Annotated in this window: 352 protein-coding genes, 1 tRNA gene, 15 pseudogenes and 1 CRISPR repeat array (2 of these 369 cut by a window edge); of the genes and pseudogenes, 185 read left to right on the plus strand and 183 right to left on the minus strand. The window is 73.2% G+C overall.

All coding sequences use genetic code 11. From position 1 onward, the window contains the following. Together aroA and BS72_RS22470 are read right to left on the minus strand one after the other, a co-directional pair. Positions 1-9, minus strand: partial view of a 3-phosphoshikimate 1-carboxyvinyltransferase gene (gene aroA, locus BS72_RS22465; protein WP_037917193.1) — the 5' portion only. 1,323 nt of this gene lie to the left of the window's left edge; 9 of the gene's 1,332 nt are visible here — the first part of the coding sequence; it begins with the start codon at positions 7-9; its stop codon lies off the left edge, out of view. Between the two features lie 215 nt (positions 10-224). Continuing rightward, positions 225-938 carry a M50 family metallopeptidase gene (locus tag BS72_RS22470; RefSeq protein WP_037913018.1) on the minus strand — a complete coding sequence of 238 codons (714 nt, stop codon included), beginning with the start codon at positions 936-938 and terminating at the stop codon, positions 225-227. 252 nt (positions 939-1,190) lie between these two features. On the opposite strand from BS72_RS22470, the gene BS72_RS22475 reads away from it, so the two are divergent. The 7 genes from BS72_RS22475 (at position 1,191) to def (ending at position 7,993) form a co-directional block, all read left to right on the plus strand. Beyond that, complete coding sequence (locus tag BS72_RS22475) at positions 1,191-2,048, plus strand: SOS response-associated peptidase (protein ID WP_037913020.1); 858 nt, start codon at positions 1,191-1,193, stop codon at positions 2,046-2,048. Continuing rightward, positions 2,048-2,806: an alpha/beta hydrolase family protein gene (locus BS72_RS22480; RefSeq protein ID WP_232792501.1), complete on the plus strand. Its 759-nt coding sequence runs from the start codon at positions 2,048-2,050 to the stop codon at positions 2,804-2,806. Before BS72_RS22475 ends, BS72_RS22480 begins: the two co-directional genes overlap by 1 nt. 533 nt (positions 2,807-3,339) lie before the next feature. After that, positions 3,340-3,978, plus strand: coding sequence for a sigma-70 family RNA polymerase sigma factor (locus BS72_RS22485; RefSeq protein WP_051951995.1), 639 nt, complete (start codon positions 3,340-3,342; stop codon positions 3,976-3,978). Beyond that, a complete protein-coding gene (rsrA, locus tag BS72_RS22490; RefSeq protein ID WP_037913024.1) occupies positions 3,975-4,346 on the plus strand; it encodes a mycothiol system anti-sigma-R factor in 372 nt (123 codons plus the stop codon). The genes BS72_RS22485 and rsrA overlap by 4 nt, the downstream gene beginning before the upstream one ends. Positions 4,347-4,906: 560 nt before the next feature. After that, positions 4,907-6,124, plus strand: a complete 1,218-nt coding sequence (locus BS72_RS39975) for an HD domain-containing phosphohydrolase (protein ID WP_051951471.1) — start codon at positions 4,907-4,909, stop codon at positions 6,122-6,124. Between the two features lie 133 nt (positions 6,125-6,257). Then, complete coding sequence (locus tag BS72_RS22500) at positions 6,258-7,253, plus strand: tetratricopeptide repeat protein (protein ID WP_037913025.1); 996 nt, start codon at positions 6,258-6,260, stop codon at positions 7,251-7,253. Positions 7,254-7,369: 116 nt separating this feature from the next. After that, on the plus strand, positions 7,370-7,993 hold the full coding sequence (gene def / locus BS72_RS22505; protein WP_037913028.1) for a peptide deformylase: 624 nt from the start codon (positions 7,370-7,372) through the stop codon (positions 7,991-7,993). 20 nt (positions 7,994-8,013) lie between these two features. Here the strand turns inward: def and BS72_RS22510 are convergent, their stop codons facing one another. The 7 genes from BS72_RS22510 to BS72_RS22540 form a co-directional block, all read right to left on the minus strand. Next, positions 8,014-8,787, minus strand: coding sequence for a hypothetical protein (locus BS72_RS22510; protein ID WP_157856303.1), 774 nt, complete (start codon positions 8,785-8,787; stop codon positions 8,014-8,016). Between the two features lie 200 nt (positions 8,788-8,987). Next, positions 8,988-9,644 (minus strand): hypothetical protein, encoded by a 657-nt coding sequence (locus BS72_RS22515; protein WP_051951476.1) that lies wholly within the window; start codon positions 9,642-9,644, stop codon positions 8,988-8,990. A 246-nt stretch (positions 9,645-9,890) separates the two neighbouring features. Further along, entirely contained in the window at positions 9,891-10,958 is a 1,068-nt protein-coding gene (locus tag BS72_RS22520) for a ribonucleotide-diphosphate reductase subunit beta (protein ID WP_051951478.1), read from the minus strand. Then, positions 10,949-13,462, minus strand: coding sequence for a ribonucleoside-diphosphate reductase subunit alpha (locus BS72_RS22525; RefSeq protein WP_037913031.1), 2,514 nt, complete (start codon positions 13,460-13,462; stop codon positions 10,949-10,951). The genes BS72_RS22520 and BS72_RS22525 overlap by 10 nt, the downstream gene beginning before the upstream one ends. A 543-nt stretch (positions 13,463-14,005) precedes the next feature. Continuing rightward, complete coding sequence (mctP, locus tag BS72_RS22530; protein ID WP_037913034.1) at positions 14,006-15,673, minus strand: monocarboxylate uptake permease MctP; 1,668 nt, start codon at positions 15,671-15,673, stop codon at positions 14,006-14,008. Next, a complete protein-coding gene (locus BS72_RS22535) occupies positions 15,670-15,891 on the minus strand; it encodes a DUF3311 domain-containing protein (RefSeq protein WP_078901555.1) in 222 nt (73 codons plus the stop codon). Before BS72_RS22535 ends, mctP begins: the two co-directional genes overlap by 4 nt. Positions 15,892-16,288: 397 nt before the next feature. Beyond that, positions 16,289-17,059: a GntR family transcriptional regulator gene (locus BS72_RS22540; RefSeq protein WP_037913038.1), complete on the minus strand. Its 771-nt coding sequence runs from the start codon at positions 17,057-17,059 to the stop codon at positions 16,289-16,291. A 327-nt stretch (positions 17,060-17,386) separates the two neighbouring features. On the opposite strand from BS72_RS22540, the gene BS72_RS22545 reads away from it, so the two are divergent. The 4 genes from BS72_RS22545 to BS72_RS22560 all read left to right on the plus strand — a co-directional run bounded on the left by BS72_RS22545 (position 17,387) and on the right by BS72_RS22560 (position 22,152). Continuing rightward, positions 17,387-18,694 (plus strand): extracellular solute-binding protein, encoded by a 1,308-nt coding sequence (locus BS72_RS22545; protein WP_037913041.1) that lies wholly within the window; start codon positions 17,387-17,389, stop codon positions 18,692-18,694. 94 nt (positions 18,695-18,788) lie between these two features. After that, positions 18,789-19,808: a carbohydrate ABC transporter permease gene (locus tag BS72_RS22550; protein WP_037913046.1), complete on the plus strand. Its 1,020-nt coding sequence runs from the start codon at positions 18,789-18,791 to the stop codon at positions 19,806-19,808. Then, on the plus strand, positions 19,805-20,632 hold the full coding sequence (locus BS72_RS22555; RefSeq protein ID WP_037913048.1) for a carbohydrate ABC transporter permease: 828 nt from the start codon (positions 19,805-19,807) through the stop codon (positions 20,630-20,632). Before BS72_RS22550 ends, BS72_RS22555 begins: the two co-directional genes overlap by 4 nt. Beyond that, on the plus strand, positions 20,629-22,152 hold the full coding sequence (locus BS72_RS22560; RefSeq protein WP_051951480.1) for a glycoside hydrolase family 3 protein: 1,524 nt from the start codon (positions 20,629-20,631) through the stop codon (positions 22,150-22,152). Before BS72_RS22555 ends, BS72_RS22560 begins: the two co-directional genes overlap by 4 nt. A gap of 101 nt (positions 22,153-22,253) precedes the next feature. On the opposite strand, the gene nagB is transcribed toward BS72_RS22560, so the two are convergent. Further along, complete coding sequence (nagB, locus tag BS72_RS22565) at positions 22,254-23,039, minus strand: glucosamine-6-phosphate deaminase (RefSeq protein WP_037913050.1); 786 nt, start codon at positions 23,037-23,039, stop codon at positions 22,254-22,256. A gap of 157 nt (positions 23,040-23,196) precedes the next feature. On the opposite strand from nagB, the gene BS72_RS22570 reads away from it, so the two are divergent. Then, positions 23,197-24,243, plus strand: coding sequence for an SIS domain-containing protein (locus BS72_RS22570; RefSeq protein ID WP_407639050.1), 1,047 nt, complete (start codon positions 23,197-23,199; stop codon positions 24,241-24,243). Between the two features lie 194 nt (positions 24,244-24,437). On the opposite strand, the gene BS72_RS22575 is transcribed toward BS72_RS22570, so the two are convergent. Next, the gene (locus BS72_RS22575; RefSeq protein WP_037913053.1) at positions 24,438-25,352 is read right to left on the minus strand and encodes an alpha/beta hydrolase; all 915 of its coding nucleotides are present in this window, start codon (positions 25,350-25,352) and stop codon (positions 24,438-24,440) included. 107 nt (positions 25,353-25,459) lie between these two features. Between BS72_RS22575 and BS72_RS22580 the strand changes: the two genes are divergently transcribed. Further along, entirely contained in the window at positions 25,460-25,906 is a 447-nt protein-coding gene (locus BS72_RS22580) for a MarR family winged helix-turn-helix transcriptional regulator (RefSeq protein ID WP_037913055.1), read from the plus strand. 547 nt (positions 25,907-26,453) lie between these two features. Beyond that, entirely contained in the window at positions 26,454-27,905 is a 1,452-nt protein-coding gene (locus BS72_RS22585) for a sensor histidine kinase (RefSeq protein WP_037913057.1), read from the plus strand. Positions 27,906-28,106: 201 nt separating this feature from the next. Here the strand turns inward: BS72_RS22585 and BS72_RS22590 are convergent, their stop codons facing one another. After that, the gene (locus BS72_RS22590; protein ID WP_037913060.1) at positions 28,107-28,364 is read right to left on the minus strand and encodes a WhiB family transcriptional regulator; all 258 of its coding nucleotides are present in this window, start codon (positions 28,362-28,364) and stop codon (positions 28,107-28,109) included. Positions 28,365-28,685: 321 nt separating this feature from the next. Beyond that, positions 28,686-29,654, minus strand: a complete 969-nt coding sequence (locus BS72_RS22595; protein ID WP_037913062.1) for a diacylglycerol/lipid kinase family protein — start codon at positions 29,652-29,654, stop codon at positions 28,686-28,688. Between the two features lie 48 nt (positions 29,655-29,702). Here BS72_RS22595 and BS72_RS39620 point away from each other — a divergent pair, with 48 nt between their 5' ends. Continuing rightward, a complete protein-coding gene (locus BS72_RS39620; RefSeq protein WP_322942438.1) occupies positions 29,703-30,353 on the plus strand; it encodes a hypothetical protein in 651 nt (216 codons plus the stop codon). 201 nt (positions 30,354-30,554) lie between these two features. Here BS72_RS39620 and BS72_RS22605 read toward each other — a convergent pair. The 3 genes and pseudogenes from BS72_RS22605 to BS72_RS22620 form a co-directional block, all read right to left on the minus strand. Next, positions 30,555-31,307: pseudogene (locus BS72_RS22605) on the minus strand (RNA polymerase sigma factor SigF); the annotation flags it as partial. A gap of 660 nt (positions 31,308-31,967) precedes the next feature. Continuing rightward, positions 31,968-32,381: an ATP-binding protein gene (locus BS72_RS22615; protein ID WP_037917213.1), complete on the minus strand. Its 414-nt coding sequence runs from the start codon at positions 32,379-32,381 to the stop codon at positions 31,968-31,970. A gap of 185 nt (positions 32,382-32,566) precedes the next feature. Then, positions 32,567-33,199, minus strand: coding sequence for a GNAT family N-acetyltransferase (locus tag BS72_RS22620; protein ID WP_037913068.1), 633 nt, complete (start codon positions 33,197-33,199; stop codon positions 32,567-32,569). A 201-nt stretch (positions 33,200-33,400) separates the two neighbouring features. Here BS72_RS22620 and BS72_RS22625 point away from each other — a divergent pair, with 201 nt between their 5' ends. After that, entirely contained in the window at positions 33,401-34,315 is a 915-nt protein-coding gene (locus tag BS72_RS22625) for a MurR/RpiR family transcriptional regulator (protein ID WP_232792502.1), read from the plus strand. 98 nt (positions 34,316-34,413) lie between these two features. On the opposite strand, the gene BS72_RS22630 is transcribed toward BS72_RS22625, so the two are convergent. Together BS72_RS22630 and sodN are read right to left on the minus strand one after the other, a co-directional pair. Beyond that, positions 34,414-36,438, minus strand: coding sequence for an N-acetylmuramoyl-L-alanine amidase (locus BS72_RS22630; protein ID WP_037913069.1), 2,025 nt, complete (start codon positions 36,436-36,438; stop codon positions 34,414-34,416). A 463-nt stretch (positions 36,439-36,901) separates the two neighbouring features. Further along, positions 36,902-37,297: a superoxide dismutase, Ni gene (gene sodN / locus BS72_RS22635; RefSeq protein WP_037913070.1), complete on the minus strand. Its 396-nt coding sequence runs from the start codon at positions 37,295-37,297 to the stop codon at positions 36,902-36,904. A gap of 146 nt (positions 37,298-37,443) precedes the next feature. On the opposite strand from sodN, the gene sodX reads away from it, so the two are divergent. Next, positions 37,444-37,869 (plus strand): nickel-type superoxide dismutase maturation protease, encoded by a 426-nt coding sequence (sodX, locus tag BS72_RS22640; protein WP_037913071.1) that lies wholly within the window; start codon positions 37,444-37,446, stop codon positions 37,867-37,869. Here sodX and BS72_RS22645 read toward each other — a convergent pair. Continuing rightward, positions 37,773-38,405 carry a CGNR zinc finger domain-containing protein gene (locus BS72_RS22645; protein ID WP_037913073.1) on the minus strand — a complete coding sequence of 211 codons (633 nt, stop codon included), beginning with the start codon at positions 38,403-38,405 and terminating at the stop codon, positions 37,773-37,775. The genes sodX and BS72_RS22645 overlap by 97 nt on opposite strands. A gap of 58 nt (positions 38,406-38,463) precedes the next feature. Here BS72_RS22645 and BS72_RS22650 point away from each other — a divergent pair, with 58 nt between their 5' ends. Further along, on the plus strand, positions 38,464-39,270 hold the full coding sequence (locus BS72_RS22650) for a class I SAM-dependent methyltransferase (protein WP_407639051.1): 807 nt from the start codon (positions 38,464-38,466) through the stop codon (positions 39,268-39,270). Positions 39,271-39,408: 138 nt separating this feature from the next. On the opposite strand, the gene BS72_RS22655 is transcribed toward BS72_RS22650, so the two are convergent. Genes BS72_RS22655 through BS72_RS22665 form a run of 3 tightly spaced genes read right to left on the minus strand, consistent with a single transcriptional unit; the run spans position 39,409 to position 42,124 of the window. Continuing rightward, positions 39,409-40,161, minus strand: a complete 753-nt coding sequence (locus tag BS72_RS22655; protein WP_037917217.1) for an amino acid ABC transporter ATP-binding protein — start codon at positions 40,159-40,161, stop codon at positions 39,409-39,411. Between the two features lie 60 nt (positions 40,162-40,221). Next, positions 40,222-41,166 (minus strand): amino acid ABC transporter permease, encoded by a 945-nt coding sequence (locus tag BS72_RS22660; RefSeq protein WP_037913077.1) that lies wholly within the window; start codon positions 41,164-41,166, stop codon positions 40,222-40,224. 1 nt (position 41,167) lies between these two features. After that, entirely contained in the window at positions 41,168-42,124 is a 957-nt protein-coding gene (locus BS72_RS22665) for an ABC transporter substrate-binding protein (protein ID WP_037913079.1), read from the minus strand. Positions 42,125-42,652: 528 nt separating this feature from the next. On the opposite strand from BS72_RS22665, the gene BS72_RS22670 reads away from it, so the two are divergent. The 3 genes from BS72_RS22670 to BS72_RS22680 all read left to right on the plus strand — a co-directional run bounded on the left by BS72_RS22670 (position 42,653) and on the right by BS72_RS22680 (position 45,487). Further along, positions 42,653-43,816 carry an NAD(P)-dependent malic enzyme gene (locus BS72_RS22670; RefSeq protein WP_407639000.1) on the plus strand — a complete coding sequence of 388 codons (1,164 nt, stop codon included), beginning with the start codon at positions 42,653-42,655 and terminating at the stop codon, positions 43,814-43,816. Positions 43,817-43,928: 112 nt separating this feature from the next. Further along, positions 43,929-44,276, plus strand: coding sequence for a hypothetical protein (locus BS72_RS22675; RefSeq protein ID WP_051951482.1), 348 nt, complete (start codon positions 43,929-43,931; stop codon positions 44,274-44,276). 242 nt (positions 44,277-44,518) lie between these two features. Then, the gene (locus BS72_RS22680) at positions 44,519-45,487 is read left to right on the plus strand and encodes a zinc-binding dehydrogenase (RefSeq protein ID WP_037913085.1); all 969 of its coding nucleotides are present in this window, start codon (positions 44,519-44,521) and stop codon (positions 45,485-45,487) included. Positions 45,488-45,617: 130 nt separating this feature from the next. Here BS72_RS22680 and BS72_RS22685 read toward each other — a convergent pair whose 3' ends face one another. The 3 genes from BS72_RS22685 to BS72_RS22695 form a co-directional block, all read right to left on the minus strand. Beyond that, complete coding sequence (locus BS72_RS22685) at positions 45,618-46,730, minus strand: PadR family transcriptional regulator (RefSeq protein ID WP_037913086.1); 1,113 nt, start codon at positions 46,728-46,730, stop codon at positions 45,618-45,620. Between the two features lies 1 nt (position 46,731). After that, positions 46,732-47,622 (minus strand): DUF4097 family beta strand repeat-containing protein, encoded by an 891-nt coding sequence (locus BS72_RS22690; protein WP_051951484.1) that lies wholly within the window; start codon positions 47,620-47,622, stop codon positions 46,732-46,734. Between the two features lie 316 nt (positions 47,623-47,938). Next, the gene (locus tag BS72_RS22695) at positions 47,939-48,124 is read right to left on the minus strand and encodes a DUF6104 family protein (protein WP_037913089.1); all 186 of its coding nucleotides are present in this window, start codon (positions 48,122-48,124) and stop codon (positions 47,939-47,941) included. A 534-nt stretch (positions 48,125-48,658) separates the two neighbouring features. On the opposite strand from BS72_RS22695, the gene BS72_RS22700 reads away from it, so the two are divergent. The 10 genes and pseudogenes from BS72_RS22700 (at position 48,659) to fxsT (ending at position 63,290) form a co-directional block, all read left to right on the plus strand. Continuing rightward, positions 48,659-50,737 (plus strand): VMAP-C domain-containing protein, encoded by a 2,079-nt coding sequence (locus tag BS72_RS22700; RefSeq protein ID WP_157856304.1) that lies wholly within the window; start codon positions 48,659-48,661, stop codon positions 50,735-50,737. Further along, positions 50,734-50,889 carry a hypothetical protein gene (locus tag BS72_RS36680; protein WP_157856305.1) on the plus strand — a complete coding sequence of 52 codons (156 nt, stop codon included), beginning with the start codon at positions 50,734-50,736 and terminating at the stop codon, positions 50,887-50,889. Before BS72_RS22700 ends, BS72_RS36680 begins: the two co-directional genes overlap by 4 nt. 1 nt (position 50,890) lies before the next feature. After that, positions 50,891-51,904 (plus strand): AAA family ATPase, encoded by a 1,014-nt coding sequence (locus BS72_RS22705; RefSeq protein ID WP_037913094.1) that lies wholly within the window; start codon positions 50,891-50,893, stop codon positions 51,902-51,904. Between the two features lie 395 nt (positions 51,905-52,299). Continuing rightward, positions 52,300-53,118, plus strand: a pseudogene (locus BS72_RS39270) (SAV_2336 N-terminal domain-related protein); the annotation flags it as partial. Between the two features lie 89 nt (positions 53,119-53,207). Beyond that, positions 53,208-55,715: a hypothetical protein gene (locus BS72_RS22710; RefSeq protein ID WP_265736805.1), complete on the plus strand. Its 2,508-nt coding sequence runs from the start codon at positions 53,208-53,210 to the stop codon at positions 55,713-55,715. Positions 55,716-55,801: 86 nt separating this feature from the next. Next, entirely contained in the window at positions 55,802-56,383 is a 582-nt protein-coding gene (locus BS72_RS22715) for an NADPH-dependent FMN reductase (protein ID WP_037913096.1), read from the plus strand. A gap of 374 nt (positions 56,384-56,757) precedes the next feature. Next, positions 56,758-57,147, plus strand: a complete 390-nt coding sequence (fxsA, locus tag BS72_RS38600) for an FxSxx-COOH cyclophane-containing RiPP peptide (protein WP_037913098.1) — start codon at positions 56,758-56,760, stop codon at positions 57,145-57,147. A 160-nt stretch (positions 57,148-57,307) separates the two neighbouring features. Next, positions 57,308-58,540 carry an FxsB family cyclophane-forming radical SAM/SPASM peptide maturase gene (locus BS72_RS22725; protein ID WP_078901559.1) on the plus strand — a complete coding sequence of 411 codons (1,233 nt, stop codon included), beginning with the start codon at positions 57,308-57,310 and terminating at the stop codon, positions 58,538-58,540. A 723-nt stretch (positions 58,541-59,263) separates the two neighbouring features. Continuing rightward, positions 59,264-60,163, plus strand: a complete 900-nt coding sequence (locus BS72_RS38605; protein ID WP_051951487.1) for an HEXXH motif domain-containing protein — start codon at positions 59,264-59,266, stop codon at positions 60,161-60,163. Positions 60,164-60,290: 127 nt separating this feature from the next. Then, the gene (fxsT, locus tag BS72_RS22735; protein WP_037913100.1) at positions 60,291-63,290 is read left to right on the plus strand and encodes an FxSxx-COOH system tetratricopeptide repeat protein; all 3,000 of its coding nucleotides are present in this window, start codon (positions 60,291-60,293) and stop codon (positions 63,288-63,290) included. Between the two features lie 263 nt (positions 63,291-63,553). Here fxsT and BS72_RS22740 read toward each other — a convergent pair whose 3' ends face one another. The 4 genes from BS72_RS22740 to BS72_RS22755 all read right to left on the minus strand — a co-directional run bounded on the left by BS72_RS22740 (position 63,554) and on the right by BS72_RS22755 (position 70,366). Continuing rightward, positions 63,554-67,402 carry a multifunctional oxoglutarate decarboxylase/oxoglutarate dehydrogenase thiamine pyrophosphate-binding subunit/dihydrolipoyllysine-residue succinyltransferase subunit gene (locus BS72_RS22740; protein ID WP_037913102.1) on the minus strand — a complete coding sequence of 1,283 codons (3,849 nt, stop codon included), beginning with the start codon at positions 67,400-67,402 and terminating at the stop codon, positions 63,554-63,556. A 284-nt stretch (positions 67,403-67,686) separates the two neighbouring features. Further along, positions 67,687-68,766, minus strand: a complete 1,080-nt coding sequence (locus BS72_RS22745) for a HAMP domain-containing sensor histidine kinase (protein ID WP_037913103.1) — start codon at positions 68,764-68,766, stop codon at positions 67,687-67,689. Positions 68,767-68,901: 135 nt separating this feature from the next. Further along, complete coding sequence (locus tag BS72_RS22750) at positions 68,902-69,615, minus strand: response regulator transcription factor (RefSeq protein ID WP_037913104.1); 714 nt, start codon at positions 69,613-69,615, stop codon at positions 68,902-68,904. 100 nt (positions 69,616-69,715) lie between these two features. After that, the gene (locus BS72_RS22755) at positions 69,716-70,366 is read right to left on the minus strand and encodes a spermine/spermidine synthase domain-containing protein (protein ID WP_407639001.1); all 651 of its coding nucleotides are present in this window, start codon (positions 70,364-70,366) and stop codon (positions 69,716-69,718) included. A 271-nt stretch (positions 70,367-70,637) separates the two neighbouring features. Here BS72_RS22755 and BS72_RS22760 point away from each other — a divergent pair, with 271 nt between their 5' ends. Together BS72_RS22760 and lon are read left to right on the plus strand one after the other, a co-directional pair. Beyond that, the gene (locus BS72_RS22760) at positions 70,638-71,552 is read left to right on the plus strand and encodes a class I SAM-dependent methyltransferase (protein ID WP_037913107.1); all 915 of its coding nucleotides are present in this window, start codon (positions 70,638-70,640) and stop codon (positions 71,550-71,552) included. A 349-nt stretch (positions 71,553-71,901) separates the two neighbouring features. After that, entirely contained in the window at positions 71,902-74,349 is a 2,448-nt protein-coding gene (gene lon, locus BS72_RS22765; protein WP_037913110.1) for an endopeptidase La, read from the plus strand. Positions 74,350-74,445: 96 nt separating this feature from the next. Here the strand turns inward: lon and BS72_RS22770 are convergent, their stop codons facing one another. Beyond that, complete coding sequence (locus tag BS72_RS22770) at positions 74,446-75,339, minus strand: lysozyme (RefSeq protein WP_037913113.1); 894 nt, start codon at positions 75,337-75,339, stop codon at positions 74,446-74,448. Between the two features lie 185 nt (positions 75,340-75,524). Between BS72_RS22770 and BS72_RS22775 the strand changes: the two genes are divergently transcribed. Further along, the gene (locus tag BS72_RS22775; RefSeq protein WP_407639002.1) at positions 75,525-75,998 is read left to right on the plus strand and encodes a MarR family winged helix-turn-helix transcriptional regulator; all 474 of its coding nucleotides are present in this window, start codon (positions 75,525-75,527) and stop codon (positions 75,996-75,998) included. A gap of 99 nt (positions 75,999-76,097) precedes the next feature. On the opposite strand, the gene BS72_RS22780 is transcribed toward BS72_RS22775, so the two are convergent. Then, a complete protein-coding gene (locus BS72_RS22780) occupies positions 76,098-76,847 on the minus strand; it encodes a protein phosphatase 2C domain-containing protein (protein WP_037913115.1) in 750 nt (249 codons plus the stop codon). A 497-nt stretch (positions 76,848-77,344) separates the two neighbouring features. Here BS72_RS22780 and BS72_RS38610 point away from each other — a divergent pair, with 497 nt between their 5' ends. The 5 genes from BS72_RS38610 to BS72_RS22800 all read left to right on the plus strand — a co-directional run bounded on the left by BS72_RS38610 (position 77,345) and on the right by BS72_RS22800 (position 83,152). Beyond that, positions 77,345-78,256 (plus strand): nitrate- and nitrite sensing domain-containing protein, encoded by a 912-nt coding sequence (locus BS72_RS38610; RefSeq protein WP_157856306.1) that lies wholly within the window; start codon positions 77,345-77,347, stop codon positions 78,254-78,256. Between the two features lie 578 nt (positions 78,257-78,834). Continuing rightward, the gene (locus BS72_RS22785; RefSeq protein WP_232792659.1) at positions 78,835-80,718 is read left to right on the plus strand and encodes a roadblock/LC7 domain-containing protein; all 1,884 of its coding nucleotides are present in this window, start codon (positions 78,835-78,837) and stop codon (positions 80,716-80,718) included. Further along, positions 80,718-81,131 carry a DUF742 domain-containing protein gene (locus tag BS72_RS22790; RefSeq protein ID WP_037913121.1) on the plus strand — a complete coding sequence of 138 codons (414 nt, stop codon included), beginning with the start codon at positions 80,718-80,720 and terminating at the stop codon, positions 81,129-81,131. Before BS72_RS22785 ends, BS72_RS22790 begins: the two co-directional genes overlap by 1 nt. Continuing rightward, positions 81,112-81,720: a GTP-binding protein gene (locus BS72_RS22795; protein ID WP_037913124.1), complete on the plus strand. Its 609-nt coding sequence runs from the start codon at positions 81,112-81,114 to the stop codon at positions 81,718-81,720. Before BS72_RS22790 ends, BS72_RS22795 begins: the two co-directional genes overlap by 20 nt. Before the next feature lie 136 nt (positions 81,721-81,856). Further along, positions 81,857-83,152, plus strand: coding sequence for a styrene monooxygenase/indole monooxygenase family protein (locus BS72_RS22800; RefSeq protein ID WP_051951491.1), 1,296 nt, complete (start codon positions 81,857-81,859; stop codon positions 83,150-83,152). Between the two features lie 83 nt (positions 83,153-83,235). Here the strand turns inward: BS72_RS22800 and BS72_RS22805 are convergent, their stop codons facing one another. The 3 genes and pseudogenes from BS72_RS22805 to BS72_RS22815 all read right to left on the minus strand — a co-directional run bounded on the left by BS72_RS22805 (position 83,236) and on the right by BS72_RS22815 (position 86,859). Next, positions 83,236-84,423 (minus strand): C40 family peptidase, encoded by a 1,188-nt coding sequence (locus tag BS72_RS22805; protein ID WP_063836125.1) that lies wholly within the window; start codon positions 84,421-84,423, stop codon positions 83,236-83,238. Between the two features lie 301 nt (positions 84,424-84,724). Further along, positions 84,725-86,373 (minus strand): annotated as a pseudogene (locus tag BS72_RS22810) (chitinase). 234 nt (positions 86,374-86,607) lie between these two features. Further along, positions 86,608-86,859, minus strand: coding sequence for a hypothetical protein (locus BS72_RS22815; RefSeq protein ID WP_037913127.1), 252 nt, complete (start codon positions 86,857-86,859; stop codon positions 86,608-86,610). A gap of 130 nt (positions 86,860-86,989) precedes the next feature. Here BS72_RS22815 and BS72_RS22820 point away from each other — a divergent pair, with 130 nt between their 5' ends. Further along, positions 86,990-87,694 carry a TetR/AcrR family transcriptional regulator gene (locus BS72_RS22820; protein ID WP_037913129.1) on the plus strand — a complete coding sequence of 235 codons (705 nt, stop codon included), beginning with the start codon at positions 86,990-86,992 and terminating at the stop codon, positions 87,692-87,694. 69 nt (positions 87,695-87,763) lie between these two features. Here BS72_RS22820 and BS72_RS22825 read toward each other — a convergent pair whose 3' ends face one another. The 3 genes from BS72_RS22825 to BS72_RS22835 all read right to left on the minus strand — a co-directional run bounded on the left by BS72_RS22825 (position 87,764) and on the right by BS72_RS22835 (position 90,670). After that, positions 87,764-88,567, minus strand: a complete 804-nt coding sequence (locus BS72_RS22825; protein WP_232792503.1) for a bestrophin-like domain — start codon at positions 88,565-88,567, stop codon at positions 87,764-87,766. A 159-nt stretch (positions 88,568-88,726) separates the two neighbouring features. Continuing rightward, complete coding sequence (locus BS72_RS22830; RefSeq protein ID WP_157856307.1) at positions 88,727-89,455, minus strand: hypothetical protein; 729 nt, start codon at positions 89,453-89,455, stop codon at positions 88,727-88,729. A gap of 324 nt (positions 89,456-89,779) precedes the next feature. After that, positions 89,780-90,670: an AurF N-oxygenase family protein gene (locus tag BS72_RS22835; RefSeq protein WP_037913135.1), complete on the minus strand. Its 891-nt coding sequence runs from the start codon at positions 90,668-90,670 to the stop codon at positions 89,780-89,782. Positions 90,671-90,770: 100 nt separating this feature from the next. Between BS72_RS22835 and BS72_RS22840 the strand changes: the two genes are divergently transcribed. Next, positions 90,771-91,955, plus strand: coding sequence for a ferritin-like domain-containing protein (locus BS72_RS22840; RefSeq protein ID WP_037913137.1), 1,185 nt, complete (start codon positions 90,771-90,773; stop codon positions 91,953-91,955). Positions 91,956-92,052: 97 nt separating this feature from the next. On the opposite strand, the gene BS72_RS22845 is transcribed toward BS72_RS22840, so the two are convergent. The 3 genes from BS72_RS22845 to BS72_RS22855 all read right to left on the minus strand — a co-directional run bounded on the left by BS72_RS22845 (position 92,053) and on the right by BS72_RS22855 (position 94,357). Continuing rightward, positions 92,053-92,721 carry a hypothetical protein gene (locus BS72_RS22845; protein WP_037913138.1) on the minus strand — a complete coding sequence of 223 codons (669 nt, stop codon included), beginning with the start codon at positions 92,719-92,721 and terminating at the stop codon, positions 92,053-92,055. Next, on the minus strand, positions 92,718-93,296 hold the full coding sequence (locus BS72_RS22850; RefSeq protein WP_051951493.1) for an RNA polymerase sigma factor: 579 nt from the start codon (positions 93,294-93,296) through the stop codon (positions 92,718-92,720). Before BS72_RS22850 ends, BS72_RS22845 begins: the two co-directional genes overlap by 4 nt. A 137-nt stretch (positions 93,297-93,433) precedes the next feature. Further along, positions 93,434-94,357 carry a Clp protease N-terminal domain-containing protein gene (locus BS72_RS22855; RefSeq protein ID WP_037917235.1) on the minus strand — a complete coding sequence of 308 codons (924 nt, stop codon included), beginning with the start codon at positions 94,355-94,357 and terminating at the stop codon, positions 93,434-93,436. Positions 94,358-94,587: 230 nt separating this feature from the next. On the opposite strand from BS72_RS22855, the gene BS72_RS22860 reads away from it, so the two are divergent. The 4 genes from BS72_RS22860 to BS72_RS22875 all read left to right on the plus strand — a co-directional run bounded on the left by BS72_RS22860 (position 94,588) and on the right by BS72_RS22875 (position 98,302). Beyond that, positions 94,588-95,763, plus strand: a complete 1,176-nt coding sequence (locus BS72_RS22860; RefSeq protein WP_051951495.1) for a CapA family protein — start codon at positions 94,588-94,590, stop codon at positions 95,761-95,763. Between the two features lie 232 nt (positions 95,764-95,995). Then, positions 95,996-96,868 (plus strand): polysaccharide deacetylase family protein, encoded by an 873-nt coding sequence (locus BS72_RS22865; protein ID WP_078901563.1) that lies wholly within the window; start codon positions 95,996-95,998, stop codon positions 96,866-96,868. 421 nt (positions 96,869-97,289) lie between these two features. Further along, positions 97,290-97,805: a SigE family RNA polymerase sigma factor gene (locus BS72_RS22870; RefSeq protein ID WP_198546023.1), complete on the plus strand. Its 516-nt coding sequence runs from the start codon at positions 97,290-97,292 to the stop codon at positions 97,803-97,805. After that, positions 97,802-98,302, plus strand: a complete 501-nt coding sequence (locus BS72_RS22875; protein WP_037913141.1) for a hypothetical protein — start codon at positions 97,802-97,804, stop codon at positions 98,300-98,302. Before BS72_RS22870 ends, BS72_RS22875 begins: the two co-directional genes overlap by 4 nt. Positions 98,303-98,483: 181 nt before the next feature. On the opposite strand, the gene BS72_RS22880 is transcribed toward BS72_RS22875, so the two are convergent. After that, on the minus strand, positions 98,484-99,968 hold the full coding sequence (locus BS72_RS22880) for a penicillin-binding transpeptidase domain-containing protein (protein WP_037913143.1): 1,485 nt from the start codon (positions 99,966-99,968) through the stop codon (positions 98,484-98,486). Further along, positions 99,965-101,542: an FtsW/RodA/SpoVE family cell cycle protein gene (locus BS72_RS22885; RefSeq protein WP_078901564.1), complete on the minus strand. Its 1,578-nt coding sequence runs from the start codon at positions 101,540-101,542 to the stop codon at positions 99,965-99,967. The genes BS72_RS22880 and BS72_RS22885 overlap by 4 nt, the downstream gene beginning before the upstream one ends. A gap of 122 nt (positions 101,543-101,664) precedes the next feature. Here BS72_RS22885 and BS72_RS22890 point away from each other — a divergent pair, with 122 nt between their 5' ends. Continuing rightward, positions 101,665-102,321, plus strand: coding sequence for a pentapeptide repeat-containing protein (locus BS72_RS22890; RefSeq protein WP_037913146.1), 657 nt, complete (start codon positions 101,665-101,667; stop codon positions 102,319-102,321). A gap of 1,122 nt (positions 102,322-103,443) precedes the next feature. Here the strand turns inward: BS72_RS22890 and BS72_RS22895 are convergent. Next, on the minus strand, positions 103,444-103,662 hold the full coding sequence (locus BS72_RS22895) for a hypothetical protein (RefSeq protein WP_037913149.1): 219 nt from the start codon (positions 103,660-103,662) through the stop codon (positions 103,444-103,446). Positions 103,663-103,804: 142 nt separating this feature from the next. Continuing rightward, positions 103,805-104,809 (minus strand): helix-turn-helix transcriptional regulator, encoded by a 1,005-nt coding sequence (locus BS72_RS22900; protein WP_051951497.1) that lies wholly within the window; start codon positions 104,807-104,809, stop codon positions 103,805-103,807. A gap of 969 nt (positions 104,810-105,778) precedes the next feature. Between BS72_RS22900 and BS72_RS36685 the strand changes: the two genes are divergently transcribed. Then, complete coding sequence (locus BS72_RS36685) at positions 105,779-106,909, plus strand: Gfo/Idh/MocA family oxidoreductase (protein ID WP_051951499.1); 1,131 nt, start codon at positions 105,779-105,781, stop codon at positions 106,907-106,909. A gap of 194 nt (positions 106,910-107,103) precedes the next feature. Continuing rightward, positions 107,104-107,565 (plus strand): hypothetical protein, encoded by a 462-nt coding sequence (locus BS72_RS38615; protein WP_037913151.1) that lies wholly within the window; start codon positions 107,104-107,106, stop codon positions 107,563-107,565. A gap of 967 nt (positions 107,566-108,532) precedes the next feature. On the opposite strand, the gene BS72_RS22915 is transcribed toward BS72_RS38615, so the two are convergent. Continuing rightward, positions 108,533-109,258 (minus strand): type 1 glutamine amidotransferase, encoded by a 726-nt coding sequence (locus tag BS72_RS22915; RefSeq protein WP_037913153.1) that lies wholly within the window; start codon positions 109,256-109,258, stop codon positions 108,533-108,535. Positions 109,259-109,541: 283 nt separating this feature from the next. Between BS72_RS22915 and BS72_RS22920 the strand changes: the two genes are divergently transcribed. The 7 genes from BS72_RS22920 to BS72_RS36690 all read left to right on the plus strand — a co-directional run bounded on the left by BS72_RS22920 (position 109,542) and on the right by BS72_RS36690 (position 115,712). Then, entirely contained in the window at positions 109,542-110,759 is a 1,218-nt protein-coding gene (locus BS72_RS22920) for a cytochrome P450 (RefSeq protein ID WP_037913154.1), read from the plus strand. Positions 110,760-111,436: 677 nt separating this feature from the next. Continuing rightward, positions 111,437-112,606, plus strand: coding sequence for an ABC transporter ATP-binding protein (locus BS72_RS22925; protein ID WP_051951501.1), 1,170 nt, complete (start codon positions 111,437-111,439; stop codon positions 112,604-112,606). Beyond that, positions 112,603-113,400: an ABC transporter permease gene (locus BS72_RS22930; RefSeq protein ID WP_078901565.1), complete on the plus strand. Its 798-nt coding sequence runs from the start codon at positions 112,603-112,605 to the stop codon at positions 113,398-113,400. The genes BS72_RS22925 and BS72_RS22930 overlap by 4 nt, the downstream gene beginning before the upstream one ends. Next, on the plus strand, positions 113,397-114,062 hold the full coding sequence (locus tag BS72_RS22935; protein ID WP_037913157.1) for an ABC transporter permease: 666 nt from the start codon (positions 113,397-113,399) through the stop codon (positions 114,060-114,062). Before BS72_RS22930 ends, BS72_RS22935 begins: the two co-directional genes overlap by 4 nt. A 245-nt stretch (positions 114,063-114,307) precedes the next feature. After that, positions 114,308-115,300: an ABC transporter substrate-binding protein gene (locus BS72_RS22940; RefSeq protein WP_078901566.1), complete on the plus strand. Its 993-nt coding sequence runs from the start codon at positions 114,308-114,310 to the stop codon at positions 115,298-115,300. Positions 115,301-115,425: 125 nt separating this feature from the next. Continuing rightward, positions 115,426-115,548, plus strand: a complete 123-nt coding sequence (locus BS72_RS39275) for a hypothetical protein (RefSeq protein WP_265736806.1) — start codon at positions 115,426-115,428, stop codon at positions 115,546-115,548. Beyond that, complete coding sequence (locus BS72_RS36690; protein WP_157856308.1) at positions 115,545-115,712, plus strand: hypothetical protein; 168 nt, start codon at positions 115,545-115,547, stop codon at positions 115,710-115,712. The genes BS72_RS39275 and BS72_RS36690 overlap by 4 nt, the downstream gene beginning before the upstream one ends. A 17-nt stretch (positions 115,713-115,729) precedes the next feature. Here BS72_RS36690 and BS72_RS22945 read toward each other — a convergent pair whose 3' ends face one another. Beyond that, positions 115,730-116,410, minus strand: coding sequence for a TetR/AcrR family transcriptional regulator (locus BS72_RS22945; protein ID WP_037917254.1), 681 nt, complete (start codon positions 116,408-116,410; stop codon positions 115,730-115,732). A 109-nt stretch (positions 116,411-116,519) separates the two neighbouring features. Here BS72_RS22945 and BS72_RS22950 point away from each other — a divergent pair, with 109 nt between their 5' ends. Continuing rightward, positions 116,520-117,485, plus strand: coding sequence for an NAD(P)-dependent alcohol dehydrogenase (locus BS72_RS22950; RefSeq protein ID WP_037913160.1), 966 nt, complete (start codon positions 116,520-116,522; stop codon positions 117,483-117,485). Between the two features lie 62 nt (positions 117,486-117,547). On the opposite strand, the gene BS72_RS22955 is transcribed toward BS72_RS22950, so the two are convergent. Further along, positions 117,548-118,492: a LysR family transcriptional regulator gene (locus tag BS72_RS22955; protein WP_037913163.1), complete on the minus strand. Its 945-nt coding sequence runs from the start codon at positions 118,490-118,492 to the stop codon at positions 117,548-117,550. Positions 118,493-118,786: 294 nt separating this feature from the next. Between BS72_RS22955 and BS72_RS22960 the strand changes: the two genes are divergently transcribed. After that, positions 118,787-119,506: an SDR family oxidoreductase gene (locus BS72_RS22960; protein WP_037913166.1), complete on the plus strand. Its 720-nt coding sequence runs from the start codon at positions 118,787-118,789 to the stop codon at positions 119,504-119,506. A 501-nt stretch (positions 119,507-120,007) separates the two neighbouring features. Here BS72_RS22960 and BS72_RS38620 read toward each other — a convergent pair. Both BS72_RS38620 and BS72_RS22970 read right to left on the minus strand, forming a co-directional pair. Beyond that, a pseudogene (locus tag BS72_RS38620) lies at positions 120,008-120,697 on the minus strand (eCIS core domain-containing protein); the annotation flags it as partial. Between the two features lie 546 nt (positions 120,698-121,243). Further along, positions 121,244-122,005 (minus strand): GntR family transcriptional regulator, encoded by a 762-nt coding sequence (locus BS72_RS22970; protein ID WP_037913169.1) that lies wholly within the window; start codon positions 122,003-122,005, stop codon positions 121,244-121,246. 235 nt (positions 122,006-122,240) lie between these two features. Here BS72_RS22970 and BS72_RS39625 point away from each other — a divergent pair, with 235 nt between their 5' ends. Together BS72_RS39625 and BS72_RS22980 are read left to right on the plus strand one after the other, a co-directional pair. After that, on the plus strand, positions 122,241-123,035 hold the full coding sequence (locus tag BS72_RS39625; protein ID WP_198545937.1) for an N-acetyltransferase: 795 nt from the start codon (positions 122,241-122,243) through the stop codon (positions 123,033-123,035). Between the two features lie 14 nt (positions 123,036-123,049). Next, complete coding sequence (locus tag BS72_RS22980) at positions 123,050-124,267, plus strand: acyl-CoA dehydrogenase family protein (protein WP_051951503.1); 1,218 nt, start codon at positions 123,050-123,052, stop codon at positions 124,265-124,267. Between the two features lie 72 nt (positions 124,268-124,339). On the opposite strand, the gene BS72_RS22985 is transcribed toward BS72_RS22980, so the two are convergent. The 5 genes from BS72_RS22985 to BS72_RS23005 form a co-directional block, all read right to left on the minus strand. Continuing rightward, positions 124,340-124,852, minus strand: a complete 513-nt coding sequence (locus tag BS72_RS22985; RefSeq protein ID WP_051951505.1) for an NUDIX domain-containing protein — start codon at positions 124,850-124,852, stop codon at positions 124,340-124,342. A gap of 100 nt (positions 124,853-124,952) precedes the next feature. Then, on the minus strand, positions 124,953-125,231 hold the full coding sequence (locus tag BS72_RS22990) for a Tn3 family transposase (RefSeq protein ID WP_078901884.1): 279 nt from the start codon (positions 125,229-125,231) through the stop codon (positions 124,953-124,955). Between the two features lie 106 nt (positions 125,232-125,337). Then, the gene (locus BS72_RS22995; RefSeq protein WP_037913171.1) at positions 125,338-125,631 is read right to left on the minus strand and encodes a DUF397 domain-containing protein; all 294 of its coding nucleotides are present in this window, start codon (positions 125,629-125,631) and stop codon (positions 125,338-125,340) included. A gap of 168 nt (positions 125,632-125,799) precedes the next feature. Further along, positions 125,800-125,985 (minus strand): DUF397 domain-containing protein, encoded by a 186-nt coding sequence (locus BS72_RS23000; RefSeq protein WP_037913173.1) that lies wholly within the window; start codon positions 125,983-125,985, stop codon positions 125,800-125,802. Continuing rightward, positions 125,982-126,821: a helix-turn-helix domain-containing protein gene (locus BS72_RS23005; RefSeq protein ID WP_107498971.1), complete on the minus strand. Its 840-nt coding sequence runs from the start codon at positions 126,819-126,821 to the stop codon at positions 125,982-125,984. Before BS72_RS23005 ends, BS72_RS23000 begins: the two co-directional genes overlap by 4 nt. 212 nt (positions 126,822-127,033) lie before the next feature. Here BS72_RS23005 and BS72_RS23010 point away from each other — a divergent pair, with 212 nt between their 5' ends. Next, a complete protein-coding gene (locus BS72_RS23010) occupies positions 127,034-127,561 on the plus strand; it encodes an ATP-binding protein (protein WP_063836126.1) in 528 nt (175 codons plus the stop codon). On the opposite strand, the gene BS72_RS23015 is transcribed toward BS72_RS23010, so the two are convergent. Next, on the minus strand, positions 127,456-128,034 hold the full coding sequence (locus BS72_RS23015; RefSeq protein ID WP_037913175.1) for a TetR/AcrR family transcriptional regulator: 579 nt from the start codon (positions 128,032-128,034) through the stop codon (positions 127,456-127,458). The genes BS72_RS23010 and BS72_RS23015 overlap by 106 nt on opposite strands. An 87-nt stretch (positions 128,035-128,121) precedes the next feature. On the opposite strand from BS72_RS23015, the gene BS72_RS23020 reads away from it, so the two are divergent. After that, positions 128,122-129,003: an SDR family oxidoreductase gene (locus BS72_RS23020; RefSeq protein WP_037913178.1), complete on the plus strand. Its 882-nt coding sequence runs from the start codon at positions 128,122-128,124 to the stop codon at positions 129,001-129,003. A gap of 275 nt (positions 129,004-129,278) precedes the next feature. After that, positions 129,279-129,737: an NUDIX domain-containing protein gene (locus BS72_RS23025; protein WP_037913180.1), complete on the plus strand. Its 459-nt coding sequence runs from the start codon at positions 129,279-129,281 to the stop codon at positions 129,735-129,737. Positions 129,738-129,798: 61 nt separating this feature from the next. Here BS72_RS23025 and BS72_RS39280 read toward each other — a convergent pair whose 3' ends face one another. The 3 genes from BS72_RS39280 to BS72_RS23035 all read right to left on the minus strand — a co-directional run bounded on the left by BS72_RS39280 (position 129,799) and on the right by BS72_RS23035 (position 130,890). Continuing rightward, the gene (locus tag BS72_RS39280; RefSeq protein WP_265736807.1) at positions 129,799-129,924 is read right to left on the minus strand and encodes a hypothetical protein; all 126 of its coding nucleotides are present in this window, start codon (positions 129,922-129,924) and stop codon (positions 129,799-129,801) included. Positions 129,925-130,087: 163 nt separating this feature from the next. After that, entirely contained in the window at positions 130,088-130,663 is a 576-nt protein-coding gene (locus tag BS72_RS32660; protein WP_051951507.1) for a hypothetical protein, read from the minus strand. 11 nt (positions 130,664-130,674) lie between these two features. After that, positions 130,675-130,890 (minus strand): hypothetical protein, encoded by a 216-nt coding sequence (locus BS72_RS23035; RefSeq protein WP_037913183.1) that lies wholly within the window; start codon positions 130,888-130,890, stop codon positions 130,675-130,677. Between the two features lie 27 nt (positions 130,891-130,917). Here BS72_RS23035 and BS72_RS39285 point away from each other — a divergent pair, with 27 nt between their 5' ends. Next, a complete protein-coding gene (locus BS72_RS39285) occupies positions 130,918-131,046 on the plus strand; it encodes a hypothetical protein (RefSeq protein WP_265736808.1) in 129 nt (42 codons plus the stop codon). A 51-nt stretch (positions 131,047-131,097) separates the two neighbouring features. On the opposite strand, the gene BS72_RS23040 is transcribed toward BS72_RS39285, so the two are convergent. The 6 genes from BS72_RS23040 to BS72_RS23065 form a co-directional block, all read right to left on the minus strand. Continuing rightward, entirely contained in the window at positions 131,098-132,339 is a 1,242-nt protein-coding gene (locus BS72_RS23040) for a cytochrome P450 family protein (RefSeq protein WP_037913186.1), read from the minus strand. A 26-nt stretch (positions 132,340-132,365) separates the two neighbouring features. Next, positions 132,366-133,601 (minus strand): cytochrome P450 family protein, encoded by a 1,236-nt coding sequence (locus tag BS72_RS23045; protein WP_037913188.1) that lies wholly within the window; start codon positions 133,599-133,601, stop codon positions 132,366-132,368. Between the two features lie 368 nt (positions 133,602-133,969). Next, a complete protein-coding gene (locus BS72_RS23050) occupies positions 133,970-134,563 on the minus strand; it encodes a GTP-binding protein (RefSeq protein WP_037913191.1) in 594 nt (197 codons plus the stop codon). Then, positions 134,541-134,867, minus strand: coding sequence for a DUF742 domain-containing protein (locus tag BS72_RS23055; RefSeq protein ID WP_037917271.1), 327 nt, complete (start codon positions 134,865-134,867; stop codon positions 134,541-134,543). The genes BS72_RS23050 and BS72_RS23055 overlap by 23 nt, the downstream gene beginning before the upstream one ends. A gap of 23 nt (positions 134,868-134,890) precedes the next feature. After that, positions 134,891-135,322: a roadblock/LC7 domain-containing protein gene (locus BS72_RS23060; protein ID WP_037913193.1), complete on the minus strand. Its 432-nt coding sequence runs from the start codon at positions 135,320-135,322 to the stop codon at positions 134,891-134,893. Position 135,323: 1 nt separating this feature from the next. Beyond that, entirely contained in the window at positions 135,324-136,841 is a 1,518-nt protein-coding gene (locus tag BS72_RS23065; protein ID WP_232792505.1) for an ATP-binding protein, read from the minus strand. Between the two features lie 708 nt (positions 136,842-137,549). Between BS72_RS23065 and BS72_RS23070 the strand changes: the two genes are divergently transcribed. Next, positions 137,550-138,557: an AraC-like ligand-binding domain-containing protein gene (locus BS72_RS23070; protein WP_037913200.1), complete on the plus strand. Its 1,008-nt coding sequence runs from the start codon at positions 137,550-137,552 to the stop codon at positions 138,555-138,557. Positions 138,558-139,259: 702 nt separating this feature from the next. On the opposite strand, the gene BS72_RS23075 is transcribed toward BS72_RS23070, so the two are convergent. The 8 genes and pseudogenes from BS72_RS23075 to paaA form a co-directional block, all read right to left on the minus strand. Then, complete coding sequence (locus BS72_RS23075; RefSeq protein WP_051951510.1) at positions 139,260-140,834, minus strand: phosphatidylglycerol lysyltransferase domain-containing protein; 1,575 nt, start codon at positions 140,832-140,834, stop codon at positions 139,260-139,262. Then, a complete protein-coding gene (locus BS72_RS36695) occupies positions 140,717-141,892 on the minus strand; it encodes a hypothetical protein (protein ID WP_157856310.1) in 1,176 nt (391 codons plus the stop codon). Before BS72_RS36695 ends, BS72_RS23075 begins: the two co-directional genes overlap by 118 nt. A gap of 134 nt (positions 141,893-142,026) precedes the next feature. Then, positions 142,027-143,115, minus strand: a pseudogene (gene paaE, locus BS72_RS23085) (1,2-phenylacetyl-CoA epoxidase subunit PaaE); the annotation flags it as partial. Positions 143,116-143,172: 57 nt separating this feature from the next. Beyond that, positions 143,173-143,811, minus strand: coding sequence for a 1,2-phenylacetyl-CoA epoxidase subunit PaaD (gene paaD, locus BS72_RS39980; RefSeq protein WP_407639052.1), 639 nt, complete (start codon positions 143,809-143,811; stop codon positions 143,173-143,175). Beyond that, a pseudogene (locus tag BS72_RS38640) lies at positions 143,806-143,928 on the minus strand (1,2-phenylacetyl-CoA epoxidase subunit PaaD); the annotation flags it as partial. The gene paaD and the pseudogene BS72_RS38640, both read right to left, overlap by 6 nt. A 68-nt stretch (positions 143,929-143,996) precedes the next feature. Then, entirely contained in the window at positions 143,997-144,950 is a 954-nt protein-coding gene (gene paaC, locus BS72_RS23095) for a 1,2-phenylacetyl-CoA epoxidase subunit PaaC (protein WP_078901570.1), read from the minus strand. Between the two features lie 63 nt (positions 144,951-145,013). Further along, on the minus strand, positions 145,014-145,280 hold the full coding sequence (gene paaB / locus BS72_RS23100; protein WP_037917282.1) for a 1,2-phenylacetyl-CoA epoxidase subunit PaaB: 267 nt from the start codon (positions 145,278-145,280) through the stop codon (positions 145,014-145,016). A gap of 122 nt (positions 145,281-145,402) precedes the next feature. Next, entirely contained in the window at positions 145,403-146,587 is a 1,185-nt protein-coding gene (gene paaA, locus BS72_RS23105; RefSeq protein WP_078901571.1) for a 1,2-phenylacetyl-CoA epoxidase subunit PaaA, read from the minus strand. Positions 146,588-147,253: 666 nt separating this feature from the next. Here paaA and BS72_RS23110 point away from each other — a divergent pair. Further along, the gene (locus BS72_RS23110) at positions 147,254-148,354 is read left to right on the plus strand and encodes a glycoside hydrolase family 11 protein (protein WP_037913203.1); all 1,101 of its coding nucleotides are present in this window, start codon (positions 147,254-147,256) and stop codon (positions 148,352-148,354) included. 368 nt (positions 148,355-148,722) lie between these two features. Then, complete coding sequence (locus BS72_RS23115; RefSeq protein ID WP_078901572.1) at positions 148,723-150,666, plus strand: glycoside hydrolase family 76 protein; 1,944 nt, start codon at positions 148,723-148,725, stop codon at positions 150,664-150,666. A 252-nt stretch (positions 150,667-150,918) separates the two neighbouring features. Here the strand turns inward: BS72_RS23115 and BS72_RS23120 are convergent, their stop codons facing one another. Further along, on the minus strand, positions 150,919-153,168 hold the full coding sequence (locus BS72_RS23120) for an APC family permease (protein WP_078901573.1): 2,250 nt from the start codon (positions 153,166-153,168) through the stop codon (positions 150,919-150,921). Positions 153,169-153,463: 295 nt separating this feature from the next. On the opposite strand from BS72_RS23120, the gene BS72_RS23125 reads away from it, so the two are divergent. Next, positions 153,464-155,494 (plus strand): hypothetical protein, encoded by a 2,031-nt coding sequence (locus tag BS72_RS23125; RefSeq protein WP_037913206.1) that lies wholly within the window; start codon positions 153,464-153,466, stop codon positions 155,492-155,494. 9 nt (positions 155,495-155,503) lie between these two features. Here BS72_RS23125 and BS72_RS36700 read toward each other — a convergent pair whose 3' ends face one another. Next, entirely contained in the window at positions 155,504-156,019 is a 516-nt protein-coding gene (locus tag BS72_RS36700; RefSeq protein ID WP_157856311.1) for a hypothetical protein, read from the minus strand. 318 nt (positions 156,020-156,337) lie between these two features. On the opposite strand from BS72_RS36700, the gene BS72_RS23130 reads away from it, so the two are divergent. Beyond that, positions 156,338-157,864 (plus strand): flavin monoamine oxidase family protein, encoded by a 1,527-nt coding sequence (locus BS72_RS23130; protein ID WP_107498973.1) that lies wholly within the window; start codon positions 156,338-156,340, stop codon positions 157,862-157,864. A gap of 245 nt (positions 157,865-158,109) precedes the next feature. Next, complete coding sequence (locus BS72_RS23135) at positions 158,110-158,916, plus strand: SDR family oxidoreductase (protein WP_051952006.1); 807 nt, start codon at positions 158,110-158,112, stop codon at positions 158,914-158,916. A 137-nt stretch (positions 158,917-159,053) separates the two neighbouring features. Here BS72_RS23135 and BS72_RS23140 read toward each other — a convergent pair whose 3' ends face one another. Beyond that, positions 159,054-160,100, minus strand: coding sequence for a glucose 1-dehydrogenase (locus BS72_RS23140; RefSeq protein ID WP_037913210.1), 1,047 nt, complete (start codon positions 160,098-160,100; stop codon positions 159,054-159,056). 230 nt (positions 160,101-160,330) lie between these two features. Beyond that, complete coding sequence (locus BS72_RS23145; RefSeq protein ID WP_037913213.1) at positions 160,331-161,071, minus strand: SDR family oxidoreductase; 741 nt, start codon at positions 161,069-161,071, stop codon at positions 160,331-160,333. Positions 161,072-161,195: 124 nt separating this feature from the next. Here BS72_RS23145 and BS72_RS23150 point away from each other — a divergent pair, with 124 nt between their 5' ends. Both BS72_RS23150 and BS72_RS23155 read left to right on the plus strand, forming a co-directional pair. Further along, a complete protein-coding gene (locus tag BS72_RS23150; protein ID WP_037913215.1) occupies positions 161,196-161,690 on the plus strand; it encodes an RrF2 family transcriptional regulator in 495 nt (164 codons plus the stop codon). Between the two features lie 247 nt (positions 161,691-161,937). Next, a complete protein-coding gene (locus BS72_RS23155) occupies positions 161,938-162,675 on the plus strand; it encodes a glucose 1-dehydrogenase (RefSeq protein WP_037913219.1) in 738 nt (245 codons plus the stop codon). A 345-nt stretch (positions 162,676-163,020) separates the two neighbouring features. Here the strand turns inward: BS72_RS23155 and BS72_RS23160 are convergent, their stop codons facing one another. From BS72_RS23160 to BS72_RS23180, 5 genes are all read right to left on the minus strand, one after another. Next, positions 163,021-164,415, minus strand: a complete 1,395-nt coding sequence (locus tag BS72_RS23160) for an MFS transporter (RefSeq protein ID WP_078901574.1) — start codon at positions 164,413-164,415, stop codon at positions 163,021-163,023. 142 nt (positions 164,416-164,557) lie between these two features. After that, on the minus strand, positions 164,558-165,202 hold the full coding sequence (locus tag BS72_RS23165; RefSeq protein ID WP_037913221.1) for a GNAT family N-acetyltransferase: 645 nt from the start codon (positions 165,200-165,202) through the stop codon (positions 164,558-164,560). Then, positions 165,199-166,509, minus strand: coding sequence for a type III PLP-dependent enzyme (locus BS72_RS23170; RefSeq protein WP_078901575.1), 1,311 nt, complete (start codon positions 166,507-166,509; stop codon positions 165,199-165,201). Before BS72_RS23170 ends, BS72_RS23165 begins: the two co-directional genes overlap by 4 nt. Before the next feature lie 8 nt (positions 166,510-166,517). Further along, positions 166,518-167,885, minus strand: a complete 1,368-nt coding sequence (locus tag BS72_RS23175; protein ID WP_051952007.1) for a DUF6271 family protein — start codon at positions 167,883-167,885, stop codon at positions 166,518-166,520. A gap of 95 nt (positions 167,886-167,980) precedes the next feature. Then, positions 167,981-169,012 (minus strand): phytanoyl-CoA dioxygenase family protein, encoded by a 1,032-nt coding sequence (locus BS72_RS23180; protein ID WP_037913226.1) that lies wholly within the window; start codon positions 169,010-169,012, stop codon positions 167,981-167,983. A 653-nt stretch (positions 169,013-169,665) separates the two neighbouring features. Here BS72_RS23180 and BS72_RS23185 point away from each other — a divergent pair. The 13 genes and pseudogenes from BS72_RS23185 (at position 169,666) to BS72_RS32685 (ending at position 197,862) form a co-directional block, all read left to right on the plus strand. Continuing rightward, positions 169,666-171,174: a glycoside hydrolase family 3 protein gene (locus tag BS72_RS23185; RefSeq protein WP_037913228.1), complete on the plus strand. Its 1,509-nt coding sequence runs from the start codon at positions 169,666-169,668 to the stop codon at positions 171,172-171,174. A gap of 114 nt (positions 171,175-171,288) precedes the next feature. Next, positions 171,289-172,116: a hypothetical protein gene (locus tag BS72_RS23190; protein ID WP_037913230.1), complete on the plus strand. Its 828-nt coding sequence runs from the start codon at positions 171,289-171,291 to the stop codon at positions 172,114-172,116. Positions 172,117-172,946: 830 nt separating this feature from the next. Continuing rightward, the gene (locus BS72_RS23195; protein WP_037913232.1) at positions 172,947-173,192 is read left to right on the plus strand and encodes an MbtH family protein; all 246 of its coding nucleotides are present in this window, start codon (positions 172,947-172,949) and stop codon (positions 173,190-173,192) included. 734 nt (positions 173,193-173,926) lie between these two features. Next, complete coding sequence (locus BS72_RS36705) at positions 173,927-174,892, plus strand: condensation domain-containing protein (RefSeq protein WP_037913234.1); 966 nt, start codon at positions 173,927-173,929, stop codon at positions 174,890-174,892. Continuing rightward, positions 174,781-179,421, plus strand: a pseudogene (locus BS72_RS32665) (amino acid adenylation domain-containing protein); the annotation flags it as partial. The gene BS72_RS36705 and the pseudogene BS72_RS32665, both read left to right, overlap by 112 nt. 83 nt (positions 179,422-179,504) lie before the next feature. Next, the gene (locus BS72_RS39985; RefSeq protein ID WP_407639003.1) at positions 179,505-180,005 is read left to right on the plus strand and encodes an AMP-binding protein; all 501 of its coding nucleotides are present in this window, start codon (positions 179,505-179,507) and stop codon (positions 180,003-180,005) included. A gap of 61 nt (positions 180,006-180,066) precedes the next feature. Further along, positions 180,067-183,217: pseudogene (locus tag BS72_RS23215) on the plus strand (amino acid adenylation domain-containing protein). A gap of 34 nt (positions 183,218-183,251) precedes the next feature. Continuing rightward, positions 183,252-185,198 (plus strand): condensation domain-containing protein, encoded by a 1,947-nt coding sequence (locus BS72_RS23220; protein ID WP_051951521.1) that lies wholly within the window; start codon positions 183,252-183,254, stop codon positions 185,196-185,198. Next, the gene (locus BS72_RS39290; RefSeq protein ID WP_051951522.1) at positions 185,195-187,075 is read left to right on the plus strand and encodes a condensation domain-containing protein; all 1,881 of its coding nucleotides are present in this window, start codon (positions 185,195-185,197) and stop codon (positions 187,073-187,075) included. The genes BS72_RS23220 and BS72_RS39290 overlap by 4 nt, the downstream gene beginning before the upstream one ends. After that, positions 187,072-194,523: pseudogene (locus BS72_RS38650) on the plus strand (amino acid adenylation domain-containing protein); the annotation flags it as partial. The gene BS72_RS39290 and the pseudogene BS72_RS38650, both read left to right, overlap by 4 nt. A 146-nt stretch (positions 194,524-194,669) precedes the next feature. Next, the gene (locus BS72_RS36715) at positions 194,670-196,211 is read left to right on the plus strand and encodes a thioester reductase domain-containing protein (protein ID WP_078901578.1); all 1,542 of its coding nucleotides are present in this window, start codon (positions 194,670-194,672) and stop codon (positions 196,209-196,211) included. Between the two features lie 192 nt (positions 196,212-196,403). Next, positions 196,404-197,258: a hypothetical protein gene (locus tag BS72_RS32680; RefSeq protein WP_051951527.1), complete on the plus strand. Its 855-nt coding sequence runs from the start codon at positions 196,404-196,406 to the stop codon at positions 197,256-197,258. A 76-nt stretch (positions 197,259-197,334) separates the two neighbouring features. Then, the gene (locus tag BS72_RS32685) at positions 197,335-197,862 is read left to right on the plus strand and encodes a hypothetical protein (protein WP_051951529.1); all 528 of its coding nucleotides are present in this window, start codon (positions 197,335-197,337) and stop codon (positions 197,860-197,862) included. 196 nt (positions 197,863-198,058) lie between these two features. On the opposite strand, the gene BS72_RS23245 is transcribed toward BS72_RS32685, so the two are convergent. Both BS72_RS23245 and BS72_RS23250 read right to left on the minus strand, forming a co-directional pair. Beyond that, complete coding sequence (locus tag BS72_RS23245; RefSeq protein WP_232792507.1) at positions 198,059-198,433, minus strand: DoxX family protein; 375 nt, start codon at positions 198,431-198,433, stop codon at positions 198,059-198,061. 249 nt (positions 198,434-198,682) lie between these two features. Then, on the minus strand, positions 198,683-199,288 hold the full coding sequence (locus tag BS72_RS23250) for a TetR/AcrR family transcriptional regulator (RefSeq protein WP_037913240.1): 606 nt from the start codon (positions 199,286-199,288) through the stop codon (positions 198,683-198,685). A gap of 93 nt (positions 199,289-199,381) precedes the next feature. Here BS72_RS23250 and BS72_RS23255 point away from each other — a divergent pair, with 93 nt between their 5' ends. Next, on the plus strand, positions 199,382-200,872 hold the full coding sequence (locus BS72_RS23255) for an MDR family MFS transporter (protein ID WP_078901579.1): 1,491 nt from the start codon (positions 199,382-199,384) through the stop codon (positions 200,870-200,872). 9 nt (positions 200,873-200,881) lie between these two features. Then, positions 200,882-201,982, plus strand: a complete 1,101-nt coding sequence (locus BS72_RS23260; protein ID WP_051951533.1) for a M20 family metallopeptidase — start codon at positions 200,882-200,884, stop codon at positions 201,980-201,982. A 5-nt stretch (positions 201,983-201,987) separates the two neighbouring features. Here the strand turns inward: BS72_RS23260 and BS72_RS23265 are convergent, their stop codons facing one another. Continuing rightward, positions 201,988-202,296 carry a hypothetical protein gene (locus BS72_RS23265; protein WP_037913245.1) on the minus strand — a complete coding sequence of 103 codons (309 nt, stop codon included), beginning with the start codon at positions 202,294-202,296 and terminating at the stop codon, positions 201,988-201,990. Then, positions 202,293-202,877, minus strand: coding sequence for an ATP-binding protein (locus BS72_RS32690; protein ID WP_051951536.1), 585 nt, complete (start codon positions 202,875-202,877; stop codon positions 202,293-202,295). Before BS72_RS32690 ends, BS72_RS23265 begins: the two co-directional genes overlap by 4 nt. 566 nt (positions 202,878-203,443) lie before the next feature. Between BS72_RS32690 and BS72_RS23275 the strand changes: the two genes are divergently transcribed. Then, entirely contained in the window at positions 203,444-204,328 is an 885-nt protein-coding gene (locus BS72_RS23275) for a helix-turn-helix domain-containing protein (protein WP_107498860.1), read from the plus strand. 138 nt (positions 204,329-204,466) lie between these two features. Here the strand turns inward: BS72_RS23275 and BS72_RS23280 are convergent, their stop codons facing one another. Further along, positions 204,467-205,033 (minus strand): DUF4240 domain-containing protein, encoded by a 567-nt coding sequence (locus tag BS72_RS23280; protein WP_037917309.1) that lies wholly within the window; start codon positions 205,031-205,033, stop codon positions 204,467-204,469. 299 nt (positions 205,034-205,332) lie between these two features. Continuing rightward, positions 205,333-205,950 (minus strand): hypothetical protein, encoded by a 618-nt coding sequence (locus BS72_RS23290; RefSeq protein ID WP_037913250.1) that lies wholly within the window; start codon positions 205,948-205,950, stop codon positions 205,333-205,335. Between the two features lie 37 nt (positions 205,951-205,987). Between BS72_RS23290 and BS72_RS23295 the strand changes: the two genes are divergently transcribed. Further along, positions 205,988-206,824, plus strand: coding sequence for a hypothetical protein (locus tag BS72_RS23295; protein WP_037913252.1), 837 nt, complete (start codon positions 205,988-205,990; stop codon positions 206,822-206,824). 59 nt (positions 206,825-206,883) lie between these two features. Here BS72_RS23295 and BS72_RS23300 read toward each other — a convergent pair whose 3' ends face one another. From BS72_RS23300 to BS72_RS39995, 15 genes and pseudogenes are all read right to left on the minus strand, one after another. Next, positions 206,884-207,678: an SAM-dependent methyltransferase gene (locus BS72_RS23300; RefSeq protein ID WP_037913255.1), complete on the minus strand. Its 795-nt coding sequence runs from the start codon at positions 207,676-207,678 to the stop codon at positions 206,884-206,886. A gap of 250 nt (positions 207,679-207,928) precedes the next feature. Then, positions 207,929-208,261 carry an RNA polymerase sigma factor sigma-70 region 4 domain-containing protein gene (locus BS72_RS23305; RefSeq protein ID WP_037913257.1) on the minus strand — a complete coding sequence of 111 codons (333 nt, stop codon included), beginning with the start codon at positions 208,259-208,261 and terminating at the stop codon, positions 207,929-207,931. A 433-nt stretch (positions 208,262-208,694) separates the two neighbouring features. Further along, a complete protein-coding gene (locus BS72_RS32695) occupies positions 208,695-209,801 on the minus strand; it encodes a helix-turn-helix domain-containing protein (RefSeq protein ID WP_051951542.1) in 1,107 nt (368 codons plus the stop codon). Between the two features lie 1,731 nt (positions 209,802-211,532). Beyond that, complete coding sequence (locus BS72_RS23315) at positions 211,533-212,132, minus strand: GTP-binding protein (protein WP_198546025.1); 600 nt, start codon at positions 212,130-212,132, stop codon at positions 211,533-211,535. An 82-nt stretch (positions 212,133-212,214) separates the two neighbouring features. Further along, a complete protein-coding gene (locus tag BS72_RS23320) occupies positions 212,215-212,586 on the minus strand; it encodes a DUF742 domain-containing protein (RefSeq protein WP_037913261.1) in 372 nt (123 codons plus the stop codon). After that, the gene (locus BS72_RS23325; protein WP_051951550.1) at positions 212,583-213,017 is read right to left on the minus strand and encodes a roadblock/LC7 domain-containing protein; all 435 of its coding nucleotides are present in this window, start codon (positions 213,015-213,017) and stop codon (positions 212,583-212,585) included. Before BS72_RS23325 ends, BS72_RS23320 begins: the two co-directional genes overlap by 4 nt. Next, the gene (locus BS72_RS23330; protein ID WP_037913264.1) at positions 213,014-213,274 is read right to left on the minus strand and encodes a hypothetical protein; all 261 of its coding nucleotides are present in this window, start codon (positions 213,272-213,274) and stop codon (positions 213,014-213,016) included. Before BS72_RS23330 ends, BS72_RS23325 begins: the two co-directional genes overlap by 4 nt. Further along, positions 213,234-216,089: a nitrate- and nitrite sensing domain-containing protein gene (locus tag BS72_RS32700; RefSeq protein WP_078901584.1), complete on the minus strand. Its 2,856-nt coding sequence runs from the start codon at positions 216,087-216,089 to the stop codon at positions 213,234-213,236. Before BS72_RS32700 ends, BS72_RS23330 begins: the two co-directional genes overlap by 41 nt. A gap of 273 nt (positions 216,090-216,362) precedes the next feature. Next, entirely contained in the window at positions 216,363-217,079 is a 717-nt protein-coding gene (locus tag BS72_RS23340; RefSeq protein ID WP_037913267.1) for a hypothetical protein, read from the minus strand. Between the two features lie 148 nt (positions 217,080-217,227). After that, entirely contained in the window at positions 217,228-218,841 is a 1,614-nt protein-coding gene (locus BS72_RS23345; protein WP_037913270.1) for an aspartate aminotransferase family protein, read from the minus strand. Between the two features lie 146 nt (positions 218,842-218,987). Then, on the minus strand, positions 218,988-226,763 hold the full coding sequence (locus tag BS72_RS39630; RefSeq protein WP_051951553.1) for a type I polyketide synthase: 7,776 nt from the start codon (positions 226,761-226,763) through the stop codon (positions 218,988-218,990). A 34-nt stretch (positions 226,764-226,797) separates the two neighbouring features. Beyond that, positions 226,798-231,822, minus strand: a complete 5,025-nt coding sequence (locus BS72_RS32705; protein WP_232792508.1) for a thioester reductase domain-containing protein — start codon at positions 231,820-231,822, stop codon at positions 226,798-226,800. Between the two features lie 231 nt (positions 231,823-232,053). Beyond that, positions 232,054-233,687 (minus strand): annotated as a pseudogene (locus BS72_RS40165) (type I polyketide synthase); the annotation flags it as partial. Beyond that, positions 233,653-234,888 carry a phosphopantetheine-binding protein gene (locus BS72_RS39990; protein ID WP_407639053.1) on the minus strand — a complete coding sequence of 412 codons (1,236 nt, stop codon included), beginning with the start codon at positions 234,886-234,888 and terminating at the stop codon, positions 233,653-233,655. The gene BS72_RS39990 and the pseudogene BS72_RS40165, both read right to left, overlap by 35 nt. A 9-nt stretch (positions 234,889-234,897) precedes the next feature. Next, a pseudogene (locus BS72_RS39995) lies at positions 234,898-237,137 on the minus strand (type I polyketide synthase); the annotation flags it as partial. Positions 237,138-237,783: 646 nt separating this feature from the next. Here BS72_RS39995 and BS72_RS23375 point away from each other — a divergent pair. Both BS72_RS23375 and BS72_RS23380 read left to right on the plus strand, forming a co-directional pair. Next, entirely contained in the window at positions 237,784-238,917 is a 1,134-nt protein-coding gene (locus BS72_RS23375; protein ID WP_037913278.1) for an acyltransferase family protein, read from the plus strand. Between the two features lie 292 nt (positions 238,918-239,209). Beyond that, positions 239,210-240,112: an NAD(P)-dependent oxidoreductase gene (locus BS72_RS23380; RefSeq protein WP_037913281.1), complete on the plus strand. Its 903-nt coding sequence runs from the start codon at positions 239,210-239,212 to the stop codon at positions 240,110-240,112. Between the two features lie 321 nt (positions 240,113-240,433). Here BS72_RS23380 and BS72_RS23385 read toward each other — a convergent pair whose 3' ends face one another. Further along, positions 240,434-241,795, minus strand: a complete 1,362-nt coding sequence (locus BS72_RS23385) for a helix-turn-helix transcriptional regulator (RefSeq protein ID WP_232792509.1) — start codon at positions 241,793-241,795, stop codon at positions 240,434-240,436. Between the two features lie 108 nt (positions 241,796-241,903). Between BS72_RS23385 and BS72_RS23390 the strand changes: the two genes are divergently transcribed. From BS72_RS23390 to BS72_RS23400, 3 genes are read left to right on the plus strand one after another with little or no spacing between them, the layout of a single operon-like run. Continuing rightward, on the plus strand, positions 241,904-242,896 hold the full coding sequence (locus tag BS72_RS23390) for a Gfo/Idh/MocA family protein (RefSeq protein WP_037913286.1): 993 nt from the start codon (positions 241,904-241,906) through the stop codon (positions 242,894-242,896). Continuing rightward, positions 242,893-244,146, plus strand: coding sequence for a DegT/DnrJ/EryC1/StrS family aminotransferase (locus BS72_RS23395; protein WP_037913288.1), 1,254 nt, complete (start codon positions 242,893-242,895; stop codon positions 244,144-244,146). Before BS72_RS23390 ends, BS72_RS23395 begins: the two co-directional genes overlap by 4 nt. Further along, complete coding sequence (locus BS72_RS23400; RefSeq protein WP_037913290.1) at positions 244,143-244,577, plus strand: NUDIX domain-containing protein; 435 nt, start codon at positions 244,143-244,145, stop codon at positions 244,575-244,577. The genes BS72_RS23395 and BS72_RS23400 overlap by 4 nt, the downstream gene beginning before the upstream one ends. Before the next feature lie 237 nt (positions 244,578-244,814). On the opposite strand, the gene BS72_RS23405 is transcribed toward BS72_RS23400, so the two are convergent. The 3 genes from BS72_RS23405 to BS72_RS32715 all read right to left on the minus strand — a co-directional run bounded on the left by BS72_RS23405 (position 244,815) and on the right by BS72_RS32715 (position 251,130). After that, positions 244,815-246,485, minus strand: coding sequence for an HAL/PAL/TAL family ammonia-lyase (locus BS72_RS23405; RefSeq protein ID WP_232792510.1), 1,671 nt, complete (start codon positions 246,483-246,485; stop codon positions 244,815-244,817). 461 nt (positions 246,486-246,946) lie between these two features. Continuing rightward, entirely contained in the window at positions 246,947-247,738 is a 792-nt protein-coding gene (locus BS72_RS38680; RefSeq protein ID WP_037913292.1) for a class I SAM-dependent DNA methyltransferase, read from the minus strand. A 224-nt stretch (positions 247,739-247,962) separates the two neighbouring features. Next, positions 247,963-251,130, minus strand: coding sequence for a discoidin domain-containing protein (locus BS72_RS32715; RefSeq protein ID WP_157856315.1), 3,168 nt, complete (start codon positions 251,128-251,130; stop codon positions 247,963-247,965). Between the two features lie 468 nt (positions 251,131-251,598). On the opposite strand from BS72_RS32715, the gene BS72_RS23420 reads away from it, so the two are divergent. Both BS72_RS23420 and BS72_RS23425 read left to right on the plus strand, forming a co-directional pair. Next, entirely contained in the window at positions 251,599-252,183 is a 585-nt protein-coding gene (locus BS72_RS23420) for a sigma-70 family RNA polymerase sigma factor (protein WP_037913294.1), read from the plus strand. Continuing rightward, the gene (locus BS72_RS23425; protein WP_232792511.1) at positions 252,180-253,886 is read left to right on the plus strand and encodes a sugar transferase; all 1,707 of its coding nucleotides are present in this window, start codon (positions 252,180-252,182) and stop codon (positions 253,884-253,886) included. Before BS72_RS23420 ends, BS72_RS23425 begins: the two co-directional genes overlap by 4 nt. 124 nt (positions 253,887-254,010) lie before the next feature. Here BS72_RS23425 and BS72_RS23430 read toward each other — a convergent pair whose 3' ends face one another. Both BS72_RS23430 and BS72_RS23435 read right to left on the minus strand, forming a co-directional pair. After that, the gene (locus tag BS72_RS23430) at positions 254,011-257,508 is read right to left on the minus strand and encodes a P-loop NTPase fold protein (protein ID WP_037913297.1); all 3,498 of its coding nucleotides are present in this window, start codon (positions 257,506-257,508) and stop codon (positions 254,011-254,013) included. A gap of 226 nt (positions 257,509-257,734) precedes the next feature. Continuing rightward, positions 257,735-259,300 carry a hypothetical protein gene (locus tag BS72_RS23435; protein WP_037913300.1) on the minus strand — a complete coding sequence of 522 codons (1,566 nt, stop codon included), beginning with the start codon at positions 259,298-259,300 and terminating at the stop codon, positions 257,735-257,737. A gap of 311 nt (positions 259,301-259,611) precedes the next feature. On the opposite strand from BS72_RS23435, the gene BS72_RS38685 reads away from it, so the two are divergent. From BS72_RS38685 to BS72_RS23450, 4 genes are all read left to right on the plus strand, one after another. Further along, positions 259,612-259,935 carry a hypothetical protein gene (locus BS72_RS38685; RefSeq protein ID WP_078901587.1) on the plus strand — a complete coding sequence of 108 codons (324 nt, stop codon included), beginning with the start codon at positions 259,612-259,614 and terminating at the stop codon, positions 259,933-259,935. 184 nt (positions 259,936-260,119) lie between these two features. After that, the gene (locus tag BS72_RS23440; RefSeq protein ID WP_051951558.1) at positions 260,120-260,698 is read left to right on the plus strand and encodes an extracellular solute-binding protein; all 579 of its coding nucleotides are present in this window, start codon (positions 260,120-260,122) and stop codon (positions 260,696-260,698) included. Positions 260,699-260,844: 146 nt separating this feature from the next. Further along, positions 260,845-261,534, plus strand: a complete 690-nt coding sequence (locus BS72_RS23445; protein ID WP_051951560.1) for a glycerophosphodiester phosphodiesterase — start codon at positions 260,845-260,847, stop codon at positions 261,532-261,534. 448 nt (positions 261,535-261,982) lie between these two features. Further along, positions 261,983-265,186 carry a GH92 family glycosyl hydrolase gene (locus BS72_RS23450; RefSeq protein WP_051951562.1) on the plus strand — a complete coding sequence of 1,068 codons (3,204 nt, stop codon included), beginning with the start codon at positions 261,983-261,985 and terminating at the stop codon, positions 265,184-265,186. Between the two features lie 167 nt (positions 265,187-265,353). Here BS72_RS23450 and BS72_RS23455 read toward each other — a convergent pair whose 3' ends face one another. The 6 genes from BS72_RS23455 to BS72_RS23480 all read right to left on the minus strand — a co-directional run bounded on the left by BS72_RS23455 (position 265,354) and on the right by BS72_RS23480 (position 272,130). Further along, positions 265,354-266,235, minus strand: a complete 882-nt coding sequence (locus tag BS72_RS23455) for a M48 family metalloprotease (protein ID WP_232792512.1) — start codon at positions 266,233-266,235, stop codon at positions 265,354-265,356. 450 nt (positions 266,236-266,685) lie between these two features. Further along, positions 266,686-267,162, minus strand: a complete 477-nt coding sequence (locus BS72_RS23460) for a Pycsar system effector family protein (RefSeq protein WP_198545940.1) — start codon at positions 267,160-267,162, stop codon at positions 266,686-266,688. A 26-nt stretch (positions 267,163-267,188) separates the two neighbouring features. Then, positions 267,189-268,319 (minus strand): PE-PGRS family protein, encoded by a 1,131-nt coding sequence (locus BS72_RS23465; protein WP_037913307.1) that lies wholly within the window; start codon positions 268,317-268,319, stop codon positions 267,189-267,191. Then, a complete protein-coding gene (locus tag BS72_RS23470; RefSeq protein ID WP_063836128.1) occupies positions 268,294-270,489 on the minus strand; it encodes a hypothetical protein in 2,196 nt (731 codons plus the stop codon). The genes BS72_RS23465 and BS72_RS23470 overlap by 26 nt, the downstream gene beginning before the upstream one ends. Further along, positions 270,489-271,334, minus strand: a complete 846-nt coding sequence (locus BS72_RS23475) for a hypothetical protein (protein WP_063836129.1) — start codon at positions 271,332-271,334, stop codon at positions 270,489-270,491. Before BS72_RS23475 ends, BS72_RS23470 begins: the two co-directional genes overlap by 1 nt. A 136-nt stretch (positions 271,335-271,470) precedes the next feature. Next, positions 271,471-272,130, minus strand: coding sequence for a Crp/Fnr family transcriptional regulator (locus tag BS72_RS23480; RefSeq protein WP_232792513.1), 660 nt, complete (start codon positions 272,128-272,130; stop codon positions 271,471-271,473). A 381-nt stretch (positions 272,131-272,511) separates the two neighbouring features. On the opposite strand from BS72_RS23480, the gene BS72_RS23485 reads away from it, so the two are divergent. The 3 genes from BS72_RS23485 to BS72_RS23495 all read left to right on the plus strand — a co-directional run bounded on the left by BS72_RS23485 (position 272,512) and on the right by BS72_RS23495 (position 277,497). Then, the gene (locus BS72_RS23485; RefSeq protein WP_037913309.1) at positions 272,512-272,769 is read left to right on the plus strand and encodes a DUF6221 family protein; all 258 of its coding nucleotides are present in this window, start codon (positions 272,512-272,514) and stop codon (positions 272,767-272,769) included. A gap of 962 nt (positions 272,770-273,731) precedes the next feature. Continuing rightward, entirely contained in the window at positions 273,732-274,430 is a 699-nt protein-coding gene (locus BS72_RS23490) for an 8-oxoguanine DNA glycosylase OGG fold protein (protein WP_232792514.1), read from the plus strand. An 853-nt stretch (positions 274,431-275,283) separates the two neighbouring features. Next, positions 275,284-277,497 (plus strand): hypothetical protein, encoded by a 2,214-nt coding sequence (locus tag BS72_RS23495; RefSeq protein ID WP_037913315.1) that lies wholly within the window; start codon positions 275,284-275,286, stop codon positions 277,495-277,497. Positions 277,498-278,018: 521 nt separating this feature from the next. On the opposite strand, the gene BS72_RS23500 is transcribed toward BS72_RS23495, so the two are convergent. The 10 genes from BS72_RS23500 to BS72_RS23550 form a co-directional block, all read right to left on the minus strand. Beyond that, positions 278,019-278,981 carry a thiopeptide-type bacteriocin biosynthesis protein gene (locus tag BS72_RS23500; RefSeq protein WP_051951565.1) on the minus strand — a complete coding sequence of 321 codons (963 nt, stop codon included), beginning with the start codon at positions 278,979-278,981 and terminating at the stop codon, positions 278,019-278,021. Beyond that, positions 278,978-280,126 carry a lanthionine synthetase C family protein gene (locus tag BS72_RS23505; protein ID WP_051951567.1) on the minus strand — a complete coding sequence of 383 codons (1,149 nt, stop codon included), beginning with the start codon at positions 280,124-280,126 and terminating at the stop codon, positions 278,978-278,980. The genes BS72_RS23500 and BS72_RS23505 overlap by 4 nt, the downstream gene beginning before the upstream one ends. Beyond that, the gene (locus tag BS72_RS23510) at positions 280,123-283,137 is read right to left on the minus strand and encodes a lantibiotic dehydratase (protein WP_232792515.1); all 3,015 of its coding nucleotides are present in this window, start codon (positions 283,135-283,137) and stop codon (positions 280,123-280,125) included. The genes BS72_RS23505 and BS72_RS23510 overlap by 4 nt, the downstream gene beginning before the upstream one ends. 73 nt (positions 283,138-283,210) lie before the next feature. After that, on the minus strand, positions 283,211-283,393 hold the full coding sequence (locus BS72_RS23515; protein ID WP_037913318.1) for an FxLD family lanthipeptide: 183 nt from the start codon (positions 283,391-283,393) through the stop codon (positions 283,211-283,213). 64 nt (positions 283,394-283,457) lie between these two features. Continuing rightward, on the minus strand, positions 283,458-284,684 hold the full coding sequence (fxlM, locus tag BS72_RS23520; protein ID WP_037913320.1) for a methyltransferase, FxLD system: 1,227 nt from the start codon (positions 284,682-284,684) through the stop codon (positions 283,458-283,460). Between the two features lie 122 nt (positions 284,685-284,806). Further along, positions 284,807-285,112 (minus strand): hypothetical protein, encoded by a 306-nt coding sequence (locus BS72_RS23525; protein WP_037913322.1) that lies wholly within the window; start codon positions 285,110-285,112, stop codon positions 284,807-284,809. A gap of 53 nt (positions 285,113-285,165) precedes the next feature. Then, positions 285,166-285,630 carry a hypothetical protein gene (locus tag BS72_RS23530; protein WP_037913325.1) on the minus strand — a complete coding sequence of 155 codons (465 nt, stop codon included), beginning with the start codon at positions 285,628-285,630 and terminating at the stop codon, positions 285,166-285,168. Positions 285,631-285,655: 25 nt separating this feature from the next. Then, complete coding sequence (locus BS72_RS23535; protein ID WP_198545942.1) at positions 285,656-286,468, minus strand: hypothetical protein; 813 nt, start codon at positions 286,466-286,468, stop codon at positions 285,656-285,658. A 38-nt stretch (positions 286,469-286,506) separates the two neighbouring features. Beyond that, positions 286,507-286,938: an ATP-binding protein gene (locus BS72_RS23540; protein WP_037913330.1), complete on the minus strand. Its 432-nt coding sequence runs from the start codon at positions 286,936-286,938 to the stop codon at positions 286,507-286,509. A gap of 545 nt (positions 286,939-287,483) precedes the next feature. After that, a complete protein-coding gene (locus BS72_RS23550) occupies positions 287,484-288,710 on the minus strand; it encodes a helix-turn-helix domain-containing protein (RefSeq protein ID WP_037913335.1) in 1,227 nt (408 codons plus the stop codon). A 164-nt stretch (positions 288,711-288,874) separates the two neighbouring features. Between BS72_RS23550 and BS72_RS23555 the strand changes: the two genes are divergently transcribed. The 18 genes from BS72_RS23555 to BS72_RS23635 all read left to right on the plus strand — a co-directional run bounded on the left by BS72_RS23555 (position 288,875) and on the right by BS72_RS23635 (position 306,373). Then, entirely contained in the window at positions 288,875-289,501 is a 627-nt protein-coding gene (locus BS72_RS23555; protein ID WP_232792516.1) for an HAD-IA family hydrolase, read from the plus strand. A gap of 396 nt (positions 289,502-289,897) precedes the next feature. After that, on the plus strand, positions 289,898-290,203 hold the full coding sequence (locus tag BS72_RS36720; protein WP_157856316.1) for a hypothetical protein: 306 nt from the start codon (positions 289,898-289,900) through the stop codon (positions 290,201-290,203). Positions 290,204-290,433: 230 nt separating this feature from the next. Further along, entirely contained in the window at positions 290,434-290,916 is a 483-nt protein-coding gene (locus BS72_RS23560) for an ATP-binding protein (protein WP_078901589.1), read from the plus strand. 304 nt (positions 290,917-291,220) lie between these two features. Then, positions 291,221-291,724: a hypothetical protein gene (locus BS72_RS23565; protein ID WP_157856317.1), complete on the plus strand. Its 504-nt coding sequence runs from the start codon at positions 291,221-291,223 to the stop codon at positions 291,722-291,724. Positions 291,725-291,945: 221 nt separating this feature from the next. Then, entirely contained in the window at positions 291,946-292,545 is a 600-nt protein-coding gene (locus BS72_RS23570) for a hypothetical protein (protein WP_232792517.1), read from the plus strand. 296 nt (positions 292,546-292,841) lie between these two features. Continuing rightward, the gene (locus tag BS72_RS23575; RefSeq protein ID WP_322942468.1) at positions 292,842-293,339 is read left to right on the plus strand and encodes an SAF domain-containing protein; all 498 of its coding nucleotides are present in this window, start codon (positions 292,842-292,844) and stop codon (positions 293,337-293,339) included. Beyond that, positions 293,336-294,145, plus strand: a complete 810-nt coding sequence (locus BS72_RS23580; RefSeq protein WP_051951572.1) for a P-loop NTPase family protein — start codon at positions 293,336-293,338, stop codon at positions 294,143-294,145. Before BS72_RS23575 ends, BS72_RS23580 begins: the two co-directional genes overlap by 4 nt. Then, entirely contained in the window at positions 294,142-295,491 is a 1,350-nt protein-coding gene (locus BS72_RS23585) for a CpaF family protein (RefSeq protein ID WP_037913341.1), read from the plus strand. Before BS72_RS23580 ends, BS72_RS23585 begins: the two co-directional genes overlap by 4 nt. Before the next feature lie 227 nt (positions 295,492-295,718). Continuing rightward, positions 295,719-296,417, plus strand: coding sequence for a type II secretion system F family protein (locus tag BS72_RS23590; protein WP_232792518.1), 699 nt, complete (start codon positions 295,719-295,721; stop codon positions 296,415-296,417). Next, positions 296,414-297,313 carry a type II secretion system F family protein gene (locus tag BS72_RS23595; protein WP_037913348.1) on the plus strand — a complete coding sequence of 300 codons (900 nt, stop codon included), beginning with the start codon at positions 296,414-296,416 and terminating at the stop codon, positions 297,311-297,313. Before BS72_RS23590 ends, BS72_RS23595 begins: the two co-directional genes overlap by 4 nt. A 37-nt stretch (positions 297,314-297,350) precedes the next feature. Then, positions 297,351-297,545 (plus strand): hypothetical protein, encoded by a 195-nt coding sequence (locus tag BS72_RS23600; RefSeq protein ID WP_037913351.1) that lies wholly within the window; start codon positions 297,351-297,353, stop codon positions 297,543-297,545. Positions 297,546-297,548: 3 nt separating this feature from the next. Further along, on the plus strand, positions 297,549-297,959 hold the full coding sequence (locus BS72_RS23605) for a TadE/TadG family type IV pilus assembly protein (RefSeq protein ID WP_037913354.1): 411 nt from the start codon (positions 297,549-297,551) through the stop codon (positions 297,957-297,959). Further along, on the plus strand, positions 297,956-298,402 hold the full coding sequence (locus BS72_RS23610; protein ID WP_078901590.1) for a TadE/TadG family type IV pilus assembly protein: 447 nt from the start codon (positions 297,956-297,958) through the stop codon (positions 298,400-298,402). Before BS72_RS23605 ends, BS72_RS23610 begins: the two co-directional genes overlap by 4 nt. Further along, positions 298,399-298,884, plus strand: a complete 486-nt coding sequence (locus tag BS72_RS23615) for a pilus assembly protein TadG-related protein (RefSeq protein ID WP_051951579.1) — start codon at positions 298,399-298,401, stop codon at positions 298,882-298,884. Before BS72_RS23610 ends, BS72_RS23615 begins: the two co-directional genes overlap by 4 nt. Beyond that, positions 298,881-301,673 carry a BTAD domain-containing putative transcriptional regulator gene (locus BS72_RS23620; RefSeq protein WP_037913356.1) on the plus strand — a complete coding sequence of 931 codons (2,793 nt, stop codon included), beginning with the start codon at positions 298,881-298,883 and terminating at the stop codon, positions 301,671-301,673. The genes BS72_RS23615 and BS72_RS23620 overlap by 4 nt, the downstream gene beginning before the upstream one ends. Before the next feature lie 893 nt (positions 301,674-302,566). Beyond that, positions 302,567-303,682, plus strand: coding sequence for an AAA family ATPase (locus BS72_RS23625; RefSeq protein ID WP_078901893.1), 1,116 nt, complete (start codon positions 302,567-302,569; stop codon positions 303,680-303,682). 60 nt (positions 303,683-303,742) lie between these two features. Continuing rightward, positions 303,743-305,563, plus strand: a complete 1,821-nt coding sequence (locus BS72_RS23630) for a VWA domain-containing protein (protein WP_037913358.1) — start codon at positions 303,743-303,745, stop codon at positions 305,561-305,563. A 327-nt stretch (positions 305,564-305,890) separates the two neighbouring features. Further along, positions 305,891-306,373: a hypothetical protein gene (locus tag BS72_RS23635; protein WP_037913361.1), complete on the plus strand. Its 483-nt coding sequence runs from the start codon at positions 305,891-305,893 to the stop codon at positions 306,371-306,373. Here BS72_RS23635 and BS72_RS34615 read toward each other — a convergent pair. Then, positions 306,370-307,268 (minus strand): IS5 family transposase gene (locus BS72_RS34615; RefSeq protein ID WP_107498862.1). Its coding sequence is split into 2 segments (ribosomal slippage): positions 306,370-306,914 and positions 306,914-307,268, totalling 900 coding nucleotides; the frame shifts between segments, so codons are not numbered across the junction. The genes BS72_RS23635 and BS72_RS34615 overlap by 4 nt on opposite strands. Positions 307,269-307,322: 54 nt before the next feature. On the opposite strand from BS72_RS34615, the gene BS72_RS23645 reads away from it, so the two are divergent. Together BS72_RS23645 and BS72_RS36725 are read left to right on the plus strand one after the other, a co-directional pair. Further along, complete coding sequence (locus tag BS72_RS23645) at positions 307,323-307,706, plus strand: hypothetical protein (protein WP_107498863.1); 384 nt, start codon at positions 307,323-307,325, stop codon at positions 307,704-307,706. Between the two features lie 214 nt (positions 307,707-307,920). Beyond that, positions 307,921-308,097: a hypothetical protein gene (locus BS72_RS36725; protein ID WP_157856318.1), complete on the plus strand. Its 177-nt coding sequence runs from the start codon at positions 307,921-307,923 to the stop codon at positions 308,095-308,097. A gap of 111 nt (positions 308,098-308,208) precedes the next feature. On the opposite strand, the gene BS72_RS34620 is transcribed toward BS72_RS36725, so the two are convergent. The 20 genes and pseudogenes from BS72_RS34620 to BS72_RS37460 all read right to left on the minus strand — a co-directional run bounded on the left by BS72_RS34620 (position 308,209) and on the right by BS72_RS37460 (position 336,412). Further along, positions 308,209-308,772: an ASCH domain-containing protein gene (locus BS72_RS34620; RefSeq protein ID WP_078901591.1), complete on the minus strand. Its 564-nt coding sequence runs from the start codon at positions 308,770-308,772 to the stop codon at positions 308,209-308,211. Then, on the minus strand, positions 308,769-310,841 hold the full coding sequence (locus tag BS72_RS23650) for a GNAT family N-acetyltransferase (RefSeq protein ID WP_232792519.1): 2,073 nt from the start codon (positions 310,839-310,841) through the stop codon (positions 308,769-308,771). Before BS72_RS23650 ends, BS72_RS34620 begins: the two co-directional genes overlap by 4 nt. 161 nt (positions 310,842-311,002) lie before the next feature. Continuing rightward, positions 311,003-311,812, minus strand: a complete 810-nt coding sequence (locus BS72_RS34625; RefSeq protein ID WP_232792520.1) for a hypothetical protein — start codon at positions 311,810-311,812, stop codon at positions 311,003-311,005. A gap of 224 nt (positions 311,813-312,036) precedes the next feature. Then, the gene (locus BS72_RS23655) at positions 312,037-312,831 is read right to left on the minus strand and encodes a hypothetical protein (RefSeq protein ID WP_037913363.1); all 795 of its coding nucleotides are present in this window, start codon (positions 312,829-312,831) and stop codon (positions 312,037-312,039) included. A gap of 300 nt (positions 312,832-313,131) precedes the next feature. Continuing rightward, complete coding sequence (locus BS72_RS23660) at positions 313,132-313,878, minus strand: extensin (protein ID WP_107498864.1); 747 nt, start codon at positions 313,876-313,878, stop codon at positions 313,132-313,134. Positions 313,879-313,919: 41 nt separating this feature from the next. Further along, complete coding sequence (locus tag BS72_RS23665) at positions 313,920-314,855, minus strand: bifunctional lytic transglycosylase/C40 family peptidase (protein WP_037913367.1); 936 nt, start codon at positions 314,853-314,855, stop codon at positions 313,920-313,922. Next, positions 314,852-315,823 (minus strand): annotated as a pseudogene (locus tag BS72_RS23670) (replication-relaxation family protein); the annotation flags it as partial. The pseudogene BS72_RS23670 and the gene BS72_RS23665, both read right to left, overlap by 4 nt. 60 nt (positions 315,824-315,883) lie before the next feature. Beyond that, positions 315,884-318,292, minus strand: a complete 2,409-nt coding sequence (locus BS72_RS23675) for a type IV secretory system conjugative DNA transfer family protein (RefSeq protein ID WP_232792522.1) — start codon at positions 318,290-318,292, stop codon at positions 315,884-315,886. 2 nt (positions 318,293-318,294) lie between these two features. Then, on the minus strand, positions 318,295-320,052 hold the full coding sequence (locus BS72_RS23680; protein WP_078901895.1) for a VirB4 family type IV secretion system protein: 1,758 nt from the start codon (positions 320,050-320,052) through the stop codon (positions 318,295-318,297). A 107-nt stretch (positions 320,053-320,159) separates the two neighbouring features. After that, a complete protein-coding gene (locus tag BS72_RS23685) occupies positions 320,160-321,107 on the minus strand; it encodes a PrgI family protein (protein WP_037913371.1) in 948 nt (315 codons plus the stop codon). Further along, positions 321,104-322,657: a hypothetical protein gene (locus tag BS72_RS36730; protein ID WP_157856319.1), complete on the minus strand. Its 1,554-nt coding sequence runs from the start codon at positions 322,655-322,657 to the stop codon at positions 321,104-321,106. Before BS72_RS36730 ends, BS72_RS23685 begins: the two co-directional genes overlap by 4 nt. A 347-nt stretch (positions 322,658-323,004) precedes the next feature. Beyond that, positions 323,005-323,340, minus strand: coding sequence for a hypothetical protein (locus BS72_RS23695; RefSeq protein ID WP_107498866.1), 336 nt, complete (start codon positions 323,338-323,340; stop codon positions 323,005-323,007). Between the two features lie 406 nt (positions 323,341-323,746). Continuing rightward, positions 323,747-324,538 carry a sigma-70 RNA polymerase sigma factor region 4 domain-containing protein gene (locus tag BS72_RS23700; protein WP_037913374.1) on the minus strand — a complete coding sequence of 264 codons (792 nt, stop codon included), beginning with the start codon at positions 324,536-324,538 and terminating at the stop codon, positions 323,747-323,749. Between the two features lie 442 nt (positions 324,539-324,980). Further along, positions 324,981-328,626: direct repeats of the CRISPR family, unit length 30 nt; unit sequence GTTGTGACCCCCGCTGGGGGCGATGAGGAC. Positions 328,627-328,748: 122 nt separating this feature from the next. After that, a complete protein-coding gene (gene cas2 / locus BS72_RS23705) occupies positions 328,749-329,012 on the minus strand; it encodes a CRISPR-associated endonuclease Cas2 (RefSeq protein WP_037913376.1) in 264 nt (87 codons plus the stop codon). 7 nt (positions 329,013-329,019) lie between these two features. Next, the gene (gene cas1b, locus BS72_RS23710; protein ID WP_037913378.1) at positions 329,020-330,000 is read right to left on the minus strand and encodes a type I-B CRISPR-associated endonuclease Cas1b; all 981 of its coding nucleotides are present in this window, start codon (positions 329,998-330,000) and stop codon (positions 329,020-329,022) included. 3 nt (positions 330,001-330,003) lie between these two features. Next, a complete protein-coding gene (locus tag BS72_RS23715; RefSeq protein WP_037913380.1) occupies positions 330,004-330,501 on the minus strand; it encodes a CRISPR-associated protein Cas4 in 498 nt (165 codons plus the stop codon). Positions 330,502-330,532: 31 nt separating this feature from the next. Continuing rightward, on the minus strand, positions 330,533-333,646 hold the full coding sequence (cas3, locus tag BS72_RS23720; RefSeq protein WP_198545943.1) for a CRISPR-associated helicase Cas3': 3,114 nt from the start codon (positions 333,644-333,646) through the stop codon (positions 330,533-330,535). After that, the gene (gene cas7i / locus BS72_RS23725; protein ID WP_037913382.1) at positions 333,643-334,665 is read right to left on the minus strand and encodes a type I-B CRISPR-associated protein Cas7/Cst2/DevR; all 1,023 of its coding nucleotides are present in this window, start codon (positions 334,663-334,665) and stop codon (positions 333,643-333,645) included. The genes cas3 and cas7i overlap by 4 nt, the downstream gene beginning before the upstream one ends. After that, positions 334,662-335,990, minus strand: a complete 1,329-nt coding sequence (locus BS72_RS23730; protein ID WP_157856320.1) for a hypothetical protein — start codon at positions 335,988-335,990, stop codon at positions 334,662-334,664. The genes cas7i and BS72_RS23730 overlap by 4 nt, the downstream gene beginning before the upstream one ends. A 158-nt stretch (positions 335,991-336,148) precedes the next feature. Beyond that, on the minus strand, positions 336,149-336,412 hold the full coding sequence (locus BS72_RS37460) for a CRISPR-associated endoribonuclease Cas6 (protein ID WP_198545944.1): 264 nt from the start codon (positions 336,410-336,412) through the stop codon (positions 336,149-336,151). A gap of 1,716 nt (positions 336,413-338,128) precedes the next feature. On the opposite strand from BS72_RS37460, the gene BS72_RS23740 reads away from it, so the two are divergent. The 4 genes and pseudogenes from BS72_RS23740 to BS72_RS40000 all read left to right on the plus strand — a co-directional run. Then, positions 338,129-338,788: a hypothetical protein gene (locus BS72_RS23740; RefSeq protein WP_037913384.1), complete on the plus strand. Its 660-nt coding sequence runs from the start codon at positions 338,129-338,131 to the stop codon at positions 338,786-338,788. Between the two features lie 24 nt (positions 338,789-338,812). After that, complete coding sequence (locus tag BS72_RS23745; protein WP_037913386.1) at positions 338,813-339,787, plus strand: TRM11 family SAM-dependent methyltransferase; 975 nt, start codon at positions 338,813-338,815, stop codon at positions 339,785-339,787. 147 nt (positions 339,788-339,934) lie between these two features. Further along, positions 339,935-340,147, plus strand: coding sequence for a hypothetical protein (locus BS72_RS38690; protein WP_157856321.1), 213 nt, complete (start codon positions 339,935-339,937; stop codon positions 340,145-340,147). A gap of 600 nt (positions 340,148-340,747) precedes the next feature. Then, positions 340,748-341,164, plus strand: a pseudogene (locus tag BS72_RS40000) (recombinase family protein); the annotation flags it as partial. A 516-nt stretch (positions 341,165-341,680) separates the two neighbouring features. Here the strand turns inward: BS72_RS40000 and BS72_RS23750 are convergent. After that, positions 341,681-342,118 carry a hypothetical protein gene (locus BS72_RS23750; protein WP_037913387.1) on the minus strand — a complete coding sequence of 146 codons (438 nt, stop codon included), beginning with the start codon at positions 342,116-342,118 and terminating at the stop codon, positions 341,681-341,683. Positions 342,119-342,126: 8 nt separating this feature from the next. Beyond that, positions 342,127-342,198, minus strand: a tRNA-Arg gene (locus BS72_RS23755). 265 nt (positions 342,199-342,463) lie between these two features. Here BS72_RS23755 and BS72_RS35840 point away from each other — a divergent pair. The 24 genes and pseudogenes from BS72_RS35840 to BS72_RS23875 all read left to right on the plus strand — a co-directional run. Then, positions 342,464-342,889: pseudogene (locus BS72_RS35840) on the plus strand (response regulator); the annotation flags it as partial. A 306-nt stretch (positions 342,890-343,195) separates the two neighbouring features. Continuing rightward, positions 343,196-344,560: an ArgS-related anticodon-binding protein NrtL gene (gene nrtL / locus BS72_RS23765; protein ID WP_037913389.1), complete on the plus strand. Its 1,365-nt coding sequence runs from the start codon at positions 343,196-343,198 to the stop codon at positions 344,558-344,560. A 448-nt stretch (positions 344,561-345,008) separates the two neighbouring features. Further along, on the plus strand, positions 345,009-346,400 hold the full coding sequence (gene lysA / locus BS72_RS23770) for a diaminopimelate decarboxylase (RefSeq protein ID WP_037913391.1): 1,392 nt from the start codon (positions 345,009-345,011) through the stop codon (positions 346,398-346,400). 254 nt (positions 346,401-346,654) lie between these two features. Beyond that, positions 346,655-348,004: a homoserine dehydrogenase gene (locus BS72_RS23775; RefSeq protein ID WP_037913393.1), complete on the plus strand. Its 1,350-nt coding sequence runs from the start codon at positions 346,655-346,657 to the stop codon at positions 348,002-348,004. Positions 348,005-348,011: 7 nt separating this feature from the next. Next, entirely contained in the window at positions 348,012-349,103 is a 1,092-nt protein-coding gene (thrC, locus tag BS72_RS23780) for a threonine synthase (RefSeq protein ID WP_037913395.1), read from the plus strand. A 329-nt stretch (positions 349,104-349,432) separates the two neighbouring features. Beyond that, positions 349,433-350,356, plus strand: coding sequence for a homoserine kinase (gene thrB / locus BS72_RS23785; RefSeq protein WP_037913397.1), 924 nt, complete (start codon positions 349,433-349,435; stop codon positions 350,354-350,356). A 363-nt stretch (positions 350,357-350,719) separates the two neighbouring features. Continuing rightward, complete coding sequence (gene rho / locus BS72_RS23790) at positions 350,720-352,678, plus strand: transcription termination factor Rho (protein WP_037913399.1); 1,959 nt, start codon at positions 350,720-350,722, stop codon at positions 352,676-352,678. A 343-nt stretch (positions 352,679-353,021) separates the two neighbouring features. Beyond that, a complete protein-coding gene (locus BS72_RS23795; RefSeq protein WP_051951584.1) occupies positions 353,022-354,155 on the plus strand; it encodes an LCP family protein in 1,134 nt (377 codons plus the stop codon). A 553-nt stretch (positions 354,156-354,708) separates the two neighbouring features. Further along, positions 354,709-354,933, plus strand: coding sequence for a 50S ribosomal protein L31 (gene rpmE / locus BS72_RS23800; RefSeq protein WP_037913402.1), 225 nt, complete (start codon positions 354,709-354,711; stop codon positions 354,931-354,933). Between the two features lie 186 nt (positions 354,934-355,119). Continuing rightward, entirely contained in the window at positions 355,120-356,199 is a 1,080-nt protein-coding gene (prfA, locus tag BS72_RS23805) for a peptide chain release factor 1 (protein WP_037913404.1), read from the plus strand. A gap of 14 nt (positions 356,200-356,213) precedes the next feature. After that, positions 356,214-357,059, plus strand: coding sequence for a peptide chain release factor N(5)-glutamine methyltransferase (gene prmC, locus BS72_RS23810; RefSeq protein WP_037913408.1), 846 nt, complete (start codon positions 356,214-356,216; stop codon positions 357,057-357,059). A 43-nt stretch (positions 357,060-357,102) separates the two neighbouring features. After that, positions 357,103-357,750: an L-threonylcarbamoyladenylate synthase gene (locus tag BS72_RS23815; protein WP_037913411.1), complete on the plus strand. Its 648-nt coding sequence runs from the start codon at positions 357,103-357,105 to the stop codon at positions 357,748-357,750. Between the two features lie 44 nt (positions 357,751-357,794). Further along, complete coding sequence (locus tag BS72_RS23820) at positions 357,795-358,415, plus strand: arsenate reductase/protein-tyrosine-phosphatase family protein (protein WP_037917381.1); 621 nt, start codon at positions 357,795-357,797, stop codon at positions 358,413-358,415. Between the two features lie 402 nt (positions 358,416-358,817). After that, positions 358,818-360,143, plus strand: a complete 1,326-nt coding sequence (locus BS72_RS23825; RefSeq protein WP_037913413.1) for an MraY family glycosyltransferase — start codon at positions 358,818-358,820, stop codon at positions 360,141-360,143. 315 nt (positions 360,144-360,458) lie between these two features. After that, on the plus strand, positions 360,459-360,917 hold the full coding sequence (locus BS72_RS23830) for a hypothetical protein (protein WP_051951586.1): 459 nt from the start codon (positions 360,459-360,461) through the stop codon (positions 360,915-360,917). A gap of 339 nt (positions 360,918-361,256) precedes the next feature. Next, on the plus strand, positions 361,257-362,063 hold the full coding sequence (gene atpB / locus BS72_RS23835; RefSeq protein ID WP_037913416.1) for a F0F1 ATP synthase subunit A: 807 nt from the start codon (positions 361,257-361,259) through the stop codon (positions 362,061-362,063). A 99-nt stretch (positions 362,064-362,162) separates the two neighbouring features. Continuing rightward, positions 362,163-362,408, plus strand: coding sequence for an ATP synthase F0 subunit C (atpE, locus tag BS72_RS23840; protein ID WP_037913419.1), 246 nt, complete (start codon positions 362,163-362,165; stop codon positions 362,406-362,408). Between the two features lie 42 nt (positions 362,409-362,450). Next, a complete protein-coding gene (locus BS72_RS23845) occupies positions 362,451-362,999 on the plus strand; it encodes a F0F1 ATP synthase subunit B (protein WP_407639005.1) in 549 nt (182 codons plus the stop codon). After that, positions 362,996-363,811, plus strand: a complete 816-nt coding sequence (locus tag BS72_RS23850) for a F0F1 ATP synthase subunit delta (RefSeq protein ID WP_037913421.1) — start codon at positions 362,996-362,998, stop codon at positions 363,809-363,811. Before BS72_RS23845 ends, BS72_RS23850 begins: the two co-directional genes overlap by 4 nt. Before the next feature lie 84 nt (positions 363,812-363,895). Further along, positions 363,896-365,467 carry a F0F1 ATP synthase subunit alpha gene (atpA, locus tag BS72_RS23855; protein ID WP_037913422.1) on the plus strand — a complete coding sequence of 524 codons (1,572 nt, stop codon included), beginning with the start codon at positions 363,896-363,898 and terminating at the stop codon, positions 365,465-365,467. Positions 365,468-365,471: 4 nt separating this feature from the next. Then, on the plus strand, positions 365,472-366,398 hold the full coding sequence (locus BS72_RS23860; protein WP_037913423.1) for a F0F1 ATP synthase subunit gamma: 927 nt from the start codon (positions 365,472-365,474) through the stop codon (positions 366,396-366,398). Positions 366,399-366,403: 5 nt separating this feature from the next. Continuing rightward, positions 366,404-367,846, plus strand: coding sequence for a F0F1 ATP synthase subunit beta (atpD, locus tag BS72_RS23865; RefSeq protein ID WP_037913425.1), 1,443 nt, complete (start codon positions 366,404-366,406; stop codon positions 367,844-367,846). A 139-nt stretch (positions 367,847-367,985) separates the two neighbouring features. Further along, a complete protein-coding gene (locus BS72_RS23870) occupies positions 367,986-368,360 on the plus strand; it encodes a F0F1 ATP synthase subunit epsilon (RefSeq protein WP_232792523.1) in 375 nt (124 codons plus the stop codon). Positions 368,361-368,522: 162 nt separating this feature from the next. After that, positions 368,523-368,987, plus strand: coding sequence for a DUF2550 domain-containing protein (locus BS72_RS23875; RefSeq protein WP_037913428.1), 465 nt, complete (start codon positions 368,523-368,525; stop codon positions 368,985-368,987). A 108-nt stretch (positions 368,988-369,095) separates the two neighbouring features. On the opposite strand, the gene BS72_RS23880 is transcribed toward BS72_RS23875, so the two are convergent. Beyond that, positions 369,096-369,668, minus strand: coding sequence for a cob(I)yrinic acid a,c-diamide adenosyltransferase (locus BS72_RS23880; protein ID WP_037913430.1), 573 nt, complete (start codon positions 369,666-369,668; stop codon positions 369,096-369,098). A 336-nt stretch (positions 369,669-370,004) separates the two neighbouring features. Here BS72_RS23880 and BS72_RS23885 point away from each other — a divergent pair, with 336 nt between their 5' ends. From BS72_RS23885 to BS72_RS35845, 3 genes are all read left to right on the plus strand, one after another. Further along, on the plus strand, positions 370,005-370,856 hold the full coding sequence (locus BS72_RS23885; protein WP_037913433.1) for a 3-hydroxyacyl-CoA dehydrogenase family protein: 852 nt from the start codon (positions 370,005-370,007) through the stop codon (positions 370,854-370,856). A gap of 224 nt (positions 370,857-371,080) precedes the next feature. Next, a complete protein-coding gene (locus tag BS72_RS23890; RefSeq protein WP_037913436.1) occupies positions 371,081-371,374 on the plus strand; it encodes an STAS domain-containing protein in 294 nt (97 codons plus the stop codon). A gap of 289 nt (positions 371,375-371,663) precedes the next feature. Then, the gene (locus tag BS72_RS35845) at positions 371,664-375,794 is read left to right on the plus strand and encodes a hypothetical protein (protein WP_107498867.1); all 4,131 of its coding nucleotides are present in this window, start codon (positions 371,664-371,666) and stop codon (positions 375,792-375,794) included. A gap of 97 nt (positions 375,795-375,891) precedes the next feature. Here BS72_RS35845 and nucS read toward each other — a convergent pair whose 3' ends face one another. Further along, entirely contained in the window at positions 375,892-376,554 is a 663-nt protein-coding gene (gene nucS / locus BS72_RS23900; protein WP_037913437.1) for an endonuclease NucS, read from the minus strand. 231 nt (positions 376,555-376,785) lie between these two features. Between nucS and BS72_RS23905 the strand changes: the two genes are divergently transcribed. Then, positions 376,786-377,178 (plus strand): SCO5389 family protein, encoded by a 393-nt coding sequence (locus BS72_RS23905; protein ID WP_037913438.1) that lies wholly within the window; start codon positions 376,786-376,788, stop codon positions 377,176-377,178. A 188-nt stretch (positions 377,179-377,366) separates the two neighbouring features. Here BS72_RS23905 and BS72_RS23910 read toward each other — a convergent pair whose 3' ends face one another. Further along, positions 377,367-378,392 (minus strand): LLM class flavin-dependent oxidoreductase, encoded by a 1,026-nt coding sequence (locus BS72_RS23910; RefSeq protein WP_037913440.1) that lies wholly within the window; start codon positions 378,390-378,392, stop codon positions 377,367-377,369. Positions 378,393-378,802: 410 nt separating this feature from the next. On the opposite strand from BS72_RS23910, the gene BS72_RS23915 reads away from it, so the two are divergent. After that, entirely contained in the window at positions 378,803-379,111 is a 309-nt protein-coding gene (locus BS72_RS23915; RefSeq protein ID WP_037913442.1) for a hypothetical protein, read from the plus strand. Positions 379,112-379,211: 100 nt separating this feature from the next. Here the strand turns inward: BS72_RS23915 and BS72_RS40005 are convergent, their stop codons facing one another. Beyond that, positions 379,212-380,435: an ABC transporter permease gene (locus BS72_RS40005; RefSeq protein WP_407639006.1), complete on the minus strand. Its 1,224-nt coding sequence runs from the start codon at positions 380,433-380,435 to the stop codon at positions 379,212-379,214. Then, positions 380,384-381,265, minus strand: coding sequence for an ABC transporter ATP-binding protein (locus BS72_RS23925; RefSeq protein WP_407639007.1), 882 nt, complete (start codon positions 381,263-381,265; stop codon positions 380,384-380,386). The genes BS72_RS40005 and BS72_RS23925 overlap by 52 nt, the downstream gene beginning before the upstream one ends. A gap of 637 nt (positions 381,266-381,902) precedes the next feature. Here BS72_RS23925 and BS72_RS23930 point away from each other — a divergent pair. Next, a complete protein-coding gene (locus tag BS72_RS23930; protein ID WP_037917395.1) occupies positions 381,903-382,658 on the plus strand; it encodes a DUF4232 domain-containing protein in 756 nt (251 codons plus the stop codon). Between the two features lie 74 nt (positions 382,659-382,732). Here the strand turns inward: BS72_RS23930 and BS72_RS23935 are convergent, their stop codons facing one another. The 6 genes from BS72_RS23935 to mce form a co-directional block, all read right to left on the minus strand. Beyond that, positions 382,733-384,241: an amino acid permease gene (locus BS72_RS23935; RefSeq protein ID WP_078901595.1), complete on the minus strand. Its 1,509-nt coding sequence runs from the start codon at positions 384,239-384,241 to the stop codon at positions 382,733-382,735. A 342-nt stretch (positions 384,242-384,583) separates the two neighbouring features. After that, a complete protein-coding gene (locus BS72_RS23940) occupies positions 384,584-385,357 on the minus strand; it encodes an ABC transporter permease (RefSeq protein WP_037913445.1) in 774 nt (257 codons plus the stop codon). Position 385,358: 1 nt separating this feature from the next. Next, complete coding sequence (locus tag BS72_RS23945; RefSeq protein WP_037913447.1) at positions 385,359-386,450, minus strand: ABC transporter ATP-binding protein; 1,092 nt, start codon at positions 386,448-386,450, stop codon at positions 385,359-385,361. A 146-nt stretch (positions 386,451-386,596) separates the two neighbouring features. Further along, positions 386,597-387,535: a coiled-coil domain-containing protein gene (locus BS72_RS23950; RefSeq protein ID WP_037913448.1), complete on the minus strand. Its 939-nt coding sequence runs from the start codon at positions 387,533-387,535 to the stop codon at positions 386,597-386,599. A gap of 105 nt (positions 387,536-387,640) precedes the next feature. Beyond that, complete coding sequence (scy, locus tag BS72_RS23955; protein WP_037913450.1) at positions 387,641-391,198, minus strand: polarized growth protein Scy; 3,558 nt, start codon at positions 391,196-391,198, stop codon at positions 387,641-387,643. A 276-nt stretch (positions 391,199-391,474) separates the two neighbouring features. Further along, positions 391,475-391,921 (minus strand): methylmalonyl-CoA epimerase, encoded by a 447-nt coding sequence (gene mce, locus BS72_RS23960; protein ID WP_037913451.1) that lies wholly within the window; start codon positions 391,919-391,921, stop codon positions 391,475-391,477. A 270-nt stretch (positions 391,922-392,191) separates the two neighbouring features. Here mce and BS72_RS23970 point away from each other — a divergent pair, with 270 nt between their 5' ends. Together BS72_RS23970 and meaB are read left to right on the plus strand one after the other, a co-directional pair. Further along, positions 392,192-393,376, plus strand: a complete 1,185-nt coding sequence (locus BS72_RS23970) for an acetyl-CoA C-acetyltransferase (RefSeq protein WP_037913455.1) — start codon at positions 392,192-392,194, stop codon at positions 393,374-393,376. A 233-nt stretch (positions 393,377-393,609) separates the two neighbouring features. Beyond that, on the plus strand, positions 393,610-394,587 hold the full coding sequence (gene meaB / locus BS72_RS23975) for a methylmalonyl Co-A mutase-associated GTPase MeaB (protein ID WP_037913457.1): 978 nt from the start codon (positions 393,610-393,612) through the stop codon (positions 394,585-394,587). Here meaB and BS72_RS38700 read toward each other — a convergent pair. From BS72_RS38700 to BS72_RS23990, 3 genes are all read right to left on the minus strand, one after another. Further along, positions 394,577-394,861 (minus strand): hypothetical protein, encoded by a 285-nt coding sequence (locus tag BS72_RS38700; RefSeq protein ID WP_051951589.1) that lies wholly within the window; start codon positions 394,859-394,861, stop codon positions 394,577-394,579. The two genes, meaB and BS72_RS38700, sit on opposite strands and share 11 nt — an antisense overlap. Before the next feature lie 456 nt (positions 394,862-395,317). After that, positions 395,318-395,614, minus strand: coding sequence for an MTH1187 family thiamine-binding protein (locus tag BS72_RS23985; RefSeq protein ID WP_037913458.1), 297 nt, complete (start codon positions 395,612-395,614; stop codon positions 395,318-395,320). Beyond that, entirely contained in the window at positions 395,611-395,964 is a 354-nt protein-coding gene (locus tag BS72_RS23990; protein ID WP_037913461.1) for a DUF3817 domain-containing protein, read from the minus strand. Before BS72_RS23990 ends, BS72_RS23985 begins: the two co-directional genes overlap by 4 nt. Positions 395,965-396,290: 326 nt before the next feature. Here BS72_RS23990 and BS72_RS23995 point away from each other — a divergent pair, with 326 nt between their 5' ends. The 6 genes from BS72_RS23995 to BS72_RS24020 all read left to right on the plus strand — a co-directional run bounded on the left by BS72_RS23995 (position 396,291) and on the right by BS72_RS24020 (position 401,267). Then, complete coding sequence (locus BS72_RS23995; RefSeq protein WP_051951591.1) at positions 396,291-397,154, plus strand: DUF2127 domain-containing protein; 864 nt, start codon at positions 396,291-396,293, stop codon at positions 397,152-397,154. Positions 397,155-397,273: 119 nt separating this feature from the next. Next, a complete protein-coding gene (locus BS72_RS24000; protein WP_037913463.1) occupies positions 397,274-397,756 on the plus strand; it encodes a MarR family winged helix-turn-helix transcriptional regulator in 483 nt (160 codons plus the stop codon). Positions 397,757-397,839: 83 nt separating this feature from the next. Beyond that, positions 397,840-398,346 carry a MarR family winged helix-turn-helix transcriptional regulator gene (locus BS72_RS24005; RefSeq protein ID WP_037913466.1) on the plus strand — a complete coding sequence of 169 codons (507 nt, stop codon included), beginning with the start codon at positions 397,840-397,842 and terminating at the stop codon, positions 398,344-398,346. A 147-nt stretch (positions 398,347-398,493) separates the two neighbouring features. Next, a complete protein-coding gene (locus BS72_RS24010; RefSeq protein WP_037913467.1) occupies positions 398,494-398,859 on the plus strand; it encodes a DUF3817 domain-containing protein in 366 nt (121 codons plus the stop codon). A 192-nt stretch (positions 398,860-399,051) separates the two neighbouring features. After that, positions 399,052-400,752 carry an acyl-CoA mutase large subunit family protein gene (locus BS72_RS24015; protein ID WP_037913470.1) on the plus strand — a complete coding sequence of 567 codons (1,701 nt, stop codon included), beginning with the start codon at positions 399,052-399,054 and terminating at the stop codon, positions 400,750-400,752. Between the two features lie 326 nt (positions 400,753-401,078). After that, positions 401,079-401,267, plus strand: a complete 189-nt coding sequence (locus BS72_RS24020) for a DUF397 domain-containing protein (protein WP_407639008.1) — start codon at positions 401,079-401,081, stop codon at positions 401,265-401,267. A gap of 14 nt (positions 401,268-401,281) precedes the next feature. Here the strand turns inward: BS72_RS24020 and BS72_RS24025 are convergent, their stop codons facing one another. Further along, on the minus strand, positions 401,282-402,025 hold the full coding sequence (locus tag BS72_RS24025; RefSeq protein ID WP_078901596.1) for a TetR/AcrR family transcriptional regulator: 744 nt from the start codon (positions 402,023-402,025) through the stop codon (positions 401,282-401,284). Between the two features lie 550 nt (positions 402,026-402,575). On the opposite strand from BS72_RS24025, the gene BS72_RS24030 reads away from it, so the two are divergent. The 4 genes from BS72_RS24030 to BS72_RS24045 all read left to right on the plus strand — a co-directional run bounded on the left by BS72_RS24030 (position 402,576) and on the right by BS72_RS24045 (position 407,107). Further along, entirely contained in the window at positions 402,576-403,541 is a 966-nt protein-coding gene (locus tag BS72_RS24030) for a tetratricopeptide repeat protein (RefSeq protein WP_198545945.1), read from the plus strand. Positions 403,542-404,379: 838 nt separating this feature from the next. Continuing rightward, positions 404,380-405,021 (plus strand): DUF6230 family protein, encoded by a 642-nt coding sequence (locus BS72_RS24035; protein WP_037913475.1) that lies wholly within the window; start codon positions 404,380-404,382, stop codon positions 405,019-405,021. A 105-nt stretch (positions 405,022-405,126) separates the two neighbouring features. Beyond that, on the plus strand, positions 405,127-405,726 hold the full coding sequence (locus BS72_RS24040; protein ID WP_037913477.1) for a DUF6114 domain-containing protein: 600 nt from the start codon (positions 405,127-405,129) through the stop codon (positions 405,724-405,726). Beyond that, on the plus strand, positions 405,716-407,107 hold the full coding sequence (locus BS72_RS24045; RefSeq protein WP_037913479.1) for a hypothetical protein: 1,392 nt from the start codon (positions 405,716-405,718) through the stop codon (positions 407,105-407,107). The genes BS72_RS24040 and BS72_RS24045 overlap by 11 nt, the downstream gene beginning before the upstream one ends. A gap of 173 nt (positions 407,108-407,280) precedes the next feature. On the opposite strand, the gene pyk is transcribed toward BS72_RS24045, so the two are convergent. Genes pyk through pta form a run of 3 tightly spaced genes read right to left on the minus strand, consistent with a single transcriptional unit; the run spans position 407,281 to position 412,111 of the window. Continuing rightward, positions 407,281-408,711 (minus strand): pyruvate kinase, encoded by a 1,431-nt coding sequence (gene pyk / locus BS72_RS24050; RefSeq protein WP_037917406.1) that lies wholly within the window; start codon positions 408,709-408,711, stop codon positions 407,281-407,283. Between the two features lie 59 nt (positions 408,712-408,770). Further along, positions 408,771-410,033, minus strand: a complete 1,263-nt coding sequence (locus BS72_RS24055; RefSeq protein ID WP_051951594.1) for an acetate kinase — start codon at positions 410,031-410,033, stop codon at positions 408,771-408,773. Further along, a complete protein-coding gene (gene pta / locus BS72_RS24060) occupies positions 410,030-412,111 on the minus strand; it encodes a phosphate acetyltransferase (RefSeq protein WP_037913482.1) in 2,082 nt (693 codons plus the stop codon). Before pta ends, BS72_RS24055 begins: the two co-directional genes overlap by 4 nt. Before the next feature lie 452 nt (positions 412,112-412,563). Between pta and BS72_RS24065 the strand changes: the two genes are divergently transcribed. Next, positions 412,564-413,607, plus strand: a complete 1,044-nt coding sequence (locus BS72_RS24065; RefSeq protein WP_037913484.1) for an NAD(P)-dependent oxidoreductase — start codon at positions 412,564-412,566, stop codon at positions 413,605-413,607. A gap of 40 nt (positions 413,608-413,647) precedes the next feature. Further along, a complete protein-coding gene (locus BS72_RS24070) occupies positions 413,648-414,673 on the plus strand; it encodes an ATP-dependent 6-phosphofructokinase (RefSeq protein WP_037913486.1) in 1,026 nt (341 codons plus the stop codon). Positions 414,674-414,794: 121 nt separating this feature from the next. Here BS72_RS24070 and glgB read toward each other — a convergent pair whose 3' ends face one another. The 4 genes from glgB to BS72_RS24090 form a co-directional block, all read right to left on the minus strand. After that, a complete protein-coding gene (gene glgB, locus BS72_RS24075) occupies positions 414,795-417,530 on the minus strand; it encodes a 1,4-alpha-glucan branching enzyme (RefSeq protein ID WP_078901597.1) in 2,736 nt (911 codons plus the stop codon). A 94-nt stretch (positions 417,531-417,624) separates the two neighbouring features. Next, entirely contained in the window at positions 417,625-419,064 is a 1,440-nt protein-coding gene (locus BS72_RS24080) for a maltokinase N-terminal cap-like domain-containing protein (protein ID WP_037913488.1), read from the minus strand. 265 nt (positions 419,065-419,329) lie between these two features. Further along, positions 419,330-421,030 (minus strand): maltose alpha-D-glucosyltransferase, encoded by a 1,701-nt coding sequence (treS, locus tag BS72_RS24085; RefSeq protein ID WP_037913490.1) that lies wholly within the window; start codon positions 421,028-421,030, stop codon positions 419,330-419,332. Then, the gene (locus tag BS72_RS24090) at positions 421,027-423,012 is read right to left on the minus strand and encodes an alpha-1,4-glucan--maltose-1-phosphate maltosyltransferase (RefSeq protein ID WP_037913491.1); all 1,986 of its coding nucleotides are present in this window, start codon (positions 423,010-423,012) and stop codon (positions 421,027-421,029) included. Before BS72_RS24090 ends, treS begins: the two co-directional genes overlap by 4 nt. Before the next feature lie 777 nt (positions 423,013-423,789). Here BS72_RS24090 and glgP point away from each other — a divergent pair. Next, the gene (glgP, locus tag BS72_RS24095; RefSeq protein ID WP_037913494.1) at positions 423,790-426,420 is read left to right on the plus strand and encodes an alpha-glucan family phosphorylase; all 2,631 of its coding nucleotides are present in this window, start codon (positions 423,790-423,792) and stop codon (positions 426,418-426,420) included. Positions 426,421-426,577: 157 nt separating this feature from the next. Here the strand turns inward: glgP and BS72_RS24100 are convergent, their stop codons facing one another. After that, positions 426,578-426,793, minus strand: a complete 216-nt coding sequence (locus BS72_RS24100) for a cold-shock protein (RefSeq protein ID WP_037913497.1) — start codon at positions 426,791-426,793, stop codon at positions 426,578-426,580. 505 nt (positions 426,794-427,298) lie between these two features. Between BS72_RS24100 and BS72_RS24105 the strand changes: the two genes are divergently transcribed. Continuing rightward, the gene (locus BS72_RS24105; RefSeq protein WP_232792665.1) at positions 427,299-429,119 is read left to right on the plus strand and encodes an ABC transporter ATP-binding protein; all 1,821 of its coding nucleotides are present in this window, start codon (positions 427,299-427,301) and stop codon (positions 429,117-429,119) included. Then, complete coding sequence (locus tag BS72_RS24110) at positions 429,116-431,029, plus strand: ABC transporter ATP-binding protein (protein WP_037913500.1); 1,914 nt, start codon at positions 429,116-429,118, stop codon at positions 431,027-431,029. The genes BS72_RS24105 and BS72_RS24110 overlap by 4 nt, the downstream gene beginning before the upstream one ends. Before the next feature lie 231 nt (positions 431,030-431,260). Here the strand turns inward: BS72_RS24110 and BS72_RS24115 are convergent, their stop codons facing one another. Genes BS72_RS24115 through BS72_RS37470 form a run of 3 tightly spaced genes read right to left on the minus strand, consistent with a single transcriptional unit; the run spans position 431,261 to position 433,457 of the window. Further along, positions 431,261-432,025 carry an MFS transporter gene (locus BS72_RS24115; RefSeq protein ID WP_078901598.1) on the minus strand — a complete coding sequence of 255 codons (765 nt, stop codon included), beginning with the start codon at positions 432,023-432,025 and terminating at the stop codon, positions 431,261-431,263. After that, positions 432,022-433,089, minus strand: coding sequence for a caspase family protein (locus BS72_RS37465; protein WP_051951599.1), 1,068 nt, complete (start codon positions 433,087-433,089; stop codon positions 432,022-432,024). Before BS72_RS37465 ends, BS72_RS24115 begins: the two co-directional genes overlap by 4 nt. Continuing rightward, complete coding sequence (locus BS72_RS37470; RefSeq protein ID WP_051951601.1) at positions 433,086-433,457, minus strand: effector-associated constant component EACC1; 372 nt, start codon at positions 433,455-433,457, stop codon at positions 433,086-433,088. Before BS72_RS37470 ends, BS72_RS37465 begins: the two co-directional genes overlap by 4 nt. 326 nt (positions 433,458-433,783) lie before the next feature. Here BS72_RS37470 and BS72_RS24130 point away from each other — a divergent pair, with 326 nt between their 5' ends. Then, the gene (locus BS72_RS24130) at positions 433,784-434,968 is read left to right on the plus strand and encodes a permease (protein WP_037913502.1); all 1,185 of its coding nucleotides are present in this window, start codon (positions 433,784-433,786) and stop codon (positions 434,966-434,968) included. A 25-nt stretch (positions 434,969-434,993) separates the two neighbouring features. Here BS72_RS24130 and BS72_RS24135 read toward each other — a convergent pair whose 3' ends face one another. Further along, positions 434,994-436,238: an MFS transporter gene (locus BS72_RS24135; RefSeq protein ID WP_232792666.1), complete on the minus strand. Its 1,245-nt coding sequence runs from the start codon at positions 436,236-436,238 to the stop codon at positions 434,994-434,996. A gap of 606 nt (positions 436,239-436,844) precedes the next feature. After that, positions 436,845-438,947, minus strand: a pseudogene (glgX, locus tag BS72_RS24140) (glycogen debranching protein GlgX); the annotation flags it as partial. Positions 438,948-439,352: 405 nt separating this feature from the next. On the opposite strand from glgX, the gene BS72_RS24145 reads away from it, so the two are divergent. The 5 genes from BS72_RS24145 (at position 439,353) to BS72_RS24165 (ending at position 445,228) form a co-directional block, all read left to right on the plus strand. Next, positions 439,353-440,273: a L,D-transpeptidase gene (locus BS72_RS24145; RefSeq protein ID WP_051951603.1), complete on the plus strand. Its 921-nt coding sequence runs from the start codon at positions 439,353-439,355 to the stop codon at positions 440,271-440,273. 309 nt (positions 440,274-440,582) lie between these two features. Beyond that, the gene (locus BS72_RS24150) at positions 440,583-441,818 is read left to right on the plus strand and encodes a L,D-transpeptidase (RefSeq protein WP_107498868.1); all 1,236 of its coding nucleotides are present in this window, start codon (positions 440,583-440,585) and stop codon (positions 441,816-441,818) included. Between the two features lie 104 nt (positions 441,819-441,922). Then, positions 441,923-442,699 (plus strand): enoyl-CoA hydratase/isomerase family protein, encoded by a 777-nt coding sequence (locus BS72_RS24155; protein ID WP_037917438.1) that lies wholly within the window; start codon positions 441,923-441,925, stop codon positions 442,697-442,699. 186 nt (positions 442,700-442,885) lie between these two features. Next, complete coding sequence (locus BS72_RS24160) at positions 442,886-443,449, plus strand: ATP-binding protein (RefSeq protein WP_037913506.1); 564 nt, start codon at positions 442,886-442,888, stop codon at positions 443,447-443,449. A 651-nt stretch (positions 443,450-444,100) separates the two neighbouring features. Then, the gene (locus BS72_RS24165) at positions 444,101-445,228 is read left to right on the plus strand and encodes a hypothetical protein (protein WP_037913508.1); all 1,128 of its coding nucleotides are present in this window, start codon (positions 444,101-444,103) and stop codon (positions 445,226-445,228) included. A 117-nt stretch (positions 445,229-445,345) separates the two neighbouring features. Here the strand turns inward: BS72_RS24165 and BS72_RS24170 are convergent, their stop codons facing one another. Then, positions 445,346-447,778 (minus strand): endonuclease/exonuclease/phosphatase family protein, encoded by a 2,433-nt coding sequence (locus BS72_RS24170; protein WP_232792667.1) that lies wholly within the window; start codon positions 447,776-447,778, stop codon positions 445,346-445,348. Between the two features lie 711 nt (positions 447,779-448,489). On the opposite strand from BS72_RS24170, the gene BS72_RS24175 reads away from it, so the two are divergent. Next, positions 448,490-449,158, plus strand: a complete 669-nt coding sequence (locus tag BS72_RS24175) for an RICIN domain-containing protein (protein ID WP_037913509.1) — start codon at positions 448,490-448,492, stop codon at positions 449,156-449,158. A gap of 363 nt (positions 449,159-449,521) precedes the next feature. On the opposite strand, the gene BS72_RS24180 is transcribed toward BS72_RS24175, so the two are convergent. Continuing rightward, positions 449,522-449,905: a hypothetical protein gene (locus BS72_RS24180; RefSeq protein WP_037913511.1), complete on the minus strand. Its 384-nt coding sequence runs from the start codon at positions 449,903-449,905 to the stop codon at positions 449,522-449,524. 61 nt (positions 449,906-449,966) lie between these two features. Then, entirely contained in the window at positions 449,967-450,770 is an 804-nt protein-coding gene (locus BS72_RS32725) for a TetR family transcriptional regulator (RefSeq protein WP_051951608.1), read from the minus strand. A gap of 104 nt (positions 450,771-450,874) precedes the next feature. Between BS72_RS32725 and BS72_RS24190 the strand changes: the two genes are divergently transcribed. Beyond that, complete coding sequence (locus BS72_RS24190; RefSeq protein ID WP_037913513.1) at positions 450,875-453,025, plus strand: MMPL family transporter; 2,151 nt, start codon at positions 450,875-450,877, stop codon at positions 453,023-453,025. Between the two features lie 148 nt (positions 453,026-453,173). Here BS72_RS24190 and BS72_RS24195 read toward each other — a convergent pair whose 3' ends face one another. From BS72_RS24195 to BS72_RS24205, 3 genes are all read right to left on the minus strand, one after another. Further along, on the minus strand, positions 453,174-455,384 hold the full coding sequence (locus BS72_RS24195; RefSeq protein WP_037913517.1) for a HelD family protein: 2,211 nt from the start codon (positions 455,382-455,384) through the stop codon (positions 453,174-453,176). A gap of 256 nt (positions 455,385-455,640) precedes the next feature. After that, positions 455,641-456,192, minus strand: coding sequence for a GNAT family N-acetyltransferase (locus tag BS72_RS24200; RefSeq protein WP_037917446.1), 552 nt, complete (start codon positions 456,190-456,192; stop codon positions 455,641-455,643). A 283-nt stretch (positions 456,193-456,475) separates the two neighbouring features. Then, a complete protein-coding gene (locus BS72_RS24205) occupies positions 456,476-457,084 on the minus strand; it encodes a TetR/AcrR family transcriptional regulator (protein ID WP_037913518.1) in 609 nt (202 codons plus the stop codon). Between the two features lie 103 nt (positions 457,085-457,187). Between BS72_RS24205 and BS72_RS24210 the strand changes: the two genes are divergently transcribed. Genes BS72_RS24210 through BS72_RS24220 form a run of 3 tightly spaced genes read left to right on the plus strand, consistent with a single transcriptional unit; the run spans position 457,188 to position 458,805 of the window. Beyond that, on the plus strand, positions 457,188-457,613 hold the full coding sequence (locus BS72_RS24210) for a nuclear transport factor 2 family protein (RefSeq protein WP_037913521.1): 426 nt from the start codon (positions 457,188-457,190) through the stop codon (positions 457,611-457,613). Next, positions 457,610-458,479, plus strand: a complete 870-nt coding sequence (locus tag BS72_RS24215; RefSeq protein WP_407639010.1) for an NmrA family NAD(P)-binding protein — start codon at positions 457,610-457,612, stop codon at positions 458,477-458,479. The genes BS72_RS24210 and BS72_RS24215 overlap by 4 nt, the downstream gene beginning before the upstream one ends. Next, on the plus strand, positions 458,476-458,805 hold the full coding sequence (locus BS72_RS24220) for a hypothetical protein (RefSeq protein ID WP_037913523.1): 330 nt from the start codon (positions 458,476-458,478) through the stop codon (positions 458,803-458,805). The genes BS72_RS24215 and BS72_RS24220 overlap by 4 nt, the downstream gene beginning before the upstream one ends. A 144-nt stretch (positions 458,806-458,949) precedes the next feature. On the opposite strand, the gene BS72_RS24225 is transcribed toward BS72_RS24220, so the two are convergent. Both BS72_RS24225 and BS72_RS24230 read right to left on the minus strand, forming a co-directional pair. Then, a complete protein-coding gene (locus tag BS72_RS24225; RefSeq protein WP_037913528.1) occupies positions 458,950-459,510 on the minus strand; it encodes a cysteine hydrolase family protein in 561 nt (186 codons plus the stop codon). A gap of 154 nt (positions 459,511-459,664) precedes the next feature. Next, on the minus strand, positions 459,665-460,483 hold the full coding sequence (locus BS72_RS24230) for a hypothetical protein (RefSeq protein WP_198545946.1): 819 nt from the start codon (positions 460,481-460,483) through the stop codon (positions 459,665-459,667). A 255-nt stretch (positions 460,484-460,738) separates the two neighbouring features. Between BS72_RS24230 and BS72_RS24235 the strand changes: the two genes are divergently transcribed. Then, a protein-coding gene (locus tag BS72_RS24235) for a hypothetical protein (protein WP_037913530.1) crosses the window boundary here: on the plus strand, positions 460,739-461,373 show its 5' portion. Its footprint extends 178 nt past the window's final position; the window shows 635 of its 813 coding nt (coding positions 1-635); it begins with the start codon at positions 460,739-460,741; its stop codon lies off the right edge, out of view.

The following is a 461,373-nucleotide window of genomic DNA, read 5'->3' on the forward strand; positions in this document are numbered from 1 at the left end:
CTCGGTCATGGTCAGCAAGCGTAGTGGCTCGGGTACGGGGAGATAAGTCCGCGAATACGGCGAAACCTGTCAGAAACAGGACGACAGTAAGCTCCCCGGCCGGTCCGGACGTTTCCGCGGCGGGTCTCGCGGGCTCTCGCGGGGCTCTCGCGGGGTTAGGCGGCATCTGGCGGGGGCTCGCGTCGGGCGGTGCTTCCGCGCTTCCGCGCTCCCGCTCGTCCGGGTCAGCCGGGCAGCAGCAGGCGGCCGCCCCCCAGCAGCGAGCACAGCGCGACGGCGTAGAAGACCATGAGCCACAGCGCGGCCGGGGTCCCGGTGAGGCGGGCGAGCTGGTCGGCGTCGGAGGAGCCGCGCGGGTCGCGGCGCCGGGTCCGCTGCAGCTCGGCCACCGGCCGGACGCCGCCGAGCAGCAGGAACCACACCACCAGGTAGGCGAAAGCCGCCTGGACCTGCGCCTTCGTGAGCCACGACACCAGGAGGAACAGCGCGCCGGTGACCAGCACGGTCAGCATCCCGTACGCGTTGCGGATCATGACCAGCATCACCAGCAGCAGCGCGGTGGCACCCCACAGCAGCGCGGTGATGTGCCCGGCCGCCAGCAGTCCGGCCCCGGCCAGCCCCAGCAGCGAGGGCGCGGTGTACCCCGCGGCGGCCGTCAGGACCATGCCGGGGCCGTGCGGCCGCCCCCGGGAGACGGTCAGCCCCGAGGTGTCGGAGTGCAGCCGTATGCCCTGGAGCCGGCGGCCGGTGAGGAGGGCGGCGAGCCCGTGCCCGCCCTCGTGGGCGATCGTGACGGCGTTGCGCAGTACGTGCCACACCCGGCGCGCCAGGACCGCCGCCAGCGCCAGCAGCGCGGTCGCGCCGACCAGCCAGCCCGACGGGTCCGGCTGGGTCCCGGTGAGCCGGTCCCACATCTCCGTGATGCTCGCGACGTTCATGCGGCGCTCATTCCTCTGCTGGTTCCTCTGCTGCTGGTTCGCCGATCCTGCGGTTCTGCCGGTCCTGCGGTCCCTCGCCGGGGCGGTTCACGCGCCGGGCCGGAGCGCGGGGGGCACGGCTGCCAGGGTGCCGGACGGTGCTGTGTGCTCTGTGGCCTCGGTGCCCTCTGTACGTGCCCGGTGGTCCGCGTGGTCCGGTGCCGTCGCCACGTCGGTGTCCGCCGCGGGGCGCCGCCGTGGCAGTGTGGCAGCATGTGCGGTCGATTTGCGGCGAGCCGGGGGCCGGAGGAGCTCGCGGGCCTGTTCGGGGTCCGGCAGTGGAACCCCGAGGAGGCCCTCGCGCCCGACTGGAACGTGGCGCCCACGAAGGATGTGCACGTCATACTCGACCGTCCCGTACGGGGTTCCGGTTCCCCGCACCCGGTACGGCAGTTGCGGGCGCTGCGCTGGGGGCTGGTGCCGCAGTGGGCGAGGACCCCGGACACCGGGCCGCCGCTGTTCAACGCGCGCGCCGAGACCGCCCACGAGAAGCCGTCCTTCCGCTCCGCCCTGGCCACCCGGCGCTGCGTGATCCCCGCCGACGGGTACTTCGAGTGGACGACGGGAGCGCAGGAGCGCGCCCTGGAGGAGCAGGGGCTGCGCAAGCGCACCCGCAAGCAGCCGTACTTCGTGACCCCCGCGGACGGCTCGGTGCTCGCCCTGGCCGGGCTGTACGAGTTCTGGCGCGACCCGGCCCTGCCGGCCGGCCACCCCCGCGCCTGGTGGGCCACCTGCGCGGTCGTCACCACGGCCGCGGAAGAGGCCCCGCTGGCCGACGTGGCCGGCCTCCTGCCGTCGCAGCGCCGCACCGGGACGGGCCCGCCGGCACCCGCGCCCCGCTCGCTCGCCGACATCCACCCGCGCATGCCGCTCGTCCTCACGCCGGACCGCTGGGACGCCTGGCTCGACCCCGCGACCACCGCGCCCGACGCCGTGCGGCCCCTGATGGAACCACCGCCGCCGGGGGTGCTGCGGGCCCACCCCGTGGGCTCGGCCGTCAGCAGCGTCCGCAACAACGGACCGGAACTCGTGGCGGAACTGACCGCCCCGGAAGAGGAGACGCTGTTCTGATGAGCTCCAGGGGCAAGGCGAACGAGTCGGCGGACCAGACGGCGGGCGGGGGAGCGGCTGGGGCAGGCGGGAGAAGGCGCGCCGCTGTCGGCCGCGCGCCCGGGGCGGGCCCGGAGACGGTGCCGACACCGCCCGGCGACGCCCGGATCACCTGGCATCCCGCCGTTCCCGCGGTGCCCGCCCGCTGCGTGCTGGCACTGGGCCACGGGGCGGGCGGCGGCATCGAGGCCCGGGACCTGGCCGCGCTGGCGGCGGAGCTGCCCGGCCGCGGGGTGCACGTCGCCCTGGTGGAACAGCCGTGGAGGGTGGCCGGCAAGAAGCTCGCCCCGGCCCCCAGGACACTCGACGCCGGCTGGTCGGCGCTGTGGCCCCGGCTGGCCGCGCCCGGCCTGCCCGTGGTCGCCGGGGGCCGCAGCGCCGGGGCCCGGGTCGCCTGCCGGACGGCGGCCGAGCTGGGAGCCGCGGCCGTCCTCGCCCTGGCCTTCCCGCTGCACCCGCCCGGCCGCCCCGAGCGGTCACGGGCCGGGGAACTGCTCGACGCCGCGGCGGCCGCCCCCCTCCTGGTCGTACAGGGCGGCGCCGACCCCTTCGGCCGGCCGTCGGAGTTCCCCGCCGGCCGCCGTCCCGTCGAGGTGCCGCACGCGGACCACGGGTTCGCGGTGCCCAAGCGGGCGGCCACCACCCAGGAGGAGGCGCTGGCCGTCCTCGTGGACGCGGTGACCGGCTGGCTCGCCGGGCTGGGCCGCGCCGAGGACTGAGCCGGGGCGTGGCGGCCCGCACCCGGGTGCGCGCCGTGTCCTGCTCGGCGGCTCCGTACGCCGTGCGGCGGGCGGCCGCGGGCCCCCGCGCCGCACCGCGCCGGTGGCCCTCAGCCCTGACGGGCGTGGGAGGTTGGCGGGAATGCGCGGGGCGGCGCCGATGTTGAGCAATACGGAAGTGCACGGAAGCCGCGAGTCGCGGCAGAGGGTGAGAGAGGCAGCGCATGGTTTCAGCCGCATGCCGGTCACGTCAGGTGGCCGCGGCCCAGACGGACGCCCAGACCGACGCGCAGACCGCGCCGCCGGCTTCCGGGCAGACACCCGAGCAGGCAACGGTAGCGCCGTACCTGTATCTGAACTGGACCGAGTGGTCGACCAAGGGCGACGGCAAGGCCGAGTCCGGCGCGCAGGTCACCCGTGCAATATCCTCGCAGACGAGCGTGCCCGTACCCGGGCGCGCCAGCGTCATCGAGGAGGTGGGTCCGGTCAGCGGCACCGACGACAGCACGGCGGACACCGCGGGTGCGTCCGGGGTGGGGGTACCGCCCGTGCCGAAGGCCACGGGGGATGCCCAGGAGAGCGAGACCGAGCGGAGCAGGCGCTTCGAACGGGACGCCCTGGGCTACCTGGACCAGATGTACTCGGCCGCGCTGCGGATGACCCGCAACCCGGCCGACGCGGAGGACCTGGTGCAGGAGACGTATGCCAAGGCGTACGCGTCCTTCCACCAGTTCCGTGAGGGGACCAACCTCAAGGCGTGGCTGTACCGCATCCTGACCAACAGCTTCATCAACTCCTACCGCAAGAAGCAGCGGGAACCGCTGCGCAGCGGCTCGGAGGAGATCGAGGACTGGCAGCTGGCCCGCGCCGAGTCGCACATGTCCACCGGCCTGCGCTCCGCGGAGTCGCAGGCGCTCGACCACCTGCCGGACTCCGACGTGAAGTCGGCCTTGCAGGCGATCCCGGAGGAGTTCCGTATCGCGGTCTACCTCGCGGATGTCGAGGGCTTTGCCTACAAGGAGATCGCGGACATCATGGGTACTCCCATCGGCACGGTGATGTCCCGGCTGCACCGCGGGCGGCGCCAGCTGCGCGAGCTGCTGGAGGACTACGCCCGGGACCGCGGACTGGTTCCCGCGGGCGCGGCGAAGGAGAAGGGCGCGGATTCATGAGCTGTGGCAACGCGCATGAGACGGACTGCTCGGAGGTCCTGAACCACCTCTACGAGTACCTCGACCACGAGATGTCCGACGAGGTCTGCGACAAGTTCCGGGAGCACTTCGACGAGTGCCACCCGTGCCTGGAGAAGTACGGCCTCGAAGTGGCCGTCAAGAAGCTCGTCAAGCGGTGCTGCGGCAGCGACGACGTGCCGAGCGACCTGCGGGCCAAGGTCATGATGCGGATCGAGCTGGTCCGCAGTGGCGAGGTCGTCCCGGAGCAGGACGTCCACGAGGCCGTTCCCGGCGAGGTCCGCGCGGGCGCGGCGAAGCCGGAGTCCGCGCGCGCCGACGCCACCGCGTCCGAGGCGCCGTCCGCCTGACCGCGGGCCTCACCCGACCCGCCCGGACCTCCTCCGCCCGGCTCACGACCTGAACCCGGCCCGGAGTCCCGGACCGTCCCACCGTCCCATCGGCTGACCGTCGGCCCGAACCGGCAGCGGGTCAGCCCGAAGCGCCGTGAACGTGAACGGCGCGCCGTCCCGGCGGGCGTCCCTCCCAGGACGCCTCCCGGTCTTCCTCACCTTCCGCGTCCGGCCGCGGCCGCGCTCCTCGCGCGTGTTCCCCCTTTTTCGCCGTCGCGACCTCTGCCTCTGCCGCTCTGTGCATCTGTTCCGCTGTCTCCGGAACGCGTCCGTCCTTTGGCACGGCAGCTGGTCCTCGGCTGCGCGGGGGCGCTTCTCACCCTCGCAGCGCAATCGTCAAGGCAATCAGTTGATCGTCACTCGGACGGGTGAGTCGTGATGCCCTCCTCCGGCGTAATCGGTCGAAGTCCGTCTTTGCCGACGCCAGCGGGCCTATCCTCCTGAGTCTCGTATGTGCATATACGCACGCACCCGCGGCCACCGCGGGTCGCAGGCCCAGGAGGACGAGGAGGCACGCCGTGTCACCCGCGCACCGCCGCGCCGCGCAGCCCGCACTCTGCCTGGGCTCCGCCTGTGCCCGGCGGGTCCGGCAGGAGGCCCAGCTCTCCACCGTCCAGGCCCTGCTCCAGGCGCTGGAACTGAAGGACCCTTACACGCGGGGGCACAGCGAGCGGGTCGGTGAGCTGGCCGCCCTGATCGCCATCGAGCTGGGTGCCACCGCTCCCCGGGTGGCCGCCGTCCGGCTGGGCGGCACCCTGCACGACATCGGCAAACTCGGCGTGCCCACCGGGGTCCTGCGCAAAAACGGTCCGCTCACCGCCGACGAGCGGCGTCTCATGGAGCGCCATCCGGCCGACGGCGACGACGTGCTGCGTGGCATCTCCGTCCTCGACGAGGCCCGGGCGGCCGTCCTCCACCACCACGAACGGGTGGACGGCACCGGCTACCCCTACGGGCTGGGCGGCGGCCGCATCCCGGAGGCGGCCAGGATCGTCGCCGTCGCCGACGCGTTCGACGCCATGACCTCCACCCGCTCCTACCGTTCCGCCCGGCCGGCCCCTGCCGCGCTCGCCGAACTGCGGAGCTGCGCGGGCACCCAGTTCGATCCGGTGATGGTGGAGGCGCTGGGCCGGGCGCTCGCGGCCAGCGGGTGGCGGCCGGCCGAGCCGGTCATCCGGCCGGCGGTACCGGTGGAGGTGGAGGCACGGCCGGAAACACCGGCGGCGGTGCCGGTGGAGGCGGGCGCGGCTGCTCCTGGGGTGTCCGGGCCGTTCGCGCCGGCCAAGGCGTTCGGCGGGACCACCGCGACCGGCGAGCCCCCGCCCGCCGCTCCGCCGCTCCCCACGGGGTCGCCCACCGTGCGGCCCGGCGGAGCGCCGGGGCCCACCGTGTGGCCTGGCGGAGCGCCGGGGTCCACCGTGTGGCCTGGCGGAGTGCCGGGGCCCACCATGTGGCCTGGCGGAGCGCCGGCGCCCGGCGGCCCGCGAACCGTCCCGTCCGGACCCGTCGACGGTGCCCTCCGGGGCGCCACCGCCAGGGTGGAGGGCCCGCTGCTGGCCGCCGCGGTGGCGCCCGGGCACGCGCCCGCAGTCCCGCCCGGGACCGCTCCCGAAGCCGTCCCCGAGGCCGTCCCCGGTGTCGCACTCGGGCCTGCGGCAGGGGGCGCACCCCCTCCGGCATGGTCTCTGACCTGGGCATGGTTGGATTCCGGTGCGAAGGGCAAGGAGGTCGGGTGAGGCCCGCGTTCCGCAACCGGCGGGCTCGGGCTGAGACAACGGCCAGAATGTGCAAGGTTGGTGTCGTGCAGGCGGGCAGGTCTGTACGGGCCGCACCGGGCCGATCGGCTGAGCGGGCAGGCGGGACGAGACGTTGAAGATCTTCGGAAGAGTGCGGCACCGGCCGTCGCCCACGTGGCGCCAGGCCACCGACCGGGCGTTCTCGCTGATCGACGACGGCCGGTACGAGGACGCGGGCGCGCTGCTGACCCGCGCCGCCGACCTGGAGCCCTGGCTCTCGGAGTCCTGGTACAACCTGGCGCTGCTGCACAAGTTCCGCCACGACTGGACCCAGGCGCGGGCCGCCGGCCTGCGGGCCGTCGCCCTGCTCGACCGTCCCGTCGGCGCCCCCGACTGGTGGAACCTCGGCATCGCCGCCACCGCCCTCCAGGACTGGCCGCTGGCCCGGCGGGCCTGGCAGGCCTACGGGCTGCGCCCGCCGCGCGAGGACGCCGGCACCGGTGGCGAGGAGTCGGTGCGGATGCCGCTGGGCAGCGCCGCCGTCCGGCTCTCCCCCGAGGGCGAGGCCGAGGTGGTGTGGGGCCGCCGGCTCGACCCGGCCCGCATCGAGGTGCTCTCCATCCCGCTGCCGTCGTCCGGCCGCCGCTGGGGCGAGGTCGCGCTCCACGACGGCGTGCCGCACGGTGAGCGGGCCACCGACCGCGGCACCGTCTACCCGGTCTTCGACGAGATCGAGTTGTGGGCGCCGTCACCCGTCCCCACCTGGCTGGTGCTGCTGGAGGCCGCCACCCAGGCCGACCGGGACGCCCTGGAGCGGCTCGCCGCGGAGGCCGGGTACGCCGCGGAGGACTGGTCGTCGTCCGTCCGGCTGCTCTGCCGCACCTGCTCCGAGAGCCGGATGCCCACCGACGACGGCTCCGCGGCCACGCGCGACCCCCACGACCACGGCGAGCCCGGCCACCCGGGCCACCTGAGCCACCTCAGCCGGGCCGGCGACGAGCCGGGCTGGACCCCGGAGCGCGAGTGCGGCGTGGCCGCGCCGGCCGGGCTGGTCCGGGGCCTGCTGGACAGCTGGGTCGCCGACAGCCCGGACAGCCGCGACTGGCGCGACCTCGAAGAGGTCTGCTGAGCCCTTCCGGACCGCGCCCCTGAGGCGGAGTGCGATGGTCCGGTACACGCGATCGGGCCGGGGCCCGTACCCTGGGGAGGATCACCGCACAGGTTCCGGGAAGGCAAACGTCGCAGATGTCCCAGCAGCACACCGAGCAAGACCTCGACTTCGTCGACGACGCGACCGACGCGGAGGCGCGGGAGAGCGCGCACCGCGAGCGCGGCACCGCTCGGCCGATCACCGTGGTCGGCAACCCCGTGCTGCACCGCGAGTGCAAGGACGTCACCGAGTTCGACGACGCCCTGATCGCCCTCGTCGACGACATGTTCGCCTCGCAGCGCGCGGCGGAGGGCGTGGGCCTGGCCGCCAACCAGATCGGCGTCGACCTGAAGGTCTTCGTCTACGACTGCGGCGACGACGAGGACGTCCGCCACGTCGGAGCCGTCTGCAACCCCGTGCTGGTCGAACTGCCCGCGGACCGCCGCCACCTGGACGACTCCAACGAGGGCTGCCTGTCCGTGCCCGGTGCCTACATGGAACTGGCCCGCCCGGACTACGCGATCGTGCGCGGCCAGGACCTCCAGGGCAACCCGATCACCGTCCAGGGCACCGGCTACTTCGCGCGCTGCCTTCAGCACGAGACCGACCACCTCTACGGCCGCCTCTACATCGACCGCCTGTCCAAGCGCGAACGCAAGGACGTGATGCGGCAGATGGCCGAGGCCACGCCCAAGTTCGAGACGGTCCCCAACGACTGAGCCGGGGCCGGGGTCGCGGTTCAGCGGTTGACGGCTTCGTTCTCCTCGACGGTCGTGGCGTAGTGGGCGTCTGACTGGCCGTCGGGGAGGGCCGGTCGGCTCGGTGCGCCGTAGGGGTCGGTGGACGGGGTCCAGGTGACCTTCCACACGACGCTCGCCGTCAGCCGGTAGTCGCCCGCCCGCGTGTACGTCACGTTGCAGTCGGCGTCCTTGGTGTCGACGGTGTACGTGCCCCCTGCCTGCCGGAGCGCGTACGTACAGGTACGGGGGTCGGCGTCGGCGGTGCCGGCGTCGACGGTCAGCTTCTCCGGCACGGCGAGTGTCGTCGCGGCGACGTGCACTCCGAGGGCCGCGTTGTCCAGGCTCGCGGTGACCCACACCCGGGGCAGCGCCTTCTCGAACGTCACCTGGGTGTCGAGGTTCACGAGTTCGTTCGCCCCGGTCGGCTTCAACGTGATGTCCGGCTTGGGCAGGATCGTCTCGTTGAAGGCGAGCCCGGAGAGTGTCCTGGGATCGATGGTGGGTACGGCGGGCGTCGACGGCTGAGCCGGGGCGATCCACTTCCAGGGCGAAAGGGCGATGCAGGTGGCGTTCGCGGTTGCCGGGTCCGGCGTGACCAGCTGGTACCAGGCACCCTTGTCGCCTTTGTGGAAGTCGTCTGCGCCGTACTCCCGTCCCATGGAGGCCCATGCGGACTGGTCAGATGTGTAGTTCGAGTTGATGTAGTCGGCGAACTGTGGGGGCGTGAATTCCGGCTCGTACCAGCACTGCGGCGGTGACCAGTTCGAAGTCATTGGAGCGGTCATCCGCACGCCGGAACCGTGGTAGCTCTTTTTGTAGGAGACCTTGGACTGGATTGTCTCGGGCGCCGGAGATTTGGTCGGAGGCGGTGCGCTGGCTCCTGGGAAGTGACTTGTGTCCGCGTAGCTCTGCGCCGGCAGTAAAAGCACTTCCGATGTCGCCAGTGCCAGCATGGTCGCAGCCCAGATGAACCTCACTGCTGGCACTGGGCAGCACCTCGCTGGGAGTTGTAAGTCGAAGTCTGCCAGGTTCCATCGGAAGCTTTGAGCATACGCGAGGTGTGAAAAATGAAGCTATCTGCACTGGGAGCTGTTTTCGCGGTCTTTCCGGTCTTTGTGTTCTTGTCGTACGCGTAGCGCTGATCCTCGCAGAAGGTCACCGCAGCCGTTGTGCTGTCGGTGACAGTGACCTTGCGATCGTAGAAGTGAACGGTTCCTGTGATGGTGGCACTGTCCTTCTTGCCTCCGTCGATAGCCTCGCTCCACGTCTCGGCGGCGTCTTCGACCAGGTATTCGTTGAACAGCGGCTGGTTCTTGTCGAGTTTGCTGACGGCTACGTAAGTAGCGTCCAGCCCGTACCCCTGGTCCCGCAGGATCGCGTCCTTCGTGGCGTCGCCCGTGGTGTCGGGGTCGATGACGACCTTGACGTCGCTGGGGAAGTCGAAGGTCGGCGCGCCGGCTGCCGCGGGGGTGGTCGTGGGGGCGGCCGTGGTGGGTGGGGGCGCAGAGGTGGTGGTGGTGGGTGACGAGGCGATCTTGTTGTCACTGCCGCCGCCTCCGCAGGCGGTGAGGAGGAGGGTGGCCGCGGTGAGGGTCGTTGCTGCGGTGGTGAGCGTGGTGCGGCGTGGCATGGGAGGGCTGTCTCCTGTCCTCGTGGCGCGCACCACGGCATGGCTGGCTGAGGAGACCGGTGCGGCAGAGCCCCCCCGGGCAGGCCGTGCCACATGGGGCGGCCACATCTGCGACTTTGGGAGCCTTACGTTAACGCCGTATCACCCAGGGTGTCCATGATCGCTCGTCAACTGGCGTGGCGGCGCCGGCACCGGAGGGGACCGGTGCCGGCGCCGCCACGGCAGGAGCGGGAACAGCGGGAGGGATCAGAAGTCGTCGTCCAGGGAGACGGTGCCCTCGACGGCGGTCTGGTAGGCCGAGACGCGGCGTTCGAAGAAGTTGGTGAGCTCCTGGACGCCCTGCAACTCCATGAACGGGAACGGGTTCTCGCTGTGGAAGACCGGCTCCAGGCCGAGCCGGACGAGGCGTTGGTCGGCGACGCACTCCAGGTAGGCGCGCATGGAGTCGGTGTTCATCCCGGGCAGCCCGTCCCCGCAGAGGTCCCGGGCGAACTGGAGTTCAGCGGCCACGGCCTCGCGCAGCATCGCGGTCACCTGGGCACCGAGGTCGTCGTCGAAGAGGTCCGGCTCCTCCTTGCGGACGGTGTCGACGACCTCGAACGCGAACGACATGTGCATCGTCTCGTCGCGGAACACCCAGTTGGTGCCGGTGGCCAGGCCGTGCAGCAGGCCGCGGGAGCGGAACCAGTAGACGTACGCGAAGGCGCCGTAGAAGAACAGGCCCTCGATGCAGGCGGCGAAGCAGATCAGGTTGAGCAGGAAGCGGCGGCGGTCGGCGCGGTCGCGCAGCTGGTCCAGGTTCTCCACGGAGTCCATCCAGCGGAAGCAGAACTGGGCCTTCTCGCGGATGGACGGGATGTTCTCGACGGCCGCGAAGGCGGCGTTGCGGTCGGCCGGGTCGGGCAGGTAGGTGTCCAGCAGGGTCAGGTAGAACTGGACGTGCACGGCCTCCTCGAAGAGCTGGCGGGAGAGGTAGAGCCGCGCCTCGGGGGAGTTGATGTGCTTGTAGAGGGTGAGCACCAGGTTGTTGGCGACGATCGAGTCGCCGGTGGCGAAGAAGGCCACCAGCCGTCCGATCAGGTGCCGTTCGGCCGGGGTGAGGCGGGCGAGGTCGGCGACGTCGGAGTGGAGGTCGACCTCCTCCACGGTCCAGGTGTTCTTGATCGCGTCGCGGTAGCGCTCGTAGAAGTCCGGGTAGCGCATGGGGCGCAGGGTGAGCTCGAAGCCGGGGTCGAGCAGGTTCCGGACGGTGGGCGTGCCCTGGTCGGCGGGAGCGGCCGCGGTGGTGGTGTCGTCGGTGGTGGTCACTGGCATGCCTCGCAGGACTCGGGGTTCTCCAGGGAGCAGGCGATCACGTCGGTGTCGGCCGCTGCCGGTGTGCTGGTAACGGGGGTGGGCGCCGGGGCGGTGGCCCCGGCGGCGCGGGCGATCCGGGTGGCCGGACGCGAGCGCAGGTAGTAGGTGGTCTTCAGGCCGCGGCGCCAGGCGTACGCGTACATCGAGCTGAGCCGGCCGATGGTCGGCGTCTCCATGAAGAGGTTCAGCGACTGGCTCTGGTCCAGGTACGGCGTGCGGTCGGCGGCCAGGTCGATCAGCGACCGCATCGGCAGCTCCCACGCCGTGCGGTACAACTCCCGTACCGGTGCCGGAAGGTCGGGCAGGCCCTGGACGGAGCCGGACGACTCGCGCAGCGCCTCGCGGGTGGCGGCGTCCCACCGGCCCAGCCGCTTGAGGTCGGCCACCAGGTAGGAGTTGACCTGGAGGAACTCGCCCGAGAGGGTCTCGCGCTTGAAGAGGTTGGACACCTGCGGCTCGACGCACTCGTAGGCGCCGGCGATGGACGCGATCGTGGCCGTCGGGGCGATGGCCAGCAACAGCGCGTTGCGCAGGCCGTGTTCGGCGATCCGGGACCGCAGCCGCTGCCAGCGTTCGGGCCAGTGCGGGGTGACGCCGTAGTGGTCCGGGTGGAGCACCCCGTCGGCGGTGCGGGTGCGGTCCCAGGCCGGCAGCGGGCCGTGGCGCTCGGCGAGATCGGCGGAGGCCTCGTAGGCGGCGAGCATCACGCGTTCGGCGATGCGGGTGGACAGCGCGCGGGCGGCCTCGGAGTCGAACGGCAGCCGCAGCCGGAAGAAGACGTCCTGGAGGCCCATGACGCCCAACCCCACCGGCCGCCAGCGCGCGTTGGAGCGGCCGGCCTGCTCGGTCGGGTAGAAGTTGATGTCGACGACCCGGTCCAGGAAGGTGACCGCCGTACGGACCGCCGCGTCCAGCCGCTCCCAGTCCATGCCGCCGTCCTCCGGCAGGCCGTCCTCGGACAGGCCGTCTTCGGACAGCGACCCCCGCGCCGCCGCCTCGACCGCGTCCGGCCGGACGAACGTCCCCAGGCTGAGCGAGCCGAGGTTGCACACCGCCGTCTCGCCGTCGTCGGAGACCTCCAGGATCTCCGTGCACAGGTTGGAGGAGTGCACGGTGTGGCCGGGGCGGGCGGTCTGGTTGGCGGTGCGGTTGGCGGCGTCCTTGAACGTCATCCAGCCGTTGCCGGTCTGCGCCAGGGTGCGCATCATCCGCCCGTACAGCTCGCGGGCCGGCAGGGTGCGGCGGGCCAGTCCGGCCGCCTCGGCGGCGCGGTAGGCGGCGTCGAACTCCGCGCCCCACAGGTCGACCAGCTCCGGTACGTCGGAGGGGGAGAACAGGGACCAGTCGGCGTCGGCCTCGACCCGGCGCATGAACTCGTCCGGAATCCAGTGCGCCAGGTTGAGGTTGTGGGTGCGGCGGGCGTCCTCGCCGGTGTTGTCGCGCAGTTCGAGGAACTCCTCGACGTCCGCGTGCCACGTCTCCAGGTAGACGGCGGCCGCGCCCTTGCGCCGGCCGCCCTGGTTGACGGCGGCCACCGAGGCGTCCAGCGTCTTCAGGAACGGCACGATGCCGTTGGAGTGCCCGTTGGTGCCGCGGATCAGCGCGCCGCGGGCCCGCACCCGGCTGAACGGGATGCCGATACCGCCCGCGTGCTTGGACAGCCGCGCCACCTGGTGGTAGCGGTCGTAGATGGAGTCCAGCTCGTCCAGCGGCGAGTCCAGCAGGTAGCAGGAGGACATCTGCGGGTGCCGGGTACCGGAGTTGAAGAGGGTGGGCGAACTGGGCAGGTACGCGAGCTCGCTCATCAGCCGGTACAGCTCGGCGACCTCGGCCAGCGCCTCGGGCGAGTCGTCGGCGGCCAGGCCGGCCGCCACGCGCAGCAGGAAGTGCTGGGCGGTCTCGACGGGCCGCCGGGTCGTGGGGTGGCGCAGCAGGTAGCGGCTGTGCAGGGTGCGCAGGCCGAAGTAGCCGAACCGGTCGTCGCCGCCGTCGCGCACCGCCTGCTCGGCCAGCGCGTCCAGTTCGGCGCCGTGCCGGGTGGCGAAGGCGGCGGTGCGGTCGCCGATGAGGCCCTCGCGGTGTCCCACGGCGATGGACGAGGTGAACGACACGGCGCCCTGGCTCGCGGCCTCCTCGCGGACGGTGCGGGTGAGCAGGCGCGCCGCGAGCCGGGAGTACGCGGGGTCCTCGGGGATCAGCCCGGCCGCCGACTCGGTCGCCAGCTCCCGCAGTTCGCGGGCGTCGGAGGCGGTGCCGCGGCCGCGCAGGGCGGAGGCGGCGACCCGGCCGGGGTCGGCGTCGGGCAGGTCGGCGGTGAGCTCGACGAGGAGCCGGAGCAGGGCGGCGCCGGCGGGATCGGCGGTGCCGGCAGGGTCGGCGGGAGACTGCCCGGGGACGCCGGCCCGGGGTACCTGGGCGGTGCCGGGGGCGGCGGTGGCGGGGGCGTGGGGCGCGACGGTCACAGGGTTGCTCTCCCTCAGCTGCGGTGGCGGCCGCGCGGAGGGAGACGGAAGGCAGGGCGGAGCCGTAGGGGGAGCGGGCCGCCGTGCGTCCGTCGGCCCAGTCCACGAGGCCCGGACGGTTGCGCGCGCGTCGACGGGATGACGACGCGGGCACGCTGCCGGCAGGCGATCGGGCTGCGCGGGTCCACGCCAGGGGCGTGGCCGCTCACCGTTGCGGGGCAGCGCCGGACTCTCACCGGCTTCCCCTGCGACAACGGGGTTGAGCATACATGTGGTGGCGTCTCTGCTGCGCACCCCTAGATCTTGTGTCGGGTGTGTCGCTCGTGGGCCTCTTCGAGCCGCTTGGTGATACGGGCCTCGCGGCGCAGTTCCAGGCCGGGGCGGTGCTGGGGCGGACGCCAGGGCCGCGGGGTCGGGTGGCCGTCGAGGCCCGGGAGGCCCGGGAGGCCCGGCAGGAAGGTCGCGGAGTTCGGCCCGAACGAACGGCGGCGCCCGGTGCGCGGAGGTGCGGCCCTCCGCTGCGACCGGACGCCGCCGTGCCGGTCACGCCCCGGCAGGCTCCGGTACGCCGCCGCCCTCGACGCCGGGCTCGGCGCCGGGGCCGGTCAGCGGACCGTCCTCGCCGGGCGCCTCCACCGTGTAGTCGCCCGGCGCCGTGCGGTCCACGCCCTGCGGTACCCGTACCGCCCGCAGCGCCAGGGTGAGGACGACCACCACGGCCGCGTTGAGCACGAACGCGGTGAGCCCGATGTAGCCGAGTCTGCCGATGCCGGGGATGTTCGCCGCGTTGCCGCCGAAGTGCGCCTGGCTCGGGCTGGACTGCTCGTACGCCTTCCAGGTGCCGTAGGCCATGCCGACCGCCCAGCCGGCCAGCAGCGCCCACCGGTGGAACCACCGGGTGAACAGGCCGCCGACGATGGCCGGCACCGTCTGGAGGATCCAGATGCCGCCCAGCAGCTGGAAGTTGATGGCCACCGTCTTGTCCATGGACAGCACGAAGACCAGCGCGCCCACCTTGACCACGAGCGATACCAGCTTGGACACCCGGGTCTCCTCCGCCGGGGTGGCGTTGGGCCGGAAGAGGTCCTTGTAGATGTTGCGGGTGAAGAGGTTGGCCGCCGCGATGGACATGATGGCCGCGGGGACGAGCGCCCCGATCCCGATCGCGGCGAACGCCACCCCCGCGAACCAGCTCGGGAAGACGTTCTCGAACAGCTGCGGGATGGCGAGTTGGGCGTTGTAGCCCTTGACCCCCTTGCCGACGCCGTCGGCCACCGCCATGAAGCCGAGCATCGCCAGCAGCCCCAGCATCAGCGAGTACAGCGGCAGGATCGCGGTGTTGCGGCGGATGACGTTGCGGCTCCTCCCGGCGAACACGGCCGTCACCGAGTGCGGGTAGAGGAAGAGCGCCATCGCCGAGCCCAGCGCGAGGGTGGCGTACGACCACTGGCCGGCCGGGAGGACCGTGAGCGCGCCGCGCGGCTTGCCGGTGGCCGGGTTCTTCACCGCGTACGCGGCGCCCGCCTTGTGGAAGATGTCGTCGAACCCGCCCAGCTTGTACGGGATGTAGACGATCGCCACCGCGATCACCAGGTAGATCAGCGCGTCCTTGACGAAGGCGATCAGCGCCGGCGCGCGCAGCCCGGAGGAGTACGTGTACGCCGCGAGCACCGCGAACGCGATCAGCAGCGGCAGGTCCTTGACGAACCAGTTGGTGGAGTCGCTGCCGCCGATCCCCAGGACGTCCAGCACGGCCTGGATGCCGACGAGTTGCAGGGCGATGTACGGCATCGTGGCCAGGATGCCGGTCAGTGCCACCGCCACCGACAGCAGCTTGGAGTCGAACCGCCCGCGGATGAAGTCCGAGGAGGTGACGTAGCCGTGCTTGTGCGAGACCGACCACAGCCGCGGCAGGAAGAGGAACACCAGCGGGTAGGCGACGATGGTGTACGGGACCGCGAAGAACCCGGCCGCGCCGGCGCCGTAGATCGCCGCCGGCACCGCCACGAAGGTGTAGGCCGTGTACAGGTCGCCGCCGAGCAGGAACCAGGTCACCCAGGTGCCGAAGCTCCGGCCGCCCAGGCCCCATTCGTCCAGGTGCAGGGCGTTGTCGGCGCGGCGCCAGCGGGCGGCCATGAAGCCCACCGCGGTGACGGCCAGGAAGAAGAAGACGAAGACGCCCAGTGCGACGCCGTTGACTCCGTCCTTCATCGCGCGCCACCTCCCTTGCGGGCCCGCTCCTCGCGGCGTACCAGCACGTACGCGGTGTACGTCAGCAGCGACGCGACGGGTACCCAGGCGAGCTGGTACCAGTAGAAGAACGGGATGCCGATGAGGGCCGGGCTGGTCCGCGAGTAGGAGCCCACCCACATCAGGGCGACGAACGGAATGATCAGGCAGACACCGGCCACCACCCGCGAGGGCGTCACGACCGTGGTACGGATGTCGGGTTGGCGGTGTTCCTCCGGGACTCCCTCCGGGACTTCCCCGGGTACTTCCTCCGGCACTGCAGACACGGCGCTGCGCTCCCGTCACCTAGGTCTCTGTGGTGCGCAGGAATCTAGGGGAGCGGGTCGGCGCGCGTCACTACCCCCGGGGGGTTTCCTCCGGGGGAGCGGGGCGTGCGGGCGCGCCGCGGCCAGGTTTCCCCCGAAGGGGTGATGACGTGGCTGCGGGCGGAGGGGGTGCCGGAGCGTCAGCGGGTGAACTGGTCTCCTGGGAAGGTGAGTTCGGTCGGGCGGTGCGGGTGAAGGGGGAGGATTCGGCGAACAGCACCCGGGGGCAGCGGAGTTCTGCTGCCAGGCGGCGGTGTCGCGGGTAACGGGATCAGTCGATGGGGCGGTTGAGGCGGGCGACGAACTTGTAGCGGTCGCCCCGGTAGACCGATCGCACCCACTCCACCGGCTCCCCGGTGCTGTCGATCGAGTGGCGGGACAGCAGCAGCATCGGCAGACCGACGTCCGTGCCCAGCAGTCCGGCCTCGCGCGGGGTGGCCAGCGAGGTCTCGATGGTCTCCTCGGCCTGGGCGGGGCGTACGTCGTAGACCTCGGCCAGCGCGGTGTAGAGGGAGGTGTACTTGGCCAGGTTCCGGCGCAGCGCGGGGAAGCGCTTGGCCGACAGGTGGGTGGTCTCTATGGCCATCGGCTCGCCGTTGGCCAGCCGCAGCCGCTCGATCCGCAGCACCCGGCCGCCGGCCTTCATGTCCAGCAGCTCCGCCAGCCGGTCGTCGGCGGTGATGTAGCCGACGTCCAGCAGCTGGGAGGCGGGCTCCAGGCCCTGGGCGCGCATGTCCTCGGTGTAGGAGGTGAGTTGGAGTGCCTGGGAGACCTTCGGTTTGGCCACGAAGGTGCCCTTGCCCTGGATACGCTCCAGCCGGCCCTCGACGACCAGCTCCTGGAGGGCCTGCCGGACGGTGGTGCGGGAGGTGTCGAACTCGGTGGCCAGCGTGCGCTCGGGCGGGACCGGGGTGCCGGGCGGCATGGTGCGGGTGATGTCCAGCAGGTGTCGCTTGAGCCGGTAGTACTTCGGCACGCGGGCCACACGGCCCGCGGTGCCGTTCCCCGCGGTCTCCGTGCCGCCTCCTGTGACGCTGTCCATGCCGTGTACTCCCGACTGCCGTCGTGCTGCCGTCACCGGCTTCCTCCGTTGATCGCGGTCACATGGTGGCACGGGCCGCCCTGCCGGAGGGAGGCGGTGGGGCGCTGATGCCTCAGGTGTCGGTCCGATAACGGACTCGACGGGTGTTCTTATACACCCTTGACACCCCTAAAGGTCTAGGCCAAGCTCCGGGTGCTGGTCTAAACCATTAATGACCCCGTTAGCGACCAGTCCCAGACCCACGAGCAGGACGCGGTTGCGGTGGTCCGCCGCGCGGCCGGCATTTCGGGCGGTGGGGGGAGTTTCGGGCATCCTGAGGAGGGTGGCATGAAGCGCAAGCTCATCGCGGCGATCGGCGTCGCGACCGTGCTCACCGCGGTCGCGGCGTGCGGCGGCAGTGGAAGCGGCGACAGCAAGGCCAAGAGCACGGCCGGCGCCAAGAGCTCGGGTACGGCCGACTTCAAGGGCAAGACGCTCAACGTGTGGCTGATGAGCGGATCCAACCCGCCCGGCTGGACGAAGGACATCACCGCCGCGTTCCAGGCGAAGTACCCCGGCGCCACGCTGAAGATCACCGTCCAGCAGTGGGACGGCATCCAGCAGAAGCTCACCACCGCCCTCTCCGAGAGCACCCCGCCGGACGTCATCGAGGTCGGCAACACCCAGACCCCCTACTACGCGGCCACCGGCGGTCTGAAGGACCTCACCAGCATCAAGTCCGCGATCGGCGGCGACGACTGGGTGCCGGCGCTCAACGGCTCCGCGGTCTACGACGGCAAGCAGTTCGCCGCGCCGTGGTACTTCGCCAGCCGCGTCGTCGTCTACAACAAGAAGATCTGGTCCGCGGCCGGCATCACCGCCACGCCCAAGACCCAGGACGAGCTCTTCCAGGACCTGGCCAAGATCCAGGCCAAGGGCACCAAGGACGCCTTCTACCTGCCCGGTCAGGACTGGTACGGCTTCGACGGCTTCCTGCTGGACGCCGGCGCGGACCTGGTGAAGAAGGACGGCGACAAGTACACCGCCAACCTCGACACCCCGCAGGCCGCAGCGGCGATCAACCTCTACAAGAAGGTCAACTCCTTCGGCACCGCGCCCAAGGACAAGGACGAGGCCACCCCGCAGCAGTCCGACGTCTTCGCCAAGGGCGACGTCGGCGCCTTCCTCGGCCTGGGCTGGGAGGCCAACGGCGCCATCACCAAGAACCCGGCGCTCAAGGACCAGGTCGGCTTCTTCCCCTTCCCGGGCAAGACCGCCGACAAGACCGCCAGCGTGTTCGTCGGCGGCTCCAACCTGGCCATCACCCAGGGCAGCAAGAACCCCGAACTGGCCCAGGACTTCCTGACCATGGCCATGTCCGACCAGTTCGAGGGCGAGTTCGCCAAGGAGAGCGGCGCCGTCCCGAACAAGGCGTCCCTCAACACCAACCTGCAGGGCAACGCCTACGGTGAGGCCGCCTCGGCCGCAGCGGCCAACGGCGGCACCACCCCGCTGATCCCGGCCTGGGGCAGCGTCGAGAACCCGCCCAACCCGATCTCCACGCTCTTCATGACCGGTGTGCTCCAGGGTGAGAGCCCGAGCGCGGCGGCGAAGAAGGCCGACACCGAGATCGACAAGCGGCTCAGCCAGCAGTAAGCACCCCTGACGGGTCCGCCCGGCCGCCGCCCATCGGCGCGGCCGGGCGGACCCGCCAGCGCCCCCAGCGGACGGTACGAGGAAGAGGCAAAGCATGGCCGCGCAGTACAGAGGGACGTCGAGCCGCGCCCCGGACGAGGCGGCGGTGACGCCCGGACCAGCCGGAACGCCCCCCGGTTCCGGCGCCCCGACCCCCGGCGGAGCCAACCCCGCCCGCGGCGGAGTACTGGCCGGCCGCGCCGCGCCGTACGTGCTGATCCTGCCCGCGCTGGTGGCCACCGCCCTGCTGCTCGGCTACCCGCTGGTCCGGAACGTGATCATCTCGTTCCAGACCCTCAACGCCTTCCAGCTGATCCAGCACACCACCCAGTGGGCCGGCTTCTCCAACTACAAGGAGCAGCTCACCAGCGCCGACTTCTGGCACACCACCGAGCGGTCCATCTTCTTCACCCTCGCCAACGTCGCGCTGATCATGCTCGGCGGCACCCTCGTCGGGCTGCTGCTCAACCGCCTCGGCAAGCGGATGCGGCTGACCCTCTCGCTCGGCCTGATCCTCGCCTGGGCGATGCCGTACGTGGCCGGCACCACGGTCTACCAGTGGCTGTTCGACACCCGCTACGGCGTCGTCAACTGGACTTTGTACAAGCTCGGTTGGCACTCCATGCACGGCTACAACTGGTTCGGCAGCCAGTTGTCCACCTTCGCGGTGATCACGCTCATGGTGGTCTGGGGGTCCATACCCTTCGTGGCGCTGAACCTCTACGCCGGCCTCACCACGATCTCCACGGAGATCTTCGAGGCCGCCCGGATGGACGGCGCCAGCGCCTGGCGGACCTTCAGCTCCGTGCTCTTCCCCATGCTCCGGCCGTTCTTCCTCAGCACGACGTTCCTGGAGATCATCTGGGTCTTCAAGGCGTTCACCCAGGTCTACGCGCTCAACGCCGGCGGCCCGGAGGGTCTGACCGAGACCCTGCCCGTGTACGCGTTCGTCGAGGGTGTCGGCAACCAGCACTACGGCAGCGGTGCGGCCATCTCGGTGCTGACCATCCTCATCCTGATGGCGCTGATGTCCTACTACTTCCGCATCATCCTGAAGCAGGAGGACGACCTGTGAGGCGCTCCCCGTTCGCACGCTTCTGGCCCAACGCCGTCGCGCTGGTCCTCTTCGTCTTCTTCGTCTTCCCCGTCTACTGGATGGTGACCACGGCCTTCAAGCCGGACCTGGACATCATCTCCACCACCCCGGTCTTCCTGCCGATCCACGGCACGTTCAGCCACTTCGACAAGGCCGTGCACGCCGCCGGGTTCTGGACCCTGGTGCGCAACAGCTTCACCGTCACCGTCTGCTCGGTCCTGCTGTCGCTGCTGGTGGCCATGGCCGCGGCCTTCGCGGTGGCGCGGATGCGCTTCCGCGGGCGCAAGGCGTTCATCCTCATCGTGATGATGGCCCAGATGGCGCCCTGGGAGGTCATGACGATCTCCGTGTACATGATCGTCCGCGACCAGGACATGCTCAACAGCCTGCTGCCGCTGACCCTCTTCTACATGATGATGGTGCTGCCCTTCACGATCTGGACGCTGCGCGGCTTCATCGCCGCCGTGCCCAAGGAACTGGAGGAGGCGGCCCTCATGGACGGCTGCACCCGCCTCCAGGCGTTCGTGCGGGTGGTGCTGCCGCTGCTCGCGCCGGGCCTGATGTCCACCTCCCTCTTCGGCTTCATCACGGCGTGGAACGAGTTCCCGCTGGTGCTCATCCTCAACAAGGAGAGCGGCCAGACGCTGCCGCTGTGGCTGACCCAGTTCCAGACCAACTTCGGCGACGACTGGGGCGCGACCATGGCCGCCTCCAGCATCTTCACGGTGCCCGTGGTCGTCGTCTTCCTCGTCCTCCAGCGGCGCGCCGTGGGCGGTCTGACCGCCGGGGCGGTGAAGGGATGACCGCGCCAGTGCTGCCCGCTTCCGAAACCCGCGACGACGCTCTCGCCCGGGACGCGCTCGCCGTCCTCCAGCCCGGCTTCGCCGGCACCACCGCCCCCGACTGGGTGCTGCGGCTGCTGGCCGAAGGGCTCGGCTCGGTCGCCCTGTTCGCCCGGAATATCGACACGCCCGAGCAGGTCGCCGCGCTCACCGCCCAACTGCGCTCGGTGCGGCCCGACGTGCTCGTCACCGCGGACGAGGAGAGCGGCGACGTCACCCGCATCGAGGTGCGCGAGGGATCGTCCTTCCCCGGCAACCTCGCCCTGGGCGCCGTCGACGACCCGGCGTTGACCCGCGCGGTCGCCGCCCAACTGGGGCGCAAACTGGCCGGCTTGGGAGTCAACTTCGACTGGGCTCCGTCCGCCGACGTCAACTCCGACCCGGACAACCCGGTGATCGGAGCCCGCTCCTTCGGCGCCGAACCCGAGTTGGTGGCCCGGCACACCGCCGCCTGGATCGAGGGGCTCCAGTCGGCCGGCGTGGCGAGTTGCGTCAAGCACTTCCCCGGCCACGGCGACACCGCCGTCGACTCCCACCACGCGATGCCGCGCATCGACCTCGACGCGGCGACCCTGCACGCGCGCGAACTGGTGCCGTTCCGGGCCGCGTTGACGGCCGGTGTGAAGGCCGTGATGAGCGCGCACATCCTGGTGCCCGCGCTCGACCCGGAGCTGCCGGCGACCCTCAGCCCGGCGGCGCTCACCGCGCTGCTGCGCGGCCCCCGCGAGGAGGGCGGCCTCGGCTACGACGGGCTGATCGTCACCGACGGCATCGAGATGCGGGCGGTCGCCGGCACCTACGGCATCACCCGCGGCACCGTGATGGCGCTGGCCGCGGGCGCCGACGCGATCTGCGTCGGCGGCGGCCTCAACGACGAGCAGACCGTGCTCGACCTGCGCGACGCGATCGTGGCCGCCGTGCGGGACGGCTCGCTGCCCGCCGAACGGCTCGCCGACGCCGCCCGCCGGGTGCGCGAGGTCGCGGCCTGGGCGGTGGCGGCGGCCGGCGCGGCCGAGCGGCTGCCGGCCGACCCCGGCGTCGGCCTGGCCGCGGCCCGGCGGGCGCTGCGGATCGTCCGCGACGCCGGCTTCACCCCGCTGGACGGACCGCCCTACGTCGCCGTCCTCGAACCCGAGGCCAACATCGCCGTCGGCGAGGACACCCCCTGGGGGGTCACCGCCCCGCTGGCCCGACTGCTGCCGGGCACCGAGGGCGACACCTACCGCGGGGCGGCGGAGGCCGCCGGGCTGCTCGCGGCGGCGGGGGAGCGGCGGGTGGTCGCGGTGGTCCGCGACGCCCACCGGCACGCCTGGATGGAGCAGGCCCTGGACGCCCTGGTGGCCGCCCGGCCGGACACCGTCGTGGTGGAGATGGGCCTGCCGCAGGCCGCGCCGCGCGGCGCGCTGTACATCGCCACGCACGGCGCCGCCCGGGTCTGCGGCGAGGCGGCGGCCGAGGTCGTGGCGGGCGTCGAACCGTAAGGCCGGAAGGGGTCCCGCCCGGCGACGGGCGGGACCCGACGAGCGGGCGCACGACGAGGGGCCGCCGGTAGCACCGGCGGCCCCCTGTCGTACGCGGGTCCTTACAGGCCCTGCCACGCGGGCTTGGCCGCGTAGGTGGCCCGGAAGTACGGGGCGAGCTTCAGCTTGGAGGCAGCCGCCTCGTCGACGACGACGGTGGCGTGCGGGTGCAGCTGGAGCGCGGACGCCGGCACCAGCGCGGCCACCGGGCCCTCCACGGTGGCCGCGACGGCCTCGGCCTTGCCCTCGCCGGTGGCCAGCAGCACCAGGTGCCGGGCCTCCAGGATGGTGCCGATGCCCTGGGTGATCACGTGGTGCGGGACCTGGTCGATGTCGCCGTCGAAGAACCGGGCGTTGTCCACCCGGGTCTGCTCGGTCAGCGTCTTGATCCGGGTCCGCGAGGCGAGCGAGGAGCACGGCTCGTTGAAGCCGATGTGCCCGTCGGTGCCGATGCCCAGCAGCTGGAGGTCGACCCCGCCGGCCGCCGACAGCGCCGCGTCGTACGCCTCGCACGCCGCCTGCACGTCCTCAGCCGCGCCGTCCGGGCCCATGAAGGCGTCCTCGGACAGGCCCAGCGGCTCCACGACCTCGCGCAGCACCACCGAGCGGTACGACTCCGGGTGCCCGGTCGGCAGCCCCACGTACTCGTCGAGCTGGCACACCCGGGCCCGCGAGGCGTCCACCGAACCGGCGCGCACCTTCGCCGCCAGCGCCTGGTAGACGGGCAGCGGGGTGGAGCCGGTGGCCACGCCCAGCAGGGCGTCGGGCCTGCGCCGCAGCAGGGCCGCGATGGCCTCGGCTATGGTCTCGCCGCCCGCGGCGGCATCCGGGACGATCACAACTTCCACGCTGGGCCTGCCGTTCTCATGAGGGGGAGGGGATCTGGCGAACAGGGGAGTACACGTCAAGGTGGTATAGACCACTTCCACCAGGGTACCCCGTGGCGGCCCCCGGGTGGCGGTGCGCCGGACCCGTTCCTGTGGTCGACTGGTGGGGTGCGTCGGGATGGAGGCGGTGTGCGTGAAAGCTCCCTCGGACCGTCTCGACGCCGCCGGCCGGCGCGAGGAGCGGCACATCATGGCCGGCGAGATCGCCGAGCAGCCCGAGGTGCTGGCCCGGCTGCTGGAGCGGGGCGGGCCCGCGATCCGCGCCACCGGCCGCGCCGTGGCCGCCCGCCGGCCCCGTTTCGTCCTCTTCGCCGCGCGCGGCAGCTCCGCCCACGCCGCCCTCTACGCGAAGTATCTCTTCGAGATCGAACTCGGGCTGCCCTGCGGCCTGGCCTCCATGTCCACCGTCACCGCCTACGGGGCCTCGCCCCGGTACGCGGACGTGCTGATGGTCACCGTCAGCCAGTCCGGTGGCTCCCCGGACATGGTCGCCTTCACCCGCGCCGCCCGGGAGGCCGGCGCCACCACCGTCGCGGTCACCAACAACCCCGACTCGCCGCTGGCCGAGGCCGCCGAGCACCACGTCGACGTACTGGCCGGCCCGGGAAAGGCGCTGCCGGCCACCAAGACGTACACGGCCGACCTGCTGGCGCTCCACCTGCTGGCGCGCGGCATGCGGGACCAGGACGGCGCCGAGGCCCGGGCGCTGCCGGAGCTGGCCGCCCGGGTGCTGGCCCGCGGCGACGAGGTGGCGCGGCTCGCCGAGCGCTACCGGTTCGCCGGCCGGATGGTCGTCACCTCCCGCGGCTACGGCCTGCCCACGGCCAGGGAGGCGGCGCTGAAGCTGATGGAGACCAGCGGCATGCCGGTCCTCGCTCCCTCCGGCGCGGACCTGCTCTACGGGCCGCTGGCCGTGGTGGACGCCGTCTCCCCGGTGATCGCGATCGTCACCGAGGGCCCCGGCGGCGACGCGCTCCAGCCCGTCCTCGACCGGCTGCGCGGCCGTGGCGCGGACCTCATGGTGGTCGGCCCGGCCAGCCAGGCCGCCGCGGCTCCCGCCGGCTTCGCCCTGCCCTCCAGCGGTCTGCCCGAGTCCCTCCAGCCGGTCCTGGAGATCCTCCCGCTCCAGCAGCTCGCCCACGCCGTCGCGGCGCGACGGGACTGACACCCGGCCGTTTCCTCACGCGACGGGACTGACGCGTGCGCCGTCTCCCGCCCGGAGGCGGCGCGCGGCGGGTGAGGGTACGGGCGAGCGGGCGCGGTCGACCCTCGGCGGCTGGCCGACTGCCGGACCCGGGAGGTCGGCGATGGCGCTCCCGCGCGCGTCGCCGACGTCGCGTGGATGCCGCCGGGCCGGCCTCAGCGGGTCGGTTCGAGACGTTCGGCGCCCAGGTGGGCGGTGAGGAAGCGCGCGGCGCGGTCGAGTGCGGCGTCCGCCTCGTCGAGGCGGCCGTAGTGGAGCTGGAAGACGTGGGGCAGGCCGGGGCCGACTTCGAGCGTGACCTCGACGTCGTCCGCGGCCGCGCGGCCGGCCAGCCGGACCGCGTCGTCGAGCAGCACCTCGTTCGCCCCGACCTGCACCAGGAGCGGGGGCAGCCCGGTGAGGTCGGCGAACAGCGGGCTGGCCAGGGGGTGCGCCCGGTCGCCCGCGCCGACGTAGAGATCGGCGTAGGCGCGCAGGTCGGCTTCGACGAAGATGGGATCGGCGTCGTCCTTGGAACGGATGCTCGCCCCGCTGAGGGTGAGGTCGGTCCACGGGGAGAAGAGGGCCACGGCGGCCGGTTGCGGCAGCCCGGCCTCCCGGGCCGCGAGCAGCGTGGCGAGGCTCAGGCCGCCACCGGCGGAGTCGCCGGCCAGGACGAGATCCCGCGGGTCGGTATCCGCCGCCAGCAGCTCGCGATAGGCGGCGAGTCCGTCGTCGACGGCCGCGGGGAAGGAGTGCTCGGGTGCCTTCCGGTAGTCCACCGACGTGGCTCGCAGCCCGGCTCGGCGGGCCAGTTCGCCGACCAGGCCGACGTGGGTGTCCGGTGAGCCGATGACGTAGCCGCCGCCGTGCAGGTAGAGCAGTCGGCCGCGTCCGGAGGCGCCGGCCGGCTCCAGCTCCAGGGCCGGCCGCCCGCCCACGACGGTCCTGCGGATGGCCACGCCCTCCGGTGCGGGGCGGGTGATGGCCGAGGCGAAGCCCTCGCGCTGCTCCTCGGGCGTGGGCGTGGTCTCCGTGCGGGGCGCGGCTCGGAGCGCCGCGTCCAGGGCGACGCGCTGCTGTCGTGACATGTGGGGCCTCCAGGGTCGGGATGCGAGGATGGATTCTTGGGAATCCATCCACCTGGGCCCAACCGTGTTCCATGGAAGATGATTCCCGGGAAGCTAATGGAGCAGCTGTGAGCCACGTCACCCCGATCTTCACCGACTTCGTCCGCGTCGAGACCCGGCTCTACAACGCGGTGAGCGCACGACTGCGCGCCGAACAGGGTCTGGGGCTCGGGCAGTTCGATTTCCTGGAGATCATCGACCGGGTGCCGGAGTGCCGCGTGCTCGACATCGTCGGCGAACTCGCGATCACCGTGGGTGCCGTCAGCAAGGCGGTCGACCGGCTGGTGGCCGCGGGGTGGTGCGTGCGGGTCGCGCACCCCCGGGACCGCCGCTCCTCCGTCCTCCGCCTCACCTCCGAGGGTGAGGAGCGGCTGGCCGCGTCCCGCCCCGTTGTCGAAAGCGAACTCGTCTCACTGACCGCGACGATCCCCCCTGGGGACCTGACCCGCATCGCCTCGGCCCTGGCCACCCTCCGCGCGACCCTCGAAGCAGGCGCTCAAGGCCAACCGGGCTGAGCGGTGCGTCCCGCGCACGCAACCGGCCCACCCCGGCCGAGCGGCGCTCCCTGGTCCCTCGCCGGCCGGCACCGCGTCTTCGGGTCCGGAAGCGGGTCCGGGAGCGGGTCCGGACGCGCCCCGTGGCGAGGGCCGGCGAAAAAAGGGGCGCCGGCCAGGCGAAAGAAGGGAGACGCCCCGGAAAAACTTCGGGCCGCGGTGCCGGAAGAGGACCCTCAACCCCTTCAGCACCGCAGCCCGGAGCTGCCGCCGGCGGCCGTGGCGGACGGGGTGTGCGGTCCCCGTCGGCCCGGTGGGGCCGGCCGTGAGACGGGCGGAGTAGTCAGGGCAGAGAACGCCGCCGCCTCGGTCCGCTCGCCTGTGCGGGGAGAGCGGAGGTTCATCCGTATTGTGGACTAGACCACTGGGCGTTGTCCACGGTGTGCCACGGAATTCCCGACGGTGCATTCCCCGTCCGCGGCCGGGTGAAACGCGCTGGCCGCCGGCTCCGGGCGCCGGTGTGCGGGAGCGCCGGGACCTCCGGGGTACGCTCGCAGGCGTGCCCTCCATGAACGACCTCGTACGCGAGCACACCGACCTCGGGCCCTCCGACCTGGAGTGGCTCCATCTGCTCGTTTCGGAGTGGCAGTTGCTCTCCGACCTGTCCTTCGCCGACCTCGTGCTGTGGGTGCCCACCCGCGACGGCACCCGCTACGTGTCCGTGGCCCAGATGCGGCCGAACACCGGGCCCACCTCGTACCAGGACGACATGGTCGGCCACCTGGTGCCGCGCGGGCGGCGGCCGATGCTGGACATGGCGCTGGACGAGGGCCGGATCGTCCGCGAGGGCGACCCGGAGTGGCGCGAGGAGGTGCCGGTCCGGGTGGAGTCGATCCCGATCCGCCGGGACGGCCGGGTGCTGGGGGTGATCGCCCGCAACACCAACCTGCTCACCGTGCGCACCCCCAGCCGGCTGGAGCTCACCTACCTGCAGAGCGCGTCCGACCTGGCGCAGATGATCGCCGCCGGCTCCTTCCCTTTCCCGGCCGAGCAGGTCGACATGGACGCCTCGCCGCGGGCCGGCGACGGGCTGATCCGGCTGGACGCCGACGGGATGGTGCAGTACGCCAGCCCCAACGCGCTCTCCGCCTTCTACCGGCTGGGCCTGACCGCCGACCTGGTCGGCGGCCACCTGGGCCGGATCACCGCCGAACTCGCCCCGGTCCGGGGCCCGGTGGACGAGGCGCTGGAGAAGCTGGCCAGCGGGTGGGCGCCGCGCGAGTTCGAGGTGGAGGGCGGCGACGGGGTCATCCAGCTCCGGGCGATCCCGCTCAAGCCCAAGGGGGTGCGTACCGGGTCGCTGGTGCTGCTCCGCGACGTCACCGAACTGCGACGCCGCGAGCGGGAGTTGATCACCAAGGACGCCACCATCCGGGAGATCCACCACCGGGTGAAGAACAACCTCCAGACGGTGGCGGCGCTGCTGCGGCTCCAGGCCCGCCGGATGGACTCGCCGAAGGCGCGGGAGGCGCTGGAGGAGGCGGTGCGCCGGGTCGGCTCGATCGCCATCGTCCACGAGACGCTCTCCCAGACGCTCGACGAGAAGGTGGACTTCGACGAGATCGCCGACCGGGTGCTGGCCATGGTCGCGGAGATCTCGCCCGGCCGGGTCACCGCGCGCCGCGCCGGCCGGTTCGGCATCCTCAGCGCCGAGACGGCGACCCCGCTGTCCATGGTGCTCACCGAACTGCTCCAGAACGCCCTCGAACACGGCTTCGGGCCCGGCGAGTCCGGAACGGTCGAGGTGGGGGTCGGCCGGGCGGGGGAGCGGGTCACCGTGTTCGTCCAGGACGACGGGCGCGGGCTGCCCCCCGGCTTCGACGCCCAGCAGGCCGGCAACCTCGGCCTGCAGATCGTCCGCACCCTGGTGGTCGGCGAGCTCGGCGGAGCCTTCGACATGCAGCCCGCGCCGACCGGGCGCGGCACCCGCGTGGTTCTCGAACTCCCGCGCGAGGCTTGATATTTCGCCCCGCCGGGGATTCGCGGGACGAATGTGCGGGTCCTGTGGATTCCCGGTGTCGGAGTTCTGAACGCCGGGAATCCACCCCCGTCGGAAAGCGGAAGGAGCCCCCGCCGGTGTGGCGGAGGCTCCTGCATGCTGTGTGCTGCGCGTTAAGCGGTGCTGCGCGCTGCGGCTCGGGGGGTAAGGCTGTGACGTATGTCAGGCGCTGGCGTTGCGGGCCCGGTTGCGGGCGGCGCGGCGCTTCATCGCGCGGCGCTCGTCCTCGCTGAGGCCACCCCAGACACCGGCGTCCTGGCCGCTCTCCAGTGCCCACTGAAGGCACTGGTCCATTACGGGACAGCGGCGGCAGACGGCCTTGGCTTCCTCGATCTGCAGCAGCGCGGGACCGGTGTTGCCGATGGGGAAGAAGAGCTCAGGGTCTTCCTCGCGGCAAACGGCGCGGTGACGCCAGTCCATGGCTGCTCCAACTCCTCGTGTGACAAGCGGATTGCTTGTGAATGTGAACGCTTTCACGAATCCCCCCGCAGAGAACGGGACGCAACCCAGCCGTCACTGGCTGGTAGGGCCCCGCAGGATGAGGTAGGAGATTCGGGCTCTCAAGGGGGCCTTGTTCGGCCGTCCCGATCGCCAGTAAGAGACTCGCAAACCTCGGCTGGAGATACAACCCCTTCCGGAAACTTTTTTTGGAATCGACGGTGTCGCCTCGGTCACAGCCGTACTTCCAGGGGGTGCGGGGCAGCCTAAACGTTCGAGTAAAAGGACTTTGGGCTCTTCTGCTTACACAATCACACGCAGTGCACGGCGTACGCCTGTGAAGGTCGCGTTCGTCCGCAGTCCCAGGTGGTCACCGTCGACCTGGAAGGGCAGCGGGGCCTGCGATTGCAAGGTGAAGTCCGTCAGATCGTGCAGGGTCACCGCGTACTTGCCGTGCGGCCCCCGTTCCGGGGTGGAGCGGAGCAGCTGCGTCGCGTAACGGGTGCCGGCCACCGCGGACATCTTCGTGACGCCCAGCACATCCAGCGCGGTGTCGAACGAGGCCCTGGGGGAGGCGTACACAGGCCGGTTGCCCAGGTAGGTCCACGGCGAGGTGTTGCAGATTATCGCGGTGGCCAGGCCGTCCACCGGCGCGCCGTCCGGCCGCCGCAGCGTGATGACGCCGTGCCGGCGGTTCGGGTCCGCCATGAACTGCCGGGCCACCTGCCGCAGGTAGAGCGCGTGCGTGGAGCGCTTGCCCAGCTCCCGCTGCTGCTCGACCCGGCCGACCACGCCGGCGTCGAAGCCGAGGCCCGCGCAGAAGGTGAACCAGCGGGACGGCACGCCCTCGTCCTCGGTGCCCGGGGTGCCGCTGACCAGGCCGAGGCCGACCGTGCGCGAGGTGCCGGCGCGCAGCGCGTCCAGCAGCGCGCCGGTCGCCTCCACCGCGTCGTTCGGCAGCCCGAGGGCACGGGCGAAGACGTTGGTGGAGCCGCCGGGGACCACCGCGAGCTTCGGCAGCTTCTCGGGGTCGGGGCCGTGGTGGAGCAGGCCGTTGACGACCTCGTTCACGGTGCCGTCGCCGCCCAGGGCGACCACCAGCTCCACCTCGCCGCCCTCGGCCGCGCCGCGGGCCAGGTCCCGGGCGTGGCCGCGGTAGCCGGTGGTGGCCACCTCCAGGTCGAGGTCGCGGGACAGGGCGGTGCCGATCACGTCGCGGACGCGTGCGCTGGTGGTGGTCGCAGCCGGGTTGACGACGAGAAGAGCACGCATGCTCGACAGCCTACCTACGAGTTTTCGCACCGGGCTACGCTGGCTGCTGTGAGCCAGAAGACGACAAAGCGCACCCGGCAGGCCGCGGCCGGACCCGGCGGAGCCGCTCCCGGGCGGGCCGCGCAGGCCGCCAGGACGGCCAAGGCGGCCGGCCGGGCCGGAGCTGGGGACACCGCCGAGGACGAGGCCGGTACGGCCGGAGCCGCGGGCTCGGCGGGCGGTTCCCGCGGCGGCTCGGACGCCGGCTCGGACGTGGGCTCCGAGGGTGGTGTGAAGGAGCGCGCGGGGGGCGCGAAGGGAGCGCCGGGCGCCGGCGCCGACGCCCCTGCCGGACCGCCTCCGGCGCGGCTGACCGTCGCCGCCGCGGTGGCCGCCCTCGAAGGGCTGGCGGTCGTGGTCTGGGGGATCACCATGCTGGCCGCCGGCGGCCAGGACGTCCTCGCCGGGATACTCATCCTCGCGCTCGCCGCGCTGCCGCTGTCGGCCGCGTACGGCCTGCGGCGCGCCCGGCGGTGGAGCCGGGGGCCCGCGCTCATCATGCAGCTGCTCTCCCTGCCCATCGCCTGGACGATGCTGCACAGCGACGGGCTGGTGGTGCCCGGCGGCGCCGTGCTCGGCGTGCTGGCGCTGCTCGGCCTGGGCGTCCTGGTCCACCCGGCCACCACCGACGCCCTCGGGATCAACCGCACCGCGGGATGACGGGCGGGCCAGGGCCTGGCACCCGACCGGTTCCGGTCCTGAGGCGGTCCAGATCCGGTCCTGAGCCAGCCGTCCTGAACCGGTCGCGACTCGGCCCGGCGCGGCTCTGATCCGGCGGCGCGGCCGGGGGAGCGGGTGGCATGACGTGGCGGCGCCCCGGCCGAACCGGCCGGGGCGCCGCCACGTCACGTCGTCACGTCGTCACTCGTCGATGAGGAGCTTGTCCCGGAGCTGGGCCAGGGTGCGGGCCAGCAGCCGGGAGACGTGCATCTGGGAGATGCCGACCTCCTGGGCGATCTGCGACTGGGTCATGTTGCCGAAGAACCGCAGCAGCAGGATCGTCTTTTCACGGGGCGGAAGCTGTTCGAGCAACGGTTTCAGCGACTCGCGGTACTCCACGCCCTCCAGCGCCTCGTCCTCCGAGCCGAGGGTGTCGGCGACGGCCGGGGACTCGTCGTCGGTGTCGGGGACGTCCAGGGAGAGCGTGCTGTACGCGTTGGCGGACTCCAGCCCCTCCAGGACCTCCTCCTCGGAGATCTTGAGGTGCTCGGCCAGCTCGTGGACGGTGGGCGCCCGGCCGTGCCGCTGCGACAGCTCGCCGGTGGCGGTGGTGAGGGCCAGCCGCAGTTCCTGGAGCCGGCGCGGCACCCGCACCGCCCAGCCCTTGTCGCGGAAGTGCCGCTTGATCTCGCCGACCACCGTCGGGGTGGCGTACGTGGAGAACTCCACCCCGCGTTCGACGTCGAACCGGTCCACGGACTTGATCAGCCCGATGGTGGCGACCTGGGTCAGGTCGTCCAGCGGCTCGCCGCGGTTGCGGAACCGGCGCGCCAGGTGCTCCACCAGCGGCAGGTGCATGCGGACGAGCTGGTTGCGGAGCTCAGCCCGTTCCGGAGAGCCGTCGGGGAGGTCGCGCAGCCGCAGGAAGAGCGCCCGCGCGCCGGAGCGGTCAGGGGCCTCGGGGACGGCCGGCCAGGTGCCGCCGTCCTCCTCGTGCCCGGCCTCGTCGCGCGCCGCATCCCCGTGGGCCGCTTCCTCGTGCCCGGCCTCGTCGCGCGCGCCCTCCCCGTCCCCGTTCCGGGTCCCGGCCTCGGCCTCGCGTTGTCCGTCCTCGGGCCGCTCGGCGGCCTCCGGCCCGCCGGTGCCCTGCCCGGCGCGGGCCGCGCCGGGGCGCGGCGTCCGGCCGGCCGCTGTCCGGACCCGGGGCCGGGCCGCTGCCCGGGCTGCTCCGCCGGTGCCACGCGCTCGTGCTGATCCATCCGGTCCGCCTGCTCCGCCTGATCCGACGCGTCCAACACTTTCCTGCGGTCCGCACCGCCGCGGGCCCGGGCGGGCCCGGGCACCCCCGGCTCGGGGCGGGACCTGACCTGCGGCTGCGCCGCTCCGGCGCCGTCTGCCGCCGTGGTGGCGGCGCCGCCGTCCGGCGGTTCCGACGCCTGGACCGGGACCTGGCGGCGGTCGCCGCCCCGTCCGGCCCCTGCCGCCTGCTGCTCCGCCGGTGTCCCGGGCCGCTCGGCGGGCGTCACGACGGCAGCCCCGGACTCGTCCGGTACCGCCCGGTCCGTCCGCGCACCACGACCTGTCCGTACACCGCGGCCACGCCCTGCCCGCGGTTCACGACAGCCCGGGTACGGCGCCGCGCTTCTTGTGCAGGCTGATGCTGACCGTCTTGTCCTCCGCCACGGTGGAGTCGACCTCGCCGGCCAGTGCCGAGAGCACCGTCCAGGCGAAGGTGTCGCGCTCCGGGGCGCGGCCGTCGGTGGTCGGGGCGGAGACGGTCACCCACAGGGAGTCGCCGACCAGCCGGAAGACGCAGCTGAGCACCGAGCCCGGCACGGCCTGCTGCAAGAGGATGGCGCACGCCTCGTCCACGGCGATGCGCAGATCCTCGATCTCGTCGAGGGTGAAGTCGAGTCGCGCCGCGAGCCCGGCCGTGGCCGTGCGCAGCACCGACAAGTAGGCCCCCGCCGCGGGCAGCCGGACCTCCACGAAGTCCTTCGACACGGGGTCGCCTGCGATCTGGGACACCCACACCTCCAAGGTGGCACACGGTGATTGCTCTGGTCCGCAGCGACGCTACCGCGATAGCCGCTGGGCTGTCGCCCGGGAAGGGCGCATCCGACGACGGATCTCTCACCCAAGGTAAGCACATGAGTACGTATCGTGGGTATCCGGGTCTGCCGTCAAGGGGTCTGGCGTCCATGGGGCGGACCTCAACGGGCATGGGCGCGCGCCTGGTTGGGCGAGCGGTCGGCTCCTGCCGCCCGCTCGGCCAGGGCCCGCAGCGCCGGACCGCCGAGCCGCTGCACGGTCCACTCGTCCTGCGGCAGGGCGCCGATCGAGCGGTAGACGGCCAGCGCCTTCTCGTTCCAGTCCAGTACGGACCACTCGAAGCGCTCGTAGCCGCGTTCCACGCACACGGCGGCGAGTTCGGCCAGCAGCGCCCCGCCGTGCCCGGCGCCGCGCCACTCGGGGCGGACGTAGAGGTCCTCCAGGTACAGGCCCGGAGTGCCGGTCCAGGTGGAGAAGTTGCGGAACCACAGGGCGAAGCCGACGGGTTCGAACGCGCCGGTCTCAGTGCCGGCCTCCGCGCCGGTTTCCTCGGCGGCCTCCTCGCCGGTGGGCGCGTCCGCCGCGGAACCGCTGGCGCCGGCCGGACCGCTGAAGCCGTCCGCCGGGCCGTCCACGGCGACGAGCGCGGACGCGACCGGGTCGGGGCCGAACAGCGCGGCGTGCAGCTGCTCCACCGTCGCCCTGGCCTCGTGCGGTGCCTTCTCGAACGCGGCGAGTTCGCGGACCATCGCGTGGATGGCCGGTACGTCCTCGGGCGTCGCTGCGCGGATCATGCCACCAGGTTACGGCTCCGGCGCGCGCTGGGCACAAGGCTTCGCGGGAGCGCCCGAACCGGCGTGCGGGTCAGCCGGACCGCCGCCCGGCCTATCGCTCGTCTGGGTGACATGTCGAGCGGCACCGCCGGCCCTCCGCGGCGCCGCCGTCCGGGGCCCTCCGGCTCCCGGGAGGGGCCGCGGCAGTGCATTCTTGGTGCCGTGCACGAAAAGGACCCGGAGCCCGGGTGGGCCACGCGCGAGAACACCACCGCGGTCGGCGACGCGGGGGACGCGCTCACCGCGACCGTACGCGGCCTGCTGCCCTCGCTGACGCCGGCCGCCGCCCGGATCGCCACGCTGATCGTCGAGGACCCGGCGCGGGTGGCGCGCAGCACCATCTCGGAGTTGAGCGTGCTGGCCGGCACCAGCGAGTCGTCGATCGTCCGCACCGCCCGGGCGCTGGGGTTCAGCGGGTACCCCGAACTGCGGCTGGCGCTGGCCGCGTCGGCGGCCCGGCAGGGGTCGCGCCCCACCCTGTCCTCGGGGATCACCCCGGAGGACTCGGTCGAGGAGGTGATCGCCAAGCTCGTCCACACCGAGTCGCAGGCGGTGCTGGAGACGGCCACCCAGCTCGGCGCGGACCAGTTGGCGGGGGCGGTCGGCGCGCTGTGCGGCGGAGGGCAGCTGCACATCGCCGGGGTCGGCGCCTCCGGCCTGGTGGCGCAGGACCTCCAGCAGAAGCTGGCCAGGATCGGGCGGCCCTGCCACGCGCACGGCGACTCGCAGTCCGCGCTCACCAGCGCGGTGCTGCTCGGCGAGCGGGACGTGTTCCTCGTCGTGTCGCACTCCGGCGAGAGCCGTGACGTCATCGAACCGCTGCGCCGGGCATCGGAGTTGGGCGCCACCACCGTGGTGATCACCAACCACCCGATGTCCACGGCCGCCCGGCTGGCGGACCACGTCCTGGCCTCGGCCGGCCGCGAGACCACCTTCCGGCCCGGCGCGATGGCCAGCCGGATCAGCCAACTGGTCGTGGTGGACTGCTTGTTCGTCTGTGTGGCGCAGCGCACCTACGACACCTCCAGCGCCGCCCTGCGCACCACCCACCAGGCGCTGGAGGGCGGCCGGTCCTGAAGACCGGCCGCCCTCCGCCGTTCAACCGCGTCTGTGAGCAGGGTTCGTGGGCCGGGTCACCCGGTCACCCCGGTCACCCCGGGCCTCCGATCCTCCGGTCAGGAGGCGGGCACCAGGTCCACGTCGGCGGCGTTCACGAACGCCATCCGGTGGTTGTAGACGATCTCGTAGACCTTCGTCGTGCCGACGAAGTCGTGCCGGTCGTACGGAGCCGAGCCGTCGTAGTCGATCGCGAAGTACGTGTCGGTGTTCACCGCCGGGCCCGAGGCCACGTAGGACTGCCCGGCCAGGATGGCGTACTTCTTCGCCGCGGTCTGCGGGCGCGGCGTGCCGCCCTCGTAGGCCACGAAGTCCGCCGGGTAGACCGACGCCTCCGGGTAGGCCGTCGTGTAGACCGGGATGGACGCCTTGCCGGCCTTGGGGACGATCCGCTCGGCGCTGGTCGGCACCGTCGTCGGGTGGTTGCCCGACGAGTCCTGGAACCAGGCCTCCTGGCCGCCGAACCAGATCGCGGTCCAGCCCGGCCTGCGGTCGGCGACCACGTAGCTCTCACCGGTGGACGCCTTGTCGCCCCAGTCGTTCATCGCGTCGGTGCCGGACCCGGTCGGGTGCAGGTAGGGGTCGGCCAGCAGCGGGGCGGTGGTGCTCGGCGAGGTGTACAGCGGGACGAAGTCGGACGGCGCGTCCTTCGACGTCACCGGGCAGTCGTACGAGCGGTACGGGCCGGGGAACCGCTTGTAGCCGGCCGGGTCGTCGCAGTACGTCGTGGTCTGCCGGTTCGCCTGGAACGCCGGGTCGATCGTCACCACGTCGCTGGACGGGGCGGCGGTGGCGTGGATCGGCGCGCCGGCCAGGTCCATGAAGTGCGCCCAGTCCCAGCCCGGTCCCGGGTCCCAGTGCTGCGTGGCGATACCCGACTCGGAGCTGCCCGGCACGTTGTCGTGGCCCAGGATGTGGGCGCGGTCCAGCGGGATGTGGTACTCGTCGGCCAGGTAGCGCACCAGCGCGGCCGTCGAGCGGTACAGGTCCTCGCTGAACCAGGTGGCCCCGTGGGTCGACCACGCCTCCTGCTCGATGCCGATGGAGTGCTGGTAGAAGGACCGGTTGCCGCTGTCCCAGGCGATGTCCTTGTTCGGGATCATCTGCGTGACCAGCCCGTCGGAGGAGCGCACCACGTAGTTGGCGCTGGCCTGGTACGTCGGGTCGGTGAAGAGGTCCAGCGTGCCGTCGTAGGTCTCGTCGGTGGTGTGCAGCGTGATGTAGCGGATGTCCAGGCCGCCGTTGGGGCGGTCGGCCAGGTCGTGGCTGCCGTAGTCACCGAGGTCGCTCGGGTCCAGCAGGGTGTAGGCACCCGGGACGGTGTCGCAGGTGATGGTCCTGGGGCACTCCGGCTTCTGGCCGCCCTCCGGCGGGGTGACCTCCTTCAGCCCGAGTTCGCGGACGTCGTTCCGGTTCGGGTGCAGGCCGCGGACCGGGGCCAGGGTGAGCTGCTGGCCGTCGTCGGTGGTGCGGGCCGCGCCGGTGCGCATCGCGTCCCACACGCCGTCGGCGAAGGCCTGGGCGACCGAGTCCTCGGTGGACTGGCTGTAGCGGGCGGCCGCCGCGTACCAGCCGTCGACGGTGCGCGGCAGCCGGCCGTGCCCGTAGCCCCTCGCGTACGAGGCGAGGAGGGCGGCGCCGCCGCGGATGTTCTGCGCCTCGTCGGTCTCGACGGCGGCGGCGTCGGTGCCCAGCAGCTTCGCCGCGGCCGGGGCGGTGTGCTCGGCCGGCGCGGTGAGCAGCTTCGCGTAGCGCGGGGACTGGGTGGACAGCCCGTCCGTGTCGAGGGTCGACGCGGTGAGGTCGGTGAGGTTCATCGGGCCGTAGCCCGCCTCGGCGTTCACCTGGCCGCCGTGCGCCTCCCAGCGGGTCTCGTAGTACGACACCGCTTCGAGCACCGGCAGCGGGACGCCGAACTCCGTCGCGGCGGAGGCGAACTCGCCCTGCCGGGTGGCCTGCGGGCCGGCGGCCTGGGCCGTCGTGGTGGTACCGACCGCGGTCACCGAGAGGCCGGCCAGCAGCGACAGCGCCGCCACGACGGTCTGCGCTCTGCGGCGGCGGGGGGTTCTGAGGGGGCGGTGCATCCAGGCTCCTCGCATTGCTGTGTGCGTGTGCATGGCAACGTGCTGCTGGCCGCAGCCTTGCGAGGTCGACTGGCAGTTAGCAACCACCCGGACGTAAATCCTGGAACTTTTCTTCATGTGCGAGGGCATGAGTCGGTGCGGGCCGGGCCAATCGGGCACGCGAAACCCGGTGCGGGGCAGCCTCGTTCGAGAAGGGGGAGTTGAGCGGCGCCGAGCCCGGACACGAGCTGTCGAGGGCCGGCCCCGGCGCCTTCGCACAGGAGGGGGGTGACCCCCCCACAGGGACGGCGAGTCCGGAACCCGCGGCCGCGCCGTCCCGCCGCCGGGTCCGGCGCGGAAGCGGTGCGCACACGGCACCGCACCCGGTCCGTCAGGGGCGCCGTGGTGGGCGGCCTGCGGGCCGGGTGCGGCCAGGGAGACTCTGCTGAGAAGAAAACGGCAGGTCAGAAGGCATGATCCAGGATCAGGCCTGCTTGGTCTCCCAGAAGATCTTGTCGATCTGCGCGATCAGGTCCAGGGCCTTCTGGCCCGTCGCCGGGTCGTTGGACGCCTTGGCGGCGCTGAGCGCCTTCAGGGTGTCGTTGACCAGCTGGTGCAGCTGGGGGTACTTCTCGAAGTGCGGGGCCTTGAAGTAGTCGCTCCACAGGACCGACACGTGGTGCTTGGCCAGCTCCGCGCGCTGCTCCTTGATCAGGACCGCCCGGGTGCGGAAGTCCGCGTCCTCGTTGGCCTGGTACTTCTCCTGGACCGCCTTCACGGACTCGGCCTCGATGCGGGCCTGGGCGGGGTCGTACACACCACAGGGCAGGTCGCAGTGGGCGGAGACCTTTACCTTGGGCGCGAACAGGCGAGCGAACATGGCTGTCCTTCCTCGTGATCGTCTTTCGAGTGCGACATTACTCCCTGGAGTACGTGTTTTCTCGGGTGCCCCTGGTGGCTGAGGACAAAAGTCTGATGCCACTCTGGTGGTGTCTTGGGGTGGAGGATCGAGCCAGGAGGCGAAGGATGCGGGAGCAGGGGGCCAGGCTGTCGTGGCAGCTGGTCGAGGTGACGGGTCCGTCGATGGCGCCCACGCTGCTGCACGGGGACTGGCTGCTGATCCAGAAGATCCGCAGCGGGGCCGAGCTGGTGCGTGAGGGCGACGTGGTGGTGCTGCGGCACCCGCTGCAGCAGGACCTGCTGATCGTCAAACGGGCCGTCGAGCGGCGGGCCGGCGGCTGGTGGGTGATGGGGGACAACGCCTTCGTCGCCAACGACAGCCGGGAGTTCGGCGCCGTGCCGGACGAGATGGTGCTGGCCCGGGCGCGGGCCCGTTTCCGGCCGCCGGGCGAGCTTCAGCGGTCGGTGGCCGGCGCGGCCTCCTGGGCGGCCTCCTGCGTGCGCCCGCTGCGCGCGGACCGCTCGCTCTCCAGGCGCTTGCGCGCCCGGTAGGCGGCCACGTTGGCGCGGGTGGCGCAGCGGTCGGAGCAGTAGCGGCGGGACCGGTTGGTCGAGGTGTCGACGTAGGCGTTGCGGCACGGCGACGCCTGGCAGATGCCGAGGCGGTCCACCCCCAGCGAGGTGAGCTGGACCGCCAGGCCCATGCAGGCGCTGGCCGAGTAGGCGGCCGCGGCGTTGGCGGCCTGGTCGGCCAGGTGCATGTGCCAGTCGCGCCGTCCGGTCGCCTCGTCCAGGGAGTCGTGCCCGGACACCTGGGGGCTGACCGGGTACTCCAGCATGAGCGCGTTCAGCAGGTCGACGGCCCGCACCTCGTCCCCCTCGTCGGCGGCCTCGAAGATGCCGCGGAGCCGGGTGCGGACGGCCCGCAGTCGGGCGATGTCGGCCTCGGTCGCCCTGGCGGCGAGCAGGGTGCCGGCGCCCAGGAGCTGCCGCACCGCGTCCGCGGTGGCCAGGCCGTCCGTCCCGCGCCTGGGCTCCTCGGTGTTCACCAGGTGCACCGCGTAGTCGGCGTAAGAGGCAAGTTCCACTTGTAATCCTTACGTATGGCCGTCTCGTCTCAGTAATGAGCACGGTGGCTATCAGGGTATTACGGACCGGGAGGGACACGGCGTGGAGCAGACGGAGCAGGGCACCCGCACGGGCTCGTACGGTACGGACTGGGCTGCCTGGCAGCGCAGCTGGGACCGCCGGCAGGAGTGGCACCTGCCGGACCGCGAGGAACGCTTCCGGGTGATGCTCGACATGGTCGAGGCGACCGTCGGCCCGACGCCCCTCGTGCTCGACCTCGCGTGCGGCACCGGCAGCATCACCGACCGGCTGCTGCGACGCCTCCCCGGGGCCCGCGGCACCGGCGTCGACCTCGACCCGGCGCTGCTCGCCATCGCCCGCGGCACCTTCGGGGGCGACGAGCGCGCCGCGTTCGCCACCGCTGACCTCAAGGCGCCCGACCGGCCGGCCGCACTGCCGCACGGCCGTTACGACGCGGTGCTGACCGCCACCGCCCTGCACTGGCTGCACAGCGACGAACTGGAGCTGCTCTACGGCCAGTTGGCCGAGCTGGTGCGGCTCGGCGGGGTCTTCCTGAACGCCGACCGGATGCCCGACCCGGCGACGCCCGGGATCGACGCCGCCGAATCCGCCCTGCGGCACGCCCGGATGGACGAGGCCAGGGCCGCCGGAGCGCTGGACCGGCGCGAGTGGTGGCAGCTGGCCGCCGCCGACCCGGTGCCGGCCGAGCCCACGGCGGAGCGGTTCCGGATCTACGGGGAGCACGCCGACGGCGACACCCCCTCGGCCGCGTGGCACGCGCGGGCGCTGCGTGCGGCGGGCTTCGCGGAGGCCCGCGCGGTGTGGGCCTCGCCCTCGGACACGATGGTGCTCGGGCCGCGGTAGGCCCGCTCGCAGCCGTGTGGCGGCGCGCGTCCCGCCGGAGCGGCGAACGCACGACGGCGGGGCCCGGAGTGAACCGGGCCCCGCCCCCGCCGGGCCCAGAAGGGGCCTTCGAGCCAGAGGCCCCGGAGGACCCTCGGCTCAGAGGACCTTCGACAGGAACGCCTTCGTCCGTTCGTGGCGCGGGTTGCCCAGCACCTCGCGCGGGTGGCCGGACTCGACCACCCGCCCGTCGTCCATGAAGACCAGTGCGTCGCCGACCTCCCGGGCGAACCCCATCTCGTGCGTGACGACGATCATCGTCATGCCCTCCTCGGCCAGGCCCCGCATCACGTCCAGCACCTCGCCGACCAGCTCCGGGTCGAGCGCGGAGGTGGGCTCGTCGAAGAGCATCAGCTTCGGCTCCATCGCCAGCGCGCGGGCGATGGCCACCCGCTGCTGCTGCCCGCCGGACAGCTGGGACGGGTAGGAGCCGGCCTTGTCGGCCAGCCCCACCCGGTCCAGGAGCCGGCCGGCCCGCTCCCGGGCCACCGCCTTGCTCTCCCGCCGGACCCGGACCGGCGCCTCCATGACGTTCTCCAGCGCCGTCATGTGCGGGAAGAGGTTGAACCGCTGGAAGACCATGCCGATGTCGCGCCGCTTGGCGGCCACCTCGCGGTCGCGCAGCTCGTACAGCCGCCCGCCGTGCTCCCGGTAGCCGACCAGCTCGCCGTCGACCCGCAGCCGGCCGGCGCTGATCTGCTCCAGGTGGTTGACGCACCGCAGGAACGTGGACTTGCCCGAGCCGGACGGACCGATCAGGCAGAACACCTCCCGCGGCGCGACCTCCAGGTCGATGCCCTTGAGGATGTGCGCGGCGCCGAAGGACTTGTGCACCGCCTCGGCCCGCACCATCGGCTCCGCACCGCTCGGGGTGCCCTTGTCCAGGGACAGGTTGCTCGTCGTGCTCATCTCTCAGGCCGCCTTCGGTCGGCGCACGGTGGTCAGGACCGCCCGTACCTTCTGCCACGGGGTGGCCGGCAGGGCGCGCTGCGAGCCGCGGGCGTAGTGGCGCTCCAGGTAGAACTGGCCGACGCTGAAGACGCTGGTCAGCACCAGGTACCAGAACGAGGCGACGAAGAGCATCTCCATCACCGCCGTCGTGTCGCTGCCGATGTCCGAGGTGGCGCGCAGCAGTTCGGTGTACTGCACGACGGAGACGAGCGACGAGGTCTTGAGCATGTTGATGAACTCGTTGCCGGACGGCGGGATGATCACCCGCATCGCCTGCGGCAGCACGATCCGCCGCATCGTCTGACCACTCGTCAGGCCCAGCGCGTGCGCCGCCTCCGTCTGCCCCTCGTCCACCGACTGGATGCCGGCCCGGACGATCTCCGCCATGTACGCGCCCTCGTTCAGCCCCAGGCCCAGCAGCGCGGCCACGAACGGGGTGATGACGGCGACGGTGTCGTTCTTGTACAGCGGCATCAGGTTGATCACGGGGAAGATCAACGAGAGGTTGAACCACATCAGCAGCTGCACGTACACCGGCGTGCCGCGGAAGAACCAGATGTACAGCCACGACACCGCGCTGGTCACCGGGTTCCGCGACAGCCGCATCACCGCCAGCAGCACGCCCAGCACCAGGCCGAGCGCCATCGCGCAGACGGAGACCAGGAGCGTGTGCCAGACGCCCTGGAGCACCGTGTGGTCCAGGAGCCGGCCGCGGACGGTGCCCCACAGGACGCTGCCCTGCGAGAAGGCGTAGCCGAGCCACCCCAGCAGCGCGAGCACCACCACGCCGGACACCCAGCGCCCCCAGTGGCGCACCGGGACGGCCCGGATCGGCTCGTAGGGGAGGGCGCCGCGGGCGGTGTCGCGCGGCGGGCGGTCCTCCGTGCCGGTCGTCACCCCGCCCATGTCAGGAACCGCCGTTGACGGCCGCCTGCTGGATGGCGCCGCTCGTGGCGTTCCACTTCTGGAGCACCTTGGTGTAGGTGCCGTCCGCGATGATCGCGTTCATCGCCGCCAGCAGGGCGTCCCGCAGCTGGGCGTTGTCCTTGGCCGTCGCGATGCCGAACGGGCCCGCGTCCGCCGGGGAGCCGGCCACCTCGAAGGCGCCGCCGGACTTCTGCGCGATGTAGGCGGCGACGGGGGTGTCGTTGAGGTCGGCCACCGCGCCGCCCGCCTTCACCCGGGTCTGCGCCTCGGCGTCGGTGTCGTAGGACTCGACCTTCAGCCCCTTGGAGCCGCACGCCTTCTTCTGCTGGTTGAAGGCGTCCTCGTAGATCGTGCCGCGCTGCACCGCCACCGTCCTGCCGCACAGGTCGGTGAGCTGGGTGACGTGGTCCGGGTTGCCCTTCTTCACCAGAAGGGAGGAGCCCGACATGTAGTAGTCGACGAAGTCGACGCCGGTCCCGGTCTTCTTGCCGTTGTCGTCGATGCCCTGCTGACGCTTCTTCGTGTCGCTCATGGAGGACATGACGGCGTCCTCGCGGCCGGTGTAGAGCGAGGTGATCAGGCCGTCGAAGGTGCCGTTGGTGAACTCGAAGCGGACGCCGAGCTGCTTGGACATGGCCGCGGCGATGTCGGGGTCGATACCGACGATCGTGCCGTTCTCGGTCTGCTCCATGGGCGCGTAACTCGCGTCCGTGCCGACCTTGACGACCTTCGAGTCCTGGTACTTCTGCGGCAGTTTGGAGAAGAGCGGCGCGGTGGAGGTGCTGGCCGCGGCGCCGGTGCCGGAGGTCGCCGGGGAGGCGTCCTTCTTGGTCTGGTCGCCGCACCCGGCGAGCACCAGGGAGCCGGCGACCGCCAGTGCGGCGACCGCGGTGAGTCGGGGGAGAGCGCTGTGCGGCTGGGGAGAGCCTGCGGTCATCGCTTGTGTCCTCCTGGACAACGGGATTGCACGGAGGTGGCCGTTGGCACGCGTCTTCGAGGACCGCCACCCTGTGTGATCCGTGCATCTTGCCATCCGGACAGCTCCGAGCAGGGGTCCCGTTGTGTCAAAATCGGATAACGGGCGATCCCCGGGCTCCCATCGGGCCGGTTCACCAGGGCCGGACCGTTGTGGCGCCGCGCCGGGCGGGTGCCTTCCCGCAAACCGCCGGCGCAACACCGACGACCCGTCACCGGACGCGGATTTCCGGTAGAACGGGATCTTCAACCCCTCATCCGGGGGCCACGGCGCGCGTGCGGCGCGCCCGGCGTCGGCCCGCCGCCACTCTCACTCGTCCGTGGCGGTGCGCGTGCCGCGCCCTCCTCTTCCCGTCTTTCGGGGGAGGATTCCCTCACCTATCGACATTTGGGGTCACAAGTGGCAGCGGAGATCATCAACCCCCTGGCCGGTACGGACACCGGCTCGAACACAGCGTCAGGACCGGTTGCCGCAGCGGATGCTGACGCGGTGGCGGATCTGTCCGCCAAGCCGGTGTTCGCCCTGCACCGCGGCGGCAAGATGGAGATCGCGGCCACGGTCGCGCTGCGGGACGCCGCCGACCTGTCGCTGGCCTACACCCCCGGGGTGGCCGAGGTGTGCAAGGCCATCGCCGAACAGCCGGAAATGGCCGACGAGTTCACGTGGGCTTCGCGAGTGGTCGCGGTCGTCACCGACGGCACGGCGGTGCTCGGCCTCGGCGACATCGGACCGCGCGCGTCGCTGCCGGTGATGGAGGGCAAGGCCATCCTGTTCAAGCAGTTCGGCGGGGTGGACGCGGTGCCGATCGCGCTGGACTGCACGGACGTCGACGAGATCGTGGAGACCGTCGTCCGCCTCGCTCCCTCCTTCGGCGGTATCAACCTGGAGGACATCTCGGCGCCGCGCTGCTTCGAGATCGAGCAGCGGCTGAAGGACGCCCTGGACATCCCGGTCTTCCACGACGACCAGCACGGCACGGCCGTCGTCACCCTCGCCGCGCTGCGCAACGCCGCCCTGCTGACCGGGCGCAAGCTCGGCGACCTGCGGGCGGTCGTCTCCGGGGCGGGCGCGGCGGGCGTGGCCATCGCCAGGATCCTGGTGGAGGCCGGCATCGGCGACGTGGCGGTGGCCGACCGCAAGGGCGTCGTGCACGCGGGCCGCGACGACCTGAACCCGGTCAAGCGGGAGATCGCCGCCTACACCAACCGGGCCGGGCTCACCGGCTCGCTCGCCTCGGCGCTGGAGGGCGCGGACGTCTTCATCGGCGTCTCCGGCGGCACGGTGCCGGAGGAGGCGGTGGCGAAGATGGCCGAGGGCTGCTTCGTCTTCGCGATGGCCAACCCGGACCCGGAGATCCACCCGGACGTGGCCCACCGGTACGCCTCGGTCGTCGCGACCGGGCGCAGCGACTTCCCCAACCAGATCAACAACGTGCTGGCCTTCCCGGGCATCTTCGCCGGCGCCCTCCAGGTCCGGGCGACCGCGATCACGGAGTCCATGAAGCTCGCGGCGGCCGAGGCGCTGGCCTCCGTCGTCGCCGACGAGCTGTCCCCCGACCGGGTGATCCCGTCCCCGTTCGACCCCCGTGTGGCCCCCGCCGTCACGGCGGCGGTCGCGGAGGCGGCGCGCGAGGCGGGCGTGGCGCGGAGCTGAGGTTCCCGCGCGAGGTGGGTATCGCCCACGTGCCCCGGTGGGGTGGGTGGGTGGTATGCGCGTGCCTCACCGCCTGCCGGAGATCGGACGAGGCGACCTGCGGGTATGGCCCGTGCCCCTGTTGAGGAAGAGCGAGGAGTCCGACATCGTCACGGATGCAGCGGTGGACCCGCGTGGACTGCTGCCCCTCGGCGGGGCCGGAGCCACCCCGGACCGTCGGAAGCACGTCGAGTCCACCGCGGGTGGCGTCCTCAGCCCCGCACCTGCCGTGTCCGTCCCCGAGCCGGAGGCGGCGCCGCTCACCGATCCCGGTCTGCGGCGCCGCCTGCTGAGCGGGTTGGAGCAGGCGGCGGCCGGAACCACGCATGACCTCGGGGACTTCGCCCAGTTCCTCGCGAGGGATCACCCGAAGGGGTGGGGTGGCGAGCGTGTGTGCCTGCCGTCGAGGGGAGTTCGGTAGCCAGGAGGCGGCACCGGTGGGGCGGTGGTCAGGACCGTTCCGGAGTGTCGGCCGCTGTCGCCTGATCGCGCGTGGAGGACCGTTTGAGTGCCGAACCCCACCCGTATGACGTCGGCGACCCCGAGAGGCCGCTGGAGTACGCCATCCGGCACGTTCGGGGGACCGGGTGCGGATCATCGAGGGCGCGGCCAGTGCGGCTGGGGAGCGTTGCCGCTGACCGGTAAGGGGCCTAGGGTCGGGCCATGTTTGCTGTGTACGCCGCACGGACCGACGCGAAGCGCCCGCTGGACGGTCTTGAGCTGGGCGAGCGGCCGGAGCCGGCCGCCCGGGAGGGCTGGACGACCGTCGAGGTGCGCGCCGCCTCGCTGAACCACCACGACCTGTGGTCGCTGCGCGGGGTCGGGCTGGGTGAGAAGAGCCTGCCGATGATCCTCGGGTGCGACGCCGCCGGCGTGGACGAGAACGGCGACGAGGTGGTCGTCCACGCGGTCGTCGGGCAGACCGGCCACGGTGTCGGCCCGGACGAGCCGCGCTCGATCCTCACCGAGCGGTACCAGGGGACGTTCGCCGAACGGGTGTCGGTGCCGGTGTGGAACCTGCTGCCCAAGCCGCCGGAGCTGTCGTTCGAGGAGGCCGCGTGCCTGCCCACGGCGTGGCTGACGGCCTACCGGATGCTCTTCACCAACGCCGGGGTGCGGCCCGGGGACGCGGTGCTCGTGCAGGGCGCCGGCGGGGGTGTCGCGACGGCCGCGATCGTCCTGGCCAAGGCCGCCGGCCTGCGCGTCTACGCCACCAGCCGGGACGCGGGCAAGCGGGCGCGGGCCGCCGCCCTGGGCGCGCACGGGGTGTTCGAGCCCGGCGCCCGGCTGCCCGAGCGGGTGGACGCCGTACTGGAGACGGTCGGCGCGGCCACGTGGTCGCACTCGGTGAAGTCGCTGCGACCCGGCGGCACCGTCGTCATCTCGGGTGCCACCAGCGGGCCGAACCCGCCGGCCGCCGAGCTGAACCGGATCTTCTTCCTCGAACTGAAGGTCGTCGGCTCCACGATGGGCACGAAGGACGAGCTGGCCGACCTGCTCGGCTTCTGCGCCGCCACCGGCGTGCGGCCGGTCGTCGACTCGGTGCTGCCGATGTCCCGCGCCCGCGAGGCGTTCTCCCGGCTGGCCGAGGGGGACGTCTTCGGCAAGCTGGTGCTCACGCCGTCGTCGTGAGCCGTCGGCCGGCCTGCGGGTGCCCGCGGGCAACCGTGTCCCGTGGGCCGGAGGACGACGGGGACGGCGCGGCCTCCGCGCTCCTGGGGGAGGCGGAGGCCGGTGCGGGCGGCCTGGCCGGCCTGGTCGGTCAGTCGGCGCCGCGGCGGAGGACGGCCGCGATGCCGGCCGCGGCGGTGGTGACGTGCCGGCGTACCTCGCGGAGCTGGGCGTCTGTGATGCCGCCGTCGCGGGCCGCGTCGCGGACGTCGTCCCGGAAACGGTCCAGCAGGCGTTCGAGGTCACGGAACGGGTCGGCTGACGGCGGCTCGGTGTCCTCGGTGCGCTCGGCATTCTCGGTGCGCTCGGTGTTCCCGGCTCGCTCGGTGTTCTCGGGGGCGCCGGTGGAGGTGTCCGGTTCGGGACTCGCGGCCTCGGCCTCCCGCTGGTCCGCGTCCCCGTGCGGCTGGTCGTGCGGCTGGTCCGCGTCCTCGGGCGAGGGCGAGGTCGCCCATCCCCAGGGGGAGGCGGCGTCCTTGCCGGCGCCGGGCCGGGGCGTCTCCTGGCCGAACCTCCCGAGCTCGCGGGTGAGTTCGGCCAGGCCCTCGCGGAGCCCGGACTGCCAGTCCCCGGCCCGGGCGTGCGTCTGCACCTGGTCCTGCACCTGCCGGGCGATGCGCTGCACCTCCTCCCGCGCGCTCTCCATCGCCTCGCGCGCGGCCGTGGCCTGGCGGTGGGCGTCGTGGGCCTCCTGCTTGGCCCGGCGGCTCTCCTCCTTCGCCTGCCTGGCCTGCTCGCGCCACTGCTGCTTGGCCTCCTCCCAGGACGAGGTGCCCTCGGAGCCGCGGCCCTCCCGGCCGTACCCGCCGGAGTCGGTCCTGGCCTGCCGCGCCGCGGCCTGCATCTCCCGGCGCAGATCGCCGGCGTTGCCCCGGACGTCCGCCCGGATCTCGGCGGCCAGCGCGGAGACCGAGTCACGGATCTCCGCCTCCAGGCCGGCGATCTCCTCGGCCCGGGAGGCGAGTTCGGCGCGGCCGTCGTCGGTGAGCGCGTACACCTTGCGGCCGCCCTCGGTGGAGTGGGTGACCAGGCCCTCCTTCTCCAGCTTGGCCAGCCGCGGGTAGACGGTGCCGGCGGAGGGCGCGTACAGGCCCTGGAAGCGCTCCTCCAGCAGGCGGATCACCTCGTAGCCGTGGCGCGGCGCCTCGTCGAGCAGCTTGAGCAGGTACAGCCGCAGCCGGCCGTGGGCGAAGACGGGGGCCATGTCAGGACTCCTTCCGCAGGCCGGACGCGCCCGTTTCCGGTGCGCCGCCCGGGGTTCCGTGGCCGGAGTCGTCGAGGCTGGGGCGGCGGAGCACCGCGATGGCGCCGGAGACAGTGGTGGCGCGCAGCCGGGTGCCGCCGTCGATCCGCCCGCCGATCCGCCCGCTGACCCGCTTCGCGCCCCAGCCGCCGTCGACCCGCAGCTCGTCGAAGGCGCAGGAGACCCGGCCGCTGGTCGTGCTGGCGTCCACCTCGGCGTCGCCGTGCTCGGGCAGGCGCAGCGCGATCTCGCCCGAGACGGTGTTGAGCCGCACGTCGCCGCCGGGCACGGTGCCCAGGTCGAGCACCATGTTGCCGCTGACCGAGTCGCCCTTGACCGCCGAGCTGGTGCCGTCCACGACGGTCAGGTCGCCGGAGACGGTGGAGAAGTGCAGGTCGCCGGAGAGCGACTGCGCCTCGACGCTGCCGCTCACGGTCTGCGCCCGCACCTTGCCGCTCAGGCCGACCAGGGTGGTGTCGCCGCCCACACCCTGCACGGAGGTGCTGCCGGAGACACCGGACACCACCGCGCCGGCGCCGACCGTCGCCACCTCGACGGCGGTCCGCTGCGGGACGGTCAGGGAGACCACCGCCCGGCGCCGCCAGCTCTTCCGGGTGATCTTCAGGAACCCGTTCCAGCGCAGGTCCTCGTAGCCGACGGTCAGCCGGCCGCCCTTCAGCGAGACCTTCAGCGGCGGGCCGTCGACCTCGGTGATCTCCACCCGGGCGGACGGGCCCTCGGAGCCGACGACGTTCACCTCGCCGTTGACGATCTTGACGGTCACGGTGTCGACCTGTTCGTCGAAGACGAACGTCGCGGGCTCGGAGACGGTCCGCTCCGACGTGTCGCCCATGGTCCCCTCCTTGGATGCCGGGAACGCAACATATCGCGTCCACCCCATAGACACGATATATCGCGTAGCCGCCACGTCAAGCGGCTTTCCGCCGCCACTCCGCGGATTCGCGATACAGGCGCGAAGGAAGCGGGCTCGGCGCGTCGGCGAACGCGCTCGGCTCGTCGGCGAACGGGCTCGATCCGTCAACGAGTCGCGCTCGGTCCGTCAATGAGCGCGTGGCCACGAACGGGTGCCGTACGCGCGTACGGGCCGACCGGTGGCACGGCCGTCGGGAGCCGCCGCGCGTTCCGGCCGGCGCACCGGGCCCCGGGTGTCAGTCGTCCTCGTCGTCCTCGTCGTCCAGGCGGGCGAGCCAGGTGGCGAGGCGTTCGACGGGCACCTCGAACTCGGGGTTGAGGTCGACGAACTCCCGCAGCCGGTCGGCCAGCCAGTCCAGGGTGACCTCCTCCTCGCCGCGCCGGTCGGCGAGCTCCTCGATACCGCGGTCGGTGAAGTACACGATCTGCTCCGAAACAGGGATGGGGCACCCGGGGGACGGGCAGGTAGGGCGCGGGAGGCGCGCCGGGCGCCCGCCGCGCGGGGCCGCCGCGCGGAGGTGCGTGAAGGGCGCGGGCCCGCGTCCCCGCCGGTGCCCCGGGGGCGGACGGGACGTACTCCGCAAGGATAGGCAGTGTCCGGGAAGGGGGCCCATCCCGGTGGGGACAGGCGATAGCCTTCGTGAACAAGCCGCGCAAGCCGCGCAAGCCGGTCGGGCCGTTCATATGGGACGCGCCGGACACGCCGGACGTGACGGTCGGCCCGGCCGGGGCGGCCGGGCCGGTATGAACGGCCGGGCAGGTCGAGCCGCCCAGGTCGGCCGGGCGGCAGGTCGTCGGGGGAGTGGAAGCGTGCGGACGGCGGAGGCCGGCGGGCCCGGCGGGAGAGCGGCGGCGCGGACCGACGGCGCGCCGGCCTCCGCCCTCCCGCGCGGCGCCCCGCGCGCACCGTCCGGTCGGAGCCCCGCGGCCCGCGGCGCGGCAAGGGGCGCGCGGTGATGTCGGGGGGCGCACCGGAGCAGGCCGCCGAGGCCGCTGAGATCCTGGTCCCGCTGGCCGCCGAGGCGACTGTGCGCATTCACGGGGCCGAGCCCGGGAATCCTTTTGTGGGCAGCGGTTTCTTCGTCGCCCGCAACTGGGTGCTGACCTGCGCCCACGTGGTGTGGGCCGGGGCGCGGCCGGGGCGGGTGCGGCCGGAGGGGGTCCAGGCGCCGCGGGCTCCGGGCGCGGCACGGCCGCAAGGGGAGGCAGGAGTGGGCGCGCCGCGCAACGTGCTCGTCGGACACGGCGACAAGCTGCTGGCCGGCGTGGTCGAGTGGACCTCGGCGTCCGCCCCGGCCGCGCCCGGCCCGGACGGCTCCGGTGAGCGCTGGCCGGTCCCGGACCTGGCCCTGGTCCGGCTCACCGACCAGGTCGAGCACCCCTGCGTGTGGATGACCGAGCGCACCCCCAAGGGCTACACCACCAACCAGGTCGCGTACTTCGGCTGGCTGCTGCTGGACGGCGAGCCGGTCCCGTACAACGGGCGCTGCACGGTGAGCGGGCAGCTCGGCGTGGGCGGCGGCGGGGCGCTGCGGCTGAGCAACGACGACGAGATGCCGCAGGGCCTGTCCGGCGGGCCCGTGGTGGACCTGGTGCGCGGCGAGGTGATCGGCGTGCTCAAGGCCCGGCGCCGGGACCGGGACGGCGGCCTGGCCGTCAGCGTGCAGCAGCTGCGCCACCTGCCGCCGGACGAGCGCGCCGACGCCGACCTCTACCACCGGGTGGTGACCGGCCACGACCTCTACCACTCCGACCGCCACCGGTACGTCGTCGACGACACCTTCTACGGCTGGACGGACGCCCACACCGACATCGGTGCCGCCGCCGACCGCGCCCTCACCCCCGGCCAGCGCACCGCGCTGCTCGGTCTGCTCGCCCAGCTCCCGCCGCCCGCCGCCGCCCGCACCCTCCAGGACCTGGTGGCCGAGGTGCGCGGCGGCGCACCCCAGGGGTACACCCTCGCCCCGCGCGCCTGGCGGGACGGCCTGGGCATGCTCTACGACCTGCGCCGCGGCTCGGAGTTGGAGGCGGTACTGCGGTACGCGATGCTCGCGGCCACCGACGAGCGGACCGAGCCCGCCGAGCCGGTGGCCGAGCGGGCGCTGTGGGAGTGGGCCGAGGAGGCAGCCGCCGCGCAGGGGTTGAGCATGCGGTTCCGCAACTCGCTCGCCACCGAGCGGCGTTCCCGGCTGCGCGCACGGGCCGTCGACGACGTGCTGGCCGGAGTGGACCAGCGGCCGCGCGGGGAGGCCCAGCTGGAGATCATCCCGCGCGGCTGGGAGCCCGACCGCTTCGACTGGCGGGTGACCGTGGTGCCGGAGAACGGCGAAGTGGACTGCGTCCAGGAGGACTTCCACGGCACGCCGGCCGCCGAACTGCCCGTCCGGCTGGCCGGGCCGCTGGCCGAGGCGTTCCGCCGCTGCGACGAGCCCGGGCACACCGCGCCGCTGAACCTGGCCGTCCCCGGCTCGCTGATGGCCTTCGCCGCCGACGCCTGGCGGCTGGCCCCCGGCGAGCCCGCGCTGGGCACCCTCCGCCCGCTGGTGGTGCGCCGCACCGACTCGCCGGGCGACGAGGACCCGGAGGCGGCCGAGGAGCGGTTGGGCCGCTGGCGCTCCCTGCACCACGGCCGCCCCGCGCCCGAGGTGCTCGACTGCGACCAGGCGGTGGCCGCCGACCTCCCCGACGACGAGGCGCTGCGCGGTCGGCCGCGGGACCTGCTGCCGGTGCTGTGCCGCAGCGCCGAGACCGCGCCGGAGGCGCTGCACCGGCTGATCCGCTGCGGCTACTCGGTCGCGCTGTGGCGGCGCGAACCGGTCGGCGCCGACCGGGTGTGCGCCGACTTCCACCGCGGGGTGCCGCGCACCGTCCACGCCGCCGGCACCGCCGCCGGACTGCCCGCGGCCCTGGCCGTACTGCGCTCGGCGGTGGCGGCGGGGGTGCCGGAGGCGTACTGGTCCGACGGCCTCGCCCTGCTCTACGACGATCCGACCCGGCCCCTTCCAGGCACCGACGAGCTGCTGGAGACGCCATGACCGCGCATCACGAGGACCACCGGGACCACCAGGAGCACGACGACGGGGACAGGCGCGACGAGCGGTGCAGGTACGACGACCAGGACCACGACGACCACCAGGGCACCGCCGGGCCGGGGATCCGGGTACGGGAGGGGCAGCGCGATGAGTGACATGACCGAGCCCGGGGCCGCCGGCGAGTGGCTCATCTACCGGGGCACCGGCGAGCCCCACAACGGCATCGAGGCGCTGCCCGAGCCGCCGCCGTGGCGGGACTTCGACGGCGGGCCGCTGGTGGAGCCGGCGCCCGGCGCGGACAGCTCCTCGGCCCGCCGGCTGGGCGCCTACCGGCACATGGCCGAACTGCACCGGCCCAGCCCGGAGGAGCTGGAGATGGTCAACGCGGCGCTCTACCTGCGCCGCCCGCTGCTGGTCACCGGCAGCCCGGGCGCCGGCAAGTCCACCCTCGCGCACGCGGTCGCGTACGAACTGGGCCTGGGCCGGGTGCTGCACTGGCCGATCGTCAGCCGCAGCACCCTCCAGGACGGCCTGTACCGCTACGACGCCATCGCCCGGCTCCAGGACACCCAGATCGCCGCGAACACCGGCACCGCGCCGCCCGGCGGCATCGGCAGCTACATCCGGCTCGGCCCGCTGGGCACGGCACTGCTGCCCACCGCCAGACCGCGGGTGCTCCTCGTCGACGAGCTCGACAAGTCCGACATCGACCTGCCCAACGACCTCCTGAACGTCATGGAGGAGGGCGAGTTCGGGATACCGGAACTGGAGCGGCTCGCCGAACGCGAGCCGGTGGTCGACGTGATGACCGACGACGGCGCCCGGGTCGCCGTCACCGAGGGCCGGATCCGCTGCCGGGCCTTCCCGTTCGTGATCCTCACCAGCAACGGCGAACGCGACTTCCCGCCACCGCTGCTGCGCCGCTGCATCCACCTGGAGCTGGGCCGCCCCGACTACGACCGGCTGTCCACCGTCGTCCGCGCGCACCTCGGCGACGAGGCCGCGACGGTCGGCGACGACCTCGTACAGCGCTTCCTGGAGCGTTCCCGCAGCGAACTGCTCGCCACCGACCAGCTGTTGAACGCGATCTACCTGACCCACCACGCGGCGCCGCCGTCCCGGTCCCGGCTGGCCGACATGCTCATCCAGCGGCTCGACCGGCCGAGGTGAGGCGGCCGTGGCCGACCTGGGCGCAGGACCGCCGTACCCCGGGGACGACGACGCCCGCACCGCCGGCGTGACGCCCGGCCCCGCCGAAGGTGACGCGCGCCCTGACGCGGGCGAGGCGCTCCCCGAGGTGAACGGGGTACGCCCGGACGCGGGCGCGACGCTCCCTGCGGCGGGCGGCGCGCTCCCCGGCACGGGGACCGGCCCCGCCCGGAGGCAGACCCGGCCGACACCCCCGCCGACAAGCCTGGCGACGTCCCGGCCGACGTCCCTGCCGACGCGTCTGCCGACCCTCCGTCCCCCGCCGACCCGCTCGCGCGGCTGGTCGGCGCGCTGCACGGCGCCGGCCTGGGCCCGGACACCAGCGAGCTGGCCGACGCGCTGTGGCTGGCCCGCTGGTGCCGCCCGACCTGGATGCCCGGCGCCGAGGAGGCCGGCGAAGACGCCGACCGCCCCGCCGCCGGCGGCACCGACTACCCGCGCGCCCACCGCCCCGACGGCACGGACGGCGCCGGTACCCGCCTGGTGCCGCCGCCGCGCGAGCTGCCCGACGACCGCAAGCTCAGCCTCTACCCCGGCGAGGGCGGCCCCGGGCAGCCCGTCGCGGGGGCGGGACCAGCCGGACCGGCGCCATCGGCGTGGCCGTCCCCGAGGCCGCCGCACTGCCGCGGCTGCTGGAGATCCAGGCCGCGCTGCGCCCGCTCCAGCGCTTCCGAACCCCCGCCCCGCCGCTGCGCACCGAGCTGGACGAGCCCGCCACCGCCGAGCACAGCGCGCTGGCCGGCGGGCTGCTGCTGCCGGTCTTCCGGCCGGTGCGGCGCGGCGAGGCGGCCATGCAGCTGCTGATGGACGCCTCGTCGTCGATGTACGTGTGGGAGCGGATGCTGCGTGAACTGGCCGGTGTCTTCGGCCGCCTCGGCGCCTTCCGCGAGGTGCAGGTCCGCTACGTGCACTCCACCCCGGAAGGCGGCCTCGCCGCCAGCGGGCGCTTCGACCCCGGACCGTCCGGACTGCGCCCCGTGGAGCAGCTGGGCGACCCCACCGGGCGGCGCGTCACCCTCATGGTCAGCGACTGCGCCGGGCCGCTGTGGCGCTCCGGGCAGGCCCACCGGCTGCTGCACCGGCTGGCGCGGCACGGCCCGGTCGCGGTGCTCCAGCCGCTGCCCACCCGGCTGTGGAGCCGCACCCTGCTGCCCGTCTCCTACGGCGTGCTGCACCGCGCCGAGGGGATGCTCCAGGCCGCGCCGCCGCGCTTCACCCCGGCGCCACCGGCGCCCCGCCCGCGCCCGGCGCGCTGCCCGTCCCGGTGCTGCCGCCGACCGCCCCGGCGCTGGGCGCCTGGGCGCGGCTGCTGTCGGGGACCGGCACGGCCGGGGTGCCCGCCTCGGTCGGCTGGGTCCGCGCCGACCACCCCGCCACCCGGGTGCCGCGGCAGCGCGGCACCGTGCCGGCGCCGGCGCTGGTCGCCCGGTTCCGCGCCACCGCCTCACCGGACGCCGTGCAACTGGCCGTCTACCTGGCGGCCGCCCCGCTGTACCTGCCGGTGATGCAGCTGGTGCAGCGGACGATGCTGCCCGACTCCGGCCCGGCGGAGCTCGCGGAGGTGCTGCTGTCCGGCCTCGTCGTCCGCCGGCCCGGTGAGGACCACCGCTGGTACCACTTCGCGCCGGGCGTGCGCGACGTGCTGCTCGGCCCGCTCGGCCGGGACGAGGCGCTGCTGGTGCTCAAGCACTGCTCGGAGTACGTCGAGCAGCGCTTTGGCCGCAGCGGCCCCAACTTCCCCGCGCTGGCCATCACCCAGCTCACCGAGGGCCCCGGCGACCCGCTTGCCGACGCGGCCGTGCGCAGCGCCGTCAAGGAGGCCGCCCGGAGCGCGGTGCGCCGGGAGGGGCGAGCCGAGGAGGGGGTGGCAGCGGAGTTCCGGCAGCCGTTCGCCGAGGTCGCGGCGCGGGTACTGGAACGGTTCATGCCGCTGCCGGAGAACGGCGCCGCCCGGCGGCTGGCCCCGGTCGCCCACGTCTCCACGGTGGTGGGGCGGGCCCGTGAACTCGCCGACCGGTTCGCCCGCGAGGGCATGGTGCAGAACCTGCTGGACGCGGTGGCGATGCTGCGCCGGGCCGCCGGCCAGGAGCGGGTGCGCGGCCGCGACCCGGAGCTGTGGAGCGAACTCGCCCAGCAGCTCGTCACGTTGTGGCGGGTGCGCGGCGGCGCGACGCTGCTCCGGGAGGCCCAGGAGGCGGCCGACACGGCCGCGGCCCACCACACGCTGCCGGCCCGCGCGGTGCGCGCCCGGGTGCTCCAGGCGGCGGCCGAGGACCGCGCGCAGGTGGGCGACGACCGGGCCGCGCTGGAGCTTCTGCGGCGCGCCGACCGGGAGTTCACCGCCGTGTGCGCGGCCCCCGGCCAGGCGTCCGAGGAGGTGCTCGGCTTCACCCTGGAGCGCATCTCCGTACTGGAGCGGCAGTGGGAGATCAGCGGCGACACCGGCCTGCTCCAGGAGACCGTCGGCATGCTGGAGGCGTTCGCCGACTCCTGGCCGCCGCAGCGGTCCCGCCCCAGCCAGCTGCCGATGGCGCACGGCCGGGCGCTGCTGCGGCTGTCCGGCACCGCCCGCACCCGGGAGCGGGAGCGGGTCTACGCCGAGCAGGCGGTCAACTCGTTCGCCGCCGGGCTCGACGCGCTGGAGCGCGAGGAGGGTCCCCCGGAGGCGGTGGTGGAGGCGATGCTGTGCGTGGTCGACGCCCAACTCCGCGCCGGAGGGCGGCTGGAGGAGGCGCAGCGGCTGGTGGACCGGGCGCTCGGCGAGACCCGCGACCGGCTGCTGCGGGCGACCATCCTGGCCCGGGCCGGCCGTATCCGGGCCGCCCGGTACGAGGAGTCCGGCGCGGCCGGTGAACTGGAGGCCGCGGCCGGACGGTTCGCCGAGGCGTGCCGGCTCACCCCCGCGACCGGCCCGAGTACCGGGACCTGGTGGCCGAGTGGGGCCAGGTGCTGCTCAGCCGATCCGCCCTGCCGGACGGAGAGTTGTTCGTCAACCGGGCCGTACTGGTGCTGCGCGACTGCCGGATGGAGACCCCCGAGTCCGACCCCCGGCTGCCCGACCGGCTGCTCATGCTCGGCAGCGCGCTGGTGCTGCGCTACCGCGCCGAGGAGGACCGCGTCGACCTGCGGGAGGCCGAGTACATGCTGGGCCTGGCGGCGCAGGCGGCCCGTGCCCCGGAGCTGCTGGCCAGGACCTGGTTCGAGCTGGGCCAGGTGCACCGGCTGTGGCCGGCGCACGACCGCCGCCCGGAGCGGCTGGACCAGGCCGCGGACGCCTACCGCCGGGCCGCCGGCGCGGCGGTGGGCGCCGCGCAGGCCGCCGCCGAACCCGAGCCGATGCGGCGGCTGGCCGCGCGCTCCCACCACTGGCGCGGCGACGCCTACGAGACCGCCCGCCGGCCCCGGGCCGCCGTCGAGGCGTACCGCGCGGCGCTCGCCGAGTGGCAGCGGGTGCCGGGCGGCGGGGGCGAGGAGGCCGCGGAGACCGTCCAGCGCCTGGCGCACCTCAGCGGAGACTAGGGCCTCTCCCGGCGGGGTGTACCCCGCTCGCCGCCCTGGCGCGGGCCCGCACGGCGTTGGCCGAAAGAGCCGCGTAGGTCCACGACGAGGCTTTCCGGCCGCCTGGCGACGACCCGCGCCAGCGCACCTCGCCACCGGGCGGACCCTGCCGGTCACGGCACCAGAGCCGGCGGCCGCGAGGCTTCCCCGGCGGTCCCCGGCGGTCCCCGGCGGTCCCCGGCGGTCCCCGGCGGTCCCCGGCGGTGTCCGGTGACTGCTCCGGCCCCGCGCACGGGACGCCAATGTCCCTGGAGGAGAATGCCGTTGACCGTTCGCGTTGCCAGGAAGGCAGATTGAACCATGCCCACGCCGCCGGTGGTCCTTCTGCTGTCGGGGAGCCTGCGGGCCGCCTCGACCAACGAGGCCGTGCTGCGGACGGCGCAGGCCGTGGCGGCGTCCGCGGGGGTGCGGGCCGTCCGGTACGACGGGCTGGCGGACCTTCCGCACTTCAACCCCGACGACGACACCGACCCGCTGCCGCCCTCCGTGGCCGGGCTGCGGGCGGCGATCGAGCAGGCGGCGGGCGTCCTGATCTGCGCCCCGGAGTACGCGGGCACGCTGCCCGGTTCGTTCACGAACCTGCTGGACTGGACGGTCGGCGGCACCGAGATCTGCGACAAGCCGACCGCCTGGGTCAACGCGGCCGCCCCCGGCCGCGGCCAGGGCGCGGAGGCCACGCTGCGGACGGTCCTGGGCTACACCGGCGCGGACATCGTGGAGCGGGCCTGCGTGAGGATTCCGGTGGGCCGCGAGGCGCTCGGCGCGGACGGGATCATCACCGACCCGGAGATCCGCCGGCAACTTGGCAACCTGCTGGCCCTGTTGGCGGAGTCCGGCGGGTCCGGCGGGTCCGGCGAGTCCGCGCGGCCCGAAGAGGGCTGAACCCCCCCGCGCTGACCACGCGGATCGGGACCTGTCCCGTCGGGTGAGTGGCACCTGTCACCCCAACATCCGTTTGAGATGGCGAGATTGGGCTGAAAGGGTGGACTTCCGCTCCGTGTCCGCCGCGACGCGGACCGCTTCCGGCGCGGGCCGGGCGGCGGCCGTGAGGGCCCTGGCGCACGGTCCGGGCCGGGCGGCCGGGCACGCGCCCTGACGGGTCGTCCGGCCCGGTCAAGCCTCCGTGCGCCCCCTGGCGACGTTTCCAACCCCACCCCTGCGGCGCACACTTGACGTAGGAACGTCCCACGTACCACGTCCGCCGCGTCCGCCCCGGGAGCGGCCGGGGGCTGAGGGGACCACCTGGGAGGCAGGCGATGGCGCAGCGACCCGACGGCCGGACCGGAACCTCCGGCGGCCCTCACACCTCCGGCGCTTCCGATGACGGCCCGGCAGCCGGCGCCCGGCCGGGCGCACCCGTGCGCGGCGGCGCCCGCGCCCCGCCGACCCGCCGCCCGGGAGCCACGCCGCCGTGCCGGGCCCGGGAGCCCGACGCCGCCCGCCCGGAGCCGCAGGACGCCCGGGCCGCCGGGCCGCACCCCGCCGGGGTCGACCTGCTCGGCATGGACCTGGAGACGCTGCGCACCACGAGCCACCCCGTACTGGCCGCCCTCGTCGGCGAGCTGCGGGCCCGGGTCGCGGCGCCCGGCAGCGAGGCCCTGTGGGGGTTCGACAACGCTCCACCACCGACGCCGGACCGCCGGTGACCGTGCCGGGCACCCCGCCCGCGCCGGATGCCTTCCGGTCACGCGCCGGGAGGGACACGGCCCATCCGCCGCCGTGACGTTCACCGCCGGGCGCCGGCCGGGAGCAACCGCGGGGGCCGGCCGTCTGACCTGGACAGCCCTCGCGCGGGGAGGTGATGAGGTGCGTCACGCCGCCGGTCCGCGGCCGGGTGCGGAGCAGGGCGCGGGGCCCGCCGGCCGACCCGGACCGCCCGTCCCGTTCCGGCAGTTCGTGCTCAAGGCGCACAGCCGCTGCAACCTCGTCTGCCGCTACTGCTACCTGTACGCCGGCCCCGACGCCACCTGGCGCGACCGCCCCCGCACCCCGTCGGCCGCGGTGGCGGCCCGCACCGCCGAGCGGATCGCCGAACACGCCGCCGCCCACGGCCTGCGCGAGATCGCGGTGGTCTTCCACGGCGGCGAGCCCCTCCTCACCGGCACCGGCCGGCTCGTCGCCGACGCCGACCTGATCCGCGCCGCGGTCCCGCCGGACTGCGCCGTCCGGGTGACCGTCCAGACCAACGCCACCCTCCTCACCCGGGCCCGGGTGAGGGCGCTGGCCGACGCCGGGTTCGGCGTCGGCGTCAGCCTCGACGGCGGCCTGCCCGCGCACAACGCGGCCCGCGTCGACCACACCGGACGTCCCTCCTGGCCCGCCGCCGCGGCCGGCCTGCGGGTGCTGGCCGAGTACGCGCCCGAGGCGTTCGCCGGGCTGCTGTGCGTCGTGGACCTGCGGCACGACCCGGTGGAGGTCTACGAGTCGCTGCTGGCCTTCCGGCCGCCCGCCGTCGACCTGCTGCTGCCGCACGGCAACTGGACCAGCCCGCCGCCCGGCCTGCCCGCGCCGCCGGAGGACCCGGCGCCCTACGGCCGCTGGCTCACCGCCGTCTTCGACCGCTGGTGGGACGCGCCCCGCCGGGAGACCCGGATCGGCCTGTTCGAGGAGTGCGCCGCGCTGCTGCTCGGCGCACCGGCGGCCGGGGAGCGGCTGGGGCTGCAACCCTTCGCCGCCGTCGTGGTGGAGACCGACGGCACCATCGAGCAGGTCGACTCCCTCAAGTCCGCGTACGACGGCGCCGCCGCCACCGGCCTCGACGTCTTCCGCCACAGCTTCGACGACGCCCTCGCCCACCCGGGCGTCGCCGCCCGCCAGACCGGGGCCGCCGCCCTCGGCCCGACCTGCCGCGCCTGCCCGCTGGCGACCGTCTGCGGCGGCGGGCACTACGCCCACCGCTACCGCGCCCCGGACGGCTTCGCGAACCCGTCGGTCTACTGCGCGGACCTCGCCCGTCTGATCCGCCACACCGCCACCCGGCTCGCCGAGGCAGCCGGCGCCGGGCCCGGCCGCCACACCTCCCGGGAGTCCCGCCGGTGAAACCGCACGCCCCACACCCCGCCCCGCCGCCCCCGTCCCCGGAAGCCCCCACCCCCGTCGCGCGAGCCGGCCGGCCGCCGGCCTGGACGGCACCGAACTGCCCGGCGAGGCCGTCGCGGTGCTCGGGCGGACCGGCAGCACCCCAGCCCTGCTCGCGCTGCTCGCCGCTCGGCAGCGGGCCCGGCGGCTGCTCACCCTGCGGGCCCTGCTGGACGCCGTCGCCGGCGCGCCCGCCGGGACGCTGCCGCCGGGCACGGCCGAACGGCTGCTGCGGGACTGGCGGTTGCTGGAGGCGGCCGAACGGGCCGACCCGGCCGCGGCCCGCGCCGTCGTCGACTACCCGCACACCGGCGCCTGGGCCGAACGCTGCCTGCGGGCCCTCGGCCGCCCCGGTCAGGGCCGGCGGGCCGCCGCCGAACTGCCGCACCTGGGCGCCCTGGCAGCGGCCGCCGCGGCCCGGGCCGGCCTGCGCTTCACCCTCGAACTCCCGCTGCGCGAGGGTGAGCTGCGGCTGCCCACGCTCGGCGGTCTCCGCCCGGCAGGAGCCGGGTCCGGCACCGGTACCGGGACCGCCGCCGCCGACCAGGGCGCCGTCGTACCGGTCGTACGGATAGTCGGCGAGCCGCGCCGGCTGTGGCTGCACCCGCTGCCGGGGCGGCACCACCCGCACCAGCCGCACCCGCGGCCCGCTCAGCCCCGCGGCCGTCCCCGCCGCAGGACGACGTGCCGCCGTACCCGCGGCCGCCCCGCCAGGAGGGCCGCGGGTACGGCGCCGGGCTCCCCGTCGAGGTGCGGCGCGGCCAGGACGGCGTGTGGCGTTCGGCCGCCCCCGGCTGGCGCCCCCTCCAGGCGCTGCACCACCCCGACGGGCGGCCCGTCCTCATCGACGACGTCGACCCCTACCGGGACGAGGAGCACCGCACCAACCCCTACGGCCTGGACGTCGCCGACCGGCTCGACCTCGGCGGCCACGCCAGCTGGCGCACCGCCTGGCGGGACGCGCGGCCTTGGCTGGAGCTGGGCGACGGCACCCGGGCCCGGGAGGTGGCGGAGCTGCTGGAGTGCGTCGTCCCGCTGGCCGGCGCGCCCACCGCGCAGTGCAGCGCCACCCGCGGCGAGGCGTTCGGCGCGCTGCTCAGCAGCACCCCGCGCGGCGGCCTGGACCTTGCCGCCACGCTCGTCCACGAACTCCAGCACGCCAAGCTGCTCGCGGTCTCCCAGATCACCCCGCTGCACACCGCCGACGACGCGCCGCGCTACTTCGCGCCCTGGCGCCCCGACCCGCGCCCCTTCGACGGCCTCTTCCAGGGCGCCTACGCCCACCTCGCGCTCGCCGACTTCCACCTGCGTACGGCCGGCGTGCTCACCGACCCGGTGCTGCGCGACGCCGCGTGGGCCGACCACTGCCGCTGCCGCCAGCAGGTCGGCGCCGCCCTGCCCCAACTCCTCGGCGCCCGGGCGCTGACCGCGCACGGCCGGGCGCTGGTGGCGGCGATGGCCGAGCACCACGCCCGACTGTGCCGCGACGTCCCGCCCGACGGCCACCTGGCCCGCGCCACCGCCTACGTGGAGACCGCGCGCATGTCCTGGCGCCGCCACCGCGCCGGAACCACCCGGGAGTGAACCGGAAAGCCCATCCCAACTGCGTGCATGACGGAACGTCACATGGGGATCATTGACAGTAGCCACGCGGTCGGCAGGGTTCTGTACCGTCAGGACACGAGCGCGTCGCAACGAGGGAGACGGTCGCATGGCCGGAGGGCGGCAGACCGCGGCAGCGGCATCCGGGCGCGGGCCCGTGACCATCAGCTACGCCGGGTACAACCGGCCGTGGGCGGCCTGGATCGCCTACCGGCTGGAGCGGCAGGGCGTGCGGGTCTCCCTCCAGCGTTGGGACCTCGCCGGCCCCGACAGCGTCGAGCAGGCCCTGCGCGACCTGCTGCTCTCCGAGGGCACCGTGCTGGTGGTGCTCAGCGAGTGGTACTTCCGGCTGGGCCCGCGCGAGGCCGAGGAGTGGAACCGGGCGCTGCGCGCGGTCGTGCCACCGCACGCCGACCGGTTCGCGGCCGTCTGCGTCACCGCCGCCGCGCTGCCGTCCGCCGCGGCCGCGCTGGCCGCCGCCGACCTGTGGGGCCTGGGCGCGGTGGAGGCCGAACGCCGCCTGCTGGCCCGGCTCGGCGTCACCCCGGTCCGCCCGGCCGGCCCCGACGGCCTGGGCGACGGCCCCCGCTACCCGCTGGAGCAGCCCGCCGTGTGGGGCGGGGTGCCGCGCCGCAACACCCGCTTCACCGGCCGCGACCACCTCCTCACCACCCTCCACCAGCAGCTCTCCACCGCCGAGCCGGGGGCCGGCGTCGCCACCCTGCACGGCCTGTCGGGCGTCGGCAAGACGCACATCGCCACCGAGTACGTCTACCGCTTCCAGCCCGAGTACGACGTGGTGTGGTGGGTGCGCGCCAGCGAACGCGGCACGCTGCGCGAGAAACTGGCCGGCCTCGCGCCCGCCCTCGGCCTGGTCACCGGCCGGGAGTACGGCGAGCGGCTGCGCGCGGTCCGGGACGCGCTGCGCCGCGGCAGCCCGTATCCGCGCTGGCTGGTCGTCCTGGACGGCGCCGACCGGCCCGAGGAGATCCACGACCTGGTGCCCACCGGCCCCGGCCACGTGCTGATCACCTCGCAGAACCGCGAGTGGAGCGAGTACAACAGCTCGCTGATCGAGGTGCCCGTCTACGACCGCGACGAGTCGGTGGCGTTCGTCCGCCGCCGCGCGCCCCGGCTCGACGACAACGACGCCGACAAGCTCGCCGAGGCGCTCGGCGACCTCGCGCTGGCCCTGGACCAGAACGCCGGCGCCCTCAACGACTCCGCGATGCTGGTCGACGACTACATCGAGCTGGTGCGCCACGGCAGCGACGTCGAGCCGGGCCTCAAGGTCGCCGCCGACTTCCAGATGACGTACTTCACCGCCTTCTCGATACTCCTCAACCGGCTCCGCGAGGACCGCCCGGAGGCGCTGGACCTGCTGCGGCTGTGCGTCTTCTTCGCGCCCGGGCCGATCCCGCTGCGGCTGGTGCGGGACCTGCCCAACCGGGAGATGCCCGAGCAGCTGGTCGGGCTCATCGAGGACCCGCTGCTGTGGAGTTCGGCGATCAGCAAGCTCGCGCAGTGGTCGGTGATCCAGTCCGACCCGCAGGACGCGGCGGACGAGGCCGGCGACGCCTCGGAGGGCGTCCAGATGCACCGGCTGGTCTACCAGGCGGTGCGGGCCGACATGTCGCCCGAGGAGCACGCCACGTACTCCCGGGTGGTGCGCACCATGCTCGCCTCCGCCGACCCGGCCCGCCCCAACGACACCCGGCTGTGGCCGCGTTACGCCGAGATCGTGCCGCACCTGGAGCCGTCCGGCGCGCTGGAGTCCACCAACCCCGACATCCAGCGGACCGTCCTGAACTGCCTGCGCTACCTCAACTCCTCCGGCGAGTACCGCACCTCCCGGAGGCTGGCCGAGACCGCCGCCCAGTACTGGCCGGCCGTTCTGGGAGCCGACCACCCCCGGCTGTGGGACCTCGCCCAGGAACGCGTCAACGCGATCCGCGCCATGGGCGACTACGCCACCACCGAGGCCATCGACCGCCGCGCCCACGAACTGCTCACCGACGAACGCGGCCCCGGCGACCTGCTCACCCTGCGGGCCGCCGGCAGCCTGGCCGCCGACCTGCGGGCGCTGGGCAGCTACGACGAGGCGCTGGTCCTCGCCCGGCAGGTCCGCGACGGCTACCGCGACCTCTTCGGCCGGCAGGACGCCAGCTTCCTCGTCGCCCAGAACAACATGGGCGTCGGCCTGCGCCTGCTGGGCCGCTACGACGACGCGCTGGCGCTGGACCAGTCGACGATGGAGGCGATGCGCGAGCTGCTGCGCGAACGGCACAGCCTCACCCTGTCCTCGGAGAACTCCTACGCCCACGACCTGCGGCTGACCGGCCAGTACGAGCGGGCCACCTCCGTACAGGAGCGCAACGCCGAGGTGCACCGCACCGTCATGGGCGCCGACAACCCGCAGACGCTGCGCGCCGAGCACAACCTGGCGCTGTGCTACCGGCGGGTGGGGGACCGGCCGCGGGCCGCGACGGTGCTGGCCGGGCTGGTGGAGCGGTGCGAGCGGGTGCTCGGCGACAGCGACCCGCTCACCGTGCGGGCCGTGGCGAGCCTGTCCACGTTCGAGCGCTCGCACGGCGACCTGGACCGCGCCCGCGAGCTCGGCGAGGCCGTCCTGGACCACTACCGCGCCGCGTTCGGCGACCGCCACCCCTACACCGCCGGGGTCCTCGCCAACCACGCGCTGCTGCTGCGGGCCGCGGGCGAGCGGCAGCAGTCGCAGATCGAGGCGGAGGACGCGCTCGCCGGGATGGCCCGCGCGGTCGGCGACGCCCACCCCTGGACGCTCGCCTGCGCCCTCAACGCCGGCTCCGCGCGGAACCTGGCCGGCGACCCGGAGAGCGCGGCGGAGATCAGCCGCCGCACCGCCCGGCAGGCGGCCGAACGGCTCGGCCGGGAGCACCCGTTGACGCTCTCCTGCCGGATCGCGCTGGCCGCGGACCTGCGCAACCTGCGCCGCCGCCGGGAGGCCGACAAGATCGAGGAGGAGGCCCTGGCCGCCCTGGCCCGCACCCTCGGCCCCCAGCACCCCCACACCGTCTCGGCCCGCTCCCGCACCCGCCCCTACTGGGACTTCGAGCCCTTCAGCTCGTAGGGGACGGCCTGGCCGCCTCTGGGCACTGGTCCGCCGGGCTTCACCCGCCCGAGAACGGACCACCATCACCGATCGCGGCGACCCGCCGCGGTGCTGGTCGACCCGCGGGCGCCGGCCGACCTGGAGGACGCGCCGGCGCTGGCCCAGTACCGGGTCAGGGAGGCGTCAGAGCGGCAACAGGCCGGCGCCCCGCCCCCGGAAACCTCCGGGGGCGGGGCGCCGGCGTCGAACGCGTACCGCCGGTGCTTCGGACCTGACCGGGATCAGATCTCGAAGACCTCGCGGGTGAGCTGCTCCTGCTGCTCCTGGTGGCGCTTCGCGGAGCCGACGGCCGGCGAGGACGAGGCCGGACGGGAGACCCGCCGCAGCCGGTCCGCGTTGTCCGGGGCCGCGCCCAGCACCAGGTCCAGGTGGTCGATCAGGTTCAGCGCGATGAACGGCCACGCACCCTGGTTGGCCGGCTCCTCCTGGGCCCAGACGAACTTCTGCGCCTTGGTGAAGGGGGCCAGCGCCTGCTGGATCTCCGCGCCGGGCAGCGGGTACAGCCGCTCGATGCGGATGATCGCCACGTCCTCGGCGCCGCGCCGCTCCCGCTCGGCGATCAGGTCGTAGTAGACCTTGCCGGTGCAGAAGACGACCTTGCGGACCGCGTCCGGCCGCACCGTGGTGTCGCCGATCACCGGCTGGAACTGGCCGGTGGTGAAGTCCTCCGCCTTCGACGCCGCCGCCTTCAGCCGGAGCATCGACTTCGGGGTGAAGACGATCAGCGGCTTGTGGTGCGGGTTGTGGACCTGCCAGCGCAGCAGGTGGAAGTAGTTCGCCGGAGTGGTCGGGAACGCCACCGTCATGTTGTTCTGCGCGCACAGCTGGAGGTAGCGCTCGATGCGGGCCGAGGAGTGGTCCGGGCCCTGGCCCTCGTAGCCGTGCGGCAGCAGCAGCACGACGCCGGAGGTCTGGCCCCACTTCTGCTCGGCGGCGCTGATGTACTCGTCGATGATGGACGAGGCGCCGTTGGCGAAGTCGCCGAACTGGGCCTCCCACATCACCAGCGCGTCCGGGCGGGCCAGCGAGTAGCCGTACTCGAAGCCCATCGCGGCGTACTCGCTGAGCAGCGAGTCGTACACGTTGTAGTGGGCCTGGTCCTCCGACAGGTACAGCAGCGGGGTGTAGTCCTCGCCGGTGACCCGGTCGATGAGCACCGCGTGCCGCTGGCCGAAGGTGCCGCGGCGGGAGTCCTGGCCGGCCAGCCGGACGGGGGTGCCGTCCAGCAGCAGCGAGCCGATCGCCAGGGTCTCGCCCATGCCCCAGTCGATCGTGCCGTCCTCGACCATCGCCATACGGCGCTGGAGCTGCGGCAGCAGCCGGGGGTGCACGTTGAACGTCTCGGGCAGGTTCACCTGCGAGGCGGCGATCCGCTTGACCACCTCGGCGGTGACCGCGGTCGGCACCGGCACCGGGAACTCGGCCTGCGCGTCGTCCTGCGGGGCCAGCTCGGCGGGCGCCGCGGCGGCCTCGCGGACCTCGGTGAAGACCTTCTCCAGCTGGCCCTGGTAGTCCTGCAGGGCCTGCTCGGCCTCTTCCAGGGTGATGTCGCCCCGGCCGATCAGCGACTCGGTGTAGAGCTTGCGCACCGAGCGCTTCTTGTCGATCAGGTCGTACATCAGCGGCTGGGTGAAGGCCGGGTTGTCGGACTCGTTGTGGCCGCGCCGCCGGTAGCAGATGAGGTCGATCACGACGTCCTTGTTGAACGCCTGACGGAACTCGAACGCCAGCCGCGCCACCCGCACCACGGCCTCGGGGTCGTCCCCGTTGACGTGGAAGATCGGCGCCTCGATCATGCGCGCCACGTCGGTGCTGTACATCGAGGAGCGGGCCGACTCCGGGGGAGCGGTGAACCCGACCTGGTTGTTGATCACCACGTGGACGGTGCCGCCGGTGCGGTAGCCGCGCAGCTGCGACATGTTCAGCGTCTCGGCGACGACGCCCTGGCCCGCGAAGGCCGCGTCGCCGTGCAGCGCCACCGGCAGCACGGTGAAGTCGGTGCCGCCCTTGTTGATGATGTCCTGCCGGGCACGGGCGATGCCCTCGATGACCGGGTCGACGGTCTCCAGGTGCGACGGGTTGGCCGCCAGCGACACCCGGATCTGCTCGCCGTCCAGGCCGGTGAAGTTGCCCTCGGCGCCCAGGTGGTACTTCACGTCGCCGGAGCCGTGCATCGACTTCGGGTCGAGGTTGCCCTCGAACTCGCGGAAGATCTGCGCGTAGGACTTGCCGACGATGTTGGCGAGCACGTTCAGCCGGCCGCGGTGGGCCATGCCGATGATCGCCTCGTCCAGCCGCGACTCGGCGGCCGCGTCCAGCACCGCGTCGAGCAGCGGGATGACGGACTCGCCGCCCTCCAGCGAGAACCGCTTCTGGCCGACGTACTTGGTCTGCAGGAACGTCTCGAACGCCTCGGCCGCGTTGAGCCGGCGCAGGATGCGCAGCTGCTCGTCGCGCTCCGGCTTGGCGTGCGGGCGCTCGATCCGGTCCTGGATCCACTTGCGCTGCTTGGGGTCCTGGATGTGCATGAACTCGACACCGACGGTGCGGCAGTACGAGTCGCGCAGCACGCCGAGGATGTCGCGCAGCTTCATCAGGGTCTTGCCGGCGAAGCCGCCGACGGCGAACTCGCGCTCCAGGTCCCACAGGGTCAGGCCGTGCTCCAGCACGTCCAGGTCCGGGTGCTTGCGCTGCCGGTACTCCAGCGGGTCGGTGTCGGCCATGACGTGGCCGCGCACCCGGTAGGAGTGGATCAGCTCGAAGACCCGGGCGGCCTTGGTGACGTCGTCGTCGTGGCCGGTGTCGATGTCGGTGCGCCAGCGGACCGGCTCGTACGGGATGCGCAGCGCGGCGAAGATGTCGTCGAAGAAGTCGTTCTCGCCCAGCAGCAGCTGGCTCATGATCCGCAGGAACTCGCCGGAGGCGGCGCCCTGGATCACCCGGTGGTCGTACGTGCTGGTGAGGGTCATCACCTTGGAGATGCCCAGCTTGTTCAGGGTGTCCTGCGAGGTGCCCTGGAACTCGGCCGGGTAGTCCATGGAGCCGACGCCGAGGATCATCGACTGCCCGGGCATCAGCCGCGGCACCGAGTGCACGGTGCCCAGGCCGCCGGGGTTGGTCAGCGACGAGGTGACGCCGGTGAAGTCGTCCATCGTCAGCTTGCCCGAGCGGGCCCGGCGGACGATGTCCTCGTACGCCTGCCAGAACTCGAAGAAGTTGAGGGTCTCGGCCTTCTTGATGGCGGCGACGACCAGCTGGCGGTCGCCGTTGGGCTTCACCAGGTCGATGGCCAGGCCCAGGTTCACGTGGTCGGGCTTGACCAGCGTGGGCTTGCCGTCCTTCTCAGCGAAGTGCCAGTTCATCGACGGCATGGTCTTCAGCGCCTGCACCATCGCGTAGCCGATGAGGTGCGTGAAGGAGACCTTGCCGCCGCGGGCGCGCTTGAGGTGGTTGTTGATGACGATGCGGTTGTCGAAGAGCAGCTTCACCGGGATCGCCCGCACCGAGGTGGCGGTGGGCAGCTCCAGGGAGGCGCTCATGTTCTTCGCCACGGCCGCGGAGGGGCCGCGCAGCGTCACGTACTCGGTGACCGGCTCCTCAAGGGCGGCGGCCGGGGCCGGCGCCGGGGTCGCGGCCGGCTTCGCGGCCGGGGCCGACGTGGCGGGCTTCGCGGCGGCCGGCTGCGGCGCGGCGGCGGGCGCGACCGGCGCGGGCGCCGCCGGCGGGGCGGCCGGCGCCGCGGGGGCGGCCGGGGCCTGGCCGGAGGGAGCCGGCGGGGCGGCGGCACCGTCGGCCGACGGGGCCGACCCCGGCACGCCCGCGGTGACCCGCTTGGCGGCGCCGGAGGCGCCTCCCTGGCCGGCCGGGGCGGCCGGCGCGGTGGAGCCGTCCGGCTTGTAGTCGGCGAAGAAGTCCCACCAGGCGCGGTCTACCGAATTCGGATCCTGCAGATACTGCTGGTAGATCTCGTCGACGAGCCACTCGTTGGGGCCGAAGCCCTGCGCCGGGGGCTGGCCCTGCGCGTCGTGGTCGGTGGAGACGTTGGAGCTATTGGGGGACTGTGGCGACACGGCGGTAACCGCCCTCTTCCGCTTCACAAGATGGTGGACAGCGGGAATAAAGGCTACGCCTACCTGGGCCTCTTCCGCAGTTCTGGGGGCCACTCGTCGCGTACATCACACCAGAATCCTGGTTTCGGGGCTCCGAGTGGCGGGAAAGGGGTCCCTCTTGGGCGTTCGCCCGGCCAGTGGTCTATGCCAGTGGTGGGTACGATTCCGGCCCTTCGGCCCGGGTCGTCCCGGGTCGGCGGGGCCGGCCGGTCGGCGCGGGCACGGCGGGGGCGCTCCGGGGCGCGTCAACGCTGCCCGGACGGCTTTCCCGGAAGGGTGACGTGGATGCGGCAGCCGCGCGGGGATTCGGCCACCTCGATCCGCCCGCCGTGGAGGTCCACCGCCCAGCGGGCGATGGCCAGCCCCAGCCCCGTACCCCCGTCCCGGCCCGGCCGCGAGCCGCGGTGGAAGCGCTCGAAGACCCGGTCCCGGTCGGCCTCGGGGATGCCGGGCCCCTCGTCGCGCACCTCCAGGTCGAGGCTGCCGGGCGTCGGCCCGCTCCGCGCCCGTACGGTGACCCGGCCGCCCGGCGGGCTGTGCTTGACCGCGTTGTCCACCAGGTTCGCCACCACCTGGTGCAGCCGCTCCCCGTCGGCGTAGGCGACCAGCTCGGGCGGGAAGACGTCCAGATGCATCGGCACGTCGGCACGGGGCCGGAAGCGGGTCCCCGAGGCGTGCGTGCCGCCCATGCCCAGCCCGGCCGTCTTCAGCACCGCCGACAGGTACGGCCACACCTCGAACCGCTTGGCGTCCAGCAGTACCGCCCCGCTGTCCAGCCGGGACAGGTCGAGCAGCTGGCTGACCAGCTTGCCCAGCCGCTCGGTCTGCCGCAGCGCCAGCCGCATCGTCTCCGGGTCGGGCTCGGAGACGCCGTCCACCACGTTCTCCAGCACCGCCCGCAGCGCCGCGATGGGGGTGCGCAGCTCGTGCGAGACGTTCGCCACCAGCTCCTTGCGGTGGTGGTCCACCGCCTCCAGGTCCGCCGCCATCCGGTTGAAGGTCTCGGCCAGCTCGCCGACCTCGTCCCTGCGCACCCCGGCCACCCGGCGGCTGTAGTCGCCGCGTGCCATCGCCCGCGCCACCGCCGTCATCTCGCGCAGCGGCGCGGTCAGGTTGGTGGCGACGATCTGCGTGATCAGCAGCGAGGCGATGATCGAGAAGATGGTGATGACACGTATGCCGGTCTTCGAGTGGAACGCGATCAGCACCAGCAGTGTGGTGATCATCACGGAGGCGATGACCAGCGCCTGGAGCGCCGCCTTGATCGAGCGGGCCGGGTCCACCGGCCGCAGCGCGTTCCACGCCCAGTGCCGCAGCCGCCCCAGCCGCCCCGGGCCGTCCGGGGCACCGCCCTCCCGGTTCGCCCCGCCCGACGCGTCCGCGCCCCCGCGTCCCGCGGCGCGCCCGGCGCCCCGCCCCCGAGCCCCGTTCCAGCCGGCCGGGCTCCCGCCGCCCCGGTCTCACGGCGCCGGCGTCTCCAGCGCGTACCCGACGCCGTGCACGGTGCGAATCCGCTCGGCGCCGATCTTCCGGCGCAGCGCCTTGACGTGGCTGTCGACGGTGCGGGTGCCGGAGGCGTCGGTCCAGTCCCACACCTCGGCCAGCAGCTGCTCACGGGAGAGCACCGCCCGGGGCTGCTGCGCCAGGCAGACCAGCAGCTCGAACTCGGTGGGCGTCAGGTGCACGTCGCCGCCGGCCACCCTGACCCGGCGCTGGGCGTGGTCGATCTCCAGGTCGCCCAGGTGGATGCTGGCGCCCCGGGTGCCGACCGCCGCAGACGCCGCCCGCTCCACCCGGCGCAGCAGCACGTGCACCCGGGCGGCCAGTTCGCGCATGGAGAACGGCTTGGTCATGTAGTCGTCGGCGCCCACGCCCAGGCCCACGAGCATGTCCGTCTCCTCGTCCCGCGCGGTGAGCATCAGCACCGGCACCGGCCGCTCCGCCTGCACCCGGCGGCAGACCTCCAGGCCGTCGAAGCCGGGCAGCATCACGTCGAGCACCAGCAGGTCGGGGTGCCAGCCGCGGGCGGTCTCCACCGCGGTCGGCCCGTCGCCCGCGGTGCGGACCAGGAACCCCTCCGCCTGGAGCCGGACCGTGATCGCCTGCCCTATCGTCTGGTCGTCCTCGACCACCAGCACCCGGCGCTGCGCGCCCGTCGTCTGTGCGCTGTCCACTTCCGCCCCACAAGCTCGTCCGTCACCGGCAGCGTACGGGGCGGTCGGTACCGCTGACTACGACGCCCGCGGCTCTCCCGGCCCGCTCGCCCGCACGTCCTCACGGCCTGACCGCGAGGTGCACCGCGTCGGGCACACCCCGCCTGACGGGCACCTCCAGGGTGCGCACTCCGGTGAACCCCGCCCTGCCCAGCGCCGCCTCGAAGGCCGCCGAGGGGCGGGCGGACCACACGGCGAGCACGCCGCCGGAGGTCAGCCGCTCCCGGCAGTCGGCGAGGCCGCTGGGACTGTAGAGACTGCCGTTGTTCTCGGTGACTGTCCAGTCCGGGCCGTTGTCGATGTCCAGGCAGATCGCGTCGTAGCGCTCCGCGGTGCCGTGCAGGTGGGCGGTCAGGTCCCCGGCGACCAGCCGCACCCGCGGGTCGTCCAGGGCGCCGCCGCTGAACGGCGCGAAGTGGCCGGCCCGGTGCCAGTCGACGACGGCCGGCTCCCGCTCCACCACCGCGATGCGCCCCCAGCGCGCCTCGGCCACCGCCCTGGCCAGCGAGAACCCGACTCCCAGGCCGCCGATGAGCACGCTCGCGCCCTGCCGGCCGGGCGGCAGGGCGGCCAGCGCGGCGTCCACCAGGAGCCGCTCCGAGCGGCCGTCGGAGGTGTCCATCAGGAAGGTGCCGTTGGCGATGATCTCCAGCCGGTCCCCGTGCCGGCGCAGTACCGCCTCCCCGTACGGCCCGTCGCGCCGGTCCAGCACCACGGGCCTGTCGCCGGGGCCGCCAGGGTCGGCGCAGGCGGCGGGGCCCGCGGGGGTGGGGTCGGCGGGGTGTGGTCGGCGGAGCGGGTCGAGTGCGGTCCGGGCCGCTGTGCAAGGGGCATGACCCAATTTTCACCCAACTCGGAAGAAAAAAAGGGCACTTGGCTGTCCATGTGCCATCTGTGGTTCACCGTTCGTACCGCATCTCTTCCGGTTATGGCTGTCCCGTTCATCCTCCGGGGCCCTTCGGCCGGGGCGTAGCTTCCGGCCCATGCCTTCTCTTCTCAAGAACAGGGTGGCCCGGCGGCTGCTGCGTCCGGCCGCGAACTTGGTGGACCGGCGGGTCCAGCGGCCGGTGTCGAGTCTGCGGAGCGAACTCGACAGCGTGCGCCGCGAGGTGGCCGAGCTGCGTGCCCAGGAGCACGCGATCGGCCTGCTCTTCGACCACGCCGGGCGCAGCGGCCCCCGCCTGCCCACGCGGGAGCAGATAGACCGCCTGGTCACCGAGGTGGCCGAGGTCAGCGGTGCGGAGCGGGCGGCCGCCCGGCGCAACGTGACCGTCGCCTTCCGCAACGTCATCGCCCTGGAGGCGCTGGCGGTGGGCCGGTTGGCCGGCTCCACCCAGAACGTGTGCGGCAAGCTCGCCGCCGTCCCGCTGCTCGCCCCGCCGAACGCGCAGGTGCTGGAGATCGGCACCCTCTACGGCCTCTTCTCCGCCACGCTGCTGCGGATGCTGCACCGCGCGGGCATCGAGCCGGAGCTGACCGTCGTCGACCCGCTGGTGGGGTCGCAGCTCCAGCCCGGCGGCCTGGAGGGACTGGACCCGACCGGCACCCCGGTCCGGGTCGACGTGGTCCGGGCCAACCTGGCGCTGGGCGGGGCCGCCGGCGAGCGGGCCCGCATCGAGGTCGGCTTCTCCGGCGACCCCCAGGTGCGCGCCGCCGTCTCCGACCGGGAGTACGGCGTCATCATCATCGACGGCGACCACAGCGCTCGGGGGGTCGCGGAGGACCTGGAGTGGGCCGAGAAGATCGCGGCGCCCGGTGCGATCGTCGTCCTCGACGACTACGGCGACAACAAGTGGGCCGGCGTCCAGGAGGGTGCCGACGCGCACCTGGCGGGCGACAGCCGCTTCGAGATGCTCGGCCGCGCGGCGACCTCCGCGTTCCTGCGCGCCGTCCGCTGAGCCGGTCCGCTGAGCCGGTCCGCTGGTCGGTCCGCCGAGCCGGTCCGCTGAGCCGGTCGCCGTGGCTCCTGCCTGCCTCCTGCCGGCCCCTCGCTGTTCCCCGCCCCGCCCCGCCCCGCCCCGCCCCGCGGCGCGGGGCGGGCGGGGCGGGGAACGGCCTGCGCGGCCCTGCCGGGGGATGGCCGGGCCGCGATCGGTTGTTCTACCGCCCGGGCCTCCCAGAGTGCCGCGAACCACGCCTCGGGGCCCTTCGCTGACGGCGAACGCCGACCCGCCGGAACCCGGGAACACCAGCGGAGTCCTGAGCATTGAGTGGGTTGTACTCAACTTGCTTGCACAGGGAGCGATCATGGCATTTGAGCCGCAGAGTTCCAACCTCACCCTCCCGGTACTGCCTCTCGACGGGGAGGTCGTGCTCCCCGGCATGGTCGTCCCGCTGGACCTGACCGACGGCGAGGTGCGGGCCGCGGTGGAGGCCGCCCAGGCCGCGCACTCCGGCCCGAACCCCGCGCAGGCGGCCGCCAAGCCGCAGGTGCTGCTGGTGCCCCGGGTCGACGGCAGGTACGCCGCCCTGGGCACCCTCGGCAGCGTGGAGCAGGTCGGCCGGCTCTCCGACGGCGACCCCGGCGCGGTGATCCGCGGCCGGTCCCGGGTGCGGATCGGAGCCGGCACCACCGGCCCCGGGGCCGCCCTGTGGGTGGAGGGCGCCCTCGTGCCGGAGCCCGAACCCGCCGAGGCGCCCGGCGCCGTCGCGGAGCTGACGCGGGAGTACAAGGCCCTGGCCACCAGCTGGCTGCGCAAGCGCGGCGCCTGGCAGGTCGTCGACCGGGTCCAGCAGATCGAGGACGCCGGCCAGCTCGCCGACAACTCCGGCTACTCCCCGTTCCTCTCCGTCGAGCAGCGCGTGGAGCTGCTGGAGACGGCCGACCCCGTCGCCCGGCTGCGGCTGGCGGTGCGGTGGCTGCGGGAGCACCTGGCCGAGCAGGACGTGGCGGAGACCATCCGCAAGGACGTCCAGGAGGGCATGGACAAGCAGCAGCGCGAGTTCCTGCTCCAGCAGCAGCTGAACGCCGTCCGCAAGGAGCTGTCCGAGCTGCGCGGCGAGCCCGAGACCGAGGGCGGCGACTACCGCGCCCGGGTCGAGGCCGCCGACCTGCCGGAGAAGGTCCGCGAGGCCGCGCTGAAGGAGGTCGAGAAGCTGGAGCGGTCCAGCGACGCCTCCCCTGAGGGCTCGTGGATCAGGACCTGGCTGGACACCGTCCTGGAGCTGCCGTGGAACACCACCACCCAGGACACCTACGACGTCGCCGGCGCCCGTGCCGTGCTCGACGCGGACCACGCCGGCCTCGACGACGTCAAGGAGCGCATCACCGAGTACCTGGCCGTCCGCAAGCGCCGGGCCGACCGCGGCCTGGCCGCCGTCGGCGGCGGCAACGGCGGCGGGCGGCGGCCCGGCGGCGCGGTGCTGGCCCTGGTCGGGCCGCCCGGGGTCGGAAAGACCTCGCTCGGGGAGTCGGTGGCGCGGGCCATGGGCCGGAAGTTCGTCCGGGTCGCCCTCGGCGGCGTCCGCGACGAGGCCGAGATCCGCGGCCACCGCAGGACGTACGTGGGCGCGCTGCCCGGCCGCGTCGTGCGGGCGATCAAGGAAGCCGGCTCGATGAACCCGGTGGTGCTGCTGGACGAGGTCGACAAGGTCGGCTCCGACTTCCGGGGCGACCCGGCGGCGGCGCTGCTGGAGGTGCTGGACCCGGCGCAGAACCACACCTTCCGGGACCACTACCTGGAGGTGGAGCTGGACCTGTCCGACGTCGTCTTCCTGGCCACCGCGAACGTCCTGGAGGCCATCCCGGAGCCGCTGCTGGACCGGATGGAGCTGGTCCGGCTGGACGGCTACACCGAGGACGAGAAGGTCGTCATCGCCCGCGACCACCTGGTGCCGCGCCAGCTGGACCGGGCCGGGCTGACCCCCGAGGAGGTGGCCTTCGACGAGGCGGCGCTGCGCCGGCTGGCCGGGGAGTACACCCGCGAGGCGGGGGTGCGCACCCTGGAGCGGACGGTGGCGCGGCTGCTGCGCAAGATCACCGCGCAGCACGAGCTCGGCGGGCTCGAACTGCCCGTCACCATCGGCCCGGACTCGCTGCGCGGCCTGATCGGCCGGCCGCACCACGTGCCGGAGGCGGCCCAGGACCCGGAGGAGCGGCGTACGGCGGTGCCGGGCGTGGCCACCGGCCTGGCGGTCACCGGCGCGGGGGGCGACGTGCTCTACATCGAGGCGTCGCTGGCCGACCCGGAGACCGGCGGGGCGGGTGTGCAGCTCACCGGCCAGCTGGGCGACGTGATGAAGGAGTCCGCGCAGATCGCGCTCTCCTTCCTGCGCTCGCGCGGCGCCGAACTGGAGCTGCCCGTCGGAGACCTGAAGGACCGCGGTGTGCACCTGCACGTGCCGGCCGGCGCCGTGCCCAAGGACGGGCCGAGCGCGGGTGTCACGATGACCACGGCGCTGGCCTCGCTGCTCTCCGGCCGCAAGGTCCGCCCGGACGTCGCGATGACCGGCGAGGTCTCGCTCACCGGCCGGGTGCTGCCGATCGGCGGGGTCAAGCAGAAGCTGCTGGCCGCGCACCGCGCCGGGGTGACGACCGTCGTCATCCCCAAGCGCAACGAGGCGGACCTCGACGACGTCCCGGCCGAGGTGCTGGCCGCCCTGGAGGTCCACCCGGTCAGCGACGTCCGCCAGGTCCTGGCACTGGCCCTGGAGCCCGCCGCCGCGGCTGCGGAGCAGGTCCCGCTGGCCGCCTGACCGGAACCGTCGGCCCGCGCGCCGTGCCGCCCCCGGACGACGGAGGGCGGCACGGCGCGCGCCGCGCGCGGGTGCGCGGGGGACGGGGGCGCCGGGTCAGCCCAGGGCGAGGGCCGAGAGGCGGGAGGTGTCGCCGTTGAAGTAGTCCTGGTCGCCGGGGAAGGTGCCGGAGTCGGCGTGCTGCCAGAAGGTGTAGTAGGTGTAGCCCGCGGGCAGGGTGCCGGCGCTGGTGGAGTACTTCGCGATCCAGAACGGGCTGGTGGTGGCGAAGGCGCTGCTGTTGCCGGTGCAGGTCGTCCACCAGTCGAGGGTCGAGTAGATCACCGGGTAGACGCCCTCCTTCGCGTTGTACTCGTTGGCGAAGGCGTGGATCCAGCTGACCATGGCGGCCTGGCTCAGGCCGTAGCAGGTGGCGCCGTAGGGGTTGTACTCGATGTCGAGGGCGCCCGGCAGCGTCTTGCCGTCGGCGGACCAGCCGCCGCCGTGGGCGATGAAGTAGTCGGCCTGGGTGGCGCCGGCGGAGGTGTCCGGGGTGGCGAAGTGGTAGGAGCCGCGGATCATCCCGACGTTGTATGAGCCGTTGTACTGCTGGGCGAAGTCGGGGTTGGTGTAAGTGGTGCTCTCCGTGGCCTTGACGTAGGCGAACTTCGCGCCGTTCGCCCAGGCCGTCGACCAGTTGACGCTGCCCTGGTAGCCGGAGACGTCCATGCCGGGGGTCTGGGTCGCCGCCAGCGGGGTGGCGGCCTCGGAGGTGGCGGAGGCGCTGGCGGAGCCGCTGCCCTCGTGGGCGGCGACGGTGGACCCCATCCAGTCCAGCTGGGGGTGGGAGACGTGCCCGGCCTTGGCGGACGCGGCCGGGGCGGCGGCGTGGGCCGCGCCGGGGGCGGAGAGGACCAGTGCGACCATGGCGGTGAACAGGCCGGCGCAGAGCGCGAGCCGGGTCCGGGCCGAGCCGGTGTCGTGCACGACGGAGAGGACTCCGCGGGACATACGTGCCTCCAGGAGGGACTCGGCATGACCTCGATGTGGTCATGACAAGCGTGACGGTACGGGGGAGAGCTACGCGCGTGGAAGAGGGCCCCGGAACCGCCGTTGGTCTACGCCTGCGAAATACTTGACGTGCTGCGGAAACCACCGTGGGTGAAGAGAACTTTCAGCTGGTGAAAGTGGGGCCGGTGTCTCCGACGAACGCTGATGAGCCGCGTGGGGCCGTCGGCCTCCAGCAGGGGGCGGCGGAACTCGAACGCGAACTGTCGGTGCTCTTCCGCCGCGCCCGGGCCGTCTCCGGGGAACTCGCACGCGAGGTGCACCCCGGCCTGGAACCCGCCGCGTACGGGCTCCTCGTCCGCCTCGCGGAGGTCGAGCCGGAACGCGCCACGGAGCTGGCCGCCTACTTCGGCGTCGGCAAGGCGACGATGAGCCGCCAGCTGCGCGGCCTGGAGGAGCTCGGGCTGATCGCCCGCGAGCCCGACCCCGCGGACGGCCGGGCCCACCTGACGCGGCTGACCTCCGAGGGCCGGGAGCGGTTCTCCCGGGTGCGCAGCGCCCGGCGTGACCGCTTCCTCGCCCAGCTCGACGCCTGGGGCGCCGGCGAGGTGGCCGAACTCGCCCGCCTGCTGCACCGCTTCAACGACCTCCAGGGCGGCTGAGCCGCCCGGCTGCCCGCGTCCCGGTGTCGGACCCAGGCGGCGCCGTACGGTGCCGTCAGGCCGTACGGAGGTGAGCGGGCGGGTGCGGGCCGGGAGCGGCTACAGCTCCACCAGGACGGCGGTCGCGTCGTCGTGGGCCTTGCCCGGGGCGGGCCGCTCGGCCTCCAGCGCGCGCACCCGGGCGATCAGCGCCCCGGGCCCGGCCCCGCGCAGCAGCCCGAACGCGCCGGCCCAGCCGTCCGTCCGGTAGACCTCGACCGACCGCGCGGCACCGTCGGTGAGCGCCGCCAGCGCCCGTACCCGGTCGCGCGGCACGCTGCCCGTGACCGCCTTGGCCGCCACCGCCGGGTCGGCGGCGGCCGTGAAGAAGCCGCCCTCGCGGTTGCGCAGCGGCGCCAGCCGCACCCCGCGCTCCCGCAGCCGGTCGATCCGGTCGTCCAGGACGGCGGTGACCGTGCCGTCCGGTCCGGCCAGCAGCAGCGCCGAGTCCGACAGCACGAGGTACTCGACGGCGGCCTCGTCCCAGCGCGCCGCCACCACCGTGGCCTGCGGCGTGAGCTGGTGAGAAAGATCACACGTTCCCTCGTGGGCCTGGGCGGTGCGGGCCACGGCAGCCGCCAGGCAGTCCGCCAGCGGCGCTTCGCGGCGGGCCGCCAGCTCCAGCAGGGCGCCGCCCAGCCGCGCGGCGAACCACGGGACCGAGTGGACGCAGCCGCCGTTGCCGGGAGGCGGGGTGACGCCGTCCAGCAGTACCAGCGCGCCACCGCCGTCCGCGGGGACCGCCACCGACACGAAGTCCTCGTTGGGCACGTCGGGGCTGCCGGGCTCGGTCGCCGTCTCGATCCGCATGCGCCCAGTCTGGCAGCCGCAGCCGCAGCCGCAGCCGCAGCCGCAGCCGCAGCCGCAGCCCGGCCCCGGACCGGCCCCGCCCGCCGCGCTCCGCCACACCCCAGCGCGCGGCAGCCGCCGAGCGCCCGCGCGCGTCGGGGCCATTCGCGCCGGGAGCGCTCACGCCGGGGACGGTTCACGCCGGGGACGGTTCGCGCCGAAGGCTTCGGCGGCGGCGCGAGGGCGGCCGGGGTGGGTGTCCACGGGTGGCAGGTGCGCGGCAGGCCGGCGGCTGGACGAGTGCCAGGACGGCTGGCTGGACGCGTGGTTGAGGATGACCGCGGCAGAAGCGGCCGGTCAACGCCCTCTGGGGATTCACTCGTTCGGGTGTCCGAAGGGAGGACGCCTGGCCCCTTCCCCACCAGGGCTGCAAGGGTCGGAGGGCTCCATGCGCACCGTCGCACCCTGCCCGGCACCGACCGGGACCCCACCGCGAGACCGGAAGGCGAGCCCCCACGTTGCGTGAACGACGTCCCAGGCGCCGCGAACGGCGGGTCAGGCAGCGCATGCTGGCCGCCCTGCTGGCCTGCTCCGCCGCCCTGCTGGCCGCCGGGGCGCCCGGCGTCGCTCTGGCGGCCGGCGACCTGTCCGCGGCCCAGGACCGGGTGGACGCCGCGCACCTCGCCGTCCGGACCACCGTCCTGGCGCACGCCGTCGCCGACGAGCGGGACGCCGCCGCCGTCTCGGCCGCCGCGGGCCGCGCCGTCCTGCCCGCCGCCGACCTGACCCGTACCGACCAGGCGCTCGCCGCCGCCGTCCGGTCCGCCCCCACCGCGCTGCGCACCGCCCTGGCAGGCCTGTCCGCCGCCCGGCGCACCGCTCTGGCCGCCGGGGACCCGCAGCACGCCCTGACCGCCTACCAGCGCCTGGACGACGCCCTGCTGCGCGCCGCCGGCTCCGGCACCGCCCCGCTCAGCCGGGCCGTCGACGCGGCGTCCCTTGAGCACGCCCTGCTCGTCGCCGCCCTGACCGGCGAGGGCGGGCAGCCGGTGCTGGTGGCCGAGGCGCGGGCCGCACGTGCCCAGGAGCAGGCCGGCCTCGCCGACTTCCGGGCCGCCGCCCCGCCGGCCCTCGTCGCCCGCTACGACCGCACCGTCGCCGGTGCCGCCGCCACCGAGGCCGAACGCGACACGGCCGCCCTGCTGGCCGGCCCGCGCTCGGCCCGGACGGCCGGGCCCTGGGCGCCGAGCGGGCCGGGGCGGCGCTCACCGCCCGGCTGGACCTCATGCGGTCCGTCGAGACGGCCTCGGCCGCCGAGGAGGCGGACGCCGCGGCGGGGCACCGCTCCCACGCCGTCAGCGTCCTCGAACTGCGCTGCGCCCTCGTCGGGTTGTGCCTGCTGCTGCTCGCCGGGGTGCTGGGCACGGTGATCCGCGGCATCGCCCGGCCGCTGGCCGCCCTGCACCGCTGGGCGCTGGCCGAGCCCGGCAGCGGGCAGGCCCCCAGGGCCACCGGCTGTGACGAGTTCGCCGCGGTGGCCCGGCGGATCACCACCCTCGCGCAGGAGACGCGCTCCCTGCGCGGCCGGCTCCAGGACCTCGGAACGGCGCGGGCGACGGCGTCGGCCGCGCACGCCGCCCTGGCCGCCGAGCACCAGGCGGTACTGCGCTCGCGCGCCGAACTCCTGCGCACCCGCGACGACCTGATGCGCTCCCGGGAGGAGCTGGCGGCACGGCTCGGCGAGGTGCTGGCGCGCTCCTCCGTCCACGCCGCACACGTCAACCTGTCGTTGCGCACCCTCGGCCTGGTCGAGCGCCAACTCGTCCTGATCGAGGAGCTGGAGGAGCACGAGCAGGAGCCGGGACGGCTGGCCGACCTCTTCCGGCTGGACCACTTCGCAGCCCGGATGCGCCGCAACAGCGAGAACCTCCTGGTGCTCACCGGAACCGAGCACAGCCACGGCGCCAGCGCCCGGCCGGTGCCGCTGATCGACGTGGCCCGCGCCGCCATGTCGGAGGCCGAGCGGTACGACCGGGTGCGGATCACCTCGGTGCCCGAGGCGCGGGTGGCCGGCCGGGCAGCCGACGACGTCAGCCACCTGGTGGCCGAACTCCTCGACAACGCCTCCGCGTTCTCCGCGGCCACCGCCGACATCCACCTCGCCGGGTGGGTGCTGGACAGCGGCGAGGTGGCGCTGTCCGTCGAGGACTCCGGCATCGGCCTGTCCATGGAGCGCGCCGCCGAGCTCAACGTGATGCTCGCGGACCCCGACCCGGCGCCGCCCGGCGGGGCGGCCGGGATCGGCCTCTACGTGGTGTCCCGGCTGGCCCACCGGCACGGCGTACGGGTCGAGTTGCGGCCTCAGCCGACCGGCGGCACCCTCGCCGTGGTGGTGCTGCCGCAGGTGCTGGTGCTCCACCTCGACCCGCTCACCTCCGTGGCGCCCGCCCCGGGCGACGCCTCCTCCGCCCCGGAGCGGCTCCAGGAGGCGGCCTGGCAGCAGGCGCCGGGGCTGCCCCCGAGCCACCTCGCGGCCCGCCTCCCGGGCCAGGGCCGGGTCGAGGACCAACTGCCGCCGCCCGCGCCCTTCCAGGCCCCCGCCTCGTCCCCTGTGGCCCCTTCCACGCTGTGGCAGGCGTACCCGGCGGTTCCCGCCGAGCCGGCCCCCGCCGACCCGGCGCCGCCCTCGGCACCCGTGGCCCGGAGCCGCCCCGGCACGCCGAACCGATGCCCCCGCGGCCGGGACGGGGGCCCCGCCGAATCCGATCGCCCCCGCGGTGCCCGCCGGGTACGCCGTCCCCGCTGCGCCCGCCGTCCCCGCCGCGCCCGCCGAGCACGCGCGGGCGCGGCCGGAGCCGGACGCGCTGCCGCGCCGGGTGCGCCAGGCCACCGGGATGCACGCCGACCGCCCCGAGGCGGCCGCGTCGCGTCGCGCCGGCCCGGTGGACGCGAACGGCCTGCGCCGCCAACTGGTGGGCCTCCAGAGGGGATTGGTCGAGGGACGCCGCGACGCGGAGCTGGAGGCCCGCGGCGAGGCCGGGCCCCGCGAGCGGCGCCCCGGTGCGGCCAGGGCCGGCGGCTCGCCCGAGCCGGTCGCGGCCGTACCCGCGCCGCCCGCCTCACCCGCGCCGCCCGCGCCCGGCGCGATCGCGTCCTCGCTGGTGCCGTCCGCCGCGCCGGAGCGCGACGGCCTGCCCCGGCGGGACACCGCGCCCGCCCGGGGCCCGGCCCAGGCCCCGTCCCAAGTCCCGGCCCCGGGGCAGCAGCAGGCACCCGTCCCGGCCCAACCGTCGGGAGAGGGACGGACGTTGGAAACGGCGCGGGGCGCGGAGCCCGGCGGCCGGCACCGGGGGACGACCCGTCCCGGAGACACCGCCGAGGAGGCGAACCGTTGAACGCGGCCAGCACACACAGTTCCGTACTGAGCAGCGAGGCGAGCGGCCTCCAGTGGCTGCTGGAGGACTTCGTGGAGGAGGTGCCCGGCGTCCGCTCGGTCGCCGTGGTCTCCTCCGACGGCCTGCCGCTGCTGAGTTCGCAGCCGGACCCGGTCCCGGCCAGGGACCCGGCGGGCCAGGGTGACGGTCCGCGGATGGACCTGGCCGCCGTGGTCTCCGGCCTGGCCTCGCTCACCGTGGGGGCGGCGCGGCTGATGGACGGCGGCGCCGTACGGCAGACCACCGTCGCGATGGACGGCGGGGTGCTCGCCGTCATGTCGATCAGCGACGGCTCGCTGCTGGGCGTCCACGCCGCCGCCGACTGCGACCTGAGCGTGGTCGCCTACAACATGGCCCGCTTCGTCGGCCGGGCCGGCCACGCGCTCACCCCCGCGATCCGGGGCGAGTTGCGGAACGCGATGGAGAACGGCACCGTCACCCCGGAGCGTGGCCGTTGATGCGGGCGGTACCCGTGGCACCACCGTTCCCGCAGCGCCCGGTGGCGGATCGCCGGACCGCCAGGGTCCGGCCCTACGTCCTCACCGGAGGGCGCACACGATTCGGACACGTGCTGCTGGTCGAGACTTTCGTGGCTACGATCGATCGGCCGGACGACCAAGCCGCTCTTGCCAGGGGCGGTTGGGTGGAGCGAGTGGTCCCCGAGTTGCAGGCGATCGTCGAACTGTGCCGCAGGATGCGGTCGGTGGCCGAGATCTCCGCACTGCTGCGGATACCGCTCGGAGTCGTCCGGGTCCTGATCAGCGACCTGGCCGACCAGGGAAGGATTCGCGTGTACGGGACCGGGCAAGGGCCCGGCGGCCCCGACCGCGCGCTGCTCGAAAGGGTGCTCAGTGGACTTCGCAGGCTTTGACCAGCAGGAGGGCCTGCAGGACTGGCAGACGGCCCGCGGCCGCGCGCCGGTCTCCACGAAGATCGTGGTGGCCGGCGGCTTCGGCGTCGGCAAGACCACCTTCGTCGGCGCCATCTCCGAGATCGCTCCGCTCACCACGGAGGCGGTGATGACCCAGGCCAGCGAGGCGCTCGACGACCTCGCCGCGATCCCGGACAAGACCACCACCACCGTGGCGATGGACTTCGGCCGGATCACCCTCGAACGGGACCTGGTCCTCTACGTGTTCGGCACCCCGGGGCAGCAGCGGTTCTGGTTCATGTGGGACGACCTGGTGCGCGGCGCGATCGGCGCGGTGGTGCTCGCCGACACCCGGCGGCTGGCGGACTGCTTCCCGGCACTCGACTACTTCGAGAGCAGCGGCCTGCCCTACGCTGTCGCCGTCAACCAGTTCGAGGGCACGGCCGAGTACAGTCCGGACGACGTCCGTGACGCGCTCGCCGTTCCCGGCCACATCCCGGTGCTGGTCATCGACGCGCGGGAGCGGCACTCCGTGGTGGACGCCCTGCTCGCGCTGGTCACCCACGCCCTGGCCGAGCAGCCCCTGTAACACCGGTGTACGTGCGCCTCCGCCGGCCGTCCGCCGCCGGGACCGGGCACGCCGAACGGGACGGCCGCCCGGGCCGGCAGCGGCCGGTTCCCGGCGTGTCCTGCCCGTCGACGACCGAAGAAGCGAGCGAGCCGCGATGCGAAGCATCCTGATCGTCGGAGCCGGCCAGGCCGGCCTGCAACTCGCCCTGGGCCTCCAGGCCCGCGGCTACGACGTCACCGTCATGACCAGCCGGACCGCCGAGGAGATACGCGCCGGCCGGGTGATGTCGACCCAGTGCATGTTCGCCTCCGCGCTGGCCGTGGAGCGCGGCCTCGGCCTGGACTTCTGGGCGTCGCAGGCCCCCGAGGTCGGCGGCCTGGGGGTGTCGGTGACCGCGCCGGACGGCACCCGGGCGGTGGACTGGCTGGGGCGGCTGGAGGGCGTCGCCCAGTCGGTGGACCAGCGGCTGAAGATGGCCGGCTGGCTGGAGGCGTTCGCCGAACGCGGCGGCCGGGTCGTCGTGCACGCCGTCGCCGTCTCCGACCTCGACTGGTTCTCCCGCGCCTACGACCTGTGCCTGGTGGCGGCCGGCAAGGGCGACCTCGTCTCCGCCTTCGGCCGGAGCGTGACGCGCTCGCCCTACACCGCGCCGCAGCGGGCGCTGGCCGTCGCCTACGTGCACGGTCTGGAGCCGCGGCCGGAGCACCCGGACCTGGCGGCGGTGCGCTGCAACCTGGTGCCGGGTGTCGGCGAGCTGTTCGTCATACCGGCACTCACCACCTCCGGGCCCTGCGACATCCTCTTCTGGGAGGCCCTGCCGGGCGGCCCCGCCGACGTCTTCCAGAGCGTCCGGGACCCCGGCGAGCACCTGCGGCTCACCCTGGAGCTGATGGCCCGGTACGTGCCCTGGGAGCACGCCCGCGCGGCCCGCGTCGAGCTCACCGACGCCGGCGGGACCCTCTCCGGACGGTACGCCCCGGTGGTGCGCCGCCCGGTCGCGGAGCTGCCCTCCGGCGGTCTCGCGCTGGGGGTCGCCGACGTGGTCGTCGCCAACGACCCCGTCACCGGGCAGGGTTCCAACAACGCGGCCCGCTGCGCCGACGTCTACCTGCGGGCGATCACGGACCGCGGGGACCTGCCCTTCGACCGGGAGTGGATGCAGAGCGCGTTCGACGCGTACTGGGCGGTGGCCGAGCCGTCGGTGAAGTGGACCAACGCGATGCTCGCGCCGCCACCGGAGCACGTGCTCGGGCTGATCGGCGCGGCGAGCGAACTGCCGCCCGTCGCCGACCGGTTCGCGGGCGGCTTCAACGACCCCGCGGACTTCGAGGAGTGGTTCTTCGAGCCCGAGCGGGCCGCCGCCTACCTGGACCGGCTGCGGGCCGAAGGCCCCGACGCCGCGCGGGTCCCCACCCCCCGCGCGGAGCCGGACCAGGCGCCGGCTCCGTGAGGGGCGGCTCCGGCCCGGCGGACAGCCGCGCGCCGGCCCGGGCCGCCCCGGGGCCGGCGCGGGGCCGGAAGGCGGGCGGTGGGCTACTCCTTGACGCCCTGCGCGCCGGTGGCCGGCATGCCGAACGGCGTGCCCTGGTCCGTGTCGGCGCCCAGGTCCGGGGCGGTCCAGCCGGCCAGGGGCGGCTGCGCCGAGTCGGGGCGGACGGCACCGAGGACCGGGTTGGCGGCGATGGGCGCGACCTTGATGTCGGCGCCCGGCCGCGGCGCCTCGACGACCATGCCGTCGCCGGCGTAGATCGCGACGTGGGTGGCGCCCTTGAAGTAGATCACCAGGTCGCCCGGGCGCAGCAGGGCCAGCGGCACGTGCGGCAGCCGCTGCCACTGCTCCTGGCTGGTGCGCGGGATCACCGTCCCGGCGTGCGCCCACGCCTGCGATGTCAGCCCGGAGCAGTCGAAGGAGTCCGGCCCCTGGGCGCCCCACTGGTAGGGCTTGCCGACCTGGGTGAGGGCGTAGTCCAGGGCCCGGGCGCCGACCTTGGAGGGGGTGCGCAGCGCGGGGTCGTCGCCGAGGGCCTTGGAGTCCATCAACGCGCTCTGCGCCTTGTCGGTGTCGGCCTGCTCCAGCGCCTGGAGCTGGTCGATCTGCACCCCGGTGAGCCCGGCGAGGGTGGTCTCCACCTGGTCCAGACGGGTCTGGACGGTCTTCTTCCGCGCCGCCGCGGTGCTCTGGGCGTGCTCGGCGCCGTCCAGGGCCTTCTGCGCCTGGGTGTTGAGCTGCGCGAGGCGGGCCTGGCCGTGCGCGAGCCGGGCCAGCACGGACTTCTGCTGGCCGACGAGCTGGGCCGCCACGTGCTGGCTGCCGAAGAACTCCTGCGGGCTCATGCCCCCGAGGAACGACAGGTAGGGCGAGAGGCCGCCGTCCCGGTACATCTGGTTGGCCATCAGGCCGAGCTGGGTGCGGGCGTCGGCCACCGCGGTCCGCTGGGCGGCCAGTCGGGCGTCGGCGGTGCGGGCGGCGGCGCGCAGCCGGTCGGCCGTCTCCTTGGCCTGGTCGTACGCCTGGGTCGCGGCCTCGGTCTGCTCGTAGTCCGTGTGCAGTTGGGTGAGCATCTGGGACAGCGGCACCTGGGGGGCGGCCGGCGGGTCGTAGGGCCGGGCGGCCGCGGACCGGGCCGCGGTCAGCGACAGGGCGGCCGCGGCGAGCAGCGTGCCGCAGGCCAGGGCGGGGCGGCGCAGCCGGGCTGCTGCGGGCCTTCGGGTCGCTGACATTCCCTCATCTCCCTGAGTACCGGCGGGTAGCTGGCGGTCAGGCGAGCCAATCACAAATAGTCATATCTTCGACAGAGGGTGTCGGCGATTCCTCCCCATCTGGTCACCCCGACGGGTGATGCGGACTGCCCCGCGACCACCTCGGGCCGTCGGCACGCCGCTCGCGGGCGCACGGGCAGGCGGGCGTGTACGGCGCGGGTACGGGGTGCCGACCGGGTGCGGACATGGGCGTACGGCCCGGTCACCGCCCTCGGAACCGGGCCGTACGCGTCCTGGGGCCCGCCCGGAGGCGGCGCCGGGGTCAGCCGAAGTAGCTGTCGAAGGTGTGCGAGAACGCCCAGTCGCCGAAGCGGTCCCAGTTGATGGACCAGGTCATGAGGCCGCGCAGGCCGGGCCAGGTGCCGTGGGTGGTGGTGGAGCCGCAGTTGCTGCCCTTGGTCAGGCAGTCGAGGGCCTGGTCCACCTGGGCGGGGGAGGTGTAGCCGTTGCCGGCCTCGGTGGAGGCGGGCAGGCCGATGGCGACCTGGGAGGGGGCCAGCGCCGGGAACTGCTCGGCGGCGTTGCCGGCCACCGGGAAGCCGGTGAGCAGCATGTCCGTCATCGCGATGTTGAAGTCGGCGCCGCCCATGGTGTGGTACTGGTTGTCCAGGCCCATGATCGGCCCGGAGTTGTAGTCCTGGACGGTGAGCAGCGTCAGGTCGTCGCGCAGGGCGTAGATCACCGGCAGGTAGGCGCCGCAGCGCGGGTCCTGGCCGTTGTAGGGGCCCGATCCGTAGTACTGGTAGCCCATCTGGACGAAGAACGTCTCCGGCGCCATGGTGAGCACGAAGCCGCTGCCGTACTTCGCCTTCAGCGACTTGACCGCCGCGATCAGGTTGACGATGGCCGGGGTGGTCGGGTTCCTGAAGTCGGTGTCGCCGGTGTTGAGCGAGAGCGACTGGTTCTCGAAGTCGATGTCGATGCCGTCCAGGCCCCACTGGTCGATGATCGAGCCCACCGAGGAGACGAACGCGTCGCGGGCGGCCGTCGTGGTCAGTTGCACCTCGCCGCCCGCGCCGCCGATGGACAGCAGCACCTTCTTGCCCGCGGCCTGCTTGGCCTTGATCGCCGCCTTGAAGTCGGCGTCGGACTCCACGGACGGGCACTCGCTGACGGAGCAGCGGTTGAAGTGGATCTGCCCGGAGGTGGGGGAGTCGGTCTCGCCGAAGGCCAGGTCGATGATGTCCCAGTCGGCGGGGACGTCGGCGAGCTTCGTGTAGCCGGAGCCGTTGGCGAAGCTCTCGTGCAGGTAGCCCACGAGCGCGTGGGTGGGCAGGCCCTGCGACGGCGGGCTGCTCGGCGGCGTGGTGGGGGCGTGGTCGGCGGGGTGGTCGGCGGCGTGGTGGGAGGTGTCGTCGGGGGCGTGGTGGTGCCGCCGCCCGGGCCCTGGAGGGAGACGTCGTCGGCGAGGTAGGCGGCCTGGCCGTACCAGCCGTGGACGTAGACGGTCGCGGAGGTCTGGCTCGCGCCGGTGGTGAAGGAGACGCTGAGGGCGCCCCAGGAGCCGTTCGTGCCGGGCGTCCAGGTGGAGGTGCCGCCGTTGACGCCGAGGTAGACGTAGGAGCCCTTGACCTGCGCGGTCAGCGTGTAGGTGGTGTTGGGGGAGACGGTGGCGGTCTGCGCGCACTGGGCGGTGGCGGAGCCGCTGGGGGTGCCCTGGAGGGCGTAGCCGCCGGTGTGCGCCTGACCGGAGACGACGGCGGTGCCGGAGTCGCAGGTCCAGCCGGACAGGCTGCCGCTCTCGAAGCCGCCGTTGCTGAGGAACTCGCCCGCGCTGGCGGCCGGGGCGAGGGCGACGAGGCCGCCGACGGCGAGGGCTCCGGCCGCGGCGGCGCCCGTCACGGCGAGGACGGCGCGGCGCGGCCGCCGCGGGGATCTGCCGGGGGCGTTGCCACCCGGTGCGGTGGACATGGGGGGGCTCCTTCCGTCGACCGACGTTAGGCGTGAACATGTCACCCGGTAGCAAACAGGTCCAGACCAATAACGTCAATGGTCCGGACCAGACGGGTTCTCCGCGTGTTCACCGCGCGGGTCGCCCCTCCCGCCGTCGGCGTCCCGCCCGGGTGCCGTTGCCGCCCGGGGCCGACCCGGGAGCCGCGCCCAGCGCCCCGGGCCGACCCGGGAGCCGCGCCCAGCGCCCCGGGTTCAGCGCCGCCGGGACCAGGGCCACTTGAGGCGCTCGGGGTGCGGGCTGCCCTCCGGGTCGTGGACGTACGCCCAGCGGGTGCGGCCCCGGCCGGGCTCCCGGTGGTAGACGTGCACCGTCTCCGGGCCGCCCTCGGGGGCCGGCACCGGCACGCGGTAGTCCAGCGGGGGCTGCCCGGTCAGGCCGGTGACGACCTCCAGCACGCGGCCGTCCAGCGGGCCGCCGACGAACTCGGTCTCCTCGTGTCGCACCCGCCAAGACTCGCACGCCCACCCCCGCTCCCGGCCCCCGGCGCGTGCGCGCCGCCCGCAAGCCGCGGAGGCCCCGATCCCGCCGCTCCGGAAGAAGGCCCGCCCGCACGGGTCATCTAGGCTTCCGGGCATGACCAGCAGCGCGGTGCCCGCCTACCGCCGGATGAGCGTCGAGCAGCGCCGCGAGCAGCTGCTCGACGCCGCGGTGGACCTCTTCGGGCACCGCAGGCCCGAGGACGTCTCGGTGGAGGACGTGGCCGCCGCGGCCGGCGTCTCCCGCCCGCTGGTCTACCGCTACTTCCCCGGCGGCAAGCAGCAGTTGTACGAGGCCGCGGTGCTGGGCGCCGCCGAGGAGCTGACCGGCCGGTTCACCCTCCCCGAGGACGGCGTGCCCACCGAGCGGCTGGGCCGCGCGCTGGACCGCTACCTCGCGTACGTCGACGAGCACGACGCCGCGTACGGGGCGCTGCTGCGCGGCGGCGGGGTGGTGGGCACCAGCCGCACCGACGCGATCGTGGACGGGGTGCGCCGGCGCGCCGCCGACCAGGTGCTGCGCCACCTCGGCGTGGCCGAGCCCGGGCCCCGGCTGGCGATGCTGGTGCGCTCGTGGATCGCCTCGGTGGAGGCGGTCTCGCTGCTGTGGCTGGACGACGGCAAGCAGCCGCCGCTGCCGGAGCTGAGCGGCTGGCTCGTCGACCACTTCACGGCCCTGCTGCTGGCCACCGCCGCCAGCGATCCGGAGACGGCCCGGGTGGCGGCGGCCGCCCTCGCGCAGGAGTCCGGGGACAGCCCCGGCGGCACCCTCCTCGCCCGCATCGCCGAGAGGCTGCGCTGACCGTACGGACAGGCGCGCGCTGACCGTACGGACGGTGCGTGCTGACCGTGCGGCCGCCTGACCGGGCCGTCAGCGCGGGGGAGCGGCCGCGGCGGCGGCGCCGGACTCCGCGTCCATCTGGTCGAAGCGGGTACCGGCCAGAGCGAACGCGGCCGGGCGCACCCCGAACGGCTCCTGGAACGGCCGGTCGAGCTGGCCCGCGAAGCAGATGGCGAACGCCACGGCCGCGCCCACGAAGCACAGTGCCGTCAACTGCCGTGCGGTGGACGAGAGTCCGAGCAGCGCCGGGAAGGCGACCAGGAACCCGCCGGTGCCGAGCATCGCCAGCCAGGTGGGCTCGGGCATCCGCGCGGTGGCCTGCGCGGCCCGGTTGACGCGGGCCTGGTAGACGGTGTTGAGGGCGGTCTGCGCGGCGGCCTTCGCGTCCTGCCGCGCGGTGCCGTCGGCGGGCGCGGCGGCCACCGCGGTACGTACCCGGTCCAGGTCCCGCCAGGCGGCGGGGCTGGTCCGGCCGTGGGCCAGCGCCGGGAACTCCGCCGTGCGCACCGCCCCGGTGTAGGCCCGCAGCAGCCGCCGCACCTCGGTGCCGTCGGCGGGGGCGAGGAGGCCGGCCGCGAAGTACGCGTCGCCCAGCGCCCTGGCCTCGTCGTACGTGCCCGCGCGGGCGGTGCTCAGCGCCGACCAGGCCCCGGCCACCTGGAAGCCGGTGAGCAGGATGAACGAGCTGAGCAGCACCGCGCCGATCAGCGACTGCGCCTGCCCGGTGAACTCCCCTGCCGCGGCCCGCCGTCCGCTGCCGAGGAACCTGCCGAGGAGGAGCGCGAAGGCGCCGCCGCCGAGGACGGACAGCAGCGACACGACGTACATGGCCATGGAACTCCAGGAGGGGGAACGGTCGCGGGGCCGCTTGGGGCAGCTGGGGATCGCCCGGCGCGGACGAGAGGCGGCGGACGAGGGGTGGGGCGGTCGGGGGATGGGGTGGTTCCGCGCTGGGCTCGCGGACGGCGGTGGCCGGTACGTCCTCCGGCGGAGTCAGCGGTGGCGGCCCGAGCCGCGGGGGAGCGCGGCCGCGACGGCCGCCGGGAGCAGTACCGCCACCAGCACCAGCCCCCACCACGTGCCGCTCGAATCCGGGCTGGTGACGGGTGGTTCGGCCGCCGGTACGAAGGACCCGGCGGCGACGGCGGGGCCGGCCGTGTTCCGGGCGGCGCCGCTCGCGACGGCCGCCGGGGCGCTCGCGGGGCCGGACGCGCCGGAGGCCGGGCGTGAGCGCGGCCCGGACGGGTGGGCGGACGGGCGCGCGGACGGCCGGGGTGACGGCCGGTCGGAACGTGTCGGGGCCGGTGCCGTCGGCGCCGTCGTCGGGGGTCCGGCCGGTGGGCTGCTCACGGGCGCCGTCGGCGGCCGGGAACCCGGCGGCGGGGAGGCGGGAGGCGGGGAGGCGGGAGGCGCGGAGTTCGGCGGGGCTGTGCGGGGGCATGTGCCGAGGCGGACGCGCACGGCGTGGAGCAGGTCGACGAGGAGCCCGTCGCCCTCGCACAGCAGGACGAGGACGTCGCAGCCCGCGCCCGGCTGCGGGCCGCCGCAGCCGGCGCCCACGGAGAGGCCGGAGAGGCCGGCGATGCCGGAGAGGTCGGAAGGGAGGCCGGAGCCGCCGTCCGCCGCGGGGCGCGCCACCGCCCGTCCCGCCCCGCCGGCCACGGCGAGCAGCAGCGCCAGTACCGCCGCCGTCACCGCGCCGACCACCCGTCGCGTGCTCACCGCGGCGCCCAACGGGTCCTAGCGTTTTCCGATTTCACGCCCATTACGGTAAATGGGGGACACCGGCACTTTTCGGTGAACCGGACATCCTGGCGCGATTCCCCTCATGGCCGCCCGCACCGGAATTCGTACGCCGCCGCCCCTGCCGCCGCTCCCGCCACCGCTCCCACTCGAACACCGCCCGCGCTCCGCCGTCGGTTTTCGGCCACTCCGTCGCGGGGGCGGTGGCGGTCCGGCGTGCCCGGCGCGGAAGGGGCCCGCCCCGCCCAACGGCCGCCGCCGGAAGGGCCGTCGACGCGGTCCGGGTGGTCGCCCGGCGGCTCCTCAGAGCAGCCCGGACGCCTTCCACAGCGGGCGGGCCGGCCCGACCAGCAGGCCGACCTCCTCGAAGAAGTCCATCAGCCGCTTCGCCGAGCGGCGCATCACGTCGCGCCGGTGCGGGCTCTGCCGCGCCGCCGCAACCGCCTCCTCGGGGTCGAGGCCGACCGTCGCGTACACCTTCGGGTTGATCAGCGAACGGGCGATCACCCGGGCCGCCTGCGCCGAGGTGGTGCGGGTCAGGGCCAGCTCCCAGCGCGGCGCCCTGGCCATCTGGCGGCGCAGCTCCTCGCGGGCGTAGCGGATGTGCCGCGCCTCCTCGACCACGTGGATGCGGGTCACCCCGCGCACCAGCGGCTGCACACGCTCGTCCTGGAAGGTCTGCCGCTGCATCCAGTCGAGGATCTCCTCGGCCAGCAGCGTCCCGGTGAACGAACCCGGCGTGGTGGAGACCGTCTTGAGCACCCGTCCCATCGCGTGGTCCACCTTGCTCGGCCCGTACGTCGGGGCCTCCAGGGTGGTGATCAGGCGGGCGAACATCTTGGAGTGCCGGCACTCGTCGGCGATCTCGGTGAGCGCGTAGCGCACGTGGCCGCTGGTCGGGTCCAGGTCGTAGGTGTGCCGCAGCAGCAGCTGCATCAGGATCGTCTCGAACCACACCCCGGAGGCGCACAGCGACGCGACCTCCTGGCGCGAGAGCGCGATCCGCTGCTCCTCCGGCATCCGCCGCCACAGCGGCGTGTCGTAGAGGGAGAGCAGCTCGGGAGGCCAGAACCAGGCCCCTTCCTGGAAGGGCGCCTCCCAGTCGAGTTCCGTGTCCGGGTCGAAGGAGTGTTTCGCCGAGGCCGTCAGGAGCCGCTCGGCCGTCCTCTCCCGGTCGATGAGACGAGTGTCCATGGGTGAACCGGCCTCCGCCGCACGAGGGTTACCAGGGGTACGCCTCTTATGAGACTCTGTGTCAACAAGGCGCGTCAAGTCCTCGTGGAGGGAGAAGCGGATGTCGACGGAAGGCCTGTACACCGAGGCGCCCGCGGAGTGGACCTGGCAGGTGCCGGCCCGGGGGTCGGCCCGCTTCTCGTGGGAGTACGACGACGGCCGTGACCGGCTGCTCGCCCTCTACCAGAAGGGCAAGGACAAGCAGTGGGACTCCGTGCGGCGGATCGACTGGGACCTGCCCGTCGACCCGTACGACCCGCTCGGCACCCCCGACGAGGTGCTGACCCTCTACGGGACCCGCTACTGGGACGCGATGGGGGAGCGGGACCGGGCCCTGCTGCGACGGCACTACGCCGCCTGGAACTTCAGCCAGTTCCTCCACGGCGAGCAGGGCGCGATGGTGTGCGCCGCCCGGATCGTGGAGTCCGTGCCGGACCTGGACGCGAAGTTCTACTCGGCCACCCAGACCATGGACGAGGCCCGGCACGCCGAGATCTACGGCCGGTTCCTGCACGAGAAGGTCGGGATGCTCTACCCGGTCAACGACAGCCTCCAGGGGCTGCTCGGCGACACCCTGCGCGACTCCCGCTGGGACATGCCCTACCTGGGGATGCAGGTGCTCATCGAGGGCCTGGCGCTCGCCGCGTTCGGGCTGATCCGGGACACCACCGACAAGCCGCTGCCCAAGCAGATCCTCGCCTACGTGATGCAGGACGAGGCCCGGCACGTGGCCTTCGGGCGGATGGCGCTGCGCGACTACTACCAGCAGCTCTCGGACGCCGAACTGCGCGAGCGCGAGGAGTTCGTCATCGAGGGCTGCTACCTGATGCGCAACCGGCTGCGCGGCGCGGAGGTGCTGGAGAACTTCGGCATCCCGGCGGCCGAGGCGGTGGAGCTGAGCGAGCGTTCGGAGTTCCTGCGGCTGTTCCGCAAGCTGCTCTTCGGCCGCATCGTGCCCTGCGTCAAGGACATCGGGCTGTGGGGGCCGCGGCTCCAGAAGGCCTACGTGGACCTGGGCGTCTTCGACCTCGGCGACTCCGACCTGGACCTGCTGATGGCCCAGGACGAGGAGGTCGCCGAGCGGCTGGACGCCGAGCGGTTCGCCGCCGAGGAGGCCGCCCGCGTCGCCGAGGTCGCCCAGGCGGTGGCCGAGGGTGCCGCCGCCTCCAGCGCGGCGGAGGGGTCCGGCGCGGCGGAGGGCACCGCGGCGGAGGGCACCGCGGCGGAGGGCACCGCGGCGGAGTAGGGCCGGTGGGCCCGTGGGCTCCGCCCTGTGCGCGCTCGCCCGTGCCCGCGGGCACCCCCGGGAAGGGTGCGCCCGCGGGCCTTCGGACGACGGCGGGTCAGGAGACGCAGCCGGGCACCTGGCGAACCAGGCTGGCGGAGACCGTGCTCACCTGGTCGGGGGCGAAGCGCGCCACGAACAGCAGGTGGTCTCCCGAGGGGATGGCGCTGGGGTGGATGACGTGCTGGATGCCCCCGTCGGACCCCCTGTGGCTCTCGGCCGGGGGCATCACCTTCGCGAGGGTGCTCTGCCCGCTCGGGTCGTGCTCGACCGTGGCGTGGCAGGAGGCCGTCGGCGTCAGCACCTTCGCGGGGATGCCGGCCTCGTCCAGCGCGGCCTGCAGCCCGGAGACGCCCTTGGGGTCGAAGAGCTCGACGGCGACGGCGCCGCCCGGCTCGGACCGCACGGTGAAGTCGGCGTTGACGATGTCGAGGCCGGCGCCCAGGCTGCCCGAGGAGCCCTGGGGCGCGGACGACGTGCCGGGGGCGACGTCCGTGATGCCGCGGGCCTCGGGGGCGGCCTGCCGCGTGCTGTGCGAGCCGGAGGCCAGCGGCAGGGCGACCGCCACGGCCGCGGCGGCCGCGGCGGCACCGAGGGCGTAGGCCACCGGACGCCGAGGGGTGCGGAGCCGGACCACGGCGCGGTGGCCGGCGGTGGCGGACATGGCCGTCGCGCGGGCGTTCAACTCGTCGGCGAGCTGCTGCCGGAAGTGCTCGGGGGCGTTCACTGGGTGGCCTCCAGAAGGGTCTCGCGGGTGGCGGTACGGGTCTGATCGGCGCTGCGCAGCGCCTTCCGGGCGCGGTGCAGCCGCACCCGGGCGGTGGTCGCGGTGATGCCCAGCGCGTGGGCCGCCTCGCGGACGGTCAGTCCGTCCACGGCGACGAGGTCGAGCACCTCGCGCAGCGGCTCGGACAGCGCGGCGTGGTCGGCCGCCATCCCCCGGGCGGCGCGGCCGGCGTCGATCCGGGCCTCGATGGCGGCGACGTCCTGGTCGTCCAGCATCCGCCGCCCGGAGAGCCGGGCCTCCGCCTGCCGTTCGCGGGCGCGGCCCTTGAAGTGGGCGTTGACGACGTTGCGGGAGATCCCGTGGATCCAGGCGGCGGGTGTGCCGCGCCGGGCGTCGTAGGTGTGCGCGCTCTCCAGGGCGGCCACGAAGACGTCCGCGGTCAGGTCGGCGGCCAGGTGCGGGCTGTCGACGCGCCGGGTGACGAAGTTGAGCACGGCGTCGAAGTGCTGCTCGTAGAACGCGGCGAACCCGGCCGGGTCGCGCGTTGGTCGGGCTGTCGGATGATCCGTTTGCACGGATGACTCCTCAAGACGGTGCAGAAGTGTGATGCCTTACGCCTCTACTTGGCCGGGGCGCCCGAAAGCGTTACATCCGCCGCCCGTCGTCGGAGCGCCTGCCCGGACCGGGGGCCCGGGCGCGACGTCGTCGCGGCTCACCCCTCGGCGGCCAGCCCCACCCGCTCCTCCAGCCGCCCGACACGGGCCACGAGCGGCTCCAACTCCTCCCGGACGGCCGCCGCCAGCGCCTGCCGCGCCGCTTCGGGGAACGCCGCCGGCTGCCCCTCCTGCCGCGGCTGCCCTGCCTGTCCGGCCTGCCCCGGCTGCCCCGGCCGCCCGGCCTGTTCGGCCTGGGCCCGCCAGTGGACGAACCCCGCCAGCGCGGCCGTGACGGCACGGCGGACCAGCTTCGGCTCCGCGCCCAGGGCGCGCAGCACCTCGCCGGCCTCGCCGTCGGGCTCGGCCACCAGGCCGAGCAACAGGTGTTCGCAGCCGATGTGGTTGTGGCCGAGACCGATCGCCTCGGTGACCGCGAGTTCGCATGCCGCCGCCGCCCGCGCGTCCAGGCGGCGCGGATCGGCCTCGGGCGCGGCGGCCTGTCCGCCGGCCTGTCCGCCGGCCTGTCCGCCGGTCGGTCTGCCAGTCGGTCCACCGGAGGGTCCGCCTGCCGCCGAAGCCGGTCCGTCCGCCGCGGCGTCGGCGGCCCTCGCGGCCTGGCGGCGGTCCAGCTCCGCGCGGACCTGCTCCGGCGGGATCTCCATGGCGCCCAGCACCCGCAGCGCGAGGTTGCCGCCCTCGGCGAGCATGGCGTCGAGCAGGTGGCCGGTGCCCGTGGCCGGTGCGCCCGCGGCCCGCGCCCGGTCGACCGCGAGCCTGAGCACCGTCCGCGTCCGGTCGGTGAAGTAGGCGAGCCCGCCGACCGGTTCGCCGTCGAGCTCGCCCAGGACGGCCTGCCGGATGGCGGCCACCCGGCGCACGGACTGCTCCAGGGCCCGCTGGCACACGGCGGACACCGGGATACCGGTGTCCTTGACCGCTTCGGCCAGGTCGTCGGGCAGATAGACGTTGATCTTCGGCACGGGCCACACTCCCTCGTCGGACGCGTCAGCGTCCTCTATGACCCCAAGATAACCCTAGTGGGGTTAGTGGAACGGCTCCCGTGGGTCGGCCCCGGAGAACGGCCGAAAGGGGTTGGTCCCGGGGTGTGTTGGGAGGCTCCGGTGGGCCGGGGCGTGGGGGGTGGGCGCCGCGGGGCGGCAAACCGGAGGGCTCTGAAATGGAGCCAAAAGGCCGACCATATGTTTGTCGCATGAACGAGGGTCCGAGATCTCAGCGCCGCGCTGCCCGCCAGGCCCGGGCGCGTCGCAGACGCCGTACCGCCGCGCTGGCCGCGGTCGCCGTCGCACTGGCCGGCGGAGTGCTGTACCTGGTGGACGGCCGAGCCGCCGTCAGGGGCCGGCCCGCCGAGGCCGCCACGCACGCCGCCACCCCGGCCGCTCCCTCCGGCCGGGCCGCCACCGCCTCGCGCAGCGCCCGCCCGGCCGGCACCGCGACCCTCGCCTTCGCCGGCGACGTGCACTTCACCGGCCGCACCGCCGACCGGCTCACCGCGACGCCCGCGCTCGGTCCGCTCTCCAGCCAACTGGCCGCCGCCGACTTCTCCATGGTCAACCTGGAGTCGGCCATCACCACCCGCGGCACCGCGCAGGCGAAGATCTACCACTTCCGCACCACCCCGGCCGCGCTCACCGCCCTGCGCGACTCCGGCGTCGACGCCGTCACCATGGCCAACAACCACGCCGTCGACTACGGGCCGGTCGGCCTGGCCGACACCCTCGCCGCCCAGCAGACCTCGCCGATACCGGTCCTCGGCATCGGGCCGGACGCCTCCGCCGCCTTCCGCCCGTACACCACGACGGTCAACGGGGTGCGGCTGGCGGTGCTGGCCGCCAGCCAGGTCGAGGACCTCACCAACGCCAAGTACCGGGCGGGCGCCGACACCCCCGGCATAGCCTCCGCGCTGGACCGGCCCGCGCTGCTGGCCGCCGTGCGGTCGGCCCGGGCCCATGCCGACGTGGTGGTCGTCTACCTGCACTGGGGCGTCGAGGGCAGCAGCTGCCCCGTCGCCGACCAGACCTCGCTCGCCACCGACCTGGCCACCGCCGGCGCCACCGTCGTGGTCGGCACCCACGCCCACGTGATGCTCGGCTCCGGCATGCTCGGCTCCACCTATGTCGCCTACGGGTTCGGCAACTTCCTCTGGTACGGGACCTCGCCCTACCCGCACTCCGACGAGACAGGGGTCACCACCGTCACCGTCACCCGGGCCGGCAAGGTCGCCGGCGCCGTGTTCACCCCGGCCCTGGTCGGCGGCGACGGCGTACCGAGGGCGCAGAGCGGCGACAAGGCGGCCGGGATCACCTCCCGCTACGACCAGTTGCGGCGGTGCGCCGACCTCGCCCCGGCCCCGGCGGCCACCAGTTGACGTCTTCGGGCGGGGCCGCCCCGGTCGGTGCCGGTCGGTACCGGACGGCGCCATCGCCCGCCCCCGCGGGCGCCGTTCACCCGACTCCCGTGTCCCCGTCCGGTAACAGCTGTCACGGGGCGGTCCGACCCGGAACCGCGGTGTCGGGAGGGGGCATCTATCGGGGGGTGAGCGGCCGGGAGCACCGGCTGACCAGCCCGAAAGCACATGTTCAAGGAAGTGGGGACGGCAGATGACGGCACGTGGACGGATAGCGAAGCGGCCAGCAGGGCCCGGCACCGTATACGGCACGCCGGCCTGGCGCCGCCGGCTCGCGGGAGCGCCGTCCGCCGTCGCGGTGACGGTCGCGGTCCTCGTGGTGGTGCTCACCGCCGTCATCACCGCGATCGTCGCCCCTGGTTCCGGCCGCATCGACGCCGTCGCCCACGTCAAGTCGCTGCGGCTGGGCAGTCCCGCCGGGCAGCCGGCGGGAGCGCCGTCCAGCACGGCGGTGCCGGTCGTGCCCGACTCGATCCAGCACGCCGCCGAGGCCCCCGGCAAGGCCGTCAACATCACCATCGACGACGGGCCCGACCCGGTGTGGACGCCGAAGGTGCTGGCCGTGCTGAAGAAGCACAACGCCCACGCGGTGTTCTGCATGATCGGCCCGCAGGCCCAGGCCCACCCGGCCGACGTGCGCGCCGTGGTGGCCGCCGGCGACCGGCTGTGCGACCACACCGTCCACCACGACGAGGAGATGGACAAGAAGCCGGTCGCCTACCAGCAGTCCGAGATCCTGGACGCCTACACCATGATCCACGACGCCTCCGGCGGCGCCCGGGTGTACTACTACCGCGCCCCCGGCGGCGCCTTCACCCCCGCCAGCCGTGCCTTCGCCGCCCAGCACGGGATGCGCCCGCTCGGCTGGAACGTCGACACCGAGGACTGGAAGCGCAAGGGCGTCGACGCGATCGTCGGCACCGTCAAGGACGAGATCGGCAACGGCCCCACGATCCTCTTCCACGACGGCGGCGGCGACCGCTCCCAGACCGTCGCCGCCCTCGACCAGACCCTCACCTGGCTCCAGTCCCAGGGCTACGCGTTCAGCTTCCCGAAGGTGGACTAGCGCCGCTCCCGGCAGGGTTTTCCCTGCTCGCCGCCCTGGCACGGCCGTCCGCCGCGTTGCCGTACCGGCCGAGTAGGCCCACTACGAGGCCGGTTCGGCGCCTTGCGGCCGACCGCACCAGGACACCTCGCTACCGGGCGAACCGTGCCGGTCGCGGCCCTAGCCCGCGGGAGGGGCACGGGACGCGGGACACGGGACGGGGACACGAGGCCCGGGGTCCGGGCCGGTGCCCCGACCGGCGCGGTCCGCCGCCGGTCTCCGCCGGACGTGACGCAGGTCTCACCAAGCGCGTGCAGCACATGAGGCCGCGTTCCCGTCGGGAACGGGTGACAGGAAGGTGGGGAGTGTGAACCTGGCAACCGTGCACAACGTCCGGATCGGACGTGGCGAGCCCGGGCTGGCGAAGCCCGAGAAGGCCGAGGTGGAACTCGACTTCCACGGCTTCGTCATCGCCCGATCGGCCGCGCTGTTCCGCGGGGCCCTCGTCCTCACGGGAAACCGCGAGGCCGCGGAGGACCTGGTCCAGGAGACCCTGGAGCGGGCCTGCCGCAAGTGGCGCACCATCGCCGCCAAGGACGCTCCGGACGCCTACGTGCGGCGGATCATGGTGAACCTGGCCAACGACCGGTGGCGGAGGTTCCGCCGCACGGTCCCGCACCAGGACGGCGCCGACCAGGCGGCCCCCGGGGACCAGTACGGACAGGTGGACATGAGGGACCAGTTGGTCCGGGCCCTCCAGGGTCTGCCGATGCGTATGCGGACGGTCGTGGTACTCCGGTACTTCCACGACCTCTCGGACGACGAGATCGCGGCCGACATGAGGATCTCACCGAGCACGGTGCGGTCCCAGCTCGCTCGCGGGATCGAGAAGCTCAGAGGCCAGTTCCCCGCACTCTCCGACCCTTCGCAGCTGCGGCCCACGGAAGGAACCAGATGAGATCGAACGGCTCGCGGACTTCCGGCCGCACACTCTTCGAACAGGAACTGGTGAACGCCATGAACGACTTCGTGAACACGGCCGAGACGCCGACCTTCGACACGGCCGCCATCGCGAGCAGCGCCCGCCGCAAGCGGGTCACGGCCGTCGCGGGCATCGCCGCCGCCCTCATCGCGGTCGGCGCGGGCACCGCCCTGGCCGCCACCGCCAAGAGCGGTTCGCAGAGCACCTCGGCCGCCAGCAGCGCTTCGCAGGCCGCCTCCGGCAGCACCACCCTGAGGGTCGAGGGCCGGGACGGCACGGTCTCCAGCATCTCGCTGGCCGGCGCGAACTCCGCGCGGGCCCGGGCGGTGCTCGTCAACGCCGGGCTCACGCCCAGCTTCACCCGGACCCACGTGGCCGGCTGCGCGGCGGAGGGCGCGGTCATCTCGGTCTCGCCGCACGCCCCGACCGTCGTCCACGTCGGTGACACGATCCTGGTGAGCACCTGCTACTGAGCCAGGCAGCGCCGGCCTGACGGAGTCGGGCCGACAGGGCGCTGACCGGCATGCCGGCAGGACGCCGGAAGGACACAGGGTGGTGGCCCCGTCGGAACCGGGGCCACCACCCCCCGCATTCCACCACGCCCGCGCTCCGCGGCCACGGGGAAAGCCCGGGAAGGCCCTGCCCGGCCGACCGTCAGCCGGACGGGATCAGGCCCGCGGCCCCGTCGCGCAGTACCGCCTCCATCACCGCGCGGGCGATCGGCGCCGCGTTGCCGCCGCCCGAGATGTCCGCTCGGACGGCCGCCGCGTCCTCCACCACCACCGCGACGGCGACCGAGGCGCGGTCGGCGCCCGGCGTCCTGGCGTAGGAGACGAACCAGGCGTACGGGGTACCGGTGTTGGCCAGGCCGTGCTGGGCGGTGCCGGTCTTGCCGCCGACCACCACGCCGGGGATGGCCGCGTTGGTGCCCGTGCCCCGGGTCACCACCGCCTCCATCAACTGCTGGAGGGCGGCCGCCGTCCGCCCGCTCACCGCCTGGCGCAGCAGGCGCGGCCGGGTCGAGGAGACGGTGACCCCGTCGTGGTTCACCACCCGGTCCACCAGGTACGGGGTCATCAGCCGGCCGCCGTCGCCGACGGCCGAGGCCACCATCGCCATCTGCAACGGCGTCGCGGTGGTGTCGAACTGGCCGATCGAGGAGAGCGCCACCTGGTCCCGGCTCATCCACTCGTCCACGGCGCTCCTGGCCACCGCGGGCGGCAACCGCAGCCCGCCGTCGTTGAAGCCGAACCGCTCGGCCTGCGCCACCACCGGCCGCGCGCCCAGGTCCGCGCCGAGCTTGGCGAAGACGGTGTTGCAGGAGAACCGGAAGGCGTCGTACACGCTCGCGTTCCGGCAGCCGTCGCCCTCGTTCGTCAGCGAGACGGTGGTACCCGGCAGCCGGTACGGGTCCGGCGAGTCGGTGGGTGCCCGCAGGTCGTCCACCTCGCCGCTCTCCAGCGCCGCCGCGGCCGTCACCACCTTGAACGTCGAACCCGGCGGGTAGCTCTGGCGGATCGCCCGGTCCAGCATGGGCTGCTCCGGATCACCGTTCAGCCGCTGCCAGGCCGCCGTCACGGACGGGCCCGCGCCGGCCAGGACCGACGGGTCGTAGGAGGGCGAGGAGACCAGGGCCAGGATGCGCCCGGTCGACGGGTCCAGCGCCGCCACCGCGCCCCTGCGGCCGGCGAGGCCCTGGAAGGCGGCCCGCTGGGCGGCGGGGTCGATGGTGGTGAGGACGTCGCCGCCGCGCTGCCGGGCCCGCGTCATCCCCCGCCACAGCGGCTGGTCGCCCAGGGCCGGGTCGGAGCCGTCCAGCAGCCCGTTCTCGGTGCCCTCCAGCAGGCTGGCGCCGTACGTCTGGGAGGCGAACCCGGTCACCGGCGCGTACAGCGGGCCGTCGGCGTAGGCGCGCACGTACCGCAACTGGCCACCGGTGAGCCGCGAGCCGGTCACCGGCGTGCCGCCGACCACGATGTCGCCGCGCCGCTGCCCGTACAGCGCGATGTCGGCCCGCCGGTTGGCCGGGTTCGCGTCGTACCCGGCGGCCCGCACCACCTGGACCCGCAGCGCGTTGCCGAGCAGGGCCAGGAACAGCAGGGCGCAGAACGCGGCGGCGTGCCGCACGCAGCGGTTCACCGGCCCGCCGTCCCGGGCCCGCCGCCGGTGCCGGCGGCATCCCCGTCCCCGTCCCCGTCCCTGTTCCGGTCCCTGTCCGCGTTCGCGTTCGCGTTCGCCTTCGCGTCCGCGCTCGCCGGGGGTGTCGGCGGTGGTCCGGGCAGCGGGAGCTGCGGTTCGCGGAGTTCCGGGAGCTCGGGGAGTTCCGGGAGCTCGGGCTCCGGGCGGCGGGCCCGGTCGCTGATCCGGATCAGCAGCGCGACGATCAGCCAGTTGGTGACCACCGACGACCCGCCCTGCGCCAGGAACGGCATCGCCATGCCCGTCAGCGGGATCAGGTCCATCACCCCGCCGGTGACCACGAACACCTGGAGCGCCAGGATCGACGCCAGCCCCACTGCCAGCAGCCGCCCGAACGGGTCGCGGGTGGCCAGCGCCGCCGTGAACCCCCGTGCCACCAGCAGCGCGTACAGGGCCAGCAGCGCGCACAGCCCGGCCAGGCCCAGCTCCTCGCCCGCCGTGGCCAGGACGAAGTCCGACTTGGCCGCGAACCCGACCAGGTACGACGCCCCCCGGCCCAGCCCGGCCCCCAGCACGCCGCCGTCGCCGAAGGCGAAGAGCGACTGGGCGAGCTGGCTCGGGCCCCGCCCCGCGCCGATCGACGCGAACGGGTGCAGCCAGTCCTCCACCCGCGCGTGCACGTGCGGCTCGTCCGCGCCCACCGCCGCCGCGCCGGCGCCGGCCAGCAGCAGGCCCACCGCGATCCAGCCGGTGCGGCCGGTCGCCACGTACAGCACCACCACGAACAGGCAGAAGAACAGCAGCGACGTGCCCAGGTCCTGCTCCAGCACCAGCACCCCGACGCTCGCCAGCCACACCGCCAGCACCGGCCCGAGCACCCGTCCGGTGGGTAGCTGGAGGCGGCGCAGCCCCGGCACCGGGCGGCCCGCGTAGGCCAGCGCCGCGCGGTTCGCCGACAGGTACCCGGCGAAGAAGACCGCCAGCAGCACCTTCGCGAACTCGCCCGGCTGGAAGGAGAGCCCGGCCGCGCGAATCCAGATCCGCGCGCCGTTGACGGCCGGGAACGCGATCGGCGCCAGCAGCAGCGCCAGCGCCGCCGTCACACTCACGTACGCGTACCGGGCCAGCACCCGGTGGTCGCGCAGCGCGAGCACCGCCACCGTGAACAGCGCCACCCCGACGGCCGACCACACCAGCTGCGCCGGGCAGGCGCGCGGCCCCAGCACCGGTTCCAGGTCGAGCCGGTAGACCAGCACCAGGCCCAGGCCGTTGAGCAGCACGGCCACGGGCAGCAGCAGCGGATCGGCGTACCTGGCCCGCAGCCGGACCGCCAGGTGGGCCAGGAGCGCGAGCGCGCCCAGCCCGCCGCCGTACGCCGCCACGTCCTTGGGCACCGCGCCGTCGTGGGCCACGCCGACCTCGGCGTACCCGTACGCGCAGATGCCGACCGCCGCCACCAGCAGGAACAGCTCCACCCCGCGCCGCGCGGCCGGACGCGGCAGCCCGTCACCGCGGGGCCGCCCGGGCGGCAGCGCACCCGGCGGGGGAGGAGCGGTCGCCGACGTTGCGCTCATGGGCGGCCACGCTAGCAACCGCCGGGCGATATGTCCGGGAGGTCAGGCCGGTGACGGCTCGTCACCCGGGGTGATCCGGCCGCTTCGGCCCGCTGTCGGTGGCAGGACCTACCCTGGCGGCCATGACCGTACCCGAGGAGCTGGCCGAGCTGCCCTACGCCGATCTGCTGCGACCCCACGAGGGTCCGCTGGAGCCGGAGGGCGATTACGACACCGTCCACCTGCACCAGCGGGAGTTCGGGCCGAGGAGTGCCGCCGAGGGCGCCAGGTTCCTCGAAGCGGCCGTCACCGACTGCGTGTTCGACGGCACCGGGATGCGGCGGGCCCGCATGAACGACCTGTGGGTCTCCGGTACCCGCTTCACCGGCGTGTCCCTGGTGGAGAGCGAATGGCTGGACTCCTCCCTCACCGGGTGCTCGCTCGCCGGGGTGGAGGCGTTCGGGGCGGTGCTGCGCCGGGTCCGCTTCCGCCGCTGCAAGCTCGACTCGGTCAACCTGCGAGCGGCGGTGCTGCGCGAGGTGGTCTTCGAGGACTGCGTGCTGCGCGACGTCGACCTGGCGGAGGCCCGGCTGGAGCAGGTCGCGTTCCCCGGCACCCGGATCGAGCGGGCCCGGCTGGGCCGCACCGCGCTGACGACGGTGGACCTGCGCGGCGCCACCGCCATCGACCTGGCCGACGGCTACGAGTCGCTGCGCGGCGCGGTGATCGACACCGGACAACTCCTGGATCTCGCCCCGGCACTCGCGCGGGCGCTCGGCATCGTCGTCGCCGAGGACTGACCGGGGCCCGGCCCGGTGGCGGTCGCCGCGCCGCCGGCGGTCCACCGCGCGCCCGGCGGTCCCGCAGCGCGCCGGCGGCCCGCAATAGGTCGGCGGGCCTACCGCGGGCCGGGCCGTCCGCGGCCGGCTGTGCGGGGTGGCCGCGGGGGGCCTACGGCTCCGCCGGTGCTGCGCATTCAGGCAGTGGCGTGTCCGCGCCAGCGGTGTGAGCGAGGGCGGCGACTCCTGGCCAACACCTGCACCACGGTTCGTGTATGGCCGCTCACCTGGGATGACATCGCATGTGTCCCACCCGTCACAGGCGGCCCTCCCCTTCGGCGCCCGCCCGCCGACCCTACGTGCGTGATTACGCCATTGCGGATTCCGGCCGACGGCCGGGCGTTGAACGGCATCCCCGAACCTGGTTTTCTCTAATCACCGCCCCCGGTGAGAAGGGAACGCGTGGTGCAGGACGACGAGTTGCGGAACGCGCACCATCGGTGCGTCGCAACGGAACCTGCGCCGTGCGACCCCTGCCGGGAGCGGTTGGATCGGCAACTCGCCTTGCTTCCCCGGGTATACGGCGAGTTGGAGGTCGCGCTCGCATCGGCGCCGCACTCCGGCGACCGAGAGACCGGCACCGCCCGGCCCGGCATCCCCCTGAACGGGCCGGCAGTCGAGGCGCGCGCAGCGATGCGAGGCACTCTCGCCTCCGTGGCCGATCCACGCGTCGAGGGCCGCACCGTCCGTCTCCCCCTACGGACGGTGCCGGCCCTCGCCCTTTCTTCCCGACGGTGCCCCGGCCGACTGCGCACCCGCGCGACGACCGGGGCTGCCGAGGGTGCCGAGGAGGCTGTAACCCGCGGAGGCAGAGCCGGGGTTCACGCTGCGCGCCGGGCGGTGCCCGGTACCCTGCGGCCGTCCGTCGCCGCCTGACCGGGCGTCGCGGTACCCCCGACTCCTGCTCCTGCTCCTACTCCGACTCCGTCGGACTCGGTCCACCCGGTGAGGTCCGAGTCCCCGACTTCGACGGCTCCACCTGCTCCAGTGGGAAGCCGAGACACGGGAGGCTCAGATGCGGGAAGCCGGAAGGGCGGAGCAGCACCGGGTGCTGCTCCGCCCTCCCGGTCGGTCGGGTATCCGCTACGTCCACCAGACGGCTGCGGACGAAGCCAGCTCAACAGTCTGCGGTCCGCTGGCGGAAACGCCCGAGTCGGACTGGTCAACCGTCACGGTGCTGACCGAATAGGCCGGCGTGGCGGCCGAGTCGACAGCGAAGGCGCTGACCATTCCGGTGGCGGAGATGCCCGCGATGAGAGCCGCAGCGGCGGTGACGCGGAGTGTTGCCCGGGTGCGCGACATGGGCCATCCTTTAATGTGCTCAGGCGGACTGCCATTATATATGTATGAGATGGTCATACTCCCGAACTAATCATCTCAGCCTGCTCGCACGGAACGCAATTGGCTCTCTCTGCGCGTCTGTGACATGGCGTGGACGCGCATGTCAGAGAAGGCCCTGGCTGGCCGCCATGACACCCGCCTGGAACCGGCTCTCCGCGTTGAGGTAGCGCATGATCTCGGACACCAGCCGGCTCACCGTCCGCAACGACACCCCCAGTTTGCGCGCGATCCGTTCGTCCGTCAGCCCGTTGGCCAGAAGGCGCAGCGTCGTGCGGTGCTGCTCGGTGAGTTCGCCGCCGGTTTCCGCGCGGGTCGCGTGCGGGTCGTACGGGACCGCGCGCAGCCAGCAGTCCTCGAACAGCGCCAAGTAGGAGCGGACCAGGCTCGGTCCGCGCACGATGACGGCGGGGCCGTCGAGGTTCTCCGGGTCGGCGGCTATCAGGGCGCTGTGGTCGTCTCCGACCACCAGGTCGAACGGCACCTGCTGGGCGAGCCGTACCTGGGCGCCGAGCCCCGCGAGGTCGGAGAGGTACTTGCGCTGCCGGGGGCCGGAGTTGACGCTCTGGCCGTAGATGGACCGCACCTGTACGCCGCGGGCGATCATCGCCGCGTCGGTGGTCAGCGAGCTGACCAGCACCTCGCTCGACGGGAGCGGGCCGGGGTGGATCGAGCCCACGGTCGTCATGATCCCGGCGAGGAAGTCGCGGACGAACTGGGCGCCGCGGGCGTCCCGGGTCACCACCTCGATCTCGATCTCGGAGGCGTCCCGCATCACCGCCGGCCGGTACTTGTCCACCAGGTTCTCGGCGGCGCTGATGACCGAGGACAGCCTGGAGTGCTGGTCGCGCAGCTCGTCCCGCTGCCGGGTCAGGAGCTTGATGAGCGCCGTGTCCGGCTCGACGGGGGCGACCGCCTCGGGCTGTTCGCCGGGGCGCAGCAGCCCGAGTTCCCGCAACTCCTCCCAGCCCTCGGCGGCCTCCTCGTCGGTCAGCCCGAGGGAGGCCGCCGCCTTGGCCGGCACGGCCGGCCCGTTGAGGCGTAGCGACTGGTACAGCGCGACCCCCGGGCTGGTGTCGCTCAACCGGTACCCGTGCGCGGGGTGTGTCACGAACTCCCCCTTCCTGACCTCCTGTGCCGGGTGCGTGCGGACGACCGCGTGGCGTGGAGGCTGCTCCCGATGCGACTTTAGCAATGCTTCGATGCCCTTCCGGTGGGCGGCGGAACGCTGTGGCGGCTGTGCCGTGCCGGGCTGCGGAGAATGGCGCAATCCCTGGTCACAGCGGTACGCACGAGACGTGGGAGCGCTCCCATCCCGAGCGGGCCCTGCGGAGCTTAGCGGGCGGACGCCGGATCGGACGTAGGGATGGTCCACCAGGGCCGGGTGCGAACGGAACCCCTTGGAGAGCGCTTACTGCCGGCGGACCCGAAGCGGGCCGGAAACGGTTTCGGCGTCGGCCCGCGTCCCTCGCGGGGGTGGCCTGACGGGGGGTGCGGTTGTGACAACTGGGACGCGCGGGGGCGGGGTTGTGACCCGGTTCGTCCTCGGAGAGCCCTTGCGTCGCGGTACGCCACCCTGTGCGACGCCTCGCGGCGTACGTCCTGGTTCCCGCGTCGCACCGGGCGATCACGGGCGCGGGCCGCGCCGTATCCTCGACGCCGCGAGCCGACGGCGGTGCGGACGTTCCGGCGGCGGACCGGACCGCGGACCGGACGTGCGGACCGGCCCGCGGCACCGGCGGGCACCCGTGGGCCGGGCCGAGAAATCCAGCCAACATGCGGACCCTTGACACGCGGGCCCCGTGCCCCCTCGGCTCCGCGACGGACGGACGGACGGACGGACGGACGGACGGACGGACGGGCGGACAGCCGGACGGGCGGACGGGGCCACGGGCCGGGGCGCGCGCCACGCCGGACGCGACGGTGCCCGGTGCGCGGCGGAGGCGCCGGGCACCCGTGTGTCCGGCAGGCGGCCATCGGCGACCGGCGAGGACGTCGAGGACGTCGAGGGGCAGCGAGGGCAGCGAGGGCCTCTCGGGCGGCGAGGGCGACGAGGGCGACGAGGACGGGAGGCTGCGGTATGGCGGAGGAACGGGGCGGAGCGGTGCCCATCGCGCTGGTGGGTGCCGGCAAGGTGGCCCACGCCGCGCACCTGCGGGAGCTGCGGGACCTGCCGGACCTGCTGCGGCTGGCGGCGGTGGTGGACCCCGACCCGGCGCACACGGCCGCCGTCCGGGCCGCGGGATTCCCCGCCGTGCCGTGGTGCGGCACCCTCGCGGAGGCCGTGGCGGCGGGGGCGCGGGCCGCACTCGTCTGCACCCCCTGGTGGACCCACCGGGACGTGGTGCTGGAGTGCCTGGAACTCGGCCTGCCGGTGCTGTGCGAGAAGCCGGTCACCCTCGACCTCGCCGAGGTGGAGGAGCTGGCCGAGGCCGAGCGACGGACCGGGGTGCCGGTGGCCGCCGGGTACATGAAGCGGCACGACGAGGTGGTGGACCTCTTCCTCGGCCACTGCCGCGAGCGGCTGGACCGGGCCCGGCGGCTCACCGTCGACATCCACGACCCCAACGCGCCGCACCAGGTCGCCCACCTGCTGCCGTACCCGCCGGCCCCGTTCGGGCCGCAGCCGCCGGCCGCCCGCGCGGCGCTGGAACGGGCGCTCGGCCCCGGCAGCACCCCCGCCCAGCGGGAGGCGTACGCGCGCGGGCTCGGCGGCTCGCTGATCCACCAGGTCAACCTGGTGCACGCGGTCCTCGACGGCAGCGGGCGGGAGCTGTACGGCCGGCTGCTGCACGCGGACCGCTGGGCGGCGGGCGACGGGGTGAGCTGCCGGTGGCGGCCGGACGACGCGCTGGTCGTCGACCTCACCCACCAGCGGACGCCCGGCCACCGCCGCTACCAGGAGGTCCTGGAGCTCACGGCGGAGGACGGCGTGGCCACGCTGACGCTGCCGTCGCCCTACTCCCGCGACGAGTCGGCCACGCTCACCGTGGAGACGTGGGACGCGCGCACCGGCCTGGGCGAGCGGACCACGCGCACCGCCGCACCGGGCCGCACCGGCTTCCGCCGCCAGCTCGCGGCCTGGGCGCGCTCCCTCGGCGCGGGTGCTTCCGGGCCGCCTGCTTCCGGCGCGGGTGCGCCGCTGCCCGGGTTGGCCGACGTCCGGCGGGACGCGCGCGCGACGCGTGAGGCCGCGCTGCGGCTGGTGTGAGGCCGGGGGCCGCCGGGGGAGCGGCCCGGCCTGGCGGATCAGGTGCGGATCAGGTGCGGGCCAGGCGTAGGCCGGGTGCGGCAGGCCCAGGCCCAGGCCGGTACGGCGGTACGGCGGTACGGCGGTCGGCCATGGTTGGGCGCGGGCGGGGTACGCGAACGGCAAGGAGCCTTCCCCTTCACGGAGGTGACCACATGCTGCTGCTGGGACTGCTGCTTCTCGCCTGCACCGCGGCCTTCACCGGGATCGCGATCGCGGACAACCTCTCCGGCGGACCCGACTACACCGTGACCCTGCTGGGCCAGCACGTCGCCACGATGAACGGGCTCGCGCTGTTCTGCGCCGGGCTCGGGCTGGCCCTGGTCTTCGGGCTGGGCTGCCTGATGGCGGTGACCGGGGGCGCGCTGAGCCGCCGCAAGCACCGCCAGTACCGGGCGGTCCGGCGTGACGCCGCGGCGGTGGCCCGCGAGCGCGACGAGCTGGCCGCGCGACTGGACGGCCAGGACCGCGCGTCGGCCGCCCCGGACACCGGAGGCGACCCGCTCACCGCCCGGACGGACTACCGGAAGGGGAGTGAGGGCGCCGACGACGCCGGATCCACTCGGGCGCGCACCCGGCCCAGGGCCCATCGCGCACGCCACCTCTTCGGGCACTGAACCACCCGCGGTACGCGGTACGGGGCGGTACGGAGGCACGGACGCGGGTTCCGGGGCCGCCCGTGCGCGACGCCCAAGCGCGGGGCCGGCGGGAGCGCGGTGGCGGGCCAGGCGCGGTGGCGGACGGCCCGCGGTGACCGCGCATGGCTGGGAAAGGCGACCGAGGACGCGCCCAGGGGGCCTGTGAGGCCGCGACCGCTGGGGAACCCGGGATACCCGGGGCATCCGCGATACACGGGGTGCCCGCGACGCCGGGAAAAAAGAGGTGCAGTGGCGGCCCCGGGGGGGGATGGGGGCCGCCACGCATCACCTACGTTACGCGTCTTCGGCCGCGCATGTGCACAACGCGGGTTTTTCGGCGTGGCGAAGTTGCCGCGGGCCGCTCCTCGCGGTTGTCGGCGGGGCGGCCGCGCGAAGCACCGGAGGGCGCCCACGGGACGCTCACGGACGCCCAGGAGACGTCGGCGGGATGCTCCGAGGCGCGAGTCCGCCGCGAGCCGCCGCGGGACCGTCTGCCCGGCGCATGGGAACGACGACCGGGCCGGGGGCCACGGGGGAGGCCACCGACCCGGTCGGCACTGGGCGCAGGGACCCGGCGGCGCCGCGCTCCCGCAAGGGGTGTCCGCCCTAGAAGGGCGCTTCGGCTGCCGTCGTGGTCCGCTGGCGGACACCTGTCATGGTGGCCCGCGCAGGGGCCTCCGTCAACGGAGGTAAACAAGACATCAGACGCTGTTCATTCTGGCTCAATCGGTTCTCGACGGTCCCACTGCTACCGATGTCACCTCTGTCACCGCTGTTCCCTCCAGATCCCGTACGCCCCGCGCCCCGCCCGCCCGGTGGCACCGTGTCCCCGCCCCCGACCTCCGCTGCCCGCGCCCTCGCCTGTGCAAGCGCCCGGCCCCTGGACGCGGCCGGGGAGTGCGACCGCGTCCAGGGGCCGGCTGGGGAGTGCGGGCAGCGGCATGGCTCAGGCCGCCGAGGCGGCACCCTCCACGGCCAGGGCGGCGAACCGCAGGGCCACCCGGCGCCACACCTCGGCCGAGCCGGCGTCGTCGGCGAGCGCCGCCCGGTGCAGGAGCTCCCGGTCGACGCCGTACGGGCTCAGCCGCCCGGTGTCCCACCCGGCGATGCGCTCCGCGCTCGACTCGGGGTGGAACTGCACCCCCCACGCCCGGTCGCCCAGCCGGAACGCCTGGTACGGGCACCCGTCCGAGGCCGCCAGCCACACCGCGTCCGGGGGAAGCCCGGTGATCGCGTCCACGTGGTTCTCGATCGCCCTGGGGTGCTCCGGCAGCCCCCGGAAGAGCGGATCGTCGGAAGCCTCCCGCCGCAGGGTCAGCTCGGTGCTGCCGAACTCCGGCTGCCCGTGGCTGCCGCGCACGGCGCCACCGCCCACCTGGGCCAGCAACTGGCCGCCCAGGCAGATGCCGAAGACCGGCACGCCCTCCGCCAGCGCCTCCCGCGCCAGGTCGCGGGTCCGCGCCAGCCAGGGTGCCCGCTCGTCGTCGTCCGGCAGGAAACCGCCGCCCAGGACCACCAGCGCCTGGTACGCGGGCCGCAGCCGCTCCGGCAGCACCTCGCCCCGGTACGGGTGCACCACCGCCGCGGCCAGCCCGCCCTCCGCCAACCAGGGCTCCCAGCGCCCCAGGCCCCCCGAGGGGATGTTCTGCACCACCAGTGCCGTCGCCGCCATACCGCGCCGCCTCTCCGCTCACCGCCGTCCGGCCCTCCGGGATAGGCCCGGGAGGCCCGCGTCACGCCACCCATCCAACGCCACGCCCCCGTCCCCCCGTCGCCCGCCCCGGCGCTGCCTCCCGTGGCGGAGGCGCCGGGGCGGGCGACGGCTCGGCAAGGCGCGTCCCGGGGGGTACGGGGTACGCCGGTGTGCGCGTGTGCGCCCTGGACGCCCCCCGGAGCGGCGGTCCTAGCTTCGGGGGATTCCGCCCTGCCCGTTCCGGGAGAAGCGAGGACGTACCGTGGCCGAGATCCCGCCGCCGCCCGACATCCTGTCGCCCGAGTTCGCCGCCGATCCGTACGCCGCCTACCGGGTGCTGCGCGAGCACTACCCGGTGTACTTCCACGAAGGCACCGCGAGTTGGCTGCTGTCCCGCTACGACGACGTCGAACGGGCTTTCCGCGAGCCGGTGTTCACCACCGACAACTACGACTGGCAGCTGGAGCCGGTGCACGGCGGCCGCACCATCGTGCAGATGAGCGGCCACGAGCACGCGGTCAAACGGGCCCTGGTCGCACCGGCCTTCCGGGGCCGGGAGCTGCGGGAACGGTTCCTGCCGGTGATCGAGCGCAACGCCCGCGAGCTCATCGACGCCTTCCGGGACCGCTCCCGGGCCGACCTGGTGGACGCCTTCGCCACCCGCTTCCCGGTCAACGTCATCGTCGACATGCTCGGCCTGGACCGGGCCGACCACGACCGCTTCCACACCTGGTACGACGCGGTGGTCGGCTACCTCGCCAACATCGGGCAGGACCCGGCCGTCGCCGAGGCGGGCCTGCGGGCCGGGGCGGAGCTGCGCGCCTACCTGCTGCCGATCATCCACCGGCGGCGCGCCCACCCCGGCGACGACCTGCTGTCCAGCCTCTGCACGGCCGAGGTGGACGGCACCCGGATGAGCGACCAGGACATCACGTCGTTCGTGAGTCTGCTGCTGTCGGCGGGCGGTGAGACCACCGACAAGGCCCTCAGCGGCATGTTCCGCAACCTGCTGCTCCACCCCGACCAGTTGGCGGCGGTGCGCACCAACCGCTCGCTGGTCGCCGCCGCGTTCGCCGAGTCGCTGCGGTTCACCCCGCCGCTCCAGATGATCATGCGGCAGCCCGCGCGGGACGTCGTCGTGGACGGCGTCACCCTGCCCGCCGGCTCCACCGTCACCTGCCTGATCGGCTCGGCCAACCGCGACCCCGGCCACTTCGCGCACCCCGACCGGTTCGACGTCTTCCGCGACGACCTGTCGGCGGACACCGCGTTCAGCGCCGCCGCGGACCACCTCGCGTTCGCCCTGGGACGGCACTTCTGCGTGGGCGCCCTGCTGGCCAAGGCGGAGGTGGAGGTCGGCGCCAACCAGCTGCTCGACGCGTTCAGCGAGCTGGACTTCGCGGACGGCGCGCCGCCCCACGAGGCGGGGGTGTTCGTCCGCGGCCTGAGGGAGCTGCCGCTGCGGATCACCCCGTCCTGACGGGCCGTGCTCCGGGCCGGGCGCGTCGCCCCGGCCCGGAGCAACCCTGCCCGCCGACCCGCCGACCCGCCGACCCGCCGACCCGCCGACGCGCCGACCCGCCGACGGGCAGGCCAGCTGACGGGCCGGACGGGCCGTCAGCCGGTCCGTCTTCCCGGTGCACCCTTGCCCGCGCGCTGATCCCCACCCCTCCGCCGGCCCCCACCTCGCCCCGTCCGCCCGGCGCCCGCCCGTCGCCCGTCCGCTGTCCGGCCCCCGTCCGCGCCCGCGCCCGCCCGCTCACCCTGACGGCGCAGCACCGCGCCTCCGCGCGAGCCCGACCGGAGCGTCACGGGGGCCGTCGTCGTCGCGTGGCATTCGGGTGGCCGCGCCGTGCCCGATCCGTGACGTGTGCCGTCCGTCCGGCCGGGCAGAAGGGCCGGGCGGAACCGTCCTCCCGGGGCGGCGGCCCTGAACGCGAGACCCGCCCCCGGTGGTGGCCCGCCGCCGGAGCCGGGTGACGCAGCGTCGCGTCCACCCCCGCGCTTCATGTGACAACCTCATTTCGCGAAGAGATGTAGACCACACCGCCGTCAACGCGGCGGTCTAGACTCAGCCCGCGTGGCTTGTGCGATCAAGCCGGGAGCAGGCCGGGAGCAGGCCGCACCGTGCCCGACTCCGAAAGGGCGATCGGACCTTTGATAGAGATCGACTCGATTACCAAGCGCTACGCTGACGGGACCGTCGCGGTGGACGGCCTGTCGCTGGCCGTACCCGACGGTTCGGTGACCGTGCTGGTCGGGCCGTCCGGCTGCGGCAAGACCACCACCCTGCGCATGATCAACCGGATGGTCGAGCCCTCCTCCGGCCGCATCCTGCTCGACGGCCAGGACGTGCTCCAGCAGCCGGTGAACACGCTGCGCCGGTCCATGGGCTACGTCATCCAGAACGCCGGCCTCTTCCCGCACCGCACCATCGTGGACAACATCGCCACGGTGCCGCGGCTGCTCGGCTGGGACCGCCGCAGGGCCCGCGCGCGGGCGGCGGAGCTGATGGAGCGGGTGGGCCTGGACACGGCCCTGGCCAAGCGCTACCCCTACCAGCTCTCCGGCGGCCAGCAGCAGCGCGTCGGCGTGGCCCGCGCGCTCGCCGCCGACCCGCCCGTCCTGCTGATGGACGAGCCGTTCTCCGCCGTCGACCCGATCGTGCGCAAGCAGCTCCAGGCCGAGCTGCTGCGCATCCAGGAGGAGCTGGGCAAGACCATCGTCTTCGTCACCCACGACATCGACGAGGCGATCCGGCTCGGCGACATGGTCGCGGTCCTGCGCACCGGCGGCAGGCTCGCCCAGTTCGCGCCGCCCGAGGAGCTGCTCTCGCACCCCGCCGACGCCTTCGTCGAGGACTTCCTGGGCACCGACCGGGGGGTGCGGCGGCTGTCGTTCTTCACCTCCGCCGGCCTGGGGCTGGACGCCGCCCCGGTCGTCGCCGAGGACGCCACCGCCGAGCAGATCGCCGCCGCGGGTTCCGGCGGCGGCTCCGGAACCGGTTCCGGGGGCGCCCCCTACCTGCTGGTCACCGACGCCGAGCGCCGCCCGCTGGGCTGGGCCGTTCCCGGTGACCTGGCGGGCGGCGCCGTACCCCGGGAGAAGCTGCTGCCGCACGGGCGGCCGTTCACCGCGGGCAGGGAGTCGCTTCGGGACGCCCTGGACTGCGCGGTGCTCTCGCCCACCGGGTGGGCGGTCGGCGTGGACGAGGACGGCCGCACCGTCGGCGTCGTCTCCCAGGAGGCCATCGGCGCGGCCATCCGCGCCGCCCACGCCCGCCAGGGCGCGGACCAGGCCGCCCGCGACGTCAAGGTGGCCCCGTGAGCGGCGGCAACGGCTACTTCGACCTGCCCAGCGACCTCCAGCACTCCTACGCCGGGCTGATCGGCATCCACCTGGAGGAGGCGCTGATCCCGGTGGCCGCCGGGTTGGCCCTGTCGCTGCCGATCGCCCAGCTGTGCGTGCGCTTCCGCTGGATGTACCCGCCGGTGCTGTGGATCACCACCGTGCTCTACGCGATCCCGTCGATCGCCTTCTTCGTCTTCCTCATCGACTACACCGGCATCAGCCAGACGACGGTGGAGATACCGCTCACCGTCTACTCGCTGGTGATCCTCGTGCCCGCCATCGTCGACGGCGTCAGATCCGTGCCGCCCGAGACGATGGCCGCGGCGGAGGCCATGGGCATCGGTCCCGTGCGGCGCTACCTCACCGTCCAGCTCCCGCTCGCGGTGCCGGCCGTCTTCGCGGGCCTGCGGGTGGCCACCGTCTCCAGCATCAGCCTGGTCAGCGTCGGCGTGGCCATCGGCAACCAGGGCGGCCTCGGCAACCTGTTCGGGGACGCGACGCAGTACCACCGCTACAACCTGGCCGTCACCGCCGTGGTGACCATCGCCCTGCTCGCCATCGTCATGGACGGCCTGCTGATCGGCCTGCGCCTGCTGCTCACGCCGTGGCTGCCGCGCGGCTCCCGGGCCGCGCGCAAGGCCGCCCTGTCCGTCGCCGCCGAACCCTCCCGGACGGCGGGCCCCGGCGGTTCCGGCGGCCCTGGCGGTTCCGGCGGTTCCGGCGGTTCCGGCGGGAACACCACCGCGCCTCTGGAAGGAGCCCCCCGATGAGCCTCTTCCACTTCATCAACGCCTTCTTCTCCGACAGCGCCCACTGGCACGGCTACGACGGCATCCCGCACCGGCTGCTGGAACACCTCCAGTACACGGCCACCGCGGTCGCCATCGCCGCCGCGATCGGCCTGCCCGTCGGCCTGGTCACCGGCCACACCGGCCGGGGCGGGAACGTGCTGGCGGTGGTCGCCTCCGCCGCGCGGGCGCTGCCCACGCTGGGTCTGCTGGTGCTGATGGTCCTGTGGCTCGGCATCGGCGAGACCCCGGCGATGATCCCGCTGGTGGCGCTCGCCGTGCCGCCGATCCTGGTGACCACCTACGAGGCCGTGCGCACCGTGGACCCCGCGCCGGTGGACGCCGCGCGCGGCATGGGCATGGGACCGGCCGCCGTGCTCTTCCAGGTGGAGCTGCCGATGGCGCTGCCGGTCGTGCTCGGCGGGCTGCGCTCCGCGGTGATCCAGGTGGTGGCCACCACCTCCATCGCCGCCTACATCAGCCTCGGCGGGCTGGGCCGCTACCTCTTCGACGGCCTGGCCCGGCACGACTACTCGGTGGTGGTCGGCGGGGCGACGCTCATCGCGGCGCTGGCGGTGGCCATGATCGGCGTCTTCTGGCTCGTCGAACGCTCCCTCGTCTCGGCGGGGGTGCGCCGCCGATGAGCGGCCGGCGGGACGCAGGCTGGGAGCCGGCAGGAAGCCGGCGGGGTACCGGCACGCGTGGGGCGGGCCGCCGACGAGCCGTCAGTACGGGAGCCACCCGGCTGCCGCGTCCCGGTCCACTACCCAGGAGGTCGGATGCCAATCAGTGACCTAACTCCTCTTGACCGGGAATCAACTGGCTGGATTGGATCGTTGGCAGGCCAGGGGTACGAATTCCCCTGACGCCTGTTCGAATTCATCTCTCCATGCCCACCGAGCCGGAAGCGGACACCGTGACCTCTCGTACGAAGAGCACCTGGTACAGCCCGAGTCACCTCAAGGCCACCGCATGCGCGCTGACCGCCCTCACCGCGGCGTCCGTACTGGCGGGCTGTTCCTCGTCCTCGGGCAAGGACAGCGACCCGCTCGCCGGGAAGAAGGCGTCGGCTGGCACCGTCGTCGTCGGCTCCAACAACTTCTCCGAGAGCACCCTGCTGGCCTACCTCTACGGTGAGACCCTCAAGGCCAAGGGCGTCAAGGTCAGCTACAAGCTGAACATCGGCACCCGGGAGACCACCTACGGCCTGCTCAAGAACGGCACGATCAACGTGCTGCCCGAGTTCAACGGCTCCCTGCTCTCCTACCTCGACACCAAGGCGGCGCCGACCACCCAGGACGCCACGGACGCGGCGATCAAGGCGAAGCTCGACCCGAAGCTGACGATCCTCGACGACGCCCCGGCCCAGGACAAGGACTCCGTCACCGTCAACGCCGCCACGGCCGCGAAGTACCACCTCACGGCGGCGTCGACCATCGCCGACCTCGCCAAGTACGGCAAGGACATCGTCGTCGGCGGCTCCCCCGAGTTCCAGACCCGGCAGCAGGGGCTGGTCGGCCTGAAGACCGAGTACGGGCTGACGCCGAAGTCCTACAAGACGCTGGACGCGGGCGGCACGCTCACCGAGGCGGCGCTGCAGAAGAACGACGTCCAGGCCGCGGACGTCTTCACCACCGACCCCACCATCACCAGCGCGAAGTTCGTCACCCTCCAGGACCCCAAGCACCTCTTCGGGTTCGCCAACGTGGTGCCGCTGATCAACAAGTCCGGCGTCAGCCAGCAGGCGGTCAGCACGCTCAACGCGCTCTCCGCGAAGATCGACACGCCGACCCTGCTCAAGCTCGACTCCGAGATCCAGCTCGACAAGAAGGACCCGAGCGACGTCGCCCAGTCCTGGCTGCAGTCCCAGGGCCTGGTCTGACGTCGTCCCCCGTCCCGCGGCCCTCGGCCCCGCCCCGGAACCGTCCGGCGCGGGGCCGCGTCGTACACGACGCTCCGGCGGAGGCACGGAGAGCGCGCCGCAGGCTTCCAGCGGAGGGGGAGATTATGGGGCAGGACTGGTTCGGCCTGGCCGCCGGCAGCGGTCTGGCGGTGACGGGTGTGCGGATGCTGAACGGTTGGCAGGCGCACACCTGCAAGCGTCCGCGCCTCGCCGGCTGGTCCGGGTGACGGCCGGTACGGGCATGGCCGCGGGCGGGCTCCTCGCGCTCACCGGCTCCTTCGACCGGGTGGGCGAGGCCGGCTGGCTTCCCCTCGGCCTCGTCGGCGCGGGCCTCGTCCTCTTCATCGGCAGCGGCCCGGCCACCGTCTTCCGGCGCCGCCGCCGGGGCTGACGCGGTACCGCTCCAGGTCAGGCCCTGGAGGACCGGTGCCCCCGGGGGCTGTCGGCTGCGATCGGCAGACCGCGCAGGGTCAGCGCCGCCGGCGGAGGCAGCGGCTGGTTGGCCGTGTCGGCACGGAACGACTGGAGCAGGTAGGCCATCAGGCGCCGGGACGCCGCGCCGTCACCCGGGAGGGCGGTCACCAGGCCGCAGTGCGCCAACAGGGCCACGGCGAGGTCGGAAGGGTGGAAGTCGGCCCGCAGCGCGCCCGCCGCCTGAGCCCTCCCTACCAGGGTCATGAGGTCCCGCTCGGCCTGCCACCGGGACCGCGCGTGTTCCGACGCGCTCTCCGGGAAGGCCGCCACGAACGCCGCCAGGAAGCCCCGTTCCTCCCGTTGGAGCGCGCAGACGGTCTCGACCAGGTGCTGGAAGCCCTGCCACGGGTCCGGGGAGGCCAGAGCCTCGGTGAGCGCCCGCGCGCAGGCCTCCATCTGCTGCGCGAACGCGCCCCGCACCAGGGCCTCCCGGGTCGGGAAGTGCCGGTAGAGGGTGGCCACGCCGACCCCCGCCCGGCGGGCCACGGTCGCCATCGGGGCGTCGATCCCGCGCTCGGCGAAGACCGCGCGGGCCACGACGAGGACGCGCTCCCGGTTGCGCCGGGCGTCCGCCCGAACCCCGCCCTGGGCCTTGATCCGAGAGGGTTCCGTCATCAGTGTCTCTCGCTTCCGGTCCAGGCGGACGGTCACGTCCGCCCAGAAGCTTACGGTCGGCGTCAGATCCCCGTAGGCCCCGAAGGTCCCCGGCGGCAAAGGCGGAACGATGGACGACCGCATGATGAAGGCAGTGCTCTACGACCGCTACGGCGGCCCCGACGTGCTCTCCGTGGGCCGGGTGCCACGCCCTGAGCCGGCCTCCGGCGAGGTCCTGGTGAAGGTGCGCGCGTTCAGCGTCAACGGCGCCGAACTGGCGGCCCGGTCCGGCCGTCTCCGCCTCCTCACCGGTCGGAGGTTCCCCCAGCGCGTCGGCTTGGACTTCACCGGCGAGGTGGCCGCCCTGGGTGCCGGAGCGGCACGGCTCGCGGTCGGCGACCGCGTATGGGGGGTCCTGGGCCGCACCTCCGGGTTCGGCAGCGCCGCCGAGTACGTGGCCGTGCCGGCCGAGCGGGTCGGCCGGGTCCCCGACGGACTGGACCTGGTGGAAGCCGCCGCGCTGCCGGTGGCCACCACGGCCGTCACCGCGCTGCGGGACAGCACCGGGCTGCGCCCCGGCGAACGGCTCCTCGTGCGGGGCGCGGCGGGCGGCGTCGGCAACGCCGCCGTCCAGCTCGGGCGGGCGTTCGGCGCCGAGGTCACGGCCCTCGCCCGCGCGGCCAACCTCGACTTCGTCCGCGGACTCGGCGCGCACCGGGCCGTCGACCACCGGAGCGTCCGGCCGGCGGACCTGGGCCGCTTCGACGTGGTCATGGACACCGTGGGGACCGGCCTGCCGGCCTTCCGGCGCCTGCTCAACCCCGGCGGGCGGATGGTCACCATCGCCCTCGACCCGGAACACCCCGCCGTGTCGCTCGGCTACCTCGCGGCCGGTCTGCTCCACGGGCGCGGCAGGGTGCGCTTCTTCAGCGGCAACCCCGTACAGCGGCACCTGGACGACCTCGCCGGCCATGTGGTCGAGGGGAGGCTGCGCCCGGCGGTGGACACGGTCTTCCCCCTGGAGGAGACAGCGGCGGCGCACCGGGCGCTGGAGGCGGGCGGCGTGCGGGGCAAGTACGTGGTCAGGGTCGCGTAGTCGCGCGGGACACCGGCGAGGGTGCCGGTGGTCGGAGGGCCGTCGGAGGGACGACGCTTGCGTCAGGAGCCGTTGGGAGCGGGCCTGACCTGGGCGGGTCCGGTCTGGGCGGGTCCGGCAGGGACGGGGCCGGTCAGCAGGGACAGCGCGAGGGTGCGGAACGCGGTGACGAGCCGGCTGCGGTCGTCGGCCCGTGCGGCCAGTACGACGCGGCTGGGCTCGATGTCGCGCACCGGGACGCTGGTGAGGTACGGGCGGGTCAGGCCGCCCGGGGCCGGCACGACGGCCACGGCCCTGCCGGAGGCGATCAGTTCGAGCTTGTCCTCCAGGTCCTCGACGAGCGGGCCGTCGGGGGCGCGGCTGCCGTCGGGGCGGGGGTCGACACGCCAGAAGGCGTCCCGGTCCGGATCGCTCGCCCGGATCATCGGCTCGTCGGCGAAGTCCGCCAGCACGACGGACTCCCTGCCCGCGAGGCGGTGGTCGACGGGGAGCAGCAGCACGCGCGGCTCGTCGTACAGGACGGTCACCCGCAGCTTCTCGGCCCGCAGCGGGAGCCGGGTGACCACGGCGTCCACGCGGCGGTCCAGCAGCGCGGGGCGCACCTCCCTCCACGGCAGGTGCGCGGTGTCCACCTCGGCGTCGGGATGCCGGCGGCGCAGCTCGCGCACGGCGGGCGTGACGACGATGTTCGTGGTGTAGCCGACGGTGACCCGGGCGGGCTCGGCGGCGGCCCGGGTGAGGGCGGCGGTGCTGGCGGCCACGCAGAGCAGCGTCCTGGCGCCGGGCAGCAGGGCCTCGCCGGCCGTGGTGAGCCGGCTGCCGTTCGGGGAGCGGTCCAGCAGCCGGGCCCCGAGCTGCTGTTCGAGACGGCGGATCTGCCGGCTGAGGGTGGGCTGCGTGAGGTGGAGGGCCTCGGCGGCGGCGGCGAAGGTCCCGTGCTCGGCGAGGGCGACGAAGTAGCGCAGCAGCCGAAGGTCGAGGTCTGCCGGCGGAACCGTGTCTGGCACCCGCGCAGTCTATCCGCGCACCCCGCGACCCCCGCCGGAGACCGGCTATGACCTGCGGATATGCCCAGGTCGTATGTCCTCTTGCGGTATGGGCCTTGGACGCGGTCCGCCGCGGCTTCCTAGCGTGGGCCCACAAGGTCCCCGTTCCGGAGACCCACGGCTCGCCGTCCGGCGCGCCGGGCCGCGAGCGCGGCGCCGCACGCCCGTCCCGCCCCGCCACACGCGCCCCGTCACGTCCCGCTGCGCCCGGTCCCGCCCCGCGCCCGAGCCGTGCGAGCAGGCAAGGAGAACGACATGTCCCGACCCACGGCCCTGATCACCGGCGGAACCAGCGGAATCGGCAGGGCGACCGCCGAACTGCTCCACGAACGCGGCCACCGGGTGATGGTCACCGGGCTTGCCGGCGTCGACCAGGCGAGGAAGACCCTTCCGGCGGAGATCACCGTCGTGCGGGCCGACTCCCGCTCCCTGGCCGACATCGACCACGCCATGGACGAGGCCCGGGAGCGGTTCGGCACGCTGGACATGCTCTTCCTCAACGCCGGGATGTCGCAGGTGAAGCCGCTGGCGGCCACGGACGAGGCCGACTTCGACGCGCTCTTCGACACCAACGTCAAGGGCGGCTTCTTCACGCTCCAGAAGGCCCTTCCCCTGCTCAACGACGGTGCGTCCGTCATCTTCACGGTCGGCGCCGGCGTCGACGTCCCGGCCCCCGCCATGCTGGCGGTCAAGGGGGCGCTGCTGCCGCTGATGCGGGCGGCGGCCAAGGAGTTGGCGCCGCGCCGCATCCGCGTCAACGCCGTCAGCCCCGGCGTGATCGACACCCCGGCCTACAGTCGCAGGGGCATCTCCCGGGAGACCCTGGAGTCCTGGAGCGCCGCGATCCCCCTCGGCCGGGTGGGGCTGCCCGCCGAGATCGCCGAGGCCGTGGCCTTCCTGGCCTCGGACGCAGCCCGCTACATCACCGGGGACAACCTCGTCGTCAGCGGAGGCATGGGCGTCAGCGCGTGGTGACGCCCGCGGACCTCGCGCACCCGCCTCGGCCTCCGTCCCCTCCCCAGGGCGGCCTCACCGGGTGACGGTACCGTCCGGGACGTCCCGGACGGTGACCTTGCCGGCCTGCCGGCCCAGCAGCTGGGCCACGGCCTCGCCGAGGCCCTCCTTGCTGCCCGTCGGCTGGGGTGCCGAGCCGTCGGTGTACTGCTCGACGGCCTTCCTGAAGTACGAGGGGTGCCACGCCCCGACGGCTCCGCTGACGTCGATGGCCGCCACCCGCCGTTTGCCGACGGCCGCCTTGATGGCCGGCAGGACCTGGTCCGAGGCGAGCTTCCCCGGCACCTGGAACAGGCTGGCGTGGCCGCCGACCTTGCCGCCGTCGCGCAGCTGCACGGTGATGACCAGGCAACTGGTCACCGACGGGTAGGTGATCGTCCCGTTCGGGCCGACCTCGCCGACCTCGCCCTCCGCGATCGAGGCGGTCTCCGCGACCGGAGCGGCGGCCGTGTCCGGAGCGGCGGCCGTGTCCGGGGCCCGCTGGACGGACCGCGCCGCGACGGACGACTCGGTACGGAGGTCGGATTCGTCCGCTCCGAGTGCCCGCTGGACGAACGCGCCCGACATCACCCGGCGCGCGTTGGCCTCGGCGTCCTGCTCGAAGCGGTCCGAGGGGTCGCTGACCCGCAGCCCCGAGCCGTTGTCCGTGCCGGCGACCGGTCCCTGCCGCTGCTGGATGACGTGGGTCAACTCGTGCGCGAGGGTGTGCTTGTCGCCGCCGCCCTCGCCGACGACCACGTGGCTGCCCGACGTGTAGGCCCGAGCGCCCACTTCCGCCGCCGAGGCCCGCGCTGCCGCGTCCGTGTGGACGCGGACGTCGGAGAAGTCCGCGCCGAGCCGGCCCTCCATCTCGGTGCGCGTGCCGAGGTCCAGCGGCTGCCCGGGGGACCGCAGGACGTCGTGGACGGTGGAGCGCTGCACGGCGGGCCCGGGCTGCTCAGCCTGCTGGTCCTGGTGGCCGCAGCCGGCGTCGTGCTGGTGCTGCTCCTGGGCCCCCGGGTGTCCGGACTGGCGGAGCATCTGGAGGACGGCCGCGTTTCCGGCGCTGCGCTGGAGGTCGGAGAGAGGCGGCGCGACCCGCACCGGGGGCCTCCCGGCCGGCGCACGCCCGCTCACTGCCTCGTCGGACCTTGCGTTCTCGTGGGCGTGCATGTCTCCCTCTCGCGCGGAAAAGTCGCCTCACCCCTGATAGCAGGCGAACGCCCTCTACCGCCAGGGGCCTTGGGGCAGCCCACCCCGACCGATCGGGCACGGTGCCCGCAGCGCCGGCAGAGCCACCCCTGGTCTCGCGGGCGGCGGAGGGTACGGCGGCGCCTACGAGCTGCGGGTGACCGACGCCGAGGTCGATGACCTGGGCGGCCTGGATCTGTTGTGTTCGGCCCTGCGTACGGCGGCCCGCTCGCTGGGCTGGTCGAAGACAGAGGCCTACGGCGTCACCACGATAATGGGCGCGGTCGCGGGCGTCGTGGACCGTCGCGAGGTCTCCGAGGAGTTCGCCGAAGCGGTGGACCGGCACAAGATGGCCCGGATGCGGGCGGCTGTCGAGACCGTGGCCCGCAATCGGGCCGACAGCGTCCGGCGTGCCGTGCCCGGGTCGGGCGCGCTCACCACCCAGGAGTTCCAGGCCGCCCTCGCTGCGGTTCCCCAGAGCCGGTCCTGGCCAGCGGCGAAGGGGGCAGCCGGGCGGTGGTCCCCCGGTCAGTGGTCCCCCTGGGCAGAGGGGTGCCGGGTGATGCTGCTGCCGATCTCGAAGGCTTCGGCGGACATGCGGGTGTCGTTGATCTCCAGCACCGCGCCGGCCGGGCTGGTGGTGGGGCGTACGATCCGCAGCAGCGGCACGCCCTTCGCCAGTCCCAGGCGCTCGGCCTCCCGGGGGGACGGCATCCGCGCGCTGTAGCCTTCCTGCCACTGGAGGGGGCCGTGGCCCATGGCCTCCAGCAGGTCGTAGATGCCGCCGGGGCCGGTGTCGCGCTCCGCGAGGCGGGTGCCGCGTGAGAGCGGGGCGGGTAGGTAGCTGGTGGCCAGCTGCTTGGGCTCGCGGGTGTCGGGGTCGCCCATGACGCGGTCGCGGATCAGGACCTCCTCGCCGGGCCGGACCCCGAGGAGCGGGGCGACGTCGCGCGGTGCCGGGCCCCAGCCGACGGTCGGCTGCTCCAGCGCCACCCAGGGCTGGGCGGTGGGGTCGAAGTAGTAGCCGCGCTCGTCGCGGAAGACCTGGCGGGCGCGGGTCAGGCGATGGCGGGCGGGCACGGGCCGCACGAGGGTCCCGCGCCGGCGGACCGCTTCCACCAAGCCTTCGCTCTCCAGCTCGGCGACGGCCTCGCGGGCGGTCTGCTTGGCGATTCCGTACCGCTGGGCGAGTTCTTCCAGCTTCGGAAGCACCGCGCCCTCCGAGTACTCCCCGCTTTCGATGGCTTCGCGCAGTTCCGCGGCGACCTGCCGGTAGGCAGGGGTGTTCATAGGTCCTCCTCCACTCGCAGATGTCACAGCAGAACCATATAGAACTAGGACTAGGACTATTGACGGCAAGTCAGGTGGGGTTGAGCATTAGTCCTAGTCCTACCGTGTTCGTGCGGCAGGCGCACCCCTTCCTTGTTTTCCCAGCCGGCGTGTCCGGCCTCTCCGCGCTGCCCGCGCACACCCCCGGCGGGAGGAGTGCCGAACCGAAGTACCGGCCCATTGGACGGAGACACTGATGGAACGTCACAGCAAGGCGAGGATGACCGAAACCGGGATGAGCGAGCTCGTCTCGGTCGGGCTGCTGGAGATCGGCCAGGGCTGCCGTATCAGCCCCACTGCCGTCTTCGAGCCCCAGGACGAGCAGGGCACGATCCGGACCATCCGCATCGGCGACCACGTGGTGATCGGCTCCGGCGCGGTCATCTGCGGCGGCGTCGAGATCGGCGAAGGCTCCCGCATCGAGGAGCACACCGTCCTCGGCAAGCCCGAGCTCGGCTACGCGGTCGGCCGCACCTACCCCGGGGCCGGAGCGCCCACCCGCCTGGGCGAGGGCGTCACCGTGCGGGCCGGCGCCACCGTCTACGCCGGGGTGGTCATCGGCGCGCGCACCGCCCTCGGCCACCACAGCCTGGTCCGCTCCTTCACCCGGCTCGGTACCGACACCGTGCTCGGCCACTTCCTCGTGATCGAGCGCGAGTGCACCTTCGGCGACCGGGTGCGCTGCTCGCCGCTGTCCCACATCACCAGCGCCACCGTGCTGGGCGACGACGTGTTCCTCGGCGCCGGCATCCGCACCGTCAACGACAAGCACCTCATCTGGCGCGACCCCAACCGCGACCCCGACCTCATCCCGCCCCGCTTTGAGACCGGCGCCAAGGTCGGCTCCGGCTCCACCGTCCTGTCCGGCGTGGTGATCGGCGAGCGCGCCCTGGTCGGCGCCGGGTCCGTGGTCACCCGCGACATCCCGGCCGGCGCAACCGCCTACGGCAGCCCGGCCCGCGTCCGCTCCGGCCGCGTCGACACCAACTGAACAGGGAGAACACCATGGACGACAACGCAGCGCGCGCGCTTCGCTGGCTCGACCCCGTGCTCACCGCCCTGCCCGACCTCACCGACCGGCACAGCGGCCGACTGCTGCGGTTGGAGAACGACCTGACCGAGGTCCTGACCGCAGCCGACCACCACACCACCGCCTCGATGCGGCTGCTGGCCGTACGCCGCCGCATGGCCGAGCGAGGCCGCACCACCAGCACCACCGCCGAGCACACCCCCGCGACGGCCGTCGCCGAGGTGCTGGCCGGGTTCGTCTGCGGCTTCCACGACCTGGACCTGCGCGACGCGGTCGGCGCCGGCCACGGCCGGATGATCCTGCGCCACGGCACCGACCTGGTCCGTCGCCGCTGGGCCTCGCGCCTGGGCGCCGGGGACCTGGTGGGCATCGCCGCCACCGAGCGCCACGGCGGCAGCCGTTTGCAGGGGATAACCACCCGCGCCACCCCCATGCCCGGCGGAGGCTGGGCGCTCGACGGTGAGAAGTGCTGGGTCTCCCGCCTGCGGGAGGCTTCGGCGTTCGTCGTGTTCTTCAAGGACCCCGCCGACCGGATGAGCGCCGCTGTCATCGACGCTGACGCCCCAGGCATCCAGCGACGCCCCGCGCTCCCGGCGGGACTCGCCGGGTGGGCGTGGGGCAGCCTGTCGCTGACCGGGGTTCGGATCGGCGAGGCCGACCTGCTCGGCGCCCTCGGCGACGGCCTGGCCGTCTTCCGCGAGCACTTCGCCGCCTTCCGCCCCCTGGCCGCCGCAACCGCGCTGGGCACCGCCGCGGGCATCCACGCCCAGGTGACCGCCACCCTCACCGCTCGCGTGACCTCCGGCATCCTGCCCCGCCTGCGCGACACCGCCCTGGTCACCCTCGGCCGCACCCACGCCGAACTGAACGCGGCCCTGCTCGCGGCCACCGCCAGCGCCCGCCTGACCGCAGCCGGCCACCCGCAGGCCGACACCTGGTCCCGCTCGGTCAAGGCCACGGCGGTCGATGCCGCCAACAAGGCCGTGGGCGAGCTGTCCCTGCTCGTCGGAGCGTCCGGGTTCCAGACCACCTCGGCCCTGGCCAAGGCCCGCGCCGACCTCGGCGGTCTGCTCTACGCCGACGGCATCCACGACTCGCTGCTGCGCTCGGTGGGCCGCACCCTCACCACCGCCGCCAGTATCCCCGCCCAGCGCTCCGACCCGGTGGCAGGGGAGCGGGTGCACGTCGCCTGACGCCTGGGCCGAACGCCGGTGGGCCGGACCTCCACAACGGAGGCCCGACCCACCGGCGTTGTGCACGGGGGGTCAGTCCAGCGCGGGCACGCCGTTCTCCAGGTAGACCGTGGTCCCCTCCTCCCGGGCCCGGGCGCACGCCTCCACCCGGCGGGCCAGCAGCGGGATCAGCCGCTCGCGGACCCGCTCGACCGGTACGAACTCCAGGCCGCGCAGTTCCTCGGCCTGCAGCCGGATGCCGGCCACCTGCTCGGCGGACAGGGCCCCGCCGTCGAAGACGGCGTTGATGCCCTCGCTGCGGCCCGGACGCGGGCCGACCCAGTCCATCCCCAGCAGCCGCCCCAGCGTCAGCGACAGCCCGAGCTCTTCCTTGACCTCCCGGGTGGCGCCGGCCTTCGGGGACTCGTCCCACTCCACCCCGCCCCCGGGGATCTCCCAAGGCTCCTTGTAGACCGGATCGACCAGCAGCACCCGGCCCCCGGCGTCGAAGAACAGCACCCCGGCGGCCAACCGCTTGCGCGGCAAGGCCCGGTCGTACTCCGACAGCTGGGCCAGCGCGCCGGAGTCGTTCGCAACAGCAGTCATACCCACGGAGCCTAGAGCGACCCGGCGCCGCATGAGGATGAATCACGTCACTGTGCCCAAACAGGGACGAAGTCCCGAACTGCCGGCCCCGGCCACCGCATCACGGACGGCCGGGGCCGGGCCGTCGCACTGCGGCACTCGCCTGCGGTTGCTGGGTCCGCTGCCTGGGCACCGCCGCCGCAGGCCCCAGGTCAAGGCGGGAGTTCATGTCGAGCTCGAACCAGCCGTACGGGTTCACGTGGGTCCAGAACAGCGGCGACAGGCCCCGGCGGTCGGCGTCAGTGAGCGTGTCCGCCCACTTCGGATCGGCCAGGACCTGCTGCATCAGCGGGGTGTTGACGTGGACCAAGGCGGCCTGGAGCAGACGCAGGGCCAGCATGGAGACCTCCAGGCGCAGGCCGTCCCGGTGCCCCACCAGCCCTCGCGGGCGGCTCGATGCCCGCGCCCGGGTCAGCCGGCCGGGGCGGGGTGCAGGATGCGGTGGTTCAGCTCTCGCGGGTGAACTCGGTGAAGGCGGCCCAGGCTTCGGGGGTGAAGGTGAGGTGGGGGCCGGCCTTGTCCTTCGAGTCCCGGACGAGGACGGCGTCGGGCTCAGCTGCGATCTCGATGCAGTCGTCACCGGAGCTGCCGCTGTAGGTGCTCTTGGTCCAGGCCACTTCGACGCAGTCGCCCGAGCTGCCGCTGCTGTAGCTGCTCTTGAACCAGGCGACTTCAACGCAGCTGTCACCCTGGGAGCCGCTGTGGCTGCTCTTGAACCAGGTCAGGTCGGGGGTGGACATGGGGCCTCCTCGCCTTGGTGCACGACGGGTTCCGTGGGTCCATCGTCGTGCGGCGAGGGGTGGTTGGGGTACGGCGGATTTGGACGAGCTGTGGTTCGGGGGCGGTTGGGCATGACTGAGCCCCGCGCCCGGGTCGGTCGGCCGGGGCGGGGTGCAGGATGCGGTGGTTCAGCTCTCGCGGGCGAACGCCACGAAGCGGGACCAGGCTTCGGTGGAGAACGTCAGGTGCGGGCCTTGCTTGTCCTTCGAGTCCCGCACGAGGACGGCGCCGGGCTCGGTGGCGACCTCGACGCAGTCGCCCTGGGTGCCGCTGCTGTAGCTGCTCTTGAACCAGGCCAGGTCGGATGTGCTCATTGCGCTCCTCGCATTCGCTCCAGCAGGTCCCGGGTGTCCTCGGGGGTGAGGGCCTGCGAGCGTAGTTTCGCATACCGCTGCTGGAGCACGCTGACGATCTTGGGGTCGGTGATGAACTGTCCGCTCTCCTGGCCCTCGCAGTAGGCGTACCAGATGTTGTCAGGTGTCTCCAGGAGCTGCACCGGGCCGTCGAGTCCTGCGTGCACTCCGCGAGAGAGTGGGACGATCTGCACGCTGACATTGCGCTGATGGCTGATGGCGATAAGCGCCTCAATCTGCTCGCTGTTGACATCGGGCCCTCCGGTGCCGCGCAGGAGCAGGTGTTCGTCGAAGATGAAGCTGAACTCGGTGTTCGGTCGCTCTGAGAGCAGTTGGTGCCGTTCGAGCCGAGCCGCCAACTTCAAGGCGATCTCCTCGTCGCTCAAGGGAGGGATGCTGCTCTCGAACAGAGCGCGGGCGTGAGCTTCGGTCTGGAGCAGCCCCGGGATCATTCGGCACTCGTACGTGTACAGGTTGATGGCCGATTCCTCCATGGCTGCCCATCGGCGGAACCACTTCGCCAGCCCCGGCTGGCGGGTGACGTGCGTGTACGCGTTGACGAGGGCGCGGGTGCCGCCGAGTGCGGCGGTCGCGCGTTCGACGAAGACGGGGTCGGCCATGCGGCGGCCCCGTTCGATGGAGACGATCATGTGCTCGGAGTACCGGACGAGTTCGCCGAACTCCGCCCGGGTGTAGCCGGCCTCCTCCCGGAGGGTCTGGACAACCGAGCCGAAAGTCTTCAAGCTGTCCGAGGACTCGGGCTCACTGTTGCCCCCCGACGCCGACCTGTCGGCCATATCGGCCACCTCCGTCCGGGACCTGTCCGCCCCTGCGATCACCGTTGATCGCAACATGCTCACACCGAGTCACCTGTACTGTCTACGTTTTGTGTTTGTACGCTGACTGGGCGTACAAACGGCGTGCCTGGTGGGAGGGCTTGCGGGGGCCTCACATTGGTCGCATGGCACCCCTTATCAAGCCCCAACTCCCGTTCACCGTACGTGCGTTTATGCGGTGGTTCCCGTCGACCCGGCTCGGCGCCCGCAGTGCGCGCGGGGTCGTGCTGAAGCAGCTGGCCGAGTGGGGTTTCCCCGGCGGTACGAACCTGTCGGAGGCGGCCGGAATCGTCGTCGCCGAGCTGGCCGCGAACGCCGCGACCCACGGGCGGGTGGCCGGGCGCCACTTCGAGGTGCGGCTGACCCTCTCGGCCTCGATGCTGGTGATCGAGGTGGCGGACACGATGGGCGAGGCGCGCCCGCCGGAGCCGGGGAGCGTGCCGGAGCCGGACCTGGACGCCGAGTCGGGTCGGGGGATGCTGCTGGTGGAGGCGGTCGCCGACCGGTGGGCGGTGCTGGACCGCTGCCCGGGCAAGACGGTCCGGGTCGAGCTGGGTCTCCGCGGCTCGGACGATGACGGACGGGCGGCCGACGATCAGCCCAGCGACGCCGCTGCCGCGCGCAGCTCTTCCAGCGCCGCCAGCGCGTGTGGCGCGAGCCCTTCGGTGTCGTCGCGGTCGCTTTCCGACCACCGGGCGTAGCCCAGTTTGAAGGCGAGGACGCCTATCTCGCCCGCGAGGTGCGCGGTCGACTCGGGGACGCCTCGGTCGACGAGCGCGGCGGTCATGGCGGCCGCGAGGCCGACGTTCTTGAGCAGGTCGCGCTCCCGAAGCTCGGCGCTGGCCGCGACGGCCGCCTTGAGGCGGGGGCCGATCTCGCGGTTCGCCGGGCCCATGGCGCTCGACGCGCGCTCCAGCCCGGCCGCGACCGCCTGGAGGGGGCCGGCTCCGTCAGGTGCCTCGGTGATGCCGTCGGCGAGCAGCCTGCTGAGCGTCTCCTGGCCGGCGACCAGCACCTCGCGCTTGTCGGAGAAGTGCCGGAAGAAGGTGCTCCGGGTGACGCCGGCGCGCTCGGCGATCTGCGCCACCGTGGTGGCGTCGTACCCCTGCTCGGTGAAGAGGTCGACGGCTGCGACGACGAGTCGCTGCGGTGCTCCTGGTTCCCATCTGGCCATGACGCCAGGATAGCGATGGGACACCTGTCCCGTCACTCGTGTATGGTCAGTGATGGGACATGTGTCCCGTCACTGACAGGAGAACTCATGCACGTCTTCGTCACCGGCGGCACCGGCACCATCGGTTCCGCCGTCGTCGCCGAACTGATCGACGCCGGCCACACCGTTCTCGCACTGGCCCGCTCGGACGGCTCCGCCGAGACCCTGGAGGGCGCCGGCGCCAAGGTGCTGCGCGGAGAGATCGCGGACCTCGACGTCCTGCGCGCCGGCGCCGCGCAGTCCGACGGCGTGATCAGCCTGGCGTTCGGCCGCGACTACACCAGTCCGGACGCGCTCGCGCGTGCCGTCGCCGAGGAGAGCGCCGCGGTCGCCGCGCTGGGCCAGGAGCTCATCGGCAGCGACCGGCCGATCGTCACCGTCTCGGGTACGCCCTGGGTTCCGGGACGCGCCTCCACCGAGGCCGATCCGCTGCCGACCGACGGACCGGTGGGCGGTCGGGGCCGTTCCGTCAACGCGCTGCTGGAGCTGGCCTCGCGCGGTGTGCGCGCCACGGCCGTCCGCATGCCCCGTACCGTCCACAACGAGGGCCAGGGCGGATTCGCCGGCCTGATGACCGACGCGGCGCGCCGCACCGGAGTGGCCGGCTACCCGGGTGACGGCACCCAGCTCTGGCCGGCCGTGCACGCCCTCGACGCGGCGGTCCTGTTCCGCCTGGCCCTCGAAGCGGCGCCCGCCGGGACGGCCTGGCACGCCGTGGCCGAGGAGGGCGACGCGGTGCGGGACATCGCCGAGGTCATCGGCCGACGGCTGAACCTGCCGGTCGAGTCCGTCTCGGAGGAGCACTTCGGCCCGTTCGGCCCGATCTTCGCCATGGACCAGCCCGCGTCCAGCGCCCACACCCGCGAAGCCCTCGGCTGGCAGCCGACGCACCTCAGCCTCCTGGAGGACCTGGAGAACATCCAGCCCTGACACCTGCCCGTTCGAGGGGCCCGGAGGCCGCCCGTTCCGTCACAGGGGCCGGGCCTCCGGGCGCCGCCGCTCCCTTGCCGCGCCTGCCCCTGCCCTTGCCTCTGCCCCTGGCCCTGCCCGTGGCTCTGTCCCTGCTTGCCCCGGCTTGCTCTCGCCCCGTCCGGGTAGGCGCGGGACGGCCGGTCGGGACGGTGGCATTGGACAACTCCCCTGGTCAGCAGCGAGAGTGGCGCCCGGCAGGGGCGCCGTCGGACACCCCGGGGAGAAGGCACGAGATGAACCGGCTGATCGCCCGCGTGTGGCGGGCCATCCGCGGCCCGTTGCAGTGGCGGGTGCTGTGGGTCGCGCACGCGAAGTTCGTGGTCGGGGTGACCGGGGTCGTCCGGGACGACGCCGGACGCGTTCTGCTGCTGCGCCATCGCATGTGGGCGCAGGGGCGCCAGTGGGGCCTGCCGAGCGGATTCGCCGCCAGGGGCGAGGAGTTCAGCGAGACCGTCGTGCGCGAGGTCCGCGAGGAGACCGGGCTGGAGGTCGCCCCCGGCCGCCTCGTCCGCCTCAAGAGCGGCTACCGGCTGCGGATCGAGCTGGCGTACGAGGCGGTGCTGGTCGGCGGGGAGCTGAAGCTCGACCCGTTCGAGATCCTGGAGGCCCGCTGGTGCTCACCCGATGAGCTTCCGGCGGAGATGCAGGACTCGCACCGCGAACTCATCCTGGGCCACGCCGTCCTCGGCTGACCCGCGACCCGAGGTGCCAGGCGCCCCGCCCGGGGGCGCTCATCACGTCCCGCGGCAGCCGCTACTCGGACCCGCTCCCGCGGAGGACGAAGTCGCGAGCCGCCTGGAAGGGTGCGAGCGACGAGGTGTCCACCTCCTGGAGGGCGATGGCGATGGCCAGGTCGGTCTCGTCGGCGCCGCCGGTCACACCGAATCTGCGGCAACGGCCGGCGCCTGGGACGAACCGCCCGTCGTCGATCGCGACGCGTGAACCGGGACGTTCCAACCGCAGCCTCTCCGACACACCCTTCGCGTACCCGTACGTGTAAGCGCGGTCCCGATACCCGATGCGAGAGTGCGGGCGGCGCCGGTCAGCCCCCGGCGCTGTTCGCCGAGGAACGCAAGAAGGCGGAGACGACCGCCACACCCGGCATGAGAGGGGTGGTGTCCACGCTCTGCAGGGCGATGGCGATGGCGAGGTCGGTTTCGTCGGCATCCCCGTGAACGGTGAAGTGGCGCCCGGAGCCCACCCCTTCGAGGAGCCCGCCCTCCTTGGTGACGATCCGGACTCCCGGGCGGGTGAGCTCCTTGTCGCCAGCGAGGCGCTTGAGATACGTGAAGGCGTACTGCCGCCCCGCGTAGCCGATGGTGAGGGCGCGGGCCGCGCGGGTCATACCGAGCGAGTTGTACGACAAGGTGCCTGGTGTCCCGGCGATTTCGATCCTCGCCTTGTGCGTGGAGGGCTGGCCGCGCGCGCCGATGCCCTCGATCCTCGTCTCGGGCAGGTGCTCTCCGACCAGTTCGACCCGCATCATCTGGTTGGGCCGCACGGGCCCGAGCGGCTTGACGTAGAAGACCATTGCCTCGCCGTAGGGCCCGGCCACGCCTCGGTATCCGTGGTGTGCCTGGTTGTCGAAGGGTTCGAGTTCGAAGGTGAAGTCGGGCATGCGGCGTTCCCCTAGAAGTGCCAGTGGGTCGGATTGAGCTTGCTGGCCGCGCTCTTGGCGCCGTGGGCGATGTCGTGGCCGACGGTGCCGGCGGTGTGGTCGACCCACTTCGTCGCCTTGGCCGTGCCCGTCTTGATGTCACCCCAGTGCTCCACGACCTCCGCTCCCGCGTACACGCTGCCGGAGGCGATGGCTAGGCCGAAGGTCACCGGGTTCGGAGCGATCATCGCAGCGGGGACCTCCCGGCGGAGCCCGTGCTGCCCGGGGAGGTCGGCGCCGCGTCGGTGCTGCGTCTCGTACCCGCGCGGGCCGCCACGCTGTGGGAGCGGCTCACCGCACTGCTGCCCGACCCCGCCGACCTCGTCGCGGTCGGACAGCGCTGAGCCGACGGGCCCGGGCCCGGCCGACGTGGCGGCCGGGCCCGGTTCGGGGGATCAGCCGGCGGGCTTGAGGATCACCGGCAGGCGCTGGTGGCCGTTGGAGATCAGCGACGGTACGCGGGGGAGCGCCTCGGCCGGCTCGGCGAGGGCCGCGTCCGGGAAGCGGTCGAAGAACGCCCGCAGTGCGATCGTGCCCTCCAGCCGGGCCAGCGGGGCGCCCAGGCAGAAGTGGACGCCGTGGCCGAAGGCCAGGTGCTCCGGGCCGGGGGTGGTGCGGGAGACGTCGAACGTGTCGGCGGTCTCGCCGTGCCAGTCCGGGTGCCGGTTGGCCGCCGCGTACGAGGCCAGGATCGGCTCGCCCTTGACGATCAACTGCCCGTCGGGCAGCTCGATGTCGCGGACGGCGTAGCGCAGTGGCAGGTGCTTGACGGCCGGTTGGAAGCGCAGGGTCTCCTCGATGACGCTGCCCCAGTCCGCCTGCCCGGAGCGCACCAGCTCCAGCTGCTCGGGGTGGCTGAGCAGCGCCGTGACGGCCTGGTCGATGAGGTTGACGGTGGTCTCGTAGCCGGCGCTGATCATCAGCAGCAGCGTGTCGCGCAGCTCCGCCTCGGTCATCCCGTCGCCGTCGCCCTCGGTGTCGCGGGCCGCTATCAGCAGCGAGGTCATGTCGTCGCCGGGCTCGTCCCGCCGGGTGGCGATCAGCGCGTCCAGCATCCCGTACAGGCGGATGGTGTTGGCCATCGCCTCGTCCGGGGTGAGGGTGGTGGAGAAGACGCCGTCGACCACCGAGCGGAACTCGGCCCGCTGCCCCTCCGGCACGCCCATCAGGTGGCAGATGACCTGGATCGGGATCGGGTAGGCGAACGCCTCACGGAGGTTCGCGGCCTCCCCGGCCGGGGTCAGGTCGAGCTCGTCCAGCAGGCCGGCCACGATCTGCTCGACCCGCTCGCCCAGCGCCGCCACCCGGCGGGCGCTGAACGCGGGCGCCACCATGCGGCGCAGCCTGCGGTGGTCGCCCCCGTACGCGGTGAACATGTTGTGCACCGACACCCACAGCGCCAGCGGCCACGTCGCCACGGCGTGCTCGTACTCCGGCCAGTGCTGCCGGGCGTCCTTGGAGACGTCCGGGCCGGTCAGCAGCTGCTTGAGCAGCGTCGGGTCGGTCACCGACCACGCCTGCACGCCGAGCAGGTCGACGCGGGCCGCCGGGCCCTGCCCGCGCAGGCGGGCGTGCTCGCCGTCGGGGTCGGACCCTGTGGGGTCCAGGACTATCGGTTCGAAGGAGGTGGAGGTCACAGCGGGGCTCCGTTCGGTCTCGAAGGTCAGCTCTCGGACACGGGCGTGACGGGCGGGAACACCACCGGCAGTGAGGCCAGGGCGCGGTGCCACGGTCCGGGCCGCCAGGTCAGGTCTTCCTCGGGGACGGCGAGGTCCATCTCCGGCAGGGCGTCGAGGAGGTGGACCATCGCGGTCTCCGCGATGAGGTACGCGTGCGACTTCGCCGGGCACTGATGCGGCCCGTTGCTCCACGCCAGGTGGGCGCGGTTGCCGGCCCGCACGCCCGGCGAGGCGCCGATCGTCGGGTCGTTGTTGGCCGCCGACATGCAGATCACCACCGGCTGGTGGGGCGGCAGCACGAACCCGTCGACGTCCACGGGCTGCGGCGGGTAGCTGACGCAGTACGAGGCCATCGGCGGGTCGGCGAAGAGGAGTTCGTCCAGCGCGTCCCGCACCGACAGGCTGCCGGCGTGCAGGTTGCCGGAGAACCGGTCGTCGGTGAGCAGCAGGAGCAGGGTGTTGGTGATCAGGTTCGTGGTCGGCTCGATGCCGGCCCCGAAGAGGGTGACGATCTGGTGGCCCATCTCCTCGTCGTTGAGGTCGGAGCCGTGGGCGATCAGCCAACTGACCACGTCCTCGGCGGGGTTCTCCCGCTTCAGCAGGGTCAGGTCGTAGACGGCCTGCCCGAGCATCGCGTTGCCGGCGGCGGCGTCCACGCCCTCGAAGATCGCGGCCATGCCGTCGGCGACCCGCTGGCCGATGTCCGCGGGACAGCCCAGCATCTCGTTGAGCACCCGGAAGACGATCGGCCAGGCGTACTCCGTCAGCAGGTCGGCAGTGCCGCGCGGGCTGAACGAGGCGATGGTCTCGGACGCGACCCGCTGCACGGTGGCACGCAGCCGGTGCTGGTTGAGCCGGTCCAGGCTGAAGGTGTTGGCGGCCCGGTAGCGGGCGTGCTCGTCGCCGGAGGAGCGCAGCGCGTTGGGCCGCCACTCCATCATCGGCTTCACCGGGCAGTCGTCCGGCACCGTGCGCTGCCACTGGCGCGGGTCGGCGGGGAAGCGCACCGGGTCGTTGAGGATGCGCAGCGCCTGCGGGTAGCCGATCACCAGCGTCGCCGGGACACCGGGGGAAAGCTCCACCGGGACCAGCGGGCCGTACTCGGCGCGCATCTTCTCGTACGCCGCGTGCGGGGCGGCGGCGTACTCCTGGCTGTAGAGCGGGTAGCGCCGTTCGGGCGCGGTCGGATCGAGCGCGGGCGCGGAAGGCTGGGGCGTCACTGCGGGGCTCCGGATACGGGGGCGGGGTGGTGGGCGGGGCGGCCGGTGTGGGCAACGGGGCACGCGGAAGGGGCGTGCGTGAGGTCACGGGTGCGCCGGCGCGTGGCGCGGGTGCGCGTGCGGGTCGGTGCCGGGGGGTGCTGATCGGTGCCGGGCGGTGCCGTCTGGTCCCGGGGGAGGCCGGTCGCGACCGGCGGGGCCGTACTTCGGCCACTCCAGTCGCTCCGGCCGGCCCCGACCCCGACCCCGGACGGCCCCGCCCCGCCCCGGGCAGGGGCGCGGGACGGGCCGGGGACAGCCGGGGGCGGATCACGCCGGGCCGCGGGGCGGCGTGATCCGCGGCCCTGAGCAGCCGCCGTCAGCCGGCGTCAGCCGTCGGCGGGCACCCTGGTCGTCAGGTACTCGACGAGGGTGATCAGCGCCTGCAGGCACGAACCGCGGTCCCGCGCGTCGCAGGTGGTCAGCGGCGTGCCCTCGGTCAGGTCCAGAGCCTGCCGGATCTCCTCCACCGGGTAGTCGCGGGCACCGTCGAACCGGTTGACCGCGATCGCGTACGGCAGGCTCTGCTCCTCCAGCAGGTCCAGCACGTCGTGGCAGCGGTCCAGGTCGCGGGTGTCCACCAGCACCAGCGCGCCGAGCGCGCCGTCCGCCAGCCCCTCCCACAGCGGCCGGAACCGCACCTGTCCGGGCGTTCCGAACAGGTACAGCACCAGGCTCTCGTTGAGGTGGAGCCGGCCGAAGTCCATCGCCACGGTGGTGGTGGTCTTGTCCGGCGTACCGCGCAGGTCGTCCACGCCGACGCTGGCCTCGGTGATCGACTCGTCCATCCGCAGCAGCAGCGGCGCGACGCTGCCCACCAGCGTGGTCTTGCCGACCCCGAAGGGACCGGTGATCAGCAGCTTCGCCGAACGCGTGACCGTCGGCGGGTGGTAGGCGATCTCACGCGATGGAGCGGAGGCCATGCAGCACTTCCTTCAACAGGTCGGAAGACGGGGCGTCGGCACGGGAACGGCGCTGGGGGGCGGTCAGGTGTCCGCTGTCGATCAGCCCGGAGACGACGATCCGGACCACCGACGGCGGCAGGTCGAGGCCGGCGGCGATCTCCGCCACCGCCAGCACCCCGCCCTTGCACACGTCGAGCACCCGCCGCGCGTCCGGGGACACGCCCTGGAGCAGCGGATCGTGCGCGGCGATCACCAGCGTTTCGAGGCGGACGTCGCGGGAGGGGCGGCTGCGGCCGCCGGTACGGACGTAGGGCCTGACCATGTCCGGGTCACGCCGCGGCCCGCTCACCTGAACTGACCGCCCTCTACGGATCGCCGTTCCGGGCTGACCAGTTCGTGGCCGACCCGCTGGGACAGCGCGTTCATCCGCTCGCTGATCAGGCCGATGTCGCTGTCCAGGTCGGCGCAGACCGCCAGCAGCGAGTTCTGCGCCGCCGCCGAGGTCAGCCCGATCCACTGGTCGGTCTCGATCAGGTGCTGGCGCACCGCGTTCGGCGCCGCCCGGTCGCCGGTGACGTCCGCCCAGGCCAGCCCGGCCGCGCGCAGCGCCGCGGTGACCGCGGCCAGCTTGTCGCCGGTGTCCTTGTCGATCGTCTTGGTGTACGAGCTGAGCAGCCCGTCGGAGGTCATGTGCACCGCGAACCGCACCCCGGGGCACGAGCCGAGGTGCTCGTCGAGGAGCCAGCCCAGCGCGTTGTCGTCGTGCGCCTTGAGCATCTCAGGAACCGTCCTTCGAAGAAGCCGACTGCGAGTCGGATGAACGGCCGCGGCGCGAGCCGCTGACCCATGCGGCGGCGATGTCCGGCCGCCCCGGACGCACCTCCCGCTCGACCGGTTCGGCCACCGGAGCCGGGCCGGGGGCCCGGCGGCGGCGCCGGGTCAGGCCGCTGGCGGTGGTCGCCGGCGCCTGCGCCGGGTCGTGCGGGCCGGTGTGGTCGGCGCCCGGGGCGCCGTAGCCGGCGGCTGTTCCCATCTGGCCCATCTGGCTCGCCTGGCCGACCTGCCCGACCTGGCTGCCGTAGCCGCCGTGCTCGCGGAGCCCGCCGTGGCCGGACCGGTGGCCGTACCCGTTCCGCGCGTCGTACGCCGAACGGGCGGCGGGCAGCGACGGCTGCTCGCGCGGCACGTCGGTCAGCAGCGCGGTGGGCACGAAGACCAGCGCCCGGGTGCCGCCGAAGAGGTTCGGCGCGTCCAGGTCCACCCGGAAGCCGTAGCGGGCGGCGAGCTGCGCGGCCACCCGGAACCCCGTCTGCGGGTAGGCGCCCAGCGAGTGGATGTCCAGGGGCTCCTTGCCGGTCAGCAGCGAACGCGCCCGGTCCAGCTGCTCGGTGCTCATCTGCAGGCCGGCGTCGTCGATGACGACGGTGACGCCGTTGTGCCCGGCACGGAAGGAGACCTCGGCGTAGGCGGTCGGCGGCGAGTAGCGGACCGCGTTGTCGAGGAGGATCGCCAGGGTGTGCACCAGGGCCTCCACCGCGCGCGGCACCACGCCCTGCTCGAACTCCTGTGTCCGCACCCGCTCGTAGCCCTGGATACGGCCCATGGCGGCGCGCGCCACGTCGGTCAGCGAGGTCGCCGGCAGGCGGCGGCCCAGCGTGCCGCCGGCCAGCACCATGTACCCCTGTGCCACACGCAGCATCTGCTGGGCGGTGTGGTCGATGGCCATCAGCGTGGCGTACGCCTCGTCGTCCTGGTGCCGCCGCACCCCGACGCTGACCTCCTCGGCCAGTTCGGCGCCGAGGCTGACCAGCGCCGAGGCGAAGGTGAGCACGGCCGCCCTGGTGGCGTCGCGGGCCTCCATGTGGGCCTCGGCGACGGCCTGTTCGCTGCCCTGCGCGGCCGAGGCGGTGCTCTCCTCGCGGACCTCGCGCAGCAGCCTGGTGTGCCGGCCCACCAGCGCCTCGATCCGGCCGGCCGAGGTGGTGCCGGACAGCGGCGGCGGCAGCACCAGTTCGACATCACGGCCCTCACCGGGCTCCAGGACCGCGGCGGCCACCTCGGCCAGCCCGGTCTCCGCGAGGTACGCCAGCGCGTCCTCCAGCGAGCGCAGCTGCTCGGCGAGCTGCCGCACCCGCTGCTGCTCCTCGGAGACAGCGGCCTGGTGCTGCCGCGCCATCTGGTCGGCGCGGCGCCGCTGGGCGCGGGCGGTTCTGCCGAACCGCCACGCGAACCCCGCGGCGACCAGCGCCACCAGCAGCAGCGCTCCGGCGGCCGCCTCCTGCATCGAAGTAGTCATCAGATCCTCGGGAATCAGGACGCGGCGGGGGCGCCCGTCCGGGGTCGGCGGCGACGGGGCGCTGACGGACCCTCCGGCTCCGCGGGGGGACGCGAGCGCGCCGGGGTCACCTGCCTGTCCTCACCGTCGGTCAAGCGGGGGGCGACGCGTCGTTCACGTGCCGCCGACGACCTGTGCCGAGCCGAACACCCGCGACCGGAATCCGGTCGAACTCCACTGGGCCGAACGGTGTATGGGCGTTGCACGGCAGTTCTTGGTCGCTTTCCCGATCATATCCAGGGCGCTCCTTAGCGCCAACCCGACGGGATTTGACTGCCCGAAAGGAAGCTGGGGGAAACGCGCCGAATGCGGGCGAGCGGGTGATATCGATTCCCGGAGGGCGGGTCCGTGTTCGAAAAGCGTTTCCCCGCAGGGAAGTCGGAGGCCGGGAAGGCCGGCCGGAGTGGGGTGCCCTCGGTCCGTGGTCGGTCTGATGCCTGGTCAAGTGCGGTGTGTCGGTGGTGAGTCACCAGGTAGGTGCCGGGTGCGTGGCAAGGGTGTGCCGGACATGCGTCGGATGTACGGCAGATATGCGTGCGGAGTGCGGGGGGTGTGCACCGAGTCGGCGGGCCCGGCCGGAACGGGACGGCGAGAAACGCGCGGGGAGGGGGTGGCGCGCGGTCGGGGCGGTGGTGGCAGCCTGGAGGGAGGCGAGAAGGGATCGGTCGCATGCTCAACGAGACGGTGTTCCGCAGCGGGGACCTCCCCGTCGGCGACCGGTTCGACGCGTGGCGCGAGGTGATGGACAGCACCCACGCCCCCATGCGGCTGGAGAGCCCGCGCGCCGGCGACTTCCACGCTCACGTGCGGGTGATCGAGGTCGGCGCGGCCGTCATCTGGCCTGCCACGTTCGAGCAGTTGGTGTTTCTGCGCACGCCGCGGCTGATCCGCCGCTCCGACCCCGAGGTCTACCACCTCTCGCTGCTGCTGGAGGGCGAGGCGGGGGTCTCCTGGGGCCGCCGGGAGACCTCGTACGCGGTGCAGGACTACCACGTGAACGACTCCTCTCGGCCCTACCGCATCTGGACGGGGGAGCAGGCCATCGCCTCCGTCGGGGTGGAGATCCCCAAGGCGCTGCTGCCGCTGCCGAGTTCCCATGTCGACGAGGTGCTGGGGCGTCCGCTGACCGCCCGCAGCGGGCCCGGAGCGCTGCTGGCCGGGTTCCTGAAGCAGCTCTGCGACGACGCTGAAACGTTCCGCCCCGCCGACGGTCCGCGACTGGCCACCACGCTGGCGGACCTGGTGGCGCTGCTCTTCGCGCACAGCCTGGAGGACGAGCGGGCCCTTGAGCCGGAGACCCGCACCCGGGCGCTGACACTGCGGATCAAGGACCACATCCAGCGCAACCTGCACGACCCCGACCTGACGCCCACCACGGTGGCCGAGGCGCACCACATATCGCGCGGCTACCTGCACCGGCTCTTCCGCGACGCGGTCGGGCGCGACGCCGACGCGGGCGAGACGGTGGCCGCCCACATCCGGCGCCGGCGCCTGGAGGGCGCCGCCCGTGACCTGACCGACCCGGGGCTGTCGGCCGCGCCGGTCCATGTCGTGGCCGCACGCTGGGGGTTCCCGCGCGCCGCCGAGTTCACCCGGGCGTTCCGGACCGCGTACGGGGTGCCGCCGGGCGAGTACCGGCGGCAGGCGGTGGCGGCGGGCGGCGGCGCGCACCGGTGACCGGCGGCGGGCACCGGCGGGCCTCGTAGGGCGCTGGTGGCTTCGGAGGGCCGGGACGTCGGCGAGGGCGCCGGACGGGCGCGGCGGCCCGCCGGGGACGGCCGGTGGACGGATTGCGAAGGCCGTACGTCACTCACCGCCAATGACGGCGGCGGGGTCCCCGGGGCACCCTGGACGTGCCGCCCCGGGCGGCGCTTGTCCGAGCAGGACCGCAGGTAGTGCCGCGATGCGCGCCGCGGGCCTGGCGGACACGGGGGCGGGGGAGCGGGGGACCGCCCGGGGCCGGCAAGCGCGGCGGGTGCAATTGCCCGGCGTGGCGCCGACGTGATGTTCCCCCCATGCGTGCACTTGCACTCGGCTGTCCCGGTAGGAAGCCGCGGAATTCGCAATATGGAATTCTGCTCACGCTTTCGCCCTTCGACCCGTATCACGATATGAACGTGGCGGCGGAGTGAAGGGGAATAGTGCTTTTTATATGCATCTATCACCGCGTCGGCTGGATCCGGAACGCGACGTGTGGCGTACGCGCTCCAAGGAGGCACGGGGGACGCGGGGGGTGTGGGTGACCAGAGGGGCATAGGCGGCCGGCGGACGGGTCGGGCGGGCGCGGCCGTCCTGTCCTGGCCTGGGTCGGCCGGGGATTGGGCCGGGGCCGGGCCGGTCACGGGTCAGCCCGAGGCGCGGGCCGGGGCCGGTCGCGGGTCAGCCCGAGACGCGGGCGGCGCGGGGGAGGAGCGCCGGGTCGAGCCCCTCGGTGAGGACGGCCGCGGCCAGCACGCGCGGCAGCTCCGTACGCCGTTCGTACAGCACGTGCCGTTCGGCCAGCCGCGGGCGGTACGCCGCGTACGGGGTGGCCGCGGCCTCCCGGGGAAGGTTCAGCGACAGCCGGACCACCCCGGCCACCGGCGGCGCCCCCGCCGTGGCCCGCACCAGCACCTCCGTCAGCGCGAGGTCGACCGGGCCGCGGCCGGACTCACGGTCGTGCCGCAGCAGCGCCAGCGTCAGCCCGTCCCGTCCCCAGGGCGCGAAGAGCAGCAGCGCGCACGTCCGGCCGTGCGGGTCCAGGCACTCCACGAGGAGGCAGTCGGGGTCGGCCGGGTCGCCGAGCCGGTCCAGCTCCACGCCGTCGGAGGGCCGGCCGTGCCCGCGCCACGCCGCGGCCAGCCGCCGCAGCCCGGGCCACTCCTCCTCCGGCACGTCCCGCTGCCGCCGCAGCCGCGTGCCGTACCCGGCCTGCGCCATGGCGACGCGCACCCGGGCCGGCCCGTCCGGCAGCGGGCCGACCGCGAGCACCGGCTCCCGGCCGCCCGCCAGCACCCGCAGGCCCGCCGCCGCGTACACGCCCGCGCCGTCCGGTCCCGCGTGCGCCACCGCGGGCACCCAGGCGTTGCGCCGGGCCGTGGCCAGCCACTGCCCGACCGCCGCCGGCCAGGCCGCCGGCGGCCCCAGCGGGTCACCCGAGGCCAGGGCCACCCCGTTGACCACCCGCTGCACCACCGCCGCGTCCCCGCGCGGCGACCAGCACACCGCGCGGTCCCGCCGCAGCGCCAGATACCCCATGGAGTCCCGGGCGTCGGCCCGCAGCAGCGTGCGCAGCCGCCGCTCCTGCGCCGCGCCGAGCCGTGCCCGGCCGCGCGGCGCCCGCAGGAAGAGCAGCAGCACCACGACGACCAGCGCCAGGCTCATGAGGTTGACCAGCAGGTCCGCCCACCACGACACGCGGATGCCCGGGTGGCCGACCAGCGGCGTCAACGTGAGTACCCGCACCACCGCGTAGCGGGCGCTCGGGCCCCACTGCGACGGCTGGTCGCGGTCGGCCGCGTACACCAGCAGCGTGCCCGCGCCCACCGCCACCACAGCGCCCGCCACGAGGCCCGCCAGCGCCGCCACGACGTTGTGGCGTGCCACCCGCACCTCGAACAGCGGCCGGGAGACGAGCAGTGCGGCCAGCAGCAGCGCCGTCAGCGCCAGCGACACCCACGTGACGGGGTGCCGGGCCGCGCCCCGCCCCTCGGCCACGGCCACCACCACGGTGGCCAGATACACGGCGGCGAGCACCGCCGCCACCCGCCATGCCGCCCGTTTGCGCCGCCGCAGCCCCACGGCCAGCACGAACGCCAGGGCCGCGGCGGTGAATCCCGGACTGACCAGGAACGGCGTCACGTAACGGCCCTCCACGTCCGACCGCAGGTGGTCGCGCACCGGGCGGACGAGCGCTCCGACCACGTCCACCAGCGCCACGATCCGCAGGTACCAGACGGCCAGGGCCGCACACACCGTCCGCAGCAGGGCGAGCCGGCGGGCCCGCTCCGGGGAGGCCGCGCGGGCCGCGGGGCCACGGTCGCCCCGCCGGCACCGGCGAGGGCGGCCGTCCGCACCTCCTCGTCCGCTGCCTCAGCATCTGTGCCGGCCTCGTCCTCGCCCCTCGCAGCCGCAGCCGGAGTCGCACCGGCAGCGGCGTCCGGTCCGGCTTCGAGAGCCGGCGCGCCCGCGCTCGGACCCGCCTCCAGGGCCGGCGCCGCCTCAGCGCCCTCGGCCTCGGGCGCCGCGGCCGGGGCGGGAAGGGCGCCGGGCGCCGACCCGGAGGGCGTCGCCAGGGTGGGCGCGCCCGCCACCGCGTCCATCATCCGGGTCTTCGCCGCCATCACCCGCCGCCGCAGTCCCTCCTCCCGCCGTTCGGCGCGGGCCATCCGGCGCGGCCGGGAGGTGTAGCGCCAGCGCGCCCACGGGCTGCCGGGCCGGGCCAACCGCAGCGCTCCCACCAGGGCGAGGAACGGCACCATCACGCCGAGCAGCCCCGTCCACACCTTGCCCTTCAACAGGCACAGCACGACGAAGAAGAGCAGCAACGCGCCCACGACGTACGACGTCACGTCCCGGCCGCCGACGTAGCCGCCCAGCGGCGCCTGGCCCGCCACCAGCAGACCGATCAGCGCGACCGCCAGGATCACCGCGTCGACCGAACGGCGCCCCTCCTCCGCCCAGTACACGTCCTCCAGGTGCAGCACCAGCGCGAACTCGTCGAGCACCAGGCCGCAGCCGAGGCCGAACACGACCGCGAGCACGTCGTGCACCACCGGCCTGCCCCGCACCCCGAACGACCCCACCCCGCCGATGATCATCATGATCTGGCCGAAGACCACGTGGTGGATGTGGAGCCCGCCCGGCTCCACGTTGCCGGGCCACCACGAGACGTTCGCCCTGATCATCCGCACGCTGAGCCGGATGAAGAGGAACGAGCAGATCAGTCCGGCCAGGAGCAGCAGGAGCTGCAACCGGCCCCCTCCACTGTTGAGGGAGACCGTGACCCGGACGTCGGTCAGCCAGTGCACCATGGCCCCAGCCTGCTCGGACGGCGGCTCCCGGGCCCGGAAGCGCGCCGCACTCCGGTCCCGCGCCGCCCTATAGGGCGTCCGGACACCGTGCGCCCGGGGCGGTGCGTCGGCTGTCGTCCCCGCGCCCCGGTGCGTCAGCTGTCGTAGTCGACGGCCAGTTCGTCGGAGGCCGGGAAGGACTGGCAGGTGAGGACGTATCCGGCGGCGACCTCGGACGGTTCCAGGGCGAAGTTGCGGCGCATGTCGGCCCGTCCGGCGGTGACCCGGGCCCGGCAGGTGCCGCAGACGCCGCCCTTGCAGGCGAAGGGCAGGTCGGGAAGGGTGCGTTGGGCGCCGTCGAGGACGGGCGTGTCCCGGGGCAGGTCGACGGTGGTGGTGCGGCCGTCCAGGGTGACGGTGACCCGGCTGGCCGGACCGGACGGCGCCGCGTCCTCGTGGCGGACGGGCGCCGCGGGCTCGTCGTCGGCGAAGAACAGCTCCTGGTGCACCCGCTCGCGCGGCACCCCGAGCGAGGCCAGCACGGTTCGGGCTCCGGCCACCATGCCCAGTGGCCCGCACAGCCACCAGTGGTCGACACCGTCGACGTCCACCAGGCCGTCGACGAGGGCGGCGAGGCGCGGCTCGTCGAGCCGACCGGTGAGCAGTTCGGCCTCGCGCGCCTCGCGGGAGAGCACGTGCGCGAGCTGGAAGCGGGCCGGGTGGAGGTCCTTGAGATCGGCCAGCTCGTCGGCGAACATCACCGTGCCGCTGCGCCGGTTGCCGTAGAAGAGGGTCACCCGGGAGTCCGGCGCGGCGGCGAGCACGGACTCGGCGATGGACACCATCGGGGTGATGCCCGAACCGGCCGCCACCAGGACGTGGTGCGCGGGCACCTCCAGCTCCGGGGTGAACGTGCCCGTGGGCGCCATCACCTCGACCGGGTCCCCGGGGCGGACGTCGTGGACCAGCCAGGAGGAGAACAGCCCGTCCGGCACCTCGCGCACGCCGATCCGCGGGCCGGCGCCCGCCGGGGAGCAGATCGAGTAGGAGCGGCGCTCGTCCCGCCCCTCCGCGGTGCGGCGCAACGTCAGCGCCTGGCCCGGCCGGTGGGCGAACTCCCCGGCGAGGTCCGGCGGCACGGCGAAGGCCACGGTGACCGCGTCCGCGCACAGCGGGCGCACCTCCGCGACGCGCAGGGTGTGGAAGGCGGGGCGGTGGCGGGGCCTCGGGCCGCCGGGGCGGGGTCGCGGTCGCGGGCGGGGTCGCGGTCGTGGGGGTGGGCGGGACGCCGGGCGTGGCCATCACACCTCCTTGACGTGCTCGAAGGGCTCCCAGCAGGCGCGGCAGCGCCACAGGGACCTGCAGGCGGTGGCCGAGAAGTGCGAGGTCTCCTCGGTGGCGGACGACCCGCAGCGCGGGCAGGGCACGGCGCGCCGGACCGCCCCCAGCTCCAGCGGCACCGGGCCCGGCGCACGCCTCGGGGCGGGGCCGGGTGGTGCGATGCCGTACGCGGCGAGCTTGCGGCGCCCCTCGGCGGTGATCAGGTCGGTGGACCACGGCGGGTCGAGCACGGTCCGGACCCGCACGCGGCTGAAACCGGCTGCCCGCAGCCGGGCCGCCACGTCCGCGCGCATCTCGGCCATCGCCGGGCAGCCGGAGTACGTCGGGGTCACCTCGGCGACCACCGTCTCCCTCCCCCCGTCCGGCCCGCTCTCCCCGTCCGGCCCGTGCACGTCGTCCGGCCCGCGCCCGCCGCCATACGGTCCCCCCGTCGCTCCGGAGGCCGTGCGGGCCGCCGATTCCCGTACTGTGCCCGCCGGGTCCGCCCCGGGCTCCGGACCCGACCCGGGCTCGGTATCCGCCTCCGTCGGTGCCTCTGTCCCTGCCCCTGCCCCTGCCCCTGCCCCTGTCTCCGGCTCCGTTTCTGTTTCTGTTTCCAGCCGGACCGCCCGCAGGACGCCGAGGTCGGCCAGGGTGAGCATCGGCAACTCCGGGTCGGGCACCGCCGCGGCCACCCGGCGGGCCAGCGCGGCCCGTTCGGCGGGCGACCCGGGCAGAGCCCGGGCAGAGGCCCGGGGGTGGGCGACCGCCCGGTCGGGCGTACCGGTTCCGCGCTCCTCGGCGTTCACCAGACCGCTCCCGGGTGCGCGCGGGCCACGCTCTGCAACTCGGCCAGCAGCGGGGCGAGGTGCGGTGAGTGGACGCCGTCCCGACCGCGCCCCCCGGCCGGCGGGGCGGCGGGCAGCCGCAAGCCCGCCGCGTCGAGCACCTGCTCCAGGACGGCTGCCGTCTCCGCGCGCACCGCCGCCGCGTCGGGTGCGGGCACCGCCGCGTACAGCTCCGCCAGATGCGGCGCCACCTGGGCCACGGCGGCCCGCATCCGGCGGTGCGACTCCGCCGTGCCGTCGCCGAGCCGCACCGCCCAGTCGGCCGCGTACCGGCGGTGGTACGTCAGCTCCGGCACGGCCTTGGCCGCCACCGCCGCCAGCACCGGGTCGGCGGCAGAGGCGGCCAGCCGGGCCAGCTGCGCCAGCCGCCAGGTGCTCAGAGCCAGCAGCCGCACGACGGTGAACGCGAAATCGCCGTTGGGGAGTTCGGCGAGGGTGACGTTGCGGAAGCGGGCGGCCTCGCGCGCGTAGGCGTAGGCGTCCTCATCCCGGCCGGTGCCGTCGGCCCGGCCGCAGCGGGAGTACAGCAGGCGGGCCTGGCCGAGCAGGTCGAGGCCGATGTTGGCGAGCGCCACCTCCTCCTCCAACTCCGGTGCCCGGGTGCACCATTCGGCCAGCCGCTGGGCACTCACCAGTGCGTCGTCGGCCAACGCCAGGCAGAGCGCGGCGAGCTCCGTCCGGTCGACGCCGTCGGGCACGGCGGTCTCGACGCCGTGCAGCGGGTCCGTGAAACCGGTGCCGAACGCCCAGCGTGCGTCGCCCTCCCCGTGCTCCTCGGCCAGGGACAGGTAGACGTGGTCCCCGCCCGGCGGTTCCGCCCGCGTCGCGCGGACGTCCTCCCCGCCGCCGGGAAGGCCGGTGGCGGCACCGCCCTCCGACTGGAGGTGCGTCCGGTCGTCCGTCTGGTCCATGCCGGTCCGGCTCCTCTCAGCGGGCGGGGTCAGGGGCGGGGCAGGGGCGGGGCAGGGGCGGGGTCAGATGTGCGGGACGTCGTCGGGGATGTCGTAGAAGGTCGGGTGCCGGTAGACCTTGTCGGCGCTGGGGGCGAAGAAGGGGTCCTTCTCGTCCCGGGTGGAGGCGGCGATGTGGGTGGAGCGGACCACCCAGATCGACACGCCCTCGTTGCGCCGGGTGTAGAGGTCCCGGGCGTGGGTGAGCGCCATCGCGTCGTCGGCGGCGTGCAGGGAGCCGACGTGGACGTGGTTCAGGCCGCGCTTGCCGCGTACGAACACCTCGTACAGCGGCCACTCGCCACGCCCGCCCGGAGCGCCCCCGCCGCCGGCCTCCGCCGCCGGGCCTGCCGCCCGGTGCGCCGGCTCAGCGGCCCGCGCGGGCACCGCCTCCCGCTCCCCTTCGCTCCCGCTCATCCGGCGCTCCCCTCCTGCCCGCCCTGCTCGACGGCGTCCCCCGCGGCGCGCTCCCAGCCGGCGCGTTCCTCCTCTGGGCGCTCCTGTTCAGCGTGTTCATCCTGTCCAGGGCGGGGTTCGGGGCTGCCGCGGACAACCGGATCAGCGGCTTCGGCGGGCGCCCCCGCCATGGCCGCGGCGGCGCGCGCTGCCTGCTTGGCCGCGTGGGCGGCGGCGGCCTCCCGCACCCAGGCGCCCTCTTCGTGGGCCTGGCGGCGGCGGGCCACCCGAGAGGCGTTGCAGGGGCCGTCGCCGGAGATCACCCGCTGGAGCTCGGACCAGTCCGGCGTGCCGAAGTCGTACCGGCCGAGCCCGGCATTCCACCGCAGCTCCGGATCGGGCAGGGTGACGCCGAGCCGCTCGGCCTGCGGGACGGTCATGTCCACGAACCGCCGGCGCAGCTCGTCGTTGCTGTGCCGCTTGATCTTCCAGGCCATCGAGGCAGCGGAGTTGGGGGAGTCGCCGTCCGGCGGGCCGAACATCATCAGCGACGGCCACCACCAGCGGTCCACCGCGTCCTGCACCATCCGCCGCTGCGCCCCGGTGCCGCGCATCATGACGAGCAGCAGCTCGTAGCCCTGCCGCTGGTGGAAGGACTCCTCCTTGCAGATGCGCACCATGGACCGCGCGTACGGGCCGTAGGAGCTGCGGCACAGCGGCACCTGGTTGCAGATCGCGGCGCCGTCCACGAACCAGCCGATCACCCCGACGTCGGCGAAGCTCGCGGTGGGGTAGTTGAAGATCGACGAGTACTTCTGCCGGCCCTCGACCAGCCGCCGCGTGAGGTCGGCGCGGTCGGCGCCCAGTGTCTCGGCGGCGGAGTAGAGGTAGAGCCCGTGGCCGGCCTCGTCCTGCACCTTGGCGAAGAGGATCGCCTTGCGGCGCAACGACGGGGCGCGGGTGATCCACTCGCCCTCGGGCTGCATGCCGATGATCTCCGAGTGCGCGTGCTGGGCGATCTGCCGGACGAGGGTGCGCCGGTAGCCGTCCGGCATCCAGTCGCGCGGCTCGATCCGCTGGTCCCGGGCGATCAGCGCGTCGAAGCGCTCCTGGAGCGCCGAACCGCCGGGAGCCTCCTCCCGGGCATGCCGGGGCGGCCCGGTGCCCCCGCCGTCCGCCGCCTCGGCGGCTGCCGTCGTCATGGCGCCCTACACCTCCCGCACAGCCAACCGACCGTTCGTTCGGGTCCAGTCTCGTCCAACCCGACGGCGTTCGCAAGCATGAGCGGGTGCGCGTGTCCGGGCGCGTCGCGGCGTGGCCGCCGGACGGCTGAAACTCGCCGCCGCCTCGGGGTGTGATCCGTCCGCGACCGGGTTCGGTGTCGCGGCCCGCCCGGGTGGGGGCGGCGGGTGCGAACTCCGAAGGCCCGAAGTGTCCGCGGAATCGGGAAGCGTGTCGAAAGTTTCGCCCGTTGGACCTGTCTGTTTCGACGGCCGCTTCGGGACGGCTCGGTCGCGCTTCGGGGTGATCACGCCCGCATGGCCATTGACCTGCGCTGACGACCCCCTTCCTGGGCGCGGCGGTCATCGATCCTTTCGTCGTGCTTGCCGAAACTGTTGACAACCCCATGTGGCCGACCCAACACTGTCGCCGTCGACAGACCTCAACTCCCTGCCGGCCCAGGTGGGTTCGCCGACCTGGACTTTTCTCCGGCCGCCGAGCGCTCGGGCGGTCGGCCCACCCCCCACCGCGTCGTGCCCGTCGACGTGCGGACGCCGCCCCACCGACCCGGCTGCCGTGCTCCAACGGCGCGTGCCGACGCAGCCCGGCCCTACGGCCGGACACCCTCACAAGGAGGAAGCACGTACATGAACGACGCCTCCATGGAACCCGAAGGCCGCACCGCCGGCCGCCGGGGGCCGCTCAGCCGCCTCAAGCTCGCCCTCAGCGGAGTCTGCACCGTCGCCCTGGTCGCCGTCGCGGCCCTGATGCTCCCGGGCACCGCCAACGCCAACACCACGATCACCTCGAACTCGACCGGCACCAACAACGGCTACTTCTACTCGTTCTGGCAGCAGGCCAGCGGCGCCTCGATGACGCTGGGGTCCGGCAGCAACTACAGCCTCACCTGGAACACGGGGTCGCAGAACGTCGTCGCGGGCACGGGCTGGAACCCGGGCTCCAACCACAGCGTGACCTACTCGGGGTCGTGGAACTGCAACGGCAACTGCTACCTGTCCCTCTACGGCTGGACCACGAGCCCGCTCGTCGAGTACTACATCGTCGAGAACTACGGCAGCTACAACCCGAGCTCCGGCGCCACCAAGCTGGGCTCGGTCAGCAGCGACGGCAGTGTCTACGACCTGTACAAGACGACCCGCACCAACGAGCCCTCCATCCAGGGCACGGCGACGTTCAACCAGTACTGGGCGGTCCGTGAGGCGAAGCGCACCGGCGGCACCATCACCACGTCGAACATCTTCAACGCCTGGGCCAACGCCGGCCTGCAGCTCGGCTCGCAGAACTACCAGATCCTCGCCACCGAGGGCTACCAGAGCAGTGGCAGCTCCAACATCACGGTCAGCGCGGGCGGTTCGTCCACCGGCGGTACGACGGGCGGCACCACCGGCGGTACGACGGGTGGCACGACCGGCGGTACGACGGGTGGCACGACCGGTGGCACCACGGGCGGCACGGGCGGCGGGACGTGCTCCGCGACCCTGTCGGCCGGTGAGCAGTGGAGCGACCGCTACAACCTCAACGTGGCGGTGACCGGCTCCAACACGTGGACGGTCACGGTGAACGTGCCGTCGCCGGAGAAGATCAGCGCCACCTGGAACATCAACGCGAGCTACCCCAGCGCGCAGGTGCTCAAGGCCACGCCCAACGGCAGCGGCAACAACTGGGGCATGACCATCATGACCAACGGCACCTGGACGTGGCCCTCGGTCTCCTGCAGCACCAGCTGAGCCCTCCTGCCGGAAGAGCCGCAGGGCTGAAGAGCCGTACATCCGAAGAACGGTTCATCTGAATCACCGCACCGTACGGCGCGGCGGCCCCCCCATAGCCGCCGCGCCGTACGTATGTCTCGGGGGCGTCCACGCCTGGACTGGTGGCCCAGCCACCCCGTGCGGTGTGTCCCAGCCGTCCCGGGCGGCGTGTCCCAACCGTCCCGGTCGCCCCAGCCGCCTCGGACGACGCGATCCAGCCACCTCCGCAATGTATATGGACATGCCAATGATCGCGTGCTGTCATCTCCGTCGGATGCCGTTTCCAACGATGGAGAGACCCCCGGCCAGGCACTCCCGCCAGGCCGCCGGGACGCGAAGGGGGCACCATGCGCACCGCACGCGAGACACTGTGGCCAGTCCTTCTGGCCGCCCTACTGCTGGCCGTGGGCCTGCTCGGGGCCGGCGCCCCGGGCGCGGCCGCCGCGACCGCCGGCTCCCGGACCACCCAGGCCGGGCAGACCACGGAGGCCGGGCGGAGCACCCAGGCCGGGCAGACCACGGAGGCCGGGCAGGCGGCGCAGGCCGCGCCCGCCGACACGACCGCCGTCTGCGACCTGTACTGCGACACCCTCGACCCCTCCAAGGCCGCACAGGAGACCTTCCCCGTCGCCGACCTGCAACTCAACGGCCGCGTGGTGCGGCTGCACGTCGACGACACCGACGGCATGGCCTGGGCCAGCATCGACAACGGGCAGACTGGCGACTCCGTCTGGCTGGACCGCTCCTGGGACGGCGGCTCGACCTGGGACGGCCTGCTCGGCCAGGCATCCATCCCGTCCACCTGGACCGGCACCCGGACCCTCATGTACAACCTGTACGACCCGGTGAACCACCGCCGTGCCGTGCTGCGGGCCTGCGGTGACGCGCAGGGCGTCAGCTGCACCGCCTGGGCCCGCACCGCCGTGTGCGCGAAGGTCTGCGACGGCTCCGGCAACGCCCCCGGCGACAGCCAGCCAGTGCCCGCCACCACCCTCAACGGCCGCACCATCGCCCTGCACACGGACTCCACCGGGATGGCCTGGGCGACCATCTCCGGCGGCACCGCGGGCGACGAGATCTGGCTGGACCGCTCCTGGGACGGCGGCGCGACCTGGCCGGACGGCTCCTCGAAGGGCCGCACCAGCACCCCCGCCGGCGCCACCGGTACGAAGACCGCCCGCTACAACACCGACGACCCCCTCGGCCACCTCTACGGCGGCGTGGTCCGCGCGTGCGGCCGGGCCGTCGAGGGCCAGAACGGCAGCTGCACCGCGTGGGCCCGCCCCACCACCTCCCGCACCGCCGCCGCGGCTGACGCGCTCGCCTACTCCTACGACCCGACCACCGCCTACTGGGACAACAGCTGGTGGAACTCCGCGGTCGCGCTCCAGACGGTCATCGACTACATGCGGCAGACCGGCGACACCCGCTACCTGTGGATGGTCGACCGCACCTTCGAGGTCGACCGGGCCGCCTTCCCGTCCGGCGGCCGCAGCTCCGATCCCATCGACGGCGACTTCATCAGCCGCGCCACCGACGACTCCGAGTGGTGGGCGCTCACCTGGATGGACGCCTACGACCTGACCGGCGACCACAAGTACCTCGACGAGGCCGTCACCATCGGGAACTACGTCAACACCCTGTGGGACACCAGCTCCTGCGGCGGCGGCGTGTGGTGGGACCGCGAGCGCACGTACAAGAACTCCATCACCAACGGCCTCTACGTGCGGATGACCGCCGAACTCCACAACCGCATCCCCGGCGACACCACCTGGCTGAGCCGCGCCACCACCTCCTGGAAGTGGTTCCAGAACAGCGGCCTGATCAACAGCGCCGGCCTGGTCAACGACGGCCTGACGTCCACCTGCGCGAACAACGGCCAGACGGTCTGGTCCTACAACCAGGGCCTGGCGATCGGCGCCGCCACGGAGATCTACCGGGCCACCGGTGACCGCGGCGCCCTCAGCACCGCCCGCCGCCTGGCCGACGCCGCGATCGCCGCGCCCTCGCTGGTGGCCAACGGCGTGCTGACCGAGTCCTGCGACACCGGCGGCAACACCTGCGACGACAACGGCAAGCAGTTCAAGGGCATCTTCATGCGGTACCTCCAGGACCTGGAGTCCGTCACCGGAGCGTCCTCGTACGCCACCTTCGCCCGCACGCAGGCGAACACCGTCTGGAACAACGACCGGGACAGCCTCAACCGGCTGGGCGAGCAGTGGGCCGGCGGCGGCGTCGCCGACTGGCGCACCCAGGCCAGCGCGCTGAGCGCGCTCCTGGCCGGCAGCTGACCCCCACCGGCCAGCGGGGGAACCGAGCAGCGGCGGGGTCGTGAGAGCCCCTCCCGGACCGGACGGGTCCGGCGAGGGGGTCCCACGGCCCCGCTGCCGCCGCCGAAGCGTCAAGGGTGCTGATGGCGGCCGGACCCCATCCGGCCGGACCCGGCCTCACTCGGCTGGACGCGGTTCGACCCGGTTGGATCTGGCGTGGCATTGCGCGACGGGCTGGACGTAGCTGGACGTGGCTTGACGCGGCTCCCCTGCCTACACGTGGTAGGGGACGGTCGTGATCACGATCTTCGGCAGCGGGCGCAGGGCCCGCCGGAGCCGGGCGGCGATGCGGCTGTGCAGGACGCGGTGGCGGCGGCGCCTGGTCACGATCTCCGGGACGATGATCGTGAGAGTGAGCTGCGGCTGCTGCTCGTGCAGTGCCTCGATGTAGCTGACCAGCGGCGCCACCGTGGCCCGGTAGGGGGAGACGAGCACTTCCAGGGGCAGGTGGTCGCCCCAGGTGTTCCAGTACCCGCGGAAGCGGTCGGCCTCGGCCTCCGCCGCGCTCAGGTGCAGGGCGAGCACCGGCTGCCGCAACGACGCCGCGTAGGCCAGCGCGCGCATACCGGCCAGGTCCATCGTGGCGATCGGCACGACGGACAGGTGGCGGATCTCCTCGGGGCTCTCCTCGTCCTCGAACGCCGACGCGTAGGCGGCCGCCGTGGCCGGCCCGGTGCCGCCCCCGGCTCCCTCCGGCAGGGCGGGCGCGGACTCGTCGGAACCCGTGCCGTCCTCCGGCGCGGGCACCTCGACGTCGTGCAGGCGCAGCCGAAGCGCGGCGGCGACCGCCCGGTAGTGGCGGTGGATGCGCGTGGTCACCAGGAGGAACAGGCCGACGGCGAGGATCGCCACCCACGCGCCCGAGGTGAACTTGGTGACCCCCGCGGTGACGAAGACGACGGCGGACAGCACGCAGCCGGTGGCGTTGAAGAACAGGCTCTTGCGCCAGTGCCGGTCCCGCAGCCGCCACCAGTGCCGCATCATGCCCGCCTGGGACAGCGTGAACGCCAGGAACACACCGACCGCGTACAGCGGGATGAGCGAGGCGGTGTCGCCGCTGAACGCCACGAAGACGAGGGCGGCCGCCGCCGACAGCACCGTGATGCCGTTGCTGAAGGCGAGCCGGTCACCCAGATGGAGGAAGAGCCGCGGCGCCTGCGCGTCCCTGGCCAGCAGGAACAGCACGCGGGGGAAGTCGTTGTAGGCCGTGTTCGCGGCCAGCAGGAGGACCGCCGCCGTGGCCGCCTGCGTGAAGACGTACATCGGCCCGCCGCCGAAGCTGCGGTGGGCCAGCTGCGACAGCACCGTCTCGTGCGCCTCGGGCACGACGCCGTCGAGGACGACCATGGCCGTGACGCCGCCGAACAGCGCGATCAGCAGGACGATCATCCAGGTCAGCGTCGTCCGGGCGTTGCGCCACTCCGTCGGCCGGAACGCGGGTACGGCGTTGGAGATCGCCTCGATGCCGGTCATCGCCGTGGAGCCGGAGGCGAAGGCGCGCATGATCAGCAGCAGGCCGACCCCCTCGGTGGCGTTCAGGTGCGGGGTCGGGGTGGCGTGGAAGCCGCGCCCCGCGGCGTCGCCCAGCCCCTTCGCCACGAGGGCGAAGATCGCGACGACGAAGGCGTACGTCGGGGCCGCGAACAGGGCTCCGGCCTGGCGCAGACCCCGGAGGTTCCCGACGAGCAGCAGGATGATCACACCGACGCCCATCGGGACGGCGTCGGAGGACAGCGACGGCACCGCGGAGGTGATCGCGGCCACGCCGGAGGCGATCGACACCGCGACCGTCAGGATGTAGTCGGTCATCAGGCCGGCCGCCGCCACCAGCCCCGGCACCCGGCCGAGGTTGTCGGAGGCCACGATGTAGGAGCCGCCGCCGTGCGGATACGCGCGGATCGTCTGACGGTACGACACTCCGACCGCGAGCATCAGGAACGCGATCACCCCCGCGATCGCCGGCGCGTGCCGCAGCCCGGCGGTACCGGCCAGCACCAGCACCGTGATCATCGCCTCCGGGCCGTACGCCACGGAGGAGAGCGCGTCGGCCGACAGCACCGGCAGCGCCACCAGCTTGCGCATCCGCTCGCGCGTGACCGCCGAGCTCTTCAACGGCGCCCCGATCAGGGCCCGGCGCAGGAGATGGGCCGCGCGGCTCGTGCCCGGCGGAGGCGCCGTGTCCGCCTCGGCCTCCCCGGCGCCCGGCGCCGCCACGCGGACCATCCGGGCCGGCCGGTCGTACCCGATCTCCGCACGCGAGGGGAACGGCCCGAGGTCCGGGTCCACCGGTAGGGCACGGCGCTGCTCACCCGGGTCACCCGACACCCGCGCCCACGCCCGCCCGACCTCGGCGAGCACGCGGACCTGGTCGTCGTCGAGCCCGAGCAGCGCCTCCGACGGGCCCGGCACCCCGGAGCCGGGCCCGCCACCATCTCCGCCGGAACCACCATGAGCGTCTGCCACATGACCCAGTGTCACCCGTGGTGCTCCGCGCGGCCGGTTCCCGCACCCGGGGCCGGTGGGCGAGTGCGACGAGGGGCGACGGGTGACGAGGGGTGACGACGCGTTCGGCCGGGGGTTCGACCGGGGTTCGACCGGGGGTTCGGCCCGGGTTCGGCCCGGAGTCCGGCCCGGGTTCGGCCCGGGTTCGTTCGACGGGGAGTGATGGGATCGTTACGCTGAATGATCCATTCGTCCTACGGGGGCCACCGCCCCGGGGGCGCGTACGGGTGCCGTTCGGCGCCGGCGGGGAGAGCGCATGGACTTCTCTGGGGTGGACCCGGCGGCGCTGGACGCGATGATCCGGTCCTTCGACGCGGACAAGGACCGGCTGTGGAAGGCCGTCAGGAGCTACCGGCCGGCGTTCGCGGCCCTGGGCCTCGACACCGGCCCGATCGGCGAACTGGCCTCCCTCTGCCACTGGATGGACGACCAGCTCCCCGACCTGCGACGCCGACAGCGGCTCGCGGCGGCCTTGGACGGGCAGCCGCAGGCCCGGCACCTGAGACCCGTCCCGGAGCCGGTGCTGAGCGCGGTGCGGGCGCGGTCCGAGGGGAGGGCGCTGGCCGAACGGTTCAACGGCAACGGCGGCGGCGACAGGACGGCCGCTGCCGCCTACCACGCCATGGCCGAGGAGCTGGCCGCCCACGCGACGGACCCGGACCTCTGCTCCTTCTTCTACGCCAACCTCAGGCCCTTGGTCCTCGACGAGTTGGCCGCCGACCTCGCGAACGCGGGGAGCCCGACCGCGTCGAGCGACCTCAAGGTCTTCAGTCGGGCGTTCGCCACCGCTGTGAGCGCGCGACCCCCCGTTCCCGGCTTCGACAAGGTCAGGAAGGCCTTCCTGGAGCCCCTGCCGGCGCACGGCGTCAGCGCGTGGGCGTGGAGTCGCGCCGCCCTGCTGGCGTACGGCGACTTCCCCCACGACTTCCTGGCCGCGGCCGCCCGCGCGAACGGCCTCGACCGCCTGGCCGATGCCCCGGACGCCCCCCAGCAGGACCACCAGGGCGACCGCTCGAAGTCGGCCGCCCTCGGCCTGCCCGCCGACCTCATCGCCCTCACCCTCCAGAACCTCTCGCGCAACGGCCGCGCGGCCTTCGACGCCGTCGCCCAAATGGGTGACCCCAAGTCCCCTGACCTCCAAGGCCACTTGGCCCTGCTCCTGACCTACGGAGCCCACAGCGACGAGGTCCACGCCGCCTTGGGCGCCATGATCGACGCCGCCGCAGGTGTCCACGGCTCCTACGACCCCCACGGCACCTGGCACCTCGACGCGTCTTACAAGCCCACCCCCTACGAGCAGACCTTCGCGTACTGCGCGATCCTCGCCGCGGCCCACGCGAAGGAGGCGCGGGACTTCGACGGCAACTTCAAGTCCGCCATGGGCCGCCTGGCCGCCGCGTACGCACCTGAGTTCGCCACGGCGGGCCATGTGATGAACGGATACAACTTCCCCGACTCGTCCTTCGGCGCGCCGAGCGTCACTGGCTATCGCGAGCTACCCGGCATCGATCCGGCGTTCCACCTGGGCGGGACGGATGCCTACGACTTCCTGAAGACCTTCGCCGATCAGGACGTCATGACGGCACCCTTCGACGAGGCGATGGCTGAGCTGCGTCACCGGGTTCTCGTGGAATCCGCCGCGATGGACAAGGATGCCTTGCTGCACGACGTCCGTGGCGGTGACGGCACGTTCAATATGTCGGCCAAAGCCTTCGGTAACATCGCGCGACTGGAGTTCGACGCCATGACGGAGGTGCGCGAGAACATGGACGAGCAGTCCGACGCGTTCCGCGAGAACGTGAAGGCGGCTCTCATTCTCCCAAGTGAACTCGCCGGTGAACCCGAGTGGGGTCGGCTCGCTACTTTGATCTGGCGTTCCGGAATGTGGATCGGGAAGGAGTTCGCCCTGACGTCTGCGATCAATGCGACTGCCGCGTCAAGGTTGGCGGACTACGCGGACGAGGCGAACCTGGAGATGGAGGCAGTACAGCGGTACTACGCTGCCTCGATCCTGGTGGAGGCAGGATGGCCGACAACGCCCATTCCGCCGAGTCTGCGGGACAAGGACGGTCATCTGAAGGCATTTGATCAGCTGAGCGCTGCCTCGGATTCCTCAAAGGTGCATGATGAGCTGGTTCGGCGGCTGCAAGAATTCAACACTTGGTTGGTAGATCAGAGTGATCCACTGGGTACAGCTAGCTTTCACGACAGGGAAGAAGACGGGTCTGGTCTACTTGTTAATGCTAGCGCCGATCTGGTCGCACACGAGGCGGAGGCGAATGGCTGACCTAGCTGGTCACGAAACTCGGAGGCAATCGGTCGTGGCCGAGATGGTGAGTACGAACTTTTGGCCAGTTGCCTTGCCGGTGATCGTTGCATTGGCGTGGTGAGTTGCGTTGGTCATGTCGTACGTGGAGAAATGCTGTGCGGGTCTTGCTTGGAATCGTCTGCGTGCGGGGGTGTAGTGACCTGATTCTGACAGGTATGTCGACATGGCATCTACCGCGGTATCGATGAAGCCAGGATCGTTAATTCCCTGCCCACCGGTGGTGCGTCGAGCTGTGTACGTTCGTTTGGCCTTTCCGCTGCCGCATGGGATGTCGCGAATCCCGCTAGAGGTAACAGTGAAGAGTGCCTTGTTGTAGTCGTCCTTTTCGAATCCATGGATCGACCGGCTCAGGTCCGCGCGGAGTTCCGCGCCGGCCTGGGCTGAGGTGGGGCCGGGGGCGGGCGAGCCGCAGGCGGTGAGGGTGAGGAGCAGGGTCGTCGCGGTTGCGGCGAGGCCGGCGGCGGGTCGACTTACCGTGATCACGCGCTCACGCTAGCCGTCCCGGGGGGCTTGGCGGCGTCACCGTCGCGCCCCCTGTGTCGCGCTCGCGCGGGGTGTGGCTCGGGTGCCCGGTTCGCGGTCGGGTGCGGGGCGGGGCAAGAGAGGGTTACCGCTGGGTAACGTCGGGCAAATGGGGGCACCCTTGCCCGCTTACGTGTGTGACACACGCACAGCAGTCGCACGTAACACGCCGCTGTCAGAGTCCCCTGCGGCCAGTGAAGGAAAGGGGACATGACAGTGACCCAGTTCAACCGACGCGCGTTCCTGCGAGCCGTGGGTGCGACCGGAGGTGCGGGCGCCATGCTCGCCACCATGGGAGCGCTCGGCCTGACCCAGACCGCCGAAGCCGCCACGCGGGAGGCGGCGAGCTACAAGGCCCCGCGCAAGGGCGACTTCACACTCTCCGGTCGTGCCGCCGCGAAGGTCGTCATCCTCGGCGGTGGCATAGCCGGGCTCGCCACCGCGTACGAGCTCGGCAAGGCCGGATACGACTGCACGATCCTCGAAGCCCAGAACCGTCCCGGTGGGCGGAACTTCACCGTTCGCGGCGGTACCACCACCACCGACCTGAACGGCGTCAAGCAGACCGCCCGTTTCTCCGACGGCCAGTACATGAACGCCGGGCCGGCCCGCCTCGCGCAGTGGATGGTCACCCTGGACTACTGTCGCGAACTGGGCGTTCCCATCGAGGTGTTCACGAACGTCAACGCGGACTCGTTCCTGTACAACGAGTCCGCCGGCATGACCGCGCCGATGCGCTACCGCATGGCGAAGGCGGACGTGTTCGGGTACACGACCGAGCTCCTGGCCAAGGCCACCGACCAGGGCGCGCTGGACAAGCAGTTGACCGCGGCCGACAAGGAACTCCTGATGGAGTTCCTGAAGGACTACGGCGATCTCGGCGCCACCCTCGACTACACCGGCAGCACCCGTCGCGGCTACAGCGAGTGGCCGGCGGCCGCGGGGCAGCCCGGCGTGGTGGCCGGGGACGTGCCGAGCGTCTCGGAGATCTTCTCCAGCGGCGTGGGCCGGTACTTCTCCTTCGAGTTCGAGTTCGACCAGGCCATGCTGATGTTCCAGCCGGTCGGCGGCATGGACCGTATACCGTACGCGCTGGCCAAGGCCGTCGGCGGGCACCGGATCCAGTACAACAGCCCCGTCACGAAGATCACCGACACCGCGCACGGCGTGACCATCGCCTACACCCGCGACGGCCGTCCCCGCAGCATCGACGCGGACTTCTGCGTGTCGGCGATGCCGCCCAACATCCTGGCCAAGGTCCCGCACAACCTCGGCTCCGGCGTGCAGTCCGCGCTGGAGGCGATCAAGCCGTCGTCGGCGGCGAAGATCGGGCTGGAGTACTCGTCCCGCTGGTGGGAGACGGACTACCGCATCTACGGCGGCATCACCGAGACCGACCTCGACGTCACCCACATCTGGCACCCCTCGTACGGTTTCCACGGCGAACGCGGCCTGCTGATCGGCTACTACAACACCGGTGCGAACGCCGACTCCTACGCCCCGCTGACCCCGGCGCAGCGCGAGGCCCGGGCGGTGGCGGCGGGCGTGAAGATCTACGGCGCCAAGTACCGTACGGAGCTGGCCACGTCGTTCTCGCACCACTGGCGCCAGTTCCCCTACCAGGAAGCCGCCTGGCACAGCACCCCCGGCGGCCCGGACGCCCCCCAGTACAAGCCGCTCACGCAGCCCACCGGCCACGTCTACTTCGCCGGCGACTGGCTGAGCTACATGGACGCCTGGCAGCACGGCGCGTTCACCTCGGCGCGCAACGCGGTCTCCGCCATCCACCAGCGCGTCCTCGCCTGACGGACGACCGCGACCCCGTACCGCTCAGCCGGTACGGGGTCGCGGTCGTGTGCTGAGCGCGTCGGACGCGGGCAGGGACGTCGGGTCGCCAGCCGACGTGGGCGCGGCCCGGGACCCGGCTCCGGACTCGGCTCCGGACTCGGCCCGGCCCGGGTGGCGGCAGGTGGGGGCGTTGCCGTTCCCGGGCGAAACGTGGTTGCCACCCGGCCGCCGAGGGCGGACGATGTCGGGTCGTGACGACGAGTATCGGAAACAGCAGCCCCGGACGTGCGTGCGCCCCCACCGGGGAGCGTCCCATCGCGGAACGTCCGCTCGCGCTGGTCACCGGGGTGGGGCGAACGGTGGGGATCGGCGCGGGCATCGCCCGCCGGCTGGCGGCCTCCGGCTGGGACGTCGGGTTCACCTACTGGGACCCTTACGACGACCGGATGGCGTGGGGGAGCGAGCCGGGCGCGACCGAGGCGATCACCAAGGCACTGGCCGAGCAGGGGGCCGCGAGCGTCGCCGTCGAAGCCGACCTGGCCGACCCGGAGACCCCGGCGCGCGTCTTCGACGAGGTCGAACGCACCCTCGGCCCGGTCACCGCCCTGGTGATGTGCCACTGCGAGTCGGTCGACTCCAGCCTGCTCGACACCACGGTGGAGAGCTTCGACCGCCACTTCGCCGTCAACGCGCGCGCCACCTGGCTGCTCGTCCGCGAGTTCGGCCGGCGGTTCGCGGCCGAGCCGGGCACCGGCCGGATCGTCAGCCTCACGAGTGACCACACCGTCCACAACCTCCCCTACGGCGCGAGCAAGGGCGCCCTGGACCGCATCACGCTGGCGGCCGCGCACGAGTTCGCCCACCTCGGCGTGACCGCCAACGCCGTCAACCCGGGCCCTGTCGACACCGGCTGGATGACGGAGGAGGGGCGCGAGCAGACGGTGCGCCACACCCCGCTGGGCCGGCTCGGCACCCCGCAGGACACCGCGCACCTCGTCGACTTCCTCTGCTCCCCGCAGGGCCAGTGGGTCAACGGCCAGCTCCTCAAGAGCAACGGCGGCCTCGGCTGACGTCCCGCCTCTCCCGTGCCGTCTCTCCCGTGCCGCCGTCCCGACGGTGAAGCGGGCGTCCACGGGTGGGACGGCCACGGGGACGCGTCGCGGGAAGGCCGCCGTTCGCGGCCCTGTCCGCCACGCCAGCGGGTGGGTCAGGCGCGCAGATCGACGACGACCTTGACGTCCTCGTCCTTCTTCACCAGCGCGTCGGCGTAGGCGTCCATCGGCACCCGGCGGGTGATCAGCCGCTCAAGCCAGCCGTGGTCGGCGCGGGCCAGATCCTCGGCGGCCTGCTCGTAGTGGCGGCGGGCGGCGTTGACGGTGCCGAACAGCACGGTGTTCTCCAGCACCAGCTTCTTGTTGACGTCGTCGGTGGGGATGGTGTTGGTCACCCCGCTGTTGGAGATGCCGGCCAGGCAGACCACGGCGTTCGGGGCGACGATCTCGGCCAGCTTGAAGACCAGCGGCCCGTGCCCGGTGCACTCGATGACGACGTCCGGCCGCACCCCGCTGCCCCTGACGTCCCCGACGCCGAAGGTCGCGCCGAGGTCGCGGACCAGCGCCGGCTTGTCGCCGCTGTCGTTGAGGTCCTGGACGTGGACGTCGAGGCCGCGCTGCACCCCCATCAGCGCGGCGAGCAGGCCGATCGGGCCGGCCCCGGTCACCAGGGCGGTGGTCGGGCGCGCGGAGGCGCGGGTGAAGATCCGGTCCGTCTGCTCCCACGCCTTGGCCAGCACCGACGCGGGCTCCAGCAGCACCCCGCAGTCGCCCAGGGCCGGGTCGAGCCTGACCGCGAACTCCGGCTCCACCCGCCACAGGGCGGAGCCGTAGCCGTCGAGCTGCTTGATGCCGCGCTCGGTGTACCGGCCGTTGCCGCAGAAGTCCCACTCGCCCACCGCGCACTGCGGGCAGGGCACCGGGTCCGGGCGCCGGACGATGCCCGACACGTGGTCGCCCAGGGCGAACCCGCTGTCCGGCGGCGCCTCCACCACCACGCCCAGCGACTCGTGCCCGATCACCATCCGGTCCCGGCCGGGCGGCAGCCAGCCGTAGCCCTCGTCGACGATGTCGGCGTCGGTGCCGCAGATCCCCAGCAGCAGCCCCTCCACCAGCAGCGATCCCTGCTCGGGGGAGGGCTCGGGCACGTCCTCGACGCGCACCTCGTCGGGCTTGCCGGGCACCACCGTGATCGCCTTCATGGCTCCGCCTTTCCGCAGTGGCGTCCGCGCGCCGCGTGCCGCGCGCCCTGTTCCGCGTTGCGCGTTCCGCGTTCCGCGTTGCGCGTTGCGCGTTTGGGCGTCCACCGGGCGTGCCGCTCCCTCTCGCCGGGGCGGATCGCCGAGCGCGCTGCCGGGTTGCCCGGGCACCGGGTTCCAGCGTCCCCGGCGCCGGACCGGCCCGCAATTCGGCTGGGGGCAGGCTCGCGGCGTCAGCGGGCGGCGGCCAGCCAGTCGCGGTAGCGGGTCGGGGCCAGCCGGGCGTCCGGGCCGGCGATCAGCACGTCGCCGGAGACGGCGGCGAACATGCCGGCGTGCTCGTCGACGACCACAGGCCGCTTGTCCTTCCTGGCCTCCAGGGTGATCCGGCCCAGCTCGTCGAGGGGGAAGACGTCCGGGCCCGCGATGTTCCGGGTGCCCCGCAGCGGCGCGCCCGCCGCGACCTCGGCCACCGCGTCGCTCACGTCGCCGGCGGCGATCGGCTGGAGCAGGGTGGAGGGCAGCCGTACGGCGGCGTCGTCGGAGGTCCAGGACAGGATGGCGTCGACGAACTCGAAGAACTGGGTGGCCCGCACCACGGAGTACGGCGTCGGCCCCTCCTCCAGCAGCTCTTCCTGGAGGGTCTTCGCCCGGTAGTAGTCCAGCCCCGGCACCTGGTCCACGCCGACGATGGACAGCACGACCTGGTGCCGGACACCCGCCTTCTCCCCGGCGGCCAGCAGGTTCTGGGTGGAGGCGCGGAAGAACTCCTGGGACGCCTCGTCGAAGGTCGGCGAGTTCACCACGTTGACGACGGTCTCGGCACCCTCCAAGGCCTGGGAGAGCCCCTGGCCGGAGATCAGGTCCACCCCCGTCGACAGCGCCGCCGGTACGGCCTCGTGCCCGGCGGCCTTCAGCTTCCGGACGACCTGCGAGCCGATCAGCCCGGTCCCGCCGATCACTGTGACCTTCATGGATTCCACCTCTCGTCGGCCGTATCCCTGACTCGGGTAGTAACTCGGATACGTCTTGTCCGAGATTCTAGTCGGATAAGCTTTGTCCGAGTCAAGCGGGCATGCGAGGGAAGGGGGGCCGGTCATGAAACTCTCCGGCGGAGTCGAGTGGGCGCTGCACTGCTGCGTCGTGCTGACGGCGGCGACGGACCCGGTGCCCGCCGCCCGGCTCGCGGAGCTGCACGACGTCTCCGGCAGCTACCTGGCCAAGCAGCTCCAGGCCCTCGCGCGGGCCGGGCTGATCCACTCCGTGCAGGGCAAGGCGGGCGGCTACGCGCTGACGAGGCCGGCGGGGGAGATCACGCTGCTCGACGTCGTCCGCGCCGTCGACGGGGAGCGGCCCGCGTTCGTGTGCACGGAGATCCGGCAGCGCGGCCCGCTGGCCACGCCCCCGGAGGCGTGCGTCCGGGCGTGCCCCATCTCCCGCGCGATGGCCGGGGCCGAGGCCGCCTGGCGCGCGGCCCTTGAGGCGGTGACCATCGCGGACCTCGCGTCCGACGTCACCGAGGACTCCGGCCCCGGTGCCCTGCCCGGCGTCGCCGCCTGGCTCGCGGGCCCGCCCTCGGCTCCGACGCCCTGACGGGAGCCGTTCCGGCCGGAGCGGGCCGGAGCGGGCCGGAGCGGGTCGGCTCTCAGTGCGCGTACTCCGCGTGCGCACTCCGCGTGTGGACGTGATCGCTTACCGTACGCAAAGAGCACCAGTCTCCTGCCCGCGTCGCCGGTCCGTACAGGACGTATCGCGCTCGGCGTAAGACGCTGCGCGAGGACCCGGACGCCAGTACGTTCGGTGCCCCCCGCGACCGCGGGCACAACGGGAGGAGAGTGCCGTGCTGGAAGGTAAAGCCGCCGTCGTCACCGGGGGATCGCGGGGTATCGGCCGTGCGATCGTCGAACGGCTGTGCCGCGACGGTGCGAGCGTCGTCTTCAACTACGCCTCCAACGAGGAGGCCGCCGCCGAGGTCGTCCGCGAGGTGGCCGCCGACGGCGGGAACGTCCGGGCCGTCCGGGCCGACCTGGCCGAACCCGGAGCCGCCCAGGAGCTGATGGAGACCGCCGAGGAGCACCTCGGCGGGCTGGACATCCTCGTCAACAACGCCGCCCTCTCCCACCCCCGCGTCGCACTCGCCGACACGGAGACCGAGCTGTTCGACAAGGTCTTCGAGGTCAACACCCGGTCGGTCTTCCTGACCCTCCGCCACGCCGCGCAGCGGATGCGGGACGGCGGCCGGATCGTCACCGTCTCCACGCTGAACACCGCCCGCCCCGCCCCCGGCATCGGGCCGTACATGGCCAGCAAGGCCGCGATCGAGCAGTTGACGGCGGCAGCCGCCTGGGAGCTGGGGCCGCGCGGCATCACCGCCAACACCGTCTCGCCCGGCGCGACGGACACCGATCTCCTGCGGGCCGTCAACCCGCCGGAGGCCCTCCAGGCGGTGGCCGGCATGACGCCGCTGGGCCGGCTGGGCGAGCCGTCCGACATCGCCGACGTCGTCGCCTTCCTCGTCGGCCCCGACGGCCGCTGGATCACCGGCGGCAACCTGATGGCGACCGGCGGCCTCGGCTGAACCGACCGCCGCGAACCATCCCTGAACGAGACCGCCCCGTACCGAGGTTGGCCGGTACGGGGCGCGCCTCACGCGCGGAGTTCCGGGCGTGCCGGGGTCAGAGCGCGGGATCGTGGCGTGGGTGCGTGGGTGCGTGGGTGCGTGGGTGCGTGGGTGCGTGGGTGCGTGGGTGCGTGGGTGCGTGGGTGCGTGGGTGCGTGGGTGCGTGGGCGGTGAGGAGCACGGTGCGCGCGGCGCCGGGCGTTCCCCCGGGCGGGATCAGCTCGATGTGGCGCGGGCCGTTCTCCCGAACCTCACCCGACCGGGCCCGGGGCGCCGCCAGTCCGCGTGCTGGGCGCGGTCGGGTCAGGGGGTGGGTGCCGTCCAGCGGATGCGGATCGCGCAGAGGGAGACGACGACGGCGCAGCACGCCACCGCGCCCAGGCCCCAGACCAGTCCGGCGCCGTTGGCGATGAATCCGACCACGGGCGGACCGCCGAGCAGGCCCGTCGTGCCCATCGCGGCCACCAGTGTCAACGCGTCCGAGCCGTGGCGGGCCGCCGCCACGTACACGCACGGGGTGACGGCGGCGATGCCCAGGCCCACGCAGGCGAAGCCCAGCAGAGCGGGGACGGCGCCGCCGCTGAGCAGCGCCAGGGCCAGGCCGAGGCCGGCCAGCGCGCTGCCGACGCGGACCACCGGGCCGTCGCCCCAGCGGGCGCGCCAGCCGTCGGCGAAGATCCGGGCCAGCACCATCATCACCGAGAAGACGGCGATGCCCATCGGGGCCACCTCCGCCGAGGCCCTCGCGACGTCCTTCATGTAGAGGGCGGACCAGTCGTTCATTGCACCCTCGGTGACCGTGCCGAAGACCATGGCGACGCCCATCCACAGCGTCATCGCCGTCGGGACGGCCCAACGGCTCTTCTTCGGGCCCGAGTCGGGCTGTTCCCGGGGCGATCCCGTCGTCTCCTCGGCCGCCCCGGCCTCCGCTTCCGAGGGGTCGGCCGCCGCCCGCGTCTGCGCGTTCGTGAGCAGCGCCGGGCGGGCGTACGCCAGCAGGAGCAGCAACAGGACGGTGGCCACGGTGAAGTGGACGGCCACCCGCGAGGTGATCGCGTTCATGGCCGAGGCGACGAGCGCGGCGGCGAGCGAGCCGCCGCTGAACACGGCGTGCAGCCTGGCCATGGCGTTGCGCTGGTGCAGGGCCTCAAGTGCCGCGCCCTGCGCGTTCATCGAGACGTTGAGGCCGCCGACGAGGACGCCGTCGCAGAGCATCACCACCAGTGCCACGGGGTAGTCGGGCGCGGCGGCCAGGGCGAGGAGCAGCAGGGCCAGGCAGAGCGCGGACACCAGGGCGAGCAGGCGCGACCCCCAGCGCTTCATCAGCCAGGCCACCAGCGGGAAGGAGACCGCCGCCCCGATCCCCGTGGACATCAGCAGCAGGCCCACCTCGGCGGTGGACAGGTCCAGCCGCGACTTGAGCGCGGGCAGCCGGGAGGCCCACGTGGCGTACTGGAAGCCGAGGGAGCAGAACAGCGCGGCGATGGCGAACTGGCTGCGGCGGAAGGCGTTGCCGCGGACCGGGAGGAGGCCGGCCCACCGGCCGGCGGGCGCCGTACCCAGGGGCGCGGCGGGTTCGCCGCCGGTCGCCGGGCTGTCGCTCTCCGCCAGTGGGTCCGGGCCGGGCGCGGCCTGCGGCGGAACCGTCGCCGTACCGGGTTCTGCGGGGACCGGGGAGCCGGCGGCCTCGCTGATCATTGCGTGTCAGCCCATCTCGTCGGGGTCGTGGGGGTGGTGGGGATCGTGGCGGTGGTGGGGGCCGTCGGGACGGTGGGGCTCGTCCGGGCCACCGAGGTTGTCCGGACCACCGGGATCGTCCGGCTCGCCGTGTCTGTCCGCCTCACCGGGGTGCCGGGTCGCGGGGGGCGCGGCCGGACGGTGTCGGAAGGGCGGTCGGTACCTCGGCCCGTACGGCCATGGACATGTACACCGGGGCCGGGCCGTACCCGCCGCGGGGCGGCGGCCCCGGGCGGGCGGTGAAGCCCCGCGCGGACCAGAAGGACTCGCTGCCGCCCACCGCGACCAGGGAGATCCGCTCGAACCCGCCGGCCCGCGCGACGGCTGTGAGGTGCCGCAGCAGCCGTCCGCCGAGTCCCCTGCCGCGCAGATCCGGGGCGACCGCCATGTCGTGCAGGTGGAGGTTGCCGCAGCGGTGTACGGTCCGCTCCGGTCGCCGCAGGTCGGGGGAGGCGCCCTCGGGGTAGGGCAGCGCCAGCAGGTAGCCGGCCGGGGTGGGCGGGGAGCCGGGCGCGGCGTACGGGGAGCCGGGCGCGGCCCCGGCGTCCGGGTAACGGTCCAGGTCCCGGTCCCGGTCCAGGACGAAGCAGGTGCCGGGGGAGGACCGGCCGCGCGACTCCAGCGCGGCCCGTCCCTCCGACAGCCCGAGCGGCCCGTACACGGCGGCCTCCAGGGCCGCTACGCCGCCCCAGTCGCCGTCCCGGAGCTGCCGGACGCGCGCCGGGGCGGTGGACGGCGCGCGGGTCACGGCGCACCGCCGACGCACACGTAGGGCAGCGGGTCGAAGCCGTTGAACCCCATGGTGGTGTAGCTGACCGCGTACGCGCCGGCCGACAGCACCCACACCGGGTCGCCGGAGGCCAGCGCGCGCGGCACCCGGACCAGGCCGTGCGGGCCGTCGTGGCCGAAGGCGTCGTCGCTGTCGCAGGTTGGCCCGGCCACCACCGCCGGCACGGTGTCCGCGCCGGGATGGGTGGGGAAGACCAGGCGGTACTGCACCTGGTCCATCTCGTACAGGCCGTTGAACCGTCCGCAGCTCAGGAAGAGCCAGCGGTGCGGCTCGCCGTCCGGGCCGCGCCGGGTGGTCATCCGGGCGACCCGGGCCCGGACGGCGCCGCTGTCCGCGACCAGGTGGCGGCCCGGTTCCATCACGAAGCCCAGGTCGTGGCCCGGCACCTGGCGGCAGGCGTGCATGCCCTCGCGGATCACCCGCAGGATCTTGTCCAGCGGCGGGTCCAGCTGCCGCCCGTACCGGTCCAGGTACCCCTGCGCGGGCAGCCCGCCGCCGAGGTTGACGTGGTCGAGCGCGACACCGCGCGCGGCCAGCGCCCCCAACACGTCCGCGATCCGCTCGAACGCCGCCTGCCACGCCTCGGCCGTCATCTGCTGCGACCCGACGTGCACCGACACGCCCGACGGCACCAGGCCGAGGCCGCGGGCCCGCTCCAGCAGCGCGACGGCCTCGGCGGCGGAGCAGCCGAACTTGCCGGTCAGGCCCCACAGCGAGCCGTGCCCGTCGGTGGCCAGCCGGACGAACACCCGCGCGCCCGGGGCGATCCGGGCGAGTGCCGCGAGGTCCTGCGGGCTGTCGGTGGCGAAGAGCGACACGCCCAGGCGGTGGGCGGCGGCGATGTTCTCGTCGGACTTGACGGTGTTGCCGTAGTGGACGCGGTCGACGGGAACCCCCGCCCGCAGCGCCTCCTCGATCTCCCGCGGGCTGGCCGCGTCCACCCCGGCACCGAGCCGGGCCAGGCCCCCGACGACCTCCTGGACCGGGCACGACTTCATCGCGAACCGCACGTCCACGCCCGGCAGTTCACGGACCAGGGTGGTGTAACGGGCGCGCACCCCGCCGAGGTCAAGGACGATCCGGTCCTCCTCGGCGGCGGCCAGGCCGGCCCGCAACTCCGCGCTGAGCGCGCCGCTTCCGAGCTGTGATGACGGATCGTCATATACGGTCACCGGCGGACTCGTCGAGTCGGCGGATTCGGGCACCGCGTCGGATGCGGATTCGGGCACCGCGTCGGGTACGACTTCGGATATCGCTTCGGACATCGCGCCGCTCAGCCGTTCGTCCGGACCGGCAGACCGGTGGCCCTGGCGGCTGCGACCAGATCGCCCCACCCCTCGATGAGCAGGGCGAAGTCCGCCGCGTCCTGCTGCGCCTCGTCCAGCAGCCGCTCCCGGCGCGCGGCCACCTCGTCGGCGACCGCCGCGTACCGCCCGCCCAGTGCCCGGTAGCAGCGGTCGACGACGTCCAGCCGCTCCGCGTTCTCCGTACGGTCCAGCCCGGCGCTCTCCCGCACGTACCGCGCGACCACGTCGGCCCGTACCCGGTAGCCGGTATCCAGCAACGCCTCGCCGGCCGCCCCCATCCGGTCGTACACGGCGTTGAAGTACAGCATGGACAGGAAGAACTTCACGAACCGCAGCTGGTACGCGAGGAAGCCGGCGTCGGTGCGGCGCTCGCCCGTGTAGTAGTTGACGATGTGCCGGTTGTGGAGCACGCCGGGGAGGGTGGAGTCCGGCACGAGGTGGATGAGGAAGTAGTCGCTGCCGATGGTGTCGGTGGCCGGGGGCAGCGGCACCTGCTCGTGGACGCGGTGGAAGGCGATGTTGCACATGTCCACCCGCATCGGGTCCACCAGCGACAGCAGGGTGCGGTCGCCGGTGAACGGCTCGGTGCCCGCGCCCAGGAACGACTCGGCGGCCAGCTCCCGCTTCCGCTCCGCCGGCCAGTCGGCGGGCGCCCACAGGCCGACCACCTCCAGGTAGGCGTCCAGGTCGGTGCCGCGCATGTCCTCGATGTCCACCGACATCTCACCGATGAACGAAGCCGCCGCCATCGTCACCGGCTTGGCCGCGTGCGACGGGTCCAGCTCGACGGCGTCCACCGAGTCGGCCACCTCCGCCGCCGGGCGGCCGAGGGCCGCCAGCTCGTGGTGGACCGGGTAGGCCGGCCGTCCCGCGAACTCCTGGTAGCGGCTGTCGGAGTCGCGCCGGTGCACCGAGGCGCAGCCCAGCGCGGCGGCGACGAGGAACGCCCGGTTGGTGCAGGCCCCGTACGACAGCGCCGCCGGCAGCATCAGCTCCAGCAGCAGCTCGGGCTTGGCCAGGCCGGAGCGTTCTACGGTCGCGCGCAGGAAGTCCCGCTGCCGCTCCTCGTCCAGGTGGTGGACGACGACCCGCGGCGCCGGCGGCAGCGCGGCCAGGGCGGCGGCGTGCTCGGCGAACTCCCCGGACGTGCTGGAGTCCAGCACCACCAGGTGCACCTCGACGCCGAACTTCCGTGCGGCGTAGGCGGCTTCGCCGCCGATCGCGGTGACGGCGGGCGCGCAGGCCCGGTTGGTCGGGAGGGCCAGGCAGATCCGGCGCGGGGTGGCGCCGGTCCTGGTGGTGGCGTCGGCGGTGGCGTCCGCGGCCGTGGTCACGGCGGCGTCCGCGGCGCTGTCCGCGGCAGGGGCGGCGGGCCTGTCCGCGGCGGCTGCCGCCCGCGCGGCGGGGCCGGCGCCCAGGCTTCCCGCGCTCACAGGTCCCGCTGCCCGGCGCCGGGGTGCCAGGACTCGCTGCCCAGCAACTTGGCTCCCAGTTCGGTCAGTTCGGCGGCTCCGTAGCGCAGCGACTCGTGCTTGTGCGCGTCGCCCAGCAGTGTCCCGTTCCACCCGGGGGTCGTCAGGTTCTGCCAGGAGTCGATCCGGGAGCGGCGCAGCTCCTCGTGGCCCTCCAGGGCCGGCATCATCGACAGGTACTGGCAGGAGCGGACCCCGTTCTCCGAGGTGTTCGGCGCCACGCCGTGGGCCAGCAGACCGTTCCAGATGAGCAGGTCTCCGGCCTTCAACTCAGGGCGTACGACGGGGAACTCGTCCGGGTCGACGGAGGGCCGGATCGGGTCGCGGTCGTCGGGGGCGAGGGCGCGCCACTTCTCGAACCGCCTGAACAGCTCGGGGTCGCACTGGAAGCCGCCCATCTCGGCGGAGGTGTCGGCGAGCGCGATGATGCCCTGCACCCGCTGCGGCAGCACGCCGAGGGTGGTGTCGACGTCCCAGTGCAGGTTGATGTCGAAGCCGCGGTCGGTGGTGGCGATGTGCTCGCGCGAACGGTTCCTGATGTTGGGCGGGTTGAGGTTGAGCCGGTCGAGGGTGACCCACAGCTCCTCGCAGTCCCAGACGTCCACGAACGCGTCGTAGACCCGCTGGTTCTGCCGGCTGTCCCAGATCAGCTGGTGCTGGTACGCCTCGACGAAGCCGTAGACGTGCAGCTCTCGGTCGAGGTCGGAGCGCCACTCGCGGTCCTCGTACCAGGTGTCGGGGCGGTCGGGGTCCATGGCCTGGAAGTCCCAGGCGAAGTCCAGCAGCCGGCCGGCCGCCTCGCGGGTGATGGCCTCCGGCACCACCACGTATCCGTAGGTCTGCCAGGAGTCGAACTGCTCCTGGGAGAGCACCCGCAGCTCTCTGGTCTTCTTCAGGTCGCGCAGCTGGGTCTGGGCGAGGTAGGTCTCGCCGTCCGAGCTGAAGTAGGGGATGTCCGAAGCGGCACGGTAGAGGTAGGGCGCCGGCATGGCGGTGTGCTCTCCAAGGATCGGATGGGTGAGCGGATCGCTCCGGTCGCTCCCGGTGGGGCAGGAGCCCGTTTCGGCCGGTGGGGCGGCACTTCGGGGGTGTCCGCGGATGCGTGCGGAGGTCTGTCGCCGGGAAGGGCTCAGCCGGTCGGAAGGGCCGATGGTCGTGGCGCGCGGGCGATGGGTGGGCCGGCGTCAGCCGTGGTCGCGGCCACAGGACCGGACGGACGAACGGCGTCGCCGTTCCGGCTCACCCCAGGGGTCTCCGGGCTCCGCTGACACCGCACCAGTCTTCCGCTCTCCCTGAGTCCTCGCCACCGCTGGGGCCGTGGGCGGCCGCCGGTGCCTCCCGGCCCGGCCGTCGTGCCCGTCCGCCAAGGCGGGCGCACTCCACTTACCTTGCTGAACTCGCTGAACACGTTGAACTCGCGCCTCAATAAAATGGGCTAGACCAGTGGAGCATGTCAACAGAAGCTTCGGCAAGATCCAGGAAGCCGTCCGATGGAGCGTCAGATAATGCCGCGCGAGGGAGGGTTGGGAGCTGGGGGAACGTTCCTTGACATCGACAATTGGACTAGGCCACTATCCATTGGTCTGTACCAAGAGGTCGCGGTGTCGTCGCCGCGCAGCCAACTGACCGGAAGGCGCAGCTGATGTCCGACCGCACACACAGCAAGGAGCTGCGACGGCTCGCACGGTCAGTGCTCCAGCCGGGCTTCGTGGGCACGGAGGCGCCGGACTGGGTGCTGCGGGACATCGCCGAAGGCCTGGCCTCCGTCGTCCTCTTCTCCCGCAACATCGTCTCGCCGCAGCAGGTGGCCCAGCTCACCGCCCAACTGCGGTCGGAGAACCCGTCGTTGATCATCGCCATCGACGAGGAGGCGGGCGACGTCACCCGCATGGAGTCGGCCGTCGGCTCCAGCCGGCCGGGCAACTACGCGCTCGGCGCGGTCGACGACGTCGAACTGACCGAGGCCGTCGCGCGCGACCTCGGCCGGCAACTGCACCTGGCCGGGGTCAACCTCGACTACGCGCCCAGCGTGGACGTCAACTCCAACCCGGACAACCCGGTGATCGGCGTGCGCTCCTTCGGCGCCGACCCCGAGCTGGTCTCCCGGCACGCGGCGGCCTGGGTGCGCGGCCTCCAGTCCGCGGGGGTGGCCGCCTGCGCCAAGCACTTCCCCGGCCACGGTGACACCGCCGTCGACTCCCATCACGGGCTGCCCAGCTACGACGCCCCCGCCGAGGAGATCGCCGCCCAGTCGCTGCCGCCGTTCCGCGCCGCCTTGGCCGCCGGGGTGCGCGCGGTGATGAGCGGGCACCTGCTGGTACCGGCCCACGACCCGGACCTGCCGGCCACCCTCAGTCCGCGCATCCTCGGCGACCTGCTGCGCACCGAACTCGGCTTCGACGGCCTGATCGTCACCGACGCCATCGAGATGGGGGCCGTCACCGAACGGTACGGCTTCGGCGGCGCCACCGTACGGGCCGTGGCGGCCGGCGCCGACGCGGTGTGCGTGGGCGGCGAGCACGCCGAGCCCGAGACCGCGGCGACCCTCGTGGACGCGCTGGCCGAGGCCGTCGTCAGCGGTGAACTCCCCGAGGAGCGGCTGGCGGAGGCGTCCAAGCGGGTCCAGGACCTGGCCGGCTGGGCGACCGACCTGAGCCGCTCGGTGCCGGTCGACCCGGTCATCGGCGACATCGGCTACACCGCCGCCCGCCGCGCCGTCCGGATCGAGGGGGCGGCCGCGGACGTGCTGCCGCTGGCCGCGCCGCCGCACGTCGTCGAACTGGTCCCCGCCACGCACCTGGCCATCGCCAAGGAGACCCCGTGGGGAGTCGGCGCCCCGCTGCGCGAGCGGGTGCCCGGCACCACCTTCGTCCGCCTCCACCCGGAGCAACTGGTCTCCGGTGAGGCCAGGTTGGACGCCCACGGGCTGCGGCCCGCCGTCGGCCGCCCGCTGGTCGTGGTGGTCCGGGACGCCGCCCGCAACCCGTGGATGGCCGACGCGCTGGCCGAGCTCACCCGGACCCGTTCCGACGCGATCGTGGTGGAGATGGGCCTGCCCGCCCCGGTCCCCGGCGCGGTCCGCATCTACACCCACGGCGCCACGGCCGCGTCCGGCGTCGCGGCGGCGGAGGTGCTGGCGGGGGCGGTCTGAGCGACCGTCCCCGGAGGGGGAACCCGCCGGCTCCCCGGAGGCGGGACCGTCGGCCGGCCGGGAAGCCGGGAAGCCGGGGGGCGCGGGCGGCACGACGCCGTACGCTGCCGCGCCATGGAGCTGCGACCGCTCGTCTTCGACGACCGCCCCGACCTGCACGCCCAAGCCGACGGGATCTTCAGCGCGGGCTGGCCCGAGTTCGCCTTCCACGACGCGGTCGCCGACCGGTACATGGAGCGCGTCCGGAGCTGGTTCGCCGGGCTGAACCTGCTCCTGGTGGACGGCCGGGACCGGATCGCGGCCGGCGGCTGGGGCGTGCCCGTCCGGTGGGACGGGACCGCCCGCGACCTGCCCGGCGGCTACGACGACGCGCTGGCGCGCGCCGTGGAGCTGCGCGAGCGCGGAGGCGCGCCGGACCCCTCCGGCACGCTGGGAAGGCATGGCGCGCAGGACCGGCACGGCGCGCAGGACGCCCGGCGCGCGCGGGATGCCCGGCGCGTGCCGGACACCCTCGTGATCGCCGCCGCCCAGGTACGGGACGACCTGCGCGGGCAGGGGCTCGCCGCGCGGGTGCTCACCGAACTCGCCGACGCCGGTGCGCGGGCCGGGCTGAGCCGGGTGATCGCCCCGGTACGGCCGACCCTCAAGGCGCGGTACCCGCTGACGCCGATGGCCGAGTACGCGGCGTGGACCCGCGCGGACGGGACGCCCTTCGACCCGTGGCTGCGGCTCCACGTGGGCATGGGCGCCCGGGTTCTGGGAGTGGCTGAGCGCTCGATGGTGATGACCGGCACCGTCGCCGAGTGGGAGCGGTGGACCGGGTTCGCCCTCCCGGCCTCGGGCAGCTACGTCGTCCCCGGGGCGCTCACCCCCGTCGTCATCGACCGTGCCGCGGACCGCGGCGAACTGGTCGAGCCCAACGTGTGGGTGCGGCACCGGTGACCGCGCCGGCCGGCCGCCGGACCGGGCGGGTCGGGACGGCGGCGTCCAGGCCAAGGCGGTGCCAGAGGCTTGGCAGAAGGGGCTTCGAGCGGTACGACATCGGGATGGCCGCGTGGGCGAGCGCGCCGGCGCGCCGGCGCTGGCCGTGGGGCGCGCGGGCCGGGCGTGGGGCGGGACGGGTGGCCGGGAGGCGGGGCGGAGGATACCGCCCCGGGGGCGCGCAAAAACGGAAGTGGAGGCGCGCGGCCGGGTGGGGCGAGTACGCCCCCCTTGCCTCAGGAAGAAGCCGGTGGCTCCGGTGTGACGAATGGTGTATGCGCACGCCCTGGTGAAAGTGAAGCGATCGTATACGGTCGCCGGGGATCATTTGTTTTCATTTTCTGTTCGACGTGTACCCGATGGCCTATGCCATTCACATGTGTCGGGGCATGATTGACACCTCTTTGCGGGAGGCCGAAACTCGGCCGTTTTGTGCTCCAGGTATCCGCAGAGATTTTCGGACGGTGGATGATGCCGTAACAAGAGGGCATGCGATGGCCATGGATTTATTTGCTATGTCCAGGCGGCCTCTGGGTGGATGGCTGATGAACGCGCTGGTGAGGGCCTTGGCGCTGATGGAGGGCAGGTGTCGGGCGCCGGGCGCGGAGTCATTCCGGCCCGCCGCGGACGGTGGGGCGGAGTTCGGCCGCTGAGGGCGGGACCGCGTCGTATCGGCCATGTCCGAGGAGGCGGCGCAATTTCCGGAATCACCCGAACAGCTCCTGTACGCTAACCCGTCGTACGCGAAAGCGAATACTCAGTTGTCCGCACGGAACATTGGGGGGTCTTCGATGGCCAATCCGTTTGACGACGAAAACGGGCGTTTCCTTGTCCTGGTGAATGACGAGCGGCAGTACTCCCTCTGGCCGGCGGGTGCCACGGTGCCGGCCGGATGGCAGGTGGCGCTCGCCGAGAACTCCCAAGCGGAGTGCCTGCGCTTCGTGGAGGAGACCTGGACCGACATGCGACCGGCCAGCCTGGCCGCCGCCATGGACGCCGACGCCCGGGAGGGTGTGCACCCGGCGCAGCCCGCCTGACCTGGCGCGGCCCCGCCCGGTCCGGCGCCGAGACCGGTCGCGACCCGCAGCCCGCGGGCCGCGACCGGACGGCCGCGACCGGACGGCCGGGACCGGGCAGGCCGGGACCGGACGGGAACGGTCTCAGGGTCCTGTCCGAGCCCAGCGGGACAGCGGGGCCTGCCGGGGCGGTCATGTCGGTCGGGGGGAGCCGACCGGCGCGCCGTTCCGGACCGGTCCCGCATGGTCCCGTACAGGTCCTGGGCCCAGCTCGCCGGCACCGGTCGGACGGCCACCCGCGCCGGACGCCTGACGTGGCCGTGGGCCGCCGAGCCCCACGCGACCACTCCCACCACGGCACACGCCGCACGGCCGCGGCCCTCGCCGCTCGCTCCCTCCGTACTCCCGTACTCCCCGCCTTCCCGCACCTCCGCCCTGTCGGCCCGGCGCGGACCGACCCCACGCGGCCCCGCCCGGAGCACGACGCGCTCCGGAACGCCGGAAGCCGTACGGGGCCCGTACGTACCGGTGCCCGCGCCAGGGCGCGCGCCCCGCACGAGCCGCACTTCCCTTCACGTCCCCGTCTCCCACCCCGCGCGACGGTCCGGCGGGCAGGCCACCGCCCCCGCCCCGAGCCGGCCGAGCGCCGGGCCCATGCCGACGCCCCACCTGCGCATGGGTGCCGCGCGCCCCGTGCCCACCCGCACGCCCATGTCCTCAGCTACCCCACGGCTCGCACGAATGGTGGATTCGCCATGCCAGTACAGGACTTCACGACCCTCCCGCTGACCCAGGCGCAGCAGGGCGTGTGGTTCGGCCAGCACCTCGACCCCGGCAGCCCGAAGTACAACATCGCCGAGTGCTTCGAACTGCGGGGCCCGATCGACGAGTCGGTGTTCCGGGCCGCCGTGGCCGGAGCCGTCGCCGAACACCAGGCGCTGCACGTCGAGTTCACCACCGTCGAGGCCGTGCCGCACCAGCGGCTGCTGCCGGTCCGACCGGTGCCGCCCGAGGTGGTCGACCTCAGCGGGCACCCCGACCCGTGGGCGGCGGCCGAGGCGTACACCGCCGCCGACCTCGCCACCCCCGGTGAGGTCGCCGTCCGCGGCGACCTCTTCCACCACGCGCTGCTCCGGCTCGCCCCCGACCACCACCTCTGGTACTCGCGCTACCACCACCTCGTCGTGGACGGCCTGGGCGTGTCCGTGCTGCACGGGCGGATCGCCGAGCTGTACAACGCGGTCCTCGCCGGGCAGCCCGCGCCATCGTCCCCGGTGGCCGATCCCGCCGATCCCGCCGGTCCGGCCGAGGGGCTGCGCGCGCTGGTCGCGGACGACCGTTCCTACGCCGCGTCCCCGGAGGCCGACCGCGACCGCGCCTACTGGACCAGCCGCTTCCCGCACCCGGGCGCGGCCGAACCGCTCACCCCGCGCCGCCCCGTACCCCCGGCCCGGCAACGGGCGGCGGGGACGGAAACGGGGACGGAAACGGGGACGGAAACGGGGACGGAAACGGGGACGGAAACGAGGACAGGAACGGAGACGGCGGCCGGGCCAGGGCCGCCGTGCTCAGGCGCGGGCTGCACGGCACGGAGGGCCTGGGGACCGAGGTGCTCGCCGGCTTGCGCGAGATCGGCCGGGCCGCCCGCACCACCTGGTCGGCCGCGGCCGTCGCCGCCGTCGCCCTGCACGTCCACCGCACCACCGGCGAGGGCGAGGTGACGCTCGGCCTGACCACCACCGGCCGGGCCAACGCGCTGCGCGCCACGGCCGGCATGACCGCGAACGTCGTACCGCTGCGGATCGCCGTCACCGCCGACACCACGGTGGGGACGCTGGTGGCCGCCGTGGCCGGTGAGATCCGCGGCGCGCTGCGCCACCGCCGCTACTCCCGCGAGCAGTTGGTGCGCGACCTGCACGGCACCGGCACGGCCGGCACGATGACCAGCCTCGTCGTCAACATCATGCCGTACGCCTACGGGCTCGCCTTCGGCGGCGTGCCGGCCCGCTCGCACATCCTGTCCACGGGACCCGTCGACGAGGTGAGCCTGTTCCTGTCCGAACGGGACGAGGACACCGGCCCGTTGATCGGCTTCGACGCCGACCCCGAGCTGTACCCGGCCGAGGAGCTGCGGCCGCACCAGCGGGCCGTCGCCGGGCTGCTGGGCGCCCTGTCCCGGGCCACGCCCGACACCCCCGTCGGCCGCCTCACCGGCCTGGACCCGGCGGAGGCCGCCGAGCTCATGGCGCTGGGCCGCGGACCCGGGAGCGGCGTCGAACCGGACTCGTTCGGCGCCCTCTTCGCGGCACGGGCGGCGGCGACGCCGGACGCCGAGGCGGTCCGCGACGCCACGGGCGCGTCGCTCGGCTACGCCCGGCTCCGCGCCCGGGCGGAGCTGGTGGGCCGGCACCTGACCGAACACGGGGTGGTGGCCGGGGACGTGGTCGGTGTGGCCGTGGAGCGGTCGGTGGACTGGGCCGCGGCCGTGCTGGGCGTGGCGGCGGCCGGTGCCGCGTACCTGCCGCTGGACACCGGATACCCGCGCGCCCGGCTGGAGTTCATGGTCGGCGACGCCGCCCCCGCGCACCTGCTGGCCTCCCGGGAGGCGGTGGCGGCGGTGCCCTCCGGGGACGTGCCGCTGACCGTCCTGGAGGAACTGCTGCTGGCCTCGGACTCCGCGACCGAGCCCCCGGCCGGCGCCGAGGAGCCGGCGCCGGACCCGGACCCCGTCTGGGCCGGCACCGCCGTGGACCAGCCCGCCTACGTCATCTACACCTCCGGCTCCACCGGTCGGCCGAAGGGCGTGGTCGTCACCCACCGGGGCGTGCACAGCCTGATCCGCACCCAGGTCGAGCGGCTGCGGGTCGGCCCCGGCTCCCGGGTGCTGCAGATGGCCTCGCCCAGCTTCGACGCCGCGTTCTGGGAGCTGGCGATGGCCCTCGGCTCGGGCGCCACCCTGGTGTTCGCGCGGGCCGCCGACCTGCTCCCCGGGCCCCGGCTCACCGAGCTGGCCGCCCGCGAGGGCATCACCCACGTGACGCTCACCCCGGCCGTCCTCGCCGCCCTGCCCGCCGAGCCGGCCGCCTTCGCCGGCGCCCGCATCGTGCTGGCCGGCGAGGCCAGCACGCCGGACCTGGTGCGGCGCTGGGCCCCCGGTCGTCATGTCCACGACGCCTACGGGCCGACCGAGACGACCGTCTGCGCCACCATGACCGAGCCGTTGGACGGCGAGGCCCTCGGCGGCCCGGCCACCGCCGTGCCCATCGGCACACCCGTGGCCGACAGCCGCCTCTACGTGCTGGACGCCGCGCTCCGGCCGGCCCCCCGGGGCGCCGTCGGCGAGCTGTACGCGGCGGGTCCGGCGGTCGCCCGCGGCTACCTCGGCCGCCCCGGCCTGACCGCGTCCCGCTTCCTCGCCGACCCCTACGGTCCGCCCGGTGCCCGTATGTACCGCACCGGCGACCTGGCCCGATGGGACGAGCACGGCAGGCTGGTCTACGGGGGCCGCGCCGACGGGCAGGTCAAGCTGCGCGGCTTCCGCGTCGAACTCGGCGAGGTGGAGGCCGCGTTGGCGGCCGTTCCGGGTGTCGGCGCGGCCTGCGCGGTGATCCGCGAGGACCGGCCCGGCGACCGCAGGCTCACCGCCTACACCACCGGCTCCGACGGCGCCCCGCCGCCCGAACCGGCTGTGATGCGTGCGGCGTTGGCGGCCGTGCTGCCCGCGCACGCGGTGCCGTCCGTGTTCGTCGCGCTGGACGCGATCCCGCGCACCCCCAACGGGAAGGCCGACCGCGCGGCCCTGCCGCGCCCCGCCGCGGAGACCGGACCGGCCGGACGGGCGCCGCGCACCCCGCAGGAGCAGGTCCTGCGCGACCTGGTCGCCGAACTTCTCGGCCTGCCGGAGGTGGGGGTGGAGGACGACTTCTTCCTGCTCGGCGGCCACTCGCTGCTCGCGACCCGGCTGGTCAGCCGGGTCCGCTCGGTGCTGGGCGTGGAACTCGCCGTGCGCGACGTGTTCGAGCGGCGCACCGCGGCCGGCCTGGCCCGGGCCGTGGCGCGGGCCGGTGCCGCCCGCCGCGAGGTGACGGCGGGGGCGCGGCCCGAGGTGGTGCCGTTGTCGTTCGCGCAGCAGCGGCTGTGGTTCCTGGGGCGGCTGGAGGGGCCGAACGCGACGTACAACGTCCCGCTGGTGGTGCGGCTCGAAGGCGGCCTGGACGTAGCGGCGTTGCGGAGCGCGCTGGCCGACGTGGTGGGCCGGCACGAGGCGCTGCGGACCCGGTGCGTGGAGGTGGCGGGGGTGCCCGCTCAGGTGGTGGTGCCGGTGGCCGAGGCCGTGCCCGGGGTGGCGGTGACGGACGTGCCGCCGCGCGGAGCGGAGGAGCGGGTCGCGCGGGCGGTCACGGAACCCTTCGACCTGGAGAACGACCTGCCGTTGCGGGTGCGGCTGCTGCGGGAGGGCCCGGACGTGCACACGCTGGTGCTGGTGGTGCACCACATCGCGGCGGACGGGTGGTCGATGGGTCCGCTGGTGCGGGATCTCGCGGCGGCGTACCGGGCGCGTACGGCGGGTGGGGCGCCGCAGTGGGCGCCGCTGCCGGTGCAGTACGCGGACTACGCGCTGTGGCAGCGGGGACTCCTCGACCAGGCACTCGACCAGGAAGCAGCGCCGGCGGCCGGACAGACGGCCTACTGGCGCCATGCCCTCGCCGGTCTGCCGGAGCAGATCGCGCTGCCGCTGGACCGGCCGCGCCCGGCCGTCGCCTCCCACGCCGGCGCCGTGCACGAGGCCGTCCTCGACGCCGACGCGCTCGCCGCCGTGCGGGGGTTGGCGCGGGAGACCGGGACCAGCCTGTTCATGGTGCTCCAGGCCGCGCTGGCGCTGCTGCTCAGCGGGCACGGCGCGGGCACGGACATCCCCCTCGGCACGCCGATCGCGGGGCGGACCGACGAGGCGCTGGACGATCTGGTCGGGTTCTTCGTCAACTCCCTCGTCCTGCGCAACGACCTCAGTGGGGACCCGACGTTCGCGGAGCTGCTGGAGCGGGTGCGGGAGACGGACCTGGGCGCCTACCAGCACCAGGACGTCCCCTTCGAGCGGCTCGTCGAGGAGCTCAACCCGGTCCGCACGCAGGGTCGTTCACCGCTCTTCCAGGTGATGCTGGCGCTGCAGAACCACGAGGCGGCCGTCCTGGACCTGCCCGGACTCACCGCCGAGGTACGGCCCCGGCACAACGGTGTCGCCAAGTTCGACCTGACCTTCTTCTTCACCGAGCTTCCGGTGGGGGAGGGCGGTGGGCTGCATGTGGGGGTGGAGTTCGCGACCGATCTGTTCGAGGCGGGGACGGTGGCGGCGCTGACGTCCAGGTTCGCCCGTCTGCTGGGCCGGGTGGCGGCTGATCCGGGGCTTCCGTTGAGCCGCTACCCGGTCCTGGACGACGACGAGCGGACGGCCGTCCTCGCCCTCGGCCAGGGCGGTCCGCAGGCCGGCGACCAGCGCTCCCTCGCGGCCCTCTTCGCTGCCCAGGCCGCCCGCACCCCGGACGCTCCCGCCCTGCGGGACGGCCACCGCACCCTCAGCTACACCGAACTGGGCTTCGTCGCCGACACGTTGGCTGCTGCGCTGGTCGGTGTGGGGGTGGGTGCGGAGTCGGGGGTGGCGGTGCTGTTGGAGCGGTCGGCGGGGCAGGTGGTGGCCGCGTTGGGTGTGGTGCGGGCGGGGGGTGCGTATGTGCCGGTGGACGGGCGGTGGCCGGTGGGTCGGGTCCGGCAGGCGGTGCGGACGGCCGGGGTGCGGGCGGTGCTGGTCGACGCGGCCTGGCGCGACCACCCCTGGATCGCCGAGGCCGCCGCCGAGGGCGTGGCGGTGCTCGAACTCGCCCCGGACGGAACCGTGGTGGCCGGTTCGCCCGCCGAGCCCGGACCGCTGCCCGAGGTCGGGGGCGGTGATCGGTTGGCGTATGTGATGTTCACGTCGGGGTCGACGGGTGAGCCGAAGGCGGTGGCGGTCAGTCACGCGGATGTGGTGGCGCTGGCGGGTGACGCGATGTTCGCGGGGGTGTCGGGTGCGGTGCTCATGCATTCGGCCTTCGCGTTCGACGCGGCGACGTTCGAGGTGTGGGTGCCGCTGCTGTCCGGTGGCCGGATCGTCGTCGCCCCGCCCGGCGTCCTGGAGGCGGCCACCCTGGCCCGCATCACCCGGTCCGAGGGACTGACCGCCGCGTTCCTGACCACGGCGCTGTTCAACGCGGTGGCGGAGGTTGATCCGGGGGTGTTCGCGGGGTTGGGGATGGTGTGTGCGGGGGTGAGGCGGCGGCGCCGGGGGTGTTGGCGCGGGTGGCTCGGGCCTGCCCGGGGACGCGGGTGTGGCATGTGTACGGGCCGACGGAGACGACCACGTTCGCGACCCGTCATCTGGTGTCTGCGGGTGAGGCGGGGGTGCCGCCGATCGGTGGGGTGTTGGACGGGATGCGGGCGTATGTGCTGGACGACCGGTTGGAGGTGGTGCCGCCGGGGGTGGAGGGGGAGCTGTATCTGGCGGGTTCGGGGTTGGCGCGCGGGTATCTGGGGCGTCCTGGGTTGAGTGCGTCGCGGTTCGTGGCTGATCCGTACGGTCCGGTTGGTGGGCGGATGTATCGGACGGGGGATCTGGCGCGGTGGGACGCCGGTGGTCGGCTGGTGTATGTGGGGCGGGTGGACGCGCAGGTGAAGTTGCGCGGGTTCCGGATCGAACTGGGGGAGATCGAGGCGGTGTTGGGGCCGTGTCGGGGGTGGGTGCGGTGTGTGTGGTGCTGCGGGAGGACCTGCCGGGGGATCGGCGGATCGTGGCGTATCTGACGGGGTCGGTGCCGGGTGAGGGGAGTTGCGGGGGGTGTTGGCGGGGGCGTTGCCGGAGTACATGGTGCCGTCCGCGTTCGTCACCTTGGACGCGCTGCCGTTGACGCCGAACGGGAAGGTGGACCGCAGGGCCCTGCCCAGACCGGCGGCCCCCCAGGCCCCCACCGGCGGACGCGCCCCCCGCACCCCGCAGGAAGAAGCCCTCTGCCGGCTCATCGGCGACCTCCTCGGCACCCCGCCCGTCGGCGTGGACGACGACTTCTTCCTGCTCGGCGGCCACTCGCTGCTCGCGACCCGGCTGGCCGGCCGGGTCCGCTCGGTGCTCGGTGCCGAACTCGCCGTACGCGACGTCTTCGAGCACCCCACCGCCGCCGGGCTGGCCCAGGTCCTGGACCGCGCGCGGCCCGCGCGCCCCCGGCTCACCACCGCCGGACGGCCCGAGCTGGTGCCGCTCTCCTCCGCGCAACGCCGCCTGTGGTTCCTCAACCGCTTCGAGGGCCCGGGCGCCACGTACAACATCCCGCTCACCCTCCGGCTCGACGGACCGCTGGACGCCGGCGCGCTCCAGGCGGCGCTGGACGACGTGGTGGCCCGGCACGAGGCGCTGCGCACCCGCTATCCGGAGGTGGACGGCACCCCGCACCAGGAGGTGCTGCCCCCGGGGGCGGTCCGGGTGCCGTTCGCCGTCGAGAACGCCCCCGCCGACGCCGCGACCCCCGACACCGCCGGCCGCACCTGGCCGTGGCGGGCCGTCCGCGCCGCCATGCTCACCCCGTTCGACGTGGGGACGGACCTCCCCGTACGGGTCTGGCTGTTCCGTGAGGCGCCGGACGTGCACACGCTGGTGCTGGTGGTGCACCACATCGCGGCGGACGGGTGGTCGATGGGTCCGCTGGTGCGGGATCTCGCGGCGGCGTACCGGGCGCGTACGGCGGGTGTGGCGGCGCGGTGGGCGCCGCTGCCGGTGCAGTACGCGGACTACGCGCTGTGGCAGCGGGAGCTGCTGGACGGGCCGGAAGGTGTCGCGTCGGAGCAACTGACCTATTGGCGAGGCACGTTGGCCGGTCTGCCGGAGCAGATCGCGCTGCCGCTGGACCGGCCGCGCCCGGCCGTCGCCTCGCACGGGGGTGACGCCCACCTCGCGCACTGGGACGCCGAACTACTGGCATCCATAACCGGGTTGGCCCGGGAGAGCGGGACGAGTCTGTTCATGGTGCTCCAGGCCGGGTTGGCGCTGCTGCTCAGCGGGCACGGCGCGGGGACGGACATCCCGATCGGTACGCCGATCGCGGGGCGTACGGATGACGCGTTGGACGACGTGGTCGGGTTCTTCGTCAACTCGCTCGTCCTGCGGAACGATCTCAGTGGGGACCCGACGTTCGCGGAGCTGCTGGAGCGGGTGCGGGAGACGGACCTGGGCGCCTACCAGCACCAGGACCTGCCCTTCGAGCGGCTGGTAGACGAGGTCAACCCGACTCGCACGCAGGGGCAGTCGCCGCTGTTCCAGGTGATGATGGCCCTGCAGAACCAGCAGGCCGCCACGCTGGACCTGCCCGGCGTCACCGCCACTGCGGAGCAGCACCACCACGGCATCAGCAAGTTCGACCTCACCTTCTCGTTCACCGAGCTTCCGGTGGGGGAGGGCGGCGGGCTGCATGTGGGGGTGGAGTTCGCGACCGATCTGTTCGAGGCGGGGACGGTGGCGGCGCTGACGTCCAGGTTCGCCCGTCTGCTGGGCCGGGTGGCGGCTGATCCGGGGCTTCCGTTGAGCCGCTACCCGGTCCTGGACGACGACGAGCGGACGGCCGTCCTCGCCCTCGGACAGGGCACCCAACTCACCGTAAATGACGGGGAGTCGCTGCCCGCGGCGTTCCTGCGGCAGGCGGCGCACCGCCCCGGCGCCGTCGCCGTCCGCTACCCGTGGGCCGACGGCGGGTACGGCGAGCTGACCTACGAGGAACTGGCCGCCCGCTCCGGCCGGCTCGCCGCTGCGCTGGTGGGTGTGGGGGTGGGTGCGGAGTCGGGGGTGGCGGTGCTGTTGGAGCGGTCGGCGGGGCAGGTGGTGGCCGCGTTGGGTGTGGTGCGGGCGGGGGTGCGTATGTGCCGGTGGACGGGCGGTGGCCGGTGGGCCGGGTCCGGCAGGCGGTGCGGACGGCCGGGGTGCGGGCGGTGCTGGTCGACGCGGCCTGGCGCGACCACCCCTGGATCGCCGAGGCGGAGCGGGACGGCCTGCCCGTCCTCGTCGTCAACCCGGCGGACACCGTACCCACCGCTCCGCCCGTCCCCGCCACCCCGCCGACCCTGCCGGCCGTACCCGGTGGTGAGCGGTTGGCGTATGTGATGTTCACGTCGGGGTCGACGGGTGAGCCGAAGGCGGTGGCGGTCAGCCACGCGGATGTGGTGGCGCTGGCGGGGGACGCGATGTTCGCGGGGGTGTCGGGTGCGGTGCTGATGCATTCGGCGTTCGCGTTCGACGCGGCGACGTTCGAGGTGTGGGTGCCGCTGCTGACCGGCGGGCGGATCGTCGTCGCCCCGCCGGGCCTGCTCGACCCGCCCGCGCTGCGCCGGCTGGCCGCCACCGAGCGGATCAGCGCCCTCTTCCTCACGACCGCGCTGTTCAACGCGGTGGCGGAGGTTGATCCGGGGGTGTTCGCGGGGTTGGGGATGGTGTGTGCGGGGGGTGAGGCGGCGGCGCCGGGGTGTTGGCGCGGGTGGCTCGGGCCTGCCCGGGGACGCGGGTGTGGCATGTGTACGGGCCGACGGAGACGACCACGTTCGCGACCCGTCATCTGGTGTCTGCGGGTGAGGCGGGGGTGCCGCCGATCGGTGGGGTGTTGGACGGGATGCGGGCGTATGTGCTGGACGACCGGTTGGAGGTGGTGCCGCCGGGGGTGGAGGGGGAGCTGTATCTGGCGGGTGCGGGGTTGGCGCGCGGGTATCTGGGGCGTCCTGGGTTGAGTGCGTCGCGGTTCGTGGCTGATCCGTACGGTCCGGTTGGTGGGCGGATGTATCGGACGGGGGATCTGGCGCGGTGGGATGCCGGGGGTCGGCTGGTGTATGTGGGGCGGGTGGACGCGCAGGTGAAGTTGCGCGGGTTCCGGATCGAACTGGGGGAGATCGAGGCGGTGTTGGGGGCCGTTTCGGGGTGGGTGCGGTGTGTGTGGTGCTGCGGGAGGACCTGCCGGGGGATCGGCGGATCGTGGCGTATCTGACGGGGTCGGTGCCGGGTGAGGGGGAGCTGCGGGGGTGCTGGCGGGGGCGTTGCCGGAGTACATGGTGCCGTCCGCGTTCGTCACCCTGGACGCGCTGCCGCTCACTCCGAACGGGAAGGTGGACCGCAGGGCCCTGCCCAGACCGGCGGCCGTCCAGGCCCCCACCGGCGGACGCGCCCCCCGCACCCCGCAGGAAGAAGCCCTCTGCCGCGTCTTCGGCGACCTCCTCGGCGTCACGGAGGTGGCGGCCGACACCGACTTCTTCCGGCTCGGCGGCGACAGCATCCTCTCCATCCAGGTGGTCAGCCGTGCCCGGACCGCCGGGCTCGCCCTCACCCCGCAGGACGTCTTCACCCACCGCACCCCCGAGCGGCTCGCACGGGTGGCGCGGCCGCTCGCGCCGGAACCGGCCGCCACCGCGGCCGAACCGGCGGCCGGACCCGTGCCCGCCACCCCGATCATCGGCTGGCTGCTGGAGCGGGGCGGCCCCCTGGACGGCTTCAACCAGGCCATGGCCTTCCGCACCCCGCCGGCGCTGACCGCCGACGCCCTCGGCGGCGTTCTCCAGGCCCTCCTCGACGCGCACGGGGCCCTGCGGCTCCGGCTCACCGACGCCGTCCCCGGCCGAGGTCGAACAGGGCTCGAAGGGGCGGCACTTGAGATGCTGCCGCCCGGCTCCGTGGCCGCCGCCACCGTGTACACCCGGGTCGACGTGGTGGACGGCGACGGGGTCATCCCCGACGGCCTGGCCGCCGAGCACGCCGAAGCCGCACGGCGGCGGCTCGACCCGCACGCCGGGCTCCTCGTCCAGGCCGTCTGGTTCGACGCCGGGCCTGGCCGCCCCGGGCGGCTGCTGCTGGTGGTGCACCACCTCGCCGTGGACGGCGTCTCGTGGCGGACCATCGCCGCCGACCTGGCCGCCGCGTGGTCGCCCACCGACGGCGTCCTGCCGCTGCCGCCGGAGGGCACCGACTTCCGGCAGTGGGCGCGGATGCTGACCGAGGACGCCGTCAGCGACCACCGGACCGCTGAACTGCCGTACTGGCGAAGGGTCCTGGCCACCCCGGACCCGCTCTTCGGCAGCGGCCCGCTCGACCCGGCCCGGCACACCGCCGGGACGCTGCGGCACCACACCGTGGAGCTGCCCGCCCGCTGGACCGGCCCGCTGCTGACGTCCACGGCCGCCGCCTACCACGCGGGCGTCGACGACGTGCTGATCGCCTGCCTCGCGCTGGCCGCCGTCGGCTGGCGGAGCCGGCGCGGGACCGGCGACAGCAGCGAGCTGCTGCTCCACGTCGAGGGCCACGGACGTGAGGAGCTGCCCGGCACGCACGCCGAACTCTCGCGTACGGTCGGCTGGTTCACCAGCCTCTACCCGGTCCGCCTGGACCCGGGGCCGGTCCCCGCGACCCGGCCGGAGGAACTGCCCGGCGCCGTCCTCGACCGGGCGCTGAAGCAGGTGAAGGAGCAGCTGCGGGCGGTGCCCGGACGGGGCCTCGGCTTCGGGCTGCTGCGCCGCCTCAACCCGGAGACCGCGCCGGTGCTGGCCGCCGCCGACACCGCTCCGCAGCTCGGCTTCAACTACCTGGGCCGGATCGCCGCCGGCACCGGCGGCCGCCCGGGGACGGACGGCGAGGCCGGCCCGCACGCGGTCCCGGAGTGGCCGGTCGTCTTCGACGCGCCGCTGCCCGCGCACCAGGACCCGGCCGCCCCGGCCGCGCACGTCCTCGAACTCAACGCGCACACCCGCGACATGCCGACCGGGCCGAAGCTCGTCGCGGAGTGGACGTGGCCGCCCGACCTGCTGCCGGACGCCGACGTCCACGCGCTCGCCGAGGGCTGGCTCGCCGCCCTGCGGGCGCTCGTGCAGCACACCGAGACAGCGGGAGCGGGCGGCCTCACCCCGTCCGACCTGCCGCTGGTCACCATCAACCAGGCCCAGCTCGACCGTCTGACCGACAAGTGGGGGAAGCTCAAGTGACCGGGTTCCAACTCGAAGACGTCCTGCCGCTCACACCGCTGCAGGCCGGCATGCTCTTCCACTCGCTCTACGACGGCGACGACGCGGGCAACACCCCCGCCGCCCCCGCCGGCACCCCCGGGGCTGGCCCGGCCGTCGACGTCTACACCGTCCAGGTGGCGCTCACCCTCGCCGGGCCGGTGGACGCCGGCCGACTGCACGGCGCCGCCGCCGCGCTGCTGCGGCGCCACGCCAACCTGCGGGTCGGGTTCCTCCACGAGGACATGGACGAACCGGTGCAGGCCGTCGCCGCCCACGTCCCGCCGCGCTGGGCCGAGACCGACCTGCGTGCCGACCCCGAGCCGGAGAAGGCCCTCGAACGGCTCCTCGCCGAGGACCGGTCCCGCCGCTTCGACCTCGCCGAACCGCCGCTGCTCCGCTTCACCCTGGTCCGCACCGGGGACGACGAGCACCGCCTCGTCGTGACCAGCCACCACATCCTCTGGGACGGCTGGTCGCTGCCGGTCCTGCTGCGGGAGCTGCTGGAGCTGTACGCGCACGGCGGCGACGAGCGCGTGCTGCCCCCCGTCACGCCGTTCCGCGACTACCTGGGCTGGCTGGCCGGCCGCGACCGCGCCGCCGCCGAGGAGGCCTGGCGGTCGGCGCTGGCCGGCCTCGACACGCCCACCCTGCTCGCCGGCCCCCGCCCGCCGGCCGGCCGCGCGCTGCCCCGCCGGTACGTCACCGCGCTGAGCGCCGCCACCACCGAGCGGCTGCGCGGCACCGCCCGGGCGCACGGGCTGACCCTCAACACCCTGGTCCAGGCGGCGTGGGCGATGGTGCTCGGCAGCGCCACCGGACGGCAGGACGTCGTCTTCGGCACCACCGTCTCCGGCCGGCCGCCGGAGCTGCCCGGGATCGAGTCCATGATCGGGCTGCTCATCAACACCGTGCCGGTCCGCGTGGAGCTGCGCCCGGAGGAGTCGCTGGCCGGGCTGTGCGCCCGCGTCCAGGAGGAGCAGGCGCGGCTGCTGGCCCACCAGCACCTCGGGCTCACCGAGATCAGGGCGCTGACCGGCCTGACCGGCCTCTTCGACACCCTGGCCGTCTTCGAGAACTACCCGCTGGACGCGGTGGCCGCCGAGCAGCCCGCCGACGGGCGGCCCCGGCTGCGCGTCACCGGCTTCCGGGGCGCCGACGCCACCCACTACCCGCTGGCCCTCACCGTGGACCCGGGCCCCGAGATGCGCCTCGCCCTCGCCTACCGCGCCGACCTCTTCACGGCCGAGGCCGTCGCCACCCTGGCCGCGCGGGCCGCGGCACTGCTCACCGTCATCGCCGAACACCCCGACCGGCTCGTGGGCACCGTCGACCTGCTCACCCCCGGGGAGCGGGCCGAGCTGCTGGCACTCGGGCGCGGGGCCGAACGGCCGCTGCCCGCCGCCACCTACCCCGAGCTTTTCGCCGCCCAGGCCGCCCGCACCCCGGACGCGCCCGCCGTGCGGGAGGGTGTCACCAGCCTCAGCTACGCCGAGCTCGACGCGCTCACCGACAGGTTGGCAGGTCACCTGGCCGCGCACGGGGCCGGCCCCGAACAGCTCGTCGCGCTCGCCCTGCCGCGCGGCGCCGACCTGGTGACGGCCGTCCTCGCCGTACTGAAGACGGGCGCCGCCTACCTGCCGCTGGACCCGGACCACCCCCGGGCGCGGCTGGCCGCCACCCTGGAGGACGCGCGGCCGCTCCACCTCGTCACCGACGACGCCACCGCCCCGCTGCTGCCGCCCGCCGGCATCCCCGCCACGCGGCTGCGGCAGGGCGCGGCGCAGGACCCCGCGCCGGCCGGCCCGCCCTGGGCCGCGCCCCCCGGCGCCCCGGCGGCGGACACCCGGCGTACGTGATCTACACCTCGGGCTCGACCGGCCGCCCCAAGGGCGTCGTCGTCACCCACCGCAACCTCGTGGACTACGCCGACTTCGCGCGCACCTCCTACCCCGGCGCGGCGGGCCCGGCGTCCTTCCACTCCTCCATCGCCTTCGACCTCACGGTGACCTCCGTGCTGGTGCCGCTGGCGGCCGGCGGCAGCGTCGTCCTGGACCACCTCGGCGCGCAGACCCCCGCCGGTCCCGACCCCGACTCCGACCCCGGTCCTGACTCCGGTCCCGGTCCCGACTCCGGCCCCGACTCCGGTCCCGACTCCGGCCCGGCAGCCGACGGTACGGCGTTCTCACTGCTCAAGCTCACCCCGAGCCACCTGGCGCTGCTGGAGCACCTGCCGCGCCCCGAGTTCGCCGGGGACCTCGTCGTCGGCGGCGAGCAGCTGCTCGGACCGGTGCTGCGGGCCTGGCAGGGCCGCAACCCCGGGGCGACCGTCGTCAACGAGTACGGGCCCACCGAGTGCACCGTCGGCTGCACCGTCCACACCCTGCGGCCCGGCGACCCGGTCGACGACGGCGCCGTGCCCATCGGCAGGCCCGTCGCGGGGGCCCGTGTGTACGTGCTGGACGCGGCGCTGCGGCTGGCGCCGCGCGGCACCGCCGGGGAGCTGTACGTGGCCGGGGAGGGGGTGGCGCGCGGCTACCTCGGGCGGCCCGCGCTGACCGCGTCCCGGTTCACCGCGGACCCGTTCGGGCCGCCCGGGACACGGATGTACCGCACCGGCGACCTCGCGCGCTGGAACGGCGACGGCGTGCTGGAGTACCTGGGCCGGACCGACGACCAGGTGAAGGTGCGCGGCCACCGCATCGAACTCGGCGAGGTGGAGGCCGCGTTGACGGCGCTGCCGCAGGTGCGCACGGCCTGCGCGGTGCTGCGCGAGGACCAGCCCGGCGACCCGCGCCTGGTCGGCTACGTCACCCCGGCGGAGCCCGACGTGCCCGGCGCGCCCGGCGGCGCCGACCCGGCGCGGCTGCGGGCCGCACTGCGCGAGACGCTGCCCGAGCACATGGTGCCCTCCGCCCTCGTCGTCCTGGCCGAACTGCCGCTCACCGGCAACGGCAAGGTCGACCGGCGGGCCCTGCCCGTGCCCGACGGCGGTTCGGCGGGGTCGGGGCGGGCGCCGCGCACGCCGCAGGAGGAGGTGCTGAGCGGGCTGTTCGCCGAGGTGCTGGGCTGCCGGGTCGGCGTGGAGGACGACTTCTTCCTGCTCGGCGGCCATTCGCTGCTGGCGACCCGGCTGGTGGGCCGGGTGCGGGCGGTGCTGGGGGTGGAGGTGCCGGTGCGGGCGCTGTTCGAGCACCCGACGGTGGCGGGGCTTGCCGGTGTGGTGGCCGGTGCGGGCCGGGCCCGCCGTCAACTGGGCCCGGAGAAGCGTCCGGAGACGGTGCCGCTGTCGTTCGCACAGCAGCGGCTGTGGTTCCTCGGCCGGTTGGAGGGTCCCGGCGCCGCCTACAACATCCCGCTCACCCTCCGGCTCGACGGACCGCTGGACGCCGGCGCGCTCCAGGCGGCGCTGGACGACGTGGTGGCCCGGCACGAGGCGCTGCGCACCCGCTACCCCGACCACGACGGCACCCCCCGCCAGGAGGTCGTGCCCGCCGCCGAGGCGAGCGTGCCCGTACGGGTCGAGACCGCCCCCGCCTGCGCGGACCCGGAGACCTGGACCACCCGGGCCGTCCAGGCCGCCGTGCGGACCCCGCTCGACGTGGCGGTGGACCTGCCGGTGCGGGTGTGGCTGCTGCGTGAGGCGCCGGACGTGCACACGCTGGTGCTGGTGGTGCACCACATCGCGGCGGACGGGTGGTCGCTGGGCCCGCTGCTGCGGGACCTGACCGCCGCCTACCGGGCCCGCGCGGCGGGTGGGGCGCCGCGGTGGGCGCCGCTGCCGGTGCAGTACGCGGACTACGCGCTGTGGCAGCGGGAGCTGCTGGACGGGCCGGAAGGTGTCGCCCATGAACAACTGGCCTACTGGCGTTCGGCGTTGGCCGGGCTGCCGGAGCAGATCGCGCTGCCACTGGACCGGCCGCGCCCGGCCGTCGGCAGCCGCGAGGGCGCTATGCACCTCTGTGTGTGGGACCGCGAACTCCACGCCGGGCTGGGGCGGTTGGCGCGGGAGAGCGGGAGGAGTCTGTTCATGGTGCTCCAGGCCGGGTTGGCGCTGCTGCTCAGCCGGCACGGCGCGGGGACGGACATCCCGATCGGTACGCCGATCGCGGGGCGGACGGATGACGCGTTGGACGACGTGGTCGGGTTCTTCGTCAACTCGCTCGTCCTGCGCAACGACCTCAGTGGGGACCCGACGTTCGTGGAGCTGCTGGGGCGGGTGCGGGAGACGGACCTGGGCGCCTACCAGCACCAGGACCTGCCCTTCGAGCGGCTCGTCGAGGACCTCAACCCGGTCCGCGCGCATAGGCAGTCCCCGCTGTTCCAGGTGATGCTGGCCCTGCAGAACCAGCGGACGCCCGTCCTCGACCTGCCCGGCGTGCGCGCCACCGTGATCCAGGAGCACAACGGGGTCAGCGCCTTCGACCTCGCCTTCTCCTTCACCGGGCTCCCGGCGGAGGAGGGCGGCGGGCTGCACGTGGCCGTGGAGTACGCCACCGACCTCTTCGACGCGGAGACCGTGGCCGCCCTCACCGACCGCTACGCCCACCTTCTCGCCCGGATCGCCGCCGACCCGGCGCGCCCGCTCAGCACCTACCCCGCCATCACCTCCTTCGAGCGGGCCAGGCTGCTCTCCCTCGGCCGGGGTGGCACGCCCGACGAGGCCCGCAGCCGCACGCACCCCGTACCCGACGCCGCCGAAACCCCCATGACGTTCCCGGAGTTGTTCGCGGAGCAGGTGGGGCGGGTGCCGGGGGAGGTGGCGGTGCGTGATGGTGCGGGTGTGGTGTTGTCGTATGCGGAGTTGGACGCGCGGGCGGAGGTGGTGGCGGATCGGTTGGTGGCTGCTGGGGTGGGTCCTGGTGGTGTGGTGGGGTTGGCGGTGTCGCGGTCGGCTGAGTTGGCGGTGGCGGTGGTGGGGGTGTTGAAGGCGGGGGCGGCGTATCTGCCGTTGGATTCGGCGTATCCGGTGGAGCGGTTGCGGTACATGGTGGAGGACGCTCGTCCGGTGCATGTGCTGGCGTCCGAAGATGCCCTGGGGCGGTTGCCGTTGGGGGATGTTCCGGTGACGGTGGTGGGTGAGTGCGGTTCGTCGGTGTTGCGGGTGGCGGGGTTGCCGAGGGTGCGGGTGCTGCCGGAGCATCCGGCGTACGTGATCTACACCTCGGGTTCCACCGGCCGGCCCAAGGGCGTCGTCGTCACCCACCGCGGCATCCACGACCTCGTCCGCACCCAGGCCCGCGCCCTCGGCCTCGGCCCCGGCAGCCGGATGCTGCAGATGGCCTCGCCCAGCTTCGACGCGGCCTTCGCCGAGATCGCCACCACGCTGCTCACCGGCGCCACGCTGGTGCTGGCCGACCCGGCGGCACTGCTGCCCGGCACCGGTACCGGCAGCGGCAACGCCACCGGCCTCGCCGAAACCGCGGCCCGGCACCGCGTCACCCACCTCACCCTCACCCCGGCCGTCCTGGCCGCACTGCCCCGGGACCGGTCGGTGCTGGCGGGGGCCACCATCCTCCTCGCCGGGGAGGCGTCCACCCCCGCGCTGGTCCGCCAGTGGGCCGACGGCCGCAGGGTCCTCAACGGCTACGGCCCCACCGAGACCACCGTCTGCTGCGCCATGAGCACCCCGCTGCCCTCCCGTGGCCCGGCCGCCCCCGTCCACACCGTGCCGATCGGTACCCCTGTGGAGGGTGCCCGGTTGTATGTGCTGGGTGAGCGGCTGGAGTTGGTGCCGCGTGGGGTGGTCGGGGAGTTGTATGTGGCGGGGCGGGGGGTGGCGCAGGGGTATCTGCGGCGGCCGGGGTTGACGGCTTCGCGGTTCGTCGCCGATCCGTTCGGTCCTGCGGGTTCCCGGATGTACCGCACGGGTGACCTGGTGCGGTGGGACGAGCGGGGTCGGCTGGAGTACGCGGGGCGGGCGGACGACCAGGTGAAGGTGCGCGGGTTCCGGATCGAACTCGGCGAGGTGGAGGCGGCGTTGGCCCGGGTTCCGGGGGTGGCGGCCGCCTGCGCCGTCGTCCGCGAGGACCGGCCCGGCGAGCGGCTGCTCGTCGGCTACGCCGTCCCCCGTCCCGGCGAGCCCTTCGACCCGGCACGGGCGCGCGACGCCCTCGCGGCGGAGCTCCCGCCCTACATGGTGCCCTCGGCCTTCGTGCGCGTGGAGCGGCTGCCGCTGACCCCGAACGGCAAGGTCGACCGGCGGGCCCTGCCCGTGCCCGACGGCGGTTCGGCGGGGTCGGGGCGGGCGCCGCGCACGCCGCAGGAGGAGGTGCTGAGCGGGCTGTTCGCCGAGGTGCTGGGCTGCCGGGTCGGCGTGGAGGACGACTTCTTCCTGCTCGGCGGCCATTCGCTGCTGGCGACCCGGCTGGTGGGCCGGGTGCGGGCGGTGCTGGGGGTGGAGGTGCCGGTGCGGGCGCTGTTCGAGCACCCGACGGTGGCGGGGCTTGCCGGTGTGGTGGCCGGTGCGGGCCGGGCTCGCCGTCAACTGGGCCCGGAGAAGCGTCCGGAGACGGTGCCGCTGTCGTTCGCGCAGCAGCGGCTGTGGTTCCTCGGCCGACTGGAGGGGCCGAACGCCACGTACAACGTTCCGCTGGTGGTGCGGCTCGAAGGCGGCCTCGACGTGGCGGCCCTGCGTACGGCCCTGCACGACGTGGTCGAGCGGCACGAGGCGCTGCGGACCCGCTGCGTGCAGGTGGCGGGGGTGCCGGCCCAGGTGGTCGTGCCGGCGGACGAGGCCGTGCCCGGGGTGGCGGTGACGGACATCGCGCCGGACGAGGTGGCGGAGCGCGTCGCGCGGACGGTGGCCCAACCCTTCGACGTGGGAGCCGATCTCCCCTTGCGTGTCTGGGTGTTGCGTGAGGCGCCGGACGTGCACACGCTGGTGCTGGTGGTGCACCACATCGCGGCGGACGGGTGGTCGATGGGCCCGCTGGTGCGGGATCTCGCGGCGGCGTACCGGGCGCGTACGGCGGGTGGGGCGCCGCGGTGGGCGCCGCTGCCGGTGCAGTACGCGGACTACGCGCTGTGGCAGCGGGAGCTGCTGGACGGGCCGGAAGGTGTCGCGTCGGAGCAACTGGCGTATTGGCGGGGCGCGTTGGCTGGGCTGCCGGAGCAGATCGCGCTGCCGCTGGACCGGCCGCGCCCGGCCGTCGCCTCGCACGCCGGCGCCGTCCACCACGCCCGCTTCGACACCCGGCTGAACGACGCCCTCAAGGCGCTGGCCCGGGAGAGCGGGACGAGTCTGTTCATGGTGCTCCAGGCCGGGTTGGCGCTGCTGCTCAGCCGGCACGGCGCGGGGACGGACATCCCGATCGGTACGCCGATCGCGGGGCGTACGGATGACGCGCTGGACGACGTGGTCGGGTTCTTCGTCAACTCGCTCGTCCTGCGGAACGATCTCAGTGGGGACCCGACGTTCGCGGAGCTGCTGGGGCGGGTGCGGGAGACGGACCTGGGCGCCTACCAGCACCAGGACCTGCCCTTCGAGCGGCTCGTCGAGGACCTCAACCCGACGCGCACTCAAGGCCACTCGCCGCTCTTCCAGGTGATGCTCGCCTTCCAGAACCAGCAGCGGCCCGCACTCGACCTGGCCGGCCTCACCGTCGAGCCGCGGCCCAGCCACGCCGGCTCCAGCACCTTCGACCTGACCTTCTCCTTCGCGGAGCTTCCGGCCGAGGAGGGCGGCGGGCTGCACCTGGCCGTGGAGTACGCCACCGACCTCTTCGACGCCGCCACGGTCGCCGCGCTGACCGGCCGCCTCGCCCACCTGCTGGACCGGGTCGCCGCCGACCCGGACCGGCCGCTCAGCGGCTACCCGGTCATGGACGAGCGCGAACGGTCCGCCACGCTGCGCCTGGGCGCCGGCCCCGAAGCCCCCGCCGGCACGGTCGCCGAGACGTTCCCGGAGTTGTTCGCGGAGCAGGTGGGGCGGGTGCCGGGGGAGGTGGCGGTGCGTGATGGTGCGGGTGTGGTGTTGTCGTATGCGGAGTTGGACGCGCGGGCGGAGGTGGTGGCGGATCGGTTGGTGGCTGCTGGGGTGGGTCCTGGTGGTGTGGTGGGGTTGGCGGTGTCGCGGTCGGCTGAGTTGGCGGTGGCGGTGGTGGGGGTGTTGAAGGCGGGGGCGGCGTATCTGCCGTTGGATTCGGCGTATCCGGTGGAGCGGTTGCGGTACATGGTGGAGGACGCTCGTCCGGTGCATGTGCTGGCGTCCGAAGATGCCCTGGGGCGGTTGCCGTTGGGGGATGTTCCGGTGACGGTGGTGGGTGAGTGCGGTTCGTCGGTGTTGCGGGTGGCGGGGTTGCCGAGGGTGCGGGTGCTGCCGGAGCATCCGGCGTACGTGATCTACACCTCGGGTTCCACCGGCCGTCCCAAGGGCGTCGTCGTCACCCACCGCGGCGTCGGCAGCCTGGTGCGTACCCAGCGGGAACGGCTCGCGGTGGGCCCCGGCTCCCGGGTGCTCCAGATGGCCTCGCCCAGCTTCGACGCCGCCTTCTGGGAGCTGGCCATGGCGCTGTGCTCGGGCGCCACGCTGGTGCTGGCCGACCCGGCGGCGCTGCTGCCCGGCCCCGGCCTGGCCCGGCTGGCCGCCGAGGAGGGCGTCACCCACGTCACCCTCACCCCGGCGGTGCTCGCCGCCACCCCCGCGGAACCGGAGACCTTCGCGGGCGCCCATGTGGTCGTCGCCGGCGAGGCGTTCCCGCCCGAGCTGGCACGCCGCTGGCTGCCCGGCCGTGTCGTCCACGACGCCTACGGCCCCACCGAGACGACCGTGTGCGCCGCCGTCAGCGACCCGCTGACCCCGGACACCGCCCCCGTCCACACCGTGCCGATCGGTACCCCTGTGGAGGGTGCCCGGTTGTATGTGCTGGGTGAGCGGCTGGAGTTGCTGCCGCGTGGGGTGGTCGGGGAGTTGTATGTGGCGGGGCGGGGGGTGGCGCAGGGGTATCTGCGGCGGCCGGGGTTGACGGCTTCGCGGTTCGTCGCCGATCCGTTCGGTCCTGCGGGTTCCCGGATGTACCGCACGGGTGACCTGGTGCGGTGGGACGAGCGGGGTCGGCTGGAGTACGCGGGGCGGGCGGACGACCAGGTGAAGGTGCGCGGGTTCCGGATCGAACTCGGCGAGGTGGAGGCGGCGTTGGCCCGGGTTCCGGGGGTGGCGGCCGCCTGCGCCGTCGTCCGCGAGGACCGGCCCGGCGAGCGGAGGCTGACGGCGTACGTGGTGCCCGACGGCCGGAGCGGGTTCGAGCCCGGACAGGTGCGCGCGGAGGTGGCGGCGGCGCTGCCCTCGTACATGGTGCCCTCGGCCTTCGTGCGGGTGGAGCGGCTGCCGCTGACCCCGAACGGCAAGGTCGACCGGCGCGCCCTGCCCGCGCCCGACGGCGCCGCGACGGCCGGCACGGGGCCGCGGCGGGGGCCGGCGTCGGGCGGCCGCCGCGCACGCCCCAGGAGGAGGTGCTGTGCGGGCTGTTCGCGGAACTCCTCGACGTGCCCGCCGTCACCCTCGACGACGACTTCTTCCTGCTCGGCGGCCACTCCCTGCTGGTCGTCCAGCTCGCCCAGCGGATCGAGGCCGTCTTCGGCCTGCGGCCCCCCATCCGCGACCTGTTCACCGCCTCCACCGTCGACGCCCTGAGCACCCTGCTCGCGGCGGGCGCGCAGCCGGCGGCGGACGCCGACCGGGAGGACGGCGACGAGCCGGCCGAACCGGACCTGGAGGAGGAGGTGCGGCGCCTCGGCGACGTCCGGCGCACCACCCCCGCCGGCGCCCCGGCAAGCTCCCCCGCGAGCACGCCCGCGAGCACCTCCGGCACGGCTCCCGCCTCCGCTCCGGGCGCGGCACCGTCGGCCACCCCGCGCACCGGCCGGACCTTCCTCAGCGGCGCCACCGGCTTCCTCGGCGCCTTCCTGCTGCGGGACCTGCTGGAGGCCGCCGGCGAACCGGTGGAGTGCCTGGTCCGGGCGCGCGGCGCCGGCGACGGCCACGACCGGCTGCGGGCCGCGCTGACCCGCTACGGCCTGTGGCACCCGGCGTACGAGGACCTGATCGTCCCGCTGCCCGGCGACCTGGCGGCGCCGTCCCTCGGGCTGACCGAGGCGGACCTCGCGGCCCTCAGCCGCCGGGTGGGGACGGTGATCCACAACGCCGCCGCCGTCAACGTCGTCGCCCCCTACACGGCCCTGCGCGGGCCCAACGTCCTGGGTACCCGGACGCTGCTGCGGGTGGCGGCCGACGCCCCCGCCGGGGTGTTCCACCACGTCTCCAGCACCAGCGTCTTCGCCGCCCGGCCGGGCGCCGCGCCCGTCGTCACCGAGGCCACCGCGCCCGGCCCCGTCGAGGGCCTGGCCGGCGGCTACGGACGCAGCAAGTGGGTGGCCGAGGGCGTCGTGGCCGCCGCCCGGCGCGACGGCGTGCCCGCCTCCGTCCACCGGCCCGCCCGCATCAGCGGCGACACCGCGACCGGAGCCTGCCAGGAGGACGACCTGCTGTGGCGGTTCGTCAAGGGCTGCGTGCAGGTCGGCGCGGTTCCCGTGGAGGCGGTGGAGAACACCTCCTGGGTGCCCGTCGACCACGTGAGCGCCGGGATCGTCCGGCTCGCCCTCGACCCGGACACCGCGCCGGGCTCCGACTACCACTACACCGACCCGGACGCCCCGGGGCTCCCCGAGGTCTTCGCGGCGCTGCGGCGCCAGGGCTTCGAGCTCGCGGAGGTGCCCGGCACCCGGTGGCTGGAGCAGGTCGACGCGCAGGAGGGGAACGTCGCCAAGCTGCTGCTCGACCTGCGGGCCGACGCGGAACGGGAGGCGGAACGGAACGCCGAACGGAACGGGCCGGGCGCGGAGGAGACGCTGTTCCTGCCCGTGCACGACTCCTCCCGCACCGCCGCCGCGCTCGCCCGGGTCGGCGTCCCGGCACCCCGGATCACGGTCGAGACGGTCGACCTGTACATCGACTACTTCGTACGCACCGGGTTCCTGCCCCGGCCGAAGGGCTGAGCCCTGACCACCTGACGGCCCGCCCTCCCCGGCGTGAAGGGGGAGGGCGGGCCGTTCCCGCGCCTTCCGCGGCACCGAGCCCCGGCGCCGCCTCCGGACGGGTTCGCAGAGCCGCTTGCCAACCACCCGTGGAACGGCCGGGTTTGGGCGCGGAGGCGCGGGCAAGGCGCTTCGACGAGGAAGGGAGACCACATGTCGACAGGAGCCGTCGTCGGAATCGTGGTGGCCATCATCGTCGTGGCCGCCGCCATCGCGGCGCTGACGGTGTCCAGGGGCGCGGGCGGCACCGCCGGGCTCAAGCGCCGCTTCGGGCCGGAGTACGACCGCGCCCTCGCCCGCCACGACGGCGACGCGAAGGCGGCCGGCAAGGAGCTCTCGGCGCGCGTCAAGCGGTACGGCGACCTCGACCGGCCGCAGCTGCCGCAGGCCGACCGGGAGCGGTACGAGGCGCTCTGGCACGACGTCCAGGCACGCTTCGTGGAGGAGCCCGGCCGGGCCGTCGACGAGGCCGACCGCCTCATCGCCGACCTCGCCGCCGCCCGCGGCTTCCCGCCCGCCGGCTCACCGGAGCACCTCGACGCGCTGTCCGTCCACCACGCCCACCGCGTGCAGGGCTACCGCCAGGCGCACGCGCTGGCCGAGCACACCGGGGCCGGCGGCCGCCACGACACCGAGGACCTGCGGCAGGCGCTGGTCGGCGCCCGCGACCTGTTCGAGGAGCTGGTCGGCGACGGCGCCACGGCGGCCAGGACCCCGTTGGGCCGCCGGGACGCCGTCCCCGCGACCGAGCCCGCCGCCGCGGCCGAGCCCGCCGCCGGGCCGGACGACCGGACCGCGTCCGCCACAACCGCCGCGCCCGCGGCGCCCGCGGCGCCCGCCGAACTCGCCGAGCCCGCCGAACTCGCCGAGCCCGCCGCCGACGGCGGCCCTGCCCGGGACGACGAGGCGGGGGAGGCCCATCAGCACCACTCGCTCGGCCACCGTTTCGCCGCGCTGACCGGGGTCGGCCGCAAGAGCGGCGGCCGCGACGACGGCCACCACGCGTGACCGCCGCCCCCCGGCGCGGGCGGCCCGCGGACAGGACGCGTGGCAGCCGGACCACAAACGTGAGGAGACGAGGCAGATGACCATGAAGACCCACCACGGAAGCGCCCCGGCCACCGCCGGAGCCACCACCCCCGACACGAGCGCGGACACCGCTCGGGAGACCGCACCGGAGACCACCCCCGAGAGCGAGGCGGACAGCGCGCGGGCACCCCGGGAGACGGCAGCCGCGCCCAACAGGCCCGCAGCCGAACGCGATCCCCGCACCACCGCTGACCACAGCACCGGCCACGGCACCGACCACAGCACCGGCCACGGACCGTCGACCGCCGCGCCCACCCGCACGGTGGAGGGCGGCGACCTGGCCGAACGGATGGAGCACGCCGTCGGCGGCTTCGTCGACGACCCGAAGGGCGCGGTCGCCGAGGCCGAGTCCGTACTGGACGAGGCCGCCGCCCGGCTGGTGCGGATGGTGGAGGAGCGCCGTACCTCGCTGCACGACAGCTGGCAGGGCCACCAGGGCTCCGGCTCCGACACCGAGGAGCTGCGGGTCGCGCTGACCCGGATACGGGACATGTCCCGCAAGCTGCTCGACTTCGCCTCCTGAACCGGCCGTCGTGAACCGGCCGTCCTGGACCGCCCTCGTGGAGCCGCGTTCCGCCTTCGGGACGCCGACCCCGGGACCTGACCCCGGAACACCGGCCCACGGCGGGCCGCCCCACCCTCCGCCCGTACCGCGCGGGGGGTTCGGGCGTGTGCGGGCCGGGAGGCTCGGAGCCGGGTCGGCCGGGTCGGCCGGCGGCTCACTCCTCCTTGGAGGCGTCCCGCGCGACCTTCAACGCCCACAGCACCAGCGGTACCTGCCCGGGCAGCCGGCCGTACGCGGCGGCCTTCAGAACCGGGCTCCGGTGGCGCCAGTCGTACGCCATCTTCACGTTGGCCGGGAAGACGGCCACGAAGAACCCGGCGGTCAGCAGCGCCCCGGTCCGGCGCGTGGCCGGCAGGGCGACGGCGGCGGCCAGGGCGAGTTCGGCGGCGCCGCTGGCCCGGGTCCAGGCGCGGGCACTGCCCGGAAGGGACGCCGGCACGATCGTGTCGTACGGCTTCGGCGCGGCGAAGTGCGTGACGCCCGCGCCGGCGAGCAGGCCGGCCAGCAGACGGACGGAGCGTGCGGACACCAGGGCCTCCTCGGGGCGGCGGGCGGGGCGCCCATCGCCCTTACCCGTCGGTAATATCACATCGGTGTCCGCGCCGCCGCTCCACCGGACGAACCCCATCGAGAGCCGCGCGCAGCGGAGTTCGGCCATCCGCGACGGGCGGCTCCCCGGCCTGCGGCCCGTAGGCGGCCGGTCCGGTGGCGCCCCCGCGCCGTCCGAGGAACCGCCCGGCGCCTCCGCCGGTACCCGTGCCGGGGACGGTGCCGGGGCTCAGCCCGCCGGGTGCGGCGCGGCGGTGAGGAGGGGCAGGAAGACCTCGTCCACGATCGCGGTCAGCACGCGGTCCGGCACCGGCCGCCGCGTCATCAGCATCTCGTGGCGCGTCAGGTCGGCCGGAAGGTTCACCACCCGGGGGGAGCGGTCGGCCGCCGGGATGTCGCCGCGCCGCTCGGCCTGCCGCAGCACGGCGAGCAGGACGTCGTGCATGAGGGCGGGGAACTCCGGCCCGATGTCCACCGCCTCGGCCATCAGTCCGTGGATGACGTCCGCGCCGATCTGCTCCTGCCGGGCCGCCATCCGGCGCAGCACGGTCAGCACGTCCTCGCGCAGCGAGCCGGTGTCGGGGATGTCGTCGGCGATCGAGCCGGTGCTGTGGCGCATGGCGGCGATGACGAGTTCGGCGCGGTTGCGCCAGCGGCGGTAGAGCACCTGCTTGCCGGTACGGGCCCGGGCGGCGACGCCCTCCATCGTCAGCTGCGGGTAGCCGGTCTCGGCGAGCTCGGCCCAGGCCGCCTCCAGGATCGCGGCCTCCAGCGCGTCACCGCGGCGGCGGGTGGCCGCCGGCCGCTCGCTCTCCCGCTCCCTCGGCTGTCCCACGCGTCCTCCCGTAAGAGACCTTGCGTCTCCTGTGGCGGCTATCCTATCGTCGCCCTTAGAGACGGTACGTCTCTAAGAGGAAGGTGCATCACCATGAGCGCAGCACCGCGGCCGCAACCGCCCGACGTGCCGGCGGCCCCTGCCGCCGGCGGCGAGAACCCGGCGAAGCGCGCGGACCGGCTCGACCCGGCGGTGGTGCGGCTCTGCGCCGTCCTCGTCGTCGGAGCCCTCGCGCCCCTGCTGGACAGCACCGTCGTCAACGTTGCCCTGCACACCCTCGGCCGCGACCTCGACGCACCCGTCGGCACCGTCCAGTGGGTGGTGACCGGCTACCTCCTCGCCCTGGCCGCGGTCATCCCCGTCACCGGCTGGACGGTCGCCCGGTTCGGGGCCCGCCGCACCTGGCTGACCGCGCTGCTGGTGTTCCTCGCCGGCTCGGCGCTCTGCGGGATCGCCCGCGACGTGCCGGAGCTCATCGTCTTCCGGGTCGTCCAGGGCGTCGGCGGAGGCCTGATGCTGCCGGTCCTCCAGACGCTGGTGCTGCGCGCCGCCGGACGGGACCGGATCGGGCGGGTGATGGCCGTGGTGACCCTGCCCGCGCTGGTCGGCCCGATCCTCGGGCCCGTCCTCGGCGGCCTGATCGCCGGCCATGCGAGCTGGCGCTGGATCTTCCTGCTCAACGTCCCGCTGTGCGCGCTCGCGCTGCTGCTGGCCTGGCGGACGGTGCCCGCCGACCCGCCCGCCGAGCGCCGCCCGCTCGACCTGACCGGACTGGTGCTGCTGCCGCCCGCGCTCGCCGCGGTCGTCTACGGGCTGGCCCGGGTCGGCGGTCGCGCCCCGCTCGCGGGCTTCGGAGCGGCGGACGTCCTGCTCCCGCTCGTCGCGGGCGTCCTCCTGCTCGCCGCCTTCGCCCGGCACGCCACCCGGACGCCGACGCCGCTGCTCAACCTCCGGCTGCTGCGCACCCGTTCCTTCACCGCCTCCGCGGCGCTGCTCTTCCTGTCCGGCTTCGGGCTGTTCGGCGCGATGCTGCTGCTTCCGCTCTACTACCAGCAGGTGCGCGGCCAGGGCGTGATCGCCGCCGGGCTGCTGCTGGCCCCGCAGGGCCTGGGCAGCCTGCTCGCCCGCGGCGCCGGCCGGCTCACCGACCGGCTCGGCCCGCGGCCGGTCGTCCTCGCCGCGACCGCGGTCACCGCGCTGGGCACCGTCCCCTTCCTGTTCGCCGGACCGCACACCGGGACGCTGCCGCTGTCGGCCGCGCTGGTGCTGCGCGGCGCCGGACTCAGCGCGGCGAACATGGCGGTGATGGCCGGCGCCTTCCGGGACCTGGAACCGTCGCAGATCCCCGACGGCAGCGGCCTGACCCGGATCGCCCAGCAACTCGGGGGCTCCTTCGGCACCGCGCTCCTCGCGGTGCTGCTGGAACGCGGGGTGGCGGCCCACTCCACGGTGACCGCGTTCCAGAACACCTTCGGGTGGGCGCTGGCCTTCACGCTGCTCGCCGCACTGCCGGCGCTGCTGCTGCCACGGACACGCAGGGGCCGCCCCAGGACCGCCCCCGCACGCCCCGGAAGCCGCGGCTAACCTGGCGCCATGACCTTGCGTGATGCCCTTCCCGTGCGTACGGACGCGATGCTGGACGACCTCCGGACGCTCGTCGAGACCGAGTCCCCGTCGCGCGACCCCGAGGCCCTGGCCACCTCGGCCCGGGCCGTCGCCGCGCTCGTCGAGAGCCGGCTCGGCGGGCGGGCCACCGTCATCGCCAACGAGGGCGGATCGCACGTCCACTGGTCCGGCGGCGGCGACCCGAAGGTGCTGCTCCTCGGCCACCACGACACCGTCTTCCCGCTCGGCACCCTCGCCCGGCGGCCGTTCGCGGTACGGGACGGCCGGGCGACCGGCCCCGGCGTCTTCGACATGCTGGGCGGCCTGGTGCAGGGCGTCCACGGCCTGGCCGCGCTGGACGACCTGTCGGGCGTCGAACTGCTGGTGACCGCCGACGAGGAGGTCGGCTCCCGGTCCTCCCGGGCCCTGCTGGAGGAGCGCGCGCTCGCCTGCGGCGCCGTGCTCGTGCTGGAGGGCGCCGCCGACGGAGGGGGCCTGAAGACCGCCCGCAAGGGCTGCGGCACCTTCACCGTCACCATCACCGGCCGGGCCGCGCACGCCGGCCTCGAACCGGAGACCGGGGTGAACGCCCTCGTGGAGGCCGCCCACCAGGTGCTCGCCATCGCCGCGTTCGGCCGCCCCGAGGCCGGCACCACCGTCGTGCCCTCCGTCGCGGCCGCGGGCACGGCGTCGAACGTGGTCCCCGCGCAGGCCACCGTCGCCGTGGACGTCCGCGTCGAGACGGCGGAGGAGAAGGAGCGCGTCGAGGCCGCGTTCGCGGGGCTCACCCCGTACCTCGAAGGGGCCCTGGTCGAGGTCAGGGGGGCGGTCGACCGCCCGCCGATGCCCGAGTCCGCCGCCACCGGACTCTTCGCGCTGGCACGGACGCTGCTCCCCGGCGTCGAGGGCCGGGCGGTCGGCGGCGGCAGCGACGGCAACTTCACCGCCGCGCTGGGGGTACCCACCCTCGACGGCCTCGGCGCGGTCGGCGGCGGCGCACACGCCGACCACGAGTACCTGCTGGTCGACGCGATGGCCGAGCGGGCCGACCTCGTCACCGGCCTGGTCCGCGCGATCCGCAACGGCTGAGCGGCTCAGGGCGAAGGCTGCCAGAAGGGGGCCAGGGCGCACTTCATGTAGTGGGTCCGGGCCCAGCGCCGCCACAGCGTGTCCCGGACACCCCTCGGGGGGGACTGGAAGCGGTCGCACTCCGGGCAGCCGGGGCGCGGCTCGGGGACGGTGGCGTGGTCGTCCAGGTGGTGGGTGGCCCAGCCGTACAGGACGGCACCGGGGTTGGGGGTCCGCGGGTCGGTGAAGCGGCGGTGCATGCGGCGGCACTCGATGCACCCGGGCACGAGGGCGCCGGCCGGCACGCCCGCGCCGACCCGCTGCGGCTCGGTCATGCGGTACGGCGCCGGGCGGTGGGACGGCCGGCGCGGCGCGGCGCGGTGCCGGGTGCGGCCGCGGGCGCGGAGACCGCCGGGACGACGGGGAGTGCGGCCCACACCGTCCGGCCGCCCGGGCCGGGCGGGGAGACCCCCCACGCCGAGCTGAGCCGCGCCACCTCGGCGAATCCCGCGGACGCCAGGGGAGTTGACGGGCCGGGGTGGTGTACGGCGCAGACCACCGACCCGGCGCGGTGGGCCAGAGCGACCCAAGCACCCGGCGCCGGGGCGGAGTCGCCCTCCCGGCCCGCGTGCCGGACCGCGTGGCCGACGAGTTCCCCGGCCACGGCCGCCACCGCCTCGGCGGCCCGCTCCAGGGACCAGGCGGCCAGCGTTCGGCGCGCGAACAGCCGTGCACGGTCCGGGCTTTCGGGGGAGACGTCGAAGTGCAGCAGCGCGAAGTCCTCGTCGCCCAGGGCGTGCGCGATGCTCCAGTCCTCGCCGCGTACGCCCGCCGTGGGGCGCCGAGCCGGGCGCGGACGGGCGGCGGCGCGGGCCGGGTCGGCGGCGGTTGTCGTCCGGGCGGTCAGTGGTGTCACCCCTCCGAGGGAAGCAGTCGGCGGTGGGCGGGGCGGCGGCCCAGGCCCAGTATGTTCGCTCCGCCGACAACCCGCAATTGTACGGACGCGGTGCGTCACCGACGCCGGTCCGCGTCGTCACGGGTGCCGCCGGGTGCCGGTGGCGCGGCCGGGGGGCCGCGCCGCGCCGAGGAGGCGGGCGGTGTGCGATGTGGGAGAACCGTACGCGAGTCAGCGGGATCTCGGGTGCCTCCTGGTGCAAGAGCGCGCGAAGCGACACCGGCGGAAACCGTGCGGGGACGGCCGATCTCGGCAATGGCCGGGTGGGAAAAGGGAATTCCCTTTTTCCGGACGGACGATCCGTACTGGTTGTCGATCGGTCCGGCCCGGGTGGAGTCCGTCACCGCGGCCATGACCGGCGCCTGTGGCGGTCCGCCCGACCGGCCATACCGGCCCGGCCGGGGAAACGGCCGGGGAAACGGTCCGGGAAACAGCCGGGGAAACGGCTGGAATTCGCCCCGGAGAGCGGGCGGCGGGGAAATCCAGGGTGCAATACTGACCCGGTTCGCCATCTCTCAGGAGACGTCATGCCCGCACAGCGTCGGCCCGTTTCACCGGTGGAGACCCTGCGAGACCATCCCCACCTGGGTCCCACGGCATTGGCCCGGGTGCTGGGGCGGTACCTGCGGGAGACGCGGGAGGTGTGCGGTTTCTCCGCCAAGGAGGTGGCCGCCGCCCTCCGCGCCAGCGTCACGAAGGTCTCCCGGATGGAGACCGCCAAGTCCCCGCTGGGGGTCCGCGACGTGGCGCTGCTCCTGGAGATGTTCGGCGTCCCGGACGAGGAGAGCGTCCATGTCCTCGCGCTGGTCGAGCAGTCGACGCGCTCCGAGTGGTTCCACCCCTACGCGGCAGCGCTGCGGCACTGGGTGCTGCCGCTGCTCGGGCTCGAAGGCGACGCCCAGGTGATCCGCACCTTCGAACCGCACTTCGTGCCCGGGCTGCTCCAGACCGAGGAGTACGCGCGGGCGGTGGCCGCCACCAGCCCGATACTGCGCGACGACGCCACCGTCGAGGCGCGGGTGCGGGTCCGGCGGGAGCGGCAGGACCGGTTGCTGCGGGAGGGCGGCCCGGAGCTGTGGATGCTGCTGGACGAGGCGGTGCTGTGGCGGCCGGTCGGCGGACGCGAGGTGATGCGGCGCCAACTGGAGCACGTGCTGCGGGTGATGGCGGACGGGTCGGTGATCGTGCAGGTCGCCGGGTACGAGGCGACGGCGGTGGTGACCCCGGGCGGCGCCGCGACCCAACTCCGCTTCGCCGACCGGTTCCTGCCCGACATGCTGTACCTGGAACGCTCCAACGACGGCGTCTGGCTGGAGGACGACGCCGCCGTCGAGGACTACCGCGCCCTCCTGGACCAGCTCAGCGCCATCGCGAAAGGCCGTGGGTTCACGTTTTCTGGAGGGGACTCGTAGCCGAACTCACGGATCGTGCCTCTAGAACGGTACCGGAGCAGGCCTGGGTTTCTCCGAGCCTGCCGAACTGAGGGGCACTGGCGGAACCCGCTGCTCAGCGGATAGTTGGCCGGTCGTCAGGGTGTTCGTTTCCCATCCTCATACGGAAGTGCCCGGGAGGTAGAGCGCAGCGAGGCGGGGCAGTCGGCGGTGCATCTGCTCGTCGTCGAAGTCGAAGTCCTCGCCCATGTCCTGCTCGGCCTGCTCGTAAGGTCGGGCCTTGCGGTACTGGTCCCATGCCTCGTAGAAGTCGTGCCTGTCACCGGTCAGTCGTCCGAAGGCATCTGCGGCGGCGTAGTTCACTTCTTCGTCGAAGAGGACGTGGTCCTTGCCCGCCTCCGCTGCTGCGGCGATGAGTGGGTGCTCAGCCAGGCTGTCGGGATTGGCGGCTACGCGCTCATACCAGGCCTGGCCTTCGGCAATGACGCCGGCGCGGAAGTCGGTGAAGCTGTCGTCCGAGCAGCCGCCGCCGATCAGGTATGCCGCTGCCCAGACGTCCCAGCGATACAGGGCGCCATGGAGTGCGTCGAAGCGCTCCTGGTACTTGAGGATCTCGCGCTTCGAACGTGCCGTCAGTGTTTCGACCAGTGTCCGGTCGAAGGAGCCTTCCGCCGTGGTACGCGAGCGAGCGGCCTGTATGAGCTGCCAGAAGTCTTCCGTTTCCATGACCGGCCACTCTGCCATCCAGGTCCGACGGACGCCCGTGGGCCCACTGCTGGGAAATGTCCCCTGTCCATTGCGGAAGCGGGACTGGGCTGGGTCTCGCTCAGCTCAAGAGGCCCCTGCGATTCAGCAAGTTCATGAGTTCGATGCGTGCCTCAAGGAAGGCGTCACGAGCCCCAGACAGGTCGGCCAACGTCTGCTGGTGCCGCTCGGGGTCAGAGCGCTTCCACTCCGGGGGGACCTCGACGTAGGCCGGGGGGCTGGAGCCGTTGTCCGGGTCGTGCATGCGTCGAGTTCGTTGATCAGTCGGCGGAGGCTGTCCATGAACGTAGCGTGCGCGTCCGCCAGCTCAGGATCGCGGAATTGATGTCGTTGTCGGTGATGAGGGCGTCCCAGGCCGCGTCGATCGCTCGCGTGATGTCCGCCTTGACCCTGCGCATCGTTGGCCGGCCTTGGAGCATGCGGAGCCAGGACGCGCCAAAGGGCATCGCAGCGAGAATCCGTTGCGTCTTGGACCGGTCCGCGGTGTTCCCGTGGAGTGCGATGGACTCCTCGGTCGCCCGATGCACGCCGCTGTCGTCAGCAGTTGGGGCTCCGATGGCCATCCACCCTGCGGACAAACGGCGGTGAGCCTCCTGGCGGCTCCAGAGAACAGTCTGGTCTCCCCGTCGCACGGGGACAGCGAGAGCTGGGACCAGCGGCGAGTCCTTCCTGATAGGCGGCGGAATCACGAACGGGCGCGCGCTGGCGAGCTGAGCCGGGATGTCAATGCTCAACACGCCCTTGTCGTTCCCGCACTCGACCCATTTCAGCTCCAGGCCCTCAATGTGTGGGTAGACCCGCTCGTCGATCAGCTTGCGGTACGTCTCCGTGTCGACCAGCGTCCGTGGGACTGCGTTGACTTCCGAGACGGTCTCCACCTGGGTCGGGTATCGCGGGCCGGGGCATGCCCGCCTGGTGGGCCGGTGGATCAGGACCCGGCCGATATGGGAGTCGCGCGGCGACTTCCAGCGCTCGGCGCGCTCGGCGCTGGCGTCCGGCGAGCTGACCGGGCAGCAGTTCGAGGTGCGCTGGCGGTCCCTGGAGGTGCCGGGGGCCGGCACCGACCCGGCGGACCGGCTGGCCCGGGCGCGGCGGGCGGCACTCGGCAGCGCCGCGGGGACGGCACCCGGCCGGTCCGGGGCGATCGGAGCGGCTCTGGCGCAGGGACTGGCGCTGCCCTGGGCCGTCTACGGCCTGGTCGGGCACCGGACGCTGGGCGCGGACCAGGTGATGCCCTTCGGCCTGCACGAGGTGGCGCTGGCCGTGCGGTTCGCGCACTGGGCCGTCTTCGGGTTCGTGTTCGGCTGCTTCTACCCGGTGCTGCGGGGCGCGACCCCGGTGGCGAAGGCGGCGGCGCTGCTGCTCGCGGTCGTTCCGGTCGAGGTGCTGCCGACGGCGATGCTCGCCGTCGACCCGCAGTACAGCGCCGATCCGTCCTGGCGGGGGCTGGCGCTGGGCTGCGCGGGGGTGGCCGGGCAGTCGTTCGTGGTGTGCGTGGGCATGGGCCTGGTGTGGGAGGCCCGGTTGGCTCGGACGGCGGGCGTGTCCTGGGGCCAGCTGCGGGACTTCCGGCGGGTCTCCTCGTTCACCGTCCCGGCCGGTACGGTCCTGGTGGCCGCCGCGACCGCCTTCGCCATCGCCGTCGCGGGCAGTTGGGCCGAGCAGGCGGTCCTGGCACCCCGGTCGTCCGCCTCCTCCCATGCCACGCCGTCCGTCTCCCCGTCCGTCTCCCTGCCCGGCAGCGCGCCGTAGCCCCCGGCGCAGAGCCAGCCGTGGACCTTGCCGGGACTCTTCGAGGGCCTTCGGGGGCCTCAGGGGATGCGGGCCACCCCGCCGTACTCGATCCACTCCATGCTCGGCTGTTTCGGCGCCAGCTCGTTGTCCGCCCGCCAGGTGGAGACCTCGACCAGGCCCGGGGGGACCAGCTCCAGCCCGGCGAGGAAGCCCTGGACGTCCTCCTCCGTGCGCACCCGGCCCCAGGTGCCGCCGGTCGCCTCGGCCATGAAGTCGGTGACGGCGCGCCGGGTCAGCTCGTCGTCGCTGACGAGCTGGCAGACCACCAGGTAGCTCCCGGAGGGCAGCCGGTCGCGGACCCGGGCCACCACGCCGGCCGGGTCGTCGCTGTCGGGGATGCAGTGCAGGACGGACACGAAGAGGGCCGCCACCGGCTCGTCCGGACGGATCAGCCGCTTCAGCTCGGCGCTCTCCCAGATCGCGTCCGGGTCCCGGAAGTCGGCGCGCAGCACCGCGGTGTCGCCCTTGTGCTGGAGCAGCGCCCGGCCGTGTGCCAGGACGATCGGGTCGTTGTCGACGTAGACGACGCGGGCGTCGGGGTGGACGCGCTGGGCGATCTCGTGGACGTTGTCCATGGCGGGCAGGCCGGAGCCGTGGTCCACGAACTGCCTGATGCCGAAGTCCTCGGCGAGGACCCGTACCACCCGCCGCAGGAAGTCGCGGTTGTTGAGGGCCAGTACCTTCATGCTCGGCACCTGCTGGAGAAGCTGCTCGGTCGCCTCACGGTCAGCCGGGTAGTTGTCCTTGCCGTCCAGCAGGTAGTCGTACATGCGCGCCACGCTCGGCACGGTCACGTCGATCCTGTCCAGCATGTTCCGCGGTCCTGTCACTCATGTGGCCCCGTACGGCCCCGACCCGAGTCCGGCCCGTCGCCGGCGCTTCCGTATACACACAGCCGGTGTCCCACCGGCCCCTCGCCGACCTCCAGCCGGCCCCTTGCCCCTGACCCGCATCCGGCCCGGCCCCCTGCCGCCGACGTGGGACGCATGATGACGGGGCACGGCGCGCGCCCGCACACCCCGGGGATCGTTTCCGGTCACCGCGGGCCCAGGGCCCTTTGCCTCAGCAGGGCGGACGGCGGGCGGCGCCCGGGCCCGCGGCGGCACCGCTCAGCGTGCGCCGGGCCGCCGCGAGGTTGCTGACCACCGTGGAGACGTCCAGTCCCAGCAGGCCCGCCGACTCCGCGGTGCCCAGCGTGAGCTTGTGGCGCAGTATCACCAGGTCGGCCTGGAGCGGCGGCAGCATCCGCTGCAGCGCCTCGGACTCGCCGGCGGCCGCCGGGGCGCGCAGCGCGGCGCGTACCCGGTCGCCGAGCAGGTCCCAGGCCAGCGCGGCGGGCGAACCGGACAGCGCCTGCTTCCAGTTGACGGCCAGGTCGCCGAGCGCCTCGGCCACCGCGCGGTCGGCGAGGGCCTCCTGCCGGATACGGACCCGCGCGTAGGCGCGGTAGCGGGCGTTGTGCAGCTGGCAGAACGCGCGGTACTCCAGGGGCAGCGCTATGGGCGCCGGCGGGTCAGGCGGGGCCGGCGGGGCCGGCGGGGCGCGGCGGCCGCCGGGGCGGCCCGGCGTACGGCGCGCACGCCCCGCGCGGGGGTGGTGCGGAGGGGGTCATGGTCCTCACACAGGTTCTGGCGGAGGGACGGGGCGCCGCGGCGGCGGGTCCTGCCCGGCCGGGCAGGACGCGGGTCGGCCGGACGCACCCTCGTACGGTCGGAGGGCGGGGCTGGTTCAGATGGTCAGGGGTTCGGGCGGGCGGGGTTCGGGCTGGACCGGTCCGGGGCGCGGGCCGGGGCGCGGGGTCGGCGGTTCGGGGCAGGCCGGGCGCGGCCTACGGGACGGGCGGGTCGAGTACGCTCCGCGCGGCGTCGGGGTCGCCCTCGCCCAGCGTCGGGAACGCCCCGCACGAGGCGAGGAAGCTGTAGTGGACGGCCTGCCACAGCGGCTTGATGTCGCCCGGCACGCCGCCCAGCACGGCGACGAGCCGGCTGGTCGCGGGCCACCACGGGACGCCGTCGCCCGCCAGCAGATCGTTGACGGACTCCAGCGGCAGTCCCGTACCCCCGGCCCGCGCCAACTCCTCGTACGACGGCCCCCCGGCCGCCAGGTGCAGGCCGCGCAGCGCGCCGCGCAGCCGTTCCGCGGCCGCCTCCACCGTGGAACGGGCCGTCGGCGTCATGCAGTTGGCCGCCTCCCACAGCACGCGCACGTCCCGCGGGTCGGCCGCGAAGACCTCCGCCAGCGTCTCGACCACCTGCCACGAGGGCAGCCGCTCCCCGGTGAAGATGCGCGACAGGTAGGACGGCGACACGTCCGCCTTCTCGGCGGCCGCCTGGACCGTCAGGCCGCTGCGGCGGTGCAGGAAGGACAGGGCCGCGGCCAGCTTGGCCGCCGCGCGGGAGACCTGCTCGTCCTGTGCGGGCGCCGCGCCGCGGGCCGCCGCGGTGTCGAGGGTGCCGCGGCCGTGCGCCGCGGCGACCGGCTCCGCCGTCGCGGGCCGCCCGGCCCGCAGCTCCAGCCGGCGCTTCACCCGGTCCGGCTTCCAGCGGCTCTGGGCCGCGGCCGTGCTCACCTTGGCCGCCGCGGCGACCTCCCGCCACGGCGCCCCGGCCGCCCTGGCGTCGTGGACCGCCGCGAGCTGGAAGTCCTCCACCGCGCGGACCAGCCGGTCGGCCAGTTCCATCGCCGACTCCAGGTCCCGGCCGCCGTGTTGCGCGTCAAGCAGCCGGGAGGCGGTCTGGTGGATCTCCTCGGCGAGGACGGGGGCGATCGGCCGGCGGTCGCTCCCGGTGGGAGGGCCGGCCGTCCTCGCGGCGCGGCGGCGCTGCCGCCGGGCGGCCAGCTGGCAGATGTCGCCGCAGTAGAGGCGGTTGCGGCCGCGCTTGGGCTGCACGACCTCGCGCCCGCACTGCGGGCAGTGGTCCTTGGCGGTGTTCATGTGCGTGAGTTCCTCGATCGGCGCGATTTCGTCCCCCGTCCCCTGCACCACACGGGTCGTCTGGTACGGCGCGCGGCCGAAGCCCGCCGTACCCTTCGGCCGCGCCGCCGGCGGGCTGCCGGGACCTCCCGGCCGCGTCGCACCTCGGCCCCCGGCCGCACCTCGGCCCCACGCCGGGTTGCCGCGGGCCGTGCCGGGTCGCTCCGGGCGGAGACCGGCTCGGCGGTCGCCGCCGGACGGATGGCGGACGGACGGCGGACGGAAGGACCGGCGGACGGCGGGTGTCGGCGTGCGGCGTGCCTGACAAGTCACAGGCCGCCGCCGGCAGGGCTGCGGCGCCGCGCCGAGTGCTACGGTCGGGAACCGGTCGGGCGGGCACGGTCCGGCCCGGTGGAACACAGTGGGACGCGGAGACCCTTCCTGGTTTTCCTGGCTTTCGTGGTTTCTTGTCGTCTCGGTCGTTCGTGTGGTGCTCGTCGGTACTCGGCTTTCCTGTCGATCCCGGCGTGTCCCGGGTTCGACTTCCGTGCAGGAAGCCCCGGGCCCGGTTGGTAGCCGCCCGGGGCCTTCTTGTCGTTGGACGGTAGCGCGTCGGAGCCGCCTCCTTCCATCTCGACGGTTCGAAATATGAAGAATCGCGGATCGTGGCCGTAATCCAAGGGGTGAGAACGACGCTCCGCGAATCATTCATTTGCACCTGCAATTGCGGAAGGCGCGCTTATTGGCGATCCGGTCGAAGAGGTGGCGTAAAACGATCGACTTCGATCAGCCAAGGAAAAGTTCGGACGGATCTGGTCGGGTGGATGGGTTCCTCATCCCCGTTCGACCCGGCGCATCGCCGCCGACCTGCGGCGGCGTGCCGCAGGTCCGGACGCCCAGGGCATCGGTCGCGTTCCGACAGGCCCGATCAATCCGATCAGCTCGGTCGCCCCGGTCGCCCCGGTCGCCCCGGTCGCCCCGGTCGCCCCGGTCGCCCCGGTCGCCCCGGTCGCCCCGGTCACCCCGGTCACCCCGGTCGAACCCGGTTGATCGGCCCGGCCCTTCGATCTGACGCTGCGACACTCCGTCAACCGGACTGCGGAGCGAAGACCGGAACGGGGGCGGTGTCAGTCGTATGACCAGGCGTCAGAACGGCTACGGGGCGCACCCGTCCACCCGTGCCCGTGTCCGCGACCGTGTCCGCGACCGTGCTTCGCGGGGCGTTCGCCCAGAACGCGGCCTCGACCACGCTCCGCCGGCGACGCCGCCGGGCTCGTGGGCGGATGGGCGGACGCGCAGGAGCGGCACCGGCGCGGCGGGCCGGGGTGCGCGGGCAGGCTCGTCACCTCGGCGGGTTCGGCAGCACCGTCCGCTGTCAACCGTCGTGGGGCCCGACGCCGACGCCGACGCTCACGTCGGCGCCGACGCGGCGCCGACACCGAGTCCCGTCCGTCCCGTCCCCACGCCGACGGGCCGACGGGCCGACGCCGCGGTGGCCGTCTGCCGACGGGAGCCGGCCGGCCGACGGATGGGAACCCTCGCCAGCGGTGGGCCGCACAGGCAGGAGCCGTCACCGCCGCGACGAGAGCGCGCCCCGGACCTTTGGTGCTCCCGCCGACGCGCGGCCCATGGCGGAGATCGTCGGGGGCGGGAGCACCACTGTCCTGCTGCCGGGGCTGAGCCGGCGCCGGCAGCAGGGACGGTGGGCCGGTGGGCCGGTGGGCCGGACCTCGGGTGTGGGAGCCCGGAGCGTCAGCCCTCGCGGCCGTGCTCGATGGCCAGGACGTGCTCGACGGCCTTGACCAGGACCTGCTGGACCGACTCGCGGCTGCGGGCGTCGCAGAGCAGCACCGGGACCTTCGGGTTGAGGCTGAGCGCGGTGCTCACCGTTTCGGTCGGGTAGCGGCGCGCCCCCTCGAAGCAGTTGACGGCGACCACGAACGGCAGCGCCCGCCGTTCGAAGTAGTCGACGGCCGGGAAGGACGAGGCGAGCCGGCGGGTGTCCGCCAGCACCACGGCGCACAGTGCCCCGGCGGCGAGTTCGTCCCACATGAACCAGTAGCGGTCCTGTCCCGGCGTACCGAAGAGGAAGAGCGCCAGCTTCTTGTGGATGGTGATCCGGCCGAAGTCCATGGCGACGGTGGTGGTCGTCTTCCGCTCCACCCCGGAGAGATCGTCGACGCCCTCGCTGGAGCGGGTGAGCGTCTCCTCGGTGTGGAACGGGGTGATCTCGCTGACCGCGGCGACCAGCGTGCTCTTCCCGGCTCCGAAGCCACCGGCCACCAGGATCTTGACCGCCTCCGGCAGATCCCCGTCCGCGGCCGTACCCCCGGCCCCCAGCCCGCCTGACATCATGCCCGTGCCTTTCCCAGGTAACTCGCCGCGCCGCTCCGCGCGGCATGCCATGCGCCCGGGGCCGATGCCCCGCGCGCGCTCACAGCGCCATCAATCCGGCGAGTACTTCCTCGATGACCCGCACGTTCGGCCGTCCCGAGGCGGCCGCCTCCGGTTCGCGGATCCGTATGACCCGCACGTCCAGCAGGTCGCCGAGCAGTACCCTGACGACCCCGAGGGGGATGTGCATCAGCGCGGCCACCTCGGTCACCGTCCGCGGGGTGCGGCACAGTTCGAGGATGGCCGAGTGCTCCGGCTGGAGGTTCATCCAGGGCACTCCGGCGTCGGTCACGGTGATGACGAACGCCACCAGGTCGAGGGTGTGCTCTCCGCTGCTGGTCCGGCCGCGGACCACGGCGTACGGGCGTACGACGGGACCCGCGGCCTCGTCCACCCACTCGTCTGACGTCACATCGTTGCCCAGGTACCCGGAGCTCCGTCGGCGCGCGCGTCCACGGACATGCTGTGGCCGAGCCGCTTGACGAGCATGGCCATCTCGTAGGCGACGACGCCGATGTCGGAGCCCTGCGGAGTCAGCGCGGCGAGGCAGGCGTTCTCCCCCGCGGCGCAGACGAACAGATAGCCGGCCTCCATCTCGACCATGGTCTGGCGGACGGCGCCGCCGCCGAAGTGGCGGCCGGCGCCCTTGGCCAGGCTGTTGAAGCCGGACGCGACCGCGGACAGCCGCTCGGCCTGGTCGCGGCTCATTCCGGCGGAGGTACCGAGCAGCAGGCCGTCGGTCGACAGCAGTACCGCGTGGCCGATCTCCGGGACGTTGCGGACCATGTCGCTCAGCAGCCAGTCCAGGTTGGCGGCCGGTTCGGGAAGGTGGGGAGTGGTCATCGGCTGCCGTGCCTTCCTTGGTCCGGATAGGTGGTGTTGAAGGGGAAGCGGGGCGTGCTGCCCGGCGGTCCGCCTGGCTGCGAGCCGTGCTGGTCGCCGTGCTGGCCTGCGTGCTGCCCGCCGGGCTGGCCTGCGTGCTGACCGCCGTGCTGACCGCCGGCCGGGTCCGGGCCGACCTGCCAGTTCTGGGGCGGGGCGTCGCCCGCGCGGACCTCGTCAGTGCGGGCCCGGGCGGCTCCCGCCTGGAGCGCGGACATCAGCGAGCGCACCTGCGCGGGCCGGCCGGCCGGCCCGCGCGGCGGGCCGCCCGCCCGGGCGGCACCGGCGCGTACGGGGCGCCCGGGCCGCCCGCGGGCAGGCCCGCGGGAGCGCCGGGCCGGGCGGCGGCCCGGCGGGCCGCGGCGGCCTGGGCTGCTGCGGCCGGCCGGCGGGCGGGGCCGCCGGCGGCGCGGCGTTGACCGGTCCCCTGATGCCGGGGCCGGGGGAGGCGTGGCCCCAGTCCATCAGCCGGGGGGGCGCCGCGTCCTGTGTCTCGTCCATCAGTTCCGGGGCCAGGTTGGCCTGGGGGACCCGGCGCGGCAGCCCGTCGATCAGATCCGGCTCGGCGGGTATGCCCGGCACCCCCGGCACTCCCGGCATCCCCGGTACGCCGGGTACGCCCGACACCCCGGGCGCTCCCGGCATCCCCGGCGCGCCGGGTACACCCGACGCACCCGGCTGCGGCTGCCACCCGGCGGGCGGGGGCTGCTGCCACGGCGCCATCCCGCCGTAGGGCCTGTGGGTGGGCGCCGGCTGCGGCAGCTGCTGCGGCTGCGGCGGGTGCTGGAACTGTCGCGGCTGCGGGAGCTGCTGCGGCTGCGGGAACGGCTGCGGCTGCTGGAGCTGCGGCAGCTGCTGGGGGTGGAGCTGCGGTCGCTGCTGCGGGCGGTGAGGCTGCTGGGCCTGCTGCTGGGCCTGCTGCTGGGCCTGGGCCTGGGCCTGGGCCTGCGGCTGTGCCTGGGCCTGCGGCAGGGGCTGCGGCTGGGGCACGGGCCTGCGGCCGGTCGGCTGGTCGTGCCGGGGTTCCTCGGGGTCGCCGAGGAGCCGCTGCCCCTCGACGGCGAGCCGGTTCCAGGTGGTGGGGCGCGCCGTGAGGGCCTCGCGCTTCGGTCCCGCCGGGACGGCGGTGTCCTTGGGGCCCCACTCCAGCAGCGACTGCGGCAGCAGGATGACGGCGTTCACGCCGCCGTACGGGGACTGGCGCAGGGTCACGCCGATGCCGTGGCGGTCGGCCAGCCGGCCGACGGTGACCAGGCCGAGCCGGGTGCTGTCCAGTGTGCTGACGTCCAGCGGCGCGACGATGCGCGCGTTCGCCTCGGCCAGCTCCTTGGCGGGCATGCCGGGGCCCCGGTCGTCGATCTCGACGACGAGGCCGCCGCTCGCGGTGCCCAGGGTGACCCGGACCTCGCTGTCGGAGGGCGAGAAGACCTCGGCGTTCTCGATGAGTTCGGCCAGCAGGTGGATGACGTCGGCGGCGGCGCGGCCGGCGATGCCGACGGCCGGCACCGGCAGCACGACCACCCGGGCGTACTCCTCGGTCTCGGCGATCGCGCCGCGCACCACGTCCACCGCGGGCACCGCGTGCCGCCACAGCCGCCCGGGGGGCGCACCGGAGACGATGATGAGGCCCTCGGCGTACCGCCGCATGCGGGTGGCGAGCTGGTCGAGGCGGAAGAGCGCCTCCAGCGAGCGCGGGTCCTCCTCGTGGCGCTCCATCTCGTCGAGCATGGCGAGCTGCCGGTGCACCAGGGTCTGGCTGCGGCGGGCGAGGTTGACGAACACCTCGTTGATGCCGCGGTGCAGCCGCATGTCCTCCTCGGCCAGCTCCACGGCGGTGAGCTGGAGGGCGTCGAAGGACGCGCCGAGCTCGGCCAGCTCGCGGTTGACGAAGACGGGTCTGCTCCGCTCGGTGCGCACGTCCACGGTCTCACCGCGCCGCAGCCGGGCCACCACGTCACGCAGGCTGATGTCGGTGAGGTTGCGCGCCGACTGCTGGAGACGGCCGACGTCGCCGACCAGCGAGCGGCCGATGCGCAGCGACATCACGACGGAGATGATCAGCGCGAGCAGGCCGAGGGCTCCGGCGAGGACCAGCTCGGTGACGGCGCGCCGGGCCGGCGGGCCGGTCCAGGTGAAGATGACGGAGATGTCCTTGAGCGCGAGCTGGGCGGCCGCCGTGTTCTGGGCGTCGAAGTCCGCCCGCCACTGGGAGATGGGGAACGGCAGCTTCTCGGCGTTCGGCCCGGCCGCGATGATCTCGTTCTCCATGGCCGAGACCTTGCCCATGACGCCGTCCGGGGTCGCCATCTTGAGGAAGGGCAGGCGCTGCTCCTCCGGAAGGCCGGCCAGCGCCTGCTGGTTGAGCAGCCGCTGCGCGCCGATGTCCTGGACGAGGGCGGTGTACGCGGCGGGCGACAGGTGGTGCGTGGGTCCCGCCGCGGCGGCCGAGATCAGGGCGTCTTCCTGGTTCTGGATGCCGCCGGCGGGCACCAGCGTGTACAGCGCCTCACCGAAGTTCTGCGCCTTCTGGTTCGGCAGGACCGTCATGGCCCGCAGCGCCTCGGAGAGGTTGGTGTCGATCGCGCTGTACGCGCTGAGGGCCTGGTCGGTGTCGAGCTGGTGCTGGTCCACTCCCTGCCGAATGGACGAGAGCTTCCCGAGCGCCTTCACGGCGGCGTCCACGTGGGAGCGCACCGTCCCGTTCTCCGCCGACCGCACGCCGCCCTGGCCGGCCTCGTGGACGAAGGCGGCGACGGCGGCGTCGGTGGCCGCCTGGTCGCGGTTCAGGGCGTCCGCCACCTGGTCCGGAGCCACCGTGGCGACCAGGGCGTCCCGCTGCTCCACCCGGAAGTCGATGAGCGCCACGCCGAGTGGGTGCGCCAAGTGGTTGCCGATGGTGTTCTCGTGCCACAGCGTCAAGGCGTTGCCGAGGGACAGCTGGGCGGCGTAGGCCCATAGTGCGGCCAGGGAGATCAGGGGGAGCAGGAGCAACGCGGTCAGTTTGCCGCGTATGGACCATTTGCGTCGTTTCATCGAAGCCTTGTCAGCTCAGCGCGAATAGAGGCGACCTCGTTGGCCGACGCCCATCGCGATCCGCGGCAGCTCCGAGGAGCGGGCTTCGCGACGATGTGCACTGTGCGAGGCCGCAGCACCTGTTGGGAGGCGTGCGAGAAGGCTGGGGGGAGTGCCACGTTCGGGGTTCGAGCCGTGATCATCTTATAAGTGCCAAGAAAGCCAGGCAATGACGGGATGGCGAACGCTGTGATAACAGCCGATTGCCCACCGGGTATTGCCCTCGGTGCGCGGTTAGCGTGGTTCCGGCGTGCGCCGGTCGGCCGCGACCACGCCGACGATCCCGCCCCGCACCCGGCGGGCGTCGCGCGCCAGCCCGTGGACGGCCGCGCCCAGCGCGACGGCACCCGCGACGCCGAGCCCCGCACCCCCCACTGTCCTGCCCGGAGCCAACGGCGCGGAAGCGGAGTAGGGGTCGTCGCGGTGGACCAGGACCCGCACCGTGCCGCCGGGCCTCCCGGCGACCGGCAGGAGCCGACCGGAGACGGCGGTGCCCGCGACGGTCCAACTGCCGGTGCACTGGTGGGTGCCGCCGCGCCCCGGCCCGTCGTGGCACTCGGCGACCGTGGCCTCCACCGCCGTCGTGCGCGTCAGCGCCGGCGCGAGGACGTTCGCGGCGCCGGTGAGCAGCAACGCCGCGAGGAGGAGGACGAACGGGAGGACGCAGCCGGCGCCCACCCGCGCCGCGGCGTCCCCGTCCCATGGGCCGAGGAAGCGGCTCGTGGCGACGGCGCGCGCCACCGCGACCGCGGCCGGCAGCGGCGGCCCGGGCATCCCGGACGCGGTCCACACCGCGGGGTGCGGCGCGACGTTCTCCAGCGGCCAGGCGACGACGCTGAGCGCCGGCAGCGCCCAGAACGGGACAGCCAGGGCGCGCCGGACCGCGCGGGCGGCACGGGCCCTGCGGGCGGCGTCCGGAGCCGCGCCGCCGCCTCGCGGGGAAACCGCCATGGCACCCTCCGGGTCGCATGGCCGGAGCAGGCTACCTCGGCGTTCCGGCGCAGCTCACGGCGGCGTCCGGCCGTCCGCATGTCCGTCCGGGTGCCCGTCGGCGCGGTGCCGCCCGGCCCCGCGCCGGCCGCCGGCCGCCGGCCGGCGCTCACCCGGCCAGCAGGCGGTCCCCGTCGCCGTCGCGCAGCACCCGGCACAGGCCCCGCAGCGCGGACTCCGCCTGGTCCATCTCCGCCTCGGAGAGGTGGACGGACGGCTCGATCCGCAGTGTCGAGGTGGCGCTGGCGGTCGGGAAGACGCGCACCGCGTGCTCGCGCAGCAGGTAGCCGGAGAGCACGTAGCCGAACGTGCCCGCCCGTACGTGCTCCTGGAGGGCGGGCGGACCGGCCGCCGCCGGGTCGTGGAACTCCACGCCGAGCATCAGGCCCCGGCCCCGGACGTCCTTGACGACGTCCTTGAAGTCGTTGCGGACCCCCTCCAGCCGGGCCGTGAGGCGCTCGCCGGTGTCGCGCGCGAGCCGGTACAGCGCCCCGCCGTCGGCCTCCAGAAGGTCGAGCACCCGGCCCGCGAGACGGGTGGAGAAGCCGTCCTTCGCGAACGTCGAGCTGTGCGCCATCTCGAACTCCGGGCGGTAGCGCGACTGGCGCACCAGCAGCGCCGCGGCCTTGGCCAGCCCGCCGCCCAACCCCTTGGCGAGCACGAAGTAGTCGCCCCGCAAGCCGACGAGGGAGCTGGCGAAGAAGGCCCCCGTGCGGCCCATTCCGCTCTGGATCTCGTCCACGACGACCGGGCAGCCGGCCTCCTCCGCGGTACGCGCCGCCTGCGCGGCGAACTCCGGCCCGACCTCCCGGATGCCGCCCTCGCCCTGGACGGGCTCCAGCACGACGGCGCCCACCCGCGGCAGCTCCCGGGCGGTGACGCCGACGACGCCGTCGGCGACCGTCAACGCCGAGACCGTCCGGCGCTCCTCCCGGGCGAGTTCGGCCAGCCGCCCGGGGCGGTCGAGAGGGGCGAAGCGGCAGGGTGCGGCCAGCGCCCGGAAGGGGGCGCGGAAGGCCGCGTTGTGCGTCAGCTGGACACTGCCGACGAGCTTGCCGTGGAAGGCGCCCTCGGCGGCGAGGAAGACCGGCGGGGCGTCCCAGTGCGGAGCGTCGGCCTCCGCGACCTCCCGGACCAGCCGTTCCAGCGCCTCGGCGTCCTGGAGGCCGTCGCCCCCGGCGACGCCCGCCGATCCGGCGGTCAGCGCGGCCCGCGCCGCCGGGTCCAGCGCGGCTCCGCCCCGGACCGCCGTGCGGGCCTCCCGGACGCCGTCCTCGACCTCCCGCCGCAGCGCCTCCACTCGCATCACGCGGTCGAGTTCGGCGTGCTTGACGGCCGCCTCGACGGCCTCCGCGCCGCTGTTGGCGAAGATCACCGAGTACGGCTCGTCCGTCCCGAACTCCCGGTGCAGGACGGCGTTCAGCTTGCGGGCGACGTCGTCGGCCCACGGGTGCAGCGAGAACTGCGCCAGGACGGGGGTGCGGGCGTCCAGCAACTCGGCGGCGTACCGCGTGAGTTCCGGGTGGTTGTGGCCCAGGACGGTGGCTCCGAAACCGCCGACCAGGTCCAGCACGGGCAGCTCCGCGCCGTCCGCGCCGCGGCGGTAGAGGATGTTGCCCTCGGCGCGGACGTACTCGACGGCCAGCCCGAGGGCGACCAGGTGGCGGACCAGGAAGGGTTCGGAGAGCGAGTCCTGCGCGTCGGCCGGTTCCACGGCGGTCATCTCCTGTCTGTGGCAGCGAAAGGCTGGATGGGTGGGGTGCGGATAACTGGCATGCAGGGAAGGGGTGTTGGGGAGTGCCCGCCCGTTGGCGCGGGTCGGAACTCCCGCTCGGAACTCCCGCTCGGAACTCCCGCTCGGAACTCCGCTCAGGACTCCGCTCGGAACTCCGCGTCGATGAAGGCGAAGAGCTCGTCGTCGGTGGCGGACCCGATGTCCCGCGCGGGAGCGTCCGGCCCGGCCGGGACGGCGGACCGGTCGCGTTCGGCGAGCAGTTCGCGGAGCCGGTCCGCGAGCAGCCGGCAGGTCGCCTCGTCCGGCGTCGCGGCCGCCAGCGCCACCTCCAACGCCCCTGGACCGGAGGGTGGTTCGGCCGGCCGCAGCAGCGTGCGCAGGTGGTCGGCGACCGCTGCGGGCGTGGGATGGTCGAACACGAGCGTCACCGGAAGATCGGAGCCGGTGAGCCGGGACAGCCGCTCCCGGAGTTCGAGCGCGGTCAGCGAGTCGATACCGGCGTGCTGGAACGGGTCCGCCGCGCCGATCCGCTCACCCGGGGGCAGGCCGAGGACGGCACCCGTCTGGTCGCGCACCAGGTCGGTCAGAGCCTCCAGGTCCGCGGTCCGCCACCGCTCGGCGGGCCCGTCCTGCTGCGGGATCGCCGCGCGCGGGGCGGGGGTCGCGGGCGCGGCGGGCAAGGGCGGTACGGCGCCGTCACCGAGCGAGCCGTCCCCGAGGGGGCCGTCCCCGAGCGAGCCGTCCCCGAGGGCGCAGCCCCTGAGCATGGCGGGCAGCAGGTCCGAGCCGGCCCGGGCGCGCAGCACCGTGTGGTCCAGGCCGATGGGCACCAGCACCGGGTCGGGCGACGCCAGGGCCGCGTCCAGCAGGCGCAGCCCCTCCTCCGCCCCCAGCGGGCGGACGCCCATCCGCGCGGTGCGGGCGAGGTCCGCGCCGGTCAGATGACCGGTGAGCGCCCCGGCGCCCTCCCACAGGCCCCAGGCCAGCGAGACGGCGGGCTGCCCGGCCGCCCGGCGCCGGACCGCGAGGGCGTCCAACACGGCGTTGGCGGCGGCGTAGTTGCCCTGGCCTCCGGTGCCCAGCACGCCTGCGGCCGAGGAGAACAGCACGAAGGCGGAGAGATTTTGATTCTGCGTCAGCTCGTCCAGCCACAGGGCCGCGTCGGCCTTGGGCCGCAGCACCGTGTCCACGCGCCGGGCGTCCAGCGCGCCGACCACCCCGTCGTCCAGCACCGCCGCGGCGTGCACCACGGCCGTCAGGGGTGCCTGCGGCGGCACGGCGGCGAGGAGCGCCCGTACGCCCTCGCGGTCGGCGACATCGCAGGCCACGAGGGCGACCTGGACGCCCTGGGCACGCAGCCGGGCGCACTCCTCGGCCGCCTCCGGGGCGTCGGGACCGCGCCGCGAGGCCAGCACCAGGCTGCGGACGCCGTGTTCGGCGACCAGGTGCCGGGCCACCAAGCGGCCCAGCAGCCCGGTCCCGCCGGTGATCAGCACCGTGCCGGCCGGGTCCAGGGGCCGCGGCGGCGCGGCGCCCTCCGGCGGCGGCGCGGCCACCGCGACGAGCCGCGGCACCCGCACCGCCCCGCCGCGCACCGCGAACTGCGGCTCGCCCGCGGCGGCGGCCGCGGCCAGTCCGGGGGCGACCGCCGCCGCGGCCTCGTCCGGGCCCGTCGCCGGCGGCAGGTCGAGGTCGGCGAGGAGGAAGCGGCCGGGGTGCTCGGTCTGCGCCGACCTGACCAGCCCCCAGACGGCGGCGGCCGCCGGGTCGAGCGGCTCGCCGTCGCGCGTCGCGACGCCCCGCCGGGTGGCCACGACGAGCAGGCCGCCTTCCCCTTCCCCGGCCGGCCGGGCGAGGGCGGCCCGCACGGCCTCCAGGGCCCAGGCCAGCGCGGCGCGGACGCGGTGCGGATCGCCGCCCGAGCTGGGCTCCTCCTCGCGCCAGAGCAGCAGTCGGCGCCGGTCGGCCGGGGCGGCCGCGACCTCCGCCGCGTTCCGGACCCCGGCCGGGGCCGCGCCGGCGCCGGCCGTGACGGGCAGCTCCGTCCAGTCGACCCGGTACAGCCCCCGCTGCGGCGCGGCCCTCGGCACGGGAGCGTGCGCGGCCGGCACCGGGGGAGTGCCGTCGGCCGGGACCGGCGGAACACCGCCCGCCGCCGGGGAGAGAACGTCCTTCGCCGGCAGCGGCCGTACGGTCAGCGAGCCGACGGACAGCACCGGCGTACCGTCCTGGGCGGCCAGTTCGACGGCCAGCCCGCCGGCCGACGGGACCACCCGCACCCGTACCGCACGGGTGCCGCTCGTGTGGAGGACCACCTGCCGCCAGACGAAGGGCACCAACGGTCCGTCGGCCGCCGCCGGGCCGTTCACCGGGCGGTCCGCCGGGGCGTCTGCGGGGTCGTCCGTCGGGGTGTTCACCGGGACGTTCACCGGGGCGTCCGGCGCGGGGCGGGAGCCGAGCAGCGCGGTGTGCAGGGCCGCGTCGAACAGGGCGGGGTGCAGGGCGTATCCGCCTGGGCCGCCCGACCCGCCCGACCCGCCCGCCGCCTCGGTGAGCACGGCCTCGCCGTAGCACTCGTCGCCACGGACCCAGCCCGAGGTCAGGCCGCGGAACAACGGGCCGTACCCGTAGCCGCGTTCGGCCAGCGCGCCGTAGAGGGCGCCAGGGGAGGCCGGGACGGTGCCCACGGGCGGCCAGATCCCGGCCGCGGGCGGCCGGGCGTCCGCCGCGGAGCCGGGCCGCACCCGGCCGGCGGCGTGCCGGACCCACGCGGCGCCCGGGTCGTCGGCACGGGCGTGGACGGTGAGCGGGCGGTGCCCGGCCCCGTCCGGCGCGTCCACGGTGACCCGCACGGCGACCTCCGCTCGCGGGGGCAGCACCAGCGGTGCCTCCAGGACCAGCTCCTCCACCACCGGGCAGCCCGCCCGCTCACCGGCCTGGAGGGCCAGTTCCACCAGGGCCGTCGCGGGCAGCAGGACCGTCCCGTGGACCGCGTGGTCGGCCAGCCACGGCTGGGCGGCGGTCGAGACCCGCCCGGTGAGCGTGAGCACCGGCCCGCCGGTGCCGGGCGCCTCGGCGACCGTGCGCAGCAGCGGGTGCCCGGCCACCGCCGTGCCGGAAGCCTCGGCACGGGGGAGTACGTCGGCGCCGGGGGCCGCGTTGGTGCCGGGGAGCGCGTCGGCGTCCGGGACCGGGGCGGGCGCTTGGGCCTGTGCGGGCATCGCCGCACCCGGCCAGAAACGGCGGCGCTGGAAGGGGTAGGGCGGCAGCTCGACCCGCCGGGCGGCGGGCGGCAGCAGCGGACGCCAGTCCACCGCGTGCCCGGCGGTGAACAGCTCCGCCAGCGAGCGCGCGAACCGCTCCCGCCCGCCCTCCTCCCGGCGCAGCGTGCCGCACACCACGGCCGGCACCCGGGCCTGGTCCAGGCACTCGCGCAGGCTCGTCCCGAGCACGGGGTGCGCGGCCACCTCGACGAAGGCCCCGAACGGCCGCTCGGCCAGGGCCAGTACGGCCGGGTGGAAGCCGACCGGGCGGCGCAGGTTGCGGTACCAGTAGCGGGCGTCCACCGGACCGGTGACCCAGGCGCCGTCCACCGTCGAGAACCACGGCACCGTCGGCGCCGCGGCCTCGACCCCGGCGAGCAGCTCCAGCAGCTCCTCCTCGACCGCCTCCACCCGCGCGGTGTGGGAGGCGTAGTCCACCGGGATCACCCGGACGTCCGCGCCGCGCGCGCTCAGCCGCTCGTGGAGGGCGGTGAGCGCCTCCGGGTCGCCGCCGACCAGGGTGCGCCGCGGACCGTTGACGGCGGCCACCTCGGCGCGGTCGCCGCACGCGCGGACGCAGGCGCGCACCTCCTGCTCGGGCAGCGGTACGGACAGCATGCCGCCGCCCCCGGCCAGCCGCCGCGCGATGACCTGGCTGCGCAGCGCCACCACGCGCGCGGCGTCCGGCAGCGACAGCGCCCCGGCCACGCAGGCCGCGGCGATCTCCCCCTGGGAGTGGCCGAGGACGGCGTCGGGGCGCACCCCGCACGCCTGCCACATGGCCGCCAGCGACACCATCACCGCGAACGACACCGGCTGGCCCACGTCCACCCGCTGCCACGGCGGCGCCCCCTCGGCTCCGTCCAGGACCTCCGACAGCGACCAGTCCACGTGCGGGGCCAGCGCCCGCTCGCACGCGGCCATCCGCGCGGCGAACACCGGCTCCGTCCGCAGGAGTTCGCGACCCATGCCGGGCCAGTGGCTGCCCTGGCCGGGGAAGACGAAGACGGTGCCGCCGCCGGCCCGCGCCCCGCCGTCCTGCTCCGCGCGGGCCGGGCCGGCGCTCCCGGCCGCGGCCGGGTCCGCGGTGACCAGGCCGTCGTGCGCACGGCCCGCCGCGAGGGCGCGCAGCGCCTCACCCGCCGGCGCGGCTTCGCCCGCCACGACCACGGCCCGGTGCTCGAACCGGCCGCTCCCCGCCAGCGCCGCGGCCACGTCCGCCACGGACGCGCCCTGGTCCAGCAGCCCGGCAAGGGACGCCGCGCGGGCGGCCAGCGCGGTGGCCGACCTGGCGGAGACCACCAACGGGGCAGGGGCAGGGGCCGTGACGGGGGCCGGGACCGCTTCCCTGCCGCCGGGTGCGCCGTCCGCGCCGTCCGGTCCCGTCGGCACCGGCTCGTCCGACGGCGCCTGTTCGAGGATCACGTGGGCGTTGGTGCCGCTGAGGCCGAACGAGGAGACGGCACCCCGGCGGGGGCGGCCGTGGTCGGGCCAGTCCCGTTCCCGGGTGAGCAGCTCGACCGCGCCCGAGGACCAGTCCACCCGTGAGGAGGGCCGGTCCAGGTGGAGGGTGCGCGGCAGCCGGCCGTGGCGCATGGCCAGGACCGTCCTGATCACGCCGACGACGCCCGCGGCGGCCTGCGTGTGGCCGACGTTGGACTTCGCCGAGCCCAGCAGCAGCGGGGCGTGCCGGGTGCCCCGGCCGTACGTCTCCAGCAGCGCCTGCGCCTCGATCGGGTCGCCCAGCGCGGTGCCGGTGCCGTGCGCCTCCACCGCGTCCACGTCCCGCGCGGCCAGCCCCGCGTCGGCCAGCGCCTGGCGGATCACCCGCCGCTGGGCGGGCCCGTTGGGCGCGGTCAGCCCGTTGGAGGCGCCGTCCTGGTTGACCGCCGAGCCGCGGACCACCGCCAGCACCTCCCGGCCGGCCCGGCGCGCGGCGGACAGCCGCTCCAGCACCAGCACCCCGACGCCCTCGGCCCACGCGGTGCCGTCGGCGGCCTCGGCGAACGGCTTGCACCGGCCGTCGGCGGCCAGCCCGCGCTGCCGGGAGAACTCGACGAAGCCGTCCGGCGTGGCCATCACCGTCGCTCCGCCGACCAGGGCCGTCGCGCACTCGCCGGACCGCAGCGAACGGACCGCCAGGTGGAGCGCCACCAGCGAGGACGAGCACGCGGTGTCCACCGCGACCGCCGGCCCCCCGGTGCCCAGCACGTACGCCACCCGGCCGGCCGCCACGCTGCCGGCGCTGCCGGTGACCCGGTAGCCGTCGGAGTCGCCGCCGGGCGGCAGCAGGCCGGCGTAGCCGTTGCCGAACAGGCCGGTGAAGATGCCCACGTCCTGGCCGTGGAGCCCGGCCGGGTCGATGCCGGCGCCCTCCAGCGCCTCCCAGGTGACCTCCAGCAGCAGGCGCTGCTGGGGGTCCATGGCCAGCGCCTCGCGCGGCGAGATCCCGAAGAAGTCGGCGTCGAAGAGCCCGGCGCCGGGCAGGAAGCCGCCGTGCCGGGTGTACGAGGTGCCCGGGGTGCCGGGGTCGGGGTGGTAGAGGCGGCCGAGGTCCCATCCCCGGTCGTCGGGGAAGGGCGTGATCGCGTCCCGGCCCGCCATGAGCAGCGCCCAGAAGTCCGCGGGGGAGGCGACGCCGCCGGGCAGCCGTACGCCCATGCCGGTGATCACCACCGGGTCGTCCTCCCCCGCCCGCGGCCCGTTCCGCGCGGTCCCGTCGGCGGACCCGGCCTCGTACGGGCCGTCGGCCGTCTCCCCGTTCAGGCGTCCGCGCAGGTAGCGGGCGACGGCGGCGGGCGTCGGGTGGTCGAACGCCAGCGTCGCGGGCAGCGCGAGGCCGGTGTCCCGGGCCAGCCGGTCGCGCAGGGCGACGGCGCTGATGGAGTCCATGCCCAGGGCGGCGAAGGCGGCGCCGCCGAACACCCGGGCCGGCCGGAACCCCAGCGCGGCCACCGTCGCCGCCTCCACCAGGGTGTCCAGGTCCGACGGCGCGGCGGCGGGCCGGGCGGCGTCCTCGGGGGCGGCGGGCAGCAGCGCCCGTACCGCGTTCCGGTCGGTCTTGCCCGCCGCGTTCCGCGGGATCTCGTCCACCAGGCCGAGCCGGACGGGGAGTTTGTAGCCGGCCAGCAGGGGCGCGGCGAACGCGCGCAGCGCCTCCAGCGTGACGCCGGCCCCCGCCGCCCCGGCGGCCGGTACGGCCACGGCGGCCACCGCCTCGCCCCACGTGTCGTGCGGCGTGCCGACGACCGCGACGTCCGCCACGCCGGGGCAGCCGGCCAGCACCCGTTCGACCTCGGCGGGGTAGACGTTCTCGCCGTTGGTGATGACGACGTCCTTGAGCCGGTCGACGAGGAACAGGCAGCCGTCGGCGTCCAGCCGCCCGATGTCGCCGGTGCGGAACCAGCCGTCCCCGGGCCAGGCCGCGCCGGTGGCCTCGGGGTCGTCCCAGTAGCCGGGGCTGACGTTCGCGCCGCGCACCCACACCTCCCCGGCCGCGTCCGGACCGGCCACCGGCTCGCCGGTCGCCGGATCGCTGACCCGCAGCTCCGTCAGCGGCATCGCCACGCCCGCCGAGCCGGCCTTCGCCACCGTCAGGGCGGCCGGCAGGTGGCTGGCGAAGCACGCGGTCTCGGTCAGCCCCCACGCCTGCTGGAGCGGCACCCCGCGCTCCGCGTAGTCCAGCACCAGCCGCGGCGGCACCGGCGCGCCGGCCACGACGGGGCTGCGCAGGGCGGAGAGGTCCGCCTCCGCGAACCCCGCCGAGCGGCTGACCGCCGCGTACATCGACGGGACGGCGAAGACCGTGTTGACCTGGAACTCCACCAGGTCGCGCAGGGTCCGGTCGGGGTCGAAGGAGCGGCGCAGCAGCGTGGTGCCGCCGCGCGCCAGGGCGCGCAGCGTGAAGCAGTTCAGCCCGCCGATGTGGAAGAGCGGGGTGACCACGAGGTTGACGTCGCCGTCCCGGACGTCCAGGGCCGCGTCGACGTTGGCGCTGTTGGCCCGGATGTTGCCGTGGGTGAGCCGGACGCCTTTGGCCCGGCCGGTGGTGCCGGAGGTGTACAGCAGCAGGGCGAGGTCGTCCTCGCCCAGCGGCAGCGGCTCGCGCACCGCGCCGACCCCGGCCAACTCCGTGCTCAGCGGCGCGTACGGCGGCTCGGGCCGGTACGGCGGCTCCTGCGCGTACGGCGGCCCGGCCGGCTCCGGCGCGGCGCTGAGCCGCGCGGCGGCGAGCGGGACGGCGGGGTCGTCGTCGACGAGCAGCGGGCGCAGCCCCGGCCGGGCGGCCGCGAACGGCCGGACGGCGGCGAGGTGGCCCGGCTCCACGACCAGCGCGCCGGCCCCGCAGTGGCGCAGCACCTCGTCCGTCTCCCGGGGACTGAGCCGGTGGTTGACCGGTACGAGGACGGCGCCCAGCCAGGCGCACGCCAGGTACGCCGTCAGCAGCGCCGGGCTGTTCATCCCCACGTAGGCGACCCGGTCGCCGCGCGCGGTGCCGCGCTCGGCGAGCACCTCGGCCAGCCGCCCGGCCCGGTCGAGGAGTTCGGGGTAGCCGACCGAGGTGCCCTCGTACAGGAGCGCCGGTCCGGCCGAGGGCCGTGCGGCGGCCCGCTGGGCGTCCCGCACCGGGTTGGTGTCCACATGCATGGCTGTTCTCCTCGGTGGCGTGCGAATTCGCGCGTCAGGCGGTGGGGGAGTCCGGGCGCGGGAACCAGTCGGCCTGGACGAAGAATTCGACGTACCGGCGGAACAGCCGCTCGTCGATCGGCGGGCAGGTGATCCCGGTGCCGGCCAGGGCCCGTTCGGTGGCCGAGACGTCCATCGGGGGGTGGAACGCCTTGCCGTTGGCGATGAGTTCGAAGGTGTCGAGCAGCGGGACGAGGGGGTTGTCGGGGTCGGCGAGGAGGCGTTCCCGCCAGCTCCGCAGGTCCGTCTCGGGCAGCGGGTAGCCGAGCGCCCGGAGGTGGCCGAGGAACTCGGCGTAGCCCTCGGTGCCGGGGTTGTGCAGGTGGAAGGTGCCGCCCGCGTTCTCGGCGCGCAGCGAGACGGCCAGCACCGCCGCGCTGACGTAGTCGGCCGGTGCCATGTGGGCCGGGCCGCGCAGGCCCTCGGGCACCACACCGGCCTGGAGCAGCCCCTTCAGGCTCAGCCAGATGAAGTCGTGGCGCTGGCAGGCTCCGTTGACCTGGTCCCCGCAGATGACGTCGGACCGGTACACGGAGACCGGCAGCCCGCGCCCCTGGGCGATCCGCACCACCTCCTCCGCCACCCACTTGCTCTGCAGGTAGCCGTTGGCCAGCGCCTCCGGCGGGCCGGTCGGGTCGTCCACCCGCAGCGGGCGCTCGGCGGCCGAGACGGCGGCGAAGACCCCGGTGGACGACACGTGGTGGACCGGCACGGTGCGATGCCGGGCGGCCAGCCGCAGGACCTCCCGGGTGCCCGAGACGTTGGCGGCCCGCAACTCGGCGTACGGACGGAGCCAGTTGACGGTCGCGCCGGCGTGGTAGACGGCGTCGGCGGTACGCGCCAGGACGTCGAACCGCTCCTCCGTCAGGCCGAGCCGGGGCAGCGCCAGGTCGCCGTGGACGACCTCCAGCCGGTCGGGGTCCACAGCGTCCTCGATCCGGTACCAGCGCAGCGCCTCCCGCAGGCGGTGCTCGGCGTCGAGCCGCCCGGCGCCGCGTACCAGGCAGTGCACCCTGGCCCGGGTGGTCCGCATCAGGTCGCGCAGCAGGAACGCGCCGAGGAAGCCGGTCGCCCCGGTCAGCAGGACCTCGCGGGGATCGGCCACGGAGCGGACCACCTCGGCGGCCGGACGGATGTCGTCGTCCAGCCGGACATCGGCCTCGAAGTCCACGCCGCCGGCACCGGGTCCGGCGGGTCCGGTGCCGGCGGCAGGTCCGGCAGGTCCGGCGGGGCCGGTGCCGGCGGCGGCGAGCAGGGCCGCGTACACGTGGTCGCCCAGGGCGGCGGGCGTGGGATGGTCGTAGACGACGCCCGCCTTCAACCGCAGCCCGGTGGCCGCCTCCAGGCGGTTGCGCAGGCCCACCGAGGCCAGCGAGTCGAAGCCCATCTCGGGGAAGCCGCGCCCGTCCTCGACGGCGTCGGCGGTGGCGTGGCCGAGGACCAGCGCGGTCTCCCGCCGTACCGTCTCGGCCACCTCCTGCCGCCTGCGCTGCTCGGGCAGGCCGGCGAACCGGGCCAGCAGCGGCGCGGCGGTGGCGGCGGCGCGCCGGACGGCCTGCCGGGGGACGCGCCGGACCAGGCCGGTGAACAGCAGCGGGATGTCGTCGTTGGCGGCCAGCGCGGCGGGGTCCACGGGCGTCACGGTCACCGCCGCGCGTCCGGTGGCGAGCGCGGCGTCCAGCATGGCCGGCCCGTCCGCCGCGCCGATCGGCAGCACGCCGCCGCGGGCGATGCGCTTGAGGTCCGGCTCGGAAAGGTGCCCGGCCATGCTGCCGTCCACGTGCCACAACCCCCAGGCGAGGGAGGCCGCCGGCAGCCCCCGGGCTGCCCGGTACTGGGCGAGGGCGTCCAGGAAGGTGTTGGCGGCGGCGTAGTTGGCCTGTCCGGGGCCGCCGACCACCCCCGCGATCGAGGAGAACAGCACGAACGACGACAGGTGGTGACGCAGCGTCAGTTCGTGCAGGTTCCACGCCGCGTCGGCCTTGGGACGCAGCACGGCAGCGAGCCGTTCGGGGGTCAGGGCCGGGAGCACGCCGTCGTCGAGGACGCCCGCGGTGTGCACCACGCCGGTGAGCGGGTGGTCGGCGGGGATGCCCGCGAGCAGCTCGGCGAGCGCCTCGCGGTCGGCGGCGTCGCACGCGGCGACGGTGACCCGCGCGCCCAGCGCGGTGAGGTCGGCGACGAGGTCGGCGGCGCCGTCCGCCGCGGGCCCGCGCCGACTGGTCAGCAGCAGCCGGCGCACGCCGTGGCGGCGGACCAGGTGGCGGGCGAACAGCGCGCCGAGGGCGCCGGTGCCGCCGGTGACCAGTACGGTGCCGTCCGGGTCCCAGGACGGCGGTTGGTCCGCCCGCGCCGGGGCGGCCGGGGCCGGCACCCGCGCCAGCCGGGGCACGTGCACGGTGCCCTGCCGCAGAGCGGCCTGCGGCTCCCCCGACGCCAGGAGCTCAGCCAGTGCCTCGGCCGAGGCGGGGGCGCCGTCGAGGTCGGCCAGCACGATCCGGCCGGGGGCCTCGGACTGGGCCGACCGCAGCAGCCCCCACGCCGCGGCTGCGGCCGGGTCGGGCGTTTCGACGGCTGTTCCCGCTGTGCCAGCCGTTCCGACTGTTCCGGACGGGTCGTCCGCCGCGGCCGTGTGGACGGCGCCCCGCGTCAGCACCACCAACCGGGCCGCGCCCGAACGCGGGTCGGCCAGCCAGGACTGGGCCAACTCCAGCGCACGCGAGGCGTATGCGTGGGCTCCGGCAGCGGGATCGCCGTACCCACCCGGTGTCGACTCCTGCTCGGAAAGGGCTGGTTCCCGCGCGGACCGAAGCAACTCCGGTAGCAGCGGCACCAGAACGGTGTCGCAGGAGTCCGGCAGCAGGCTGAGGGCCGCCTCCAGGGTGGGCACGCGGCGCCCGGGGACGCCGGGCAGCGTGACCAGCGGGGCGGACGGCCCATCCGGCTCGGAGGTCCCGCCTGGCTCGGAGGTCCCATCCGGCTCGGACGCCGTACCCGGGTCCGGCGCCTCGTCACGGCCCTGTCCGGCGCTCGGGTCGACCACCGCCCAGCGGTCCTGGCCCGCGCGCGGCCCGGGCGCCAGCGGCAGCCAGCACGTCTCGAAGAGCGCGTCGAGGGCGCCGCGGTCCCGGCTGCCGTCGCCCGCGGTCTCCGGGCCCAGCGCGACGGAGCCGACGGACGCCACCGGCAGCCCGTCCGGGTCGGTGAACCGCAGCGACAGCGTCCCCTCCGGTCCCGGGGCGATCCGCACCCGGACGGTCCCGGCGCCCGGCGTGTGCAGGCGTACCCCGCGCCAGCGCAGGGCGGGCCGCGGCCGTTCGGTGCCGACGGCCAGCCGCAGCGCCACGTCGAGCAGCGCCGGATGGAGGCCGAACCCCTCCACCGCCGTGCCGGGCGCCACGCTCACCTCGGCGAACAACTCCTCGCCCCGCCGCCACAGCGCGGTGACGGGTGCCCGGGTGCCGGTGCCTCCGGTGCTTCCGGTGCCGGCTGTTGCCCGGGACGGCTGGACGGCGGGCCCACCGTCACAGGCTGACAAAGCGCCGACCACCGCGGCCGTCTCCACCGCCTCCGCGCCGGCCGGGGGCCAGGCGGCGGGGGCGGCGGGCGCGGGGACCGCCGTGCGGCTCAGGGTGCCGGAGGCCCAGGGGGCCCACGTGCCCTGCCCCTTCTCCGGCCGGCAGTGCACCGTGACCGGCCGGCGCCCGGCGCCGTCCGCCGCGCCGACCACGATCTGCGCGGCCAGCGCGCCGCGTCCCGGCAGTACCGGCCCCGGGTCGACGGACAGCTCCTCCACCAGCGAGCAGCCGGCCTCCTCGCCGGCCCGGGCGACCATGTCCAGCAGCGCCGCGGACGGCAGCGCGCCCGCCCGTTCCGCGGTTCGCCCGGCCGTGGCCAGGACCTCGGTGCCGATCCGCCCGGTGCACACCCACTCGTCGCGGCCCGCCACCCGGACCGCGCTGTCGAGCAGCGGATGGCCGGCCGCCGGGCCGCCGCCGGCCGGCGTGTCGGCCGGCGTCAGCCAGTACCGCTCCCGCTGGAAGGCGTACGTGGGCAGCTCGACGGGGTCGGCGGCCCGGCGGGGGAAGAACTCCGACCAGCCGACCGGCACGCCGGCCGCCCACAGCCGGCCGAGGGCGGTGACGACGGCGGCGGACTCGGGCGCGTTGGCGCGCAGGGCGGCCAGGGACAGCACCGGACCGTCCGGCCCGCGCCCGCCGCACTCCTCCACCATGGCCGACAGCACGGCGTCCGGCCCGAGTTCCAGCGTCGCCGTGACGCCCATGCCGCACAGCGAGGCGACGGCGTCGGCGAACCGGACCGGCTGCCGGACCTGGTCGATCCAGTACTCCGCGGTACGCAGCCGGTCGGGGTCGGCGCCGCGGCCCGTGACGGCGGAGACCACGGGCAGGACGGGCGCCCGGAGGGTGGCGGCCAGCAGGACCTCGCGGTACTCCGCCAGCATCCCGTCCATGTGCCAGGAGTGCGCCGCGTGGCTGATGGCCAGGTGCTTGCTGCGCCCGCCGGCGGCCGCGACGGCGTCGGCGACCTCTCGTACGGCGTCCGCGTCGCCGGAGACGACCACCGAGGACGGGCTGTTGACCGCCGCGAGGTCCACCCGGCCCGGATACCGCGCCAGCAGGGCGCGGGCCTCCTCCTCGGTGACGCCGAGCGCCGCCATCGCGCCGTTGTCCGGCTGCTCCTGCATCAGCCGGCCCCGGGCGGCCACCACGGCCGCCGCGTCCGGCAGCGACAGCACACCGGCCACGTGGGCGGCGGACAGCTCGCCCAGCGAGTGCCCGGCGACCGCGTACGGACGCACCCCCCAGCTCTCGAAGAGCCGGAAGAGCGCGACCTCCTGGGCGAACACCGCCGGCTGGCCGTACCGGTGCTGCGCCAGCAGCTCCCGCGCCGCCACGACCTCGTGCAGCGGCCGGTCCAGGTGCGGCGCGAACGCCTCGACCGCCGCGTCGAACGCCTCGGCGTAGGCGGGGAAGTCCAGGTACGGCTCCGCGCCCATCCCCGGACGCTGGGCGCCCATGCCGGTGAACAGGGCGGCGAGCCGCGGCTCGGCGGCCGGGCGGCGCGGCGCGTCGCCCTCGCCCCGCGACAGCCCGCGCACCGCCGCGAGCAGCTCCTCGCGGCCCGCTCCCACGACCACCGCCCGGTGCCGCAGCGCCGCGCGGGTGGTGGCCAGCGCCCGGCCGACGGCCTCGGGCGCGGCCTCCGGGTGCCGTTCGGCGAACGCGGCCAGCCGCGCCGCCTGCGCGCGGACCGCCGCCGGGGTGGCCCCGGAGACCACCCAGGGCACGGCGGGCAGCGGCGGCCGGGCGGCATCGGCGTCCTGCCCGGCCCCCTGCCCGGCCCCTGCTCGGTGTCCTGCCCGCCGCGGTGCCCGGTGTCCTGCCCACCGGCGTCCCGACCGGCGTCGTCGCTGACCTCCCCGCCGAGGTTCTCGGCCTTCGACGCCGGTTCGGGCTCCGGGGCCTGTTCCAGGACGAGGTGGACGTTGGTGCCGCTCACGCCGAAGGCCGAGACGCCCGCGCGGCGCGGCGCGCCGGTGCGCGGCCAGGGCCGCTGCTCGGTGAGCAGCTCGACCGCGCCGGCCGTCCAGTCCACCAGCGGCGTCGGCCGGTCGACGTGCAGGGTCGCGGGCAGCGCGGCGTGCCGCAGCGCCTGGACCATCTTGATCACGCCGCCGATACCGGCCGCCGCCGCGGAGTGTCCGATGTTGGACTTCAACGAGCCCAGCAGCAGCGGGCGTTCGACCGGGCGGCCGGAACCGTACGCGGCCAGCAGCGCCTGCGCCTCGATGGGGTCGCCGAGCCGGGTGCCGGTGCCGTGCGCCTCGACGGCGTCCACCTCGGCGGCGTCGAGCCCGGCGTCGGCCAGCGCCGCCCGGATCACCCGTTCCTGGGCGAGGCCGTTGGGCGCGGTGAGGCCGTTGGAGGCGCCGTCCTGGTTGGCGGCCGTGCCGCGCACCACGGCGAGCACCCGGTGCCCGTTGCGCCGCGCGTCGGAGAGCCGCTCCAGCAGCACCAGGCCGACGCCGTCCGCCCAGCCGGTGCCGTCCGCCGCCGCGGCGAAGGACTTGCACCGGCCGTCGGGGGCGAGCCCGCGCTGCCGGGAGAAGTCGACGAAGCCGCTGGGCGTGGCCATGACGGTCACCCCGCCGGCCAGGGCGAGCGATGACTCCCCCTCGCGCAGCGACCGTACCGCCAGGTGCAGCGCGACCAGGGACGAGGAGCAGGCCGTGTCCAGGCTCACGGCGGGGCCCTCGAAGCCGAAGGTGTACGCGATACGCCCCGAGGCGACGCTGCCGAGCCGGCCGGTCAGCAGGTGCCCCTCGTACTCCGGCGGCCCGGCCAGCCCGAGGTACGTCTGGCCGGTGACGCCGGCGAAGACGCCCACCCGGCCGCCGCGCAGCGTGGTGACGTCGATGGCGGCGTGCTCGAACACCTCCCAGGCCGTCTCCAGCAGCACCCGGTGCTGCGGGTCCATCGCGGTGGCCTCGCGCGGGGAGATGCCGAAGAAGTCCGCGTCGAAGCCGGTGGCGTCCGCGACGAACCCGCCCTCACGCGTGTACGAGGTGCCGGCGGTGTCCGGGTCGGGGTCGTACAGCCCGGCCAGGTCCCAGCCGCGGTCGGCGGGGAAGGGGGTGACCGCGTCGCGGCCCGCCGCCACCAGGTCCCACAGGTCGTCCGGGCCGGCCACCCCGCCGGGATAGCGGCAGGCCATGCCGATGACCGCGACCGGTTCGTGCCGCGCGGCCTCCAGCGCGGAGATCCGCCGCCGCGCGGTCCGCAGCTCGGCGGTGACGCGCTTGAGGTACGCGACGAGCTTGTCCTCGTCATCGGACATGGTGCTCTCTTCCTTCGCAGACAGGGACGGTCGGACGCGGTCGGGAGGGGACGGACGCGGTCGGGAGGGGCGGGAGGGACGGACGCGGTCGGGAGGGGGCGGACGGACTGGGACGGCGGCGCGGACGGCGCCGGTCAGGGTGTGGCGCGGCCGAGTTCGTCGTCGATGAGGTCGAAGATCTCCGCCTTGGTGGCCGCGGCCAGCCGGCTGTCCGGGACGGCCGGCGGGCGGCCGGGCGCGCGGCCCTCCTCCCAGCGGGCGAGGGCCGCGCGCAGGCGGGCGGCGACCGCCTCGTCGTCCGCCCCGCCGCCGGCGGGGCCGCCAGCGCCGCCTCCAGCCGGTCCAGCGCGTCAGCCACCGACGCGTCCGCCGCCGGGCCCGCCGGCCCTGCCTTCCCGGCGGCTCCGGCAGCGCCGTGCTGTGCCCCGGCGAGCGCCTCGGCGGTCAGGAAAGCGGCGAGCGCGGCCGGGGTCGGGTGGTTGAACAGCACCGTGACCGGCAGCGGCACCCCGCTCAGCGCGGCGAGCCGGTTGCGCAGCCGTACGGCCGTGAGCGAGTCCAGTCCGGCCTGCTGGAAGGGGTGTTCGGGCTCCACGGCGGCCGCTCCGGAGTGGCCCAGCGCGCTCGCCGCCTCGGCCCGCACCAGGTCGAGGACCAGCGAGCGCTGCTCCCCGGCGGTCAGACCGCGCAGCCGCTCGGCCAGCGGAACGGCGGGCGCGGCGGGCGCGGCGGATTCGGCGGACACGGCGGGCACGTCGGCCGCGTCCGGGGCGCCGTCCGACGGCGGGCTGTCAGCGGTGGAGCAGCGGGGGCCGGGGACGGACTCGGCCGCGGCCACCGGCTCCAGCCAGTAGCGCTCGCGCTGGAACGGGTAGGTCGGCAGGTCGGTGAGGCGGGCCCCGGTGTCCGAGAAGAAGGCCGGCCAGTCCACCGCCGTGCCCCGGACGTGCAGTCCGCCGAGGGCGGCGGCGAGGGCGTTCGCGGCGGGCCCGGACGGCCCCAACAGCGGTACGGCGCGAGGTTCCCGCACGGCGCACGCGCCGAGCACGGCCACCGTGTCCGCGCCCTGCGCGGCCAGCGCCCGGACCGCCTCGTCGACGGTCAGCCGCGGCCGCGCGGGCAGCGCCGCCCAGTGGCCGACCGAGTTCCACGCCGGGTCGCCGCAGACGGAGACCAGAGTGGCGTCGGGCGGCGAGAGCACCAGGGCGCAGGCGACCCGGCGCACCTCCTCGGCCGCCGCGCCGGCGCCGGGCTCCCCGGCGAGCCGGCCGTGGGCGTCGGCGAGCGCCACCGCGTCGGCGAGCGACAGCACCCCGGCGAGGTGGGCCGCGGCGATCTCGCCGACCGCCTGCCCGGCCAGCAGCGCGGGCCGCACCCCCCAGGACCCGAGGGTCCGGAAGAGCGCCACGTGCAGCGCGAACACCGCGGGGCCGGCCGTCTCGCTCAGGCCGCTGGTGTCCGCCCGGCCGCCGCAGCAACCGCCGATGTCGAGCAACTCCCGTACGGGGAGCGGAAGGAGCGGGTCGATCTCCGCACACAGGGCGGCGAAGGCGGTGGCGAACGCCGGGTGGGAAAGCTCCAGTTCCCGTACCAGACCGGCCAACCCCCGCACCCCTGACGTCAGCAGGAACGCGGTGCGCCGCTCGTCCTCGGCCACCCGGTGCACCGGCCGCGTTCCGTCGGCGAGCGCGGCGAGCGCGGCCGCGACCGCCTCCGGCCGGGCAGCGGCCACCGCGGCCCGGTAGGGGAGTGCGGTACGGGTCGTGGCCAGGGAGCAGGCCACGTCGAACGGCGCGGGGGCGTCCTCGCCGTGTGCCAGCGGGCCCAGCAGGCGGGCCTGCGCCCGGACGGCGTCGGCGGACCGCCCGGACAGCAGCCACGGCGCCGCGACCGGCACGACGCCCCTTTCCGGTGCGACGGCCCTTTCCGGCGCGACGGACCTTTCCGGCTCGACGGCCCTTTTCGGCGCGGCCGGTGCGGTCAACGGGACCGGCGCCGGACGGACGCCCTCGGCCCCGGCGTCCTCCGCCGGGTGGGCGTCGACCGCCGGGCCCTGCCCCGGGTGGGGGCGGGCGGGGCCTCCTCGACGATCACGTGCGCGTTGGTGCCGCTGACCCCGAAGGCCGAGACGGCCGCCCTGCGCGGCGAACCCTCCCCGGGCCACGGCCGGGCCGCCGTCAGCAGGGCCAACGCGCCCTCGTCCCACGGGATGTGCGGGGTGGGGTGCTCGGCGTGCAGGGTCGCGGGCAGCACGCCGTGCCGCAGGGCCTGCACCGCCTTGATCACGCCGCCGACCCCCGCGGCGGCCTGGGCGTGGCCGATGTTGGACTTCAGCGACCCCAGCCACGCCGGCCGGTCCGGCGTCCGCGCCCGGCCGTAGACCGCCAGCAGCGCCCGCCCCTCGACCGGGTCGCCCAGCGGCGTGCCGGTGCCGTGGGCCTCGATCAGGTCGACGTCGGCCGGGCCCAGCCGGGCGTCGGCGAGGGCCGCGCGGATCACCCGCTCCTGGGCCGGGCCGTGCGGGGCGGTCAGCCCGTTGGAGGCCCCGTCCTGGTTGACGGCGGAGCCCCTGAGTACGGCGAGCACCGGGCGGCCGTCCCGGCGGGCGTCGGACAGCCGGGCCAGCAGCAGCAGGCCGACACCCTCCGACCAGCCCACTCCGTCGGCGTCCGCCGAGAAGGACCTGCACCGGCCGTCCGGGGAGAGCGCGCGCAGCCGGGAGAAGCCGCTGAAGACCGCCGGGGTCGACAGCACCGTGACCCCGCCGGCCAGTGCCAGGTCGCACTCGCCCCGCCGCAGGGCGGCGGCCGCCAGGTGGAGGGCGACCAGCGAGGAGGAGCAGGCGGTGTCCACCGTGACGGCCGGCCCCTCGAAGCCGAACGTGTAGGCCACCCGGCCCGAGGCGACGCTCGGCGCGCTGCCGTTGAAGAGGTGGCCCTCGAAACCGTCCAGCGGCAGGGCCGGGCGGGCGCCGTAGTCGTTGTACATCACCCCGGCGAACACCCCGGTGCGGCTGCCGCGCAGGCTGCCCGGGCCGATGCGGCCGCGCTCCAGCGCCTCCCACGCGGTCTCCAGGAGCAGGCGCTGCTGCGGGTCGGTGGCCAGTGCCTCCCGGGGCGACATGCCGAAGAACCCCGGGTCGAAGAGGTCCGCGTCGTAGAGGAACCCGCCCTGGTCGACGTACGAGGCGCCCGGCCGGTCGGGGTCGGGATGGAAGAGGCCGTCGAGGTCCCATCCCCGGTTGGCGGGGAAGCCCGACACGGCGTCGACCCCGTCGGCCACCAGGCGCCACAGCCGCTCCGGCGTGTCGGCGCCGCCGGGGTAGCGGCACGCCATCGAGACGATGGCCACCGGTTCGTGCCGCTGGTCCTCGTACGCGCGCAGCCGCTCGCGGGCGTCGACGGCCTCGGAAACCGCGCGCTTCAGGTACTGGCGAAGCCTGTCGTTGTCGGCCTGGGGAGCGTTGTCGGCCACGGGAGCGTCCACTCTGTGTTGCCGTCGGGGGCGGGGAAGGGGCGGGGAGACGAGGGGAAACCGGGGGAGATCAGCGGAGCGCGGGGGAGGAGGCGAGGGCAACGGGCAGGACGGCCGGGCCGGGGGCGGATACCCGCGGGTGTCTGCGGGATGCCGGGGATATTCGGGATACTGCGGATAGCTGGAAGAGTGCCGCTTGAGGCCGTTCCGACGTTTCGCGTTTCAACGTTTTCCGCGTCCTCCTTTCCCGTGCGCACACGACCTCTCCAACACCGTCCCACAGGTGCACCGTTGTCTTTTCACGACGGGAATCCGCCACCGCGGCCCGGTGTTCCCCGTGATCCCGCACTTTTCGGGCCGGGGCACGGCAAATGGCGCCAGGGCGGCCCGGAATGTTGTCCACCTGAAAGTGTGACGGGATGGCGGAGGCGATTTCCGGGGCGCCGAGGCCGGATACGATGCACGCGGCTCCGATGGGAAATCACGCACCGCACGGGCCGGTTCCTCTGAGATCCTCCGAGATCCTCCGAGATCCGGAGGGCGGACCGGCGGCCATCGGAATGGCAACCCCTGGGTTTATCGGATTTCCCAACGGTACGGTCGCACAGGGCCGGTGCCGAGCTCTCCTTCGGACGATGGGAGACACATGTCCGCGACCGCCGTGCCGGTCCCGTCCCGCCTGCCGTCCCTGACCGGCCTGCGCTTCGTCGCCGCGGCGACCGTCGTCGCCCAGCACTCCAGCATGATCTGGTCGGCGGACGGCGACGAGAGCGCCACCTGGCTGCGGCTGAGCTTCGCCGGGGTCTCGTTCTTCTTCCTGCTCAGCGGCTTCCTGCTGGCCTGGGCGTGGGAGCCGGGCCAGGCCGCCGCGACCTTCTGGCGGCGCCGCGCGGCCCGCGTCTACCCGACCCACCTCGTGACGCTGCTGGCCGGCCTGCTCCTGGTCGAGGCCACCGGTCGGCGGGCGGCCACCGGCGGGTGGCTGCCGCAGGTGTTCCTCGTCCAGACCTGGTCACCGCACTTCGACCTGATGGACCCGGGCGTCAACGGGGTCTCGTGGTCGCTGTGCTGCGAGGCCGCCTTCTACCTGTCGTTCCCGCTGTTCGGACGGTGGATCGCGGCCGTTCCGGCCCGGTTGCTGTGGCCGTGCGCCGCCGCGACGGCCGGGACGATCATGGCGCTGCCCGCGCTGGTCACCGCGCTGCGGCCGCTCCTCGGCTCCGGCCCGACCTTCGGCTACTTCCCGGTGTCACTCGGGCAGATGTGGCTGTCCTACGCCTTCCCGCCCAGCCGGCTCCCGGAGTTCCTGCTCGGCGTGCTGCTGGCCCGGCTGGTCCGGGAGGGCCGGGCCCGCGGCGTGCGGCTGTGGCACGGCGCCCTGGCGTTCACGCTGGTCTACCCGCTGGACGAACGGGCCCCGCTGCTGTTCGGCATCGCCGCCGCCACCGTCGTCCCGCTGTGCCTGCTGCTGCTCGGCGGCGCCGCGGCCGACCTGCGCGGCGCCCGCACCGCGTTGGGCCACCCGGTGGCACGCCGGCTGGGCGAGCTCTCCTTCGCCCTCTACATGTCGCACTACCTGGTGATCGTCTACGGCTGCCACCTGCTCGACCCCGCCCACGCCGGCGGCCCGCTCGGCAGGACCCTGGTCACCCTGCTGCTGCTGGCGGTCTCGGCCGCCGCCGCGTGGCTGCTGCACACGGCCGTGGAGAAGCCGTGGATGCGGCGGCTGGGCGGTCCTCGGCGCTGGCCGGCGGCCCGCCCGAGCGAGACGTCCGGGTAGGCCGGCCCGGGCCCGCACCCGGCTCCACCCCCGCCCGGCGGGACCCGCGACCGCTCCGCGCACGCCCGGGTGGCGCGACGCGGCCTCATCCGGCGGTCCTGCGCACCCCCGTACGCGCCCCGCGCACCCCGTACGGCGCACCACCCACCCGAGCCCACCCGAACCCGCCCCACATCCCCCCACTGGAGGTACCGATGCGCACACCACCGGCCGCGGCGACGCGGCCACGGCCCCACCCGGACCGAGGTCCGGGGACCTGTCCCGACTCCCCTCGCGTACGCGGAGGGCGGCGATGACCGCCGGGGCCGCCGGGGCCGCCCCCGGACAGGCACCGGTGACCGTCGTCGGCCTGGGCCTGATGGGCGCGGCGCTCGCCGGGGCGTTCGTCACCCGAGGGCATCCGACGACCGTGTGGAACCGCTCGCCCGGCAAGGACGGCCCGCTCGTCGAGCGCGGCGCCACCAGCGCGGCCACCCCGGCCGAGGCGTTCACGGCGGCCCCGCTCGCGGTGCTGTGCGTCAAGGACCACGAGGCCGTACGGGAGATCCTCCGGCAGGCGGGCGAGGCACTGTCCGGGCGGGTGCTGGTGGACCTCACCACGGGGACCTCCGAGGACGCCCTCCGGACCGCGCGGGAGGCGGAGGGCTTCGGCGCCCGCTACCTCGACGGCGCGATCCTGGCCACGCCGGACGCCATCGGCCTGCCCGACACCGCCATCCTCTACAGCGGCCCCACGGCCCTCTTCACCGAGCACGAGGCCACGTTGGCCGCCCTCGGCGGCAGCCCCCTGCACCTGGGCGCGACCGAGGGGCTCGCGTCGCTGTACGACGTGGCGCTGCTCGGCGCCATGTGGTCCTCGCTCAACGGAGTCCTGCACGCCACGGCGCTGGTGGGCTCCGAGGGCGTCGGCGCGGACGCCTTCGCGCCCTTCGCCGGGATGCTGTTCCAGGCCATGGGGGTGTTCGTCACCCGCTACGCCGAGCAGATCGCCGCCGGCGACTTCACGGCCGACGACTCCACCGTCCGCACCCATCTCGCCGGGGTCGCCCACCTGGTGCGGGAGAGCGCCGTCCGGGGGGTGGACGGGACCCTCCCGGGGCACCTGAGGTCCGTCCTGACCGAGGTGGCCGCCCGCGGCCACGCCGAGGACAGCTACGCGAGCGTGGTGGAGTACTTCCGCAAACCCGCGCTCTGAGGGCGGAGGTCCGGGGGCCGGCGGTCCGGAGCGCCGCCGGCCCTCGGACCGGCGCGGCGGCCCGCCGGGCGGACACACGGCCGCCCGGCGGGCCACCACGCGGGCCCCCTGCGCCGTCGGCCGGCGCGAGCGCGAGTGCGGGGGCGGCAGCCGGCGACGGCAGCATCGAACTCCCCGGCCGGCCGCCGGACCGCTTCGACATCGCGCGGGACGTCCTTCTGCCCTGACCCAGCGGAAGAGAGGGCTCCCCATGGACGACAACGGACTTCCCCGACCGGCGTACGATCGGGCGGATTCCTGACGGCCGGGTGCTGACGGCGCTCAGCTTGCCCGGAGTCGTTCGAGGAACTCCGCGACACCGTCGACCTGGCGGTAGGCCGTGAAGGCCGGTGCGAGATCGCGAACCAGCGTGACGCATCGCGGGGCGCCGATCCGCGTGGCCAGGTCGAGCGACTCGCCGGTGAGGGCGAGTGCCTGCTCGATGTCGTTGGACCGCAGGTGCCCCTTGGCCTGGTAGGTCAGAAAGATCCCGCGTGTCTTGTCCCGGGCTTGTGGCAGCAGGGCCATGCCCTCAATGATCCGGACGTGAGCCTCCTCGGTGCGGCCGAGGTCGAGCAGACATTGGCCGGAGTCGACAGCGAGGTCGGCCGGGCTCATCCACGCGCACCAGTCCGGCGCGGGGTCTGCGGCATGCACGCCCAGGGCGTCCTCGGCCTGTGACAGGTCGCGGTAGCAGGCCGAACGGTCGCCGAGCGCCGCGTGGGCCCTGGCCCTGCGCAGGAACAGCAGAGACCGGGCGGTGGGGTGGCCAGTACCCGACAGGGCGAATCCGAGCTGCTCGACGGAGATCTTCGGCTCGCCGAGCCAGTTCGCCTGGTAGGCGAAGTCCGAGAGCACCCCGGCGCCGTGATCGCGGTCGCCGGCGGCGTGGGCGGACTGCAAGGCGGCGCCCCAGAGCTTGCCGGCTGCCCAGTGTCGGCCGTGGTCGAAGCGGTACCAGCCGCCCGCAGTGGCGAGGGAGGCCGCGAGCAGGTGCAGGCGGCGGCCGGTGGCCTCGCTGTAGCGGCCGTCCTCGATCAGCTCGGTGACGGTGGCGAGGTGGGCGTCCATCAGGCGAATGGTGTGCTGGCGCTGCTCGGTGGGCAGGGCCGTCAGCTTCGCGCTGGTGTCCTCAAGCCAGTCCACGAGTTCGGGGTCCACCCTTTTGCCGCCGAACGCCGAGACGAGGCGTCCGGGTTCGATCGTGGCCCACTGGGAGGCCAGGCCAGCCAGCGAGGTGGCGCTGTAGGTCATGAAGCTACGGCGGTCCATGGAGGCTCTCTGTGCGTCGTGGAGCGCTCGGACGGTATAGGCCGCTCCCAGCGGCAGCGGCTCGTCCCGTCCGGGCAGCCAGTACGGCCAGCCGTATGCCTCCACGTCCGTGATCGGGACGTCGAAGGCCTCGGCGATCAGCAACTGCGATTCGAGGTTCGGAGTCTTGCGCCAGTTCTCCCATCGGCTTACGGCCGTCTTGTCGGCGCCGGAGCGAAGCCCGTGACGGCGAGCCACCCGGTCGAGGACCGTGGCGAAGTCGCCCTGGGACCAGCCACGCAGGGTGCGCGCATAGGCAACGGGATGCCGGATCGGGTCGTCCACAGCGCCCATCCCATCATCGATGGTGACCGCGAGCCTACCGTCAGCCATGGTGGGACAACCCCGGGACTACCGGCAAAGTCTTTCCGGTCACGCTGAGTCGGGCTGTACTCGACGCACACCGAAGATCCCCCTTCGCGAAGCGGAAGGAATGTGCCCATGAAACGGCGTGCCGCGGTCATCGGACTCGGCCATCAGGCGGTCGATGACCACCTGCCCGGCCTGCTCGACTCCATCCGGGCCGAGCTCGTCGCCGTCTGCGACAGCAACCCGACTACCCTGCGTGAGCGTCAAGAGCAGCTCCAGGTAGCCGCCTTCACCCTCCCCAGCGACCTGCTGGATGCGGTGAAGCCGGACTTCGTCATAGTCGCCGTCCCGCACCATGCCGGCCGGGCCGTGATCAAGGAGTGCGCCAAGCGCGGCGTGCACGTGCTGAAGGAGAAGCCGTTCGCCACCTCGCTCGCCGAGGCCCGCGAACTCGCCCAGATCTGCCAGGCCGGGCAGATCGAGCTGATGGTCACCCTCCAGCGCCGGTTCAATCCGATCTATACCAGCGTGCTGGGCCTGCTCGACCAGATCGGTACCCCGTTCCTGATCGACGGCCAGTACACCTTCCACACCGACCACCCCGGGGCCGGCTGGCGCGGGGACATCAAGCAGGCCGGCGGCGGCTGCATCATCGACATGGGCTATCACCTCATCGACCTGCTGCTGTGGTACTTCGGCCTGCCCAACCGCATCCTCGCCGAGTTCTCCGCCGCTGCCGTTCCCGGAGCCGGCTACGACGCCGAGGACACAGCCGTCATCCAACTCGGCTACGACACCGACCTGTACGGCTCGGTGCTGCTGTCGCGCTGGGCGGCCCCCAAGACCGAGAAGCTGCGTGTCGTTGGCACCCGCGGCTCCGTGCTTCTGACCAAGGGCCAGGTGCAGAGGCTCGACCTGAACGGCACGGTCGTGGAGGAGCTGGCCCGCCCGCACGCCCCGGTCAGTGCCGCCACCGCGCAGATCGACTACTTCTGCCGGGTCTTGGACGGCGATCGCCCCAACACCTCCGGCCCCGAACAGCACCTCGCCCACGCCGCCTTCATCGCCACGTGCTACGCGTCCAAGACAGCCGGGCGCTACATCGATCCGAAGGAGATGCTGTGACCACGCTCGCCCTGCTCGGCGGTCAGCCCGAAGCGATCGCCACCGGTCCGCACTTCAGCTGGCCGCCGATCGACGACGTCACCCGCGCCAGGGTCGCCGCCCAGTTGGACACCGCCGTGTCCATCCCCGGGCGCTCCGGCATCGTGGCCGAACTGGAGGACGCCCTCAAGGGGTACTTCGGCGTCCGGCACGCGATCACCACCTGTTCCGGCACCGCCGCCCTGCACGCCACCTACGCGGCCGTGCGGATCAAGGCCGGGGACGAGGTGATCGTGCCTGCCTGGACGTTCCACGCCACTGCCTCCCCGCTGTTCCACCTGCGCGCGGTACCGGTGCTGTGCGAGACCGGCCCGGACGGCAACATCGACCCCGCGAGGGTCGAGGAGCTGATCACTCCGCGCACCCGGGCGCTGATGGTCACCCACCTGTGGGGCCGCCCCGCCGGCATGGCCCAACTGGCGGCGATCGCGGACGCCCACGACCTGGTGCTGCTGGAGGACGGCTCGCACGCCCACGGCGCCGGTATCGATGGGAAGAAGGTCGGCACCTTCGGCTTGGCCTCCGCATTCTCCCTCAACGGCCCCAAGCCGCTGTCGGGCGGCGAGGGCGGGTTCGTGCTCAGCAACGATGACGACACCTACTACCGGGTGCTTATGTTCGCCCACTACAACAAGCGGTGCCGGTCCGAGATCCCGGACAGCCATCCGCTCGCGCGGTATGCCGTCACCGGCTCCGGCCTCAAGCTCCGCATCCACCCGCTCGCCGCGGCCCTCGCCTTTGACCAGCTCCACCGCCTCGACGGCTACCTCGCCGGCCGCGCCGAGATCGCCCGCTACCTCACCGAGCACCTCGCCCAAGTCCCCGGTCTGGACGTTACGCCGGTCCCCGAAGGTGTGATCCACTCCTGGTACGGGTTGACGCTCACCTACCGGCCCGACGAGCTCGGCGGCCTGCCGATCGAGCGGTTCCACCAGGCCCTGCTGGCCGAGGGCGCCAGCGAGTTCGACCGGTCCGGCTCCACCAGGCCGCTGCACGAACTCCCGCTCTACCGGCACCCGGACCGACTGTTCCCCGGACACCCGCAGCACCACCGGCAGTACCCGCCCGGGTCCTTCCCCGTCGCCGAACACACTTACCGGCACACGATCAAACTCCCGGTCTGGCATCGTGAGCAGGATCTCGCGCTGGCCGATCAGTACGTGCGCGTGGCCGCAAAGGTGAGCGACCATCACAAGGAGCTGCTGGCATGACGACGCCCTCCCCCGACTTCCTGAACCGCCTGGTGGCCGACGCCCGAGCCGATGGCATCACGGGCTTCGTGGCCGGGGCCGTCATCACCGACGCCGACCGGGTGCTGCTCGTGCGCCGCAAGCCGGACGACTACCTGGGCGGTCTGTGGGAGATCCCCTCCGGCAAGGTCGAGGCTGGCGAGTCCATCCTGGGGGCCCTCCACCGCGAGACCACCGAGGAAACCGGCCTGACCATCGACACGGTCACCGGCTACATCGGCCACTTCGACTACACCAGCAGCCGCGGCGGCGCCACCCGCCAGTTCAACTTCGGCGGCACTGTGAAGGACACCGAGCCGATCGTCCTCACCGAGCACGACGCCTACCAGTGGGCCCACCGCGCCAACCTGCCACCGGTCAGCGCAGCCGTCCTCGAGCTGATCACCCGCTGACCACCCCGCACGAGCCGTACGACCCACTCACGCAGCTGTCGAGGGCGTGCCGTACGGCTCTCCGCTTCCAGGACCGTCCCAGGGCGGTCTTCGGGCTCACCCTGTCCGGCTGACGGGCCGTCGCCTGTCAGCCGGAGATGCTACGGGGCGCTGCCGCCCACCACGAGCAGCTTCACAGGGAGCCCGCCCCGACCAACCAACAGCATCCCGTCGGCACAGAGGGCCCGCGTCCTCGGGCTACCCGATGGCCGCCTCCACCTCCCGGTGCAGCCGGCCGGAGGCGATCAGGCCGGCCACCCGCTGGATGTCGTCCTCCATCCCGCGGTCCCGGTCCAGCGCGGGCGACACGGCGCGGACGGCGGCCAGCGCGGCGGCCGTCGCGGGGCTGAGCCGGTCCGGGCCGCGCAGTTCGGCGGCCTGGCACAGGGCGAGCAGGTGGATGGCGGCGACCTGCCGGACCGTCTCGACCACTGTCCGGGCGTCCCGCGCGGCGATGGTGCCCATGCTGACCTTGTCCTGGTTGTGGGCCTCGGTCGAGCGGGAGAAGGACGACGCCGGCATGGTCAGCTTCAGCGCCTCCGCCGTCAGCGCCGAGGCGACCAGCTGGAGCGACTTGAAGCCGTGGTGCAGGCCGGCCTCCCAGTCGTCGTCCGCGAACCGCGGGATGAGGTTGGGGGTCAGGCCGTTGTTGTACTTCTCGTCCACGGCCAGCTGCAACTGCCGCTCCAGCAGGTCGCCCACGCTGGCGACGGCGGTCTTCAGGGCGTCCATGGCCTGGCCGATGTGGCCGCCGTAGAAGTTGCCGCCGTTGACCACCACGCCGGCACCGGTGTCGAACAGCGGGTTGTCGTTGGACGAGTTGATCTCGACCCGGGTCCACTCCGACGCCCACGTGAGGGTGTCCCGCAGCACCCCCGTCACGTGCGGCGCGCAGCGGATCGAGTAGCGGTCCTGGATGGGCCGCTCCAGCGTCCGGAACCCGGCGCCCCGCGGCATCGCCCCGGTGGCGTGGCCGGCCTGGTTCGGCACGGCGGCACCCTCCTGCTCCCGGCCCAGCAGCCGGCGGACCAGCCGGGCGCTGGCGACCGACCCGGCGTGCGGCTTCTGGTCGAAGACGAACGCGGTGAAGTGCAGCGGGTTGCCGTCCAGCGCCTGCGAGGCCAGGGCCGTGCACAGGTCGGCGGTGAAGGCGAGCTCAGCGGCGTCGCCGAGCGCCAGGACGGCGAACCCGGCCATGAACGACGTGCCGTTGACCAGGGCCAGGCCCTCCTTCGAGGCCAGCGAGACCGGCTCCAGGCCCGCCTCCGCCAGGGCGGCCGCCGCCGTCCGGCGCTCGCCGCGGTGCAGCACCTCGCCCTGGCCGGTGAGGAGCGCGCCGACGTAGGAGAGGGGCACCAGGTCCCCGCTGGCTCCCACCGAGCCCTGCTCGGGGATCAGCGGGAGGATGTCGTGGTTGAGGCAGTCCAGCAGCAGCGCGACCACCTCCGGCCGGATGCCGGAGCCGCCCCGCGCCAGGCAGTTGGCCCGGGTGATCATGGTCGCCCGCACCACGTCGGGGGCGGCGGCCGGGCCGGTCCCGTTGCGGAACCCGGCGATCAGGTTGGCCTGGAGGGCCTCCACCTTCCGGGCCGAGATCTGCCGCCGCGCGCTGTCCCCGAAGCCGGACGTGACGCCGTAGACCGGCAGCCCGGCGGCGACCACCTCGTCCTTCAGCCGCACCGAGTCCCGCATCCGGAGGACGGCGTCCTCGTCCAGCAGGAAGGTGCGGCGGCCGGGCCGGCGGGCCGCCGCGGCCACCTCCTCGACCGCCACGGACCGCCCGTCCAGCCGCGTCTCGACGGGGCGGGGCGCGGGCTCGGTGAGCCTCTCGTCATCCGGCGGGTCGCATTTCTCTACCTCGACTGTCACGGTGAGGCTTCCTTTCCGGTGGGCCTTGCGGCACGCGATCACGGGCTGGTCATTTCCGTGTTCCAAGGACCGAAGGCATCGTGCTCTTTCCCGGACCGTCGGCGGTATCCAGTGGGCGATGCTTCGTTCGCACAAGGGGGTCGCGAGGCGCGCGCCCGCAGGACCGAACGGGGAGGGGACGCGGAAGCCCGGCGCACTGTACGTACCCGCTCTCCTATCACGAGAGAAAGGGTTCTTTCCAACGCGCCTTTGGCGGAGCCGTGTTTCTCCGTGCGGACAGGACGAGCGTACGGAGGAACGGGCGTCGCGGCGTTGACGAGCCGGAAACGGTGTACTCCGTCGGCGCGTTGACACGGAAATCCGTCCGCTTACCCGCGCGATCGTCGGCCGCTCCTTTCACGTGACGTCCGACCTGTTCGCATACGGCGAGCGGCCCGCCCGCCCGCCCGCCCGTCAGGCCGTCAGGCGTCCGCGCGGCGGAAGGTCCACGTCTGGGTGAGGGTGGAGCCGTCCGCCGGGGTGAGGGCGTAGTTGTCGTACACCCCCTGCTCCACCAGCCCCGTGCCGCGGGCCGCCTCCCGGATCACCTCCTGGGTGAGCGGGTAGAGGCGGTGGTGCTCCACCGTCCGGGCGTACGGGTCGGTCGGCTCCGGGCCGGTGCGCACGAACTGCGTCCACGTCACGTCGCAGCGGTCGCCCTCGGGGCTGTTGGAGTAGGCCATGATGAACGCCACGTCACCGAGGTCGCAGGCCAGGGTGGCCGGCCCGGCCTGGTCGGTCATCACGCCCGCCGCCCGGACGTCGAAGACGAAGGAGCCGCCCGGGCGCAGCACCGCCGCCACGGCCTGGAAGGTGGTGGCGAGTTCGGCCCCGGTCAGGTAGTTCAGGGACTCCCCGGCGCTGATGACCGCGTCGAAGCACCGCTCGACGGGCACCTCCGGCAGCGCGGCGCACACCAGCGGCACCTCGGCGCCGAGCCTGGCGCGGGCCCGCTCCAGCATCGCCGGGGAGCGGTCCAACCCCGTGACCTCGTAGCCGAGGTCGGCCAGCTCCCGGAGCATCAGGCCGGTGCCGCAGGCCAGTTCCAGCACGGTGTCGACCGGAACGTCCCCGCCCTCCCACAGCGCGGCCAGGAACGCGGCCTTCTCGTGGTGGTGCTTCTCCCCCCAGCTCCCGGTGACGAGCTCGCCCATCCGGTCGTAGGCGTCCGCGACGGTGTCGTACGGCTGGAGCGCGGTGGTCTGCTGGCTCATGGGAGCTCCCATCACTCGACGTGTTCACACGGTGACCTATCCGTCCCCCGCTCCCCGGCCGGACACGCGCCGCGCCGGGGGTGGTTCTCCGGGCGCCGACTGGACGCCGCGCCGACCCTCGGGGGGAGCGCGGCGGGGGAGTCGGGCCGGTGGGAAAGCCGGAACCGGCCGCACCCGTGGGGGTGCGGCCGGTTCGGGGACGCGCGGTGAACGGCGGGCCGGGGTCAGGTGGCCCAGATCTGGAACTCCGAGACCTGCCCGGCCGGCCAGCCGGTGTTGGCGGTGAAGCCCAGGCGGAAGTAGCGCTGGGTGGTGGCGGTGAAGGCGATCGTGACGGTGTTGTTCGCCGCCGGGTCGAAGGTGTAGGCCGCCGAGGGCTTGACGGTGCTGAAGGTCGAGCCGTCGGTGCTGCCCAGTACGGAGAGCGTCTGGGTCCGCGCGCCCCAGCCGGCGGGCAGCTGCAGCACGATCCGGGACGCCGCGCGCGCCGAGCCGAGGTCGACCTGGACCCACTGCGGCAGGGCGTTGTCGGCGCTCTCCCAGTACGTCGACTGGGAGCCGTCGGTCACGTTCGACGACGGGTAGACGTCGGTGTGGCTCGACTCGCTCGTCGGGCGGCCGGCCGCGAGGTTGACGTCGGCCGCGGCGCTTCCGGTGCCCGAGAGCGCGATGCTGGTGGGGCTGTTGGAGGCGCTGCCGGTGATCGTGACCGTCCCCGTACGGGTGCCGGTGGCGGTCGGCGTGAAGGTGACGCTGATCGTGCAGGAGGCCCCGGCCGCGACGGACGAGCCGCAGGTGTTCGTCTGCGCGAAGTCGCCGCCGGCGGTGATCGAGGAGATCGAGGCCGCGCCGCCCCCGGAGTTGGTGACGGTGGCGGACTGCGCGGCGCTCGCGGTGTTCACCGCCTGGCCGCCGAAGGTGAGCGAGCCGGGTGACGCCGCGAGGCTCGCGGGCGCGGTGCCGCCGGCCGCGGTGAAGGTGAGGGAGTTGGCGTTCCAGCCGCCGTTGTCCTCGTTGAGGGTGATGACCTGGCGGCCCGCGGGCAGCGTCACCCTGGCGGTCGCGGTGCCCCAGCTCTGCCAGTCGCCGGTGGCGGGCAGGTCGACGGCGCCGGTGAGGCTGGTGCCCGCCGCGTTCGACAGGTGCAGCGCGTCGGTGACCGCCGAGGGGGCCGCCACCCGCAGCCCGACCGTGTAGGTCCCGGCCGTGGCGACGTTGACGGTGTAGCGGAACCACTGCCCGCCGCCGGTCCAGCCGAGGTCGTAGCCGCCGCCGCTGTCCGAGGTGGTCTCCAGGTCGACGCCGTCGGCGCGGTAGCCGTTGGCCTGGCCGTTGACGCTGGTGACGCTGTACGCCACCCCCTGGCCCCCGGTGTCGTAGTTCTCCGCCTGGACCGTGCCCGGGACCGCCGCCGCGGTGCCGCCGTACGGCCCCTCGGGCGCGGCGGCCCCCCAGGTGTTGCCGCTCAACGTGGCGGTGAAACCACTGGAGTTGTTGACGTACGCGGTGGCACCGGAGTGCAGCCCGGAGACGGTGTTGCCGCTGATCGTCGCGGAGCCGGTCGGCGCGGGGTAGAACGGCGGTGCGATCACGATGCCGTTGCGGCCGGGGTCGGTGACCGTGTTGTTCTGCAGCAGGGTGTTGGTGGAGGTGGAGAAGCCGATCCCGTCGTAGAGCGAGTCCACGACCGTGTTGCCGGTGGCGGTGACGCTGTCGACGGTGCCGGTGTTCTGCCCGTCGCCGCCGTTGCCGATGTGCAGGGCGGGCTGGCCCTGGCTGTAGGCGTTGCCGCCGGAGCGGACGACGGTGTTGCCGGAGACCGTCGCGGACAGCAGGTCGCTGCCGTTGACGCCGAACCGCCCGGCGCCCAGGCCGATGTAGCGCGCGGTGTCGCTGATGTAGTTGTTCGTGACGTGGTGGCCGCTGCCGCCGTAGATCCCGATGCCCTTGCCGCCCCACGGCGCGATCGAGGTGTTGTTGCTGACGGTGATGTTCGTCATCGGGTTGTAGGTGGTCTGGGAGCCGTCGCCGTTGGTGTTGTAGTTCACCGAGTTGATGGCGATGGCGTCGTCCCCGGTGCCGCGGACGAAGTTGTTGGTGACCGTCAGGTTGTTGCCGGTGCTGGCGCCCATCGAGACGTTGTTGACGTTGATGCCGTCCGCCCACACCGACGTCAGGCGGCTGTTGCGCACGGTGCCGCCGGTGCCCGAGGCCCAGAAGCCGGACATGGTGTGCTGGGTCCAGATGCCGTCCGCGACCCAGTTGGTGCCGGTGGTGTCCATGGCGCCGCCGTCGCCGCCTACAGTGCTGCGGCTGACCGCGTTGGCGTCGATGTGGAAGTTCTCCACGGTGCAGGAGGTCACGTCGAACAGCGCCGCCAGCGGGGTGCTGTTGGGGACCGGCACGTCGCGGTAGACGGTGCTGTACCACAGGCCCGCGCCCGCGATGGTGATCCCCTGCGCGGTCAGCCCGGTGGTGCCCTTGACGTAGAAGGTGCCCTGCGGGATCCACAGGATCTTGCCCTGCGACTGGGCCTGGTTGATGCAGTTCTGGATGGCGGCCCTGCTGTCCACCGCCTGGCTGTCGGCGGCGCCGTTGGTCGGGGTGTTGTCCGCGACCGCGCCGCAGCTGGTGATCGAGATCGAGTTCGCCGGCTGGCTGAGCGCCGCCGGCGGGTTCTCCACGTCGACGGAGTCCACGTCGTAGGATGCGGCGCTGTTGGCGGCGTCCTTCTGGAGCGAGAACGTGGCCCCGGCCGGGATCGGGGTGCCGGTGACGAAGGTGTGCGACTCGTCCCAGAAGACCCTGGGGTCGCCGTCGGCCGGGTTCTGGTTGTCGCTGGTGTTGTAGTTGTTGTTGCCCTCGTACACCCAGGACTGCTTGGAGTTGAGGTTGAGGGCCTGCCGGAAGACGCCGTTGACGTACAGGTCCAGCGTCGCGGTCTGCCCGCCGCCGGACGCGGAGTCGGGGATGCTGGCGCGGACGTTGAGGAAGCTGATGGGCGCGCCGGTGCCGTTGGTCCACTGCACGGAGCTCCCGGTGCCGCCCAGGTGCACGTAGGCGTGGCCGGAGGCTTCGAGGGCGGCGCTGGAGTACTGCGTCGTCGGCGCCGACGTCAACGAGGCCACGGTGGCGCCGCCGCCCGTCGTACCGGCCTCCGCCTCGTAGACGCTGAACGGGGTCGTGGCGCCGACGGCGGCGGTGGCGGCCGAGGTCTGCCGGGCCGCCGGAACGGCGGCGGACGCGGCGGACGCGGCGGACGCGGCGGCCGGGGGACGGCGGAACGGGAGGCGGGAGAGGCGGCGGAACGGGGCGCTGAACCGCTCGCGGGAAGGGGAGCGGAACGGTGGGCGGAAAGGGAGGCCGCGCCCGCGGGGAGGGCGGAAAGGCACACCGCGCCGACCGCCGCGAGAGCGGTCACCGCCACCCTGCGCCCGGCGTGTCGGACACTTGGGGAAGGTCTGGGGATCGCCCGCATCTGAAGCTCCTTCAGGAACATGGGAGACCGGCGCCCCGACCGTACAGACCCCCTCCAGGGCCCGCAAGGTTTCGAGCGGGTAAAGAAAATTCACCGCACGATACTGGAAGAACCATGCCACTCTCGCGGGGCGTCGTTGTGGACGAGGCGCCTCCGCCCACCCTCCCGGGCGAGCCGGCCGCCCGGCCCGCCGGGTGCGGAAAGGAGGGGCCGCAACCGGGTGCCGGGCGCCGCCCCGGGGAGCGCCTACGCACATGGCACCACCGGCCGGCCCACGTCTGGCGTATCCAGGCCGACGCGTCCCGGACGGAACCGGCAGACCGTGCCAGACTCGCGGAACTCGCCGTCGGCGGGCAGTAGTTCACACGTCCGAGGACCGGGGTTGACACAGAGCGAAGACGAGGACTCCGCCGAACCGCCCGCGGAATTCGAGGAGTTCTTCATGCAGAACTACGACAGGCTGCGCAGGATGGCGTGCTTCATGCTCGCGGGTGACTTCGGCCGCGCCGACGAACTGGTCGAGGACGTGCTGCTGACCATGTTCAAGAGCTGGGGAGGCATCCAGGACCCGCAGATGCACGCGGTCGCCGTCACCGCCCGCCGGATCGCGCAGGAGTCCGCGCCTCGGCAGCGGCGGTTCGCCCTGCTCCGGCGGGAGCGGTCGACCGAGCCCGCCGCCGTGCCCGCGGCCCTCGTGCCCGGCGGCAGGGGCGACCCGCCGGAGCCGCCGGACCGGCTGCTGCCGGAGCAGTTCGCCCGGCTCACCGCACGCCAGCGGGTCGTCACGGTGCTCTGGTGGCTCTACGCCTGGAGCCAGAAGGACATAGCCGAGGCGCTCGCGCTCAGGCCTCGGCAGGTGGCCAGGGAGATCCAGCGGGTGGAGGCGGCGCTGCGCTCGGCGTTCGGCCTGGCCGGGATGAAGGCCGGCGTGTTCGACGGTGTCGACACCACCGGGGGGCTGGTGTGAGGTTCGCTGAACTGCTCCGAGGCGGGCGCGCGTCCGCGCGGACGCCCGATCTGCACATCGCCGGGCGCCTGATGCAGGTGGACGACGGGCTCAGACGGCGGCTGGCCGACCCGGACGGCTCCCACCGGCGGGCCGTGCTCGCCGAGATCAACCGGCACGGCGGCGGGGCCGTGTCGCCTGCCCGGGTCCCGATCATGGCCGGTGCCGCCGCGCCGGTGGTGGAGGAGTCCGCCGAGGTCTGGCCGCCCCGGGTGCCGGCCGTCCGCCCCGGGACGCGTCCGGAGCCCTTCCGCCGGCCCGGCTGGTACGTGCTGTTCACCTGCCTCGCGGACCTCCTCGGCCTCGGGCTGCCGCTCCTGGGCGTCCTGCGGCACAGCCACGGCCACGGCGCGTCGGCCGGGTGGGCGTCGGCCGGATGGGCGGTGGCCGCCGCCGCCGTCTGGACGGGGCTGCGCGCGCTGCGCGGCCGCTACCGCCGGGACACGCTCGGGGAGCGGCCGGCCTTCCGGCCCGCGGTCGCGGACTGGACGGTGATGCTGGCGCTGTCGGCGGTCGGGTACGCCGTCGCGGAACCGGCGGTCCATCCGCGCGCGCTCCTGCCGGCGTTCGCGGTGTCCCTGGCCGCCACGGTGACGGCGGCGCGGCTGACGGAGGCCCACCGCGCGCGGGCGCTGCGCTCCGCCCACGCGGTCCACCGGGTGCTGCTGCTCGGCGAACCGGATGCGCTGGAGGGCGTGATCGACCGGCTCGCCTCCCGCACCGACCACGCCTACCTGATGGTCGGGGCCGTCACGGTGGGCGACGGCCCGCTGCGCAGCCCGGTCCTGGAGCGACTCCCCGAGAGCGCGCGCTCCACCCCGGCCGACTCCGAACCGGTGCTGCGCGCCGCCCTGGCCTTCCACGCGGACCTCGTCCTGGCGGTACCCGGGGCACGGCTGACCGGCCAGCGGCTGCGGAGGATCTCCTGGTCGCTCGACGGCGCGGGACTGCCGCTGGCCGTGGTGCCCGGGCTGGTCGACGTCGACCTCAACCGCCTCACAGCGAGGTCCGCGGCGGGGCTGACCGTTCTGCACGTCGGCTCCAGCCGGCATGCCACCGGCCTCCGGCTGGTCAAGTCAGCGCTGGACGTGACGGGGGCGGCGGTCCTGCTGGTTCTGCTGGCACCGGTGTTCCTGGCCGTCGCGGTCGCGATCAAGGCGACCTCGCCCGGCCCGGTGATCTACCGGCAGACCCGCTACCGCCGGGGCGGCGTGCCCTTCGTGATGTGGAAGTTCCGCACCATGGTCAACAACGCCGACGCGCGCAAGCTGGAACTGGGCTCCGAGAACGCGGCCGCGGGCGACGGACTGATGTTCAAGATGCGCCGCGACCCGCGGGTCACCTCGATCGGCCGATTCCTGCGCCGGACCTCGCTCGACGAACTTCCGCAGCTCGTCAATGTGTTGCGCGGCGAGATGTCACTGGTCGGGCCGCGTCCGCCGCTGCCGGAGGAGGTGGAGCGCTACGACTCGGTCGAGATGCGCCGGCTCGCCGTCAAGCCGGGCCTGACCGGCCTGTGGCAGGTCAGCGGGCGCAGCGACCTGTCATGGGACGAGACCGTCAGCCTGGACCTGCGCTACGTCGACAACTGGTCGCTCCGCGGCGACCTCGGCATCCTCTTCCGCACCCTCCGCGCGGTGGTCGACGGGCGCGGGGCGTACTGAGCGGTCCGGCGGCGCTGCCGAGGCCCGTCCCCCCCGCTGCCCGCTGCCCGATCCTCGGCCCTGGTCCTCGGTCCTCGGTCGCGGGCCCCGCTCCTCGGTTCCCGGGCCCGCTTCCCTCCGCGGGTCACCCGGGGTCGGGGACCGGCGCCGGAGGCGGGCTCAACGGGCGCTGCCGGTCGAGGGCGTTGACGATCCGGCCGGTCGGGAAGGACAGCCGGCCGACCGGCACCACCCACCGCGCCCAGGCGCGCAGCGGCACCGGCAGGTCCAGGGACCGCTCCGCCGCGGCCGCCTCCACCCCGGCGAGCCCGGCGAGCATGGCCTGCCACTGCTGCGCCCGGACCGGCGTCATGTCCGGGTCCGCCGGGTTGTGCCAGCGGCCGTTCTCCCGGCGGGGCGCCAGGCTCTCCCGGAACTCCCGCCAGGCCGCGCCCGGCCGGTCCGCCGCCGCGTGGTGCAGGTGCAGGAAGAAGGCGGGCCCGAGGTCCGGGTGGGCGACGAGCGCGGCCAGCAGCACCATGCCCGCGCGGTAGGGGACGTACGGGACGTACGGCGGGCCCGAGTCCGGGTCGGTCCGCGCGGTGAGGTCGGCGGACCGGTGCTCCCGGCGGACCGCGGTGAGCAGGCCGTAGCTGTTCGCCAGCCGCTTCACCGCCCGGGGCGTGGCCACGAGCAGCGGGGGCCCGAGCAGGTCGAGCAGGGCCAGCTCGTCCGGCTCCAGCGTGAGCGGGTCGACCCGCTCGATCACCCGCGCGGGCGGGAGCTCCGTACCGGAGTCCGGCTCCGCGCCGGTCGGGCCCGGCGGAGGCGGCGCCGCGGGTACGAGCTCGGACCCTATGGCGGGTGGAGCGGGTGGAGCGGGTGGAGCGGGTGGAGCGGGTGGAGCGGCCTCCGTCGGCGGTGCGGCCCCGGCCGCTCCGACTGCTTCGGCGGGCTGCGCGGGGGAGGGCGCGGGGTGCGCCGGAGCGGGCACGGCAGGGCGGTCCGCGCGCACGCCGACCAGCGTGCGCACCAGCCGGCGGTAGCCCGCGGTGTCCAGCGGCGGGAGCGTCAGCACGACCTGGAAGATCTTCTCCAGGTACTGCGCCGGGCTCGACCGCCACAGCTCGTCGTCGTCCGGGTCCACCGCGCCGTCCCCGGCACCCGCGTACGGCCCGCCCGCCGCCATCAGCTCCTGGTAGTGCGAGGTCACCGCGCGCAGCAGCCATCGCGGGTCCACGGCCACCACCACGACGAACAGGTCCACCGCGAGCAGCAGGTGGACTGCTTCGAGCACCTCGACGACCCGGCGCGGCGGGCACCGGTCGAGGTCGTCGATGTAGACGATGACGCGGTCGATGCGCGGCAGGAGGTCGTCGGCCTCGTCCGGGCGGGGCGCGGCCGTACGCGCCGTGGCAGCGGCGGGTTCCGCGCCGGCGCCGTCGCCCCCCACCGGGTTCGCCTCCGCCAGGAGCGCCGCCATCTGGCGGAAGTCCTCCCGGATACGGGTCATCAGGCCCAGCCGGCCGCGGTAGTCCGTCGCGGCGGCGCGGTCACCGACCAGTCCGGCCAGCTGGCCGGCCGCGGTGAGGTTCCGCAGCTGCGCCTCCAGCGCCTCGACCTCGGCGTCGGCGACCTCCAACGCCGTCTCCACGCGCCCGCGTTGACGCTGCCCGAAGTCCCGGGCGGCCGCCCACGCCGCGCTGCCCCGGGCGCGGGTGGCGGCGGCGAAGCGGCGGGCCAGGCCGCCGGCGGCCAGCAGCGCGGCCACGCCCGGGGCGGCGCCCAGCCACTTCCACAGCGCGGGCAGCTCCCAGGCCGACGCCACCGCCAGGAGGGCGAGGACCCCGCAGGCGCCCGCGACGCGGAGCACCGTGCGCAGGGGGACACCGCGGATCAGCGTCCAGGTCAGGCGGGCGCCGTCACCCGCGGCCAGGACGGTCGCGGCCGCGTCGCGGTAGAGCTCGGCGGCCCGGTCGCCCGCGAGGTCCGCGAGCCGGTCCTGCTGCTCCGGCGGCAGCGCCTCGAAGGCGGTGCCCGGTTGCCGCAGGGACCGGCGGAGTGCCGCGCGGCGCTCGCGGGCGGCGTGCAGCCGCTCCCGCAGACCGCGGCCCGCGACGAGTTCGGCGGTCAGCCGGGACTGCCGGCGCTGCTCGGTCGCGGCGTCCGCGTCGGAGTCCTCGACGAGTTGGGCGAACATCTCCGCGATGAGGCTGGCCCACAGGTCGGTCTCGGCGTAGTGCCAGGCGTTGAACCGGATCTGCCGCACCGCGCTGTGCGTGAGGACGTTGTCGGGGCCCGCGACCGCGCGGACGTGCTGCCGCAGCAGCTCCAGGAAGTGCGTCTTGCCCTCGCCCCAGTCCCCGAACAGGCCCACGGCGAGGGGCGGTCGGGCGCTGCGCGCGGTGACCAGCTCGGCCACGGCGAGGGCGTCCGCCGTCCGGCCCAGCTCGTCGGCGGCCGGCGCGGTGTCCGACCGGTACCCGGGCAGCCGGGGCACCGGGCGCTCCTCGACGACCTCCCACAGCCGGGTGCCGTCGTACCCGCCGGTGGCCAGCACCGGGCGGCCCGCGACGTCGGCCCACGCACCCCACTTGACCATGCCGGTGTGGCAGGGGAGCGGCTCGCACAGCGGGCTCGCCGCGGCGGCGTCCCACAGCCGTACGGTGCCGTACAGGTCGCCCGTGGCCAGGACCGACCGGCCGCCGATCCGCGCCCACGCACCCCACCGCACCTCGCCCGCGTGCCCGGGCAGCGGCGCACCCAGTGCCGCCCCGGCCACCGGGTCCCACAGCCGTACGGTGCCGTCCTGGCCGCCGGTGGCGAGGACGCCGCGGCCGTCCACCCGCCCCCACGCACCCCAGCGCACATCGCCCTGGTGGCCGAGGAGCGGTCCGCCGAGAGGGGCCCCGGCCACCGGGTCCCACAGCCGCACGGTGCCCTTCAGGTCGCCGGTGGCCAGGACGGTACGGTCCGCCGCGCTGCCCCAGGCCCCCCACCGCACCCAGCCGTGGTGACCGTGGAGGTGCGTGACCGTCAGGTCCGGCAGCTCCGGGTCCCACAGGTGGACGGCGCCGTCGGAGCCCCCGGTGGCCAGCAGGGCGCGACCGCCGGCGCTGCCCCAGGCTCCCCAGCGCGGCGGGTCGACACCAGGGCCGCGGTCCGCGATGAACAGGCCCTCCGGCCCCCAGAACAGCAGACCGCCCCCGTCACCGGCGCAGGCCAGCAGCGGGGCGCCGTCGCCGAGGAGCCACGCCCCCCACATCGCCTCCCCGGCGGGGGAGTTCAGCGGCAGGCCGGCGTCCGCGAGGTTCTCGGGGTTCCACAGCCGCACCGTGCCGTCCTCGGCGCCGGTGGCGAGGACGGTGCGGCCGCCGGCCCGCCCCCACGCGCCCCAGCGCACCTGCCGGGCGAAGGCCGCGGCGCCGTCCGGGGCGCCGTCCGGGGCGCCGTCCTGGGCCTTCCCGGCCTCCCACAGCCGAACCGTTCCGTCACCGCCGCCCACCGCGAGGACGGCCGAGCCCCCAGCCGGCTGCCACGCGCCCCACGCCGCTCCACCCATGGCGACGCCGGGCAGTTCGCCGAGCGGCGCCATCGTCAGCACACCGCCGCCCGGTGCCGCCGCCCGCGTGCTGTCGTCCACCGAAACCCGCCCCCACCCCGGCCCGCGCCCCCCGGCGCTGACTCCTGACTCCTGAGCCATGGGTCGTGAGCTTCGAGTCCTGAGCCCTGAGCCATGGGCCTTGAGCCCCGAGTGGACCAGGCTAGAGGCCGGCCGCCGGGCGTGAGCGCCCATCGGGTGAACTCCCCTGCAGCTGAGTCCACTTCGGAAGCCAGCTGGGTGACCCGCGAGGACGGCCGGCCGTCGGTCAGCGCCCGGTGCGCGCGACGGTGTTGACGACGGCGCGCAGCCCCTCGGCGTAGCGCGCCACGCTCTTCTGGGCCTGGGGCGTGTCCGGGTAGCGCACGACGAGTTGGAGGCCGTCGTGGACACGGGTGGTCCAGACGCACACCTGGTCGCTGCGCGAGACCCGCAGGAGGGTCCTGGACCGCCACGCCTCCCAGTCCGCCGCACCGGGGGCGGCGCGGGAGTCGGTGTAGGACAGCAGCGAGAACAGGTCGGGCGAACTGGGCCTGAAGTCCTCGCCGAGGAGCGCCAGGGCGCGGGCGACGGGCAGCCGGGCCAGCCGGCGGTCGGCCCGCAGCGCGGCGCGCGCCATGGTGAGGAGGTCGGCGAAGTCGCGGGCCTCGCCGGTGGCGATCTCCACCGGTACGACGCCCACGTACCAGCCGACGGAAAGGTCCCAGCGGGACGTCGCCCGGGTGTGGAAGGGGACGACCGTACGGTAGGTCGAGGGGCCGCCCGCCTCCTGGACGACGAGGGCGGAGGCGGCGACCAGCCCGGGCAGGACGCCTCCGTGGGCACGGCAGCGCGCGTCGAAGGCGGCGGCCTGGTCGGCGTCGGTGATCATCTCCGTCCACAGGTGCTGTTCGGGGAAGTCGCCAGGGCAGACGCCCGTGTCGAGGGGGAAGGACGGCAGCGCACCGCCGCAGGCGGCGATGAAGCTCCGCCAGCGTTCGACGGCCGCGTCCGCCGCACGGGCCTCGTCGGCCTGGGCCCGTTCGATCCCGCAGAAGTCCACGTAGCTGTCGTAGCTCTCGTAGCTGTCGTGGCTTTCACGGCTCTCGCAGCGGCCGTTCCCGCTGAGGGCGTCGAGGGCGGCGTCGTCGCCGCCAGGTGTGGCGGCGGCAGCGGCCTCGGGTTCCGGTCTCCGCGGCGCGGGCGGTCGGGTGAGCGCCTGCGGTGCCGGGGCGGACCCTTCGCACCCCTGTGCCGTGTACGGAGGTGTGAACTGGGCCGCGTACCGGGCGAGTTCGCCGCGGATCTGGGCGGGCATCAGGTTGATCGAGTAGGCGTCCACGTTGGTGTGGTCGAAGCCCAGGTACAGGCGGGTGACCTGCGCGCTCTGGACGACGGCGTAGACGAAGTTGGGCCACTGGAGGGGGTTCGTCGCGGCGTCGAACCGCTCCTGGAGGAGGCGGCACACGTCCTCGGCGCGCGCGTGGTGGCCGTGGTCGGTCCGGCGCAGCCGCACCTGCTCCGGTGCGAGGGTGAAACGGCGCAGGCCGTCTCCCTCCCAGGCGAAGCCGCTGCGCAGCGTCTCGTGGCGCAGCGTCCACTGCCGCAACACGTGCTCGACGGCGGCGAGTTCGGTGTGCGCCGGCAGGTCGAAGGCGGTACCGACCCAGGCGGGCGCGTCCACCCCCCGCTCCCGCAGATCGCGCACCGTGCGGATGTGGGCTTCCTGCACGTACGCCGGCGGGCGGCCGTCCGGCGGCGCGCCCACCGTGCCGGGGTCCTCCGGCACTCCGAGGGCGAACGAGACGACCCGGCCGGGGTCCACGGCACAGCCGGACAGATCGGTGATCTTCACGCCCGACCTCCGCGCGCCGAGACCCGCGGGCCGGGCGCTTCCCCAGGCGTCACCGCCCGAGGGCGGGTGAGGAGGGCCACGGCGCCGGCGGCTGGGCCGGAGGTACGTAGGGACATGGTGAACGGCTCCGGCGGAAGACGATGAAGAGGCCACCGGTGAACGAGACCGGTACCCGGCCGGTTACGCCGCCAGTCCCGCACGACCGTCGCGTGCTCGCTCCGGGAAACCGCACGGAGGGCACGGTGCCTGACATCGCCTGCGGAGCGCTGGGCGGCGGGCTACTCTCTCCACCCGTACAGAGAGGGGCGGGGATGGCGCTGAACAGACGAGGGTCGCGAAGCGTCGTTGTCGACGGCCTGCCGTATCGATGGCGGCTGCGGCGGAAGCCCACCTACAGCCAGGGTTTGTGCTGGTCGCCCTGCACCTATGCCGTCGAGCGTGCGGACCGGCCAGGTGCGGTGCTCGTCGTCACCACCGACCAACCGCGTATGGGCAACTGGATGGGCAGAGAGGGGCAACCGGTGCTGCCGGCCGATGTCGTGCGGTCCATCCGCACCGCCCTCGCACGCGGCTGGACGCCCGAACGCCCCGGTTCACCCGTGCGGTTGGACGAGTCAGGCGACTTCGCAAGGTAGTTCCCCCTCGCTGTCGCCGAACTGCCGACACCGCCGAGAGCCAACAAGGCCGCCGCGCCCTGCTGATGGTCGCGGCGCACACACGTGACGCCCCCGCCACCAGCCTTGGCGCCGGTAGCGGGGGCGCTTGCGGCAGTCGGCGCTCGGCGCGGGACCGCCGCTTGGGCCGACCGGTCACGGGTGGGTGAGGACCTCGGCCACCTCGGGGACGCGGGCCTCCGGCACCGTCGCGATGCTCCCCGAGTCCACCGGCTCCCTCGGCCAGTTCGTCCAGGCGGCGGCCAAGGCCAAGTCCCCGTTCACGGTGGGCACCGGCTTCTACCCGAAGGTCGACTCCGGCGACTCCGGCGGCCCGATCATCGGCGGCGCCTCGCTGTGGGTCGTCAACTCCGGCAACGCCCAGAAGGAGCGCGCGGCCTGGGACTTCGAGAAGTTCCTGGACAGCGAGAAGTCGCAGGTCGGCGTCCACACGACCACCGGCTACTTCCCGGTGCTCAAGAGCGCCCTCGACGACCCGACCGACAAGCAGTGGGTCGCGCAGAACCCGGAGTTCGGCACCGCCGTCACGCAGCTGGAGAAGACGCCGCTGAACACCGCCACGCAGGGCTGCTCCCAGGGCGTCATGCCGCAGATCCGCCAGGACGTGCAGAACGCGATCTCCGCTGTGGTCCTCCAGGGCGCCGACGCCACGAAGGAGCTGGCGAGCGTCCAGAAGCTGGCCGACAGCCAGATCGCCGCGTACAACGCGAAGCTGGGCGACTGACCCGCGGGGCGTGCCGCGAGTGCCCGGTTCCCGAGTTCCGTGAGTAACTGGGCAGCCGGGCACGAACCGGGTACGAGCCGGGTGCGGACCGGATGCGTACCCGGCAACCGAGAAGCCGGGAAACCACCACCGAGAGAGCGCGGGACATGGCATTTTTCGCCTACGGGCACCGGGGCGTCATGGGCGTCGAGCCGGAGAACACGATCAGGTCGTTCCTGCGGGCGCAGCACGAGCTGCTGGACGGCATCGAACTCGACCTGCACCTGAGCAAGGACGGCGAACTGGTCGTCATGCACGACGAGACCGTCGACCGCACCACCAACGGGTCGGGGGCCGTGAGCGACCTCACCGTCGCGGAGCTGCGGACCCTGGACGCCGGGCAGGGCGAGCGCGTCCCGCTGTTCGGCGAGGTCCTGGAGGCGATGCGGCCGGACCTGCCGATCCAGGCCGAGATCAAGGACGTGCACGCGGCCCGGGTGCTGGCGCGGCTCATCCGGGAGCAGGACCTGCTGGGGCGCGTGCAGGTGCTCTCGTTCTTCGACGAGGCGCTGCACGAGTTCAACCGCGAGCTGCCCGGCGGCACCATGGTGCTGGTCGCCGACCCCACCGACCCCGACCTGGCGGACCGGGCCCGCGCGGTGGGCGCACGGCTCGTCAGCGTCGACATGCGGCTGGTGAACCTGGACTCCGTCGACCGCTGCCGGGACGCCGGCATCGACGTCATGGCCTGGTCGGTGAACACCCCACGTGACCTGGCCGTCGCCAAGGCCCTCGGGCTCGTCGGCGCGGTCACCGACTTCCCGGAGATCCGGCAGGAGATCCTCGCCTCCGCCTGACCGCCTTCCGAGAGCCGCGACACCAAGCGGCCGGCAGGCCGTCCCACCCCTCCCCGGACGGCTTGCCGGCCATCGGCGCGCACGGCGACCACGCGGCCCCGGCCTCCCGGCCCCCCAACGCCCAAGGCCGGCACCCGCACCCGCGGCCCGGCGCCCGCCGTTTCGGCCGTGTCGGCCTCCATACCGTGCCGCGCCGTGCCGAACCCTGCCGAACCCTGCCGCCCGGCAGCACCGGCCCCCTTGACGCCTCCGGCGCCGAAGGCATAGAAGTCTGCGGTACCCGAGCAAGCGGCTCCCTTCCGGAGCGAACGCAGCGCGACCGATCCGGAGCGAACGGGAAGCCGGTGATCCGGAGCGATCCGGAGCGAACGAACAGGGAAGTGCGTCACCCCGCTGACAACGTTGTCAGGCGTCGTCAGCCCATCGTGGGAGAGGACGAGTACCCGTAGTGAGGACACGCAGATTCCGACTGGTCGGCGCGGGCATCACCGCCGCACTGGTCGCGGGAACCCTGGGGCTCGCCGCCCAGAGCGCCGAGGCGGCCGCGCCGCTGGTGGCCGACCCGACCAGCCTCGTCGACACCTTCCTCGGCACCGGTAGCGGCGGCGCGAACGTCGGGGACGTCGACATGTTCCCCGGCGCCTCGATGCCGTTCGGCATGGTGGCCTGGAGCCCCGACACCTCGCCCAAGCGCCCGGCGAGCGGCGGCTACGCGTACGACTCCGGATCGACCATCGGACTGACGGTCACCCATGTCTCGGGCGCCGGCTGCAACATCGAGGGCAACCTGCCGATCCTGCCCACGACCGGAGCCATTCCCGCCAACCCGACCAACGCCACGGAGCCGTTCAGCCACGACGACGAGAAGGCCGCGCCCGGCAGCTACGAGATGAGGCTCGGCGCCGACGGCGAGATGAGCGCCAAGCTCGCGGCGACCACCCGTACGGGCATCGGCGACTTCGGGTTCCCCGCCACGAACCAGGCCAACTTCCTCTTCAAAGCCGGGGATTCACAGAACGGCGACACCGCGGCCGACGTCAGCATCGACGGCGACCACGAGGTCAGCGGCTCCATCACCAGCGGCCACTTCTGCGGGGACCAGCAGCTTCCCGAGCCGGTCTACTACGCGGTCTCCTTCGACCGGCCCTTCACCTCGTACGGCACCTGGAACTCCAAGGGCACGAACCCGGGTTCGCGGACGGACGCGAGCGGCAAGGGCTCGGGCGGCTGGGTCACCTTCGACACCACCGACGCGGGACACGTCGGGATGAAGGTGGGTATCAGCTACGTCAGTGAGGCCGGCGCCAAGGCCAACCTCGCGGCCGAGAACCGGGGATGGAGCGAACAGGCCGTCGCCCGGAGCGCGCACGACACCTGGCGGCAGCTCCTGTCGAAGATCCAGGTCGGCGGCGGCACCCGCGACCACCAGGTGCAGTTCTACACCGCGCTGTACCACGCGCTCCTGGTCCCGACCACCTTCAGCGACGCGAACGGGCAGTACCAGGGGTTCGACCTGAAGACCCACACGCTGCCGCCGGGCAGGACCCAGTACACCAACTTCTCCGGCTGGGACATCTACCGTTCGGAGATCCCGCTGCTCGCGACCCTGCTGCCGAAGCAGACGAGCGACATGGTGCAGTCCCTGCTCAACGACGCGGAGCAGGGCGGCTGGCTGCCGAAATGGCCCAACGGGAACACCGAGACCGGCGTGATGAACGGTGACGCGGCCGATCCCATCATCGCCGAGGCGTACACCTTCGGCGCCCGCGACTTCGACACGAAGGCCGCGCTGAAGGCCATGGTCAAGGGTGCCACCGCGGTGCCGACGAAGGACCAACTCGGCCAGGGCTGGTACGAGGAGCGCCCGCAGTCGGCCGACTACCAGAAGCTCGGCTACGTGCCGAACGACTCCAGCACCAACAACTCCGCGGTCACCAACGGCGCCTCCGAGACGCTGGAGTACGCGCTCGACGACTTCTCCATCGCGAAGTTCGCCCAGGCGACCGGCGCGAGCTCCACCTACCGCACCTTCCTCGACCGCTCGCAGAACTGGACCAAGCTCTTCAACACGGGCTCCGGCTACCTCCAGCCCCGCGACGGCGACGGGGCGTTCCCGACGGGCGACCCGGTCACCGCGGGCATGTCGAGCTTCGGCCAGTCCGGCTTCCAGGAGGGCAACGCCGCCCAGTACGCGTGGGCCGTGCCGCAGAACCTCGGCGGCCTCGTCCAGGCCATGGGCGGCGACGACAACGCCAACCGCAGGCTCGACGCCTTCTTCACCTCGTTCAACTCGGGCCCCAACGACCCGACGTACTGGGCGGGCAACGAGATCGACCTGCTCGCGCCCTGGGTGTACGACTACACGGGGGAGCCGTACAAGACGCAGTCCACCGTCCACCAGCTGATCGACACGGTCTACTCCGACACCCCCGGCGGTGAGCCGGGCAACGACGACCTGGGCGCGATGAGCTCCTGGTACGTCTGGTCGGCCATGGGCATGTACCCCGAGACACCGGGCACGCCGGTCCTCGCCCTCGGCACCCCGCTCTTCCCCCGCGTCCAGCTGAACCTGGACGGACGCCAGGTCACCGTCTCCGCGCCCGGCACGTCCGCCGACACGTACTACGTGCACGGCCTGTCCGTGAACGGGCAGCGCACCTCGGATGACTGGCTCCCGGCCACCGACCTGCTCGGCCGCGGCCGTCCGCTGTCCCTGGACTACACGGTCGGCTCCACGCCCGACACCGCGTGGGGAGCCCGCACCGCCGACCGCCCGCCGTCCTTCCCGGCGGGGCGCGCCACCTTCCCGACGGGCGTCACCCCGGTCGACATGACGACCACCCCCGCGGCCGTGACCGTGCCGACCGGCGCGAGCGCCGACACCACCATGGCGCTGACCGTGGACGCCGGTTCCGAGATCACGCCGTCGAAGCCGATCCGCACCCTCACCTGGAACGCGAACCCGCCCGCCGGCGTCACCGTCACCCCGGCCACCGGCACCACGACGGTGGGAGCCGACGGAAAGGCGCAGGTCGAGCTCTCCGTGTCCGCCGCGGCCGACGCGCCGCAGGGCTTCGAGGCGGTGCCGATCGCCCTGTCCTCGACGGACACGAAGATCCCGCTGCCCACCCTCTCCTTCCCGGTCTCCGTGGTCGGCACCGGTGACACGGCCACAGCCTGCACCACGCTGGGCGACACCAACACCGCGCAGGGCCTGGCCCAGCACGAGGTGGGCGGGGACGGCTCCACCACGCCCCAGACGGTCGGCGGCCAGTCCGCGCGCACCACGGTCCCGCTCGTGACGGACGACCTGAACATGTACTTCCAGCTCGACAAGCGGCTGGCCTTCGGCACGACCAGCTCGACCACCTTCACCATCTCGTACTACGACTCGGGCACCGACTCCTGGAGCCTGCAGTACGACGCGGCCGGCACCAGCGGCGCCTACACCAGGGCACTGAGCGTCACCAACACGAACACCGACACCTGGAAGACGGCGACGGTCACCGTGCCGGACTCCTACTTCGCCAACCGGGAGAACGGCAGCAGCGACTTCCGCATCGCCTCCGGCTCGCCGGTGACGGTGCACAGCGTCAGGACCGAGACCAGCGGCCCCGGCGTCCTCCCCATGAACCTCTGCCCCGCGCCCTGACCCCACCACCAGCGCCACGCGCCAAGCGACGACGCCCGCCGCGGCCGGCCGACCCCAGCCGGCCGCGGCGGGCGTTCGTTTCACCCTGCCCGGTCCCTTGCCGCTGGCGCGCCCTCGAACACGCCACCCTCAGCACCAGCCGCTGTGGCGAGTCCGGACCTCGCTGTTCAGCGGCCTGGGCTGAGATACGCCGACAGATGGTGCAGGCGCGTGTGGTAGTCGGGGTGCGAGGCCAGGAGTTTGGCCAGGAGTCCTCGGCGGCCGTCATGCGCCCGGACGACGGTGCCGAAGGCGCCGGTCCTGCCGCGGGCGGCGAAGGACGTCGTCATGGCGCCGCCGGCCCCCGACGCCTCCGCGTGCATCGTCTGGAGCACCTCGGCGAGCATCGGCCCGAAGCCGAGGGCCGCAGCGTGCTGGTCCGCACGCAGCTCTGCCCGGCGGGCCACGGCGGCCAGTGGATACGGCGCCATGACCAGAGCCAGAATGACGAACCAGTATGCCAGGGCGAAGGCCACCACGACGCCTGCCGCCGCCAGGAGGAGAGCCACTCCCAGGCAGCTGTTGAGACGACGGCCGAGGGCGATAACGAGCCGGGCCAGCCTGCGAACGCCGACCCACGCGAGCCGCCCTGGCAACGCGTACCATTCCCCCAGGAGTGAGGACCAGGCGTGGCCGCCGACATGGTGTGCCAGTTCGTGGGCGAGAACGGCGCCGAGGTGACTACTGGTCAGGTTCTCCAGGGAGAAACGGGTGACGCCCACGATGTGGCCCGCCGCGGCCAGCGCGTTGAGGTCGTCACTCTCCTCGATCCACAGCTCGTAGGCGCGGCCCTCGACACCCGCGCGGGCGGTCACCTCACGCCAGACGGGCTCCAGCCGAGCACGTTCCGACGGCGTCGGGTAGCGGAGGTTCAGCAGGTGCCGGGCGAGGGCGCTCTCCGTGGGCCGGTGGAACGCCAGGGTCCCCGAGGCGAGCCAGAGAAGCACGATCAACCATCCCGAGTGCGGGAGCAGAGCGTAGGAGATCGTCACCACGATCACGAGACTCACGACGAACGGGGGCAAATGCAGGAGCAGTTGCCCCATGGTCGCGGCATCGACACGCCGCTGCCGGCGCGACAGGTGGACCCGCCCTCGGCGGGCGGCCGCAGGTCCGACCCCGAAACGGGGACCGGTGCTCGGCTTCGAGTCCTCCTGGCCGGTGTGAGGCCGGATCGGTGTGCTGGAGGGCGCTGTCCGCTGGGTGCTCTGCCTTGGCCCAGTGGGGTACGACGGAGGGGGTGGCGGCACCGCCCTCCCGGTGTTCCCACTCCGAGGCGGGGGAACACCGGCGCCCGGGTACGTCGGCGGTGGCGGCACCGAGGTCCTCGGGTACGCGGGGGCGTCCGAAGAGGGGGCGCTGCCGGAGCGGATGGGGTCGGCTGGAGTCGTCATGGAGAAATGTCTTCCTCGGTGAGCGTTCGGTCGCGCGCGGAGGCGTTGCGATGGGACCGGCGACGTTCAGCGCAGGGCGAGCGCGGTCGGTAGGAGCACAGCTCCCGCGAGATAGAGGGCCAAGCCAGCGCGTATCCAGCGGTGCTTGCGGTCGACGATGCGGCTGTTCTCGGCCAGCGCACTGAGCAGCCCCGCGTCCGGATCGGTCGTCGTGTGGTCGAGCGCTTCGGCCAGCAGCCCCTGCCCTGCCGCACGACGGATGTCGTCGAAGTACGTCAGGGGGCGCCCCGGTCTCCACGGGCTGGCGCCGTACCGGGGACGCACGGCGAGGAGGAGGGAGAGCAGCGATCCGGCCAGCACCGCCACCGCCGCCCACCACAGCACGGTGCCGGCGGCGGAGAGCTGCGACACCGTCCATCGGCGTGTCGCGAGCAGGCCCCCGAACAGGCCGACCGTCATGCTGAGAGCTCCCAGGAGCAGGGAGGCCTTGTTGTCCGCGTGCGCGGTCTCCGCCCGCAGCTCCATGAGAAGACGGGAACCCACGGCGGAACTGTCCGCGCCCGGTCCGCTCACCGTCCGTCCCCCGCGTCGTCGGCCTGAGCCGTACCGGGGGGCTTCCGGAAGGATGCCCGGGTGTCGCCTGCGGGCTGCCAGGGCAGGGCGCCCTGTACCGGTACGGGCGGCGCCGGTTCGGTGTCGGGCAGGCCCCGGGTGAGGAGCTCTTCGACGATGCGCGTCGCCGGGGCGGTAAGGCCCGCACGCTGGTAGTCCTCCAGGTTGCCTTCCCCCTTCAGCACCTGCAGGGCGACCTCCCGCTGGCTGCGGATCAGGGTGAGTTCGTCCTCGCGCAGGTTCTCCATCACCAGCCGGAAGTCCTCGGGGTGCCGGCTCAGGTGGAGGGCCCAGGACGCCACACCGCCGTGCTGGAGGTAGTACTGGTAGTACTCGATCTTCTCCGCCTCCAGTTTCCTCAGCTCCGCCTCCTGGTGGCTCTGCCGGATCGCGAGTTCGTGGCGCTGGTCGGCCTGTGCCCTTTCCCGTTCGGCCCGGAGTTCGTCCTCACGCATCGCAAGGTCGTGGGAGGAGCCGAGCCGCTGGTCGGAGTACCGGATCTCGCGCAGCGCACGCTGCTGCGCGACGGCGTCGTCGTCCTGGCGCAGCCGGACCGCCCATGACACGCGCAGCCCGGCCCCCTCCGCCAGCGGTCCGGCGGCGGCGACCGCCTGGCGCACGGCCCCTTCCGCCTCCGAACTCCGGTCGATCGGGAACCTGCGGCTGACCTCGCGCATCAGCTCCTCCAGGCGTCTGGTCAACAACGCCGGGACGTCCCGCTCCCGGCTGGTCACGAACTGTTCCGGGCGGGTGACCTGCCAGGTCATCGCCAGGTCGGCCGTGAAGTCGAAGGCGTCGTTGTCACTCGGCAGCGACAGCGACCCGGTGCAGGAGTGGACCCCCATGTCCACCTCGTACACGGCGGTGTACCGCCTTGTGGCGAGCTCCGACCGGCTGGGGCGACGCGGCGGGAGATAGGTGTCGTGTTCTCCCTTGTTCGTGGCGAAGACCAGGGCGTTGTCGATCCGGCTGTAGCTCTTGCGGTAGTCGAACCGCGCCAACTGGCGAACCGTCACAACCGGGTCGACGAGGACGCTGTGCCGGTGCGCGCCCTGGTCCCAGTCAGGTTCGCGACGGAAGTCCGCCATGGGGCATCTCTCCTTGCTCTGCGTTCGTCAGCTCATGGACGGGTGGGGGGTTGACGCCGGGCCCGAGCATCGGGTTCAGCAACCGCGTGGTGACCTTGAGAGGCTCGCCGTGCCTGTCGTGCAACGTCCGCAGCATGTGGCTGAGGCGCTTGCGATCCTCGGCGGTGAGCGCGAGAGCGGGAAGCAGCGCGGCCAGCTGTCCCTCGACCTGGAGGTCGTCATCGGCCGCGCGGACCCATCCGCCCAGGGCCTTCAGCGCGTCGCCGGTGTACCTCAGGTCGCTCAGGGCGGTCCGCCACAGGTAGGCCAGGAGCCGGGCGTCCTCGGTGCTTCCCTGGGCGGCGGCCTCGGCATACCACTGCAGGAGCAGCCGGTCGTCCGTATGCGTGCACGCGAGGACGAAGGCACGCAGTACCAGTTCGTCGGCGGGCGCTTTGCCCTGGAGGAGTTGGACCAGGTCGTGCAGGATCTGCCCGCGGACCGCGGACGACTGATCGGTCAGCAGCAGTGCGACGGACTCGGCGATGTGCCCGACCTCAGCTTCGTCGTCAGCCACCCGGGCCGCGTCCACCAGCGCCTCCAGCGCTGCCTGCGGCATCTTCGCGCCGATCAGGCCGTAGACACGGATCGCCGTCCACCGGAGCCGGACCCCGGAATCCGTGTCGCACCAGGATCGTAGGATCCCCGGGATGTTGGGGGCGCCGATGGCATGGGCCATCGCGAGGGTGTTGGCGGCGACCAGGCACGTCCGATAGCGCTTCGACCCCGCCCAACGCTCGATGATCAGCGCCATCGCCGACGGAAGGTCGGCGTCGGCCAGCACGGCCGCGGTCACCGCCGCCCTGGTGCGTACCAGGGGCCGGCCGTCCTCGGCGAGCCGCTCCAGCCAGCGGATCAGCGCGGGCCGCGCGGACGGATGGCCCGTCCACACCTCGCGGAGGACCTCGCCGGCGGTCCGGGGCTCCAGGAAGCGGGCCATGCGCTGCGTCACCGGCCCCCACTCGGTGTGCTCCTTCTGCGGATACTCCTCGGCGCGTGCGAGCAGCAGCCGCTTGGTGATCGACGTGCCGAAGATGCCCACGCGTGAGTGGGATCCGGCGTCTTCGGTCCGCTGGAACTGTGTGAACAGGTCGTCGCTGAGCTCCGCGGTCAGGGCGTACGCCGCTTCGTCGAACGCCGCCAGGGAGAGAAGGAAGGCCTTGTCCCGCAGCTGGGTCTGGTCGTCGCTGAACCACTCCTGAACCTGTTTCCGGAGCAGCCCCCTGCTGACGGCGGCCAGCTCCTCGTGGCCCGCCTCACCGTCCACGTAGCCGGCCAGGGCCTTGGCGAACACGGCTGCCTCACGGAGCTGGTGGTCCTTGTGGGCGAGGAACTCGCGGGCGGCCGGCAGAGCGAGCAGTTCCCTCTCCCGCGGCGGATCGTCCACCAGGGCGTGCAGCTGCGAACGGAGAACGGCCTCAGGGGACGGAGGGCGCCACTCGACCACTCTGATGCCGCGCAGTACGGCGTACAGATCGACCGTGACGACCAGGTAGGCGTTCTTCTTTTCCAGCTCGTCCCGCACGGCCCAGACATCGACGTCACGCAGCTGGTTGTCGCGGCTCGTCACCAGGTCGCTGACCAGGTAGCCCCGTGACGTCCCCACCACCTCGTCCTTGAGCAGGGCGGGCGTGGTCTTCGGATCGAGGGCGCGCACGGGTACAGCCTTCACAGCGTGCAGCAGCATCAGCGCGGCGCTGTGGCGGCCGCTGAAGGGCGCCCCTGACAGCACGAGAACCCGCTCTTCGCGCAATCGCCCGAGGAGCGGGTGCACGAGCTCCTCGTATCCCGCGAAGACCCGTGCGCGCTCCTCCAGTTCGGACGCGGGGACGTCCCCGGACGCGTGGTGGGAACCCCCGAGGCGGATGTGCTGCTCGATCTTCGTGCCCATGATGACGTCGCCGGCGACGTTGCCACCGCTGACCCCCGTCTGGCTGCCGCCGACCAGACTGCCTCCGAAGGAGGCCGGTGCGTGCCGGATCAGTTCGAGGCGGGCGGCCCACGGGTCCTGCGGGCTGTCGCCCTCCTCCGCGGCCTGCGGATCGTCCGTCGGCTCCTGCTGACCGGGCTGCGGTTCGGTCTCGCCAGGACCGCGTGCGTCCGTCCCGTCCTGGCGGGGCTGCTCACTCATCAGCGACCGCCCTGCTCCCCGCGCTGGACGCTGCCCATGACGACGTCGCCGGTGACGTTGCCGCCGCTCACACCGATCTGGTCACCGTTGACCTGGCTGCCTCCGAAGGTCAAAGAGCCTCCGTGCACGGTGATGTTCGTTCCGCCTCCCTCGGTGACCCGGTTGCGGGCGATGGACGCGTCAGCGGTACCACCGGCAGGGGAGTCGCTGCCGCCGTCGCAGGACGCGGCCGCGGCGGCGGAGGCCCGCTGGGGGAGGGGCCCGTGCAGCCACGCTTCGAGGCGGTCGGTCTTCACCGCGACGTCCACCCGGTGGAACTCCTCCGGCCGCAGTCCACGGTGGCCATGGCGGACGACGCCTTCGTACACCGGCGTCGACACGCACAGGACGCAGTCGGTGGCCCGCTGTTTGAGCGCCTCGCGCAGGACATCGGCGTCGAGCAGTCGGCACGCCTGGTTCAGGTCGTGTCCGACGAGCCCGCCGACCGTCCCTTCGCGGGGATCACGGGCGACTTCCCCTGAGGCAAGGACGGTCCGCAGCCGCATCTGCGCGCTGCTCGCCGCCACCCTGTTGTAGTCGCGCAGCGCGTCCGGGGCGGTCGTCAGCAGAGCTCGCAGCAGCGCGGTCTTCGGGATGTCGGCACTGACCAGGATGATCAGACCATCCCCGCGGTCCTCCCGGTACTGCCGGTCCGGCTCGACGCCCGCTTCGGCGAGAACGTCCTCGACCACGCTGTGCAGTCCTCTACGCAGAAATGCCTGTTCGACGTCGTCCCGCTTGCTGAAACTCTCGATGTCGAGCAGCAGGATCGTTCGGTTGACGGGTTCCGTCAGGGTCAACGACATGCGTGCCTCTCGGACGGTTCGGCTCGGTCCGCAGCACTATCCCGTGAGGGTCCGACAGTGGGGGAGGAACGTCGTCACACCGCGTCTGTGACCGAGTACACACACGGCCGCCGCCAGCGAGCGGTCGACCGGCCGGCTATTCGCCTCGGCCGATCCTGCGTAGTTGATCCGGGCGAACGATGACCAGCCCTCTGCGACCGGTCCGGACGATGCCGCGTTCTCGCAGATCCTTAAGGAGCCGGGCCACCGCCTCACGGGACGCTCCGACCGAGCCCGCCAGCTCGTGCTGGCTCAACCCGCTGGTCAGTCGGACCCCTTCCGGATCCTGCTCGCCGTGCGTGCGGGCCAGATCCAGCAGAAGGATCGCCAGCCGCTCTCGTACTCCGAGAGCCCCCTGCTCCACCCGCTGCCGGTCACTCGCGCGCGTGCGGTCCGCAGTCAGGCCGAGAAGCTGGAGCGCGGTGGCCGGAGAGGCGGACAGGTGGGCCAGGAAGCGGTCGCGATCGATGACGACGGCTCCTACCTCGCCGAGCGCGGTCACCGTCGCCGCGCGGGGCCGACCGCTGACGGCGGACGCCTCACCGACGATGTCGCCAGGCCCGCGTAAGGCGAGCAGGGCCTCGTAGCCGGTGGCCGCGGTGTGGGTGACCTTGGTCCAGCCGCTGAGGATGAGGACGACATGCGTGGACGGCTCGTCCTGATGCAGCAAGGTGGACCGCGGGTCGTACTTCATGGGGTGACCGAGTTCCAACAGGGCGATGCGCTGCTGCTGTTCCAGCCGCGCGAGGAAGGGCACCTGGTCGTCCAGCCTCCCGACCCGAGCCCGGCCGGACGCAGGCGCGGAGAAGCCGGAGCCGGCCGGCGATCGTCGCCCATGCGTGGGACCGGTCGTGTCACCAGTAGGGGCCACTGCGCAACTCCCCGGTTTCGGTTCTCTGTTTCGTCGATGGGAAGCCACGCCCCTCGCGCCGTGGCTCTTCAGACTAGCCAGCGGCCGCGTCATACGTCGGCTCGTACGGAATCTGGCGGCAAGGCGGTTGCCGAGTCCAAGGCAGCAACGGAGTTCGCCCGGCAGACGAAAGACAAGCGGACGGGTGGCAGTCGGCGCGATGGGAAGCCGTTCTGACCTGTGAGCCGCCTCTGCCCGGTGTCGATGGCGGCAAGTGACAATGAAGCCATGGACGAGGTTCTGAAGTTCATCCACGCACGGTATGAATGGGACAACCATGCCTACGCCGAGGTTGCCTACCGCTTTGGTGGTGACGCCCTGCTCGACAGCCATCTGCCGATGCTCGACCTGGTTGACATGCTGGCGCGAGAGTGCGAAGCCATGGAGCCGGCAGATCCACGCGTGACCGGTCTCGCGTACGCACTCCGCGTGCTCGCGCAGTCCTACGCCGATCACCCCGACTACCGGGAGGCGTGGCGTCCGTAAGATCTGATCCAACGGGCATGTCTGACTTGTCTGTCCAGGGGTGTTGGGTACGGCGCTCGACAGCCGGTGGTCACCAGCCTGCTCCTGCAACTGCTGTACCGCAGGGGGATTTGCGTCTGGCGCGAGTGCAGCGCGGGACTCGCCGAGGCGGCTGACGCATCGGTCGGCGCGGAGCCGCTCGTTCACGTCCGGTGCGTGCGTCGAGCGCTATTCGGCATGCTCCGTTCACGGCTCTGGCCCGTAGGTGGGCGTTGGCCAGGACCATCGTCACGAAGTAGCCGGAGCGGGCCGGGCTGCCGCTCATCGCTTTACCTGCCTGCTCGACGGTTCGGCTCGTGCGGTCGACGTGACGGAAGCCGTGGGGCGTCTTCGGCGAACGCGCCGCCGCCGAACTCAAAGAGCGCTGGCGCGCCTTCAAGCCCATCATGCTCAGCCCCTGTCGTATCGGCGACATCACCCGGTGCTGGGCGCGTCCTCAGCGGAGCCTGAAAATGATCAGCGTTGAGAAATCTCCCTTGCTATGTGATCTATGTTCGTGCGATGCATTATGGGCCGAAGGGGCGGACGTGGAGCCGTCTGACTGAAGTGGCTCACGTTCGACCTGAACGGAGACGTTCCGGCGGCCTCGGTGCGCTCCGCTTGACGCCGTGGGTGCTGGTCGATGTGACTCAGCCGTGACCACTGCTGGGGAGTCGCGTTCGGCCGCGTAGGGGTGGGGGCAGCAAATAACCCGACACGCAGCATTTCTGCTGAAAGCGGGGTCTCACGGCACTTGCACACCTGAGTGCGGAAGTGCCCCCGGCAGGATTCGAACTTGCGCACACGACTCCGGAGGTGGGAGAAGCCGTTGTGCTGGGAGGGGCATTGAGGTTTTCTCAGCGAAATGATCTTCGCGAATCGTCGCGAAGATCATTTCGCTGAGAAAACCTCACTGACATGGATTCCTCGGCATACTGGCACCTGTGGATGATGTGGCAAGAGGTGTGGCTGAACGGCTGCGGCCCGCCGTTGAAGCGAACGGTCACAGGCGGCAGAAGGCGGTGCTCTTCCGGCCCGATGTCTGGCGGCCGCGGTTGGAGCCGCATGGCGTGAGTGCTGTGTTGCAGCGGGGTACGGCCGGGCCCACGGCCAAGGAGCGGTTGATCGGCCGCCAGGATCTCGCTCTTCTCAGAGATGAGGCCGGTACTGATCCTGGCGGGCTTCGGCAGGTATTCGTCGCCGTCATGATCTGGGGTTCGGGAACCTCCAACGGACGTGGTCCGCGTTACACCGAAGCGGCGCTGGGCGATCCGCACCTCACCGATGTCCTGTCCCGTACGGCTGACCTGGTGTGGAACGGTGACCTTGCTTCCGCGTACAGGCAGTTCCGGGTGGCTGGGGTTGGGCGATCGTTCTTCACCAAGTGGTTTGCAGCTGTGGACGACGAGTCCACAGACGAACGTGCCTTGATATTGGACAGCCGTGTCTTCCGAACCCTCAACGCGCTCGGATGGGTGAGCTACGAGGCGGCAGGAACCCGGCACTGGCCCACTCGCTATGTGACCTACGTGCGTGCAATGCACTCATGGGCTGCGGAGTTGGACGTGGAGCCGTCTTGGCTGGAGTGGCTCATGTTCGACTTGAGCGGAGACATTCCGGCGGTCTTGGAGCGCTCCGAGTGACGCGTGCATGTTGACGACGGAGCGACTCCACCGTCAACGCGTCACAGACACGGCGGGGAGGCGCGCGTCAACCCCAGGAACAACGCGCTATGACAATGCGATCATTGTCAGATGGCTGCCGCAGACCGCTCCGGGCTGCACATAGACAAAGACCCCGCCGTCAGCGTTTCGGCTGGTGGCGGGGTCTGTCGGCACTTCTTGCGAAGTGCCCCCGGCGCGGCACCCGGAACATGGGAACGGATGAATTCCGACCGCCAAACATTGGAGATTGTTGAGACTGTTCACTTGGAGCGATAGCCCGTGTCTGCACTGACCCGGGATAGCCTTCGCTCGCTGCGACGATGGGCAGCAGAGTTCGCCTACCAGATCACTTGTGACGGGCGAAGTGACGGCTGAGCGCCGCCGCTCAGCCGCGCCGTCGGAACCTCGGCCGCCGCCGCCGTGGCGGTGACGGACGGGCCGCCGGAGCGGGGTGCCAGGGGGCCTCTGCGAGCAGGCGTCGGTGGCGGAACTGCCGGGGAAAGTAGACGATCGCGGCGACGTCGACGGTCGCCAGGTCTACGGGGACCGCGGCGCCGGGCGTAGCGGGGCTGTGCCAGGTGGAGCTGAACGCGGCGGCCGGCGAGACGGTAACTGCGGCGCGGCGCGCGGCGGAACGAGGCCAACGAGGCCGCCCCGCCCGAGCCGGGGAAGCGACGCCCTCGGCCCGGGACATCGCGCGGGTTCGGAACCCTTCTCTGAACTCGCGGGTTGGCCGGCCGATGAAGGGGTTGAGTCAACTTCCAACGTCTCCCCATATGTCAGAGAGGAGGACTATCGTCGCTCCAGCTAGCGCACAAGGGGGGAGATTCAAATGGATGACGACCCGAGCGGCCCGGAGGACAACGAGTCGGTGGAGGGCGACGCCGCGTCTGAAGCCAGCCGTCGCAACCCTTCCCCGGTCGCACACTCTGCGGTGTCGGTCGCCGTGAGGACCATCGCCGACAGCCCCGCCTTCAAGGACGTGGGCAAGCATATGGCTGCCGCCCAGGCCAGCTCTCTCGGCGCCATCGCCGACCGCTTCGCCGCCGAGCAGAGGTCAGCGCTCGGCGCGCTCTCGGCGCAGATCGCTGCCACTCAGACGCAATCACTCAGCGCTATCGCGGCGAGGATCGTCGCCGACAGCCCCGCCTTCAGGGACGTGGGCAAGCATATGGCTGCCGCCCAGGCCAGCTCTCTCGGCGCCATCGCCGACCGCTTCGCCGCCGAGCAGAGGTCAGCGCTCGGCGCGCTCTCGGCGCAGATCGCTGCCACTCAGACGCAATCACTCAGCGCTATCGCGGCGAGGATCGTCGCCGACAGCCCCGCCTTCAGGGACGTGGGCAAGCATATGGCTGCCGCCCAGGCCAGCTCTCTCGGCGCCATCGCCGACCGCTTCGCCGCCGAGCAGAGGTCAGCGCTCGGCGCGCTCTCGGCGCAGATCGCTGCCACTCAGACGCAATCACTCAGCGCTATCGCGGCGAGGATCGTCGCCGACAGCCCCGCCTTCAGGGACGTGGGCAAGCATATGGCTGCCGCCCAGGCCAGCTCTCTCGGCGCCATCGCCGACCGCTTCGCCGCCGAGCAGAGGTCAGCGCTCGGCGCGCTCTCGGCGCAGATCGCTGCCACTCAGACGCAATCACTCAGCGCTATCGCGGCGAGGATCGTCGCCGACAGCCCCGCCTTCAGGGACGTGGGCAAGCATATGGCTGCCGCCCAGGCCAGCTCTCTCGGCGCCATCGCCGACCGCTTCGCCGCCGAGCAGAGGTCAGCGCTCGGCGCGCTCTCGGCGCAGATCGCTGCCACTCAGACGCAATCACTCAGCGCTATCGCGGCGAGGATCGTCGCCGACAGCCCCGCCTCCAACGGACTCGCGAAGCGGTTGGAGGCGTCTCGTGTGGCTGTGCTGGGGGAGTTGACCCTCCGTGCCTCGGAGATGGTCGGAACTTCCTCCCTCGCGAGTGTGGTGGCAGAATTCGCCCGTCGATATGAGTCGTGGAACTCTTTCGCGGGAAGCACGTTGCAGGCTCTCGGATCTCTGCGGCCTGATGCAGGAGAGGCAGCGCGGACAACGTTGGGATCTGCGGCGGTTGCGAGTCTGACTGGGCTTGATCGATATACACCTGGTCCTGCGCGGTTGGCTCAATTTGCGGCGACTTCCCATCTTGCCGAGCAGACCGTGGGACCGGGCGCTTTGACAAGTTGGCGAGCTTCACTGGAGTCGAACCGCCGGGTGTCTATGCTGCGTGCACAAGGCCCTTCGACCGCTTTGGATCATCTCTCTGACCTGGCTCGGAATCAGACGGATCTCACTTCTTGGGTCGTCCAGCAAAAGTCGGGGCACAGACTTCTTAGCGACCTCAGTGGTCGGCCCGTGCTGGCTTGGCGGGATCGCCTTGCGCAGACCATCCCTGACAGCACGGAGATCGAAGCCGGAGCCGTGCTAGTGGCCGGGCAGGCCACCCTGGGCCTGGTGGGTGGTGACCTGCTCACATCGGTGGCGTGGGACGACGACATCTCCGAGGAGGCGAACGAGCGCGTTGAAGGCATGGTCCTCGCTCCTTGGGAGGAAGCTCGCGTCAACGTGTTCCGAGACCTGTATGCGGTGCTTGCTTCCCTCGATCCGACGGTGCCCGAGCTCCTGGACGGTGCGTGGGATGAAGTCGACCGGGCGGGGCCGGCTGCCGCGGTGAAGGCCGCCAACTGTGTGATCGAGGTCGTGGATCGGACATTCAGGGCAGCAGCTCCAGACGACAAGGTCCGGGAATGGCACGAGGAAGGAAGGCGCCCGAAGGCCGAATGGGAAGGGGAGTCACGGCCACCTCACGCTCTGCGCGCTAAGTATCTTGCTCGGAATCTGGGTGACGACCGGGAACTGATCGAAGCCCAGGCCGACGCGTTTGCCGTCATGTCACGGCGGATTCGTAAACCCGTGCAGAAGATCAAGCACGCGTCGCGGGGCGACATAACGAAGGTCAAGGCGCTTCTCCTCTCCGCCGAGTATCTGTTGGTGAGTCTCCTTCTGGGGGGCGAAGATGGTGACCGGTGAGATCGCCGAGCTTCAGAAGCACTGGGTTTCTTCTGCTTGATTTGATCACTGCGTCTCATCGGTCCCAGCGGTTGTTCTGCCATGGCAGCTCGCCTGGGGGCGCCGAGCGCGTCGTCAGCGCATACTTCGTGCTCAGCGTCCGTCTCCGTGTTACTGGATTCGGGGGCGACACCGCGGAGCCGCGACAGGGAGCCAGGACCGGACGCGGCGGGGGCAATCACCGGCCCGCCAACACGGCCCGGCTCCAGCGAGCAAAGGGCCATCTGTTCGTGCTGGCGGGGCCGGATGCGGGCCTTGATTCAGTCCCGCAGGTGCCGCCAGTGCGTCACTCCGCTGCTGCCGATCGTCCCCAGCCGGCACGTGCACAACGTCACGCGTGCGCCGGGCGTGGATGAACCCGCGCTGAGCCGCGCGGTCATCCGCCGGCAGCTGACTGGGGCCTGTCGACGGCCCGCCCGTCAGGTCGAGGTTCTCGTGGTTGGAGGGCCGTGCGGGCGGCGTGACTGTTAAGCCGGTCCGTGTCAGCTCCCGAGCACCGCCTCCCGGGCGGCGTGGGACCAGATGGCTTGTTGCCGGGCGGTGAAGCCCATTCTGTTCCAGTGGAAGAGCACGTGGCGGGCCAGCACACGTCGAAGGCCGGGTGACAGTCGGCAGTCCGACGATGCTTGGGCGAGTAGCCGGCCGCATCGTTCCAGGCCCTCGAACCACGGCCGAAGGGGGGTGAGCGGGCCGTCCGTCAGCAGAGGACGGGCATCGGTGAGGAGAAGGCGCCCCATCGGCTCGATCATGGTCCTGACCGTTCCAAGGTCCAGGTCGGTTTCGAGGGGGCGGTGTCGTTCCACCTGGCCCCATACGTCGCCTTGTTCGCCGAACTCCAGGTGTGCGGCGCGCATCAGCACGGTCATGGCGAGCAGCGAGGCGACGTTGGCGGCAGGTACCTGGCTGCTGTCTGCGGCGCGGTGGAGGTAGTCGAGGGTGCCGATGCTGTCCACGTGGAAGAGGTCGTGGGCGATGTCCATGCCGACGTCACCGCCGAAGGCGAAGGTCTCGGGCTCGTAGCGTCCGGGCCGCCAGTCCTGGACGGCGCCCCGCGAGGTCGCCCTGTCGAGGGCGTCGGCGAGGTGGATCGCCATGTCCTTTGTGGTGGCGCAGCTGACGGGGTGGAAGCGGAAGCGCCAGTTGGGGTGCTTGCGCACGAACCACCAGGTCCCGACAGGACCGGTCCGAAGGCTCGGCAGCAGGTGGGCGCGGACCGCGCGGTGCGCGGTCGGGTAGTCGGCGAACCGGACGTTCACCTGGTGCCATTCTCGGACGCGTGATTCGAGGGCGGCCCGGCCGGCGGCCCGGTACCGTGCGATGTCTTCGGCGAGGCGGCTGGTAGGGATGCGTGCACGGCGGGCGGCGTCCTCAATCGGCGTGCCGGCCAGGACGTCCAGAACGGCGGCCTCGGCACGCTTCACGTCGCGTGTGGGTGGATTCGTCATGTCAGCAGCAGGCAGGCGTCCCACTGCCCCTGGGCGGCGTAGTCGCTTTCGGAGTCGGCGTCCTGGAATGCGAGGGCGGCGCCGGCAACGCCTTCGAGGAAGCCGTCCTCCTCGGGCACGTCGGCGGTGAGGAGGCGGTCGCGCAGCAGCTGGAGCTGGCTGACGAGAGGGGCGGGGCTGGCGGAGTCCTGGGCTACGCGCTGGGCCGTTCGCATGATGCCGGCGAAGCCGTGGCACAGGCCGCGGCCGGCGATCTGGTCGAGCTGGGCGGGGTCGAGCAGGCAGTGGAGCAGGGCGCGTTCGGCCATCCGCGTGCGGTCGGCGTCTTCGGTGACGATGCCGGCGAGCTGCTGGGCGCGGGCCAGGCCCGGGGTTCCGTAGCACCAGCTCGGTGCTGCCGGTAGGGCGGGAGCGGGCCCGTCCTCGCTGACCCACCGCGGCCAGTGCACCCCGCGGTGGTCGTGCTGCCGTATCCGGTCCAACCAGCGGCAGACGCGGTGGATGGCCGCTTCGTGGCCGTCCACGGTGATCCCGGCACGCATGGTGAGGGCCAGCAGCGCGAGGGGTCCGGCGATGCCGTGGGCCATGCCGGCGTTGGCGTGTCCGCCCGGCGTTGCGGCCGTGTGGCTGGTCGGGGCGTGGCCGACCCACCACCCGGGCGACAGCTCACCGCCCGCGGGGAGCGGCTCGGTCAGCCGGACCAGGTATTCGAGAACGCCCTTCAGCTCAGGGCTGTGAGGTTGCCTGAGCAGGAGCCCGGCGCCGATGCCGGTGAGGCCGCGGAACAGGTCGTACTCGGCGAACTCGGTTTGCCGGCCCGCGTTGATGCGGGCGTGTGCGGCGTCCAGGCGCCGACGGGTGTGTGCGGCCACGATGGTGTCGAGGGCCCGGAGGGCACTGCTGTAGCGGCTGGTTCCGTCTGCGGCCAGGTGGAGGACGAAGGCAGTGGCGGGGGCTCCGAGGTAGAGGTTGGCGGCCGGGCCGTCGATGAGGGGGCCGAGGCCGGACAGGCTCTGGTGCACCTTCTCCCAGGTGCCGGTGCCGCGGCGGGCCTGTTCGATGGCCGGCAGGGCGGTGCCGAGGGGGCCGTGGGCGAGGGACTGCCGAAACGACAAGGAAGTGGTGGTGGAGAGGGTCTGGGTCACCGCGGGTCTCCTTCGGGCCGGGCGGTCCATGACAGGGCTGCCGCGCGGGCGGTGCGGCGGCACGTGGCCTCGGCGGCAGGGTTGATGCCGACAAAACGGTTGTGGTGCATGTGGAGCAGCGACGGCAGCACGTCGGCCGGCTCGATCCCTGACTCCTCCAAGGCGACGCGGTACCGGGACAGTGCCTCCCGCCGTGCTTCCCACGCCGCGGCCACAGCGAATCCGGCGTTACCCGCGGTGCTGACGAGGTCCTCGGCGAAGGTGTCGCTCCCCGCGAGGCGCACGGCCAGGGCCTGTACCTCGCGGGGAGGGGCCTCGCCCTCGGCGCGCCGCAGGTTCCCGGTCAGCCAGCGGAACGCCTTGGCCCGGGAGCCGAGCAGTCCGGTGCCGATGTCCACGAAGCCGACCGCGGCGACGGCGAGCCGCTGGTCGGCGGAGTCCAGGAGCAACTGCGCGAGTGCCGCGTTGGAGTCGGCCTCGAAGTACGCTTCGGCGGCCTCGAAGGTGGCTCCGGCGCCGTACCGGCCGGTTTCGGGGAGGTCGGTCTCCCACGCGATGCGCTGGATCACGCCCTCCTCCCGAAGAGCGGCAGCCCAGGCCGCGACCTTCTGTGCCGTGGCACCGAACGTGTCGGGTTCCAGCAGGTGCAGACGCAGGCGTACGTGAGGTGAGGGGTCGGCGTACCGGACGAACCAGGCGGGGTTCCCGCCGACGAGCAGCCGGGGAAGGTGCGTGGTCAGCAGTTCCGGGACGCGGGCCGTGTTGCCGTAGAGCTTCAGGTAGGCCCGGTTCGATCGGCCCGGCAGGCGGCCGGTGTCGCGCTTGGCGACGGGCGCGTGCCGGAGGGCGGGGGCGGGCTTGGGCTGCTGCTGGGCGGCGAAGGGGAGAACCACTTCGTGGGCGTGTCCGATCCAGCCGAAGGCCCTTTCGTCCGGTGCCTCGTGCAGGACGACGCTGCGGTGGCCGGACACCGCGTTCCGTAGGAGGGTCCGGTGGGCGCTGAGGGCGAGGTCGAGCCGCAGGCGCTGGTCGTCGTCTCCGAGGGAGACCGTGAGGGGGACGCCGTGCTGGTGGCGCCAGGTGGTGAGGCTCCTCTCCCAGTCGTTCCCCGAGCCCAGGTCTTCCGCGCGCAGCCGCCAGCAGGCCGGGGTCAAGATGGTGCGGCCGTAGCGGACTTCCGGCAGGAAGGGCAGGCGGGCGGCGGCGCCCCAGGTGAACGGGGTGAGGACAGCTGCGTGGGATCGGTGCGCCTCGCACAGGAAGCGCAGCAGAGGGTGGGTGCCGTGGCTGAGCTCAACGGCGTTCATCACCGATGGCTCGATGACGCGCCCGGTGGACAGGGACACCAGGTAGAGGCGTCCGGCATCCGCGACGACGCCGAGGTCTGCGAGGTCGAGCGTGGCGGCGGAGTTGAACTCACCGAGGGCCAGCACTTCGGGCACGACGACGGGAGCGCGGGCCACGTTGAGGACCGGCTGCTTCATCGGAGGGCCGGACACCTGGGCCCGCACTGCGCCGGCGGTCAGGGTCGGCAGGGTCCGGTACATCTCCGCCCGGCGGTTCAGCTCGTCGGGCGGCAGCATGGACAGGAACCTGCCTACGGTGGTGCCGGCGGCCAGCGACAGGCCGACCACGGAGAGTGCGAACCTCCCCTCGTCCAGATCGCGTTCACACGTGCCGAGCACGGTGAAGCACAGTTCGACGTGGGCCGGCACCTGGATCGGTTCGCCGACGGACAAGGCGGCGACGTCCGCCTCGGTGAGAGTGACGCTGCGCCTGTGGGTGAGCGCGGCTTCCTGGGCGAGCGCGAGCAGGTGTTCGTCGCGCGGTGTCGTGGCCAGGACCGGACGCGGGAGGACGCTGCCGCGGTATCCGGCGGGGACTCCGAGGCCGACGTCTGGGTCGGTGAGGTCGCGTAGGGGCACGATGGTGCCCATGCTGTACCGCTCCAGGAAGCGGGCCCGGTAGTCGCTCCATGCCGGCGAGCCGTGCGGGAACGGAGTGATCCGCGCCATGACCTCCAAGGCCGCTTTCGCTTCGCGCGCCACCCGTTCAGGCAGGACCACCTCCACGTCGGGGCGGACGTTGACCACCAAGGACCGGGCCGTGGCCGGCGCGAGCGCGGACATGGCCTCGACCGCCTGGACCCGTAGAGCAGCCTGGACGTCAGGTCGGGCACCTCGGGAACCGTCGTGTCGCCGAAGGGCACGGTCGATCCGGCGCATCTGCGCCGCTTGCGGAAGGTCGACGTCAGCCCGATCGAGCTGAGCGATCAGGTGGCCGAGGGCGTCCGGAGTCGTCGTCGGCGGCCGAAGGTTGGTCAACAGAACGCGGTGGGCGACGAGTTCGGCGACCATCGTCTCGATGGTGGACGCGGGCGCGCGCGGGTGGTCCGCCCCGATCTTGTCCACGAGGTCCCGCACCAGGATCGGGGTGCGGGCCAGGGCGAGCGCCTGCTCGGCCGCCCGCGTACGGAGCAGGTTCGTACTCGCCGGCCCGTCCGGACCCGGCTGGTAGGCAATGGTGATCCGGGAGCCCCGCACGGTCCACGTCGGGTCAGCCACCACCGCCAGACGCCGGAACACCGCCAGGTTGCCTTCCAGCATCGTGATGACCTCGTGCAGCCACTCCGCGCCAACTCCGGCGAACGCCTTGTGCTCCGGTCCCCAGCGAACGTGCGTCTGCTGCCCGAGGCGTGTGGAGGTCGTTCCGGCGAACAGGCCGAAGGGCGTGGCGCGGTACTTCATGCGCAGCAGGTACCGGCTCAGGGAGCGCGCGGTGCGCTCGACACGCGAGGGAGGCGCGGAACCGTCGAGGGCCTTGCGGACCGCCTGCGCGAGGATGGGTGCCGCGTGGCTGATCGCCTCGGCCCGGCGCCTCTCCGCCCAGACCTCGCCCATCCACCGCCGCAACCGCGCGGAGTCGGTGAAGTCCCCGGGCCAGGAGGGCAGCGGGTCTGCCAGCGGTACGAGCGCGGATCGGATCACGCCTGTGTCGAGCGCCTGATACATCGTTGCCTCCTCATCTCTGCACGGTGCGGGGCCGGGCGGGTGGTGTGCCGCCCGGCCCCGGACGGGGGTCAGGTCAGCCGGCGATGCAGGTGCTGTTGGAACAGGCGGACTGGCAGGTGGAACCGCAGCCGTCGTCCGTGTCCTTCAGCAGCGCACCGAGCACCGGGGCTGCGGTGACCGTCTCGATGTCCAGGTCGAAGTCGTCGTCGGAGTAGTCCGTCCCCGCCTTGAGGACGGTGACCTTCTGCTGTGCCATGTGATTCCTCCGAAAGGGTGGGTTGGTCGGATGTGCTGTGCAGCCTGACCGCCGGCCCGATGGGCTACGGCCAGGTGATCGCGACCCGCGTGTGACGCCGCTCGATGCGGCGCCCCGCGGGAATCCGGTCGTCCGGCGTGCCCGCCGGGTAGACCTCGATGCGGGCCTGGTCGCCGCGGTGCTCCCGGTCCCAGGTCCGGACCTCGGCGACCAGGCGCTCGGCGAGCTGCCGTCCCCGCGGGCCGTGCCCGATCGCCCCCAGCTCGTACCGGTCCTCGTCGTCCGTGGCCCGCACGGTGCGGTAGGCGAAGCTGTCGCCGTCGACGAGGGTCGGAATGCCGAGGGGCGAGGCGGAGGCGACCAGTCCGCGCTTGCGGGCGCCGGGCTTCGCCGCCATCAGCGGGAGGTTGTCCAGCGCGGTCGTCAGCCACAGGTCCAGGTGTTCGGCGGACTCCGAGCCGCCGAGGGTCACCGTCGACCACACCGTCTCCGGCGGCATGCCCAGCGCCTCGGTGAGAGCCTCGGTGTCCGGCTCGGGGTGCCCGTCGAGCCGCAGGCCGATCTCTTCCTCCGCGACGTCGTGGAGGACGGCGAGGCGGACACGGTTCTCGCCCACGCCCTGCATCGGCACGAAACCGCACAGTTCGAAACCGTCGCTGACCAGACGGTCGCCGTCACGGACGAAGGCCACCGTGCGGGTCATGCCGCGCATCCGGAGCGGAACGACGAGCCGGCCGCCGTCCCTGAGCTGGTGAATCCACGCGGGCGGGATGTCGGCGGCCTGCACGGTGACGACGATCCGGTCGAACGGTTCGTGGGCGGGGGCGCCGTACTCCGCATCGGCTGTGAGGACGGTGACGTTGCTGTAGCCGGTCGACTTGAGGAAGGTGGTCGCCCGATCCGTCACATCGGCGTCGATGTCCACGGTGACCACGTGGCCTTCCGTTCCGGTCATCTCTGCGAGGTACGCGGCGTTGGGGCCGCCCGAGCCGACCTCCAGCACGCTCATTCCGGGCGCGATCCGGGCCTGCTCGATCTGCATGGCCTGGATGCGCGCTGCCGAGATCGAGCTGATTCCCACCCCGTCGGCGTCCGACTTGGTGACGGCCGCCATCTCCGCGTCGTACACCTTGGACACGTCCACGTCCGGGACCGCCAGGTGCCGGGGAACCGTGCGGAAGGCCGCGACGACCCGCGGGTCCTGTGCGGCACCGGATTCGGCAAGGCTCCGCACCATGGCGTCGCGCAAGGTCTGCTCGCGGAAGGCGTCCTGCCCCATCTCATCGGTCATGCTGGGGACGTTTACCACCGGTTGTCTCCTTTGTGGCGCGAAGCGCCCTATGGCGAACGAGGGTTGTGAAGTGGGCCGGGAGGCCGGGCTCCTGCGCGGACGGCACGCTGGTGGAGTCGCCCTCACCTACGGCGAAATGGGCGGTTGCTCCAGGTCCTCAAGCATGCAGACGACGACCGCAGCACCTGGACGAGTTCGTGCCGCATCGCTGCCTCGTCGCCCACCTCGGCGAACACTTCGGCCACTTCCTCGGTCAGGATGTGCCGCCACGTCACGCACCCGCGGCGAACGGCCCGGTCGTACAGGGCCCGGAGCAGGCACATCACCAGGCGGTACCTTCGCCGGGCGTCCGTCACATGGTGCTGTCTTCTCATGCGGGACCGGAGGGCGGCGCATTCGGCCGTGATGTCGGTGAAAGTGGATTCCATGGGATCTCCCGTCTGAGCAGAGCTGGCGTCAGCGAGCCTGCGTCCCCGCTGCCTCAGCGGTCCTCGAGCTCAAGGTCGTCGGGCTCCAAGTCGTCGGACGTGGAGATACCGACGATGCGGAGGGCAACGCGGATGTCGGACGGGTCCTTTCCGACCTTTCGGCCGATCTCCTCCAGGGTGTAGCCCGTCTGGAAGTACAAGGCGAGTCGTGGCGGAGCGACCTTCGGCTGGACGCACGTCACGCGGTGAAGGGCCTGGTGGTCGGCCGGGCTGAAGCTCTCCATCGCCGTGATGCGGATGGTGATCCGCTGTACGACGTCCAAGTGGGCCTGCAACTCGGGTACGAGGACGTCCAGAAGAGCGGCCGACTTCCTGGACCGGAGAAGAGCCGGCGCGCCAAGCCATTCGTCGAGGACGGAGACGGCGTCGCTCAGTCGGGCACGAAGGCCGACCACGGTGTCCGCGAGCTGCGCGCGATCAGCCGGGCTGGGCAGGGTGGCGTTGGACATGTCAGTCATAGCTGTCTCTTGGTGAGTAGGTTGATCAGGGCACGGGTGGCGGGGGGCGGGAGCGGGGGCCGATCAGGAGTCCGGGCTCGCAGGGGTAGCGCAGGCAGGCGGGCTCGTAGGTGACCTCGACCGTTGCTCCGCTTGCCCGGTGGAGCGCGGCGCCGAGCCGGTCGGCGAGCTCGGGTCCGTCCTCGTCGCCGGTCGTCGGGGTGTTGCCTCTCGCCGTGTTCGGCGACGTGGTCCCGGTGAGGAGGCGCAGGAGGCGGGCACCGTCGGCGGGTGACATTTCCGCCAGGTGGACGGCGCCCCTGTCGGCGGTCAGGTACTCGACGTGGACGCCGGTCCGCAGCAGGGCGGCGCGCAGGTCCTCGGCGAGGCGGATGAGCCGGCCAGTGCCGGTCTCGATGAGGGTGGCGAGGCGGAGGACAGCCGTACGGTCGGCGCTGCCCAGCGTGATCCGGGAGGAGCCGGCGCGAGGCGGTCGGACTTCGACGTTAACCGAGCAGACGGCGAGCGCAACCCGCAGGTGCGTCGCGGCAGCCTGTGGCCCGCAGGACGCCTCAGGGGCTCCGTCCGGACGTCGGGCCAACTCGGAAGCGAGCCCCGCACTGAGTACGCGGGTCCGCTCCGGCTGGTTCATCAGCAAGGTGGCGGCCAGCGCGTCGGCAGTCGCGGCGTCGATGGCGTTGAGCTGCACGGTCTCCGCCCGACGAGCGGCAACCTGCTGGGCACCGTTGGAATACAGCGGCAGACCGGCGACCCGGCCGACGGTAATGAGCTTGCCGAGGCCGCCGAGAAGGGTGTCCTCGAACTTCGTGTGCTCGTCCACGCGGTCGGGCTGAACCACGCCCTGACGTCCAATCATAGAAGTTTCCTGGCTAGGGTTCAGATAGTTGGCAACCGGCTCGCGAAGACGGGCCGGGTTCGCGTCCCGTACTCGGCGACGTCCGAGGACGCCGCGAGCGCGTGGACGAGCACCGTGCCGCGGCCGTTCTCCGGACAAGGCTCGGGCCTGAGGATCTTCGGCCGGCGGGACGATCCCTCGTCCACCGCCGCCGCAACACACCCAACGCCGATCAGCTGGCGACAGACCACCTGACTGCCGACGCCGTGCCGAAGACCGTTCGTCACCAGTTCGGTGATCCGCGACTCGACGTCCCCCACGAGCTTGGACAAGCCCCAGAAAGGGAGTTTTACGGTGCTGAGGCGGCGAAGCCGCTCCACCCAGCGCCCCGGCGCACCACCTTTGAGGACGCCTTTCTCCTCCGCGCTCACTGCGATCCGCACCGAGAAGTCGTCGCAGACGGGCTCGATCACGGACAGAGTGGAGCGGTGGGAGCGGTGACGCTGGCTCCGGTTGGGTGAACCAACCTGGTCATGAGTCCGCCCCGTCACGTCGAGCGCGGAGGAAGCGAGGCAGCTTCAAGGCCGGAGATCGTTGCGCGGCACCGACGGTCACGCTGGCCGGGTGCAGGCCGGCGCTTGCCATCAGGAGGTCCCGGCGACGCTCGCTGTCAATGACGCTCCGGGGTCGCCGACTCACGTGACGGACCCCTGTTCACCGTCAAGGTGCAGGAGGGCCGCCAGCTCGCAGCACAATGCCTCGGCGTCCTCGGCGGTGAGGACCAGCGAGATGTCGGCCGCGAGGATCCGCCTCCCGGTCCGCCACAGCCGGACCGGGACAGCGACACGTCCGGCCTGAGTGAGCCCCGGAGCCCCGGGAGCCCGTTCAACTCGCCAAGGCCGCACAGGCCCACGTAGCTGCAGATGACGTTTGGTCATGTCACGAACCGTAAGAGTACGGTCGCAGAGCGACCCTGAGGAAAAATCAGGGCAGACAAACGGTCAGGGGCCCGCGACCTCTACGCAGCCATGCCGATGTGCTGGGCCACCGATCTCAGATCCTGCCGCCACATGGGCTTTTCCCGCTTGAGTAGGTCCGCGACCGCCTCTCGGACCAGAGGGGAGAACCTCACCTCTTCGGGGGATTGGGCGGTGATGCGTTTGAGCATGTACACCGTGGCGAAGTCGTCACGATGGATGCGATTACAGTTCATGACCTCGATCAGGTACCGAGTACGTCGCTCAAGCGGCAACTCCGGGTTGTCCTCCACGCCGTCGGCCACCCGTAGCGCCTCCGCCGTGTCACCTTCCTCTGCCCGAAGATGCACGGCGTGCATGGCCACGTTCGTCGGCCCGAAGCTGGTGTGCCAGTCGTTCCTGTCCTCACCGAGACGAACCGCTGCCCGCTCCGCGCCGCGGTACAGATCCCACGCCACCGGTCCCTGATTGTCACGTACAGCGGCCACGGCCGCCGACAGATGAAGCGCTCCATACGCGGACAGGTGCTCCGCCGAGGCGTCCTCTCCCGGAGGACAGCTGGCAATGGTCTCCCGCGCCAGGGCAACGCTGTCGGCCACGTCTCCTGTGGAGGTGAGTACGCACGCCAGGTTCCACGTCGCCGCTGCCAAAAGTGCCGGATCTCCGACCTGGTCGGCCAGGGCTACGCCTCGGTCGGCAGCGATACGGGCTTGGACCGGCTCGCCGACCCGGCGCAGCCAGACCTGAGCCATGCCGTACACGGAGATCAACAGCCCCACCGCCTGCCGCTGCTGCTCGCCGTCTTCGGCGTCGCGAACGGCGGCGTAGCCCTGCCGCAGCAGATTCGGAAGCCGGCCGCCGATGTCTGAGTACCGGTCCCGGGTCTGCGTCTCGTAGACACGCCACGCGTCGTTGACGGCGGACTGGAATTCGTCCACGGGCACTGCGCCGACTTCGGACGGCAGCAGCGAGGAGGGCAAGGCGAGCACGCGGCGGATCGCCGGCACGGCCTCGTGCCCGGTCCGCGGCCCCGAAACGGCTCCCGCCAGAACACCTCCGGTCAGATCGGTCAGATCGCGAACGTGCAGCACTCGCGCGAGGTCGATGAGCACAGAAAGACGATCGATCGGCAGGACGCCCTTCTCCACCTTGTAGGCCCAGTTCTCCGACTTGCCGACGAGCTCAGCCATGGCTTTCTGCGAGAGTCCCCGACGCTCCCGGTAGTACCGGATGCGAGCGCCGATACCGAAGTCCTGTTCTACGGTCATGAACTGACGCTCCCTCGCCGTACCGCAGCCGCTGTGACCTTCGCTACTGCCAGGGTACGTCTCCCGCTCGCGCAGGAGGGAGCACTCGACCAGCAGCTACCATCCGTGCTAGGCGTGCCCGCGCTACCACCCCTGCGGTGAGCCACATGTGTACGGAGCCAGCAATGACCTACCGCGGCCTGATCCTCGACTTCGGCGGCGTTCTCACCATCCGGATGCGACTCAACGGAGAAGCCTTCGAGCGCAGCGAGGGCCTGACCCCCGGCGCGTACTTCCACGCGTTGAACGACCACCCGGACGGAGTGGCGGTTTACAAGGCGCTGGAGGTCGGGGAGGCCACCCAGGAGCAGTGGAACCAGGTCATCGGCGGAATCCTCGGCATCGACCCGACCGACCTGATGCGGCGCGCCCTGGCGAACCTCCCCCTGGAGCCGCGCATGGTCGATGCCGCCCGCCGAGCCCGTGCCGCGGGCATCAAAGTGGCGATGCTCTCCAACAGCTTCGGCCTCGCGCCCTTCAACCCGTACAAGGCGTTGGGCATGTGGGACGGGGAGTGGGACGCCATCGTGCTGTCCGAGCAGGTCGGAGTGCGTAAGCCCGATCCCGGCATCTACGCACACACCCTTGACCAGCTCCAGCTGGCCGGCGAGGACTGTGTCTTCGTGGACGACCACGAGGTGAATCTGCCGCCCGCCGTAGCCCTGGGTATCCGCACCATCCACCACACCGATGCCGCCGACACGGTGGCGCAGTTGGACGCACTGCTCGGCTGTGGCGTTCCGGCGAGCTGATCACGCGGCAGTCACGGCGGGCTGCGCTTCGAAGGTGCGGCCGTACCGAGGGTGGGAGATCGGCCAGGTTGCGGCCTCCTCGACGGTGAGCGGCGTCCCTGCCGCCCTGGCGGGGTCCTGGTGGCTGATACATCAGAAGTTGGCTTCCGTCGAAGACTTCCATGAACCACGCCCTGGCGCCCCGCGCCCGGTTCAGCGTGCCGGCGTTTATCGGCAACCACGCTCTTGGCCGGTGTCACCGATTCTGCCCAGGCCGCACCGCGACGCGGCCGCTATTGCGGTAGGCGACGCGCAGCAGTTGGTGCTCGCGGGGGAGTCGATCAGCGAGCACCAGCACGGGCTGGAGCGCGGTGGTCCGACTGCCTTTCCGGCCTCCCGCCCGCCCTGCTCGTACCGGTGGAACAGCCGGCGGGCGACGAAGGCCCGCGCTTCGGCGTCGACACGGCGCTGGAAGCCCGGGACGGCGGCCTGGTGCTCCGTGAGGCGCTCGGCGACGTGCCCGGGGCGGCGGGCTCGGCGAGACGCTGCCACGCCTCCTGGAGGACGGCCGCGACGCGGTACCTCGCGGGTGTCGCGCGGCACCAGCAGAGGAATTTCGTCGGCCACTACTGGACGAACCTGCGAGGGCGGATTCCCCGAACAATCCAAGCTGCCCGCAACGGTGGTCTCGCTGTCGTTGAAAAATCTCTGCGCGAAATCTAAAGAGGGGCATTCCGCTCTTGGTGGATTTGCGGTGTGGTCGTCGTGCCGCATTCGCGATCAAGGGAGATTCCCCTCATGGTGCCCGTCCTCACTGCTGTCGTTCTGCTTTCTCTTCTCGTCATGGCAGGTGGCTCGCTTGCGCTCGTCGAAGAACGGGAACAGGTACGGCCGGGCCGGGGGCGGCACCGACGAGTGACGCGGGGCCGCCACGCTGTGCGGGGAGGTCGGCGATGACGATCAACCGGATTCCGGGCCCTTTTCCGGTCGTGGTGTGGCGGTGGGACAGGGGCGAGTCTGACGCTACCACACAGGCGCGGACTGCTATTCGTGGCGCACTTGAGCAACTCGGCTACGGCGCCGGTGTCATCGATGACGTGATCATCTGCGTTTCGGAGTTCGTCGCCAATGCCGTCGAGCACGCCATGGGGCCGTATGAAATCCGACTGCGTACTTCTGGCGATGAGGTCGTGTGTGAAGTTGAGGACCACGACCCGTCTATCCCGAGGGTTCCGCCTTTCATCGTGGGCGGTTCGCTGTACGAAACCGAGGAGCAGCATCGCGGTGGTGGTCTGGAGGCGTTGACCTCGGTGCTCGCCGAGCGAGGCCGTGGTCTGCCCATCGTGCACGCACTCACGAACGGCGCGTGGGGCTTCAGTGCGACGGAGGCCACGAAGACGGCATGGCTGATCATCCCGGGCGCCCCGGGTGAGTAGATCATCTGAAGCGGATGTCGTCTCATAGCCTCTGTGCAAGAGAGGCTCCGCGAGGAGTCGAAGGTCGAAGAGCGGGTCTCACACTTTCGAGTGATTGGGGCCCGTTCCTCAACTTGGGATGACTTCCCGCTTTGACGTGCCTCGATAGAGACCAGCCCGAGCTGAATTCACCCTGGAATCTGGATTGGCCGCCGCTCCAGTGGGTAAGCCAGCCAAGTCTGATCACATAGAGTGTGTGGATGATCTGAATCGGTGACGGAGAGGTGCGGTGCGGACGGGTCTGCTGGCCAAGAGCGTCTTGGTTGTGGCGATCACGGTGCTGGTGGCATCGGGCTGTTCAAAGGCCTCCTCGGACGGGCGGCCGGTGGCTTCGCCGGTGACTGTGAGCGCATCGGCGATGCCTGGTGCTTCGCGCCCGGGCAATCAGGGGCCTCTCCTGGCCTATAGGGCCATGATGAACGACCTCGTCGTCGTTTCCAGGAACCCGAACGAAAACGACCCTCGGCTGCGGGACCATGCATCCGCAGGCGCCTTGATGTTGCTGCGCTACATAATGGAGGCGGACCGCCAGAAGGATGTCGTCGGTAGAGGAACTCCGGTCGTTGATCCGACCATCGTGAAGAGTGCTGCCACGCAAGCGGTCATCCGGGATTGCATCGATGACACCCAGTGGTTGCTGTACACCAGAGACGGTGAGCTTGAGAACGACGTGCCTGGTGGTCGGCATCGAGTAGACGCGACTCTCGAAGTGCGTGCTGGGGCGTGGCGCGTAGTGCGTCTGTACTTCGACCAGGTGGGAACGTGTTGAAGTTCGCCGCATTTTTCTTGGCGGTGGCCTCGTGTACTACAGTGCTGCTCTTCCCTCTAAGCGCAGCGGCTAATGGCGGAATCACCCCAGGGGCTTCCGTCACCTGCACGCCTGCTGCCTGTGACGTGGAGGCATATCGTGCCGTGGAAACTGCCGGTGGTTCATCGCGCACAACTCCGGAGCCCCATCAGAACGCGAGGGATGTGAGTGGCGGAGGCGCGGTGGGAACTCCGGTCATTCCTTCGGACGGTTTTGAGTATGACTTGGGCGACGGTTTCGGTGTGCTGCCTCGCTTCGACGGTTCGACGGCGACGAAGAAGCCGCATCCGAGCGTTGGCCGCGGGGTGCCGGTCGAGATGGTTGTGGAGCGGGCGGTGAAGCAGTTGAGGTTGCCCGAGCCGGTGATCCGTACGAGTCCGGATTCGGCGGTTGATCAGGTGGTGCGGGTGCCGACGTGGCTGTGGGTTGAGCGATCGGGTTGGCGGCCGGTTTCGACGTCTGTTGCGGTAGAGGGCGTGAGGGTGACGGCGACCGCGCGGCCGGTTCAGACGACGTGGTCGATGGGGGAAGGCGGGGAGGTGGTGTGCCACGGGCCGGGGACGCCGTATTCGGATGCTGTTCCTCCGGATCAGTCGTCGCCGGACTGTGGTTACACCTATCAACGTGCGTCCGCGCCGGACGGAGCTTTCGACGTGGCGGTGCGGGTGGAATGGGACGTCACCTGGCGGGGTGGCGGCAGGGCGGGGGAGGTGCGCGGGCTGGTGACGTCTGCGCGGCAGCAGCTGGTGGTCGACGAGGTGCAAGCCGTTGTGACCGGCTGAACCGTTGGGCGGCTGTTGCCTTCGCGTACACCGGCGGGCAGTAGTCGGAATTCCTGGAGATCTTCTTTTCTGAGAGGCGGGCCGTGGGTACCTCCTTGTCTTCTTCGGCTGATGACCGGGCTCGGCTCCGGGTGCCGGGCGCGAGACGGCCGGGGCCGGATCAGCCGCCGGTCGTTTCCGGTGGCAGGCGGCGCAAGCTGGGTTGGGCATGGGCGGGTGCGGGGGTCGTGGTGGCCTCGGCCGTTGGATTCGCGGTGGTGGCCCAGGAGGTGGGACGGCGCACAGAGGTGCTTGCGGTGGCACACGACGTGCCTCCGGGAGCTGTGCTCAAAGCGGGCGACCTGCGCGTGGTGAAGGTCGCGGCCGACTCGGGCGTGGTACCAGTGTCCAGGCGTAGGAGCGTGTTGGGCCGGTTGGTGCGCACGCCGCTGGTGGCCGGGAGTCTGCTGGCCCCGCACCAGGTGGGGGCGCGTGCCGACTTTCCGCCCATGGGTTTCTCGCAGGTGGCTCTGGCCGTGGAAGCCGGGGGTGCACCGCCCGATCTGTCGATGGGTGAGCGTGTCGCCCTCCTGCCCGGCCCTGCTTCTGAGGGTGCTGGCGTGGAGGTGACCGGTACGGATGCGGTGCCCGATCCGGTGGTGGTGGGGACGGTCACCTCGGTGGAGGCACCTGTGTCGGCGGGTGGTCCGAGGGTGGTGACCGTGCTCGTCGAGACAGGGGCGGCACGAAGGGCGGCTGGATTGGAGAGCCCACGGGTTGTGGTGCTGCCGGCCCAGGGACGGGAGGCTCCGTGAGGCGGCTGGTGGTGGTCGGTTCGGTGTCCGGTGCACCCGGGGTCACGACGTCCGTGTTGGCGTTGGCGGCTGGGTGGCCCGTTCAGGCGGATGACGGCGTGCGGCCGGTGATGGTCGAGGCTGACTGCTGCGGTGGGGATGTGATGATCCGCTTCGGGCTGCCACCGGCACCTTCGCTGCTGGACGTGGCGGCCGCGGCTGGGCAGCCTCATCCGGGATCGCTGCTGGGTGCTGTCCACGAGTTGCCGGTCGGTGTGCGTGTGGTGCCGGCGGTGCCTGGCCGCAGGCCCTGCACCCAGGCAGTTCGACTCCTGGCGGGCGAGGCCGGCAGGCGACTGCTGTTGGGTGAGGAGGCTGACCGGGGCACTGTGCTGCTCGATGTCGGGCGACTCACCGACGAGGTTCAGCCGTTCCTGGACGTCGCGGATCACGCGGTCGTCGTCACCCGTGGCGGTGCGGAGTCGCTGACGCACGTGTCGCAGTACCTTCCCGATTCCCGGCTTCCGGCGGGGCGTTCGACGCTGGCCGTGGTGGGGCCGTGCCCCTTTAAGGGGGACGAAATCGCGGGCGCGTTGCGGATTCCGCGGGTGGTTTTCCTGCCCTGGGACGTGAAGGGCGCGGCGGCGCTGTCGGGGGGCCGTGACGGAAACCGGGGTTCCCGACGGGCACGTAGGCAGCCGCTCGTCATCGCCCTCGGCAGGCTGGCCGGTCAACTGGCTGCCGCCGACCCCGCAGGCGGTGAGCACGAAGCCGTTGGGGACAAGCCGGTTCGCACATCGACTGGGACGCGGGAGAGCGTGCGGTGAGTGAGTTGCTGATGCCGGCAGGCGTGAGGCCGGCGGATGAGGTCGGGCACTGGACCGGGGCGGTGAGGCAACGGGTGGTGTCGCGGCTGACGGCGTATGCGGCCGAACGGGAGGCGGCAGGATTGGCGCCGGAGGACGACCGGGAGCGTCGTCTGACCGTGGAGCGACTGCTGGCCGAGGAACTGGCCGGGCAGCGGCGGGTCGCACTGGCCGGGGGCGGTCAGGTGATGGACGCGGCGGTGGAAGAGCGCGCCGCGCAGGCGATCAGGGACGCCCTGTTCGGTACGGGCGGCTTGGAAGGACTGCTGGCCGACGAGGGCTTGGAGAACATCTGCGTCAACGGTTGTGACGCGGTCTGGGTGAAGGGTGCCGGCGGCAAGTGGCGTCGGGGGGCGCCGGTGGCCGCCTCCGACGAGGAACTGGTGGAGCTCGTCCGGACGCTGGCCGCCCGAACCGGTGCCGAGGAGCGGCGGTTCGACCGCGGTGTGCCGCGGGTGAACCTGCAGCTGCCCGATGGCTCGCGGCTCTTCGCGGTGATGGCGGTCACCGGCCGGGTGTCGCTGACGATCCGGCGTCACCGGTTCCCGGCCGCGTCGATGGCCGACCTGGTGCGGCTGGGCGTGTGCGACCCCGTGCTCGCCGGGTTCTTGACCACGCTGGTCAGGGCGCGCAAGAACGTGGTCATCGGCGGCGGTACCAACGTCGGGAAGACCACCGTGCTCCGGGCCTTCGCCCATCAGATTCCCCCGGAGGAGCGGCTGGTGACGATCGAGGACACCTTCGAGCTCGGTCTGGACACCGATACAGCGGCGCACCCGAACGTGGTGGCCATGCAGGCGCGCGAGCCGAACATCGAAGGGCGTGGCGGCGTCGACCAGGCGGAGCTGGTGCGGTGGGGGTTGCGGATGTCCCCGGACCGGGTGATCGTCGGGGAGATCCGCGGCGCGGAGGTCATCCCGATGTGCAACGCGATGAGCCAGGGAAACGACGGTTCCCTGTCTACCATCCACGCCTCGACCTCGCGAGGGGTGTTCACCAAGTTCGCCGCCTACGCTGCCCAGGCCCCCGAGCGGCTGTCCCTGGAGGCGACGAACCTCATGGTGGCCTCCGCCGTCCACTTCGTCGTTCACCTGGGCTGGGACTCCGGCGGCCGGCGTGTCATCGACTCCGTGCGCGAGGTCCTGGACGCCGAGGGCGCTCACGTCGTGTCCAACGAGGTCTACCGGCCAGGCCGTGACGGCAGGGCCGTTCCGGCCAGCCCGTTGCGTACCGAGACGCTTGAGGAACTGGTCGCCGCCGGACTGGACGTCCGGGCCAGTGCCGAACCGTGGTGGGGAGGGGAGTGATGGCCCACGGATTCGGACCCGGCACCATGACGCTGGCGGCGATCGGCTGCGGGACGGGATTCGGTGTCGGCCTGGTCGTCATCGTCCGCGGGCTCTTGCGACGGGACCCGGACGACCCCGGTGTCGGAGGCCCGGGGCTTGGACACGCTGTGGTGAGGCTGCTGCCGGCCGGATGGACGTCGCGCAGGATGGTGACCGCCGCGGTTGGGGGGTTGGTCGCAGGAGCGGTGACGTCGTGGCCGGTGGCCGGGATTCTCACCGCGGTCGGCGTGCTGACCCTGCCGGGGCTGCTGGGTTCGGATCGGGGTGCGGCCCGGCGGACGGAGCGCCTGGAGGCGCTGGCCACCTGGACGGAGATGCTGCGCGACACCTTGGCGGCGGCGGCCGGGCTGGAGCAGGCGGTACTGGCCACGGCGGGCATCGCTCCCGCGGCATTGAAACACGAACTACAGCATGTGGCACGGGCCTTGAGATCAGGCAGGCCTCTGCCGGGGGTGCTACGGGACTTCGCCCGGAGCGCCGACGATCCGCTGGCCGACGTGGTGGTGGCCGCGCTGGTGATGGCGGCCGAGCAGCAGACGAGCCACCTGTCGCGGCTGCTGGGTGAGTTGGCGGAGGCGGTACGCGAGCAGGTGGCGATGCGGCAGCGCGTCAGTGCCGGCCGCGCCAGCGTGAGGACCGGCATCCGCGTCACGGTGATCGTCACCCTGGGGATGGCGGTGGGCCTGGTGGTCCTCAACCGCCCCTACATGGCGCCGTACGACTCACTGAGCGGGCAGGCCGTCCTCGCGGTGGTCGGAGCGCTGTTCGCGGCGGGGTTCGTCTGCCTCACGGTCATCGGCCGTCTGGACGAACCCGTCCGGCTCCTCGGCCCCGCCGCGCAGCAGGAGGAAGCGGTGGCGGCAGGCAAGGGGGACCTGCGGTGATCGTCATCGTGTTGGGTGCTCTCTTCGGCGGCGGAGCAACGGTCCTGGTCTACGGCCTGTGCCCCCCTCGGCCCGCTCTGGTTGACGTCCTGGCGGCGCTTGACGCACCCACTCCGCCGCGCCAGCCGCGGATTCCGGATCGTGACAACGCCGAGTGGGCGACCCGGCTGGGCAGCCGAGCGGTGCCGCTGATCCGGGCACTCGGCTTCCCGACAGCCGCCCTCCGCCTGGACCTGGCTGCGTGCGGCACGGCCGAGGACGCGCACCTGGCCGGGAAGGCGGTGTGTGCGGCGGCGGGGCTGGTCATGCCCTGGTCGGCCGTCGTGCTGCTGCGTGTGGGCGCGGGGATCACGCTCGGGTGGACGGTGCCGGTCGGCGGCTGCCTCGCCCTGGCCGTCGTGCTGTTCTTCGCACCCGACCTGAGGCTGCGCAAGCAGGCCCAGCGGCGGCGCCGCGAGATGCGGCACACCCTCAGCCTCGTTCTGGACCTCACGGTGATCGCTCTGGCCGGCGGCGCGGGGGTCCAGCAAGCCCTCACCCAGGCGGTCGCCGCTCCTGCGGGCTGGGCCGCCGGAAAACTGCGCCACGCCCTCCACGTAGCGCAGCTCACCCGCACCCCACCCGCCGTTCAGCTGGACAATCTCGGGCGCACACTCGGCGTTGCCGACCTGACCGAACTGGCTGCGGCGCTGAGCCTGGCCGGGAGCGAGGGCGCCAAGATCCGCGACTCACTTGCCGCGAAGGCGCGGGCCATGCGCCGGCGCCGGATCGCGGAGGCCGACGAGGCGGCGCAGGCGGCAACGGAGCAGATGTCCCTGCCGGTGGTGGCGCTGTTCGCCGCGTTCCTGGTGCTGATCGGCTATCCCGCTCTCGACTTCGTCCTGTCCATGAACTGACCCTGAACCGTACGACCGAAGGAGAAGGTGCTTCCTGATGCTCCGCTTCGACCACTTGGCCCTTCTGGTCCGCGTCCACCTGGCCGACGTGCGCTCCCGCGCCCGCCAGGACGCGGGGTACACCACCGAGACCATCGTGATCACCGCCCTGCTGGCGATCCTCGCCATGACCGTGGTCGGCATCATCGTCGCGAAGGTCACGGCCAAGGCGCACGGCATCTCGCTGGGCTGACCGGTGACCGTTCCCACCACCAGGCCGCGCGACGATCGCGGCGCGGCCACGACGCAGCTCGTACTGGTCGTCCCGCTCGTGCTCCTGCTCACATTGCTGGTGGTGCAGTTCGCTCTCGCCTGGCACGCCCGCCACATCGCCCAGTACGCCGCACAGCGGGCCCTTGCCGCGGCTCGCGTCGAGGACGGGACGGCGGGCGACGGCCGGGCACAGGCGTGGCAGAGCATCGACAGCCTCGGTCCCCACATCCTGACCCGCCCGGCCGTGACCGTCGACCGCAACCGCACCGGGACCAGCGTGCGGGTCGAGGGAACCGTCATCACCGTGGTGCCCGGCGTGAACCTGCACGTGGCGGGCACGGCCTCCGGCCCCACCGAACGCCTCACCACTACTCCAGGCGGAAACCGACTGTGACCGCACGCTCCTCCGCACAGCCGCCTGTCGCCGGACCCAGCAACGAGCGGGGCTCGGCCACGGTCGAAGTCGTGGTGCTCACGCCGCTCCTCGTCCTCCTCCTGCTGTTCGTGGTCGCCCTCGGGCGGCTCGCCGACGCCCGCCTGCTGGTTGCCGACGCCGCTCATCAGGCCGCCCGCGCCGCGTCGCTGGCCCGCACCGAACAGGGCGCCCGCGCGCAGGCCCAGCGCGCCGCGGCCCAGGCCATCAAGGACGGCGGAGCGGCGTGCGGCAGGCCCCAGGTCAGCGTGACCACTGACCACCTGGACCCAGGCTCGACGGTGCGGGTGCGGATCAACTGCACCGCCGAACTGGGAGACCTCACCCGTACGGCGATGCCCGGCCACGTCGTCCTGGCCGACACGGCCTACTCGGTCGTCGACTCCTACCGGAGCAGCTCATGAACCCTCCCGCGAGCGCCCACACGGGGTTCACCGCCGGCATCCGGGCCCGCTGCGGTGACGGCGGACAGGCGACAGCATTCTTCGTGGGGGTCTTTCTCGCTCTGTGGCTGTTCGCGGGGATCGTTCTGGACGGCGGCCTCACCCTGGCCGGCAAAACCCGGGCTATGGACGTCGCGCAGGAAGCAGCCCGCACTGGAGCCGAGCAAGTGGACCTCGCCCGCCTGCGGCGCGGCGGCGACGTCCGCTTGCTGAAGCAACAGGCGGCCGAAGCAGCCCGCAGGTACGTCGCCTCCACCGGAGACAGCGGCACAGCGTCCGTCGCAGGCGATGCGGTGACCGTCCAGGTCACCCACCGACAGCGGATGCAGATCCTGCAGCTCGTCGGCGTGCGAGCGTTGACCGTGCACGCCACGGCGACCGCCCACGCCGAGCGCGCACCCGCATCCCTCGCCTCCTCGCCCGGCGGAGGAGGAGAACGGTGACGACCAGCCGTACGCGGACACGTCAGCGCCTGTCCGCTGCCACCACCGCACTCGCCGCCCTGGCACTGACCCTGGCGCTGCTGGTCGGCCTGCCGTGGGTCCTGTGGCAGGCGGCCGGCGTTCCCTGGCCGGACCGTGTTTCGTCGCTCAGTGAACTGGCCGTGCGGCTCACTCAGCCGATGAGCGACCCCTTGCTGATCGAACTGCTCGCCCTGGTGGGATGGGTGTGCTGGGCCGCCTTCGCCTGCACCGTCATCCGCGAAATCACCTGGTACGCCACCCACGTTCCCCAACTGGTCCGAGACCGAGGAGCCCACGACCTCCACCTGGCGTCCACGACGCTCAAGGGGTCCTTGGCCGCGCTGTGCATCGGAACCCTGATCGTCGCCCTGCTGGCGCTGTGGCGCCCGCAGAACGCCGGCGCCCAGCCGTTCGCTCCGATCCAGGAGTCGGGATCGCACCCCACGGTGACCGCGCCCTTCACACCGTCACCCGCAGGCGCACGCCTGAGCACGACACCGCACCCTGCAACCGCCGCGGGGGGAGTGACCCGCGGCTCTCTCCCGGAGTACACGGTGCGAGATGGCGACACGCTGTGGGACATCGCCCGGCAACACCTCGGCGACGGGCTCAAGTGGCCCCGCATCTACGCCCTTAACAAGGATCGCGTCCAAGACGACGGCACGTGCCTCACCGATCCCGAACTGATCAGACCAGGCTGGCGGCTGGCCATCCCCGCCACCCACAGCACACCCACACCCTCTTCACCCCTTCACGACCACGCACATACCCAGCCCGCCCCCGAGACGACTCCAGCACCCATCTCCACCTCGCCGGCCCAGCAAGCGCCCACGAAGGACACACGCGACGGCCACCCGGCCCGCACTGGACCCGCCGACCCTGCCCCCAGTCGTTCCGGGCCACACGACATGGGGGCGACCCAACGCCCCGCCCCCGCGACGATCGGCCTCGGCCAGGCGGGCCTGATCGGCGTCACCCTGGCAGCCGGCCTGCTCGCGGCGCGCCGCTACTGGCACTGGCACCAACGCCGACTCCACGACCCGGAGACGGACACCGACATCCCGGCACTGAGCCCGCTGGTGGAAAAGGCCGCCCAAGCCGCACACGCCGCCACGCAGCACCGAACCCCACCCGACCCCGAGGACCTGGTCGTCCGACGCACCCCACCCCGTCCGCCACTCCCCGTTCACACCGTGAGCATCGGAGTGCGCGACAACACCGAGGTGCCACTCGACGAACTTGCCACTTCCAACGGCTGCGCGTGGACCGGCCCCGGCGCCGAGGGAGCCGCTCGCGCTCTGCTCGTGGGCATCCTCACCGCTGCTGAACGCCAACGTCCCGGGCGACCGAGGGTCACGGCCATCGTTCCCGAAGACCTGGCCGACGCTCTGTTGCCTGGGCTGCCCCCACAGTTCTCCGCCCTCACCCAATGCGCCGACACAACCGAAGCCATCCAGGCAGCCGAGCTGCACCTGCTCGCCCGAGCGCGGGCCCGGCACGAGCACGAGCACGACGCCATGAACCCGTCCCCGGGCCCGAACGAACAACACCCCACCCGGGCAGCGGACCTCGGCACGCTCCTCCTGCTGACCGCACCCCAGTCCGTCCACGCCGGCCAACTCCTCGCCCTCGCCTCCCGCAGCGACCCCGACGCCGTGATCGTCCTCACCCTGAAGACAGCCCTACCCGGCGCGGAACGCTGGCACATCGCCCCGGACGGGGCCACCACCCGCCCAGCCCGACCTGCCCACCCCGTAACGCCCCTACGACTGTTCCACCTCACACCCGACGCCGGACACGAGATGACCGATGTCCTGCTCACTGCCCACGGACGACGGCCGCATCTGCGCGTCCTCCCCATCCCCAGCCCGGCGCCGTCCCCGACCCCTCGACGACCGCAGTCCCAGCCCGAGCCGACGCCAGACGACGAAGCCCCCGACAGCTCCGACCCACCCCTTGCGCCTGAGCCGCCAGCGCCTGCCCGCGGCAAGCCGGTGCGCCTCCACATCTTCGGGCCGATCACCCTCTACGCCCGCGGCAACCCTGACCCCATCGGAACCCAACTACGGCCCGAGGTCCACGAATTCCTCGCCCTCCTCGCCGCCCACCCCGCTGGGCTGCTGGCCTCCGACATCGCCGAAAAGCTCCACCTCGATCCCGCAAGCGATCAGAACGCCCTGAAAAACCTCCGCCGCGCGGTACGTCGAGCACTGCGCGCCGCCACCGGAATCACCGCGCAGGAATTCATCCTCCGCCAGGGAGAATTCCACAAGCTCCACCCCGACCTCGTGGAAACCGACCTCGCTGAATTCACCGCCGCGCTGAATCGAGAATTCCATCCCGCAAACGCCACGTCACACAGCAACTCCCTGGCTGCCGTACAAGAGGCCCTGGACCACTACCGCGGCCCTTTCGCCCAAGGAAGCGACTACCTCTGGGCGGACGCCGTCAGGGAACACCTCGCCGTGAAGGCCACCGACGCTGCCCTACGCCTGGCGCGCGCCGCCGAACGCCCCGACGCGGCATCAGAGCACAGGGAAGCCGTCCTGGCGCTGCTCGAACACCTCGGCGCGGTGCACCCCGACCACGAACGGCTTGCGCAGCACACCATCCGCCTCTGCCAGGCCGCCGGCCGCCACGACGCCGCCCGCCACGCGTACACCCGCCTCGAACGCCACCTCGCCGACCTGGGCCTCGAACCCGAACTGCCCACCAAAGCCCTCATCGCCTCACGAACCGCCGCACCTCGCACTACCAGCACCAGGTGAGCAAAGACGCTGCTCACGTCACGTGAGAGCCACGCTGAAGACGTCCGAGGACCGATTGGCGTCCGCCCCGTCGAATGCGGCGTCGCTCCTGGCGTCGATCGCGGGTACGGGCTTGGAAACGACCCCCTCAGTCTCCCCAAAGGCCCAGGTCAGCCCCTATACGAGCCACCTGTGGGCGAGGGCGACTGTATATCGGTGCAGCAGAACATCCCGATCTACTGAAGGCCGGCGCCGGTCGGCCCTGCGGAACCTCTCGTACGGCCGATCCGTCACTTCCATTTTCATCCTTTTCCCAATATCCATAAGGACTCCCGAGGCAGTCCTGCCTGTCCGCGTCCCGGTCGGCGACGACCTCCCGTGCCTCGGCCGGCCCGGCCTCGGCAAGGCGCGCCGGCGCCCAGGCGAGGGCGAAGGTGGCGCCGTGCCGCAGGTGGAGTGCCGGACGGCGCACGGCGCACGGGGCACGGCGCGCCGTGGCGCGGCCCCATCTGGCCCTGGGAATCGGTCGTCCGGGCCGCCGTCCACGACGCCTTGCGTCGTGGACGGCGCATTCCGTCGGAATTCCGGTCGTGAATTCGCGAGAACTCCAGCAATTCCCAGCCGGATTCAACTTCACTCGTGGCGCAGGTCGAGCTATATTTGAATTGTTCCCGGAAGGCGGGGGAAGTGAATTCCCGCGAAGGGCCTACCCGAAATGAAATGACGGGTGGAGTGCGTCTAAAAGGCGCCTGAATTCAAGAAAGCCCGATCAGTCACTGAAAGGACAGCTGATGACCAGTACCGCCGTGCCCGCATCCCTGCCCACCGCCCCGACCGTGCCCGCCACGGTTGCGCCCCCGCCCGTGCCCGCCGTGCCGCTTCCGGCCGCCCCGGCTGCAGTGTCACCGCCAACCATGGGCGGGAAGGCTCGGCCGGGCCAGTTGCGGGCGCGGGTCGCGCAGGTTCTGGCCGCGAAGCCGACGGAACAGTTCACCGTGACCGACCTGGCCAGGAGGCTGGGGCACTCCGGCGGGGCCGTCGGGAACGCCTGCGAGACCCTGGTGGCCCGGGGGGAGGCCGAACTGGCGGTGACCACGCCCCGCACGTACCGCGCGACCGCTGCCACGGCGGCCGCCGCGCAAGGCGCACCTCCCACCCCGAGCCCTCAACCGGCACCTGCGGCGCCCCGCCCGCCCGCCCCTCAGGGGCCCTCGCCTGCGCCCCAGACCGGGCGGCCCGTGGCGGTAGTACGGCCGAACGGGCAGAGGTATCACCCCAGGGCGCTTGCGAACCTGCCGGACGTGGAAGCACTACGCCGGTTGCGCGAGGCGCAGGTCGCGGTGCTGTTGTACGGCCCGCCCGGCACGGGCAAGACGTCCCTGATCGAGGCGGCGTTCCCCGATCTGATCACGGTCGCGGGTGACGGTGACACCACGGTGGGCGACCTCGTAGGGGAGTACACCCAAGACGAGAACGGCGGTTACACCTTCGTCTACGGCCCGTTGGTCACCGCCATGCAGGAGGGCCGCGCCCTCCTCCTGGACGACGCGACGCTCATCTCCCCGAAAGTGCTGGCCGCCCTGTATCCGGCGATGGACGGCCGCAGGCAGATCCAGGTGAAGGCGCACAAGGGCGAGACGGTCACCGCCGCAGACGGCTTCTACGTCATCGCCGGTCACAATCCCGGTGTGCACGGCGCTGTCCTGACCGAAGCCCTCGCCTCGCGGTTCAGCGTGCAGGTTCAAGTGGGATCCGACTACGACCTCGCGGCCTCGCTGAAGATCAACCGCACGGCGGTACGGATCGCCCGCCACCTGGCGACGGCCCAGTCCGCAGGCGAGGTCGGTTGGGCCCCGCAGCTACGCGAACTGATCGCGTTTCAGAAAGTCTCCGATGTCCTCGGGGTCGATGCCGCCTTTTCCAACCTGATCGGGATCGCGCCGCTGGAAGACCGGGACACCGTGGCCGAGATCGTCCAGAAGGCCCTCGGCCGCCCCGTCACTGCGCTGGCTCTGGGACGCCAACTCTGACCAGGCGGCCCCGCGCGGGGCCGCCATTCCACCGCGAAATCCGAAAGGGCTCGATCCGCCATGTCCGCACACCTGCACAGCCACGTTCGAACCAACCCGCCTGCCTTGTCCGAAGCCGAACAGGCCATCGCCCGCTGGGAGGACGACGGCGGCCCCATCCATCAGCCCACCGGGCCCGACTCGGGTGTCGACCACTGGCTGCGCATCGCCGCCGCCCTCGGCGAGCGCCTGCCGGAACTCGCCGAACGGGAGGACGTGATCGTCACCTGCGGGCATGGCACCCGATCGGGGGCCCCCGCCGCCTTCTACCCCGACCTGGCCAGCCTGGAAATCGACGCTGCCCTGTTCGCCCCATGCAACCCGGCCACCATCGACCCCTCCCGGCCAGGTGACGAGAACAAATACCCCGTCGCATGGGGCGCCTTCACCCACGAGGCCGCCCACGCCGCTCACAGCCGGTGGACGTTCCCTCCAGCGCTGCGGGGGACGGCGGCCGACAGCGCGGCCCAGGTGCTGGAGGAATCCCGCGCCGAACGTGCCCACCTGGACCGACGCCCGGCCGACCGACCGTTCCTGCGGGCGGCGGTGCGCACCCTGGTCCTGGAGGACTTCACCAGCAGCACCTCCAACGACCCTTGGCAGGCTGCCGTTGCCGCCGGGCTGCTCCTCGCGCGCCGCGACGCGGGAATCCTCGACCCGGACGAAACCGAGCCCCTCGAACAGGCCGTCACCGCCATCCTCGGCAAGGACACCCTGGACACCCTCGCCGAGATCTGGTCCGCCGCGCACACCACCGGCGACCAGGACAGCCGGACCATGCTTCGGCACGCCCAAGCCTGGTGCAAAGCCCTCGGGGCAGACCCCACCGAATCCGAACCCACTCCCGACCGCACCGCCACCACCAGCGACTTGGCCAAGGCCGTCGGCAGTGTCATCGGACGCGTACAGGCCCACGAAACCGCCCACGCTGCAGCCGAGGCGCGGGCCGAGGCGACGCGCACCGCCCGCCGACAGGCGAAAGCCGCGCAAGTCGCCCAGGCTCGGCGGGCGGCAGCCACCGCAGAGAAAGTCTTCACCTCCGGTCAGCGCCCCTTCAACCCGCGCGCAGGAATGATCTCCCAAAGGCCATCCCCAGTGGTCGGTACCCGCCAGCCGAGGACCGCCGAGCGGTCAGCGGCCGGACACCTCGCCAAAGCACTGAGGGCCGCCGCCTACCGCGAACGCACCACCACAGAGGTGCCTTCGGCCGCGCCACCCGGACGCCTCAACATGCGCGGGGCCTTGGCCCGCGACGCACAACGCGCCGTAGGTGCCACGCCCACCGCGATGCCGTGGACACGAGCCGTGCACCGCCCGAACCCCACCCCACCCCTACGCGTCGCCATCGCCGTAGACGTCTCCGGCTCCATGGACGCCGCCACCGCGCCCATGGCCTCCGCCGCCTGGATCGTGGCCCAGGCAACCGCCCTCACCGACCCCGACTCCCGCAGCGCGACCGTCACCTACGACCAGTCGATCACCGCGATCACCACACCCGGCCGCGCCCCCCGACAGGTCACCGAGTTCAACGCCACCGGACTCGGCCACAGCCTCGCCGAAGCCGTCGACGCGCTGACGGCCGGAGTCGACCTCCTCGACCCCGGAGCCGGTCGCCTCCTGGTGATCGCCTCCGATGGCTACTACAACCCCGACGAGGCCGACCACGCCGCCGAACGCATCACCGCCCTCCGCGCGGCCGGATGCGCAGTCCTGTGGCTCGCCTTTGCCCCCGACCCGCGCCCACTCCCCGGCGTCACCGTCCTCGAACTCACCGACCCCGCCCAGGCCGCCGCCGCGATCGGCAAGGCCGCCGCCAAGGCCCTCGCCAGCACCAACCCCTGACGAGCCCGGTGCCGCCCCGCCCCGGGGCGGCACCCACCCCGAACACCAACTTCCGCAGGCAGTCCCGTACCCAGCCGATCCGACTGCTCGCCACCAGCCCGCGACCGCAGGCGCACACCCGAGCGCCTGACCCAGATACCACGCGGCCCCCCCACCCGTCTCGTGAAAGGACCGGAACATGTCAGCACCCGATCTCCGCGACCACCGCGCCCTCGTCCACGAAATCCTCGCCCACGCCCAGACCCTGCTAGGTCGTGTCTGACAATGACCAGGTTGTGGCGGCTTTCTCTGCGGAGTGGGCTGGCTGCCTGTGGGAGGATCCAGCATGTGATCAGGCAGGATGGTGTCCGGGTCCGCGAGTTCGTACTCGTGGACGGGTTTCGCCCTGCGGACGTTGCGCGTGTTCATCGCGAAGCGCTTCATGTGCTGCGTTCGAGCATCGACGCAGCCCACATCGACGCCTATAGCGGTGACCTCTGGCCGGTCGAAGTCCTGCACTCGTATGAGCGTGCGCTATCGCTGGCTCGGCAGGATGTCGTGAGCGGTACCCGGTCCAGGCGCTCCGATCCTGGGATGGGGATCGACCTTGATGTCCGAGACGACGGGCACTTCAGGGTGCTGTCGGACTTGGCTCCCTACACAATCCACGCCGAAGGCTGGCGGGACGGCCGGCTGGTCTTCAGCGCCAGCGACTCGGGAACGGCCCTGTGGGTTGAGGTCACGCAGGAACAGGAAGCAGCGCTCCTGTCCCGATTGGGTCAGCTGGGGATCCCATCGGGTGTGCTCGCCGTGCTGCCACCCGCGCGCTAAACGCGTGCCGACGCGGGCTCGCGGAGCCAGAGGATCAGCGAGGCGAGGCGGAGTCCGGCCTGGTAGCGGTCCGCGAGCTTGTCGAAGCGGGTTGCTACCGCGCGGAACTGCTTGAGCCGGTTGAAGCACCTCTCGACGACGTTGCGGTGCTTGTACGCTTCTGCGTCGAAGACGGGAGGCCGGCCGCCTTGGGAGGCCCGACGGAGCCGGTTGGCGACCTGGTCAGAGCGTTCAGGGATCGTAACGGCGATGCCATGACGCCTGCACCAGGCGCGGATCGCCCGGGACGAATAGGCCTTGTCCGCCAGGACCCGGTCCGGGCGGGTGCGTGGCCTTCCCCGCCCGGCGCGCGGGACACGGACGGCGTCCAGTACCGCTTCGAACAGGGTGGAGTCGTTGACGTTGCCGGGCGTGAGCACGAGCGACAGCGGCAGGCCGCGGCCATCAACCGCCAGGTGGACCTTGGTGGTCAGGCCGCCCCGGGACCGGCCGAGGGCCTGCCGTGCCGCCGAGCGTTCCGGATCTTCCAGTTTGTCCCCGTCGGCCTCCCCTTTTTGCGGGCGCCTGCCGCATGTTGATGGGCGCGATTGATCGTGGAGTCCACCGAAACCGTCCACTCCACCGCGCCCACCGCGTCATCACGGACCTGGATGTGCTCCAGCAGCTTCGCCCAGGTACCGTCCGCATCCCAGCGGGCGAACCGCTCATAGACCGTCTGCCACGGCCCATACCGCTCCGGCAGATCACGCCACGGCGCACCCGTCCGCAGTCGCCACAGCACCCCGTTGACCACCTGCCGATGATCCCGCCACGGGCGTCCACACCCGTCCGCGCCCGGAAGCAGCGGCTCTATCCGCTCCCACGCTGTATCCGTCAGCTCGCCTCGACCCGTCACAAGATCATTATCAGACACGGCCTAGAGCAGGCGGGCAACAGCGCCCGAACGTCCATGGCCGAACTCCTGAACGCGGCCACGGAGACCGTCTGCGATCGGCACGCCACCTGGGTCTCGGCCCACCACGTCGCCTGGCTCGAAGCAGAGGCGGCCTCCCACATCATCACGGTAGCCGGATGGCGCCCAGCCGGCCTGACCGACCCGGCCCTGCCCCGTCAGCTGCTGCGCCTCGACGAACAGAACACGGAAGCCCGAAGCCACCTCCTGGCCCTGGCTGTCCAGGACACGGACCCCGACCGTGATGCCACGAAGCACGACATGAGCTTCCCCAAGCAGCGGACCCGCGTTGCCCGGAAGCCCCTTCCGTGCCCGTGCGCCTGCAACGCAGGCGGATTCTGCGGCGGTTGCGGCCACGCCGGCTGCGGGGCAAGGCGCTGAGCGACCTCGAAGTCCGTTCCGGGCCGCCAGCCGAGAGGCTGGCGGCCCCGGCCCGCCGCTGCCCGTGCCGCAACGAGGGTTTTACTACGCCGCTCAACCTGCACCACCCATGGATTCCTCGACCGAATTACCTCGGATGATTAGGTAATACAAAGGGTCCAACGAGTGGAATGCGTTGGGTGAAAGACGTCAATCGCCATCGAAAGGAACAGTCGTGGCCCGCATGCTTGCCAACGCCAAGCCCAACTACCAGGGCCAGCCCTGCCGGTACGCCAGTCGCGGCTGCACCTGCTTTCTCTACCCTGGCGGCAGGGACCGCAAGGTCCACAAACTCCGCAAGCGTTCGGCCCGCCTCGCCGAGAAACGCGAGCTGCGTAGAATGGAATTCTGATCCGGAGCGGCAGACCTCGCCCGGCGAAGTCGGCGGTGTCCCGGTTGAAATCTTCCGGGTAGTTCATCTTTGCGGCCTGGGATAAATTTCCGATGGATGACCAAATATCTACTATTGGGCGGGCGCGGTGAGGAGCGATGCGGATCGCATACTGCTTTTCGATTTTGGCCGTGGAGTGAGCGTCCGTACTGAAAGCGATTCGGTGGTTTGGGGTGTGTCGAGTTGAGCGAGTAGCTGATCTTCAGCTTTGTGTCCACGGAGGACTTCGAGCAGGAAAGTGCGAGTGATGTATCGATAACTCTGGGGAGGGTGGAAGGTGCCCCCCGCCCGCAGATGCGTCAGTGGGACGGAATGGTCCAGGTTTTGAGGCGAGTCAAGAACGAGAGCGGATGCTTGCGATGCTCCCTGCATGTAGGCGTCGTATTCGTCGCGGTTGATGCCGCTGTGTGCCCGGTGCTGACGCCAGATGGCTGCTGGGGTTGCGGAGTCCACACGACTTACCCGAGCGGTCCCGACCAGGGCCATGACGGGCGAGGTGGCGTAGAGAACGAGAGGGGTTCCTTCTGGAACGGCGACTCGCTGCCGCCGGAGTTCGACCGTCTTGCTGCCTTCCAGGATGGCCGTGGCGAACCTCGGGTGGACGGAGATCAGCAGGGCGCGTTCCGTGTCGTTCACCGCGCTGGGTGGCCTTCCTCGTAGAGGGCTTGGAACAGGTCGGATGAGATCTTGAAGACCGACTGTACGTTGACCTTGTCTCCATAACGAGCCCCGAGCTGAAGAAGTCGCTTGTGAGACACCGGGCGTGGGAACAGGCCGGTGTCGGAGAAGCGCAGGGCCATGGCTCGGTTGTCGGCATCGCACTTGGCAAGGACGTCGTCCAGGCCGTACACGCCCAGGTGCTTGAACTGCTGGTACAGGCGCTCCCCGTCGTCGACCACGACCTGGTCGAGCCGTGAGCAGCCGATGACGCATGACAGACGCTGACCTCTGTCCGAGCTGGCGTACCAGAGGATCCGGGCGGGATACCGCTCCCCCCTGGAGCGGGCTGAGCGGTAGTAGACGTGTTCGCGGCTGATTCCCAACAGGTCGTTGCGGGGGAGGAGCCCGGTGGGGAACCCGAACAGGTCATAGGCCCACTTCGGTTGTACGGGCACCAGGAACGTCGGCAGCTCGGCGTCAGTGATCTTCGCCGGCCACCAGGCGTGCTCGATCGCGGATGCGGCGACGGAAGGCATCGGGGCTTGCAGCTGAGGGAGGTCGAGGCCGACGCGGCCGGCGAGATCTGCTGCGTGCCGGTCTAGGGTGGCGGTGTCCGCGATCATATTCAGGACGAAGGCGAGCTGATCACTTGCCTGGTTCTGGAAGGCGTCTTCACTGGTAGCCGAGAGCATGGTGCGTTGCAGGTGGGGATCGGTAAGTCGCAGGATCTGAAGCCCGGTGTCCCGGCACCGCTGGCGAAGCATGAACAGGATCTGCCGGGCTAGGGTCGATGCCAGGGGATGCTGTTCGTTGACACGCAAGAGCGGAACTTGGAGTTCGTCGCTGCTCTCTCCCTGACAGTAGGTGGCCAGCAGGGCGCCCTGGTCGTCGATGATCTGCTGTCGGTTCCAGCGATCTGGGTGAGCGGCGAGGTGCCGCAGGCGTGCCTTGAAGGCCTTCTGCCTTTCACCGCCGCGGTGGTTGTGAAAGACCAGTTGCTCCTGCTCCTGCCCGGCGGGGACAGCGGTCGTCGTAAGCGTGGTGCCCAGAAGGCTGCCTGGTTGATACACCTGTGCCCTCGTCAGTTCGTCGATGTGCAGCACGACATCGGATGGCCGCAGTATGCGGACACCGCAGACCTTCTCGGCAATGGGGCTGAGTTCGAGGAGGCCCGCGTCGCGGGTGATCAGGTGCTGGATGCCCGCCGTACTGGCTTCCACGACGTACTGGAGGTCGGCGAGGTCGTTCTCCGCGCGAGGCAGTTCGATTCCCAAGCTGTCCCACGCCGACTCGATCAGCGCGCGGATGGTGCGGCCGTGGTCGATACCTTTGTCGAGTTGCCGCAGGTGGTAGCCGGTCGTGGCCGCCTGCAGTTGTATACGGCGCTCGGTGGGATCGGCGATCTTGTGGATCTCGACGATCAGCTGTGGCAGGACGACCAGATCGAGCAGGTTCGCCAGCCATTCCGCCGAGAGCGCCTGGCTCTCCTCGGATCCCGTGCGGGTGTGGGAGGCGTGGAGGTCGGCGAAGATGTTGCAGTCTATTGCCGCGGTCAGCAGAGCCGTCGGCTCCAGTTCGCTGAACAGGTCGGGATGGCCGTGGTCACGCCACCACACGACCAGCGGCTTACGTGTGCTGCCCCGCCCGTCGACCTCCGTTCGCGGTACAAAGCCGAGTCGCGTCCACATGCGTTCCAGGCCATAGTCCTTGCGGCACTTGAGGAGGATGCCCAGACGGTCCGGGTGGCGGTCCGATATCGCGTCCACGAGCATCCTGTTGATGCCCGTTCCGCGGTGTTCGGGTTCCACGCATAGGTGTGTAAGGCGCACTCGGTCGGCCGGCAGGCCGTACAGTGCGTATCCGAGAAGCCGGGATCCAGTGGTGGCGGCGATCAGGGTGCCTGCCTGCGCTGCCTGCTTGAACGCAGCCTGCGGCAAGAAGCCCAGCGTGTTCGTGAAGCGGTCTCCGAGGTCTATGACCGCCCGCAAGAGCTCCTCGTCGCATTCGGACACGGCTCTGACCCGCACCATGATGGCCCCCTCCACTGCCCACTGATCCGTACCGGTGATTCTCGAACGTTTTGCGATACTTGTCAGGAGAACAGGAAAGTCGCAGGGCTACTGGGGTCGGGCCACTTGCCTCTTCCGGAGTGGACCGATGCGTTGTGATCCGAGGGCGGTGAAGCAAGCGTGGAGGACTTGAAAGCTCAAAGCAGCTGTCCTGCTTCGCCACGATTCCAGTCGGCCCAAGAGGGGACGGGCCAAGCGTGGGCATCACCGAGGGAGAGTCGGAGGGGTCCGAGGAGCCGCCGGGCAAGGTCGGGGGAGAGGTCTTCAACGGCCAAGGCGGCGGCTGCGAAGGCCACTGTCTTCTGTTCGTCGGAGAACGCCCTGATCCTTTTGCCGTGGGAGCGTGCGGCTCGCTCAAGGGCTCCTTCGGCGTGTCGGATCAGTGCGGGCCACAATGCAGACCTCGGCGTGCCCCGATCGGCTGATGCTGCGAGATCCGCGGCCTCGTACCAGGCGCGATCCTGGTAGCCGGGCGGCCAAGCCCGGTCGTAGGAACGACGCATGGAAAGGATCTCCTGCCACGTGGCCCGCTCGATGCGCGCAATCAGCGCGGCTGCCGTGCGGCCTTGTGGCCCCAGCGCCCACCAAGCTGGCACTCGACGCCAGATCTTCTGGTGCCAGTTCCGGCCCTTGCGGTCTTCGTCGCCGGAGGCGACGAAGGTGATAATCCATAGCCCGAACGGGAAATCGGTCACGAAAGGCAAATAGGACGAGTCGGTGGCATGGGGTGCGGCCCGGTGCCACGGCTGCTTGCGGCGGCGCAGCAGAACACCCGGCTGCTCCTCAATAGGAACCGTGAGTCCGTCGCGCAGCGCGGCGACGTAGTCGACGGTGTCGTCACCCAGGCCTCGGCCAGACGGCCGAGTCAGCTTCCACCCCCAGCCGTCGGGCAGGTCTGCGGGGGATATCCCCGCAGAGGCCCATCGTTCCCACCCCAGTCCGGCCATCTGCCCTCCGAATGCGATCCCGGGTCCATCTTTGCGGACGCCCGGACGAGCCGTTGCAAGGTTGTCGCGACTCGGTTCGGCAGGGTGGACTTCGGGCTGCTGATGCTGGGCTCCGCACTCGCACCTGGAAGATCAACGGCATCGGATCGTCGGCGGGGTTGGTCGATCGCTAAAGGGCGGGCACCTCCCTGGAGGGGTGCCCGCCTCGGACTGCTTGGCGGCGCCTACTGAGTGGCCGGGCCGGTGGTGGCCAGGCGGTAGGTCAACGGCTTTTCGCTCACCCTCTCGGCCAGACCCTGATTGGTCAGGGTGACCAGGGCGTTGGCGATCGCGCCGGAGGACCTCTCGATCACGCGGCTGATCTTGGTGGCTGTGAATGCTTCGCCGGGGTGGGCCTGGAGGTGGTCGATGACCATCTGCCGCAGGCCGCCTGGAGCCAGCCGTCCGTTCGCGCCGGGCTGCCCGGTTACCTGGGGGGCTGGCACGCGCTGACCGGCGGGCTGCCCCAAGCCCGAGTCGGACTCGTCGGCCGGTGCCTCGCTCCTACTCACTTCGCTGGCCGCCCCGTCTGCGCCCAGGCCAGCAGGCGCGTTGTGGGGCTCGGGCTGTGGTTGAGCGTCCTGTGATGCCCCAACTGTCTCGTCGGAGTGGAGAGGTGTGACGTCGGGGTCCGGAGAACTCGGAGATGCAGGGGGCTGGGTCTCGGTGGGCGTGGCGATGGTGAGCGATTCCGAAGGCTCCTCTGTGGTGGGTGCGCGGTGCCAGAGGTCGGGGCTGCGGTGGTGGCCGTCGTAGGTGCCGCGAATGCGGACGGCCAGGTTGAGCTTCTCCAAGGTGTTGAGGACCTTGCCCGCCGTGGAGTGGCCCATCTTCGCCGCGAGGGCGAGTTCCGCAGCGGATACCGCTTCGTCGGGTGCGGGGAGGTATTCGTAGGCGATGGCGGCCATGCCGGTCGGGGTTGGAGTGGGCTCGGGGGTGGTGGGCGGCGTGGTTGTGGCGTGGTTGGTGGTGTCTGACATGGGGAACCTCGGTTCCGTGTGGTGTCGGTGAGGGAGGTCCCCGGCCGGGGTGCGGCCCGGTGTGGGCTGCGGTGTCCGCCGGGTGCGTGCGCAACGCAGAAGCCCCGGTCGGACGGGGCCGACATGCGCAGGGTGAACCGTTGTGCACGGTGTGTCCCCGGGTCGGCCACGACCATGGACGCTCGGATCGGCGGGGAAGTCAAGCGGATCCGTTCGGCGTCGATCGGTCGAGCCCAGAGCGGTGTTGCATCAGTGGGGACGAGCGGCGGGCCGACCGTGCGGTTCGATCCGCGGTCGGACCTACGGCGGTATCGGGCGATCGGTCAGGAGCCGGTTGCGGATCTGGCGGGCGCGGCGCGGACCGATGCGCAGATCGGTGCGCAGCCGCCAGACGCTCACCGGATCGCCGGTGGCAGCCAGGGCGCTGTCGTTCAGGGCGGTCGCGCGCAGCCACATTTCGGCATCCGTTGCGGGGGCTTCGGTCGGCTGGCCGATCGGCGCGCCGGCGGTAGCGCGGGTGTCGGATCTGCCCCCTGGCGTGGACTGCTTTGCCGGATTGGGGTCGGCCGGATTCGGATCGGCGTGCGCCGGTTTGGCCGGGCGGCTGACGGATCGGGGCCTGCCGGCCGGGGATCCGATCGTGGTGGAGGTGCCGAGGAGGTTGTTGATCGTTGTCCGGTAGGCGGCGATCGTTTCGGTGAGGGTGATCAGGAGAAGAGCGGGGGTGAGGTGGAGCAGTACGGCGGCTGGATCGGCGTGGTGAGGCCAGCCGATCCTGCGGTCGGGCCACAGCGACTGCCAGGTGTTCATCAGGGCTGCGGTGCATCCGGAAGTCCAGCGGAGGGTGGTTGACCAGCCAGGTGGGCGGATGCCCCAGGAGGCGAGGCGGGCATCGGCGTACAGGACGCCGGCCAGCGCCATGCCGATCATCGGATCGAGGAGGATCGCGATGGGTCCGGGGACGCCCCGGCTGGTGGCAAAGCGCGTCACATTGACCGTAGTGAAGATCAGCGCAAGTACGCCCACGGTGCAGAGCACTTTCGACATGGTTCGTAGGAGGGCGACTGCCTCGCTGGGGACGGGCTGTTTCACCCGGCTGCCCCTTGCACGGCCGGGCGGGTGGCCCCCCGGAAGGAAGGGGTGTTGAGGCGGGCGGGTCCTTGGCGGACGACGGCTCCGCTGTGGGGGGCGTCGATGGCCAGGCCGTTTCCGGTGTAGAGGGCGACGTGGGTGATGTGGTGGGGGTCGGTGCCGTAGAAGAGCAGGTCGCCGGGGAGCAGGGGCGCCTCGTGGGGGAGGTGGGGGCCGGCGTCGTATTGCGCTTGGGCGGTGCGGGGCAGAGCGATGGCGGCGGCGTGGTAGGCGGCTTGGGTGAGCCCGGAGCAGTCGAAGCCGCCATCGACGGGTCCGTCGCCTCCCCACACGTAAGGGGCGCCGAGTTGGGAGTGGGCGAAGGCGACTGCCGTGGCGCCGGCCCTGGCGGGCGCGGGCTCGCCGGCAGCGTAGGTGGCCGCGATGGCGACGACTTTGTTCACGTACGCGGTGGAGTGGTTGTAGGCGAAGACCGCGCGCCGAACGTCGTGGCCGTCCCGGGCGCCGTTGGCGCACAGCAGTCTGGCGGCGGCGTGGACGGCGTCGACGGGGTCCCAGGGGGTGGCTGGCCTTCGGCCGCCGGGCGGCACGGGGTGCGAGTAGGCGGCGAACGTGGCAGGCAGGAACTGCATTGGCCCGACGGCGCCTGCCGTGGAGACCATGGTGTGGATACGCGCGTGGTCGGTCTCGACCTTGCCGATCGCGGCGAGGATCGTCCAGGACAGACCAGGGCATTCCGGGGCTGCTTGCCGGTAGATGGTGAGCATGGCCGGGGGGATGTCGGCCACGGCGCTCTTACTCGGGGCGGCCGCGGCGTCGTTGCCGGTGGTCAGGCTGTCAAGAAGCGTCGCGACCACGAGCGCGGCCAGCACCGGTAGCGCCAGGACGGCGCACCCGACCGTGCCGGCCGCTTTGGCGAACAGGGAACTCACGGTGCGGCAGCGCTCGTCGGCGGCAGGGGTGGTACGGGGAGGGTGAGGAGGGTGTCGGCGTCGGTCGCCTCCAGATGCGCCGGGGCCAGGCCGGTCCAGTGGGTGGCGAGTCCGGTGAGGGTGGTGCGTCGGGCGCCTGGTTCGAGGGGCGCCCACCAGGGGCCCCACGGGTCGGTGGTGGTGAAGTCCGCCGAGGAGGTGGCCACGTGGAGGCCCAGGTGGGTCGCGGTGTGTTCGAGGCGGCGGCGGAGTGCCTGGTCGCGGGATTGGGTCCGGGTGTGGATGAGGAGGGCTGGGCGGGTTCCCGTTGCGGTGGTGAAGGCGGCGTAGCCGGCGAGTTTCGCTTCGACGCGGGGCAGGGACTGGCTGCCGGTGTCGTATTCGAGGAAGAACGGCAGCAGGTGCCCTCTGCCGGTCCAGTGGGCGTAGGCGTCGGGGCGGGTGATGTCGCCCCAGCGGCGTGCGGCGGAGCGTTCGGACAGCCACAGGGGAAGTGCCGCGTCGGGGTGGGTGCGGCTGCGGGCGGCGAGGTGGGTAAGCAGATCGTTGACGCCCAGGTCGTGGCCGAGGCTGGGGGAGTAGGCGATGCGGCCGGTGTGCGTGGGGCGCCATGCGACGGCCGCCGGGTCGAGTCCGGCCTGTGCCGCGAGGAGCGCGGCTCCTATGGGGCCGAGGGTGTAGTGCTCGGGGGCTGAGCCGGATGCGGTGAGGGGTCGGAAGGAGTCCAGGACGCGGGATCGGTGGAGGGCTCGCAGGCGTCGCTGGGCGGAGCGCGGCGAGGTGTAGGCCAGCCGGGTGATCTGGTGGGTGGTCAGCACGCGGTGTTCGTGGAGCATCGCGACCAGCCACAGGTCGCGGGAGGTGAGGCTGCGGGCCAGGACCGCGACGTCGGTGTGGCCGAGCGGGCGGCGGCGGGTGGTGGCGGCGCGGGCGGTGTAGCGAGAGCCAGGGCCGTAGGCGGGACGGGGAGTGCGGGCATGGTGGGCAGGGCCTCCATCGCAGTGGTCAGGGGGCTGCGGGGTGCGCGCTCAGGGCTGGGTGGCGGGGCGGGGGCCGTTGCGCGATGCGGCTGCCGCGCGGAGGTCTTTGGCCCGGCCGGGCACGGCCGGCGGCAAGGGGCGTGTGGTGAGGGTGAAGGCGGCGGATTCCGCACCGGCGGTGAGCAAGTGGGCTCCGGCTTGGTAGGGGCCGAGGTGGGCGAGGTCGTGCGCGGCCAGGGTGGGGAGTGTGTGGCGTTCGAGAGTGGCCGCGTCTTCAGGGGAGGCGTTGAAGAAGATCTTGTTGCGGGCGTTGGCGGAGATGCCTTCGCGCAGATCGCGGGGGAGCTGGGCGAGGTGCTGGTGGGCCAAGAGCATGGACAGGCGGTAGCCGCGGGCCTCGGCGAGCATGTCTTCCAGCGGATAGGGGAGGGTCAGGAAGTTGTGCGCCTCGTCGATGCTGAGGGTGGCGTCGACGCGTGAGTGCTCGGGGGTACGGGCACGGGCGGCGGCTGCCTGCCAGGTGCCGGCGACGATGAACGAACCGAGCAGGCGGGCGGTCTCTTCGCCCAGGGCTCCTTTGGGCAGACGGGCGAGCAGGATGCCGCCGTCCAGAACCTGGGCCAGGCCGAAGGTGGAAGGACCGGCGGCGATGGCGCGGCGGGCGAAGTCGCGCAGCAGGAACGCCCGGAGCTTGTTCATCACCGGGCCGACCACGGCGGCGCGCGAGGGTTCGGACATGGACTCGTACCAGGCCCAGAAACCGCGGAGGACCGGGTCTTGGAGGGCGGGGACGACACGCAGGCGGTAGGAGGTTTCGCCGAGGAGGCGGGGGACGTCGGCGAGGGTGACGAGCTGGCCGGTGCGGTCGCGGTGCTTGAGCAGGGTCAGGCAGGCGGCCCGCATGACGTCGTCGGTGCGTGGCCCCCAGAAGGCGGTGAAGATCCGGCGGAAGATGCCGGTGAGGTTGTCCACGACGACGTCGATGTCCCTGCCGTCCAGGACGTTCAGGCACGGCGGGGGGTGGGGGTCGTCGGGGTCGATGAGGACCAGGCGGTCGGCGCAGGTGTCGGGGAGTCGGTCGAGGAGGTCGGTGACGAGGTCGCCCTTGGGGTCGATGACGATGACGCCGCGATGGTTTCGGACGTCGTCCAAGGCGAGGTTGGCGATGAGGGTGGACTTGCCGGAACCGGTGGCGCCCATGACGTGGAGGTGGTGCCGGGCATCCGGAACGCCCAGACCGACGCCTCGACGAGCGCCGGTGTCGCAGCGGCCGAGGGGTTTGACGCCGTTGCCGGCAGCGGGCTCGGGCACGGACGGCGGGGGCAGGACGGAACGGGCCCCCGCGCGCCGGAGGCCGGGCGCGTCCGCGTCCAGGGGCAGGTGGGCAAGGGCGGCGAGTTCCGGCACCGACAGCAAGGCGGTGCGTGGCGGGAACCGCCGGTCCCGAAGGAACGGCTCCGGATGCCGAAGGCGCTCACGGGCCAGGTAGTTCCGGTCGGCGTACAAACCGAAGGCGGAGGCCAAGGCGTGCGCCCGGCCACGTGCGATGTCGCGGGCCCGCTGGTGTTCCGCGTGCCCCGAGGTGCAGGCGGCGGCGTAGGTGATGCTGCACTGCCATTGCGGGCCGGACAGTTTGGCCGCGGCCTGCCGTACGGCGGCGGAGTGTTCGGGGTCCAGCTTGCCGGTGGCGGTGGGTTGAGGGCGGTGGAGCAGGAACGCCGCCAGAGCGGGCAGCCGGGGGGAGGTGTGCCCGGACTTGAGGCGTCGGGCCTGGTGGCGGGCACGGCGCAGTGCCGAGCCGGTGGCGGGGCGGGCCAGGATCTGCACGCACGCGAACTCCTCCTCACTCATGCCGGTGGCCGCCTGCAGGAGCGCGCGCAGCGGGTCGGTGGGGTGGTCGGTGCGTAGCGGCAGGACGGCTGGGCGGGCGGGCCGCATCCGGCCGGCGGTAACAACGCGCCCCTGGGGGAGGAGCGGGTCCGTGACGGTGACACGGGTCTGCGCGCCGGGCCAGGCGGCTTCGACCGCGCGGCGCACGAGGCCGAGGGGCACGGCCCCGGGCGCCCACAGGCGGATGCGCAGGCCGGTGTGCGACCAGGCGTACTCGAAGGCCACGTAGGGCTGGCCGCTGGTGATCCTCCGCCACCAGGGCCGCAGCAACCCGGTCAGTTGGGCCCACAGGACTTCGCCGCCCCGGGCGGTCACCGTCGGCGGGGCGAGGACTTCCACACAGAATGCACCTTCGGTCAAGCGCCGGTAGTGCGCCGCACGCAGACGGTGCTTCAGCGCCCAACCGCCCGCCATCGCCAGAGCGCAGCACGACGCGAGGTAGAGCCCGTTGCTGCACAGCCAGCCCGTTCCCGCGCCGGCGACGATGTTCCACACGCGGGCAGGGTCGGTGAGGAATCCGACCAGGGCGCCGTGCGGACCGGCGGAGGCGGCAGGCTGGAGATACATGCTCAAGGCCCCCATGCGCCGGCCTCGCCGAAGTCGTCGTGGTCAGCGTCCTCGGTGTCCGGCTCTTCGTCGGCGAACGGGCCCTGCAGCGCCAGCTCACCCGGGTCGGTGGTGATCACCTCGTGTTCGCCGGGTGCCGCCATGCTGATCAGGGCGACCTTGTGGTGGCGGTCCCCGGTCAGCAGCAGCGCCTCGCCCCGGGTGGCGGTGAGCAGGAACTCCCGCTCTCCTCGGGAAAGGTGGAAGGCGTTGCTGATGGCGTCGATGGCCTGGGGCGCCTGGCGCAGCAGGATCTGGGTGGCCGCGTTGGAGACGATGGCGTGCCCGAGGGGGGAGCCCAGGACGTCGTCGGCGTCCTGGGTGACCACGGCCAGCCCCGCCCAGTACTTGCGAGCGGCTTTGGCCATCTTGGACAGGAAGCCGGCGCCGGCGCCGTCGCGCATCAGCAGCCATGCCTCGTCCACCACGACAAGGTGTTTGCCGGGGTGGCCCTCGTGGGTGACGCGACGCCAGACCGCATCGAGAGCCAGCAGCATGGCGGGGGCTTTGACCTCGTCTGGTAGGTGCCGCAGGGCGAAGACCGTCAGGTGCCCGGTGGTGGGAGCGGTGGTGTGGGCGTTGAAGAGACGGGCGTGCGAGCCGGCCACGTACGGCTGGAGCCGGTCGGCGATATCGGTTGCCACCGGGCTGCCGTCCTCCCGCAGGGCAGTGGCCAGATCGGTGAGGGTGGGCGGGGTGCGCTGCCAGGTACGGCGGTCCGCGGTGATCCCGGCGTGAGCGTACGCGGCCAGCAGCGCCCGGTCCAAGACGGCCTTGTCGACGGCGGACAGTTCGGTGCCGAAGAGGACGGCGAGGAAGCTGTGCAGGAACGGCACTCGCCGGGTCAGCGCACCGTCCTCGTCCTCGCTCGCCATCGGCAGGTCGAAGGGGTTGACGCACACCCCGTCGGCACCGAGTTCGATCACCTGGCCCCCGACGGTTTCGGCGAGGCGGACGTACTCGTCCTCCGGATCGATCACCGAGGCTGTGACCCCGGTGAACAGCAGCCGCAGCAGCTCCAGTTTCGTCAAGTACGACTTGCCCGCGCCGGACCGGGCCAAGGTGATGGAGTTGTAGTTGTCCTGCGCGAAGCGGTCCCACAGCACCGGAGCACCGGAGGCGGTGTTCAGCCCGTAGAAGACCCCGTCGAGAGCACGGTCGCCGCTCGTCGCTCGCGGCAGGGGCAGGTCCGGGCTGGTGAAGGGGAAGCATGCGGCCAGCGCGGTGGTGTCGAAAGTGCGGTGGATCTTGAGGGTGTCCATTCCCAACGGGAGGGTGGCCAGCCAGCCCGGCAACGCGCGGTAGGTCGCGGGGGCGACGCTCAACAGCAGCGACTCGGCGACCGCGCGGACTGCGGCGGCCTGCTCGGCCAGGGACTGTTCGTCGCTGGCGTACACCGTGAGGTACAGGGCGACGTGGAAGAGCTTTCCCTCGCCGCGGGCGATGCGGTAGGCGAGTTCGGCGGCGTCGGCGGCGGCTGCCTCCACTTCCGGGTCGTCCAGGCGTTGCTTGTCGAAGCCGGCGCGGCGACTGGACTCCAGGCGGGCGCGCTGCTTCTTCAGCCCGGCGGCGGCGACCGAGCTGGGGACAGGATCGATGTGCAAAGCGATATCGAGATGCCCGGGGAAGTTCAGCAGCGGGGCGAGCCATCCGGCGGTGACCTCGGCCGGATAGCCGGTCACCACCAACGTGCACGCCACCTGTGCCCCCACGGCCAGCATGCGGGCGTGGACTTCGACGGCCTCGGGGCCCACGGCGTCCAGCAAATCGTGGGCTCGCACAACGTCGCTGTGAGTCGCCGGCCGAAGCCGCTCTGAACGCAGGCGGATCACGCAGGGTCACCTTCCCATCCGGTGGTCGGTGCGGTGGTGTCGGGGTTGCAGGCTGTGCGCAGCACTTCGGCGGTGTGCGGGGCATCGAGTGGCGTGACCGTGATCTCGGCCGGGCCGAGCGCGCGTGCGGCCTCTTCCAGGCGCTGGACGACTCGCCCGCCCGCGGCGGCCCGCGACACGGGGCGCCCCGTGTCGGGCTCGCGGGCGACCAGCAGGACCTCCCGACCCAGGAGCGTCTCGCTCGAAGCCAGTTCGGCCAGGAAGTCGCCGTGGGCCCGCGCGGCTTGCTCCAAGGCGGGGTGCGGCAGCGCCGGCGCACCGAGCTGAAGGGCCTCCGCGAGGGGAGCCAGGTCGATGCGATGACAGCGCACCACCACCTGCGCGGGTCCGGTCAGCGAGTTGAGCCAGCGGGCGAAGGATGCGGTCGCAGCCTGCTGTTCGGCGGCGGACCGCAGATCGAAGTTGACCGTGGAGCAGGCGGCAACGGCGGCTTCCCCGTCGCGGCCCAGATCGACCACCCCAGCTGGGGTCAGACCTTGGTAGGGCATCCGCATCGCGGCCGGTGCCCGTCCTGCCGCCCGCGCCCAGCGACGGGGAACGGCTGCGGGCAGCGGCGGGACCCCGGCGGGCGCGTGCACCCGGCGTTTGGGGTGACGGGCATGGGACAGCGCGGCGAGCAGGAAGCGGTCCAGGCCGATGCCGTCGCGGCTGCTGAGCAGGACGGCCGCCACCGCCCCGGCCACGGGAAGCACCGCGACTACGTACGCGATCGGCGGCATGAGGGACCGAGTGGCCCAGTAGCCCCCGTACAGCGCCAGCGCGGTTGCGGCGAGAACACCGGCTTGGCGCGCGGTGAAGGGGCCCAGCACCCGGTCCGGCCGGGAGATGTCCGAAGGGATGCGGGCGGTGAGCGGCGCCACTTCCGGGGTGTCGGTGTCAGTCATCGAGAGTTGCTCCGAGGCGGTTCGAGGGGCAGGCGCAGCTGCATCGGGCGTGGTGGACGCTTCCGGACACGCTCGGCCGGGATGGGCAGGGCCATCTGTCGACCGCGCGGGGACGTGGCCGGCTGGACCGCGGAGGCGCGGGTGGGCGCGCCTTGCGCGGCGGCGGCCCGGGTCTGGGCAGGCGCGGATGCGGGTTGGGGAGAGCGCGGCGGTCCGCTGGAGGCCTGCGTCGGAGCCGGGCCGCCCCGACGGGCGGGGGCTGGTCCGCGGGCAGTCCCGGGGCTTCGTTGCGTACGAGCGCGTTGCGGCGTGCGTGGCCCACGAGTTGGCTGAACCGGTCCTGACGTTCCGGGCCTTGATCTGGGGGTCGAGCCCCCAGCAGGCGCCGGACGTGAACTCACAGCCATCCGCGCCCTGGCCGTGGTACCCGTTCGAGGTCCTGGCGCAGTTTGGCTTGAGGGGTCCGCGGAACCGCCGCGCCGCGGATTCGAAGACGTTCTCATGCGGGGCACGGAGCCGCCGGTCCTCCCCGGCCGTCCTGTGGCCGGTGGACCTCCAAAGCCCCCAGCACCGCTCGGCGATCTCCCGCCTGGACCCCGCGGACCGCCACCGCCCCACCCGAACCCGCCGGCCTGGCCACCCGGCCTCCGGGGCCCGTGCACGTACGGTCGTCCCATGAGTTGATACATCGCCAGGTGTTTGAGCATGCGCAACGGCGCGGATGCGCGCGGGGACTGGACGGGCGAACCGCGCAGGACAACCTGAAGCGCCCAGCCTGGGATCTTGAACAGCACCCAGAACAGGGAAAGGCCAGCCAGTGTCGTGCCCAACCCGCCCGGCGCGGGCAGACCCAGCGCCGTGGCGCCGGGGGCGAAGAACAGCTTCAGCGAGAGAACGAAGGTCATTGACTGAGCGATCTGGATGGCGAGGCACCCCGTCAGGCCCCGCCACCACAAGCGGGCGATCGGATCGGTCAGCGGGTGTGCATGGCACGCCAAGGCCAGCGGGGCACAGACCGCCAGCAGCGCCATCAGCGTCACCCGAATCACGAAGCCGATCAGCGTCGCGAGGACCAGCGCTCCGGCCACCAGGCCGAGCATGACGAAGAACAGATCGGAACTGGGAGTGATCGGGAGCGGCAGCGCGCGTTTGATCGCGCCCTGCGCCGCGTCGGACATATCGGTTGCCATGACTGCGTGAGCGACAGCGTTGGACAGGCCAATGGCCTTGCCCATCACGGTCAAGGAGGTGGCTGCCCCGACCACCCCGAACAGCAGGCGGGGTGCGATCTCCTTGAGGGCGTATCGGGTCTGGACGGTCTCGTAGCCCATGACCGTGATGCCGCCCGCGGTCACGAACAGCCCGTAGATCCCGGCGGTGATGCCGAGCATGGCGGTCCACAGCCGCTTTACGTCCCCATTGGTGGTGACGTCGGGAGTGGCCAGCAGCGTGTCGGCCAACATCTCGCGTACAGGCTTCATGACCTGCTCGACCAGAGTGCCAAGGAAGCGGGTGACGGCGTCTTCGACCATGCCGGGGATGTCGAGCAAGTTCCCGAATCCGAAGCTGCTGTCGTGGCAGGGGTATCCGTCCACCTGACACGCCTGAGGCATCAGCCCGGACGCCGGGGGCGGTCCCACAGGGTGCCGGGGCGCGGGAGCTGAGTGGCCGGGTGGCCGGGGCGGTGCTGCAGGCGCTCCCGGGCCCGAGGGGATGGGAGGCGGGCCTGGCGTCGGATCGGGAAGGGGCTGTGGATCCCGCGGCGTGCCACGGGTGGTCCCCTGGAGCGCCCCGTTGGCCGGCGGTGCAGATGCCTGCGAGACGGCTGGCGGGGCCAGGGAGAGCAGACTCAGCATGGCCGCCGCGGACAGGGCGCGCGCGAGGCGCCGTACGCCTGTCACCTGCCGCTGCCGCTGCCGCTGCTGGTGTTGCTGCCGACGATTCCCTGCAGAACTGTGACCACGACCGGCGCCAGAAGAGCCAACGCATATCCGATGGCCGCCGCCTTCAGAGCGCGCTTGGCGGCTTCGATCTCGCCGGGATCGCCTCCGGCCATCAGGTAGCGCACGCCGCCGAAGGTGAGGAACAGCGTGGCGAGCCCGGCGAGCAGGCCCAAGATCCAGATCTGCAGATTGGAGATCACGGTGGGGATGTCCGCGACAGCCCACACGTACGGTCCGTCCGCCAGCAACAGAACGACGGTGAAGGCCAAGTTGACGGCCACCCGGGCCATACCGCGAACGATGGGGCGATCTACGGGCCGACGCGTCCCCCGGAGCTTGGCGAGCACAGCGGACAGACCTCCAACTGCAGCGACAGCAAGGAACGAGACCAACACCCGGCATCACGTCGCGACGCGGCGCCAGCGCGGGCGAAAGCGAGGTGGGTGAGCGCACATTCCTCGGTCCGGGCCGGCCTCCCTTCCAGGAGCGGCGGGAACGGGGCACTCGGGGTGTCAGCACGAGACGGGCGCGCGCTCACCCACCACTCGGACAGCCCGGTGGTGACTGGCTGCCCCGGGCAGCCGTCACCGGATGCGGCGAACTCATCCCTCATCCGGTGACGACTGCTTACCGGTCATAGAGATTCACGACTCGGGAATTGACATCCGGCAGGTGTGTTCCTGGCCCAGCCGGCTGTCACTTGTCCGCCGAACGGGCGCAGAGGTGCGCGGCCAAGTGCTGCTCGGCGGCCGTCCGGTGGCGATAGAGCTGCCGCACACTCACCCCTCGCTCCGACGCGAGTCGGCTCATGGGCTCGCCTTCAAGGCGCGTACGGGCGATCAGTCGGGCCTCGGCCACATCGAGCGCGTGGGCCTGCACAGCGCGGGCCAGCACCGTCAACTCGTCCACCGGCTCGTCGCTGTCCTCCTGTGAAGGGGCGCACAGCTGGTCGAGGAGGACTGCGGTCTGGCCGGTTTCCCGGGTGGCGCAGCGCCGGGCGGCGTACGCCAGCCGGTGCACGGCCCGATCGGCTGCGCTGAACAGCTCCCGATCCAGCCGCTGCGCCCCGGGGTCCACAGTGCTCAGGGCCGTGGCGACGGCGGCCAGGGCCTCCTGCTCGACCTCAGCGCGCTCCAGGTGGACGGGGCGGGCCAGCCGGGCGAGCATCCGGCGCAGCACCGGGACGGTCATGGCCACGGCCACCACGCCCCACGGCTCGCCCAGGTCGCGGGAACGCCGGACCACCTCACGCCAGGTCTGCTCACGCAACTCGGCGCGGGTGGACGGGTGGGCGAGGTTGGTGCGGACCCGGTCAACCGGCCAGACCGCACGGTCGGGTTCGTCGCACACCAAGTGAGCGGGGAATGTGAGCGGCTCCACGCCGTGGGCGAGCGCGAGGAACGCCTGCTCCAGCTCCGCGAGGGGAGAGCGAAGGGCGCTCTGCGGACGGGCGACGGCGGGGCGGTGGGCCTGGCGAGGGTGGTACATCGCATCTCCTGTGGCGGCGTGGACAACTTCCGCCGTCACCCCTCCCAAGCCCCCGTGCCACCGCCGGACCACTCACCCGCCGGTGCTGTGCCACTGCCGGCCAGGTGGTCCGGCATGTGCGATGGCCCGGCCGCGGCCCTCCCCGTACTGCCTGGAGTTACGCCCTGGCCGGAGCACCTCGAATCGAACAGAGAAATCTTCGACCTCGGCATGAGCCGCTCCGGCGCCGCGGGCCGCACCGGTTCGGCGGTGGCTCGGCGGTGGCACGGGGCTGGCTCGCGTACGCGACTACCTGGGCAAACGGGATGCTGCTCTCGCACACATCGCGGTGAGCCTCCGCCACGGCGCCCTCCTGACCCCCTGGCGGTGTCATCCCCCGCCCCCGCCGCTGGGGGCGAAGAGGACACGTTCGGACGCTCTACAACATCCTGGTCACCTACGCATTGTGACCCCCGCTGGGGGCGATGAGGACCCGTCCATCCACTGCGCGCCGGCCAGCGTGCGGGAGTAGTTGTGACCCCCGCTGGGGGCGATGAGGACCCGTGGTCGTGACCGGGTGGCAGCGTGCAGGGCATCTGTTGTGACCCTCGCTGGGGGCGATGAGGGCCTCGTCCGCGCGGGCGAGGAGAGTTTCCGCGGCGTGTTGTGACCCCCGCTGGGGGCGATGAGGACGTGGAGGTGGACCACCAGCACATCCACCTGCCCGTGGTGTTGTGACCCCCGCTGGGGGCGATGAGGACAGCGTCGTGCAGCCGCACGGTAAGGGTGGCCGTGCCGTGTTGTGACCCCCGCTGGGGGCGATGAGGACGTCTGATCGGTCACTTCGGTCAGCTCCCCGCTGCCAGTTGTGACCCCCGCTGGGGGCGATGAGGACGCCAAACACTTCCACCTGTGACCATGAAGAAGATCTGGTTGTGACCCCCGCTGGGGGCGATGAGGACTGGCGGACGGCATGCTGCCCGCCCCGGTGGCCATGGGGTTGTGACCCCCGCTGGGGGCGATGAGGACAGACAGCATGAGCAGCACCGACCCGGCGCCCACCGTGTTGTGACCCCCGCTGGGGGCGATGAGGACGGGGCGCCTACCGCTTCACCGTGGTGCCGCTGGACTGGTTGTGACCCCCGCTGGGGGCGATGAGGACACGGTCAGCTCGACCACACCGCCCCCGGGCTGCAGCACGTTGTGACCCCCGCTGGGGGCGATGAGGACGAGACGAGGACGCGTGGACGAGGTTCCGCCCGAGGCGTTGTGACCCCCGCTGGGGGCGATGAGGACTGGCTTTGCCCGTCCGGCGTTACCCGGTCCTGAACGCAGTTGTGACCCCCGCTGGGGGCGATGAGGACGGGCGTCCGCCGGCGACGGCCGGGTCTGCCCCGTCTGGTTGTGACCCCCGCTGGGGGCGATGAGGACTCGAGCCCGCGTGCGAGGGCCACACCGGCGAGGACGCGTTGTGACCCCCGCTGGGGGCGATGAGGACCAGTACGGCGCCACCTCCGACCACCCGGTCTCCCGCACGTTGTGACCCCCGCTGGGGGCGATGAGGACCCGCGGGCGCCAGGGGTGACCTGCGCGTACACGTAGTTGTGACCCCCGCTGGGGGCGATGAGGACCTGGTCACACCCCTTGTCCAGCCGCTGGGCAGGACTGGTTGTGACCCCCGCTGGGGGCGATGAGGACTCGGCGTCGCCCGGATCACCGACTGCCACCAGGACCCGTTGTGACCCCCGCTGGGGGCGATGAGGACTCGCGCGGCCGTACACGGCGTCGCCGGGACAGGAGCCAGTTGTGACCCCCGCTGGGGGCGATGAGGACCGGTGCCGGGGGCGTCGGGGCGGATCACGGCCTCGTGTTGTGACCCCCGCTGGGGGCGATGAGGACCCGCGACGACCGCGACCGCGCCGTCGGAGAGTACTTGTTGTGACCCCCGCTGGGGGCGATGAGGACCCGGCGACACCTTGCCGATCGGGCCCGAGCCGACCCGTTGTGACCCCCGCTGGGGGCGATGAGGACGGTGCGAACTCGAAGCGCAGCCCGTAGGCGTGGGGGTGTTGTGACCCCCGCTGGGGGCGATGAGGACGACCCCCGGCGGGGGCGTGACGTGGGACGACTTCTCGTTGTGACCCCCGCTGGGGGCGATGAGGACCGCTGATGGCCATCGGGATGAAGCCGTTCGAGATCACGTTGTGACCCCCGCTGGGGGCGATGAGGACCCGGCGGAGGACGCGGACAGCGCGACCGCTCCCGAGGCCGCGTTGTGACCCCCGCTGGGGGCGATGAGGACTGCTCGTCCCGCGTCAGGTCGGGTGCCGGGCCGCGGCGTTGTGACCCCCGCTGGGGGCGATGAGGACGGCCAGGTCTGGCCGCTGATGTTCCAGCGGGTGGAGTTGTGACCCCCGCTGGGGGCGATGAGGACTTGAGGAGCGCGGCCAGGTCCTTGCCCTTGATCTTGAAGTTGTGACCCCCGCTGGGGGCGATGAGGACGATGAGGGCCACCCCCTCGCCCCCTACGTCGTCGGCCGGTTGTGACCCCCGCTGGGGGCGATGAGGACACAGCACCGCCACCCACACCAACACGGACGGCTCGATGTTGTGACCCCCGCTGGGGGCGATGAGGACAGCCGCACCGCTACCTATCCACCGGCTGCCTCCACGGGGTTGTGACCCCCGCTGGGGGCGATGAGGACGCGGGGGCGCCTCGACGTCGGCCGCCTCGTACGACACGTTGTGACCCCCGCTGGGGGCGATGAGGACCCGTCACCACGGACGACCCGCTCGTGATCCTCGCTACGTTGTGACCCCCGCTGGGGGCGATGAGGACGTAGCTGGTAGGAGGCCCGCGCCTCCTCGCCGTCCAGTTGTGACCCCCGTTGGGGGCGATGAGGACTGGACGTCCTGTACCGGCTCCGCGCCGCGATCGCCGCGTTGTGACCCCCGCTGGGGGCGATGAGGACGAGACGGAGCCCGTCTCCCCCGCCCCGCAGCGGCCCGGTTGTGACCCCCGCTGGGGGCGATGAGGACGCTCTTTCGCGCCCTTCGGGAGCTTGAAATACGGCCAGTTGTGACCCCCGCTGGGGGCGATGAGGACCGACCCCGAGAACCGGCGCCCCGACATGCTGCTCCTGTTGTGACCCCCGCTGGGGGCGATGAGGACGCCCACGACCGCCGCGTCCCCGGCCCGGCTGCGTGCGTTGTGACCCCCGCTGGGGGCGATGAGGACCCGCCGGCCGGGGCCGCGGCCGGTACCTGTGCCCGGTGTTGTGACCCCCGCTGGGGGCGATGAGGACACCTCCTGGAGGTTGACGACCCCTCCCGCGTGATCTTGTTGTGACCCCCGCTGGGGGCGATGAGGACAGCTGGGGCGGCACGGGCACGATCCGGAGCCTGTGCTCGTTGTGACCCCCGCTGGGGGCGATGAGGACTCGGAGGGCGGGGCTTCTCTTCATGCCCGGACCGGAGGTTGTGACCCCCGCTGGGGGCGATGAGGACGCCTGAACGCGGTCCGTCGGTGGTTGGACGCCCTCGAGTTGTGACCCCCGCTGGGGGCGATGAGGACGCGTCCTGCATCTGCTTGTAGGCCTTGGTCCGGTGTAGTTGTGACCCCCGCTGGGGGCGATGAGGACACTGGGATTTCACCTGGTTCACCGACTGGATCAGGCGGTTGTGACCCCCGCTGGGGGCGATGAGGACGACCTCGTGAAGGAGGACACGGCGGCCGGGCGGTACCGTTGTGACCCCCGCTGGGGGCGATGAGGACCCCTCTACTATCAGTTGGCCGCCGCCCCCCTCTACATGTTGTGACCCCCGCTGGGGGCGATGAGGACCCTGCGGCCGCCGCCACTCCCGGACCGAGTTCCGGTGGTTGTGACCCCCGCTGGGGGCGATGAGGACCTGCTCGTGCCGGGGCCGGGGCCACGGCGTCCGCGTGTTGTGACCCCCGCTGGGGGCGATGAGGACTTCCCGAGGATGGACTCGTTCCCCTGGCGGTGCTGTCGTTGTGACCCCCGCTGGGGGCGATGAGGACACGACGGTCCACACGTTGCCCGCCACGGCGGTCACGTGTTGTGACCCCCGCTGGGGGCGATGAGGACCCCACGGTAAAGCCGCAGGTGGCCGAGGGGAAGTCTCCCGCGTCCGGGGGTGGTTTTGCAGCGGGTCTCCGGTTGTGCGGCTGGACCCGGCGTGGCGCTGAAAAACGTGGTGGTGGGGGAGGTCAGAGGACGTCGGTGGGTGCGGGTTCCACCGCGCCCCATTCGAGGCGTTGGGGGACGGCTCCGGGTGGGAAGGTGTAGACGAGGACGCTGTCGTAGGCGAGGTCGAGGACGGTTTCGACGGCGTTGTGGAAGCGGCGGAGTTGGGCGTCGCTGAGGTGGCCTTCGAAGACGCTGCGTTGGACGTGGTGGAGGTACTTGCGGCAGGTGCGGAGGATCTTGGGGTTGCGTGCGGCGAGGGTGTCGTAGACGACAACGACGTACACGGTTCGGCTACCACCAGATCCGGAAGGGCTTGTAGGGGGTGCCTTCGAGGCAGTGCCGGGTCAGGGCGAGGGCGTCGAGGTAGAGGAGTTCGTCGTAGGCGACGTTGCGGGCCAGGGTGCGGTGGGTGACGGTGACGGCGAACTCGTCGCGGATGGTCTGGACGACGAGTTTGCGTCCGGTGTCGCTGAGCATGGCCTGGTTGGTGTCGCGGTCGAAGTGGTGTTCCTTCAGCTGGTTGCGGGAGGCCATCCGCAGCAGAAGGCGTTCGGCCATCAGGGGTTTGAACATCTCCGAGAGGTCCAGGACCAGGGAGTGGCGTTGGCGTTCCATGGTGCCGTGGAGGAAGGCGATGCCGCTGTGGAGGGGGGTGAGGCGCACGGCGGTGAGGACGCGGGCGTAGGTGATGCCGTTGACGTAGCTGATGAAGGCGTTGCCGGCGTTCCTGGGTGGGCGGCGGCTGCGGCCGTTGAGCTGGAGCCAGTCCGGGAGTTTGGTGTCGATGACCTCCCACGCGGATCGGCGGAAGGTGCCTTCGGCTCCCATGAGCTGGGCCTGGCTGGTGCTGTCTTCGATGGACTCGCGCAGGACGGTGTAGGGGCGGGCGAGGAGTTTGCGGTCGACGACGCGGCGGACGTTGAAGGCGCAGGCGTCGACGATGCTGCGGGCGATGGCCACGCTGGCGTGCGGGTCGCCGGCGGTGCGGGCCTGGGCGGCGACGGTCTCGCCGGAGGTGCTGGTGTCGGAGGTGAGGAGGGAGCCGGCGTAGTCGCCGTAGTAGCTGAGGAAGTGGACGTTGACGCGGTGGCGGTTCAGGAGGGAGATGACCGCGGTGTTGAGGTCGGTTTCGGCGCAGGCGACGATGTCGCGCACGTCGGTGACGGGGATGTGGACGTTGGCGGCGTTGTCCCGCTCGATGATCAGGGATTCGTCCTTGCGGCGGATACGGCACGGGCTGGTGAGCCAGTACGTGCGCGCGGCAGCGGGCATGGGTCACTCCGTCCAGCAGTAGTCGGTGAAGCTGCAACCCCGGCAGCCCGACCGGGCCAGGCGATCGGGGGATGCGGGGGCTTCGGCGACGGCGAGAACCGCTTCGACGTCCGCCTCGGCCTGGACGGCGGCCTGCTCGGTGTAGGGGAACTTCTGTGTGCGGCGCGTCTTCGGGTAGTGCAGGACGGCGCCCTTGGCCTCGATGCCGACACGGTGCAGCCGGTGGCAGTAGTGCCGGCCCTGCGCTTCGTCGGCCGGGCTGGGGCGGGAGGAGGACTTCACCTCGTGCACCCAGTGGCTGCCGTCGACGAAGTCCAGCTTCGCCGCGCCGAGGTCGACGGGGGTGTTGCGGGTGTAGGAGGTGTCGTGGACGGCCTCGCCGCTCTGGACGGCCGCGTTCAGGTGCTCGGGCCGGATGCCGCGCAGGTACAGCCACAGCTGGCGGCGGCAGTGATAGAGGTACTTGATGTGGACACCGCCCACGTCGTCGTAGGTGATCACGGCTACTCCGCGGCCGGCGAGGGTGTGGTGTTCACAGGACTTCCCCGGGCCGGTAGGTCTGCTGGGCCGGTCCGTGTACGGACAGCAGGCCACGCTCCGGGTCGTACTCGCCGTCGACGGTGCGGACGTTGAGCTTCTTCTCGAAGGTGGTCAGGTTCGCGGCCCAGTACGGCATGGGGATGAGGTATTCGTCGGCGAGGAGGCGGCCTGCCTGGCCCTGCGCGAGCTTCAGGGCCTTCTCGTAGGCGTCGCGGTCGTCGTTGAGGACGGCCTCCGTCCCGTCGAAGAGCCTGTCGAAGGTGGTGCTGAGTTCTTCGCGGTCGTCGTAGGGATGGGTGAAGTCGAGCAGGGCCTTGGTGAAGTAGTCGCGGTGCTCGATGACGCTGTCGCGCCAGCGTTCGCCCCAGGTGGATTCGTAGATGTCGTCGAGCCAGCCGGTGGCGTGCGATTCGTCGACGATGGCGCCGTCGTGCTTCAGGAGGATGTTCCAGGCCGCTTCCACGGGTTCACGCGGGTAGATGCCGTCGGCGTACTCGTCGGTGGTGTTGCGGCGGGTGGTCCAGGTCGGGGCGTGCACGATGACGTCGGCGGGCGGGCGGGCGGCGACCCGGTTGACCCGTCCGAAGCGCTGGAGGAGTGCTTCGAGGGGTGCGGCGGCGGTGAAGAGGACGTCGAAGTCGACGTCGAGGGAGACCTCGACGGCCTGGGTGGCCACGAGCAGGCCGGGGCGGCGGGTGCCGTGGGTGCTGTAGCGCCGGGTGATCCGGTTCTCGATGGCGGTGCGGTCGCCGCGTTTGAAGCGGGAGTGGAGCAGGAGGGCGGCGTCGGCGCCGTGCCGTTCGGTGGCCTCCGGAGCGAGGGCGTCGAGGAGTTCGAGTGCGTGGGAGACGTTGTTGGCGACGACGAGGACGCTGTCGTCCGCGCGCAGGCGGGCACGGATCTCGTCGAGGGCTGCGGGGGCGGTGAGGTGGTGGTCTCTGGTGGCCAGGCGGTGGCGGGGCCGATGCGCTGCGGAGCCTGGAACGGAGGTGATCGTGTCGCGGCCCAGGGTGCGGGCGAACACGTCGGCGAGGGCGTCGGGCAAGGTGGCGGACAGGACGGCGATCCGGCCGCCGAGGCGTTGCCACAGGCGCGCGGTGGCCAGGAGGTAGCCCAGCCGTTGCTCGTCGTAGGCGTGGAGTTCGTCGAGGATGAAGACGGAGTTCGCCGCGTCGATGAGGGTGCCGGAGTGTGCGGTGCCGGCCAGGGCGGCGCGCATGAGCTGGTAGGGGGTTCCTACCCGTACGGTCTCTCGGAAGTGCCGGGTTGCCGCGGCGCGCGAGACGGCTTTGGCTGCTGCGGCCACGCGGGCGGCGCCTTCGGCGTCGTCGCCGTCCTCCGGGGCGATGGCCCGGGCCAGGTGGTAGGAGGCGGCGCGCGAGTGGGTGACGCCGATGGCGGAGTCGTCGCCCAGGAGGGTGCTCAGGCGGGTGGCCATGGCGTTGATGGAGGCGAGGTAGGGCAGGGTGTAGAAGGTGCGGGGGACGCCGCCGGTGAGCCGGGTGAGTTCGGCGGCCTGGCCGGCGGCCCACAGCAGAGCGGCCTCGGTCTTGCCGCTGCCGGTGGGTGCCCGCAGCAGCAGGTTGCCCGAGGTGGCGGCGGCCTGCTCCTGGGGGGGGCGGAGACTGCCCCTGCGGGAGGCGAGGTGCTGTTCGATCCGGGGCCGCAGGGTGGCGTCCAGCGGTTGGCGGTGGTCCAGGTCGCGGTGGGCTGAGGAGAGGTGGTCGGCGAGCGTGACGGCTCCTTGGAGCAGGACACTCGCCAGGCCCTCGTCGGCGCTCACCGAGCGGTTGTGCCAGCGGGCGAGGAGGTCGCCGAACTGGCGGTGGGCGTCCTCGGTGAGTCGCGCGGCGGTCAGCGGCACGGTGGCGGCTGGAGCACCGGGCAGGCCGGCGGCGGAGGCCGTGTCCTTGAGCCACGCCAGCAGCGCGGTGACGGCGTCGTCGGGGATCGGCCCGAACCGCTCGCGTAGTTCGCCCAGATCGCTCTCGCGATACTGCGTGGCGAGGTCATGGATGCCCTCGCTGGTCACGGGGCGGTGGTGGGTGGCGACTGCGGCGGCCACCCAGGGGAGCAGGTCCTCGTCGTCGAGGAGGTGGGGGAGGAATCCGAGCGAGAGCACTTCGTGCCGTTCGCCCCACCGACGGGCGCGTCCGTTGACCATGTCCTGGAAGCCGTCCGGGATCTTTCCGGCGTCGTGGGCAAGGGCTGCCCAGGCGGCGGCGCTCCAGAACTTCCCGGACACGACCGCGTCGGCGATCTCCACCCGGCCGACGCGGCGTTGCAGCCCCCGTACGGCCGCGAGGGTGGCTGCGAGGTGCGCGGTCAGCGACTCCGCCGGCCGACCGGCGGCGGGGCTCTTCGCGCGAAGTCGACTCAGCGCCGTCGGCGTTGTGGCCGTGCGTGTCCGCTCGCGCGGCCGGGCCGCCGCACCCGGGTGAGCGGATTCGAGGAAGACGACGGCCTGCCCGTCGGAAGCGGACCAGCTTCCCGGCACGGTGTTCTCAGCGCGCCCCGTGGGGTCGAACCGGAAGGAGCCCCACCTGGTGTGCCCTCGGTCCGCGTCCACGGCGACGGGGAGCCGCAGGCTGGCGCCGCGGCCTTTCTGGTCCTGATCCGGGACGATCGCTCCGCGCTGCTCGCCGGGCCGTGGATCAAGTGCGACGTCCCGGAGACGGATGCCGACCAGGTCTTGGCTGCGGCCCAGCCGCAGCGTCCACACGGGTCGCCGCAGTCGTGCCCGCCACACCTCGCGGTCGTCCAGAATCCATACCCGGAGGACGGCGTCGGCGAGGAACTCGTGGAGGTACGGTGCCGGGGTGCTCAGGCGGCCGGAGCCGTCCAGGGGGCGGTAGGTCTCCAAGTCGGCCCCCTTGCCGCGGGCGTGGAAAGCCATGGCGAAGGTCAGGCCGGGGTCGACGTGCCGCCAGCCGCCTGCCGCCGCAGCCAACATGCCGCCGACGGTGCTCGGCGGGGGACAGGGGTGCGTGGCCTGGAGGCCGGTGAGGAGCGAGTTGCGGAAGGAGACCACGGGTACGGTGATCGTCACTTCCAGCGCGGTACGAGGAGCCGGCTCCGTGTCGGGCGCTGCGGTGGCGTCGGTCACTGCGGGTCCTCGAACCACGCGTCTCGCGCACCGTCGTGAATCCGCTGCGCCAGGTCCTTGAGCACGGCGCGAGGGTGGCCGAGAACGAGCACCTCGCCGTCGATGAGTTCCTTCAGGTCGCGTCGCGCTTGTTCACGCTGGTCGCCGAGGAAGCCGGGCGCCCAGCCCAGAAGGACCGGGCCGTCCAGTTCGTCGGCCCACTCCCCCATCTCCTCCCTCAGCGTGCGGACATCGAAGACGGGTTTGCCGTCCCGCGCGGTGAGGATGCGCGTGAACGGGTTCACGCCTCCCTTCATGGGAGCGAGCAGCACCATGGCCGGGGTGCGGTCTCCGTAGTGCATGGCCTGCTTGGCGCCGCCGCGGAGGCTCGCGAGCGTGCGCAGCAACAGGGCGACGCGGCGGCGGCGTTCGGCCATCGGCAGTCGCACCGCCTTCGTGCCGCGGAAGACGGTCTCCTCGGCTCCGGCGGCCACCGCCTCGGCGGCCGCGGCAGGGTTGAGTGCCACCCGCAAGCCGCTGCCGTCGGTCTCGAACACCCCCACCCGCGGCAGATCGAGCAGGACGTCGCCGGCCAGGACAGCCGAGTACAGCTCGTGCTGGTGCAGCACCGGTGCCTCGCCCGCGGCGAAGTCCCGGCTCATCGTGCCGAAGTCCGTCGCCGGCCTCTGCGGAACGACCGACACGAGGGTGCCCGTGGCCAGGACGGTGTCCCTCTGGAAGTTCTCCTTCTTCACCGCCAGCATGTAGCCGAACAGGTCGTCGTCGAGAAACCTATCGGGGCGCGCGGCGGTGTACGCCTGCTGACTCTTGTCCTTGCCTGAGCGGATGACCTCCGAGCGCGGCTCCTGAGCCGGCATCGAGTCCCGCAGCCAGCGGCGGAACGCCTGAGCGGACACGTACGGGTACGTGTCGCGCCCCACCCGCAGCGACTTCACCTTGGCGATGTTGTCCTCGCCCTCCCCGTTGTTCGGGGCACCGGCGACGACATCCTCCACAATCTTGCCCACCAGATAGCTCACTGGTCCTCCTCGTCATCGCTGTCGTTCTCTGCCAGGAACCTGCGGTCCTCGGCATCCATGTCGGCCAACGTCTCGTCAGGTTCCTCGGCCCCGCGGGCGCTCCAGCCCAGCCGCGCCAGCTCCTCCAGCACGGTCACCAGCAGCAGATCGCGGTGGAGCCATGCGGCGTTGTCCGAGCCGGGGTCGAAGAGCAGCACGAATCCGCGCTCGCTCACCAGCGGGCCACGGTCCCGAACGTCCTGCGCGCCGCTGCCCACCCCCGCCCACACCACGGCCTGCCGCGTCAGCCACAGCCGCAGGTCCTTGGGCGACCGGACCTTGGCCCGCAGCTCCCTGAGCGAGCCGAGACCCTCGTCCGCACTCAGCACGGCGGCCACCTTGTGGCCGGTGCTCCTGATCTCCGCCAGGTCCGCCTCATTCACCTGCATCACCTCAATCGCGAAAGTCGTCAGTAGTTTCGCCAGCCCCTTCAGCACGACCGGGTCGCTCCCCTGCCGGCCGAGCAGCAGCGCCATGCCCTGAACACCCCGGGAGACGACCCGCGCCGGGTCACGAAAGGCATTCCGGGCCAACGCCAGCAGCCCCCGGACGTTCTCGGTCGTGTGCGCCCGCACCAGCACCTCGAACCCCGCACGCCGGCCGCTGATGCGGGACGAACGGCGCAACCATTCGGCCAGTGGCTGGGTAAGGCTGTAGCTGTCCAGGAGCTGACCGCGGTTGTTGTTGTTGAAGACGAGCATCTCCACACCGTCCGTGAGCGGCTGGGCATACGCCCTCAGCGCCCGCAGCGCCACGATCTCCCGCCGGTCGCCGTCCTTGTCGGCTTCCCGGCCGAACTCGGCGAGTACCAGGTTCCGCGCCACCTGCCGCGCGATCGTGTTCGCCAGGAACGGCTCCGCCCAACTGTGCAGCGCAACGGAGGAGCCGCCGGTCAACTGGCAGCCATACGGCAACGCGTAGAACGACGCCACGCACGGCCAGCACAAGGCCATCCCTTCGTGCCCCCGTGGCGTGGTATTCCGGTACGCCTCGCTCTGAGCGAGCGCGACATCCCTTTTGCCGTAGAACCCCACCGCCGCGCGCCCGCACAACACGCAGTCCACACCGGGGCTGTGCCCCTCCGGCTCAGACAGCCAGGCGCGCACCGCGGCCATCACATCAGCGTCGGACTTCGACAGCCCTTGGTCGTTCTTCCCCTTGCGCCGGCCGGGATGGTTCATCGGCGAGTTCGGAAAGAAGGACAGACTCACCTTCTGCCAAAAGCCGTCGGGTGCCTTGCTCTCCTTGAGCGCGGCCCGAGCGGCGTTCCGGGCCACGATCTCCATCGCCCGAGCGAATCCCTCCGCGTCCACCCCTTCCACGTCCACTGCGTCCTCAGGGCGGGGCCTGGCCAGCGCGGCCAGGGCGTATGCCCCAACCCGCTGCAAAGGGTGGGGTGTGAGCACCAGCCGCAGCCGATCGTCCGTGCCGGAGTCAGTACCTCTCACGACCGCACCCACCCGAATCCCGCCGAGTTGGCCTGCCCCAAACCCCAGCTCCACAACGCGCGCAGTGTTTCCGGCGCACCGGACAGCTCGACCTCTACCGCGGCGCCCGGCTTCGACCCTCCGCCCACGCGAAAGGAGCGCTTCGGGCCGACCCACGTCACGGCCTCCAATTCCACATCGGACTCCAGCCCCAGCGTCTCGGCCTTGCGCCGCAGGTTGCCCTGCATGTACGCGGGCCATTCCATCTCCGTGGGCAGCACCCACGCCCCGCGCCTCTCGACCGCCTCCCGCTCGTTCCCCCCGACACCTTCATCACCACCGGAGTCGTGGTCCTCCAACGCACCCGGCCCGAGGCCAGCCCCGGCGGCTCGACCACTTCAAGGGCGGTGATCCGCAGGGCGACGCCGCCCCAGTCCAGGAGTTCCTTCCGCGCGAATCCCTGGGCAAGCGCATCCGCCACTTCGGGAAGCGGGCTGCCGAACTCCAGCAGCCCTTTACCGCCCGCTGCGTAGCTCCCGCTTTTGCGCGCCGTCCGCGCGAATATCGGCGCCCCGTGGCCGAAAGGAGCCATTCCGTGGGGCCCCCAGCCAGAGCTGTGCAGCATTGCCCCAAGGTCAGGAGCAACATTGCCCAAGATGTCGTAGATCAGTCCCCGACCGGGAGCCAGCACGCTCTCCCAAGGCAGAGACGAAGCCGACGTCACAACCCCAACGCGCAGTCGCACTTCACACCCCTCAGCAATCAACGAACGCAAGCGACACGCCGCAGCCATAAGGCCGCAACTGAGAACGCAGACTCTAAGCCCACCCACTGACAATGCGAGAAATCAGCAGCTCATCGCGATCTCAGGGCAAAGCTTCACGCGCAGCGAGCAGTATTCGCGCCGCAACCGCCGCATGATCGACACGTGCGTCCACGACTGACGTCGACATGTGGGTTAAGTTTTGGAGCGTGCGCGATTTGCGTGTCCACGGTTGTCAAGTGCCGGTCGATTGATAGCGTCTCCTGGGTCAGCCCACCCGTGGAGGGATCTATGGACGCATGCTTGACGCCAACTCTCCTCGTGTTGGGAACCTGCTCAGGTGTAACGGCGTGGTATTGGTGGCGTCTGGCGAGGAGAATCCTGAAATCGCTGGCAGTCGAGATCCGGACACCCATCTGGTCGTTCATGAGGGTTGCAACCTCGGCCCGAATCGACACCCTCCCACCCGAGCTGATGCCAGGTCTCTGCCAGCCGTCGCCAGACCACCCGCCGCGCAATATCACGCCAACGTCCGGAACTCCGTCGCACGGATTCCACAAAGGACGAACCGCGAGCCGAAAAGCGTATTTTCACGTCTGCACGTCCGTCCTCGTGATCACCGTCTCCATCGAATAATGGACCGGAAATTCAACAGTGAGGACACTTGAGAGTCGTATAGGGTTTCTCCATCAGCCCACCACGTGGGTCGCAATACATGCGGGCTGGTATTCGGCCGGAGAGTCGATACCTCTATTATTATCCCTCCAAGGGGACTTATCTCGCACACTCGTGCGCATTTCCATGGTCGGAGAGCGGCGGGCACTTCGACGTCCGCCGCTCCGCTAGCACTTTCGTTAAGGGCCGTTCCTTCTCGCCCCAGCCGGACCACAACAGGACATCGTGCGGCTGCCCGAGTTGCGTTTCCTCGTCGCCCCCAGCGGGGGTCACACCGGGCTGAAGTGAGCAGCAGGGCGCCGATGTACGCATGTCCCTGGGCTTGACTCTGTCGTGAATCTTGGTGTTCGGCTGCTGGCGATGAGCTAACGCGACCGGTAAGCCGTCTCGTTGATCGTCTATGCCACGACAAGGGACACGACCGGGAGCGTCACACGCGGGCGTGACTGCCCCAGCAGACTGAACATCACTGGGCGATGGCAAAGATCAGCTGGCAGATCTCTATTACTCACGTCAGCACGAGCACGGTCGAACCCTCACTCCCGGCGCCGGACAGCCCATGTCGAAGCCCACCGTTCCTCAGCCCCGCACCGCCCACGACCCGCTGCCGATGACCATCTGGTGCCCCGACTCGGACGAGCCCAACGTCGCCCCCATCCCGGGTGCGGTGCTGCCGGCCTGGGCCATCGACAGGATCCGCACCGACTTCATGGGACGCCCCGCCCACCGGCCCGCCCCGCTCCTCAAGATCGCGATCCGGGATACCGCACCTGGGATGGACGCCAGGATCCCCTCCGCCCCGTTTACCACCACGGCCGACGACGAGGACGCCGCGCAAAGGCCGTCCACGCTCCTTGCCGAGCTCCACCCCGACGCACTCCCCGTCCCCACCGGTGACCTGCCGGCTGCCGGGAGCGGAATGCCCGGTGCGTTGGAGGATGGCTGGCCTGGCTTCTTCCACCGCGCCCACCGGCTCCTCCCCGACAACGGGCTGCTTCTGCTGGCCACCCGTCAGCGTCGGGAGTGCGGACGCCTGACCGACCCGCTCGGCACACTGATCGCGTCAGCCCGCACCGCCGGGTTTCGCTACCTGCAGCACATCGTGGTCGTCTATGGCCGGCCGGTCATCAACCGCCTGGTTCCTGCTCTTCCCGCAGACGGAGCCCGCGGCGTCGCGCACTGCGACCTCATCGCCCTGTCCGCGATTCGCCACGCGTAGAGCCGAGGCCGAAGGAGAATCGCTGTGCCCTGCCCTCTCTCGGTGTGGAACACCGCCCCTACCTCCGCTCCAGCCCAGCGGAGGGGGCGCTACGTGCCCGGTTCGGCCGCCCACCCTGCCAAGATGCTCCCGCTGATCGCCGCCCACGCCGTCTCCACCTACACCCGGCCCGGAGACTTGGTCCTTGACCCGATGTGCGGCATCGGCACCACCCTCGTCGAGGCCATCCACCTTGGCCGCAACGCCATCGGCGTCGAGTACGAACCCCGGTGGGCCGGCCTCGCCCGCCTCAACGCCGCGTCCGCCTCCCGCGAAGGCGGCGCCGGCACCGGCGTCGTGCACCGGGGTGACGCCCGCCATCTCACCCAGCTCGTTCCTCCCGAGCTCCACGGTGAGGTGGACCTCGTGGTCACCTCACCGCCGTACGGCAACTCCGTTCACGGGCAGGTCCGCTCCAGCCGTGAGACCGGCGAACGCGGTGTGGCCAAGAAGGACTACAGCTACAGCCACGACCCCTCCAACCTCGCCCACGTCTCCACCGACCGGCTCCTGGAAGCCTTCACCGACATCCTCACCCAGTGCCGACACGTCCTGCGCCTGGGCGGCACCGTGGTCATCACCACCCGCCCTTGGCGTGAACGGGGCGAACTCGTCGATCTGCCCTCCGCCGTCCTGGCCGCCGGCCAGGCGGCCGGCCTCACCCCGGCCGAACGGTGCGTCGCCCTCCTCGCCGGCATCCGTGACGGCCGCTTGATCGCCCGCCCGTCGTTCTTCCAGATGAAGAACGTCCGCGATGCCCGCCGCCAGGGCATCCCGCTCGCGGTGGTCCAGCACGAGGACGTCCTGGTCTTCACCCGGCCGGGGAAACGCGCAGCAGGCACTCCCACTGCGTGCCCGAAGTCTCCGGCGTGCACGGCTGGAACCGCCTGCGCAAGGGAACCTCGGGCGGCGGTCAGGTTCCGCGGCTGCCCTCGGAGGGACCGCTGTGGCGGCCACTGACCTCCCGATCGGCAGTAGTTCTCGGGGGCCGGCGGGCCGGGGGTTGTTCCTGTCGTGGCTCACCATGACGCGCCGGCCCGCGGAAGACGGACGGTGAGTATCTCACGGGGGCCCAGGGGCACCGAACAAGATCGCGGTCTTGACGACATGGCCGAGACGGAGCGTCCATGGTCGTCGGTCACTCGCATACCGGACGAATTGCCCTGCTCGGCTGACGGCTTGCGAGTGGTCGAGGAGTACGTCGTCGTCGAAGGCGAGGACGCTCAGGCTCTGGCTCAGCGCCAAGCGGACGCAATTCGTGAGGTGCTGGAGTGGCTGTACGCCCACCGCGGCGACGCGACTCGGAAAAGCCGAGCGTGAGCTCCCGCCCAGAGCCACTGAAAGGGACAGCACATGCGGGAGTTGTCATCCAGCGCTCCGCCCTGGGCCGCCGCGGTGCCCGATCGGCCGTGGTCCGTGCAGAGCATTCCGGACGCAACCGCCGTCCCGGTCAGCGTTCCGGTGGCCTGGCTCGGGCGTACGTCGACTGAAGACGCGCAGGACCCCACGCTTTCCCTTCCACGCCAGCTCCGCAACGCCCGAGCAGTCTTGCCGCCGGGGTGGGTCATCGTGGCCCACTTCTACGACGTCGAGTCCGGTCGAAAAGAGCTGGACGAGCGTGGCCATTCTCTCGCACACCGGCAGTTCAACATCCCCATTCCGCGTGACGGCAGCATCTCCGATCTCCTCGAAGAAGCCCAGCGCTCCGACCGTCGCTTCGCCGCGGTCATCTGTGAATCGATCGAACGTGTCGCCCGGCGCACTTACTTCGGCACCAAGATCGAGTACGAACTGGAGCAAGCCGGCGTTGCCCTATGCGCTGCCGACGAACCGATCGTTACCGGCCCCAGAGCCAAACGTGCCACACCGACCCTTACCCGTCGGGTCAAGCAAGCCGTCTCTGAGTGGTACGTACTCCAGATGCTGGAGCTGTCCTGGGACGGCTTCGTCGAGCACATCTCTCAAGGCTGGAATGTGGGAAAGCCTCCCTACGGCTATCTGGCCGAGAGGGTGCCCCATCCTGTCCCGGCCCGCCGTGCCGAAGGCCGTACCAAGCACCGGCTCGTCCCCGACCCAGCGCGGGCCCCGGCGGTCACCTGTATCTTCCAACTCCGCGGGCTGGACAAGCTCGGCTACGACGCCATCGCCGACCGGTTGAACCTGGACCTCGCCGGGTACCCGCCTCCGGAGCCGACCCGCGCCAACGCGGCTCTGGGGCGCTGGAGCGGGTCTGCCGTGCGGGAGATCCTCCGCAATCCCAAATACACGGGCTATCAGGTCTGGAACCGCCGCGCGACGAAAAAGGGCGGTCGCAACAATGACCCGAAGGACTGGATCTGGTCTCAGCGCCCCACTCATGAACCTCTCGTCACCAAGGAGCTGTTCGACACTGTCTCCGTAATGGGCAGTAAACGCCAAGGATCCCGCACCACCCATGGAGCCAACGCACACCCGGCCACCAAACGCTCCTACGTTTTGCGGTCGTACGTCTGCTGCGACATCTGCGGGCGCCGCATGTTCGGCAAGACTCGCCACCAGATCCCGTACTTCGCCTGCCAGCCCGATCCGAATGAGCATCGTGACCTACCGTGGTTCCCCGACCACCCCAAAAGCCTGTGGATTCGCGAGGAGATCCTGATCGCCTCCATCTCCCGCTTCTTCGCTACCAGGATCTTCGGCCCCGATCGGCGCAGCCATCTCACCACCGCACTCGAAGCCTCGCGGCCGGAAAAGGACACCAGCGATCGCATCGCCAAGGAACGCGCAGCGTTGGAGCACGCCATCAGTGCCATCGGCCAGCGTCAGGCCCGCCTCATCCGTAGCCTTGCCGACGGTCTCGGTGCCGATGACGACTCAGTCGATCTTGACCTCGATCAGGAGAAGCAGTTTCGTGACGCCATCCGCAGGGAGCACGCCACGCTCGGCTCGCAGCGCGAACAACTCGCCGAGCAACTCGCTCGTCTGAACACGCCGAAACCGGCAGCAGGCTCTGGCGACACCGCAGCTCTGCTGGATGCGCTTCCGCGCCTCGATGTGGATCTCGCTTTGGTTCCGGAGGAGATCCAACGGCGGCTCTACGACGCTTTCGGGCTTGAAGTCCGCTACAGCCGCCCCCGGGAAGAGGTGACCCTGCGGGTGACGATCCCAGGGAACATGGTTGACGGACTGGCGTCCGTCACCCGTTCGCTGGACCCGTGGAACAAAAAATCGGGCCCCCGCACCGAAGTGCGGGAACCCGATCACGGCACCCAGGACGGACAAGCCGGTCAAAACCGGCAGATCCGTTCCCATCTTCTGGGTGCCCCCGGCAGGATTCGAACCTGCGCACACGGCTCCGGAGGCCGTTGCTCTATCCCCTGAGCTACGGGGGCGACAGGAAGAACATTAGCAGGTTGGAGAGGGGGGTCGCGCACACGGTTGTCTGGGGGGCGGGCGGTGACGCGTGGGAGGGCTCCGACGGGGGTGCGGGGGCTCGCGGGTGGGTGGTGGTGGGGATGGGGCGTCAACGGGGGGAGGGGCGGCGGGGGTGTGGGCGGGACGGGTGGGGAGGGAAGGGCTGGTCAGTGCGGGTGTGAAGGGGGCGGCGGGAGGGCGTGTTCACCCGTGGCGGGGAAGAAAGCGGTAAAACGCGGACGCATCGAGAGGGCTGCGCCTACGCTTTCGGGTGTGGCGGGCGCGTCCGGCCGGGTCCTTGTCGTCGACGACAACAAGGTCATCCGGCAGCTGATCAGGGTCAACCTTGAGCTGGAGGGCTTCGAGGTCGTGACCGCGGCTGATGGTGCCGAGTGCCTGGAGATCGTCCATTCCGTGCGGCCCGACGTCATCACCCTCGACGTCGTGATGCCCCGGCTCGACGGCGTGCGCACCGCCTCCCGGCTCCGCGCCGATCCGCGTACCCGGCGCATAGCCATCGTCATGGTGAGCGCCGGCGGGCTGCCCGCCGGCATCAGCCGTCCCGGCACGGTCGACGCCTTCGTCGCCAAGCCGTTCGAGCCCGAGGCCCTCGTCGAGACGGTCCGCCGTCTCCTGCCGCGCGAGGCCGGCCCGCCCGCCGCGGAGCCCTCCGCCGACCCGCCCCCGAGCCCTCCCGGGACCATCCCGCCACCGCCCCCAACGGCTGACCCGGACCGGACCAGGAGCCGGATCCCGAAGGATTCCTTTCGGCAGCTCGTTCTCAGCCAGGCCGCGCGGCTTTCCCTTCCCCTCGCCGCCTCGCGTCGAGGACGGTGCTGGTTCCGCGCGCGGTCCGTCCTCTCGGCCCGCTCCGTTCTCCCGGCCTCTCGGCGGGGCCGTCGGCGCCGCCGGGACGCGTCCCACGTGACGAAACCCGCTCGCCCGACCACCCCCCGCCTCGCCTAGGCTTTTCCCGTGACCCCCGCCGAGCTGTCCCGCGTCGTCCTCACCGCGGTACGGCGTGCCGTGGACGCGGCCGAGCTCGCCGTCGAGGTGCCCGAGAGGGCGGCCGTCCAGCGGCCTCCGCGCGCCGACTGCGGCGACTTCGCCAGCAACGTCGCGCTCAAGCTGGCCGGTCCGGCCGGACTGCCGCCCCGCGAGGTCGCCGAGATCCTGCGCCGCAGGCTGCTGCGCGATCCCGGCATCGCCGCCGTGGAGGTCGCCGGTGCCGGGTTCCTCAACATCACGTTGAGCACGCCGGCGTACGACGAGGTCGTCCGGCGGGTCCGGGAGCTGGGGGAGGCCTACGGGACGAGCGACGCCGTGGCCGACGAGCGGGTGACCGTGGCCCCCGCCGTTCCCGGCGCCGTGCGGGGCACTCTCACCGCGGACGTGGTGAACCAGCTGCTGCGAGCCGCCGGAGCGCGTCCCGCCCAGCCCGGGGGTCCGTACGAGCTGCTGGTGGTCGTCGAACCCCGATACGACGAGCTCGGCGGACGCGAAGCCGGCGGCGAAAACGACGGCGAAATCGGTGACGAAACCGGCGGCGAAACCGGTGACGGGGGCGCCGGCAACGGAACCGATGCCGGCGCTCCCGTACCCGCTCCCGTACCCGCCACCGCACCGGGCGAGCCCGCCGCCCCGGGCCCCGCGGCGCCCTCCCTCGGCCGGCTCGAAGCGCTGCTCGGGCCCGACGCCGCCCGCTGGGCGCTGCTGCGGCCGCCCGCCGGGGACGAGCCCAGGCTCGGGCCGGCCGACCGGGCCGTCCTGCTCGCCCAGCGCGAGGCCAACCCGCTCTTCCGGGTCCGGTACGCGCACGCCCGCACCCGGGCCCTGCTGCGCAACGCCCGGGACCTCGGCGTCGACGTGGACGGCGCCCTCGACCCCCGGGAGAACCCCGAGAACCCCGAGAACCCCGGGCCCCAGTCCGCCCCGGCCCTCGGCAACGACCTGCGCAACGATCCCCGGGACCCCCCCGTCCGCCCTCCCGCCGCGACGACGCGGCAGGACCAGGACCCCGAGCGGGCCCCGACCCCGGCCGCGAGCGGCCCGCCCCCCGCCTACCACCCGGCGGAGACGGAGCTGCTCGGCCTGGTCGCCGACTACCCGCGGGTGGTCGAGAGCGCCGCCCGGCGCCGTGCCCCGGACCGGATCGCACGGCACCTGGAGCGCCTCGCGGACGCTTTCGCGCGCTTCCACGACGAGTGCCCGCCACTGCCCAAGGGCGACGAGAAACCCTCGGCCGTCCACGCGGCACGTGTCCGGCTCGCCGACGCCGCCGGGATCGTGCTGGCGGTCGGCCTGCGAACGTTGGGCATCGGCGCCCCCGACCGGGTCTGACCAGGACCGAGGCCATACCCGAGGCCGCACCAGAGGCCACAACCGGCCCCACCCGAGGAACTGTCGAGACCCGACCGGGACCTCAAAGGGACCTCAAAGGGGCCCAAACGGGACCTCCAAGGGCCCCGACCGGGACCCAGTGGAGGCCCTCGGGCGCCGGGAAGGCCCCCGCCCCGACCCCCCGGGCGGTGCCGCAAGCTCCCCTCTGGCGTGCGGCGGGCCGGAAACGGGACAGAGCGGAGAACTCGCGGGCGGGGAGCCCCGTAAGAAGATCCAGAAGCTCGACCCGTATCCACCCGTCCAGCCACCGCCCGAGCCCCGAGACATGTCAAGACATCTCCCGAACATCTCCCGAGAGCCACGAGAAGACCGCCTCGCCATGCAGACTCAGCCTCAGCAGTCCACCGCGTCCGACCAGTCGATACCGCCCCACGGGAGAGAGACCGCCGTGAGCCGTTCCGCCCACCCCGCAGGTCCCCGCCACGCCGACGTGCTGCCGCAGGAGCACCTGGTCGGGCCGCCCGCCGACCTCAACGCGCTCGACCCGCGGGTGTGGTCGCGGTCGGTCAGCCGCAACGCCGACGGCGTGGTCGAGCTGGCCGGGCACGACGTGCGCGACCTCGCCGCCGAGCACGGCACCCCCGCGTACCTGCTGGACGAGGCGGACTTCCGGGCCCGCTGCCGCGCCTGGCAGGCAGCGTTCGGCCAGGACGCCGACGTCTTCTACGCCGGGAAGGCGTTCCTCTCCCGCGCCGTCGTGCGCTGGCTGACGGAGGAGGGCCTCAACCTCGACGTCTGCTCCGGCACCGAGCTCGCGGTGGCGCTGGACGCCGGGATGCCGGCCGAGCGGATCGCGCTGCACGGCAACAACAAGTCGGCCGCCGAGATCGAGCGGGCCGTCACCGCCGGGGTCGGGCGGATCGTGCTCGACTCCTTCCAGGAGATCGTCCGGGTCGCCGCCGCGGCCGCCGCGCACGGGGTGCGGCAGCGGGTGCAGATCCGGGTGACGGTGGGCGTCGAGGCGCACACCCACGAGTTCATCGCCACCGCGCACGAGGACCAGAAGTTCGGCCTCTCGCTGGCCGACGGGCAGGCAGCCGAGGCGGTGCGCCGGGTGCTGCGGCTGGACAGCCTGGAGCTGGTCGGCGTGCACAGCCACATCGGCTCGCAGATCTTCGACACGGCCGGCTTCGAGGTGGCCGCGCGCCGGGTGGTCGGGCTGCTCGCCGAGGTCCGCGACGAGCACGGCGTGGAGCTCCCCGAGATCGACCTCGGTGGCGGCCTCGGCATCGCCTACACCTCCGCCGACGACCCGCGCGAGCCGCACGAGATCGCCAAGGCGCTCGCCGAGATCGTGGCGCGCGAGTGCGAGGCCGCCGGGCTCGCGCAGCCGCGGCTGTCGGTCGAGCCGGGCCGGGCGATCGTCGGGCCGACCGCGTTCACGCTGTACGAGGTGGGCACCGTCAAGCCGCTGGAGGGCCTGCGGACGTACGTGAGCGTCGACGGCGGGATGTCGGACAACATCCGCACCGCGCTCTACGACGCCGAGTACAGCGTGGCGCTGGTGTCGCGGGCCAGCGACGCCGAGCCGATGCTGTGCCGGGTGGTCGGCAAGCACTGCGAGAGCGGCGACATCGTCGTCAAGGACGCCTTCCTGCCGGCCGACATCGCCCCCGGTGACCTGGTGGCGGTGCCGGCCACCGGCGCCTACTGCCGGTCGATGGCGAGCAACTACAACCACGCGCTGCGCCCGCCGGTGGTGGCCGTCACCGAGGAGGGCACGAGGGTGATCGTCCGGCGCGAGACGGAAGAGGATCTTCTGCGGCTGGACGTCGGCTGATCCGAAAGCGCGGAGGATGGGCCGCCCAGCCGTAAAATCGGCGCTCATGACTGGTCTCGCGATCCGGACAAGGCGTGGCTTTGGCCATCCGGTGCGTGAGACTGGACTCCGCCAGAACCCTCCTGGCCACACGGAACTCCCGTGCGGCGGGCGAGGGGTGAACACGTCCGGCCCGCGCGGCCGGTGCCGGTCGTGAGAGCTGTCCACGAGCCGCCTGCGGCTATTTTGTCTGCCGGAAAGAAGAGCGAGGTCGGATGATGCGTACGCGTCCGCTGAAAGTGGCGCTGCTGGGGTGCGGTGTGGTCGGCTCCGAGGTCACGCGCATTCTGCTGACGCAGGCGGACGACCTCGCCGCCCGGATCGGCGCCCCCATCGAGCTGGTGGGCATCGCGGTGCGCCGCCCGCACCGGGTGCGCGAGGGGGTCCCCGCCGAACTGCTGACCACCGACGCCACCGCGCTGGTCAAACGGGGCGACCTCGACGTCGTCGTCGAGGTCATCGGCGGGATCGAGCCGGTGCGCACGCTGATCACCACGGCGTTCGAGAACGGCGCCTCGGTGGTGTCGGCGAACAAGGCGCTGCTGGCCGCCGACGGCGCGAACCTGCACGCCAAGGCGGTCGAGAACGGCGTCGACCTGTACTACGAGGCGGCCGTGGCGGGCGCGATCCCGCTGATCCGGCCGCTGCGCGAGTCGCTGGCGGGGGACCGGGTCAACCGGGTGCTGGGCATCGTCAACGGCACCACCAACTTCATCCTCGACAAGATGGACTCCACCGGCGCCGGCTACAGCGAGGCGCTGGACGAGGCCACCGCGCTCGGTTACGCGGAGGCCGACCCCACCGCCGACGTGGAGGGCTTCGACGCCGCCGCGAAGGCCGCGATCCTGGCCGGGATCGCCTTCCACACCCGCGTCACCATCGACGACGTGCACCGCGAGGGGCTCACCGAGGTGACCGCGGCCGACATCGCCTCGGCGCGCAAGATGGGCTGTATCGTCAAGATGCTCGCGATCTGCGAGCGCAAGGACGACGGCAGCTCGGTCACCGCCCGGGTGCACCCGGCGATGATCCCCCTCAGCCACCCGCTGGCCTCGGTACGCGAGGCGTACAACGCGGTCTTCGTGGAGGCCGAGGCGGCTGGGCGGCTGATGTTCTACGGTCCCGGCGCGGGCGGTGCACCCACCGCCTCCGCCGTCCTCGGCGACCTGGTGGCCGCCTGCCGCAACAAGCTCGCGGCGACCACCGGAGCCGGCGAGTCCGCGTACACGCAACTGCCGGTGAGCCCGATGGGGGATGTGGTCACCCGCTACCACATCAGCCTCGACGTGGCGGACAAGCCGGGCGTCCTCGCACAGGTCGCCACGGTGTTCGCCGAGCACGACGTGTCCATCGACACGGTGCGCCAGCAGGGCAGAAACCAGGGCAGCGGCGATGAGGCCGCCTTCGAGCAGGGCGGTGGCGGAGAGCGTGAGGGTGGCGAGGCGTCGCTCGTCGTGGTCACCCACCGCGCGACGGACGCCGCTCTCACGGCGACCGTCGCCAGCCTCCGCAAGCTCGACACGGTACGCGGCGTGGCCAGCATCATGCGTGTGGAAGGGGAGTAGACCCGCAATGAACGCAACCATCGACCGTCCGCGCAGCTCGGGCACCCACCAGTGGCGCGGCATCATCGAGGAGTACCGCGACCGCCTGCCGGTCAGCGCGGAGACCCCGGTGGTCTCGCTGCTGGAGGGGGGCACGCCGCTGGTGCGCGCCCAGCTGCTGTCCGAGCGGACCGGCTGCGACGTCTTCCTGAAGGTCGAGGGGGCCAACCCCACCGGCTCGTTCAAGGACCGCGGCATGACCATGGCCATCTCCAAGGCCAAGGAGGAGGGCGCCCAGGCGGTCATCTGCGCGTCCACCGGCAACACCTCCGCCTCGGCCGCCGCCTACGCGGTGCGGGCCGGCATGGTGTGCGCCGTACTGGTGCCGCAGGGCAAGATCGCGCTGGGCAAGATGGGCCAGGCGCTGGTGCACGGCAGCCGCATCCTCCAGGTCGACGGCAACTTCGACGACTGCCTCGACCTGGCCCGCGGCCTGAGCGAGAAGTACCCGGTGGCGCTGGTCAACTCGGTGAACCCGGTGCGCATCGAGGGCCAGAAGACGGCCGCGTTCGAGATCGTGGACGCGCTCGGCGACGCGCCCGACGTGCACGTCCTGCCGGTCGGCAACGCCGGCAACATCACGGCGTACTGGAAGGGGTACCGCGAGTACGCCGACGACGGCGTCTCCACCCGCAAGCCGCGGATGTGGGGCTTCCAGGCGGCCGGGTCGGCGCCGATCGTCAACGGTGCCCCGGTGCGGCAGCCGCAGACCATCGCCACCGCGATCCGGATCGGCAACCCCGCCTCCTGGCAGTTCGCCGAGGAGGCCCGTGACGAGTCCGGCGGCCTGATCGAGGCTGTGACGGACCGTCAGATCCTCTCCGCCTACCGGCTGCTGGCCGCCAGCGAGGGAGTCTTCGTGGAGCCCGCCTCCGCCGCGTCGGTGGCCGGCCTGCTCAAGGCCGCCGACGAGGGCCGGGTCGACCCCGGGCAGCGCATCGTCTGCACGGTGACCGGCAACGGCCTGAAGGACCCGGACTGGGCGGTGGCCGGCGCCCCCCAGCCCACCACCGTGCCCGTCGACGCGGACGCCGCCGCCGCGCGGCTCGGCCTGGTCTGACCCCCTGGGGGCCGGGCTCGCGGCCCGGCCCCCGGGAACGGCCGACCCATGGGGCCGAGGGCCCGCGGGATTCCCCCCGGATGCCCCGCCGAGGGGGTCGGGCGGAGGGGCGCGCACGGCGGCGCGCCCCGGTGCCCGCGACGGTGCGACACGCTTCAAGCGCGGTGTGTGCGCCCTATGTCGCGGGGGAACCTTGTTTCGATAGGCTTGGACCACAGGCGCACGCGGTGCGCCCACCTCCAGCGGTCGCCTCCGACCGCCCCTCCCGCTCCGCCGCCCGGCAGGACGCCGTGCCCGGGAGCGACCCGCAAAAGGAGATTCGTCGAACGATGGCCGGTCCCGCGTTCCGCGCTGCGGCGGTACGAGTGCGTGTCCCCGCGACCAGCGCGAACCTCGGCCCCGGCTTCGACGCCCTCGGCCTGGCCCTCGGCCTCTACGACGACGTGGTGGTCCGCGTCGCCGACTCCGGGCTGCACGTCGACATCGCGGGTGAGGGCGCCGAAACGCTGCCGCGCGACGAGAAGCACCTGGTCGTCCGCTCCCTGCGGACCGCGTTCGACCTGCTCGGCGGCCAGCCGCGCGGCCTTGAGGTGGTGTGCGCCAACCGCATCCCGCACGGCCGCGGCCTCGGCTCCTCCTCGGCCGCCATCTGCGCGGGCATCATGGCCGCCCGCGCGGTCACCATAGGCGGCCCGGCGCAGCTGGACGACACCGCGCTGCTGGAGCTCGCCACCGAGATCGAGGGCCACCCCGACAACGTCGCGGCCTGCCTGATGGGCGGCTTCACGGTGGCGTGGACCGAGGGCGGCGCGGCCAGGGCGGTCCGGATGGAGCCCGCCGCCTCGCTGGTCCCGGTGGTCTTCGTCCCCGGCACGCCGCTGCTCACCGAGACCGCCCGCGGGCTGCTGCCGCGCACCGTCCCGCACGTGGACGCCGCGGCCAACGCGGGGCGGGCCGCGCTGCTCGTCGAGGCGCTGACCAGGCGTCCCGAGCTGCTGCTCGCCGCGACCGAGGACCGGCTGCACCAGGAGTACCGGGGGCCGGCGATGCCGGAGACCCTGGCGCTGGTGAACCGGCTGCGCGCGGCGGGCGTCCCCGCCGTCGTGTCGGGTGCCGGGCCCACCGTGCTCGCGCTGACCGACGAGGACGCCGCTGACAAGGTCTCCCGGTTCGCGGGTGAGGGCTGGGCGGCCAACCGCCTGGCGCTCGACGCCGCCGGGGCGAGTGTCCTGCCGCTCTCCAGTGGGCAGTGACACGATTGCCGGTCGAAGAGAGGGGGAATATCTGTTGGACCGGGTAGTGTTAACCTCAAGCCAGCATTCGCCGCCCCATGGGCGCGATGGGCTGTGTCCCCGTTGTGGGACCGCACTTCTTCCGGGAGCCTCCCACACCGCATAGGCAGCCAGTCCGGTCGCACCGGACAGCCTGTCCGGACGTGTCGAGCATGCTCCGGATCTCGGTACGAGCACCTCTTCCGTGCCGAGGGCACGTATGTATCTCTGCCGCCATCAGGCGGACCACCGCCCCGGGTTCCATCAGCGGGAACGCAGGACCCGGACAGCACGACCGGTCGCCGAGCCGCTCAGGCCGACGTCCGCTCCAGGGAAGGACCCTTCGTGAGCGACACCACCGATCTGATGGGCGTGCGCGCAGACAACACTGTCGCCGCGTCCGAAGCCGACGCGCCTGCCGCCGGTGCTGCCGCGGCCACCTCACGGCGACGCCGGTCCGGCACCGGCCTGGAGGGCATGGTGCTGGCCGAGCTCCAGCAGGTAGCCGCAGGTCTGGGTATCAAGGGCACCGCGCGGATGCGCAAGGGCCAGCTGATCGAGACGATCCGGGAGCGGCAGGCCGGTGGCGCGGCCCCCGCGGCGGCCGCGGCCGAGGGTGCGGCGACCGAGAAGCCCAAGCGCCGGGCCACCTCCCGCGCCCGCCTTGAGCAGGCGGAGACGGCCGAGGCCCCGCAGACGCAGATCGAGATCCCGGGCCAGCCGGCCGGCGAGAAGGCCGCGGCGTCCGACCGCGCCGACGCCGCCGACAAGGACACCAGGGCCGACAAGGCCGACCGTGCCGAAAAGGCCGACAAGGCCGACAAGGGCGGCGACCGCCAGGGCCAGGGCGACGACCGGCCCGAGCGTCAGCGCAGCGCCCGCGCCGACCGCCGCGAGCGGCAGCGCGACCGCCAGCGCAACCGCGGCGACGAGGGCGGCGAGGGCCAGCAGGGCGGCGGCCAGCAGGGCCAGAACCGCCGCGACCGGCAGCAGCAGGGCGGCGGCGCCGGCCAGCACGGCGGCCAGCAGGCCGGCGCCAACCAGCAGCAGGCGGACGACGACGAGTTCGGCGACGGCCGCGGCCGGCGCCGGGGCCGCTACCGCGACCGCCGCGGCCGCGGCCGGGGCCGCGAGGAGTTCGGCACCGAGCCGCAGGTGGCCGAGGACGACGTGCTGATCCCGGTCGCCGGCATCCTCGACATCCTCGACAACTACGCGTTCATCCGCACCTCCGGCTACCTGCCGGGCCCCAACGACGTCTACGTCTCGCTCGCCCAGGTCCGCAAGAACGGCCTGCGCAAGGGCGACCACGTCACCGGCGCGGTGCGGCAGCCCAAGGACGGCGAGCGGCGCGAGAAGTTCAACGCGCTGGTCCGGCTGGACTCCGCCAACGGCATGGCCGCCGACTCCGGCCGCGGCCGTCCGGAGTTCAACAAGCTCACCCCGCTGTACCCGCAGGACCGGCTCCGGCTGGAGAGCGACTCCAACGTGCTCACCACCCGGATCATCGACATGGTCTCGCCGATCGGCAAGGGCCAGCGCGGCCTGATCGTCGCCCCGCCGAAGACCGGCAAGACGATGATCATGCAGGCGATCGCCAACGCGATCACCACCAACAACCCCGAGTGCCACCTGATGGTCGTCCTCGTCGACGAGCGGCCGGAAGAGGTCACCGACATGCAGCGGTCGGTGAAGGGCGAGGTCATCTCCTCGACCTTCGACCGGCCCGCCGAGGACCACACCACCGTCGCCGAGCTGGCGATCGAGCGCGCCAAGCGGCTGGTGGAGCTGGGCCACGACGTGGTGGTGCTGCTCGACTCCATCACCCGCCTGGGCCGCGCCTACAACCTGGCCGCGCCCGCCTCCGGCCGCATCCTGTCCGGCGGTGTGGACTCCACGGCGCTCTACCCGCCGAAGCGGTTCTTCGGCGCCGCCCGCAACATCGAGGACGGCGGCTCGCTGACCATCCTGGCCACCGCGCTGGTCGAGACCGGCTCGCGGATGGACGAGGTGATCTTCGAGGAGTTCAAGGGCACCGGCAACATGGAGCTCAAGCTCGACCGGAAGCTCGCCGACAAGCGCATCTTCCCCGCGGTGGACGTCGACGCGTCCGGCACCCGCAAGGAGGAGATCCTGCTCGGCGGCGAGGAGCTGGGCATCGTCTGGAAGCTGCGCCGGGTGCTGCACGCCCTGGACCAGCAGCAGGCGATCGAGCTGCTGCTGGACAAGATGAAGCAGACGAAGTCGAACGCCGAGTTCCTGCTCCAGATCTCCAAGACGACCCCCGGGCAGAACAACGACTGACCCCGGTCCGTCAGGCCCGCCCGGCCGAGACGCCCGCGTGCCCCCGCCGAGCCGGGGGTGCGCGGGCGTCTCCGCGTCTCCACGTCTCGGCGACGCGGCTGTTCGGTGCTTCCGCGTCCTCGGCGTCTCGGCGTCTCGGCGTCTCCGGACGGACGGGTCCGGGCATCGGGAGAAAGACCAGGTGGCGGCGGGGGCGCGCTCCCTCGGATGGCGGCGGGCGGGAGCCGGGCGCACGATGGGAGGTCTGACACACCGGACACCTCCGGAAGGCGTCGTACGGCCCGCGAACGCTCCACGGCACCGCCGGCGGTGATCCGGACAGGAGGAAGCCGAGGTCCCGCCCATGCCGGACGACCAGCAGCCCCGCACCGGCTCCAGCCCCACCGGAGCCGGCCGCACCCGCCGACACCGCCGGGGGCTGCTCATCGCGGCCTGGAGCGCGGCCGGCGTGGTGCTGCTGGGCGGCGCGGGCGCGGGGTACGCGTACCACCGGCTCAACGCCAACATCGACAGCGTCGACATCGACGGGGCCCTGGGCGGCCACCGGCCCGCCAAGCTGGGCAACGGCTCGATGGACATCCTGGTCCTCGGCTCGGACTCCCGCTCCGGTGCCAACCGCGAGTACGGCCACGACAGCGGCACCGCCCGCTCGGACACCGCGATGGTCGTCCACCTCGCCAAGGGCCACAAGCGCGCCACGGTCGTCAGCATCCCCCGCGACACCCTCGTCACGCGCCCGGCCTGCGCGACCGCGGACGGGCGGACGGCCCCCGCGCAGCGGCAGACGATGTTCAACAGCGCCTACGAGGTCGGCGGCCCGGTCTGCGCCGTCAAGACCGCCGAGCAGCTCACCGGGCTGCGCATGGACCACTACGTCGAGGTGGACTTCACCGGCTTCAAGGACCTGGTGAACACCCTCGGCGGGGTCCCGGTGACCACCACCCGGGCCATCCACGACACCAAGAGCCACCTCACCCTCGCCGCCGGCACCCACACGCTCGACGGCGAGCAGGCGCTCGGCCTGGTCCGTACCCGGCACGCCGTGGGCGACGGCAGCGACCTCGGCCGCATACAGCTCCAGCAGGCGTTCATGAAGGCGCTGATGGACCGGATCGGCGGCCTCGGGCTGACCACCAACCCCGCCAAGCTGTTCGCCGTGGCCGACACCGCCACCCGCGCCGTCACCACCGACACCGGCCTCGGCTCCGTGGACAAGCTGATGGGCCTGGCCCAGAGCGTGCGGCACCTGGACTCGACGAACACGCAGATGGTGACGCTGCCGGTGCGGTACGACCCGTCGAACCCGAACCGGGTCGAGCCGCTGCCCCGGCAGACCGCGATGGTGTGGGCGGCGCTACGGGCCGACCGCCCGGTGCCCGCCGCCGCGGTGACGGGCTCGGCCGGGGGACGCGGCGACGCGGGCGGTGTCCTCCAGGCCGAACCGGAGCCGAAGCCGTCCGCCTCGCACGGCGGCTGAGAGCGCCGAGCGGCGGCCGGCGACACCCCGCCCCCCAGGGCTGCCCGCCCCCAGGGCTGCCCCGACACCCCCAGGGCCGTCCCGAACCCGCCGGGCCGTGCCGAGCGGCGCAGGGCCGTCCCCGAGCGGCCCCGGCGCGGCGGCGAGCGCCGTCCGGAGCCCTCAAGCGCCGACCTGGGAGCCCGCAAGCCCCCCGCCGGCCAAGGCGGCCCACGAGGCCGCGCAGGCGCCTCCTCGACCCCCTCAGGCCCCCTCAGGCCCCGTCCAGTGGTCCGGCGGCCCTCCCGACCTGCGGCGGAACCCGCGTCGGCCTACGACGGACCCGTGACGGACCCGTGACGGCCCGCGCGAGGCCGCACCCGTGGTCCCGGCCGTCGCCGCCGGCACCTGCTCTCACCCCGCTGACCTGCGACGATGTCCACGGGAATGTTCCGGTCCCGGACCTGGTTTTGTCCCAAAGGGCCGGTCCTGGCAGACTGGTCCGCTGGCCCCGGTTCACGCATCGGCAACCCCGCCTGTGCGACCCGGCGCCCTCCGGAACCTAGGAGCACCCTTGAAGCGCGAGATCCACCCCGAGTACGTCGAGACCCAGGTCACCTGCACCTGCGGCGCGTCGTTCACCACCCGTAGCACCGAGACCAGCGGCCAGATCCGCGCGGACGTGTGCTCCGAGTGCCACCCGTTCTACACGGGCAAGCAGAAGATCCTCGACACCGGCGGCCGCGTGGCCCGCTTCGAGGCCCGCTTCGGCAAGAACGCCGGGTCCGGCAAGAAGTAGCGGTCCCGCCAGCGCCGGTCTCCGCGACGCTCCGTCCAGGTGCGTCGCGGGCCGGCGCTTTGTCGTCCCCGGCAGTGCCGCCCCACCGGCGGCAGCCGCCCGGAGGCGCAGGTCCCACCCGCGCCGACAGCGCTGTCAGCGCCGTCCCCCAGCATCAGGCAGCATCTACTCCTCCAGGAATCCACCATGTTCGAGGCGGTCGAGGAACTGATCGGCGAACACGCCGACCTCGAAAAGCAGCTTGCCGACCCCGCGGTCCACTCCGACCAGGCCAACGCCCGCAAGCTCAACAAGCGCTACGCGGAGCTCACCCCCATCGTCGGCGCCTACCGCGAGTGGCGGCAGACCGGCGAGGACCTCGACACCGCCCGTGAACTGGCCGCGGACGACCCGGACTTCGCCGCCGAGGTCAAGGAGCTGGAGAAGCACCGCGAGGACCTCACCGAGCGGCTGCGGCTGCTGCTGGTGCCGCGCGACCCCAACGACGACAAGGACGTGATCCTGGAGGTCAAGGCCGGCGAGGGCGGCGAGGAGTCCGCCCTGTTCGCCGGCGACCTGCTGCGGATGTACCTGCGGTACGCCGAGCGGCTCGGCTGGCGCACCGAGATCCTCGACGCCAACGCCTCCGACCTCGGCGGCTACAAGGACGTCCAGGTCGCCGTGAAGGCCAAGGCCTCGCACGAGCCCGGGCAGGGCGTGTGGGCGCGGCTGAAGTACGAGGGCGGCGTGCACCGGGTGCAGCGGGTGCCGGCCACCGAGTCGCAGGGCCGTATCCACACCTCCGCCGCGGGCGTGCTGGTCACCCCGGAGGCCGAGGAGGTCGAGGTGGAGATCGGCCCCAACGACCTGCGGATCGACGTCTACCGCTCCTCGGGGCCCGGCGGCCAGTCGGTCAACACCACCGACTCCGCCGTGCGCATCACCCACCTCCCCAGCGGCCTGGTGGTCTCCTGCCAGAATGAGAAGAGCCAGCTGCAGAACAAGGAGTCGGCGATGCGCATCCTGCGCTCCCGGCTGCTGGCCGCCGCCCAGGAGGAGGCCGAGCGGGAGGCGTCCGACGCCCGCCGCAGCCAGGTGCGCACCGTCGACCGCTCGGAGCGGATCCGCACCTACAACTTCCCGGAGAACCGCATCTCCGACCACCGGGTGGGCTTCAAGGCGTACAACCTGGACGAGGTGCTCGACGGCGGGATCGACGCGGTCATCCAGGCGTGCGTCGACGCCGACTCCGCCGCGAAGCTCGCCGCCGCCGGCGAGGGCGACTGAGGAGAGGACGGGACGTGAACCTGCTGCTCGCCGAGGTGGCGCAGGCCGCCCAGCGGCTGGCCGACGCCGGGGTGCCCTCGCCGCGCTTCGACGCGGAGGAACTGGCCGCGTACGTCCACGACGTCAAGCGCGGCCAGCTGCACACCGTGGCCGACGCCGACTTCGACGCGCGCTACTGGGAGGCCGTGGCCCGCCGTGAGGCCCGCGAACCGCTCCAGCACATCACCGGACGCGCCTTCTTCCGCTACCTGGAACTCCAGGTCGGACCCGGGGTGTTCGTGCCGCGGCCGGAGACGGAGTCGGTGGTCGGCTGGGCGATAGACGCCGTCCGCGCCATGGACGTCGCCGAGCCCCGCATCGTCGACCTGTGCACCGGCTCCGGCGCCATCGCGCTGGCGCTGGCCCAGGAGGTGCCCCGGTCCCGGGTGCACGCCGTGGAGCTGTCCCCGCAGGCGCTGGAGTGGGCCCGCAGGAACACCGCGGGCAGCAAGGTCGACCTGCGCGAGGGCGACGCCCTCACCGCATTCCCCGACCTCAACGGGCAGGTGGACCTCGTGGTCTCCAACCCGCCCTACATCCCCACCACCGAACGCGCCCTGATGGCACCCGAGGCGCGCGACCACGATCCCGAACTCGCCCTGTTCTCCGGCACCGACGGCCTCGACGCCATCCGCGGCATCGAGCGCACCGCGCACCGGCTGCTGCGCCCCGGCGGGGTGGTCGTCATCGAGCACGCCGACTCCCAGGGCGGCCAGGTGCCGTGGATCTTCGACGAGGACGCCGGGTGGGCCGACGCCGCCGACCACCCCGACCTCAACAACCGCCCGCGCTTCACGTCCGCCCGCAAGGCGACGCCGTGAGCGCCCAGCCCCTCGCACCAGCTCAGTTCCTGGAGGACATCCCATGGCACGGCGATACGACTGCGCGGACGCGACCGACCGGGTCACCGGCCTGCGTGAGGCCGTCTCGGCGGTCAAGCGGGGCGAACTCGTCGTCCTGCCGACCGACACCGTCTACGGCATCGGCGCCGACGCCTTCGACAAGGACGCCGTAGGCGACCTGCTGGAGGCCAAGGGCCGCGGCCGCAACATGCCCTCGCCGGTGCTGGTCGGCTCGCCCAACACCCTGCACGGCATCGTCACCGACTTCTCCGAGCAGGCCTGGGAGCTGGTCGACGCCTTCTGGCCGGGCGCGCTGACCCTGGTCACCAAGCACCAGCCGTCGCTGCGCTGGGACCTGGGCGACACCCGCGGCACCGTCGGCGTGCGCATGCCGCTGCACCCCGTCGCCATCGAACTGCTCACCGAGACCGGCCCGATGGCCGTCTCCAGCGCCAACCTCACCGGCATGCCCTCGCCGCAGGACTGCGACGCCGCCCAGGGCATGCTCGGCGACTCCGTCGCCGTCTACCTGGACGCCGGGCCGACCCCGGCCGCGGTGCCGTCCAGCATCGTCGACGTCACCGGCAAGGTGCCGGTGCTGCTGCGGGCCGGGGCGATCAGCGCGGAGGAGCTCCGCAAGGTCGTACCCGACCTGGAGGAGCGCCGTTGACGACCCCCCTGCCGCGGGCGGCCGGCGGCGCGGTCGCCGGCCACCTGCCGCCGGCGGGGCCGCGGCCGCGCCCCGACACCCTGCGCGTCCTGCACGTGTGCACCGGCAACGTCTGCCGCTCGCCGATGGCCGAGCGGCTGATGCGGCACGGCCTGGCGCAGCGGCTCGGCGCGGCGGCCGGCGCCATCGTCGTCGAGTCCGCCGGCACCTGGGGCCACGAGGGCGCGCCCATGGAGCAGCACGCGGCCGCCGTCCTCACCGAGTACGGGGCCGACACCGTCGGCTTCACCGGCCGTGAGCTCCTCGACGAGCACGTGATCGACGCCGACCTCGTCCTGACCGCCACCCGCGACCACCGCGCGCACGTGGTGTCCATGGGGCACGCGGCGGGACTGCGCACCTTCACGCTGAAGGAGTTCAACCGGCTGGTGCGGGCCATAGACCCGGCGACCCTGCCCGAGGGCGGCGTCGCCGAGCGGGCCCGCGCCCTGGTCCAGGCCGCCGCCGCGCTGCGCGGCTGGCTGCTGGCGCCCAGCCTCGGCGCCGACGAGGTGCACGACCCGTACGGGGCGCCGCTGGCGTACTTCCGCAGCATCGGCGAGGAGATCCAGGACGCCCTCGACCCGGTGGTGACCGCTCTCACCGGCATCCCCGCAGCCGTCTGACGACCGCGGGACCCGCGGGACCCGCCGGACGGCTCCCGCCCGACGACCGCAGGACCCGCCCTCCGAGGACCGCCCGACGCCGCAGGACCCGCCGGAACCGCGCCGGCGGCCCGCAGACGTACGGCAGGCGTACCGAGCGGCCCCGGGTCCCCGGCGTCCCCGCGTCCCGCAGCGTTCCCGCGTCCCGCAGTGTCCCCCGTCTCACCGGCCGGCCGCTGCCGCCGCACGGGGACGAACCCCGACTCATACCCGCAACCGGGGCGGTGGAACCGCCGCAGCCCGCTGTGAGTCCTCCCTGGTGTTCGCTCTCCCGACCCGGCCACCACTAGGGTGTGAGGCTGTGAGGATCTCCCGGACGTGCGCGCGTCGTCGGCGTACCCCCGAGAACGTGGGAGGCTGCGCGTGCGCGAGTACCTGCTGACCCTGTTTATCGCCGCCGCGGTCACGTACCTGCTGACCGGACCGGTGCGGAAGTTCGCCATCGCCGCCGGCGCGATGCCACCCATCCGCGACCGTGACGTGCACCGCGAACCGACCCCCCGGCTGGGCGGCATCGCGATGTTCGGCGGCCTGTGCGCCGGCCTGGTGGTCGCCGCGCACCTGACCAACCTCTCGTCGGTCTTCACGCTCTCGAACGAGCCGCGCGCGCTGCTGTCCGGTGCCGGCCTGATCTGGCTGCTCGGCGTGCTCGACGACAAGTGGGGCGTGGACGCGCTGGTCAAGCTCGGCGTCCAGATGATCGCCGCGGGCGTCATGGTCTTCCAGGGCCTGGCGATCCTGTGGATCCCGGTGCCCGGCATCGGCACGGTGGCCCTCACCCCGGTGCAGTCCACGCTGCTGACCGTCGCGCTGGTGGTCATCACCATCAACGCCGTGAACTTCGTCGACGGCCTCGACGGCCTGGCCGCCGGCATGGTCTGCATCGCCTCGGTCGCGTTCTTCATGTACGCCTACCGCATGTGGTACGGCTACGGCATCGAGGCCGCCGCCCCCGCGACGCTCTTCTCCGCGATCCTCATCGGGATGTGCCTGGGCTTCCTGCCGCACAACATCCACCCCGCGCGGATCTTCATGGGCGACTCCGGCTCCATGCTGATCGGCCTGGTGCTCTCCTCGGCCGCGATCTCCATCACCGGCCAGGTCGACCCGGACGCCATCACGTCGTTCACCGGGTCCACCAAGCAGACCGTCCACTTCATGGTCCCGGTCTACATGCCGCTGCTGCTGCCGCTGACCATGATCGCCATCCCGGCCGCCGACCTGGTGCTGGCCATCGTGCGCCGGACCTGGCGGGGCCAGTCGCCGTTCGCCGCCGACCGCGGCCACCTGCACCACCGGCTGCTGGAGATCGGGCACTCGCACAGCCGGGCCGTCATGATCATGTACTTCTGGGCCGCGCTGATCGCCTTCGCCTCGGTGGCGTTCTCGGTCAGCTCCTCCAGCCTGTGGATCGTGCTGGTGATCGTCGCGCTCAGCGCCGTCGGGCTGGTGGTGCTGCTGCTGCCGGCCTTCCGGCCGCACGCCCCGCGCTGGGCCGAGTCCGTTGTGCCGCCCCGCTACCGGCGCCGCCGGCGCCGGCTGGCCGCCGCCGCGGCCGCCGCGGAGCGGGAGATGCGCGCCGCCGACCCGGCCGACCGGCCCGCGCTCAACGGCGCCACCGCCGTCGGCGACCGCCCGCGGCTGCCCGAACACCGCGCCACCGGAACGCGGGTGGACTCCGGCCGGTGACGGTGGCCTGACCGGGCGTGCCCGACGGTGTGCCCACGGTGGCCCCTTGGTGACGTACTGTCCCATCTGCTGCCGTTCTGCCGTACATTGGGCGGCGTGTCGCTACCCCCCGCGTGTGACAGGCGGCACATCTCCATGGTAAAGACCGCATCAAATACTTTGTGATAGCGTTCACGAAAGCAGGGAAGCCGCCGAAAGACCGCCAGAAACATGGTCTTCCGGCGTGTGGCGCACCCTCGCCCCCGTCCCCCGCTCGTCTCCGACGACTCCGCTCGCCGTACCGCTCGCCCCAACTCCCGCCGGAGGAGCCGCCCCATGCAGCCCAACGACGCCCGGATCCTCCGGGGCTCAGCCCTGGTGGCCGCGCCCGTCGGCGCCGTCGCCGTCATCGCCAGCGCTGTCCTCGCGGGCAGCCACGGGCTGATCGGCGGACTGGTCGCGGTTGCTGTCGTGGGTGTGTTCTTCGCCGGCGGCTCCTATGCGCTGATGCGGATCACCGAGAACCGGCCCCAGGTCGCCATGACCGCGGGAATGCTGGTCTACGCCGTGCAGATCCTGCTCATCGGCGTCTTCATCGTCGCCTTCAACGGCACCAGCGCCTTCAGCGGGCGTGCCTTCGGGCTGAGCCTGCTGGTCACCGCGCTGGCATGGGTGGGCGGCCAGGTCAAGCAGAGTCTGACCAGCCGCATGCTCTACGTCGATCCCGAACCCTCGGTCCCTGCCCTGAAGCGGGAGGCGGACGCGGTCGGGACGGGGTCGCGCGATGCGACGTGACGGAGAGCCCCCGCTCCCCGGAGCGGCGTGGCGGCTCCGCGAAGGAGCATGTAAGGGCAGGGTAAATCGCTTTCCCGCTGGTCTGCTATCGTCCGAAGTCGCATCCGGACGTGAGGGCCCCTCGCTAGCGCAGAGGGTCATGCCCCCGCGCCCTGCGGTGTATTCGGAACCGGAACCGCACGCGCGGCACGGAGGACGGATGCCCGTGCGGCGGTGCGGGCTCCCCGTGGACCACGCAGGCCTCGCCACGCCCCGCCCGCAGTGCCGAACAGCGGCCCCACCAGCCGCGCTGACACACAAGGTTGCCGTTACTTATGCGTCACGACGAAGGAGTCACGGGTGAGTGCCCACACGCTGCTCGCTGAGGCTGGATGCCACATCCAGCACGACTGCGCATTCCCCGCTCCGGGCCTCAACTCGTTCGACTTCAAGCCGCTCTTCAGCATCGGCAGCTTCGACTTCACGAAGCCCATGCTGCTCGCGATCATCGCCATGCTGATCGTGGTGGGCTTCTTCTGGGCCGCGTTCAACAAGCCCAAGCTGGTGCCGGGCAAGCTGCAGCTGGTCGGTGAGATCGGCTACACGTTCGTCGCGCGCAGCATCGCCCGCGAAGTGATCGGCAAGAAGGGCGACAAGTACGTCCCCTTCCTCTGCTCGATCTTCTTCTTCGTGTGGTTCATGAACATCATGTCGATCATCCCGGTCGCGCAGTTCCCGCCCACGTCGCGGTTCGCGTTCCCGGTGGGCCTGGCGGCCCTGGTCTTCATCACGTACATGTACCTGACGTTCAAGACCCACGGCTTCCGGGGCGGCATCAAGAACCTGGTCTGGATCGAGGGGCTCCCGAAGCCCCTGGTGCCGCTGATCGTGGTGCTGGAGTTCATCCAGAACGTGATCACCCGCCCGTTCACCCTGGCGGTCCGGCTCTGGGCGAACATGTTCGCCGGGCACATGCTGATCGTCATGTTCAGCGTCGCCAGCTGGTACCTGCTGACCCCGTCGGTGCTCACCGCGGTGGCCGGCGGATCGTTCGCACTGGCGATCTTCATGACCGCCTTCGAGCTGCTGATCCAGTTCCTCCAGGCGTACATCTTCACGCTGCTCGCCTCGATCTACATCCAGGGCGCGCTCGAAGAGGGCCACTGACCCCGGGCCGGCCCCGGCGTCAACAGCCCGACCCGCACCACCACCCACAAACATCCGCTGGGAAGCCCCCCGGCGGACCGCATCACGAAGGAAGACGAAATGTCTGCCGAGCTCGTTAACCTCGCCGCCGCCACCACCGCCGGCCGCCTGGGCGCGGTCGCCTACGGCCTCGCCGCCATCGGCCCCGGCGTGGGCATCGGTCTGGTCTTCGGACACTCCATCGAGGCCATGGCCCGCCAGCCCGAGGCGATGCCGGTCATCCGCACCAACATGTTCCTCGGCTTCGCGCTCTGCGAGGTCCTCGCGCTGCTCGGCCTGGTCGTCCCCTTCATCTTCCAGAAGTGACCTGGACCGCCAACCAGTAGCCACTCGACGAAAGGTTCAGACATGATGACCTTCCTTGCGGAGGAGGGGGCGCAGAACCCGCTCATCCCCGACACCGCGGAACTGGTTGTCGGCCTGCTCTGCTTCTTCATCGTCTTCGGCCTCCTCGGTAAGAAGCTCCTGCCGAACATCCAGAAGACCCTGGCGGAGCGGCATGACGCGATCGAGGGTGGCCTGGAGCGGGCGGAGAAGGCGCAGGCCGAGGCCAACCGCACGCTTGAGGAGTACAAGGCCCAGCTCGCCGAAGCCCGTCACGAGGCGGCCCGGATCACCGAGCAGGCCCGGGAGCAGGGCGCGCAGATCATCACCGAGATGCGCGAGGAGGGCCAGCGCCAGCGGGACGCGATCGTCACCGCGGGCCACGCCCAGATCGAGGCGGACCGCCGCCAGGTGACCACCGCGCTGCGGCAGGAGGTCGGCCGGCTGGCCACCGACCTGGCCGGACGCGTGGTGGGCGAGTCGCTCCAGGACTCGGCACGGCAGAGCCGGGTCATCGACCGGTTCCTGGACGGGCTTGAGGACAGCGCCGCGTCCGCGGAGGCCGCGCGATGAACGGCGCGAGCCGGGACGCGCTGGCCGGCGCCCGCGAGCGGCTGGACGCGTTGACGGAGAGCACCTCCGTCGACGTGACCGCGCTCGCCGGCGAGCTGGCCTCGGTGACTGCGCTGCTCGACCGCGAGAGCGGTCTGCGCCGCGCGCTGACCGACCCGGCCCAGCCCGCCGAGGGCAAGGCCGAGCTGGTCCGGCGGCTGCTGGGCGGCCAGGTCAGCGGCGAGGCCGCCGACCTGGTGGCCGGCATGGCCCGGTCCCGCTGGTCGCGGTCGCGTGACCTGGCCGACGCCCTGGAGGAGCTGGCCGACACGGCCGACCTGATCGCCGCCCAGCGGGCCGGCGGTCTGGACGACGTCGAGGACGAGCTCTTCCGGTTCGGCCGGATCGCAGCGGGCAGCACCGAGCTGCGCGCCGCGCTCCACGACCGGACGGCTCCGGCCACGTCCAAGTCCGAGCTGCTGCACGGGCTGCTCGGCGGGCGCGTCCACCCGGTGACGGAACGGCTGGTCGTCAGGCTGGTCGGCGCGCCGCGAGGACGTAGCCTGGAGGGCGGGATCGAGTCCCTGTCCAAGCTGGCGGCGGCCCGCCGTGGCAGGACCGTCGCGGAGGTCGTCTCGGCGGTCCCGCTCGACGACCGGCAGAAGCAGCGCCTGGGCGACGCCCTGGCCAGGATCTACGGCCGTCCGGTGCACCTCAACATCGACGTGGACCCCTCGGTCCTCGGCGGACTGCGGGTGCGGGTGGGCGACGAGGTCATCAACGGTTCCATCGCCGATCGGCTCGAAGAGGCCGCGCGGCGGATGGCCGGCTGACAGCCGCCAACTCAACAAGCATGAATGCGGCCCGAGTTGGGCCGTGAGGAATACAGGGCCCAACAAGGAGAGCAGGGAACCCAGATGGCGGAGCTCACGATCCGGCCGGAGGAGATCCGGGACGCGCTGGAGACGTTCGTCCAGTCGTACCAGCCGGACGCCGCCTCGCGCGAGGAGGTCGGCACGGTCAGCGTTGCCGGAGACGGCATCGCGAAGGTCGAGGGACTGCCCTCGGCCATGGCGAACGAGCTGCTGAAGTTCGAGGACGGCACCCTCGGCCTCGCCCTCAACCTCGAAGAGCGCGAGATCGGTGCGATCATCCTCGGCGAGTTCGACGGCATCGAGGAAGGCCAGCCTGTCCAGCGGACCGGCGAGGTGCTGTCCGTCGCCGTCGGTGAGGGCTACCTCGGCCGGGTCGTCGACCCGCTGGGCAACCCGATCGACGGACTCGGCGAGATCGAGACCGAGGGCCGCCGCGCCCTCGAACTGCAGGCGCCCACCGTCATGCAGCGCAAGTCGGTGCACGAGCCGATGCAGACCGGCCTGAAGGCCGTCGACGCCATGACCCCGATCGGCCGCGGTCAGCGCCAGCTGATCATCGGCGACCGGCAGACCGGCAAGACCGCCCTCGCGGTCGACACGATCATCAACCAGCGTGACAACTGGCAGTCCGGCGACCCGAGCAAGCAGGTGCGCTGCATCTACGTCGCCATCGGCCAGAAGGGCTCCACCATCGCGGGCGTGCGCGCCTCGCTGGAGGAGGCCGGCGCGCTGGAGTACACGACGATCGTCGCCGCCCCGGCCTCCGACCCGGCCGGCTTCAAGTACCTCGCCCCCTACACCGGTTCGGCCATCGGTCAGCACTGGATGTACCAGGGCAAGCACGTCCTCATCGTCTTCGACGACCTGAGCAAGCAGGCCGACGCCTACCGCGCCGTCTCGCTGCTGCTGCGCCGTCCGCCGGGCCGCGAGGCCTACCCGGGCGACGTCTTCTACCTGCACTCCCGTCTGCTGGAGCGCTGCGCGAAGCTGTCGGACGACCTGGGCTCCGGCTCCATGACCGGCCTGCCGATCGTGGAGACCAAGGCCAACGACGTGTCGGCGTTCATCCCGACCAACGTCATCTCCATCACCGACGGCCAGTGCTTCCTGGAGTCCGACCTGTTCAACGCCGGCCAGCGCCCGGCCCTGAACGTCGGTATCTCGGTCTCCCGCGTCGGCGGCTCGGCCCAGATCAAGGCCATGAAGAGCGTCTCCGGCCGGCTGAAGCTGGACCTCGCCCAGTACCGCGAGCTGGAGGCGTTCGCTGCCTTCGGTTCCGACCTGGACGCGGCCTCCAAGGCGCAGCTGGAGCGCGGCCAGCGCATGATGGAGCTGGTCAAGCAGGGCCAGTACGCCCCGTTCCCGATCGAGGACCAGGTCGTCTCCATCTGGGCCGGCACCACCGGCAAGCTGGACGACGTCCCGGTCGAGGACATCCGCCGCTTCGAGCGCGAGCTCCTCGACTACCTGCACCGCGAGCACAAGGCGCTGCTCACGGGCATCGTCGAGACGGGCAAGCTGGAGGACGGCACGATCGACGCGCTGACCGGGGCGGTGGCTGCGTTCAAGAAGCAGTTCGAGACCTCCTCGGGCGCGCTGCTGGTCGAGGGCTGATCGCATGGGCGCACAGATTCGGGTCTACAAGCGCCGGATCAGGTCCGTCACCGCCACGAAGAAGATCACCAAGGCGATGGAGATGATCGCGGCCTCGCGGATCATCAAGGCCCAGCGCCAGGTGGCGGCCTCGTCCCCGTACTCCGACGAGCTGACGCGCGCGGTGACCGCCGTCGCGACCGGCTCCAACACCAAGCACGCGCTCACCACCGAGGCGGAGAACCCGACCCGGGCCGCGGTACTGGTCATCACCAGCGACCGCGGTCTGGCGGGCGGCTACTCCTCCAACGCCATCAAGACCGCGGAGCGGCTCACCGAGCGGCTGCGCGGCGAGGGCAAGGAGGTCGACTCCTACCTGGTGGGCCGCAAGGCGGTGGCGTACTTCGCCTTCCGCGAGCGCAAGGTCGCCGGGTCGTGGACCGGGTTCTCGGACAACCCGAGCTACGCCGACGCGAAGAAGGTGTCCGCGCCGCTGATCGAGGCGGTGCTGGCCGACTCCGAGCAGGGCGGGGTGGACGAGATCCACATCGTCTTCACCGAGTTCGTCTCGATGATGACGCAGAACCCGGTCGACCGGCGGCTGCTGCCGCTCGCTCTCAAGGAGCGGCCGCAGGACGAGGAGGGCGGCGGCCCGGCGAAGGCCGAGGCGCTGCCGCTGTTCGAGTTCGAGCCGTCGGCGGAGGGCGTGCTGGACGCGCTGCTGCCGCGGTTCGTCGAGAGCCGCGTCTACAACGCCATGTTGCAGGCGGCCGCGTCCGAGCACGCGGCCCGCCGCCGGGCGATGAAGTCCGCGACGGACAACGCCGAGGACCTCATCAAGTCGCTGACGCGGCTTGCCAACGCGGCCCGACAGGCCGACATCACCCAGGAAATCAGCGAGATCGTCGGTGGCGCGAGCGCCCTCGCCGACGCGAGCGCGGGGAGTGACTGACCACAATGACCACCACTGCTGAAACGGCCACGGCCACGGGCCGCGTCGCCCGGGTCATCGGCCCGGTCGTCGACGTGGAGTTCCCCGTCGACGCGATGCCGGAGATCTACAACGCCCTCCACGTCGACGTCATCGACCCGGCGGCGGACGGCGCGACCAAGACGCTGACGCTGGAGGTCGCGCAGCACCTCGGCGACGGCGTCGTGCGCGCCATCTCCATGCAGCCCACCGACGGTCTGGTCCGCCAGGCCGTGGTGACCAACACCGGCGACGGCATCACCGTGCCCGTCGGCGACGTCACCAAGGGCCGTGTCTTCAACACCCTCGGCCAGATCCTCAACGAGCCCGAGGCCGAGTCCGAGGTCACCGAGCGCTGGGCGATCCACCGCAAGGCGCCGAAGTTCGACGACCTCGAGTCGAAGACCGAGATGTTCGAGACCGGCCTGAAGGTCGTCGACCTGCTGACCCCGTACGTCAAGGGCGGCAAGATCGGCCTCTTCGGCGGCGCCGGCGTCGGCAAGACCGTGCTGATCCAGGAAATGATCATGCGTGTCGCCAAGCTGCACGAGGGCGTCTCCGTCTTCGCCGGCGTGGGTGAGCGCACTCGTGAGGGCAACGACCTCATCGAGGAGATGGCGGAGTCCGGCGTTCTCCCGCAGACCGCGCTGGTCTTCGGCCAGATGGACGAGCCCCCGGGCACCCGTCTGCGGGTCGCGCTGGCCGGTCTGACCATGGCGGAGTACTTCCGCGATGTGCAGAAGCAGGACGTGCTGTTCTTCATCGACAACATCTTCCGCTTCACGCAGGCCGGTTCCGAGGTCTCCACGCTGCTCGGCCGCATGCCGTCCGCGGTGGGCTACCAGCCGAACCTGGCCGACGAGATGGGTCTGCTCCAGGAGCGGATCACGTCGACCCGTGGCCACTCGATCACCTCCATGCAGGCGATCTACGTGCCCGCGGACGACCTGACCGACCCGGCGCCGGCGACCACCTTCGCCCACCTCGACGCGACGACCGTGCTCTCGCGGCCGATCTCGGAGAAGGGCATCTACCCGGCCGTGGACCCGCTGGACTCCACGTCCCGCATCCTGGACCCGCGCTACATCACGCAGGAGCACTACGACACCGCCTCGCGGGTCAAGGGAATCCTGCAGAAGTACAAGGACCTCCAGGACATCATCTCCATCCTGGGCATCGACGAGCTCGGCGAGGAGGACAAGCTCACCGTCTTCCGCGCCCGCCGCATCGAGCGCTTCCTGTCGCAGAACACCCACGCGGCGAAGCAGTTCACCGGTGTCGACGGCTCGGACGTCTCGCTGGACGAGTCCATCACGGCGTTCAACGCGATCGCCGACGGCGAGTACGACCACTTCCCGGAGCAGGCGTTCTTCATGTGCGGTGGCCTGGACGACCTCAAGGCCAACGCCAAGAAGCTCGGCGTCAGCTGACGCAGGGCACTCGCTGAGCAGGGGAGCGGCCCGGCCCGCCCCGGTTCGCCGGGGCGCCGGTCCGGCTCCCCTGCTCGCACCCCTTATTCTTTGTTCTACGCATCCCCGCAGGCGGTGGGTGCCAACCCGAGGAGCCGTCTTGGCCGATCTTCACGTCGAGCTGGTCGCCGCGGACCGCAACGTCTGGTCCGGCGAGGCCCACCTGGTCGTCGCCCGCACCAAGTCGGGTGACATCGGCATCATGGCCAACCACGAGCCGGTGCTCGGGGTGCTCCGGTCCGGTCCGGTGACCATCCGCACCAGCGACGGCGGCACGGTGGTCGCCGCGGTGCACGGCGGGTTCATCTCCTTCTCGGACAACAAGCTGTCCATCCTCGCCGAGATCGCGGAACTCGCCGAGGAGATCGACACCGAGCGGGCCGAGCGCGCGCTCCAGGCGGCCAAGACCGCCGACGACCCGGGTGCCCAGCGCCGCGCCGAGGTGCGGCTGTCGGCCGCCGCCGGAGCCCACTGACCGCTCCTCCCGCCGGGCCCGCAGGGTCCGGCGCCGAGCGGGTGACACCCGCACGCAGCAGGACCCGCAGGACCAACGGTGCCGCGGACCGCCCTTTTCGGCGGTCCGCGGCACCGGCACAGCAAGAGCAGCAGCCATTCCTAGGCGAGGAGGTCGACGGACGTGATCCTCGCTCTCGAAGTGGTCGGCGGGGTGCTCCTCGCCGTGGTGCTGGGGCTCTTCCTCTTCGGGCTGCGCCGCCGGCTGATCCAGCGCCCGGGCGGCACCTTCGACTGCAGCCTGCGGCCCGCCCCGCCCGAGGAGGCCGAGGCCGGCGCGGTCGGCACGGCCGGCGGCCGCGGCTGGGTGTACGGGGTGGCCCGCTACAGCGGTGACCGCGTCGAGTGGTTCCGCGTCTTCTCCTACGGCTTCCGGCCCCGCCGGGTGCTGGAGCGCCCCGCCATCGAGGTGCTGGGGCGGCGGCAGCCGCAGGGCTCGGAGGAGCTGGCGCTGCTGTCCGACGCGGTGGTGCTGGTCTGCGCGCACCGGGGGGTGCGGCTGGAGCTGGCGATGAGCGACGACGCGCTGACCGGTTTCCTCGCCTGGCTGGAGGCGGCGCCGCCCGGCCAGCGCGTCAACGTGGCGTGAGCCCGCGCCGGGCCGGGCTCGCCCGGCCCAGCTCGGTGGCTTGACGGTCCGGGCGGCTCGGGCGGTCCGGTGGCTCCACCGTCCGGGCGGCTCGGGCGCCTCGGTGGCTCAGCGGTTCTCGCCGGGCACCCACAACACGTCGCCGCGCTCCTTGTTGGCCGTGCGCGCCAGGATGAACAGCAGGTCCGACAGCCGGTTCAGGTAGGTCGCGGTGAGCGCGTTCATCGTCGTGCCGTGCTCCTCCAACGCCGCCCACGTCGAGCGCTCCGCCCGCCGCACCACCGTGGTGGCCTGGTGCAGCAGCGCCGCGCCCGGGGTGCCGCCGGGCAGGATGAAGCTGCGCAGCTTCTCCAGATCGGCCAGGAAACGGTCGCAGTCCGCCTCCAGACGGTCCACGTAGGACTGCTCCACCCGCAGCGGCGGGTACTTCGGGTCCGGCGCCACAGGGGTGGCCAGGTCCGCGCCCACGTCGAAGAGGTCGTTCTGCACCCGGGTCAGTACGGCCGCCAGCGGCTCGGACAGCCCGCCCAGCGCGAGGGCCGTGCCGATGACGGCGTTCGCCTCGTTGACGTCGGCGTAGGCGGCGATGCGGGTGTCGGTCTTCGCGGTGCGGCTCATGTCGCCGAGCGCGGTCGTGCCGTCGTCGCCGGTGCGGGTGTAGATGCGGGTGAGGTTGACCATGCGGCGAGCCTACCCAGGAGCCTTGCCCTGCCCGCCCGACGCCGCGCGCCCGCGACCCCTGCCACCGCGCGACGCCGCGCGCCCGCCAGCCCTCGACGCCGCGCGCCCGCGGCCGTGTGCCCGGCTGCCGCGTGCCCGCTTCGGTGCCGCGGGGCCCGATTCCCCGCCCCCCGCACGGTCGTTGCCGGGGCCCCGCCCGGCGCCGCGGTCCGGCCCGCCACCCTCGGTGCGACCAAGGACACACGGTGACGCGGCCGACATGATGCTGCGCACGGCGTGGAACGGGCGCTATCGTCCGGCAGACGCCCCAACTACCCCGACGGAGAGGTGTGTGCCGTGGCGAAGAAGCTCGCCGTCATCGGAGCCGGACTGATGGGCTCCGGCATCGCTCAGGTGTCCGCACAGGCGGGCTACGAGGTGGTGCTGCGCGATGTCACGGACGAGGCGCTCGCCCGCGGCCGGGACGCGATCGCCGCGTCCTACCGGAAGTTCACCGAGAAGGGCCGGATGACCGGGGAGGACGCGGAGGCCGCGCTCGCCCGGATCACCACCACCACCGACCTCGACGCCGTCGCCGACGCGGACCTGGTGGTGGAGGCGGTGTTCGAGCAGGTCGAGGTGAAGCGGGAGATCTTCCGCACCCTGGACGGCCTGGTCCGCGACGACGCCGTCCTCGCCTCCAACACCTCCGCCATCCCCATCACGAAGATCGCCGCGGCCACCGCCAGCCCCGAACGGGTGGTGGGCACCCACTTCTTCTCGCCGGTGCCGCTGATGCAGCTGTGCGAGCTGGTCCGCGGCCTCAAGACCAGCGACGAGACCCTCGCCCGCGCACGGGAGTTCGCCGAGTCCACCGGCAAGACCTGCGTCGTCGTCAACCGCGACGTGGCCGGCTTCGTCACCACCCGGCTGATCTCCGCGCTCGTCGTCGAGGCGGTCAAGCTGTACGAGTCCGGGGTGGCCAGCGCCGAGGACATCGACACCGCCTGCAGGCTCGGCTTCGGCCACGCCATGGGTCCGCTCGCCACCGCCGACCTGACCGGCGTCGACATCCTGCTGCACGCCACCGGCAACATCTACACCGAGTCGCAGGACGAGAAGTTCGCCCCGCCGGAGCTGATGCGCCGGATGGTGGACGCGGGCGCCATCGGCCGCAAGAGCGGCGAGGGCTTCTACCGCTACCCGTAGCCCGTCCGCGCGTCAGACCGAAAGCCACTGAAAGCCACTGAAAGCCATTGAAAGACACTGAAAGCCGAACGCACCAATCCGATCACCCTTGAGGGTGAATTCGGTATCGGTTCCCTCACAGACGGCAACTTCTGTATACGACGGGCCGTCAGTTGTGTGAAGACAGAACGGGTCCATGCCGTTCGGGAGACGGCGTACACACCAGCACTGTCCGGGGAGTGACTATGCACATCAGGGGCGACCACGCCGAGCTGGTCGTCGGGGGGCGCCTCGACGTCCGCAGCGCGGCGGACGCCCGTACGGCCCTGCACACCGCCGTCGACTCCGGCGCCGGCGACCTCGTACTGAACCTGACCGAGCTGGACTCGTGGGATGCGACCGGCCTCGGCGTCATCATGGGTGCCCACCGGCGGGCCGGCCGGGCCAACCGGCGGCTGGTGCTGCGCGGGGTGCCGCCGCAGATGCAGCGGCTCCTCGTGGCCACTCGGCTGCACCGCATTCTCGCCATCGAGCCGTAGCTCCCGTCCGGCGGTCAGGAACTGGCCGCCGCGCGCCCTCCGCGGCGACTTTTCGCGGGCAACACCGCAGGCCGGAAAGGGCGGGAACGGCGGCCCCGCGGGGCCGCGGCGGCGGGTGGCGGGCCCCGGCACTTCATGGATGGTGCCCGAACCTCTAGAGTTTGCGCATCGATGGCCAGGAGGCGTGCCGCCGGGCGCGCCGCAGATGGGGAGACCGGGGCGGCAGTCCACGCGGACGCCGGCGGCCCGAGCGGGCCCCCACCCGTGACGCACCTTGGGGGCGTACGAGATGGACGACAGCGAGCGGTACGACTCCACCGAGGCGGCAGGGCGGCCGGACGACGGCCCCGGCGGCGCCGGTGCGGCGTCCGGCACGCCCGACGGCCGGCCCGCGGAGGGCGGTGCGCCCGGCCCGGCAGGGGCCGCGTCACCGACCGCGCCCAGCCTGCCGACCTCGCCCTTCGGCGCCACGGCGCCCGGCTGGAACGGCCCCGCGGCCGGCGCCTTCGACGGCTTCGCCGCGGGCGCGCCGGGCGCGCCCCGTCTGCCTCGGCGCCGGACCGCGGCGGACACCCCGACGCCGGGCGGGCAGTACCCGGCGGGCGACCAGTTCGGGCTGGACGCGGGTGCCGGGGTGATGGCGCGGCTGGCGGGCGCGGACGGCTTCGACGCGTTCGGCACGGGGGCGAAGGTCGCTCCCCGTCATGCCCTCCCGGCCGACGACGGCGCCGCGTCTTCCTCCGGCTCCTCCGGCTCTTCTGGCTCCGACGCGTCCATATCCGGGGCTCCGATACCCGGTACCCCGATACCCGACAGCTCGATACCCGGGGCCGCGGCTGGTGAGGCGCAAGGCCGCGGCGCGGGAACGGACTTCGGCGGCATCGCGTCCTACCTCGCCGGCAGCACCTCGGGGTTCGGCGCCGCGGCCTCGGACATCAGCACGGCGGCCGCTCCGTTCGGCGGCGGGACGGCGGGGGAGCGGGACCGCGAGGGCGACCGTGACCGCGACGGGGACGGGACCGCCGTCGCGGACCGCGACCCCGACGGGACCGCTGTCGCCCCCCGGCACGGCCGCCACGTGGCCGACGCGCCGGAGCGGGCCGCCGAGGCCCCGGACGCCCTGCCGTTCCGGGAGGTTCCGGCTCCCGCCCCGGCTCCGGACCAGCCGTCAGCCGGCGGGGGCCTCGCCGATCCCCTCGGCACCGCCCCTTCCGCTCCGGACGCGCCCGCCGTCGCCGCCGTCCCCGTACCAGGCGGCTACGACCCCGCCGAACCCGCCGTGTTCGGGGTGGCCTCCCCGGTCGCCGGGGACGCGACGGCCTCGGGCAGCGGCGCATCGCCCGAGCGGGGGCTCGTGCCCTTCCTCGGCGACAGCCGGGACGGCCGGTCCGGCGAGGTCGCCCGACCCGCCCAGGACGGACCGGCCGACGGCAGGTCCGACGTCACGTCCGACGCCCTCCCCGGCAAGGAGGTGGACGGCGTGCCGACCCGGCCCAGCGGGTTCGACGCCTTCGGCGCGAGCCTCTCGGCCCCCGGAGCCGCCGGAGCAGGAGCCACTGGAGCCCCCGGAGCCGGCTCCGCCGGCCCTTCGGGCGCCGGACCCGGCCAGGAGCTCGTACCGTTCTTCGGCGGTGGCCAGGACGCGGGGCGCGCCGTCGCCCCTGCGGACGGCGCGGGCCGTGCGGCGGGAACCCCCGGCGGGTTCGACGCCTTCGGCACCGGGTCGGCCCCCTCCGCCCCGGCGGGCGGCAGCTTCGACGCCTTCGCGGCCGGCGCGCTGCGCCCCGTCGAGGACAACCCGGCACTCCCCGCGGTCCGCCCCGTCCACGTCCCCTCCCTCTTCGACGGCTCCACCCCCGCTCCGCGCACCAGCCGGCCCGCCCGCGAGCCGCTGGCGCTGGAACCGGCCCGCGGCAGCGGCAACCGGATCGAGCAGGTGGCCACCGGCACGTACCTCCTGACCGTCAACCCGGTCGACGGCACCGAGGTCACCACCTGCCCGCCGGAGGAGCACGGCACTTCCGTGCGCCGCACCCGCGAGGACCGGGCCGCCCGCGCCGGCTCCGCCCGGCCGGCCCCGCCGCCGGGCCAGCTCGCCCCCGAACTCCCGCTGCTGGAACGGGAGGAGGAGCGGGAGCGGCTGGTGCGACTGCTCGGCCGCGGCCGTTCCGTCCGGGTCACCGGCCCGTGCGGCGCCGGCCGCACCGCGCTGCTGGAGTCGGTCGCCAACGCCTGCGAGCGGCTCGCCCCCGACGGCGTGCTGTGGCTGTCCGGCTACCGCCGCACCCTCGCGGACGTGCTCCAGGACCTGTGGGCCCTCGTCCACACCCGCGACGGCTACCGCCCCACTCGGGAGGAGCTTCCCGGGCTGCTGCGCGAGGTCGGCGCCGTGGTCGTCGTCGACGACCTGGAGTTCGGCGGCACCGCCGTGGAGGAGCTGCTGGCCGCGGCCCCCGAGTGCGCCTTCCTGATGGCGGCCACCCCCGACGTTCCGGCGCCGACCGCGGACGCCCTCGTCGAGGAGCTCTTCCTCTCCGGGCTGACCCGCACCGCCTGCGCCGACCTGCTCCAACTGGCCACCGGACGACCGCTGGAGGAGGACGAGGCGGCATGGGCCGCCGACCTGTGGTTCGAGTCCGAGGGCCTGCCGCTGCGCTTCGTCCAGGCCGCGGCGCTGCTGCGGCAGCGGGACGCGCTGCGCCAGCCGTCCGAGCCGGACCCGGACGACTCGGTGTGGCAGAAGGGCGCCCCGGCCCTGCCCGCGCCGCCCGACCTGACGCCCTTCGACGGCCCGGTCGCCGCCCTGGAGCCCACCGCCGTGCCGCGCGCCCGCGAGTCGCGCCCCCGGCTGCCGGCGTCGGCGGTGCCGCTGCCGTCCCTGGCGGAGAGCGCCGCCCCCGCGGAGCTGCTCGCCTCCCGGCTCGGCGAGGCCGCGCGCGAGGCCCTGGCCTTCGCGGTCGCCCTCGACGGGCAGTTCCCGCACCCCTCCCACCTGCCCGCGCTGGTCGGCGACACCCACGGGGACGCCGCGATCGGCGAACTCACCTCCGTCGGGCTCGCGGTGCCGGTCGGCGCGAACTTCCGGCTCGCCGCCGGCGTCGCCGCCCAACTGGCCGGCTCGTTCGGCGCGGAGGGCGAACTGACCGACGTGCAGGCGCACACCGCGGCCCTGCACTACGCCTGGTGGACCGGGCACCCCTCGGTGACGCCCGAGCGGGCCGCCGCCGAGTGCGAGACGATCATCGCGGCCCTGACGGCGTGCCGGGACGGCGGCCACGCCAGCGCCGCGGTGCTGCTGGCCCGTACCGTCGCGCCGGCCTTCGCCGCGGCCCTGCACTGGGGCGCGTGGGAGCGGGCGCTGCGGATCGGCCAGGAGGCCGCCCGGCTCTCCGGCGAGGTCGCCGAGGAGGCGTACTTCCTCCACGAGCTGGGCGTCCTCGCCCTCTGCACCGGCCACCCCGAGCGGGCCCGGGCCGAGCTGGAGGCGTCCATCGCGCTGCGCGCGGCGCTCGCCGACCGCAAGGGCACCGTGGTCGGCCGCCGCACCCTCGCGCTGGTCGAGGACGCCGCGTCCCAGGCGGACACCCGGACCGTGCCCCGGATCCCGGCGCCGATCGTGCTGACACCGTCCGTCGACGGCTACCCGGCGGGCTTCGCCGAGGCCTTCCCGGACGAACTCCCGGACGGGTACCACCAGGGCGTCCCCGCGGTGCCGCGCGCCGACGGGCCGGCCTCGGCCACGGCACCGCTGCCGGCGGTGGCGCCGGTCGTCATCGCCGAGCAGGGCCTCCCGGTCGACCTGACGAGCGGCCCCGGCCCGCGACGGCCCGGCGGCGCGGGCTCCAAGCGCGCCCTGGTGGCCGCGGGGACGGGCGTCCTGCTGGCCGCGGTCCTCGGCACCATCGTCACGCTGGGCGCGCACTCCGGCGACGACACCCCCGACAACCAGGTCAAGCCGATCGAGTCCGTCCAGCAGGACCAGCCCGCCGACGGCTCCACCTCCCCGGCCACGGCCGACGCCCCCGCGACGGCCCCGTCGTCCACGTCCTCCTCGCCCTCCGCGTCGGACACCGCGTCGGCGTCGTCGACGGCCTCGGAGACCCCGTCCGGTACGGCGAGCCCGTCGGCCTCGGACACCCCCAGCGGCACCACGTCGACCTCCGCGTCGGCCGACCCGACGGCCACCCGCACCAAGGCGGGATCGACCCCGCCGAAGAGCCCGTCGTCGAGCCCGCAGCCGACACACACGACCGTGACGACCCAGCCGACGACGACCGCCCCTACGACCGTTCCGACGACCGAGCCGCCGACCACGCCGCCCGACTCCTCCGGTGGGGACTCGTCCAGCGTGGCCACGGCGACGAACGTGACCGCCGCCACGGCGCAGCAGTCGGGAACGGCAGCCGCGGACGCGTCCTGACACGGCACCGCCGCCCCGGTCCTCCGGGGCGGCGGTGTGAGGTGCCTTGTACGGTGCGTGGGCGCGCGGGCGGGTGGCGGGCGGCCCAGGCCAGGCCCTAGAAGAGCCGCAGCTTGTCGTCCTCGATGCCGCGCAGCCCGTCGTAGTCGAGGACGGCGCACGCGATCCCGCGGTCGGTGGCCAGGACGCGGGCCTGCGGCTTGATCTCCTGCGCCGCGAACACGCCCTTCACGGGGGCCAGCAGCGGGTCCCGGTTGAGGAGTTCGAGGTAGCGGGTCAGCTGCTCCACGCCGTCGATCTCGCCGCGCCGCTTGATCTCCACGGCCACGGTGACGCCGTCCGCGTCCCGGCCGAGGATGTCGACCGGGCCGATCGCCGTGGGGTACTCGCGGCGGATCAGGGTCCAGCCCTCGCCCAGCACCTCCATCCGGTCGGCCAGAAGTTCCTGGAGGTGCGCCTCGACGCCGTCCTTGATCAGCCCCGGGTCCACGCCCAGCTCGTGCGAGGAGTCGTGCAGTATCTCCTCAAGGGTGATGATCAGCTGCTCGCCCGCCTTGTTGGTGACCGTCCACACCCCGTCGTCGCCCTCCTTGAGCGAGCAGGGCGGCGACATCCAGTTGAGCGGCTTGTAGGCCCGGTCGTCCGCGTGGACGGAGACACTGCCGTCCGCCTTGACCAGCAGCAGGCGGGTGGCCGACGGAAGGTGGGCGGACAGCCGACCGGCGTAGTCGACGGAGCAGCGGGCGATCACGAGGCGCATGGTCGGCAACGCTACCCGCCCACCGCCCCGGCCGGAAAATTGGCTGGTTGTGGGCGTCGCCGCCTGGTGCGGCCGTGCGCGGGGCGCCTACGGTTGAGCCCCGGGGCCGACTCCGCGCTCTCCAGCGGCCTTCCGCGCCCCCGTCCTCCCCCCTCCGCCGGCCGCTGCCGGCGCCGGGGGATGCCCGCAGACCCCGTCCTGCCGGACGTGTGGTCACGAGAGGAGATCCCCATGTCCCTCGACGTCTCACCGGCCCTCCTGGCACAGGCCGAGCGAGGCGAGGTCGACGAGAAGGAGTTCGTCGACTGCGTCCGGACGTCCCTCCCCTACGCGTGGGAGATGATCAGCTCCCTGGTCGCGCGCCTGACCGTCGACGGAGGGGACTTCGCCGACAACCAGGTGCCACCGCCGAGTGAGGCGGAGCGCGGGCAGTTGCTGCGCGCGCTGGCCAGCGACGCGATCCGCGGCGCGCTCCAGCGGCACTTCGGGGTGCGGCTGGCCTTCCAGAACTGCCACCGGGTGGCCGTCTTCCCGCTGGACCGCGATGTGCAGGAGACCTACAGCCGGTTCACCTCGGTCCGTGCCCAGCTGCTCAACCAGTCGCCGGAGCTGCGCGACTGCTGATCCCGGCCCCGGTGGACGGCGCCGACCGGCGAGCCGTGGGCGGGGACACGGCAGGTCGGCGGCCCGTCGGCGGGGGCGCCGGAGGACCCGCGGGCCGTGGGCGGACCGATGGCCACAGGCGGGCCATAGGCAGCCGCCGACGGCCCGCACAAGCGGGCGTGCTCCCGTCCCGGGCCGGGCGGGCCGGTTCAGGCCAGTTCCGGGAGCACGTCACCGCCGAGCCGGGCCACGTTCTGCACGGTGGTGTCCAGGTCGCCGGAGCCCTCGGCGAGAAGAGCGAAGCGGGTGATGCCGGTCCGTTCGGCGGTCGCCGCCAGCCGGTCCGCGCACAGCCGCGGCGGCCCCACCGGGTGCAGCGAGCACAGCAGCTCGGTGTAGCCGTACGGGTCCCGCATCCGGCGGGCGGTGCCGTCGAAGGTGCGGTGCGCAGCGAGGCCCTGCTGGAACCAGCCCGGCATGGTCTTGAGCAGCAGTTCCACCGCGTCCTCCTGGGTGTCGCCGATCTGCACCACCCCGGCCGCGACGTGCCCGGCCGCGGCCACCGCGTCGGGGGAGTGGCCCGCGGCCAGCGCCGTCCGCCGCCACAGGTCGACCATCTCCGCCTTCTCCGCGTCGCCGCAGTGCATCCCGAGCAGCATCGGCAGCCCGCGCAGGGCCGCCAGCCGCACCGTGCCCGGCGAGGTGCAGGCCACCACCACCGGCGGCCCCGAGCTGTCCTCCAGCTCGTCCGGGCGCGGCACCACCGCCACCTCGCGGAACCGGTAGCGCGGCCCGCGGCCGGCCACCGACGGCTCCCGCAACCAGCTCAGCAGCAGGTCGAGCGACTCGGGGAAGCCGCCTTCGAACGCCGCGAGGTCCGTGCCGAACACCTCCAGGTCCACCCACGGGCCGCCGCGGCCGACGCCCAGCGTGAACCGCCCGCCCGACGCGAGGTGGAGCAGCGCCGCCTGCTCGCCCAGCGCCACCGGGTGGGCGGTGGTCAGCACGCTGACCGCGGTGCCCACCCCGATCCGGCGGGTACGGCCCAGCAGCAGCCCGGCCAGCGTGGTGGCGGACGGGCACACCCCGTAGGGCACGAAGTGGTGTTCGGCCAGCCACACGGAGTCCAGCCCGGCCCTCTCGGCCGCCTCCGCCGTGGACACCGCCCGGTGCAGGGGCTCACTGTGGCCCTGCCCGGGAAACTGGGCCGCGAGTACGAAGGTCCCAACGCGCATCACGCACTCCCTCTTTTCCGGTCCAACGCCGGGGCACGTGCCAAAGGCACGGCCTCTCCGGGGAGTTCTCATGATTTTCTGCCGAGCGGCCACCGTCCGTCGCCGACCGGTGGCCAACGCTCTCCTGGCGGCTTGCGGGAAGGTGAACGTCCGCCGCCCGTAAGCGAGTTGGGAAGGCCCGGCGGCCCCGGACGGCGGTCGTCCGCAGCCGCGCCGGAGCGCACCGCCCGGTCCCCGCAGCCGTCCCGGCACCCGTTCGCGCGGCGGCGCCGGTGCGGTCCGCCGACGCCGTCCGCGTCCGAACCCGGTGGGCGGTGCCCTCCGTGCCCGGCGCGGGCGCGTAACCTGGACGGACAGCCCCCGTTGTCGACAACGCAGCCCGGGTCCGCCGGGCAGAGCGCGAGGTGCCTGTGTCCCCGCGACGCAACCGTCCCCACCGGCCGCCGGAGCCCGAGCGCGACAGCGGCTTCGGCCACGGCGACGTCGAGGAGTGGCAGGGCGAGGACTGGGTGGTGCGCCCCGTCGCCGGGGCCGCCGCGGCCAAGCACTACCGCTGCCCCGGCTGCGACCAGGAGATCCCGCCGGGGGTCGGCCACGTGGTGGCCTGGCGCGAGCACGGCGGGGTGGACGACCGCCGGCACTGGCACCGCGCCTGCTGGAACGCCAGGGACCGCCGCACCACCAGGGTGCAGCGGTCCCGGAACGCGCCCCGCTACTGACCGGGCGGCGTCCGCCGTACGCCACGGGGGACACGGCGCCTTCGCGCCGCCGCGTCCAACGGCGAACGCGGGTCACCCGCCGGACGTCACCCGCCGGACGTCACACGTCGCGGGCGTTGAGCGCGGTGAAGGCCGAGACGAGGGCGACGGCCGTCACGCAGGCGAGCATGACGAGCTGGTGCGTGCCGTTCTGGTTCTCGCTCCCGATCATCGGCACGTGGTAGAGCGAGGCGAGGCCGTTCGGCGCGGAGTAGCGGATCATCCCCTCGCGGAACGACTCCAGGCTGGACGGCAGGAACAGCGCCACGATCAGCGGCAGCAGCACCGCCCCGAGCATCGTGGCGATCGCGCCCGCCGAGTGGCGCAGCAGCGACCCCACCGACAGGGCCAGCAGGCCGAGCAGCGCCACGTACAGGCCCACGCCGGCGGTGGCGCCGAGCCACTCGCCGCCGCTGGCGGCCGTCACGCCGTTGTGGACCGCCACGCCCACGGCCGGGGTCAGGCCCGGGTCCACCGGCTGGCCGCCGAACGCCGCGTTGTTGACGACCGCGGTGAACGCGCAGGCCAGCGTGGTGGTGACGAAGGAGACCAGGAAGAAGACGATCGCCTTGGCCGCCAGCACCCGGGACCGGCTCGGGCAGGTGGTGAGGGTGGTGCGGATCATGCCGGTGCCGTACTCGGAGGTGATCACCAGCGCGCCGAGGGTCAGCACCGCGATCTCCCCGAGCAGTAGCCCGAACAGGCCGGGGGCGAGCACCGGGGTGGAGGTGTCGTGGTGGTTGTGCAGGGCCGCCACGATCAGCAGGTCGATGCCGATCACCAGCAGGAGCATCACCCCGAGCGTCCACATGGTGGAGCGGACGGTGCGGATCTTCGTCCACTCCGAGCGCAGCGCGTGGCTGAACCGGGCCGGCCGCACCGGTATCCGCGAGGTGAACCCGGCGCCGGGCGGCATCGGGTGCGGTGCTGGGGGCTGGGCCTGCGGCGGACCGTAGGGGTCGCGGGCGGGCCGGGGTGGGCGGCGCCGGGAAGGCCGGGGCCGGCGGGCACGGGAGCGGTCATCGGGCGTCCTCGCGGTCGGACGGGGCGGGGGGGTGACGGCGGGCGCCGGAGGCACCGGGGGTACGGCTGCCGGGAGGGCGGGCACCGGGGGCGGGCCGTAGGGGCCTGGCCGTGCGGGCGCCCCAACCGGGCTGCGGGGGCCCGCGGCGGCCGGCTGCTGGAGGCTCTGGCGCGGGTCCAGCGTGGAGCGGTAGTCCACCGCCCCGTTGGTCAGCCGCATGTACGCCTCCTCCAGCGACGCCTGGTGCGGGAGAGCTCCCACAGCCGCACCCCGGCCTCGTGGGCGAGGTCGCTGATCCGGGGGAGCGGCAGGCCGACGACGCGCAGCGCGCCGTCCTGGTCGGCGGTGACCTGGCCGCCCGCGTCCGCCAGCACCTTCGTCAACTGGTCGCGCTGGCCGCCCTCGTCAGGGGTGCGCACCAGGGCGAACCCGGTCGAGTGACGGGCGATGAAGTCGTTGACGCTCATGTCCGCCATCAGCTGACCGCGCCCGATGACGATGAGGTGGTCGGCGGTCAGCGCCATCTCGCTCATCAGGTGGCTGGAGACGAAGACGGTACGGCCCTCGGCGGCCAGCGAGCGCATCAGGTTGCGGACCCAGTGGATGCCCTCCGGGTCGAGACCGTTGACCGGCTCGTCGAAGAGCAGCACCTCCGGGTCGCCCAGCAGCGCGCCGGCTATGCCCAGCCGCTGGCCCATGCCGAGCGAGAAGCCCTTCGACCGTCGTCCTGCCACGTCCTGGAGGCCCACCACGCCCAGCACCTCGTCCACCCGGCGGGCCGGCAGGCCGGACAGCTGGGCGAGGCACATCAGGTGCTGGCGGGCGCTGCGGCCCCCGTGCACCGCCTTGGCGTCCAGCAGGGCGCCCACCTGGCGGGGTGCGTTGGGCAGGTCGCGGTACGGCGTCCCGCCGATCGTCACCTGGCCGGCGGTCGGCGCGTCGAGGCCCAGGATCATCCGCATCGTCGTCGACTTGCCCGAGCCGTTCGGGCCGAGGAAGCCCGTCACCGCGCCCGGCCGCACCTCGAACGACAGGTCGTGGACAGCGGTCTTCGTGCCGTACCGCTTGGTCAGGCCTACTGCCTGGATCATGCTCCGCCTCTCTTCACGGCACCCGGCGGCGCGTTCGCGGGGGCTGCCCGGCGGTCGCGGTGCGCGCGGCGTGCGCGGGGCCGTGCGCCCCGAGAGGAAGGAAGCGCCGAAGCGGCCTCCGGTTCCGCATAACCGTCCACTGATCCGCGTGGACACGCCGGATCCGGTGCGGAATGGTGCGGGTGGTGCACCTGTGGTGCACCTGCTGAGCAGCCGCGAGCCGCGAGCCGCGGTTCCTGCGGTGGGCGGTCACGCCCCGGCGCCGGCGACCGTGTCGGGCCGGGTGCGGGGCCGAGTGTGGGGCCGGCCGGGCCGCCGCGCGGGGTAGCGGCGGGCATCGCGCGGTGTACCCCTCCGCCGACGCTGGTTGTACATCGCCGGGTCACGGGTGGGTCCCGGTCGGACCGCGGCCGCTGACGGTGCGCCACGGTGGGCGGGAGCGGCCGTCCCCGCTGGTGGGCGGTGTGGTGGTTCGACGGTGGTGCGTGCCGCTCCCGGCTGTGGGTGTAACAGGAACGTCCCGGGAGGCGACCGTGCGGAACGGCGTGCGGGCCGGGCGGGTCCTGGTGGTTGACGATCACTCGTACCGACCCGTTCCGCGCGGTCGCCACCACCCACCGACACTGAGGAAGACATGATGCGCGCTCGCAAGCTCACTCTCGCCGCCCTGGCCGTCGCCGCCGGTCTCTCGCTCGCCGCGTGCCAGAGCGGTACGGACACCAAGGGACAGAGCGCCCCCTCGTCCGCACCGACCGCGTCCGCCCCGGACAGCGGTTCTGGTTCCGGTAACGCGGATCAGAGCGGTGCGAACGAGTCCGCCGGGACCGACTCCGCCGGGACCGCTTCGGGCTCCGGCTCCGGCACCGGCTCCGGCTCCGGCTCCGGCACCGGGTCCGGCTCCGGTTCTGGTGGGAGCAATGGGGCCGGCTCCGGCTCCAGCGGCGGGACCGCGTCCAACGCGAACAGCGGGGTCGGCCGGTGCCACACGGGGGAGTTGGAGATCACGGCGCAGGACGGCACCATCGACGGCGACCCTGACGGGACCGTCGTGGTGGAGCTGAAGAACCGGAGCGACCAGGACTGCGTGATCGCCGGGTACGCGGGCGTCGACCTGGAGACCAGTGCGGGAGCGCTGTCCGCGCAGCGCACCGGCCAGGAGACCACGTCGAGCGTCCTCAAGAGCGGGAAGTCGACGTACTTCCCCGTCGAGTACCCGTTCAACACCTCGGGCGGCTCCGGCGTGCGCATCACGGGGCTGGTGGTCACCCCGCCGAACGAGACGACGTCGGTGACCCTCAGCTGGCCGGGCGCCGCCACCCTGCCGGTCACTGACGGCTCCGGCTCGCCCGTGAAGGTGGGCCCGGTCGGAAGCGCCGGCCAGGGCGGCGAGTGACCGCGTGCCGGCGCCCGCGTCGGGCGGCAGCACGGCGGAGTGGCCGCCGGCCCTGGCCGGTGCCGGTCGCGGTCCTAGGACGCGCCCGAGGACTCCGGGGTCGTGGTGGCCGTCTCCGAGCCGACCGGGAGGCCCTCCGCCGGGTACCCCCGCGCCGCGCGCGCGGTGACCCGGCCGCGGACGCGGAACCAGCCCACCGTCAGGGCCAGGGCCACGATGGGGATGATCATGACGGTCGCGCGGCCCACCGGCTTGTCGAACCACATCAGCACCAGCACGGCCGCGAGGAACGCCAGCGTGACGATCTCGACGACCGGCGAGCCCGGCAGGCGGTAGGCGGGGCGCCGCACGTGGCCCTGCTTGGCGCGGCGGACGAAGACCAGGTGGCAGATCATGATCATGCCCCACGCGGTGAGGACGCCGAGCGAGGCGATGTTCAGCACGATCTCGAAGGCCTGGCCCGGCACCACGTAGTTCAGCCCCACGCCGAGGACGCAGACGCTCGCCGTGAGCAGGATGCCGCCGTAGGGCACCTGGTGGCGGTTCATACGGCCGGTGAACCGCGGGGCCGAGCCCGCCACGGCCATGGAGCGCAGGATGCGGCCGGTGGAGTAGAGGCCGGAGTTCAGGCTGGACATGGCGGCGGTGAGGACGACCAGGTTCATCACGCCGCCCGCGGCCGGCACACCGATCTTGGACAGGACGGTGACGAAGGGGCTCTGGCCGGCGGAGAAGCCGGTGTACGGGACCAGCAGGGCCAGGAGCACGACCGAGCCGACGTAGAAGAGCATGACCCGCCACATGATGGAGTTCACCGCGCGGGGCACGACCTTGTGCGGCTCGGCGGTCTCGCCCGCGGTGACGCCGATCAGCTCGACGGCCGAGTACGCGAAGATCACGCCCTGGAGCACCACGATCACCGGCAGCAGCCCTTCGGGGAAGAGCCCGCCGTGGCTGGAGATGATGTCGAAGCCGGGCGTCCGGCCGCCCACCGGGTGCCGGGTCACCAGCAGGTAGACGCCGATGGCGAGGAAGAGGACGAGCGCCGAGACCTTGACGATGGCGAACCAGAACTCCATCTCGCCGAAGATCCGCACCGAGATCAGGTTGACCGACAGCACCACGGTGAGGGCGATCAGCGCCAGCAGCCACTGCGGCACGGCCGTGAACATGCCCCAGTAGTGCACGTACAGCGCTACGGCGGTGATGTCGGCGATACCGGTGGTGGACCAGTTCAGGAAGTACATCCAGCCGGCCGTGTACGCGCCCTTCTCCCCGAGGAACTCGCGCGCGTAGGAGACGAACGAACCGGACGACGGCCGGTACAGCACCAGCTCGCCGAGGGCGCGCACCACGAAGAAGGCGAAGAGGCCGCAGACCGCGTACGCCAGGGCGAGCGCCGGCCCGGACGACACCAGGCGGCCGCCGGCTCCGAGGAAGAGACCGGTGCCGATGGCGCCGCCGATGGCGATCATGCTGATGTGGCGGGACTTGAGGTCCTTGTTGTAGCCCGCGTCTCCCGCGTCTCCCGCGCTGCCTTCGGCTGCGGGCACGGCGTCCGGGGACGTCTTGTCACTGCTCATGGGGGTTCTCGCTTCGTTCACGTGGGGGCGCGAGGGCGAATCCGGGCCATGGGGGGCAATCCGGGCCACGACAGGACAGCATGACGTACTCCCTGCCCCGGATTCGATGATCCACGTAGGAGATGCGTCACATATGCGAAAGAAGAGCGGTTCCGGGGTCTATGTTCTGCGCCTCGGTGTGCGTGTCGCGGCGTGCCGACCGGTTCCGTCCCGGGCGCGCGCGGACGGCGGAGGGGAGGGCGCCGCCGGCACGCGGCGCCCTCCCCTCAGGGCCAGGCCGGGACCCACGCCACCCCGTGGGCGGAGGGCCGGCGGGAAGCCGGCCGAAGCCGGACGGAACCCCTACGCGTCCCGGCGCTTCAGCACCGCGTAGCCGCCGATCAGGACGACCACCACCCACACGGCCATGATGAGGATGCCGCCCCAGGGCCCGTAGGAGGTGTGGTCCCCCGAGGAGGGCACGACCTGCATGATCTTGCGGCCCGCCTGGTCGGGGAAGTACCGGGCCACGGTCTTCACCTTCGGCACCGCCGTGAGGATCGGCGAGACCAGGAAGAAGAACGGCATCATGATGCCCAGCCCCAGCATCGGGCTGCGCAGCATGGCCGCGGCGCCCACGCACAGCAGCACCAGCAGCGTCATGTAGAGGCCCGCGCCGAAGACCGCGCGCAGCACCCCCGGGTCGCCGATGTGGGCCTTGTGCGAGCCGAGCAGGGCCTGGCCGAGGAAGAAGGTGAGGAAGCTGGTGACCATGCCGACCACGAAGGCCAGCATGCCCGCCACCGCCACCTTCGCCAGGTAGAACGAGGCGCGCTGCGGGACGGCCGCCAGCGAGGTGCGGATCATGCCGGTGCTGTACTCGCTGGAGAACACCAGCACGCCGAAGACGATCAGCGCCAGCTGGCCGAGCGTCATCCCGAAGAAGCTGGTGTTCGTCGGGTCGAAGGTGAGCATGTCCTCCTGGGACATGGTGCTCCACTGGTTGTTGAAGACCAGGCAGATCACCGCGCCGAGCGCCAGCGTCACCAGGAAGGCGAGCGCCAGCGTCCACACCGTGGAGCGCACCGAGCGGATCTTCGTCCACTCCGAGAGCAGGACCGCGGAAGGCGATGCCATGTCAGTTCCCCTTCTGCTTGCCGCGCCAGTCGGAGCCCCACTGGGGCTGGGCGGACTGCCCGCCCGGCTGCTGTCCGTAAGGCTGCTGTCCGTAGGGCTGTCCGAGCTGCTGCCGCCCGTCGGGCCCGCCGGGCGGAGCCCCCTCGTGGGGTGGGACGGGCGGGACCCACTCGCCCTGGGCGGCCGCCGGGCCGCCCGCGTGGTACTCCACCGACTCGGCCGTCAGCCGCATGAACGCCTCCTCCAACGACGCCCGCTGCGGGCTGAGTTCGTGCAGCACCACCTGGTGCCCGGCGGCCAGCTCGCCGATCGCGGCGGAGTCGGCGTCCGGCAGCTCCAGGGCGCCGTCGGAGGTCTGCACCACCTGGTGGCCGGCCTCCGACAGCAGGTCCTTGAGCTGCTCCGGCTGCGGGGTGCGCACCCGCACGAACGACTTGGAGTTCCGCTCGATGAACTCCGACATCGAGGTGTCGGCCATCAGCCGCCCGCGCCCGATGACGATGAGGTGGTCGGCCGTCAGCGCCATCTCGCTCATCAGGTGGCTGGAGACGAACACCGTACGGCCCTGCGCCGCCAGACCCTTCATCAGGTTGCGGATCCAGTGGATGCCCTCCGGGTCCAGTCCGTTGACCGGCTCGTCGAACATCAGGATCTCCGGATCGCCCAGGAGCGCCGCGGCGATACCCAGCCGCTGTCCCATGCCCAGCGAGAAGCCCTTGGACCGCTTCTTCGCCACCGCCGTCAGGCCGACGGTCTCCAGCACCTCGTCCACCCTGCGGCGCGGGACGCGGTTCGACTGGGCCAGGCACAGCAGGTGGTTGTACGCGGTGCGGCCGCCGTGGATCGCCTTGGCGTCCAGCAGCGCGCCGATGTACTTCAACGGCTCGCTGAGCTGCGCGTAGTGCTTGCCGTCGATCCGTACGTCCCCGCTGGTGGGGGTGTCGAGGCCGAGCATCATGCGCATCGTCGTGGACTTACCCGCGCCGTTCGGGCCGAGGAAGCCCGTCACCACGCCGGGGCGCACGGTGAAGGTGAGGTGGTCGACAGCGGTCTTGTCCCCGTACCGCTTGGTGAGCCCCTGCAACTCAATCATGCAGCGAGGCTACAAGAGACAGCACAACCCCCGTCCAAGGAGGGACGGGGGTTGTGGACAACGTCGTGGCGGACGCCCGTGCCGCCGGGCTTCGGCGCGGGTCCGGGGCGGTCGAGCCGACCGGACGGGGACCCGCGCCGCCGCCGTCAGCGGGACTGCTGGGCCGGAACGCCGCGCGAGACGGGCTCGTCGTCGGCCGGGGAGGTGGCCGCCGCGACCGCCGCGCCGGTGAGGGTGGCCAGCATCTCGCGCACGTTGGTCAGCTGCGCGTTGATGCTGTCGCGGCGGTTGGTGAGCGCCGCCAGCTCGCGCTCGGACTCGCTGCGGATCCGGTCGGCCTTGGCGTTCGCGTCCGCGACGATGTCCTCGGACTGGCGCTGCGCCGTCTCCACGGTCTGGCGCGCACGACGCTCGGCGTCCGTGCGGAGCTTCTCCGCCTCCAGGCGCAGCTGCTCGGCGCGGTGCTCGATCTCCGCCAGGCGCTTCTCCGCCTTCGCCTGACGCGACGCCAGGTCGCGCTCGGACTGCTCACGGCGCTTGGCGAGGTTCGTCTCGAAGTCCGCGGCGGCCTGGGCGGCCTTGGCGCGGGTCTCCTCGAAGAGCGCGTCGGCCTCCTCGCGCTTGGCGGAGGCGTCCTTCTGCGCGTCGGTCCGCAGCTGGCTGGCGTCGCCCTTCGCCTTCTCGACGATCCGGCCGCCCTCTTCCTCGGCCTTGGCCTTCCGGTCGGAGGCGTAGCTCTCGGCGTCGCTGCGCACCTGGGCGGCGGCCGACTCGGCCAGCTCGCGGTGCTGCTCGGCGGCCCGACGGGCCTCCTCGCGCAGGTCCTTCGCCTCCTCCTCCGCGAGGCGGAGGATCTTCTCGACACGGGCACCGAGGCCCGCATAGGACGGCTCCGAGTCGCTGACCTGGGCCTGGGCGTTCTGCGTCTCCAGGTGCAGCTCCTCGATCCGCTTCTCCAGCGCGGTGATGCGGCTCAGCGCGCTGTCACGGTCGGCGACGAGCTTGGTGATGCGGTCGTCCACCTGTCCGCGGTCGTATCCGCGACGCACTAGCTCAAAGCCGAAAGGGGAGGAAGTGTCGCTCATGGGGTTCCTGTCGATGATTCAGACCGGTGAGGTGATAGGGGGAATCCTAGGGGGCTTGGCGGCGTGTCACCGAGCCATTCTGTATTCGGTATGCAAGATGTGCGCTCAATCGAGTGGTGCGTCGTCGGCGCGCTTACCGCCGTTGCGACTGGCCGGTACACCCGCGCCCGCCGCGACCGCGCTCTTGTTCGTCCCCCCGCTCGGAGCGTCGAACGACTCCAGCGCCTCCAGCACGTCCTGGACGCGTGAGATCTCGGCGTTGATGTCCTCTCTGCGGCGCACGAGGGTCTCCAACTCACGGCGGCCCTCGCCCACGACGCGCTCCGCCTCCGCGCGCGCCTCCCCCTTGACCCGCTCGGCCTCGCGCTCCGCCGCGGCCTTCTTCTGCTCGGCCTCCTTCAGCAGGCCCTCGACCTTCTTGACCGCCGCGATCCGTACCTTGCTCGCCTCCGACGTCGCCGTCGACTTGATCTCCGCCGCCTTCGCCTCGGCCTCGGCCAACTGCTCGGTGGCGGCGGCCACCAGCTTGTCCACCCGCTCGCCGACCGACTTCATCGCCTCGGCGGCCTCCTTGCGGGCCCGCTCGTGGAGCTCCTCCACCTCGCTCTCGACGCGGCGGCGCAGCTCCTCGGTGCGGGAGCGGATCGCGGTGGCGTCCGAACGCGCCTCCACCAGCAGCCGGTCGGCGTCCGCACGGGCCCGCTCGACCAGCCCGTTGCCCTCCCCGGTGGCCTCCGTGACGATCCGCTCGGCCTCGCCGCGGGCGGCGCCGACCATCGCGTCGGCCTGCTCCTCCGCGTCGGCCTGCGTCCGGACCGCCTCCGCCTGCGCCTTGCCGACGAGTTCGTCGGCCTGCTCGGCCGCCTCGCTGCGCCGCTTGTTGGCGGCCTCGCGCGCCTCGTCCAGCAGCCGCTGCGACGCGGCGCGGGACTGCTCGGCGTCCTGCTCCGCGCCCTCCTTGGCCTCCTGGGCCAACCGGCCCAGCCGCTGGGCCTCTTCGCGGGCCCGGTTGATCAACTGGTCGGCCTGCGCGGCCGCGTCGGTCCGCAGCCGGTTGGCGGTCTCGCGGGCCTCCGCGCGCAGCCGCTCGGACTCCTCGATCGCCTCGCTGACGGTACGGTCGGCCATCGCACGGGCCGCGTCCGCCTCCTCCGACGCCACCCGGCGCACCCGCGAGGCGTCCTCACCCGCGCGCTCCCGCTCGGAGTTGGCGTCCGCGTGCAGCCGGTCGGCCTCGCCCTGCGCCTCGGTCCGCAACCGCTCCGCGGCGTGCTCGGCGGCCGAACGCAGGCCCCTGATCTCCTCCTCGGCCTCCTGGCGCAGCCCCGCCACCGAGTCCCGCACCTGCTGGGCGGTGGCCTCCGCGGCGCCGACCAGCTCGACCGAGCGCTGCTCGGCCTCGGCGACCAGCCGCTCCGCCTCCGCGCCGGCGTCCTCCACCCGCTTGCGGGCGCCGGCCAGCAACTCCTCGCTCTCCCGGCGGGCCTGGCCGCGCTCCTGCTCGGCCTCGGTCCGGGCGTGGCCCAGCACCTCCTCGGCCTCCCGGCGGCGGCGGACCGCCTCCTCCTGGGCCGCGCCCAGCGCCTCGGCGGCCTCCAGCCCGATCCGCTCGGCCGCCGCGGCGGCCTCCGCGCGCAGCCGGTCCGCGGTCTCCTGCGCCTCGGAACGGAGCCGCTCGGCGTCCGCCGCCGCCTCCGCCCGCAGCCGGACCGCGACGCTCTCGCCCTCGGCGCGGCTCTGCGCCGCGTCCGAGGCCGCCTCGTCGCGCAGCCGCACCGCCTCCGCCTCGGCCTGCTCCCGCAGGACCCGCGCCCGCTCGGCCGCATCGGCCCGGACCCGCTCGGCCTCCTCGGCGGCCTCGACGCGCACCCGGTCGGCCTCCTCGCCCGCCGCGCGCAGCGCCTCCTCGGCCGCGCCCACCCGGGTCTCGGCCTCCTCGCGCAGCCGCGACAGGTCGCCCTCGGCCTCCTCGCGCATCCGGACGGTCAGCGCCTGCGCCTCGGCGCGCGCCTCCGCCGCGGTCTGCTCGGCCGCCTCCTGCGCCGCCTCCTGCTGCCGGGCCGCCTCCGCGCGCAGCTCGTCGGCCTCCGCGCGGGCCTGCCGCAGCGCCTCCTCGGCCTTGCCGTTCAGCGACGAAGCCCGCTCCACGGACTCCGTCCGCATCCGCTCGGCCTCGCCGGCCGCGGCCTGCCGCGCCTCGTCGCTGTCGGCCTTCGCCTTGGCCAGCAGCTCCTCCGCCTTGCGGGCGGCCTCCTCGATCTGCTGGACGGCCTCGCGCCGCGCCTCACCCCGAATCCGCTCGCCCTCGGCGACCGCCTCGGCCCGCAGCTGCTCGGCCTCGCCGCGCAGCCGCCGCGCCTCCTCCTGGAGTTCGACGGTGCGGGCCCGGTACTCCTCGGTGTCGTCCTGGGCGGCGCCGCGCAGCTCCTGCGCCGACGCCTCCGCCTCGGCCCGCAGCCGCTCCGCCTCCGCGTCCGCCTCCCGGCGGATGCGGTCGGCCTCCTCGGCCGCGGCCCTGGTCGCGGAACCGGCGTCCTCCGACGCCTTGGTGAGGATCTCCTCGGCCGACCGCGCGGCCTGCGCCAGCTGGGCCGCCGAGTCCTCGGTGGCCTTGGCGCGGGCGGCCTCCTGCGTCTCGGTCCGGATGCGCTCCGCCTCGGCGCGCGCGTCGGCGAGGACCTGCTCGGCCTCCGCCTTGGCGGCCTCGGCGTCCTTGGTGGCCTCACCGACCATGCGCGCGATCTCGGCGCGGGCGGTACTCGTGCGCTGCTCGTTCTGCGTCTCCGTCGCCGCCAGCCGCTTCGTGGCGGCCGCCTCGGCCTCCTCGCGCAGCCGGTCGGCCTCGGCGCGGGCCTGCCGCAGCGCCTCCTCGGCCTCCCGGGCGCGCTCCTCGGCCAGCCGGGTCAGCTCGGCGACCCGGCCCCGGGCCTCCTCGGACTCGGAACGGGTGGTGCTGCGCAGCTGCTCGGCCTCGCCGACGGCCTCCGCGGCCTGCGCGGACGCCGCGGTCAGCAGCCGCTCGGCGTCGGTCCTGGCCCGCCCCAGCAACTGCTCGGCCTCGGCGCGGGCCGACTCCGCCTCGGCGGCCAGCCGCTGGCCGGTCTGCTCGGCGACCCGCCCGGCCTCCGCCCGGGCCGAGGCCAGCGCGGCCTCGGTCTCCGTGCGGGTGTCGTCCATCAGCCGGCGCGCCTGCGCCTCGGTGCGGGCGCGCAGCTGCTCGGCCCAGGCGACGTTCTCGTTGACGTGGGTCTCGACGGTGGCGCGCCGCTCGGCGAGCTCCTCGTCCAGCGCGCGGCGCCGGGCGATGGCCTCGGCGTGCCACTCCGCCTCGAACCGCGCCTGGTGCTCGGCCTGCTCCTGGAGCAGCCGCTGGGTCTGCGCCCGGGCCTCGCGCAACTCCCGCTCGGCGTCGGCGCGCAGCTGGTCCGCCTGGATCTGGGCGTTGCGCAGCAGCTGGTCGGCCTGGTGGCCGAGGTTGTCGTAGGCGGGGCGGTTGGCCAGACTGCGGCGCGCCTCGTGCAGCTTGGCGCGCAGCACCTCGACCTGGTAGCCGAGGTCGTCGGCGTGGTCGACGGCCTTGGCGCGCTCGGTGCGCAGCCGTTCCATCTCGGCGTCGAGCCGAGAGAGCTGGTCGTCAGCCTGGTAGCTGTCGTTGCCCCGCACTCCGCGGTCCCATCGGTCTCCTGGCGTCCTCACCCGCCAACCGGGTGAGATTCTCCCGTTCTTCACTCCAGTCCGGCGTCGAACACCCGGCCTGCACGAAGAATGGTGTCAGATCAACGTCGCGGAGCGGAGCGCACCCAGGAGCGGTCTCCCGGCCGCCCACCCCGGTCGCCCGGCCACTCTACCGGGGAGGAGGGGTTCGGGTCAGGGGCCGCCGGTCCCCGCTCGGGCCCGTCCCCGCGGGAGCGCGGGTGCGCCCACCCGGCGGGCCGCAGGTCAGTGAGCGTCCTCGGCGGGGTCCAGCCCCGCGGAGGTGACCAGCTCGGTCAGCACGCCGTGGCAGTCCTTCGGGTGCAGGAAGGTGATCCGCGAACCCATGGTGCCGTGCCGCGGCTCGTCGTAGAGGACCCGTACGCCCTTGTCGCGGATCGCGGCGGCGTCCCCGTCCACGTCGCCGGTGCCGAAGGCGATGTGGTGCACGCCCTCGCCGTTCTTCGCCAGCCACTTGCCGACCGCCGAGTCCTCCCGGGTGGGCTCCAGCAGCTGGAGGTAGGTGGCGCCGCCGTCGGAGGTCTCGTTGACCAGCAGCATCGCCTCCCGGACGCCCTGCTCGTCGTTCACCTCGGTGTGGAACACCTCGAAGCCGTATGTGGCACGGTAGAACTCGACTGTGGCGTCCAGGTCGAAGCAGGCGATTCCGATGTGGTCGATACGGGTCAGCATGGCTACCAGTTGACCCCAGCGGTCCATGGTCACGCAAGGTGCCCGCCGTCACACTGTCCGCCGGGTGACCGTGGGAGCTACCCGTCAGTACATTGACGACAACCCTCGTTGACGGTCTGGGGTGCGAGGGCGCCGCGAGCCCGCTCCCCGTCGCAGTCCAGGTCGTAACTCCCTCCTGTTCGAAGGGACCGCACCATGACCAGCCAGAGCAGCCAGAGCAGCTCGACCAGCTTGTCCGGCCGGAGCGCCGGGGAAGCCCGGACCACCTCCGTGATCGTCGCCGGCGCCCGCACCCCGATGGGGCGGCTGCTGGGCGGTCTGCGCTCCTTCTCCGGCGCCGACCTCGGCGCCGTGGCGATCCGGGGCGCCCTGGAACGGGCCGGGATCACCGGCGAGCAGGTGCAGTACGTGATCATGGGCCAGGTGCTCCAGGCCGGCGCCGGCCAGATCCCCGCCCGGCAGGCCGCGGTCAGGGCCGGCATCCCGATGACCGTGCCGGCGCTCACCGTCAACAAGGTGTGCCTCTCCGGCCTCGACGCCGTCGCGCTGGCCGACCAGCTCATCCGCGCCGGCGAGTTCGACATCGTGGTGGCCGGCGGCCAGGAGTCCATGACCAACGCCCCGCACCTGCTGCCCAAGGCGCGCGAGGGCTTCAAGTACGGCGCCGTCGAACTGCTCGACTCCATGGCCCACGACGGCCTCACCGACGCCTACGACGGCATCGCCATGGGCGCCTCCACCGAGCACCACAACACCCGGCTGGGCATCGGGCGCGCGCCCCAGGACGAGTTCGCGGCGCGCTCCCACCAGCGGGCCGCGGCCGCGCAGAAGAACGGTGTGTTCGAGGCCGAGATCACACCCGTCGAGATCCCGCAGCGCAAGGGCGACCCGGTCCTCCTCACCCAGGACGAGGGCATCCGCCCGGAGACCACCGTCGAGGGGCTGGCCCGGCTCCGTCCGGCCTTCCCCGACGCCTCCGGGGCCGGCACGATCACCGCCGGCACCTCCTCGCAGATCTCCGACGGCGCCGCCGCGGTGGTGGTGATGAGCCGCGCCAGGGCCGAGGAGCTGGGCCTGGAGTGGCTGGCCGAGATCGGCGCCCACGGCAACGTGGCCGGCCCCGACAACTCCCTCCAGTCCCAGCCGGCCAACGCGATCCGGCACGCCCTGGGCAAGGAGGGGCTGTCCGTCGCCGACCTGGACCTGGTCGAGATCAACGAGGCGTTCGCCGCGGTGGCCGTCCAGTCGGTGAAGGAGCTCGGCGTCGACCCGGAGAAGGTGAACGTCAACGGCGGTGCCATCGCGCTGGGCCACCCCATCGGCATGTCCGGGGCGCGGATCGTGCTCCACCTCGCGCTGGAGCTGCGCCGCAGGGGCGGCGGCACCGGGGCGGCGGCGCTGTGCGGCGGCGGCGGCCAGGGCGACGCGCTCATCGTGCGCGTCCCCGCGAGGTAGCGCCCGTCGGCACCACCGGGTCCGGCCGTCGGGGCCGGACCCGGCCCCGTAGGGTCGCCCTCAGCGGGCCCGAGGGCCCCTCGGCCGGCGCCCTGCCCGGTCGGCCGCCGTCGAGCCCGGTCGGCCGCCGTCGAGCCCGGTCGGCCGCCGTCGGGGAGGACCGGGAAGAGGCGCGAAGAGGGGCGCGGCACGGTGCGAAGAGGGCCGAAAAGGGTCGAAGGAGGAGAGCACGGGTGAGCGAAGCGCGAAGGGGCCGGAGCACCGACGTGCCCACCCTCGTCGAGCAGGCCCGGGAGGGCCGGCCGCGGGCGGTGGCGCGGCTGATCTCGCTGGTGGAGGACGCGTCCCCGCAACTGCGCGAGGTGATGGCGGCGCTGGCCCCGCTCACCGGCGGCGCCTACGTGGTCGGGCTGACAGGTTCACCCGGAGTGGGTAAGTCCACCTCCACCTCGGCCCTGGTGACCGCGTTCCGGCGGGCCGGCCGGCGGGTCGGGGTGCTGGCGGTGGACCCGTCGTCGCCGTTCTCCGGGGGAGCGCTCCTCGGCGACCGGGTGCGGATGTCGGAGCACAGCTCCGACCCGGGCGTGTACATCCGCTCGATGGCCACCCGGGGCCACCTCGGCGGCCTGGCCTGGGCCGCGCCGCAGGCGATCCGGGTGCTGGACGCGGCCGGCTGCGACGTCGTGCTGGTGGAGACCGTGGGCGTCGGCCAGTCCGAGGTGGAGATCGCCGCCCAGGCCGACACCTCGGTGGTGCTGCTCGCCCCCGGCATGGGCGACGGCATCCAGGCGGCCAAGGCCGGCATCCTGGAGATCGGCGACGTCTACGTCGTCAACAAGGCCGACCGGGACGGCGCGGACGCCACCGCCCGCGAGCTGAACCACATGCTCGGCCTCGGCGAGATCCGGGCTGCGGGTGACTGGCGGCCGCCCATCGTCAAGACGGTGGCCGCGCGCGGCGAGGGCGTCGAGGAGCTGGTGGACGCCCTGGAGAAGCACCGGGCGTGGATGGCGGAGCGCGGCGTCCTCGCCGAGCGCCGGCTGTCCCGCGCGGCCAACGAGATCGAGACCATCGCCGTCACCGCGCTGCGCGAGCGCATCGGCGGCCTGCGCGGCGACCAGCACCTGGCCGTCCTGGCCGCCAAGGTCACCGAAGGCACCCTCGACCCCTACACCGCGGCCGACGACCTCGTCTCCGGCCTCACGTCCTGATCCGCACCACGGTCCGCGGGCGGGCCGTCCGCTCGGCGCACCAGCCGGGCGACGTCCGGCTCCACCGGGAACGGCACCCGCGTCCGCAGCCGCTCCCGGTGCACGCCGGCGGGCACGTACGCGCCAGTGGCGGCGTCGAGTTCGTCGGTGTGGACGGCGACAGCCCGTGCTCGTCCTCCACCCGCCACAGGTTCCGGATGCCCGCCTCGGCGTAGAGGACGGGCTTGTAGCGGCGGTCGCGGTCCTGCGACTCGGCGGACACGACCTCGACCACGGGGGCCGTCTCGGCGGCGAGGAAACCGGGTGCGGCCCGGCTCCCCGGGCACCGAGGCCGCGACGATGTCGGGCCCGGACCGGCTGCGGCGGTTGAGCTCGACCGTCATCCGGGCTTCGACGGTCCATCCGTCGGGCGCGACGGCCTCCAGCGCGGCGGGTGAGCCGGCGGATCACCCGGTCGTGCCAGCTTCGCCGCGGCGACATCGTGAAGATCAGGGCCCCGTCGAGCAGTTCGATGTGGCGGGGGCGTCCGGCGGCAACTGTCGGGTCGTCCGCCTCCCATCCGGAGTCACGGCGGCGGGTACATCCGGGACGGCAGTGCCGTGCTCATGGCGGCGCTCCCTCCGGCACAGACCGCGGGACCGGCCCTCCGGGGCCGTCGTATCGGCGCCGCCCGCCCGCTGACCGCCGCGCGACGGGCCCGGCCGCGGGGGCCCGGCCGGCCGCCGCGCCGTCAGTCCGCGGCGAGGTGGCGTTCGACCGTGTCGACCTTCGAGGTCAGGCCGTCGGTGACGGAGGGGCGCAGGTCGGCCTTGAGGACGAGGGAGACGCGCGGGGCGCGGGCCTCCACAGCGGCGACCGCGCGCTTGACGACGTCCATCACCTCGTCCCACTCGCCCTCGACGGAGGTGAACATCGCGTCGGTGCGGTTGGGCAGCCCGGAGGCGCGGACCACGCGCACGGCGTCGGCCACGTACTCGCCGACCTCCTCGCCGACGCCGAGCGGGGTGACGGAGAAGGCGACGATCACGCGGACACCGCCTCGGCGTCGGCGGAGGCGGCGGCGCGCGCGGCCTCGACCGCCGCCACCGACTCGCGGCTCAGCATCCGCTCGGCCCAGAACCCGCCGGTCGGCACCACGGACAGCACCAGGTACAGCGCGGAGCGGCCCAGCGGCCAGCGGGCGCGGTTCCAGGCGTCGGCCCAGAAGAGCACGTAGATGATGAAGAGCACGCCGTGCACCATCCCGAGCACCGGGACGGCGTTGAAGTCGGTGGTGTACTTCAGCACCGTGCAGACGATGAGGGCGAGCCACGAGGCCGCCTCCGGTACGGAGACAAGCCGGAGACGGCGCAGGGCGGCGGCGGTCTTCAGGTCCACGGGGGTACCTCACTGTCGGGTCACTGACGGGCGCTGCCGGGCCCGGGTCAGGGAACGGGCCCGGCGCTCGGACGCTTGTGAAGGCACTCACAAGCGCCGTCCCCATTATCACCGCTCCGCGCGGGTGCCCTGCCAGGGGGTCCGGCAACCGCCCCCGGGGGCGGTAGCGTCCCTTCCACGTACCGGCCGCCGCCGTCCGGTACCCTCCGTCACCGGCTGCGCCCCGGCGGCCCGGACGACCCGGTGAAGGGGCCCGGCGAACCGGACCCCGGCGTACCGGACCCGACGAAGAACCGACGAGCGATCCAACGGGGGACCGAGCACCTATGAGCATCGACTGGGACCGCAGGCACTGCGCCCGCAAGGGCCACGTCACCTACGCGCCCGACGAGCCGCGGCTGAACGCCCGGCTGCGGGCCGGCACCGCGGCGGGCACCGCGTGGCGCTGCCTGCGCTGCGGCGACTTCGTCCTCGGCGAGCCGCACGGCAGCGGCCCCGCCGACCAGGCACCCCTGGTGCCGCGCGGGCGGGCGCTGCGCGACCTGTTCGTCCTGCGCTTCCTCGCCGTCGAACGGGTGCTGCGCGGTGTGCTGGTGATCCTCGCCGCCTGGGCGGTGTGGAAGTTCTCCAACTCCCAGGACGCCGTGCGCCGGCTCTTCGAGGACGACCTGACCGTCTTCCGGCCGGTCGCCGACCACTTCGGGTACGACCTGGACCACTCGCCGGTCGTCGACACGATCCAGAAGGCGTTCGACTACAAGCGCTCCACCCTCCATTACGTGGCCGCGGGCCTGATCGGCTACGCGCTGATCGAGACGGTGGAGGGGGTCGGCCTCTGGTTCGGCAAGCGCTGGGCCGAGTACCTGGCGGTCGTCGCCACCGCCGCGTTCCTGCCCGTCGAGGTCTACGAACTGACCGAGAAGACGAGCTGGTTCAAGATCGGCACGCTGGCGCTGAACGTGGTCGCCGTCCTCTACATCCTCGTCGGCAAGCGGCTGTTCGGCATCCGCGGCGGCCACGCGGCGTTCGAGGCGGTACGCCGGGGCGAGTCGTTGATCGAGGTCGAGCAGGCCGCGGGCGAGCAGGCCGAGACCGAGCCGGCTGAGACCGAGCCGGCCGCGGGTGAGGCCGGGGCACCGCCGGCGGAGCCGCTGCCGGTGCGCGGCGGGTCGGCGGCCGGCCCGGTCTGAGCCCGGAGGGCCGTCCCCGATGCCCCGGTTCCGCGTCCGCGGCCGCCGGGTGGCACCCGGTGTGACCGTACGGCTACCCGCGCGATCATCAACGGTTCAACCGCCGTTAGGATTGAGGCATGGAGACCGAGACCGCGGACCGTACGACCGGCTGGCTCACGGAGGCCGAGCAGCGGGCCTGGCGCATCCACCTCGACGTCAGCCGGCTGCTGATGTACCAGCTGGAGCGCGACCTCCAGCCGTTCGGCCTGACCAACAACGACTACGAGATCCTGGTCAACCTCTCCGAGGCCGAGGACCACCGGATGCGGATGAGCGACCTCGCCAAGTCCACGCTCCAGTCCAAGAGCCGGCTGTCGCACCAGATCACCCGGATGGAGAGCGCCGGCCTGGTGCGCCGGGAGAACTGCGAGTCGGACCGGCGCGGCCTGTACGCCGTCCTGACCGAGCAGGGCTGGGAGACCATGCGCGAGGTCGCGCCGCGGCATGTGGCGTCCGTGCGGGACCACTTCATCGACCTGCTGCCGCCGGAGGCGCTGGACTCGTACCACGCCGCGCTGTCCCCGGTCGCCACGCACCTGCGCGCGACCCGCGGCCACTGACCGGCGCGCGGTCGGCGATGCCGCGGCGGCCCAATCCTCGGGACGCGTCGGCCCACCATGTGACCGGCGGGTAGGCTCGGGCCGTGCCGAAGCCCCTGAGCCTGCCCTTCGACCCCATCGTCCGCGCCGACGAACTGTGGACGCGGCACTGGGGGGGCGTGCCCTCCATGGCCGCTATCACCTCGATCATGCGTGCCCAGCAGATCCTGCTCTCCCAGGTCGACGCCGTCGTCAAGCCGTACGGTCTGACCTTCGCCCGCTACGAGGCGCTGGTGCTGCTCACCTTCTCGAAGGCGGGCGAGCTGCCGATGTCCACGATCGGCGAGCGGCTGATGGTCCACCCCACCTCGGTCACCAACACCGTCGACCGGCTGGTCGCGGCCGGCCTCGTCGACAAGCGGCCCAACCCGAACGACGGGCGCGGCACGCTGGCCGGCATCACGGCGCGGGGGCGGGAGATCGTCGAGAAGGCGACCCGCGACCTGATGGCGATGGACTTCGGCCTGGGCGTGTACGACGCGGACGAGTGCCAGGAGATCTTCGCCCTGCTGAGGCCGCTGCGGATAGCGGCCGGCGACTTCGAGGAGTGACCCCTGGGGCCCTGGTGGGGCCCTGTACCGCGCCCCGCATCGGTCCTTCGGGTGCTCCCCGGGGCGTTGACCTGCGAACGGTCCTGATAAGGGCCGCGGCGTCGGCCCCCGTGCAAAGGGGCGAAACGGGGCGGTTAGGCTCGGTGCATGAAATCCAGCGTGCTGACCCGCTACCGGGTGATGGCCTACGTGACGGCCGTGCTGCTGATCCTCCTCGTGATCGCGATGATCGCCGACTACGGGTTCCACGTCCACGGCGGCGGCGCCGCCGTCGGCGTCACGGGCTTCCTCCACGGCTGGCTGTACGTCGTCTACCTGGTCTTCGCCTTCGACCTGAGCGTCAAGGCGAAGTGGCCGCTGGGGAAGATGGTGCTGGTGCTGCTGGCCGGGACGATCCCCACCGCCGCGATCTTCATCGAGCGCCGGGTCACCCGCGAGCTCGCCTCCCGGGTCATCCGCAAGGAGGACGCGGTGGGCGAGAGCGACGAGCAGCGCGAGTCCGTCGAGGCGTAGCGCCGCGCCCGGCCCGGTCGCCGGCCGCGGCGGGGCGGGCTCCTCGTGCGGACCGCCACCGGCCCCAGGCCCGCGGGCCCGGGCTCGTAGCGGGCCCTGGCTGGGCCGAACGGGTACACACCGGACACGATCTCCGAGAAGTGTCCGGTTTGCCGTCGACATTTAGTTGGACGTCCTAGTAAATTCGAGGGTATGGACGCCCACGAGATCGAGTCGGGCCGCGCCCGGTGGCAGGCGCGCTTCGACTCCGCACGCAAGCGCGACGCCGACTTCACCACGCTCTCGGGTGACCCGGTGGAGCCGGTCTACGGCCCGCCCCCCGGCGCCGAGGTGCCCGGGTTCGAGCGGATCGGCTGGCCGGGGGAGTACCCGTTCACCCGCGGCCTGCATCCCACCGGCTACCGCGGCCGGACATGGACGATCCGCCAGTTCGCCGGGTTCGGCAACGCGGAGCAGACCAACCGCCGCTACAAGATGATCCTGGAGGCGGGCGGCGGCGGCCTGTCCGTGGCCTTCGACATGCCGACGCTGATGGGCCGCGACTCCGACGACCCGCGCTCGCTGGGCGAGGTCGGCCACTGCGGGGTCGCCGTGGACTCGGCCGCCGACCTGGAGGTGCTCTTCTCCGGCATCCCCCTCGGCGAGGTCACCACCTCGATGACGGTCTCCGGCCCGGCCGTCCCCGTCTTCTGCATGTACCTGGTGGCGGCCGAGCGGCAGGGCGTCGATCCGGCGGTGCTCAACGGCACGCTCCAGACCGACATCTTCAAGGAGTACATCGCCCAGAAGGAGTGGCTGTTCGCGCCGGCCCCGCACCTGCGCCTCATCGGCGACCTCATGGAGCACTGCGCCGCAGCGGTCCCCGCGTACAAGCCGCTGTCCGTCTCCGGCTACCACATCCGCGAGGCCGGGGCCACGGCCGCCCAGGAGCTCGCCTACACCCTCGCCGACGGCTTCGGGTACGTGGAGCTGGGCCTGTCCCGCGGGCTCGACGTGGACACCTTCGCGCCGGGTCTGTCCTTCTTCTTCGACGCCCACCTGGACTTCTTCGAGGAGATCGCCAAGTTCCGCGCGGCCCGCCGGATCTGGGCCCGCTGGATGCGGGACGTCTACGGCGCCTCCTCGGAGAAGGCCCAGTGGCTGCGCTTCCACACCCAGACGGCCGGCGTCTCGCTCACCGCCCAGCAGCCGTACAACAACGTCGTGCGCACCGCCGTGGAGGCCCTGTCCGCGGTGCTCGGCGGCACCAACTCGCTGCACACCAACGCCCTGGACGAGACGCTGGCGCTGCCCAGCGAGCAGGCGGCCGAGATCGCGCTGCGCACCCAGCAGGTGCTGATGGAGGAGACCGGCGTGGCCAACGTGGCCGACCCGCTCGGCGGCTCCTGGTACGTCGAGGCGCTCACCGACCGGATCGAGGCGGAGGCCGAGCGGATCTTCGACCGGATCAGGGAGCTGGGGGAGCGGTCGGTGCCCACGGGGGAGCACCCCGTCGGGCCGATGACCTCGGGCATCCTGCGCGGCATCGAGGACGGCTGGTTCACCGGCGAGATCGCCGAGTCCGCCTTCCGCTACCAGCAGGCGCTGGAGAAGGGCGCGAAGAGGGTCGTCGGCGTGAACGCCCACACCGGCTCGGTCACCGGCGACCTGGAGATCCTGCGGGTCGGCCACGAGGTGGAGCGCGAGCAGATCCACGTGCTGGCCGGGCGCCGGGCGGCCCGGGACGGCGCGGCGGTGCGCAAGGCGCTGGACGGCATGCTGGCCGCCGCCCGGAGCGGGCAGAACATGATCCCCCCCATGCTGGACGCGGTGCGGGCCGAGGCCACGCTCGGCGAGATCTGCGGGGTGCTGCGGGAGGAGTGGGGCTCCTACGCGGAGCCGGCCCGCTTCTGACCCGGACAGGCGGAGCCGGCCTGTTCCTGATGCGGGTACCTGCCCGCCCGGCGGGGGCGGGAAGGCGCCGTCCCGGCCTCCGGGGCGGCGCCGACGGCGGGCGCGGGCTGGGCCAAGGGCGGCTGGCGGCCGTCCGGGCGGGAGCGCGTACGCGGGCGCGATCCCCGCGCAGATCCGCGCCGAAGTCTGCCCCGAAGCGCCCCGGAATCACCAACACCCCTCTCTTTGCGGCGAGTTGATCACACCGGATGCGTCGCGCGGCACCATACGTACGCGCCGCGCACCCACTGGTGAGGCCCTGTGCGATCCCGCGAGAAAGGAACCCGGTGTCCCTCGAAGCGACCGTCGGAGACGACGGGATGATCTACATCCGTGAGACCCGGCAGCCCGAGGTGGTCGCGGTGACCACCCCCCGGAAGTGGGAGGCGTTCGTCCTGGGCGTCCAGGCCGGGGAGTTCGATCACCTCGTGGCGGGGGTGGGGGCGGGAGTGGGAGCCGAGGCCGAGGTGGGCTGACGGCCGGGCGGCCGTCAGCGGCGGCCGGCGGAGCCCAGCCCGTGGACCAGCAGCCGGGCCAGCCGGGCCGCCCACGCCGGGTCGACCGGCTCGGAGCTCACCGTCATCCGGTGCACCACCGCGCCGGCCACCACGTCGAAGACGAGGTCGTCCCTGGCCGGGTCCGGGGCGCCCTCGTCCGGCGCCATCTCGCCGCGCCGCTGGGCGCGCTCCCGCCCCAGCCGCACCAGGTGCTTCTGCCGCTCGACGAGCGATTCGCGGATGCGGGTCCGCAGCGCCTCGTCCTGCCCGGCCTCGGCGACCACGGCCATCAGCGCCGTCCGGGTCTCCGGCCGGTCCAGCAGGGCGGCGAAGCGCAGCACGGCGCCCTCGATGTCGGCCTCCAGGCTGCCGCGGTCGGGCAGCTCCAACTGCTCGTCGAAGAGCGCCGCCAGGGCGTCGACGGCGAGTTCGTTCTTGCCCGCCCAGCGCCGGTAGAGGGTCGTCTTCGCCACCCCCGCGCGGGCCGCCACGTCGCCGAGGGCCAGCCCGCTCCAGCCCAGCTCCGCCAGCGCCTCGCGGGCCGCCGCGAGGATCGCCCGGTCGGCCCGGGCGCTCCGGGGGCGCCCGGTGCGCTTGTGGGAGCGGTCCTGGGGTGACGGATCGGGTGGCGAGCCGCGTGCCGGATCGCGGGCCGGACCACGTGCCCGTTCGGGGGGCCGGTGGTGGGACGGGGCCGCTGCGTCGGGGGTGTCGGGGGCGTCGGATGCGCCGGACACGGCCGCGGGAGGTGGCGAGGGGTCGGCGGGGCGCACAGCACGGACCCTACCCTTGGTTGTACTGGTCGGTAGCTAATCGGCGAGGGTGACCGGCGTCACACCTGGGGGGCCCGCCGGGGTCGGCCGGAGACAGTTACGCTACGAGCCGTAGCGAAAGGGCGGCCGCAGTCGTTCCCCAGCGACAACCACGGTACGGACGGGGACTTCCGTACACCTGGAAAGCATGTCGAAGTACGTCGGAGTACGGCGGAGCACGTCGTAGCACGGCAAGAGCACACCCCAGGAACGCAGTCGACGGCGGAGTCCGCCGCTCAGCACGCCAGGGCCCGCCGGCCACCCCGCCGCGCGCCTCCGGGCGGCGGGTCGGCGCGCGTACCCGCGACACCTGTCCGCCTCGGACGCCGGTGCGACGGCCCACGCCACGGGCCGCGGTCCGCCGGCCGCGGCGCGGCCCGGAGAGCCCGGCCTGACCGGCCCGGACGCCGGGCTGAGGCGGTCCGGGCACGGGGTGTGTGCACGGGCGGGTCCGCGAGGAGGGAGGATTGGCCTCATGCAGCCACGGAACATGTCCATGAGCGGTGTGGTCGACCTCGCCGCGGTGAAGGCGGCCAGTGAGGCCAAGGCCAAGGCCGAGCAGGCCCGTGCCCAGCGGCAGGAGGGCGGCCCGGCGGCGGCCGAGACCTCCCCCGTCGTCTTCGAGGTGACCGAGGCGGACTTCGAGAGCGCCGTCCTCCAGCGGTCGGCCGAGGTCCCGGTCGTGATCAGCTTCTGGGCCGACCGGGCCGAGCAGTCCAAGCAGCTGAACACGGTCCTTGAGCGGCTGGCCGGCGAGTACCGCGGGCGGTTCGTCCTGGGTACCGCCGAGGTCTACGCCAACCAGCTGCTCTTCCAGCAGTTCGGCGTGCAGGGGGTGCCCGCGGTCTTCGCGGTGCTGGCCGGGCAGGCCATGCCGCTCTTCCAGGGTGCCGCCCCCGAGGACCAGATCACCGAGGTGCTGGACCAGCTGATCGCCGTCGCCGAGCAGCGCTTCGGCATCGTCGGCGCCGAGGTGGAGGCCGGCGAGGCCCCCGCCGAGGAGGCGCCGCCGCGCCCGCTCACCCCGCAGGAGCTGGCCCTGGGGGCCGCGCACGACGCGCTGGACGCGGGTGACCTGGCCGGCGCGGTCCAGGCGTACCGCGACGTGCTGGCCGACGAACCGGCCAACACCGAGGCCAAACTCGGCCTCGCGCAGGCCGAACTCCTCCAGCGGGTGGAGGGCGCCGACCCGCAGGCGGTGCGCGCGGCGGCGGCCGGGGACCCCGGCGACGTGGCCGCCCAGCTGGCCGCGGCCGACCTCGACCTGGTCGGCGGCCATGTGGAGGACGCCTTCTCCCGGCTGGTCGACGCGGTGCGGCGCACGGCGGGCGAGGACCGCGACCGGGTCCGGCTGCGGCTGCTGGAGCTCTTCGAGGTCGTCGGCCCGGAGGACCCGCGCGTGGCCGGCGCTCGCGCCGCCCTGGCCCGAGTCCTCTTCTGACACCCGAGTTCCGGCAGTCGAGTTCCCGCACCCGCGTCTGCTGACGGCGTTCTGCTGACGGCGTTCTGACGACCGGGTTCCGACACTCGCGTTCCGGCGTTCGCGTTCCGGCGTCCGTGTCTCCGGCGCCCGCGTTCCGACCCCGAGTCCGACGCGTCGCGCGGCGGCCGCCCGGGCCTCGTGCCCGGGCCGGCCGCCGGCGGTCCGCCCCCGGCGTGCGATCCGGGGGCACGCACCGGCGTGACGGTTCCGCAAGCGGGATTTATCAAACCGTGACAATCCGAGGGTGCTGTTACTTCCGGTAAGAACGATGTCCGGCGGTGTCGCCTTTCCGGTGCTTTCGCCGGATTTTCCCCCCGGAATTCCGGTCACTCGGAGTGATGTCACTCCCCGTGGCGGCCGCCTGTGCGACCGATTCCCGTTACTCACTGGTAATGAACCCCCTTGTGCGCGGGCCCGGAATGCACCACGATCGGCCAAGCCCGGTCCGCAACCGCAGTCCGGCAGCCAGTCGGCGCGGAGGTTGCGGGTCCCCGCCGGGTGGGGCGGGCGGTGATCGCCGCCGCCCCGGGACAGGGGGGTCTCCGCGCGGAGCCGGACGGAGCCGGACGGAGCCTGTCCCGCAGGCCGCGTGAGAGCGTGGCCCGTGGTTGTCGCTCGGGGGTGATCGCCGACGTTCCGGACGCCGCCGTCCGCACCTCTTCCCGGAGGCCCTCCCGCAGGGAGGGACGGCCCGCCGGCCACCGGCGCTCTCCTTCCCGAGGACGTAGCACTTCTCCCATCCCAGGCCAGGACGAACACGACCGGGCCGGAGATGTACGTCCGAGAAGGAGGAAGTATGGAGTCCCTCGTCAGAGGCGGTACCAGATGGCGGCGGTTCGCCCTCGTCATGGTGCCGAGTGTCGCGGCAACGGCCGCGATAGGCGTGGCGCTGGCGCAGGGTGCGCTCGCCGCGTCGTTCAGCGTGTCCGGCCAGGAGTTCAAGGTCCACGCCGACCAGTTGAACGGCAGTGGGTTCGTGCAGTACGGCACCGTCGACGTGCAGCACGACGGGACCGGGGTGCCGGTCGCGGTGTCCGCGTTCAAGTCGGCCACCATCACCGGCCTGTGCCAGTCGGTCGTGGTCCCGACGCCGATCGGCAAGGTGACGCTGCGTCTGACCGCCGGCAACAACGGCAAGAAGGTCCAGGCCACCAACCTCTACATCGACCTGACCCAGCTCGATGCAGACGCCACTTTCAAGGACATCAACATCGGTGTCGCGGCGGGTGACACGAACCCGGGCTACGCGGTCCCCGAGGCGTCGGTCGGCAAGGACGAGAAGTACGGCGGCGCGTCGTCCTTCGCCCAGGAGGCCAGGGCCGCGGTGCTGACCGACGTGGACCAGACCGCCTGGGCGACGAGCGCGGGCACCTTCAAGCTGTCGGGCCTCAGCATGAGCGTCAAGAAGGGCTCCGGCGCCAAAGTCGAGTGCTACTAGGCGCGTTCCGCGCCTGAAGGTGGCGCACGGGCGAGCCGCGCGAACGCGGCTCGCCCCGCCGCCGAACCACCCCACCGCACCACCAGTACCAGGGAGCTGTCTGCGATGAGTGCCGAGTCGATCGGACTCCAGGCCCGACTCCGCTACGGGCGCCTGCTGTTCCGGCGCTGGCGGTGGACCCGGCCGTTCTGGGCGGGCCTGCTCACCCTCCTGTCCGGCCTGCCCATCGCGTACTTCCCCTACGCGAACCTGACGTTCGGTCAGTTGACCGTGCGGATGTCGACCACCACCGGTTCCGCCTCGCTGATCATCGGCGTGCTGCTCTTCGTCCTCGGCCTGACCATGTGGTTCCAGTCCGCCGTACGGGTCTTCGCCGGCGTCGCGTCGATCATGCTGGCCCTGGTGTCGCTCCCGGTGTCCAACTTCGGCGGATTCCTGGCGGGCTTCGTCCTCGGCCTGCTCGGCGGCGCGATGGCCGTCTCCTGGGCACCGGGCAGACCCGCGGACGAGCCGGGCGAGAAGGCCGAGCTGCCCGAAGGCGAGCCCGGACCGCGAGACGAGGACGGGGAACCGCCGGTGTCCGGCGACCTCTTCCTGCCCGCGCAGGGGGGAGGCGGCCTCGAACGCGTCGGGGAACCGGTGTCCGCTGGCCGGTCCGCCGAGGAAGAGACGACCAAGGAGAACGGGAGGCACCGTGCTGGGTGACGAGGCTCAGCCGGCCGCGGGCGACCCTGCCCGGAGGCGCGCGTCCTCCGGACCGCGCCACGCGGCTCCCCGCAAGTCACTGCTGACGAAGCTGCACGTCCCCGCGGGCAAGGCCGTGGCGCTGGCCGCCATGCCCACCGCGGTCCTGATGGGCATGGGGATCACGCCGCACCTCGCGCAGGCCGACGAGCCCGGCAGCCCGTTCGCCCCCGGTCCGTGCGTGACGCGGTCCGACTCCCCGGCGCCGTCCGCCAGCCCGAGCGCGAGCGTCGGCGGCACGGCCGAGGACAAGGGCGGCGACGACGCCAAGGGCGCCGGCGCGTCCGGCACGTCGAAGGGCGGAGCCGGGGAGGCGGCCAAGGGGGCGCGGGAGCGCGGGAAGAGCACCGGCACGGGCGGGAGCGCGGCTGGGGGAGGCGGTTCGACGGGCACCCCGTCGCCGTCCGCGACGAGTGGCCCGGCGACGTCCCCGACACCGTCCACCTCGCCGAGCCCGAGCCCGAGCCGGAGCCCGAGGAAGCAGGTCGACCCGCTGGACCCGCTGGGCCTGGGCGACCTGCTGGGCGGGCTGCTCGGCGTCAACGGCAAGGCCGCGGGCGGTTCGTCCGCGCCCGCCACGTCCGCCCCGGCGCCGACCGCGCCGAAGGCCGGTACCGCCTCCGCCGTGAAGTCCTTCGCCACGCCCTCCGCCCCGAAGTCCGCCGCCGCGGGCTCCGGTTCGGGGAGTGGCGGTACCGGCTCCGGCTCCGGAACGGTGGAGCGCACCGCCAAAGGGGCTGAGAAGGCCGTCAAGGACCTCGCGGACCCCAGCCCGACCGGAACGCCGTCGCCCTCCGCCTCGGCTTCTCCCGGCGCCTCCAAGGGCGCCGACGGGTCCAAGGGCGGCCAGCAGGCGTATCCGTGCCCCGAGTACGACGCCAAGGCGCTCGCCGACGCCGACGTCGAGCAGGGCATCCCGCTGCTGCCCGACCAGCCGTGGACCCTCAAGTCGAGCATCCTCACCCTGCACGGGCTCAGCTACGAGGGCGTCGTGAAGGTGAGGACGGCCGGCGGCGCGGTCAAGGACGTGCTCAAGTTCACCGCCAGCGGTGTCGACATCGGCGACCTGGACCAGCTCGTGGCCGGCCCGGACAACACCCGCACCGAGGTCAGGGCGGCCGCCCACTCCACCTCGACCATCCGCAACGGCACCGTGACGATGTACACCGAGTCGCTCAGCGGGAACCTGCTGGGCGTGGTCCCCGTCACCTTCACCCCGAAGGCGCCGCCGCCGCTGACCCTGCCGGAGCTGTTCTTCACCGACGTGACCGTCGTGCAGGCGGCCCAGTTCGGCGGCGACCTCCACGTCCCCGGCATGCGGGTGCTCCCCGGCCAGACCTGATCCCGCCCCGGCCCCCGGTCCCGGACCCGCTCCACCGGTCCCGGTCCCGGTCCCGGTCCCGTGCCCTGCTCCCTGCCTGCCCGCCGCCGGGACGCCGAACGGCCGCGCGCCCTCTGCGAGGACGCGCGGCCGTTCGGCGCGCACACGGGGCCACCCCCGCCGGCGGGGGACCGTCAGCTCTTGGTCTCGTCGCCCAGGTGGTGGACCCGCACCAGGTTGGTGGTGCCGGCGACTCCGGGCGGGGAGCCGGCGGTGATGATCACGGTGTCGCCGGGGGCGTACTCGGAGAGCTTGAGCATCTCCCGGTCCACCAGCTCCACCATCGCGTCGGTGGTGTCCACGTGCTCGACCACGAACGTCTCCACGCCCCAGGTCAGCGCGAGCTGGTTGCGGGTGGACGGGTCGGTGGTGAAGGCCACCACGGGCTCGGGCACGCGGTAGCGGACCAGACGGCGGGCGGTGTCACCGGACTTGGTGAACGCCACCAGCGTCTTGGCGTCCAGGAAGTCGGCCAGCTCGGCCGCGGCGCGGGCCACGGCACCGCCCTGGGTGCGCGGCTTCTTGCCCGGCGCCAGGGGCTGCAGGCCCCGGCCCAGCAGCTCCTGCTCGGCCGCCTCGACGATGCGCGCCATCGTCTTGACCGTCTCGACCGGGTACTTGCCGACGGAGGACTCCGCGGAGAGCATGACCGCGTCCGCGCCGTCCAGGATGGCGTTGGCCACGTCGGAGGCCTCGGCGCGGGTCGGGCGGGAGTTGGTGATCATCGACTCCATCATCTGGGTCGCCACGATCACCGGCTTGGCGTTGCGGCGGCAGAGCTCCACCAGCCGCTTCTGCACCATCGGGACCTTCTCCAGCGGGTACTCCACGGCGAGGTCGCCGCGGGCCACCATCACCGCGTCGAAGGCGAGGACGACGTCCTCCATGTTCGCGACCGCCTGCGGCTTCTCCACCTTGGCGATGACGGGGACCCGGCGGCCCTCCTCGTCCATCACCCGGTGCACGTCGCGCACGTCCTTGGCGTCCCGCACGAAGGAGAGCGCGACCATGTCGACGCCCATCCGCAGCGCGAAGCGCAGGTCCTCGATGTCCTTCTCGGACAGCGCGGGCACGTTGACGGCCGCGCCGGGCAGGTTGATGCCCTTGTGGTCGGAGACCACGCCGCCCTCGACGACCAGCGAGCGCACCCGCGGGCCGTCGACCTCGATCACCCGCAGCGCCACGTTGCCGTCGTTGATGAGGATCGGGTCGCCCTGCGAGACGTCGCCGGGCAGGCCCTTGTAGGTGGTGCCGCACTGGGTGCGGTCGCCCTCGACGTCCTCGGCGGTGATGACGAACTCGTCGCCCGCCACCAGCTCCACCGGGCCGTCGGCGAACTTGCCGAGGCGGATCTTGGGGCCCTGGAGGTCCGCGAGGATGCCGACCGCGCGGCCGGTCTCCTCCGCGACCTTGCGGACCCGCTGGTAGCGTCCCTCGTGCTCGGCGTGGCTGCCGTGGCTGAAGTTGAGGCGGGCCACGTTCATACCGGCCTCGACCAGCGTCTTCAGCTGGTCGTAGGAGTCGACGGCGGGACCCAGGGTGCAGACGATCTTGGCTCGGCGCATGGACATTATCCTATCGGTTTGTTCCACTCGGGAATAATCTGGGGCCGGTCGCACGCCGTTCACGCGCGCACCTCCGGTCCCGGCCCGCCGCCCGCCGTACCGCGGGCCAGCCGGAAGGTCTCTCGGGCGATCTCCCACTCCTCGTCAGTGGGCACCACGGCGACGGCCACCCGGCTCCCAGGAGCGGAGACCAGCCGGGAGCCGGACGCGCGCACCGCGTTGCGCACGGTGTCCAGCTCGATGCCCAACTGCTCCAGGCCGGCCGTGGCCGCCGCCCGTACCGCCGCCGAGTTCTCGCCCACGCCCGCGGTGAACACCACCGCGTCCACCCGGCCCAGCACCGCGCTGAACGCGCCCACGTAGCGGCGCAGCCGGTGGACGTAGACGTCGAAGGCGAGCTGGGCGGCCTCGTCGCCCTCGCTCATCCGGCGGCCGATCTCCCGCATGTCGTTGTCCCCGCACAGGCCCAGCAGCCCGGACCGCTTGTTCAGCAGGGTGTCCAGGTCCTCCGTGCCCATCCCGGCGACCCGGGCCAGGTGGAGCGGCACCGCCGGGTCGATGTCGCCGGAGCGGGTGCCCATCACCAGGCCCTCCAGCGGCGTCATCCCCATCGAGGTGTCCACGCACACCCCGCCGCGCAGCGCCGAGGCCGAGGCGCCGTTGCCCAGGTGCAGCACGATCATGTTCACCTCGGACGGGTCCCGGCCCAGCAGCCGGGCGGTCGCCCGCGAGACGTAGGAGTGGGAGGTGCCGTGGAAGCCGTAGCGGCGCACCCCGTACCGGTCGGCCACGGCGGTGTCGATCGCGTACCGGGCCGCGGCCTCCGGGATGGTGGCGTGGAACGCGGTGTCGAAGACGGCCACCTGCGGCAGGTCCGGGCGCAGCCTCCGGGCCACCCTGATGCCGGCGAGGTTGGCCGGGTTGTGCAGCGGCGCCAGCGGCACCAGCGCCTCGATGCCGGCCAGCACCTCGTCGGTGACCAGCACCGGCCCGGTGAACCGGGTGCCGCCGTGCACCACCCGGTGGCCCACCGCGGCCAGCTCCGGCGAGTCCAGCCCGAGGCCCCGCCCGGCCAGCTCCCGTGCCACCTCCTCCAGCGCCTCCGCGTGCCCGGGCACGCCGCCCGGCTCGCCGATCCGCTCCACGGCGCCGGCCGTCAGCCGCCGCCCGCCGCTCTCGGGACCGGCGTCGTCGGCGGTACCGGCCGCCATGTCGATCAGCTGGTACTTCACCGAGGACGACCCCGAGTTCAGCACCAGCACCCGGCTCGGCTCGCCGCCCGCCGCCGTGCCGCCGTCCGCGCGGTCCGTGCCGTCGCTCACGCCTCGTCCTCCTGCGCCTGGATCGCGGTGATCGCGACCGTGTTCACGATGTCCTGCACCAGTGCCCCGCGCGAGAGGTCGTTGACCGGCTTGCGCAGCCCCTGGAGGACCGGGCCGACCGCGACCGCGCCCGCCGAGCGCTGCACCGCCTTGTACGTGTTGTTGCCGGTGTTCAGGTCCGGGAAGACCAGCACCGTGGCCTGGCCGGCGACCTCGCTGCCCGGCAGCTTCGTCGCGGCCACCACCGGGGAGACCGCCGCGTCGTACTGGATCGGCCCCTCCACCAGCAGGTCGGGCCGCCGCACCCGCACCAGCTCGGTGGCCGCGCGGACCTTGTCCACGTCCGCGCCCGAGCCGGAGGTGCCCGTCGAGTACGACAGCATCGCCACCCGCGGCTGCACGCCGAACCGGGAGGCGGTGCCCGAGGCCTGGATCGCGATGTCCGCCAGCTGCTCGGCGTCCGGGTCCGGGATGACCGCGCAGTCGCCGTAGACCAGCACCCGGTCGGCCAGGCACATGAAGAACACCGAGGACACGATCGACGCGTCCGGCCGCGTCCTGATCACCTCGAAGGCCGGCCGCACGGTGGCCGCCGTGGAGTGCACCGCGCCCGAGACCATGCCGTCGGCCAGGCCCTGCTCCACCATCAGCGTGCCGAAGTACGACACGTCCGCGACCACGTCGTGGGCCAGCTCAAGGGTGACCCCCTTGTGGGCGCGCAACTCGGCGTAGCGGGCGGCGAACCGTTCCCGCAGCGGCGAGGTCTGCGGGTCCACCAGGGTCACCGCCGGGTCGTCCAGCGCGATGCCGAGGTCGGCGGCCCGCTTGCGGATCGCGTCCTCCTCGCCGAGCAGCACCAGGTCGCACACGCCGCGGCGCAGCAGCACCTCGGCGGCCCGCAGGATGCGCTCCTCGGTGCCCTCCGGCAGCACGATCCGCCGCCGCGCGGCGCGGGCCCGCTCCAGCAGGGCGTGCTCGAACATCATCGGCGTGACCCGCGCCGAGCGCGCCACCGACAGCCGCTCGGTGAGGTCGGCGGTGGCCACGTGCGTCTCGAACAGGCCCAGCGCCGTCTCCGCCTTGCGCGGGGTGTCCGCGTCCAGCCGGCCGTCCAGCCCGAACAGCTCCGCCGCGGTCGGGAACGACCCCGAGGGCACCGACAGCACCGGCGTGCCCGGGGCGAGCCGGGAGGCCAGCGCCAGGACCTGCTCGCCGGGCCGCTCGTCCAGGGTGAGCAGCACGCCCGCGATGGGCGGCGCCCCGGCCGAGTGCGCCGCGAGGGCGCCCACGATCAGGTCGGCCCGGTCGCCCGGGGTGACCACCACGCAGCCCGGGGTCAGCGCGGGCAGGAACGCCGGCAGCATCGCGCCGCCGAAGACGAAGTCCATCGCGTCCCGGGACAGGCCGGCGTCGTCGCCGAGCAGCACCTGCGCGTCCAGCGCCTCCACGATCTGCCGGACCGTCGGGGCGGACAGCGCCTTCTCGTCCGGCAGGACGTACACCGGCAGGTCCAGGGTGCGGTCCAGCTGCTCGCGGATCGCCTCGGCCTGGTCCGGGGCCACCCGGTTGGCGATCATGGCGATCACGTCGCAGCCGAGGTTGGTGTACGCGTGCACCGCGTTGCGGACCTCGGCGACCACGGACTGCGCCTCCTGGTCGCGCCCGCCTATCACCGGCAGCACCGACGCGCCGCACTCGTTCGCCAGCCGGGCGTTCACCCCCAGCTCGGCCGGCAGGTTGGTGTTGGCGAAGTCCGAGCCGAGGATCAGCACCGTGTCGTACTCCGCGGCCACCCGCAGGTAGCCCTCCACCAGCCGCGCGGTGAGCGCCGCCTGGCCCTGCTCCGCCTGGAGCGTCGCGGCCTCCGCGTACCCCAGGCCGAAAACGGTCGATTCGTCCTGGGTGAGCCGGTAGCGGCTGCGCAGCAGCTCGAAGATGCGGTCGGGGGCGTCATGGACGAGCGGCCGGTAGACACCCACCCTGTCGACCTGCCGGGTCAGCAGCTCCATCACGCCGAGCTCGACGACCTGCCGGCCGTCCCCGCGGCCGATCCCTGTGACATAGACGCTGCGCGTCACCCCGGTGCTCCGTCCGTTTCCATCGCCTGATCTCCACTCCGGCGGCGCTCCGCACCGCCGCGCCGCCCGGGGCCGGCTCGGGCCGCGGAGGCGTACGCACCCATGACGCTAACGCCCTCCGCGGGCGCGTGCCCGACGAGGTCCCCACTGGCCGGCTCCCGCCCCGGACCGCCGCCCGCCCGTCGCCGTCCTGCCACCGCCGCGCCACCGCACGGCCGCCGGCCTCGCCGGGCCCGCCCCGGCCGGTGCCCGGTCCGCGCCGCCGACCCGGGGGCGGGCGTCCCCGGGTCGGCGCGGCGGGTGCCGCCGAAGGGGCCCCCGGGCACGTAGAGTGAGGGAGAGGTGACGGATGGCGGCGGCTCGCGGCGGACGGCGCGGAACGGGGGCGGCGGGGACCGGAGCATGCCGCGGCGGGTGACGGGGAAGGCGGGGGGCGGAAGGAGCGCGGGAGCATGCAGGTCCTGGCCACCGGGGTGCGGCGTGACGAGCGGCCGCTGCTGGAGCGCGCCTTCGCGCCCCGCCACGAGGTGCGCTGCGTCGAGGCGCCGCTGACCGAGGAGACGCTGCCGCTGGCCGCCGGGTTCGAGGCGGTGTCCACCGGGGTCAGCGCGGTGCTCGACGCCCCCGCCCTGGAGGCCCTGGTGCGCGGCGGCACCCGGCTGGTCACCCAGCGCTCCACCGGCCACAACAACATCGACCTCGCCCACGCCGAGCGGCTGGGCCTGACCGTCGCCCGCGTCACCGGGTACTCCCCGTACTCGGTGGCCGAGTTCGCGTGGACGCTGGCGGCCGCCGTCAACCGGAGGATCGTCCGCTCCGTCGCCCGAACCAGGGACGCCGACACCCGGCTCGACGGGCTGCTCGGCCGGGACTTCCACGGCCGCACCGCAGGGGTGGTCGGCACCGGCCGGATCGGTTCGGCGTTCGCCGCCATCGCCCGCGGCTTCGGCATGAAGCTGCTGGGCTGGGACATCGAGGTGGACCCCGGGTGCCAGGAGATGGGCCTGGAGTACGTCGAACTCGACCGGCTGCTGCGGGAGTCCGACCTGGTCAGCCTGCACGTGCCGCTGATGCCCTCCACCCACGGCCTGATCGGCGCGCGCCGGCTGGCGGAGATGAAGGAGGGCGTGCTGCTGGTCAACACCAGCCGCGGCGCCCTGGTCGACACCGCCGCGCTGGCCGAGGCGCTGGCCACGGGGCGGGTCGGCGGCTTCGGTATGGACGTGTACGAGGAGGAGGCCGGTCCGGCCCTGGACCCGCGCTTCCACCGGGCGGCGGCCGCCGCCGGAGCCGACGGCCCGGACGGCGACGGGGACGGGGAGAGGGACGACAACCTGTCGCCCCTGCTCGTCTTCGACCAGGTCCTGGTCACCTCGAACCAGGCATACTTCACGGTCGACGCGCTGGAGGAGATCGCCGCCGCGACCGTCCGGAATGTGGACGACTATCTTGCGGGCAGGATCACCGAGTGCACGCTGATCCCGAAGTCCCCGTGACGCGGACGTTTCGTCCACCGCACACCTGGAGGCACCCTTCATGCGCATCGGAGTCCTCACCGCCGGCGGCGACTGCCCCGGCCTCAACGCCGTCATCCGATCCGTGGTGCACCGCGCGGTGTCCGGCCACGCCGACGAGGTGATCGGCTTCGAGGACGGTTTCGTCGGGCTGCTGGAAGGCCGCTTCCGCGAGCTGGACCTCAACTCCGTCAGCGGCATCCTGGCCCGCGGCGGCACCATCCTCGGCTCGGCCCGGCTGGAGCGGGCGCGGCTGCGGGAGGCCGCCGACAACGCCGACGACCTGTGCTCCCGCTACGGCATCGACGTACTCATCCCGATCGGCGGCGAGGGCACCCTCACCGCCGCCCGGATGCTCTCCGAGGCCGGCATGCCGGTGGTGGGCGTGCCGAAGACCATCGACAACGACATCAGCGGCACCGACCGCACCTTCGGCTTCGACACCGCCGTCACCGTGGCCACCGAGGCCATCGACCGGCTGCAGACCACCGCCGAGTCCCACCAGCGGGTGATGGTGGTGGAGGTGATGGGACGGCACGCCGGGTGGATCGCGCTGGAGGCCGGGATGGCCAGCGGCGCCCACGGCATCTGCGTCCCCGAACGGCCCTTCGACCCGGCCGACCTGGTGCACATGGTCGAGAAGCGGTTCGCCCGCGGCAAGCGGTTCGCGGTGGTCTGCGTCGCCGAGGGCGCCCACCCGGCCAAGGACACCATGGACTACGGGGTCGGCGAGATCGACAAGTTCGGCCACGAGCGGTTCCAGGGGATCGGCACCACCCTCGCCATCGAGCTGGAGGCCCGGCTCGGCAAGGAGGCCCGCCCGGTCATCCTCGGCCACGTCCAGCGCGGCGGCGTGCCCACCCCGTACGACAGGGTGCTGGCCACCCGCTTCGGCTGGCACGCGGTGGAGGCCGCGCACAGCCGCTCCTTCGGCCACATGACGGCCCTGCACGGCACCCGGATCACCATGGTGCCGCTCGCGGACGCCGTCACCCACCTCAAGACGGTGCCCGAGAACCGCATGGAGGAGGCCGAGTCGGTCTTCTGACGGCCCGCCCGTCCGGTCCCGCCCGTCCGGTCCCGCCCGTCCGGTCCCGCCCGTCCGGTCCCGCCCGTCCCGGTCCCGCTCTCCGAGGAGCGGGACCGGGACCGCCGGCGACGGGGGTGAGTCAGGCGGACCGGCGCAGCCAGAGCGTGGCCAGCGGCGGCAGCGTCAGCGCGATGCTGTGCCGGCGGCCGTGCCAGGGCGCCGGCTCGCTCTTGACCGGCCCGTCCAGGACCACGCCGCTGCCGCCGTAGCGGGTCTCGTCGGTGTTCAGCACCGGCGTCCACAGCCCCTCGGGGCAGCCGATCCGGTACTCCCGCCGCACCACCGGCGAGAGGTTGCTGACCACCAGCAGGGGCTGCCCGGCGGTGTCGAGGCGCAGGAACGAGAAGGTGTTGTCGTCGGCCGCGCCGCCGTCGATCCACGAGAAGCCGGCCGGGTCGGTGTCCAGCTGCCACAGCGCGGGCGTGGCCCGGTACACCGCGTTGAGCTCGGCGACCAGGTCGCGCACCCCGCGGTGGTCGGCCGCCGCGCCGTACCCGTCGGCCACCAGCCCCCAGTCCGGGCCGCTGTCGTGGGACCACTCCGCGCCCTGCGCGAACTCCTGCCCCATGAAGAGCAGCTGCTTGCCGGGGTGGGCCCACATGAAGCCCAGGTAGGCGCGGTGGTTGGCGCGCCGCTGCCACCAGTCGCCGGGCATCTTCTCCACCAGCGCCCGCTTGCCGTGCACCACCTCGTCGTGCGAGATCGGCAGCACGTAGTTCTCGCTGTAGGCGTAGACCATCGAGAACGTCATCTCGTCGTGGTGGTACCTGCGGTGCACCGGCTCGTGCGCCATGTACTCCAGCGAGTCGTGCATCCAGCCCATGTTCCACTTCAGACCGAAGCCGAGGCCGCCGAAGCCGGTGTGGCCCACCAGGTGGGTGGCGCGGGTGACGCCGTCCCAGGCCGTGGACTCCTCGGCGATGGTCACCACGCCGGGGCAGCGCCGGTAGACGGTCGCGTTCATCTCCTGGAGGAAGGCCACCGCGTCGAGGTTCTCCCGGCCGCCGTAGGCGTTGGGCGCCCAGTCGCCGCCCTCCCGCGAGTAGTCGAGGTAGAGCATCGAGGCGACCGCGTCCACCCGCAGTCCGTCGATGTGGAACTCCTCGCACCAGTACACGGCGTTGGCGACGAGGAAGTTGCGCACCTCGGTCCGGCCGAAGTCGAACTCCAGGGTGCCCCAGTCCGGGTGCTCGGCCCGGCGCGGGTCGGCCGGCTCGTACAGCGGCTCGCCGTCGAACCGGGCCAGCGCCCAGTCGTCCTTCGGGAAGTGCGCCGGCACCCAGTCCATGATCACGCCGACCCCGGCCCGGTGCAGCGCGTCCACCAGGAACCTGAAGTCGTCCGGCGAGCCCAGCCGCGAGGTCGGGGCGTAGTAGGAGGTGACCTGGTACCCCCACGACCCGCCGAACGGGTGCTCCGCCACCGGCATCAGCTCGACGTGGGTGAAGCCCAGCTCCCGGACGTACGCGGGCAGCTGCTCGGCGAGTTCGCGGTACCCCAGGCCCGGCCGCCACGAGGCCAGGTGCACCTCGTAGACGGAGAACGGGGCCCGGTGCACGGGCGTGTCCGCGCGGTGCGCCATCCACTCCGCGTCGCCCCAGGCGTACGAGGACTCGGTGACGACGGAGGCGGTGGCCGGCGGCACCTCGGTGGAGCGGGCCATCGGGTCGGCCTTCATCACCCGGGAGCCGTCGGGCCGGGTGATCTCGAACTTGTAGACGGTGCCGGGCCCGACCCCGGGCACGAACAGCTCCCACACGCCCGAGGAGCCCAGCGAACGCATCGGGTGCGCGGTGCCGTCCCAGTACGTGAAGTCCGCCGCCAGCCGCACCCCGCGGGCGTTGGGCGCCCACACCGCGAACCGGGTGCCGGCCACCCCGCCGTGCTCCGTGGCCTGGGAGCCCAGCACCTTCCACAGCTGCTCGTGCCGGCCCTCCCCGATCAGGTGCAGGTCCAGCTCGCCCAGCGAGGGCAGGAACCGGTACGGGTCGTCCACCACGTGCTCGCCGTCGTCGTACCCGACCGCCAGCCGGTACGAGCCGGGGACGGCGGGCAGCGGCAGCAGCGCGGAGAAGAGCCCGTCGCCCTCGGCCGCCAGTTCCGCGCGCTGCCCGTCGGTCCCGTCCTGCCCGTCCAGCCCGCCCAGGAGCACCGCCACCGAGCGGGCGAACGGCCGCAGCGCCCGCACCCGGACCCCGCCCGGCTCCTGGTGCGCGCCGAGCAGCGCGTGCGGGTCGTGGTGCGAGCCGTCGAGCAGGCGGCGGCGGTCCCCGTCGGCGAGGGCGCCGGGCACGGCGGCCCCCGCCTCGGCCCCCGCCTCGGCCGCGCCGTCCGGTCCGGCGGTGCCCGTCGCGTTCGTCGGGGTCGCCGTGCCCGTCGCGTTCGCCGGGGCGGCGGGCGGCTGGGCCGCGGACCAGGCCGGGGGAGCGGACCGCTGCTCGGGTCGCTGGGCCGCCGCACTCCCCGGCTGCCCGGCCGCTGAGGGGGCGTCGGAGGGCAGCCGGGGGCGGCTGTGCGGCCGCGCCGGGTCGAGCGGGCGCTCCCGGTCCGGCCCGGACGCCGGCCCCCGCTCGGGGTCCCGCCCCCGCTCGGGTTCCCGTGCGCCGGGGCGCGCCGGGGCCGGAGCCGCCTGCGGCCGCGCCTCGGGGGCCGGGGCCGGGGCCGGAGCGCCGTCCGCCGCGGCCGGCTGCTGCTGCGGCGCGGTGCCGGAGGCCGCGGGGTGGCGGGTGGTGGCGTCGTAGCCGCGCGCCGCCGCCTCGGAGGTGGTGCCCGAGGGAAGGGCGGTCGGGCGGTGCTGGTCGGGAGGGACGGTCACGGGAGGAGCCTCCTCGAACGGGATCGGGAGCGGCGGGGAGCGGGCGCCGCCGAGGGTCGGCGGCCGCCGGGGCGGTGGCGCCGGCCCGCGGCGGTCACCCCGCCGAGGTCGCCAGCCGGGCCAGGGCGGACAGCGGGATGGGGAGCCACGCGGGCCGGTGCCGGGCTTCGTAGCGGGCCTCGTAGATCGCCTTGTCGGTCTCGAAGGCCCGTATCAGTACCGGCTGTTCACGCGGGTCGGTGCCCGCGACGGCCGCGTAGCCGGAGCAGAAGGCGTCCCGGTGCGGCGGGGCCCAGGGGCCGTTGGCGCTGTGGTGCGCGGCGTAGTCGAAGGAGCGCAGCATGCCCGCGACGTCCTGCACCGGCGGGGCCGGGCGGCGGCGTTCGGCCAGCGGCCGGGCCGGCTCGCCCTCGAAGTCGATGAGCATCCACGCCCCGTCCGGGCCGCGCAGCGCCTGGCCGAGATGGAGGTCGCCGTGCACCCGCTGGGCGGTCACCGCCCCGCCGGGGCCGCCGCCGGCGCCGAGCTTGGCCAGGTCGTCGAAGGCCGAGCGCAGCGCGGCGGCGTACGGGCGGACGGCCGGCACCTCGGCCGCGGTGTCCTCCAGCCGCCGCGTCATCGCCGCGGCCGCCCGTTCCAGCGCGGCGCCGTCCAGCCGCCTCACCGGCAGCGCCTCGGCCAGCGCCCGGTGCACCTCCGCGGTGGCCGCGCCCAGCGCCGCCGCCTCGGCCCGGAAGTCGCCGTCCTCGGCCACCGACGCCAGGGCCAGCGCCCAGCCGTCGGCCGAGCCGGGCAGGAACCGCTGGAGCACGCCCAGCGTGGTCGGCTCGCCGTCTCCCCCGCCGTCTCCGTCGCCCGGCGCGGAGGTGTCCTCGGCGGGCAGCGCCTCGAACCACGCCACCGGCTCGGCCACCCGGCGCGAACCGGCGCGGGCCAGCGCCAGCGACAGCTCCAGGTCCGGGTTGGTGCCGGGCGAGACCCGGCGGAACAGCTTGAGGATGTACGCGTCGCCGTACACCACCGACGTGTTGGACTGCTCGGCGGTGGACACCCTCGGCGTCAGGCCCGGGGGGAACTCGGCCGACGGCTCGGTGGTGAAGCGCAGCCGCCCGCTGCGGCCGGGCAGCCGCAGCCGCTCCAGCAGCAGCGCGGCCAACCGCGGGTCGTGCGGCGCGTCGTAGAGGGTCAGCCCGTCGTAGGGGCCGCCGACCGCCGGTCCGAGCGCGGCCCGCACCAGCGCGGAGGGCAGCAGCGGGTGGGCGCCCAGCAGCAGCTGGTAGCAGTCCGGCGGCCGGCCGGGCTGCTCCACGTCGACCAGGAGGTGCAGCAGGCCGAGCGGGCCGAGTCGGCCACCCGGGGGAACGAGTTCGGTGGCGGCCGCCAGCCGGAAGCCGCCGATGGGCAGCCCCTTGCCGGCGAACCAGCGCTGCCGGGGCAGCCAGCCGCGCAGCAGGGGATCGAGGGAGCGCAGCAGGCCGGGGACGAGGTCGCGGCCGGCGACGGGGGGCACACGGGTCCAGGAGCTGTCCGACATGGCGTCCTTTCCCCTGGGAGTCGCGCCCGCACCGCGACCAGCGGCGGGGGCGCCAGCCTCCCGGATGGCGGGTTCGGGCTGTCCGGCGACACGGGGAGCCTGCCCCGGGCGGGTGACAGGAAACCGCCGTACGGGCTGCTGCGGGCCGTCGGGTTACCAAGGATCGTGCCCGAGGTGCGGGAGGCCCGCACCTCGGGCACGGACTCGTCGCGGCCCTGCCGGACGGGCCGCCGCCGGGGGGCCGGTCAGCCGGCCCCCCGATCCGTCAGGACGGGTCCTTGCGCAGCCGGAACCAGTAGAAGCCGTGCCCCGCCAGGGTCAGCAGGTACGGCAGCCGGCCGATGGCGGGGAAGCGCACCCCGCCGATCAGCTCCACCGGGTGGCGGCCCTCGAACTGCGGCAGGTCCAGCTCGGTGGGCTGGGCGAACCGGGAGAAGTTGTTGACGCACAGCACCAGGTCGTCGCCGTACTCGCGCAGGAACGCCAGCACCGCCGGGTTGCTGGAGGGCAGTTCGGTGTAGGACCCCAGGCCGAACGCCCGGTTCTGCTTGCGGATCTCGATCATCCGCCGGGTCCAGTGCAGCAGCGAACTGGGCGAGCTGGTCTGCGCCTCCACGTTGGTGACCTGGTAGCCGTAGACCGGGTCCATGATCGTCGGCAGGTACAGCCGGCCCGGGTCGCTGGAGGAGAAGCCGGCGTTGCGGTCCGGGGTCCACTGCATCGGGGTGCGCACCCCGTCCCGGTCGCCGAGCCAGATGTTGTCGCCCATGCCGATCTCGTCGCCGTAGTAGAGGATCGGCGAGCCGGGCAGGGACAGCAGCAGCGCGGTGAACAGCTCGATCTGGTTGCGGTCGTTGTCCAGCAGCGGGGCCAGCCGGCGGCGGATGCCGATGTTCGCGCGCATCCGCGGATCCTTGGCGTACTCCGCGTACATGTAGTCGCGCTCCTCGTCGGTGACCATCTCCAGGGTCAGCTCGTCGTGGTTGCGCAGGAAGATGCCCCACTGGCAGTTGCCCGGGATCGCCGGGGTCTTGGCCAGCACCTCGGAGACCGGGTAGCGCGACTCGCGGCGCACCGCCATGAAGATCCGCGGCATCACCGGGAAGTGGAACGCCATGTGGCACTCGTCGCCGCCGCGGCTGTAGTCGCCGAAGTAGTCGACCACGTCCTCGGGCCACTGGTTGGCCTCGGCGAGCAGCACGGTGTCCGGGTAGTTCGCGTCGATCTCCCGCCGCACCCGCTTGAGGAACTCGTGGGTGGCCGGCAGGTTCTCGCAGTTGGTGCCCTCCTTCTGGTACAGGTACGGCACCGCGTCCAGCCGGAACCCGTCGATGCCCAGGTCCAGCCAGAACTTCAGGGCGGCCAGGATCTCCTCCTGCACCTGCGGGTTCTCGTAGTTGAGGTCCGGCTGGTGGGAGAAGAACCGGTGCCAGTAGTACTGCTTGCGGACCGGGTCGAAGGTCCAGTTCGACGTCTCGGTGTCGACGAAGATGATCCGGGCGTCCGGGTAGCTCTTGTCGTCGTCCGCCCAGGTGTAGTAGTCGCCGTAGGGCCCGTCGGGGTCGCTGCGGGACGCCTGGAACCACGGGTGCTGGTCGCTGGTGTGGTTCATGACGAAGTCGATGATGACGCGCATGCCGCGCTGGTGGGCGGCGTCCACGAACTCCACGAAGTCGGCGAGGTCGCCGAACTCCGGCAGGACGGCGGTGTAGTCCGAGACGTCGTAGCCGCCGTCGCGCAGCGGGGAGGCGAAGAACGGCGGCAGCCAGAGGCAGTCGACCCCGAGCCACTGCAGGTAGTCCAGCTTCGCGGTGATGCCCTTCAGATCCCCGACACCGTCGCCGTTGCTGTCCTGGAAGGAGCGGACGAGGACTTCGTAGAACACCGCCCGTTTGAACCAGTCGGGGTCGCGGTCCTTGGCCGGTGTGTCCGCGAAGGTGTCAGGGACGGGTTCGTTGACGATCAACTGAGTGACCCTCCGATCGATGGAGACGGTCGCAGCGACATGATGTGCGCGGGCGCACGGCCCGGTTCCAGGCGCACATAGTTGTCCCTGCCCCAGTGGTAGGTGTCGCCGGTGAGCTCGTCGCGCACCGGGAACGACTCGTGCCAGGAGAGGCCGAGTTCCGGCATGTCCAACGAGACGGTCGCCTCCTGGGTGTGGTACGGGTCCAGGTTGGCGACCACCAGGATCACGTCGTCGCCGCTGCGCTTGGAGAACGCCAGCAGCGAACCGTTGTCCACCGGGTGGAACGCGATGTCGCGCAGTTGCCGGAGCGCCGGGTGACGGCGCCGGAGCCGGTTGAGCGTGGTGATCAGCGGGGCCAGCGAGCGCCCCTCGGCCTCGGCCCGGGACCAGTCCCGCGGCCGCAGCTGGTACTTCTCGGACTCGGCGTACTCCTCGCTGCCCGGGTGGGCCGGCACGCCTTCGCACAGCTCGAAGCCGGCGTACATCCCCCAACTGGGGGAGAGGGTCGCCGCCAGCACCGCCCGGACCTCGAAGGCGGCCCGGCCGCCCTGCTGGAGGTAGGCGTGCAGGATGTCGGGGGTGTTCACGAACAGGTTGGGCCGCATCCAGGCGGCGGTGTCCCGGCTGAGCTCGCGCGCGTACTCCGCCAGCTCCTCCTTGCCGGTACGCCAGGTGAAGTAGGTGTACGACTGCTGGAAGCCGATCTTGCCCAGGGTGCTCATCATGGCGGGGCGGGTGAACGCCTCGGCCAGGAAGATCACGTCCGGGTCGGTGCGGTTGATGTCGGCGATCACCTTCTCCCAGAAGACCACCGGCTTGGTGTGCGGGTTGTCGACGCGGAAGATCCGCACCCCGTGCCCCATCCAGTGCCGCAGCAGCCGCAGCGTCTCCCGGACGATGCCGCCGAAGTCCCGGTCGAAGGCGAGCGGGTAGATGTCCTGGTACTTCTTCGGCGGGTTCTCCGCGTACGCGATCGAGCCGTCCGCCCGGTGCGCGAACCACTCCGGGTGCTTCTCCACCCACGGGTGGTCCGGGGAGCACTGGAGCGCGAAGTCCAGCGCCACCTCCAGGCGCAGCTCCCGGGCCCGCGCCACGAAGTAGTCGAAGTCCGCCAGGGTGCCCAGGTCCGGGTGGACGGCGTCGTGGCCGCCCTCGGCCGAGCCGATCGCCCACGGCGAGCCGACGTCGTCCGGGCCGGCTGTCAGGCTGTTGTCGCGGCCCTTGCGGAAGGCGGTGCCGATCGGGTGGATCGGCGGCAGGTACACCACGTCGAAGCCCATCGCGGCCACCGCCGGCAGCCGGTCGGCCGCGGTGCGGAAGGTGCCCGGCCGCAGGGTGCCGTCGGCCCGCTCCACGGCGCCCTCGGAGCGCGGGAAGAGCTCGTACCAGGAGCCGAACAGCGCCCGCTCCCGCTCCACCTGGAGCGGCATCGGACGGGAGGCGCTGACGAGTTCGCGCAACGGGTGACGGTCCAGCACCGCCACCACCTCGGGCGCCAGCGCCGCCGCGTGCCGGGCCGCCGGCTGCCGCGCGGTGTCCCGCAGCGCGTCCACCGCGGCCAGCACCACCGGGCGCCCGTCGTTCTTCGGCACCCCGGAGGCGGCCCGCTCGTACAGCTGCGCGCCCTCGGCGAGCACCAGCTCGGTGTCGATGCCCGCCGGGACCTTGATCCCCGCGGTGTGCCGCCAGGTGGCCACCGGGTCCGACCACGCCTCCACCGTGTACGTCCAGCGCCCCTCGGCCGTCGGGGTGACCCGCGCCCCCCAGCGGTCGGTGCCCGGCGCCAGCTCCCGCATCGGCGTCCACGGCCCGGAGCGGCCGGCCGCGTCGCGCAGCACCACGTTGGCGGCGACGGCGTCATGGCCCTCGCGGAAGACCGTCGCGGTCACCTGGAAGGTCTCGCCGACCACCGCCTTGGCCGGGCGGCGGCCGCAGTCGACGACGGGCTGGACGTCGAGGACGGGAATACGACCGATCATTGCCTCACCTGACAACTCGCACGGCGGATGGAGACCCCCGCTCTTTTTAACTGTTCTTGGCCGAACCGGCTCGCTCGCGCCGGCCGGCCGGGAGGGGTTCACCCGGCCGGCTGACGAGCCGATCGTTGCCCGCCGGGAGCCTGCCCACCCATCGACGCGGGAACCCGCCGCCTGACGACCGTTCGGGAGCGCGCGCCCGGGCGCGCGCCCCGTCACGGGCGGCCGGACCGGCCTGCGCCGGACCGGCCGAACCGCCGGTGGGGGCATCGCGCCGGTCGGCGCATCGCGTCGCCCGTCCGCGCCCCGCAACGCGCCCCGGCGCACACCCGAAAGGGTGAATGCCACCGGAGGGCTCCAACGGGCCGCGGACGTTTCCGGCCACCGGCCCCGCGAGGTCCGCCGCCGTCCGCCCCGCCCCGCCGCGGCGCCCCGGCACCGCCCCGCGCCCGCACCCGCGCGGGCTGTTTCCCGGCGGCCCCCGACCGCCCCCCGACCGCCGCCCGGCCGCCGAACTCCCGTCGCGCCCCCGCCCCGCACCGGGTCCCGCACCGGCTCCGTACCGGTCCGCGGCCCGTCCCACGCCCGTGCCGCGCCCGTCCCGGCCGTCGTCAGGGGGACCTGCCGCGCGCCCCCGGACGTGCCGGCGGCGCACGGGACGGCGCCCGCCGCCACCCGGCCGTACGCCGTCACCCCCGTGAGCCGCCGTTAGCGCGTTTGGAGCCAAAGATCGTGGACAGCGCCCCCGGGCCCCCGCCCGGCCCGGCTACGGTCGACGGCGTGAAGGCTATCCGTCGATTCACCGTGCGCACCGTCCTGCCGGAACCCCTGCGCCCGCTGGGGGACCTGGCCCGCAACCTCCGCTGGTCCTGGCACCAGGAGACGAGGGAGCTGTTCCGCAGCGTCGACCCCGAGGGCTGGCAGGCGGCGCAGGGAGACCCGGTCCGGCTGCTCGGCTCGGTCGCCAAGGAGCGGCTGACCGCCCTCGCCGCCGACCGCCGCTTCCTGCGCCGGCTCGCCGCCGCCGCCGAGGACCTGGCCGACTACACCGCCGGCCCGCGCTGGTACCAGGAACGCGCCGACCAGGACGAGCTGCCCTCCGCCATCGCCTACTTCTCCCCGGAGTTCGGCATCACCTCGGCCCTGCCGCAGTACAGCGGCGGCCTGGGCATCCTCGCCGGGGACCACCTCAAGACCGCCAGCGACCTCGGCGTACCGATCATCGGCGTCGGGCTGCTCTACCGGCACGGCTACTTCCGCCAGAGCCTGTCGCGGGAGGGCTGGCAGCAGGAGCACTACCCCGTCCTCGACCCCAACTCCATGCCGCTGGCGCCGCTGCGCGAGCCCGACGGCTCGCCCGCCGCCGTCACCCTGCACCTCACCGGCGGCCGGACGCTGACCGCCCGCGTGTGGACCGCCCAGGTCGGACGGGTCCCGCTGCTGCTGCTCGACTCCGACACCGAGGCCAACGAACCCGCCGAACGCGACGTCACCGACCGCCTCTACGGCGGCGGCAGCGAGCACCGGCTGCTCCAGGAGATGCTGCTGGGCATCGGCGGGGTCCGGGCGGTACGCGCCTACTGCCGGATCACCGGCCACCCCGAACCCGAGGTCTTCCACACCAACGAGGGCCACGCCGGCCTCCTCGGCCTGGAGCGGATGCGCGAACTCGCCCAGGACGGACTCGACTTCGACGCCGCCCTGGAGGCCGTGCGGGCCGGCACCCTCTTCACCACCCACACCCCCGTACCCGCCGGCATCGACCGCTTCGACCGCGACCTGGTCGCCCGCCACCTCGGGGACGGCGGCGAGCTGCCCGGCGTCGACATCGGCCGGGTGCTGGAACTGGGCCGCGAGACCCAGCCCGGCGGCGACCCCCGCCTGTTCAACATGGCCGTCATGGGCCTGCGGCTGGCCCAGCGCGCCAACGGCGTCTCCACCCTGCACGGCGCGGTCAGCCGGGGCATGTTCGCCGGCCTGTGGCCCGCCTTCGACCCCGAGGACGTGCCCATCACCTCCGTCACCAACGGCGTGCACGCCCCCACCTGGGTCGCGCCCGAGGTGCAGCGCCTGGGCAGCACCCCCTTCGGCGCCCCGTGGACGGAGGACGCGCTGGCCACCGGCGGCACCGACCGCTGGGCGGCGCTCGCCGACGTCCCCGACGCCGAGCTGTGGGAGCTGCGCCGCACCCTGCGCGAACAGCTCGTCGCCGACGTCCGCCGGCGGCTGCGCGCCTCCTGGCGGCAGCGCGGGGCCGGCGACGCCGAACTGGGCTGGACCGACCACGTCCTGGACCCCGACGTGCTCACCATCGGCTTCGCCCGCCGGGTGCCGTCCTACAAACGGCTCACCCTGATGCTGCGCGACCGCGAACGGCTCACCTCGCTGCTGCTCCACCCCGAGCGGCCGATCCAGATCGTGGTGGCCGGCAAGGCCCACCCCGCCGACGACGGCGGCAAGCGCCTGGTGCAGGAACTGGTCCGGTTCACCGACGACCCCCGGGTGCGGCACCGCGTCGTCTTCCTGCCCGACTACGACATGCGGATGGCCCGGCTGCTCTACCCGGGCTGCGACGTGTGGCTCAACAACCCGCTGCGCCCGCTGGAGGCGTGCGGCACCTCGGGCATGAAGGCCGCGCTGAACGGCTGCCTCAACCTCTCGGTCCGCGACGGCTGGTGGGACGAGTGGTACGACGGCGAGAACGGCTGGGCGATCCCCACCGCCGACGGCATCGCCGACGAGGACCGCCGCGACGAGGTGGAGGCCGCCGGGCTCTACGACCTGATCGAGCACCAGGTCGCGCCCCGCTTCTACGACACCGCCGACGCCGGGCTGCCGCAGCGCTGGCTGCGCATGGTGCGGCACACCCTGGCCACGCTGGGCCCGAAGGTGCTGGCCAGCCGGATGGTGGCCGAGTACGTCGACCGGCTCTACACCCCGGCCGCCCGCTCGCACCGCGCGCTGCGCGGCCCGGCCGCGGCCGAGCTCGCCCAGTGGAAGGCCCGGGTGCGCCGGCACTGGCCCCAGGTGGCCGTCGCCCACGTGGAGACCGCCTTCGACGGGGACGCCGCCGACGGCGCGCCGGAGCTGGGCGCCACGCTCACCCTGCGCGCGCAGGTGGCGCTGGGCGGGCTGGACCCGTCCGACGTCGACGTGCAGCTGGTGTCGGGCCGGGTGGACGCCGGGGACCGGATCACCGCCCCGGCCGCGGTCTCGTTGAAGGCCGCCGCGGTGAGCGACACCTCCGGGCGGTACGCCTACGAGGGTCCGCTCAGCCTCTACCGGACGGGCGCCTTCGGCTACACCGTCCGGGTGAGGCCGTCCCACCGGCTGCTCGACGACCCGGGCGAGATGGGCCTGGTGGCCTTCCCGGCCGAGTCGCAGGGCATGACCGGGGGCGTACTGCGCTGAGCGGCCCGCCGGGTTCCGGGCCCCGCCGGGTTCCGGCGGGGCCCGGGCCGGGCACGGCGGCGGCCGGAGCACGGCGGGAGGGCCCGCACCGCGGTGGCGGTGCGGGCCCTCCCGTGGGTACCGCCGGGGCGCCCGCGCGAGGGCCCGGGGGACGTCCTCAGGCGTTGGTGGTGACGGTGCGGATGTTCTCCGCCTGCGGGCCCTTGTGGCCCTGGGTGACGTCGAACTCCACCTTCTGCCCCTCCAGCAGCTCCCGGTAGCCGGTGGCCTGGATGTTGGAGTAGTGGGCGAAGACGTCGGAGCCGCCGCCGTCCTGCTCGATGAAGCCGAAGCCCTTTTCCGAGTTGAACCACTTCACGGTTCCGGTTGCCATATCCCTCTCCTACGGGTCTTGCGGGTGGTGCGGGGTTTCCAGATCCGCACTGTACGGAATCGGGCGCTCATGGATGATCACCCCACACCGGATTAAACCGTCAAAAAGTATTCGGGCGCTCCTCGATCACCCGCCCGGGTGGCCCCATCCGCGTCCGCGCGGGCCGCGGCCGGGCGCGCCGGAGCGTGCGCGGCCGGGCGTGTCGGGGGCGTGCGCGCCGTGCGTCGGGTGTGCCGCACGGCCCGCGCGCCGGATGCCGCCCGGCGTGTCGGCCGCGCAGGTCAGGGGCATGGCCGAAAGGGGGCCTCGGCGGCGGGAAAACCAGGTGAGGGCTGTCACAGGGTGCCCTTAGTGTCGGCGGGTGACCTCAGCCATCCATGACCCCAGCCCGCCCGGAAGCGCCCATCGCTCCACCGTCCGCTCCCTCGCGCGCCTGTGGCCGTTCGTCAGACCGGTGCGCGGGCGGCTCGTGTCGTCCGCCGTGGTGGCGGTGGTCGCGTCGTCCATGTCGCTGCTGATCCCGCTGGTGCTGAAGTGGATGGTGGACGGCCCGGTGCAGGACCGGGACCCGGGCGGCGTGTGGCTCGGCGGCGGCCTCCTGCTGCTGCTGGGGCTGGTGGAGGCGGCCCTCTTCGGCCTGCGGCGCTGGCTGGTGGCGCGCCCGCTGGCCGGGGTCGAGGCCGAGATGCGCCGCCGGCTGTACGTCCGGCTGCAGCGGCTCCCCGTGGAGTTCCACGACCGCTGGGCGTCGGGGCAGTTGCTCTCCCGGGCCACCACCGACCTCCAGGTGCTGCGGATGTTCCTGGCGTTCCCGCTGGTGTTCCTGGCCGTCAACGCCGCCACCGTGGCCATCGGGTTCGCCATCCTGTTCACCCAGTCGTGGCCGCTCGGCCTGGTGCTGCTGGCCCCGGCCGTGCCGCTGGGGGTGCTGTGCTCGTACTTCGAGACCCGCTACGCGCTGGCCGCCCGCCGCGCCCAGGACCAGGCCGGCGACCTCACCACGCTGGTCGAGGAGTCGGTGCTGGGCATCCGGATCATCAAGGCGTTCGGCCGCCACCGGAACCAGGCCGACGCCTACCGCCGGCAGACCCGCGAGCTGTGGCGCACCGAGATCCACAAGGCCCGGCTGCTGTCCAACATCTGGTCCGTCATCATGGCGCTGCCGGAGGTGGCGATCGGCGCCGCGCTGCTCTTCGGCTCGCTGCGGGTCGCCGACGGGCGGCTGTCGGCCGGCACCCTGGTGGCGTTCCTGTCCACCGCCCTCGCGCTGCGCTGGCCGGTGGAGTCCATCGGCTTCCTGCTCGCCATGAGCAACGAGGCCGCCACCGCGGCCGACCGCTACTTCGAGGTGCTGGACACCCCGGTGCCGGCCGACCCGCCGCCCACCGCGGGCTCCACCGGCGCCGACGGCGTCCGCATGGAGGGTGTCCGGTTCCGCTATCCGGACGCGCCGGCCGAGGCGCCGGAACTCCTCTCCGGCGTCGACCTGCACATCCGCTCCGGCGAGACGATGGCCCTGGTGGGCGCGACCGGCAGCGGCAAGACCACGCTGACCGCGCTGCTGCCCCGGCTGCACGGCGCCACCGCCGGCCGGATCACCCTCGACGGCGCCGACACCGCCGTGCTGCCCGCCGACGACCTGCGCGCGATGATCGCCGTCGCCTTCGAGGAGCCCACCCTCTTCTCGGCCACCGTGCGGGAGAACGTCGCCATGGGCGCCGGCCCGGAGGGCGCCGACGAGGAGGCGGTGCGCCGGGCGCTGGCCGTGGCGCAGTGCGACTTCGTCGACCGCCTCCCCAAGGGCCTGGACACACAGGTCGGCGAGCAGGGGCTCAGCCTCTCCGGGGGCCAGCGGCAGCGGCTGGCGCTGGCCCGGGCGGTCGTCGGGCGGCCGTCGTTCCTCGTCCTGGACGACCCGCTGTCCGCGCTCGACGTGCACACCGAGGCCCGGGTGGAGACGGCGCTGCGCGACGTGCTGCGGGAGACCACGGCCCTGGTCGTCGCCCACCGGCCGTCCACGGTGATGCTCGCCGACCGCGTCGCGCTGCTGTCCGGAGGGCGGATCACCGCCGTCGGCACGCACGCCGAACTCCTGCGGGAGAGCGCGGAGTACCGCCACCTGATGTCGGGCGAGGACCGCGACCCCGGTGCGCACCCGGAGGCGGAGCGCGAGGACCGCTCGGCGGCCGAGCCGGACCTCACCGGGACCGCACCGGCCGCCGGCACGGAAGCCCGGACCGCACCGGCCGCCGAGCCGCATACCGAGACCGCACCGGCCGAGCCGCACGCCGGCCGCGCCGCGCTGGAAGGGAGCGACGCCCGATGACGTCCGTGGCTCAGCAGAACGGGCAGCGCGAGGGGAACGAACGCGACGGGGACCGCCCGTCCCCCGAGGAGGCGGCGCCGACCGCGCCCGACCCCGGAGAGGCGGAGGGCGGCCCCGACGACCCCTTCGCCCAGGACGTGCTGCCCGCGCCCCGCAACGCCCAGGCCGCGCTGCTGCGTTCGCTGCTCACCCCGTACCGCGCGAGGGTCTGCCTGGCCAGCGTGCTGCTGCTGGTCCAGCAGGCGGCCGTACAGGTCGGCCCGCTCCTGGTGGCGTACGCGATCGACCGCGGCATCCCCGCCGTGCGCGACGGACGGCACGGTCCGCTCATCGCCGCCGCCCTCGCCTACATCGGCTGCGGGCTGGCCTCCGGCGGCCTCCAGAACGCGTTCATCCGCACCGCCGCCCGGGTCAGCCAGGACGTGCTGGTCGAGCTGCGCGGCCGGATCTTCCGCCACGCCCAGCAGCTCAGCCTCGACTTCCACGAGCGCTACACCTCCGGCCGGCTGATCGCCCGCGCCACCTCCGACGTCGAGTCCATCCGCGAGCTCCTCAACGACGGCCTCGACGAACTCGTCGAGGTGGTGCTCTCGGCGGTCTACATCACCGCCGTGCTGGTCTTCCTCGACTGGCGCCTCGGGCTGGTCACCCTGGTCTCCTACCTGCCGCTGGCCGCGGCCATCAGCCGCTTCCGGCGCCGCTCGATGGTCGCCTACCGCAAGCGCTCCACCGCCAACGCGGCCGTGATCGTCAAGTTCACCGAGACGATGAACGGCATCCGCCCGGTCAAGGCGTTCCGCCGGGAGCGCCCCAACGAGGAGGAGTTCGGCGCCCTCAACGACGAGCAGTACCAGGCCAACGGCGACGCGATCCTGGAGATGGCCCGGTACGTCGTCAGCTCCCGGCTGATCGCCAACGTGACCATCGCCGGCATCGTGCTGTGGGGTGCCTACCGGGTGGCGGGCGGCGGGATGGAACTGGGCGTGCTGGCCGCGTTCGTGCTGTACCTGCGGCGGCTGTACGACCCGATCGACCAGCTGGGGATGTTCCTCAACTCCTACCAGTCCGCCGCCGCCTCGCTGGAGAAGATCGCCGGTCTGCTGGCCCAGCGCCCCACCGTGCCCGCGCCCGAGCAGCCGGTGCCGCTGCCGGTCCGCGCCGCCGACGGGCCGGCCGGCCGGGAGGTCGTCTTCGAGGGCGTCCGCTTCGCCTACCGGACCGGCGGCGACGTGCTCCCGGTCTTCGACCTGCGGGTGCCGGCCGGGCAGACCGTCGCGGTGGTCGGCGCCACCGGCGCCGGCAAGTCCACCCTCGCCAAGCTGCTGGCCCGCTTCTACGACCCCACCGACGGCCGGGTGCTGCTCGACGGGGTGCCGCTGTGCGACCTGGACCCGGCCGAACTGCGCGGCGGGGTGGTCATGGTGACCCAGGAGGCGTTCCTCTTCTCCGGCACCGTGGCCGACAACATCACCATCGGCCGCCCCGACGCCACCCGCGAGGAGGTGGAGGCCGCCGCGAAGGCGATCGGCGCGCACGACTTCATCGCCGCCCTGCCCGACGGCTACGACACCGACGTGCGCAAGCGCGGCGGCCGGATCTCCGCCGGGCAGCGCCAACTGGTCGCCTTCGCCCGGGCGCTGCTGGCCGACCCGGCCGTACTCATCCTGGACGAGGCCACCTCCTCGCTCGACGTGCCCGGCGAGCGGGCGGTGCAGCACGCCATGGCCACGGTGCTGCACGGTCGGACGGCGGTCGTCATCGCGCACCGCCTGTCCACGGTGGAGATCGCCGACCGGGTGCTGGTGATGCGCGACGGCCGCGTCGTCGAGGACGGCACCCCCGCCGAACTCATCGCGGGCGAGGGCCACTTCGCCGGCCTCCACCAGGCCTGGCGGGACAGCCTGGTGTGACCCGCTGCGGTGCGGGGCGGCACACCGGCCGGCCGTCCCGCACCGCCGCACCGGGAGGGACGAGGACGGGCCCGTGCCCAGCAGCACCAGGAACCTCCTGACCGGGCGGCGCAGGGTCTTCGCCGCGGCGTCGGGAGGTCCTTCTTCCCTGACGTGGGTCAGCTCCCGGCGGCCGTCGGCGGCGGATACCACCGGCCCGGGCGAGTACAGCCTGTCGTGGCACCAGTCCCGTCAGAGGTGGACCGCCAAGGGCACCGCGTCCACCGCGTGGTCGTGCCCGGTCGGCGAGCGCCGGTGGACGGCCGTGGCCAGCAGGACGGTTCCGGCCACCAGCAGTGCGGACCCGGCCCAGTACGGCACGGTCTCGGGCAGCTCCCCGATGGTGTTCACGAGGGCTCCGGCGACGAGGACGAGCGCACCCGCGGCCCCGAGGAGCACCACCTCTCTGCCGAGGGGGCGGAGCGCGACGCGGTGCGCGGTGAACAGGGCGGGGAGCAGCATCAGGCTGAGGCCGCATACCGGGGCGTTGAGCAGGAACACCCAGCGCCAGGAGAGCGTGTCCGTGATGGTCTCGGTGATGGCCACGTTGAGGGCGAACCCCAGGCCGACGGCGGCCGCCCACACGCCGATCGCGATCCGCTCCCTGCCGAGGGGAACGGATCGTGTCGTCAGCCGGAGGGAGAACGGCATGATCAGCGCGGCTCCCACACCCTGGAGGAAGCGGCCGGTCTCGACCAGGAGCGGTCCGGACGCCACGGCGCACATGACCGATCCGACGCCGAAGGCGGCCAGCCCGGTGCCGAACGCGCCGCGTTGCCACCCGGCTCGGCCGAACAGCGCGACGAGCAGCATGACCGCGCCGAACGGCGCCGCGTAGAGGTAGACCAGGTCGTGCACCGTGCTGAAGGCGATGCCCTGGGCCTCCGCGAGGCTCAGGAGGAGCCGTGCCCCGAGCGGCATGTCCAGGACGACGAGGAACGCGGGTAGGCACGTCATCGCGAGGCCGAGCAGCCGGGCGGCGGCCGAGGCCGGCCGCGCCGCGCCCCCGGCCTGGGGCGCCGGCCGCCGGCCGCCGCACGCTGCCCGACGCCGGCGTCCGGACGGCCGGGGCGGGTCGGGGGCGCGGCCTCCGCCTCCGCCTCCGCCGAGGCTGCGGGGGGCGCCGGCAACTCCGAACCGACGAACCCCGCGCGTACCGGCCCGGACGGGGAGGCGGCGTCCGGGCGTGAGAGCCCCGACGGCGCAGGCCCAGGTCCGGTCCCAGGCGTGGCAGGCGGCTCGGCCCTGTCGGCCTGGCGTGGCCCCCGGGAGACGGCCGGAGGAGGCGCGGTGCCGGCGAGTGAACCCTTCGACAGGGCCAGAGCGCCGGCCGCGTTGACGGCACGGCGTTGCGGCCTGGGCAGCCCCCGCGCCGCGAGGTGGCCGTACACATGGGTGAACAGTTCGTCCAGCGTGAGCGGTTCCGGGCTCGCGAGCCCGGTGAGCAGGGCTTCGGTGAAGGAGGTGTGGGTGGCGCCCACGGGCGCGTGCGAGGGCGCGTTCGCCGCCGACGAGGTGAGCGTGTACGTGCCGGCGACGTCGATCTGCCCGGTGATCACGCCGTGGTGGTCGGCCATCGCGTGGATGGCCCTCCCGGAGAAGCAGCAGTCCAGCACCAGGACCCTGACGGCCGCGGCGCTGTCGGCGATCTCCTCGCGCAGCACATCGAACGGCACGGCCGTCCACCGCAGCCGGTCCGGATCGGTGGTGGACAGGGCGAGGTGGAGCCGGCCGCGGTCGTCCACGAGGCCGTGCCCGCTGTAGTAGACGAGGAGCAGGTCCGTCGCGGTGGCCGCGGCCCGCGCGACCGCGTCCCCGATCCCGCCGGGCGTCAGGGGCTCCGCGACCACCGTGCAGTGGTCCGGCGCGAGCGTGCCCGTCCGGGGGTCGGTGAGCGCCGCGGCCAGATCGGCGAGGTTCGCCGCGACCGCGGGCAGCGCGTGCAGACCGCTGCCGGAGGGATAGCGGCCGGCGCCGAGCAGGACGGCCCGCGACCCGGCGGGCTCCGGGAAACGGCTCACTCCTCCCGCTCCCCCCGCTCCAGCAGCCGTTCGACATCCCGCATGAGGACGTGCGCGTCGACCCGGGCCCCCTTGACCTCGACCGTGGAGCCGTCCTGGGCGGTGATGGTGATCTCGACGTCGGAGCGCCGCTGTGCGATCCAGGTGGAGAGGGCGCCCGCGAGGACCGCGCCCACACCGCCCGAGCCGGCGGCCACGACAAGGACGTCGAGCAGGCCGGCGCCCATCTCCGCCTCCCCGGGAAGGGGGCTCTCACCGCGGACCCTTCCCCGCAGGCTCTCCTCGTCGCGCAGCCAGTGGTACAGCGACCTCAGATCGTCCGCCCCGCCGCCGACCTCGATCCGGAGGTCTCCCGTCTCTCCCGTCACACGCCCATCCTTGCGCGAACGGCCGTTCGCCGCCGGGGTTTTGTGAAGGTCGCCGGACAGGCCGGCGGACCTCGGAGCCGGGCTGCCGGACCCCGCGCGGTGCCGAACGCGGCCCCGGGACCGCTCTGCCCGGACACGACCTCACCGCCGGCGCGGGACGAGGAGCCGGTCGCGGGCCGGACGGGGGCCGGACGGGGGCCGGTCGCGGGCCGGTCGCGGGGCTTCGCATACCCCCGTCGGGTATGGTCGCCGCAGGCGCGGGAGCGCGGGCGGGAGAGCCGGGGCGGGCGCGCCGGACGGCCTGACGGCAGCGGAAGGCATGAGGCATGGACGCCGTACTGCACGCCCTCTCCCTCGCCGGGGCGATGGCCTGGCAGATCCTGTGGGCCCTGGTGCTCGGCTTCGCGCTGTCCGCCGTCGTGCAGGCCGTGGTCAGCCCGGCCACGGTGGCGGGGTTGCTCGGCGACGACCGGCCCCGGACGCTCGCCGTGGCCGCGGGGCTGGGCGTCGCGTCGTCCTCCTGCTCCTACGCGGCCGTGGCGCTGGCCCGCTCGCTGTTCCGCAAGGGCGCGCACTTCAGCGCCGCCATGGCGTTCGAGATCGCCTCCACCAACCTCGTGGTGGAGATGGGCGTCATCCTCGCGCTGCTCATGGGGTGGCAGTTCACCCTGGCCGAGTTCGTTGGCGGGCCGGTGATGATCGCGGTCCTCGCCGTCCTGTTCCGCCTGTTCCTGCGCGAGTCGATGGTGCGGGAGGCGCGGGCGCAGGCCGACCGGGGGGTGGCCGGCGCCATGGAGGGCCACGCGGCCATGGACATGTCCGTCCCCGGGGAGGGGCCGTTCACCCGGCGGCTGCTCTCCCCGCGCGGCCTCACCGCCACCAGCCACGTCTTCGTCATGGAGTGGGCGGCGATCCTGCGGGACCTCGTCCTCGGCATCCTCATCGCGGGCGCCATCGCCGCGTGGGTGCCCGACGCGTTCTGGAGCACCTTCTTCTTCGACGGTCACCCGCTGGCCGCCAAGGTCTGGGGACCGCTCATCGGGCCGGTGGTGGCCGCCGCCTCGTTCGTCTGCTCGATCGGCAACATCCCGCTGGCGGTGGTGCTGTGGAAGGGCGGGATCAGCTTCGGCGGCGTCGTGGCGTTCGTCTTCGCCGACCTGCTGATCCTGCCGATCCTCTCCATCTACCGGAAGTACTACGGCGGCAGGACGGCGCTGTTCCTGCTGGGAACCTTCTACGCCGCCATGGCGGTGGCCGGCTTCGTCGTGGAGGCGGTCTTCGGCGGGCTCGGCCTCGTCCCCGACCACGCCGACGCGAAGATCCCGGCGCAGGGCGTCTCGTGGGACTACACCACCTGGCTCAACATCGTCTTCGTCGTCCTCGCGGCCGCGCTGGCGGCGCGCTTCGTCCGGACCGGCGGCATGGGCATGCTCCGCGCGATGGGCGGCGCGCCGCCGGACCCCGAAGGCCACGGCGGCTCGGAGGGCCCCGACGGCCACCACCACGGCTGAGCGCTGAACGGCCAGGGGGCGGGGCTCAGCGCGGTACGGCGCGGCGCAGGTTCCGGACCGCCGGTATCGCCAGCAGCACACCGGCCGTCAGGACGGACACGCCGGCACCGGTGAGCAGCACGTGGCGGGTGCCGAGCGCGTCCGCGGCCGGGCCGGCCATCGCCTGGCCCACCGGCACCATGGCCACCGAACCGGCCACCTCGTAGGCGTGGATGCGGTTGAGGATGTCCCCCGGGACGTGCGTCTGCACCGACGTCGCCCAGTTGACGCCCCACAGCGCCGAGCCGATGCCCGCGACGAAGACGCAGCCGCAGACGGCCGCGACGGGCAGGTCCAACCCCACCGACAGCGGCATCAGGCAGGTGGCGGAGATCGCGAAGGACCCCGCGCGCAGCGGACGGGAGGCGCGGAAGCGCAGCGCGAGCAGCGCCCCCACCGCGGTGCCGCCGCCGAGCGAGGAGTTGACCAGGCCGTAGGCGCCGGCGCCGTGGCCGGAGATGATCTGCCCCGCGGCCAGCGGGGTGAACGGTCCCCACATCAGGACCATGTAGAACATCCACACCACGATCACCGACCACATCCAGGTACGGGACCGGAACTCCCGCCAGCCCTCCATGAGATCGGTGCGGAACCTGCTGGCGGCCCGCGACACCCGGGTCGGCGGCGGGGCCAGCCGCAGCAGGACGAGGCAGGTGGCGCTGGTCGCGTAGGTGGAGGCGTGCACGGCGAAGACCACGCCGGGGGAGGTGAGCCCGATCAGCACGCCGGCGAAGGCCGGGCCGAGCAGCGCGGCCGTCGACTCCGCGGTGCGGGTCACCGCGTTGGCGCCCTGGACGTCCCTCGCCACCCGGGGGACGGTGCTGGCCACGCCCGGCTGGAAGAGCGCGGCGGCGGTGCCGTTCACCACCGCGATCACCACCACCTCCCACAGCCGCACGCTGCGGGTGAGGAAGAGGACGGCGGCGAGCGACTGGGAGCAGACCCGGACCAGGTCCGCGGTGATCATCTGCGCCCGCGCGTCGAACCGGTCGGCCAGCACCCCGCCGAAGATCACCAGGCCGGCGAAGCAGGCGGTGGACGCCGCCATCACCAGGCCGACGTCGCCGGCCGAGTAGCCGTAACCCAGCAGGCCGGCGGAGAGCGCCACCGGCAGCATCGTGTCGCCCAGCATCGCCACGGTGCGGGCGGTGAAGTACAGCCGGAAGTTCCCCGACCACAGCCGCTCGCCGCCGGGGTCGGACGGGACTGACAGGTCAGAAGGGACTGACAGGACCGACGGGTCCTTCGACGGCCGCGCGGGGTCCGCCGACGGTATCGAGGGGTCCGACGGCTCCGACGGGGCGGGCGCGCCGGAGGCCGAGTGCTCGGGGGCGGCGGGGGAGTCGGGGGAGGGGCCGCCCGACGCCGGGGCGGGCAGGGAGGCGGGGCCGGCGGGTGCGGCCGGGCCGGCGTGGCGGCGCGGGGTCCGGCCGCGAGGGGGCGGGGAAGAACTCACCCCGCCAATATGGACTGGACCACTCCGCGGCGTCCACGCGGTTGCCCACGGGTTCCACGGCTGATCAGCCCGGGTCCCCCCGCCTCCCGCCCGCCACCCCCACCGGCGGCCCCCGGCCGGGCGGCCAGGCCCCGTACCCGGCGGCTGGGCCGGCCCGGAAGGCCGCGCTCAGTCCGGCTCCACCACCCGGTACAGCCGCAGGGACCGCTCCGGCAGCTCGACGCCGCTCCCGCCCGGCACCCGGAGCCCGTCCCCGTTCACCGCACAGGCACCGTCGCCGTCGCCGGCCCCGTCACCGTCCCCGTCGCCGTCCCTGTCACGCTCCCCGTCGCCGAGCTGGTCCGGCGCGGGCCCCGGACGTGCCGGCCCGCCCGTCCACGGCTGCTCCCGGGCGGTGTCCAGCAGCAGCTCGTACCCGGCCGCCCAGGGCGCTCCCGGGAGGACGAACCGTACGGGGCGGTGGTCGGCGTGCACCAGCAACAGGAAGCTTTCGTCGACGACCGGTTCGCCCCGGGCGTCGCGCTGCGGGATGTCCCGGCCGGACAGGAACATGCCCAGCGTCGCGGAGGCCGCGAACCAGTCCGCCGCCGCCATCTCCCCGCCGTCCGGCCGGAACCAGGCCACGTCCCGCAGCCCCTCCGGAGCCAGCGCCAGCCCGGAGAAGAACCCGCCCCGGCGCAGCACCGGATGGGCGCGGCGCAGCGCGATCAGGCGGGCGGCCAGGTCGCGCAGCCCCGCCCACTCCGGCTCCTCCAGCAGCGACCAGTCCACCCAGCCGGTCTCGTTGTCCTGGCAGTACGCGTTGTTGTTGCCGCCCTGGGTGCGTCCCATCTCGTCCCCGGCCACCAGCATCGGCACGCCCGTGGAGAGCAGCAGCGTGGCCAGCAGGTTGCGCAGCTGCCGGCGGCGCAGGGCCAGCACCTCGGGGTCGCCGGTCGGGCCCTCGGCGCCGCAGTTCCACGACCGGTTGTCGTCGGTGCCGTCCCTGCCGTCCTCGCCGTTCGCCTCGTTGTGCTTGCCGTTGTGGCTGACGAGGTCGCGCAGCGTGAAGCCGTCGTGCGCCGTCACGTAGTTGACCGAGGCGTACGGGCGGCGGCCGCCCCAGTCGTACAGGTCGCTGGAGCCCGACAGCCGGTAGCCGAGGTCGCGCACGTCCCCGGCGGCGCCGCGCCAGAAGTCCCGTACGGTGTCGCGGAACCGGTCGTTCCACTCCGTCCACAGCGGCGGGAAGGCGCCCACCTGGTAGCCGCCAGGCCCGACGTCCCACGGCTCGGCGATCAGCTTCACCCGGCGCAGTACCGGGTCCTGGGCTATGACCGCGAGGAACGGCGAGAGCATGTCCACGTCGTGCACGGCACGGGCCAGCGCGGCGGCCAGGTCGAACCGGAAGCCGTCCACGCCCATCTCGGTCACCCAGTAGCGCAGGCTGTCGGTGATCAGCCGCAGCACGTGCGGCCGCACCACCGCCAGGGTGTTGCCGCAGCCGGTGTAGTCGGTGTAGCCGCGCGGATCGGGGCCCAGCCGGTAGTAGGCGCGGTTGTCGACGCCGCGCAGGGAGAGGGTCGGGCCGCCCTGGCCGCCCTCGGCGGTGTGGTTGTAGACCACGTCGAGGACGACCTCGATGCCGGCCGCGTGCAGCGCCCGCACCATCCGCTTGAACTCGCCCACCTGCTGGCCCCGGGTGCCGCCCGCGCTGTACGCGGAGTGCGGCGCGAAGTAGCCGATCGAGTTGTAGCCCCAGTAGTTGCGCAGGTTCCGGCGCAGCAGGTGCTCCTCGTCGGCGAACTGGTGCACCGGCAGCAGCTCCACCGCCGTGACACCGAGCCGCACCAGGTGCTCTATGGCCGCGGGGTGGGCGAGCCCCGCGTACGTGCCGCGCAGGTGCGGCGGGACCAGCGGGTGGCGCATGGTGAAGCCGCGTACGTGCAGTTCGTAGATGACCGTGTCCGACCACGGCGTCTTGGGCCGGCGGTCGTCGTGCCAGTCGTCCTCGTCCGCGACCACCACGCCCTTGGGGACGAACGGCGCCGAGTCGCGGTCGTCCCGCACGGTGTCGGCGACGCCCGCCTCCGGCCAGTCGCGCACGTGCCCGTACACCTCGGGGACCATGGCGAACGTGCCGTCCACGGCCCGCGCGTACGGGTCCAGCAGCAGCTTCGCCGGGTTCCAGCGGGCGCCGGTCCACGGGTCCCAGCGGCCCCCGACCCGGAAGCCGTACCGCTGTCCCGGCGCCACGCCCGGTACGAAGCCGTGCCACACCTCGTGCGTCAGGTCCGTCAGCGGTACCCGGGTCTGCGTGCCGTCCTCGTCGAACAGGCACACCTCCACCCACTCCGCGCCACCCGCCCAGAGCGCGAAGTTGGTGCCCGCGACGCCGCCCGGGCCCAGATGGTGGCGGGCGCCCAGCGGCTGGGGCGAACCCGGCCACGCCGCCGCCCGCCCGGCGGACGCCGACCCCCTGCCGGCTCCCGCCGCGGCTCGTGCCCCGGCCCCGCCCCGCCCCCGCTCCGGCTCCGGTTCGGGCCCCGCCCCGGTATGCCCGCCGGCCCCTGCCCGGCGGCCGGCGCAGGGCGCGGGAAGGGCTCCGCGCCCTGCGCCGCGCCGACCTCGCGCGTCTCGGACACCCGACCTCCCGCTGCGCTCGCGCCGGGCGCCGGCCGCGCGGGCGTCCCGTGCCCGCGCGGCCGGGCGGGCCCCCGCGTCCCGCTTCCGGCAAAGGCATTGTTCCCACCGGCGCACGCCCGTCACCCCGCCGGTACCGATCAGTCACTTCCGGGCCGCGCGGTCGTTGAAGCAGACGTGATCACTGTGGTGAGGCGTGTGCGTGCGCTGTGTGCGCCGCGAGCGGGAGCGCGAGCGGGAGCACGATCGGGTGCGGCCCTGGCCGCCGTGCTGGCGGTCGCGGCCGTGGCGGCGTCCGCGTGCGGCGCGGGCGGCGGCTCCGACGGCAAGGCGGACGCGAGCCCGCGTCCCGGCGCGGCCACGTCCGCGCCCCCGACCTACCTCGGCGTCTACTCGCCGGAGCGGGACTCCACAGTGGGGACGGGAGCCATCGTGACCGTCCTGTTCACCCGCACCATCACCCGGCAGGCGGACGTCGAGCGCGGCATCACCGTCACCAGCCGGCCGCCGGTGCCGGTGGTCGGCCACTGGTTCGGCGGGCGCCGGCTCGACCTGCGGCCGGCCCGCTTCTGGCAGCCCGGCACCGTCGTCACCCTCCACCTGCGGCTGCGCGGCGTGCACGGCACGGACACCGCGATCGGCTCGCAGAGCAAGGACGTCTCCTTCACCATCGGCCGCGACCAGCACAGCGTGGTGAACGCCGCCACCCACACCATGACCGTCTTCCGCGGCGCCCGCGTGCTGCGGGTGCTGCCGGTCACCGCGGGCTCCCCGCAGCACACCACGTACAACGGCGTCATGGTCATCTCGGAGAAGTTCCCGGTGACCCGGATGAACGGCAACACCGTGGGGTTCGGCGGCGAGTACGACATCCCGGACGTGCCGCACGCCATGCGGCTGACCGCCTCCGGCACGTTCGTCCACGGCAACTACTGGGCGCCGCACGGCATCTTCGGCACGCAGAACACCAGCCACGGCTGCATCGGCCTGGAGGACCGCAAGGGCGGCGGCGCCGACACCCCCGCCGGGTGGTTCTACGGCCAGTCGATCATCGGCGACGCCGTGCAGGTGGTGGACTCGCCCGACCGCGTCGTCGCCCCGGACAACGGCTCCGGCGGCTGGAACCTCGACTGGGCGCAGTGGACGGCCGGTTCGGCCCTGCGCACCCCGGTGGGGCCGCCGCGGTGACCGGCCGGGAGTAGGCCGCCGCCCGACGGAGCGGGCCCCGGCGCCCGTCCCGCCCTGCCCTATCCCCTCGGCACCCGCCCTGTCCTACCGTCCTCAGTGCCCGCACCCCCTGGCCGTCCTCGCCCGTCCTTCCCGCCGCGCGTCCGCCCCGCACCCCCGTGGCGCTGCTTTCGCCATCCGCTCCCGGGTACAGACCACTTGGGACGGAACGGTGACAGTAGCGGGGGCCACATCGACGGGGTCCGTGTGGTTGTGTTGCAGGTGTCAGGGGGAGTAGGCGTGTTTCGCGCGGTAGGGGAGTCTGGGAAAGTGAAGCCGATAGGTGTGCCGTCGGGCCTGCGGAAGAGCGCGGCGGCTCTTGTGCTCGGCCTTCTGCTGTCGACGGCCGCGGCCTGCGGGCCGAGCCACAGCGGCGCGGGGGCGAGCGGTGGCGACGGGAAGGCCGGAGGCGCACCGACCAGCGCCGCCACCACCCCCGCCGTCTCCAAGGCCGTCGTGGCCATCAGCCCGCAGGACGGCGCGAGCGACGTCGCGACGACGGGTGCCCTGAAGGTGACGGCGTCGGAGGGCAAGCTCACCGCCGTGACCGTCAAGGACGACAAGGGCACGGCGGTGGACGGCACGATCAGCGCCGACGGGCTGGGCTGGGCCCCGTCCGGCCATCTCGCCGCGTCCACCAAGTACACGGTGGACGCCACGGCCAAGGACTCCGCCGGCCGCGAGTCCGACAAGCACTCCACCTTCACCACGGTGGTGCCGAAGGACACGTTCATCGGCTTCTTCACCCCGGAGGACGGCTCCACGGTCGGCGTGGGCATGGAGGTCTACCTCAACTTCAACCACGCCATCACCGACAAGAAGGCCGTGGAACAGGGCCTGTCGGTGACCGCGTCGCCGGCCGTGCAGATCGCCCCCCACTGGAACGGCGACACGCAGCTGTTCTACCGGCCGCAGAACTACTGGGCGGCCGGCACGAAGGTCACGCTCAACCTGAACCTGGCCGGCGTCGAGGGCGCCCCCGGCGTCTACGGCACCCAGCACAAGTCGGTGCACTTCACCGTCGGCCGGCGCCAGGTGAGCGTCGTCGACGCGGCCAAGCACACGATGACCGTCTACCGCGACAACAAGGCGATCCGGACGCTCCCGATCTCGGCGGGCTCCCCCGAGCACACCTCGTACAACGGCAAGATGGTGATCTCCGAGAAGTACGTCAAGACCCGGATGAACGGTGACACCGTCGGGTTCGGCGGCGAGTACGACATCCCGGACGTGCCGCACGCCATGCGGCTGACCAACTCGGGCACGTTCATCCACGGCAACTACTGGGCCGCCCCCTCGGTCTTCGGCCACAGCAACACCAGCCACGGCTGCGTCGGCCTGCACGACGTGCGCGGCGCGGGCGATCCGAGCACACCGGCCGCGTGGTTCTACAACCAGTCGATCATCGGCGACGTCGTCCAGGTCGAGAACTCCAAGGACAAGACCGTCCAGTGGTGGAACGGCCTCAACGGCTGGAACATGCCCTGGTCGGATTGGACGAGCTGACCCAGAACCGACGCGGGCCCGACGCGGGCCCGATCGACCGCACGCGTCGGCTCCCCGGCCCGGTCCCCGCTCGCGGGGCCGGGCCGGCGTCGTACGCTCCGGGCATGACTGTGACCCTCGAAGTCGAGAACGGCGTCGGCACCCTGCGGGTGGACCGGCCGCCGATGAACGCCCTGGACAGCACGGTCCAGGACCGGCTCAAGGAACTGGCCGAGGAGGCCGCCGCCCGCAAGGAGGTCCGGGCGGTGGTCGTCTGGGGCGGCCCGAAGGTGTTCGCGGCCGGCGCGGACATCAAGGAGATGCGGGAGATGTCCTACCAGGACATGGTCGACCGCTCCCGCGGCCTGCAGGACGCCTTCTCCGCAGTGGCCCGCATCCCCAAGCCGGTGGTCGCCGCCATCAACGGCTACGCCCTGGGCGGCGGGTGCGAGCTGGCGCTGTGCGCCGACGTCCGGTTCGCCGCGCACGACGCGAGGCTGGGCCAGCCGGAGATCCTGCTCGGGCTGATCCCCGGCGCCGGCGGCACCCAGCGGCTGTCCCGGCTGATCGGCCCGTCCCGTGCCAAGGACCTCATCTTCACCGGCCGTATGGTCGGCGCCGAGGAGGCGCTCGCCCTCGGTCTGGTGGACCGGGTGGTGCCCGAGGACGCCGAAGCCGGGGTCTACCAGCAGGCCCGGGCCTGGGCCGAGCGGCTGGCCCGCGGGCCGGCGTACGCGCTGCGGGCCGCGAAGGAGGCCGTCGACGGCGGCCTCGACGCCGACCTCACCACCGGGCTCGCCCTTGAACGCACGCTGTTCGCCGGGCTGTTCGCCACCGCCGACCGGGAGGCCGGGATGCGCAGCTTCGTCGAGCAGGGGCCCGGCAAGGCCGTCTTCGAGTAACCTCCCGGGACGCGACGAGAGCGGCCGGCGCGTGCCGGCGCGTGCCGGCCGGGTCGGCGGGTCGGCCGTACCGCCCTACCCCGGGTACATGGCCGGAACGCGACGGGCGCGGGATCGTTTTGAGGCAACCTGACGAATTACCAAGGTAACCCGGCGAAGCGGCTCCGTTACAGCCATCATGAGGGCATGGCGGGTCTGGGCGGCATCGAGCAGTCGCAGCAGAGGGCGGAGAGCGCGGTCGGCGCCGCGCCGTGTGCCGCCGCGCCGTTCGCCGCCTCGGCCGCGCCGCTCCTCGCCGAGGAGGTCCGGGACGCCGAGGGGGCGGCGGCGGCCGAGGCGCTGGAGCGGATGGGCGACCCCTCGGCGGCCGAGGTGCGCCTCGCCTCCGAGCCCGCCTCGGCGGCCACCGCCCGCCGGATGGCGCTGTCGGTGGTCCGGCGGTGGGGGCTGCCGCACCTGGCGGAGGTGGTTGAGCTGCTCGTCTCCGAGCTGGTCGGCAACGCGGTGCGGCACACCGGCGCGCGCACCTTCGGGCTGCGGATGCACCGGCGGCGGGGGTGCGTCCGGGTGGAGGTGCGCGACCCGTCGCGGTCGCTGCCCTGCCTGATGCCGGTGCGGCCGATGGACGTCAGCGGGCGGGGCCTGTTCCTGGTGAACGAGCTCTCCGACCGCTGGGGCGTGGACCTCCAGGCGCGCGGCAAGACGACCTGGTTCGAGCTGCGGGTGGCCGACCGGTTCGACCGCGGCTGAGCCGGCCGCCCGTTGCCGGGAGCCGCCCGGAGGGCGAGAACCAGCCATCAGGACGGCGGCGCCGCGGGGGTGGGGGCAGGGACGCGGGAGATACGGGGGAAAAGGAAGAGGCCCTCCGCGTCGGGGGGGGGTGACAGCGGAAGGGCCTCTTCAATATCGCCGCGGAGCAGGGGGGGTGATCCGCGGCGCCTGTGGAACGGCCGAGCCCGGGTCGTCGGCGGCCGTTGACATTGACTCTCGCACGAATCACCACCACAGGGCAAATACCAGAATCGGACATCAGTGGACATATCGCAAGATGATGTTGGGGAAGCAAGGGTGAGTTGCACCACTCGCCTTATAAACAACGGCTACATGCTCTCATGGCCTTTTCATATTGCGATCGCCGAAGTGTCCCTTGACTCTTCCGTGACACGCCGGACGCCTGGGGCGCGTGGGACCGCTCCCACGGCGCGGGCCGCTGCCGCGCGCGGCCCCGCCGGTGCTGTCGGACGGTTGCCCCTTGTTCATCCCGCGTTCGCCCGCCCAGGGCGTGCCGCGGCGTCCCCCAGGGCAGAGCAGGCATAGCGGCGCTGGGCCGGCCGGCACGCGGCGGGACGCGGCCGAAGGGCCGGAGGCCAGGGGCCGGGGCGGCGACGAGGGGGCGGACCGGTGGAGTTCACGAGGAGTCGGCGGCTGCGCACGAGCGGAAGGCGCCTGGTCGGATGGGGCCTTGCCGTCGCGGCCGGGGCGGTCGTCTGGGCGGTCGCGGCGGACGGCCCGGCCCGTGCCTCCGCGAACGGCGTGGCGGTGATGGCCGGCCTCGCCGTCCTGAACGGGATCTGGACACTGCGCCGGGCCAGGCGCCCGTTCACCCTGCGGATCGACGAGCACGGCATCGCCGTCAACGAGGACGCACTCGGCTGGGAGCAGATCGACGGCGTGGCCCTGCGCTACAGCCCGATGAGCCAGGTGGACACCGACGACCACACCAACACTCCGCCGCCCCCTCGGCTGTTCGTCTACCCCGCCGACGGTGCCGGACTGCCCGGCCTGCGCGAAGCCGCCATGTACGGCCGCCGCGCCTACGACGTGGTCGCCACCGGCGAACTCGACCAGGGCCTGGACCGGCTGATCGAGACGCTGACCCGGCACGCCGGACCACGCTTCGAGGCGTCCCCGCACGGGATGCGCCGAGCCGGGGCCCCCGAGGACGCGGCGGTGCGGGAGGCCGTCGGCGGGCGCTTCGCCGACACCCCCGGAGTCCGCGGGGCGGTGCTGCCTCCCGGCCTGCCGGCCCGCACCTTCGAGGCGCGCCGCAACACCGCGGCCCGGCTGCTGGCGGCGCTGGCCCTCGCCGCGGTCGGGGCGGTCCTGAGTACTCCGCTGATCACCGGCGGTCCCGACCTGGCACCCGAACCGTTCTCCGCGTTGGCGCCGTTGGGCGCGATCCTCGGGTGCTTCCTGAGCCTGTGGTACCTCTGGCTCGTGCTGCGGCCGCTGCGGCTGCGGCTGGGGCCGGACGGCCTGACCGCGCGGAACTTCGCCGGCCCGCTGGTGGAGCTCGGCTGGGACCAGGTGGTGGCGGTCACCGTGGCGCGCAAGCCGGGCGCGGTCGACAAGCACCTGTGGCTCCTGGTGTGGCTGGCGCCCGGCCACACCCTCGACCTGCCGCACGAGATAGCCGACGGCCACCGGACCTACCCGCTGGTGGAAGTGCGCCGCCTGCGGGACGGCGGCGAGGTGGAGGCGGCGGCGCGGTACTTCGCGGGCTCGCGCTACGTGGAACCGGCTCCCTGAGGCCGGGCGGCCCGGACCCGGAAAGGGCGGAGGCGGGGGCGCGACGCCGGTGCGTCGCGCCCCCGCCTCGGGGTCCGGCCCTGGGGGCGGTGGGCCCGGGTGCCGGGCCCACCGCGGTCAGAGCTTCAGCCGGACCACCTGCGGGTCGTGGTCGCTGGTCTGGTTCGCGAACTCGGCGTTGATGTGGACGACGTCGTAGTCCGCGTTCTTGGTGAGGTCGGGGCTGACCAGGATGTGGTCGAGCACCTGGGAGTTGCCCTCGTACACGTACGAGTAGCGCTGCGCCTTCGGCAGGGTGTTCACCAGGTCGGTGAGGGTCTTGCCGTTGTCGGTCAGCGAGGTGACGGCGGGCGAGAACTGGTAGTCGTTCAGGTCGCCGAGGACCACCACGTCGGCCTTGGGGTCGGCGGTCTCGATCTGCTGCACGAAGTCGTGCTCGATGACCGCCTGCCGCACCCGCTGCACCTCGGAGCTGCGCACCGGCGGCTGGAAGCGGGAGTCGATGCCCTGGTCGCCGCCCTTGCTGTCGAAGTGGTTCGCGATGACGAACAGCTTCTTGCCCTTGAAGGTGAACTGGCCGGCCAGCGGCTTGCGGGAGTCCGTCCACGCCTGGTCGTCGGGGGCGATCCGGCCCGGCGAGGCGGTCAGCGAGGTCGCGGAGCCCGTGCCGGTGACGCCGACCGCGGTGGTCGAGCCGCCGCCCGGGATGTCGGTGAAGCCCACCCGGTCCGGGTTGAAGAGGAAGGCCTGCCGGATGTTGCCGCCCGGCTCACCGCCGTCCTTGTCGCTGACCGGGTCGATCTCCCGCCACTGGTAGTGCGGGCCGCCCGCGGCCGTGATCGCCGCGACCAGCTTGTCGAGCGTCTGGTCGGCGGCCACCACGCCGTCGTCCTTGGCGCCGTCGTTGTCCTGGATCTCCTCCAGGGCCACGACGTCGGGGGAGCGCAGGTTGGTGACCAGGCCCTTGGCGAGCGCGTCGAACTTCGACTGCGGGTTGTCGGGGGCCAGGTTCTCCACGTTGTACGTGGCGACCGTGGCCTGGTCGGCGGACGCCTTCTTCGTCACCTCGGGCTTGATGCCGCCGCTCTGGACGGTGCCCAGGGTGCTGGCCTGCAGCGCGTACGTGCCGCCGAACTGGTTGTAGTCCAGCGGACCGCTGGTGGTGCCCTTGAGGGTGTCGCCGACGTTCGCGGTCGGGAACGCCGAGGTCGCCGTCGGGATCAGCGACTGCACCATCAGGCGGCCGGAGTTGGGGGTGTCGTAGCCGGTGTAGAGGGTGCCGCCGCGCTTGGTCGGGTTCTGGTCCGCCTTCACGGTGACCCACAGCTCGGAGTACGCGTCGGTGGCGCCCACGACCCGGCTGGAGCCGATCTGGACGTTCATCCCTTCGAGGGAAGCGTAGAAGTCGAGCGCGTATTCGGACGGGCGCAGCGGGATGTTCTCGATGGAGCCGCCGCCCGCGCTGGGCACGAAGTCGTCCGGCACCGACTTGTCGTTGAGCACGACCGGCGCGGGCACCGGGTTGCCGCTGGACACCTTGGTCACCGTGGGCTTGGTGATCTCGGTGACGGCCTGGCCGCCCCCGGTGGTTCCGCCCGGGTAGTAGTCGGAGACCGTTCCCGCGACGGAGACCGCGTCGCCGACCGTCACGGTGGGAGCGGAGCCGGTGTAGACGAAGACGCCCTCGCTGGTGCGCGGGTCGTTGTCGGGGTTCGGGTCCTGGAACCAGAAGCCCTGCGACGAGCCGTAGGCGCGCACCCCGGTGACGATGCCGGTCACGCCCGTGACCTGCTTGCCCTCGTACGGCGACACCCGCGTGTCGCCCTGGATGTCGTGGATGGCGGCGGTGGCCGCGGGCGAGGTCGGCGGGGTGGTGGGGGAGGAGGGCGTGGTGGGCGGGTCCGTCGGCGCGCCGGTGGTCGGCGGGGCCGTGACGCCGCTGCCCGAGGAGTTCTGCGGGGTGGGGTCGCCGGGGGTGAAGTCGGCCGCGTTGTCGTCGGTGTCGGCCAGGGACGCGGCGCGCGCCACGGAGGCGCTGTTGCCGGCGCCGGCCGCCGCGCCGCTGCCCTCGTGGACCAGGGCCGTGCCGTATCCGACCAGGTCCTTGATCCGGGAGTCGGCCGCGCAGTCCGCAGCCGTCACGCAGGTCAGCGGGTCCGCGCCCTGGACCAGGGCGATGGTGCCGGAGGTGCCGGACATCGCGATGGTGCCGGAGGTGTCCGGGCTCGGCAGCGCGGTGGTGCCGCCGGTGCCGGCGGCCTCGCCGACGAGGTAGCGGCCGCTGCCGGCCAGCGTGCCGGTGAGCGGGGTGACCTGCCACTTGCTGCTGGCCGTCGGCGCCCCCGGCAGGTACTGCACGCTGTAGTTGCTCAGGTCCACCTGGCCGCCGCCGGCGTTGCCGAGCTCCACGAAGTCGTTGGTGTACGTGGCACCGGAGTTGCCCCCGCCGCCGTACACCTCCGCGATCACCGCGTCGGCGGAGGGCGAGGCGAAGGCCGAGTGGACCCCGAGGCCGGCCAGGGTCAGGGCTCCGGCTATGCCGATGGGCAGCGCGCGCTTGCGCAGCCGGGCTGCGGAGGACGGGGCGGTGGCCTGCGAGGGGCCGTGCGGCTGTCCGGTGGAGCCGGATCTCGCCGCGGGCGAGCCGGCTTCGGAGGAGTGCGACACCGGGGGGGATCTCCTTCTTGCGGTGCGGTGGCTGGGGGCGGCGCTGCGCTGTCCGGTCCCAGGGGGCTGCGGTGGGGCGCACGCTCGGGCTCAAGATACGCGCGTAGAACCGGCGTTAGAAGGGATTTCCGGTGAATTCCCCATTGCGGGTGGCCGGCCACCGGGACCCCGCAGACCGCCCCCGCGCGAACGGTGCCGGGGCGTCCCCCGAGGCCGCGGCGGGTGCCCCGGCGCCCTGGGGCGGTGAACCACCGTCCCTTGAGGGGCAGTTGCGGGCGGCCGCAGCGTGGAGCGGAGTTGACGGCGGGTCGTCCGGCCGGACCGGCCGCCGTCCGGGGCTCTCGTGTGCGGGGGCGGGGCGTCCCGAGGCCACCGCGGACCAGCGGTCGGCGGTCGGCGGCGGTCCGGTGGGGCGCTCGCCGTGGGGTGTCCCTTCGGACACCGGACACCCCCCGGGCGGGAAGGGCGCGTTCACGCACCCGCGGAAGGAGGGCGGCCGACCGGGTCCGGGGGGAAACGGACGTGTATATGCCGTTCATTCGAACGTTTCAGGCTACCCATGTCAGCGATTCCCCTGCGAAGGAGAACCTCATCATGAGGAAGCACCTGGCCTTGGCCGCCGCCGTCATCGGCGCGATCGGGGCGTTCGCCGCAGCCCCCGGCGCGGCGGCCTCGACGGTGGCCTCGAACACCCAGTCGCCCGACGCGATGGTCACCCAGTGCGGCAGCGGCGAGGCGGCCCGCACCGCGGCGCCGCTCTCCGGCCTCGCCGGCAACCGGCCCGAAGCGCGCTCGGGTTGTACGGTCGAAGACGCCCACCCCAGCCTCAGCGGCTCCGTGAGCCCCGCCGTCACCACCGGGTACAAGAACTTCGTCAACTACCTGTACGGGAGCTGCCTGGACGACAGCAGCAGCGCCGGCCTGCGGATGTACACGTGCAGTGACGCGAGCTACAACAACGGCTACCAGGCGTGGTACGTGGTGGACGACGCCGGCTCCTACCAGTTCGAGAACGTGAAGACCGGCCTTTGCCTGGACGGCAGCAGCACCGCCGGTATCCGCGGCTACACGTGCAGCAGCGCGAGCTACAACAACGGCTACCAGAAGTGGGTGATCTACTGGGAGAACTCCGACGGAAGCTGGGTCGACTGGAAGAACGTGGCCACCGGAAAGTGCATGGACTACAGCTCCACCTCCGGGCTGCGCCTCTACACGTGCAGCAGCGCGAGCTACAACAACGGCTACCAGGAGTGGAACTACTGAACCGTCGGGGTGAGGCCGCGTCCCTCTGAGGGCGGTCCCGTCCCCGGCCGCTGAGGTCCTCGGGCGTACCCGCCACGGCGTCCGCTCGCCCCGGGGCCCGGCACGGCCACGGGCGGGGAGCGGGTCGCGGGGCGGTCCGCCGGGCGGGCGCGCGTCCGAACCGTCGGGGAACCGATGGTTCGGACGCGAGCACCCAGCTCGGTACGGCGTCGGGCCGCCAGCCGGGAAGCCGCTGGGGCAGCCCGCCGCGGAGTCGCCTTCCGCGGAGCCGAACGGCGTGACCTCACACCAGACCAGGTCGGGGGTTCACCGTCGGCGGGGTGCTGCCGGGCCGGTGCCCCGGCCCGCCCGGGGCGCGATCCCTCAGGGACGCGGGACGTCGGTGACGACCTGGTCGTACCGCTGAACCGTCACATACAGTTCCAAGCCCGGGTTCGACTTCTGAAAGCGCGCGACGACCGCGTCGGCGTAGGCCCAGAGGTCCCCGGGAGCGACGTCCGCGGTGAAGGTCCCGGCGGCGACCGAGTCGCCCTCGGCGTTGACGGAGACCGTGTACTTCTGCGTTTCGGTGGTGGAGGACATCGGGCTCTGCGTCTCCTGGGTCGTGACCTGCTGGGCGGTGTCGCTCGTGCTGGCGGGCGTCTCGGCTGTCTCGGCCGCGTGCGCTGTCCCGGCCGTGCCGAGAAGCGCCGCCGCCGCGGTCGTGGCCGTGGCGCCCAGCACGGTCCGCCGGGATATGTCGGGCATTGTTCTCCCCCCTGTCCGGCACCCTCCCGGTTGAGGGGCCACCGGCAACCATATATTCAACTCACCTTACGAAAAGGCTGGTTGACGGGAACATTCTTGCCCCGGACCTCCGAGCTGAACCGCCGCGCCCGGAGGCCGAGCCGTCAGCGCGCGCCGCCGCCCTGTCCGGCGATGTCGAACGCGCGGGCGAGCAGGCCGGTCGGGGTGGGGCGCCGCCGGCGGCGCGGCGGCGGCGCAGGGTGCGGAAGGTCGCACGCACGCTCGCCAGCGCGACGCCGGCGACGACGGCGGCGGTGAGGTCGGCGTCCTCGGTGTCCGGGGGCAGCCGCCGCGCGACCAGCGCGGTCAGCCGCTCCTCGAACTCGGTGAACAGGCGCACCAGTTGTGAGGCGACCGCGGCCTCGGTGCCCTCCAGCGGCCGGGTCAGCGCGGTGAGCGTGCTCTCCGCGAACGGCCGGGTCGCCGAGAGCAGCGCCTGCCGCACCGCCGTCATCGGGTCCTCGTCGGCGGGGCGGTCCGCCAGCGCGTCCTCGACGTAGCGGAGCAGTTCCACCGCGTCCGGCAGGAGCAGGGCCTCCTTGCCGTCGAAGTAGCGGAAGAAGGTGCGTTCGGACACCTCCGCCGCGGCCGCGATGTCGGCGACGGTCGTCCCGGTGAAGCCGTGTTCGGCGAAGAGCCGGGCCGCGCACGCGCGCAGCCGCCGCCGCGTCTGGTCCTTCTTCCGCTCCCGCAGCCCGGGCCGGCCGTCGCCGGCCTCCGCTACCTCCGCCGCCTCCGCCGCCTCGGGTGTCCCCGGCGCGCCGGACGGGCGGGAGCCGCCGGAGGGGCCGGGCGCGGACGGCGATACGGGGCTGGTGGGGGGCATGCGCAGAGCCTACCGGTGATGGCACCTCTGTCAATTGTCAGGACTGCCACTTTCTGGCTAACCTGGCCGCTCGCTGTCAGTCCTGCCGTTCTCTGGAGAGCGCCATGTCTTCCTCGCCCCGCGCCCGCAGCGGGCCGCTCGGCCGCCTCGGGTCATCGTGCGCGCGACACCCGGTCCGGGTGGTCGTGGTGTGGGTTCTGGTCCTGCTGGCCGCGCTGGCCGGGAAGCGGGCCGTCGGGGCGGAGTTCAGCGACCAGGTGACCCTGCCCGGCACCCAGTCGAACCACGGGGCCGAGCTGCTCAAGGCGTCCGACTCCGGCGCGGCGGACCCCAGCGGCAAGATCGTCTTCCACGTCGGCGGGCGGACCGTGGCCGCCCACGCGCACGCCGTCGGCGAGGCGCTGGACCGGGTCGGCGGGCTGCCGCACGTCACCGCCGTCTCCGCGCTGACCACCAGCGACGACGGCCGCACCGCGTACGCCGTCGCCTCCTTCGACGTCCAGCTCAAGACGCTCGGGAACCCCTACGCCGACCGGCTGGACCAGGCCGTCGCCCCCGCCCGCGCCGACGGCGTGCAGGTCGCCTACGGCGGCGACCTCGACCAGGTCACCCGCGTACCGGCCAACGACCGGGTGAGCGAACTCATCGGCGTCGTCGCCGCGCTGCTGGTCCTGCTCCTCGGCTTCGGCAGCGTTCTGGCCGCGCTGATGCCCCTGGGCGCCGCGCTGGTCAGCGTCGGAACCGGTATCGGCGTGGTCGGCGTCGTCGCCGGCGGCGTCACCCTCGCCACCTCCGCGCCCACCCTGGCCACGATGATGGGGCTCGGCGTCGGCATCGACTACGCGCTCTTCCTGACCACCCGCTTCCGCCAGGACATCGTCGACGGCCGCGATCCCGTCGAGGCGGCGGGCCGCACCACCGACAGCAGCGGCCACGCGGTGCTGGTGGCCGCCCTCACCGTGGCCGTCGCGCTGATGAGCCTGTACGCGTGCGGCCTGTCCTTCATCGGGAAGCTCGGCCTGGCCGCCACCATGGCCGTCGCGATCACGGCGCTCGCGGCGCTGACCCTGGTGCCGGCCGGGCTGGGCCTGGCGGGCCGCCGGATCGACCGGGTCGCGTTCCTGCGCCGCCCGGTCGCCGAGACCACCGGCGACGACGACCGGTGGCACCGCTACGCAGCCCTGGTCGCGCGGCACCCCGTCCGGTTCCTCACCTCGGGCGTGCTGCTGCTCGCGATATGCGCGCTGCCGATGTTCTCGATGCGGCTGGGCCACGTCGACGACGGGGCCGACAAGCCCGGAACCAGCAGCCGCACCGCCTACGACCTGATAGCCGGCGCCCGCGGCCCGGGGTTCGGCCCAGGCGCCAACGGCACCTTCGTCGTCGTGGCCGACGTCCGCCACGCCTCCGTCCCGGCCGGGCAGGTCGGCGCGGAGCTGCTGAAGGCCCTCGACGGCACGCCCGGCGTCGCCGGTACCACCCCGGCCCGGACCAGCCGCGACGGCCACACCGTCACCACCACCGTGACCCCCGCCAGCGGGCCGCAGTCGGCACGCACCGGCGCCCTGTTCGACACCCTGACCGGGCACACCCTGCCGCGGGCGCTGCGCGGTACCGGCGCCCGTGCCTACCTCGCCGGAACGGCCGCCGCACAGCTGGACTTCCGCGACACCGTCACCGCCCGGCTGCCCCTCATCATCGGCATCGTGCTGGTCTGCGCCTTCCTGCTGCTGATGGCGGTGTTCCGCAGCGTGCTGATCCCGCTGAAGGCGGTGCTGCTCAACCTCCTCACCACCGGCGCCTCCTACGGCATCCTCGTCGCCGTCTTCCAGTGGGGCTGGGGCAAGCACCTGCTGGGGCTGTCCGAGGCGGTGCCCATCGAGTCCTACGTGCCGATGATGATGTTCGCCATCGTCTTCGGCCTGTCCATGGACTACGAGATCTTCCTGCTGTCCCGCATCGCGGAGGGCTGGCGCGCCACCGGCGACAACACCGCCGCCGTCGGCTCCGGGCTGGCCGGCACCGGCCGGGTGATCTCCAGCGCGGCGCTCATCATGACGGCGGTCTTCCTGGCGTTCACGGCCACGCCGACGGTGGTGATCAAGATGCTCGCGCTCGGCCTCGCGGTGAGTGTCGTCCTCGACGCCACCGTCGTCCGCCTGGTCCTCGTGCCGTCGGCGATGTTCCTCATGGGCCGCGCCAACTGGTGGCTGCCGCGGTGGCTCGACCGCGTCCTGCCCCGGCTGCGCGTCTGACGGCCGGACGCACCGGCCGTCGCCCGCGTCACCGGCCGGGCTCTCCGGGCGACCTCTCCGGGGGACCTCTCCGGGCGGGGTACGGGCCGCGACGGGCAGGCCCCGCACCCCGCCGCGGCGGCCCCGCGGCCCCCGCGGCGGCCCGCGGTCATCGCAGGGACTCCGGCAGCTCCTCCCGGTGGACGACGGCCAGCCGCTGCGTCGCCCGGGTCAGCGCCACGTACAGGTCGCTGGCCCCGAACCGCCGCGGTTCCACCACCAGGACGTGGTCGAACTCCAGCCCCTTGGCCTCGCGCGGGGCCAGCAGCACGACGGGAAGGGTGAGGTCGGGCTCGGCGCCGGGCGTGACGCCGTCGAGCGGGGCGGCGATCTCCTCGTGCAGCTCGCGCGGCGCGATCACCGCGAGGCGCCCCTCCTCCGGCGTCAGCTCCGCGACGGCCCGCGCCACCGCGCCCGCCAGGTCCGGGCCGGCGTCCCGGACCGACGGCGCCTCACCGGTGGACCGGACCGACGCGGGCGGCTCGAACGACGGGTCCTGGGCCCGCACCACCCGGGCGGCCAGGTCCATGATCTCCGTGGGCGTACGGTAGTTGACGCCCAGCCGCACGTGCTCGAACCGGTCGCCGACGTACGGCTCCAGGATCCGGTCCCACGAACCGACGCCCGCCTCCTCGGAGGTCTGCGCCGGATCGCCGACCAGGGTGAGCGAACGCGTCGGCGACCGGCGCATCAGCAGCCGCCACGCCATCGGCGACAGCTCCTGCGCCTCGTCGACGATGATGTGCCCGAACGTCCAGGTCCGGTCGGCGGCGGCCCGCTCGGCCGCGCTGCGGTGGTCGGCCTCCTCCTGCCGCTCCGCCATCCGGTCGGCGTCGATCACGTCGTGGGCGGCCAGGACCTCGGACTCCTGGTCCTCGAACTCGTACGTCTCCGACCCCCGGGACAGCTCCAGGACGCCCCGCGCGTAGGCGACCTCCTCCTGCCGACGCGCCTCGGCGGCGGCCCGCTCGGCGCTGTCGTCGGCCCCGAGCAGCTCGGCCGCCTCGTCCAGCAGCGGCACGTCGGCCGGGGTCCACCCGCCGGCGCCGGGAGCGCGGCGGATCGCCTCGGCGTCCTCGTCGTCCAGGTACACCGGCTCGGCCAGGTAGTCGGCGAGGAACTCCTCCGGAGAGAGCGCCGGCCACAGCTCGGCGATCGCGGCGTGCACCTCTCCGCTCGCCGCGACCCCCCGGCCGAGCTGGGCGATGTCGTCCGGGCCGAGGAAGTTGGGGCCGCCGTACGGGTCGGCGCCGAGGCGGTCGGCGAGCTGCGCGGTGAGGGCGTCGATGACGTGGAAGGCGAAGTACGGACGGGCCAGGTTGTGCGGCAGCCGGGTCTCGCGGGCCGCGTCCCGGGCCTCGTAGGCGATCTCCCAGTCCAGGACGAGGTCCCCGTCGTCGTGCCGGACGACCATGGGCGCGCCGGGCTCGGGCAGCGTCTGCCGGTCCCGTACGGCGAGGGCGAGCGCCTCGGCCATCCCCGCGCCGCCCTTGACGGCCGCCGCGCGGGGGGTGTCCGTGCCATGCGCGTGGACGCCGGGGAAGAGCTCGGCCTGCGTGGCGAGCATGACCCCGGTCTCGCCGAGGGCCGGCAGCACCTCGCCGATGTAGCGCAGGAAGGCCGGGTTGGGGCCCACGACCAGCACCGCGCGCTTGGCCAGCAACTCGCGGTGCTCGTACAGCAGATAGGCCGCGCGGTGCAGCGCGACCGCCGTCTTGCCGGTGCCGGGGCCGCCCTCGACGACCAGGACACCGCGGTGCGGGGCCCGGATGACGCGGTCCTGCTCGGCCTGGATGGTCCGCACGATGTCACCCATGCGACCGGTGCGGGCGGAGCTGAGCGCGGCCAGCAGGACGGCGTCCCCGCTCGGGTCCTCGAAGCCGCTGCGCTCGCGGTCGGCGAGGTCGAGGATCTCGTCGTGCAGCTCCGTCACCCTGCGGCCCTCGGTGCTGATGTGCCGGCGGCGGCGCAGCCCCATGGGCGTGTACCCGGTGGCGAGATAGAACGGCCGGGCCACCGGTGCCCGCCAGTCGACGAGAAGAGGTGTGCGGCCGGTGTCGTCCTCGCGAATTCCGATACGGCCGATATGGTGCGCGGCACCGTCCCTGAGATCGATCCGGCCGAAGCACAACGAGCCGTCCACCGCATTCAGCGCGGCCAGCAGACCGGAACGCTCGGCCACGAACACATCCCGCTCGAGACGGGCCTGGCGACCGTTCCCCACCGGCGCCAAAGCGTCCTGGACGTGCTGGGCGGTGATCCCGCGCAACGCGTCGACACGGTCGTAGAGCCGGTCGACGAATTCCTGCTCCCGCTGCAATTCGGCGTCTCCGCGATTTGACACGACCGCTCCCTGTCGGATATGGTGTTGACAGAAGCCCCCGTTGTGGGGCTTTTTTGCTGTGCGTGCACAGAAACACTCAATATACGTGAGGAAATCCCCGCTCCACCATTGTGGGCGGGGATTTCGGTGTGCGCGACCACGGTCCTCGGCGCGTTCCGGGGCGGGGGCCGACCCTGCCGGGAGAGGCGCTGATCCCGGGCCGATCCCGGGCTGGCCCTGAGCTGTCCCAGGGCTAACCCTCGTCCCCGGACCGGGTCGCGTACTCCACGGCGGAGAGCGCGTAGACACGCACCGTGCGGTCGGGGTCGGCCGAGACGAGTTCGCGGGACAGCCGCATGCCCAGCTTGCGGGTGACGTTCGCCGAGGGTGCGTTGCCGGCGCGGACCAGGCTCAGCAGCTCCGGCAGGCCCGCCTCCCGGAAGGCGAACCGGACGCTCGCCCGGGCCGCCTCCGTGGCCAGGCCCCGCCCCCAGAAGCGGCGCCCCAGCCGCCAGCCCACCTCCACCGCGGGCATCACCGCCGGCAGGAAGTGCGGCACGGACAGGCCCGTGAAGCCCGCGAACTCCCCGGTGTCGCGCAGCTCCACGGCGAAGAGGCCGAACCCCTCCGTCTCCCACAGCCGCTCGATCCGCTCGATGTGCGCGCGGGTCTCCGCGGTGTCCCGTACGGAGCCGTCGCCGATCCACCGCATCACCTCGGGGTCGGCGTTGACGGCCGCGTAGGGCTCGACGTCCTCTTCGCGCCAGCGGCGCAGCACCAGGCGCGGTGTCTCGATCGTCGTCATGTCGCCCATCATCGCCACCGGGCGGGTGCGGCGCGCAAGTCGCGCACGGGGGTCGGGGTTTCGGGTACTCGCGCGCGGGCGTACGGGCGGGCGTGGGGCGGGTGGGTCCGGCTCCGGGGAGTGCCGGAACGGGAGCCGGCGGCAGCGGATGGCGCGGTGTGCTGCCGCGCCGGGCGGGTTCGGGCTCGGCGCGGTGGGTCCGGAGCCGGCCGGCGGGGCCGGCCCGGAGCCCGCCGGCGGCGGATCGTGAACGCCGCTCGCCGCGGGTCCGCCCGAGCCTCGGTCAGTCCTCGGCGGCCGGCCCCGGCTGGGGGCCGGAGTCCAGGACCCTGGCGGTGAAGTTCGCCAACCGCGCGCGGATGTCCGCGCGCGGTGCGGCCCCCTGTCCGGCCAGGTGCTCGACGAGGTCGGCCCGGGTGGCGGCGAGCAGGGCGTGGGCGGTGAAGTCGCTGTCCGGCAGCCCGGGGATCTGCTCCAGCGCGGCCTGGAGCAGGCCGTGCCACCGTTCGTAGTGCTCCGCCTGGTACGGGCTGCCCGTACCGCCCTCCTCCAGGGCCAGCGCGAGGCTCCGGTTGTCGAGCTTGAAGCACAGGACGGCGTCGAGCAGGGCGGATACGCGCTGCCGGGGCGGGCTGGTGGGCCCCAGGGGTGGCGGGCCGGACTCGACGGCCTCCCTGACCGGTTCGAGCCGCGCCTCGTACAGCGCGCGGAGCAGTCCGGGGCGGTCGCCGAAGGCCCGGAAGAGCGTGCCCTTGCCGACGCCGGCGGCGGCCGCGACATCGGCCATGGTGACGTCCTCGGGGCTCTCGCGGCGGGCGAAGAGGGCGTCGGCCGCCGCGAGGACGGCCTCGCGGTTGCGGGCGGCGTCCTTGCGGGGCTTGCGCTCGGCCATGGTGCTCCTCCGGTTGTGATGCGGACCCGGTTGCGATGCGGACCCCGGGTCCGTATCGTCAAAGCGGACCCCGGGTCCGTATTTTACTGGATGGAGGACGCCCATGTCCGCACCGACTTCTCCGGCGGATCTGTACCGCCACAGCCTGCGACTGCTGCTCGACAAGGACATTCCCGCGTGGGTCGACCTGTGGGCCGAGGACGGCCTCATGGAGTTCCCCTTCGCCCCCGACGGCTGGCCCCGGCGCCTGGAGGGCAGGGCGGCCGTCGCCGAGTACATGCGCCACTACCCCGACCACATCGACCTGCACGACTTCCCCGCCCTGCTGATCCACCAGACCGCCGACCCGGAGACCATCGTGGTCGAGATGCGCGGCGTCGGCCGCCTGGTGGAGACCGACGCCCCCTTCGACATGACCTACATCGCCGTCGTGACCGTCCAGGACGGGCACATCACCTCCTACCGCGACTACTGGAACCCGCTCGCCGTCAGCGAACCCGGCACCGACTTCACCGGGAGCAACCGATGACCACCCAGACGGAGACCGCGCAACCGATCGCCACCACCGGCGCCGCGCTGGTCATCGGCGCCACCGGCACCACCGGCAGCCGCACCGCCGCGCGGCTCACCGCCGCCGGCCACCGCGTCAAGGCCGCCAGCCGCCACGCCGCCCCGGTCCCCGGCGCGGAGCCGGTCGCCTTCGACTGGTACGCCACCGCCACCCACGCCGCCGCCCTCGACGAGGTCGACCGTGTCTACCTCGTGCCGCCCGTGGGCGACTCCGACCCCGCGACCGTCATGCCGCCCTTCCTCCGGCAGGCCCGCGGCGCCGGTGTGCGGCGCGCGGTGCTGCTCAGCTCCTCGGCCATCCCCAAGGGCGGCCCGGCGGTGGGAACGGTGCACCAGGCCCTGCCCGACCTGTTCGACCAGTGGGCGGTGCTGCGCCCCTCGTGGTTCATGCAGAACTTCACCGGCGCGCACGCGCACGCCGTGAGCATCCGTGAGGACGGCACCATCCGGACCGCGACCGGGAGCGGCCGGGTCGGCTTCGTCGACGCCGAGGACATCGCGGCCGTCGCCTTCCACGCGCTGACCGACGAACACGCCCCCGACACCGATCTCGTGCTCACCGGACCGGAGGCGCTCAGCTACGACGACATCGCCGCGACCGTCACCGAGGTCACCGGCCGGCCCGTGGTCCACCACCAGCTGTCCTACGAGCAGATGCGCGACCGCCTCACGGAGCTGGTACCCGTCGAGTTCGCCGCGATGCTGGCCGCCATGGACCGGGCCATCGCCGAGGGGGTGGAGGACCGCGTCACCGACACCGTCCAGCGCCTCACCGGCCGGCCCGCGCGCTCCTTCCGCACCCACCTCGAAGACGAGGCGCGATGAAGCAGCTCGTGTTCCAGGACGATCCGCAGTTCTGGTTCGAGACCCCGCGCAACCCCGGCCTGGCCGTCTACGGCGGCTCGGACGTCGGCGAAGTCGTGGCGACCGCCTCCCGGGTCACCTCCGGCGACTACGACGGCTGGCACGACGCCTGGCTGTCCACCGCCGAACGGCTGGAGGCCGAAGCCAGGGCGAGCCACCCGGTCAGCGAACGCGACGGACTCCTGCGCGCCTCCACGAGGAGGAGGGCGGCGACGCCCACTGCCACCCCGCTGCCCTGCGGCTTGGCGGTGGCGCGCGTCGTCGACTGGCTCGACGACACGATCTGACGCCGTGGCGAACCGAGACCGCCGTCCGCACCGGACCCGGACCCTGACGTGACGCCAGGGCGTGGCGGGGCGCTCTGTGACCGGGGCGCCCCGCCGCCGTGTGTTCCGGGGCGGACGTCCCCCTCCGACGCCCGCCCCGGAGTCTCATGCGCCGGCCGTGAAGTCCACCTCCGCCGCCCTGGACACGGCGGCCGTGCGGCCGGGGGCCGACTGGTTCGACCAGTACAGGTTGGTGTGGGCGATGACCTGCTCGGGCGGCGGCGCCCCCCACGCGGACAGGTCCTCCGTGGTGTGCCCGTCGCTGACCAGCGTCGTGTCGTATCCGCGGGTGAAGGCGCCGTGGACGGTGGAGCGTATGCACACGTCCGTGGCCGCGCCGGCCACCACCAGCCGCCCGACGCCGAAGCCGGACAGCAGCTCCTCCAGCTCGGTGGCCTCGAAGGAGTCGCCGTACTCCTTCTCCACCACCGGCTCGGCGCCGGCCGGGACCAGCTCCGGCACGATCTGCCAGCCGCTGGCGCCCTTCACCAGCTCCTCGTCGGCGTGCCGGACCCACACCACGGGCACCTCCGCGCGGCGCGCCCGCTCCACCAGGCCGGCTATCGCGGCCACCACCTCATCCCGCCGGTACGCCTTCGCGACCACGTCGTTCTGCACGTCCACGACGAGCAGGGCGGTGCCCGTCCGGCCCTCCAAGGTGCTCACGTCTCTTCCTCTCCGCCTGCGTCCGCTCTTTCCCGCATCGTAGGAGAGGGCACTGACAACGCCCCGGGCGATCAGGCCGAGGCGCCTGCGGGCAGGGCTCGCTGACGATCCGTCGGGACGCCCGGCCCCTGTCCGGACGCCGCCCGGTCGTCGGTCAGGGGTTCGCCGCCGGCCCCTCCACCGGTGCGGGGTTCGCCGGGTTCGCGGACGGCGGCGCGCCGGGGGCGTCGATCGCCGGGTCGAAGGCGAGGCGGAACTTGGGGAAGCGGGCCTGCTTGGGATCCAACAGGTCGATGAGCACCACCAGTTGCGTCTGGAGGGCGCGCAGCCGAGCAGCGGCCGGAGCGGTGTCCGCCGCGAGCCGGTCGACGTCCGCCAGCAGGACCTCGAACCACTCGGCGAACCGGCTGTCGCCGTCCAGCCGTTCGCAGAACTCGGCGAAGCCCAGGCAGCGGCGCCGACCCGGCTCGCTGTCCGGGTGGACCATCAGCTCGCCCACGGCCCGCTGCCGCGCGCGGAACAGCCGCAGCTCGGAGCTGGCCGGGTCGATGGCGGCCAGGCAGTGCCCGACCTCCGCGATCTGCCGCATGATCCGGGTGTTGAGGCTGTTGCGGCCGAGGTCGAGGAACTGGATGTCGCGCCGCAGGATCTCCACCCAGCCGAGGTACTCGGCGAGGACGAAGACGGTGGAGCGCCGTACGAACTCGGCGTCGCGGGCGCTGCCCCGGACGAGGAACGCCGTCAGGAAGCCGTCGCCGCGCGCCGGGTCCTGGTCGATGCGGTGGCTGTGCAGGATGTTGAAGAGTCTGGTCTGCAGGTCGTAGGCGGCCCAGGCGAGGGAGCCGCCGTAGCGGCTCATGTAGGTCCGCTGCTCCATCGAGCTCAGGCGGCGCTGCTGCCAGTAGCCGGACAGCGCGGTCAGCACCGCGCCACCGACGGCCACGGCCGCCGAGATCAGGGACAGCGAGTCCATACGGTTCCCCCAGTGGCCGTGGCGCGGTGCCGCGTGGCCGACCCGATGACGATTCTGGCGACCTGACCGGTTCTGCGCTCCGCCGTGCTCCCCCCAGCGGGCTCGCGGGGGCCTTCAGATCCTCGCGCCAGGCCCCCGGCTCGCGCCACTGGCTTGTGCTGCCGAGTCCAGCCGCCGGGGCGGCGCCGCCGGGCCGTCCGCCCGTCCCGGCGAAACCCGTTTGCGGGGCGCGTGGCCGGCTGCTTGGGTTGCCGCGTGCTGTTCCAGGAAGAACTGATCGCGCGGGTCCGCCGGGCCTGCGCCGCCGACGACGGACTGGACGCCGCGCTGATGTACGGCTCGTTCGCCGCCGGCGAGGCAGACCAGTACAGCGACATCGAGTTCTGGCTGTTCTTCGCCCCGGAGCGGCTCGCCGCGATCGACCCGCACGCGTGGTGCTCGGCCATCGCCCCGCTCACCTACGGGCTGCTCAACGAGTACGGCTCGTACGTCGCCTTCTTCCCCGGGCTGGTGCGCGGCGAGTTCCACTTCGCGGCGGCCGAGGACATCGCTCGGCTCGCGGACTGGCCCGCCCGGGGCGCGCCCGTCGAACGCATGGTCGTCGTCGACCGCCGCGGGGCGCTGGAGCCGGCCCTGCGCGCCCTGCCCCAGCGCTTCGACGCCCCGGTGGACCGGCCCGCAGAGGCCCTGGCGGAGTACTGCGACGGGTTCGCCAACTGGCTGCTGCTGGCCCTCCACCTGACCCGGCGCGGCGAGCACCTGCGGGCCTGGGACGCCCTCGGGCACCTCCAGCGGCACCTGGTGTGGATGGCCCGGCTCGCCGAGCGGTCCGCCGGACACTGGCTGACCCCCTCCCGGGGCGCCGAACGCGAGCTGTCGCCGACGACCCT

Source organism: Actinacidiphila yeochonensis CN732 (genome assembly GCF_000745345.1).
GTDB classification, from domain to species: domain Bacteria; phylum Actinomycetota; class Actinomycetes; order Streptomycetales; family Streptomycetaceae; genus Actinacidiphila; species Actinacidiphila yeochonensis.

What these genes read in the sequence shown, in the direction of transcription:
- BS72_RS22840 (WP_037913137.1), top strand. Translation starts at nt 90,771, where the DNA reads ATGTCGACGGAAGGCCTGTACACCGAGGCGCCCGCGGAGTGGACCTGG.
- BS72_RS22685 (WP_037913086.1), bottom strand. Translation starts at nt 46,730, where the DNA reads ATGGCCCCCGTCTTCGCCCACGGCCGGCTGCGGCTGTACCTGCTCAAG.
- BS72_RS22680 (WP_037913085.1), top strand. Translation starts at nt 44,519, where the DNA reads ATGTTTGCTGTGTACGCCGCACGGACCGACGCGAAGCGCCCGCTGGAC.
- BS72_RS22515 (WP_051951476.1), bottom strand. Translation starts at nt 9,644, where the DNA reads ATGCCACGCCGCACCACGCTCACCACCGCAGCAACGACCCTCACCGCG.
- BS72_RS23260 (WP_051951533.1), top strand. Translation starts at nt 200,882, where the DNA reads ATGACCTTGCGTGATGCCCTTCCCGTGCGTACGGACGCGATGCTGGAC.
- BS72_RS22940 (WP_078901566.1), top strand. Translation starts at nt 114,308, where the DNA reads ATGCCCACCGAGCCGGAAGCGGACACCGTGACCTCTCGTACGAAGAGC.
- BS72_RS23060 (WP_037913193.1), bottom strand. Translation starts at nt 135,322, where the DNA reads ATGCTCAAGGCGCACGACGACAACGCGCTGGGCTGGCTCCTCGACGAG.
- BS72_RS23185 (WP_037913228.1), top strand. Translation starts at nt 169,666, where the DNA reads ATGTCCGACCGCACACACAGCAAGGAGCTGCGACGGCTCGCACGGTCA.
- BS72_RS24115 (WP_078901598.1), bottom strand. Translation starts at nt 432,025, where the DNA reads ATGACGTGCCTACCCGCGTTCCTCGTCGTCCTGGACATGCCGCTCGGG.
- BS72_RS22550 (WP_037913046.1), top strand. Translation starts at nt 18,789, where the DNA reads ATGGCCGCGCAGTACAGAGGGACGTCGAGCCGCGCCCCGGACGAGGCG.
- BS72_RS22470 (WP_037913018.1), bottom strand. Translation starts at nt 938, where the DNA reads ATGAACGTCGCGAGCATCACGGAGATGTGGGACCGGCTCACCGGGACC.
- BS72_RS24015 (WP_037913470.1), top strand. Translation starts at nt 399,052, where the DNA reads ATGGACGCCCACGAGATCGAGTCGGGCCGCGCCCGGTGGCAGGCGCGC.
- BS72_RS23815 (WP_037913411.1), top strand. Translation starts at nt 357,103, where the DNA reads ATGGCACGGCGATACGACTGCGCGGACGCGACCGACCGGGTCACCGGC.
- BS72_RS32705 (WP_232792508.1), bottom strand. Translation starts at nt 231,822, where the DNA reads ATGGGCGCGGAGCCGTACCTGGACTTCCCCGCCTACGCCGAGGCGTTC.
- BS72_RS24215 (WP_407639010.1), top strand. Translation starts at nt 457,610, where the DNA reads ATGACCACCCAGACGGAGACCGCGCAACCGATCGCCACCACCGGCGCC.
- mce (WP_037913451.1), bottom strand. Translation starts at nt 391,921, where the DNA reads ATGCTGACCCGTATCGACCACATCGGAATCGCCTGCTTCGACCTGGAC.
- paaA (WP_078901571.1), bottom strand. Translation starts at nt 146,587, where the DNA reads ATGACGACGGCAGCCGCCGAGGCGGCGGACGGCGGGGGCACCGGGCCG.
- BS72_RS22990 (WP_078901884.1), bottom strand. Translation starts at nt 125,231, where the DNA reads ATGCTGGCCCTGCGTCTGCTCCAGGCCGCCTTGGTCCACGTCAACACC.
- BS72_RS23740 (WP_037913384.1), top strand. Translation starts at nt 338,129, where the DNA reads ATGTCGAAGCCCACCGTTCCTCAGCCCCGCACCGCCCACGACCCGCTG.
- BS72_RS23315 (WP_198546025.1), bottom strand. Translation starts at nt 212,132, where the DNA reads ATGTCAGGCGGGCTGGGGGCCGGGGGTACGGCCGCGGACGGGGATCTG.
- BS72_RS23130 (WP_107498973.1), top strand. Translation starts at nt 156,338, where the DNA reads ATGCTCGCCACCATGGGAGCGCTCGGCCTGACCCAGACCGCCGAAGCC.
- BS72_RS23005 (WP_107498971.1), bottom strand. Translation starts at nt 126,821, where the DNA reads ATGGCCGACAGGTCGGCGTCGGGGGGCAACAGTGAGCCCGAGTCCTCG.
- BS72_RS22820 (WP_037913129.1), top strand. Translation starts at nt 86,990, where the DNA reads ATGACCAGCAGCGCGGTGCCCGCCTACCGCCGGATGAGCGTCGAGCAG.
- BS72_RS23680 (WP_078901895.1), bottom strand. Translation starts at nt 320,052, where the DNA reads ATGCTGGCCGTGGGGGCACAGGTGGCGTGCACGTTGGTGGTGACCGGC.
- BS72_RS23515 (WP_037913318.1), bottom strand. Translation starts at nt 283,393, where the DNA reads ATGGCACAGCAGAAGGTCACCGTCCTCAAGGCGGGGACGGACTACTCC.
- BS72_RS32680 (WP_051951527.1), top strand. Translation starts at nt 196,404, where the DNA reads ATGTCGACAGGAGCCGTCGTCGGAATCGTGGTGGCCATCATCGTCGTG.
- BS72_RS22595 (WP_037913062.1), bottom strand. Translation starts at nt 29,654, where the DNA reads ATGCGTGCTCTTCTCGTCGTCAACCCGGCTGCGACCACCACCAGCGCA.
- BS72_RS23330 (WP_037913264.1), bottom strand. Translation starts at nt 213,274, where the DNA reads ATGTCCGCGCTCCAGGCGGGAGCCGCCCGGGCCCGCACTGACGAGGTC.
- fxlM (WP_037913320.1), bottom strand. Translation starts at nt 284,684, where the DNA reads ATGACCGATGAGATGGGGCAGGACGCCTTCCGCGAGCAGACCTTGCGC.
- BS72_RS39625 (WP_198545937.1), top strand. Translation starts at nt 122,241, where the DNA reads ATGGAACGTCACAGCAAGGCGAGGATGACCGAAACCGGGATGAGCGAG.
- BS72_RS36680 (WP_157856305.1), top strand. Translation starts at nt 50,734, where the DNA reads ATGACCGCGCATCACGAGGACCACCGGGACCACCAGGAGCACGACGAC.
- BS72_RS24065 (WP_037913484.1), top strand. Translation starts at nt 412,564, where the DNA reads ATGCAGGTCCTGGCCACCGGGGTGCGGCGTGACGAGCGGCCGCTGCTG.
- BS72_RS23860 (WP_037913423.1), top strand. Translation starts at nt 365,472, where the DNA reads ATGGGCGCACAGATTCGGGTCTACAAGCGCCGGATCAGGTCCGTCACC.
- BS72_RS24180 (WP_037913511.1), bottom strand. Translation starts at nt 449,905, where the DNA reads ATGCCCGACATATCCCGGCGGACCGTGCTGGGCGCCACGGCCACGACC.
- BS72_RS23525 (WP_037913322.1), bottom strand. Translation starts at nt 285,112, where the DNA reads ATGGAATCCACTTTCACCGACATCACGGCCGAATGCGCCGCCCTCCGG.
- BS72_RS22520 (WP_051951478.1), bottom strand. Translation starts at nt 10,958, where the DNA reads ATGCCAGTGACCACCACCGACGACACCACCACCGCGGCCGCTCCCGCC.
- BS72_RS24175 (WP_037913509.1), top strand. Translation starts at nt 448,490, where the DNA reads ATGAGGAAGCACCTGGCCTTGGCCGCCGCCGTCATCGGCGCGATCGGG.
- BS72_RS22620 (WP_037913068.1), bottom strand. Translation starts at nt 33,199, where the DNA reads ATGATCCGCGCAGCGACGCCCGAGGACGTACCGGCCATCCACGCGATG.
- BS72_RS23560 (WP_078901589.1), top strand. Translation starts at nt 290,434, where the DNA reads ATGACGATCAACCGGATTCCGGGCCCTTTTCCGGTCGTGGTGTGGCGG.
- atpA (WP_037913422.1), top strand. Translation starts at nt 363,896, where the DNA reads ATGGCGGAGCTCACGATCCGGCCGGAGGAGATCCGGGACGCGCTGGAG.
- BS72_RS24105 (WP_232792665.1), top strand. Translation starts at nt 427,299, where the DNA reads ATGTCGCTGCTGATCCCGCTGGTGCTGAAGTGGATGGTGGACGGCCCG.
- BS72_RS32725 (WP_051951608.1), bottom strand. Translation starts at nt 450,770, where the DNA reads ATGCCCCCCACCAGCCCCGTATCGCCGTCCGCGCCCGGCCCCTCCGGC.
- BS72_RS23140 (WP_037913210.1), bottom strand. Translation starts at nt 160,100, where the DNA reads ATGAAGGCGATCACGGTGGTGCCCGGCAAGCCCGACGAGGTGCGCGTC.
- BS72_RS23345 (WP_037913270.1), bottom strand. Translation starts at nt 218,841, where the DNA reads ATGACCGCCGTGGAACCGGCCGACGCGCAGGACTCGCTCTCCGAACCC.
- BS72_RS23645 (WP_107498863.1), top strand. Translation starts at nt 307,323, where the DNA reads ATGGCCGAACTCCTGAACGCGGCCACGGAGACCGTCTGCGATCGGCAC.
- BS72_RS24040 (WP_037913477.1), top strand. Translation starts at nt 405,127, where the DNA reads ATGAGTGCCGAGTCGATCGGACTCCAGGCCCGACTCCGCTACGGGCGC.
- BS72_RS23445 (WP_051951560.1), top strand. Translation starts at nt 260,845, where the DNA reads ATGGCATTTTTCGCCTACGGGCACCGGGGCGTCATGGGCGTCGAGCCG.
- prfA (WP_037913404.1), top strand. Translation starts at nt 355,120, where the DNA reads ATGTTCGAGGCGGTCGAGGAACTGATCGGCGAACACGCCGACCTCGAA.
- BS72_RS22700 (WP_157856304.1), top strand. Translation starts at nt 48,659, where the DNA reads ATGTCGGGGGGCGCACCGGAGCAGGCCGCCGAGGCCGCTGAGATCCTG.
- BS72_RS22950 (WP_037913160.1), top strand. Translation starts at nt 116,520, where the DNA reads ATGGACGACCGCATGATGAAGGCAGTGCTCTACGACCGCTACGGCGGC.
- BS72_RS24035 (WP_037913475.1), top strand. Translation starts at nt 404,380, where the DNA reads ATGGAGTCCCTCGTCAGAGGCGGTACCAGATGGCGGCGGTTCGCCCTC.
- BS72_RS22575 (WP_037913053.1), bottom strand. Translation starts at nt 25,352, where the DNA reads ATGTCACGACAGCAGCGCGTCGCCCTGGACGCGGCGCTCCGAGCCGCG.
- BS72_RS24205 (WP_037913518.1), bottom strand. Translation starts at nt 457,084, where the DNA reads ATGGCCGAGCGCAAGCCCCGCAAGGACGCCGCCCGCAACCGCGAGGCC.
- BS72_RS22560 (WP_051951480.1), top strand. Translation starts at nt 20,629, where the DNA reads ATGACCGCGCCAGTGCTGCCCGCTTCCGAAACCCGCGACGACGCTCTC.
- BS72_RS22590 (WP_037913060.1), bottom strand. Translation starts at nt 28,364, where the DNA reads ATGGACTGGCGTCACCGCGCCGTTTGCCGCGAGGAAGACCCTGAGCTC.
- BS72_RS22970 (WP_037913169.1), bottom strand. Translation starts at nt 122,005, where the DNA reads ATGAACACCCCTGCCTACCGGCAGGTCGCCGCGGAACTGCGCGAAGCC.
- BS72_RS23510 (WP_232792515.1), bottom strand. Translation starts at nt 283,137, where the DNA reads ATGTATCAGGCGCTCGACACAGGCGTGATCCGATCCGCGCTCGTACCG.
- BS72_RS24155 (WP_037917438.1), top strand. Translation starts at nt 441,923, where the DNA reads ATGACTGTGACCCTCGAAGTCGAGAACGGCGTCGGCACCCTGCGGGTG.
- BS72_RS38615 (WP_037913151.1), top strand. Translation starts at nt 107,104, where the DNA reads ATGCTGCTGCTGGGACTGCTGCTTCTCGCCTGCACCGCGGCCTTCACC.
- BS72_RS22585 (WP_037913057.1), top strand. Translation starts at nt 26,454, where the DNA reads ATGAACGACCTCGTACGCGAGCACACCGACCTCGGGCCCTCCGACCTG.
- BS72_RS24230 (WP_198545946.1), bottom strand. Translation starts at nt 460,483, where the DNA reads ATGGACTCGCTGTCCCTGATCTCGGCGGCCGTGGCCGTCGGTGGCGCG.
- BS72_RS22705 (WP_037913094.1), top strand. Translation starts at nt 50,891, where the DNA reads ATGACCGAGCCCGGGGCCGCCGGCGAGTGGCTCATCTACCGGGGCACC.
- BS72_RS22475 (WP_037913020.1), top strand. Translation starts at nt 1,191, where the DNA reads ATGTGCGGTCGATTTGCGGCGAGCCGGGGGCCGGAGGAGCTCGCGGGC.
- BS72_RS23050 (WP_037913191.1), bottom strand. Translation starts at nt 134,563, where the DNA reads ATGGCCTCCGCTCCATCGCGTGAGATCGCCTACCACCCGCCGACGGTC.
- BS72_RS23485 (WP_037913309.1), top strand. Translation starts at nt 272,512, where the DNA reads ATGGACGAGGTTCTGAAGTTCATCCACGCACGGTATGAATGGGACAAC.
- BS72_RS23065 (WP_232792505.1), bottom strand. Translation starts at nt 136,841, where the DNA reads ATGACTACTTCGATGCAGGAGGCGGCCGCCGGAGCGCTGCTGCTGGTG.
- lon (WP_037913110.1), top strand. Translation starts at nt 71,902, where the DNA reads ATGGCATTTGAGCCGCAGAGTTCCAACCTCACCCTCCCGGTACTGCCT.
- BS72_RS23530 (WP_037913325.1), bottom strand. Translation starts at nt 285,630, where the DNA reads ATGACTGACATGTCCAACGCCACCCTGCCCAGCCCGGCTGATCGCGCG.
- pyk (WP_037917406.1), bottom strand. Translation starts at nt 408,711, where the DNA reads ATGCGCCGAGCCAAGATCGTCTGCACCCTGGGTCCCGCCGTCGACTCC.
- nucS (WP_037913437.1), bottom strand. Translation starts at nt 376,554, where the DNA reads ATGCGCCTCGTGATCGCCCGCTGCTCCGTCGACTACGCCGGTCGGCTG.
- BS72_RS22800 (WP_051951491.1), top strand. Translation starts at nt 81,857, where the DNA reads ATGCGAAGCATCCTGATCGTCGGAGCCGGCCAGGCCGGCCTGCAACTC.
- BS72_RS23385 (WP_232792509.1), bottom strand. Translation starts at nt 241,795, where the DNA reads ATGGCTGACGGTAGGCTCGCGGTCACCATCGATGATGGGATGGGCGCT.
- BS72_RS23180 (WP_037913226.1), bottom strand. Translation starts at nt 169,012, where the DNA reads ATGCCGGCGCCCTACCTCTACCGTGCCGCTTCGGACATCCCCTACTTC.
- BS72_RS38685 (WP_078901587.1), top strand. Translation starts at nt 259,612, where the DNA reads ATGGCGCTGAACAGACGAGGGTCGCGAAGCGTCGTTGTCGACGGCCTG.
- sodX (WP_037913071.1), top strand. Translation starts at nt 37,444, where the DNA reads ATGCGGGAGCAGGGGGCCAGGCTGTCGTGGCAGCTGGTCGAGGTGACG.
- paaC (WP_078901570.1), bottom strand. Translation starts at nt 144,950, where the DNA reads ATGGACCAGACGGACGACCGGACGCACCTCCAGTCGGAGGGCGGTGCC.
- BS72_RS23265 (WP_037913245.1), bottom strand. Translation starts at nt 202,296, where the DNA reads ATGACCGAGCCGCAGCGGGTCGGCGCGGGCGTGCCGGCCGGCGCCCTC.
- BS72_RS23940 (WP_037913445.1), bottom strand. Translation starts at nt 385,357, where the DNA reads ATGGCATCGCCTTCCGCGGTCCTGCTCTCGGAGTGGACGAAGATCCGC.
- BS72_RS23625 (WP_078901893.1), top strand. Translation starts at nt 302,567, where the DNA reads ATGGGCGGGAAGGCTCGGCCGGGCCAGTTGCGGGCGCGGGTCGCGCAG.
- BS72_RS23950 (WP_037913448.1), bottom strand. Translation starts at nt 387,535, where the DNA reads ATGAGCGACACTTCCTCCCCTTTCGGCTTTGAGCTAGTGCGTCGCGGA.
- BS72_RS22480 (WP_232792501.1), top strand. Translation starts at nt 2,048, where the DNA reads ATGAGCTCCAGGGGCAAGGCGAACGAGTCGGCGGACCAGACGGCGGGC.
- BS72_RS22790 (WP_037913121.1), top strand. Translation starts at nt 80,718, where the DNA reads ATGCGGGCGGTACCCGTGGCACCACCGTTCCCGCAGCGCCCGGTGGCG.
- BS72_RS22865 (WP_078901563.1), top strand. Translation starts at nt 95,996, where the DNA reads ATGACGGCACGTGGACGGATAGCGAAGCGGCCAGCAGGGCCCGGCACC.
- BS72_RS22785 (WP_232792659.1), top strand. Translation starts at nt 78,835, where the DNA reads ATGTCGGAGGCCGAGCGGTACGACCGGGTGCGGATCACCTCGGTGCCC.
- BS72_RS23160 (WP_078901574.1), bottom strand. Translation starts at nt 164,415, where the DNA reads ATGATCAGCGAGGCCGCCGGCTCCCCGGTCCCCGCAGAACCCGGTACG.
- BS72_RS38690 (WP_157856321.1), top strand. Translation starts at nt 339,935, where the DNA reads ATGGCCGAGACGGAGCGTCCATGGTCGTCGGTCACTCGCATACCGGAC.
- BS72_RS23550 (WP_037913335.1), bottom strand. Translation starts at nt 288,710, where the DNA reads ATGACCGTAGAACAGGACTTCGGTATCGGCGCTCGCATCCGGTACTAC.
- BS72_RS23390 (WP_037913286.1), top strand. Translation starts at nt 241,904, where the DNA reads ATGAAACGGCGTGCCGCGGTCATCGGACTCGGCCATCAGGCGGTCGAT.
- BS72_RS24080 (WP_037913488.1), bottom strand. Translation starts at nt 419,064, where the DNA reads ATGTCGGACAGCTCCTGGACCCGTGTGCCCCCCGTCGCCGGCCGCGAC.
- BS72_RS22895 (WP_037913149.1), bottom strand. Translation starts at nt 103,662, where the DNA reads ATGTCGCGCACCCGGGCAACACTCCGCGTCACCGCCGCTGCGGCTCTC.
- BS72_RS23150 (WP_037913215.1), top strand. Translation starts at nt 161,196, where the DNA reads ATGAAACTCTCCGGCGGAGTCGAGTGGGCGCTGCACTGCTGCGTCGTG.
- BS72_RS24100 (WP_037913497.1), bottom strand. Translation starts at nt 426,793, where the DNA reads ATGGCAACCGGAACCGTGAAGTGGTTCAACTCGGAAAAGGGCTTCGGC.
- BS72_RS24000 (WP_037913463.1), top strand. Translation starts at nt 397,274, where the DNA reads ATGGAGACCGAGACCGCGGACCGTACGACCGGCTGGCTCACGGAGGCC.
- BS72_RS22995 (WP_037913171.1), bottom strand. Translation starts at nt 125,631, where the DNA reads ATGTCCACCCCCGACCTGACCTGGTTCAAGAGCAGCCACAGCGGCTCC.
- BS72_RS36695 (WP_157856310.1), bottom strand. Translation starts at nt 141,892, where the DNA reads ATGGTGCACTGGCTGACCGACGTCCGGGTCACGGTCTCCCTCAACAGT.
- BS72_RS22665 (WP_037913079.1), bottom strand. Translation starts at nt 42,124, where the DNA reads ATGACCGCAGGCTCTCCCCAGCCGCACAGCGCTCTCCCCCGACTCACC.
- sodN (WP_037913070.1), bottom strand. Translation starts at nt 37,297, where the DNA reads ATGTTCGCTCGCCTGTTCGCGCCCAAGGTAAAGGTCTCCGCCCACTGC.
- BS72_RS22545 (WP_037913041.1), top strand. Translation starts at nt 17,387, where the DNA reads ATGAAGCGCAAGCTCATCGCGGCGATCGGCGTCGCGACCGTGCTCACC.
- cas1b (WP_037913378.1), bottom strand. Translation starts at nt 330,000, where the DNA reads ATGCCCGCTGCCGCGCGCACGTACTGGCTCACCAGCCCGTGCCGTATC.
- BS72_RS22805 (WP_063836125.1), bottom strand. Translation starts at nt 84,423, where the DNA reads ATGTCAGCGACCCGAAGGCCCGCAGCAGCCCGGCTGCGCCGCCCCGCC.
- fxsT (WP_037913100.1), top strand. Translation starts at nt 60,291, where the DNA reads ATGGCCGGAGGGCGGCAGACCGCGGCAGCGGCATCCGGGCGCGGGCCC.
- BS72_RS23475 (WP_063836129.1), bottom strand. Translation starts at nt 271,334, where the DNA reads ATGTCGTTGACCCTGACGGAACCCGTCAACCGAACGATCCTGCTGCTC.
- BS72_RS32695 (WP_051951542.1), bottom strand. Translation starts at nt 209,801, where the DNA reads ATGAACACCGCCAAGGACCACTGCCCGCAGTGCGGGCGCGAGGTCGTG.
- BS72_RS23380 (WP_037913281.1), top strand. Translation starts at nt 239,210, where the DNA reads ATGACCGCCGGGGCCGCCGGGGCCGCCCCCGGACAGGCACCGGTGACC.
- BS72_RS23600 (WP_037913351.1), top strand. Translation starts at nt 297,351, where the DNA reads ATGCTCCGCTTCGACCACTTGGCCCTTCTGGTCCGCGTCCACCTGGCC.
- BS72_RS23000 (WP_037913173.1), bottom strand. Translation starts at nt 125,985, where the DNA reads ATGAGCACATCCGACCTGGCCTGGTTCAAGAGCAGCTACAGCAGCGGC.
- BS72_RS35845 (WP_107498867.1), top strand. Translation starts at nt 371,664, where the DNA reads ATGGACGACAGCGAGCGGTACGACTCCACCGAGGCGGCAGGGCGGCCG.
- BS72_RS23190 (WP_037913230.1), top strand. Translation starts at nt 171,289, where the DNA reads ATGGAGCTGCGACCGCTCGTCTTCGACGACCGCCCCGACCTGCACGCC.
- BS72_RS23275 (WP_107498860.1), top strand. Translation starts at nt 203,444, where the DNA reads ATGCCCGCACAGCGTCGGCCCGTTTCACCGGTGGAGACCCTGCGAGAC.
- BS72_RS36705 (WP_037913234.1), top strand. Translation starts at nt 173,927, where the DNA reads ATGCCAGTACAGGACTTCACGACCCTCCCGCTGACCCAGGCGCAGCAG.
- BS72_RS23325 (WP_051951550.1), bottom strand. Translation starts at nt 213,017, where the DNA reads ATGACCACTCCCCACCTTCCCGAACCGGCCGCCAACCTGGACTGGCTG.
- BS72_RS23750 (WP_037913387.1), bottom strand. Translation starts at nt 342,118, where the DNA reads ATGGGAACGGATCTGCCGGTTTTGACCGGCTTGTCCGTCCTGGGTGCC.
- BS72_RS22715 (WP_037913096.1), top strand. Translation starts at nt 55,802, where the DNA reads ATGCCCACGCCGCCGGTGGTCCTTCTGCTGTCGGGGAGCCTGCGGGCC.
- BS72_RS22890 (WP_037913146.1), top strand. Translation starts at nt 101,665, where the DNA reads ATGACCGTACCCGAGGAGCTGGCCGAGCTGCCCTACGCCGATCTGCTG.
- BS72_RS23675 (WP_232792522.1), bottom strand. Translation starts at nt 318,292, where the DNA reads ATGTATCTCCAGCCTGCCGCCTCCGCCGGTCCGCACGGCGCCCTGGTC.
- BS72_RS22660 (WP_037913077.1), bottom strand. Translation starts at nt 41,166, where the DNA reads ATGGGCGGGGTGACGACCGGCACGGAGGACCGCCCGCCGCGCGACACC.
- BS72_RS23070 (WP_037913200.1), top strand. Translation starts at nt 137,550, where the DNA reads ATGCTCAACGAGACGGTGTTCCGCAGCGGGGACCTCCCCGTCGGCGAC.
- BS72_RS23465 (WP_037913307.1), bottom strand. Translation starts at nt 268,319, where the DNA reads ATGGCGGACTTCCGTCGCGAACCTGACTGGGACCAGGGCGCGCACCGG.
- BS72_RS22960 (WP_037913166.1), top strand. Translation starts at nt 118,787, where the DNA reads ATGTCCCGACCCACGGCCCTGATCACCGGCGGAACCAGCGGAATCGGC.
- BS72_RS23255 (WP_078901579.1), top strand. Translation starts at nt 199,382, where the DNA reads ATGAGCGCAGCACCGCGGCCGCAACCGCCCGACGTGCCGGCGGCCCCT.
- BS72_RS24210 (WP_037913521.1), top strand. Translation starts at nt 457,188, where the DNA reads ATGTCCGCACCGACTTCTCCGGCGGATCTGTACCGCCACAGCCTGCGA.
- BS72_RS24190 (WP_037913513.1), top strand. Translation starts at nt 450,875, where the DNA reads ATGTCTTCCTCGCCCCGCGCCCGCAGCGGGCCGCTCGGCCGCCTCGGG.
- BS72_RS23125 (WP_037913206.1), top strand. Translation starts at nt 153,464, where the DNA reads ATGGACTTCTCTGGGGTGGACCCGGCGGCGCTGGACGCGATGATCCGG.
- BS72_RS24090 (WP_037913491.1), bottom strand. Translation starts at nt 423,012, where the DNA reads ATGATCGGTCGTATTCCCGTCCTCGACGTCCAGCCCGTCGTCGACTGC.
- BS72_RS23775 (WP_037913393.1), top strand. Translation starts at nt 346,655, where the DNA reads ATGATGCGTACGCGTCCGCTGAAAGTGGCGCTGCTGGGGTGCGGTGTG.
- BS72_RS23340 (WP_037913267.1), bottom strand. Translation starts at nt 217,079, where the DNA reads ATGGCGGTTTCCCCGCGAGGCGGCGGCGCGGCTCCGGACGCCGCCCGC.
- BS72_RS23500 (WP_051951565.1), bottom strand. Translation starts at nt 278,981, where the DNA reads ATGACGAATCCACCCACACGCGACGTGAAGCGTGCCGAGGCCGCCGTT.
- BS72_RS23850 (WP_037913421.1), top strand. Translation starts at nt 362,996, where the DNA reads ATGAACGGCGCGAGCCGGGACGCGCTGGCCGGCGCCCGCGAGCGGCTG.
- atpD (WP_037913425.1), top strand. Translation starts at nt 366,404, where the DNA reads ATGACCACCACTGCTGAAACGGCCACGGCCACGGGCCGCGTCGCCCGG.
- BS72_RS24130 (WP_037913502.1), top strand. Translation starts at nt 433,784, where the DNA reads ATGGACGCCGTACTGCACGCCCTCTCCCTCGCCGGGGCGATGGCCTGG.
- BS72_RS23015 (WP_037913175.1), bottom strand. Translation starts at nt 128,034, where the DNA reads ATGGCCAGATGGGAACCAGGAGCACCGCAGCGACTCGTCGTCGCAGCC.
- BS72_RS23890 (WP_037913436.1), top strand. Translation starts at nt 371,081, where the DNA reads ATGCACATCAGGGGCGACCACGCCGAGCTGGTCGTCGGGGGGCGCCTC.
- BS72_RS23925 (WP_407639007.1), bottom strand. Translation starts at nt 381,265, where the DNA reads ATGATCCAGGCAGTAGGCCTGACCAAGCGGTACGGCACGAAGACCGCT.
- BS72_RS32685 (WP_051951529.1), top strand. Translation starts at nt 197,335, where the DNA reads ATGACCATGAAGACCCACCACGGAAGCGCCCCGGCCACCGCCGGAGCC.
- BS72_RS22875 (WP_037913141.1), top strand. Translation starts at nt 97,802, where the DNA reads ATGAGATCGAACGGCTCGCGGACTTCCGGCCGCACACTCTTCGAACAG.
- BS72_RS22915 (WP_037913153.1), bottom strand. Translation starts at nt 109,258, where the DNA reads ATGGCGGCGACGGCACTGGTGGTGCAGAACATCCCCTCGGGGGGCCTG.
- BS72_RS23880 (WP_037913430.1), bottom strand. Translation starts at nt 369,668, where the DNA reads ATGGTCAACCTCACCCGCATCTACACCCGCACCGGCGACGACGGCACG.
- BS72_RS24200 (WP_037917446.1), bottom strand. Translation starts at nt 456,192, where the DNA reads ATGACGACGATCGAGACACCGCGCCTGGTGCTGCGCCGCTGGCGCGAA.
- BS72_RS23795 (WP_051951584.1), top strand. Translation starts at nt 353,022, where the DNA reads ATGCCGGACGACCAGCAGCCCCGCACCGGCTCCAGCCCCACCGGAGCC.
- BS72_RS22825 (WP_232792503.1), bottom strand. Translation starts at nt 88,567, where the DNA reads ATGGCCATGTACGTCGTGTCGCTGCTGTCCGTCCTCGGCGGCGGCGCC.
- BS72_RS23495 (WP_037913315.1), top strand. Translation starts at nt 275,284, where the DNA reads ATGGATGACGACCCGAGCGGCCCGGAGGACAACGAGTCGGTGGAGGGC.
- BS72_RS32700 (WP_078901584.1), bottom strand. Translation starts at nt 216,089, where the DNA reads ATGAAACGACGCAAATGGTCCATACGCGGCAAACTGACCGCGTTGCTC.
- BS72_RS22985 (WP_051951505.1), bottom strand. Translation starts at nt 124,852, where the DNA reads ATGACTGCTGTTGCGAACGACTCCGGCGCGCTGGCCCAGCTGTCGGAG.
- BS72_RS23115 (WP_078901572.1), top strand. Translation starts at nt 148,723, where the DNA reads ATGCGCACCGCACGCGAGACACTGTGGCCAGTCCTTCTGGCCGCCCTA.
- BS72_RS23930 (WP_037917395.1), top strand. Translation starts at nt 381,903, where the DNA reads ATGCGCGCTCGCAAGCTCACTCTCGCCGCCCTGGCCGTCGCCGCCGGT.
- BS72_RS23695 (WP_107498866.1), bottom strand. Translation starts at nt 323,340, where the DNA reads ATGGCCCGGGTGGCCGTCAACTTGGCCTTCACCGTCGTTCTGTTGCTG.
- BS72_RS22655 (WP_037917217.1), bottom strand. Translation starts at nt 40,161, where the DNA reads ATGGTGCGGGCCGAGGCGGTGCACAAGTCCTTCGGCGCCGCGCACATC.
- BS72_RS23905 (WP_037913438.1), top strand. Translation starts at nt 376,786, where the DNA reads ATGTCCCTCGACGTCTCACCGGCCCTCCTGGCACAGGCCGAGCGAGGC.
- atpE (WP_037913419.1), top strand. Translation starts at nt 362,163, where the DNA reads ATGTCTGCCGAGCTCGTTAACCTCGCCGCCGCCACCACCGCCGGCCGC.
- BS72_RS32660 (WP_051951507.1), bottom strand. Translation starts at nt 130,663, where the DNA reads ATGCCCGACTTCACCTTCGAACTCGAACCCTTCGACAACCAGGCACAC.
- BS72_RS23615 (WP_051951579.1), top strand. Translation starts at nt 298,399, where the DNA reads ATGAACCCTCCCGCGAGCGCCCACACGGGGTTCACCGCCGGCATCCGG.
- BS72_RS23375 (WP_037913278.1), top strand. Translation starts at nt 237,784, where the DNA reads ATGTCCGCGACCGCCGTGCCGGTCCCGTCCCGCCTGCCGTCCCTGACC.
- BS72_RS23730 (WP_157856320.1), bottom strand. Translation starts at nt 335,990, where the DNA reads ATGGAGATCGTGGCCCGGAACGCCGCTCGGGCCGCGCTCAAGGAGAGC.
- BS72_RS23400 (WP_037913290.1), top strand. Translation starts at nt 244,143, where the DNA reads ATGACGACGCCCTCCCCCGACTTCCTGAACCGCCTGGTGGCCGACGCC.
- BS72_RS22945 (WP_037917254.1), bottom strand. Translation starts at nt 116,410, where the DNA reads ATGACGGAACCCTCTCGGATCAAGGCCCAGGGCGGGGTTCGGGCGGAC.
- BS72_RS39275 (WP_265736806.1), top strand. Translation starts at nt 115,426, where the DNA reads ATGGGGCAGGACTGGTTCGGCCTGGCCGCCGGCAGCGGTCTGGCGGTG.
- BS72_RS23280 (WP_037917309.1), bottom strand. Translation starts at nt 205,033, where the DNA reads ATGGAAACGGAAGACTTCTGGCAGCTCATACAGGCCGCTCGCTCGCGT.
- BS72_RS23655 (WP_037913363.1), bottom strand. Translation starts at nt 312,831, where the DNA reads ATGTCAGACACCACCAACCACGCCACAACCACGCCGCCCACCACCCCC.
- BS72_RS22780 (WP_037913115.1), bottom strand. Translation starts at nt 76,847, where the DNA reads ATGCGGATCGAGACGGCGACCGAGCCCGGCAGCCCCGACGTGCCCAAC.
- BS72_RS22510 (WP_157856303.1), bottom strand. Translation starts at nt 8,787, where the DNA reads ATGACTTCGAACTGGTCACCGCCGCAGTGCTGGTACGAGCCGGAATTC.
- BS72_RS23935 (WP_078901595.1), bottom strand. Translation starts at nt 384,241, where the DNA reads ATGAGCAGTGACAAGACGTCCCCGGACGCCGTGCCCGCAGCCGAAGGC.
- BS72_RS24220 (WP_037913523.1), top strand. Translation starts at nt 458,476, where the DNA reads ATGAAGCAGCTCGTGTTCCAGGACGATCCGCAGTTCTGGTTCGAGACC.
- BS72_RS22770 (WP_037913113.1), bottom strand. Translation starts at nt 75,339, where the DNA reads ATGTCCCGCGGAGTCCTCTCCGTCGTGCACGACACCGGCTCGGCCCGG.
- BS72_RS23470 (WP_063836128.1), bottom strand. Translation starts at nt 270,489, where the DNA reads ATGAGTGAGCAGCCCCGCCAGGACGGGACGGACGCACGCGGTCCTGGC.
- fxsA (WP_037913098.1), top strand. Translation starts at nt 56,758, where the DNA reads ATGGCGCAGCGACCCGACGGCCGGACCGGAACCTCCGGCGGCCCTCAC.
- BS72_RS23025 (WP_037913180.1), top strand. Translation starts at nt 129,279, where the DNA reads ATGAACCGGCTGATCGCCCGCGTGTGGCGGGCCATCCGCGGCCCGTTG.
- BS72_RS23020 (WP_037913178.1), top strand. Translation starts at nt 128,122, where the DNA reads ATGCACGTCTTCGTCACCGGCGGCACCGGCACCATCGGTTCCGCCGTC.
- BS72_RS22690 (WP_051951484.1), bottom strand. Translation starts at nt 47,622, where the DNA reads ATGGGCGACACGTCGGAGCGGACCGTCTCCGAGCCCGCGACGTTCGTC.
- BS72_RS23110 (WP_037913203.1), top strand. Translation starts at nt 147,254, where the DNA reads ATGAACGACGCCTCCATGGAACCCGAAGGCCGCACCGCCGGCCGCCGG.
- def (WP_037913028.1), top strand. Translation starts at nt 7,370, where the DNA reads ATGTCCCAGCAGCACACCGAGCAAGACCTCGACTTCGTCGACGACGCG.
- BS72_RS22540 (WP_037913038.1), bottom strand. Translation starts at nt 17,059, where the DNA reads ATGGACAGCGTCACAGGAGGCGGCACGGAGACCGCGGGGAACGGCACC.
- BS72_RS23660 (WP_107498864.1), bottom strand. Translation starts at nt 313,878, where the DNA reads ATGTCGAAAGTGCTCTGCACCGTGGGCGTACTTGCGCTGATCTTCACT.
- BS72_RS22860 (WP_051951495.1), top strand. Translation starts at nt 94,588, where the DNA reads ATGAACGAGGGTCCGAGATCTCAGCGCCGCGCTGCCCGCCAGGCCCGG.
- mctP (WP_037913034.1), bottom strand. Translation starts at nt 15,673, where the DNA reads ATGAAGGACGGAGTCAACGGCGTCGCACTGGGCGTCTTCGTCTTCTTC.
- BS72_RS23300 (WP_037913255.1), bottom strand. Translation starts at nt 207,678, where the DNA reads ATGCTGGACAGGATCGACGTGACCGTGCCGAGCGTGGCGCGCATGTAC.
- BS72_RS23630 (WP_037913358.1), top strand. Translation starts at nt 303,743, where the DNA reads ATGTCCGCACACCTGCACAGCCACGTTCGAACCAACCCGCCTGCCTTG.
- thrC (WP_037913395.1), top strand. Translation starts at nt 348,012, where the DNA reads ATGAACGCAACCATCGACCGTCCGCGCAGCTCGGGCACCCACCAGTGG.
- BS72_RS23035 (WP_037913183.1), bottom strand. Translation starts at nt 130,890, where the DNA reads ATGATCGCTCCGAACCCGGTGACCTTCGGCCTAGCCATCGCCTCCGGC.
- thrB (WP_037913397.1), top strand. Translation starts at nt 349,433, where the DNA reads ATGGCCGGTCCCGCGTTCCGCGCTGCGGCGGTACGAGTGCGTGTCCCC.
- BS72_RS23170 (WP_078901575.1), bottom strand. Translation starts at nt 166,509, where the DNA reads ATGTCCGAAGCGATATCCGAAGTCGTACCCGACGCGGTGCCCGAATCC.
- BS72_RS23945 (WP_037913447.1), bottom strand. Translation starts at nt 386,450, where the DNA reads ATGATTGAGTTGCAGGGGCTCACCAAGCGGTACGGGGACAAGACCGCT.
- BS72_RS24160 (WP_037913506.1), top strand. Translation starts at nt 442,886, where the DNA reads ATGGCGGGTCTGGGCGGCATCGAGCAGTCGCAGCAGAGGGCGGAGAGC.
- BS72_RS23995 (WP_051951591.1), top strand. Translation starts at nt 396,291, where the DNA reads ATGAGCATCGACTGGGACCGCAGGCACTGCGCCCGCAAGGGCCACGTC.
- BS72_RS23010 (WP_063836126.1), top strand. Translation starts at nt 127,034, where the DNA reads ATGCGGTGGTTCCCGTCGACCCGGCTCGGCGCCCGCAGTGCGCGCGGG.
- BS72_RS22885 (WP_078901564.1), bottom strand. Translation starts at nt 101,542, where the DNA reads ATGAGCGCAACGTCGGCGACCGCTCCTCCCCCGCCGGGTGCGCTGCCG.
- BS72_RS23195 (WP_037913232.1), top strand. Translation starts at nt 172,947, where the DNA reads ATGGCCAATCCGTTTGACGACGAAAACGGGCGTTTCCTTGTCCTGGTG.
- BS72_RS24110 (WP_037913500.1), top strand. Translation starts at nt 429,116, where the DNA reads ATGACGTCCGTGGCTCAGCAGAACGGGCAGCGCGAGGGGAACGAACGC.
- BS72_RS22760 (WP_037913107.1), top strand. Translation starts at nt 70,638, where the DNA reads ATGCCTTCTCTTCTCAAGAACAGGGTGGCCCGGCGGCTGCTGCGTCCG.
- BS72_RS23555 (WP_232792516.1), top strand. Translation starts at nt 288,875, where the DNA reads ATGACCTACCGCGGCCTGATCCTCGACTTCGGCGGCGTTCTCACCATC.
- BS72_RS23685 (WP_037913371.1), bottom strand. Translation starts at nt 321,107, where the DNA reads ATGACTGACACCGACACCCCGGAAGTGGCGCCGCTCACCGCCCGCATC.
- BS72_RS24030 (WP_198545945.1), top strand. Translation starts at nt 402,576, where the DNA reads ATGCAGCCACGGAACATGTCCATGAGCGGTGTGGTCGACCTCGCCGCG.
- BS72_RS23700 (WP_037913374.1), bottom strand. Translation starts at nt 324,538, where the DNA reads ATGTACCACCCTCGCCAGGCCCACCGCCCCGCCGTCGCCCGTCCGCAG.
- BS72_RS23055 (WP_037917271.1), bottom strand. Translation starts at nt 134,867, where the DNA reads ATGGTCAGGCCCTACGTCCGTACCGGCGGCCGCAGCCGCCCCTCCCGC.
- BS72_RS22835 (WP_037913135.1), bottom strand. Translation starts at nt 90,670, where the DNA reads ATGGACACTCGTCTCATCGACCGGGAGAGGACGGCCGAGCGGCTCCTG.
- BS72_RS22935 (WP_037913157.1), top strand. Translation starts at nt 113,397, where the DNA reads ATGAGCCTCTTCCACTTCATCAACGCCTTCTTCTCCGACAGCGCCCAC.
- BS72_RS24070 (WP_037913486.1), top strand. Translation starts at nt 413,648, where the DNA reads ATGCGCATCGGAGTCCTCACCGCCGGCGGCGACTGCCCCGGCCTCAAC.
- rsrA (WP_037913024.1), top strand. Translation starts at nt 3,975, where the DNA reads ATGAGCTGTGGCAACGCGCATGAGACGGACTGCTCGGAGGTCCTGAAC.
- BS72_RS23910 (WP_037913440.1), bottom strand. Translation starts at nt 378,392, where the DNA reads ATGCGCGTTGGGACCTTCGTACTCGCGGCCCAGTTTCCCGGGCAGGGC.
- BS72_RS39630 (WP_051951553.1), bottom strand. Translation starts at nt 226,763, where the DNA reads ATGCATGTGGACACCAACCCGGTGCGGGACGCCCAGCGGGCCGCCGCA.
- BS72_RS23145 (WP_037913213.1), bottom strand. Translation starts at nt 161,071, where the DNA reads ATGAAGGTCACAGTGATCGGCGGGACCGGGCTGATCGGCTCGCAGGTC.
- BS72_RS23845 (WP_407639005.1), top strand. Translation starts at nt 362,451, where the DNA reads ATGATGACCTTCCTTGCGGAGGAGGGGGCGCAGAACCCGCTCATCCCC.
- BS72_RS22570 (WP_407639050.1), top strand. Translation starts at nt 23,197, where the DNA reads ATGGAGGCGGTGTGCGTGAAAGCTCCCTCGGACCGTCTCGACGCCGCC.
- BS72_RS36685 (WP_051951499.1), top strand. Translation starts at nt 105,779, where the DNA reads ATGGCGGAGGAACGGGGCGGAGCGGTGCCCATCGCGCTGGTGGGTGCC.
- BS72_RS22980 (WP_051951503.1), top strand. Translation starts at nt 123,050, where the DNA reads ATGGACGACAACGCAGCGCGCGCGCTTCGCTGGCTCGACCCCGTGCTC.
- BS72_RS22630 (WP_037913069.1), bottom strand. Translation starts at nt 36,438, where the DNA reads ATGCACCGCCCCCTCAGAACCCCCCGCCGCCGCAGAGCGCAGACCGTC.
- BS72_RS24010 (WP_037913467.1), top strand. Translation starts at nt 398,494, where the DNA reads ATGAAATCCAGCGTGCTGACCCGCTACCGGGTGATGGCCTACGTGACG.
- BS72_RS34625 (WP_232792520.1), bottom strand. Translation starts at nt 311,812, where the DNA reads ATGGCCGGACTGGGGTGGGAACGATGGGCCTCTGCGGGGATATCCCCC.
- BS72_RS23830 (WP_051951586.1), top strand. Translation starts at nt 360,459, where the DNA reads ATGCAGCCCAACGACGCCCGGATCCTCCGGGGCTCAGCCCTGGTGGCC.
- BS72_RS38680 (WP_037913292.1), bottom strand. Translation starts at nt 247,738, where the DNA reads ATGAGCCAGCAGACCACCGCGCTCCAGCCGTACGACACCGTCGCGGAC.